Genomic DNA, 460,614 nt, shown 5'->3' on the forward strand with positions numbered 1-460,614 from the left:
GAACGGAAAATGAAGCAATATTTACAACATGAACAGCTTGAGCGTCAACTATTACAAAAAAAAATGGCAGAACTCGAACGAAAACTGGAGCAAAAAGCCGATGAGGTCGTCTCTTATCAGCTTCTTCAGCAAAGACGGGATCTTGAAGAAGAGCGACAGCAAATTAAAGATATCAAACAGAAAATAAGCGAATTGGAAAACAACCAGACCAAAGAAAAGGACACCATTCCTTTGGAAGAAAAACCGAAAAGCAGATTCAAATCGATTTTTTCTTTTTGAAAAGTTTGGATTACACTAAAAAACACTTGTTTTCGCAAGTGTTTTTTATCATATATTTTATGATGGTTTCGGTTTACCCGGAACTTCATGATGGTGACGGCACCGTGCTTCATAGGATTCGGAGGCCCCTACTAAAATAACTGGATCATCATATGAAGCTGGTTTTCCCTCAATCAACCTTTGGGTTCGGCTTGCTGGTGAACCACAGACAGAACATACTGCTTGCAGCTTAGTCACCGTTTCCGCTAAACTCATCAGATCTGGAACAACTCCAAAAGGCTCCCCGCGGAAGTCTTGGTCAAGACCTGCAGCGATGACGCGATAACCTTTATCCGCCAAAGCTGTTAGAGTACTGACAATGGATTGATCAAAAAACTGCACCTCATCAACGCCAATCACATCGGTTTTTTCACTAATATGTTGAAAAATCTCTTGTGGAGAAGTGATCGCATGACAAATAATCTTTGTTCCATTATGTGACACAACCGAGTCGCTACTATAGCGATTATCAATTGCAGGCTTAAACACTTTTACTTGCTGTTTGGCAAATGTTGCTCTTTTAATTCGGCGAATCAGTTCTTCTGATTTACCAGAAAACATGCTTCCGCATATCAGTTCAAGCCAACCACTTTGCTTCATGATGTACATCGTCTTTATCCCCTCTCCAGCGGTATTCCCATGTAAAAAACAGGCAAGAAGGATTCTCGCCTGTTTTTTTATATCTATTAAGACTTAAGACCATACTTTTTGTTGAAACGATCAACACGACCATCTGCAGTAGCAAATTTTTGACGGCCAGTATAGAACGGATGGCATTCAGAACAAATTTCAACGCGTACCTCTTCTTTTACTGAACCAGTTTCAAATTCGTTACCACAAGCGCATTTCACTGTTGCTTTTTTGAAATTAGGATGAATTCCTGCTTTCATGTCTGTCATCTCCTTCCGCCCTGAATCCCATTCGGAAACAGAGTTAATATTCCGGCAAAACCTCCGGAACGCACATGATAGAATTATAACAGCGATCATGATGTTTTGCAAACTAAAGTTTTGTTATTATCTTTTTGCTGCTGACATATTGGCTTGCTTCCATTCCTGAATCAAGATATCAAAAAACTCTTGATTTGTTTTAGTCCTTTTCATTTTTCTCATAAACCTCTCAACAAAATCCTGTGAGTCAGACATCGATTTGCGAATGGCCCATAAGCGGTCAAGATGTTCTTTCGGAACAAGCAGCTCTTCTTTACGCGTACCAGAACGACGAATATCAATTGCAGGAAAAATTCTTCTTTCCGCAAGAGAACGGTCAAGATGAAGCTCCATATTTCCTGTCCCTTTAAATTCTTCATAGATGACATCATCCATCCGTGAACCTGTATCAACTAAAGCAGTTGCCAAGATTGTCAAGCTGCCGCCTTCTTCAATGTTTCGAGCCGCCCCAAAGAACCGTTTTGGACGATGGAACGCTCCAGGGTCAATTCCGCCTGACAGTGTTCGGCCACTTGGCGGAATCACTAAGTTATAGGCACGCGCCAGCCTTGTAATGCTATCCATTAAAATCACTACATCTTTTTTATGTTCGACAAGCCGCATTGCTCGCTCAAGTACGAGTTCAGCTACTTTTATGTGGTTCTCCGGTACTTCGTCAAATGTCGAGCTGACGACATCACCTACCACAGATCGTTCAATATCTGTTACTTCCTCTGGTCTTTCATCAATTAAAAGCACAATCAACTCAACCTCTGGATGATTAGCTGTAATACTGTTGGCAATCTCTTTGAGGAGCATCGTTTTTCCTGCTTTAGGCGGGGCTACAATTAAACCGCGCTGTCCAAAACCAACCGGTGCCATCATATCCATAATTCTTGTCGACAAATAATTAGGTTTTGTTTCTAGCACCATTTGGCGATCAGGATAGAGAGGCGTCAATGCAGGAAAATGGACACGTTCTTTTGCCGATTCGGGATCATCACCATTAACGGCTTCTACGTGAAGCAAACCGTAGTAACGTTCATTTTCTTTTGGAGGACGGACTTTCCCGGAAACTTTATCACCGTTTCTCAAATCAAAGCGACGAATTTGGGATGCAGAAATATAAATATCCTCTGAGCTTGGAGAATAGTTAATCGGTCTCAGAAAGCCAAAACCTTCTGATTGAATAATTTCCAGAACACCTTCCATAAACAATAAGTCTTCCTTTTCAGCATTGGCCTTCAAAATGGCAAAAATCAATTCCTTTTTTGTCAGTTTACTGTAATACGAGACTTTATAATATCTCGCTAATTCATACAGTTCTTTTAATTTCATATTTTCCAAAGATGAAATAGACACATCTTTCACAAAGAACACCACGCTTTTCTAATCAAATATTTACTTTTGGTCTTATTTTAAACTCTTTAAACAGCAACTTCATCTACCGGTAACGCTTCTACCCATATATCGCAAAGAATGAAAAGGTTTATCATGAGTCGAGAAAGAAGCGAGGACTTAACAAGAGAAGAATTATCGCATTTCGTATTTATGCGGCAGGAATTTAGGCTTTCTCCAAAAATTAGGATGCGCAGCAAAATTGTGCAGCACTCTTTATTTTTACCTTATTTGACGACCATATTCAACTTTTATCAAAACAAAAAACAAGCTGTCTGCAATTGTACCAAATAATGAAAGTATGTTCAACAGAAGGGAAAGCGGGAGAAGCTGCCCCGCTTTTATCTCCTTAAGGACGAATGACTAAGTTAGGCTTCTTCTTGAGACTGTGCCTTCCATCAACAAAGCGAACAGTTCCAGACTTAGCTCTCATGACAATACTGTGAGTCGTTCCGACAGACCCTTTAAATTGCACCCCGCGTAAAAGTTCTCCATCAGTCACGCCAGTTGCAGCAAAGATCGCGTCATCCCCTTTTACGAGATCTTCCATTCGCAGCACCTTTTCAATATCGACTCCCATCTTTTCACACCGTTTCATCTCTTCATCATTTTGCGGGAGAAGCTTACCATGTATTTCTCCTCCTAGAGCTTTTAATGCAACTGCAGCCAAAACTCCTTCTGGCGCACCACCAGATCCAAACAAAATATCAACTCCTGTATGGTCAAAAGCAGTGTTAATCGCTCCAGCTACATCACCGTCATTAATCAGCTTAATTCTAGCTCCAGCTTCCCGAAGTTCATGGATAATTTGCTCATGGCGCGGACGGTTTAAAACGGTGGCTACAACATCTTCCACATCTTTATTTTTGGCTTTTGCCAGAGCCTTCAAGTTATCGATGACCGGGGCTTCAATGTCTATGCAACCGACCGCTTCTGGTCCGACAGCAATTTTATCCATATACATGTCAGGTGCATTTAGAAGATGACCGTGATCCGCCACAGCGATAACAGCAAGTGCGTTCCAACCACCGCTTGCAACGATATTTGTTCCTTCTAATGGATCAACCGCTACATCTACTCTAGGTCCATAACCATTTCCTAGTTTTTCCCCAATATAAAGCATAGGTGCTTCATCCATTTCACCTTCACCGATAACGACTGTCCCTTTCATTGGAACAGTGTCAAAAACATCCCTCATAGCATTTGTTGCTGCATCATCAGCTTCTTCCTTTTTACCTCTTCCCATCCAGCGGGCTGACTTAAGCGCTGCAGCTTCTGTCACACGTACAAGTTCCATTGATAAGCTTCTTTCCATCCCTTTATTATCCCCTCTCATCATTCCAGATCTTTTATTCTCCACTTCCATATCGTATTCAAAAAAAGCGATTTAGGAATTTTGCATCTGCTCTAATTCTTGGTCTGTTAGTTTCTCACGCCAAACGACAGCTCCCAGATTGGACAGTTTCTCTTCAATTTGACTGTATCCTCTATCAAGATGTTCGAGTCCGGTTATCTCAGTAATGCCTTCTGCCATTAAACCGGCTATAACAAGACACGCTCCCGCTCTAAGGTCACTCGCTTTCACTTTAGCACCTTGAAGTGCAGCGGAACCTGTGATAATCGCTGATCTCCCTTCAACCTTCATCGATGCACCCATTCGTCGTAACTCATCTATATGTTTAAAACGGGCTGAATAAATCGTGTCAGTGACAACGCTTGTCCCATTAGCCTTTGTTAAAAGGGATGTCATCGGTTGTTGCAAATCAGTCGGGAAACCGGGATAGACAAGTGTTTTGAGATCGACTGGCTTTAATTCTTTCTGCCCTCCAACCATCAACAACTGGTCATTGCTTTCCTCAATTCTGATCCCCATCTCGCGCAATTTAGCGATCACTGATTCAAGATGTGTCGGAATAACATTATCGATCAGTACCTCTTTTCCCATTGCAGCAGCTGCAATCATAAAAGTTCCTGCTTCTATCCGATCTGGAATAATCGAGTGTCTGCAACCATGAAGTGATTCTACACCTTCAATTCGGATCACATCTGTGCCAGCACCTTTTATTTTAGCACCCATACTTGTTAAAAGGGTGGCAACATCAATGATTTCCGGTTCCTTTGCGGCATTTTCAATCACTGTTTTACCTTTTGCAAGCACAGCAGCAAGCATAATATTAATCGTTGCTCCAACACTGACAACATCCAAATAGATTCGTGCACCTTTTAATTGTTCTGCACGCAGATAGATCGCACCTTGTTCATTTGTCACTTCCGCTCCGAGCGCTTCAAAACCTTTAATATGTTGATCTATCGGCCTTGGACCGAGGTGACACCCGCCAGGAAGTCCGATAACGGCTTTTTTAAAACGACCGAGCATCGCTCCCATTAAATAATAGGACGCCCGCAACTGTTTCACTTTGCCGTTTGGCAAAGGCATACTGATCATCGGTTTGGGATCAATGACCATTTCCCCTTTTTCAAAATGAACATTTCCACCGATCTCCCTTAACAAATCGCGTAGTGTTAAAATATCTGATATATGCGGAAGACCTTCAATCGTAACCGTTGAATGAGCCAAAATTGTCGCAGGTATAAGAGCGACTGCACTATTTTTGGCACCGCTTATATGTACTGTCCCATTCAGGGGGTCTCCGCCGGCTATATTTAACTTTTCCATGATCGTCTCCTTCCTAAGAAGATAGCTAATGATCATTTTAGCCCTCTCAAAAACAAATGGTCCTTTTAAAAACTCTAGCCAATTAAAAGAAAAAGAATACAATATTCTCAAAAATTATTGGGAAGAATATGGCGAAGCTGCGCGTGGGAAAAAGTCCTCTAAGTATAAAACATAAACAAAAGGGTGACAAGCAGAAGGATTTCCCTTCACTTGCCACTCACAAAACAATCCTTAACTGTTATTTTTATTCCAGTCTGCTAAAAACTTCTCGATCCCAATATCTGTTAACGGGTGCTTTGTTAATTGATGAATCACTTGCAGTGGCATTGTACCAATATGAGCCCCTCTCAAAGCAGCTTCAGTAACATGTTGCGGATGACGGATTGATGCCGCAATAATTTGTGTATCTAAACCGTGCACATCAAAGATCTGTTTTATTTCACTTATTAGATCAAGACCATTATGACCGATATCATCCAAACGTCCTAAAAATGGGGAAACATAAGTCGCTCCTGCTCTAGCTGCAAGCAATGCCTGATTAGCACTAAAGATTAGTGTAACATTTGTTTTAATACCATGATCAGTTAATGTTTTTACAGCCTTCAAGCCATCGGCTGTCATTGGGATTTTCACCGTAATATTCGGTGCTATCTTCGCAAGCTCTTTTCCTTCTTCAATCATCTCTTCCGCCTTAAGAGAAATAACCTCAGCGCTAACAGATCCTAATGATACTACATCTGTAATTTCACGCAGACGGTCATGAAACGAAACATTTTCTTTGGCTACTAAACTAGGATTTGTCGTAACCCCAGCTAAAACACCGAGAGCATGAGCTTCCTTAATTTCGTCTAAATTTGCAGTATCAATAAAAAACAGCATACTTGACAAAACCTCCTGTCATAAAAATATCTGAAACTTAAAACATGTTTGCGCTTTCTAAATGATAAGGATAAAACCGCCTGTCTTAAATCAGGCGGCTTTTTGACTGAACTGGAAGCAAAAGAGCCCCATGCTAAATCACGCATGCAGAAAAACACCCTATTTCCTCAAATTTTATGGAAAGCAGGTGTTTTTCTAAGATCATTATGCTTGGTTTGAAGAACCAAATTCACGCATTTTGCCAATAACTGTTGCTTTAATAGCTTCACGTGCAGGTCCTAAATATTTACGTGGATCATACTCTTCTGTTAATTTTGCTAATGTTTCACGAACAGCTTTTGCAGAAGCGATTTGGTTTTCAGTGTTGACATTGATTTTTGCTGTACCTAATGAAATTGATTTTTTAATATCATTAGTTGGAATTCCAGTACCGCCGTGAAGAACAAGCGGAAGACCTGTAGATTTTCCGATTTCTTCCATTTCTTTAAATCCTAAGTTAGGTTCACCTTTGTAAGGACCGTGAACAGAACCTAATGCAGGTGCAAGGCAGTCAATGCCAGTGCGTTCAACAAGCTCTTGACATTCTTTTGGATCAGCGTAGATCACGCCTTCTGCTACAACATCATCTTCCTGTCCACCTACAGTTCCAAGTTCAGCTTCAACTGAAACACCATGGAAATGTGCAAGTTCAACCACTTTTGCAGTTGTTTCAACATTTTCTTCGAAAGGATGGTGAGAAGCGTCGATCATAACTGAAGTGAAACCAGCATGAATCGCTTTTGCACAAGATTCAAAGCTTGAACCGTGATCTAAGTGAATCGCAACTGGAACAGTTACATTGTATTCTTCCATTAACGCTTTAACCATTGCGACAACTGTTTTAAAACCGCCCATATAACGTCCTGCGCCTTCTGATACACCAAGGATAACAGGGGATTTTTCTTCTTGAGCTGCTTGTAAAATAGCCTGAGTAAACTCAAGGTTATTTAGGTTAAATTGTCCTACAGCATATTTGTCTTCTTTTGCTTTATTCAACATTTCCGTCATTGATACTAAAGGCATGTCGAAAGTCCTCCTTATGTAGCCTGATTTGCTTTTTTTCGAAAAAAGCCTCCACACCCAACTAGTATGACCAGAAAAACCTGCCATATGTAAAATGTTTTTTACTACTTTAGCTTTTCTCTACTTATATAGAATAACAATTATTCAGCAAATCGGCAATAACATGACTGTGACAACATCGAAAACTTTTTCTGTTATCCGTTTGATTTGATGGGCAGATAGACTTTGACTGCTTCGCGAATTTCGTCAATATCAAAGGGCTTTGCAAAGTGTGTAAGGGCTCCCAACTCTTTTGACTCCTGAATCATGTCAAGTTCACCGTAAGCTGTCATAATGATGACACGGATTTGATCATCGATCACTTTCATCCTTTTTAAAATTTCAATTCCGTCCATTCCAGGTATCTTCATATCAAGCAATACAAGGTCTGGGCGTTCTCTTTCAACAATGTCAAGCGCCTGAAGTCCATTCGCAGCCTGAAATGTATTGTATCCTTCTTTATTGAAAACTTCATTCAGCAAGACGCGAATCCCGTACTGATCATCTACAATTAGAATCTTCTCATTCATTTTTCTACACACCTCTACACGTAATTTTCGTCAAAATAAAGCAGTAGTTTATCTATTCTGTTTTGTTTTACTTTTTTCCTTTAATTCAAGTATTTAAGTTTGCGACAGATTTAGAGGGTTTTTCCCAATTTTCTTCTTTAGTATATAATGATAGACAGGAAAAAAGGAGGAGTCGACTTGCTTAAAATGTTCACCACACAGTTATTAGGAATTTTTAATCGAATTCAAGAAAAGGAAGCCTTGGCGATTGAAGATGGAGCCAGATTTCTAGCTCAAGCAGTGATTAGTGATCACTCCATATATGTTTATGGAAAAAATGAATTAGAAGGCATTTTAAACGAAGCGTTGCACAGTTCTGAACCGTTTCCCTCAGTTAAACCGCTTCCCTCCCTTGAAGCAGATTGGCCTGTTTTTCAACCTGCTGATAAGGCGCTGATGTTTTGTGCCACACCAATGGAGCATGCCGATCGACAAACAGCTGAAAAACTGAATGAAAAAGGGGTTGGATTGATCATTGTCTCCCCTTCATCTAAAGAAGACACATCTATTGAATCATTTGCCGATGTCCATATTGACTTAAACTTAACAAGGCGGCTTCTTCCCAATGAAGATGGTACACGATTCGGGTTTCCTTCACTCATGGTGAGCCTCTACATTTACCATGCCCTTTCCTTTACATTAAAGGAAATTCTTCAGGAATACCAATGAAAGAAACCGCCCAGCTTAAAATTAGTTGTTTCTTCTCATGCCATACGATGATAGTACTAGATTAGATTTTAAAATATAACCTTCGTGGAGAAATGACAAAAAACCTGTCAACTTGTGCTGACAGGTTTTTTCATGCTTACAGTTTTTCAGAAGCTCTTAGTGACGCTTGGACAAAGTCTCTAAACAAGGCTTGAGGTCTTGTCGGTCTTGAAGTAAATTCAGGGTGAAATTGTGAAGCCACAAACCACGGATGATCTTTAAGCTCAATAATTTCTACGAGGCGGCCATCAGGGCTTGTCCCTGAAAATACAAAACCGGCTTCTTCCATTTGTTGTCTATATTCATTGTTGAATTCATAACGGTGGCGATGACGTTCATACACCACTTCATCTCGATAAGCTTCAAACGCTTTTGTTCCTTCCTTAAGCTTGCACGGGTAGAGACCAAGCCGAAGGGTTCCACCAAGATCTTCAATATCTTTTTGTTCAGGAAGAAGATCAATGATCGGATATGGTGTTGAAGGATTAATTTCAGCGGAATGGGCTCCCTCAAGTCCCAGAACATTTCTCGCATATTCAATTGATGCTACCTGCATCCCAAGACAAATTCCAAAAAACGGAACTTTGTGTTGGCGTGCATAATGAACTGCTGCAATTTTCCCTTCAACTCCGCGATCCCCAAATCCACCCGGAACAAGAATACCGTCTACATCGCGAACCAGATCACTAATATTTTCTTCAGTTACTTCTTCAGCATTGATCCATTTAATTTGGATATCTGAATCAAATGCATATCCCGCATGACGGAGAGATTCCACAACAGAAATATAAGCATCCTGAAGCTCGACATATTTGCCTACTAAACCGATAGTTGCTGTTTTCGAAAGGTTTTGCACCTTATTAACAAGCATTTTCCACTCTTCCATATCAGCTTCTTTACATTCCAGTTGCAAGTGACTGCAGACGAGGTGATCAAGTCCTTGTTTTTGCAATTCAAGCGGAATGGAATACAGTGTGTCTGCATCTCCAGCTTCAATGACGGCTTTCGGATCAATGTCACAAAACAATGCAATTTTATCTTTCATATCTTGAGAAATCGGTAGTTCCGTTCTGACAACAATCACATTTGGTTGAATCCCAAGACTGCGCAATTCTTTAACACTATGCTGTGTCGGCTTTGTTTTCATTTCTCCTGCCGCTTTAATGTAAGGAACAAGTGTACAATGGATATACATCACATTTTCGCGCCCGATATCACTCTTAATCTGTCTAATGGCTTCAAGAAATGGCAATGATTCGATATCACCAACTGTTCCGCCGATTTCCGTGATGACAACATCAGCGCTTGTTTCTTTTCCAGCACGGAAAACACGCTCTTTAATTTCATTCGTAATATGCGGAATTACTTGGACAGTGCCGCCTAAATAATCGCCTCTTCGTTCTTTTTTCAGCACTGTAGAATATATTTTCCCAGTCGTTACATTGCTATATTTATTTAAGTTAATGTCAATAAAACGTTCATAATGACCTAAATCAAGGTCGGTTTCCGCCCCATCATCTGTTACAAACACTTCACCATGCTGATATGGGCTCATTGTTCCAGGATCGACATTGATATAAGGATCAAATTTTTGAATCGTTACATTAAGACCTCTGTTTTTCAGGAGACGCCCAAGTGAAGATGCTGTAATTCCTTTACCAAGTGAGGATACAACTCCTCCAGTTACAAAGATATATTTTGTCATATTTGTACCCCTCTCTTCATGTAGACACTTATTCATTAAAATGCTCCGTTTATGAAAAATCATTTAGTTGTTTTCTAAATGATTAAGATATGTTAGGGACGGAAAAACAAGAAAGCTCCCTTTCAATTTCTTGAAAGGGAGCTGATAGTCCGTATCACTTGAATCTCTTCTTTTTGAAGAGCCCAAAATACATACTACATAGTTCACTTATGAAAGTCAAGATCCAATTTAAATCCTATCAGTTTATTCCTCTTCTTCTTCATCAAAATCTTCTTCATCATCCAAAATTTCGTCTTCAAGATCATCAATTTCATCATCATCCGTTTCATCGATATCATCGAATTCATCGGTATCAAGAGCAACTTCATCATCTAGAAGAATATCATCTTCATTATCAAAATCTTCTTCTTCTTCAACAACTTTTTTCGCTTTTTTCTTCTTCGCCTTTACAGTCGGCTGTGTTTCTTCGTCAAGCTGATCATATGGATACCAACTGCGCAATCCCCATGTCTGATCAGACAGCGCTAAAAAGCGACCGTCAATATTTAAATCTGTATAAAACTGGGCAATGCGATCCTCCAGCTCTTCTTTTCCAAGTCCGAGCAGAGAAACTGCTTTATCTGTAAGTTCTTGAAATGTAATTGATTTTTTTTCATCTAAGAAAATTTCATGTGCAATTTCAACTAAAGCCATTTCCTTCAGCTGTTCTTCTGAGTATTGTTTCAAGCTCATGGCCAGACACTCCCTTTCTATCTTCATGTATGTATCTACTATCTTTGTCATAGAAAATAAGCATGTAATTCCCGTCTTTTACGACAAACCATACCTCTCATTATAAACAAAAGCAAACAGTTTATGCTACCTTTATTCCCGTTAATTCAATAATTTTTACTTAAAATACAATAACTAAAAGAAAGGCAGAAAACATTCGGTAAAAGATACAGAAAAGCAGACCGGCTTGGACCTGAAACGAACATAGCAAATAAGCTTGTCCCTCTCTGTTTACACCCTAGGATTTGATTAGCATTCTCGAAATCACCATACGCTGAATTTCTTGAGTACCTTCATAAATTTGGGTAATTTTCGCATCACGCATATAGCGTTCAACTGGATAATCTTTCGTATAGCCATATCCGCCAAAGATCTGAACAGCTTCTGTTGTCACCTTCATGGCTGTATCACCAGCATACAGTTTTGACATCGCAGATGCTTTCCCATAAGGCAAGCCTTGAGATTCAAGCCATGCTGCCTGATAGGTTAAAAGCCTTGATGCTTCAATTTCTGTCGCCATATCAGCTAGTTTAAATGCGACTCCCTGCTGTTCAGCAATCGGTTTACCAAATTGCTTTCGTTCCTTTGCATAAGCTTTGGCAGCCACAAATGCTCCTTGTGCAATCCCCACAGCTTGGGCAGCAATTCCATTTCTCCCGCCGTCAAGTGTCATCATGGCAATTTTGAAACCTTCTCCTTCTTCACCAAGCCTGTTTTTTACAGGGACACGGCAGTCCTCAAAGATAATTTCTGTCGTTGGTGATGAACGAATTCCAAGCTTTTTCTCTTTTTTACCGACTGAAAAACCGGGAAAGTCTTTCTCAATTATAAAAGCTGTTGACCCTTGATGTTTTTTCTCCTGATCGAGAGCAGCAAATACAATATAGTAATCAGCAATTCCTCCATTTGTAATAAAAATTTTTGTTCCATTTATGATATATTCATCACCAGTTTTAACTGCAGTTGTTTTCATTCCACCTGCATCAGAGCCTGAACCTGGTTCAGTTAAGCCATAAGCACCGATCTTTTCTCCACGTGCCATTGGCTTCAAGTATTTTTGCTTTTGCTCCTCACTTCCAAAAGTATAGATTGGCCAGCCTGCAAGTGATGTATGAGCAGACAGAGTGACACCTGTTGACGCACATACACTTGAGAGTTCTTCCACTGCAATGACGTATGCTAAATAATCGCTGCCGATCCCACCGTATTCTTCTGGCCACGGAATGCCCGTCAATCCTAATTCCGCCATTTTTTTAAATATCTCAATATCAAACCTTTCTTCTTCATCACGCTCAGCCGCTGTCGGTTCCACCTCATAGTTAGCGAAGTCGCGGACCATCTTTTGAATCATTTGATGCTCTTCAGACAGCTTAAACATCATCGCATTCCCACCCCTTATATATGCTTATTAATGACAATCCGTTGAATTTCGTTTGTTCCTTCATAAATTTCACATATTTTCGCATCTCTGAAGTATCGTTCTACATGATAATCTTTTGTTAACCCCTGATAACCAAATAGTTGAATAGCCTCAGTTGTCACATACATCGCTGTCTCTGAGGCAAACAATTTAGCCATTGATGCCGCTTTTCCAGTTTTTCTACCTTGTTCTTTTAGTGAAGCAGCTTGATAGACGAGAAGCTTGGCCGCTTCTGTCCGCGTCGCCATATCAGCCAATTTAAAAGCTAGCCCCTGCTGTTGATTGAGGAGCTCTCCCTTCCGATACGCCACCTTGACATGTTCTGTCGCATCACTAAGCGCACTTTCAGCAATACCAAGCGCCTGTGCAGCGATTCCGATTCTGCCTGTATCTAGATGAGACATGGCAATTTTAAATCCCTCGCCTTCCTCACCAAGCAACTGGTGGGAGGAAATGACAGCGTTATCAAAATGCAGTGTCATTGTTTGTGAACCGTGAAGTCCCATTTTCGCGATATCTTTGCCAATGTGAAAACCCTTTGTGCCTTTCTCAATAATAAAAGCTGAAATCCCCTTTGTCCCCAGCCTTGCAAAGACGAGGTAAACATCTGCCGCTTCTCCGTTCGTAATAAAAATCTTTGTTCCGTTTAAAACGTACGTACATCCGTGTTTTTCTGCTTTTGTTTTAATGCTCCCTGAATCAGAACCGGCGCTTGGCTCTGTTAAACAAAAGGCTCCTATATATTGTCCAGCAGCAAGTTTTTTGACATAATCATTTTTTTGCTGTTCATTCCCATACAAAAGGATAGGAATTGTAACAAGTGATGTGTGCACAGATAAAATAGCCCCAACAACAGCACTGACTTTTGATAACTCATGAATGGTGATGATATACGAAACAAAGTCAGTACCAGCCCCTTTATACCTCATAGGAATGGGCAGACCCATCCAACCGTAACTTGCCATTTTTGTTAAAATAGCAGACGGAAAATGCCCCTTTTCCATTTCAGGGACAAACGGAGCCACTTCGCGTTCAGCAAATTGCCTCACTTGATCTCGCATCCCGGCTTGTGCTTCTGTCAATTGAAGGTTCACTTTTTGCCCCTCCTCTTCAATTGTTGCCGTACATATAAAAACCTCTACCCGATTTCTTCCCTAAACGTCCAGCGTTGACATATTGTTTCAGTAGTGGACATGGTCTGTATTTATCATCACCAAACCCTTGATGAAGTGTTTCCATAATAGAAAGACATGTATCAAGTCCAATGAGATCAGCTAGAGCAAGCGGTCCCATTGGGTGGTTCATTCCCAGTTTCATAATACTGTCAATACTTTCTTTGTCTGCAACACCCTCGTAAAGCGCAAACACTGCTTCATTAATCATTGGCATTAAAATTCGATTGGAAATAAAACCAGGAAAATCATGGACTTCAATTGGCACTTTGTTAAGCTTTTTAGCCACAGCAACAACTGTTTGATACGTTTCCTCACTTGTCTCAAGCCCTTTGATCACTTCAATCAGCTGCATAACAGGTACTGGGTTCATAAAATGCATACCGATGACATGTTCTGGTTTGTTTGTCACTGATGCAAGCTCTGTAATTGATAAAGATGACGTATTTGATGCCAGAATTGCAAAATCTCCAGTTGCATCATCCAAACGCTTAAAAATCTCTTTTTTCACATCCATATTTTCAATAGCAGCCTCAACAATGAGGAAGGCCTCGTGAGCATCTTCCAAATCAGGTGCTGGGGAGAGCCGCTGATAGATTTCTTTGACATCTTGTTGTGACATTTTCCCTTTTTCCGCCTGCCTCATCAACTGATCTGAAATTCGCTTCATTCCTTTTTGAATTTGTTCAGCTGACACATCGTTCAAATAGACATTGTAGCCTGCCTGAGCACAAACTTGGGCTATTCCCGCACCCATTTGTCCTGTACCAATGACCATGATCGTGTCGTTTCTCAATTTCTTCCCCCCCTTAAACATGAATCATAACAGCATCGCCTTGACCGCCGCCGCTGCAAATTGCGGCTATGCCCGTACCGCCACCACGTCGTTTCAACTCATACATCAGCGTGAGAATGATCCGTGCACCGCTCGCACCAATCGGATGGCCAAGTGCAATTGCACCACCATTTACATTGACCTTATCCATATCAATTCCAGCAATTTTCCCACTTGCCAAAGCAACTGCCGCGAATGCTTCATTGATTTCAAACAGACTGATATCAGCTTGATCAGCACCCGTTTTCTTCAGCAACTCATCAATGACCAGCCCAGGTGTTTTTGGAAAGTCTTTGGCCTCAACAGCAAGTGAAGTATGGGCCATAATCGTTGCCAGCGGTTTTAAGTTCAGGGCTTCTGCCTTTGCCTCACTTGCAATAATGAGCGAACATGCTCCATCATTTACTCCAGGCGCATTGCCAGCTGTAATCGTACCGTTTTCGTCAAAAACAGGTGAAAGCATTGCTAGCCTTTCGATTGATGTGTTTCGGCGCGGACCTTCATCACGGTCCACAGTCAATTTCTCACCTTTTTTTTGTGGGATATTGACAGGGACAATTTCTTCTTGAAACAATCCTGAATCCGTTGCCTCAACAGCTCGCCGATGGCTTGCTAATGCCCAGCGGTCTTGCTCTTCTCTCGTAATCTTTAATTCTTTCGCAACAGCATTGCCATAAGACCCCATGTGTACACCTGTAAAAGAACATGTCAAACCATCCATCAGCATCATATCCTGAACAGTTCCATCTCCCATCCTATAGCCCCATCTTGCTTTTTTCAGCAAGTAAGGTGCATGAGACATCGACTCCATTCCACCAGTAACGATCACTTCTGCATCACCAGCACGAATGATCTGGTCAGCCATTGTCAGACTTCTCATCCCAGAAGCACAAACTTTATTCATGGTTTCCGTTTTGACAGACCAAGGGAGATCTGCATATCTCGCTGCTTGTCTTGAAGGCAATTGTCCCTGCCCTCCTTGCAAAACTGAACCCATGATCACTTCATCTACGTCTTCTCCTCTTACTCCAGAACGTTTTAATGCGGCTTGAATGGCAATACCCCCAAGCTCAGCAGCTGATTTCGTCTGAAGCGCTCCCCCTAATTTTCCAAAAGGTGTACGTGCACCTCCAACAATTACTGATTTGACCATGATTTCTCCCCTCATCCTTCTTTATATGCTTATGATAAAAGAAGGCGGAGATTCTACTCACACCTTCTTTTTCATCTCTAAATCTAGGATGCCTCCTCCTCTTGATCTTCTTTGCCAAATACTGCCCGTTCTAACAGTTCAGCAACATCGTTTGTGGAAACTTGTTCCTCAAGTTCTTTTGCCTTTGTTCCATCTCCAAGCATTGTGAGACAATACGGACAACCGGAACTAATCACCGACGGATTGGTCATCAGTGCCTGCTCTGTTCGCGCTACATTAATTCTTGTTCCTGTCTCTTCCTCCATCCACATCAAGCCACCGCCTGCTCCACAGCACATTCCGGTTTCCCGGCTGCGCTCCATTTCCACTAAGCGGATACCCGGGATTGAACGAAGGATGTCACGAGGAGGATCATAGACTTCGTTATAACGTCCTAAATAGCAGGAATCATGAAAAGTCACCGTTTCCTCAACCGGATACTTCGGTTTAAGCTTGCCGTCTCGAACAAGTGAGGCGAGTAATTCGGTATGATGATAAACTTCTGCTTCAAGACCAAAATCAGGATATTCATTTTTGAAAATATTATATGCATGAGGATCGATCGTTACAATTTTTTTAATATCATGTTTTGCAAATTCTTCAATATTTTTCGCAGCTAGCTCTTGAAACAAGAATTCATTACCAAGCCGTCTTGGTGTATCACCTGAATTTTTCTCTTTGTTTCCAAGAATGGCAAATGAGACACCCGCATGCTGAAGAAGGTGTGCGAAAGCAATCGCAATTTTTTGACTGCGTCTGTCATAAGATCCCATCGATCCAACCCAAAATAAATATTCAAACTCTTTTCCTTGTTTCTTCATTTCCTTAACAGTCGGTACTTCAACGTCTTCACGCATGTCCCGCCAGTTTTCTCGTTCTTTTCTGTTTAATCCCCATGGGTTCCCCTGTCTCTCAATGCTTGTCATCGCACGCTGTGCGTCAGCATCCATTTTTCCTTCTGTTAGGACAAGATAGCGACGAAGATCAATAATCTTATCAACATGCTCATTCATAACTGGACACTGATCCTCACAATTCCGGCAAGTCGTACAAGCCCAGATCTCCTCTTCTGTGATGACATCTCCAATTAAGCTTGGATTATAAAGCTCTGTGGCTGCAGCTTCTTTTGATCCTTCTCCACCTGCTGCCATTGCTAGCTGATTAGCTTTTGTATGTTGAAAAAATGCGGCCGGTACCCAAGGTGTCTTTGATGTCACAGCTGCTCCTTTTTCTGTCAGGTGGTCTCTAAGCCGCAAGATAAGATCCATTGGTGACAGCATTTTACCTGTACCTGTTGCAGGACACATATTTGTACAGCGACCACATTCCACACAAGCGTAAAGATCGATAAGCTGTGATTGTCTGAACTCTTCAATCCGGCCAACACCAAACGTTTCTTTTGATTCATCTTCAAAATCAATTTTTTCAAGCTTTCCCGGGCTTGTTAGCCTGCTCAAAAAGACATTTGCAGGACCAGCAATCAAATGAGCGTGCTTTGATTGCGGAACATATACTAAAAACGTTAACAAAATCAAGAGATGGGCCCACCATGCCAGATAGAACACAACTGTCGCGGCAGTTTCACCCAGAAATCCCAAAACAAATGCAACTGCTGATGCCATTGGTTCATGCCAAGAAAGCGAGTGATCGTGCCAAACGATATTCATCCCATTCCCAAGCAAAACCGTAAACATCAACCCACCGATCAACAGGAGCACAAGGCCTGATTTAAAATTTCGTTTCAGTCTAACAAGCTTTTCAATATAACGCCGATGAAACGCCCAAGCAACTGCAATCAAAATCAGCAGTGTAACAATTTCCTGAAAGAATGTAAATGCAGGATAAACGCCACCAAGCGGCAGTCCTTTATCTGGCAAAAGTCCTTTTATAATAAAATCCAGTGCCCCAAACTGGACAAGAATAAAACCATAAAAAAACATGACATGAATAGTCCCGCTTTTTTTATCTTTGAGCAATTTCTTTTGACCGAAGACATTTTGCCAAATCCTTTGAAGCCGTTCCTTGATCCGTTGATCAAAAACCTCTTTTTGTCCGAGTCTAATGTAACTCAACCTCGTCCTGATCAAGTAAATAAACAGATAAACGGCGTAAAAGGTTACTCCCAAAAATGCAATGAAATTTAACCATAATAAGTTACTCAACAATAGCTCCCCCTTTCAGTTCTCCCAATCCAACTTCCCGAGAATCCCCTTTACTATCTTTATCTTAAATAATGAATGAGTGTTCAGTCAATATATTTTCTGATTCTAAGCGGCTTTTTAAAAAGATGTTCGTGCAAATCATGTCACGGTGTGGAGATCGAAATACTTAAAAGTTTACAAAACTATAAAACTAGTTTTATAATAATCAAAAAGGAGGTGACAGCTGTGAATTGGTCCCTAAAATCAGATGAAGTATTAGATCAAATGGTTGCAGAACAAAAGTTTGATGAAAAGACTTTATTAAAAAAGGCAGACGTATATAAAGCGTTAGCAGATCCAACCCGTTTAAAAGTCCTTAAACTGCTAGAAATCGAGCCGATGTGTCTTTGCGAACTTGTCAGTGCTCTCAATGTACCAAATTCTACGATGACACATCATATTCGGCTGTTAGAAAGGGGCGAATTGATCTACTCTGAAAAAGTAGGTCGAAATACGGTATTTTCACTTCAAGAGGCGGTAAAACATGTTTGAGCAGATTGGGCATTTGATTGCCTATGAATTACTTCATTTTCAAGGCCGGCTTGGAGAAACGGTTCAGTTTTTTGTAATGGATATCACTAAAATTGCGGTTTTATTAGCCATCATGGTATTTGTGATTAGCTATATCCGTTCGTTTTTCCCAGTAGAGTCCGTTCGAAACTATTTAACAGGCAAGAAAAAAGCGGTCGGTTATCTCGGAGCGGCCGGTCTCGGCGTACTGTCACCATACTGCTCCTGCTCAACAATTCCGTTTTTCATCGGTTTTGTTGAAGCTGGTATTCCGCTGGGGATCACCTTTACATTTCTTGTCACATCGCCGATTGTTAACGAAGTATCACTTGTATTACTTGTCTCGATGTTCGGTTTCAAAGTAGCGGTCTTATACGTTTTAGCCGGTATCACAGTCGCATTGTTGGCTGGTCTTTTGATTGAGAAACTGCACCTTGAGAAATATGTTCAAGAGTATGTCTATCAAATTAAACAGACCGAGGCGGCGACAGTTGTTAAGTTATCACACATTGACCGCCTCAAATTCGCTCTTGAAAATGTCTGGTCTGTGATCAAAAAAACTGGTCCGTACCTTCTGATTGGGATTGGCATTGCGGCCGGTCTTCACGGCTATATACCTACAGATTTCATTATCAGTTTCGCTGGTGACAGCTGGTACTCGCCAATCGTCGCAACACTTATCGGGGTTCCGCTATATTCCAATGCGATCGGGACACTTCCAATCATCGAGGTCCTTGTCGCTAAAGGAATGTCAATGGGGACAGCTCTCGCTTTTATGATGTCGACAGTTGCATTATCAGTACCAGAAGGCATCTTACTTAGCCGTGTCCTCAAAAAAGAACTTGTCATGATCTTTTTCGGAATCGTCTCCGCAGGCATTATTTTAATCGGGTATTTATTTCATTTCATACTTTAGAGGAGGATTTACATGAATATTAAAATTTTAGGAACAGGTTGCAGGAATTGTCAGACACTTGAACAAAATGTCCGGAAAGCACTCGATCAGTCCGGCAAAGAGGCAGAAATCGAAAAAGTAACAGATATTCAAGAGATCATCTCTTATGGTGTGATGAGTACGCCGGGCATTGTGATCGATGGAGAAGTGAAATCAACAGGGCGTGTTCTATCACCATCAGCGATTGTGAAGTTGTTTTAAACTGTCTTTCTGGGGCTTGTCATAAAATCAATCTATTGTGTCATATTTACCTAAAAAGCAAACTTATGAAGAGGTTTTGGGCTTTCTTTGAAGAAAAACAGAATCCCAAAACCAATAAATGAAAGCAAGAACAAAGCTAAAAATATAAAGCATAGGCTCCGTCAAATTATACCACCTATAACTATTTAATAAGACTAATAAGGTTGCACAGACTGCAAAAGAGACGATGAAGTAAGTCACTAAATGCCAACGAGAAAATTTTTTAGGTTTGCGATTGACGAAAATTTGAACAGGAGTAGCAAACAGGACGTAACCAACTAACATAAACGTACTTATCACAGGAGCTGGTGAAAAACCATACGTTTCAAAGTGCATGAAGATGTAAACCATTGTTGCTGAAAAAACAGAAAAAGCCACCACGCAAATATAGCCCAGTAAGATGCTTAATCCATGCATGATTAAACCTCCTGTGATTTATGGTTTGTTGCTCCTAATCTGAACCCATCTTAGTGGATTCTTTGCCAATAAGTTTTTGAAAAAAAGATTGCTTCATCTAGAAAAAACTGCTTTGACTTCTTTGCCGCTTAAAGTGACTGTTTCAACATTGTAAATTTAGTCAATCTTTTTTTCCCCTTTGAACAAGTATGACACGTTTCATTCATCTGATTCACATGAGTTAAAGGGTAATGGAGCCATCATCACCACTGTGATTAAAGCGTATAAAAGATACGCTTTAAAACCTATTTGTTTGACCAAACATCTTCGAATTTCCTATAGATGAATCGAAGAACAAAACCCGAGATGACTCCGACACAAACAAACAGAATAGCGAAAATGAGGAACCCGATTGTAAACATTTGTTTTCCCTTTAAGGTGCCAAATAGAAGCCGACTTAGAACCATAATAAGAGCTATATTGGTGCTAATTAAAGGTAAGCGATTAACCCACCTGTTATAGTTCTTTCTTAGTTGGTCCTTTGTTAACTTTTTAGCAGCCATTTCAAATCACTCCCAAAATAGTATAACATAGCACTTTATACGTTTAAATGGGTTTGTTGGGTTTATTTTGTAAATATGGTTTGCAAAACCTTATCAATTATCTATAATGAACATTATCTTTTGACACCTCTAGTTGAGAAGTTGATTTTACATCTGACCCTCTATTTTGAGGATTTTTGGGCATGAGAAACGATTTATAGGAGACCTGATCTGGAGGTCTTAAAAAATGGTGGATTAACAGTAAATCTACGCTGATAAAACAGAAAAAGCCACCACACATATATAGCCCAGTAAGATGCTTAATCCATGCATGATTAAACCTCCATTTGTTGTACTTTCTTCCAACATAACAAAATCCCTCATCCATTTGAAGTGGGTGAGGGATTTATTCTTACATCTTTTCAGGTGCGGAAACACCAATCAATGTTAATGCATTATTTAATGTAATTTGGGTTGCTTTCATTAAAGCTAAGCGAGCCCGGCTTTTTTCTTCATCAGCCGGATCAAGAACTTTCTCAGCATTGTAAAAGCTATGAAGCACAGATGATAGCTCAAAAATATAGTTTGTCACACGGTGTGGAATTCTTTTCAAAGCAGCATCAGTAACTGCTTCAGGGAATCCACCGATCACTTTTAACAAATCATACTCTTTTTCAGAAGTAATTTTTGTTAGATCAAGATTCCCTTCAAAAGAAAGCCCTTTTTCTTCACCTTGACGGAGCATACTGCAAATTCTCGCATGTGCATATTGTGCATAATAAACCGGATTTTCGTTTGATGACGAAACGGCAAGGTCAAGGTCAAAATCCATATGGGTATCAGCACTGCGCATCGCAAAGAAATAACGAACTGCGTCAAGACCGACCTCATCAATTAAATCACGCATTGTGACAGCTTTACCTGTTCGTTTGCTCATCTTCATTTTTTCACCGTTTTTGTATAGGTGGACGAGCTGGATAATCTCCACTTCAAGTGTGCCTTTTTTATGGCCGAGAGCTTCAATGGCTGCCTGCATCCGCGGAATATAACCGTGATGGTCTGCACCCCAAATATTAATTAATTTATCAAAGCCGCGGGCCAGCTTATCTTTATGATAGGCAATGTCTGGGAGGAGATACGTGTATGATCCGTCACTCTTAATTAAGACGCGGTCTTTGTCATCACCAAATGCTGTGGACCGAAACCATGTCGCGCCATCTTTTTCATAAATATGTCCTTTTTCCCGAAGGGTATCGAGCGCCTCATCAATTTTACCGTTTTGATAAAGTGATGTCTCTGAATACCAAACATCAAATGGTACCCGAAAATCTTCAAGATCTTCGCGAAGTTTTGCTAGTTCATACTTCAAGCCATATTCACGGAAAAATGCGAGACGCTCACTTTCTTCTTGATGAATAAAACGATCACCAAACTCTTCCGCAAGTTTTTGGCCAATTCCTTTAATATCTTCACCGCGATAGCCGTCTTCAGGCATCGGTTTCTCCTTGCCAAGCGCCTCAAAATAACGTACTTCAACTGATAAGGCAAGGTTGTTTATTTGATTACCAGCATCATTAATATAATATTCGCGACTGACATCATAACCGGATTTCTCGAGAATATTACATAAGGAATCACCGACAGCTGCACCGCGGGCATGTCCTAAATGAAGATCCCCTGTCGGATTTGCAGACACGAATTCGACCTGAACCTTCGCACCACCGCCAGTATTTGTTTCACCATACGCTTCTCCTGCTTGAAGCACAGCTGGAATCAGATTTGTTAAATACTGATTGTCCATATAAAAATTGATAAATCCAGGACCTGCAATCTCAAGCTTATCAATCGATGCTTTGCTTTTATCAAAGGATGTGACAATCTCTTCGGCTATGTTGCGAGGCGCTTTTTTGGCAATTTTCGCTAGCTGCATTGCCATATTGGTTGAAAAATCGCCATGTGACTTATCTTTTGGTACTTCTAACACGACCTCAGGAATGTCGCTCACTTCAGCCAGTCCTGCTTTAATGACTGCTTCCTTGATTTCCTGTTTTAGCTTATCCTTTGTCTGTTCAACTATGTTCATGACTCATGTCCTCCTTGATACGAAATTGACATTTTATGTAAATGTCTTTGGTCTTGGCTGATGATCATATCATACAAAATATGAATATTTCCGTTTGAAGACTGCTGACTGACCGATAATACCTTCGTATCAACCCCCAGTTCTAAACTGCCAAAAGGCATCTTATAACGGGTGGTCGTCCGACTTCCCGGCCTAAATCTTTGTTTCATTTTAATCGCACCAGAACGCATAATCAAGACTTCATGTTCGCTTGCCTTGACAACCGTTTTAATCTTGCCCGCTTCATGTTCTTCTTCATATGAAAGATATATTTTATCTTTTTTCATATAATAAATTCCTGTTGTTTTGAATTCAATTGTTTCAGCATCTGCTCCTTCCTGAATAAGAGATTTTACATGAATGTTCACGGGCATCTCCTGATCCATTCTGACACATCCTTTTTACAACCTTCTTAAGTACTATTTTCCCTTATATACATCTTAACAGAACAGCCTTGAAGATAAACAATTTTTCTAAAAAATGATGAAGAAAAAAGCCGTCCTAAAGAGGACAGCTCAGGGTTATTTTACCCAACCGAGCAGCATTTCTCGAATAAGCTTGCTTGCCGTATTTGCTGTTTGTTCAGAATGATCATAGATCGGCGCCACTTCAACTAAGTCTGCCCCGACGACATGAACATGAGACCGGGCAATTTCATGAATCGAAGCAAGCAATTCTTTTGAAGTAATCCCTCCAGCATCGACCGTACCAGTTCCAGGTGCATGTGCTGGATCTAGGACATCGATGTCGATCGTGACATAGACCGGACGACCGCTGAGTTTCGGTAAAACTTGTTTAAGAGGCTCAAGTACTTCAAACTTGGAAATGTGCATACCGTTTTCTTTCGCCCATTCGAACTCCTCCTTCATTCCGGAACGAATCCCAAATGAAAAAATATGTTCAGGACCGATCAGTTCTGCCGCTTTACGGATCGGTGTTGAATGTGAAAGCGGCTCTCCTTCATAATCAACACGAAGATCTGTATGGGCATCCATATGGATGATAGCAAGATCGGGATATTTCTTATACATCGCTTTAATAACAGGCCATGAGACAAGGTGTTCGCCGCCTAAGCCAAGCGGAAACTTACCTTTTTCCAGAATGCTGTCAACATATGTTTCGATCAGCTCAAGACTGCGCTCTGGATTTCCGAAAGGCAGAGGTATGTCGCCAGCGTCAAAGAAATGAATCTCACCAAGCTCTCTATCTAAATAAGGACTGTATTCTTCAAGCCCGATCGATACTTCACGAATTCTCGCTGGGCCAAACCGGGAACCTGGCCGATAGCTAACCGTCCAGTCCATCGGCATTCCGTAAAGAATGGCGTCAGCCTCTTCCCAATCAGGACGGCTTGCGATAAAAACTTTTCCAGAATATGCTTCATCAAATCTCATCGATCTGCCTCCTCGAAAAAAGCGCAGAACCACTGCCTGCGCAAGTTATTTTTATTTGATTAAATCACCAACGAACTTAGGTAACACGAATGCCGCTTGATGAATCTCTTTTGTATAGTATTTTGTATCAATATCAAAGAAACGGCTCTCTTCCACTTGTAGCGGATCGTATTTTTTCGAACCGATCGTAAACGTCCATAATCCACTTGGATATGTAGGGATATTCGCCAAATATAGTTTTGTAATTGGAAAAATTTCTTTCACATCACGCTGAACATTTGTGATCAACTCAGGCGTAAACCAAGGATTATCTGTCTGAGCAACAAAAATACCATCTTCTTTTAAAGCCTTGGCAATTCCAGCATAGAAACCTTTTGTAAATAGGTTGACAGCTGGACCGACTGGCTCTGTAGAATCCACCATAATGACATCATATTGATTTTCCGATTTGGCAATGTGCATGAAACCGTCATCCACTTTCACTTCAACACGTGGATCATCAAGTTTACCAGCAATAGACGGCAAAAACTTCTTCGAGTATTCGATCACTTTGCCATCGATATCAACAAGTGTTGCTTTTTTGACGCTCGGGTGTTTTAAGACTTCACGAATGACGCCGCCGTCACCGCCGCCGACAACAAGCACTTGCTCAGGATTTGGGTGTGTAAACAATGGAACATGGGCCACCATTTCATGATAGACAAACTCATCTTTTTCAGAGGTCATCACCATGCCATCTAAAAACAGCATATTGCCAAACTCTTCTGTCTCCGCCATTTCAAGTTTTTGAAAGTCTGTTTGTTCTGTATGTAAAGTCTTGTTGATTTTCATTGTAATTCCGAAATTCTTCGTTTGTTTCTCTGTATACCAAAGTCCGCTCACAGCGTCATCTTCCTTTCGTCATCAACTAGATGTCCACTTATTTTTCACTTTAAAAACGTTGTTTATTCCAAGGAAAAAGTATAGAGGAATTGCAGGGTATTGTAAAGATTGGAGTAAAAAAATAAGATTTTCTTTTTTTATAAATTTTCCATAACCATTTGCTTTTTAACGACGTCCACTTATTATAAGAAAGTATTCCCAAGAAGAGAAAGGAATGGTTTTTAAACAGGATAAAAGATGTGTGAAAACTATATTTCACATCCACTTGTTTACTTTTAGGTTTAAAAAGACATATACTCTATTTTGAAAGGAACACAATCATGCAAATGAATCATTTTTTTCTGCAAGTCAAACAACTGAAATCATATTCATTAATAGCTATTATTTTATTGTTCCCTTTAACCATTACAATGTTGGAATTTAATCATGGACTTGTTGGGACAGGAATCAATGCTGTATTATTCCATGCATATTTAAGTTCTTTTGATGCTTCTCCATTGGTATTTTCGCTGCTCATTATTTTACTTGTATCAGAACTGTTAGCAAGAGAATGGCTAAGCGATTTGCGAGTGTGGAGCATGATGCGAATCGGCTATACACCATACATGCTCAGAAAAATATCTTTCACGTTAGCGTGTGTATGTTTATACATACTTATAGGAGACTTATTATCACTGCTTTTTTTAGGTACGGTTCATGGCTTTCAATGGACATCAGATCCATTAGTTATTGCTGAAGGCTTAAATGGCATTTTCGGACCATTTCTTACAATGCTGGTGCTGGTCATCATTCAAATGTTGCAAGCTGTTGGATATGCCCTCTGCTCACTGTGGATTCTGCAAATGGCTAAACGACTTTGGGAAACGATTGTTTATCCGTTTATACTGATTGTCATTTTACCTATTCTATTATTTTATTTTTCGATTCTCCCTGAGAAATGGGTACCATTATCCATCCCTGAGTTTGTTCTTTACGATCATGGAAATGGATGGAAGTCGCTTGGGATTAATCTGGCTGTATTGCTTTCAACTATCGCTGTTTATGGTTTCTTACTGTTCATAACGTTATTTTACAAAAAAAGAAAGGGGCTTGTACGATGATTGTAGAAATTCGCAGCGTACAAAAGCGCTTTAGAGGAAAACGTGTATTAGAAGATGTCAATCTTACAATCAATGAGAAAGAGATCGTCGGAATTGTCGGTGGCAATGGTTCAGGTAAAACAACCATTCTCAGACTTTTGGCAGGCTTAATGTATGCCGATCGCGGCGATGTTATGGTTCATGGCGAAACACTCAAAAAAGGCCAGTTTCCTGGAAACATCGGCTTACTGATTGAGACACCCAGGTTTATCGACCGTTTATCAGGTTATGACAACCTGAAAATGTTGGCTGATCTAAAAGGTGAAATAGGGAATCCGGAGATTCGTGCTACGATGGAAAAATTGAAACTAGATCCTGATTTAAAAGATGGTGTTAAAACGTATTCACTTGGGATGAATCAACGGTTAGGTCTAACACAAGTGTTTATGGAGAAACCGAAATTACTGTTGCTTGATGAACCGACAAACGCGCTTGATGAAGATAGTAAAAAGCGCTTTGAAGAAATGCTTTTTGAAGCGCGGGAGCAAGGGGCAGGTGTTGCACTCGTTTCACATCATAAGGAAGAAGTTCAGCGATTATGTGATCGAGTTTATATGCTTGAAGAAGGTGTTTTAAAGGAAGTTCAGACTGTATGATCAAACACGTTATAAAACTGCATATGATAAAACGTTGGAAAAGACTTTTATTGGCATTTTTGCTTGCTGGAGGAGCAATTGTTGTTTTTGAGCCGGTTTATTTCCCAAATACAAATACACCTTCTTTGCTAGACTGGCTCTTGGAAATCAGCGGTTCCCTGCTGGTCATTCCATTTTTTAGCGGGCTGATTTTAACACTGCTTTGTTTTGACACAACACAATGGTTGTGGACGCCGTTCGGCACAGCTTCATTGGCGCGGCTCAAGAAACGTAGCACATTGTTTTGGAGCTATCTTGCCTTAGGAACAGCAATTGCGACCTATGTCGTGATCATTTTACTATTTTGGAGTATTGTGATTGGTTATTTTAAATTTGATGGTTTTGCTGAAACAAATACCCACCCGTTTTTTCAATTAACAGCATCATCTTTTTGGTTTGTTGTCTCCCGCTGGTTTATTGTTTGGTGGTCATTTTGCTTCATCATCTTTTTAGGTTTTGCAGGTGCTTTTCTAACGAAAAAAGTGCTTATCGCATTCTCCTTATCTTTAGGGTGGTCATTTGCTGTATTAGCCCTTTTCAAATCGAACATCTTTATGAAAGGATTTCTACCTGGGGAAGGAATGATATTAGGAGTTCATGCAAATGGAACCTCACCTTTATTGATTATGTCTGCAACTGAATGTGCAGTTCTGATCTTGGTGTTTGTGTTTTATCAAATTGTGATTCAAACAACCCTCGTCATGCCAAGAACTGAACGATGAAAAAAATTGATGTTCTCTGGTTATTGTCCGGCACGATCTCATTGCGGCTTAAACAATCACTTGATTTATCAATGTGGAAAAATGAAGGTGTTCAAGTCAACATAGCACATGTGTTGACGAACAACACTTTAGTTGATTCTGTCTTATGGATCGCTTTTTCTATGTTTGGTGCTCTGTTTGTTTTAAGCAAGATTTTAGATTTACGAGAACTGTACCCATTACTTCCCGGCCGCATAACATCACGCACAAGATTGATCAGGAAAGAAATTGTGATGGTCTGCTGGCGAACTGCTGGCTATGTCCTCCTATCTTTTTTAATACTAGTCTGGAATGGCAACTTTACTGCTGGCACAACGTTTTCACTTCTATATGCTTGGATGTCTCTCAGCTTTTTAGTGAGCCTATTACTTATTCTAGAAAACAGATTTGGTATTTGGCTGATGTTGCTGATTATTTCAACGATATCGCCACTTTCATCATATCTTCCATGGATGTATGGACAAGCCTACAACTTCTGGCAATCTGGAACAGCCCTCATCCATACAAGTGTCATTCTGGCTTTGTCATTTGCTCTCATCTTGATGTATATGATCAAAATGAAGCGTGCGGACTTAAGGTTTTAATCTTTAGATCACTTAGACTAAAAAAGAAAATCATCAACCCGGAGCTGTCTAAAAAGTCCTTTATCAACTTGAATCAGGGGGAATTGCGAGACTCCTGTGGGAACAGCAAGCCAGGCTCGCGCTCGTGGATCGCCCGCGGAAAGCGAGCAAATTCCCCCATTTTTATTCATTCGCACTACTTTCAGGACCCCCTTCATTTTATCCTTGCTTTATCCATTCTTTTTTTCTCCTAGTTTAAATCCCTCATTTTTTTCTCATAATGATAAGAACATTTGATTTTAAACTTGGGAGGAGATTTTAGCATGGATATGATGACGGATAAGCGAGTCCGTTTGACCATTAAAACAATCCGGGCTTTTCTGTTCATCAGTATATTGATGATCCTCTTCCTTTCGATTCTTGTGATCTCGGTGATTCTTGTTGCCAGATGGCAAGGTGCTCCTTCTGTTCAGATTGCAAAATCAACTGTACTTTATGATGGAAATGGAAAACAGCTAGGTGAGACACATGGGGGGCAAAAACGGTATTGGGTTTCACTTGAAGATATCAACCCCGCTGTCATTGATGCAACAATTGCTGTTGAGGATCGAAACTTTTTTCAACACCATGGGTTTGACTATCTCCGAATGGCTGGAGCTGCAGTTGCCGACTTGAAAGCGATGTCTAAAGTTCAAGGAGCAAGTACGATTACCCAACAATATGCGAGAAATCTCTTTCTTGAACATGATAAAACATGGAAAAGAAAATGGAATGAGGCTTTCTATACGATCCGTCTTGAGCAAAACTATTCAAAAAAAGACATTTTAGAAGGCTATTTAAATACGATTTATTATGGACATGGGGCATATGGAATCGAAGCTGCTTCCCGTTTGTACTTTGGCAAGCACGCTAAAGATATTAACGCAGCCGAAGCCGCAATGCTTGCCGGGATTCCGAAAGGTCCATCTCTCTACTCGCCATTAGTTAACGAAAAAAAAGCGAAAGATCGCCAGGAGATGATTTTAACGATGATGGCGAAACAACACAAGTTGACAAAACAGGAGGCAGCAAAACTCAAAAACATGCCGCTTTCCTATCAGCCACTTGACCAACAACCAGATGCGAAAACCGCTCCTTATTTTTTTGATGAAGCTTTAAAAGAAACCGCACGCATCTTAGATTTAACACCAGGGCAAGCGGAAACAGGCGGTTATCATATTTATACAACGATCAATCCTCGTCTGCAAAAAATTGCTGAACAGACGATCAATCATACAATCGATTCGACATCTGATATTCAAGCAGGGTTTGTCGCAATCGATCCGACAACCGGTCATGTCCTCGCTCTTGTGGGTGGACGCAATTATCAAAAAAGTACATTCAATCGTGTGACACAGGCCCAACGACAACCAGGTTCAACGATGAAACCGTTTCTATATTATGCAGCCATTCAAAACGGATTTACACCAGCAACACGAATGCGAAGCGCAGAAACAACTTTTGATCTTGGACGCGGGGAAATCTATTCCCCGGGCAATTATCATGGATATTATGCAAATGGACCGATTACCCTGTTACAGGCACTTGCTTTATCTGACAATATTTACGCAGTCAAAACACACCTTTTTCTTGGGATGGATAAGCTTGTAAATGTCGCAAAACAATTTGGAATTAAGAGCCATTTACAGAAGGTACCATCGCTTGCCTTAGGAACTTCTCCGGTTAAACCGATTGAGATGGTGAACGGTTATGCCATGTTTGCAAATGGCGGAAAAAAAATCAACCCATCTTTTATTACGAAAATTACCGATTCAGATGGTAACGTACTCTATGAAAAACCGAACGATGATCAACAGGTCATCGACCAACAGGCGGCATTTATTACAGCACACATGATGACAGGGATGTTTGACAAATCTCTCAATGGCTACACATCAGTAACCGGTCAAAAGATTGCTGACCAATTAACGCGCGATTATGCAGGGAAATCTGGAACGACCAGTACAGACAGCTGGATGATCGGTTTTTATCCTGGGCTTGCTTCAGGTGTCTGGACAGGCTATGACAAAGAACGAACAATTGATGCTGTAGCAGAACGAAATTATGCTAAACAAATCTGGGCCACCTTTATGGAAAAAGCACTTGAAAACCAACCGTATCGAGCATTATTGCCGCCAGAAGGGGTGAAAGGAATGTACATTGATCCTGTCACAGGCTATGGTGCTGCACCGAGCTGTCACACTAAACATTTCAGCTATTTTATAGAAGGAACAGAGCCAGAACAAGTCTGTTTCGGCAAGGAAATCGATAAAAAACAAGAAAAACTGCAAAAATTCACCAGACCAAAGAAACCGCTAAAATGGTGGGAAAGATGGTTTAGAAAAAGCGAATAGATTGACTAAAATCTGCACCCGATATTAGGCGTGCAGTTTTGTTTTATTAATTGTAAAGAGCGAATGTCACTTCTGCTTCACAAGCAATTTCTCCATCTACTGTAGCAACAGCATGGGCTTTTGCAATGAACCCCCGAACTCTTGTGATATCTACTTCAAGCCGTAACTGGTCTCCAGGATGGACTTGTTTTTTGAAGCGACAACGGTCAATTCCGGCAAACAACCCAATCTTCCCTCGATTTTCATCCTTCATTAACATCACAACTGCACTTACTTGCGCTAACGCTTCCACGATGAGAACACCTGGCATGACTGGATAACCTGGAAAGTGGCCTTGAAAGAATTCTTCATTAGCCGTAACATTTTTTATTCCGACTGCCCGCTTCCCTTCCTCGACTTCAAGAATACGATCAACTAATAAAAATGGATCACGATGTGGAATGATTTCTTTCATTTGTTGGGTATGGAACATCAATCTCTCTCCTTCACCGAATTAGTACCTGGTCATATGATTATATCATATATCCTGGTATAAATATGGTCTATCATAAGGAAGATGATAATCGAAGGCCGCCTCCAAAATGAAAAAGCATGTACCCGGTATATATCCAGACACATGCCAATAATGCTACTCCTGCAACAAACTATTTTTTAGTTCAGCTGATGAACGATCCCAAAATCCCTGATCATGTTGTTTAAGAAATTCCGCAAGCACACCCTTAGAATCTTCATCCATATGTCCAACGATCATCTTCCGTTTCATCGACTTATCCATTAGGTTGACATGTTCAGGCAGTGATTTATAGCCGCGGCGAATGCTTCTGTCGACCGTCATTTCACAAGCGGTAACCCCTGCGTAATAAGGCCCTTCCTCTTTGCGGTCAATCGTTACCCATACAAGCCAGTAAGGTTTTCCATTTGGCACTTCCTCTTTATTTGGAAGAAATTTAATCCCTTTTTCAACCGTACTTCTAGCATGCATCGCACCAATATCGATGAATGCTTCTTTTTCCAATACATCAACGAAAACAGGAGAAATGTTATCAAGGCTTAACGAACCGGCACCAAAACCTCCGTGTCCATCTGTCGGATCGCTTTTAATAATATTAAAGCCAATCGGCTTTTTCTTTTTTCCTTGTTCCATAAAAAATACCTCCTACATCAGCGGTCTTAACATTGTGTTAAATATACCTATGATAATGTTACAGCCATTATTTAAAAAAGGCCAGAATACAGAATTTCCAAGCGGTGTAATGACGATGATCAAAAAAACGAGTGATCCGTATGCTTCATACTTCGTCAGCTGTGCCCGCAGATTAGGTGAGACCAGATCTTGAATGACCCGAAACCCGTCAAGCGGCGGAAATGGCATTAAATTAAAGAGAAACAACACCAAATTCAAATTGATCCATATTTCAAAACAGGTGAAGAATTCATTTGAGAAAGATAAAGGTAGAACACCGTACAGCTTTATCCCTAGTGCAATCATCAAAAAACCAAAAAAAGCAAGAATTAAGTTACTGATAGGACCTGCTATAGAAACGAGAATTCCAGCAAGCCTTGGCTTTTTAAAATAAATGCGGTTAACAGGTACTGGCCTCGCCCAACCAAATCCCATAATAAAAATCAACAGCGTCCCAAACGGATCAAGATGCTTGAGTGGATTCAAGGTCAGCCTGCCCTGCCGTTTAGCCGTTTCATCACCAAATTTGTACGCCACATAAGCATGTGCCAGTTCATGGACAGTTAAAGCAGCGATCAACGTCATTAAAACATATGGAATTACTTCTAATGGATATCTTAAAAAATGCTCCAAAGTCGTCTTTTCCCTCTTTCTCGTATACAAAGATTTAATATATTACAGTATACTATAAGAGCATCTGATCCTAAAGAGATCGTTCACATTTTTAGCAGGAGGAGGAAATACCATGCCATATGTCACAGTACAAATGCTCGAAGGACGCACAGACGAACAAAAAAGAAATCTCGTCGAAAAAGTAACAGAGGTCGTCTCTGAAACAACTGGTGCACCTGTCGAAAAAATTGCGGTCATCATCGAAGAAATGAAAAAAGAAAACTACGGTGTCGCAGGCAAACGCATCAGCGATATTTAAGCGGTATTTAATAGGAAATGATAACCCGAATAATACATAAACGTTATTCGGGTTAATTACTCATCCTCTTCAACTTCACACACCATCCACCCATACTGTAATATAGAAAAGAGCCTAGCAGCAATTGCAAACAAACCCCTTGGAGGTTGACCAATGAAAAAAATGATCATCATCTGTTTTACTTTAATATTAGTGGTGACAAGCGGATGTAGCATAAATGACAAACAAAACAGCAAAACCGAAGCTGTCAAACCGATCGACATGGACCCGAAAGATTTACCTAAAGTTCCCGCTTTTCAAGACAAGACAACAAGAGAGTATATGGCGTCGACGAAGGAAGTGGAGCCTGGGTATTATTTGCTGGAGTCGAAGTTGAAGGGGTTTACAATTATATTTCCGAAAAGAGGAAATATAATTCCAAATCTTTCTTCGTATAATGACGAAAACTATGAAACTATTGTTTTTGATAGTTACAATTCCAAGACAAATATCTATATCAATGTTGATATAAGTTATTTCTATAATAAAGATTATTCTTTGGAGACCATGATTGATTCAGTCAAAGGAAAAAATGGATATAGAGGTGATTTTAATAAAAAGATTAAACCCGGAAAAGAAATATATTTTGCTTATCAAAAAATAGTTCATGATAACCCAGATAGAAAATATAATGACTCGTATATGTATTTTGGCTATATAAATTCTACAGAAGTGGAGCACTCTGGCATAGAATTTTCTTTTATCTTTAATTGTCCTGACGACAAAAAACCATGCGTTCTCAATGAAAAAACAGCTAAAACCGACGCCAAAAAAATGATTGATTCAATAACTTTTAATGTAAATAAGAAGGAGCAGAAAGATGGCAAGTAAAAATATTTTCGCAAATGAGAGTGTGAAAATAAGACTAATCGATCTCGATTATCGATATAAAGACCGATTTAATACAACTAATAAAAGTGATCTAGCAAAAGCAAAACAGGATTTTGAAGCTGATGTGCACAATTTATAAGAAGGAAACCTATGAGGGACTCCCGAAAACGTTTACTCATCCTAAAAACTTATCATTCAGATTATGAAGAATAATAATTTAATTGTAGATCCCTAAGTTGCCATTCCATCCAAACCACCCTAAGCCTTTAGACCTCTTTTCTCTATTAAGTACACCACAACACCCACCACCTCTCCCCTGCCATATCAATGATTACCCTTGAAAATTGGCACTTCAATAAACCACCCAAGACCAATTTACTATTTAACTCTTTACCCCCATCCTGTAACATGTAAAAGGATTGTAAACAGGCTATTCGTATCAATTGAAGCTAGACCTGAACCCTTGGAGGTTGACCAATGAAAAAAATGATCCTCATCTGTTTTACTTTAATATTAGTGGTGACAGGCGGATGTAGCATAAATGACAAACAAAACGGCAAGAAAGACAACAAAACAGAAGCGGTGAAACCGATCGACATGGATCCGAAAGATTTGCCTAAAGTTCCGGCTTTTCAGGATAAAGCAACAAGAGAATATATGGCGTCTACAAAGGAAGTGGAGCCTGGGTATTATTTGCTGGAGTCGAAGTTGAAGGGGTTTACAATGTTGTTTCCGGATAATGGTAAAATCGTTCAAATGCTAACCGAAAATGATGGTGAAAACTATGAAACTATTATTTTCGAAAGTTACAATAAAACAAGGAACGTATACCTCTATGGTAATATAAAATATTTCTATAATAGAGATTATTCTTTAGAGACCATGATTGATTCGGTCAAATCGTCAAATGGATATAAAGGTAATTTTAATAAGACAATTAAACCTGGAAAAGAAATACATTTCGCTTATAAAAAGATCGTTTATGACAACCCAGATAGAAAGTATAATGAATCGTATAGATATTTTGGTTATATAAATTCGACAGAAGTGAAGAACTCTGGTTTAGAATTTTCTTTTATCATTAATTGTTCTGACGATAAAAAACCATGTACTCTCAATGAAAAAAAAGCAAAAAAGGAAGCATATAAAATCATTGATTCTATAATTTTTAATGTAAATAAGAAGGAGCAGAAAGATGGCAAGTAAAAATATTTTCGCAAATGAGACTGTGAAAATAAGATTAATCGATCTCGAATATCGATACAAAAAACGCTTTCATACAACTAATAAAAATGATCTAGCAAAAGCAAAACAGGATTTTGAAGCTGATGTGCGGCGAATTTATAAAGAGGAAACCAATAAGGAACTCCCAAAAACGTTTACATATCCTATAAACTTATCTGCGAATTCAGATTATGAAGAATAATAATTTAATTGTAGATCCCTAAGTTTCCATTCCATCAAAATCCCCATAAGACTTTAGACCTCTTTTCTCTACCTGAGAACACCCAACACCCACCTCTCTATCCGTATCATATCAATGTTCATCCATGGTAATCAGGACTTCAACAAACTGACCGAGACTAATTTCCTATTTAACTCTACAAACCCATCTTGTAACATGAAAATGGATAAAATCATCAATTGCAAACAGGCCAATCGTATTAATTGAAACTAGGCCTTTACCCTTGGAGGTTGACCAATGAAAAAAATGATCATCATCTGTTTTACTTTAATATTAGTGGTGACAGGCGGATGTAGCATAAATGACAATCAAAACAGCAAAACAGAAGCTGTGAAACCGATCGATATGGACCCGAAAGATCTGCCTAAAGTTCCGGCTTTTCAGGATGAGAAGACTAGGGAGTATATGGCGTCTACGAAGGAAGTGGAGCCTGGATACTATCTGCTTGAATCGAAGTTGAAGGGGTTTACGATGTTGTTTCCAAAGAACGAGGAGATTCTTCCAAACCTTTCTTCAAATGATGGTGAAAACTATGAAAGTATTGTTTTTGAAGGTCACAATTCCAAAACAAATATCTATATCAGTGGTGATTTAAGTTATTATTATAAAACAAGTATTGTTGATAATATTGAAATGATGCTTGATGCTGTCAAAGGACAGAATGGATATAAAGGTGACTTTGACAAAATTAAAAAACCTGGAAAAGAAATTTATTTCGCTTACAAAAAGAACGTTCACGACAACCCAGATAGAAAGTATAATGATTCGTATAGGTATTTTGGTTATATAAATTCGACAGAAGTGAAGCACTCTGGTATAGATTTTTCTTTTATTATTAATTGTCATGACGATAAAAAACCATGTGTTCTCAATGAAGAAAAAGTTAAAACTGAAGCCAAGAAAATGATTGATTCAATAACTTTTAATGTTAACAAGAAGGAGCAGAAAAATGGCTAGTAACAATATTTTCGCAAATGAGACTGTGAAAATAAGATTAATCGATCTCGAATATCGATACAAAAAACGCTTTCATACAACTAATAAAAATGATCTAGCAAAAGCAAAACAGGATTTTGAAGCTGATGTGCACAATTTATAAGAAGGAAACCTATGAGGAACTCCCAAAAACGTTTACATATCCTAAAAACTTATCTGCGAATTCAGATTATGAAGAATAATGGTTCAATTGTAGACCTCTAAGTTTCCATTCCATCAAAATCATCCCTAAGACTTTAGACCTCTTTTCTCTACCTGAGAACACCCAACACCCACCTCTCTATCCGTATCATATCAATGTTCATCCATGGTAATCAGGACTTCAACAAACTGACCGAGACTAATTTCCTATTTAACTCTACAAACCCATCTTGTAACATAAAAAAGGATGAAATCATCAATTGTAAACAGGCTATTTGTATCAATTGGAGTTAGACCTGAACCCTTGGAGGGTGAACAATGAAAAAAATGATCATCATCTGCTTTACTTTAATATTAGCTGTGACAAGCGGATGTAATATAAATGACAATCAAAATAGCAAAACCGAAGCTGTCAAATCAATCGATATGGACCCGAAAGACTTGCCTAAAGTTCCGGCATTTCAAGATAAAGCAACAAGAGAATATATGGCGTCTACAAAGGAAGTGGAGCCTGGGTATTATTTGCTGGAGTCGGAGTTGAAGGGGTTTACCATGTCATTTCCTATAAATGGTAAAATAATTGAAAGGCTAACCGAAAATGACGGTGAAAACTATGAAACTATTATTTTTGAAAGTAACAATCCCAAAACAAATATTTCTATAACAGGTGATATGAGTTATTTCTATAATAAAGATTATACTTTGGAAACCATAATTAATTCAGTTAAAGGGGAAAATGGATATAAAGGGTATTTTAATAAAACGATAAAACCCGAAAAAGAAATATATTTCGCTTACAAAAAAACCGTTTTTAACAACCCAGATAGAAAGTATAATGATTTTTATATGTATTTTGGTTATATAAAGTCAACAGAAGTGAAGCATTCTGGTATAGAATTTTCTTTTATCATTAAGTGCCTTAAAGATGAAAAATCATGTAATCTAAATGAAGCATCGGCTAGGAAAAAAGCCAACAAAATGATCGATTCAATAACTTTTAATGTAAATAAAAAGGAGCAGAAAAAGAGACAACAATGAGGGACTCCTAAACGGGTGCTATACATCTAAACAACTTAAGCACCTGACCTTGGAGGTTGACCAATGAAAAAAATGATCATCATCTGTTTTACTTTAATATTAGTGGTGACAGGCGGATGTAGCATAAATGACAAACAAAACAGCAAAACCGAAACTGTCAAACCGATCAACATGGACCCGAAAGATTTGCCTAAAGTTCCGGCTTTTCAAGATAAGGCAACAAGAGAATATATGGCGTCTACAAAGGAAGTGGAGCCTGGCTATTATTTGTTGGAGTCGAAGTTGAAGGGGTTTACGATGTTGTTTCCGGAAAACGCTGAATACTCGAATAATTTTTCAGGAATACGAGGTGATTATGAAAAAATAGGTTTCGAGAGTAACAACCCAAAAACAAATATTCAGTTTTACGGAACTGTAAAATATTATAAAGAGGAAAGCTTTGTTCACGATCCTGAAACAATGCTTGATACAATAAGAAGTCAAAATGGACAATATAAAGGTGATTTCGAAAAAAATAGTGTGGCAGACAAAGATATATATTTTGCATACCAGAAATATGTTTTTGATGATTTAAAGAGAAAATATAATTATTCATATAGCTATTTTGGATTTGTAAAATCAACAAAAGAAGACCTAGGGATTGAATACAACTTTACGTTTAGTTGTTTTAAAGATGATCAACCATGCTCTTTAAAGGAAAAAGAAGCAAGAATGAAAGCAAAAAAAATTATTCATTCTATAACTTTCAGTAAAAATAAGAAGGAGCAGAAAGATGGCAAGTGAAAATATTTTTGCAAATGAAACTGTGAAGATAAGATTAATTGATCTTGAATATCGATATAAAGAGCGCTTTAATACAACTAATAAAAGTGATCTAGCAAAAGCAAAGCGAGATTTCGAGAGTGATGCGCGTCAAATTTATAAAGAGGAAATGAATAAGGAGCTCCCAAAGAGGTTCTACACATCTGAATTTAGATTATGAATAATAAGTTTAATTGTAGATCCCTAAGTTTCCATTCCATCAAAATCCCCATAAGACTTTAGACCTCTTTTCTCGGATAAGAACACACCAACACTCACCCCTCTTCCCAACCATACCAATGTTCAGCCATGAAAAACGGACCTCAAAAAACGATCTCAAGACCATTTTCCCATTTAATTACATACCGCTATCTTGTTATGATGGATATGGATAATATTCTTCAATTGCAAACAGGACATTTGGATCAATTGCTGGCAAGCCCAAACCTTTGGAGGTTGACCTATGAAAAAAATGATCATCATCTGTTTCACATTAATATTAGTTGTGACAGGAGGATGCAGTATGAATGACAAACAAAACAGCAAGGAAAACAACAAAACCGAAGCTGTGAAACCGATCGACATGGATCCGAAAGATTTACCTAAAGTTCCAGCTTTTCAAGATGAGAAGACTAGAGAGTATATGGCGTCTACGAAGGAAGTGGAGCCTGGATACTATCTGCTTGAATCGAAGTTGAAGGGGTTTACGATGTTGTTTCCAGAGGAAGCAGTGTATGATGATTTTTTATCGTCTCTTGGAAAAGACAAAGAAATTATCTCCTTTCGTAATTATAATAAAAAAACAAATGTTGATATGAGTGTATCAGTAGAATACTATCGATACAAATCATATATCAATGATCCGGATGAGATGATGGAGCAAGTAAGAAAAGATAATGGATATAAAGGAGATTTTGAAAAAATACAAGAAAAAAATAAAAATATTTATTTTGCATATGTGAAAACCATACATGATGATACAGACACAGAAAGAAATACTACTCATAGCTATATAGGTTATATTAAGTCGAAGGACGAGGACTATGTTGGTATAGTTTTTACATTTGATTTTGTTTGTCTTAAACATAATCAATCATGCTCTTTAAATGTTGATGAAGCAAGGAAGAAAGCAACTAAAATAGTGAAATCCATTACCTTTAAAATTAACAGGGAGGAGAAAAATGGAAACTAAAAATATATTTAAAAATGAACATGCTAAACTCCGTTTAATTAATTTAGAATACAGTTATAAAAAAAGATTTGTCTCAAAGAACGCAGATGAAGTTAAAAAAGCTAAAGAGGACTTTGTAGCAGATGTTCGCAGAATATATAAAGAAGAAACTCATCAAGAATTAACAGAAGATATAGAGATTTATACATCAAAAGAAATTCTTGAGCAAAACAAAGACAAAACGCTTAAGGATTCAGGTTATGATGGAACTGCTATTCATATAAAGGATGGGGAACAAAATATTGATCAGCTTCACATTATTTCTGAGGGCAGTGCAGATAATGAAGATTGGAAGTATAATTTTTTTGGTTTGTTTCTTGGGATGGATGATAATCAATATAGAGCAACACGGGAATTCACAAGTGCTGTAAAGGAGAAAGTCGGAAACTCTAAAGAACTAAAAACATATGGAATGGGGCACTCACTTGCTAATAGTAATCAAGTCATGGTGCAACTAATTGATGGAGAATTTGATGAAGTTTATGGTGTTAATGGTGCCCAGATTAGCATCGATCAATTATTGCAAGCAGATGATAAATTGGGAAGACATATTAAAAATCTGTTTGAGGTCTCAGATCTTTCAACTATCCCACCCGAAAAACTAAAAAAAGCCATCATCAAATACTACAAAGACAAAGGCGTCACAGCAAACATCACCCAGCGCATCTCCAAAGATGATCCTCTTTACGGTGTCAGCGGCAAAGCTGACTTCATCACATTCGGTCATGTCAACATGACAGACACAAACCCAGATATCAAAGGATTTCGCACTGTTATTGACCATATTCCTGATGAAGATATTCGAACTCTGAAAAGATATTTTCAACAGTATTCAGCTGATTATCAAAAAGGCGGACTGAATGGCTTTGTTAAAGCGGCAATTGGTGCCAATACAGATACCTTTAAAGGTCTTCAACAAGGAGGGCTCTCCTATTTTATTTCACACATGGATGAAGTTGGTCATCTCGAAACGACACTCATGAAAAGATTGCCTAAACTAAAGAAGTTTTTCAAAAAAATTAACGATTACAGTGGTCCTGTTCTCGATCAGCTTGAAGCAACCGGTTATATTGATTCAACAAAAAAACAGACATTAAAAACAGACCTCGAACAAATCAACCAGCACATTGAGAAAATGGAAGGGTTACTTGAAGATATTGCGAATTCTCAAGAATTTACAAAATACAATCCAGATGGGAATACGTTAGGTTATGTATTAGCAAAGTACCTTGAGATATATCGTACTTATCTAGACCTGCAAAAATCCCTAGATAAACTTAATGAAGACACAAAAGACCTGATTAAACTCATTGGGAAAGACCATTTCCCAACACCGATGTTAAACGCTTTAGCCCGAAAAGGTTTCAGTTACCAGGGCGAAGATATGTACTATTCCAAAAAAGGCAACGATGGCAAAGAGATTAAGGTGAATCTTTCATCTGCATTAAGAATTTATCGGGAAGGACTGAAGGCTGTTTCCGAAGTGGAAGATGAGATTGACCGTTATTGCCGTATCATTCAGCATGAATTTGACCATGATTTCGACCAGAAAAAACGCGATTTAAAAATGGAGATTCATCGCATGGAAGCCAACCCAACACTGGCAAAGCTTGATGTCCAAGTGTTGATTCATTCCGGGTTTAGTCACGCATTTGATCAAATTGAAAAAGTGGAAGTCCATGATTCATTTGAAACAGCGCCGCTGCCTCAGTTTGACGGTATTGTGAGGGAATTAAAAAATATCGCTAGTGAAAAGAAGGAGTTTGTCGAAGATGTTCGCTCAAGCATTGAAAAACTGCTTGAGCACGACAAGATGATTTCAGCCATGTTTAATTACCAACCGCAGGAGGCTGGATAAAATGGTGAAGCCACTGACTGACCAACTCGAAAAAACGGAAACCGTTTCGCTAAAATATAAGTTTTTAAGCAGTGTTTCAACAGAAGATAAGGTGAAAAAATTAAATCAACCTCTTCACCATGTCAAAAACAAGATGACTGCCTATGATCAGAAACTAAATGATGAAACTGATAAACAGGAAGGCGCCATTATCAAAAAGATAAAGGAAGAGGTAGGTAAGAAAAGTCAGAGCTGCAAAAAAAAGATCCATCGAATCAAAGAAGACCATCAAAAACTTGCGGGCACTTACCATGATATCATTGAAACGCTTAGAGAACAGAAGATAACAGTTTATTATAAAAAGAAAGTCGATGGAAAGGCCTAAATACACTAGGAGTAAGAAAGAACCGCACGCTTTCTTCTTTACACAGTTTAGTTTAGACATGAGAAACTCTCCGCACATGATTCCTAAAACACGAAAATCTTTTAACATATCATAACATAACGAATATAGGAGACCTATTAAATGAGAATAACCCCCAAAAAATATCATGAGCATCATCTGCATTATCACATCAGATCTGCCACAGAAAAGGATGCGAAAACCTTATCTGAAGTGAGACTGCAGATAGATGGAGAGACAGAACATTTAGATCGAGAACAAGGTGAAGCTTACATCAGTGAGTTGGGCTTTAAACAAATCATTAAAGATGACACTGAAAACATGAATCACCTCTTTTTAGTTGCAGAAGTGAACGAAAAAATCGTCGGTTTCGCTAGATGTGAAGGCAGCAGCTTGAAAAGAACTGCCCACAAAGTCGAATTTGGCGTCTGTGTTTTAAAAAAATATTGGGGATATGGAATAGGAAAAAATCTATTAAAAGAAACTATTCGATGGGCAGATGCAAATCGGATAAAAAAAATAACTTTGAGTGTACTAGAAACAAACCAAAAAGCGATAAAACTTTATGAAAAATATGGTTTTGAAGTGGAAGGCATCTTAAAAAAAGACAAACTGCTTTCTGACGGGAATTATTATCATACGATCTTAATGGCAAGGTTTCATGGCTGAAAGAGCTGCCCAATATGCCCACGTTCGGACGATTGGGCAGCCTGTTTACACTTAAAACGTTTTAACAGTTTCCCTCTCTTTTTTCACTATTGATACCACACTTTATTGCGCTCAATTTCTCCATTATGATCATCATCCCAGACATCAACTTTATATGCATAATCATAATTCATAATGCATTCAATCCCGCTTCCTTGTGGATCATGTCCAACACCAAGGTTATGGGTCAATTCATGTGTTGTTGCTTTTGCCGAATTTTTCGTTCCCATGTCTAAGACTGTACTGAATGCAGGACCGTTTGGCTTGTAGTTATATTTGTAAGCGACTCCACCAGCTTCATAGTTTTCGTTTGCTGTAAAACCGATGACAAATTGATAGTTTTCCTTCTTAAATGCTAGAGACATGTTCCATAATATGTCCGAACTATTAACTCCAGAAGAAGTCCATGGTGCTACACTTTCAACAACAAAATCAATGTCATGGTCACGGTTGAACATCATATCAGCCTGCTCGATAATCTCAACGATTCTTGTCTGCCAATCGCTGTGCTTCTTCCGGTACTGTTCGTCAGCCACCGGTAATACACTAACCCTTTGTTTACCGGCATCCTCTTTTATTCGAATATTCCCACTATTCACATTCTGTTTAAACGTTTTTGTGCCTATCACATCTCCTTGTTCATTTAATATTTTTGTTTTTGTTGTTTTTTCAATTTCAACTTTTCCTGTTAAATCTTTGAAACTATTTGCTTTCGGTATCGATTCAATCTGAGTCCCATTTTGTTCATGACTGTGTTGGTGAGCACTTAAACTTGAGGCGCCAACTGTCGCTCCGGAAATCAAACTGGCAGAAAGAAACATGGTCAAACCAAAAAAACGTTTTTTCATTTTACACACCACTCCTTTTTTGAATTATTTAAATTTTCTAACATATTAATGGATTCTCCTTCTTTTTCTAAAAAGATGGTAAATTCATCCTAAATGATAAAAAACCTGCCTCATGACAGGTTTTTCAGTTTTTCTATGTAGATGATCGCTTCAGCAAATTCTTCATCTGTATAGCGCTGCTTACTCTTGATCGTAAACACTTTTTCTTTGACCTCTTGTTGATCCATTCCTTCAAAGTAAAGGATCGTAGAAACGAGTTCCAAAAACCGTGAAGATTGGTGGTTGACTTCATCAATATAAGGTTTGATATCCTTCATATCCAGCTCACACTGATGAAGAAATTCCCTTCCTGCTTCAGTGGAAGAATATCGATATTGATAATATCCACCTTTTTTCTCTTTGACTTCATCGAGAAATCCGAGATTACAAAGTTCTTCAACCTGAAGTGTGAGTTCCTCTGAATATGGTCCATAAAAATGAAAATCATATTTTTCATAAAAAGGAAGCCCGAGTTTTTTTGCAATATAGATTATTTTTTGCAGTTTTTTTCTCCCAACAATTTCTCCCGAATCTGAGAACACCTTCATCAGCTTTGCATGTTCTTTTAACAAATCCCCGACATCTCCTTCATCCAATACTTTCTATCTTAATCCGAGCAGTTCTTTTATTTTTTTTGTATGCCGGTCTTCTGATAATCCTTCAATGATATCAAGTGGAAAATAAAGCTTATGGTCTGTCCGCCGTTTACCTGAAATCGCATCAACAATATCGGACTCCCGTGACAGTTCTTTAATTTGACCGTTATGGGTCAGCAAGTGAATCGGGAGCCGCTCCTCTTCTTCTCCGGGTCTGTAAAAATCATAGGGGAGATCAGATGATGAGTCTACCGCAAGATAATAATCTGGATCAATACCTGCCTCTTTAAACAACGCCGTTAATTCAAAGTAAGTTGACATTTCCTCATTCGGATTGAATTCAGCATACTGAAACAATCGACGGTTAATAAAACGGCGACATAAATCAGCCAAAATCGGATCAGCTTCATTCTCCCATGACTGAAAATAATAAAGAATAATAGGCTCATCAAGGCTTAAATAATCTGCTAATGTGACATTGCCTTCAAAAAGTGAATCAAAATGAACAGGTGCATGCGTAAACTCGTAGCCCTCTTGATAAAGCTTCATTGCCCTGTGCAAAATCTTTGTCAAAATCACTTCAGCGCTTCTTGTCACAGGATGAAAATAAACTTGCCAATACATTTGATATCGGCTCATAATATAATCTTCTACAGCATGCATACCCGTTTGTTTGATAACGATTTGATCTTCGCGCGGACGCATGACACGAAGAATTCGTTCCATATCAAAATGTCCATAGCTGACACCCGTGTAGTACGCATCACGTTGGAGGTAGTCCATACGGTCAGCGTCAATTTGACTTGAAATCAAACTGACCACTTGTTTGTTTCGATACGTTTTTGCTATGACTTCAGCGACATCTTTCGGGAACGTGGGGCTCACTTTTTTTAACACTTGATGAACTTCTGTATCACCTAAAATAATTTGACGGGTAAAATCTTCATGATCAAGACGAAAAACTTTTTCAAATGAGTGTGAGAATGGACCATGTCCTAAATCATGCAGCAGTGCCGCACACAAACACAAATCCCGCTCACTATCATCCCATTCTGGTCTGCCTTTAAACACGTCATCAACCATTCTCCTGACAATTTCGTAGACACCAAGTGAATGACTAAAACGGCTGTGTTCAGCCCCATGAAAAGTTAAGTATGTCGTTCCCAGCTGTTTAATTCTGCGCAACCTTTGAAATTCACGGGTTCCGATCAAATCCCAGATCAACTTGTCCCACACATGAACATAGCGGTGAACAGGGTCTTTAAACACTTTTTCTTCTGATAACTTTCCGTATGGATACGCCATATATGTCCCTCTTTTTCAATCAACTGGCTGTCTGTCTGCCAGTTGTCTCTATTTGGCCTATTTCTATTATATCGGCTCACATTTGTTGAAAACATCCTTGAATTTATCTGTGGATTTGTTCTAAAAGTAAAAACGCCTAACCCAAAAGGGAGGCGATTATTTGTTTAATTTTTTCTTAATTTTTTCGATCAGCTCATCTTCAGTAGGAGCAGACAGCGGACGATTATTCACAAATGCAAATGATTTTTTCCGTCCTGGTCCACAATAAGACTGACAACCGATCTCCACTTTTGCTTCCGGATCGACTTCTTTTAATCGAGGCAAAAGCGTCTTTAAATTTGTGGCTTGACAATCATCACATACCCGAAACTCATTAGCCATTTCATACGCTTCCTTTCATTTTGTTCATTATCTTTATGGAAGGCATTCAATTTTGCCGAGCTATCATAAAAATGACACCAAGTTTTATTGTACAGGGATTCTTCTATTCCTGCAAGAAACCATTCACGAAACGAACCAAATCCTATTCTTTTAGCAAACTTGTATAAATATTTTCCAACTTGGACATTCTAATATTAATACTTAAGATTGGGAGTTGAGAATTCATGAAACAAAGACAAGATGCTTGGTCTGAGGAGAATGATTTATTGCTAGCCGAAACTGTTTTACGGCATGTTAGAGAAGGCAGCACACAATTGAATGCCTTTGAAGAAGTTGGTGACAAATTAAACCGGACTTCTGCCGCTTGTGGGTTTAGATGGAATGCCGTAGTTCGACATCAATATGAAAAAGCTTTACAGCTAGCAAAAAAACAGCGGAAACAAAGAATGCGGGCGCTTGGAAATGGTCAACCAGCGAAAAAACGATTATTGTATAAACCACCAATGGAAACAGCAGAAATCAATACGAAGACACCAGTTGAAACGACTGTTCAGCAACAACCAAAAGAAGAAAATGAGCAACAACAAGCACCGATAGCAAGTGAGCATCTTCCTTATGTAGATGAAAACTTCAAAGAAGAGTTAGCTAGTTTGTCGCATCTTCTAACACCAAATCAAGCGAGTAACACGCAAACTGCTGTTTCACCAACGAACATGACAATAGAGGATGTCATTCAGTTTTTACAAAACTATACAGGCAAGCAAGAACAAACGACAGCTCTAAAAATGGAAAATAATCGTTTAAAATCTGAAAATGAAGACTTAATGAAAAAAGTAGAAAAACTTGAAGCAGAGGTCAAAAAACTGGAGAAAGATCAAACGACCATTCAAGAAGACTACGAAACGCTTGTAAAAATTATGAATCGTGCAAGAAAGCTAGTTTTATTTGAAGATGATGAACACGCTGCTCCAGCTTTTAAAATGGATCGCAATGGAAACTTGGAAAAAATGGCAGAATAACATGAAAACGCTCCGAATTCCCCCCGGAGCGTTTATTATTTATGAAATACCTTTTCGTTTCGTTCCAGCATACGTAACAGGTTTTTTTCATACTCGTTCTCTTCTTCCTCCAGGAGCGGTGCTTCATAAATTCGCTCGCTGAGTCCCTTCAACTCAGTCAATAGAGCAAGCATCAGGTTTTGAACTGAGATGTCTTCATGAAGAAGTTCAGATAGTGAAGCCATCGTTTCAGGGCGAATATCAGGATAAACGGTCTTTGTTTGCCCGCGCTGATCTTTTAGAGCGATGTCGTAAAAACGTCTGATCAGTTCAGCCCGTTTACTGCCGCTTTGATCAGCACATACATAAATTTGAACCGCCACACCGCCTCTTAGCCGTCTTTGGGAAATACCCGCAAATTTTTTACCGCCAATACTTAAATCATAACTGCCCGGACAATAAGATCCGACAATTTCATATGCTTCAACCTCTACATTGTAAGTTGACAGCATTCTGTTGATCAGCTCAACCATTGCCTCATAGCCGCGGTCAATATCGATTCCATTTTTCTTATCCTGAAAAATCAAAGAGACATTTAACACCCCGCTGTCCAATACGACTGCCAGTCCTCCTGAATTGCGGACGATGACTTTGTAGCCGGAGCTCTCAAGAAAAGAAATTCCCTCTTGTAAAAAAGGAAGCTTTGTATCTTGAATGCCAAGAACAACTGTATCATGATGCACCCATGATCTGGCTGTCGCCGGAGACAACCCCTTTCCGACAGAGGCGCACAGTGTGTCATCTATCGCAAAAGATTGCTTCGCATCAAAATATGGACCAAGACTTGATTGGTCAATGATTCTCCATGTCGGCTGGATCAGTAAATCCATCAATTGCTTTGTCATGATTGATGCATACCCTTTCATCATTCATTCTGATTCATCTATTATACCATTGATAGAAAAACGGTGAACCTTTACAAGATTCACCGTCTCTTTCATTATAGTGCTTGAGCAGCTGTAATCAACGCTAAATTGTATACATCCTCTGCATTGCATCCTCTAGACAGATCATTGACAGGCATGTTCAGTCCTTGCAAAATCGGACCGACGGCTTCAAAGCTGCCAAGGCGCTGAGCGATTTTGTACCCAATATTTCCCGCTTCAAGACTCGGAAAAACAAACACATTGGCATCGCCTTTAATCACGGAGCCTGGAGCTTTTTTCTCAGCGACAGATGGAACAAATGCCGCATCAAACTGGAACTCACCGTCTACTGTAAGTTCTGGTGCGGCTTCTTTCGCAATGGTAACTGCCTGAGCCACTTTTTCAGTCTCATCAGATGTTGCCGACCCTTTTGTTGAAAAGCTGAGCATCGCCACACGAGGCTCAATATTAAACGTTTTCGCCGTTTTAGCACTTTCGACTGCAATTTCTGCCAGATCACGACTGTCGGGTGCAATATTAATTGCGCAGTCTGCAAATACATATTGCTCATCACCGCGTGCCAAAATAAAAACACCTGACGTTTTCTGAACACCTTGCTTTGTTTTGATAATCTGCAGTGCTGGTCGAACTGTATCGGCCGTAGAATGTGCCGCACCGCTGACAAGTCCGTCAGCTAGCCCTTTATAAACAAGCATTGTACCAAAGTAGTTTTCATCTAAAAGGATCTGGCGGGCCTGGTCTTCTGTTGCTTTTCCTTTACGACGCTCCACAAAAGACTGAACAAGGTCTTCCATTCCTTCATATGTATGTGGATCATAAATGTCAACACCATCAATGGTGATATTCAACCCTGTCGCTTTTGCCTTAATCTCCTGCTCGTTTCCGATGAGAATGGGCTTTAATACGTTATCTTCACTAAGATTGCTGATCGCTTTCAAAATGCGTTCATCTAAACCTTCTGGAAATACAATTTTAACCCCTTTGCCTGCTACTTTTGTTTGTACTGTTGAAAATAGATCTGCCACTATGTACCCTCCTTGATATTGTCACAAAAAAACCTCTCTATTTTAGCATACTCTTTTAAAATATAAATTCAAATATTCATGATTATTATAGCGCTTTCAAAAATATATTTTTAAAAAATGCACTCAAAACTTCTAAACAGATGAAGTGGAGGGAACTATGTTATGATGAAATCAATACATAAGATTTGGGAGTGATCAATATGAGTGAACAGCAAAAGACAAATGAAGCTGCAGTAACACTTGATGGCTGGTATGCCCTTCACGATTTTCGGACGATGGACTGGTCTTCTTGGAAGCTGTTATCAAGTGATGAGCGCCAAGTGATTATGAGCGAATTTAGCAGTCTCCTTGAAAAGTGGGGGAAAACAGAAACATCAGGAAATGGTAGTCATACATTGTATAGCATTGTCGGTCAAAAGGCGGACCTCATGATCATGGTATTACGCCCAACAATGGAAGAATTAAATCAAATTGAACTTGAATTCAACAAGTCAAAACTTGCAGAATATACAATTCCTGCTTATTCTTACGTATCTGTTGTTGAGCTTAGCAACTATATGGGAAGCGGTGAAGGCGATCCTTATCAAAATCCGCAGGTGCGGGCACGCCTCTATCCTGAACTTCCTGACGCTCGCCATGTTTGTTTCTATCCAATGGATAAAAGAAGGTCAGGCAATGACAACTGGTACATGCTGTCAATGGAAGAACGAAAAAAACTGATGCGCAGCCACGGCATGATTGGACGCGGTTATGCTGGTAAAGTCAAACAAATTATTACCGGTTCAGTTGGTTTTGATGACTTCGAATGGGGTGTTACACTGTTTTCTGATGATGTACTTCAATTTAAAAAACTTGTCTATGAAATGCGTTTTGATGAAGTCAGCGCCCGTTACGGAGAATTTGGGTCATTCTTTGTCGGAAACCGTCTAACAACAAAACAACTACCTTCCTTTTTATATATTTAACAGTCAAAGGAGCTGTCTAAAAAGTCCTTTTTCAACATCAATCAGGGGGAATTGCGAGACTCCTGCGGAAACAGCGAGCCAGGCGAGACCCAAGAGGAGCAAGGAACGAGCTCCGAGGAGGCTCGCGGATCGCCCGCGGAAAGCGAGCAAATTCCCCAATTTACGACTTTCAGGACAACCCCTTTATAATTTTTAAAAATATTCTACTTTATTCTTTCGATCGCGACATCAAAGGATGGAGATTCTAGAAATCCCCAATGGGGAGCTTAATCTATCATAACTTTCTTCTCTTCCATCTACTCTTAATAATTACCATTAACACAATGTAAATCAATATAACGATATTATTATACAAAGGGTCAATTTTCAAAAAAACAGTATTAAAAGTCATCACTAGACCATGAGAAGTGTTGCAATCCACCATATAAAATCATATTTTTTATCACCCTGCTCTTGGCTCCTCTTACGTTTAACCAGGTCAAAAATCAAACAAGCAGCCACAAAAACCACCAAAACAACTGTTATCACAGTAGACGGAAACTTTTCTTTAATGGTACTCATTATGATTCCCATCAGAGCAGACCCTAAAAAAACCAAATAACTCTCACGAAATATCATACCTTTCTTAATTTTCATTAAATCATATGAAAAGCATTCCAAAAAGGTCTATAGTTGTTTATATTACAGGAAAGGATGTTTTTTGTTTGAAGAAAGATATAACAGTAGTACTGTCTCTAGTCATGAGTCTCGTTGTAATCATTCCAGCGACCCATTCATTTGCCGCTGAACAAAACAATGAACAGAATAATGATATAAGCAAGACTAATGTTCCCGTTGCACTTACTGCTCTTTCTTAAGAAAATCCCGCATCTTGTTCTTCAAGCACAAATTCTTAATCCTTACCCATCCCCGTTTCCAGATGATTTTCTACATAAAGCAGGGCTAAAGAATCAATCATAACCTACTTCTTTATATTGACAAATCCGATATTAAACTGTACATTATCATTATTTGAAAAAGTACAAAATGAATGGCGTACCATTTCTAATAGATAGAAAGGATAGACAACATGCCAAAATCAGTTTCAACAAAGCTTGTAAAAGGAAAAACAATTAATATTAGTCCACCGCAAACTCTGGCACTTAGCTTTTTAATTATTATTGCAGTTGGTGCTTGTCTATTGAAACTGCCAATCGCCTCAACAACATATATCTCTTGGCTTGACGCTCTGTTTACGGCTACCTCGGCAACGACTGTTACTGGCTTGGTTGTCATTGATACCGGGGTAGATTATACCGTTTTCGGACAAACTGTCATTATGTGTCTGATTCAGGTTGGTGGATTAGGTTTAATGACGTTTGCTGTTTTAATCGTCATGATGATTGGTAAGAAAATTGGTTTACAACAGCGAATTCTCGTTCAGGAAGCTTTTAATCAAACTTCTTTAGGCGGTCTTGTCCGTTTAGTCAAGCATTTGTTTATTTTCACCATTGTTATTGAGTTTGTCGCCTTTATTATTCTTTCCATTAGATGGGTCCCTGAATATGGTTTGAAGGAAGGCATGTTTCATAGTATTTTCAACACAATTTCAGCCTTTAATAATGCAGGCTTTTCCCTCTGGTCTGACAGCTTGTCTCAATATGTAGGTGACCCGGTTGTCAACCTGGTGATTACAGGGCTTTTTATTACTGGTGGAATCGGATTTACAGTGATGATAGATTTATGGACAAAACGAAACTTTCGAAAATTGTCGCTTCATTCTAAACTGATGATTGTGGGAACACTAACCATCAACACGATCGCTGCGTTGACGATTTTTATTTTGGAATATGGTAATCCAGGGACTTTAGGAAACCTTTCCTTAACAGAAAAATTATGGGGCGCATATTTTCAAGGCGTCACACCAAGAACTGCTGGATTTAATACGTTAGATATCGCTCAATTAACAACACCGTCTCTTCTCCTGATCATCGTTTTGATGTTTATTGGTGCAGGAAGCGCCTCAACAGGAAGCGGAATCAAACTGACGACCTTTATTGTGATGATATTGGCAACCATGACATTTTTACGAGGCAAAAGCGAAACGGTCGTATTTCATCGCGCGATTAAAATGCAAACCATTTTGCGTGCACTGGCTATTATTGTGATCAGTTTTTCATTTGTAATGTTGACGATATTTGTGTTGACAATCACTGAGGATGCTCCCTTCTTAAGTATCGTCTTTGAAGTGTTATCCGCTTTTGGAACAGTCGGCTTATCAACGGGATTGACCCCTGAGTTAACAACTGTGGGAAAAGCAGTTATTATGATGATGATGTTCATCGGCCGCGTTGGTCCGTTAACAATGGCATTTACATTTGCAAAAGAAAAGAAAGCACCGATCCGTCATCCACATGATGAAGTCATTACAGGGTAATGACAGCTCGCAATCAAATCGGTTGGATTTTTACGATCCAGCCGATTTTTTCATACCCCCGATTTGAAGGTTTCCGTTCAACAATCGCTTCTTTCATTTGAAAATTCCAGAATTGTACGTTCTGAGTGCCTTTTTTTCCTAAATGTCATATTCAAGAAACCTGCCTCATACTGTTTAAGGGATGAGAAATACTGATCTAACATCTTAAATACCGCTGGCCCGGTTTCATGTAGGTTCCGGGTAAAGGTATGATGTGATTGTTAAGACATAAGGAGGAACGAAATGAAACCTAAAAAAAATCAATTTCAGCCTCTGCAAGAGCTTGAAATGCCGGATTTCCGCCAGCAACAAATGGGACCCAATCCTTACCCTCAAACGGGACAAATGTATCAACAGCAAATGCAGCCGCCATTCCCACAAATAGGCGGTCAAGAAATGTATCCAATGCAGCCGACCGGAGTTCAAGTTCCGCCAATGACTACAATGTCCCCACAGCAGGCAGCTCCAAGCATACCTGGAATGCTGCCGTTAGAACAGTCCTACATTGAAAATATTTTGCGGCTGAACCGCGGCAAAGTGGCAACTGTTTACATGACATTTGAAAACAATCCGGAATGGGGTGCAAAAGTTTTCAGAGGAGAAATTGAAGCCGCTGGCCGTGACCATCTCATTTTAAGTGACAGAAAAACAGGCACCCGTTATTTGCTATTGATGGTATATCTTGATTACATTACCTTTGATGAACCGATTAATTATGAATATCCATATCAAATGGCTACTTTTACACCTAGATAAAAGGAGCTGTCTAAAAAGTCCTTTTTCAACATCAATCAGGGGGAATTGCGAGACTCCTGCGGAAACAGCGAGCCAGGCGAGACCCAAGGGGAGCAAGGAACGAGCTCCGAGGAGGCTCGCGGATCGCCCGTGGAAAGCGAGCAAAATCCCCAATTTTTATTCATCCACACGACTTTCAGGACAGCCCCCTTTTTTTATTGATTTAGCCAAAATTCCTCACATTGTTATTGTGATTGAATCTGTAGACTACAATTAAGAAAAATGCTGCCGCAAAAGCAAATAAGATCAGAAGATTCAAATATAAATGTTGAAGTTGCTGACCTTCCTGTAATTGTTCCAATGTCTTTAAAACCCATCTTTGCGGGAGAAAATTAGCCATTTTTTGAGCGAATGTTGGCATCACTTCAACAGGCCAATAACAACCAGAAATCATGATAGTCGGGGTGAAGATCAGGTTTTGCAAAGCTCCTACAGTTTTGGAATTGTTCGCAAAAACAACCGTGATCAATGACAGCCCGATAGCACTTAATCCAAATAACATTAAGATAACCGCCATTTGCCAAAATGGAACCCCTGGTTCAACATGAAAGACATGCTTCATCATTACCATTGTAAAAAAGATTTGGAATGTGACAACAAGCATACAGACCACGATATTTGACAGTACATACTGCTTTGCGGTAATCGGTGTTGTCAAAAGTCTGAAATAAGTTCTGTTTTCTTTTTCTTTAATTAGGATTTCAGACAAACTGCCTGCAGAATACAGCATCGCCATTAGAAGGAAACCGATCATGAGATAGTTCATTTCATTTTGATGCTTATCTTCAACCTTATGAATATTCACTTTAAATGTATCATTTTGATAATGTTGATACATCTTTTGAAAGGTTTTTGAATCCCCCTTCGCCGTTTTACCGATCGCTGCAATATTATGAATGTAATGATATAAATACGATTTTACAAAACCAGTAATTTCCGCCCCTTTTATTGAGGAAATTTTAATATGGTTTGGCTTCCCTTCATAGACACTTTGAGTGAATCCTTCATCTATTGTGATGACACAATCAAGCTTTCCTGCTGCAAGTTTACTTTTCATTTCCGATTGATCGATACTCATGACTTTCATATTTTCAAGCCCCAGCAAAAACCCCTTCGTGTCAGCAGCAACCTGACCACTATCATGACTGACAATGCCAACTTTTACATTTGTGCCGTTATGATCCTGGCTAGCCACAATCGATATAAATATTCCTAGTAGTGGAAGGCATAGAAATAAGATGATATTTTTCTTCTTTTTAAATGTCACATATAATGTGTTCTTAATTAACCAAAACATCTCTTTCATTTTACAGCCCTTCCCTTCTACGTAATGAAACAAGCGCGATCAGCAACAGCAAACCAGATAACCCAGTATTTACCGCAATTGCTGGAAACATTGCCCCAATATCATTTGAAAAAACAATGTTTGTGATGGCTTCATTCGTCCATGTCAGTGGTGAAAGCTTTTTAATCACTGCTATAGCCCCTTCCATATGACTAAGGGGAAAATAGGCACCTCCAAAAAAGCCAACTAGCGGAATGAATACACCGATGATCGCCTTTGCCGCTTCACCCGTTTTCGTCATCGCGCCAATACCAAGACCGAGACTGACAGCAAATAGGACAACGGACAACAACACAATGAACACAGCACCAAGGTGTTCCCCCCAATTGGCTTTAAATACAGATTTACTAACCGTTACAATCAAAAATATGCAAATTGCATTTGACAGCATACAGCCCAGTAGCTTCCCAGCAAAGATTTCACCTTTACGAAGAGGAGCAGCCATTAGCCGATCAGCGGTTTTGCCAAGTCGTTCTCCTCTAATAAGAAAACTCGCATGCATCGCTCCATAGAGGGCCATCAGCGTTGTCATAGTGACCGCATAATAGTCGATCGAACGCGGCTGTTTGTTTGAATTGATTGATGTTTCCTTAATATAATTGTCATGAGAGCGGTTTGCCAAAGCCATTTTGGCATGTTGCGGGTTCACTTTAATCATCTCACGAGCTGCTTTGTACTGATTGCTAAACGCCGTCAGCATTCCTTGAATAATGCTAGTTTTAACATTTCGCTTATCACTTTGATAAAGTTTAATACCGCTATCTTTGACTTCTATGTAGGCATCATAATGCCCTTGTTTGACTTCATGTTTTCCGTTCATGCCAGTTGATATTTGTTTGAAATCGACACCAGATTTTTTCGCTTCTTTTATAAAAACTTTAAAACCTACCGATAACCCTCCGCTTGACTGGTCTTGATAGAGAACCTGAACATCATCAACTTTTAATTGCTGGTCAAAGGCACTTGAAAGTGCGGTTCCTAGAATAATAATCAGTACAATTGGAAATAACAGCATAAAAAATAACGTTCTTTTATCACGAAACGAAGTGATGATTTCTTTTTTAGCAATGTTGAGTATATTCAAACCAAGTACCTCCTTTCTAGTCGCGTAAATTTCTTCCGGTTAAGGTTAGGAACACGGTTTCTAAATTTGGTGCTTTTTCTTCAAATGAACGAATTTCAACAGAATTGTTCATTAACTGCTCAATGATTCGATTTAAATTGTTGACCTCAGCATTAGAGTTGATCTTTAGTAGATTTTCTTCAAGAGAAACCATCTCTACGCCACTGATGTTTTTTAGTTTGTCAGTGTCAATGCTTTCTGGATTTTTAACAGCAATCACAATATCTTTTGTATGAGTAATGATCGCTTTTAGCTGTTCTTTTGTTCCTTCAGCGATAATTTTCCCATGGTCGATAATCGCAATTCGTGAACAGATTTCTTCGACCTCTTCCATATAGTGACTTGTATAAATAATGGTACAGCCCATCGCATTCAGCTTTTTAACAGACTCTAAAATATAATTTCTCGACTGGGGATCGATTCCAACTGTTGGCTCGTCCATGATGATCAGCTTTGGTCTGTGAGCAATCGCACAGGCAATATTCAGTCTCCTCTTCATCCCGCCTGAAAAATTTTTCGGGAAACTCTTGAATTTATCACTTAAACCAACAAATCGTAATGCTTCTTCAACACGTTCATGCAAATGGGACCCCCTTAGCCCGTATAGTCCAGCGAAAAACTTCACGTTTTCATATGCTGTTAAATCTTCGTATATCGCTAAGTCTTGAGGCACAATACCAATATTCATTTTGGCAAACTTTTGGTTTTTAGCAATGTTTTGACCAAGAATAAATATCTCACCTTCATTGCTCCGCAGTAAACTTGCAATCATATGAATGGTCGTACTTTTTCCAGCGCCGTTTGAACCAAGAAATCCAAATATTTCACCCTCAGCTATTGATAATGATAAATTGTCAACAGCAACAAAATCACCAAATTTTTTCGTTAGATTTTTTATTTCTAGTACATTCATGATTTCCACCTCATTTTTACTTGACAATATCATTATAAAAAAAAGATGAAGTCTGCGGCAGTGCAGCAATTCATCTTTTCAACATGAGAATCCTCATATTTTCATATGAAATCATTCATATTTCGGTAACAATGTAGTGACAGAGAATCCATTAGAACCATCAACAATCACCTTGCCATGAACAGAAGCCGCCCGTTCTTCCATGCCGATAATACCCATACCTTTCTTGATCTTTCCGTGTCCTTCACCATTGTCTTTTACTTCAACTTTAATTAGAGTATTAAGAACATGGATATTGATTGACACATGTGTCGCCTTAGCATACTTAATGGTATTGGTTAAAGCCTCTGTAATATTTTCAAAGATGATTTTCCATTGAATATGAGAAACAACATCTAAATCGCCTTGATAGAGAAAAGAGATTTGAATATTGTGCCGGGCTGAACATTCATCTATCAATAACTTTAGCCTGTTGATCCCCATCTGTTCGGGAGACGGTTTGATGTTCTTCAATGTCCATCTGATTTTTTCGATGCCCTCTTTTGATATATGAATCGCATTTTGCAATAGTTCGGCAGCCTTTTCTTTATCTTTTTCCAGCAAACGTTTTGCTGCTTCCAGCTGAATAAGTGTCCCCGTCATTGAATGACCGATTTTATCATGTATTTCCTGGGAAAGGCGGTTACGTTCTTCTAATTGAAATGTATATTGAGACTGTCTCATATACTCTTGATTTTCATTGATCGTTTTCGTTAAAGTGTCATTACTTTTCCTCGTTTGATCGACTTGGTTTTCAAGCTTTTCGATCCGAGTTTCATCCAGTTTTGTTATGGAAAACAACAGAAAAGAAAAAGCGGCAGTTAATCCATAAATAGCTGCTAACTGTCCATTAATTAAAATGATAGGAATCATCGATATGACAAAGATCACCCGCCGAAAGCGCGGCATATCTTCTCCCCATTCATAGAGATTTAAAGGTAACAATAAGATAAATAAAGGCTCAACCTCAAAATAAGAATAAGCGGAAAGGAACATCGATATGATGATGAAAACTTGTCTTGCCGCTCTTTTTTTTATGATTGCAATTAAAAGGTTTATACAGAAATAAATCAATAGACAAAACACAAGCATTGGTATTTTAACTTGTTCTGAAAACAGGCAATTGTAGATGATAAATCCGATTAAAATAAGCTTACTTATCATGATTCGTAATTCCATTGTGATCCCTCAGTTAAAAGTTTACCTTTCCCGTCAAATAATAAATCGCAATTTGTGTTCGATGATCAAGCCCTGTTTTCCCCAAGATTGCAGAAATATAGTTGGCGATTGTCCCTTCAGAAATAAAGAGTTCCTTTGCAATTTCTTTATTTGAAAGCCCCCTGGCGATAAGTGCCATAATGCTCAATTCTCTATCAGTAAATAGACGTTGATCAATTTTAAGTTCCGGTTTTTGGCTTTTAATTAACCTCGATTTTAGCTTATCAATGACAATATCCTGCATAACAGTATGTCCATAATAAACACTCTTCATCGCATCTCTAATTCGTTCTGGTTCTGTATTTTTCAATAAATATCCTTTTGCTCCATTTTGAATGGCAGCAACAATATATTCATCATCATCAAACGTCGTTAAAATAAACGGTTTTGTATTTGTTTGTGAAGAAATAAACTTTGCAGCCTCTACTCCGTTCATATTTGGCATTCGGACATCCAAGAGTGCAATATCGACCGTTTCGCTTAAGCAAAAATCAACCGCCTGCCTGCCATCCTCAACTGTTGCTAATACTTCAAATTCCTCGTACGTACTCAGGATGATTTTCATCCCTTCTCTAATAAATGAATTGTCATCTGCTATGATTAGTTTGATTTTCATTCTTTTAATCGGAAGATGAGATTCTCCGAAATGTACAACTCCCTTCTGGAAGAATGGTTCAGTTATCCTATATTAAATTTATCATGAAAATGTACTTTTACTACTCATTTTTTTGCAGAGGTGATATTAATCCCTTGACCTCAAGTCTACAGCAAAAACTGATCGGCTCCGTGCTATGATCAAGTAATATTAGCATCTAGTATGATGACTTGGTTATAAACAACAACAGATAGACAAACGCTTGGAGCCACAGTTTTAGCTTTAATGTTCGAAACCAACTCCAAATTCTCATCAAAAGTCAGTCATTGCATCCGAAAACACCTACAGGCTGCCCGACAATCATAAATACTAAACCTGTTTCTCCTTCTAAATGTTGACAAAACGAATAGAGTCAGTCCCAACATTGTAGGTTAATTTCACAAATTTAAATGATACGTAATTCCTAAACTACATAAATCTTATATGCCAAATTCATTATTTTTGACAGTTTTTCAAAAAATATATTGTCTTTCTTTCAGCTCGTCTGTAGAATTTAATTCGATCGATAGACAATTGTTCTACCTAATACTTGCAGGAAATGAAAAAGTAATTGCTAAGAAAATGAGTTGCAGAAAATATTTTAGAGGTGATGACATGAGGGTAATAAAAAATGTTCCTAGTCTAATGTTATGTTTTCTTTTCATTCTATCGACTTTTTTATTTGTTTCTACTTCAGAAGCAAAGTCAGCGAAAGGGTTTCATGTAAGCGGTAACACTCTGTATGATGCAAAAGGCAATCCGTTTGTGATGAGAGGTATTAACCATGCTCATTCATGGTATAAAGATGACTCTGCAACAGCTATCCAAGCCATTGCAGCAACAGGAGCAAATACAGTTCGAATCGTCCTTTCAGATGGTAGTCAATATACAAAGGATGACATCAATACAGTAAAAAAACTTATTCATCTAGCAGAGAAGAATAAACTTATTGCTGTATTAGAAGTACACGATACCACTGGAAAAGATGATATTACTGCTCTGAACAATGCTGTTGATTATTGGATTAGTATAAAAGAGGCACTTATCGGTAAAGAAGATAAAGTCATCATAAATATTGCAAACGAGTGGCATGGTACTTGGGATAGTGCAAAATGGGCAGAAGGCTACAAACAAGCGATTCCAAAATTAAGGAATGCAGGATTGAACCATACATTCATAGTTGATTGTGCAGGTTGGGGTCAATATCCAGCTTCGATTCATCATTATGGTAAAGAAGTGTTCAATACAGATCCATTAAAAAATACGATGTTCTCTATTCATATGTATGAATATGCAGGGAAAGATGCAGCTACAGTTAAATCAAATATTGACAATGTTCTTAACGAAGGTCTTGCTTTAATCATCGGTGAATTTGGAGAAAAACATACAAATGGAGATGTAGACGAAGCAACCATTATGAGTTATTCTCAACATAAAAATGTCGGCTGGCTTGCATGGTCTTGGAAAGGAAATAGTTCAGACTGGGATTACTTGGATTTAACACATGATTGGGCGGGTAACAATTTAACCTCATGGGGTAAAACAATCGTTCATGGTTCATATGGTTTAAAAGCGACATCTAAATTATGCTCAATATTTGATAAAGGTAATGATCCAGGAAGTCCGGGGACAGAAAACAGTCTTTATAATTTTGAATCAGGAACACAAAGCTGGAGTGGTGAAAATGTTTCAGGCGGTCCTTGGCATACAAACGAATGGTCGGCAAAGGATAACTACTCTTTAAAAGCAAACGTTCAATTAAGTCATCACTCTAATCATTATCTATCTTTAACTAAACAACAAAATTTTAGCGGAAAATCTCAATTAAAAGCAACAGTAAAACATGCAAACTGGGGTAACATTGGGAATGGAATTGATGCAAAGCTTTATATAAAAACCGGTTCTAATTGGAAATGGTTTGATGGACAAAGTGTAAAAATAAATGCAGCAAATGGAACGGTCATATCATTAAATTTATCATCAATCTCAAATTTACATGATGTGAAAGAAATTGGTGTTCAGTTTATAGGTGCTTCTAATAGCAGCGGTCAATCAGCTGTATACGTTGATCATATAGCCATTCATTGAACTACCCCCACTTATCGACCTTGCAGTCTGATTGAAGTGGGAGATTCTTGGGAACAGAGCGTACTTGTTGACGTATTTCTTTGCCAACAGAGGTTTCTCTTATTGACCAAGCTATCCCCGTAGATTCCTACGGTTCTATATTTAATCCAAAACTAAGGTTCTTAAGCCTTCGGCTAGGATATTTTTGCTGGCATTTATATCTCTATCGTGATGTTCATAACAAACAGGACAAGTCCAATTTCTTATTTCAAGAGTTTTCTTGCCATCTTGATGTCCACAATCGGAACATATTTGACTAGACGGAAACCATCTGCTTATTTTTACGATTGTTTTACCGTGCCATTTCGCTTTGTATTCTAATTTCGATACAAAAGCAGACCATGACACATCAGAGATTGATTTTGCTAACTTATGATTGCGTAACATTCCTTTAGGATTCAAGTCTTCGATACAGACAATATCGTGGTTTTTGATTATTTCTGTACTTAACTTATTAAGGAAATCGTCACGTTGGTTCATTACTCTTTCGTGTAATCTAGCAACTTTACGTTTTTGCTTCTGATAGTTTTTTGCATCAAGAAGGTGAATACCATGGTTTTTAGCATTTAATGCACGTCTTGAAAGCTTTCGCTGTTCACGTTTTAGTTTCTTTTCCATTTTTGATGTAAACTTATTATTGTCAATCTTACGACCATTAGAAAGAATGGCAAAGTCAGTGATGCCTAAGTCTATACCAATAGATGAATCCGTTTTCTCCAATGGTTGTACTTCTGTTTCGGCTAGAATGGATACAAAGTATTTGCCACTAGGATTTCGTCTAACGGTAGCATTAAGGATACGACCATGTACTTCACGACTTTTGGCAAAGCGAACAAGACCAAGTTTCGGCAATTTGATTTTTCTGTCTACAATAGTAATGTTGTGATTTGTTTCTTTAGTCGTGTAGGATTGTACGTCATTCTTTTTAGACTTGAAGCGTGGTGCTTTATTTTGTTTCTTGAAGAATCGTGTATATGAATCAGCAAGGTTTTTCAGTGAGGATTGAAGGGCAATGCTATCAACTTCTTTTAGCCATACGAATTCCTTTTTCAATTTTGTTAATTCAGCAGAACAAGAATGATAAGTTAATCCTTTGCCTGTTTCTTTATATGCGTCATTCCATTGCCCTAAAAAGCGATTGAATACGAAACGACTACATCCGATTGTTTTAGCAATTAGAATTTCTTGTTCTTTGGTTGGATAGATACGGAATTTGTATGCCTTGTTGATGATCATGACTTTCACCTCACTTCATTCCTTGTATTTCTTAACTACATTGATGGGAGAACCACCAGTAGTTAGTAAGCAAAAACTTCTTGACCAAAACATTTCTTTCCACAGCTTTTTTCTAACCTGCGGAAAACCTTTTTTGATTCATCGTGAACTAACACTTTTGTAAGCATTGATGAACTTTGATAATTCAGTGTTAGGATGTGCTTTGAACAGGATGTGAACATGGTCTTTATCATGATTCCACTCAACTAGAGAGATATTGTATTTTCACCTAGCTTTACAAACATATCCTTAGCATAGTCAGATACTTTATCATCAAAGACTTCTCTACGATATTGAGAATACTGAATGATTATTACTGTCTAATTTCATTGTAACATCAGCCTTTATCTTATATAAGACTATATCCTTAAGTATGAAGTAGACAACAAAATAGCCTTTAGGCTATCGCCGAACCGACATTCATCTCCCACCTATCGTTTGGCTTCGCCCTTCACACGACTGAGGAGGGAGTCTTCTGTCGGAAAACGATAAAGTCATTTATATGCTAATCTCCGTTATCCCGGGGGGTAACCTTTCATAGGAGCATGAAAGGGAGTGGACAGCTATAAACTCTAAAAGGAGAACGTATACTACTGAATATAGTCATGAACAACAGATGCAACTATCACATTTTTCACTTAGGTAAAGTTCAATTTGTTGGTCAGGTAACAAATCCAAAGTAGTGTGGATGAATAAAAATTGGGGAATTTGCTGGCTTTCTGCAGGAGTCTCGCAATTTCCCCTGAATCATGTTGATCAAGGACTTTTTAGACAGCCACAATAAAAAACCAACCCCCAAGGATTGGTCAAATCTTGATATTCAAATAAGAGTCTTGCCCACATGAAAGATTGTTCAGTACTTTGCTTCAAAACCCACTTTCTCTTTATATTACCAAGCCGAAAGCAATTATAAGTATTTAACTGCAGACACAACTACCATGATCCACGCGACAATGAAAGCTACACCGCCTAACGGAGTAATGGCGCCAAGGACGCTGATTTGCGTGAGACTCAAGACGTACAAGCTACCGGAAAATAAGATAATTCCGATAAACATCAGCCAACCGGCAACAGTTAAACTGCCCGCATCAGTTATTCTGCCGGCAACAAGCGCAACGGCAATTAATCCAAGTGCATGATACATATGATACTGAACACCAGTTTGCCAGATTTGCATATATTTCTCGGGAATTTTCCCTTCAAGCCCATGGGCACCAAATGCCCCCAAAGCAACGGCAAGCATCGCATTTATAGAACCTATAATTAAAAATAACTTCATGATCAATTGCCTACCTTTCTCTTTTCATGACACTCAAGATTTCTTTTTTCTTAGCTGAATTTGTTCTATGGCAATGGCCAGCATTGTACCAAGGACAAGACCATTACTTAAAATGGATACAATCACAGGATGCATCCCTTTCAAGGCACTCTCAGGAACAAACATCACACCTACTCCTGCCAAAAGGGATATCCCGATGAGAAACCGGACACGCCCTACCTCACTTGCCTCATATGAATCAAATTCAGAAAAAGCCATACCGATCATCGTTGAGAACACAACAAAGTTAACAGCAAAACCAACAGGAGACGGTAAACTTGCGAATAGATTCATGATCAGCGGGAAAAAACTGATGAAAATAATGATAAAACTCCCTAATAAAAATGGTTTCTTTGAAGAAATTCTTGTTGTTTGGATAAAACCGGCTGCTCCGGAAATTGGCACCGTTCCTACTGCCCCCAGTAAGCCGCTGAGTAAATGACCCGCCGCTGCAATAAATCCCGCCGGACGAGCTCGATTTCTTTCCTCCAGCTTTTCAACCTGTTGAACAGCCACTTCAACTACGCGAATACTTGCCAGCATGTTGACGATTAACAACATCGTAATGAACAAAGAAGTCACAATTAAACCGCTATCAAACACCGGAACCCCGAAAGGAAACAGGCTAGGCATGTGAAAAAATCGATCTGTATGCTGCGGAGCTTTTGCCACACCAAACAGAGCGAATAAAATCCAACCACCAAAAAGCGCAACTAAAATAGAATATTGTTTAAAAAATGCTACATTCGACTTACTCATCAGAAATGTGGCAATCATAATGACTCCTGCAAGCAAAAAAACGAGACCGTCAACTTCATCCTTGCGGTAGCCAATTCCCATGACACCTTTGATAATCGGTTCACTCAGCTGTATCACCAAAAGTAATAAATATATACCTGTCACAGCAGGAGTAAACATCACGGCTAATTTATCAATGATCTTAAATAGACTGAAAAAGAAAAAGAAAACTGCGCTTAACAACATTGCCCCCTGCAATGCTTGGAGTGTTTCCCCAAAGGATGCAAATACTGTTCCAGTGAGTCCAGCATAAATCGTATAGACCCCCCACCAAAGACCGGCTGGACTCTCATTAATCGGCAAACGGTGTCCTAGCAAACATTGAACAAAAGCAGTTGTTCCTAAGACGAAAAATGTGCTTTGAATCAGTTCTGCTGTTTCAAGCTGATTCAGTTCAAATGCCTGCCCGATGGCAATAGGGACCACGATAGCGGACGCAATGATAAATGCTGTCCATTGTAAAGCCCCAAAAAACAATTTCACATTGATCAACCTCTCTCTTTAAAACAAACAAGCTCTCTAAAAATCAAAAATCGAATCGCCGTTCCCATCATCCTCTCGGTTTTGTTTCTCTTGTTTTTGAAATTGTTCAGCCCCGCTCGTTCCCATCATTTTTTCTAGCATCAGGTCGCCTGAAGTTTTTTTTCCTGACTGTGAATAAGGAGAAGACTGAACGGCCGGACGCCGTTCTTCAACAATGACATCACAAAGGGAGCGGATCACTGCAATGTGTAATTTAAGCTCACTCTCCTGAGGACAATTCTTTGCCTTTTTCAGTTCATCCTCCATCTTCTGAAGCAGACTGGACATATGTATGTTCATGAACTTAATCCCCCAAACCTTTTTTGATTTCCACTTCATTTTAACAAATAAGCTAGACTGATGCAGATGACAATTTGTTATTTTCTACCGATAAAAACCTATTTTAGCTAGGACTTAGCACTGCTCCAGTTCAACCAACTTCGGTATCGACCAATCGATCGGCTCTTCATTAATTTGTTTCAGAAATTGATTTGCCCTTGAGAATGGTTTACTGCCAAAAAAACCGTTTCTCGCTGAAAAAGGACTAGGGTGTGGTGATTGAATGATAAAATGCTTTGATATATCAATTCTCTCTTTTTTCAACTGAGCATGACGTCCCCAAAGAATAAAAACGACTGGCTTTTCTCGTTTGTTTAAAACATCAATCACACTATCTGTTAACTGTTCCCACCCTTTTCCTTTATGTGAATTTGCCTGCCCCCTTCTGACAGTCAAAACGGTGTTTAACAATAGGACTCCTTGTTTTGCCCAACTGACGAGTGAACCATGATTCGGTATTTCTGCTCCTATATCATCGTGCAACTCGACAAAAATATTTCTTAAAGATGGCGGCGGATTTACTCCCGGCTTGACGGAAAAACTTAAACCATGTGCTTGTCCAGGTCCATGATACGGATCCTGCCCCAAAATCACCACTTTAACCTGATCATAAGAAGTATAATGTAAAGCATTATAAATATCGTTTGGTTCAGGATAAATCGTATGCTCCCGGTACTCCTTCTTCAACATTTCCCTTAATTCTTGATAATAAGGCTTATCAAATTCATCTTGTAGCTGTTCCCACCAGCTGTCATTCAATATTTGTTTCAATGGTTTAACCTCCTAAAAAGTTACGTTACTAAACCTAGATATCACTGGTTCACCGTCCCAGACAACCTCACTAACAGCTTGTCTTTTTCTTAATTGTGGTTCGTCAAGAAGTACAAAAAAATTTTTCACAGGCAAACTGCCAAGCTGATGCTTTTCAGAGAGAATATTTAAATAATACTGTCGCTTTTTACTGAGATTGCTAGATTGATTGTCTCCCTGATTTGAAAATGCATAGATGACACTTGCCACAGGCACTCTTTTCACTTGAAAACTTGCTGCTGTACGGAGAAAAAAATCCCAATCCCAATAATGATGGACACCGGGATCAAAATAGCCAATTTCTCGATGAAGCGAGCGTTTATACATACTTCCAGAAGGAATATATGTAGAAAACTTTCGCATCTCCTCCAAATCGAGCGCATAAGCAAAGAGACGCCGACTAATCGGAATTCGCGTCTCATCTTTCATTTTAAAAGAGACGATTTCTGCATCTGAATAAACGAGATCAGCCACCTTCATTGCATTTGCCATTCTTTCCATATGACAGGGCGTAAAAAAATCATCATCATCACTGAGCATGATAACATCTCCGGTTGCTTCTTTCACCCCTATATTTCTTGCTTTAACATGCTTGACATTTTCAGCTAGATCGATCACTTTAATCGGAAGGTCTGAATAAAGCGACTGTACAGAGTCGATTCTTTCACCAGCATCATTGACAATAATGACTTCGTAGGGCTTAATAGATTGTTTGACAATAGATTCGAGCAATTCACATAAAGCAGGGATTCTGTTATGCGTTACAATGACAATAGATATTCTCACGAATGAAGTAGCTCCTTTTTTAAAACTCTTTTTCTATTATAAAACAAAAAATATTCATTTTAACATGAACAAAAGTCCGATATTCTTGATTTGTGATCTATTAAAAACCTGACTATAATAAATACTAACCACTCTATAGGATGGAATTGATTATCATTTGGAGGCATGACTTAACATGACAATGCACAAAGCACTAACAATTGCCGGCTCTGATTCAAGTGGAGGTGCTGGTATTCAGGCAGATTTGAAAACATTCCAAGAAAAAAACGTTTACGGGATGACAGCTCTAACGGTTATTGTTGCTATGGATCCCACTAACAACTGGAATCATCAAGTTTTCCCTGTTGAAAAGGATATTTTACGTTCACAGCTTCAAACCATTGTAGAAGGTATTGGTGTTGATGCGATGAAAACAGGTATGCTTCCAACCGTTGAGATCATCGAAATCGCGGCTGAAACTATTAAAGACCACGATATGAAAAATGTTGTGATTGATCCGGTCATGGTATGTAAAGGTGCAAATGAAGTGCTTTATCCGGAACATGCGAAAGCATTGCGTGAGCTTCTGACCCCGCTTGCAACAGTGATTACACCAAACCTTTTTGAAGCTGGACAACTTAGCGGTCTTGGAGAAATTAAAACCGTTGAACAAATGAAAGAAGCTGCTAAATTGATTCATCATCTTGGTGCTAAACACGTCCTGATTACAGGTGGAGGAAGATTAGCACATGAAAAAGCTGTCGATGTTCTATACGATGGTCAAGAAACCGAGGTCATTGAAGGAGATCGGATTGAGACACCTTACACTCATGGAGCAGGCTGCACTTATTCCGCAGCTATCACAGCTGAACTTGCGAAAGGTTTCAGTGTAAAGGAAGCGATTTATTCTGCAAAAGAATTTATTACAGCCGCTATTCGCGAATCGTTTAAGTTAAATCAATTTGTTGGACCGACAAAACATTCTGCTCTCCGCCTTAGCAAATAATAATTGGGGCTGTCCTGAAAGTCGTGTGGATGAATAAAAATTGGGGAATTTGCTCGCTTTCCGCGGGCGATCCGCGAGCCTCCTCGGAGCTCGTTCCTTGCTCCTCTTGGGTCTCGCCTGGCTCGCTGTTTCCGCAGGAGTCTCGCAATTCCCCCTGATTGATGTTGAAAAAGGACTTTTTAGACAGCTTCTTTCTCTGCGGCTGAAAGCCTTGTTACTGACCAAATCCTAAAGGGCTTCTGAATGGTTCGCCTTATGTACTACCTCTACTGGCCAGACCTCAAAGGCCTTCTCCTTATTTTCGTTTCTTTTTTTGACCTCTTCACCTGTGAATTTGATCGATATATTCAATCATCGTTAATTGTTCCGTGACGATATCATCTTGTATCTGATTTCATATATATTCTTCTATTACCTTTTTGTTTCTTCCTACTGTATCTACGTAATATCCAGGGCAACAAAATATCCGATTTCCATATCTGTATTTCAAATTTGCGTGGCGATCGAATATCATTAAACTGCTATTCCCATTCAAATATTCCACAAATGCTGACACACTTATCTTTGATGGAATGCTCACTAACATATGGATATGGTCTTTACACGCTGTTGCTTCAATCATTTCGACTCCTTTTCTTTCACATAAAGTTCGGAGTATTTCTCCTATATCTTTCTTGATTTTTCCACATATGACCTGTTTTCTGTACTTTCGGCGCAAATACGATATGATACTTACAATTCCATCTTGTGTGCGCTAGACTATTAGTGTCATTTGACTTCAAAACTCCTCCGCTTGCTCATATTTTGGTTGTTGAACCAAAAATATTTTAGCACTCACTCTGGGGGATCTCTTTATACAACGCTGAAAGCTTTTTGGAACCCAAGACTAGCCTAGGGTTTTCTTTTCCACAAAAAATGACCCCTCTTTCGGAAAAAGGGGTCTTATCTTAAATCTAACTGTCTTCACGTTTTATATTTCTAGCCGAAGTTCTTAAAAATGCCTCAATCGCCTTAACAAACAGGGCATATTCTTTCATTTGTTGATAAGTGCTTGACAGTTTTTCATTGACTTTTTCATCATCCAGAATCGTTTTCTCATTACCACTGACGAGCTTTTGCACTTGAAGGAGCAAATGATTATATTCTTCCCTCGTATCCTCAATATGATCTGCAATTTTTTTTAACCGTATGGCTGTCAAATTCTGTTGTTTTTGATCCAAGAAAACAACCCCTTTACAACTGCACAGTCTCTCTATAAATAGCATATCATAAAGGGATTGTAACAGGAAATCATCGTGCTTACTTCATTGTCCAAGAGGTCATATTTAATGAGAGATTTTTTCTGCTGCTGATCAACACGTCATTATTTCCCGGGTAAGGAAAATAGCGAGCTGTAAATACTTCTTCTCCATCGTTTACAAAAATCTCAATTGAAGAAGCGTCTAAAAAGATGTCTAACTCTCTGAGCTCACCAATCTTGCAATGCCTTGATTCCACCCGTTCATCAAGATAACTGTTCCTTTCCAAAGTCAGGACACCATCTTCTTTCCTATAGATAAGGCGGGCCGCTCCTCTAAAGGATAGCTCAAATCCTTCTTCTACCTTTGGTGAACTCAGGTAAAGTTCTGTTTTCTCATGGTCAATATTTAGTTTTTCAGCAGCTTGACTGAGTGAAATCTCAAAGTTTTGTTCATTCTGCCGTAATGCTCTGAGCTCCTGAACCGGTTTTTGAATCAGCTTATCATTTTGTAAAGTTAATTCCCTCGGCAATGTCATACAATGCACCCAGTGATTCGGAATTGTCGGATGACTTTCTTCACCCTGGTCAGGAACACCCATCCAGGCAAATAAAATTCTTCTGCCTGATTCGTCCTCTGTTGTCTGTGGTGCATAAAAATCAAAGCCACGGTCAAGTTCTTCAAATTCTCCATGTTTAAATTCCGGTTTTTGGTCGTCTAACTGACCAACAAAATAACCTGACTGATAAACATTTTGATAACGGAAACCTTCCGCTTTTAACCCTTGAGGGCAGACAATCAAGACATCTTTTCCGCCAAGTGGCATCATATCTGGACATTCCCACATATAACCGAACTCACCAAGTGAACCTTTATTTGAACCGGCAATATCGCCAAGAAACGTCCAGTCTTCTAAGTTTTCAGAAGTAAACAATACTGCTCTGCCTTCCAAACGTTCGGTCTGCGCCCCGAGCACCATATACCAGCGACCGTCTTTTTTCCACACTTTTGGATCGCGGAAATGTGGTGTGTATCCTTCAGGAAGTCTGGCGACAACACCTTTCTTTTCAAAAGAGATCCCATCCTTTGAGACAGCAAGGCATTGATAGGTTTCCCTATTCCCCTCGGCATCTTTCACATTCCCTGTATAGAAAACTTGAAGCTGATCATTATCAGCGATGGCGCTTCCTGAGTAACATCCATTTTTATCAAACCAATCACTTGGCGTGAGAGCGATCTCCTCATGTCGCCAGTGGACAAGGTCTTCTGAGGAATAATGTCCCCAGAATTTTGCCCCGTGTCCAGTTTTAAAAGGCAACCATTGATAGAAGAGGTGATAGACCCCTTTCCACTGAATGAATCCATTTGGATCATTCAGCAGACCGACAGGAGGCATCATGTGATAATGCAATCTATAAGGGTCACGGTTGACAATCTCTTGATATTCCTCAACCCGATCGACTGCTTGCTTACGAAGTTCCTGATCTTTACTCATTCATTCAAACCCTCCATTAGCTCTTTTTCTCGTCTTCTTTAATGCCTAAGAAAAAGGCTGTGACAAAGGCAACTGAAACCGCGATCACCATTCCGATAAGATAATTGATGAGATTGGCGTTTCCAAGTGGTGCAGCAATCGCAATCATCGGAATTCCTGTCAAACCGTAAGCATTTGCAGCGACATCCATCAAGACAACATATGCGGCACCTAGTGCACCACCGACCATTGCACCGATAAACGGCTTACGGTAACGAAGGTTCACACCGAAGATAACGGGTTCAGTAATGCCAAGGAATGCTGAGAATGCAGCAGGTAAAGCAATTTCTTTTGTTTTTGCACGTTTCGCCATAAAGAATACAGCTAGTCCAGCTCCACCTTGCGCGACATTGGCCATGGACCAGATTGGCAGCAAGTAGTTTTTCCCAATATCAGCAAGGAGCCCAGCCTCAATCGCATGGAAGCTATGATGAACCCCAGTTAAAACGATTAAGGAGTATGTGCCTCCAAAGACAAGTCCAGCGACAGGTCCAGCAAACTCATATACATTTGTTAAAGCGGTTGAGATCCCTGTACCAAGCATTCTGCCTAAAGGACCAATGGCAATAAACGCGATAAATCCACTTGAAATAATCGTAACAAACGGTGTTACTAACAGGTCGATTGCATTTGGAACAATCTTTCTGACACCTTTTTCGATTTTACTCATGACATATACAGCAAGTAAAATTGGAATTACTGTACCTTGATAACCAAGCATTTCGAGTTTAAGACCGAATAAATCCATCACACCTGGTGTTCCTTCTGCCAATCCCCACGGATTAAACAAACTTGGGTGAATTAAAATTCCACCGAGCACAGCACCTAAATAAGGATTGCTACCAAACTCTTTCGCAGCACTGACACCAATTAAGATCGGCAAGATAATAAATGCAGAACTTGAGAACATATCGAGCATTTTATACAGTGCCGTCTCAGGGTCAACCCAGTTAAACGCCTTCATCATTCCTAAAAGACCCATTAATAAACCGCTTGCAACAATCGCCGGGATAATTGGCACAAATATGTTTGACAACGTTTTTGCAAACCGTGCCAACGGATTCATTTTTTGTTTTGCAGCTTCACTATGTTGAACTGTTTCTTTTTGATCGAGATTCAGTTCTTTGGCAAACTCTGCATACACTTTATTGACTAATCCAGTCCCAAAAATAATCTGGTATTGACCAGAGCTGGAAAAAGCTCCTTTTACTCCATCAAGATCTTCAACTTGTTCTTGATCGATTTTTGTTTCATCGTTTATAACTAAACGCAACCTTGTTGCACAATGTGCAGCGCTAACAATATTATCTTCTCCGCCAAGAAGCTCAATGAGACGTACAGCGATTTCTTTGTGATTCATGATGATTCCTCCTTTTTTATTGAAAAGCAGAAAAGACCTAAAATTCACCAATGAATATGAGGATAAAGTTCCCCCATTCATTTAAGCAAATTTTAGGTCTTGCCTGCTCTACCAGTCACAATCCCCGGTATTTAGTTTTAACACAAATTCATTATATTATGTGTTAGCGCTTTCGTCAACCTTTTTTAAAAATATGTTATTTCTCTATGAAGAATGTACTAAAAAAGCCTGAACACAGGAATATCAGCGGTATTACAAATCGTTTAACCGCTGAATATGCAGTGTAATATAGCCGATCTCCGACTCTGGAAGATCAAGTTCATATTCAGTTTTTAAATAATCAGCCAGTTCTACTCCACATCGATATGATATAGGATATTTTTGCTTGATAAAATAAAGCATGTCATCATCCATGACATGGAATGCTTCATTTGATTCAAACCGATTAATCGCATACCTTAAATGTGTCACAAGTCGCTGATATGAAATGCTGTTTTCATCTATTTTTTGATCAAAAAAACTTTCGATTTTTTCAATCAGTTCTTTAATGATCGTTGTATATTTAAGGGTCGTATGCATATTTTCCGCATCCATTTTTGCGGTATGAATATGCAGTGCGATATACCCCGCTTCATCTTCAGGCAAATCTATATTTAATTTTTCTTTGACCAGCTCTATGGCCCAAAGTCCAATTTCATACTCTTTTTTATAAAGCGCTTTTATTTCGTTTAATAATTTATTTCGAATCGTTAAATCTTTTTGAATTCGTTCAATTGCGAATGATAAATGATCGACAAGGGCAATGTGAATATGATCACTTAACGGTGCGGACAGCTGTCCTTCCGCATAGCTGATAATCTCTTCAGCTACTTCAATATGCTTTTCTGGAAGTGTTTCAAGTATTTGTTTGAATTTCTCGTTTTCCTCATGGATGGTAAAAATTTTCTCGACTTTTTTTCTAACAATGGTGTCGTTTTTACCTTTTTGAAAAGCAATTCCCGGTCCCATGACAATTTTCTCTTGTCCATCCTCCTTTATAATCGCTGCATTGTTATTTAATACCTTGTAGATTTTCAAAGCTGTCACCCACTTCCCATTATGAGTGGGATTTTACATTGTTTGTTCTCTTATGTAAAGTCCGGCCCAGCCCTTGCCCATTTTAATAATCGTTTGAACTTCATTGTGTACCTTTCTCTCTTTGGTAAAAAACCTGCTTGTCCATATTGTTCTAATTGGTTTTCCTTATCCCCTCCAAACTCCAGTAATCCACCAAAACAGAGATTCACTTCTTTGTATAAACAGCTCAGCATGTTGATCTGTCTTTGTCTAACAGGCATGACATAGTGAAGCAGTACAATCACCCACAGTTTCATAAAATCTAGAAAACATTTCATAAAAATCCCTCCATTTTTTCTAGTTTCTCTATTAACTTCAGACTCTATCTTAACTTGGAAAACTAGAATTGTTTGTCATAATCTGGGTGAAAAATAGTTCTAGTTTTTAGAAGTTTTGTTGAAAACTGAAGGATCGGCTTATTCACAGCTTATCCTAAGGATAAACACATGTTACCCACAGTAGATATCCACATATCCACATAACAGTTCAACATATAGTATTAGAACAAATATTCTTCACCATATGTATACACAGCTTTATTCACTTATACACAACAAACTGTGTATAAATATCATCTCCATAAATTTTTTGAAAAACTTTGAAGGATTTCGCGAAAAATAATAGAATATTTAAAATGTTCCAAATCTACTTTTATTTCTGCATATTTACTAAAGGAGGAAAATCTATTGAAAAAAAATCTTATCCGCTTTTCTATTTTTGCTTTTATTTTATTTTTTACTGTATCTAGTTCTCTCACTGGTGTTCATGCTCAATCAGCTAAAAAACAAGGGGCTGAACTAGAGAAAGCTGAAATTTTCGGAGATATTGATACCACTTCAGACAAACAGACCACAGTCATTGTTGAACTAAAGGAAAAATCGCTTGCTGAGGCAAAGGCGAAGGGAGAAAAACAGTCAAAGGCTACGTTAAATGCGGCACGAAACAAAGTAAAATCTCAAACAATGAAAAAGATCAAAAAAGCAAAAGTAAAACGGGAATACCACCGTGTATTTTCTGGATTTTCTCTGAAACTACCGGCAAGTGACATTCCCAAACTTCTAGCTGTAAAAGACGTCAAAGCTGTTTACCCTAATACGACTTACAAACCTGATGTTATAAAGCAAAAAAGCGTGATGCTTTCAAAAGATACTTATCATCCACAAATGGATAAAAGCGCACCATATATTGGTGCAGATCAAGCTTGGCGTTCAGGCTTTACAGGTAAAGGTGTCAAAGTAGCCGTTATTGATACTGGCGTTGATTATAAACATCCAGATTTAAAGAAAAACTTTGGACCTTACAAAGGATATGACTTGGTTGACAATGATTATGATCCACAAGAAACACCTGCAGGAGATCCTCGCGGTGGAGCAACTAGCCATGGAACACATGTAGCAGGAACAATTGCTGCCAATGGTAAAATCAAAGGTGTCGCACCAGATGCAACTCTCCTTGCCTATCGCGTCCTCGGTCCTGGTGGAACCGGAACAACTGAAAATGTAATCGCAGGCGTTGAAAAAGCAGTTACAGACGGAGCGAAAGTTATTAATCTTTCCTTAGGCTCTTCAGTAAACAACCCTGACTATGCAACAAGTATTGCACTTGACTGGGCCATGTCAGAAGGCGTGACAGCCGTAACATCGAATGGCAACAGCGGACCGAAAAATTGGACGGTCGGATCGCCCGGAACATCAAGGGAAGCTATTTCTGTCGGTGCCACACAACTTCCATATCAAAAATATTCTGTTCACTTTGATTCATATCAAACAGCGAAAGTGATGGGCTATAATAAAGCAGAAGACCTTCTATCATTGAATAATCAAAAGGTTGAGCTGATTGAAGCAGGAATTGGACAACCTGAAGATTTCAAAGGAAAAAATCTCAAAGGAAAAGTCGCCGTGATAAAGCGGGGCGACATCCCATTTGTTGATAAAGCTCAGCATGCTAAAGACGCTGGAGCGATTGGAGCTATTATTTACAATCATGTGTCTGGAGAAATTGAAACTGGTATGATAGAAGGTATGGCCGTACCAACTATTAAGCTCTCTAAGGAAGACGGAGAAGAGCTTGTTCAGCAGATCAAAAAAAGCAACCGGAACGCCGTTTTTTCTTTCAAACTAGATAAAGAACTTGGCGAAACAATGGCTGCATTTTCATCCCGAGGTCCTGTTATGGATACTTGGATGATTAAGCCTGACATTTCTGCACCTGGTGTTAATATTGTCAGTACAGTTCCGACACATGATCCAACAAACCCTCATGGTTATGCATCTATGCAGGGAACAAGCATGGCTTCACCACATGTAGCTGGTGTTGCAGCTATTGTCAAACAAGCAAAACCAGATTGGTCACCAGACCAAATCAAAGCCGTTCTGATGAATACTGCTAAAAAATTAACAGATGAAAATGGGAAACGTTATCCTCACAATACCCAAGGAGCAGGTAGTGTTCGAATTATGGATGCCTTGCATGCTTCTTCAATTGTTACTCCTGGTAGCTATTCATTCGGAACATACATGAAGGATAAAGGAAGGCAAACAAAAACAAAAACATTTACAATTGAAAACCTTTCATCACTTAGAAAATCCTATCAGCTTGAATATTCTTTCAAAGGAAAAGGTGTTTCTGTAAGAGGAACGAAAAGAGTTGTCATTCCAGCTCAGAAAACGGGAAAAGCAAAAGTCAAGGTTATGGTGAATGCCAATAAAGCAAAGGCCGGCACATATGAAGGGACAGTAACTGTCCGTGATGGAGAGAAAAAAGTTGCTGAAATTCCGCTTCTTTTCATTGTCAAAGAACCTGACTACCCACGTGTCACTTCAGTGACTGTTGCCTCTGGATTAAAGGCTGGCACACACACAATTGAAGCCTATCTACCAGGCGGAGCGGAAGACTTGGCATTTCTCGTATATGATGAGAATCTCGAATTCATCGGCCAAGCAGGTGTCTATAAAAACCAAGAAAAAGGTTATCAAACCTATCAATGGAATGGTATGATCAATGACACAACAGCACTTAAACCGGGTCGGTACTATATGCTTGCCTATGCCTCCACGAAAGGGAAATCAAGCACTGTTTTGACAGAAAAGCCGTTTATCGTCGAATAGTGATAAGCCTTGTTGAGAATCACTCAACAAGGCTTTTTTATGGTAAAATCTTGTTCACAGGAGAAACCTTCTGAAAAAAGCAACCGGAGGACTTCGTCTATATGTTTTCATTTTTCATATTATTTGGCTTATCCTTCATGATTGCATGCTTTGTTTTTTTTACAATATTGTATCTCATCAACAACCTGCAAAAAAACACCCCACACCCATTCCCAAAAGCAGCAGAGCAAACCGTTGACACCATTTTGCTTATACCGCTCAGCTGGCTGTTAACTGCTTTATATGTGAGCGGTCTTTTACTTCTTTGGCCAGTCCAATATTTAGCGGCTGTTTTTCGGCGTCGTTGACGTTCCTAGCAAAAAATGTCCGCATCCTCCTTAACTTACGTTTATGGATAACCGATATAAATAGCAAATTGAAGTCGGGAGGAGCGCAGAAGATTGATGAATGCAAAAGATTCGCTTCAAGAAAAACTCATACCACTCGATGAAGAAAACTTTGCAAAAGGCTGTTTGTCCGGCATTGTGATCAGTCTTCCAATATGGTTTATGATTTATCTTTTCTTTAAATATGTGATCATCAAATAGAACACCCCTTCAAAAAGAAGCGGTGTTCTAGCTTTTGTTAAAGCCTTTTTCTTTTACAAATTGATTGAGATATGTTCGTTGCGACTGTTTCAAATGACGCATGATTTGCTCTGTCCACTGATCAGTTCGCTTACCATTCGTTCTATTTTCATAATAACTTGAAATCGTCTTGTCATAGTCGGTTAAAGCTTTGTGAAAATCTTCTTGATCTAAGCTGTAAGTATTCTCATGATAAACATGTTCTAATGGCAATCTTGGTTTTTTCGCGGAACGGTTTGCCGGATGGCCAACAACTAGACCGAACAATGGAAGAACATATTCAGGTGTTTCCAGCAGCTCACAAACCTTTCCTAAATCATTTCGAATCCCACCGATATAGCAGATGCCAAGTCCCATTGACTCAGCTGCCACCGCCATGTTTTGGGCAGCAAGTGCTGCGTCGATTAAGCCGACCATAAATATTTCTGTCCCCTCAAGAGAAGCTTGAATATCTTCCCCTTTTTCCCGGGCAATTTTGTGATGGCGGAAGAGATCGACACAAAACACAAACAAGTGACCATTTTTCTCTACATATGGCTGATCACCCGCCAAGGCAGCTAGCTTCCGTTTTTTACTCTGCTCTGTTACACCGATAATTGAATAAGCCTGAATATAACTTGATGTTGATGCACTTTGGGCACTTTCAACGAGTAAACGAATTTCCTCTTTTGTCAGAGGCTGATCTGTAAAAGACCTGATGGAACGGTGATCTAAAATCGTTTCAATCGTTTGATTCATCGCTATACCTCCTCATGACTTTATCATATCTAATTTTTGTTTCATTCCAAAGAGAAATGACTTCACAAAAAAAGACAGCCATGTTTCTCTTTTGACTGTCTTTCATGCCTATTATTTAAACATATAACCTTGATATTTTGTAAGCTGACAACTCGCATTGTAGACGATCGCAAATCCAAGCATCGTCGCCACCACAGAGCTTCCGCCATAGCTGACAAACAGCAAAGGGACACCTGTGACAGGCATTAAACCGATATTCATCCCGATATTCTGGAATGTATGAATAACGATCAGAGCGGTATATCCGACAACAAAGTGTGAGGCAAACCGATTAAATGGGTGGATTTTTTCAATCAACACGACAAGCCTGTAAATCAAATAAAAGAACATGATGACAACAACGGTACAGCCAATAAAGCCGAAACTCTCGCCGATTACTGAAAATATGAAATCTGTATGTCCTTCTGGAACATACACTTTCATATCGTTAATACCCGAACCAAAAATTTGTCCTGACCCGATCGCCATCACAGCTTGGTCCGTTTGGTATGTGTCTTTAGACGTTTGCTTGCTTGAATCATACCATGTCATCACCCGATCAATTTGATATGTTTGTATATGAAGGACATCTTTAGAAAACTCGGGAAAAGAAATCACGACTAATAAAGCAAGTAAAACGACGGTTATACCAGTACCTGCAACAATCGCAATCAATTTCCAGTTTATTCCGGATAGAAAGATCATAACAGCGACAAAAAACATACAGATTCCTGCTGTACCAGCATCTTGTAGGAAAATCAACCCTACTGGAATTACAGCAGTTCCAGCAATTTTCAATAATAAATGAACATCTTCCTCTATGGAGCGCGAACCTTTTGGACTGGCTTTTGAAATAACTGACGCCAGCATCATAATCAAACCGATTTTCATAAATTCCGAAGGTTGTAAAGTGACTGAACCACCAAATCTAAACCAGCTTTTAGCACCTTTTACCACCGGAGCAATCGATTCCGGACTAATTTTCAAAAGAATTAACAAGAGGATTCCAGATATATATATATATAAGCTCATTTTTTCAATCTGTTCCAAATCAAAATAAAGAAAGCCAATGATAAGTGAAATACCAATTAAATAATAAATCAGCTGTTTTACAGGATAACCTTTTAAAGAGAATGACGGATCCGCAGCATAAACAGCCACAACACTAATCATCAAGAAAGCTGCTAATATAAAAATCAAATCCCCCTGATAAAAAGGACTTGTGATATTTTTTTTCTGACTCATTACTCCCCCGCCTTAATTCTTATCAAAAACCACTAAATTTTATTATACATGAACGATGTGAAAGATGACACTTTTAACACAATAAAATAACAGCCTGAGATATCAGACTGTTATTTAAACATATATCTTTGATATTTAGTTAGTTGGCAACTCGCATTATAGACGATCGCAAAACCTGTCAGTGTAGCGACAACCGAACTGCCTCCATAACTCACTAGTAGCAAGGGGATACCTGTCACAGGCATAATTCCAATATTCATGCCGATATTTTGAAAAGTATGAATGACGATTAAAGCCGTAAAACCGGCACAGAAAAATGAGGCAAACTTGTTAAATGGATGTATTCGGTCGATGAGAACAACAAATCGGTAAATTAAAAAGAAAAACATAATGACAACGAATGTGCAGCCAACAAACCCAAAACTTTCACCAATGACTGCAAAAATAAAGTCTGTTTGTGCTTCAGGAACATAAACTTGAAGGTCGCGCACACCATTACCAAACACCTGACCAGAACCGATGGCCATTTGCGCCCGCTCGACCTGTAATTTCGCATCGGGGTTTTGTTCACTCGGATTGACCCATGTCATCACACGGTTAATTTGATATTTCTCAATTCCGACCGAAGCCGCAAGATCGGGAAAGCTAATCATCACGTATAATATTGAAACTGCGACGGTGACGCCTGATAAAAAGATCAGCGAGATGAGCTTCCAGTTAACGCCTGATAGAAAGATCATCACAAGAATCACAAACATGACGATCCCGGCTGTACCAGTGTCCTGTTCTAAAATGAGCCCTACCGGCACAATGACAATACCAAAGATTTTCATTAGAAAGATGCAATCTGCTTTTAACGTCCGTTTTCCTGTCGGACTGTGTTTGGACATAAAAGATGCTAAATACATGATCAAGCCGATTTTCATAAACTCAGAAGGCTGCAATGTAAAGCCAGGAAGCATAAACCAGCTTTTTGCACCGTTTCGTATAGGAGCAAAATCTCTCCCGCCGATTTGTTCAGGACTTAACTTTAAAATAATCAGTGACAGAATACATAAAATGAAAATGAAAAAACTTAATTTTTCGATTTGCTCTAAATCAAAATATAGAAATGCAATGATAATAAAAGCACCGAGCAAATAGTAGAGGGTTTGTTTCATCGCAAAAGGCTCACCATATTGATTAAATTGCTGAGCTGCATAAACTGAAACAACACTAATGATAAAAAAGATGGTATATGCAAAAATCAAATCCCCTTGGTAAAAGGGGTTTGTGAAATTTTTTTTCTCATTCATTAAAACCCCGCCTTTATAACTAACACGCTAAAACTACAGTAACTTCCTCTCACATGATATGACGCACAACTGAATAAAATGTTTCGGTTGGTCACACACAAAAAAATTCCTTTTTTGTTGTAAAGGATTTTTACTATTTGATATCGAATGTTCTAATAACTTGATTTTTGATCTATTTGTATTAAAATTAATAAAGATGCATAAAATTGAATATTTGAGAAACCATGCAACAAATTACCTAAAAAAAAAGGGAGTTTTTCAATTTGGATAAAGCACTTCAAAAGCGTAAACGACTGGACGTCATGAAATTCTTGATTCCTTCGCTGATCGGGATCATATTGTTTATGGTCCCCATTAAAAATGAAGAAAAATTAACAATACCCATTGCAGTACTCTCCGATGCACTGAAAGAACTGCTTAATCATCAGCTCCCATTCATCATGATGTTTATTGTTACCGTAACATTTATCTTAACCTTTATTACAAAAACCTTTCATCCATCTCTTATTAAAAAAAGTGAATTTTTTAATAATCTCTTGAATGTATCTTTATTCTGGTATGTTATCCGCTTTTTTGGAATGATTTTTGCGATTATGACGTTTTTTAAAGTTGGACCGTCAGCGGTTTATTCAGGCAGTACGGGAGGAACTTTATTAAATAGTCTCTTACCTGTTCTCTTTTCTGTTTTCTTATTTGCCGGACTTTTTCTACCTTTCTTGCTCAACTTTGGCTTGCTTGAATTGTTCGGAGCATTAATGACAAAGTTTATGAGACCGGTCTTTAAGCTTCCTGGACGATCTTCAATTGACTGTATGGCTTCATGGCTTGGCGATGGCACGATCGGTGTTCTTTTGACAAGCAAACAATATGAAGAAGGATTCTATACGAAACGCGAGGCCGCGATTATCGGTACGACTTTCTCCGTTGTCTCTATCACGTTCTCTCTTGTGATTATCTCTCAAGTAGACCTCGGTCATATGTTTGTTCCATTTTATTTGACTATTTTGCTTGCCGGAGTTGTCGCAGCCGTCATCACACCACGGATTCCACCTTTATCACGTAAGGCTGATACATATATTACAGATCAAGGTAACAAAGACCTGGAAACGATTCCTGAAGGATTCACTTCGTTTCAATGGGGAATCAACCAAGCGATCAAGAAAGCGAAGAAAAACACTAGTGTGAAAGATTTTCTAAAAGATGGAATGAAAAACGTACTCGATATGTGGATGGGTGTCGCCCCCGTCGTAATGGCACTCGGGACTGCTGCTTTAATTGTCGCCAACTATACACCGGTCTTTCAATGGCTTGGTATCCCGTTTATCCCTTTGCTTGAACTGTTACAAGTTCCAGAAGCGGTAGAGGCCTCACAAACACTTGTCGTCGGGTTTGCTGATATGTTTCTCCCATCTGTGCTTGCAAGCGGAATAGAGAGTGAGATGACACGTTTTATCATCGCCTGTGTCTCTGTGACTCAATTAATCTATATGTCAGAAGTCGGCGGTCTTTTGATCGGCTCAAAAATCCCAGTGTCCTTCCTTGACTTGATCTTGATTTTCATCGTCCGGACATTGATCACATTACCGGTTATTGCACTTTGTGCCCACTTCATTTTTTAATCACAAACACAAAAGGTCTTTGCGGTCAAACACAAAGACCTTTTGCTTTTTAAAAGTAATCCATTAACCAAGGCGTTAACGGTACTACAGTTTGATCAAGCCTCTTTACTTCCTCACGATGTCCCACAAGTTTCCCAGCTTGATAGAAAAATTGAGCTGTTCGAGCACCAAGCAAAAAAGCTGTGAAGGACTGGATATCAATTGTTAGTAGATTTTTAGCCGTTTCTGCATTTACTGCTTCCACATCATGTCTATCAACCTGGAGAGTTTGGTTGTTCCATTCTGCTACTTCATCAGTGACCTGAAAGACAAACGGTTCTTCGATAAGGTGCCTAAGCGGGTAATCTTGCAAAAAAGAATGGATATCTGTGATTCTTGCCATCATATAAGGATGAATCTCCTGCTTGATTTTTGGTTCGTGAAGGAAAAAATCCAGACCATCATCAGGGTGAACTGTGATCTCAAGTTGTTCAATCATTGAATCATGCTGGCAAAGAAAATTCCAAAGACCACAGCGTGACTCATGATGTAAATCAACCCATTCTTCCACAATTATTTTCCGGTTCTCTAATTTATAAAGGAGATAACCAAGTGCTAGCCCATCCTTTGAATAGTAAACAGCCAACATGAGCGGATCTGATAAAATGTTTGTCATCCAGTCCTCTTCATCACGCTTTAATAACCCGTTATACCGCTTTCGATACTGCTCATAGAGCCTCCCCGCTTCAGCCAGCCCTTCGAGTTTATCCAACCTTCGCACATATCCATCCGGTTGTTCAAACGGTGTAAGATGTTCACATTTGATTGTAAACACCTTTTCATAAAACACCAGCTCCCAACCAAACTTACGGTAAAAGGAAATGTTAAACGGATGTAAAAAACTGATCGCCTGGCGGTTTTTCCTCATGATTTCTAAAGATTTTATTAGAAGTTGTCTAACTGTACCTTTTCTTCGTTCCTCAGGCCAAGTTGCAACACCACCAATCCCCCCCATTTTCATATCCTGATGTTCAATTTGCACTTCAAATGGAATGATATTCAGTTTAGAAATAAGCTTTTCTCCTTCTTTCATTCCAATCACTTCATGCTGTTGATACTTCAACTTAACTCTGGTCAGCTCTTCCTGAGAAAGTTTTCGTTGAAAGGCGTATTCTGAAAGATGGATACACTTCATGATGTCGGCTTCTGAGGTCATGCTAACAAGTCTTCTCATCGCAACAATCTCCCTATTATTGGTTTATGACATATTCTAGATTTAATCCATATTTCCTACTGAAAAATTAGGAATAACAAAGTGTGGAAATTGCTCTCTAATATGTATCTTTTTTCTAATGATGTGATATAATAATTGTAACAGAATGTTCACAAAACATCCTTTAAATTGACACAATTCGCTATTTGATAACGCTTACTTTTTTTGAAAGGGGTTAAACGTATGGATATGTTTTTCGCTTACTTGCTGATTGCCAGCGCCACTCCTTTGTTTTTATGGCTGGACAATAAGAAAGTCGCCCTTTCTTCTATACCGCCGATCATGTTAATGTGGGTATTTTTCTTTTTTTACATGACAAACAGACTTTCTCCTACAGGACACTCTCTCATGGTTATACTCTTCACTTTAAATGTTATCATTGCCCATATCGCAGCATTCTTCATTTATGGACTTCCACTAATCCGTAAACATTCAAGACAATAGCTTAAATGGGGCTGTCCTGAAAGTCGTGTGGATGAATAAAAATTGGGGAATTTGCTCACTTTCCGCGGGCGATCCGCGAGCCTCCTCGGAGCTCGTTCCTTGCTCCTCTTGGGTCTCGCCTGGCTCGCTGTTTCCGCAGGAGTCTCGCAATTCCCCCCTGATTTATGTTGAAAAAGGACTTTTTAGACAGCTCCATTATCATATTTAGAGATATTTTTCCGCCTGTAAACGATATAAACTAGCATAATGAGCTTGTTTTTTCATTAGCTCACTATGAGTACCTGTTTCGGCTACTTTCCCCTTCTCTAGGAAAATGATGTGGTCAGCAAAACGAGCTGTACTTAGTCGATGGGAGACGACAATGACGGTTTTCCCTTTTTTCAATTGATTTAGTTTAGCAAATATGTCTTTCTCTATAAATACATCTAAGGCAGATGACGGCTCATCAAAAATGAACAGGTCTGCCGACTCATCTCGCATAAAAGATCGGGCTATCGCAATCCGCTGCCACTGGCCGCCTGATAAGTCTCTGCCGCCAAATAGTCTGCCCAACTCTGTATCATAACCGCTTTCTAGCTTATTCAAAAACAAGTCAACACCGCCAAATAAGGCGGCCTTTTTGATTTTAGCTATGTTTTCGCAGGAAGCGAGATCACCGAGACCTATATTTGCTTTAAGAGTCATCTCATATCGTAAAAAATCTTGAAATACAGTTGTCGCTTTTGAGCGAAATTGTTCAATCTGATAAACATGAAGCGGCAGACCATTATAAAAGATTGTCCCTTGATTCGGATCAAAGAAGCGAAGCAGCAATTTGATCAATGTGCTTTTTCCAGACCCGTTCTCACCGACGATGACAGTCGTCTTGTTTAAAGGAATCTCAAGCTTTTCAATATCAAGAATCGTTTTTGACCCGTCATAGGAAAACTTGACATGATCGAATGTATACCCTTGATTTTTTTTAGCGGCTAGTTTTGTTTCTCCCGTTTCCATGGCATTTTTGCTATTCAAAAATTCATAAATATTCCCTAAGTGTCTGGTTTCTCTTGCACCAATGGCAACTGCGGCAAACCATTCATTTATCCCATCATTAAATTGAACAACAGCTCCGATAAACAAATATAAGTCACCGATTGAAAAAGTGCCTTGAAGCGCTTGCCGCACAATATAGATGAGGACACCTCCGACAGCTAATGATTGTAATACAGACCAGAAAAGATGAAACAAAGCCAACTTTCTTTGATCATTAGAAATCATTTGCAGCAGTTTCATAGACGTACTTCGATAAGAAGATTTGAAGAAAGGAACTAGATTAAACATCTTCATTTCTCCTGCTGTTTTAGGAATAAGAGGCACACCGGCGAAATATTCTGCACGTCTTCTTAAATCCTGAACTTCTTTTCTTCCTTCAAAAGTTGCGTTATTTAATTTCGCTTCCCAGTACAATTTTGGCAGGGCTAAAATAAGAAACAGCAGCGGAATCCAAAGAGCAAACATTCCAATCAGCAGACTGCCAGCGACAATCATGACAATTCCGCTAAAAGTTTGCGAAACAATTGTCACCCACATCATGACAAAATATTCATTGTAACGGATGACTTGAGCATTGGTATGAAAAGATGCATCTTCAAAAGCAGCTATATCAGGAATGGAATTTGCTTTTTTCATTAGCTCTACATCAACATAAGCTTCTAACTTGGCAGTAAGCAGTCGCTTTTGCATTTCTGCGATTGGCTGAAGCGCATCTACAATTAAAGTAAGTGCTATATATATGAGAGCCATCCAAAACAAACTATTCCAAGAAGACCATTTGAAAGGTACATGACTAATCTCATCAATGACTTTTGCACCTAACCAGACGAGCAAAGGGCCCAATAATGCGGAAAACAATGTGATAAAAAACAAGATGCTGGACTTAATGTGATCACAGCGCCAAAACAACTTTAAACCATAAAAAATGAAAGACGAAGTTTGCGAAAGTTTTTTCAAAAAAGAATTAATCTTTAGCAATGACCCTCATCCTTCCCTTGATACACCTGAGCTTGTAATTGAAACATCTTTCGGTACTCTCCATTTTGCTTCATCAGATCGCTATGACTTCCAGCTTCTATAATTCTGCCGTTTTTTAGTACCAGAATCCGATCTGCCATTTTTACAGTACTAAAACGATGAGAGATCATGATCACTGTTTTCCCTTGTGTAAACCGATGAAATTGGCGGAAGATTTCATATTCGGCACGTATATCTAAGGAAGCAGATGGTTCATCCAGGATAACAAGTCCGGCATCTTTGATAAATGACCTTGCTAAAGCAATCCGCTGCCACTGGCCGCCTGAAAAATCTGTCCCTCCCCATTCAGGTCCAATCATAGTATCTAGCCCTTCAGGCAGATCATCAATCAATTGTTTTAACTCGGCAGCTTGAGCCGCCTTCACAAGCTTTTCTTGATCTAAGGCTGCCCAATCACCAAGCGCAATGTTATTTTTCAATGATAGTTCATACTTGCCAAATTCCTGGAATACAACGGAAATTCGATTTCTTAATTGATGCAAATCAAGCTCTTTAATATTGATCCCATTAATGAGAATGTCTCCTTCTTGATATTCATAAAAACGGCAGAGCAACTTTATCAAAGTCGTTTTTCCTGAACCATTCGCTCCAACAATGGCGATTCTTTCTCCCTTCGAGATAGAAAAACTTAACTCATTCAGGACATCAGCTCGTTCGTTTTCTTGATCCTCACATTCTGAAAAATTCGGGTAGCGAAAGCTGACGTTTTTGAATTCGACAGCCAGTGCCCCATCTGTTGCAAACGATTTTGCTTTTTCAGGAAGTATCATATCTTTTTTAGCATTCATAAAATGAACAAAGTCTCTTCCCATCCGCCAGATATCTAATGTATCTGCCCCTTCTTTTGCAATATCTCTCAGAGCTATTGATAATTGAAGTACAGCCCCCAAATACAGGGAAATATCCCCTGCTGTGAAGTGAGGTGAATTGGATCGAGATAATATCCAAAAATAACCCAATCCTGTGCCAGCACCAGATAAAAAACCCGCTAACACAGACCATCGCGCACTTCTGATTTGTATAATTTTTAAAACACGGTATAAAGTTTGAAATGTTGCTTGATATAAGTTCAGAAAGAAAGCCCCAAGACCAAACAAGCGGATTTCCTTTGCCGCTCGTCTGTTAAGGAGCAGATTCCGTGTATATGCAGCCTTTCTCCTGACTGGAGCATATTCTTTATTGTATTCCCACTCCATTTCATTATAATGGTTATGAACAAAGGCAAACGGGGCGGTTGAAAAAACAAGAATGACAGCTAACATTGGAGAAAGATAGGCGATCAGTAACACAACTCCACTTAATGAAGCAATTGCTGTAAATAAACTTGAACTAATATAAATGAATTGAGAAGGAAGCCAAGTTGAACGGTCTCGCAATGTTTCAAGCTTGTCCCGATATTTAGGATCCTCAAAAAAGCGCATTCCCGGTATTCGCTCAAAAGCATCAATTAACATGCTATTCACGGTGATCACCGCTCTCTCTCCAAGCAGTGTCTTGACCCATTTTTCTAACGATTGTATTGCACCGAGAACTACCAGGCTTCCAGCATAAATAATAGTCCACATCTCCGTTTGCACGATTTCATCTTGTTTAACGACACCATCTATAATGTTTTTCAATGCATACAATTGCAATACCGGTGTGATAGCTTCAGCTAACATGAAAAAAATGATACAGATCAATAGCCAAGGACCTGAATTCCATACCATATTACCTAGTAATCTTCCTGTCTGAAACGTCTCTTGTAGCTGCCGCAACTTATCATTCATTTTTTCACCTTTTGAGTTTGTTGTTGAATTATACTCATCGCAAACAAAGTGCAGAAGGATAAACAAAGACTATTTATTGATTAAATTAAGCTTTGTCCCTTTGTGAACCGCACTATAACGCGATGTCACCTTCAGTTTTCTATAAATTTTACTTAAATGATATTCAACATTCCGTGTTGACATTTGCAAGCCGGCAGCAATCTCTTTATTCGTTTTTCCGGATGCTACCAATTGTAAAATATCAAGTTCACCACTTGTCAGATGATCATCAACTACTAATTTGCTATCTAATTTCAGTTTCTGCAACAAGTTTTCAGGAAAGAGAACAGCTCCTTTCAAACACATTAAAATGCTCGATGCAATCATACCATCTGTATAACATTTATCAATAAACCCTTTAATACCCGCTTCAACTAATTTATTAAAATAGGAATAAATTTCATCACCTGAAAACATAATCATGATTTTAGCATCGGGTATGATTTCTAATGTTCTAAGAGTTAACTCCAAACCGTTCATAATTGGCATTTTTAAATCGTAAAGAAAGACGTCTATTTGCGGCGGCGAATCTTTCAAATCTTTCAGAGCCTCACCACCTTCATGGTACACGATGACTTCCATATTGTATTTTTTTAAGATTTCCTTCATCCCTGAGGTCAACACTTTGTAGTCGTCTACTAATAAAACGCGTACCATAAGTAAACCTCCTTAAAGTAAATCTCCTCCGAATCAATGCTCACAAGTTTGAAGACCGCTGTACAATTTGCCACTTTATTCTATGATAGCATGAAAATGTAATCAATCGGAAGTAATTAGGAGATAAAATAACCAATAAAATAAGATTTAAGAGTAAACTTGGTGATTACGAATTTTGCAGCAGATGAGCTGAGGATAGTCAAAGAAGAGAAATGAGTCTGGCAAAATAAAAAAACTGCATCACAATTGTTTGGAAGGACAATTGGATGCAGTTGATCAGCAAAAATGCCTCTTGTTGATTAATGTCCGCTATGCATATGCTCAGAATGCTTTTCACCCGGAGACCCGCCTTTTGGGTTATCACCGTGATGACTATGAGCAGCAAAGATCCAAACTGATCCTACTACGATAGCAATAGCTATAAAGGCAGCAAACAGTGTGTTACCCACCTGAATACCACCACTGTCACTTTCAGTCATGTGCATAAACATTAATAGCTGTAAAGCAGCCTGAATAATAGCAAAACCAAAAATGATCCATAGAATGGCTGTCATACTTAAATCAGTATATAAAGCCACCCATAATGCCAATAAAGTTAGCACAATAGACAACACGAAACCTACGAGATGTTTCCAAGGAAAGTGGCTATGCTGAGCCGATTTTTTTGTGGCCATTATACATTCACCAACCCTATCAAATAGACACCGGTAAAAATGAAGATCCATACCACGTCTAAAAAGTGCCAATATAAACTTGAAATGAACAATTTGGCAGATGTTTGCGGTGTTAATCCGCGTTTTTTCGTCTGTAATAAAATGCCGATAATCCAGAAGATACCGATTGAAACGTGTAATCCATGTGTTCCTAACAGGACAAAAAATGCTGACCAGTAAGCACTAGTTGATAAAGTGGCACCTTCATGTACATAATGTGTGAACTCCATGATTTCGTAGCCAACAAAGCCTGCACCGAGCAAGAGTGTAATGATCATCCAGATCATCACACCTTTTAAGCTTCCCCTTCGCATTTCATGAACGGCAATTCCGCACGTGAAACTGCTGGTTAATAGCAGGAATGTCATGATTAAAACAAGCTTGGCATCAAACAGTTCTGCTGGCAATACACCTCCGGCTGTTCTGTTATGAAGAACAGCGTAGGTCGAAAATAGCGTGGAGAATAAGGCGATCTCTGCCCCAAGAAAAATCCAAAAGCCAAGGATGTTTAATCTTCCTGTCTCTGACTGATATTCCATAGGAGCGTTAGAGTTGCCATGTTCTGCATGTTCCATTAATCACGCCTCCTTTACTTGGCACTCTTTCGTTCAATCTCTTTTATTTCTTCAACACTTACATAATATCCGTCATCATATTCAAAAGAACGAAGAATCATACAGAGGAATACCCCGATCAAGCCGGCGATTCCCATCCAAAACCACTCAAAGACAAGTCCAAAACCTGCAATTCCGAAACATACCGACATGATAAATGGTCGACCTGAATTGCTCGGCATATGAATCTTCTTAAATTTACTTTCAGGATGAACATCAACTTTATCCTCTTTCATTTTCCAAAAAGCGTCATTACCCTTGACTTCAGGAAGGACCGCGAAGTTATAATGCGGCGGAATCGCAGAAGAAGTAGCCCATTCAAGGCTTCGACCTACTCCCCATGAATCTCCTGATTCCTCACGTTTTGAATGACGGAAACTGTAGAAAATGTTATAGCAAAGAACGATAAATCCGGCAGCCATCAGCAATGCGCCAAGTGTTGCAACCATATTCAATGCAGTCCAACCGTCTTCTGCCCCATACGTGTAAATACGGCGCGGCATTCCCTGTAGCCCCAAGAAGTACATTGGGAAGAAACAGATGTTAAATCCAGTCATAAACAGCCAGAAGAACCATTTGCCGAGACGTTCATTCAGTTTATACCCGAACATTTTTGGATACCAGTAGATCAATCCGGCAAAACAAGCAAACACCGTACCCGCAATTAACACGTAATGGAAGTGTGATACAAGGAAGTATGTGTTGTGATATTGGTAATCTGCTGCCGCCATAGCCAACATTACACCTGTTACCCCGCCGATCACAAAGTTTGGAATAAATGCAAGTGACCACAGCATCGGCGTTGTAATATTAATTCTGCCTCGATGCAGTGTTAACAGCCAGTTAAATATTTTAACCCCGGTTGGTACCGATATTGCCATCGTCGTAATCGAAAAGAATGAGTTAACTGCTGCACTGTTACCCATTGTGAAAAAGTGATGCAACCAAACGAGAAAGCTGAGAACGGAAATTGCGACAATTGAATAAACCATTGCCTTATAACCGAACAGTTGTTTTTTCGCAAACGCTGCAATAATTTCTGAAAAAATACCGAATGCCGGCAAGATCACAATATATACTTCAGGGTGCCCCCAAATCCAGAACAAGTTCGCCCAAAGCATCGGCATTCCACCATTTTGCAAAGTGAAAAATGCTGATCCGAATAAACGATCAAACGTCATCAGTGCCAAAGCGACTGTTAAAACAGGGAAAGCAAAAATGATGATCACACAAGTAATTAAAGTTGTCCATGTGAACATCGGCATCCGCCAAAGCGTCATACCTTTTGTTCGCATTTTCAAAATGGTTACCATAAAGTTAATCCCAGTTAGCAATGTACCAATACCTGATATTTGCAAACCGAGCAAATAATAGTTTTGCCCAGGCCCTGGACTCATTTCATTTCCGGCCAGCGGCATATACGCAGTCCAACCTGCATTTGGTGAACCACCGATGACAAATGAAATATTAAACAGCATGGCCCCGACCATAAACGTCCAGAAGCTTAAGTTGTTTAAGTATGGAAATGCAACATCACGAGCCCCTATTTGAAGAGGGATCACAACGTTCATGAGTCCGATGAGAAACGGCATCGCCATGAAGATGATCATAATGGTACCGTGTGTTGTAAATACTTCATTATAATGATTAGAATCTAAAAAACTGTTATCAGGAAGCGTGAGCTGGGCACGCATCATTAATCCATCAACACCGCCTCGGAAGAACATAATCACCGCTGCGATAATATACATAATCCCTAATCGTTTATGATCAACAGTCGTAATCCACTCTTCCCATAGCCATTTCCACTTTTTAAAATAAGTAAGCACAAAGACTATAGCAATTGATGTGAGCAAAATCGAAATTTGCGCTCCAAGAATAAGCGGATCACCAGTGATGATGAATTCGTCCCATTTGAAATTCATGAATGCTTCCTCCTTTCCTAGTGAGAATCATGGTCTTTAGAATGATGGTCATGTTTTTCCGTTTTGTCTGTTTCCACATGTTCAAATGGATCTGATTTTGAGTGCGGAGATACAGGAACATATCCTAATCTTTTACGAGCTTTTATCGCATACTCTGCGTCATTACCATGTTTGACATATTTTAAATGTGTGGATGAAAACGTCATTTCATCTGCATGTCGTGGAAGCATGAGCTTATCATATTGACTCTTTGTCAATTTTGGAGCTTCTTTTTGCGTTTTCTTTACCCATTCATTAAAGTTTTTTTCTGAAACTGCATTGACATTAAACTTTTGCTCTGCAAATCCTTCACCCGTGAAATTTGCATTGCGCCCCTTATAAGTCCCTTCATGGTCGGCTTGTAAATATTGCTCCATTTCCATGCCTGACATCGCATATTTCTGTCCACCAAGCTGCGGAATCCATAAAGATGCCATGGAATCAGCTGAAGCGATTTTAAACAATATTGGCCTGTCAGTTGGGATATTCAAATAGTTGACTGTTTCGATTTCTTGTTCCGGATAACTGAACACCCACTTCCAATCAACAGATGTAGCATAAACAACTAAAGGTTCCTTATCTTTTGAAGCTTTAGGAGCCTCTTCCAGAGAGTAAATTGCACGAACAGTTGGTACAGACAGCGCGATAACAATTAAAATCGGAACCACTGTCCAGACAATTTCCAAAAACACATTCCCTTCTGCTTCAGGGGTGTAAGTAGATTTCTTGTGTTCACGATATTTCACGATCATAATTGTGAAAAGAACAAAAACGACTGCAACAATAAACAGCATAAAGCCAATCGATAATAAAATCAGATCTTTTTGCTGTGAAGCAACCGGTCCTTTAGGATCTAATACCGCGATTTCACTGCACCCGCCTAATAATAAAATAGATGAAAGCATTGCAAGCAGAATCAGTGGTTTGAACGCTCTGAACAAGAGGATCACCATCCTTCCTTATCAGTGTATAAATTTGGCCAGAATATCAAAATAGGATTCTGAAATAACTTTTCTTCTACCTTGCTATGTTAACAAAATATTCACCAATTAGTCTTATTTTTTTCAAAAGTTCACTTTATTTTCACCTAAATGTCATAAAATTGTCAAAGATTTTTCATAAAGATGTGAGCTTCGTCGGAAGATAAATGTAATTTTGTGGTACATTTTACATATAAACCAAATAAAGAAACTGAAAGCTAAAATCGGAAATTATGTTAAATTAAGGTTTATTAAAATAAAAAAATGGTGAAAAAAAAAGAGCTTCCCACGAGGGCTAAGCTCTTTCTTTCACCTTACCATTCATCAGCTTTGATAACCATTAGGATGGCTTAGAAACCAATCCCACGCACTCTTAATCATGACTTCTAGCTCTGCATTTTTCGGCTCCCAACCAAGTTCCTTAACTGCTTTTTCTGAGGAGGCAATCAGCTGGGCTGGGTCCCCCGCACGCCGTTTGGCGATCTCAGCAGGAATAACATGACCGGTTACTTTTCGGGCAACTTCAACGACCTCTTTAACAGAAAAACCTTCCCCGTTTCCAAGATTGTAAACAGCGCTTTCTCCATCTTTTCGGAGGCGCTCAACCGCAAGAATATGCGCATTCACTAAATCCATAACATGAATATAATCTCTGATACAGGTGCCATCAGAAGTTGGATAGTCATCTCCAAATATCATAATCTTGTCTCGTTTCCCAAGTGCAACTTGGAGGATGATCGGGATCAGGTGAGTTTCAGGTTGATGATCCTCACCAATCAAGCCTTGTGTATGAGCACCAGCAACATTGAAGTAACGGAGCACAACATGACGAATGCCATAAGCTTTTTCCGCCCATTTCAACATTTTTTCAATGGCAAGTTTGGTTTCTCCATATGGATTCGTCGGATCGGTTATATCCGTTTCCATAATTGGAATTCGCTCAGGTTCTCCATATACAGCTGCAGTTGATGAGAAGACAATCTTTTCAACAGAGAACTCTTTCATCACCTCTAATAAACATACAGCCCCATAAACATTATTATCATAATATTTCAATGGCTCTATTACACTTTCACCTACTAATGAATCAGCCGCAAAATGCATAACAGCCTCAATTTCATTTTCCTGAAACACATTTTTGAGAAATTGACGATCTCGTAGATCTCCTTTATAAAAAACAGCTCCAGGCAGAATCGCTGCCTCATGCCCTGTTTGCAAGTTATCGATTACAACGACATCTTCATGACGGCTTAATAACTCCGCAACAGCATGGCTGCCAATAAAACCGGCCCCTCCGCATACTAAAATTGCCAACTCTTCTCTCTCCTTTCACGAACTCACCATAAACATTTTCAATAAAGCCAAGCCTTTTTATTTTATCACCTTACAGTGTTTACACTATCAAAATGACATGATCAAATAAAAATAGATCTAAAGACCTCATTTACAAAATTGATACCTTTAAAAATATTGTTTTTTGCCACAAAATAGTATTATTTAGTTTTAAAATACAGGCTTTTTTCACTTGATTTAAAAATAAAAGCTTATATTACAGATTGATATTTTTTTAATAGTATTTTTGGATTATTGATTTTTTCATCATCCATACAAATAAGCAAAAAGAACTCTGACTAAATTCCTATTTATTTCTTGTTTGTTTCAAATATATTTCATGAGTTTTACCCTAATAAATCATTATGTTTCAACCTCTTTATTCATAAAAATACTTCATTTCTATTCGGATAGAAACAATAATTTTTTAATAGGGAGAAATAATCATTTTTTGATTGAATACTATTCAGTTAGTCATTGTTTGTATATTATTATAAGTAAGAATTTAAGCTATTTTGGTTTTTTTAGTCAGTTATTTGGGGAATACGTAGCTGGGCTCATTCTGCACTTATGAATTTTTTTATGAATTTATCATTGGTATTAAACGACTGTTGTTTTTTCAACTTTCATACGTCTCGGGAAAGGGTTTTCTAAAATAAACAACGTCTATCATATTGGAGGAGTCTATGAATACTCAAACAAAACACAAGTTGGACGAAGATTGGTTAATTATGATGAAAGAGGCGAAAAATCTAGGATTAGATATTGATGATGTCAAAAAATTTCTTCGCACTCAGTCGGCAGATGGAAATTCTGCTACACAACTGAAACAATAATATTCAAACAGGCGGTTGTGATTTTCAAAGTATCCAATCAGCTGTTTAAACACGTCTATACATACATTGACCACTTGTTTATCAACCATACTAGCAAAAAGTCTTTTTCCATTAAAACACCAGCCGTTTTGTCAGATACTTAGATGAAACGGCTCTTTTATTTAACCTAAGCAGGAAATGACATTCTATATGAATGTTCATGAATAAAACCCTAGTCTATCACATACCTTTTTAAGACAAATTCAGAGGAGGAATGAGGATTTATGCTAGAAAAGCAAACCGATTACAATAAGGCTGTAACATCTCCGACATTTCAGGAGCTATTGAAGCGGAAACGTGCTTTTATTGTACCAATGACCATATTCTTTTTGAGTTTTTACTTCTTGCTGCCTCTTTTAACAGCTTACTTTGAATTCCTGAATCAACCTGCATTAGGTGCTATTACATGGGCATGGATTTTTGCTTTTGCACAATTTGTGATGACATGGACACTATGCATTGTTTACACGAGAAAAGCACAACAGTTTGATAAATTGACAGAAGATTTCAAAAAAGAGATTGGAGGCGTTGGATCATGAGTACGACTGCTTTTATTTTGTTTCTTGTTATTGTAAGTCTCACCCTTGTCATTACTTACTTTGCAGCAAGACAAACGAAAACAACTAGTGAGTTTTACACAGCTGGAGGAGGTCTTACAGGTCTGCAAAACGGAATGGCAATCGCTGGTGATTACATGTCAGCTGCTTCTTTTCTCGGAATCGCAGGGATGATCGCTTTGAATGGCTTTGATGGGTTTTTTTACAGTATTGGCTTTCTTGTCGCCTATTTGGTTGTTCTTTATATTGTGGCCGAGCCGCTTCGAAACCTCGGAAAATTTACAATGGCTGATATGATTGCCTCTCGCTTTAAACAGAAAAAGATTCGTGGAGTTGCTGCATTAAATACCATCTCGATTTCAACATTCTATATGATCGCCCAACTCGTCGGTGCTGGAGCGCTTATTAAACTTTTGCTCGGAATCAATTATACGCTTGCAGTTTGTATTGTTGGCGTTTTAATGACCATTTACGTTGTATTTGGCGGAATGATTGCAACAAGTTGGGTGCAAATTATTAAAGCCATTCTTTTAATGGCGGGTACACTTATCATTTCAATTATCGTTTTTTCTAAATTCGGATTCAGTCTGACAAATATGTTTGAAAAAATGAAAACGGCTACACCTCTTGGACCTGATTTCTTAAATCCAGGCAATAAATATAACGATCCTTTGGAAACGCTTTCACTAAATTTGGCACTTGTCCTTGGAACAGCTGGACTTCCCCACATTCTCATTCGATTTTACACTGTTAAAAATGCAAAAATAGCTAGAAAGTCCGTTGTCTCAGCCACATGGTTTATAGGTATCTTTTATATTATGACCGTCTTTCTTGGTTTTGGTGCAGCTGCATTTGTCGGCTTTGACAATATTTTAGCGGCTGACCAAGCAGGAAATATGGCAGCACCACTTCTCGCTCAAGCACTTGGAGGGGATTTCTTGTTTGCGTTTGTCTCGGCCATTGCCTTCGCAACCATTTTAGCGGTTGTGACAGGTCTTGTGCTTTCAGCCGCTTCCGCCTTTGCTCATGATATTTATAGTCAAATCATCAGAAAAGGTAAAGCAACTGAAAAAGAACAAATGGTCGCAGCAAGGTGGGCTTCTATTGGTGTATCTATTCTTTCGATTCTGCTTGCTATCTTCGCTCAATCACTAAATGTCGCGTTTCTTGTCTCTTTAGCGTTCGCTGTTGCTGCAAGTGCTAACTTGCCACTAATCCTGTTCACTGTTTTTTGGAAAAGATTTAATGTGACAGGAGCACTAATAGGAAGTCTGACCGGGCTTCTGAGCGCACTGATTCTTGTCTCTATCAGTCCAAGTGTCTGGGATCCCGCCGGTGGTGCTATCTTTGTCGGTGAACCGCTCATTCCAATTTCAAATCCAGGAATATTTTCCATTCCCCTCGGGTTTTTAGGCGCTTATCTTGGAACAATCTTTTCTTCAAAAGTACCGAACCAAGATCATTTTAATGAAATGAAAGTGAAAGCGCATACAGGAATTCATATGGAGCAGTAAACAAGTATGGAATGATTGATAACCACTAAAATGATCCACCCTCTCATCATCAAGGCTTGATTTATACATGATCTACGACTGTGTTGAGGGTGCTTTTTTTTATGAGCATAGAACATACTAGAAAAATTTGAGTTATAAAAATTTGTTCATTATAATGAAACAAGATTCAATTCCCGAATAGAAGCGAGTGATAATCTTTGAATACTGCAGACCAAAGCCTTGTCAAAAAGCTGAATAAAGCACTTATTTTGAAACAAATTATTTCTAAGGCTCCCATCTCAAGAGCAGCAATTTCAGAAATGACTGGATTGAATAAATCAACGGTTTCTTCTCAAGTTTCTTCTTTGCTTGAAAAAGACATCATTTTTGAAATCGGTCAAGGGCAATCTAGTGGCGGAAGACGCCCTGTGATGCTGAAGTTTAATGAAAAAGCAGGTTATACGATTGGTGTAGATATTGGAACAAATTATATCATTGTTGTGCTAACCGACTTGGATGGAGAAATCATTGTCCATGTTGAGGAGGAACTTGACGAAGAAGATATTCGGTTAACAGAACATACATTAATCAAGTTAGTTGATCTTGCCATTCAAAAAATGCCCCCTTCACCTTATGGTTTAGTGGGAATAGGTGTGTGTGTACCTGGATTAGTTGATAACATGCAAAATATCATTTTCACACCAAATAAACCTATTCACCATATAAAGTTGAAACATCTTTTAGAGCAAAAGTTTGCTGTCCCTATTTTCATTGAAAATGAAGCAAACGCAGGAGTTATCGGAGAGAAAGAGTATGGTGATGCTGAGGATTTAGAACATGCCATATTCGTGAGTGTTAATACTGGCATCGGCTTAGGGATTATTATTAATGGGAAACTCTATCGAGGAAAGCTGGGATTTGCAGGTGAAGCAGGACACATGTCAATTGATCTGAATGGCCCAAGATGCCGTTGCGGGAATAAAGGTTGTTGGGAACTCTATGCATCTGAAAAAAGCGTTTTTTCTTCATACTTAACAGAAGACATGCCTTTACCTCAAAAGGTCACAGAGCTTGCTAACAACGGTGACAAAAACATTTTTGAAGCCTTTGAGACATTTGGTTTTTATATTGGCATCGGACTGGTCAACATCGTGAAAACGCTGAATCCAGACACCATCATTTTACGGAATACGATCGTAGAATCTCACCCGGTCATTGTTGACACAATAAAAAAAACCATTTCCTCAAGAATGAAAAAAGAAGCGCTAACCGATTACCATTTAAAGATTTCTTCACTTGGACGGATCGCTTCTTCAATGGGTGTTTCGTACATTGTGATCGAACATTTTCTCAAACAACTTATGGACGAGCAGTTTTGATATCCTGAACCTTCATAAAGAACTCAGAAGCAGTTTGTTTTGGCTCTTTTGACATGCTAATAGCACTGATAAGACTAATACCATCCGCACCTGCTGCTAGAACAGGTACACAGTTTTCAAGCGTAATCCCACCGATTCCTACCATAGGGATTTCAATACCTTGATTTCGCACCTTTTGAATGAATGTAACGCCTTGTACCGCTTTTGCATCCTGCTTTGTTTTTGTTGGATAAACCGGCCCAACACCAATATAATCGGCTCCATCCTTTTCCGCCTGCCTAACTTCTTCAAGCGTGTGGGCTGAGACACCAAGAATTTTATCACCAATTTTAGCGCGAACATCGCTTGCGCTTTCATCATCTTGTCCGATGTGAACTCCGTCAGCATCAAGTTTGAGGGCAAGGTCAACATCATCATTGATGATAAAAGGAGTCTGATATTCCTTGCAAAGTGCCTGTACCTGTTTTGCAAAGGTTGCTTTGTCACCGTTTTTTAACGCTTGTTCGCCTTTTTCACGGAATTGAAACAGGGTAACACCACCTGTCAATGCTGCTTCAATCACAGTCAAAGCGTCCTTATCTGTATTGTTTGACCCCATAATAAAATAGACTGATAACAAATCCTGCATCTTTCTTTTTAAAATCCGCGTCATATTCATTTCACCTCTTCGATCAAACCGCTTTGCTTGATACTCTCAGCATTTACCGCTGCCAATTGATTTAAAAACTCGATCTGAAAGCTTCCTGGTCCCTGGTGTTCGGTTCTTTCTGCAGCTCGTTCTGCTGCACAGCCATAATAAACAACAGCTGAAAGAGCAGCTTGACAAAAGTCTTTTTCAATAGCGCAAAACGCACCGATCACAGATGTTAACAAACAGCCTGTCCCTGTTACCTTTGTCAGCAGATGATGCCCATTATGAGCCGTGTAAAGCCTTTTTCCATCTGTGATAGTATCTTCAGGTCCTGTAATCACCACAGTTGTACGCCATTCCTCCGCTGCTTTTTTCGCTAAAACCAATTTGTCTCCGTTTTCTTCACCTGCATCAACACCTTTTATCACCCAGTTTTCTTCCCCAAGCATATTAGCAATTTCTGAAGCATTTCCCCTGACAACAGAGACCTTGACTTCGTCCATTATACGCTTAGCGGAGTTGGTACGAAAAGGAGTCGCACCTGCACCAACGGGATCAAAGACCACAGGAACACCTTGATCGTTCGCTGCTTTTCCAGCAATGATCATTGACTCGACAGATTCAAGGGTAAGTGTGCCAATATTTAAGACAAGTGCGGCAGCGATTTTCACCATATCGGCTACCTCTTCCTTCGCATTCGCCATCACTGGAGATGCACCTAAAGATAATAGACCGTTTGCAGTAAAATTGGTGACGACCTGATTGGTCATATTGTGAACAAGCGGTTTTTCCTCTCTAACACGTTCAATTCCTATTGCAACATCCTTAATATTCATTGCTCTTCTCCCCTTCTCTTAATTTGTACTCCATTGATAAGATTTTGTATGATCTATCCAAGCTCTAGCTGCAAATGAAAGATAGCGATCTTTTCTCCAAATAACCGCGATATGCCAAGGGATTGATGGATTCACAACGGGAATGATTTTTACTCGATCCGCATCAAGATCACGGCAGATTCTTTCTGGTAACATACCGATTCCGAGATTAGCTGACACCATCTCACTGATAAAATCCCATTGTGATGATTCATAGATTACATTTGGCTGGAACCCCATTTTCAAACAGGCTGAAGTGATCCGTTCATGAAGAACAAAGTCTTCACTGAAGAAAATAAATGGTTCTTCACGCAGCTCCTGAAGCTCAACCTCATCTCGTTCAGCATAGCGATGTGAAGGGTGAACAACGAGCATGAGATTTTCTTTAACAATTGTAAATGAATGAAAAATCTCTTCTTTAGTAGGCAGAACGACAACTCCAATATCAAGCGAACCTTCCTCTATGTCCTCCTGAACTTTTATAGATCCGTTTTCAACAAGTTGAAAAGTAACATTCGGATATTTATCTCTAAAATCACCGACGACCTTCGGAAAGAAACCAGATCCAATCATTGGCGGCAAACCAATACGAACATGCCCTTTTTCTACATTCATTAAATCATTCAGCTCTGAAGTTATATTTTGAAACGACTTCGTAATTTTTTGCGCCTGCACATACATGCTTTGCCCTGCATCTGTCAACTCGATCTGCCGACCACGTCTGTAAAACAATTCAATTCCCAACTCTTCTTCAAGGTTTTTAATCATTTTTGATATTGTCGGCTGTGAGATATATAGTGCCTGAGCTGCTTTTGTAAAACTTTTTAAACGGGCAACCTCTAAAAAATAGGTTAAATGACGCATGTCCATCAGTTGACATCCTTTCAGAGCTTTTCGTACATCATTTTGTAGTTTTATTTTAAACCACTTTCGGGTTTTTCTGCACAAATAAAGCTTTTTAATCGTATTGTATAAAAAAACCCAAATAATATGGACTTTGTCCATTTATTCGGGTTCCATTTATTTTTTAGCAAGTGCTTCATCTTGTTCTTTCAGTTTTTTTACATTTGAACGGGTGTCGTCGATATTTTTATGAACGGTCTTTTTATATTGTTTAACCATATCACTTATTTGTTCTTCTCGATATAACCATTTTTTTGTAAAGTCGAGTTGGTTTTGTCCAAGAGAATGTGCTGATGGTCCTTTTAGAGAAACAGTTTCAAGCTTTTTTTTAACCTCGTCTAATTTTTTCATAACTACGCTATCATTGAATTTGATCGTTTGGTTCATTTTAACCATCCCTTTAGCCCATTGATTGTGCTATGCAATGCATCTACAGCCTCTTCTCCTTTTTCGAGTAAAAGATCCGCTCTATCCGCTGACCAGCTTGCAGCCTGGACCGCCCCCTTTTCAGCATCTAGTGCAAATATCTTCAAGTCGATCTTATGGATATATCTCTCATAATCTTCGTTAAGAACTCTGTACATCGCCGTATACGCTTCATCACGCACTCCATTAAAACTGGTAGCCCTGCTCCCAGTCCAGCCCTTCTCAAGACTTGGACACATAATTTGTCTGATTTCTTTAATGGCCAAACTCTGTTCCTTTTCTACGTTTCGTTTTGCCTTTTCCAATCTTGAGATTTGCTCCTCCAGCTCTATTCCTTTATGTGAAAGAACATCATGTATCTTTTGCAGCGTGCCTGAGTAGTCCATTTTTTTCACCTCTGTTATTACGGCATGATTTGCATAGACTATTACTCATTCATGCTTTCCTTTATTTTTCTTCATTTACGGCTATAACAGGATTTACGCACATATCTAATATGTAAAGTGTAAGTCGAAAAACAGAGATATTGAATAGGCTTTAAATACTGTTTTTAGGAATTTGTACATAGATCCGTCACTATTTAAAACGATTTTTTGAGGATATTTATCTAGTCTTTTAGAATCATGACACTCCAAGAAGTACGGTTGAGTCAAAATCCCACGCCTTCATTGTTTGTTGTTACATGTTTGTAATTTTAGTAAATAAACTGTTGCTTTTGCCCTGATTTACAGTTTTATACTATAGATAAAATGAATAATGACTATTCTTAATATGTATTTTACCTATACAAAAATCTCATGTACACTCTTGCATAGAACGGGGGAAATGTGATGAAAAAATTTTTAAAAGGATTGGGTCAAGTTGCTGTTTTATTTTTATTTGCTCGCCTCATGAATCTAATTGTTGAGGCTCTTCATATAAACATACCTGGAAGCATTCTCGGCATTATTGTGATCTTTGCACTTCTTCATTTCAAGGTCATCAAACTTGAGTGGGTCGAAATTGGTGCATTGTGGCTTCTTGCAGAACTGCTTTTGTTTTTTGTTCCTTCTGCAGTCGGAATTATCAATTATGCCGATTTATTCGCGGAATTTGGAACAAGCATTTTGCTTGTCGTTGCCATTAGCACTTTCGTCGCTATGGTATCGACAGGAATGCTGACACAGATGATTGCAAAAAGAAAGGAAAGAAAAAATACATGTTCATCGGATGCTTAAGCTTTATTGTTACAGTTTTAATTTATATGGGAGTAAAAGCAGTTTACACTCGTCATCCTAAAGTGTATGCCTCACCTTTACTTGTCACACCGCTTATCTTAGTTGGTCTATTGCTTTTGATCAATGTGCCTTTTGATGCATACAATGCCGGCGGACATTTGTTGACTGACATGCTCCAACCGGCTACTGTTGCGTTTGCGATTCCGCTTTATAAATACTTTCCGGTCCTAAAGAAATATGCACTTGAAATTATTGTTAACGTGATCCTCGGCAGCTGTATTGCCATTTTGTCAACAGTGTTTATCGCTAAACTATTGAAACTTAATCCAGATCTCATTGAGAGTCTGATCCCAAGATCAGTTACAGCACCAATTGCAATGAGCGTTTCTGATATTATTGGAGGAATGCCTGCAGTTACAGCCATTTTTGTCATTTTGACGGCTTTGCTCGGCACAATGATTGGACCAATTGTAATTCGGTATTTTCGTATTGATAATGAAATCGCAAGAGGTGTGCTACTCGGAACAAGCGCAAATGGTGCTGGCACATCAAAGGCGTTTGAACTGAGTGCAGTGGCGGGAACAATCTCAAGTGTATCAATGATACTGGCAGCGATTATCACGCTTTGTGCAGCACCGTTTTTCATCTCTTTTATTTCAATGTAGTGTTTATCATTTAAATGGCTGCTACATTCAACCGTAACAGCCATTTAAATAGATCTATATACCAATGAAAACTGATAAAACAATCCCTCAAAATATAGAATAACACCGATATTTGGTAAAATAACCTTGAGAATTTTTAAACTGGCTAAAAAAAGTCAGCCAAAAACCATTGAGATCCCAGACCATCACTCATTTAACTTCATCTAAGAGGAACTGAGGGGAAAAGTCAACCAAACTGGTGCATTTTAAAGCATAATCAAGTAGTATGAATTCAGCTTCTTTTGAGGACTTTAATGGTTTTCTCTATTATAAAATGGCGTAGATGATAAAAGTAAGACTGTCGAGATTTTCTCGACAGCCTGAATAGGGCGGCTAGTATGGCCCTATTTTTTATTACTCCATTTCCAAAACCAAATTAGCGAAATGACAACAACAAACGGTAAACCAATAATCAAAAACACAAGTGGAATAATATAAACTTGCCAGCTAAATATACCAAAAAAATCATTCATATCATTTTCTACTCCAAAAAGAAGAGCTTCTGAACTAAGCTTGGCCAAGAATAACATTACAAAACCTGAAATTGTTAAGATAAGTCCACAATTAAACATTTTATGCATAATAAAACCTCTCTCAATAAATCTAACGGAATTCATTTTCTCATACTATCTAATCATCATGAAGAACATACACATCATCCGCATTTTCATGTGTTGTTTTTTATCCTTTCAAGTTTTCCACAGCTCGATCAAACTCTTCTTCAATTTCAATCGAAGGTTTCTTCGTTAACAGGCTAACAACAATAATGACAATTGTACAAACGACGAAACCGGGAATCATTTCATAGATAGCTGAAAAAGCCTTGATCTGCTCCCAGGCAATCACAGTTAGTGCACCGGAGAGCATTCCAGCCAACGCCCCCCATTTCGTCATTCGTTTCCAATACAAGCTCAACAACACAACAGGTCCAAATGCAGCGCCAAATCCTGCCCAAGCATAGCCAACAAGATTCAAAATCGTTTTGCTCGGATTTAAGGCTAAAAGGAGAGCAATCAGTGAAATGGCAAGAACTGAAAGTCTTCCGACGAGGACAAGCTCTTTGTCAGAAGCCTGTTTTCGAATAAAAGCTTTATAGAAATCTTCTGTTAGCGCACTTGAAGTGACGAGAAGCTGTGAGGATATCGTACTCATGACAGCTGCCAAAATCGCTGCCAGCAAAAATCCGGTAATCATCGAAGGAAACAGCAGGTCAGATAGAACGATAAAGATTGTTTCCTTATTTTGCAATGTGAGATGGTTCATACTGAAATAAGCGATTCCGATCAGCCCCGTAAACATTGCACCACAAATGGAAAACAGCATCCAACCCATACCTATCCGCCGGGCATTTTTCATTTCTTTCACACTCGAAATGGCCATAAACCTAACGATAATATGAGGCTGTCCGAAATATCCAAAACCCCAAGCCAAGAGCGATATGATGCTAATCACCGTCGTCCCCTTAAATGGACGGAGGAGGTCTGGGTTAACCGATTGAATTTCTGAAAATACCGGCTCAATCCCTCCTAATTGAACGAACACGACAACCGGCACAATGATCAGTGCAACAAACATAATTGTTCCTTGGACAAAATCCGTCCAACTGACAGCCAAAAAGCCGCCAAATAATGTATAAAGAATAACGACTCCAGCTGTCAGCCAGATGCCGATCCGGTAATCAAGGTGAAATGCTGTTTTAAACAATTCTCCCCCTGCCACCATACCCGATGATGTATAGAAAGTAAAAAAGATTAAAATGACAAAAGCTGATGTCACTCTTAAAATCCTTGATTCGTCTTTAAAACGGTTTTCAAAAAAATCAGGAATTGTAATACTGTCACCTGATATTTCAGTATATGTCCTAAGCCTTGGCGCCACATACACCCAGTTCAAATAGGCTCCGATTGTAAGACCGACAACAATCCAGCCGCTACTTAGCCCACTGATGTACATCGCCCCTGGAAGACCCATTAACAGCCAGCCGCTCATGTCGGAAGCACCCGCGCTTAAAGCGGTAACAGCAGGACCTAAATTTCTTCCTCCAAGCATATAATCAGTTAAATTTGCAGTTCTTTTATAAGCAAAATATCCTATTAACAGCATTCCTGCCATATAAATACTAATCGACAATATGACTCCGTAATCCATAATGGCCTCCTACTTTTTTTCGTAATATTAATATACATGAATATCTTTTAGAAAGGTATTATTTTTTGAAACCATCAAAACTACCAGTGTAAACTGGTGGTTTGCTCTGCAGCTGAAAGCCTCTGTTACAGATCTCGGTCCTAATAGACCCGCTGAAAAGGTTTTACCTTTTGCACCACATTCACTCACTCATGGTAAAGAATTTCTTCTGATTTTTCTTTTAAATGGATCATATTCTAACAATTCCCACTGCTGATTTCTAATATGTGTTCGGATTTGTTTCTTATTTCTACCCGCCGTATCGATGTAGAAACCTCGACACCGTGATTTCCGATTTTCATATCGGTTGATTTCCTTTTAAGTAACCCACGAATTGAGAGACACTTCATTTTGACGGAAGCTTCATGGATGATGACACCTTTCCGTTCATATATATCTCTTATGATTTGCCCATTGCTCTTTTTAATCATCCGTCTTCAAAAAACGACGTGATCCTTTGTGTGATAACCTGTTCATGTCCCTTCACGAGGGCATACCTTCTTAGATGAAGTGGTCAGGAAACCAACTTTATTGAGGTTTTTTTATTACAACGCTATAAGTCCCTGGAATGGGTTTATCAACATGAATCAGGGTGGAATTGTGAGACTCCTGCGGGAACAGCGAGCCAGGCGAGACCCTGCAGAAGCAAGGAACAAGTTCCGAGGAGGCTCGCGGAAAGCGAGCGGCAACCCCTTTTCCAAAACATTAAAAAAATCGAAGATACTGGATCTTCGATCATCTAGAATGGTGAATTTTTAAAAACACCACTTTTAAATAATTCCCTTCAGGGTAACTTTTCAACGTTTTAAAGTCTTCAGGAAGCGAGTATTCTTCAAGTATGGTAAAGGCGGTATCCGTTTCTTTACATGCCGCCTCAATAAAGCCTTTGAACTTCTTCATTCCAAATGCACTGCTGTTGGTTGAAGCCACAATGACACCAGCGTCTTCTGTGATTTGAATCGTTTCTTTTAGCAGATTTTTATAATCTTTTGCCGCACTGAATGTGTGCTTTTTCGTTCTCGCAAATGATGGCGGATCAAGAATGATTAAATCAAAACGAAGTTGTTTTCTAGCAGCATATTGAAAGTATTTAAATACATCCATTACTTTAATGTCATGCTCCTGATGATCAAGACCATTGACGTTAAATTGCTCAATTGTCTTCTGCAAACTGCGATTTGCTACATCAACACTTGTAGTTTTTGCAGCTCCTCCCAATGCCGCTGCAACAGAAAACGCCCCTGTATATGAGAATGTGTTCAACACTGTCTTTCCTCTAGCATAACGATCCCGAATGGTTTTCCGGACATGGCGCTGATCAAGAAATATGCCAGTCATGGCTCCATCATTAAGATCAACAGCAAAATCAATACCATTTTCTTTAACGATCAGCGGAAATTCTCCTCTTGTTCCTTTCACAAAATCATCATCTTCGAGATACTGACCAGCTGTATTAAATCGTTTTTTCTGGTAGAGTGCTTTATAATCAGCCAATTCATCAAGAGCTGCGATAATCATCTCTTTAAACGAATAAATCCCTTTGCTGTACCATTGAATAAGATAATAGCCATCATAATTGTCAATCGTCAAGCCGCCGACTCCGTCTCCTTCTCCATTAAAAAGGCGAAAAGCTGTCGTTTCCGGATCTTGAGACAGATGGGATCTCTGTTGAAAAGCCTTTGCAAACCGGCTTTGAAAGAAATGCTTATCAATCGAGTCATCCCTGTTTTTCGTCAACACCCAGCCAATGCCTTTGTTTTGCATTCCATAGTAACCTTTTCCCAAAAAGCCGCCCCGCTCATCACATACTTCGATCAGTGATCCTTCATCTATATTGTTGTCACTTGCATATACCGCTTCCTTTTCAATCAAAGGATAGCCTTTTTTCATTTTTGCTGTATAACGTTGGTTGATCTTTAATGTTTTCAATCTTTTCAGTCCTTCGTGTTCATCTTTCTCTATCCTACCATAACGCAATGTTATTGTTCTTATACTCATGTACAGAAAAAATATTAAATAGATAAAATGGCATTGACATATGTCATAAACTATTAGAGATGAATGATATGTCAAAACAAGTTGTGACTGGACCAATAGGAAATGGCCCAAGACTGTAAGAGGGTTAGATGCTTGTCATCATATAAACAAAGCGAGTCATGGGGTAACTCGCGGATTTAGCCGCAATTCAGAATAAGGATTTAATCGATATTTTGCAAAGAGTAAAACAAACATAGCCGTCTGATAAATCCTCAACATGTCGAAGAGAAAAGGGATAACGGAATTTTGCTCTCGTTATTCCTATTATAAAATAAGGTTTTATCAATTTGCCTAGACCGAGAAAATGGAGAAGCGTATGTAGTTTACTAAAAAACAATAAATTTGGTCGATAGATTTTTCGTTTAATGTTAAAAGCTATGGCATTTGACAATATGAGGCCACCAAGCTGATTGACTTAAAGGGTTTGACACAGGAATAATGTTCCAAACAGGTATTTATAGTGATATGAGAAAAATTAGTGGATTGTTTAGTGAGCCAAAGAAAATCACTGTAAATTGAAGGAGGAATTATCCGAGCTTGTCATAGATAGGAAGTTTTCAGGTGATAAACAACCCCCTTCAGAATAATAGGGGGTCATACCGCAGTTTCTTGTTTGCAAGTTTATTCTTTAAATACTCTCATTAAAGAAAGATAAATATCAGAAGCAACTTTTTCAATATTAATAGGCTTTAATGAATGATTGGTCCAAGCATGCATTGTTTCTCCTGTTGCAATAAGCGTATGGTTTGAACAATTGATTACCTTATATGAGAATATAACACGAACACGAGAAATATTTTTAATACATGTTTCCACTATTAATTCATCTTCAAATTTAGCAGGAACTTTAAACTGACAATTCATTTCATATAAAGGAAGCAAAATACCTCTTGACTCAATGTCCGTGTTAGAATGACCAGCAGTTTTTAAAAAGTTCGTTCTCCCAACCTCAAACCATACTGGATAGGTTGAATGATGAATAATCCCCATTTGATCTGTTTCTGAATATCTAGCTATAAACGTGGTTTTTGTTTTCATGTATTTTTTCTCCTACCTATCGGCCCTGTTTTGTTTTCACGTATTCTCCAAAAGATGCTAACCAATAATAAATCAAACCTACTATTTGATCTTAGCGCAGTAATGACATTTTGTAAATTGTAGTTATTACGATTTACCGTCAATCCCAGAACTTTAGTTTACCAACGATTTTCTTGTGATCTAAAATGAGACAACAGACCGCAATTTGGCATTTTCTTTAGGTGAAGAACTTAAAACCAGTGGTGTTTTTGTCGGAACAGTTACAATAATGAAGAAAGTTGAAAAAGATACGGACTACGATCCTAGTCTGATAGCAGAGGCTTATTGGAACTTACATCAAAATCGAGATAAACCCGAAATTATTTATTAGAGGCGGTTAAGGCGCCTCGCCTCTATTATTTTTGAAGGTCATCAATGATTTTTTATTTTTCGACTTATCCAAAATGGCATATAAAGAAGATAAAAGAAAACAATTGTTACCGCTTCGGCCGATAAAATATACCATGGCCATGGACCGAGAACATCTAATAGTGAAGCTCCGCCTCCCGGTTTTTTCATTAAGTACATATAGTTGGACTGAAGCAAACGGTTGAGCAAAAAGATCATCCCGCCATAAACATTCACAATCAGAAATGTCATCCAAAGTGATCGTACCGTAGGTTTATATTTTTCGGCTGCAATCATGAACAGACATGAAAGAACAACAATTCCATGAGAGATAAAAAATTCGAAATAGCGAAAATGCGGAAATCCATACCTTCCTAAATCAGGTGTGACCATCGCTTGTAAAGCACTTCCCAAGCCGGCGAAATAAAGAAACTTAAACAAATTGATGTTCTTTGTTAATAAAAGGACGATGACAAGATACACAGAAAGGTCACTCAAATGAAGCGGCACAGAGTAACGCGGTGTCCAAGAATCAACAAAAATAAACCACGAATGATACCCGATTTCGGAGAGTATTAGAATAAGTATAAAAGTAAACCGAATGATGCGATTCGTTTTCGGATTTTGCAACTTCTCTCTAAAAAAGAATAGGCAAATGCCAAGTACTGTCAAAACAAGCAAAGTCAAAATATGTTCAGTTGAAAAAAGCTGAAACGATTCTTGCGGTCCATTTTTTTGAAAATATGTTTTCATCATAAGCACCTATCATTTAGTTTAGGTTTATTTTGTTTCAAATCTATTTTGTTATGCAGAAAAGACTGCCGAAATTTCGGGCAGTCCTTCACATTACATGGACAGGTGATGATCTTTTCTCACTTCATCTTTTATTGCGATCCTTTCTACTTTCCCTACTAGGAAAATATAAGAAAGCGCTCCTGTTAAAGCAAGAAAACCGATAAACACAAGGGCAGGTGCAAAGCTTCCGCCATTGACAAGCAGTCCGATGACAATTGGAACGATAACAGAAGCAAGGCTACCGATAAAGTTAAACACACCACCTGTCAAGCCAATCAAGTGTTTAGGCGCCAAAGATGACACTAGCACCCATGTAATTGAGGCCAAACCATTTCCGAAAAAAGCTATGGTCATGAACAAAATAATGAGTGATGTTTGCTCAACATAATTGGCACCAATAATCGAAATCGATAGAAACAAACCAATGATAATTGGTGTTTTTCGTGCTACACCAGAGGATATGCCCTTTTTCACAAGAAAATCAGATAGAAACCCTGACAATAACACACCGAAAAATGCGGCTAAAAATGGCAGTGAAGCAAGGAAACCTGACTGTAAAAAGTTAAGTCCCCGATACTTAACAAGGTATGTTGGAAACCATGTTAAGAAAAACCACAATGTTGAATTGACAGCAAATTGCCCAATGTAAATTCCCCATAATTTTCGATGACTGAGCACTTGTTTAAAATGCGTCCTGTTCAATGCACTTTTTTTCTTTTCAATCGTTGAACTATGGCTAATGATTCCCCCGCCTTTTTCAATATGGTCAAGTTCTGCTTGGTTCACTTTCGGATGCTGACTAGGATCACGATAAAAGCAATACCATATGATCCCCCAAACTAAACCAACTGCTCCGGTAACAATAAACAGACCGCGCCAGCCGACAAGATGTTGAACTGCACTAAGTGCAGGTGTCAAAAAGGCAAGACCGGCAAATTGCCCAGACGTATAAAAAGCAATCGCAGATGCTCTTTCTTGTTCAGGAAACCATGAAGTCACAACCCGGTTATTCGTCGGAAACGCCGGAGCCTCAAAAGCCCCTGTTGCAAGACGCAATCCAAATAATGTACCGAATCCACGAACAAATCCTTGAAACAATGTCGCTAATGACCAAGTGATCAAACTAAAAGCATAGACAAGCCGTGGACCAAATCGATCGACAAGTCCACCTCCCGGGATTTGCAGTGCACAATACGACCATCCAAAGGCGGAAAAGATTAAGCCTAATTGTACCGATGACAAGTTCAAGTCTTCACCGATCAGGGAAGCTGCTACAGATATATTGCTACGATCCATATAGTTAATGACGACACATACAAAAATAAACATCAAGATTCGGATTCGAACCTTTGTCGGCTTTTGCTTTACATTTGCTGCTTTCATTTAGGTTCTTCCCTTCTATCGCATCCTGTGCTAAGGACTTTTTATGGAAAACACTATCAAAAAACAACCTACCACTCCGCTACACTGCCATCACCATGACGCCAAACCGGATTTCGCCAATGATGTCCAACTTCAGCCATTTTCCGGACGTGTGCCTCATTGATTTCCACACCAAGACCGGGTCGATTTGGTATTTGAACAGACCCGTTTTCATATAAAAAGACGTCCTTGTCTAGCAAATAATCTAATAAATCCGTGCCTTTGTTATAATGTATTCCTAAGCTCTGCTCTTGAATAAAAGCGTTATGACAAGTTGCATCCACTTGCAAACAGGCTGCCAGTGCAATCGGGCCGAGCGGACAGTGCGGAGCCGCCGCGACATCAAACGCTTCAGCCATAGATAAAATTTTCTTACATTCTGTAATCCCTCCGGCATGTGACAAGTCAGGCTGAATAATATCTACATAGCCATCGATGAGCAAATTTTTAAACTGCCATTTCGAAAACATCCGTTCTCCTGTTGCAATTGGAATTGAGACAAGACTGGCAATATCGCGAAGCGCTTCATTGTTCTCAGGCAATACAGGTTCTTCAATAAACATAGGTCGATAGGTCTCTAGCTCTTTTGCCAAAATTTTTGCCATTGGCTTATGCACTCTGCCATGAAAATCGATGCCAATTCCAAAATAAGGACCGGCCGCTTCTCTAACTGCTGCCACCCTCTCAATGACTTGATCAATTTTTTCGTATGAATCAATATATTGCAGTTCCTCAGTACCGTTCATTTTAATAGCAGTGAATCCTTTTTCAGCCATTTCCTTTGCCGCACGTCCCACATCGGCAGGCCGGTCTCCACCAATCCATGAGTAAACTTTAATAGAATCTCTGCATGATCCGCCCAGTAGTTGATGAACAGGAGCTTGATAAAATTTTCCTTTAATATCCCAAAGCGCTTGATCAATTCCAGCTATCGCACTCATTAAAATCGGACCGCCGCGGTAAAAGCCGCCTCTATACATGACATTCCAATGATCCTCTATATTGAGCGGATCTTTACCGATCAAGTATTCCATTAATTCATGAACTGCTGATTTAACGGTTGCGGCCTTCCCCTCAATAACCGGTTCTCCCCAGCCAGTGATCCCTTCATCCGTTTCAATTTTCAAGAAAAGCCAGCGAGGTGGAATTTGAAAACATTCATAACTTGTGATTTTCATCTTTTTTCATCTCCTCTTATTGTTGAATGGCTGCTGTAAATTGTTTCGCTTTTCCAACCAGTTCTTTCAAAAATGTCTCATTTATGTCTGCATTTGTTTGCACAAGAGAACTTCCAATTCCTGCTCCAATCGCCCCTGCTTCAAGAAACTCTCCGATATTATCTAAACCAACACCGCCGGTTGGCAAAAGTGGAATTTGTGGGAGCGGTCCGTGAATATCCTTTATATAACCCGGTCCCATCGTTCCTGGGAAAACTTTCACAATATCACCACCGCTTTCAAATGCGGTCAATATTTCCGTCGGAGTGAAAGCACCCGGAATACTCAATGCACCGTAACGTTTGGTCAACTTAATTGTTTCTACTTTGACAGTTGGTGAGAGAATAAACTTTGCTCCAGCGAAAAGTGCTGCCCGTGCAGATTCTGAGTCAAGGACAGTACCCGCTCCAATTAACATGTGATGTCCGAAGCGTTCTGAAACAGCTTCAATCGCTTTTATCGCTTCTGGCGAATTCAGAGTGATTTCAACCAAGCGAATACCGCCAATTTGTAAAGCTTCTGCAATACGGACAGCCTCTTCCGCGTGATAACCGCGAATGATGGCTATCACTTTATGTTTTTCAATTTTTAATAAAGCGCTCATTTCTTGTCTCCTCTCTTTCTGATTCTTTTTACCTACTAACATCATCGTCTTCCAACTGTTCCATAAAGCGAAACAATGACTCACGGTCAGGCAGACCCTCAATATCTCCATTTACCGCTGTCACCATGGCGCCAACAGCACAGCCCCGCCTCACAGACTCACAAAGCGGAAGCTCTTCAATTAAGCCAGACAGCACACCTGCTGCAAATCCGTCTCCGGCTCCCACTGGATCTACCACTCTTTCAATTTGGTAACCATCTATGTAACCGCTGTCATTTCTGCTAGAGTAGTAAGCGCCCATCGCACCCAACTTCACAATGGCCGTTTTAACCCCAAGTTGATGTAGAGATTCTGCCATTTTCTTTTCGTCTTGAGTTCCGAATAAAAAGTAGCCTTCTCTTACACCAGGCAAAACAATGTCAGACTGCTTCACAAGCTCTAGTAATGTCTGCTTTGCCAAGTCTTTATCCCATAGTTTTGTTCGCAGGTTGGGATCAAATACAATTGGTATATGATGTTTTCTTGCCAGCTTCATAGCATAGAACACCGCATTTGAAGCGCTTTCACTCAAAGCGGGGGTAATCCCTGTCAAATAAAGAAACCCGACATTTTTGAAATAGTTCTCATTAATATCACATGGCTGTAAAAAACTTGCTGCAGATGCATTTCTGTAATAACTGACATTCACTCTTGTTTGATTCGCTCGCTCTTTAAAAAACAGACCGGTCGGTGCCTCTGCATCTAGCTTCACTTCGCTGACATCAACGCCTTCTCCCCTTACAGATGAGAGAATCATAGCGCCAAATTCATCTTTGCCAAGCCTGCTGATCCAGCCTGTCTTTTTCCCGAGCTTTGCAAGCCCGATTAGTGTATTTGTTTCGGCTCCTGCGATTCTGGTTGTGTAGTTTTTTGCATATCTGAGGGGACCATCTTCATTTGGAGTGAACGCTACCATCGTTTCCCCTATACTTATAACATCCATCGGTATCCTCCCTATGTGCAGGCTGATTGACGTAACCGCCGATACTTTCTGTAATTTTTCCCGCTGTATACAGCAATTGTTCAGTAATCATAGGTTTTCTTGTTAACATCCGCTCCTTAGGACCAGCCGTGCTGATGGCAGCTTTTATTTCCCCATCTGCTCCAAATACTGGGGCTGCCAAACAAAACAGTCCTTCTTCATTTTCTTCATCATCAATTGCATAGCCCTGATTTGAAAATTGCTTCAACTGATCGAGCAGTGTTTTTTTGTCCATAATCGTCCGGTCTGTAAACCGCACAAATGTAATTTCATCAAGCAATCGGTTTCGTTTTTCAGCAGGCAGGAAAGCCAGAAATGTTTTCCCAAGTCCTGTACAATAAAGCGGCTTCCGTGAACCTGGCTGAGCGGTTGTTCTGATTGATCTGTTATTATCTATTTTCGCAATATAGACAAGTTGATCTTCAGATAATACAGCCATAAAAATGGTTTCCTGAACACCATCCATCAACTGTTTCAAATATGGAATTCCTTGCGCTGATACATCCACACATTCAATTGCTGCACTGCCAATTTCAATCAGTTTTGAACCTAGTCGATATCGTTTTAATGCATTCTGCTGAAGATAACCTTCATGAAAAAGCGTGACCACTAAGTTAAATGTACTGCTTTGCGGAAACGATAAATCTCTGCTGATTTCCTTTACTGTTAATCCATCCGGATGTTTGGCTAGTAATTCAAATACACGCAGCACGCGCACTGCAGATTTGACGACTGACATGACACTCTCCTCTATTCACATATGTGATTCAAAATCTGATATCCGATTAATCGAACGTATTTTAAACAGAAACAATCCCTACGTCAACCATTCTTTTTTAAAGTTTTTTATCTCCATTTGCCCACATTGCCCAAGGTCTTACGTCTCAATTCTTCTAGTAAAGCAGGATTTAAGATGCTTGATGTGAAATCTTTTCTGTTACAACCATTAAGGAGGTTTTTAAATGAAGCGAAAGTTAATGAAACTGAGTTTAGCAGCAACGATCGCACTGAGCGGATTTTTCATGTCAGCGTCAGTTGAAGGGACAAATACTGTCCAAGCAGTTTCGCAGGATTTGTCTAAATATTCCGTAAATAAACTGAAGCGGTTTAATGAAAATCGTGCTTTTCGAACAATTTATCATCTAAGTGAAACAATTGGTCCTAGAGTGGCAGGTTCGCTTGAGGAAAAAAAGAGTGCGAGATTTATTGCTTCACAACTGAAAAAATCGAAGCTAAAAGTGAAGATTCAAACATTTGATATTCCTGACAGATTGAAAGGAACGCTTACCGTTCAGGGACATGAGGTTCCTTCACGACCTGCTACCGGTTCTGCACCTACACCTGAAAAAGGTCTGACAGCACCGCTTTACAAGGCTGGACTCGGCCGGTCTGGGGACTTTACTGAAGATGTGAAAGGGAAAGTCGCTGTGATTTCAAGAGGAGAACTAACATTTTATGAAAAAGCAAAGAACGCCGCTGATGCCGGTGCGGCGGCAGTCGTTATTTACAATAATCGAGACAGCCTTGCCGCTCTTATTCCGAACCTTGCCGGGAAAACAGTGGATATTCCGGTTGTTGGCATCGGCAAAGAAGACGGTGAAACATTGTTAACAAAAACAAAGGCTACCCTCAAACTTAACGCTCTCAAACATCAAACTTCACAAAATGTGATCGGCGTTCGTCGAGCAAAAGGAGTCAAAAAACCAGACATCGTCTATATTACTTCCCACTATGATAGTGTTCCATATGGACCGGGTGCGAATGACAATGCATCAGGAACATCTGTTGTCTTAGAGCTGGCACGTACTATGAAAAACATCCCGGCTGACAAAGAAATTCGTTTTATTGCATTTGGCGCTGAGGAAATCGGGCTTCTCGGCTCAGAGTATTATGTTAGCAAATTGTCTAACCGGGAAGTAAAACGAAGTGCAGCAAACTTTAACTTAGACATGGTGGCGACAAACTGGGAGAACGCTTCACAACTGAATATAAATACATTAGACGGCTCAGGAAATCTCGTCTGGACATTAAGCAAACAGGCGGCCTTAAATCTCAAAAAAGGGGATATCTTACACTTAAGTAAAGGGGGATCATCTGACCATGTTCCGTTTCATGAAGCGGGAATTGATTCGGCCAACTTTATTTGGCAAGAGCCAGGAACAGGTGCTTTAGAGCCATGGTATCACAGTCCATACGACACGATTGACCATATTAGCAAAAAACGCTTAAGAGTAACAGGACTGATCGCTGGTCATGCAGTCTATGATTTTGTCAAAAAAAACAAGTGATAAAAGGGGATATGTGTCAATTCATGAAACAGGCGGTTTATGTCCACTCTGTTTCATGAAGTTGACAACAAATCAACCCTACACAAATTATTGATCGACTTTCTTTCTAATATTCAACATCTTTTCATCCAAATAATGAGCGACATCTGCAGCTTCTTTCAATTCATCTGTGAGCTTTGTTGGCACTTCATTATTTAATTTATAATAAATTTTATGTTCAAGACTGGCCCAAAAATCCATCGCTATCGTTCGAATTTGAATTTCAACTTTTACATGTTCTACTTTGTTTGTTAAATATACCGGAACCTCGACGATTAAGTGAAGGCTGCGATAACCATTTGGTTTCGGATTTTGAATATAATCTTTCACTTTCAAGATTTTTATGTCTTCATGCTCTTTTAATACATCCACCATATTATAAATATCTGACACAAATGAACAGACAATTCTAAGCCCGGCAATATCATGAATATATTCTTTAGCTGCCCTTGTAGTCATCTCACAGCCTTTTCTTACAAGCTTATTCATGAGACTTTCAAAATTTTTCACCCGTGACTTCGTATGCTCTATTGGATTGTGACCATGAATTAAATTGTATTCCTGACTAATAATTGAGAACTTTGTGTCCATTTGATCCAAAGCAAATTTATAGACTAACAGCTCATTTTTCCAACTTTCCATCAACCGTCTTAATTCTTCTATTTGATCTTCTGGTAAACTTGCCATCTGATCGAGTGAAATTTCCATTAAGCTGTCTCCTTAACCTCTTCATTTATGATTGTTCGAATACTAGACGTCATCTTTTTTAATAAAGTTTCGACGATCACAAAAGTAGTCTCCTGTATTATTTTCATCTCTTTACATTGATGACTGTTGCAAAATTTATTTGAATTTCATATTCTATACTACCATGTAAAGGGAGGTGAGACTTTATGTCTTACTATAACAACTTTACGCTAATTGTCGTATTATTCATTTTGCTTATCATTGTTGGAGCATCATATATGCGTTATTAGTTGAAACTTCCTTTCCATGAAAATAAACCGGCAAGACCATAGAAAAGAGTGCCTTTCTATGGTCTTGTTTTTTTTGCTGTCATTAGAATTTATTTCCTTAACTCACTCAAAAAAATCAATTGATATTATTGTAAAAATGTATATAATAGGCTGATAGGGACAAAAATCATCCATTTTAGACAAAAAAAAATTCCCAAAAATGAAGACGATATGAAACTTTTGTACGTCCATTTCGTCTTATAATTTTGTTAAGGTAATTCATTTAAGAAAGGAAAAGGGTCAATGATCAATAGGTTAAAAATGTTTTACGAAAAAACGACAATGAAGTGGCTGCTAAACACTTCCTATTATTTTGTTATTTTGCTCCTGTTGTTTTTGATTTACGGTTTCCATACAGCAAATACAGGTTCATATATTTATAATGACTTTTAATGGAGAATAAAAACAATGAAATTAATAGAATTAATTCAAAACCATGCACAAACACAACCCGATACACTTGCTTTTGTGAATGAAGAGGCGAAGCTGACATATCGAGAGCTCTGGACTAAATCAGAGATTCTCGCAAACCGACTACAAAAAGAGACGATCGGTGATGCTTCACCAATTATTGTTTACGGTCATATGCAACCGGAAATGGCGGTTTCTTTTCTGGCTTGTGTAAAAGCAGGACATCCGTATATTCCTGTTGATACTTCCATTCCGGCAGACCGCGTATTGAAAATCATCAAAAGTTCAAAAGCGGAACTTTTGCTCAACAATTCAGGAAACACAGTTGACACGGGAGATGCTCTCATTTCTGTGATCGATCCAATTCATTTGGATGGTACTGTTCATCATGAAACAAACCCTGACAATTGGGTGAAAGATGATCAGACATTCTACATTATCTATACATCTGGAAGTACAGGCAATCCAAAAGGTGTACAAATTTCTGCCCGCAATCTGCAAAGTTTTACAGACTGGATTACAAATGACTTTCCGGTTGAAAATGGACATGTGTTTTTAAATCAAGCGCCATTTTCCTTTGATTTGTCAGTTATGGATCTTTATCCATGCCTACAGTCCGGAGGTACTTTATGGACGGTCACGAAAGATATGATTAACCGGCCGAAAATTTTATTTGAAGCATTGAAGAAGTCGAACATCAATGTTTGGACATCAACACCTTCATTTGCACAAATGTGCTTAATGGATCCGTCTTTTTCAGAGGAATTACTGCCTGATTTAAGAGTCTTTATGTTCTGCGGTGAAACACTGCCAGCTTCAGTCGCCAAACAGTTGAAGGAAAGATTTCCAAAAGCGCGTGTGTTTAACACATACGGTCCGACCGAAGCAACCGTTGCTGTCACTTCCATCGAAGTAACAGACGAAATATTAGAGCGTTATTCATCCCTTCCTGTCGGTTCAGAAAAGCCGGAAACAGAGATTGTGATCATCAATGAAGATGGTGAAGCAGTCAAAGAAGGTGAAAAAGGAGAAATTATCATTACCGGGGCAAGTGTCAGCAAAGGCTACTTAGGAGAAGCTGAATTGACGGAAAAAGCATTTTTCACCTATAACGGTGCACCAGCTTATCGTACAGGTGATGCAGGATACAAAGAAAATGGCCAGCTGTTCTTTTTAGGAAGACTTGATTTTCAAATTAAACTGCATGGCTACCGAATTGAACTGGAAGAGATCGAATACCATATCAATCAGTCACAATATGTACAGTCAGCTGTGATTGTCCCATTTTATCGTGAAGACAAAATTGAATACCTGATTGCTGTTATCGTGCCTGCCAAACACGATTTCGAAAAAGAATATCAGTTAACAAGTGCCATTAAGAAAGATGCAGGCAGCACACTACCTGCATATATGATCCCAAGAAAGTTTGTCTATCAAAAAGAAATTCCGATGACTGCCAATGGCAAGATCGATAGAAAACGATTAAAAGAAGAGGTAAGCATATGACGCCGTACGGTTCATTTCTCTTCTTCATCATTTTAGGAATTTTACTTGCACCGACGATTATCTTCGGATTAAAAGGTAAAAATATTCGCTATTATAATATGGCGATGTCTGTTATTGTATTGGCTCTCATTTTTGCAAACGACCTTCATGGAGTAATTGCTCTTTGCTTGTTTACAATCTGGCAAGTTTTGCTAATTAAAGGTTATATATCTTATCGTTTAAAAGCTAACAGCGGCATTGTTTTTTGTTTGACAGTAGTAGCTTCGATTCTCCCTTTGGTGATATCTAAGCTGCTGCCGTTCTTTGCGAATAGCAACTGGGCAACCTTTCTTGGAATCTCTTACTTAACCTTCAAAGGAGTTCAGCTTATTCTTGAAACCCGCGACGGTTTAATCAAAAAACAGATTCCGATTAGCAGACTCATTTACTTTGTTGTCTTTTTTCCAACGATTTCATCCGGACCGATTGATAGATACCGCCGTTTTGAAAAAGACGAGCAAAAGGTGTGGACGAAAGAAGAATATCAAGATCTACTGTATACTGGGATCAACAAAATTTTTCTCGGCTTTTTATATAAATTCATTATTGGGTACTGTATTAATACGTATATCATTTTAAAACTGCCGTTTATTACGTCCGGTCATATCTCGCAATCATTGCTATATATGTATGCGTACAGTCTTTACTTGTTCTTTGATTTTGCCGGTTATACGGCTTTTGCAGTCGGTATTAGCTATATAATGGGTATTAAGTCACCGGAAAACTTTAATAAACCGTTTATTAGCCGGAATATTAAAGATTTCTGGAACCGCTGGCATATGTCTCTTTCATTCTGGTTTAGAGATTATGTGTTCATGCGCTTTGTTTTTTGGATGACAAAGAAAAAATGGATCAAAAACCGGATGGCTGTTTCGAATATTGGTTATGTGCTACTGTTTCTTCTTATGGGTGTTTGGCATGGTCTAGCCCTTCAGTATATTGTCTATGGACTATATCACGCGCTACTCATGACAGGTTTCAATTTCTTTGAAAAATGGAATAAGAAAAACAAATGGTGGCCGAACAATAAGTGGACAACAGTTGTCTCAATTGTGGTGACTTTCCACTTCGTATGCTTTGGATTTTTAATTTTCTCAGGAAAAATATTTAACTAAAAGGAGAATGTAATCATGGATTTTAATCAAGAAGTACTTTCCGTAATAGCAGAGGTTTGTCAAGATGATATCGTAAAGGAAAATCCGGATATCGATATTTTTGAAGAGGGAATTCTTGATTCATTTGGTACAGTCGAGCTGCTGCTTGCTTTTGAAAACCATTTTAACATCACTGTTCCGATTACAGAGTTTGATCGTGATGCATGGAATACCCCAAATCAAATTATAAAGCAGCTGAATGAGTTGAGATAATGAAAAAACGTTTTTTATTCGGGCCAATCATCTTGGCATTCTTACTTTTTTTAGGCATGATTACGGTCCCAAGTTCTTGGTTGTCTTCACTTGTTCCGAAAGATCGTGTTAAGACATCCGCTACAGAATTAAATCCAATGATGTTCCAGGGAGAATACCTTCAAAGTAAAATGCTTGAAGACCCTGAATATCTACCGATTTACGGGTCATCTGAACTGTCACGTCTGGATAAATTTCATCCGTCTAACTATTTTAAAGTGAATGATCAAGGTTTTACCCCTTATCTTGTCGGAAAAGGCGGTTCACAATCTTTAATTCACACGTTAAACTTTGCAGCTCACATGGATCAATTAAAGGGAAAGAAAATGGTATTTATCATTTCCCCTCAATGGTTTCAGAAAAAAGGCTCTGATGAAGCTCATTTTGCGCCAAACTTTTCGGCATTACATGGCTATGATCTGTTATTCAACGAAAGAATTGATCCAAGGGTAAAGAAAAAAATGATCAAACGCATGCTTCGTTATCATGCCGTTACAAATGATGCGCTTCTTGCAGGACTTTACCGCGCTGAGCTCAATAACGATCAGCTTAAACTATCTTTGCTTAAGCCGTTCGGTAAAGCTTATATGAATGTGCTGAAAAAGAAAGATCTCTATTACTCGATGACCGAAGGCGAAGGGCCAAAACGCACCATTTCTAATAGTGTCAAAAACAAGTCATGGAACGAATTGAAACGTATGGCTGAAGCACAAGGTAAAAAAGAGTCTAAAAATAACGACTTTAAAATTACAAATGGCATCTATAAAAAATTGAAACCGAAGATGGCAAAATTAAAAGGTCATAACAAACACATGAACTATGCGCAATCATTGGAATTTGATGATTTTCAAATGATGCTTGATGTTCTCAAAAAATCTGGAGCAGAACCTCTGTTCATCTCCGTTCCTGTTCATGGTAAATGGTATGATTACACCGGTTTTCCTAAAAAAGGCCGAACAGGTTATTATGTAAAGATTAAAAAACAAATTGAAGCAGAAGGCTTCCAAGTTGCCGACTTAACCAAGCATGAGTATGATCCTTACTTTCTGAAAGATACACTTCACCTCGGCTGGAAAGGCTGGGTTTATGTAGACAAAGAAATTGAAGCTTTTTGGAAGAAAAAATCATAACAAAGATTCCCGCTACGGGAATCTCTTTTTATAACCTAAGTTTTCTTAAAAATTATATTTTACAAATTTATCTGAAATCTATTACAATAGAAGGTAAATATTTTGGGAAGAGTAGGGAGATTAATCATGACAAAACAAACCATCAGCGTACAGCTCAGTACAACAAAAAAACAAAAACCCCAGACAGACCAGCTCGATTTCGGCCGAATTTTTACGGATCATATGTTTATAATGGACTACTCAGTTGAAAGGGGCTGGCATGATCCAAAAATTGTTCCTTATCAACCGATTGAAATGGACCCGGCAGCCATGGTCTATCATTATGGACAATCTGTATTTGAAGGCTTAAAAGCCTATTTATCTAAAGAGGGAAAAGTTCTTTTATTTAGACCGAAAAAAAATATTGAACGCTTAAATCAATCAAATAACCGTCTTTGCATTCCACAAGTTGATCCTGATACGGTTTTGGAAGGCCTAAAAACACTGATTCAAATAGATAAAGAATGGATACCAACAACGGAAGGAACCTCATTATATATTCGTCCATTTATTATTTCAACAGAACCATTCCTTGGGGTTGCTCCTTCAAAAATGTATAAATTGCTGATCATTTTATCACCTGTCGGCTCTTATTATAAAGAAGGAATCCACCCTGTCAAAATTGCCGTTGAAAGCGAATTTGTCCGCGCTGTGGCAGGGGGAACCGGAACCGCAAAAACGGCTGGCAATTATGCTGCTAGCCTGAAGGCTCAGGAAGTCGCCGAAAATCTTGGTTTCTCACAAGTATTATGGTTAGACGGTGTTGAGAGAAAGTACATTGAAGAAGTAGGAAGCATGAACATCTTTTTCAAAATCAACGATGAGATTGTGACTCCTGCTTTAAACGGCAGTATTTTAGAAGGAATTACGAGAAATTCTGTTATTTATCTTTTGAGGCAGTGGGGATTCTCTGTGATAGAAAAGAAAATTTCCATTGAGGAATTGTTTGAGGCATACAAAGCCGGTCAACTTGAAGAAGCCTTTGGAACAGGCACAGCAGCCGTTATTTCTCCAATTGGTGAACTCATGTGGAAAGAGCATCAGCTTGTGATCAATAATGGACAAACTGGAAAAATCGCCAAACGACTCTATGAAACGATAACAGGTATTCAAAAAGGTGCTATACAAGATTCATTTGACTGGACTGTTGAAGTTGATTCAATCAGGTTTTGAGGCTGTCCAGAAAGTCAGTTTTCACTGGCTTTCTGGCAGCTTTTTTAGATGCAATTTACAACCGTCTCTAAACGTTTAAATGATATTATGGTAATTGCCCGCAGGCTTTTGAAGGTCTTCTTTCAATTGATTTTTTAGGAGCTCTTCATTTTTTCACTTTGTTATCTGTTGAACTTATCTTTTAGTGAAACCGCTTCCGTTTTATCCAGCCTCCTGCGGTTGGTAATTAAACATGGCGGAAATCATCTTGTCATGATCAAGCAGTTTTTCAATGCTTGAGCGAACATCTTCGACAAACTGCTTCTTTTCACTAGCGATATTTCTTAATTCCCTCACAATACCGTCAAACTGAGGAAGCGGCGCTGTTTCATATGAATCATGGACTTCGACTTTTTCAATTTGATCAAATGCGTGACTAAACCCGGAATGAATCAACACTTGGACATCAAGCTTTGCCAGTGTTGGGTTGGCTTCCATGCGATGAATCTCCATTTTTAAATCGCGTTTTTTCTGGTCGAAATCATGGTCAAATTCATGCTGAATGATACGGCAATAACGGTCAATCTCATCTTCCACTTCGGAAACAGCCTTCAGTCCTTCCCGATAAATTCTTAATGCAGATGAAAGATTCACCTTAATCTCTTTGCCATCGTTGCCTTTTTTGGAATAGTACATATCTTCGCCCTGGTAACTGAAACCTTTTCGGGCTAAAGCGTTTAACATCGGTGTTGGGAAATGGTCTTTCCCAATGAGTTTAATCAGGTCTTTTGTGTCTTCATTGAGTTTATCTAGGGATTTTTGCAGGTCTAGATAAGTACGATATATCTCAAGGTACTTTGCTAATACATAACCTAACGTATTCCCATCTGGATTGTATTTTGTAAATTCTTGAGAATTCGCAATATCTTCAAGTAACCCTTCCATTTTCTCAATGTGCTGGTTGATTTGTTCGAGGTCTGTTTTTAATGTCTGTTTTTTTGTTGAATCAATATAACCGGTCGCTTCAAGCTGATCGAGAACAGGACCGCTGTAATCGTTAATTTTTTTGAAAAACTTCTTTAGTTTAGGCAATCTTTTCATGAGTGTCGTTTCGAGATGACCAACTTCATCCATGTGTGAAATAAAATAGGAGAGCCCTCCTTGTTGAAGACCTTTAAAGGTATCTGTATCGGCACCTATTGCCGCTTTAACAAAACCATTCAGTCCGCCTTTTTGATAATCAGCTGAATACTGTTGAAAATATCTTTTCAGAGTTCGAATATCTTCATCAGGAATATGGTCAATAACAGTGCGAAATCCTTTGATATCTGGGTTTGTGTCTGTCATGTTGACATGACCGAATGTGATGAAGTCAGCTTTGCCGCTGACACCGTAAAGAGGATCATCTTTGGAGATGCGCTGGGTGATGTTTGCGGTGACACCTTTGTCTTTGTAGTATTTGATAATGGCTTTTTTTAGTTTTTCGGGTGGGATTTTGAGTATTTCATCTGCTTTTTTAATATTAAATTTTTTACTTATTGCATCATATAAGTTTCTATCAGCTAGTAGCAAATGATCTATACTCACTTGTGCACCATTGATTCCATATACTTCGTCAAACTCACCATCTATTAACTTCACCATAAGTTGGTTATTGTTTGCAAGAGAATGTCCCATTGCATAAGTTTTTATTACTTCAGCATTTCCGGCTTTTTTCTTTGAAGCTCTGGTGAACTCTCTCATTGCTTGGTATTGATTATCATCGATCCCAAGATACAATCCAAAGAAGTTATACAACCAGTCTCCCTCATCTGCACTGCCCTCGGAAATAATATGAAGTTGATCAACATGATGTTTTTTGTCCTTAATATGAATAGCTGTTCCATCATATGCTGATTGTTTTACTGTGTGATCTTTACTTTGCTTGAGAACTTCTTTTGATGTATAAATCTCAATATTCTTTGGGAGTTCATTGTTTGTTTCTTCTTTATAGATTCTGCGAACATCTGATTCAAAGTCTTTTTTTGCTTGCTTGACTTCATTGACATTGCTTGAGGCAAACCTTTTTTTATATTTATATTCTAGATTGATTAAGCGTAATTTTACATTTTCATTTTCGAAAACATTTTTATTTTTCATTTTCATTTCTCCTTTTTATCAATTAAAAAGGTTATAGATTTAATTAGTTTTTTTGAAATATTTCTAGAGTCACTCTCGTTTAAAGAGTTAAGATTAGGATCATCTGGACACCTAAATATAAGTGAGTATACTATTCCTAGCTGATTTTTTTCTTTTGATTTAATTGATTTAATATACCCAAAATATCCGTAAGATTTTTTATTTTCAAAGGTTCTTTTTTTAAAGGCAAAATAAATATCTTTACCTTTGCCTTTTATTTTTTCAAAATCGCCTGTATAACTATTCTGGCTTCTTACTCTATCTAGTGTTGTATCTGAATCACTAATGAAGTTATCTTTACTATAATATTCTATTTGAGCATTTAATGAGACACCATCTTTTGAATCATAACTATCAAATACAATGATCTCTTTATTTTTGCCTTCTTTAGATAAATAGCTTGAAACCTCCCCATCCTCTGGAAACAACATCGTAAACCCCTTCAACTTCGATTCAAGCAGATAGTATCCAGGCTCCACTTCCTTCGTAGACGCCATATACTCTCTAGTCTTCTCATCTTGAAAAGCTGGAACTTTAGGTAAATCTTTCGGATCCATGTCGATCGGTTTCACAGCTTCGGTTTTGTTGTCTTCCTTGCTGTTTTGTTTGTCATTCATACTGCATCCTCCTGTCACAACTAATATTAATGTGAAACAGATGATGATCATTTTTTTCATAGGTCAACCTCCAAAGGTTTGGGCTTGCCAGCAATTGATCCAAATGGCCTGTTTGCAATTGAAGAATATTATCCATTTCCATCATAACAAGATAGCGATATGTAATTAAATGGGAAAATGGTCTTGAGATCGTTTTTTGAGGTCCGTTTTTCATGGCTGAACATTGGTATGGTTGGGAAGAGGGGTGCGTGTTGGCGTGTTCTTATCCGAGAAAAGAGGTCTAAAGTCTTAGGGGGATTTTGATGGAATGGAAACCTAGAGAGATACAATTAAACTTATTATTCATAATCTAAATTCAGATGTGTAGAACCTTTTTGGGAGTTCCTTATTCATTTCCTCTTTATAAATTTGACGCGCATCACTCTCGAAATCTCGCTTTGCTTTTGCTAGATCACGTTTATTAGTTGTATTAAAACAGTCTTTGTATCGATATTCGAGATCGATTAATCTTATCTTCACAGTTTCATTTGCGAAAATATTTTTACTTACCATCTTTCTGCTTCTTCTTGTCGGCATTAAAAATTATAGAATCAATGATTTTATATGCTTCCTTTTTAGCTGTTTTATCATTGAGAACACATGGTTTTTTATCGTCAGGACAATTAACGATAAAAGAATATTCTATGCCAGAGTGCTTCACTTCTGTAGAATTTATATATCCAAAGTACATGTACGAATCATTATACTTTCGATCTGGGTTATTAAAAACGGTTTTCGTAGAAGCAAAATAAATTTCTTTTCCAGGTTTAATCGTTTTATTAAAACTACCTTTATATCCATTTGACGATTTGACTGAATCAATCATGGTCTCTAAAGAATAATCTCTATTATAGAAATAACTTATATCACCATTGAGGTATATGTTTCTTTTTTTATTGAAACTTTCAAAAATAGTGGTTTCATAATCTTCACCGTTATTTTCGGTTAGTCTTTGAACAATTTTACCATTGCCGGGAAATGCCATCGTAAACCCCTTCAACTTCGACTCAAGCAAATAATAGCCAGGCTCCACTTCTTTTGTAGATGCCATATATTCTCTTGTTGCCTTATCTTGAAAAGCTGGGACTTTAGGCAAATCTTTCGGGTCCATGTCGATCGGTTTGACAGTTTCGGTTTTGCTGTTTTGTTTATCATTTATATTACATCCGCTTGTCACAGCTAATATTAAAGTAAAACAGATGATGATCATTTTTTTCATTGTTCACCCTCCAAGGGTTCAGGTCTAACTCCAATTGATACGAATAGCCTGTTTGCAATTGATAATTTTATCCTTATTCATGTTACATGATGGGGAAATAGAGTTAAATAGTAAATAAGTCTTGGTCGGTTTGTTGAAGTGCTGATTTTTAATAATGATCATTGCTATGGTTTCTCAAAATCCTGTTTTGCTTTTGCTAGATCACTTTTATTAAAACGTTTTTTATATCTATATTCGAGATCATCTGTACTCTCCTTCTTTATGTTGAAGGTTATAGAATAAATCATTTTTTTTGCTTTTTTTCTCACATCTTCTTCTTTTAAAGAACATGGTTTATTGTCTTTTTGACAATTAAACATAAAAGAAAACTCTGCGCCTAAATTTTTCTCTTCTGTAGATTTTACGTAACCAAAATAACTATGAGTGAAATTAAACTTTCTATCCAAGTCATTAAAAACAATTTTTTTATAGGCAAAATAAACTTGCTTTTTAAGTTTATCAGTTTTAGTAAAGCTGCCTTTATATCCATTTTTCCCTCTGATTGTATCAAGCATTATTTCATGATCTTCAACAAAGTCTGTATTATACAAATAATTTACAGCCGCGCTAGAAAGAACATTTGTTTTTGGGTTATAGCTTTCAAACTCGATATTCTCTTGTTTCTCCCCTTTATTCATTGTAAGATCTGGAATAATTTCTCCTCTCTCCGGAAACAACATCTTAAATCCCTTCAACTTCGACTCAAGCAAATAATAGCCAGGCTCCACTTCCTTCGTCGACGCCATATACTCTCTTGTTGTCTTGTCTTGAAAAGCGGGAACTTTAGGCAAATCTTTCGGGTCCATGTCGATCGGTTTCACAGCTTCGGTTTTGCTATTTTGATTGTCATTTATATTACATCCGCTTGTCACAGCTAATATTAAAGTAAAACAGATGATGATCATTTTTTTCATTGTTCACCCTCCAAGGGTTCAGGTCTAACTCCAATTGATACAAATAGCCTGTTTGCAATTGATGATTTTATCCTTTTTTATGTTACAAGATGGGTTTGTAGAGTTAAATAGGAAATTAGTCTTGGTCGGTTTGTTGAAGTGCTAATTTTCTGGGGTAATTATTACTGTGACAAGGATGGGGAGGTAGGCATTGGGATGTTCTTAAACAGAAAAAAGAGGTCTAAAGCCTTAGAGATGGTTTTGATCGTCAGGACAATGAAAGATGTCTTTGAAATTGCAAATATATTTCCTCATGCTCTTAACGTTCGCAATCATCGATAGAAGTGCTTTAAGTAGTTCAAATTGATGCGGTTTTGAAATCTTGCTACTTTAAAACAAGAATATGTAAATCAAGGCTCCGGCTTGTCCAACCGGAACCTTGATCATCATTCAAAAAATTGGGGGAGGTGTGCTTGGTGTGCTTCAAGCATTTCGTCTAATATTCGTTTTGCCATTTTATCAGATGGCACGAGCGGGTTAATTGTCATTGCCACTAGAGCAGTCTTAACATCTCCAGTTACAGCAGCTTCTGCCGCGACACGTTCAAAAGACTTTATCTGTTGAACAAGACCTCTAACACTGATTGGCAAATCACCGACTGTAATGGGTTTCGGTCCATGTTTTGTGATAACGCAATTGATTTCTGCTACAGCATCAGCAGGAATACTTGCGATCGCCCCATTATTAAGTGTATTGACAGGTTGAATATCATGCTTGTCATTATAAATAGAACTCATTAAGTTACAGGCAGCATCACTATAGTAGGCACCTCCCCGTTTCTCAAGCTGTGGCGGTTTAATCGCTAGATTTGGATCTTTGTACAACTCAAATAGTTCTTTTTCGACTTGTTGCACGACTTCGGCTCTTGTTCCCTCCGTTTTTGAAGCCTGTAATTCCTTTTCAAACATTTCTCTTGTTTTATAATAATAGCGATGATACCCACATGGAATAAGATCAAGACTGCGTATAAAATCAGGTTCCCATGCCTCCCCTGAAATGTTTTTCATTGTCATTGTATTTGCTGGATCTGCCATTGCTTCTAGTACTTGATCTTTCACACTTTTACCGTCAAGAAACACATCAAGACCAAACACCATATGATTTAAACCCGCAAACTGGATATCAACGCGGTTTTCATCAACATCAAGCGCTTTGGCAACTCCCATTTTCATGCCAATCGGCACATTGCAAAGACCGACAACTTTCTGTAAATGAGAGTAACGGAACAGGGCTTCTGTCACCATGCCAGCAGGATTTGTAAAATTAATCAGCCAAGCATCAGGGCATAGCTCCTCAATGTCTCTTGCCATTTCGAGTATGACCGGGATCGTACGCAAGCCTTTAAACAAACCGCCAGGACCATTTGTTTCCTGTCCGATTACACCGTATTTTAGCGGAATCTTTTCATCCTTTATCCTTGCTTCCAATAAGCCGACTCTAAATTGAGTTGTGACAAAATCCGCATCTTTTAAAGCCGCTCTCCTATCTAGTGTCAAGTGGATATCCATTTGAATACCGGCCTTTTTTACCATTCGTCTTGCCAATTCACCTACAATATGAAGCTTTTTTTGCCCTTCAGGAATATCGACTAACCATAGCTCTGTAACTGGAAGTTCATCATGCCTTTTTATCAAGCCTTCGACAAGTTCAGGCGTATAGCTTGATCCACCACCAATCGTCACCATCTTTATAATTTTGTTCATGAATTGACCCCCCCACGATTGAACAATTGGTAAAGATCAACAATTTCGACCGCTAAGTCTTTCGTTGTCATCGCATTCATCAAGTGATCTTGAGCATGAATCATCAGCAGTGAAGGCACTGTTTTTGTCCCTTTTATTTCATTTTGAATGAGAGAAGTTTGAAAGTGATGGGCTTTTAACAATTCTTCTTCAGCAATGCGAAGCTTCTTATTTGCTTCAGAAAATTCACCTATTTTCGCTCTTGCAACCGCCTCTATGGACAAACTTTTTCCATTTCCACCGTGAAGGATCATTTGAAAGATTGTTTGTTCTAACTCTTCAGACATTACAGCACCCCTTTTCTAGATCTCAGCCTGCTGGCTTTCAGCTTCTGCCGTCACATTTTTTAACTGATTTTCTTCTTGATTTTTTTGTCTATCCCACATTCTAAAGAATGGGTAGTAAACAGCCAATGAGATGAGCAGATTGATCAGCTGCATAACAGCTCCAGATATTTTTCCTCCCGTAGCTAAATATCCTGAAATAATCGGTGGCATTGTCCACGGAACTGCAATTCCCGCCGGCTTTGCAACGAGACCAGTGCTCATCCCAATAAATGTTGAGATAATGATTAAAAGCGGTGAAATCATAAACGGAATTAAAAGCATCGGATTCATGACAATCGGCATTCCGAAGATAATCGGTTCATTGATGTTAAAAACAGCCGGACCGATTGCAAGTTTTCCCAACTGGTTCATCTGCTTACTTCGCGCTCTGACCAACATGACGATTACTAACGCCAAAGTAGCTCCACTTCCACCGGTATTAACCCAAATATCAAAAAACTGGGTTGTAAAAATATTCGGTAATACTTCACCAGCTTGAAAAGCCAAGCGGTTTTCATCCATTGCACTATACCAGATCGGTGACATGACCCCACCAACAATGCTCGCACCATGCAAACCACAAGACCATAGCAGCATCTGGACAGTTTCCGCAATAAGGCTTCCGCCAATACTGCCTCCCAAAATAGACAGTGGTGTACCTAAGATGACATTGATAACATTGTGCAAACTTTCAAAAGGTGTCAATTCAATGAGAAGACGAACAATCCAAATCAAACCGATCACTGCGAATCCGGGAATAAGAGCGATAAACGATTTACTGACAGCTGGCGGCACACCATCTGGCATTTTAAAAACAATATCTTTTTGGACAATCCAGCGGTAAATTTCAGTCGATAGCATCGCAATTAACATCCCAACAAACAGACCTTTACTGCCCATTAGTGAAATGGGGATTCCACCAGATACTAAAATAGCCTCACTTGCGCCTTCAGGTGTAAATGGGATCTGATAAGGTGTGGTCAGAAGGAAAGCTGACACTGCGATCGCACCTGATGAAAGCGCATCTATATCGTATTTTTCAGCAAGGCGGTAGGCGATCCCAAATGTTGCGATAAGTGCCATAATATCAAAGCTGACACCTACTGGGTAATTTAGTTTGTCAACCCATTTGTCACCAAAAACCTTCGTCATCCATTCAGGATATCCAGGTATCGGTAAATTTGCTAGAATCAGAAATAGTGAGCCGACAATGATCAATGGCATCGTTAAAATGATACCGTCTCGAAGTGCTTGCAAGTGACGCTGACCGGCGATCCGTGCGGCAATGGGCATCACTTTCTCCTCTAAAAATCCGTTAAACTTTTTCACCTTTTCCGCCTCCTCTTACACACCGGCAAGCTGTTCAGCGGCTTTTAGTACTTCTGCGCCATTACATGTTCCATAATCGACTGGATTAATCACATCAACGGGTACGCCTTTTGCTTCTCCTAGTTTCCTTAATCGCGGCAGCAGATAACGGACTTGCGGACCAATGAGCAATACATCTGCCTTGTCTAGATGTTGTTTAACTTCGTCTCCAGAAACAGCCCAAATTGTATGATCCTTTCCTTGTACCTCTGCACTTTTCTCCATTTTCGTAACAAGTAAACTAGTTGACATTCCCGCTGCACAGGCTAACAAAATGTTCATTTTTCCCATTTCCCCCTTTTGCTACAAAATTCACTTTGCCATTACATCTTATAATGAAATCGTTTTCATCTTAACTTAACGTTTTTCCACTTACTTGCGGAAAAATATTAAGTTTTCTAACAACATCGATAAATTCCTCATATGTTTGGCATTTTAAAAAATCATGAACAATTGACCGATGATTTAAAACATGACCTACCAACTTGTACATTTTTTGAAGATGTGATGGATTGTTTTTTTCAACGCATAGAAGGCAAATGAATTGGACTTTTTTGTTCTCCCACTCTATCGGCTTTTGCAGTGTACACACAGCCCAAAATGTTTGAAGTGATTTTGCTGTCATTGAACGGGGAATGGCAATAAGATTTCCAAAATAAGTCGGTGCGATAGCTTCTCTTTCAAAAACTGAAGCGGTTAAATCTTCTTCCACAAGGCCTAATTTAAACGCCTTCTCACATAAAAATTGGAGAATTTCACTTTTTGATTGAAAGGTTTTCTGCAAAAAAATAAGCTGTTTTCTTGTATATTTTTCCACTAGTTCCAACTTTGCATTGAGTACATGGTTTATTTTTAAGACATCTATTTCTTCCAATATGGTATTCACTTTAATAACTGGAATTGGCAACTTTTCAGGAAGAGGAATGGTACTAATAATAAAATCGAGGGCATTCAATGATATTTGTTTTAATCTATAATAGTTAACTGTCCCAAGTATCTGTAGTTTTGCGCCGAATGTTGACCTTAGTTTGCTCTCAATCCATATCGCGTTTCCCGCTCCTGATACACAAACAATGATACAGCGTTTTGACATAATATTTGTTTTTCTTCTTTCAATAGCTGCACCTATATGTAATGCGAGATAACCGGCTTCACTTTCTTCTATATCAAACCCTGTCTCCTTTTTTAGCACTTCACCCGCTTGGATTCCTGCTTCAAATGCCAAGGGATCATGCGTTTTAATAGTGTCTAGCAGTGGATTTCTAATATGCATTCCATATCGATAGCGGTTCAAGGCCGGTTTTAAATGGAGGCTAATCCCACTTTTTAATTGTTTGTCTTTTTTTATACCAAGCTTGAATTGGTGATCAATCGTTTCAATTAGTAAATCTGCTAGCCGGCCTGTTTCGTCATCTATAAAGTCATTCATGTCATCATGATTTACCTTCGTTCTTTTAGCACCGAGCAGGTGTATAGCCATATAGGCTGTTTCTTCTGTTGGAAACTTCACTTTTAAGTTTTTTTCAAGATTTTGCGCAATTGAACAAGCTACACGATATTCTTGATCATTCATCATCTCTTTTACATCTGCTTCATAAAGTGAGACATGCTTTCCGTTACGAATTCGCTTACAGGCAATGACAATGTGAACAAGCAGATTGCTTAAAGCCAGATCAGAAAGAAACATTTGTTGATCCATTATGTTTTCTAAAATTGTCTCACGGATCATATTTAGTTCTGCTTTTGGAAGAATGGGGACCCGGGTATCAATGATCTCAAAATCGATTTCCTGTTTCTGAAAAATATGTTCTGCCATACAATACCGTAATTTCATTTCTTCCCCCCTTAATTTAAATCCGTAATTCGGTTTGATCACTAGTTGAATACCATATGGTTTTAATCTTTTCCGAATCTCTCTCATATCATGTTGAACTGTTGACTTACTTACGTACAAGTCGTCCGCCAAATTTTCAAGTTTTACATACTCATCAGTTAACAGCAACCTTTTAAACAAATATAAAATACGTTCATTTGGGAAAACTGGATGTTTCAATCCCCCCTGAAACATATGCTGCAGAAACTGCTGAAAACGTGCATTATTTTCAATGGATAATTGGTAACCGACTCCTCTAATTGATTGGATAAACGCACCATCCCTATAAAGAAATTGATTCAGTTCTTTCACATCTGATCTAATTGTTCTAGAGGTTACATTCAATTGATTGGCAAAATAATGGCTCGTCAAAGGTGTGTCTACCGCCATCAACTCACCGAGAATAAACTTAAATCGATTATTCATCATCGAAAAGACCCTCCTCTATAAGACGAACTTGAACATCTGAGAATAAAAACAAGCAGGACCTTTATCCTGCTGTTTTCTCAAATTATGAAATTCATCTTATATTTAAGCACATTGTATGATAGAGACTTTTTAAAAAAGAGAGGGCCATCTATTTAGAAACATAATGATTTCCCTTAACCCAAAACCGCCACGGATAGAAGCGCGCTTCTTCAGAATTTTCAATCCCGATTCGCGGACCACATGAAATACCTTTAGGAATATATCCTTTTGCAAGATAGAGTGGTGGTTCTGTTAACTGCTTCCCATAATCATCCATCGTGATTCCAAGTGCCTTTGCCAATTTTCCCGGTCCATTTGTCAAGTCGCGGAGCTTTTTTCCATTTCTTCTTTTCTCCATTAATGAAACACCATCATTCGGCTCTAGCGCCCTGATCAGGACAGCTTCGGGCTGATCAGTACCCGCACTAACGACATTAAACAATGTATGGGTGTGCATTTGATAAGTATAGACTCGTCCGGCTTCTTTGTACATCACTTCTGTCCGCTTTGTTCGACGGTTTCTATAACTGTGTGCTGCCCTGTCTTCTGGTCCTTTATAGGCCTCTGTCTCCACAATATATCCAGACGTCAGCCCCTCGTTTGTTTCTTTCACTAAAAGACAACCTAACAGTGATTGCGCAAGGTTGAGTGTCTCTTTTTGGTAAAAACTAACTGGCAGAGGTTCGTACACTTGATTCATGATGAAAGCCTCCTTTTCGTTGACCATATCTATGTTAACATTTTTTCAAAAAACGATTATTTGATCAGAGAAGGCTTTCACCAGTTTAATTAAACATGTCTCAATCCACCCAATATAAACTGAACCACTTTATTTGATACATTTTCGTCTTCATATCCATCAGGGAGCTCCCAATCGGCTTTCGTCTCCATCATCAACTCCGCGGCCTTCACAATGTTCCTTGTTTCAAGTCCAGAGATTACATTACTGCCACACATTACTGTTTCAGAGCGTTCAGTACTGTTTCTAATCGTAACGGAAGGGATTTTCAATATACAGCTTTCTTCCTGAACGGTTCCACTGTCTGTTATCACACATTTAGCATGCTGTTCTAAATGAACAAAGTCAAAAAAGCCAAACGGTTCACAAAATCTTAATAACGGATTGTGATGTTGAATACCAAACTTCTGCAATCGGTCTCTTGTTCGTGGGTGAACACTACAAATGATTGGCATTTTATAGGTTTGAGCAAGTTGTGTTAGAGCTGTCACAATACTTTCAAGCGTTTCCTTTATATCGACATTTTCAGCCCGATGAGCTGTGACCAAAATAAATGACTGACGCTTCACATTTAAAACATCAAGTACTTTGCTTTCTGAAATTTTGTCTTTATAATGGTTCATCACTTCATAGATCGGATTTCCTGACACCCATATTCTTTGTGGATGCATACCTTCTCGTTCTAAATTTTCCTTGGCAATGTTTGTATAAGGTAAATTAAAAGATGCGATCGAATCAATCACTCTGCGATTCATTTCTTCTGGAACCGCTTGATCAAAACAACGATTACCAGCCTCCATATGGTAGACAGGTATTCCATATCTTTCAGCCAGAAAGGCACAAAGCGCACTATTGGTATCACCAAGCACAAGCACTTTGTCCGGCTGGAGCTTCAAGATCAACTTTTCGACCTCTGTAAAAATTTCACCAATTTGCGCACCTGTTGAATGACTAGATAATTTTATATGATGATCAGGTTTACGTACATTTAATTGTTCAAAAAAGATTTCACTTAGTTTTTTATCATAATTTTGCCCCGTGTGGACCAAAATATGTTGATCTGCAAACTGATCAAGCTTGGAAATGATCAAACTTAAGCGGATAATTTCCGGTCTTGTACCAATAATCGTCATGATTTTCATCAGTTTTACTCCTTTTTTGTCACTTTACAAATTTCTGTCACTCTCTATATATATTCACGCTTCATCAAGGTGTGAAATTGAATAGGTTAACCCCTCAATCTGTTGTTCCATCAGCAAATCTATCACACCGATTTTCCAATAAAATCATATACATTTATATGCTAGTTTTGAGATTCTATCATGTTTTGCTTTAGGAGGGGAATTATGTTTAAAAATACCCGAATTCTACTTACAGGAGGCACTGGTTCTTGGGGAACGGAACTTACGAAAAAATTATTATTATATAAACCAAAGGAAATAAGAATTTTTTCAAGAAATGAATTTAAACAAATTAAGATGGAAAGAACATTTAACTACCATCCATCACTTAAATTTGTTATAGGTGATGTGAGAGACTACTCGTCTTTAGAAGACGCTTGTCAGGATGTCGACTATATTTTTCATTTAGCCGCATTAAAGCATGTTCCAATTTGTGAGGATCAGCCTGAAGAAGCATTAAAAACAAATGTCACTGGAACACAAAATGTCATTCGCGCAGCACTAGAAAATCGTGTTAAAAAAGTTATCGATGTTTCTACTGATAAAGCAGCAGACCCTGTCAACTTCTATGGTTTAACCAAGGCACTAGGAGAAAGACTGATGATTCGGGCAAATGATTATAGTGAGCAAACAGACTTTGTCTGTATTAGAGGCGGAAATGTATTAGGAACAAACGGAAGTGTTGTCCCGTTTTTTAAAGATTTGATCTTAAACGGCAAGGATCTTACCTTAACATCAAAAGACATGACAAGATTTTTCCTGACAGTAAGTGAAGCAATTGACTTGCTGCTCAAAGCCTCAGAGGAGGCAAAGGGCGGAGAAATTTTTGTGATGAAAATGAAAGCCTGCAACATATTAGATCTTGCAGAAGTTCTCATTGATGAGTTAGCTTCACATCCTGTTGGTATCAAGGAGATCGGAATCCGCCCTGGTGAAAAACTTCATGAAGTACTTGTTTCAAATCACGAAGCGCCATTTACTTATCTTTATGACGCCCAACATTATGTGATACTACCTTCTCATCCATCAGAAAAACTAGTAAAACACTATAAAAAGTTTGCAAAAGCAGATTTTCAAAAGTATCAATCTAACAACCAATTAATGTCGAAATTTGAGATTGCTGATATGTTGAAAGAAGGGGGCTTTATTCAGTGAGACTTCTGATCTTGGGCGGAAACGGTATGGCTGGACATATGTTAAAAGAGTTTTTCTCTACCAAAAAACAATACGATGTTTACTGGACACAACGGCATTCTTTGCCAAATCACCCAAACTGTTTTTTTCTAGATGTCAAAAAGACAGCTGAAATAAGAAAACTGCTTGAAAAGGTAAAACCTGATGTCGTCATTAATGCAACCGGCATCTTAAATGACGCCGCCCGCAAAAACCTTCAAGATGCCATTTGTGTCAATAGTCTCTTGCCCCATTTACTTGCGGAATGGAGCAATGACTGCCAATATTATTTGATGCATATTAGCACAGATTGTGTTTTTTCAGGTTCAAAAGGAAAGTATGCAGAAACAGATGAGAAAGATGGATGTTCGGTTTATGCACAAACAAAAAGTCTTGGTGAAGTATGGGATGATAAAAACTTAACAATTAGAACATCGATTATCGGACCAGAGCTAAAAGATGGTATTGGGTTATTCCATTGGTTCATGCAACAAGAAAACGTGACAAACGGATTTAGACGTGTTTTTTGGAACGGGCTGACAACATTGGAACTTGCCAAAGCTATTGAACAACTGCTCGATTCTAAATTAAGCGGATTGATCCACTTAACCGGAAATCGCTTCATCTCAAAATATGAACTGCTTCTCTTATTAAATGAAATCTTTTCTAGAGGAATTAAAATTGTTCCTGATGACCAATTCTATTCTGATAAAAGTATACTAATGACACGGGATGATGTTCCTTATCAGCCTGTCAGCTATGAACAAATGCTCACCGAGTTAAAAGAATGGATCAAAAAACATTCCTCTTTGTATCCATACGACCTATAAAACGAAACACCCAACTAATTGGTTGGGTGTTTTTTGGTGGTTGTTATTGACACAATTGTATTATTGTATACAATTATATGTATCTAATGGAAAAGGAGGTGATTTTTTTTACGTGCAACCTTCACAACCAGTCAAAAGGCAATCAGCATGTGATTATGCATACCATGAATTAAGAAGAAAAGTGATTGAACTTGAATATCAGCCTTCGACACAGCTTTCCGAAACAGACCTCGCCAAAAACTTAAACATTAGTCGTACCCCATTACGCCAAGCTCTTTATCGGCTGGAAATTGAAGGATTGGTCATGAAACAATTAAACGGCCGACTCCGTGTTTGTCCGATTTCACTCACTGAAGCAGAAGAGGTTTTTACTGTACGAGCAGCCCTTGAGGGACTCCTGACTGCTGGAGCCGCTCAACTTGTCACGACGGAAGACCTTAATCAGTTAGAAGACCGAATCGAATGTATGAAGATGGCTGCTGTAAAAGATCGGCATACAGATACGGTCAAATACGGATCTGAATTTCACTCTTTTCTGCATACCATCAGTACAAATGCAACCGCAAAACGTTTTCTTGAGCAATTAAATAGTCGAATTGAACGGTACCGAAGAATCAGCGGCTATAAAAATCCTGATTATCAACCGTCCGTTTCCTTGAAAGAACATGAGGAAATTTTCAATGCTGTAAAAGCAAAAAACAGCAGTTTGGCAGAAGAAGCCATGCGTTATCACATAAAACGCAGTTTAAAGTCCATCGAAGAAACGCTCAAACGTTTATAGTATCACATCACGTTTAAAAACGAATATGGGGTGAAAAAATGGGCAAACAAAGTGTGTTTAATCCCGGACTAGAAGGTGTGATCGCTGGAGAAACGGAAATATCTTATTTAGATACTGATGCTGAAGAAATCGTTATCAAAGGCTATGATTTAATGGAGCTTACTGAACAAAAAACTTATATCGATCTCGTTCATCTCCTTCTCTATCACAAACTACCCAGTGAATTGGAACGAACAAAAATTGAAAGCGCTTTAAAACATAACCAAGACCTCCCCCAAGAGATTTACAACATTCTTTCATCGATTCCAACAACGACTCACCCAATGGATGCCTTAAGAACCGGTATCTCAGCACTGGCTGGTTATGATCCTGAACTGAATGACCAATCCGTTGCAGCCAATACAGCAAAAGCACTACGATTAATTGCACGAATTCCGAATATCGTTGTCAACAGTTACCGGTTTTTACATCAGCAAAAAGCGATCTCACCTAAACAGCAAATGTCTTACAGTGAGAACTTTTTATATATGCTGACAGAAAAAGAACCGAACAAACATGAAACCGCTATCTTTGATCAAACATTAATGCTTTATAGTGAACATGAAATGCCGAATTCTACTTTCTCCGCTCGAGTCATTGCCTCAACCAACTCAGATATATATGGCGCTTTTACAGGAGCTGTCGCTTCTTTAAAAGGGAACTTACACGGCGGTGCCAATGAGGCTGTGATGCATATGTTACTTGAAGGAGAGACAAAAACAGGTTTTAGTCATCTAATTTACGAGAAATTAAACAAAAAAGAGAAAATTATGGGCTTTGGTCATCGCGTTTATAAGAAAAAGATCGATCCGCGTGCTGCTTTATTAAAAAACGCTCTTTTTTCACTTTCAGAAAAACGAGGCAAACAGGCTTTATTTGAAATGTGCGAAACAGGCGAAAACATCATGCGTGAAGAAAAAGGACTATATCCAAATCTAGATTATTACGCCGCTCCGATCTACTATCTGCTTGGGATTCCAATCGATCTTTATACACCGATTTTCTTTGCAGCACGGTCTGTCGGCTTAAGTGCCCATGTGATTGAACAACACGCTAATAATCGGCTGTACCGTCCAAGGGTGCACTATACAGGACCGCGGCACCTCCATCCATAAACAAAGGAAGGGATATTGATGATAACGACTGAAACATGTGACTCATTACTAGAAAGCATTGCAGATTACACAGTGAATGGCACCATTAACAGTGAAGAAGCAATTGAAACGGCACGGTTTGTTTTAATGGATACACTGGGCTGCGGAATATTGGCACTTAGGTATCCTGAATGCACGAAACATCTCGGACCAATTGTTCCGGGAACTCAGGTCCCAAACGGTACCCGCATTCCTGGTACACAATTTGAATTAGATCCCGTTCAAGGGGCTTTTAATATTGGCTGCATGATACGTTGGCTTGACTACAATGATACATGGTTAGCTGCAGAATGGGGGCATCCGTCAGACAACTTGGGAGCAATTTTGGCCTCCGCTGATTTTTGGAGTAGACAGCAACTATCCACCGGTAAAAAACCACTCATAATGGGTGATGTGCTTGAAGCAATTGTAAAAGCCCATGAAATTCAAGGTGTCCTTGCTCTGAATCATAGTTTGAATAGAAAAGGCCTTGACCATGTACTGTTCGTTAAAGTCGCTTCTACTGCTGTAGCCTGTCATCTTTTCGGCGGTACAAAAACGGATGTCATTCATGCTGTTTCCCAAGCCTGGGTTGATAACTCCAGCTTGCGGACATATCGGCATGCACCGAACACCGGCTCTCGAAAGTCGTGGGCAGCCGGTGATGCAACAAGCCGCGGAGTTAGGCTTTCTCTCATGACCTTAAAAGGAGAAATGGGCTATCAAACTGCTCTGTCTGCACCAATGTGGGGCTTCCAAGATGTTCTGTTTGGCGGTGAACAAATATCGCTGGACCGCCCGCTTAATAGCTATGTGATCGAGAACATTCTCTTTAAAATTTCCTATCCGGCAGAATTTCACGCTCAAACAGCTGCAGAAGCGGCTATTCAGCTCCATGATCAAGTAAAGAATAGACTTGATGAAATCGATCGAGTCGTCATCACGACGCATGAATCAGCGATCAGAATCATTGATAAAACAGGGGAATTACACAATCCTGCAGATCGCGATCATTGTATTCAATATATAACAGCAATCGGTTTGATTTATGGAGAAATCACAGCTGACCATTATGAAGATGAAACAGCGAAAAACCCAGAGATTGATCGTCTTCGCGCCAAAATGACAACGGTGGAAAATAAACAATATTCCACAGACTATCTTGATCCTGAAAAACGGTCAATCGCAAATGCCGTCCAAATTTTTTATAAAGATGGCACACAATCAGAAAATGTTGTCGTCGAGTATCCAATCGGCCATCGACGTCGACGTACTGAAGGCATTCCATTGCTAAAGGCAAAATTTATTGACAATTTGAAAACTCGTTTTCCTAAAAGACAGACAGAACAAATCACCGCTCTCTTAAATGATCCGCACACATTAAAAAACACGACCGTCCCGGATTTTATGGAACTGTTTGTGATTTAGGAGGTGTTAAGATGTGGATTGTCACAAAGCAAATCAGCCAGACAGAGCTGGCGGAAACTTTCAAAACACTCATTCACGCACCAGACATATTAAAAATACCAGGCACACATGATGGTATGGCAGCTATCATGGCTAAAAGCATCGGTTTTCAAGCACTTTATCTCTCTGGTGCAGCCTATACAGCAAGCCGCGGAATACCAGACCTTGGCATGATCCAGTCACAAGAGATGGCAGAAAAAGCCCGGGAATTGGTAAGAGCCACAAACCTACCTGTTTTAGTCGATATTGACACAGGTTATGGCGGTGTCTTAAATGTTGCAAGAACAGCAGCAGAAATGGCAGAAAACAGGGTCGCTGCTGTCCAAATTGAAGATCAGCAACTCCCTAAAAAATGCGGACACTTAAACGGGAAAAAACTGATTTCTGCAGAAGAGATGATCGCAAAGATTAAAACGATAAAGAAAACGGCACCCTCCCTTGTCGTCGTGGCGCGAACAGATGCAAAAGCGGTTGAAGGAATAGATGAAGCCATTAACCGTGCCAATCTTTATATAGAGGCAGGCGCTGATGCTATTTTTCCGGAAGCATTAACAAACGCAGAAGAATTTCAGGAGCTGGCTTCCGCAGTAAATGCTCCTCTGCTAGCTAATATGACTGAATTTGGGAAAACTCCCTATTATACAGCAGAAGAATTCCAACTGCTTGGCTACAGCATGGTGATTTATCCAGTTACTTCACTAAGGGCTGCAGCGAAGGCATATGAACGAGTTTTTTCAGACATTTATCAAAAAGGAACACAAAAAGATGTACTCCATGATCTGCAAACCCGTGAACAACTATATGATGCCATTCATTACGATGATTATGAAGAGTTAGACAAAAACATTGCTAAAACCGCACTTCCTGAAATAGGAAAAGAAAAAGACTGTTGATCATAAGGCAGTCTTTTTCTTTTTCAAAAAAATGTCATAAACAAACCGCCAATTGCACCTGTGACAACGATGACCCATGGAGGCAGCTTCCAGTAGACAAGCATACTAAATAAAAGCGCTGCAAAAGCAAAATCAAGCGGCTCTAAAATAGAACTCGTCCAAATGGGCTCGTAAAATGCCGAAATCAAAATCCCCACTACAGCAGCATTGACCCCCATTAAAGCGCCATTTATTTTTGGATTACGGCGAAGGGTATCCCAAAACGGCAATGCTCCCAAGATCAGCAGAAATGCCGGCAAAAAAATCGCTACTGTCGCAAGCAATCCGCCCTGCCAGCCGTTCATAACCGCGCCAAGATATGAGGCGAATGTAAACAAAGGACCTGGCACAGCTTGTGCCGCCCCATAGCCAGCTAGAAATGCCTCTTCACTCAACCATCCTGTCAGAACAAATTCTCGCTCTAATAACGGCAGAACAACATGGCCGCCGCCAAAGACTAACGAACCTGATCTGTAAAAGTGATCAAACATCTGAATCCATCTGCTGGCAGTCAATTCACTCAATACGGGTAGAAAAATAAGAAGCCCGAAAAATAAACTCAGACATATGAATGCAAATCTTCGCGATACAGGAAATGGCATAACAGATTTAGTTGATTCTTTTTGCTGTTGATAAATATAATAACCGATAAAGGCCGAGATGATGATGACACCGACTTGGGTAAAAGCCGTTTGCCACAACAACGTTGCCAACAGCGCCAACAAAGCAATTGTCTTTCTTTTTACATCTGGCGTCAATTTTTGTGCCATACCGAGAATTGCATGGGCAACAACGACAACAGCAACGATCTTTAAACCATGAATCCAACCAGCATTTGCAATATCAAGTCCTTGGACAATTAAGGCAAATAAAATAAGTGCGATAACAGATGGAAGTGTAAAACCGATAAAGGCCAAAACCCCACCGAGGATACCGGCACGCATGACACCGATTCCGATTCCAACCTGACTGCTTGCTGGACCAGGGAGAAACTGACATAAAGCAACCAGATCAGCATAGTTTTTTTCATCAAGCCATTTTCGTTTATGGATATACTCAGCATGAAAGTATCCTAAGTGAGCGATGGGTCCACCAAAAGATGTCAGTCCAAGTCTTGTTGAGACAAATAAAATTTCGATTAATGACTTGATTCCTCTGTTTGCTTTATGCTTTGACATCAACTCACTCCTTTTTACTTGTCTTTAATCTCTTTAAACAGCTCATACGCTTTTATTCTTGCTTCCTCTAAAATGTTTACTCCTTTTTCAGTAGTGGTGTAATATTTTCTAATCTTGCCGTCCACTTTTTGTTCTTCTTTTTGAAGAAGTCCGTTTGACTCCATTGAGTGAAAAATCGGATATAATGTACCCGCACTGACGTTGTATCCGTGTTCCTTTAATTCTTCTAACATCCACAATCCAAAAATCGGATGTTGATTGGCATGATGCAAAATGTGAATTTGAATGAATCCAAGAAATAGTTTCCTCACTATTCTTTCTTCCAATTTGTAACCTCCTAAAGACTATATAATATCGGATTTCGATATCGATAAACAATATTAAGATTAACATTGTTTATTCCTAAAATACAATTAGAATATATTTACTAAATTTTACTTATAAGCATAAAAATTGATTACAGCGCAACTTTTTTTGTAAAAACATGTTTATAAATTCCATATCATTTACAAAAAAATTAGAATTCTAATTTTTTTTAGAAATTTAATAAAAATATATTTACTTGCTTAATAGAAAGTGGTAAATTCAAAGCAAGAAAAGGAATTTAGTAGATCGCGATCTTGTTTTATCCTTTTCTTCAATGTTTTGGACGTCCATTTTATAAATTATTCCAATCGGAGGGGACATACCATGCTCAAACGTAAACTATTTCTTAAAATTAGTATTGGTCTAGTAGCTTCAGCAACTTTTTTGTCCATGCTTCTTCCAACTCAGAGTGCAAGCGCCCGAGAAATGCACACAAAAATGCACACAAAAATGCACACAAAATGTTTTCACTTTAAATGTCCTATCTTTTGTCCGCCGAAACATAGACATCCGCATTGGCCTCATCCGGGGCACCCATGCAAACCAAGTAATCCATGTGATCCAGGCAAACCGGACAACCCAAACAAACCAGGTGATCCATGTAATCCAGGCAAACCGGATAACCCAAACAAACCAGGTAATCCATGTGATCCAGGAAATCCGACAAAACAGCCGACATTGGAAGCAAAAACTGTTCAAAGCGTTATAGAATGGACAACTTCTGACATTGAAATTACTTACAGACCGAATATATCAATAGGTGCAAGCTATGTGGTATTCCACTTTCCATATCGATTCCATGCAAGCACACGGGATACTTTAAATGGAAAAACACTTGACTCAACACAAATTTTAGATGATGGACAGACTGTTAGAGTTCCCGTCAATGCTTTAAGTTCGTCTGAGTTTAAACTAGTGATGGTTCGGAAAACGCTTCCGAATGCAGGTACTCACAAAATTACTGCTGAATTGCAGCAAAATGGAAAAAACTTCAATCACACTGAAACAAACTTACTGATTGCTCCTCGCAAGTAAATAAGTAAAAAATAGTTTAGCACGCTGGCTGATATGCTCCCCTAAAGGTAGACAGATGAAATAAAAAAATCTGTCTGCCTTGGGGGAGTTTTTTCATGGCTAGAAAATAGTTTTGAAAAAGTAGAGAAGTTGAGAGGACTGTAACTGTAAGCACAGGAGATCAACTAAATAAAGCATTAAAGAACAAAAATTCAAATTCTGTTTTCACCTCACTTCATTCCTTGATTTTCAATATATTTCTTAACTACATTGATGGGAGAACCACCAGTTGTTAGTAAGCCAAAACTTCTTGACCAAAACATTTCTTTCCACAGCTTTTTTCTAACCTGCGGAAAACCTTTTTTAATTAATCGTGAACTAGCACTTTTATAAGCATTGATGAACTTTGATAATTCAGTGTTAGGATGTGCTTTGAACAGGATGTGAACATGGTCTTTATCATGATTCCACTCAACTAGAGGATATTGTATTTCTTGCCTAGCTTTACAAACATATCCTTAGCATAGTCAGATACTTTATCATCAAAGACTTCTCTACGATATTGATAATACATTGAGAACACTGAATGATTATTACTGTCTAATTTCATTGTAACATCAGCCTTTATCTTATATAAGACTGGTAAACAAAATAGCCTTTAGGCTATCGCCGAACCGACATTCATCTCCCACCTATCGTTTGGCTTCGCCCTTCACACGACTGAGGAGGGAGTCTTCTGTCGGAAAACGATAAAGTACAAAATGGGTCCGATCATGCTAATCCCTACAATAATAAGAAACCACAGCCATTTGGGACCGTTTGTTTCCTTCTCTTTGACACAGTTTAACAATGCAGAAACCACAAGGATAAGATATAACAAAATAAAAGGGGTAATCATTTCCCAAGGTATTTCAGATCCAGCCATTATTTCGTCCTCCTTTTCTTGAGAAAGGGCCTAACGACAAATAAATAGTAAAATAATAGCGGTGTCGGTGTTTGAATAAGGCCCCAAATTCCCCAAAACCAAGCATTGCTCCCCTTTTTCTTGGCATCAAGAAAGAGCAAAATACTTTGTGTAAATAAAAGTGGTGAAAGCAATAACAGGACCAACAATGTATCTTGATTGAAATCAAGATTCATCTAAATCACCCTCCATCTCTATCTTCCGGCACCATTTCTTTTTAAGCAGGAGCAGTACTGGAAGAAGGACAAACGCTACCCCTTGCACTGTCAAAAATATGACGGGTACACGAATCGAGATTGTGATGTAAACGGACAAAATCACGAATGCCGACATAATAAAGCAAAGCAACTCCTTTTGTACTGCCCGTTTACGCTCCTTTTTAAATAGAGCTAAACGCTGGTCCAGCTCAAATTGAGGGGGGCTTGCAGGTTCAAAGATGTCATCTATTTTTTTAAATTCCTGTTTCAAATGAGAGATTGTCTCTTTTTCATCGCGCTCCTTCACTCATCCCACTCCTTTCGAATTTTCTTTAAACCATTGTGAACACGGGATTTGGCAGTACCTTCTTTTATTTTTAAGATTTTAGCTACTTCAGAATATGTGTACCCATAATAATGCCTTAATAAGATCGGCATTTTAAACTCCGGTTCAAGTTTGGCGAACAGCTCCAAATAGTCGCTCCATTCATGTCCATGAAGCGACACTTCCCATTTCATTTTCCGCAAAGCTTCCTCTCCAGCTTCCTGCATCTTGCGGTTTTCTCGTATTTTCTGTCGCTGGTCATCGATAAACAGTCGGGAAGCAATTGAAATTAACCATGTCGAAAATTTGGCATTTCCCCGAAACTGCTGAAGGTTGATATATGCTTTCAACATCGTTTCTTGAACTAAGTCCTCTGTCAAATCAGCATTGAAAGTTAACTTCAATAGATATTGATATAAAAAGGAATGGTTTAGCTGAAACAGTTTTGTAAAGGCGCTATCCTTTCCGTTTTTTGCTTGTATGATAAGTTCTTTTTCATCTAGCTGATCCACAAAAACGCCAAACCTCCTTCCTTTTGTCTCTAATGATTAGACGACAGCCACTTACAAACCGTTCAATCCGATTCCAATAAAATCATTCTGTTTGTGAATTTTCATTTAGATGTACTTGAAAAGAGGTTAGAAAAAGGGGAACAAAAAGATAAGAAAGTTCATCTTAACATTAAAAAACGTCCGGTTTTCTGTCCGGACGTTTTTTTGATGTTACACTTGATACATTTTCCAAACGAAAGGCAGCAAATCCGAAATTTCATGAGCAAGCAATGTATGTGGTGAACGGGTTTCACTCCACTGATCAGCACAGGCACCATGAAGGTATACAGCATTCAAAACAGCCTCTTTCCAATTTTCGTGACAACAGAGCATACCCAAAAGCATCCCAGTCAATGTATCACCAGTGCCTCCTTTTGCTAAAGCACTATTGCCTGTTTGATTGATCCAACACTCTCCATCAGGAAAAGCAATCACGGTTTGTTTTCCTTTTAAAACGATCGTCACTCCGAGTGTTTTCGCTTGTTCTTTGGCAAAAAAACCGCGTTTTTTCTGCACCTCTGGAATTGAAGTATTTGTCATTCGCGAAATTTCACCAGGATGTGGTGTCAAAATTATGGGTGCTTCCCGAGCAGGGTATGTTCTGATTGATAAAGCACCAGCATCAAAGACAACAGGAATTTGTTTGTCTAATATTTGCTCAACAGCACATTCTACTGTTTGTGAAGGAGGAATGCCAGGTCCAAATGCAATTGCTCGGTAATCTTCTTCAATTCCTTCTTCGGCTAGCTTTTCCATGCCATTTTGTAGATAAGTAGCTTCGGGTAGACTGGGTACAATCATCGGTATAACACTTTCAGATGTAGCGATCACAAGTTTGCCGATCCCACTTCGCATTGCACCAAGTCCGGCAAGCAGTGCAGCTCCAGGCATCTCAGGACTTCCGGCAAGCAAAAGCCCTGTACCATACGTCCCTTTATGGCTGGCAGAGCCTCGTTTTGGTAAGGTTGATTGTACATGTTTTTTCGTCCAAATCGGTAGATCTTCAGCAAACATCTCTGCTAACCCCCTTTTAAACAAACGTTTATTTAACTATTTTGACACATTGGACTTCCTCATAATAGCGGGTACTTTATGATATGTGCCCAACCGCCACAGCCATTCAAATGGTCCCATTTGAAACCGCTTTGTCCACCAAAAGCTAGCAACGATCTGACAGAGGAAAAACAAGACGGCAAGACCGATACCAACCCACACACCAAGCTTTCCGTACAATCCTAAACCATAACCGTAAAAGATAGTCGTCATGATAATGCTTTGAAATAAATAGTTCGTTAGTGATAATTTTCCAACTATACCGAAAGGTTTTAAAACTCGCTGTCCCTTCCTTGTTTCCATCAACAGTATGATTCCCGATATATAACAAAATGTTAAAGCCAGCGGTCCTACACCATCACTCACAATAAAAATAAATGGCGTGTCCCAGAAAATAGGTAAAGCTTTTAACGGAATACTAAGAACCAAGCTGACAAAGAAAACTTTCCGGATTCTCCGGATATGATGCTGAGGTTTATGAAGCCACCTCTTTTTTGCTACATACATACCAAATAAAAATGGTGAAAGAACAAAAACAGGGATGATCACCACAACCAGAAGGAGGATGGATAATCCTAATGACGCCCAGCTTGGCAGTGAATCATCCAAATGAAAGAAAGCAGCCCCATTTATTCGGTAAAACACATTTTCCCAATAACTGCCATTTTGCATAATCTCAGCTGTCTGACGATGAGACTCAACCAATTGATCAGGCGATGCCAATCTCAGACCAAAAATCACAAAGATATGTGTCACAAACAATATGATCGCCCACATAAGAATGGTTTTCGGTTTCCGGTTGATAAACAGAAACACCAGTCCTATCCCAATTATTCCGTAAATACGGAGAATGTCTCCATCCCAAACGAAAAAACAATGCAATAAACCCAAACCTATCAAAATCAAAAAGCGTCGAACAAAGACAATCCGGTATGCACCAAGACCTTTTTGATCAAACCTGTCTTTCATCAGAACGATGCCATAGCTAAATAAAAAAGCAAATAACGGCATAAAGCTATCAACAACAAAAATCCGAAGTAACTCATAGGCCCAATAATCATATGTTTCTAATGTTTTAACAGATAAATTTCCCCACATCCCATACTGAAACAACAGCATATTCGCAAGCAAAATTCCAAGCAGTGCAACCCCTCGTGCTTGATCAATCCAAATGATTCTTTTTCCCTGTGATGGATATTGATCCATTCTTTTCACTCCCCCCTTTAATGAATCCAGTTTATCAGCTTTCGTTTAACCCCAGTTTATAACAGGCTTAAATCTTGCTAAATTTAGACCTGAGACTTAGTCCATCTCTGTCTTTGGTTCATCGTTTAACAATGGTATCTCTCATATAATAAAGATCGGAATTAGCATTATTGTTAGGGGGCGTTCTGATTGGGCAGAAATAAAAGGCGATTACACCTGTTTTGGTTGTTTCTGTTCGTCTGTCTCAGTATTTTCATCATCACGTCTTATCACATCAATTTTGCAAACCATGATAAACTGATCAACATCATGTTCATTTTCATTAAACCGCTCATTTGGCTATTGTCTGCTGTATGACAAAAAACAGCTCCAGATCAATATCTGAAGCTGCTGTATGTCTGTGTCTAGTCCCGCAAAATTGGGGCATCCAGTTGATAAAGTCGCTGGTAACGGGGATTTTCTTTTAGAAGTTTTTGATGGCTTCCTTCCATTTTGATACTTCCATGATCAAGGAAAAGAATTCGATCAGCTGCTTCTACCCCAACTAAATGATGGGTAATCCAAAGAACAGTTTTCCCATCAAGTACTTCAAACATCGTCATTAACAGTTCTCTTTCCGTTTTCGGATCAAGTCCAACGGTCGGTTCGTCTAAAACAACGATTGGTGCCCCCTGCAACAAAATCCGTGCTAATGCAATCCGCTGCCGCTCACCACCGGAAAAACGGTTACCTGTTTCCTGTACAGATGTTTGATAACCATTGGGCAATGATTCAATATAGTCATGAAGCTTCACCTGGCGTGCTGCCCAGTATACCTCTTCATCACTTGCTTCAGGATGACCAAGCCGAATATTATTTAAGATTGTTGTATCAAATAAATGCGGCTTTTGATTCAAAACAGCGACAACATGAGAAATATTTCCACGAAACGATTCTGCCTTCATACCATTAAACGTGACCTGCCCTGAAGTCGGTGACAGCGCACCTTCTATCAATGTTAAAATCGTTGACTTTCCTGCACCACTCGGTCCAAGCAAAGCGATTTTTTCACCCTGTTTCAATGTAAAAGAAACGCCATCTAAGACAGGCTGTTGTTTTTCATAAGAAAAGGAAACATGATGAAAACAAAGGGTCACATTACTTAAACGAATGTCTTCAGCATTTACAGCTGGAACAACTTGATCTTCTGCTTCCTCTTTTGACTGCAATCTTTCAATCCGAAGCAAGGAATCCTGATACTCAGGAATGGACCCGATTGAATCAGAAAGCGGAAAAAATGCTTCTGTCAACGGGAAAACAACCAACACAAACGCAGCAATAAAGGTATGGGGTAGTGAGCCTGCGGCACTCTGTCCCCCGGCCCAGACAAGCATAATCAAGACCAATCCTGCCACAAGACATTGCACAGCAAAATCTCTCCAGCGAGTAAAGCGCTGACGTTTCTGTTCAATCTCAAACCACTTCTTCTCTGCATCTTCATAAGCGCTAATAAAATCTGCTTGCCGACCGCTAAATACCCAATCACTCACACCCATCACAGCATCTGTTAATTGGCGGTACAATTTACTGCGCCCTTGTTTCAACATTGTATTTTTCGCTCTTGTCACCAGCAATGAAACGAGTGGAACAAGAAATACGAGGACAGCCGCATAAATTGCAACAAGACCAGCAAAAAGCCAAGAGAAGAAGCCGAGAGCAATGATGAATACGATATACAAAAGCAAAGCCGCTATACTGGGAATGACGGTTTTTAAATACATGTTCTGCAAATGTTCAATATCATCCGCCAAAATTCCAAGCATATCACCTGTGCGAAAACGTGATCGTAATTTCAGTGCCTGCGGCTCAAGAATCTTATATAAACGCACTCGCATATCAGATAGGATATTTAAAATCATATGGTGGCTTGTCAGCCGTTCTACATATCGTGATACGGCACGTAAAATTCCAAAAGTCCGAACCGCCACAATCGGTACATAAATCATTAAGACATTTTCCGGCCGGGTCGCTGCTTTAGAGATCAAATAACCTGATGTATACATCAAACTAGCAGCGGAACAAACGGTCAATCCACCTAACAAAATGACGATCATAAACAATTTGATATTTTTTTTTACGTATGGCAAAATCCACTGGTCTTTCTTCATGATGCTCCCCCAAACAACTGTGCCTGAACGAGATCGTAATACACACCATGTTTTGCGATCAATTCTTGATGTGTTCCGGTTTCCGCCACTTTCCCGTCCTGCAGCACGATGATTTCATCCATATCTAGCATCCAATGCAACCGGTGTGTCGCCATAAAGACAAGCTTATCTTCAAATAATTTGAGCATCGTTTCTTTGATTGCATATTCTGTTTCAATATCCAAATGGGCTGTCGGTTCATCTAAAAGAAGAAGCGGACGATTTCCGAGAAAAGCCCGCGCAACAGCTATCCGCTGTGCCTGACCACCACTCAATGCCCTCCCGCCTTCACCAATTTGTTCCTCAAGCCCTGCTGGAAGCTGGTTGATTAGTTCTGTAAGTCCAGCGGCCTTTGCTGCCTGTGCGACTTCTTCATTTGAAGCTTCTGGGTAATAGAAACGAATGTTGGCACAAAGCGTATCTGGAAATATATATGGATGCTGTGGGATATATAGAAGCTGACGTTGCCAGCTTTCAGTCTGTAAATGTGTTCTCTCTTGACCGCCAACCTCAATGACACCGCTGTTCGTTTCTAAAAAACCGCCTAGAACATCAATGAGTGTTGATTTTCCAGCGCCGCTTTCTCCAATAATCCCAATTTTTTTCTTCCCTTTTAAACATAGGGATATATCACTTAACGAGCTGCTTTCTTCTTCTCCATGCTGCACTGAGATATTTTTTAAGACAAGTTGAGCTTCATCAGCCCATTCAGCAAGTTCAAGAGGTTCCTCCTCTTTAAAAGCAGGCATATCTAAAATTTTCTTGATAGATTTCCCTGCTTCCTGACCATTTAATGTGGCGTGATAATCATTGCCGACTTCGCGAACTGGCAGAAAAAATTCTGGCGCCAAAATTAAAATGGTCAGCGCGGGACCGAGATGAATATGCCCTTCTACAAGGCCGAGCCCGAGAAAAACAGCCACAGTTGCCACAGACAGCATTGTAAAAAAATCAAGCGCAAATGATGATAGAAAAGCAATTCTCAGTGTACTCATCGTTGCTTTCCGATAACGTTCACTCACCTTAAAGATATTTTTCGTGTGTGAGCGGCTTAAACCTAAAAACTTTAATGTCTCTAGTCCTCGGAGCGAGTCTGTAAAATGGTTTGAAAGTGTCTCATAGGTTTTCCACTGGCTGTCAGCTTTCCTTTTCGCGGCATACCCTAGCAATATCATAAACGCAATTAAAATAGGCATTGTCACAATTAAAATCAATGCAGATGATTTGTCTTTAAAAAAGCAATAGACAACGATTACAGCTGGGATAACCGCCATACTGATCATCTTTGGGAGAAACAATTCCAAGTAACGGCGAAACTGGGTGATCCCTTCAAGGGCAAGTGTCACCACCTGCCCTGTTCCTGCTTTTTTTGTGAGCCGCGGTCCTGACTGAAAAAGTTTTTCGAGAAAAGCCTTTCTCATCTGGGCCCCGGTCTCAGCGGCATAATGATAAACGATCCGCTGTTTGACAAGTGTCACGGCATGTCGAAGCAGAAATGCCGAGATAAAGAGAATCATTAGCAGATTGATCGCCCCGACTTGTTCTCCATTAAAAAGGCGAGTAACTGCCTCTGCCAACCATTCAGCCTGCATAATGATTGCGACACTTTGAATCAAAGTTAGTCCGGTCAGAACCGCGAGAATGCGTTTTATTCCTTTATATTGAAAGAGATCTTTTCCCATTAATAGATCATAGGCTCCTTATGACTAACACGTTTCCGAAATACATAATAACTCCAAATTTGATAGCCCAGTACAAATGGAAGTAATGTTAATGCCACAATCGTCATGACTTTTAACGAATAATCGCCTGAAGAAGCATTATAGATGGTTAAATCATATGCACTTTTTATTGAACTAATCATAACGCGCGGAAAGAGTGCCGTAAAAATCGTCCCCACTGTAAGCGCGATTCCTGCACCAGTCATGACAAATGACCAACCATCGCGTTTTTGTTTCATAAACATAATCGCCAAGACATAGCAGACAACAATCAAAGCTGCAAGCGGAATCGTGATATGGCCGCGACCTGTGAATAGATCGGTTTGAAAGATTGACAAAGCAACAAAAACAACAAGTGCTGCCAAGACAAGGAAAACAATTTTTTGAGCCAATTGTCGTGCACGGTCCCGTAAATCATCTTCTGTTCTGAGCGTAATAAAGATCAAACCGTGCAGAAGACATAGCAGTGTAACAGTGACTCCGCCAGTGACAGAATAAACATTCACATAATCGGTAAAACCAGCATGCAAATTCATATTAGCGTCTATTGGCATTCCCCGTAAAATACTGGTGAATAAAACACCGAACAAAAACGGAGGCAAAAGACTGCCAAAGAACACGACCCAATCCCACGTTTTCGTCCACTTCGCCGTTTCTACTTTACCTCTAAACTCAAATGCAACACCACGTCCGATCAAAGCGAGCAATACAAACACAAATGGAATATAGTAACCGCTAAACATCGTTGCATACCAGTGTGGAAAAGCTGCGAAAATCGCACCTCCACCTGTTAGCAACCAAACTTCATTCGCATCCCAGAATGGTCCGATCGTATTGATCATCACCCGACGTTCAAGTTCATTACGGCCGAGAAAACGGGTTGCCATACCGACACCAAAATCGAAACCTTCCAAAAAGAAAAATCCGATAAAAAGAATAGCAACTAGTATAAACCAGAGTTCATTAAGAGATACCATGATAAACCTCCTGATCAAACGGGTCTGTTGACACATGGCCATCTTGGTGATGGTCATGGTGTCCGGCACCCTTTTTAATCTCACGGATAAACAAGTATACGAGAACAATAGCTAAAATGAGATAAATCGCTGTAAACGCAATGACCGAAAATAAAAGCATACCGGCAGAGACGTTAGGCGAAACTGATTGTGCAGTCGTTAATATTCCTGTTACAGTCCATGGCTGACGTCCGATCTCTGTCATGATCCAACCTGCTGTGTTCGCTATAAATGGGAAGGCGATGAGAGCGACCATACCTCGTAAAAACCATTTGCTAGTCTCAAGCTTTTTGCGGAAGCTGAGGATCAGACCTGTTATAGCAGCTAATACCATTAAACCGCCTGCTCCAGCCATAATCCGAAAACTCCAAAAAGTTGTTTTAACTGGCGGAATATAATTTCCTTCTCCATATTTTTCTTCATATTGCTTTTGTAACGTTTTCATTCCTGGAACATCACCGCTAAACTGTTTATAGGCTAAGTAGCTGAGTGCATACGGTATACTGATTTCCGAGTGATTTTTTTGGTTTTCTGAATCAATATTGGCAATCATCGTCCATGCAGCCGGGTCTCCACTGTCATCCCAAAGCGCTTCACTTGCAGCCATTTTCATTGGCTGGCTTTTCATAAGATGTTGAGCTTGTTCATGTCCGCTAAAAGCGACACCTAAACCAGAAATCAGTGCAATGACCATCGCAATTTGAAAGGATTGTTTAAAAAAGACGACCTCTTGTTTTTTTAATATTTTATACGCACTTACACCAGCGATAAAAAATGCTCCCGTAGCAAGTGCACCGAAAATGACATGGGGGAATTCCACCCACAATTGCGGATTTTTAATAATTGCAAAGAAATCTGTCATTTCCGCTCGACCATTTTTAATGGCAAACCCGACTGGTTCCTGCATAAATGAATTTGCCGCCAAAATCCAAAATGCTGACAGCATTGTTCCAAGTGAAACAAGCCAGATCGAAAGCAGATGTACCTTCTTCGGCAGACGATCCCAGCCGAAGATCCATAAACCGATGAACGTTGACTCCATAAAGAAAGCTAACAGGGCTTCAACTGCAAGCGGAGCGCCAAACACATCACCAACAAAACGGGAATACTCTGACCAGTTCATCCCAAACTGAAACTCTTGTAAGATTCCTGTGACAACTCCAACTGCGAAGTTAATTAAAAATAAATGCCCCCAAAATTTTGCCATCGTTCGGTAAATGTCTTTTTTCTTGACAACATACAGGGTTTCCATCAAGGCGACCATAAACACAAGTCCGATTGACATCGGAACAAAAATAAAGTGAAAGATCGTCGTTGAAGCAAACTGAAATCGCGCTAAGATTAGTTCATTCATCCCTTGCTTCCTCCATTTCCTTTGTTCAATACAAATTCTCATTCATTTCTTTGTTCAATATTTCACAAACTTAGCATGAATAGTGAGCTTGATCATTTCTCAAAATACAATAGAAAGAAAGTTCAAGTAGCCATTCCCAAAATACTCCTATTGACTTATAAATAAATCTTACATATGTAATTTACACCTAATGATTACATAAAAAAAGACCTAATTACCTAAAAAATGGTTGATTTTGTGGCTAAATATTGAATAAAAATCAAACTTTTTTTGTCATTCAATAGTAATTTTTTACCTTGAAAATTTATGAAAGCTTATCCAGCAAGGGTTAAGTATCATTTTAAACAACCGACCGCTGTCACAAAATCGTGAATGTTTTTACTGCCTCATATGGAAATAAACTTGAAACAGCAAATTGTATATAAGGAGAAGTTAAAGTAGAACAAACTAAGAAAACAAATCTACCTCAGGGAGCAATTTTTACATATTTCTACATGCATTGAAACGTAAGTGTTTTCAAGCATAACAATTCAAGTTTATTCGCTATTTACCAACAGGATTGTCACATTAATTTCATAAAAAATGTGAAGCCATTCACAATATCCTGATATACTTGTTTAGGTAATCGAAGATACTTCACTGAATTAAACATTTGATGGTGGTGTAAAACATGGAAACAAAATCACTTACTCTGGTAGAGGAGCTCGCTTTAAAAAAATTAGGCATCTATCAACAAAGCCTGCTTCGCTACCTTTTACGTGCAATGATGGCAAGTATGTTTATTGGGTTTGGCGTAGTTGTCGCCTTTAAATCAGGAAACTTATTTTTTGCCGAACACTCTCCGGTAGCATATCCACTCGCTGCACTTACTTTTGGAGGAGCTATTATACTTATTGCTTATGGCGGAGGAGATTTATTCACCGGGAATACTTTTTACTTTACATTAGCAGGACTTCGTAAAAAATTACGCTGGCCTCAGGTTCTTAAGCTTTTAGTTTTTAGCTATATCGGCAACATTATGGGCGCGGTCTTTTTTGCAGGAATCGTCTTTGCATCTGGACTGTTTAAAGATCCGTCTTCTACAAACTTTTTAATGCATATAGCCGATCATAAAATGAATACTCCAACAATTGAATTGTTTTTCAAAGCAATTCTTTGTAACTGGCTCGTGTGTCTCGCCTTTTTTATCCCAATGGCTCAAAAGGGAGACGGAGCAAAAATGTTCTCAATGATGCTGTTTGTGTTCACATTCTTCATTTCTGGGTATGAACACAGTATCGCCAACATGTCTGTATTTGCTATCTCTTTAGTAAGCCCACACCCAGATACAGTTTCTCTAGCAGGTGCGATTCATAATTTAATCCCTGTAACATTAGGGAACTTAGTTGGTGGAGCAGTCATGATGGGAGTTCTATATCATTATGCAAACAAACCAGGTGGCGAAGAAGTCATCAAATAAGTTAAAAACAGCTACTACTTATCATAACTGATAAGACAGTAGCTGTTTTTTTATGTATTGAAGAGGCTGTCCTGTAAGTCGTGTGGATGAATAAAAATTGGGGAATTTGCTCGCTTTCCGCAGGAATCTCGCAATTCCCCCTGATTTATGTTGAAAAAGGACTTTTTAGACAGCTCCTTTTTCTTTTGATACTTACAATTCCATGTTGTGTGTGATAGACTGTGCATGTCTTTCACGAGGGCATACCTCCTTCTATGGTGAGATGAAGTGAGGTTTTTTATGACCACGCTATAAGCTCTCTGGAACCTCAGGCATAGCCAGGGGTTTTCCAAATCATTTAAATAAAGGCTGTCGAGAAAATCTCGACAGCCTTAGGCTAACACATCAAGTGTTAGCCTGTTTTTTTGAATCTGTGTACCAAATATATTTCCCTGTATATCCATACAGGATTGCAATCCCAATTGAAACAAAGCTCAGCCACATAAACGGTAAATAAGCTAATGTTGAAACACCAAGAATTCCAGCCATATATATTCCATTATCTGACCATGGGACCATTCCTGATGTCATCGTCCCACCGACCTCGGCATTTCTGGACAGCACTCTTCGATCAATTCGCAAATCATCATAGCTTTTTTCCATAATTTTCGGTGTTAATATCAGCGATACATACATTGCACAACCAAAAAAGTTTGCCAAGAAAGCGACAATGAGCGTAGATAATGTTACATTTCCTGCAGAAGTCAGTTTTCGTTGAAACTTGGAGACAATGACCTTAAGTACCCCCAAATGTTCAAGTAAGCCACCGAATCCTAAACCTAAAATAATCACAACGACAGAATCGAGCATTCCTTTAATTCCGCCGCGGTTCAGCAACTTATCCATAAAATCAATGCCGGTATTAATCACATAACCGTTGTATGCTGTTTTAATTGCATGAGCAAAGTTCATATCTTGAAAAACTGCAGCCCAGATAGCACCCAACAGTGCACCAATGGCTAGCGTTGGAAGAGATGGTTTTCCCATCGCCAGAAGGACGATGACAATGACCGCCGGAGCTAGCATCCAAATATGGATATCAAACGTGTCCTGTAATGCGTTTTTCAGGAACTCCACTTTTTCTAAATCAACATTTTTAGTTCCGTAAATAAAGCCGACAACCGTAAATAAAACCGCCGTAATGAAATAAGCCGGAACAGATAAATACAACATGGCTTTTACATGTGTGATCACTTCAACTTTTGATAAGGAAGAAGCTAACACCGTGCTATCTGAAAGCGGTGATAACTTGTCACCAAAATAGGCTCCAGATAAAACAGCACCTGCCACAAGCGGAAGAGGCATTCCAAGTCCTTCTCCAATCGCCATCATCGCAATCCCTGCTGTTCCCACGGTTCCCCACGATGTTCCCGTAGCAATGGATGTAATCGAACAAATCACAAGAGTTGCGAGCAGGAAAATACTAGGGTGAATAAATTCCAGACCATAATAAATCAAAGTCGGTACAACTCCACCAGCTAACCAAGTGCCGATTAGAGCACCGACGGCAACCAAGATTAATATGGCTTCAAGGCCATTGGAAATTCCAGTTGTAATCGACTGTTGCAAATCTTGATAGCGGTGACCGAGCCGCAGCCCAAGCATAATCACCAAAAACCATGAAATAAACAAAGCAAGCTGTATCGGCAAATCAAACTTAACTGTAAATAAACCAACGATAGCTAAAAAAGAGCCTAATACAACAATGATTTCTAACATTGATGGCAGCCGTGTGTTCTTCAACATTTGTCCCCCTCATGCATGAAACGCTTACAAAGTGCGTTGAATCATCATTTTCCGAAATTATTTAAAATTTAACTATATTACATTAAAGCATTATATCATGAAAAAGGGTTTGATGGTATGACAAATAGAAGGAAACACTCGACAAGGCTTCAATGCGTTTCCGCTCTTTTCATCAATCTCGATTTAAGAGCTCAGCCCCGGCAATACCCGGGTTTGTCATTTCAAATGGATTTAATATAAGATCAAGTTCAGCTTCTGTTAAGACATCATATTGAAGGCATAATTCACGTACTGATTGCCCCGTTAAGATCGCTTCCCTGGCAATTCTAGCTGCTGTTTCATAGCCTAGATGCGGATTAACAGCTGTAATCACTCCAGCACTTTTTTCAACATATGCTTGTAAACGTTTCTCATTGGCTTCAATACCTGCTACACAATGCTCAGTAAAAGATCGGAATCCATTGTTCATAATACTGATCGATTGTAGCAAGTTAAAAACGAGGATCGGTTCCATCACATTCAGTTCAAGCTGTCCTGCTTCAGATGCCAGACAAATCGTATGATCATTTCCGATTACTTGGAAAGCGATCTGATTGATCAGCTCAGCCATCACCGGATTAACTTTCCCAGGCATAATAGATGAACCAGGCTGCCTTGCCGGCAAAGCAATTTCCGCTAATCCTGCACGCGGACCGGAAGCCATCAGTCTGAGATCGTTGGCGATCTTTGACATATTCATCATACAGACTTTTAAAGCGGCAGACACTTCTGTGTAGGCATCTGTATTTTGTGTCGCATCAACTAGATGCTCAGCCCCCACAAGCGGAAGGTCACTGATTTCTCCCAAATGTTTGACAACCGCTTTGATATAGCGCGGATCAGCGTTTAAACCTGTCCCCACTGCTGTGGCGCCCATATTGACTTCGTATAAATGCTGGCGTGATTGTTTAATCCGTTTAATATCACGTTCGATGACACGGCTGTAAGCTTCAAATTCTTGACCGAGACGAATTGGCACAGCATCCTGTAGATGAGTGCGCCCCATTTTGATGACATGATCAAAATCGCTTGCTTTTTTCCTAAATGCAGAAAGCATATATGCCATCGTATCAAGTAGTTTCTCCAACAACATAAGCGTTGAAATATGAATAGCTGTCGGAAATACATCATTTGTAGATTGTGACATATTGACGTGTGTATTCGGACTTAAATGAATGTATTCACCTTTACGATGACCAAGCAATTCAAGTGCGCGATTCCCAATGACTTCATTCACATTCATATTCATTGAAGTTCCTGCGCCGCCCTGAATCGGATCAACGATAAATTGATCAACCAGCTGCCCTGAAATGATCTCATCAGCGGCCTTGACGATTGCTTCACCAAGCCCTTTATAAAGACGTTTCGTCTCCATATTGGCTAATGCAGCAGCTTTTTTCACCATGGCTAAAGCCTTGATCATTTCCTCATGAATCTTATATCCGGTAATTGGAAAATTCTCGGCTGCACGTAAAGTTTGAATACCGTAGTAAACATCTGCTGGAATATGTTTTTCTCCAAGAAAATCTTTTTCCGTCCGGTAAGGCACCTCATTCATTTGATAACCCTGCTTTCTCTTAAATAATATCGTCTGCAATCGGTGTTTCCATGATTTGCTTAACCTCTGCCAGATCTTCGGTTTTCCCTAATGCCCACATCAGTTTTGGAACAATCGCCTCGGTGTTCATATTTCTTGAGCGGATAATAGCATGATGATTGATTTTCCGTCCGACTTCGTAAATGCTCAAATCCTCTCCCTCTTCAAGACATTGTGTAGTAATGACAACAACCATTCCTAATTCGATTAATTCATTTACTTTATTTAAAAGGCTTCTTTCCTCAAAAGGGATTCCACCGCTGCCATAACTTTCAATGACAACACCTTTATATGAACCTTTTAGACAGTCCAAAAACTCCGGTTTCATTCCAGGATACAGTTTCAACAGGCAAACATCTGTGTTTAAGGACGCATCAAGCTGCAATTTTTGATGCTTGACCACAGAGATTTGCTTATGATACTCGATGTTCTCATCATGAATAAATGCAATATAAGGGTAGTTGATACTTTCAAAAGCATCATAGCTTTTTGTTCTTAATTTGATAGCCCGTGTACCTAAAATGACACGGCTATCAAAGACAACATACACTCCGCCGATACCGTCACAAGCAAAACGAATCGCATCTTTTATATTTTTTTTAGCATCTGTTTTCTTAAATGTAATCGGCACTTGTGAACCCGTGATAACAACAGGTTTATTTACATGTTGGAGCATATATGATAGCGCAGCTGATGTGTATGCCATTGTATCCGTCCCATGTGTAATCACAAAACCATCATAACGCTCATCATTTTGATATACCGCCTGAGCCATTTTGACCCAATGTTCCGGCTGCATATTTGTACTATCTATATCCATTAAAGATTGAGAATCTATCGTATATTTTGATCGATCAATTGATAAGTAACGGAGAAGCTCTTCCGCCTTCATTCCCGGAGTAAGTCCATTTTCTCCTTCTACTGAAGCAATAGTCCCACCGGTGGTTAACAGCAGTATCTTTTTCTTCATGTATTCCACCTCATTAAGAAGTCGTTTTATACCGTATAAAGCGGCTATGAAGGCTACAACAAGGCAGTTAAATACGCTCAATGCGTACCTCCACATGCAATTATAGTCTTCAAATGTAAAATGATCAAGAAACGTTATTCATTTCGCGTACAAACCTTATAGATCATATGCTATAATCACTTTGAAGCAAAAGGAGCGTAAATATGAATTTAGATCGATTAACTACACTGAGGAAAAGTAAAAACTGGTCATTACAATACACAGCAGACCGCCTTGGCATTGCGAAAAGTACCTATGCTGGTTATGAATCGGGTTATCGCCGGCCTTCATTAGAGGCGCTTAGCGATATTGCCGATTTATTTGCTACTTCAACTGATTATTTGCTGAGCAGAGTTGACGATCCTAAAGCTATCAAAAACAACAACTGCAATGAACCGATAGAACTGACAAACTGGGGAGAACAAAAACTATCAGTTGATGGGGCACTTCTGTCCGAAGAGGAAATGAAACAAATGGTTGCCTTTATAAGAGTGAAGAAAGTTCTTGACCAACAATAACATTTATAAAAAAGGGATATCCTGAAATTAGAATGGATGAAATAAAAATCGGGGAATTTGCTCGCTTTCCCGCAGGATTCTCGCAATTCCCCTTGATCATATTGATAAAGGACTTTTTAGAAAGCCTTTTCGTGTTATCCATGTAAAAACTTCACACATACCGCCTCTGGCGCAGGCACATCAGACTGTAAAAGGGTCAATTTCCCTGTTAGTGGATCCCGTTCAAACAGTGTTAATGCCCCTGTTTCCTGATTGGAAGCAATCAAAAATTGCTCTGTAGGATCAAATGCAAAATCACGCGGCCATTCTCCTTCAGTTGAAACATGTTCAACTAAGGAGAGTCTGCCGGACCCCTGCTGAACACTGAACACTGCAATACTATCATGTCCTCGATTTGAAACATATACAAATTTCCCATCTTTTGTTACATGGATTGCGCCGCCTTGGCTTGCCCCCGCAAAACCTTCAGGCAGTGCAGAAATGGTTTGCAATTCTTGAAACTCTCCAGTAGTTGCTTGATATTCTAAAACGATGATTTCATTGCTAAGCTCTGTCATCACATAGGCATACTTTTCATTCGGGTGAAACTCAATATGCCTCGGTCCCGAACCAGGAGCTGTATTGAAACTTTTCACTTTCTCAAGTTTGTCTTTCAACAGTTGATAAGTGATCACCTGATCGCTTCCTAAATCAACAGCTACCACATATTTTTCATCAGGTGTAAAACCCGAATAATGAGTATGTGCTTTTTCCTGTCTCTCATGCGGTCCTGATCCGCCATGTTTCACTTCTGAAACCGAAGCAAGCAACCCGCGTTTTTCATCTAAAGGATAAGCTGTGATTGTTCCACTATGATAATTTGCGGAAAGAACATGGTGATCTCGAGGATCTACACTAACATGACAAGGTGATGGCCCATCTGTCGTTTGCTTATTCATGAACGACAAATTCCCTGTAAGCCCATCAATTTGGTATGCAGCCACCCCACCTTGATTCCCATCATTGATCACAGCATAAAGCATACGATTGTCTGCAGCAATGTTAAGGTATGTAGGGCTGCCTAGCTTTGCCACTGGTTTTGGTGTTGTTAATGTTTTTTCTTTCGTATCAAGTTCAAACGTATAAATGCCTTCACTATCCGCTTTTGTATAAGATCCGATATAGCCTCTGTACTTTGTCATTTGCTTCTCTCCTTTTCGTCTGGTTATTGTTATTTTAACATCAATCAACAAGAAGTCACCCACTTCTACAAGTGTTGGGTGAATCAACAGAAGACGTATCCTTTCCATTTGCAGAAATGCGCCCCGGACCTTTTCGAAAGCCTCTGCTTGTTTTGGTGGTTGATTTTTCATTATAGAAATAACCTAGTTGTTCAGAATCCGCCGACAGCTTATTCGGAAGATTACAATCTCGCATGTTTTAACGGGAAACAGGATAACTTAAAGAATTAGCCAGCGAATTTTGCTCACAGATGAATCCAAATATTAAATTACATAAAATTAACATTTTTCTACAATAAAAGACATTTATTTCATTTTATTGATGATATTATGGGTTTATCCTATTTGGACAACAAATAGGATAAACATAAGAAGTGGGGGAGTGTTGTAAATGTTTAAAACAAAGTTCAAAAAAACAGTTGGGATGGTGATAATCACAGTAGCTTGCTTTATTTTTGCATTACCGGCAAATGCTTACACAAAGTATGTATGGATTAGAGATGTTCCAGAATTTAGAGATGCCTTTCAGTATGAATACAATCCAGCTACACAGGAAGTTAGTGTATACTGGAAAAATGCGGATGGCACAACTCGCGGACCACAAATTGTTAAATGCGATAAAGTTCAAGATGGAAAATGTTATTTAGCAGTTGAGGTAAATTAAAATAATACAAGCTCCAAGCTCAGGTTGGATTTTAATAGTCCGACCTTTTTTCATTAAATGGAAGTTAGTAAAAAACATCCCCTCATGGACTTCCCTGTAAGGTTGGTCAACGCAGGCTAAATTTTCTTTATAACCCGTCTATTGTACCACTCCATTGCGTTTTTTCCCGAAACATTTTCATCCAATATTCGTATAAGAGGAGGGTTTTTCATATGATCATAGCTGCTATTGAAATCATTTTCTTACTGTTATTTCTTTTCGATAAAACCGAGTACAAACAACCTCTTCAGAAAAAAACAGAATATCTTTTAGATTTCGGTATAGAATGTCTGAACAAAACAAAAAAATCAAGCCCTTGTTGATTGGATGAACAATTCGATTTTCATCCGAACAAGAGGAAGTTCAAACATTCTCAAGGGCGAGGGCGTATTGCGGTAACAGATGTCTATTGTTCTTGTACAGCAAATAGCGGGAGTTCGAGCCTCTCTGCGGCAACTAATAATCTCTGGATGTAGTATATATGACTAGAATACCTCATTTGGTGTGAGGAGATCGCAGGTTCGAACCCTGTCATCTAGGCTACATAGGGGTGTAGCTCAATTGGTAGAGCATCGGTCTCCAAAACCGAGTGTTGCAGGTTCAAATCCTGCCAACCCTGTCAGATGTTTTGAATTCTTTTAGAAGCAGAGCACTATGAAATCAATCTCATAGTGCTCTTCATATATTGTGTACATTAGATTAAGTTTGAAAGGCTTCTTGAATGAGATATCGTTGCTTGAAAAACTGCCATTCATCTCCACCCTAAGTAAACTTTGAGGATGGAGTCTTCTGGCTAGATTAAGATAAATCCCAATAAAGTATTCTTTTTCAATATTTTTCGAAACAACAAAACTTTAAATTCAAAATTGAATAGGTCTTATTTCACGGTACTTTAGTTCGTTGAACAAGGTATAGCCATTTTGCTATGATTTACCTATGTTTTTTTACTCATTATTTTATACATAATTTATGAAAAAAGAGGGATATATATGCTTTTTAAGAAAAATTATCTTTCGGTCGGCAGTGTCGTCGGTCTCAATAACGATTCGAGACGTTTACTCGTAATAGGAAGGCAAATGTTTTCAGAAACCAACAATGTTATCAGAGATTATGCTGCAGTCGAATATCCAATGCGTATACTGATGTAAGGCCGTGACAGAGGATATTAATCATTTAAAATCTGCCAACCCGGAAGTTTATCAAAAGCTAAAGGATATGGATATTACCGCTGCATCAGGTTATAGAGATAGTTGGATTGCTCTAGACAGTGATGATATCGTATCAACAGAAAGTCAGCATGGTGATATACTAGGGGAGCTCATTGACGAAAAACGAGTGTTTAAAATAGATGATGCCCGGCTTAGTTTAGATTCAAAGCATCTAGCTTATCTAGAAGAAGTTAGGGACGATGATTTTGTAAATTTAATTCAAAAGGTTAATGAAAAAGAAGCAAAATAGGAGAAGATGAATGTTAAAGAAACGATGGATAAGCTTAAGTCTTGTACTAGCATGCACACTATTTATCACTGCTTGCGGAAAAGATAAGTTTGACGAGGCCACATATAAAAAAGGTATGCCAGAAGACAGCCCGGCATTTAAAGAATTTATGATACATGAGCTCAGATCTTCCTTTGATAAAACTTTGAGTCATCAAGGACATAGTTACTTGATGATGCGGGGTGATCCAGACGAATTTTTTTACTATAAAATTACAGATAAACAACTTCAGAATATTTACAAGCCTATTTTTTCAGTAAAAGAAAATTATTCTGGAAAGTTATACGATCTAAGACAAGTTGACCTTTCCAAAAAAGGAACAGTTATGCATGATAAACTAGGCAAAAATCTCCCGGATATAACGTCAGACAAACATAATGTATTGAAAGTGAAAACAGCTAATGGAGCAAAAAAGTTTAAATTACCATTTGCAAAGGAGAAAGAAATATATTCTTTTGAACCCGAAGCGATTAATAAAGAAGATATGTTGATACAGACAATAGTACATGAAAAACAGGAAGATGGAGATGTGCAAATATATTATCTGTTTTTAAAACAAGATTTCTCAAAACATCAAGTTGTCGAAGGTGAAAAATTATATGGGGAAATTGAGTCAGGAAAACTAAATAATTACTTATCAGTGTTTCCAAAGGTGTCAGAGGATGGGTCATACCTGAAGTTGTTTGACAATAATTTCTTGGAAAAAAAGACAAACAAGGTTCGAAAAATCAAAGACACTGATTATTTAAGCGTAGACGGAAAATATGTTTATATTAACGGGCGAAAAGAAGAAGAAAAAGATGTAATGCCTGACGGTGTTCAAAAAATTCAAACAGTGGATAATTATTTTAAAGGAAACCATAAGTATAAAGCCGAATTCAAGTTAGATTTCGGAAATATTGCTGACAAGATGGATATTAATTCGGATACTGCGGACATGGCTGATATCCGTTATTTTAATGAGAATTTTGTTGTTTTAAGTGTTTATTATAATGGGATGTTTGTTGGGACAGCAGGCTCCTTTAATGTATTAATTGATTTACAAAAAAATAAAAACCAGCCGACTGCTTATTTGGTTGATTTAGGAATTTCGTAAGGCATCAAAAATGCTGGTACATTTAGTTTAATATCAGGATTTTATCAGAATCAATGTTTCAGTGTTCCTGGGGTTGATCGATTGATTCCACAAAGATTCGGTTAATCCCTCATTTTTGAGACTTAAAAAATTACTGTGTTTTTCTTTATACAAAATGAAAGGGACATATGAATATGAAAAAACGATTGATCAGCTTAAGTCTTGTACTAGCATGCACACTATTTATCACTGCTTGCGGAAAAGATAAGTTTGAAGAAGTCACATATAAAAAAGGTTTTCCAAAGGAAGCTAGCGATGGTTTAATTGAGTTCATGAAACATACTCTTACTAGAAGTACAGATCAAAAACTTTTTGGAAAGAACGGAATTACTGTATTTTCAACGGCAGCAATCAACCAAAAACAAGATATTCATTATTCACAGTATACAAAAGATCAGTTAATAGAGTATTATAAGCCTTTATCTATTGCAAAAAATCCAAAAAAGACTTTAAACGAAGAATTATACAAATCAGAACCTTTAGAAAAATCTTTGTATCATTCTATAAATAATCATGAAAAATATAATCTTCCTCAAGTAAAGATATTACGGAATAATCAACTCGAAGTGAAAACCAAGAAAAATAATAAAATATTAGACTTGCCAGTTCTTTTGAAAAGATATGGGGTCAAAAATTCCGACGAATTGAAAATTAATTTATATGTAGTTAATGCCAAATGTTTTTCTTTAGTTATTCAAGATTATAGTATAAAAGATAGTGTAAACAGTACGGTTGGACTTTTTATTACACAGGACCTATCAAATATAAAGACAACAGTTATAGCCAAAGAAAAACTGCAAAAAACATTATCAACAGGGAAGCTTAAAAATTTTTACAACTTGCTTGACAAGATAGACGAGTCGGGAAGATATTCACTTTTGTTTTTTGATGACATGATTTTAGATAAAAAAGCAAATCAGTTAAAAGAAATTAAAAAAAATGATTATTTAAGTGAAGATGGAAAATATGTTTATATTAACGGGCGAAAAGAAAAAGAAAGAGATGTAATGCCAGACGGAGTCCAAAAGATTCAAACAATCGATAATTATTTAAAAGGAAACGATAAGTATGAAGCTCAATTCAAGATAGATTTTGAAAATATAGCAAACGAGATGAATTTTAAATCAGATGCAGTTAGTATGGCGTATATCTGTTATTTTAATGAGAATTTTGCTGTCTTAAGTGTTGCTTATAATGGGAGGCTGGTTGGAACAGCAGGAGAGGTTAATGTGCTAATTGATTTGAAAAACAAAACCCAGCCAACAGCTTTTTTAGTTGATTTAGGAATAATGTCAAAAAGGGATTTTTAGACGTGGGGTTCGTAGTAGATGATTTAAGAATACGTTTCAAACCGTAGAATGAATATTTATAAAATAAAAATGAGCTGCCTGCACATTTGTCAATATACATCAAATTTTAAAGTTTCTCTTTCTGGGGTTAACCGAGTGATTCCGAAAAAATTCGGTTAATTCGGCTTTTTTGAAACTAAATAAAATTAAAGTGTTTTCTTTATACAAAATAAAAAGGACATATTCATATGAAAAAAAGATTAATCAGCTTAAGTCTTGTACTAGCATGCTCATTGTTTATCACAGGCTGCGAAAAAGATAAGGTTGAAGACACCATCTATAAAAAGGGTTTACCAGAAGATAGCCTGGCATTTAAAGAATTTATGAGAAATAATCTCGGTCTATCCTCAGAAGATATAACTTTAAGTCATCAAGGGCATAGTTATTTGATGACACGCAGTGATACAGATAAAATTCGATATTTTAAATATACAGATGAACAGCTTCATAACAGTTATAAACCTATTTTTTCTGTAAAAAAAGATTTTCCTGAAAAGCTGAGTGAAATAAGTCGTGTCAATTTTTATAAAGAAGGAAAAACTATTCATAATAAACTAGCTGAAAATCTTCCCGATGTAACAGTCGAAAAAAAGAATATGTTGAAAGTGAAAACAACATATGGAGAAAAAAAGCTTGCGATGCCACCAGAAAACGAAAGAGAAATCATGTATCTTAAACTTGAAGCAATTAATAAAGAAAATATGTTGATTCAAGTACGGATGAGTAATGAATCGATAGTTAGAGACTTGCGAGTATATTATTTGTTTTTAAAAAAAGATCTTTCAAAACATCAAATTGTCGAAGAAGAAAACTTATATACCACAATTGAGTCTGGAAAGTTAAACGATTATCTGTCTGTGTTTCCGAAGGTGTCAGAGGATGGATCATACCTTAAGTTATTTGACAATAATTTCTTGAAAAAAAAGACAAACAAGGTTCGAAAAATCAAAGACACTGATTACTTAAGTCTAGACGGAAAATATGTATATATAAACGGGCGAAAAGAAGAAGAAACAAGTGTAATGCCTGACGGTGTCCAAAAGATTCAAACAGTGGATAACTATTTTAAAGGAACCGATAAGTATGAAGCACAATTCGAGATAGACTATGGGGATATTGCAGACGAGGTTGATATTAGTTCAGGTGCTGCGGGCATAGCTCATATCAGTTATTTTAATAAAGATTTTGTTGTCTTAAGTATTTCATACAATGGGTTTATAGTTGGAACGGCGGGCTCTACTAATGTATTAATTGATTTACAAAAAAATAAAAACCAGCCGACTGCTTATTTGGTTGATTTAGGAATTTCGTAAGGCATCAAAAATGCTGGTACATTTAGTTTAATATCAGTATCAAATTTTAAAGTCTACCTTCCTTGGGTTAACCAAGTGATTCGAAAAATTCGGTTAACCCCTTCTTTTTTTGAGAGGAGTGGGTTTATAGTCCTTTTTCAACATAAATCAGGGGGAATTGCGAGACTCCTGCGGAAACAGTGAGCCAGGCGAGACCCAAGAGGAGCAAGGAACGAGCTCCGAGGAGGCTCGCGGATCGCCCGCGGAAAGCGAGCAAATTCCCCAATTTTTATTCATCCACACGACTTTCAGGACAGCCCCTTTTTTCTTTACCATTCTTTATATAAAACTCAAACAGAGGGGATATAATCATAATCTCATAGTGCTCTTCTTATATTGTGTACATTAGATAAAGTTTGAAAGGCTTCTTGAATGAGGTATCGTTCTATATTTTCAATCCCCCACACCATCTCATGTACTGGAATACGGTAAAAGAAATCATAACCAATTGATGCGGGTTTACAATAGACAACATCAAGTTCAAAAGAGGGGATTTTTGAGAGATTAAAGATGCCGGCATTGCTACAATCAAACAAATGCTATCACAAATCAAGATAGCGGTTTTTTCCCTGTTTCCCATAACCATACTGATACTTACTCTGATTTTTTCGATTCAGGTGCGTCTAGCGGTGGCAGCTGCTGAATGTAGTCGTAGAAAGCGAAAAAGCAGCTCTCTCAAAAGCTGCTTCCGCAATCACTTGTTTCGTTCTATCATTCTCGCAAATGCTTCAGTTGACAATCCTGGTGAGATCCGGACGCGATGAAGTGCCTGCATGCCTTGCTCCCTTGATGCTGCCCCTGGTTCTGTTGTGACAGCCATTTGATAGCCAGATTCTTTCGCCAGTCTTAACGTATCTGAATTATAACGTCCGACCGGGTAACTGAGCATGACGGTTTTTTGGTTGAACATCCCGTCAAACAGTTTTTTTGACCGTGTCATTTCGTTTTTCTGCTGGTCTGCCGTTAGTCCGTTCAACTCGACATGGTTTATCGTATGGCTCTCAATTGAAACCCCATTTTGACTCATTTCTTTCATTTGCTTTGTTGTTAAATGATTTTTAGTGCCAATCGATTTGCCAATCATAAAAATTGTCGCTTTCATTCCGTATTCTTTCAATATCGGATACGCTTTCGTATAGTTATCTGTATATCCATCATCAAAAGTAATCAACACACATTTTTTGCTCGGTTTTTTATCTTGCGTTAAGACAATGTAGGCTTCTTCCGGTGTCAGCGTATAGTATCCATTTTTCTTTAACCATTCCATCTGTTTGCGAAATTGCGCTTCCGGTACACGGAGACTGTTTCCAGAAGAGATGCTATGATACATCAAAATCGGAATTCGAGCAGGGCTATCTACCTTTATCCAATTTTTAGAATGGGCGGTCTCTTTTTTAGGTGTTACTTTCTCCGGATGAGCCGGTGCTTTTGATTTTGTCCGCTCTTCTCCACTCGCTTCATAGCTTGAGCAACCGTATAGAGTGAATACCGCCACAAACAACAGAAAAAGCATTTTCGTGTTTTTCATCTTATATCCTTCTTTCTTCTCTAAGTCACCTCTATGATTTTACCATTTTTTCATCTTTCTGAGTCTATGAAACATGAAGAAAGACCCGAATTTTTCTCGGGTCTCACTTTATATCATGCTGGTTTCTCATTGGGTTGTTCATTTAGAAATTTTAATCCCGCTGTATAACGTTTTCTCTTTCTCTTCGTCCAACAAACAAGTGCCAATCTCTGTCCGAGGTTTTGATCATCAAAGGTAATCCAGACGTTCCCATCCATTTCAAGCGGTATATTTGTTTCAATTTGACAGCCTGACGGACTAATATCTTTGATCGCAATCTCACTTAAGGAATCTTCACCTGGAATCGACAGTGTTCCCTTTCCTTCGAACGCTTCGCGAATATACTTTCTTTTAAAAGCTTCAGGGTTTTTTTCCGTTTTCATCAAAAAGCGCATAACGGTTGAAAATGTGTCAGCTCGTTTTTCCCGATCAGCTTTTTTGGCATTTTTTTCAGTAAACATATAACCAATTAAATTAACATATAATTCCGAGTCCAATTCTTTAAAACGCAAACCGATTTCGATATCATCTCCAGCTTTCGTTGTCCAAATCACCTGCACTGGCAGCTTTCCAACTTTATCAATGATCAGGTTGTCCACTTGATAATAGACAGCTGCTTCAGCTGTATAAGGCAGTCTGACACGGGCTCCTGTATCACTCAAATCTTCCAGTTCACATTGATGCTCTTGATCTGTCTGACTTGTCGAGAATGCCGCTGGTTTGTTCATCATAAATCGTTCAGAGCTACGAAATCTCGGTCTGTCAAAAGCAACAAGCATTGCAAGTAAAAGACCTATTGCATTATACAGAACCCAAAACAAGTTGTATGACGTAATATTGATATCAAACGTACCTAGAACCAAATAGTCATAAAGAGTTTTACCAAGGGCAGCAATTGTCAAAGCAAACAAAATAGCGCACGGATAAGCCGTAGTATACCTGAATTTACGTCGATCAGTATGAACTCCCTTAGGTGTTACTTTAAAGTCAAACCGCTTCTTAAAAATAAATTCAGATAAAGCAGACATCGCCAAATGCGGTGCCATGGACGTATCATAAATATGGCTCCAACTCATACTGCGTTGCTTGTCGGAAACAGATTTAAAAGAAAGATAAGAGCTCAAAAACGCCGGCAGCCAAAACATCGTGATTTCCAAAACATTCGTCTTCAAACTGTGAATACCAAATAACAAAAACAACAATGGCGCTAAGATATATACCATTTTAAAGACACCGAAAAACCAAAACAGAATACCATCAAAATAAAGAACCCGTTGCATCGGTGTCAGCCCTTTTAATAACAGAGGATTCCATTTTTTACCACACTGAATGTTTCCGCGGCACCAGCGGTCACGCTGTTTTAGCAAATCGGTCCAAGTTTCAGGGGCAAGCCCCACCGCGAGTACTTCACCGACAAATGCAGCTTCATATTTCGTTTGCAACAGCATTCCCGTTGCCATATCCTCCGTTATGACTCCAGTAGCAAATCCACCAATTTCATCTAAAGCCGTTCTTCTAAACACAGTATTACTACCGACATACATCACAGCATTAAAACGGTCTTTTCCAGCCTGTAGTCTCCGCATAAAAAAGTCCTGTTCATTCGGAATATTAGTTCCTGAGAACAAATTATACTGATATGGATCTTCATTATAGAAAGCTTGTGGTGTTTGAACAAAAGCCACCTTTTCTTCTTTAAAATAACCAACCGTTTTCTTTAAAAAAGACGGCAGTGGCACCATATCGGCATCAAATGTAACAATCAACTCACCCGTTGTACAACTCATGGCATGATTTAAGTTACCTGCTTTTGCATGTTCATTCGTTTTACGTGTTAAATAATGAACACCAAATTCCTCAGCTAATTTTTTAATATCTTTACGTTTGCCATCATCACAAAGATAAATGTTAACAAGCTCTTTCGGGTAATCAAGCTTTAAACAACCTGCAACTGATTTCTTCAACACATTTCGTTCCTCATTGTAAGTGGCAATAAAAATGTCAACACTTGGCCAATGATCGTTTTCATCCAACAGAACAGGAGTTCTTTTCCTTTCTTTCCAAATAAGCGTATAAAAAACGAGCAGTTGCAAAAATCCGACCAGTTCAGTAACAACCAGAATAATCCCCATCGTCACATCTGCAGGACTTGCAGTTGGCAAAGTAAACCCAAACCGCCAAACAATATAAACACCATTTGTTATAAGGCAAATGATGATTAACATCTTTTTGAAGCGAGCGCTTATTTTAATGCCAAAAAAACTAATAAAAATTAGCAGAATCATCGCAATCGGATAATAATTCAAAAAATATTCCATCTTTTTTCTCCTATATAAATAAAATCGACTGCTGTCATGGAGAATTATAACTTTATGTACTAATGAATGTTATAATTCCCAATTCAGCAATGAAGCTGAATCTCTCCAAAAGACCTTTTTAATATTTGACCAGAACTAATTTTACATTACTTTAGACTCTTTTTCAATGGAATTTGGTATGGAAAAATATAAATAAATGAAAAAAGTCCTGTATTTTAACAGAACAACTAAAAAAACCAGCTTTGGCAGCTGGAATGATTATGATTTGATATTTTGTCGCTCTCCTACTCTTTTAAAAATGGAGTCAATTTCATAGGCTAGTTCCTTTGGGTGGATGCAAGAAAAATCTTCATCGGGTTGGTCCCAATTATCTTTACATATCAGTTTGACAACATAATGACCGGACGGATCACTTGCAGGAATCCACTTCACATCTAATATCCAATCATTATGCTGCAATTGCATTAACTCTTGTTTGAATTCAGACTTCCAAACCTCACCATCAAGACCTGCTTCAAGTGGATTAGTATCGGTTAATCTATGGTATAACACCGTCCAACCTTCCGGAATTCTTAGCCTTAGCAAATGATTAGGGCTTTTTGTTTCACCACTACCTTCTTTCCAAATCAGTTCTTCTAGTCTTTCAGCTAACTGATCATACTGAATACCGGTGATTTGATTAACAAGCTTTTGGTCAGCATTTAATGTCTCTATCACATACACCTGCTCTTTAGCAGACTCAACCTGTACAACTTTCCCATCACTTTTATGCTCTAATATAAGTAATTTTTGATGATAACCCCGAATCGGTTTTTGATAGAGATGGTTTTCTTTCACCGTCCAACCTTCTGAAATCCTCAAAGGATGTAGTTTAAAAAAATAATCAAACACTGTCAACTTTCTCACTCCCATCACTTCTTTATCTTGTCCAATCACATTTACCTCTTATATACCAACTTATCCTGATGTTTATGCTTTTAGAACCACATGTTGTTAAACACAAGAAAAAGCGTGTGTCCATATCTGGACACACGCTTTTTCATTTACTCATTGCCTTTCTCTTTCCCATAAAAATATTTAGATGGATCAACCGGTGTGAAATCCTTCAGTTTATGGAAACGCAATAAATCTTTATAGAGAACTTGGTCAGACAGGTCTAGCTGTTCTGATACCTGTGTTTTTAATTTCTCTGTTTCTTTGTTTGGTTTTATCTCTTTTCCTGTTTTTGTGTCATATACGGTTGTATCAATCAGCGTATATTTCGGAGTCACATAGTTACCGTTCCTGAAAGGAACTGTTTCATCATGTTCTTTGGAAAAGAGGTCTGTTCCAAAGTTGACATAGTTTTTATTGTCAATCCCTTGTAAATGAAGGAGTGTCGGCATGACATCGACCTCTCCACCGTAAGTATGATTTACTCCACCTTTTTGACCAGGAATACGAATCATTAGCGGTACACGCTGATTCATCACATTTTGATATGGCGTAATCTCTTTACCTAATACTTCTTCCATCGCCCGGTTGTGGTTTTCTGAAATTCCATTATGGTCCCCGTAAATCACAATGACAGAGTCATCATATAGACCGGATTTCTTTAAATCTTTAAAGAACTGTTTCAATGATTCATCAAGATAGCGGGCTGTTTGGAAATACCCATCTACAGTGCTATCACCCGTTGTTCCTTTTTCAAGGGTTGCATCTTTCTCATCCAAAATAAACGGGTAGTGATGTGTGAGTGTCATTAAATGGGCATAAAACGGCTTTTTCAGCGACTTTAGCATTGGAATGGATTCTTTAAAGAATGGCTTATCTTTTAGACCAAGATTGACAAGGTTGTCTTCTGACATGTCATACGAACTAGCATCAAAGAATTTGTCATAGCCAATTTGTTTGTATACTTGATCACGATTCCAGAATGATTTATAGTCTCCGTGCAGCACAGCACTTGTATAGTCTTCTTTTTGATTTAAAATAGCTGGCAGGGACTGATACGTATTTTGCCCTTTTGTCACAAAAGCCGTTCCTTCTGGTAGACCAAACAAGCTATTATCCATCATCAGTTCAGCATCTGCAGTTTTACCTTGTCCTGTTTGATGGAAAAAGTTATCAAAATACATCATATCATTGCTTCCGTGTGCCAATTTATTTAAAAATGGCGTCACTTCTTTTCCATGCAGTTTATAATCAAGCAGAAACGTCTGGAAACTTTCTAAATGGATTTTAATAATGTTTTTGCCTTTAGCAATGCCAAAATATTTTTTATTCGGTTTAGCGTAGTGTGAGTTTGTATAGTTGATAACACTTGTCAAATCATCACTGCTTGCATACGCTTTTTGACTTGCTGTCTGCGCAGCTTGAATCCCATCATAAATCGTATAATTATATGGTCCTAAATATTTCACAATGTAATTTCGGTCAAATGTTCTTGTGAGAAGCTCAGGACGATCTTTTTCGGCAACTGAAAGGTTTATATAAAATAAAAGAATACCAGCAAGTACAACCGTAGCAGCCCACCTTTTTTTCAGTTGTGAAGCCTTGAGTTGAGGTCTCTTCACACATAACACGATTAAAATCGCCAAATCAAGGAAATAGATGAAATCATGGAGAGCCATGATACTGAAAACACCGTCAGACATATTTCCTAGATTACCTGCTTGCTTAAGATTCGCAAACGTCAAGAAGTCATCAAAAAAGCGATAAAACATAATGTTTGCGTACAACACAAATGTCATCACAGCATCTATGATGATGATCCATACGGCGGAACGACGTCCTTTAAAAAATAGCCCCAATCCTAATAAAACAATGGTAAAGCTAAATGGGTTAATAAATAACAGAATCTGTTGCGTGAAGCCTTTCACGCCCAAATTAAATTCCAATAAATAAGAAGCATAGGTTTTAGCCCATACAAGAACAACAGCTAACAAAAAAAAGCTTAGCTTATGAGATACTAATTTTTTCATTATAATAACCTCTACCTTTTTATACTATTTTGTCGGTGTCTGCTCATGACAGGCAGTGTCAGAAGCAAAGTTTCTCCAAAAAACTCAACGTGAATATCAACTGTATTATAGCAAACTCACTATATCGCTTCTACTATGACGGATGAATACCTCAAAAAGTTTCACAGTCTTTCCTATTTTAGCTGACAATCAACTTTTCTAACAGTAGTAATGGAACAAATGAGTATAACGACCTATTTAAAAACCAAGTCGTATTAACTAACATAAAACAGTAAAGATTTTTTGAAAAACTTGGAGGATATGATCTATGAAAAAGTTATTATTAGTATCGGCTTTAACATCTCTCGGTCTGCTTCTCGGAGCTTGCGGCCAATCCAACAGCAGTACAAAGGCTGAAAGTAAACATCAACATAAAACTGAAGAAGTTAAAAAAGAAAAGAAAGATGAAAAGAAAATTTATAAAATAGGAGAAAAGGCTGTTTGCAGCCATATTGAAAATACTTTTATCGTGACAAACGTAGAAAAAGTAATAAGTGAAGCCCAATATATTGACCCTACTTCCACTCCCTCTTTCGAAAATTTTGATGATTCACTGTTGAAACTAAAAAAAGATGAACAGTATGTTCTTGTTGACATCACACAAGAAAACAATTCCAAGAAAAAGCGTCAAGTTGCTCCAGGATATTTCAAACTAAAAGGTGGGAGTAACAAACTTTACGAGACAGTAACAGATTATAAATTATTACCAGACAACAAAAGGTTTTCACTTAACTATTTATCACCTGGCAGAAAAATTAAAGGCAAAGTCATTTTTGTGACAAAAATGACTGAGAAAAACTTTAAACTGATTTATACACCATCCGATGGCAGAAAAGAATATGAAGTTACTATAGATTTAAGCAAATAAATATTGAAAAGGGTGTCCAATAAGTCAATTCTATGATGATTGGACACCTTTTTCACATTAACAAATGCTGAGGTATCAACAATTTTAATTTTACATTTTATGCTCTTTTCAAGTATTCTGATGAAACTTCTCTAAATAAGCTTTTCTCTGCACTTCTGTAAACTGACTAATCCAATCCTCTCGGGTCGCTTCAGTCAAATACGGCAAAATATGCAATTCTACCGCTTTGTAAAACTCCGGTTCTGGAAGGATGTTGTATGTTGGAATACGTACGACTTTGTTCTCATGTGTCTCGATTAGTATATCCATTAAGAAAATCCCTTTAAAACTGTAACGGTGCCGTCCCATTCTAATACTTTTAATATTTTTTAATTCAACAACCTTTTTTCCTGAAAACAGACGACCGTCTTTTCCTTCTATAATATTGAAGATGACATCGCCTTTTTTGGTAAAGGCCGGGCAAAATATAAGAAATGTAATGAACCCATAGACAATTCCCAATAATCCGCCGCCAAGATAAAAAATCGAGTATTTTGATTCAAATTTTAACGCTTCAACAAAAAGCCATAACCCGGCTAAACCGATACCTGCTGAGCCTAAAAATCCCCATATCCTGAGAAATATCCGGCTTTTGACTTTTATCGGTTGTTTTTTCGTTTGATCCAAAAGTGTTAGCCTCCTTTATCTCGAAAAATGACTCTTTCTATCAATGATATGACGGAGATTCTCGTTTTCAGCAGACATAATCGAAAACTCATTTCTTGCACTTGCCATAGCCAGCCATGTATGATCAGATCCAGGGATAACAAACAATATATTTTTTACATCTGGGGTATTATCGCGGTCATATTCAATCAGCATTATGCTATCCATTTTTCCTTGACGTGAAACAAGATCTTGAAATAGACTCGCAGCGTGAGGATTTTTGTTCTCCCATTTCACAAGAGCATCATCCACTGTCACCTGTTCTTCACTGGCTTCTTTTAATAATTGTTCAAATTGATCATGTTGTAAAGTGAAGGTAATCTTTTCTGATCTCTCTTTTATAGTTAAAAATTGAACAATGAGATCAATCACTTCTTCTCTCGATGACAGACAGCTGATCTGATGAACCTGCTGATCATAGCACAATGAGTGAGCAAAAACCCCGCTAGCGGCGATATGATAAGAAATACTTTCTTCTCCTTTATCGGTGAACTTTGCTGCTTTCACGGTATAATCTGCATGATTCATCACTTGAATAAATGGTCTGAAAGTTTCTTTTAATTGATATTGATGATTTTTATATTCCAGTACATCTTTAGCCAACAGTGAGCGGCAAGAAATCTCAAACACGGATTCAAGCTGTTTTTCAGTCATCTCCGGAAAGTACGCTTGTTTCAACGACATTCCTTGCTCAAATAATCCTTCACTATAAAAACAAAAAATGAGTTCTTCAATACTTAATTTTAATGTTTTCATCTCTATTCTCCTTAACCGAACGACAGCTTACTTGAAAAGAAGTTTTTTGCACTAGACACAAGGGAACCAGCCGTTTCTTTCGCCTGCTTGAACCCTTTACGAATACTTTCATTAGCGGTGTCCACACCTTTATTAAAAGCTGTAACACCTTTGCCTACCAGTTCAAACCCTTTTTTTGCTTTATCCAGTCCAGCTTGTATCGGTTCTTTAAACAGCAATGCTGTTTTTTCAGCGAAACCTGCTGTAAGTTTTGCAGCTTTTTCTCCGATAAAACCGCCTACTGCTGAGCCAATTGCCCCTACTACAACAGTTCCCACAGGTCCTGCAAAACTTCCAATCGCCCCACCAATTACCGCTCCTGCAACAGAACCGCCTGTAATCCAAACTGTATTATTGACGGCATTTCCGACTGCTTTTGCATTTTCTCTTTTTAATACTTCGGGGTTATCCCCATACTTATTGTAATTCTCCGAAATTTTTAGGCCCATCCCAACAGTTTCCGTTGCTCCCGTTATTAAGGCCGCCGTAATCGCATTTCCTTTAGCAAACTTACCTCCAGCTTTCAAAACACTTTTGAATGTTGTGGCTTTTCCGGCATCATCTATCATTCCGGTTGCAAAACTTTTGAGTTTATTTGCATAATCAGCTGCATCTTGAGGAAAGTATTTTGTCATTCTTTTATGTACCAAATCAGCAAATGGGAGATCTGAATGTTTAAACAAATACTTTGGACTTAAAAAAACACGTGCCACTCTGCTGTACTTTGACTCATCAATCAGGTTGGAAAGGCCCATTAACAACTTTGTATGGCTAACGGAATATAACCCAGAACTGCCTTCCACAAACTTTGTTACCCCTAATGCATAATATTTAAGCTGTTTGATAGCAACACCAGTCATAGCCGTCAAGGTACCATAATGATCATATAAGTGATATAACTTTTTCAAAATATTGTCCTGTTCTGCGAACTTATCAGCTGTATGGCGTATATAACGTTCATGATCATCAAGTTTGCTAACAAGGTTATGTCCGCTGCCCCATGCATCCCCTACTTCTGAAAAACAAGGGATGTAACGGGGATCACAACTCATCTTCATCATACTTAATTTAAGATGAAGATCTCGATGCAATTTTTCCATGTCCGTCAGCTCTGCAACAAAATCATTAGCCAAACTTTCAAGCTTTTCCGGTTCAACTAGAATTTCCTTACCCATCAGATCGTTCCTTCCTATTTGTCATCTCTTTTTCTCTCTTTCAAGCTCTTCCATTTTCAGTATTTCAGCTTTTGTTTGTTCAATTTTTGCTGCCGCTGCCATCAATTCATTGCTAACCTCAATCAGATCAGCTTCAAACTGCTGATATGCCGACCTTGACTGATCAAAGTCACTGTCAAATTGCTCCCGTGTCTTTCCTTTCCAAGAAGCAGCATTCGCTGATAGACGGTTTAATAGATGCAATTCGGACTTTTTCACTTCATCAGCGGCAGATTTATATTCTTGTGCTAAAGCGATCACACGACTTGAATCCAACTATTTTCACCTCTTTTTACAGGCCTTTTCGTTTAATTATAATGAAGTTATATTTTTATCAAATCATACTAAAGTATTATTTATCTTTTTTTATTTTAAAATTGTTTGAAACATCTGCTCTGAAAGCTTTGATTTAATCGCTTTGTATAGAAAAAAAGGGTATAAAGACTCTGTTATGAATTAGATCAAAAGACCCCTTAAAGGTTAACTCGTTTCGTCCATATGAAAAATCAATGTATGACAAATAATATTTGATTTATTGTAAAATAGCGTCTATGTATCTATGCAGGATTTGCATATAATAAAGATATACGTGCTTATTAGAGGGGGCTCCCTAATGAAAAAACAGGAACGCCAATGGATCATTAAACAAACGATTCTTGAACATCCCGTTGAAACTCAGGAACAGCTAGTTGAGCTTTTGAGATGCCGTGGTGTGACAGCCTCACAGTCTACCATTTCAAGGGATATGAAAGAGATGTATTTAGCGAAGAAGCTAAATGAACATGGAAAACTAGTCTATCATACAAATGTTTCTTTACCACTTAATCCTTCAAAAATACTAAAAGATAGAATTTCAGATGTTGTCTTACAAGTGACAAGGACAGAAAACTTAGTCGTTATCAAAACAATGCCGGGAAATGCCCATGCGATTGGCGTTCTTCTTGATAAACTAGATCAACCTGAAATGCTTGGCTGTATTTGCGGGAATGATACATGTCTTGTCATCTCCCCAACACCTGAAATGGCACAAACATTCTATGAACACTTGTGCTGACCGTGAAAAGCTGAATCATTCATTTGCTCAGCTTTTTTTGTTTGCTCATTTTTCTACTTTATTCTCCCTAAAAAAATTTTAAAAAAACTTTCGCTAAAAGATATACATACTTTATACGTTTAAAACCTTGTTCTAATAGGGAAACATGTCGATAGAGTGATATTTATTCATTTTTATTTTTACTCTATCAAATAATATGTGAAATATATCACATTATCGTTGTTAGCGCTTTCACACCTTAGAACATTTAACTATATTAATCTATACATGTAAACAAAAAGAGCTTTTTAGGAGGCGGAATGATCATGGCAACACCGATTAACGTTTATTCAGAAATCGGCACTTTGAAAACAGTCATGTTAAAGCGGCCAGGACGTGAATTAGAAAACCTCACACCTGAATATCTAGAACGCCTGCTTTTTGATGATATTCCATTTTTACCAGCCGTTCAAAAAGAACATGATGAATTTGCAAAAGCCCTTGAAAATGAAGGAGTAGAAGTTCTCTATTTAGAGCAGCTGACAACTGAAGCTTTACACGATGCTCCTATCCGCGAACAATTTATTAACGAACTCTTAGCGGAAAGCAAAGCCGACTTAAACGGCGCTTATCAAAGATTAAAAGACTATTTACTTTCTTTCGATACCGAATCAATGGTGGAACATGTCATGAGCGGTATTCGCAAAAACGAATTGGAACGAGGAGGACGCACTCACTTACACGAGTTAATGGAAGATCATTATCCATTTTATCTTGATCCAATGCCAAACCTATACTTCACAAGAGACCCGGCAGCTGCTATTGGACATGGACTTAGTATTAACAAAATGAAAGAACCCGCTCGTCGGAGAGAATCTTTATTTATGCAATATATCATTAAACACCATCCAAGGTTTAAAGGACACGATATCCCTGTCTGGCTGGACCGTGACTTTAGATTCAATATTGAAGGCGGTGACGAACTTGTTTTAAGCCGTGACACAATTGCGATTGGCGTTTCTGAACGTACTTCTGCTCAAGCAATTGAACGGATCGCACGCAATCTATTTAAACGCCAAGATCAAATCAATCGGGTACTTGCCGTCGAAATTCCAAAAAGCAGAGCTTTTATGCATCTAGATACTGTATTTACAATGGTTGATCACGATCAATTTACAATACATCCAGCGATTCAGGGACCTGATGGCGACATGAGAATTTTCGTTCTTGAACGTGGAAAAACCGAAGACGATATTCAAATTACTGAAGAACACAACCTTCCTGCGGTACTGAAGAAAACACTCGGTATTCCAGATGTGAATTTAATCCTCTGCGGCGGTGGAGATGAAATTGCTTCAGCTCGTGAGCAATGGAATGACGGCTCAAATACACTTGCTATTGCTCCTGGAGTTGTCGTCACTTATGACCGAAACTACATTTCTAATGAATGCCTAAGAGAGCAAGGAATTAAAGTCATCGAAGTTCCTAGCGGTGAACTTTCAAGGGGTCGCGGGGGCCCACGCTGCATGAGCATGCCTATTTACCGTGAAGATTTGCGCTAACCCACTATTTCGAAATGAAGGAGAGATATATTAATGGAAAAATCAATGAATTTAAAAGGTAGAAGTTATTTAGCTGAAAAGGACTATACAGAAGAAGAAATTCTTTATTTACTCAATCTTGCCCAAGATTTAAAAGAAAAGAAAGCACAAGGCATTAAACATCATTATTTAGAAGGAAAAAACATTGCATTATTATTCGAAAAACCATCAACAAGAACACGTTGTGCATTTACAACAGCTTGTATCGACCTTGGTGCTCACCCAGAATATCTCGGAAAAGACGATATTCAGCTTGGTAAAAAAGAATCGATTGAAGATACTGCAAAAGTTCTTGGAAGAATGTTTGATGGCATTGAGTTCCGCGGTTTTGAACATGAAAAGGTCGAAGCACTTGCAGAACATTCAGGTGTACCTGTCTGGAACGGATTAACTGATATGTGGCACCCAACACAAATGCTTGCTGACTTTATGACTGTTAAAGAACACCTCGGACATGTAAAAGGTATCAAACTGACTTACATCGGTGACGGACGAAACAACGTTGCCAACAGCCTGCTCATCGGGGGAGCAAAAGTCGGAATGGACGTGAGAATCTGTTCACCTGAAAGTCTTTTCCCTGACCAAGAAATCGTAGAAATGGCAAAAACATTTGCAAAAGAGTCCGGTGGAAAAATTACAGTTACAAGCAATCCAGATGAAGCCGTTGCCGAAGCAGATGTGCTCTACACAGATGTCTGGGTCTCCATGGGAGAAGAAGACAAATTTGCTGAAAGAATTAAATTACTTACACCTTACCAAGTCAACATGGAACTTGTAAAGAAAACTGGAAATGACAATGTCATCTTCCTTCACTGTCTACCAGCTTTTCACGACATTAATACAAAATATGGACAAAATGTCTTTGAAGAATACGGTCTCAAAGAAATGGAAGTAACAGATGAAGTGTTCCGCAGCAAACATTCTAAAGTCTTTGATGAAGCGGAAAACCGCATGCATACAATCAAAGCTGTCATGGCTGCAACTCTTGGCGATCTTCGCTAATCGGAAAAGGGAGTTGCTCCCTTTTCCACCCTTAACCCAAATGAGGTGAATAAAATGGCGGAAGAAAATAAACTGGGTCTGTTCGCACTAATCGCGCTTGTTATTGGATCAATGATCGGGGGAGGAGCCTTTAACCTCGCAAGTGACATGGCCTCTCAAGCAGGAGCAGGAGCGATTCTTATCGGATGGATCATTACAGGAATCGGTATGGTTGCTTTAGCCCTCTCATTCCAAAATCTTACGACAAAAAGGGCTGACTTAGACGGTGGAATCTTTACTTATGCACGGGAAGGATTCGGTCGTTACATGGGATTTAACAGTGCCTGGGGATATTGGTTCTCAGCCCTGCTTGGCAATGTTGCATACGGAACATTACTATTCAGTTCAATTGGCTATTTCTTTCCAACGTTTGGAGATGGTCAGAATTTAGCTTCAATTATCGGTGCGAGTATTATTTTATGGGGCGTACACTTTTTGATTCTTCGCGGTGTGCAATCTGCTGCCATGATTAATTTGATTACAACCATCTCAAAACTAGTTCCAATTTTCGCATTCATCATTGCCATTATCTTTGTTTTTAATCTTGACTTATTCACTCAAGATTTCTGGGGTAAAGGATTGAATCTCGGTTCAATTGGTTCACAAGTGAAAAGCACAATGCTAGTCACTGTTTGGGTATTTATCGGTATTGAAGGAGCCGTCCTTTTTTCAAGCCGGGCCAAAAAATCTAGTGATGTCGGAAAAGCGACTGTTATTGGTTTAATTAGTGTACTAGCTGTATATATCATGATTACAATGCTATCTCTCGGTGTCATGAATCAACAGGATTTATCTGGTCTTTCCAACCCTTCAATGGCTGGAATTATGGAACATATCGTTGGTAAGTGGGGAGCAGCCTTCATCAATATCGGCTTGATTATTTCGGTATTAGGTGCTTGGTTAGCTTGGACACTTTTCGCTGGAGAGCTACCACTGATTGCTGCCAGAGAAGGAGACTTTCCGAAATGGTTTGGCAAAGTCAATAAAAACGGTGCTCCTTCCAATGCACTGACACTAACAAATGGAATCATTCAACTGTTCTTACTGACATTTCTCATTTCAGATGCTGCTTACCAGTTTGCTTTTTCCTTAGCAACTTCAGCAATATTAATCCCGTACTTATTTTCTGGACTGTATCAACTTAAATACAGCTGGATCAACAAAGAACCTGACCGAGTCAAAAATACGGTCGTCGGGGTAATTGCTAGTGTTTACGGAGTTTGGCTCATCTATGCGGCAGGGCTCGAATTCTTACTTTTAACAATGATCTTATACGCACCAGGTATCTTAGTATTCAGAGCCGTTCGTAAAGATAAAGAAGGTCCATTATTTAACAAGGCTGAATTAATTGTTGCGGTCGTCATTTTCATCTTAGCTATCGTCGCAATCGTGGAACTAGCAACGGGAGGCATTACAATTTAACATAACTTCAGAAGTAGAGGTGTTCAAACATGAAAAAGAGAAAAATTGTTGTCGCACTAGGCGGAAATGCTATACAAACGGGCGATGCTAGTGCTGAAGCACAGCAACGGGCCTTAGATGAAACAGCCAACTATTTAGCTGAGATGATTGACAGTGGTGCCGAATTAATTATTACACATGGAAACGGTCCGCAAGTCGGCAACTTGATGATTCAGCAAAAAGAAGCCGATTCACCGAAAACACCAGCCATGCCGCTGGAAACTTGCGTATCGATGACACAAGGAATGATCGGCTACTGGATGCAAAACGCTCTTGATAAAGCACTTAAAGCAAAAGGAATCAACAAGCATGCAGCAACTGTCATTACCCGTGTCGCTGTCCATAGTGATGATGAAGCATTCCGCAATCCGACAAAACCGATTGGACCATTCTACAGTGAAGATGAAGCAAAAGAACTGATGAACAGTCAAAATGGCGACATCGTCTTTAAAGAGGATGCCGGAAGAGGCTGGCGGCGTGTCGTACCATCACCTATTCCGGTTTCCATTCTCGAATATGATATTATTAATCAGTTAGTTGAAAATGGTCATATCGTAATTGCAGCAGGAGGCGGCGGTGTCCCTGTCCTCGAAGAAGATCATACAATCTGCGGTGTTGACGCTGTTATCGACAAAGACTTTGCCGCTTGTAAATTAGCAGAGCTTGTTCAAGCAGACGAACTCATTATTTTAACAGGTGTCGATTATGTGGCAGTCGACTATTTAAAACCAACTGAAAAGCAGCTTAAGCATGTAACAACTGAAGAATTAAAAGGATATATAACAGAAAAACAATTTGCTGAAGGCAGTATGCTACCTAAAGTAAAAGCAGCACTACAATTTGCCGAAATAAAAAGAGGCAACAAAACAATTATTACCTCCCTGCAACAGGCTAAAGAAGCGCTCAAAGGCAACGCTGGTACCGTTGTAAAACAAGCTTAAGTATTAAAAAGGAAGACCCTTTAAAGGGTTCTTCCTTTTGCCTGTCGTTAAAACATAGTAATATTTAATTAGTATACGATTATCATATGAAATGAATAAGGGTGATCAGTTTAATATGAAGAACAAAGACATCGTACATCATCTGAAGAAATTTTCTTTATTCGCTTCCTTGAGTGATAAAGAGTTGGAAGACATGAAACAATTTATCTATTGGCGTACCTATCATAAAGGACAGATCTTATTTATGGAAGAAGACCCGCGGGAACGGATGTATCTTCTCCTTGATGGTTTTATTAAACTAGAAAATACAAATGATACCGGATCGATGTTTTACATCGACTACATACGCCCTCATACGCTCTTTCCATTCGGAGGCTTATTTCGTGATGAACACTACCATTATGCCGCTGAAGCCTTAACAGATATTGAACTCTACTATATTCCCATGAACATTTTCGAGGATCTTATTCGGGACAATCCAACACTGCTCTTTGATGCTCTCAATCAATTATCAGATATTTTGGCTCTTCATGAAGAACGACTGAAGCGAATCACACTTTCTCATGCACATGATCGAGTCATCCAAGGCCTTTATTACCTTACTGAAAACCTTGGTCAAACAGAAAAAGACACAATCGTTGTCAGTTGCCCGATTACTGCAACAGAAATCGCTAAAATTTCGGGTACTTCCCGTGAAACGGTAAGTGTCGTCTTGAAAAAACTTCGTAGTGAAGGTGTGATCAGTCAGAACAACAAACAGATTATCATTCACAAACCGGATTACTTCAAGTGAGGCGGTACAACAAGGATCTCAGGATATTTTAGATCCTTGTTATTTTTTTGTCATGCCATATCCTGCCGGAAAAGTTTGTTACCCCAATTGCTGCAAATCAAATAAAATAACGGATATATTTGGTGACTCATCAGGAGGCACTGCCCCCAGCATCGGAAATTCTACGACCAATCAATCTAAAACCAATGCTAAACCACCATCAGTAAACCTATTAGAAGACAGACAGCTGACATAGCTGATGTGAAACACCCCCTTTTTTCGGAAACGCTCTTTCTAACATCGGATATGTTTCCTTTTCATTTCTATTCTTTCCTATAAGCCAACGTTTCGTTCTTCATCACCCTCATACACCTTAAACTCTTTCTAAAACATGACCTCTCACAAGAATTTATCTTTTACAAAATGTAATTTTGGGGTATGTAGGCAGTAGAGTTGTACCTCTGCAGCGGTCAATCAGAAAAACAGTTTTTTATTATTTAACCCCTTTCAAAAATAAGAATTTTAAGAAAACTAAACATCCTATTAATTTATCGCGGGAATTCTTTCTTTACATACTCATTCATGTAAAAATGAATGCGTAACATTAATGGAGGTCATGAAATGGATCATTCTCTTGGACAATTTAAAGTATTAATCGTTGATGATGACGAATCTATTTTAGATCTATTAAATGTCGTGTTTGAAAACGAGGGCTTCTCTGGTGTTTTAAATGCAAAAACTGGAGAGGAAGCACTTTTGCTGTTAAAAGAGCAGCAACCAGATGTCGTATTGCTTGATGTCATGCTTCCTGATTCAAACGGATTCACCATTTGCAATCAGCTTCGCCAATTTACCAATATTCCTGTTCTGTTTCTTACCGCCAAAACATCTGCTGTAGATAAATTGCAAGGGTTTAGCTATGGCGGAGACGATTACATTACCAAACCTTTTAATCCCCTTGAAGTTGTGGCTCGTGTAAAAGTCCAGTTGAAACGATTGAAAAAGGTTGCACCTCCAACACCGGAATTTTCTTATAATTTCGGAGATTTTCAAATTGATGAAACATCAGGAAAACTGATTGTGGATGGAATAAGGATTGAGTGTCCGGCACAGGAGTTTAAACTATTACTATATTTTTCTCACCATCCCAACCAATTATTAAGCAAACAAAAGATATATCGGGATGTTTGGGGAGAAATTTATAATGGTGACAGTACGGTTATGGTTCATGTGCGCCGGCTTCGGGAAAAAATCGAAAAAGACCCAAGCCATCCAAAATGGATTAAAACGATCAGAGGGCATGGTTATATGTTTGAAAATCCTCCAACAGGTGAAAAGCAATGAAGTCTATACAAAGAGTTGCTTTTCACTTTATCTCTAAAATTTTCCTGATCGTCATTTGTATCGCATTTCCTAAAAAAACAGCCACCACGCTAAAAAGAGCTAAAGTAGCATAGTTGTATCAAGGCTATCTTCCAAAATAAATGGCAACAAGCAGTCCCATGACTTCATCGCAGAGATCCACTAACTGAGTTGTCTAAAAAACCGAATGATCTAAAAAAAAGATCACTAAAATCCATGTCAATGTCTGACCGTCTCTCGTAGTAAATCATGTTGAGAGATGAAGTTGAGATTATGTCCAATGTTGTAAGAGAGTGCTAATCGACAACATCACTGCGCTTGGCTGTTTCTGACGCTTCCAGTTCGGAATGTTGAAGTCACCGAATATGATGAAGGGTTTCAGAAAGCTGTTTCAATATAAAAAAGTGACGTCCTCGACGTTAGAATTTCTGAGCTTTAGTGATTACTAAAAATTATGAAAATATATATATCATCCTCATTTACATGTGTTGGTACCTGTGAAAAAACAACCAAAAAGATTGGACAAGCCTATGGAAAAGGCGATCGGTTAAAAGAGAAACCAACATTGATAGGGAAGCAACGGAAGAACACACGGCTGTTCTTGAAATCTCGAAATATCCGGTAAAGGATACAGATGTTATTCCGGTGCATAAGGTGACAGAGGATCATCTGGATACAGTTTATTATCTGGACGATGTGCTTTTATTTCATCGGCTCTCATGTACGGGGGAGCGGAAGACCTTATGACAAATGCACTTTTAAAATTATAAAGGAGTTAATGATTATGAATACATTTATAGGGGCTCTTAAAAGCATATTGAGATTCACGTTTTATTCTTTGCTAAAATTGTTGACCTTTGCAGTTTCAATCATAGCTATTTTAATTCAATTTATCCTAGGAATTATCGCAATCGCCGCTTCAACTATTGATTTGGGAAGACGAAGAAGATAACATGGATGAAAATCGGGACATTTGCTCCCTTTCCTCGGGTGATCCGCGAGCCTCACTCACTGTTCCCGCAGGAGTCTCGCCATTCTTCCTGCTCCATGAAGAACATGGATAGCAAGGAAAAAGAGCGTTTGTCTGAACGAATCGAATACAACAATTAATTGAAGATTCCAACCTGACGTTCCACTATCCTCTTATTAAGCAAAACATTAGAAAGACTGAAAGATTTACCAGACGCAAGCAATAAACATTTGAACTTTTATACAAATGAGAAGACCATTCTTTTTCATATGTACATACAACGCGTATTGGAAAACATGATTGTCAACAGCATCAAATATAACCCGTCAGGTACAACCATCAAAATTAACCTGATCAAAGATGATAAGATTAGAAAGATACAGACTTGACCGATATTATCGAGGAACTACTCCCTACTTCAGGAATCGATTAGGAATGGCAATTGCAAGGCAGATCATCTTAGCCCATGGCGGTGAGATTGAGATTTTCAACAAACTGTGAGAGTTTTTCCAGAAAACGAAGGACTTTCCAGAAAAGTACATTTTGGAAAGCCCAACACTTGTTATTTTGTTAATTTTACTTTAATCGGCTTTAGAGGAGTCGAATAAAATGCACTTAAATAAGCAAAATCTACAGCTAACGAATAATGATCAAGACTGAAATTCTTAGCTCCAAACTCACCGTCTATCTTAAAGACGGATTGAAAACGAAGTTTCTTCGAATCGAGTACTTTTGTAAAATTACCTTTTACGCTATGTCCATTAGGTGCTTCTTCATAGGTTTGATAAGCCGAATCAATAAGTGACATCGTTTCTAAAAAGTTTTGCATGCTATCAATATCTATCATTGATCGATTAATATTTTTCAAATGGTAATTGACCACTAGTTTGTTTCCGTTTTTCTTTATTTGATCAACCGCAATCTTAAAGTCATGGTGATCTGCGCTCACAACGGCAGACATTTTTTGAAGAGGTAACGTTTTAGCAGTATCACCTTTATGGGTGTAAGCATTAATAGTTAAATATTTTGTATCTTTGTCTACCTTTCCTAAGATCAATCGCTTCTCTAGCTGAACACTGTTTCCTACTCTTTTTGGATCTGCAAGACTTTGATTCCCCATTAAATAATCGATTTCCCGTCCTTTATCATCTGTCACTTTGCCAATACCCACACCTTCGTTGGGTGATGCTGTCACCTCGTAGTCGATGACAGTCGATTCTTTACCAATAACCACTCTTTTAGGCTTGATCTGATCACTAGTATTGTTTTGCTTAAATTTCACAGATCGATATGGCAACTTTTTAGCTGGTATATTAAATACCCACTTCCCCCTTATTCCATTAATGCTTGTTATTGTGACTGGCAATGTCAATTGATCAGGGATTTTTTGATCAGGATATCCGATTTGAATGTAGCCGATATAGCCATCATCTGTTTTTTTCATATTTGACACAGAAGCTATTTCCCATTTACGTCCACCGTTAAATACTGTGGATTTAAGACTCAGTCGTTCATCGTCCAAATCTTTTCTCGTATCACTTGTAACCTTAAATGTCATGCCAATGACACCACCGTCGAAATAAACACTTGTTGCTGTCACATCAATGTTATTGCATGACGCTTTTTGATTCAGCTCCGTAACTTGCTGAGCTTGTACTAAATTTTGCCCAATAAAGTCATGAAACTTCTGATAAGATTTTCCAAAGACTGGTACATCAGCCAACACATTTTGCATAGAAGGAGAAATAAAACCGCTTCCGAGAAGAAGAACAGCCGCAGCTCCAGAAATAAAAATGTTACGCTTAACACGTTTGGTGCGCCTTATTTTTTCCTGGTTTGCTCTTTTTATACCTGCTGATATTGATTCAGAAAGCTCTTGTTCTGGAATATGAATCTCGTTTACTTCGTTTTTGAAGCAATTTTTGTCCATTCGGCTTCTCCTCCAGTCAATAATTGTTTTAATTCAAGTTTCGCTCTTTTCAAATAGGTTTTGACGGTCCCTTCTGGTACATTCATCATCTTGGCAATCTGATGAATCAGCAGATCATGATAATAAAAAAGAATAATAGCTGTTTGATATTCTTGGCGTAAATGTCGAACAGCTTCAAGCAGTCCCATCCTGTCATCAACGGGCATTTCTTGATCTTGTCCAAGGTCTCTTACTGGTGAATCAATCAAGACCACTTTCTTTTTCTTCTTCAACAAGGCATACGCTTGATGTATCAAAATTTTTGTCACCCATGTCAAAAAATATTCGGGGTGTCTTAGCTGAGAAATCGAGATAAAGGCTTGATATGCGGTCTCTTGTAAAATATCTAATGCATCTTCTTTATTATTTACATACAAATAAGCTGTCCGATAAAGTTGGTTACTGTGCATTTGGAAAAGCGTTTCAAACGCCTGTGAATGCCCTGCGACTGCTTTTTTTACGAGTTTCATTTGTTTCACTGCTGCTCCTCCTTCAATCATTAGAGAGGTGAGAGTTGAGAAAAGTTTCAAAACTACAGATTTTTCTGACAGCGCATGATAAGATAAACATGAAACCCAACAAATGGAGATGAAGGAAACATGAAGAACAAATTGATTGAACGGTTGATTTCATATGCAAAAGTTGACACTCAGTCAGATGAAAACATTGAGACATGCCCTTCGACACCCGGTCAGCTGACACTCGCCAAGATGCTTGTTGAAGAGCTAAAGAAAATTGGGATGGAGGACGTCACGATTGATGAAAATGGTTATGTCATGGCAACACTTCCCGCTAATACAGACAATTCTGTACCAACAATCGGGTTTTTGGCTCATGTCGATACTGCGACAGATTTTACCGGAAAAAATGTCAATCCACAAATCATCGAACAGTACGATGGAAAAGATATTGTTCTCAATGAAGCACTAGGTGTCATTCTCTCTCCTCAAGATTTCCCTGATCTCGCCCATTATAAAGGTCAGACACTGATCACAACAGACGGAACGACACTGCTCGGCGCCGATGACAAAGCCGGCGTTGCTGAAATCATGACAGCGATGGAATATTTACTTGAACATCCTGAAATTAAACACGGCAACATCAGAGTTGCATTCACACCTGACGAAGAGATTGGCAGAGGTCCGCATAAATTCGATGTCTCAGCATTTCATGCCAAATACGCTTATACAGTTGATGGCGGCGCCCTTGGTGAATTACACTATGAAAACTTTAACGCCGCTGTAGCGAAAATCACCTGCAAAGGAAGAAGCATTCATCCAGGAACAGCAAAAGGCAAGATGGTGAATGCCGCCAAAATCGCCATGGAGTTTCACGCACAGCTCCCAGAAAAAGAAGTGCCTGAATTTACAGAAGGTTATGAAGGTTTTTATCATCTGCTGAAAATCAATGGGGATGTCTCAGAAGCAAAGCTACACTATATTATTAGAGACTTTGACAGAGACGCTTTCAACGAAAGAAAAGCAACCGTAGAAAAAATTGCCGATAAGTTAAGAGCACAATACGGAAAAGACAACATTATCGTTGAGATGCATGATCAATATTACAACATGAGGGAAAAAATTGAACCGGTTAAAGAAATTGTTGATATTGCCGAAAAAGCAATGAAAAATTTGAAGATCAAACCAGTCATCGAACCGATCCGCGGCGCAACAGACGGCTCCCAACTTTCATACATGGGTCTACCTTGCCCGAACGTTTTTACAGGCGGGCAGAATTTCCATGGAAAATATGAATACATTTCTGTTGATCATATGGTGAAAGCTGTTCATGTTGTTGTGGAGATTGCGAAGCTGTTTGAGGAAAAAGCAAGATAAAGTAGGCAGTCCGCTCTGTAGCGGACTGCTACTTAACGATAAACAGATTTTGGAACATGGACAACCGGATTTCCAACAGCATATGGTGCTACATCATACTGTTGAAACACGATGGCAATCCCAGTTTTTGTATAATAAAATGCCGTTTCTTTATTTAAAACAATATCTTTCTTTTTCACATCCGGAAAGAAAATCTCGTGATGTTTTTGAATATAGTTGAAAATGTAATCCTTCGTTTTTTCTACTTTTGAAGCTGTATTTAGCACATCTGTCAAATAGATACGCTTTTGTAATTCTAGATCATAGTTAAACGAACGAATCGCCGTTAAACCATGTGCCCCTCCTGAAAAAACATAATTCTCCGTTAAAATACTTAAACGTTGGCCAGTCGCATATTTCACATGAAAAGAGGTTTGATAATCCGTTTTATAGCCGTGCTTTTCACCATCTTGTTTATTTTTCAAGTAATCTTGGTATGACCGTTCAATATAATTGTTAAAATCTTGATTGATCTTCGTTTGCAAAGATTTGTTACCGATGTTTTTCACTTGGGGATATTTCAACTTCTGCACGTTTTGATAGATATGACTTGTCACAATCGGTTTATTGTTATGTTCCGCTTGAGCTGAAAGAGGTGCCGCCCCAGCAAACATCATGAACCACAAAATCCCACTCACCAAAAGACTGAAACACGATTTTTTGTTCATAAAAAACCCTCCTTAAATGTGTCATTCATTATCCTTCCCGCTTCGTGAAGCGAGTACACTTGTTTAGACTGATCTTTGCGATTAAATGTTTCTATTTTTAGTTTAAATATGAAAAATATGTATATAAGGAACGTTCCTACTGGTTGAACCAATTAGCTTTGTGAGACGCAAAAAAACTAACATTCAGAAAGTTTTACATCAAAATCTATTGACATTTTTATAAAAAGTATTAATATTAAAACAATTAAAAAAGTTTTCCTTATCAAGAGTGGTGGAGGGACTGGCCCTGCGAAACCCGGCAACCGCTGTCTGAGACAGAATGGTGCTAAATCCTGATAGGAGCGCTCATTGCGTTTCTTGGAGATAAGGAGGAGATTGCCGGTCAAGCTCTTCCTTATCAGGAAGGGCTTTTTTATATCAAACAGAAAGAGGGATAACCAATGAAACAAGGACCATACCGGGCCGATCAAGTCGGAAGTCTATTAAGATCTGAACGTATCAAAAAAGCGCGTCTGCAAAAAGAAGCAGGTGAGATCAGTGCCGAACAATTACGAGAAAGCGAAAATGAAGAGATTAAACGCATTGTCAAAAAACAACAAGAAATCGGACTACAGGCAGTAACTGATGGGGAATTTCGCAGGGCTTGGTGGCACTTTGATTTTCTTGAAGGGCTTGATGGTGTGGAAGGCTATCAAACAGAAAGCGGAATTCAATTTCATAATATCAAAACAAAAGCGCATGGGATCAAAGTGAATGGTAAGCTTGATTTTACAAATCATCCAATGGTTGATGATTATCGCTTTCTTCAGCGCATTGCTGGTTCCCATACTGCAAAAATGACGATTCCGAGTCCAAATATGCTGTTTTTTAGAGGGAAACTTGAAGAAAGTGTCTATCAGGATTTAGATGCATTTCACCACGATGTCGCACAGGCTTATAAAAAAGCTATTCAAGCGTTTTATGATGCTGGATGCCGCTATTTGCAACTTGATGATACAGCATGGTCCGTCTTTTTCTCAGAACAGGGTCATGAACAAATTAAAGCCTTCGGACAAGATCCCGGCGAATTGCGGCAATCGTTCGCTGACACGATCAATCAAGCACTTGACGGTAGATCTGAAGATTTGACAGTGACCATGCATATTTGCCGGGGAAACTTTAAGTCAACCTGGGTAGCCTCAGGCGGATATGAAGCCGCCGCAGAAACAATATTCGATGGATTAAATCTTGACGGGCTTTTCCTTGAATTTGATGATGAGCGCTCTGGCAGCTTTGAACCGCTTCGCTATGTCAAACGGAAGGACTTGCAAATTGTGCTTGGTCTGATTACCTCTAAGTTTGCTGAACTCGAAAAACCGGATGAAATCAAACGGCGAATTGAAGAGGCTTCCCGTTATGTTGACTTGAACCAGTTATGTCTAAGCCCACAATGCGGATTTGCCTCAACTGAAGAAGGCAATCTGCTGACGGAAGAAGAACAGTGGGCAAAATTGCGCCATGTGGTGGAAATTGCTGAGGATATTTGGAATTAAACACTGCCTATTAGGCTTTTATGGTTGCTAAGCGTAAAAAATACTGCTTCCAATGTTAGGCACAGTCTAGCTACCGGAAGCAGTCTGCTAACCATCCTTATTTGTCTCTACAGTTTTATCTTTTCCACAACTGATCAGTGCCAGAAAACAATGCATCTTCTATTCCTAAATCAGCAAAATATACAGTCGGTTGTTTTTTACTTTTTTGTAAATCAATGAGGACGTTAGCAGATCCTGCTGTCCCAATTATCATGCCACTATATAAAACATCTAATACGATATAATCCTCTTTAAAATAAAGGATTTCAATAAAACTAGCACCGCTTGATTTGTAATGTAACTGATCGGCAATATGTTTGAAGTTTATCTTAAACTCACCCACATATTTCTCATCTCCTTTTAGATAATGGTCCACTGTTTGAATTTGGACATCCTCGGGAAATTTCTTATTCATAGTTCCATTAAGAAAGACATACTTTCCGTCCGCACTTAAAAAGTCATGATCTTTGATTTCCCTTACTTTATTTGTCTTCTTTTCCAATATATTTTTACCTAACAACTTAAGATATGATCCATCTTTCGTCACTTCCGGAAACACTGACAGGTGATCGTTTAATTTTCCAGACTCAATCGTGGCATTTAATTCTGAACCTTTGACGATTTGATGTTTTGAAAAATCTTGTTTTAAAAACAGATAATATATATCTGAAGCTTTGCCAGGTCTATAACCACTTATTTCTATCAGCATATTTTCTTTATTTATAGCGAGAAGATCGAGAGAAATTTCATATGAATCTGTAGATAACGGTACTTTTATGTTTTTTTGACCAAAGTTTGTTTTCACGTTCAACAGATTCTTTTTCTCGATTTTGATATCTGGCAAATTTTCGCTTATTTTATCATGAACGATATTTCGTTGTTTAAAAAAGTCAACGCCGTATTCTAAATCATAAAAATTCTTTTCAAAATTTTCTCGAATAGAAAAAACAGGTTTGTAACTATTCCGCAACTGTTTATCTGTAAATTTATAAAAAGTTAACCCCTCTATACCACTGCGTACCATTGTATATGTATCATCTTGATACCTCAAAGTTACATCTGTCGATGATCCAAGGTCATTTCTTAGGAACTCTTTAAATGCTGGACTGTCTTCTTTTGGCAAACCTTTTTTATAAATGACTTCCTCATATGGATCTTTTTCATTACTTGATATAAAAACCCATACACTGCCTATTAACAATACTATAATCAATAATATTTTTTTAATCATTAATCTACTTCCTCTACGTTTTGTTAACAATACCGAATGAAAAAACGCCAGAAAGCCGAATTTTTAATCAATCCGCACATTAACGACTCTTCTGCCCCTTCAGTATTATAAGAAACGTAAATCAGCAGCATTTTCATAATCATACTGAAAACGTGCCAATCTTACAGTGATTTTCTTCACCTTGTTTATTCAAGATGATGTTCCACATCTTCAGTATATCTTAAAAAATGCCCAAATCAACCAGATATGCAGTTGGATGTTTTGATTTTTATCAGAACATTATCATCTCCCTATGATTCCATAGCATGAAACACACAACAAAAATTTTCATTAAACCTGTATTACATTTCATCTCATACGCAATTGAGCTTTCATTATCGTTCTCTTTCAAATCATTATGCACTGATTGACTTGAGTTTCAAACGATCCATCTCATCGTATCTGGGTTCACTTCTCTTTTCACATTTTTGCATGTCTTGCTCTAACCATTAGTTTAACAATAAAAAAACTAAACTGCGAAGCAAGAGCTGTACCGCTCGCTTACTTACACAGTTTAGTTTACACTCTCGTTCCTATTTTATAGATCGTTCATGCCTTCTTGACCTTTTTCGAAAAAGTTTTATCTCTAAGAACTCACTAGGGGTTGTCCTGAAAGTCGTGTGGATGAATAAAAATTGGGGAATTTGCTCGCTTTCCGCGGGAGTCTCGCAATTCCCCCTGATTTACGTTGAAAAAGGACTTTTTAGACAGCTCCTTGTTGTAAATAAAGTCCTCCTGACCCAGTTAAACTACGTAGTTTTCACTATAATCATGCAATAAACAGTTGGTTTGTTTTTCTGTAAAACAATCAGACATGAAGAAAAACTCGTCAGACAGCTTAATTAAAATCACGAAAATGTGCTTACATTACCTTGACTTCACGACAATCTTAAAGCATTTCTAGTCTATTCCTAAATTAACCAAATATGCGGTCGGCTGCTTTTTACTTTTCTGCAAATCAATGAGGACATTAACATCTCCCGCTGCTATAACCCCCATGATTCCGAAGTATGAGACACTTAACACTACATAATCATCATTAAAATAATGAATTTCGGCATGCCTAACATCACTTGCTTTAATATCCATTTCTTCTGCAATATTTTCGAAATCGATCTTGAATTGAGCTTCATACTTATGATTTCCTTTTAAATAATTATCAACAGTTTGGATTTTTTGCACACCGTCAGACATGACATCTCTTTCTTTTTCTTTACGCTCGTTAATATATACATATTTTCCGTCTACACTTAAATAATCAGTATTCTTAATTTCTCGGACTTTGTTTGTCTTCTTTTCTAAAATATAATTATCAAACAACTTCAGGTATGATCCATTCTCAGTCACCTTTGGAAATAGAGATAAATAATGATTTAGTATTCCTGACTGGATTGCGGCATAGAATTCTTCTTTTTTAACAAATTGATGTTTTGAAAAGTCTTGTTTCAGAAAAAGATAATATGATTCAGAAGCTTCGCCGTTTACCTCTATCATGATATCTGTTTTATTTACAGCTAGAAGATTGAAAGAAGCTTCTTTTGAATCTGTTGATAATGGTATTTTTATCTTTTTTTCTCCTCGTTTTGTTTTGACGCTCAAAAGACTCTTTTTTTCAATTTTCATATCAGGTAGATTTTCACCTACTTTGTCCTGAATGATTGTTCCTTCTTTGTAAAAATCAACATTATTTTTTAAGTCATTAAATTTATCTTCAATGTTTTTTCGCATAGAAAAGACAGACTTATAACGATTGTACAACTGTTTATCTGTATATTTATAAAATTGTAGCCCATCATCTATATCATCGCGTGCCATAGTATAAGTATGATCTTGATATCTCAAAGTAATATCAGTGGATGATCCAAGGTGATTTCTCAAGAATTCTTTAAATGCCGGACTATCTTCTTTTGGTAAACCTTTTTTATAAATGACTTCTTCGTATGGATCTTTTTCATAACTGGATATAACTAGCCATACAAAGCCTATACATAACAATATAACTAAAAATAAATTTTTTTTGATCATTCATCTACTTCCATTCACTATAATATATTTAAATCAACCAAATATGCGGTCGGCTGCTTTTTACTTCTCTGTAAATCAATGAGGACATTAACGGAGCCTGCTGTTCCAACGATTATCCCATTATAAGTAAGACTTAAGACAACAAAATTTTCATTAAAATAACTGATATCAGCTATGCTTATACCACTTGCTTTAAAATCCATCTCTTCCGAAATATTTTCAAAATCCAACTTGAACTGTGCTTCATACTTATCGTTTCCTTTTAAATAATTATCGACTGTTTGGATTTTTTGAACACCTTCAGAAATATCAGCTTTTTTCCCATTAATATAAACATATTTTCCGTCTACACTTAAATAATCAGTGTCTTTGATTTTTCGAACTTTGTTTGTCTTCTTTTCTAAAATATAATTGTCAAACAACTTCAGGTATGCTCCATCCTTTGACACCTTTGGAAATACAGATAGATAATCATTTAACTTCCCTGACTCGATTGTGGCATTTAATTTTTCTTCTTCGACAATTTGATGTTTTGAGAAATCCTGTTTTAAAAACAGATAATATTCGTTTAGTTCCCCTAAGTCACCATCTTTTAATTTTTCATATATTCGTGCTTGTATCAACATATTTTCTTTATTAATCGCTAAAAGTGAAAGATATACTTTTTTCCCTTTCGCTGATGGTAACTCAAACTTCTTTTCTCCAGTTTTTGTTTTCACGTTCAAAACATTATTTTTGCCTATTTTCATATCCGGCAGGTTTTCAACTAGTTTATTATGGATGATTTTTCCCTCTTTATAAAAATTGACACGCCTTAAGTCACCTAGCTTTTTGGAAAAATTTTTTTCACAGAAAAAATCGGTTTGTAACTATTCCGAAGTTGTTCATCTGTATATTTGTAGTATCGTAGTCCCTTTGTGTCACTACGCATCATCAAATAACTTTGACCTTGATAACTCAAAGTTAAATCTGTAGATGATCCGAGCTCATGTCTCATAAATTCTTTAAATGCTGGGCTGTCTTCTGGTAAGCCTTTTTCATATATGACTTCTTTTTCGCAACCGGCTACAAACAGTATGCATGCTAGAACAAGACTTAAGCTTATTAATTGTTTTTTTAACACTACTCAGCATCCTCTTACGTTTAATATACCTTCCTTGACTTTATTCCTAAATCAACTAAATACGCAGTCGGTTGTTTTTTATTTTTTAAATCAATCAGGACATTAATTGCCCCTGCTTTCCCATCGACTATCTCATTGTAAGAAACACGTAGAACAACATAGTCCTTACTAAAATGGCAAATTTCAGCAATACTTACAAGAGTTGATTTAAAACCCATCTCTTCTGAAATATTTTCAAAATCCAATTTGAACTGAGCCTCATACTTTTCGTTTCCTTTTAAATAATTATCGACTGTTTGGATTTTTTGAACACCGTCTTGAATTTTTTCTTTATACCCGTGTAGATAAACATATTTTCTATCTTCACTTAAATAATCATTTTCTTTAATTTCTTTTAACTGATTTGTTTTTTTATCCAAAATATAAAGATTACAGATAAATATATATCTACCTGACTTATCTATGATTGGATACAAATCATAAAATTCTTTTAATTTCCCTGTTGACAATGTTTCTTGTAGGTTTTTTGGCTCTAACATTGTTGTCTCAATATTTTTTAAATCTTGCGTCATGAAAAGTTCTATTATAAGGTTTCCACTTCCTTGATAACTGAGGTTTCGAACGATAAGTGAAAAACTTTTAGAATTTACCGCTTCTAAATAAATTCCCAATTCATCAGACTTTTCCATACCGTATTTTTCCATCATTTCTGACAAGTCTAATACTTTTACCTGTTTCTTTGTCCTCACTTTCAGTCGATTATTTGACATTAATTTCAAATCAGGAATATGGTATTTTTCTTTGTTTTTAACAGAATGATACAAAAACTTTTCATAGCGATTACTTTCGTCTAATTTATCTAAAGTATCTTTCGGATCTTTCGCTGTCAACATAGGCTTGTAATATTGCTTTAACTGATCTTCTGTATACTTGAAATATTGAATATCTGTTCGTTGATTCCCTAAAGTTGAAAACAAAATGTTTCCGTCTTTTCTTATTATTTCTTGATCTGTACTTTCTTCATATAGATGATGTTTCATGAATTCAGCTAAGCCACGGCTATCTTCCTTAGGAAATCCTTTTTCATATGTAGCTTCTTCAATTTTATTTTTGCAACCTGTTATAAACAGGGCGAATATCATGATTAGATTTAAGATTATCGATCTTTTTTTCATTTTGATATGTCCTTTTATTTGTTATTTTTTGAAATCGTTAACCGAATCTTTGTGAAATCACTCGGCTAACCCCAGAAAGTAAGACTTTAACATTTGATTGTGATATTAACTAAATGTTCATGTAGTTATCTGTTTTGTAAATACCCGTTTCAACCATGATCCCGCAGCCTGTTATAAACAATGAACAAACCAGTATTAAAGTTAAGCTTATTAATTGTTTTTTTAACACTAATCATTTTTTTCAAAAATCTTCTAAACACTTGAATGTTATGTTTAATACACCTTCCTTGACATTATTCCTAAATCAACTAAATACGCAGTCGGTTGTTTTTTATTTTTTAAATCAATTAGGACATTGACTGCCCCTGCTGTCCCAACTATCATCCCATTGTAAGAAATACGTAAGACAACATAGTTTTCATTAAAATAGCAAGTTTGAGCAATGCTTGTTCCACTTGATTTAAAATCCATCTCTTCTGCAATATTTTCGAAATCCAGCTTGAACTGAGCTTCATACTCATCGTTTCCTTTTAAATAGTTGTCCACTGTTTGGATTTTTTGAACACCGTCTTGAATTTCTTCTTTATCCCCGTTTAGATAAACATATTTTCCATCTTCGCTTAAATAGTCACCCTTTTTAATTTCTTTTAACTGATTTGTTTTTTTATCTAAGATGAAAAAATTAGATAAAAATATATATCTACCTGATTTATCTACGATTGGGTACAAACCATAATAGTCTTTTAGTTTCCCAGTTGACAATGTTTCTTGCAGACTTTCTTTGTTTAACATTGTTGTTTCAATATTTTTTAAATCTTGCGTCAGGAAAAGTTGCATTGTAAGATTTTTACTTCCTTCATAACTGAGGTTTTGAATGACAAGAGAAAAACATTTAGAATTTACTGCTTCTAAATAGATCTCTAGGTCATCAGACTTCTTTATTCCATATTCACCTAATATATCTGTCAAATCTAATACTTTTATCTTTCTCTTTGTTTTCACCTCTAGTCGATTGTTTGACATTGTTTTTATAGCAGGAAGATTATATTTTTCTTTGCTTTTTATAGAATGATACAAAGACTTTTCATAGCGATTACTTTCGTCTAAATTATCTAAAGTGTCTTTGGGGTCTTCCGCTGTCAGTATAGGCTTATAATATTGCTTTAACTGATCTTCTGTATACTCAAAATATTGAACGTCTTTTCGCTGGTTGCCTAGAGTTGAAAATAAAATGCTTCCGTCTTTTCTTATTATTTCTTGATCTGTACTTTCTTCAGATAAATAATGCTTCATAAGTTCAGTTAAACCAGGATTATCTTCTTTTGGGAAACCTTTTTTATATGTAACTTCTTCAAACTTATCTTTTCCGCAAGCAGTGATAAGCAGTGAGCATGCTAGTATTAGACTTAAACTTATGAATCGTTTTTTTAACATTCATCTCCCCCTATTCTGCTTCTTTTTCATTAACCTTTCGAATTACATCAACAAAATATCACTCATTAATTGGCGGTGTTCGTTCATATGCTTTGGGCTCATAAACAATATGGAGGCGACCTTTTGTAGCAAAGCCATCTTTTTTAAAGCGATCGTCATATTTATTTTTCTATATGGACCTGATTTCCATTTTCATCAATATAAATGGGCTAGAGATGATAAGATCGCTATTCGACTGCAATAGAATCTCTAATGACATTGTTGGTTTCTGAAAACATTTGCCTTCCTATTACGAGTAAACGTCTCGAATCGTGATTGAGGCGGACGACACTCCGAGGGAATTTTTCATAATTTATGTATAAAATCATTAGTAAAAAACATAGGTAAATCATAGCAAAAAGGTTATACCTTATTCAACGAACTAAAGAACCACGAAATAAGACCTATCTAAATTAGGAGACTTTCGATTTAAAATGATGATTATTAGGGGCATTTTGAAGTAGAGAAGATGTGCATTTCAATAGAAGGGAAACTTATTTCCCTTCTATCCTTTCTTGTGTATTTTCGATCGTTCCTTTTAACCGTTTGCGAAAAGTGTTTGTCCAATTACCGGAGAGCTGTTCAACTTCGAGAATTCTTTTTAAGGCATGGACGTTTTTTTTATCATGATGCATGATCTGATTAGCAAATTCGATTGTTACTTGTTTGGCGTTTGTTTCAAGCCGGTTGATGTTGGACTCTGGGGTGACCCAGCCTTCCTCAAGCACGCGAAAATAAAAACCGGTATAACCGTTGTTTTGCATGCGAATTGGGAAGTCTTTCAGATCATACCTTTTGGCAAGTTTGAAGCACGGTTGTCTTGGCTGGGTTACTTGAACAGTGGCCTCACCGATTTGAAAGATATCACCAATGTGGATATTGGTCTCAAGCATGCCTGTCACCGTCAAGTTTTCACCAAATGCTCCATATTCTAGTTGTCTGTTTAGCTCATTTTCCCAATATTGATAATGTTCAAAGGGATACACGCAAACCGCTTTATCAACCCCGCCATGGTGAACTAAATCTGCCTGTCCATCACCTTGAAAATTTAATTTCCCTAAATAAATGGGCTGTTTGATTTGCATTTTATAAATACCTGTTTGAATTTCTTTTCCGTTAACATCAATGGTAATGGGCTTGCCTATGTTAATAGAGATGATTTTCATACTCATTCCTCCTTATGTTAAGTGTAGCGATTGATGTGGTGATTGTTCAATCTCATAATCTATATGATAATAATAGGAATAGCCTATCATTTATGGGATGTGAAAGAAAGTGGAGTTCAGACAATTAGAATGTTTTATGGTTTTATGTAAAGAGTTGCATTTTACGAGAGCAGCAGAAAATTTGAATATGTCACAGCCTTCTTTAAGCCAACAGATTAAGAATTTGGAGTCTGAAGTCGGTGTTCCATTATTTGATCGAATCGGCAAGAAAACGGCTTTAACTGAAGCAGGCAAAGTTTTGTTGGTCCATAGTCAACGTATTTTTCATGAAATTGAACAAGCAGAATCTGCACTTAGTGATTTAAATGGACTGCGAAGAGGACGACTGAGCATCGGATCTTTGTTAACATGTATCAGCTATTTGCTCCCTGCGGCGATTTTGAAATTTAAGCATTTATATCCTCAAATTGAGCTTTCAGTTTTGGGGTTAAGAACTGGAGACATTCGAACAGGCTTATTAGAAAATAACCTTGATTTAGGTATTGCATTTTTGCCAGTGGATGATGAAGAACTTGCAACGATTCCATTGCTTACAGAAGAACTTTCATTAGCCGTTCCATTGGGCCATCCCTTTTCAAAACTGAAAGAAGTCGACATGAAGCTTCTTAAGGATATTCCGCTCGTCTTGCTTCCTAAAAACTATTTCCTTCGAAAACTAATCGATGAGTACTGTTCAGAAATTGGGATCACACTAAAACCTACCATAGAAATCACAATGGAATCTTTGATACAGATGGTATCAGCAGGAATAGGGGCAACCATCCTCCCCATCCGTTATCTTACTTATTTAAAAAACAGTCAAATCGTCACTGTTCAATTAATTCATCCAACACCTCAAAGAGAGATTGGCATCATTTATCGAAAAGATAAATACATGTGTACAGCAACTAAAGCTTTTATTGACCAGTTAACAGAAACAACTAGTTAGAGCAGGTTCATGCCTATCTTTCTTTGTCAGAGATGGAATGGACAAAGCCGCCTCATCATAAAGGCGGCTTTGTTCATCTATTAATGTTGAAACTGCTCAGTTTCTGTTGAACCTTTCAGCGCTGTTGTTGATGAAGTTCCACCTGCAACAACTTGAGCAACTTCATCAAAATAACTTGTTCCGACTTCACGCTGGTGTCTTGTTGCTGTGTAACCATGAACTTCACTAGCAAACTCTGCTTGCTGAAGTTCAGAGTATGCCGCCATTCCTCGTGTTTTATATTGGCGGGCAAGCTCAAACATTCCGTGATTTAACGCATGGAAACCAGCTAGTGTAACAAATTGGAATTTATATCCCATTTGACTAAGTTCTTTTTGGAAATTTAAAATACTATCATCATTAAGTTTTGCTTTCCAGTTAAATGAAGGAGAGCAATTATAGGCAAGCAGTTTGCCCGGGAATTTCTCATGAATGGCTTGAGCGAAGCGACGAGCCTCATCAATGTTCGGTTCTGAAGTTTCACACCAGATGAGATCGGCGTAAGGCGCATATGCTAAACCTCTGGCAATTGCTTGATCAAGTCCGGCTTTCGTTTTGAAAAACCCTTCAGTTGTCCGTTCTCCTGTTAAGAAAGGTGCATCATATCCGTCAACATCACTTGTGATGAGGTCGGCCGCATTTGCATCTGTCCGAGCAATCAAAATGGTCGGCACTCCCATGACATCTGCAGCAAGGCGCGCAGCAATTAAATTGCGGACAGCCGTCTGTGTCGGCAAGAGGACTTTTCCGCCTAAATGCCCGCATTTTTTCTCAGATGAAAGCTGATCTTCAAAATGAACACCTGCTGCTCCCGCTTCAATCATGTTTTTCATCAGTTCAAAGACATTCAGTTGCCCACCGAAGCCTGCTTCAGCGTCAGCTACAATCGGTGCAAACCAATCGATGTCCTCTTTTCCTTCCAAATAGTGAATTTGATCTGCACGCTGGAGCGCACGATTGATTTTTTTGACGACTTCCGGCACACTGTTTGCTGGATACAGACTTTGATCAGGGTACATGCTTCCTGATAAATTCGCATCTGCCGCCACTTGCCAGCCGCTTAAATAGATGGCTTTTAATCCGGCTTTCACTTGTTGCATCGCTTGATTGCCGGTTAAAGCACCAAGGGCAGGAATGAAAGCTTCCGTATGAAGAAGCTTCCACAGTTTTTCGGAACCGCGTCTTGCCAGTGTATATTCAATTTCAAGTGATCCCCTTAAACGAACGACATCTTCAGCCTGATATGGTCTTGTGATTCCCTTCCATCTCTCATCCTGCTTCCAGTTTTCCTCTATTTGACTCACCATTTCTTTCCCCATATTACTCATTCCTCCCCTTTACAATTTGTCATATGCAGATATTGTTAAGAAGTCTGCAAATTGATCAGTAAACACAAGTTGTTCCAATAGCTCTCTAGCTTCTTCAAAGCGACCATTCTGAAATTGTGTTGCTCCAATTTCATTAGTGATATTCTGCATTTCTTCATCAATCATTGTCTTGATCATCTCTGCTGTTACTTCACGACCATCACCTAGAATGGCTTTAGAATGACGCACCCATTGCCACAGCTGGGCTCGGGAAATTTCCGCTGTTGCAGCATCTTCCATTAAATGATCGATCGGTGCCGCACCTCTGCCTGATAACCAAGAAGCCAAATAACGAATGCTCGCACTAATATTTGTGCGGACACCGCCTTCTGTGATCTCGCCTTTTGGCACTTCAAGCAAATCTTTTCCCTCGATTTTGACATCTTCTCTTTTTCTATGAATCTGGTTGTCAGTCGGCATATACTCATTAAAGACATCAAGAGCTGTCTGAATCATCCCCGGATGAGCAATCCATGTTCCATCATGCCCATCTTTTGCTTCACGTTCCTTATCTTCACGAATTTTCGTAAATGCTGCTTTATTGATCTCAGGGTTATTTTTGGCAGGAATTTGTGCTGCCATCCCTCCGATCGCATGAGCATTTCGTTTATGGCATGTTTGAATGGCCAAAAGTGAATAAGCTCGCATATTCGGAACCGTCATGGTAACAGCTGAACGATCAGGGAGGATCACTTCATCCCGATTGCGGAATTTCTTAATGAAACTAAAAATATAATCCCAGCGTCCGCAATTCAGACCTGCCGAATGTTCCTTCAGTTCATACAAAATTTCATCCATCTCAAAAGCCGCCAAAATCGTTTCGATGAGGACTGTAGCTCTAATCGTCCCTTGAGGAATACGCAAATCGTTTTGACTATAGACAAACACATCATTCCAAAGCCTTGCCTCAAGGTGATTTTCCAATTTAGGCAAATAGAAATAAGGACCGCTTCCTTTTTCAATCAGTGCTTTAGCATTATGGAAAAAATAAAGGCCAAAATCGAATAAACTTGCTGAAACAGATTTCCCATCTACTAGGACATGCTTTTCCTCAAGGTGCCATCCTCTCGGTCTGACCTTAAGGACAGCCGGATTGTCATTGAGATGATACCGCTTACCATTTTCATTTGTAAAAGAAATCGTCCCACGAATGGCATCCCGTAAATTGATTTGGCCTTCGAGACAATTTTCCCAAGTCGGTGAATTCGCATCTTCAAAATCCGCCATAAATACCTTAGCCCCAGAGTTCAAAGCATTGATGACCATTTTTCGGTCAACAGGACCCGTGATCTCAACCCGGCGATCTCGCAAATCCGCCGGAATCTTTGCCACTGTCCAATCTCCTTCACGAATATGCTTTGTCTCCGCCAAAAAATCCGGATTCTTGCCTTTATCAATCTCGGTTTGAACTGTTTTTCGCAAGTTTAATAGTTCTCTTCTTCTCTCACCAAAATGATGTTCAAGCCGTCCAATAAATTGAAGCGCTTCATCTGTTAAGATTTCTTCATATTCCGGCTTCAATGCTCCCGTGATTTCTATCTGCTTCTCCTCTGTTTTCATCTCACCTTTACCCCTTTTCACGTTTGTTATCTAACAGTTATCGCTTACTCACCTTTTTTAGCAAGACAGCGTTCACATTCCATGAAATAAGATTCAGCCTGCTCCTCAACAGGTTCACCGCATTCAGGACACGTTTTTTTAGGAAGCGTTCTGAAGAATTCCATTGGGCTTTTCATGCTCATCTTGTTCCACTCCTTTTTATACAACAGTTTGTTATTGTTTTCTTCTGTTGTAGTACAGTATATAACGCAACTTTCAAAATGTACACCCTTTTTTTCAAAATTATTGATTTTTTTCCATGGAAGTAAGCGGTGATTGAAGGTGAAGGGTTGAAGGTGAAGGGTTGGAGGGGTGGGCAAAAATGGGTTTATAGAAAAGTGAAAAGGTGCTGTCCAATAATAAGTCCAAAAAATAAATACTGTTTCATTTTTCTCTAATAGTAGCTGGCGGATGTCTGCTTCTTTCAATATATTTGTGGGCTAATGCCACAATCCAAACTCAACATGTTACTTTGTTAAGGCTTTGTAAAGAAAGTCTGCGGAACGCCCGATTGCTCTTGATGTGACCGAACGCGCTTCCCATTTCGATTTCGCTGTACATTGATGACGGCTTTTTCTTAACATTCGAAGGTCTCTTTGCCCTAAACAATCAGCACGTTGCAAAAGTAATCAGAAATATTCTCAGAAACAAGCCTCCCAGCACAAACATCGCTTCCTCAAAAGAAGATTGATAGCTTTTTTGCATCAAAGTCTGAATCACAAACTCAAAATCAACGATTTCATCGGTCTCTTTTTTCACTCATGTATCCTCATAGGGTTCTTCCTTGCTGGTCATTATGCTAGATGTTTCATTCATTTGATCCCCTTACTAATATCCCACCTATAGATTCCCGAATCTGAAATGGCATATATGGCATTCATTGTTAGTCTTAATTGCTGTATCGAAAGCTCTTGCCCCTCTGAATCACAGCATTTCACCTCTTGCTTCGGCAGACTGATATCAGCTGGAATGAGGGACAGTGAATGTTCAGCTTTGCATATCCAAAACCCGTCTTCTGAGACCGCAAGCTGATCATACACCCCTGAATATTCTTTATCAGAAATAATCCACACTCGTTTCACGTCCGCCTCATCAACCGCAGCAATGACTGTATCAGAGTAATAAAGCATGTAAATCAGTCCATTTTTTCGGCAAGTGCATAGCAGTCATCTACAGCGGGTGCATATATTTCTGAAAGCTGTTGATCAATATGAGTTTCCTTTAGTTGCCCGTCTAAAGTGAAGCACAGTACACTGTGTCCACTGGGGTTTTCATCACCATAAATACCTTCATCACTTAAACCGACCCAAAGGTTTTGTTTCTCATCCAAAAGGTTGCATGAAGCCCCTGAAGGCAGGGAAAATGCACATTCTTCTTTTCCGTCTGCTGAAAACACCTTTACTTTATACTCATACATTTTGGAGTAAATAAACACATACCGACGGTCATCCGAACTTTGCTGAAATAGTATAATATCCTCACACGGAAGAAACGCTCAACGAGTAAGGCTGCCCGTAAAGTGAGGACTGCTGTATGTGGCAACAGAAGCGAAAGCCTCTCATTATGCTTTTTCAATAATAGTTTTGCAATTCTTCTTCAATATCTTCAATAACTCGAGATATTGGCTTTGAAACTGAATCTTTATTATTAAAAAATATAGATATACCGACTCCATCTTCGAGCATCCCAGGAAGCCAGTTATCAACAAAATCCTCCAAGCTAATTGATTCTGCGCTTGTTTCCTTCCATTTTTCAATCGCACAATAATTTGCATGTTCTTTAGTTGGCCAAAAATGCAATTGAAGTGTACCATTCTCGTCTTCAGATGTAACCCAGCCTTTCTCATTACTTAACGACCAAACTTCTTCATAATCAGCAATTTTTTTTATAAAATACCTATACCTTTTATACGGATCTAACTTTAATGTCATTTCAAGTTCTTTTTCATTCATTTTTCATCCCCCCTTAACGCTTTCTATATTTCCATCTAGCACTTATTTTTTCTTTCTTTTCCATATCTATCATGAAAATGCTGCAAACTATGTTTCTTATTATCTGTAAATCTGAATGCTTGTAGCTGAAGCTGCCAGGATCGGGTTCAAAGGACAGGAAGAGACTGTTTTCTGGTTCATAGTAGCGGGCGATCAGGTAGTACAAGCCTGTTTCTTCATCATAGCGATATCCGGCATAGCGGTACGGGTTGCCTTTTACTTCAGCACTTTAAAAAAGCTTGTATCGTTCAAAGATACAAGCTTAATATTTTGCTATTTGAAATTCACCAAGTCAAGTTTCATACTTAATGATATCTTCCATAGAAGTTCCATTAAAATACTTAATTAGAATTGTCTCTATACTTAAGTGACCGTATATCCCTATCGGATTATATATGCCCTTACCTGTTTTCTGATCTATTTCTGTTAACTCATCATCTCCAGCTAAAGAGCCCTCTTTCCCTTCACTAATGAAATACCTTCCATCTTCATAAGTAATAAATTTTAATTTTGAGCCAACATATTGTTTCAGCAAATCTTGAGTTATGTTATAAATAACCTTCCAATCATCCTGCAAAAAACCAGTGAAACCGGTATTTGCTACAAATAGTTTATTTTCTTCTTTTAGTAAGTCAAGTATCTTAGCTTTACTCAGCTTTTGATCCACAAAAATGTCATAATACTGAATTAGGACATCATCATCTTTATGTTTTGCCAAGTCTCCTTCCAAAACCCATGCATAGCTGTATTTATTTATCTTCTCTAATGGAATCTCAATAATAGCGCCGGGCACAATGACAGCGGCTTTGCTTTTTTTGTTGAAGCTTTTATATCTGTAATTTGCCTTTCGTTTAACTCTGGAAAAAATGAATCTCCATTTGTGTTCAGTACATTAAGCAGCGTTACGAAAAATTCATCTAAAGCAGGTTCCCTATCCAAATGCTTCTTGGACATATTATAGAATTTTTCTACTGCATCGTGAAGGATGTCCAATCCGTCATCACCGATAATAATGTTACGCTAGTTTATCTCCTTAATATTGGTAAAAATAATGATGAATAATATAACTATAATTTAATTTTATCGTGATTAGCAACCACTACTGATGAAAAGCTTAATGTCTACAATCACTTTGATTTTTTCTATATCAGATGTATTACGTATGTGGAAGCAAGACTTTATGGTTAAAACCATGTTTATCTAAAAAATTCTGAGAGTATGTATTACAATTTACTTTAACTTTTATATTATTAGACTTTCTCTAATTGTAACAACCCTTAGGAGTTGTTAGATTTGGTCCTTAGTCTTACATTTTCAAACACTTTATTTTCAAAAAAAGATAAAAAATTGAAAAAATAATTGAAATAGGAGTTTATACATGTTACGATTTAATTGTCAGTTAATTCAAATCTTTCAGATTTTACTAGGCGAAAGTGAGGTGATAATTATGAGCTTTGAGGAATATAGCATTGAAACATCAAATGGTCAATTAAATGGCGATGTTATTATTAGTGGGTGGAAATAATGATTTTAAATAGGTTTGATAGACTGACAATCATAAATCAGAAGTCATACATTTTTTGTATGGCTTCTGCATAAGGAGAAGAGTCATGAAATACTATCTGAAAAAAGGCATGTATTGGGCAAAGAAGGACCATGAGATATTTGTTTATTATACTAATAACTATCTACGGAAAGGGATTCGATCTTCTGATAATGACAAGTTGTTTAATCTTTTGAAAATATTGTCAAACCCAAAAACATATGAAGAACTTACTCGCCTTTCACCATTTAATACACAAAAAGATTTAGATGATACTTTGTCTTACCTATCCTCTAAAGGTTATATTTCCACAAAAGAAATAGAATTTGATCAAATTGAAAACAGAATTCGCAGTTTTGTAGATTGTATTCCTCATGTTTCTTATAATGACTATCGGGCAAAGATGACAGAAAAGCATGTGTGTATAATTGGAACGGGAACGGTCGGTAGCTATTTACCTGAGACTTTAATAAAACTAGGGGTAAATAGATTTACTTTAATTGATCCAGATATCGTGGAAGAAGGGAATTTATTCGCTCAAAATTATACATGTTCAGATATAGGCAAGTATAAAGTCAATGTCCTAAAAGACAGATATGAGAAGCATTTTAATACTTGTGAAATGACTTCTATCGTTCATTCCTTAACAGACTACAAAGACCTTAGAGAATTAGTTGATCTTAAAGAAATCGATTATCTAGTTTTAGGAGCAGACAGTGCAACACTAATCATTGATATTTTAGAAAAAATATTCTTGGACTTTCCTCACATTAAAATCTTGATTAGTGGTTATGCAGTATTTCAACAGCATTGTTGTTTAATTGATAAAGAAACATATCTTTCACTTTTAAATAGTAGTAAAAAAATCCTTAGTACTCTAAATGACCTTGATGAAGTTATTGTTGAAAATACCGGTACTATTTTTGACTCATTATTTTCTGCCATGTCTATGGCAAAATTAATATTTGACAATCTATTAGGAATGAATCAATCAGATCTTGCCAGAGCTGACTTTTTTAAAAATGACTATTTTATAGGAGATAGCACAGAGTACAAGATTTATGAACAAAATAAAAAACTCCAACAATTAGGTGAATCATAAATGATAGGTTTATTTAAAAAAAGAAACTTTTTTTTGTTATTCAGTGGAAGGCTGATTACAAATTTAGGAGACAGTATTTATGGTGTAGCAGCGATGTGGTTAGTTTTTCATCTAACAGGAAGTTCCTTTTATACTGGATTAGCCGGAACTTTAATTATGTTGCCAGGAATTTTTGAGTTTTTAGCTGGACCTCTTGTAGATAGACTGCATTTAAAATCAATCCTGGTGTCCACCCAATTGATACAAGCGGTTGCTATTGCTATCATTCCGGTGTCTTACTTTCTCGGTTTTTTAAATGTTTGGCTAGTTATTGCCGTTATGCTGATCGCGACCATTACTGAACAAATCGTTTATCCAGCACAGCAAGCAGCTTTACCGAAACTATTAAAAAAAGACGAACTTGTTGCTGGCAACTCTTTCATGACGTTTGCTTATCAAGGTACAGATATTGTTTTAGTCGGATTATCTGGACTCTTAATTGTAAACATAGGAGTCATCAATATCTATCTTATCGATGTTTTAACATTTGTTCTAGCTTCACTAATCTTTGGTCTAATAAAACTTCCTCACGCTCATTCAAATCTTTCTTCATTGGCAGAAAGAGAGAAATCCTATTTAAGGGAATTAAAAGAAGGAACGGATTTCATTGTAAACTCAATTATTCTTAAAATGTTGATTCCACTATCTATTATTAATTTTATATTTGGTATGATCACAGCGATTATGCCAGAGTTTTCAAGTCGGATCGGTGGAGAAGCTTTTTACGGTTACTTTCTTTGTTTTATGTCAGTTTCTTTATTATTGGGCGCACTTTTAGCTCAATTTTTCAGTAAATTCCCTTTAGGATATACGACGATTATATGTTTTATGTTGTCTGCTTTCTTTTGGTTTAACTCATACTTATCAAGCAGTCCGCTGGTTACTTTAATAAGTTTTGGAATTGCTTTTATACCGATTGGGATTCATAATGTGACTTTAAATACAATCATTCAAACCTTAGTGAGTGAGGAAATGACCGGCAGAGTATTTGCTATAGTAGGTTCTTTGTCCGCATTGTTTTTACCAATTGGTTCTCTATTAGGCGGTTATTTATCAACTTTTATCGATATTAGATATATTTATGGATTAGGGAGCTTGGCTATTCTTTTTATTTCCATTTACTGGTTTGTAACTCCGAAGTTAAGAACATTGCCAGCTCCCGCTCATGTTACTGAAGAACCCCCTGCAAAAGAGCATCATTTTAACTAAGTTTTAGCTCAGAGAATGAACTGCCTCTTCATGTCTAGCAGAAAACAACTTAATTTCAGATGCATCTAGATCCTCATCATATAAACACACTTTCTGAATTTGCCGATTTTGATAAAGATGATAGTAATAGCTGCACGTTTCATTGCACATCGCCGCTGTATATTGTGTATAATCATCTTCACCTTGGTCAGTGATCACAATGCCTTTTGGTATATTCATATTTGCGAGAATATGAAAAGCAGCCGATACTCCGTTTCGTTCACCGGAAACCGGTTTGATATGTTCCTTTAAATAGGTAGTCCTGACAAAACGGGAGGGTGGTGTAAAATCTCCTGGCAGCCCAGCGGACCCTGAACCTTGGCCAAATGCTGACAACTTCAGTTCCCCCAAGGTTTTCGTATGATGCTGTTCTGGACGAAGACCTATATAATTTCTTAAGTTGGTCAAATGCCATGGAAACTCTGGACTATTGGTCAACACACCAACAGGATTATCATAAATTTGAATGCCGGCTGCTGTTGGCTCAATCACTATGCTCTGACCTGTACGATCTGACAATATCCAATGTAAAGGTGTTAATGTTTTAAGCAGTTCGACCTCTTTCTCAACAATGCTAATAGAATCAACTGCTTTTTTTACATCCTTGATATCACAACACATTGACAGTGCCCATGTGACAAACTCGTGTGGAGCGATATGATCATGATGCTCCTTCAATGTTTTTTCATAGACAGCATAACCCGGGAAATAAAGTGCAGCACAAGCCAACCCTTTTTCATTCACACCATCTGCAAACAAAGTATTTTGAAGCTTTCTTCCCATGCCAATAAAGGCATAGGAAGATTCATGTACTTTGCCATCTACCTCACTCTCCCATTGATAATGCCTTGGTTGCAAAAGGACTTGCCCATTAAGCTGAAAAGAAAAGTCCATCGTTCTTGCCAAAAGATGTTCCTCACTAGCAGTTGTCAATGTCATACTTGTACACATTGCGCTTCATCCCTTTTCGCATAATATTAATATTTCACTTAGTTAACTAATCGGTTTTTATTTTAGCAAAAATGGGCTGAATAAGCCAAAAAAAAGCCTCATATAACATGAGGCCATTTTAAAAGGAGTTATTTTTTACTTCCCCAAACTGCATCACCCTCGTGCGACAAACCGCTGAATGTCATGACTTCCCGTTCAGAACCCGAATCCCATTGTTGCAAAAATACACCATCATATCTTTTTCCGTGTATATCCAATTCCACAGTGTTACTTCCGGTTATTTTCCATCTCCCGGTTAGCGATCCGGATATTTTCCCATTTTGATTCAAAGTGATGTCAACTTGTTTTTTAATCTGGGCTGAAATGTCTTTCCCATGTTGAATTAGTTTATACTCACCAACCACATTTTGCTTGTTCACTTTTTTCAGCGACTCTCCCGCATAGCGGTGAGGTGCGACGACAGGCCAGCCTTTTTTGTTCATCATCATCTGATGTACACGGACTTGATGTTCCTCACCTCTTCCCGGAAAGCGAGTATGGAAAATTAAATAGGACTTCCCGCTTTTCTCATCATAATAAGCAGAGTTATGACCTGGGGAGACATAACCATAATCAGTACCATTCTTGTTTTTAAATGAGAAATTCCCCATCAGCTTGACGCCGTAAGGTTCAATGGAGCGGTCATCAAAAACGGTGCCTGGTTTACCATGGACATTCACCATTTCATGACCTTTCGCATCATAATATGGCCCATCAGGGTTTTTAGAGCGAACGACACGGATGTTGTAGCCACCGACAGCATCAAGACCGCCAAATGACATGAACATGTAATAATAATGAGTTTTTGGATGATAAAGAATGTATGCGCCTTCAATGCGACTGTGGTTACCACCAATCAGTTTTTTTCCATATCCCTGATTCGGCAGCGGAAAACCTGTTTTCGGATCCATCTTTAAAATAAATATTCCTCCTGAATAAGATCCATACACCATCCACAGTTTTCCCTTCTTATCATAGAATGTGTGCGGATCAACGGCATTCGGATGTTTTGTTGCATCATACTTCGTCCCGTCTTGGCTAAGCCCGTCCATTCCTGATTTTAAAAAGATCCCTTTATTTCGATACGGCCCTTCGACGTTGTCTGAGACAGCAATACCGAGGGCTGATTTTGGAGAATCCCCGCGGCAAGCGTTGTAATACATATAAAACTTACCGTCTTCTAGCTGTCTGACATCTGCAGCCCATAGTGTCTTCGTTTCCGCCCATGTAAAAGTTTCTTTTAATTCATGATATACATTCCGAATGAGAGGGTTGTTCTGATTAACACTAGATGAAATTTGTTTCCACTTCATCAAATCAGTTGATTTTGCTGACGCCAAATGAGAGCCAAACACATAGTAAGTATGATTTACTTTAATCACTGATGGATCATGAACACTTACTTCGTGAAAGTCAGGTTTTTGGATTTGTGCAAATACTGAGCTGGGCAATAAACAAATCGTGAAAATGACAAATAATTTTAGTAGGTGCTTTTTCATATTAAATTGTTCTCCTCTCGCAAATAAAACGCTTTCATTTTTTATTTCTAACAAAACTTTTTAACACCGCAATTCATTGAGTAAGCGTCAGCTATCCTCCTTTTTGAAAATTTTTAGAAAATACAAAGTGATTATACTGTAGTGAAGATCCTTTTTAAAAGAGGCTGAGGTCATAACGATTTTATGAATCAATGGAACTTGATCATATAAAGTAGAAATAAATGAAGAAACCTTCGCAGATCATCTCTTTGTGAAGTCGGTCACTACTGACTGCCCATTATTTTATATCATCATGACACCATTCAAATTCAAAAAAGCGGCACACACCCGAGCGAGTGTGTGCCGCTAGTCGCTTACTCCGTAATGACTGTATGCACAAGCTGTGGCGCCTCTGCTTTTTCAGTCACTCGGATATTGTCATAAACCTTTGTGATGACCTCGTCAACATGTTCGCGGTTGGTATAAAGTGTGACGAGTGGTTCACCTTTTTCAACCGCATCGCCAACTTTTTTGCGAAGCATGATGCCGACAGCGAGGTCGATCTCATCTTCTTTTGTCGCACGGCCTGCACCTAATAGCATAGCAGCGACACCGATTTGGTCGGCAACGATTTCACCTATGACACCAGCTTCTTTCGCTGGAACATCGATTTTGTATGTTGCCTGTGGTAATTTTGTTGGGTCATCAACAATTGAACTGTCGCCGCCTTGGTTTTGCAAAAAGTCTTTGAATTTTTGCAGTGCTTTACCATTTTTCATCACTTCAAGTAATTTTTCCCGTGCCTCATCAAGCGTGGCTGCTTTTTTTGCGAGGACAACCATTTGACTGCCTAATGTTAAGACGAGTTCATGTAAGTCTGCCGGTCCCTCTCCTTTTAACGTGTCGATCGCCTCTTTCACTTCTAGAGCATTTCCAATGGCATACCCCAATGGTTGAGACATATCTGAGATGACAGCCATTGTTTGACGACCAACATTATTGCCGATACGAACCATTGCTTTCGCAAGATTGACCGCATCTTCATCTGTTTTCATGAAAGCACCAGCACCCGTTTTTACATCAAGAACGATGGCGTCCGCGCCAGCGGCAATCTTTTTACTCATAATTGAACTTGCGATCAGCGGAATTGAATTGACCGTTCCTGTTACATCGCGAAGTGCGTACAATTTTTTATCAGCCGGTGTCAAATTACCGCTTTGACCGATAACGGCCACTTTGTCACGGTTTACAATGTCAACGAATTCGGATTTAGAAAGTTCCACGTGAAACCCTTCGATCGCTTCCAGTTTATCAATCGTTCCTCCTGTATGTCCGAGTCCCCGCCCTGACATTTTGGCAACTGGTACATCGAGCGCTGCGACAAGTGGTGCCAGTACAAGTGTTGTTGTGTCGCCAACACCTCCTGTTGAATGTTTGTCCACTTTGATGCCTTCAATGGCAGATAGGTCAATTGTTTCTCCAGAATTCACCATTGCCATCGTTAAGTCTGCACGTTCTCTGTCTGTCATGTCTTGAAAATAAATTGCCATTGCCAAGGCACTTGCTTGGTAATCAGGAATGCTTCCTTCTGTATAGCCTTTGATGAAAAATTGAATCTCTTCAGTCGTCAATTCTTTTCCATTTTGTTTTTTTACAATGATATCAACCATTCTCATTTTGTCATCACCTATCCTTTTTTAGTTTAATAAATCAGGCCAACAACTGTCGCAGTCAAAAAGCTGACTAATGTTGCACCGTATAATAATTTTAGTCCAAAACGAGCCACGACATTTCCTTGCTTCTCATTAAGACCTTTGACAGCACCAGCAATAATACCGATCGATGAAAAATTTGCAAAAGAAACAAGAAAGACTGAGACAATCGCTTCTGTGCGACCGCTGAAACCGAAACTGCCTTGGGCAAGCGTGTTCATCGCAACAAATTCATTTGATACCATTTTAGTCGCCATAATACTTCCTGCATTCACTGCTTCATGCCAAGGGATACCCATTAACACAGCAAACGGTGCAAATATATAACCTAATAGTTCTTGGAAAGAAATTCCCAACGCTGCACTAAAAATACCGTTAATCATGGCAATAATTGCAACAAACCCGATAAGCATTGCGGCAACAACAACCGCTACTTTAAACCCATCCATAATGTATTCGCCTAGCATTTCAAAGAACGATTGTTTTTCACCTTCCTGCACTTCCACCATATCATGTTCTTTGTCTACTTCATAAGGATTGATAATTGAAGCAATAATAAATCCACCGAATAAGTTTAAGACAATTGCTGTGACGACATACTCTGGTTTAAGCATTGTCATGTAGGCTCCAACAATTGACATCGAGACGGTTGACATAGCTGACGCGCATAGAGTGTAAAGTCTTTGTTTAGGAAGTAAACCTAATTGTTTTTTTAACGAAATGAATACTTCGGACTGCCCTAAAATAGCTGAGGCAACCGCATTGTATGATTCCAGTTTTCCCATTCCATTTACTTTACTAAGTACGATACCAATATACTTTATGATAAGAGGCAGTATCTTCCAATACTGAAGTATGCCAATTAGGGCTGAAATAAACACGATTGGCAGAAGAACACTAATAAAGAATGTGGACTCTTTCACATTCACCAACCCGCCAAAAACGAAGTTAACACCTTCTCCCGCATATTGCAGTAAATAGCCAAAACCTTGAGCAAACCCTTTAATAAGATAATTCCCGACTTCTGTATTCAATAAGATATAACCAAGGATAAATTGTAGAACAATCATTACGATAACCGGACGATATTTTACTCTCTTTTTTCCGCTACTTACGATCCATGCAAGCCCTAAAACTACAACCAAACCAATGAGCCCAATGAGATACTTCATATTTTTGTCCCCCTGGAAATGATGTATTCGCTTTCATTTTTTCATTCCAATAGGGAAGCTTAAACTTCCCTGATTAATATTGATCATCTGTTTTATTGTTTGTTCCACTTACAATAGAGACTCCTGCGCTTGCACCAATTCGGCTTGCCCCTGCTGAAATCATTTGTTCAACATCTGCTTTTGTTCGAATGCCTCCAGAAGCCTTTACACCAATCTCAGGACCGACTGTTTTTCTCATCAATGCGATGTCTTCAACGGTTGCACCACCTGTTGAGAACCCTGTTGATGTTTTGACAAAGTCCGCTCCTGCTGCTACAGCCAATCGGCATGCACGCTCTTTTTCTTCATCAGTCAACAAACATGTTTCAATAATGACTTTCACAAGTGCCTTTCCTGCGGCAGCCTCCACAACACTGCGAATATCCGCTTCAACGAAGTCATTATCACCATCTTTTAATGCGGCAATATTGATGACCATGTCTACCTCTGTTGCACCTTTTTCAATGGCATCTTTTGTCTCAAATGCTTTTGTCTCAGATGTATTGGCACCAAGCGGGAAACCAATCACTGTACAAACATCAACATTTGTCCCTGCCAATTCTTTGGCGGCAAATTCCACCCAAGTTGGATTTACACAGACTGAAGCAAATTGATAAGTTTTTGCTTCTTCTATTAACTTCTGAATGTCTAGCTTTTGTGTATGCGGTTTCAGTGCTGTATGATCAATTTTGTTCGCAATCGTCATATCCAAAAGCACTTCCTTTCTTTATTATAGTTTCAGCATAACTGATTACTGAACAAATGTAAATTGTTATATGAAAATTTGTTCAGAGGAAAGTAAAGTAAAACCCAGGTCGGTTTCCTGGACGTTTTTAATCGTTTAATAGTTCTTTTGCTGTATGTTGATCAATAATGAGTATATTGGCATATTTCCCTTTCAATGCACCATTGATAGCAGCTTTTTTGCGAACCCCACCGGCAATCAGGATCGATCGTTCTTTCTCTCTTAAATCAGCTAGCTCAACTCCGATTGTTCGGGCATCAATGGCACGGCTGCAAATGTCACCATTTTCATCATAGAAACGCGAACAAATGTCACCAACTCCTTGTTTTTTTAAAAGTGCTATTTCTGATTTACTAAAATAACCAAGTTTAAACAATAGTGCTTCGTCGCGAACCGTTCCGACCGTAAAGAGAGCGATATTCGCTTGTTTACCCAGCTCAATAATTCGCTTAATATGCCGGTCTTGTTCGACCATCTGCTTGACTTCAGCATGATCAAATATGACAGGAAGCGGAAGATATCTCGGCATTGTTTGAAAAGCTTTGCCAAAAAGTTGAATCGTTTCCGACGAATATGTGTTGACATTTGAATGACTGATCCCTCCTTTTAGCTGGACAACTTCTACCCCTTTCACTTGTTTAGGATACATACGCTGGGCAATTTGATACATGGTCGTACCCCAGCTAACACCCACAATGTCACCATCTTTCACAGCATTGTGCATAAATTCAGCGCCATAACGGCTCAGATAATGTGTGATTGTCGTATAATCGGCAGTTGGTGAAAACACAACGTGAGCCTCAAGCAGACCGTATTTCTCTTCCAACATGGCAGCTAAGGCATCCATATCCTCAAACGGATCCATGACACGAATTTGCACATACCCTTTCTCCTTTGCAAACTGCAATAGCCTTGATACAGTCGGTCTTGATATTTCCAGTTGTTCGGCAATTTGTTGCTGACTGTAATCAGACTGATAATAAAGCCTGGCAGCTTCAATACTTAATTGCTGTTTTTCCCTGTCCATCACATACCTCCTTTACATGTTGACGTCTTCGAAATCCGTTTTAACCATATTATAATGAAATATTACCAATAGTAAACCTGTGCAAACCGTTTTAGTTTCTCTTATACCAGAAGCGATTCCCTAACAATTCCGCTTCCTCAGTCTGTCCCTGTAGCGCATAAGATCGATTTGCTATACACTTGACATAAAAAAGATAAAGAGCGCGGTGAAGCCAATGTTTAAACTATTATTAATAGAAGATGATGAATCACTATTTGAAGAAATCAAAGAACGGTTGACCGGATGGTCCTACGATGTGTATGGCATCAACGATTTTAACGAAGTCATGAAGGAATTTTCAGCAATCAAGCCTGACTGTGTCATCATAGATATTCAACTTCCCAAGTATGACGGGTTTCATTGGTGCAGGCTGATCCGTTCCCGTTCAAATGTTCCGATTCTCTTTTTATCCTCGCGCGATCAACCTGCTGATATGGTGATGTCGATGAGGTTCGGAGCTGATGATTATATCCAGAAACCGTTTCATTTTGATGTGTTGATTGCCAAAGTTCAAGCGATTTTTCGACGTACCTATGAATATAACACGGAGCCGAACATCGTCAAAACATGGTGCGGAGCAACCGTGGACATCGAACAAAACCTGATTGCCAATGAGCTGGGTTCCATTGAACTGACGAAGAATGAGATGTTTATTTTAAAGCAGTTAATTGAACAAAAAAATAAAATTGTCAGCCGCGAAGAGTTGATCAGAAGCTTGTGGAATGACGAACGTTTTGTGAGCGATAATACACTGTCAGTCAACGTAAACCGCTTGAGAAAAAAATTGGATGCCCTGAACCTCGGTCACTATATCGAGACGAAGGTCGGACAGGGTTATATCGCCAAGGAAGAAGGATCATGACAATGCTGAAAGCATTTTTGACCGAAAGACGAAGCTGGATTATCATGTTTTTTTTACAGCAGGTTTTCCTTTTGTTTATCGCTTATGTCGATTCATCCATCCCTTTTACGCCCATCCTTTATATTGTTTATTTGTCTTTTTTGATATGGATTATTTTTCTGTTTGTCCGCTTCAACAAAGAAACGAAATTTTATAAAAGTCTTGAAAAATGGGAAAACAACCTTGATGTAAAAAAAATTGATGAAGCAGAGACGCCTTTTGAATCGATGATTGAAAAAAGCATCACTGGACAGACAGAACAGTTGAAACAACAGGCAACACTGCACAGCTTAGCTTTAGAGAATGAAAAAGACGAATTGATGGCTTGGATACATGAAGTGAAAACACCGCTGACCGCTATGCATTTAATCATTGAGAGAATGGAAGATCAAACGGTGAAAAACCAGCTCGATTATGAATGGCTGCGCATTCATCTGCTGCTTGATCGGCAACTTCACCAAAAACGGATGACATTTATCGAAAATGACTTGTCACTTGAAGTACTTGAGCTCAAGCCATTAATATTTAAAGAAATAAGAGATTTGCAAACATGGTGTATTCAAAAGCGGATCGGATTCGATATACAGCTGAAGGCAGCGGCAGTTCTCAGCGATGCGAAATGGCTGGCTTTTATCATCAGACAGCTGCTGACCAATGCGGTGAAGTATAGTAAAGCATCTGATATTCTGATTCGAAGCTATGTACAAGATGAACGGGTTCACCTTGAAGTCCAAGACTTTGGACGGGGTATCGATCCTAAAGATATACCTCGCGTGTTTGACAAAGGCTTTACATCGACTAGGGAACATTATAACAAGGCGGCTACAGGAATGGGGCTATACCTGGCAAAAAAAGCGGCAAAACCGCTAGCGATGCAGATTAAGGTAAACTCCTCGCTTGGTGCCAGTACGACTTTTACATTAACCTTTCCAAAACGAAATGAATTTGAACAAGTGATTAGCGTGTGACAAAAATGTCACATGCTTTTCTTTTTTGTTCGTTTAATCGAGGGAAAGTTCCGGCTTTCCTTTCTATAATAAACATAATGACTACGACAAAAGGAGTTCATCGAAATGACGATTTTAGAGGCAAATAAAGTTCGGAAAAGCTATGGGAATAAGTTTAATAAACAAGAAGTATTAAAGGGTATCGATATTTCTATCGAGAAAGGTGAATTTGTTGGCATTATGGGTCCGTCAGGCTCGGGTAAAACGACTTTGCTTAATGTACTATCATCTATTGATCATGTGAGCGGCGGAACGATTATGATCGATCAGATTGAGATGACCAATATGAAGGAAAAACAACTTGCTGAATTTCGCAAACAGCATTTAGGTTTTATTTTTCAAGAATACAACTTGCTTGATACGTTGACAGTGAAGGAAAATATTCTTCTGCCGCTGTCCATTACAAAAATACCCAAAAAAGAAGCCAATCAAAAATTTGAAGAAGTAGCGAAGGAATTAGGTATTTACGAGTTGCGGAATAAATACCCGGGTGAAATTTCCGGCGGGCAAAAACAGCGGACATCAGCAGCCCGGGCGTTTATTCATGAACCGAGCATTATTTTTGCTGATGAGCCGACAGGTGCTCTCGACTCGAAATCCGCCTCAGACTTGCTGAATAAACTGAGCCAATTAAATGAAAAACGAACGGCCACTATCGTGATGGTCACCCATGATCCGGTCGCTGCCAGCTACTGCAGCCGAGTGGTTTTTATAAAAGATGGTCAAATATATACACAGCTGAATAAGGGCGTTCAGGACAGGCAGATGTTCTTTGAGGATATCATGAAGACGCAAGGCGTATTGGGTGGGGTTCAGCATGAGCATTAATCAGTTGATTTTTCGCAACCTGAAAAAAAATATCCGAAATTATTACCTTTATGTATTTGCGTTAATCTTTAGCATGGGCCTTTATTTTGCTTTTGTTACACTTCAGTATGATTCGGCACTCAATGAAGTGAAGACATCGATAAAAGGCGCAGCTGGTTTGAAATCAGCTTCCATTCTTCTTGTCGTAATAGTGGCTGTATTTATTTTATATGCCAATACGATTTTTATTAAGAGACGAAGCAAAGAAATCGGCTTATTCCAATTAATTGGCATGAGGAAGCAAAAAATCTTCCGAATCTTAAGTTTGGAAAATGTCATGCTTTATTTCGGATCCTTGATCATCGGGGCGTTTGCCGGATTTTCAATATCAAAACTCTTGCTTATGATTTTGTTTAAAATATTAGATATTAAAGCTGAAGCGAAATTGCATTTTTCCGGAGAAGCACTTCTACAAACCATCATTGTATTTTGTGGAATCTATCTTTTGGTCATGGTGATGAATTATACGTTTATTAAAAAGCAAAGCATTTTATCTTTGTTTAAAGCGACATCATCGACTGAAGATAAAGTCAAGCGAATATCCATTTTCCAAATGATCATCGGTTTGCTGGGCATCTTGTTGATTTTGGCAGGATATTATATATCAACTGAACTGTTCAGCGGAAAATTCAACACCCCTAATGAGTTGTTTTTTGCGATGAGCTTTATTCTCGGATCTGTCATCATCGGCACATATCTCTTTTATAAAGGGTCGGTCAGCTTTGTCTCCAATATCATTCGCAAAAGCAAGGGAGGCTACTTGAATATTTACGAAGTGCTGTCCCTTTCGTCGATTATGTTCCGTATGAAATCCAGCGCCCTTTTATTAACGATTATCACGACCGTCATGGCACTAGCGATCGGCTTATTATCGTTAAGCTATATTTCCTATTACTCTGCAGAGAAAACCGCTCAACAAAACGTAGCAGCTGATTTCGCCATAACAAATCAAAAGGATGCAAAGCAGTTTGAGCATTTATTGGATGAAGACAACATTTCCTACAGCAAAAAAGAAATTCATGTCGTACAAACGGCTGTTAATCTGGACCAGATTGTAAAAAGCGGTAAGGAAAATAAATCTGGAAAGTCTGGAGATCCGAAAAAATCCCGGCTTGCCGTAGTTAGCGATCAAGAGATTGCCGGGATTGACGTGTCGAAGGGAGATGTGCTGTTATCAGGCTATTCCGACCTGCTTCAAAAATTTATGGCTTTTAAAGAGACTGGAACCATTAAAGTAAAGAGCCAACATGAGACAATATCATTAAACTATTTAGGGGTTAGAAAGGAAGCCCTCTTATCCTACAACTTCACAAGCGGCGGATTGCCCGTTGCTATTGTGGATGATGCACTGTTTAAACGTCTGAACCATGACAAAGATCCAAAGTTACAGGAAAAATTGAGTCTTTATATCGGAATTAACCTAAAATCTAAAGACGAGCTTCAACATGCAAATGAACTATTTACAAAAGTGAATCAAAATGATCAACATTTATCACGTCTTGATACCTTTAACCAGCAAAGATCGAATTTCGGCCTAGCCATGTTTATCGTCGGCTTTTTAGGACTCACATTTCTGATCACATCAGGATGTATCCTTTATTTTAAACAAATGGACGAAAGCGAAGATGAAAAACCGAATTACACCATTTTGAGAAAACTCGGTTTCACACGGGGGGATTTACTGAAGGGAATACGAATCAAACAAGTCTACAACTTTGGTATTCCATTAGTCATCGGTCTGCTTCACAGCTACTTTGCTGTTCAATCCGGCTGGTTCTTATTTGGATCAGAGCTGTGGACACCGATGGTTATTGTCATGGTGTTGTACACCGGTCTATACTCTATTTTCGGTTTGTTGTCTGTTCTTTATTATAAAAAGGTGATTAAGTCAGCATTGTAAACCAGACATATTTTAGGGCGACCAGAAAGTCAGCTTTCACTGGCTTTCTGGTCGTTTTTTTAACAAAAATTTTCATGATTCAAGATGGTCGGCTGTTTACACCATCAGTCCGGAGACATCTATTAAACATCAACGAACTCGAGCTCGGTCACCTGCGCCGTCAAATCACACAGTGTCGATACTTTTTTATGATAAGGAAAGCCCTTAGAGGATTGGGCAACATCGTCAGCCTAGTGATCATCGCAGAAAGATAAGCAATTTAAGCGAGCTGCCTGTCCCCTACCTCACTGTCCCGAGAGAACTATACTTGGATTATTCTACAACCCAGACAATGCTAAATCCTGTTAAGCTGAAAAGTTTTCAACCTTTTTCTCATTCACCTCTAAACCTTAATACATCGGCAAGTCTAAAATATTTGTTTGATAGAATTGGGGTTTCTCTTGAAGCTGTACCGCCTCTTTCTTTCCTGTTTGTTGAGCTTTTACACAGGCGTCAGCTGTCACTGCTGCAATATAGCCATCCCAAGCAGCAGGACCGCTTACTTCGCCTTTTTGGCGAATCGAATCTAGAAAACCCTGTAATTCTTTATCATAAGCATCCACGAATCGATGTTTCCAATCCATTAAAATAGCTGTACTACTGTTTCCTTGTTTTCGCACATTAATATTTGCTACTTCAGGGAGCTTAACAATACCTTCCTCCCCGACTACTTGACATTGAATATCATAGCCGTATTGACAGTTTACAAAGATCTCGGCAGTGATAATGATCCCGCCCTTTGTCTCGAGCATGACGATTTGCGGGTCCTTTAAATGCGAATGAGCATGTCTCGTTTTCTTTGGATAAAAGACTTGGACAGATTGATAGTCATCATTGATCAGCCAGTGCAATACATCAATTTCGTGAATTAGTGTATCTGTAATCGCCATGTCAGTTGTGTAATGATCCCCTGTTCCTGCATTGCGGTGCGCACAGTGGATCATGAGCGGTTCACCAATAACTCGGTTGTCAATTGCTTCTTTAAGCTGAATGTAACCGCTATCATATCGTCGCATAAAACCTACTTGCACGAATCGTTTGCCGAGGTCCATCTCCTCATTGACTATCCGCATACAACCATCTGCAGTCGTTGCCAGCGGTTTTTCACAAAAAACATATTTCTTCGCTTTGATCGCTTTCAAAACACTTGATTCATGAGCGGGACCCCAGCTTGTCACTAAGACTGCATCTACCTGTTCTGCATTGATCAAGCTAGCATCATCTGGATAGATGTCGGCATGTAATGAATAATCATTGACAACTTGTCTGGCTGCCTCTTGATTGACATCTGTGACTGCGACAATTTCTCCACCTGACAGTTGATTTGTGATTCGGTTGATATGCTCTCTTCCAATTGCTCCAGTTCCAATCACACCAATTCGTACACCCATGGATGCCACCCCTTCACATTTGTTTTTTGTTTCCTATGTAGCTGCATTGAGCAAGTGACGGTCAATATATTTTCTTGCCAACAAAGCATACTCAAGCGGATTTGCAATTGCAGGGTCCTGTTCAGCTTCAATCACAATCCAACCGGAATAACAATTTTTCACTAATGTTTCATATACTTTCACAAAATCGATACAGCCATCTCCAGGAACTGTGAACATTCCTTGCAAAAATGACTGTTGGAATGAACGCCCTTCTGCTTTGCATTTTTTCATAACCTGTAGCCGTGCATCTTTAAAGTGAACATGTTGAATCCGGTTGCTATGTTTGACAAGGATGTTCATGTAGTTTCCGTCTGAAATATAAGCATGCCCTGTATCATAGAGGAGATGGACACATTCTCGGTCTGTACCCGCCATGAGACGGTCTACTTCTTCCTCTGTTTGTACACCAGTCCCCAAATGGTGGTGGTAGACAAGCTTTAATTGGAACTGTTGTGCAATTCTTCCAAGGTGATTCAATCCAGCACAAAGCAGTTGCCATTCTTGATCTGTAAAATAAGGTTTTTCATTAAAGACATTCTTATCAAGGCATTGGACACTGTACGTTTGTTCTGAAACCACTGCAACATCGGCATCAACTTCTTGTAAATACTGGCAGTGCACTCTAAATGCCTGTTCTGCAGTTTCAATGCCATCACGGAGTATATAACTGCTAAACCACTTACCGGCAATCCGTAAATTTCTCAGTTCAAGCTCTTTGTTTAAAATGGCCGGACTGGGGAAAAATCCTCCTGCTTCAGTCCCTTGGAATCCGGCGACAACAATATCACTTAACAAATGCTGAAGCGTATTACCTGCACCAATTTCCGGAATGTCATCATTGCGCCATCCAATTGGAGCGATGCCCCATAAAATATCTGACTTTCCCATGCTGCTGCCTCCTTTTAGTATTGTTTGGCAACCTTCAGCATTTTTTGTTTGGCGTCAAATGCTTGCTGAACCCGATTGTTTTCTGATACTTCGGCAACACCTACATGCCACCAGCTATCATAACCAGCAGTCATTGTCTTCGGCAGCACCTTTATGTCAATTAATGTAGAGACAGCTTGCTTTTTTGCATCTTCCAGTGCGGCTTTTAACGCTTCGACTGTATGAACTTGGTAGGTTTTGGCTCCATAACCCTCAGCAACTTTTCGATAGTCAATATTTAAAATCTGCTGGTCGGCGGTTCTGAACTCGCAATTATAACTTCCTGATCCATTATCCATTTGGAGATTGCTAATACACCCAAATCCTGAGTTATCAAACAGCAGGATGTTGATTTTTTTGTGATATTGAATAGCTGTGATGAACTCTGAATGGAGCATAAGAAAACTCCCATCGCCGACTAAAGAATAGACTTCTTGATCAGGATGAGCTAATTTCAAACCAAGTGCCCCTGAAACTTCATAGCCCATGCATGAATAACCATACTCAAGATGATACGTATTCACTACATTTGCATGCCATAAACGTTGCAAGTCTCCGGGGAGAGAACCAGCCGAACCAATGATCACACTACCCTCATCAATTGTTTCATTAATGGTTAGCAATGCCGTTGTTTGCGGGAGTTCAGTTTGCAATGTATCGGCATATTCATTTAGTACTTCTTGAGAAAATTGACCTTTAATTTCAGGTTTAAAGCCTTTTCGTTTAAAGGTAATCTGACGAAGGCGATCACGTTCTGCCAGCCAGTCTGTTTTCAGTTCCTCAATGATTGAGCCATATTGACTCTGATATCCTATTAATAAATCGTACAATTTGTCGAGGGTCACCTTTGCATCTCCAACAACTTGGAATGCGTCCAGTTTGTAGGCATGCAATCTACTCACATTAATATTTAAAAACTTTGCCTGATCAAAAGCTGTCTTGGAAGCCGTAACAAAATCGGTGTATCTTGTGCCAATCCCAATCACAAGATCGGCTTGGCGGGCTGCTTTATTGGCTGCTAGTGTACCTGTGACTCCCATTCCACCCAGGTTATTGACAAAATCAGCTTCTACAGTTGATTTACCGGCCTGTGTTTCTACTAATGGAATATGACAATCTTTAGAAATAGCGATTAATTCGTTACGTGCTTCCGAATACTTGGCTCCGCCGCCAACGATGATGAGTGGTTTCTTACTCGACTTGATGAGTGCTGCTGCACCTTGCAGTTCACGGTCGCTTGGCATGTTCCGGTCGATATAATGAACACGTTTTGCAAAGAAACTTTCATCAAAATCAAATGCTTCACCTTCGACATCTTGAGACAAACAAATTGTGACTGGTCCTGCTTTGACTGGATCTGTCATCACTTCAAATGCGCGAATAAGACTGCTCATTAATTGTTCAGGACGGGTAATGCGATCCCAGTATCTTGACACAGGCTTTAGGCAATCGTTCGTGGTCATTGCTGCACTGTGCTCCTGCTCAATTTGCTGAAGGACCGGGTCCGGCTGTCGAGTCGCAAATGTATCGGCAGGAAGTAAAAGAACAGGAATGTTGTTGGCAAGCGCAGTCCCGGCGGCAGTTACTAAATTAGCCGCTCCAGGACCGACAGATGTTGACACAGCAAAGATCTTTCTTCTCAGCATTTGTTTACTATAAGCGATTGCCGCATGAGCCATGCCTTGCTCATTTTTACCTTGAAATACTTTTAAGTGACCAGCATCTTGTTCAAGTGCCTGACCGATCCCAACCACATTCCCATGTCCAAAAATTGTGAAAATCCCTTCAACAAATGGTGTTTCTTCGCCATCAACATGGATATACTGCTGATTTAAAAATTGAATGAGCGCTTGTGCTGTCGTTAAACGAATTTTCTCCCCCACAAACATTCCACCTTTCTTTTTGACTTAAGACTGCACTGCAATTAAGTTTTCGATTTCTTCAACAGTTGGCATCGCATCAGATGAACTATGCTTACTGACAACGATTGCTGCAGAGGCACTTCCATATGTCAGCGCTGTTTGAATATCTTTACCTGTCACAAGTCCGTAGATAAACGCCGCGGCATATGAATCACCTGCTCCAAACGTTTTCAAAACAGTTGTTTGATATGCAGTCGCTCTAAATACATCACCGGACTTGCTGTATGCGTAAGAGCCCTCGACACCATGCTTAATGACAACGAGATCTGCGGAATGTTGAAATAAATGTTGAACAGTTGCTTTATTGCTGCCTCCACTGTGCTTCTCCATAACATCAAACTCATCCCGTGTACCGATCACAATGTCTGATTGTTCAGCCGCGATTGAATAATATAGTGCTGTTTCCTCTGCTGAGACCCATGTATAGGGACGATAATCAAGTTCAAAGACAACTTTGACCTGTTGTTTTTTCGCGAGTTGAATCGCTTTTAAACAAGCTTCACGGGAAGGGCTTTTAGCGAGCGCTGTTCCTGAGACCAAAAGGATCTTGGTTTTGGCTATATAATCTTCGTTTACTTCTGAAGGACTAAGATAAAGGTCTGCGACATCATCACGATACATTAAGATACTGCATTCTTGAGGGCTTTTAATCTCTGTAAAGGCAAGACCCGCCTTATGGCCATCTTTATCAATGACCATTTGTGATGTGTCTACACCCATCTTTCTCATATACGACTCAATGAATCTACCATGCTGGTCATCGGGGATTTTCCCAATAAAACCAGCCTTCAATCCTAATTTGGCGCTACCGATCGCAATGTTTGCCGGTGAGCCGCCAACATATTTAGAAAATGTCATCGTTTCTTCGAGTGGACGATGATATTCAACTGCATTTAAATCAATACATGCACGGCCAATTGCGACAATATCAAGTTGTTTTTCCTCAGCAAATCTATCAATCATCTTAAACAGCCACTCCTTCTGCTTGTTAACGTTCTAAAATCCATTTGTGATCAGGATCTTGATGAAACTTCCACTTCCGCGTAGGACCCGCCATGACATTTAAATAATAAGATGTATAGCCATCTGGGACACCAACCGGGTGATATCCTGCCGGAACAATGACAACGTTTTCATTTTCTACAGTCATCGTCTCATCAATTGAACGGTCATCTGTATAGACCCGTTGGAACACGAAACCTTGAGCTGGATCGATCTCATGATAATAAGTTTCCTCTAAAAAAGATTCTTCAGGCAAATTGTCTTGATCATGTTTATGCGGTGGATAACTGGACCAGTTTCCACTTTCAGTATAAACTTCAACGACCAACAGACTATTCGCAGAATGGTCTGAATCAGAAAGAATGTTGTGAACCGTTCGTTTATTGTGATACTTCCCCCGCTGTTCAATGCTGTTATCTTCAGCTTTAATCCATTTTGTCGGCAGCTGTTGTTGAGAAGGCGCATAGCAAAGGGCTACCCTTGCTTGGGTGACGGCAGTGATGTTAAAAGTATGGTCATTTGATATGTAAACACTATCGGTTGGTTTCTTCTCAAAAACGTTTTCTCTGGTGCCGATGTTCGGATATGTTTGTTGCTGATCAGATACAGTAATCTTCCCTGTCAGCGCAACAATACAGCATTCTTGCTGATTTAATTCCTCTTCATAACGAGCATTGGGGATCAAGTCGAGCACTTTAAATTCTACATAACACAGCTTAGCATCTGCTTTTTTCACTTGATGGACAACCTTGACACCTTGTGAACGTTCAAATGCCTCTGGCTTTCGCAACAAATGGCTCATCAACACATCTCCTCGCTAAAATCTGGGGTCGGATATCTTGCCGTTACGACTTTCTTGCGTGTATAAAAATCGACACTATCTTTGCCGTTGGCATGCAATGTTCCAAAGAATGACGACTTCCAGCCTGAGAATGGAAAGAATGCCATCGGTGCCGGCACACCCAAATTAATGCCAAGCATTCCGGCATCAATATGTTCTCGGAAATAACGGATAGCATTGCTATTAGAAGTGAACAAACATGCACCATTGGCAAATTCTGATTTGTTGGCAATCTCAACCGCTTCTTTTAAATGTTTCACTCGAATGACAGACAACACAGGTGCAAAAATTTCATCTTTCCAGATCGTCATATTTGTTGTGACATTGTCAAAGATCGTCGGACCGATGAAATAACCTTCATCAGAAACATGTTGACGACCATCACGAACAAGTCGTGCACCTTCTTCAATGCCTTTTTCAATATAGTGAAGCGTCCGTTTTTTGTTGTCTTCCCGAATCACCGGACCGAGGAACACACCGTCATCTAGCCCGTTTCCAACTTTAATGTCATTTGCTTTTTCAAGCAATTGATCCATAAATTGATCAGCAATCCCTTCTTCAACAGTCACAACAGCACATGCCATACAACGTTCACCAGCAGACCCAAAGGCTGCACTCATAATATTGGTTACCGTGTCATCCAAATTGGCATCATTCAGGACAATTGTATGGTTTTTAGCCCCTGTCAGTGATTGGACGCGTTTTAATTGTTCGCTGCCTTTTTGATAGACATACTCCCCGACTGGTTTAGATCCAACAAATGAAACCGCTTTAATTTCAGGGTGTTCGAGAATGCCGTTAACCACATCATGAGCGCCATACACCACATTGAATACACCTTTTGGAAGCCCGGCTTTTTCAAATAGTTCAACAAGCTTTTCTGTCAAAAGCGGCGTACGTTCGGAAGGTTTTAAAATAAATGTATTACCTAAAGCAATTGCCATTGGAAACATCCAACATGGAACCATCATTGGAAAATTGAATGGTGTAATACCACCGACGACTCCGATTGGATAGCGATAATTTACCGCTTCAACATCTGTTGCAATCGTTGCCAGTGAATCGCCCATCATCAATGAGGGTGCTCCTGCGGCAAATTCAACATTTTCAATGCCCCGCCCTACTTCACCCAGAGCTTCTTTTGTGTTTTTTCCGTTCTCAAGTGTAATCAGGTGGGCAAGCTCCTCTTTATGCTCTGTGAGCAGCTGCTGGTAGTTAAATAGAATTCTAGCCCGTCTTGGAACAGCAATTTTTGACCATTTTTCAAATGCTTGTGCTGCTACCATAACCGCCATATTGATATCTGCTTGTGTCGATAAAGGTACTTGGCATAGAACGTCTTTTGTTGCCGGATTGACCACATCTTCATAATGATCGGTTTTACTTTCAAGCCATTCACCATTGATATAGTTTTTTAACTTTCTGACTTTTGTCAATTTCATCGCCCTCCTTCAATCAAACCAATTTACACAAAAAACATTCACAAATTATTAATTGTTGATTATTTCTTGGTTACATTCTAATTTGATTCCAAACATAAGTCAATCATAAATATTTGTTTTACCAAAAAGAGAATAACGGTTTTGTTGCAAAACCAAGTGACCAATGCTATCATTTTTTTAGCAATTATTGATTAACTTTTGGATTTTATTCATAAAGACTGAAAAGGAGATATTTCGTATGAAGTTAATGAGGGTAAAGGAGATGGAAGAATATATTTTAGCCAATGGCACTGTTTCTTTAGACAAATTATGCCAAGTTTTTAATGTCTCTAAAAATACGGTCAGACGTGATATTAACAGACTAGCTGAAAAAGGTGTAATTAAAAAAGTCTATGGCGGTGTAACAGCCATTGAGAAAATGCCGTTAATTCCATTTGAAAATCGGACGATTCAAAATAAAGCAGCAAAAATAAAAATTGCCCATTACGCTTCGCGCTTTATTGAAGATGATGATCTCATTTTTATCGATTCCGGCACAACGACCCAATCCATTTTAGACATGCTCGATTCAACTAAACAGGTCACTGTTATCACCAACAGTTTAGACATTATTAATACTGCTGCGACTCTAGAAAATATCAACTTAATCGTGATCGGCAGCAATTTTAAGAGACAAACAAAGTCGTTTGTTGGCATGGATGACCCCGCTTCTTTGGATAAATATAATATTAACAAGGCTTTTATGGCGGCAACCGGCGTTTCTCTTACACACGGTTTAACAAACTCTGATATGCTTGAATATGAAATTAAAAAGAAAATTTCTGAAAAAGCAAACGAAGTCTATTTACTTGCCGATCATTCCAAATTTGGAAAATCAACATTGCTGACATATGCACCTTTTAGCAGACTTGATTGTATTGTAACGTCAAAACCGCTTGATCAGGACTATGAAAATTACTGTCATGAGCACAATATTAACATCCATCTGGTATAATATGTGATTGAAAGGAACACCACTCATTTCGGGAGGGGAAACCAATGAAGAACGTAAACATGGGAAAATCAGATTTACATGTCTTTCCGATTGGTTTAGGAACAAACGCAGTCGGAGGCCATAATCTCTATCCAAATTTGAATGAAGAGACTGGGAAAAATCTTGTTCGTGAAGCCCTTAAACATGGTGTGACATTGTTGGATACCGCCTACATATATGGCATTGGCCGTTCTGAAGAATTGATCGGGGAAGTTCTCCGTGAATTTAAACGGGAAGATGTCGTGATTGCAACAAAAGCCGCCCACAAAAAAACAGGAGACGGCTTTGTCTTTGATAACTCCCCCGCTTTTTTAAAGACATCTGTAGATGAGAGTTTGAAACGGCTAAAAACAGATTATATTGATCTATTCTACATTCACTTCCCAGATGACCATACACCAAAAGATGAAGCAGTTGGAGCCCTTGATGAACTAAAACAAGCAGGAAAAATCAAGGCAATCGGCGTATCCAACTTCACCATTGAACAGTTAAAAGAAGCGAATCAGGACGGCTTGGTGGATGTCTTACAAAGCGAATATCATTTATTAAGCAGGGAAGCAGAACAGACATATTTCCCATATACACAGGAGCATAACATCTCATTCGTTCCTTATTTTCCACTCGCTTCAGGATTGTTAGCTGGAAAATATAATGAAAACACAACATTCCCTGAAGGCGATCTTCGCAGAGAAATGGAACAATTCCAAGGGAGCCGCTTTCAAGAAAACCTTAAAAAAGTCCAGCAACTCACACCGATAGCAGAAAAGCACAATGTCGAGATCGCCCACATTGTCCTCGCTTGGTACCTTGCACGACCTGAAATTGATATGGTGATTCCTGGAGCAAAACATGCGGCACAGTTAAAAGACAATCTTAAAGCAGCTGAAATTCAACTTTCTCAAGCAGACATTGCGTTTATCGACCAATTGTTTGCGAACTGAAGAATTGGGGCGTCCAATCAGTCATTTTTTGACGATTGGACGCTTTTTTTTATAATCTGATCATACCCCGACACTGTCTGCCGTTTTCAAAGGTTTTTTCTGTGTTTCAGATCAAGTTAGAATTTCCAGTGTCCGCTTGACTTGGCGACTTGAATCCCATGCTTAACTAACGACAAGATCGACTAACTCGACAGTTTTGAGTCTTGTCGAGACTCCAATTATTCCCTAATGACAAATTTTACATATTTTTCTACATTTGTAGGATCGGTCTTTCTTCTCGATGAAATTTTCAAATATTCTCCTTTTAAATGAGCTAAACATATAGAAAATCTCAATTACAAAAAATAATATTTGGAAATACTTTAAGTCCATAATGATAATCGCCGAAAATAAGAGAAAGGCTGCAAACGGCTTAGAAAACAGAAAAAACCCATGCTAGACTGGTGGTATTTTTCTGCAATTGTAGCGGAATCTAACTTATTGCTTGGCTCCCTATTTTATTCATGCTAATATCATGCCGTTGGTCAGACAATTTAATCTCTATAGAAGGGTGCTATAATAAATTTATATTTGCACACCTGAGAGATTTCCCGATAATTCTAAGCTTAAATTAGAAATGAGTGATTTTTATGGATAAAACGAAAATACTTATTATTGAAGATGATGAACCAATTGCAGATTTGCTTTCATATGGACTTACAGCGGAAGGTTTTCAAACATGCATTGCCAATAGTGGGGCTCTAGGAATGCGTCAATTAGATCAATTCAAACCTGATCTTCTACTGCTTGATTGGATGTTACCAGATTGTAGCGGACTGGATATTTGTAAAAAGGTAACCGAGACCTATAATATTCCTATCCTTATGATCACCGCAAAATCAGATATTGCAGATAAAGTACTTGGCTTGGAATTCGGGGCAGATGATTATATTACAAAGCCATTTGACTTGCGTGAAGTTGTCGCTAGAATTCGTACGATCATCCGGCGTCTGGAACAATCTCATCATTTGAACGACAGAGAAACCTCAAAAAAGAATGATATTCGATTTAAAAATATTGTAATTATTCCAGATGAAAGACTAGTAAAAAAAGCTGGTGTGCCTGTCGAATTGACTCCTAAAGAATTTGATTTGCTGATGACTTTGTTTAACCATCGGGGAAAAATTTTTACTCGCTCAGAGCTTTTAGAATTCATCTGGGGCTACGATTTTTTAGGCGATACACGTACGGTAGATACTCATATTCAAAGACTTCGGAAAAAGCTTGATGCAAGTGATTTGATTATAACAGTGTTTGGAGTCGGATATAAATTTGTAAAGCAGGAGGAGTAGAGAATGTTACGAACCATCAAAAGTAAATTTATTATTGGCTTTTTTCTCATTTTTTCTCTCTCTTTCCTTGTACTCAATCAAACCGTAAAAAAAATGATTTTATCTAGTAATCAAGAAATCGTCACCTCGGATTTAATTGAACTGAAAAAAAATAGTATTGTGTATATCAACCAAGCATTTTTAGTCAATCATTATAAAAACAATAAGCTTTATTTTGGCGACATGGCAGATGATATGGTGAACCATTTAAGTCATTCCACAGAAAGCACTGTTGGTGTTTATACTGTAGATGGCAAATTGTTGTCTTCTTCTGCTAAGAGAGTGTTCGATGAGAAGCGTGATGATGATCTTAAAAAGGCGATCAACGGCAAGACTGCCTATCATATTACCTACGATCGAAACAAGGCAGAGGTTTTTTTCTCTTATCCAGTCATTATTGAAGGGAAAAAAGTAGGCATATTACGCTTTTCAAAAGATTTTAGCCTACTTTATAACCAAAGTGTAGGGATTTTGGATATTATGTTTTATATCGCCCTTGCCATATTTGCGGCGGCATTCCTTTTCTCCTATATCCTCTCTAGACACATCACGATTCCACTCGTCAAGCTAACAGAGGCATCCTCAGAAGTCAAAAAAGGCAAGTTAGATGTGGAAATTAACTTCCGGAGAAAAGATGAAATTGGTCAGCTCGCTACTAATTTTAATGATATGATCACCAGAATTAGAGAGCAAATTTCAACTATTGAAAGAGATCGGGATCGGTTAAAAGAATTGAACGAACAGGAGAAACGCTTCTTTGACAATATTACCCATGAACTTAAAACACCTCTAACATCTATTCAAGGATATGCCGAAATCATTAAAGAAAAAGGGGAATCAGATCAAAACTTTTTTAATAAAGGAATGAATCATATTGTTGAAGAAAGTCAACGTCTTCACAACTTGGTGATAAAACTCCTTGAAGCATCCCGAGAAACTTCTAGGAATGATCAATTCGTTAAGGTTAACTCAGGAGAAATTTTAAGAGATGTGTGTGAATCTATGAAGTTTCGGGCAGAACGGTATAAGAAAATGATCACCTTTGAAATTGATGAAAACCTATATGTGTATGGTCAGGTCAATAGGCTGCGTCAACTTTTTATTAATCTGCTAGACAACGCCATCAAATACAGCTTAGCTAATTCAGAAATAACCGTTACTGCTAAGATCGTTGGAGAAAAAGTTATGTTTATGTTCAAAAATCCAAGTGCTTCATTTGAAAATAACCAGTATTCCAAAATGCTTCAGCCTTTTTATTCAGTAAACCAAAAAATTATGGAAGAGGGAAGTGTGGGTTTGGGATTAAGCATTGTTAAAACAATCGTTGATGAACACGGGGGTTTCATCAAAATGTTCAATAAGGAGCAACATACAATGGTTATTGTGGAAATCAATCATATGAAGGTAGAGAAATGATGATGAAAAAAAAACAGTTTATCATCTGGTCAGTGGTACTATTGTGTCTCGTCATTTTTGTATTCAGTCATAATGTGGGAAAGAGATCGGAAACCATTATCATACCAAGTAATGAGGAAAACCATATTGAAGATCAGAAGATCCACCCCTTTCAAGTAAAGACTATATATCGTCTACCCAAAGTAGATCAGTTGTTTGGCTGGTCTTCATCGAACTCAATTATCGGTTATTTTATGCAAAAAGAAACTTCTGGACGTAGTAATCAACTTCAGCAGCTTTCTTACCCGTATGAAAAACCTAAAATACTAGAAAAGATTGAAAGCAACAGTAACAAACTAAAGCTGTCACCAGATGGAAAAAGTATCATCGAACAAAATAGTACATCATTGAAACTGATTTCGTTGACGAACGAAAAAAAAATAGAAATCGCTAATTCCTCCAACCAGCAATACTTTGGAGAAATTTCTTGGTCAAATAATAGCAGATACATTTGTTTTCTGGCCGTAAATACAGAAAAAAATAATAAAGCTAATATCAACGTATTTGATACAGATTCCAAAAAGCTTAAAACGTATCCATTGAAGGGTTTTGGCTCAATAGACCTATTTGCAAAAGTTAACATTTCTAATAATGGACATGGCTTGCTACTCATGATACCCACCAGGCAACAATACAGCATGATGATGGGAAACCTTAGCAGTAAGGGGTTCAATATTCAGTACCAACGTCAGATTACCGATGACGAGCCTGTTTGGTTAAACAATGATCAAGTTGTATTTCTAGATAACGGAGAAACATTGTACGAATACGATCGCCGAAACAAAGAGCTTTCTGTACTACGTGAAAAAGTAGCCTTTTTCAAATTTTCAAATGACCGAAAGAAAATTGCTTACTCTCTATATGACAAGGACAGTATTTATGCAGGCAAGCTTCAAGGGAAAAATATTCTGTTTGAAGAACCGATATACCATGGCACCATACCGGAAGAAATATATTGGAGTCCAGATAGTAACAATCTACTCTTTTATGGTCAAAAGCAATATTCTGCTACGGACACTTCACCAGCAGAATTCTATAACAATCAAGCTTATATTATAAAATTTAAATAGCTTATTGATTTAATAACCGTTCTATTACTAAAAACCTTATTTTGGCATTTAACCAAAATAAGGTTTTTAAGTTTTAAAAAATTCCCCTCTAATCATACCTACTAAACACCGTATTTTATGGCAGTATTTTTTCTATCAGCCAAATTCCTTCTTTTTGTGACATTTTGTTTACAAGTTGATCAAACTACTGCGACATCTTCACCTTATATTTAAAGAGCGTTATTCATATCAAATATTTCTTTAAACATCAATATGGTTGATGTGACAAGTTTTATAAGAGTCCAAGTTTAGAAGAGGAGAAAAGAAAATGGCAAATAAACGAAGAAAAAATCATAAGTCAGGAAAAATAGTGTTAGGTATATTAACGGTACTGTTTATCACTTTAGTCTGCATTTCTTGGGATGCACTTGCTGGTTCAAAAACAGATTCAACAAGAGGAAGTACGACTGTGTTAAAGCATATCTTAAAAGATAGAAAAATAGAAAATAAAAATTCAGTAGCGAAAAAAGAGCATACAAAAACACCACTTGAAATAGGTAAGGTCGCTTATTTGACTTTTGATGATGGGCCAAACCCAATTGCTTCCGAAAAAATATTAAACTTGCTTGATAAATATAATGCAAAAGCAACATTTTTTATGCTAAAACCTCATATTGAGCAAAATTTAGATATCGTAAAGAAAATGGTTGACCGCGGTCACTCCGTTGGATCACATGGGGTAACACATCAAGTATCCCAAATCTATAAATCTCCCGAAAACTTTGCAAGCGAAATGAACGATACACTTGACCTTATCAACAAGACAACCAACAGTAAAACACATTTAATTAGAGCACCTTATGGATCAAAACCTTACATTACTGCTCCATATAAAGCAGTCATTAAACGTGATCATTTTAATCTTTGGGATTGGACTGTTGATTCAGAGGACTGGAAGTTGGCAAATGGCGCATTCGTAAATAATACGATTCAGCAAGTAAATAACCTTGTTGATACAAGACCACTTGTCGTATTAATGCATGAAAAACCGTCTACTGCCGCCCATTTAGAAGAATTACTAAAGTATTTTCAAAAAAACGGCTATGAAATGAAAGCCCTCAATGATTCATTTGAACCTGTACAGTTCCAATAGATTAGAGAATCAATTTTACAAGTGCAAATGGATACCTAATATTCACAACAAAAATAACTTTGACTAAGAAAGGGATGTTACAGTGAACATCAAAAAAATAGTATTGTTTATGCTCGCCCTAATATTAACTTTTGGTGTAGTAATTGGTTTTAATATATATCGTAACGTAGCAAAATCAGCAGATAAAATGTACGAACCTCTACAAAGGGATTCCGAGCAGCAACATGCTCCGGACGGTCCGATATCATTTCTTTTGCTAGGAGTAGATGAGCGGCCGGGTGATAAAGGGCGAACGGATTCTATGATTGTAGTAACGGTTAATCCAGACACCAAAAAAACCACAATGACAAGCATTCCACGTGATACGAGGGTATTTATGCAATCGAAGAATACCTATATTAAAATGAATGCGGCATACACTCATGGTGGAATTGAAGGAACTGTTAAAACGGTCGAACAATTTTTAAATATTCCAATCCATTATTATATTAAAGTCAATATGGAAGGTTTTAAAGATATTGTAGATGCCATTGGCGGAATCACGGTGAATAGTCAACTTGATTTTACCCTTGAAGGAGTGCATATAGCTAAAGGGAAACAACATATCAACGGAAAAGTTGCTCTTAAATATGCTCGGATGAGAAAGGATGATCCTCGTGGTGATTTTGGACGTCAACAGCGTCAACGTGAGGTCATCAACCAAATTATTCATGAAGGTACACAATTAAAATCATTAACAAACTATCAAAGTATTTTAACAGCGTTAGAAAAAAATGTAAAAACAAATTTAACACTGGACAAAATGGCTGCTATTCATGGTTCTTATAAAGACGCTGTTAAAGATATTGAACAAATAGAAATTGGAGGTGAGGATAAAAAAGTAGATGGTTTATGGTACCATATTGTTCCTGAGAAAACGAAAAAGGAACTTTCCGAAAAACTTCGCCAGCAGATGGACATCAAATCATAGTCTTTTATTAGTAATGAGCTAGCAGGGAAAAACTCAAAGCAACTGAAATTCAATTTTCTCACGCAGATATCGCTTATATCGACCAATTATCTGAATGAATAAAGGCTGTCCAATCGTCAAAAAATTGACTTATTGGACAGCCCTTTTCTATTTTTTCGCAAACAAATCTTGTGACAATCTGATCATATCCCGACACTGTATGCCGTTTTCAAAGATTTCTTCATTGTAATGTCTGATAAAAAAATTTTGATCAACACCTGTTATTCTAAAACCGCATTTTTGGTAAAGTGCTAGTTGCCCGATGCTCGAGTTTCCTGTTCCAACTTCAAGCGTTTTGTATCCCCTTGACTTCGCGACTTGAATCGCATGTAAGATTAACTGCTTGCCAATCCCTTGATTCTGCATGGTTTCACTAACTGCAAGATTGACTAACTCGACAGTTTCAGGTCTTGTCGGGAGCAGCACATATACTCCAATAATTTTCTGGTCATGTTCAGCTACAAAGCATTCTCCTCTTTGCACATATTTTTCTACAAGCGATTCAGAAGGGTCAGCTAGCAACAATAAACTGATTGGCGGTTTCTCGTCTTGATCAAGTTTTCGAATGTTCATGTTTAACTCCCCTTTATTTTCTGCTTTGGTTTTCATGTTCGGCTTTGTTCAACCATATGTACCCCATTTTTAGATTTTAATCCTTCTTACATATGTTAGAAATTTGAAGAAGGTGATCCTGAGGTGGAAGATGCCTCTGGGACCGATGATGACCATTTCGAAAGCCGAGTGTTCGAAAACAAACAGGAGTCGGGTTTCCACTGATGGACAGCTTTTCATAATGCCAACAAAAAAGCTTGCCGACTAAGCACTTTTTGCGACTTTGTCGACAAGCTGATACACCGTTAAGCCATCACCTTGCAAATATCATTCGTAAACTGAACAGGGTCTTCGATTGGTAAGCCTTCTATTAAGAGAGCCTGATTGTATAAAAGATTTGTATATAGAATGAATTTGTCTTTGTCATTTTCAAAAGCGGTTTTTAACGTTTGGAATACACTATGGTTCGTGTTAATCTCAAGGACTTTGTCCGCTTTGACATGTTGATTATCAGGCATTGCATTTAAGATTTTTTCCATTTCGATGGTGACTTCGCCATCAGCAGCAAGGCAGACAGAATGTGATTTCAATCGTTTTGATGCTCTGACACTTTTCACTTTATCAGCCAATGTTTGTTTCATTTCATCGAGAATTTCTTTATACTGATTCTCATCTGTATCTTGTTGGTTTTGATCTTCTTCAGTGTCGATTCCCAAGTCACCGCTTGATACAGATTTAAATTCTTTCTCTTGATATGTTGCTAACATTTTAATGGCAAATTCATCGATATCTTCGGTAAAGTATAGCATTTCATATCCTTTGTCGGTGACCACTTCTGTTTGTGGAAGTTTTTCAATTCGATCATATGAATCCCCTGATGCATAATAAATATATTTCTGATCCTCTGGCATTCTTGCAACATATTCATCAAGTGTGACAAGCTTCTTCTCTTTCGATGAATAAAATAAAAGCAAGTCCTTCAATGTATCTTTATGGGCGCCAAAATCGTTATATACGCCAAATTTGATCTGTCTGCCAAATGAGTTATAAAACGACTCATACTTTTCTCTATCATTCTTTAATAAGTTTTTGAGCTCGTTTTTAATTTTCTTGCTAATGTTTTTCGCAATTCGTTTTAGTTGTCGATCATGCTGCAGCATTTCTCTGGAAATATTAAGCGATAAATCTTCAGAGTCGACCATTCCCTTTACAAAACTGAAGTGGTCGGGAAGCAGATCAGGGCATTTATCCATAATCAATACACCGTTTGAATAAAGCTCCAAGCCTTTTTCAAATTCCTTTGAATAATAATTAAACGGAATACTTTCTGGAATATATAAAATGGCATGGTATCTGACAGCACCATCGACACTTGTATGGATATGGGCAAGAGGCTTGTCAAAACCGTAATGCTTTTCTGAATAAAATGCCTGATAATCTTCATCTGTTAATTCATTTTTATTTTTTCTCCAAATTGGTACCATACGGTTGACCGTCTGTTCTTCGATGACTTCTTCAAATTCATTTTCTGCATCTTCTTTCGGTTTATTGACCGTTACATCCATCTTGATTGGGTAGCGGATGAAATCAGAATATGTTTGAATGACCGTTTTTAGGCGATGTTCTTCTAAATATTCATCATAATTCTCATCTTCCGTGTTCTCTTTCAGCTTCAGAATGATATCTGTCCCGACTGAATCTTTTTGACACGGCTCAATCGTATATCCATCAGCACCTGAAGATTCCCATTTAAATGCCTCATCACTGCCAAGTGCCTTACTAATGACTGTCACCACATCAGCAACCATAAAAGCAGCATAAAATCCGACACCAAACTGACCGATAATGTCATAACCGTCTTTCACTTCATTTTCATGTTTAAACGAAAGAGAGCCACTCTTTGCGATCGTTCCGAGATGTTCTTCAAGCTCTGCTTTTGTCATTCCGATTCCAGTATCTGAAATCGTTAACGTTCTGTTTTCTTTGTCAGCCGAAATCTTGATATAATAATCAGCTTTGTTGAATGTTAGCGATTCATCAGTGAGCGCTTTATAATAGATTTTATCGATCGCATCACTTGCATTTGAGACAAGCTCCCTTAAAAAAACTTCCCTTTGTGAATATATAGAGTTGATCATGATGTCTAACAATCTTTTAGACTCTGCTTTGAATTCCTTTTTACTCATCTATCTCTCTCCTTTTTAAAAAACAATCGTCCATGTTGTTCACAATTTAAATACCATATCATGAATTTAATGTCAATCAATCAACGTGTGTGTGGATGACTAAAAATGGGGGAATTTGCCCGCTTTCCGCGGGAGTCTCGCCATTCCCCCTGATTCATGTTGAAAAAGGATTTTTCAGACAGCTTTTTTATCCTTTAATTCGATATTACAAGCTCATTGATCACATGAGCAACACCATTTTCACTATTTGATGTTGTTTCATAATCGGCACATGCTTTTACTTCTGGAATGGCATTTCCCATTGCAACTCCACAGCCCGCCCATTTGATCATTGTTAAATCGTTCCCATTGTCGCCAATAGCCATCACTTCATGACGACCAATTCCAAGCAATTCTGCTAATTTCTTTACTGCATTGCCTTTACTCACGTTAGGATGAAGAACTTCACAATAAAAAGGTGCGCTTTTGACCATTGTATAACGCTGTTTCATATCTTCAGGTACAGAAGCAATTGCTCTGTCCAACTTGGCTTCCTCATTAACAAACATCACTTTTGGCACAAGGATATCTTCTGGCAGTTCCTCAATTGTCCTGAACTTCAGCTGAACTTGAGTGATATATGATTCGTGAATGGTATATGGACTGATATCCCGATTTGGTGTATATAGATAAGCAGAGTCAAAAAAATGCATCGGTGTTTTTAATTTTTGACTAAGCTCATATAAATCTTTCACATCTTGATAGCCTAGTGTTAATTCGGAAACGACTTCCTCTGTGTACGTATTTTGAACGAGTGCCCCATTATAAGCGATTACATAATCGCCATCTTCATTTAAATCCAATTCTTTCAAGTAGCGACTGACACCGCCGAGCGGGCGTCCGGTGCAAAGGACGACCTTGACACCTTTTGCTTTTGCAGCATGGAGTGTATGTTTGACTTCGTCTGTTACTTCATGCTGTTCATTTAACAATGTTCCATCCATATCGATTGCAATTAGTTTATACATGTTCCACTCTCCTGATGAATTTTAAATCTTATGACCTAGTATTATCATAGGTCTTTTCAGTTAATTTTTCACTAAGATATTTTAAACAGCAAAAGACAGTCTCATTTAGAGACTGTCTGACTTAAAAGATTTCTTGAAGAATTGGATCTTCATCCAAAATGCGGAGCGCTTTTTCACGATACGCTTTCTCATGCAGATATGTATAACGGTTAGGCTTTATCGTATCAGAAATACGAATCGCCTCACGATATTCTTCTTTATCCATACCAAGCGTTTTAACATAATCAAAAAAGCCTGTCCTCGTAAACACTTTTTCAATCCGTTCAGCACGATGATCCTGTACATGAGCCATAATATAGGTGGCAATTCCCACTTGAATACCGTGCATTTGCGGTTTCTTCGAAATCTTATCTAGTGCATGTGAGATGAGATGTTCTGATCCGCTGATTGGTGCGCTATTGCCGCTAATTTCAGTGGCGATCCCCCCCATTGTAAGCGAGCTGACCAGTTCCTTTAAAAACACTGGTTGTTTGATGTCCTGCATCGGTGTTCGGACGAAACTGTTGACTGCTTTTTTGCTTAGCATCGCAGCAAAAGCATCAACATCACCAACTCCGTGCTGTTCCTCAAACTCCCAATCATAAAGAGCGGTAATATTAGACATTAAATCGCCCACACCAGCCAAAATGAACCAGTCAGGTGCTTTTTGAATAATACTTAAGTCAGCGATGATTCCATAAGGTACCCTTGCCGGAACCGTTGTTTTCTTTCCATTAATATTGAGCGAACAATTGCTGCTCGCGAACCCATCATTAGATGCCGAGGTCGGCACACTGATAAACGGAATCCGTTTAGAAAATGAAATATATTTCCCATAATCAACAACAGAACCGCCGCCCATACCAATGATAAGATCGAAATTACCTATCGAAAATGCTTTTTCAAGCAAATCTTTAACATCCAGGTTTGGAGCCAATCGAAGGCATTCGATATCTATATTTTGAAAAGAATTTTTGATTTGATGCTGATACTGCTGATGTGAAAACTCATCAAAAAACATGATCACTTTAGAAAACCGGTGCTTTTCCAAAATCGCTTCAAGCCGCTCAATGACACCTTCACTTATTTCTAAAACAGCGGGGATCGCAATACTTGTGACCTGATGTGACATTAGCGGATCAGCCCTTTTTCTTTTAAATATTCTTCAATTTCTACGAATGATTCAACAGCGACAAATGGAACATTTCGTTCACGCAATAAGTCTTGTAGCGCATCTTTAGCAAACGTCATATCAGCATATTTGGCCGGATGTGAATCAGGTTCACTGTCACCAGCAAAATAAATCGTCTCATAGTCTTGTTTAAGTTTCTGAATGACTTTAGATTTATCGATACCATAACGCTCAGAATAATGCCAATGATTTTCATCAATTGTCATATGTACATTGTCCTCTTGAAAGAAACCTTTGTTTGAATATACTTCAACATCTTTAATGCCATATTTCTTCAAGATATAGTGAATATAATAATCCGTACCCGCACTTAAGACATAAAAGTCTCCGCCGTTTTCTTGGACATGCTTAATGAACTCTGGTACATATTCATCAATCGGAATAGAATGGATATCTTCGACAATTTTTTCTTCGCTTTGGTTGATCGAAGCAAAAACCGCACTAAGGAATTCAATATCTTTCAACTCTCCTGTTTTCCACTTTTTAAACAATTCGCGACCTTCGGGAAAATATTTATCAATAACCATCCAGTAAAAGTCTTGTTTAGAAATCGTTCCATCAAAGTCTGACACAAATGCCCATTTCTTCATGCTGCATACCTCTTTTCTCTGGATTTAAAATATTAGATTCATTATACAGAAAGTTTGTGAACAATCGCACATTATTATATTTCTTTTTTGTGTACTTTATTTTACATAGTGAATATTCTTTCTTTATGATATCTCCTTTCATAGCTTATAATAACAAACTATCCAAAATAACCATAATCATACTCGATTCTTTGTACCAAAAGGGTGGACGCACAAAAGCCTTTTTGTTATATTTGAAATGATAATGAAACTCATTATCACTTACACTGTCGTGAGGATGATAAAATTTGAAAACAAATAAACTTGCCTTAGGATTCATCATGATCATGCTGTTATTTGTCACAGCTTGCAACAACACAACAAAAACAACGGAAAGTCATAAAGCAGCAGAGACAAGATCCTACCAGTCAACACGGGGAGATGTCGACATCCCGACACATCCGAAACGGATTGTCACCGATTTTTACGCAGGTGAATTATTGACTGTCGGAGCAAATGTTGTCGGCTCAGGATCATGGTCTTTTAAAAATCCTTTTCTTAAAGATCAGCTAAAAAGCGTCACTGATTTGGGTGACCCGATCAATGTTGAGAAAGTCATGAAACTGAAGCCTGATCTCATTGTCATCATGAAAGAGGATAACTATGAAAAACTGTCGAAAATTGCACCAACTGTTGTCATTCCTTATAACACCACAAAAAATATTCAAGAAACTGTCAAAATGTTTGGTGATATTACAGGTGAGAAAGACAAAGCAAAACAGTTTCTTGCTAATTTTGATCAAAAATCTAAAAATGCTCGTCAAAAAATTGCTAAGGTCATTGACAAAGATGCCACATTTGGTATTTATGAAAATACAGATAAAGGGAAGTTCTGGGTCTTTCATGACAATGGCGGACGCGGTGGACAAGCTGTTTATAACGCACTTGGCTTAAAAGCCCCTGATCAGATTAACAAAGACATCATCAAAACAGGAGAAATGAAGGAGCTCTCACTAGAAGTTATTCCTGAATATGCTGCCGATTATATGTTCATCACTGATTACAATCCCAATGGTGACAGTAAAACACTTGCCAAGCTTAAAGAATCTTCAATTTGGAACAACCTAGAGGCTGTTAAACAAAACCGTGTTTTTATAAATGACTTTAATACTTTCTATCCATACGATCCGATTTCTGTTAGCAAACAAGTTGATTTAATTACCGAGATGTTAGTAAAACGTGCAAAGGAAAATAAAACGAAATAAAGGAGCAATCTAAAAAGTCCTTTATCAACATGAATCAGGGGGATTGCGAGACTCCTACGGGAACAGCGAGCAAATTCCCCCATTTTTATTCATCCACAATACTTTCAGGACATCCCCTTTATTTTTTGGAGAAGTGATCAATGAGAAATTTTGTTATCAATGAAAAAAGCAAACAATATTGGTGGGAAGGAGAAGGGCAATTATCTCTTAAAACATTTGCGAATGGAAAAGCATTTTATAAAACGAATCACGGGTTTTTTTCTGTTGAAGAACATCGTTACTTACTTCTCAATGAAGGTGACTATACAATTACCATTGATGAACAAACTGAAACAGAAGCATTCTGTATTTTCTTCAAGCACGGTTTTGCCGGAGAAGTTTTCCGATCGTTTGCTGAGTCTGCTGACCAGCTTCTTACCGACCCATTCAAGACGAGCGCCTCTATTCACTTCTTTGAAAAAACGTATCGAAGTCAACGATTATCAGATCAGATTCACCTGTTTAAAAAGTCATTCACTCCCGATCATAACAGTGATGAGCCTTATCATTTTCTGATGCAGGCTCTCTTATTTGAACATTGTGACAGCAGAATCGATAACAGCTGTCCGACGTTCGAGAAGAATTATATAGAAGAATTAGCATAGCACATGAATTTATTAGAGCATTTTTTCATCAGCACATCCACTTACAAGACATTGCCCAAGCTTCTTGTGTTTCACAAAACCATCTGCTAAGAACCTATACCAGAATATATGGTATGACCCCTCATCAACACATGACAGATTTAGAATCAGAAAAGCGAAAGATCTATTAGCGAAACAAGAACTCAACATGACCGAAATCTCCTTTGAACTTGGCTTTAACAATCCTGTCTCATTTCATAAAATGTTCAAACAACATGTTGGCCTTTCTCCACTTCAATATCGAAAAAAAGTGATTTTGGATAGGAATTGCTGACGATAACTTTATTAAAATGAGGAAAAACATCAAAGGAGAGATTGAAGTGGACATTCAAAAAGTAAAACAAATTGGGATTCCTGTTCATGATCTAAAAAGAGCGATATCCTTGATGTACTAGGCATGTCTCTAATGTTTCAGACAGAACAGATGGCTTTCTTTCAGTGCAATGAACTGAGGCTTTGCCTAAGCATTTCTGAAAAAGCCGAATTTGCTCGCTCAAGCTCTATCATCTATTTTCAAGTGAATGACTTAACAGCAGCATATGAGGAGCTTGTAAACAAAGGGGTTACATGTCTTGATCAGCCACATATTGTTGCAAAAATGGAACAGACAGCAACATGGATGACCTTTTTTAAAGATACGGAGGATAATATCCTTGCTTTGATGTGTGAAGTGGCACAGTGATTGGAACGATTTATTTTGAAGGTCATAAGAAAATGGGGCTGTCTAAAAAGTCCTTTATCAACTTGAAGAGGGTATTGTGAGACTCCTGCGGGAACAGCGAGCCAGGCGAGACCCCGCAGGAGCAAGGAACGAGCTCCAAGGAGGCTCGCGGATCGCCCGCGGAAAGCGAGCAAATTCCCCTCCACACTACTTTCAGGACAGCCCCATTCCAAATTGTTAGCTGTTTTTCACTTTCACCTGATCACAAGCCGATTGACATGAGCGTCTTAGTTCACATGCAGCACATTTTCCCTTGCGGCTTCTTTTCACTAATTTAAAGAGTGTCCATGCCGCATATCCGAAGATCAATGCTCCAATTGCTATATTAAACAGCATGCTGCCACTTCCTTCTTATGATAATCCAAATAATTTTCCACCTTGATAAATAAGAAACACCAATGCATATGCAATGACAAGTCCATAAATAATCGATAAGTATGTCCATTTTTTCGAATCGGTTTCTTTTCTGATCACAGCTACTGTTGCTAAGCATGGGACATATAAAAGAACAAATACCATAAATCCGTAAGCAGCCAATGGTGAAAATTGTTGTGCCATCATGCCCTGCAATTGTTCTTCAGGCACGAAATAAATGATGCTCATTGAAGCTACTACCACTTCTTTCGCAAGAAATCCTGTCAGCAATGATGCGGCAGCTTGCCATGTTCCAAAGCCGAGGGGTATTAAGATCGGCGCAATCACACCGCCAATCATCGCCAAAAAGCTGTCATCCATCTCTACACCTGTTCCACCTGGTCCTGTATAGGATAAGAGCCAAATCAGAACAGATCCGCCAAAAATGTATGTTCCTGCTTTACGGACGAACCCTTTGCCTTTTTCCCATGTGGAACGCCATAATGTACGAGCCTGTGGCAATCGATATGGCGGTAACTCAATGACAAAAAATGATTTTTCTTCTTTTAGTTTTGAAGAAGATAAAAACTTGGCCAATATCAAAGCGGCAACAATTCCCAATACATATAGTGAAAGGACGACTAAAGCCTGATGCGCCGCAAAAAAAGCTCCTGCAAACAGAGCGTAAACCGGCAGTCTTGCCGAACATGACATAAACGGTGTCAACATAATGGTTAACAGTCTTTCTTTTGGTTGTTCAACAGTTCTGGCTGCCATGATCCCAGGGACGTTACAGCCAAAGCCGATGATTAACGGAATAAACGCTTTTCCATTTAACCCGATCGCCTCCATTAGACGATCCATGACCATTGCCACTCTTGCCATATATCCGGAATCCTCTAAGAGCGATATAAAGAAAAACAAAATAAATATTTGCGGGACAAATACAAGGACACCGCCTACACCTGCTATAATACCATCAAGTATAAGTGCTTCGATAAACGGGCTAGCACCCATTGACGATAAAGCTGATTGTGTCCAATCTGTCAGCTGTCCGCCGATAAACCCATCAAGTGCATCTGATAATGGAACTCCAAACCAGTCAAAGGTTAACATAAACATAAGATACATAAAGCCTAAGAAAATCGGGATGCCTAATACTTTGTTGGTGACAATCGCATCAACTCGTTCAGTAAACGTTAATTTACCGGCTGATTGAAATTCAATTGACTCATCTATCACATGTTCAATGTACTGTTCCCTGACATGATGAATATGCTGGGATAAAGACCTTGCCGCAAGCTGATCTTCAGCAGCTTGGCAAATGTTTTCTAATTGTTCTGCCTCTGCAAGGGTCTCCAACCGTTTCTTCATGTTTGAGTTTCCTTCAAAATATTGAAGAGCCATCCAGCGTTTTGAAATTTCAGGCTGATCCGGGATGATCAATTCGAGCTGGTGTATCGCTTGTTCGACAGCTTCACCGTAATCGATGACCAACGGTTTTAGCGGTTGATTTTTTGCCGATCCTAAATGCTGACTGAGTTCATTACACCCTTTTCCGCTTCGCGCCACAATTGGAAGAACCGGAACTCCTAAAACTTTAGATATGTTCTGGTAATTGACGACAATACCGCGCTGCTTGGCGACATCCATCATATTTAAACCGATCGTCAGCGGCTTCCCAAATTCAAGCAGCTGAACAGTTAGATGGAGATTTCGTTTCAATTGTGATGCATCTACAATATTTAAGACTTCTGTAAATGATTCGTTTAATAAAAAATCGGTGACAACCCCTTCATCACGAGAAAGGGGACTTAATGTATATACACCTGGAAGATCGATCATCTTCCCTTGTTTGTTTCGGATGACCCCAACTTTTTTCTCTACAGTGACCCCGCTCCAGTTTCCAACATATTCATATGAACCTGTTAAAGCATTAAATAAAGAGGTCTTCCCTGTATTGGGATTTCCGAACAAGGCGATCTGTTGTTCGGTCATATTTTTTCAATCCTTATTTTTTTTGCATCATTTAATCGTATACTCATGCACTGCCCGCAAGTCTCAATCAAACAAGGGCCGCCAAACGGTAGCTTTTGTTTAATACAAACCTCGGCATCCTCTTTCAAGCCAAGGTGAATCAGTCTGCAATGGACCAACTCATTGACAGCTGAAAAATCTTTCACTCGCGCGCGCTCTTTCCGATTCAAATCTGTTAAAACCATCATGATGCCTGCCTCCACATCTGAAAATGATAATCGTTATCATTATCATACCTTAATCTATTATAGTAAACAAGTACTCTATTTTAAAAAAATAACACGTTTAACCAATACGATGCCTCACTTTTTGCTCTGTGCTTCTCAGCTTTGGCCGATATATTTTCCCTACTAACATATAACCGTATTTAAATTGATTAACAGTCCATGACAGCAGAACTGAACCGCCTAAACTGATGACAAACAACAGCACTCCAACTAGAACCGGATGAACAGTAGTGCCCTTAAAAAGGATCATTCCGGGTATCAGAAAGAAAGCATGCAATAAATAAATTGAGAAAGAACAATTGCTAATCGTTAAGATCAACCGTGGTACAGACTTTATTTTGGAAAATAAATGAAATAACAAGAAAATAACACTAGTCGAGTAAAATAAAATGTCAGGTCGTTTAGAGGAGACTGCAATATTTTGGTCGAAGTAAGTGATACTCACAATTGCAGCAGCTGTAATGATTGCGACTGTGTAGACGGTGTAACGATACTGATTCAAGATAGCCAAAAAGCGTTTGTAATCTCTTCCGCAATAATAGGCTAGACAAAAATAGAAAAGCCACCCAACAAACGGAACCCAGAAAAATGGAAATGGAGAATTCTTTGCCAAAACTGGCGGTTGAATGAATGTAAAGTAGCTTAAATAGGCAGCTGTAATCAAAAAAGAGATCGGCAACACCCATTTAGGCGACGCTTTTTCAAAAAAAGCATGAAAACACATATGGAGAAGATAAAATTGGAAGATGACAAGAATAAAGTAGCCAATGAAATTCCCAAGGAAAATGTTAGCGAACAGTTTTTTTACCATCGCCAAACCATCAACCTGCTGCGTCATCATACCTGTTAACAAAACAGCATCTAGCACAGCGATAAATAGAAAGGGAACAAAAATTGTTTTCAATCTCTTCTTTAAAAATCCTTGCGGTACATCATGGGGATAAGCATGTGAAAGTAAAAATTCAGAAATGAAAATAAATGCTGGTGTGCTAAACATGAGAAGCGTTCGAAAAGCTTCAACAATGCGAACTACATCACCTTGAGACTCCCCTGTGATCAGGACAACCATGGAAATCGTATGTAATAAAACAACGCTTAAACAGGAAACAAAACGTATTAAGAAAATCTCTTTCACCTGCACAATGACCACCACTCCTCTTCAAATGTAAACATTTACAAATTAGCATAAATATCCAATTTAAAAAAGAGCCCAATTGCTCAAGTTATCTCTTAAGAATAATCATAAATCAAACGGTTATAATACTAACGCTTTATAATAAACCGGAACTTTTAGGCAGGTGTACTTCAATATGAACAGTTTTGAATTGATTACGGCATTAATGCCGGTCTTGTCAGTATTTCTCTTTCTTGTAATTTTGCGTATGCCGGCATCAAGGGCAATGCCTGTCAGTTTCTTAGCAACTGCTTTATTAGCTTACTTTGTATGGAAGATGCCTATTATCCAAATTACAGCTGCATCGATTGAAGGTATCATTATTGCTATTTCAATTCTTTGGATTGTATTCGGTGCCATTCTATTACTCAACACCCTTACAAGCAGCGGTGCTTTAGATTCAATTCGCAACGGTTTCTCACAAATCTCAACTGACCGAAGAATCCAGCTCATTATTATTGCCTGGTTATTCGGTGCTTTTATCGAAGGCGCTGCCGGGTTTGGTACGCCTGCAGCGATTGGTGCACCGCTTCTTGTCGCACTGGGATTTCCTCCACTGGCCGCAGTCTCATTAGCTCTAATAGCAGATAGTTCGCCTGTATCATTTGGAGCTGTCGGAACACCGATGATTGTCGGGGTCAAACAAGGGCTAAATGAAGGTGGCTCTTTGGCGGAAGTTGTCCAAAGAGGGCTAGGGAATCAATCGATTGGTGAATACTTACAAGAAGTTGCCAGTACTGCTGTTTTTATCGATTTATTTATTGGAACGTTAATTCCTGTCATTATGGTCTGTATGCTAACCCGTTTTTTTGGAGAAAACCGCTCCTGGAAAGAAGGGTTTGTAGCAATTCCTTTTGCGATCTTTGCCGGATTATGCTTCACCATTCCTGCTTTTTTGGTTGCTACCTTTTTAGGGCCTGAATTTCCATCGATCATTGGCGGACTAGTCGGTCTAGCCATTGTTGTCCCCTCTGTTAAGCGCGGCTTTTTGCTGCCAAAAGAGACGTGGGACTTTCCAAAGAAAGAACAGGAAGCTAGCAGTCAACAACTCGATTATCAACAAGTGATGCCTCTGTGGCTTGCCTGGCTACCATACTTGTTTGTCGCTGCGTTTTTAGTGCTAACACGCCTTGAAGTTTTACCGTTAAAAGACTGGCTTCGTCAGTTTAAAGTTGGTTGGGGATCCATCCTGGGAACAAACATCAGCACCTTTTTTGAACCTTTTTATTTACCGGGATCCATCTTTCTTGTCGTCATTTTGATCACGATTTTTCTTCATAAGATGAGCCGGACAAGTGTCATTGAAACCGTAACAGGCTCAGCGAAAATGATGGTGGGAAGTGTCATCGCACTCGGAACTGCAGTCCCAATGGTAAGAATCTTTATTAACTCCGGTCTTAACAATGCTGATTTATTAAGCATGCCAATGGAATTAGCCACTTTTATCGCTAATGGGGTTGGAAAAGGCTGGCCATTTGTTGCACCATTTATTGGCGGACTTGGATCTTTTATATCAGGCAGTGCCACCTTTAGCAATATGATGTTTTCCTTGTTTCAGTTCAGCATTGCAGAACAAATTGATGCGGCACATCAAATTATTCTCTCTTTACAAGTACTTGGTGCGAATTCAGGAAATATGATTTGTGTTTTAAATGTCGTTGCAGCTGCTTCAGTTGTCGGTTTAATCGGCAAAGAAGGAACCATCATTCGCATGACACTCGGGCCAATGATTTTTTACTGTATTGCTGCTAGTCTTATCGGTTTTCTGCTTCTATAGCATGAAATGGTATGCATTCAATTCCAATTAAAACAATAGGTGACACCCGTCAATTCTTCAGATGTTTTCCATAACCGTTTAGCTAGCTGTGTATCATGAGTAAAAGTACTGGACTTCACTTGAACAGGGTAGCCTTTTCTTTCATTTATTCCTGAAGGGCCGAAGTACTCGCCTCCTTTTACGTCTTTGTCTGTAGCAGCTCTTAAAATAGGTAGAGCCCCCATTGATGCTGGCTGAGACATGAAATGAGCTATTGTCTTCATGAAAACATTTAAATGCTGTTGAAGATTCGTTACAGACCAGCCGGGATGCGCACATAATGATAGAATGGGGGCTTTGTGTTCTTTGAACTTTTTGTCGAGTTCATATGCAAAAAGAATATTGGCCAGCTTACTTTGAGCATAGGCAAGCTGTTTATCGTATGATGTTTCACATTGCAAATCTTCAAAAAAAATGTTGGCACCGTTCCATGCATTCGCCAAACTGCTAACTGTCACCACCCTAGCGGTTTCAGTACGCATTAACATTGGCATCAGACGCCCTGTTAACGCAAAATGACCCAGATGGTTCACACCAAATTGTAGCTCAAAACCATCCTTCGTTTTCCCAAACGGCGGCATCATAACACCGGCATTATTAATCAAAAGATCCAAATGATCATATCTATCTTCAAATTCTCGGCTAAAGGCTCTAATGGAATCCAAATCCGCTAGATCCAGCTTCATTGCTTCAATTTTAATGTTCATATTTTTTTGTTGAATCTCTTGTACTGCCTCTATTCCCTTGGCCATGTCCCTTACAGCCAACACCAAAATTGCACCTTTCTGAGCAAGAACACTTGCTTGTTCCAATCCAAGACCTGAGCTACCCCCAGTAATAATGGCAACTTTACCGCTTTGATCTTCTATATATTCTTCATTCCATCTCTGATTTCTCACAATTCCTCACCTCAAATAAAATTTAAGTACCATCAGTAACTTAAAAATAACATACCATCAGTAATTTAACAACAAAAAAAGAACACGCAAATGTTTTCGCGTATTCTTACGTTTGGTTTCCAATAAAACCCTTAATGTGAGCCTCTATCCCACGGGATACAACATATTCAAAACTATAGTTAATATTCATATATCGATACTCACTTAATATGTTTTCCATCACTTGATCCGTGTTTGTCAAAGACCAATGCGATGAAGCAAGCAAAAATGCATAGTATTGAATATAAAAGCCAGCCTGTATCGTCAGTTTCGGATATAGTTCAACAATTTTACCAGCAATATTTTGCTGTAATTGAATGTTTTTCTCCTTAAAAGTTCTTAAAAAACTTTCTGAGCTGTTCTTTTCTAGCGCAATTCCCAATAAAGGCATTAAATTCAACAGCTTTTCATGGTTCAGGTAAACCTTTACCCAACAATTTCCGACATGCTCCGGCATCGGGTTCATACTAAATGTCGAAAATTCTTCTATAAGGTTTTCATAAAAAAGCTCAAAAACATGACTGTATATGTCCAAAAAAATTTCTTCACGGCTGCTAAAATATCTGTAAATGCTCGGCTTACTGATCTGAAGCTCTCTAGCTATACTATTTAAGCTGATACTCTCATATTCCTTTTTTTCAAAAAGCTGATAGGCAGCATCTAAGATCTCTTTTTTTCTGAATTCAATTTGTTCCTTTGACCTTGCCCTTCTCCAAGTCACAAAAGTCACCTCAACTTACCGTCACTATCATATTCTTCATAAACTATATCATAAAAATATTGATCTTCATACCAGCCTATTTTATATTAAATCACAGCTTTTATTTGTTTGATATAGTAGAAACGGACAATGAAAAAGTAGATCAGCTGAATGACGGCAAACACACTAAGTACAGTTGCAGATTCGTTAAAAAGGTTATACTTAAACGCATGTGACAATGCTGTCAAGGCCACAGCACCGTGAATAAGTGCAACGATAATCGGGGCAAAGAATAGCATAGCAATTTGCCTATTTAATACTTTTTTTAGTTCTTTTTCAGTCAAGCCCATCTTGGATATGGCGGTAAACTTCTGTTTATCATCATCAACATCAGCGTAGAGGCGAAAATAAAGAAAACTTCCTGCAGAAACGAAAAAGACAATGCCAATAAATAAACCAACAAAGAAAATCGGTCCATAGTCCTTCTTCATTTGAAATACCTGTTGATCAACACCAGAAAATTTCGTAGACGGAATTTTTTTCAACAACTCTTCCCCAACACGAATTAAAGTTTTTTCATCTTCCTTTTGAACCTGCCATGCATAAAAGTGTTCCTTATTTTTTTGTTCTATCAATTGTTTGTAATCAGCATCTGTGACAAGATAATATTGTTCTTCTGCGAAGGCTCTTGATTTTATCACTTGATCAGCTTGAAGCTGTTTACCTGATTGAAGATCGATCGGTTGATGAAGCAATTTCTGTTCCTTGCTATATGGAAATCCCTTATAACCGACTGCTACCGCTTTTCCCTTCGACAGTTGGATCTTCTTCTCCCCAATCAGTGCTGCAAACCGGTTAAAATCAGACTGTTGCACAATCAGTTGTTCCTGACCTTTCACATGAAAGTACTTCAGTGTCATATGAGCTGTTTTTGCCTGAATATCGTATTGTTTTAACGTTTTATTGATCAAATCGACATCTTTAGCTTCTGTCTTATCCTCTCCTTTTGTGTTATAAGTAAAGGTATTGGGATGCCAGTTCCTTATCGAGCTGTTAAAAAATGATTGAAGTCCATATAGTGTTCCAATCGCACAAAATGCAACAGTTGAAATAATCGCAACCATAAAAAATGTTCGCGCATTATCTTTCATGCGATAAGAAAGATCAGAAAACAAAATCATATTTGTTTTTCGCCAAAAAAGGGTTTCCTGTCCCTTCAATTTACGAATAACATAAACGCTCAACTGGGTAAAGAAAAGATAAGTTCCAATGGTTACGACGATTGTCACGGGCAACACAGCAAAAAAAACGCCATTCCCTTTCGTGATTAATGCAACGACATAACCTGCTCCAAGGAATATCGCAGCTAAGATCGTCAGTAAGATAGATGCCTTTGGTTCACCTTTTGACTGCTTATCCCCTTTTAACAAATTAAGAAGCTTTTCACTGCGCAGAATTAAAGCAACGAAAAAGGAAATAAATAAGAACAATACAATAAAAGACACAAAAGTCACAATGATTGCCAGCAGTGGAAAGTAAAAATTGAGTTTTTCATTAAACAACAAAACTTTTTCAGCGATTAGTAAGATTAATTTTGCAAAGACCAAACCTAGAGTGATGCCCCCAATCGTAGCAAAACATCCGATAAGCATATTTTCCAGAAAGACCATCAACCTGATTTGACGCATTGACATTCCCTGAATCATTAAGATCCCAAACTCTTTTTTCCGCGATTTCAGAAATGCACTCATCGAATATAAAACAAAGAAAAAGGAGAAAACATAGATGATGCCCCCAGCAACTTTGAGACCGAAGAGCGATTTTTTCCCAAGCCCTGAATGAAAAACATCTCCACTAATCACCGGATGGAAAGCAAATAGCGCAAATGTAAAAAACACCATCACCATAAACATACTACTGAGAAAGTAAGCAACATAGAGTCGTTTATTACGAAGAACGTTATTAAACGCGAACTGACGAAAAGTCATTTGCGTCCCCTCCCATTAAAGAAAGCGTATCAAGAATCTTCTGGAAGAAGGCTTGACGATGATCACCGCGGTTCATTTCCGAATATAGTCTACCATCCTTAATAAAAATGACCCGATCACAATAACTGGCAGCCTGCGGATCGTGTGTGACAAGCATCATCGTTGCTTTTTCATGATGATTAATCGATTCAAGCATTTCCATAACATCTTTAGATGACTTGGAATCGAGATTTCCGGTCGGCTCATCGGCAAGCAACAGTTTTGGTGTATGGATCATCGCCCTTGCCACTGTAGCTCTTTGTGCTTGCCCACCTGATATCTCATATGTCCGTTTTTTCATGATATTTGTAATACCCAGCTTTTCAGCTATTTGTTTGGCTTTTTGTTTCATTTCCCCAACCTTTTCTCCGTCTAATGTCAAAGGAAGAACAATGTTCTCTTCAACTGTCAATGTGTGCAGAAGGTTAAAGTCTTGAAAGACAAAACCAAGTTCTCTGCGGCGAAACTTAGCCAGTTTTTCTTTATTAAGCAAATGCGGATTCTCACCGTTTATCAAGATTTCACCTGTTGTTGGTTCATCAATTGTTGCAATCAAATTTAGAAGCGTTGTTTTTCCGCTTCCAGATGGACCCATGATCCCGACAAATTCTCCTTCATCAATGGTCAAGTTAATATCTGTTAACGCCCGGTATGCGATTTTCCCTTCATAAACCTTACTAACTTGTTTTACTTGAAGCATCACAAGATCTCCTTTCATTTTTGATCTGTGACTAGTTTACCTTGATGGGCAAATAAGCACTATCGATTTCTCTTTCACTTTCATTACATTGATGTAAGGTTTTGTGTCGATGTAAAAACCATTCGAATCGTTGTCCCTTTCCCTTCCTCAGACTCAAGTTCAAGCCGATGACCAAGATAATCAGCTGCGGTTTTTGTGACATAAAGCCCCATCCCCGTTGATTCTCTATGCTGACGACCATTCTCACCCGTAAAAAACGGAGCAAATACCCGTTTTTGATCTTGAGCAGGAATACCAATCCCAAAGTCAGTCACTTCCAGTACAGCTTCAGCGTTTTTTTCGTAAGTTGAAATGAGAATCGACTGACTTTTGCCTGATGAATATTTGACAGCATTGTTAATCAACTGCGATAACATGAAAAACAGCCACTTTTCATCTGATTCAACGAAGATTTCTTGCAACTCCAGTTTTGGATACACTTTGTTGCGAATGTAAAACCGTTTGTTATCTTGATTCACCTCATGAATCATATCTGATATGTTGACCGCTTTAACTTGAAAGTCTTCCTCGATCACACGAAGACGAGCCATATATAAAATTGTATAGAGACCTGTCTTTATTCGCTCTGTCTCTTCGCGAATACTAGAAGACTCGGGTTCATCAAGATTTTGAGCCGTCAATTCGATAACAGACAATGGTGTTTTCATTTGATGCACCCATTGCTCCATAAAAGTAAGCTGTTCTTTCTGCCCTAGTTCTAATGTTTTTAATTCGTGTCGATAGTGTTTATATTGACTTTTCAACAGCTGTTCTAGCGCCTCTGAAATAGGGGCTTGTTCTATTTTTCTCACAGATTCATCAAGGGTTGCTATCGGCTGACTAAGGCGCTGATAGAACTTGCGACGCGTACAATAATGGTAAATGAGATAACCGCCAAGAAAGAAAAAACCAAGGAAAACAGCATATAATGCCGGTCTTATGTTCTGATATCCATCAAGCCAGTACACCAATAACATCACGAAAAATTGCAGCGTCTGAATGGCAATCAGTAAATAGTGCTCCTTAAGAAAAAGCTTCATTCCTCTCACGCCTTTCCCCAAGAGATATTGAGACGATAACCAGCACCTCTGACCGTTTCTACAGCATCTTCTATGCCTAATTCTTGGAATTTTTTCCTAACTCGTGCCATGTTCACATTAAGTGTATTTTCATCAACATATGCCTGGTCATCCCACAGTTTCGCAAGTAAGTCTTCACGGCCTGAAATTCTTGGATAACGTTCCATAAGGCTTTCGATAATATCAGCTTCTTTTTTTGTTAAACTAGTGGTTTTGGTACCTAAGATCAGTTCAAGTCTTTCTGGAAAAAACCGCAATCCTTCTTTTTCTAAAAGGCGTTCATCTGCTTTTGCCGCATATTCTCCATATGCCCGCCGAAGCTGGCTGCGGATCTTTGCCATGACAATCTCAGCGTAAAAGGGCTTTGTGATAAAATCATCTCCACCATTTTCCAGCGCCATCACCTGATCCATTTCACCTGTTCGCGCAGATATGAATAGCACAGGACAAATCGATTCTTTCCGTATTTGCCGGCACCAATAATAGCCGTCATAACTGGGCAGATTGATATCGAGCAGAACAAGATGCGGTTGTTCGCTTTTAAAGACATCTATGACATGGTCAAAATCTTTAATAACATGTACAGCATATCCGTATTTTTCAATGTGAGAACGAAGAAGATCGGCGATTTTCGGGTCGTCTTCAACTATCATAATTTTTTGCATTTTTTTCACTCCTGTTGATCGTTATATGTAGAGCAAAATTTGTCGTATATAGCTATGATACCAAGTCTTGAGGCGAAGTATTGATATTCTTTCTCGTGAAGAATTGATGAATCACTAAAAATAAAAAGAACGTCAGAGCCAATCCATTGAACTGTCCTCTTCCGATTCCACTGCCACATGATTTTTCTAAACATAAAAACTCCCCTAATATGATCTTAGGGGAGCACAACAGTCTTTAATATTTAAAACGATTTACAATCGTTTGCAGCTCTTCAGCCAAATGTGATAATGATTCGGCTGCATACGAGATTTCTTCCATTGAAGCTAACTGTTCTTGTGTTGATGTAGCAACACCCTTTGTACTTGATGTTGTTTCTTTTGTTTCAGTAGCTAAAGTATCAACCGCGTTTTGAACCACTTCGACACCTGATGTAAGCTGCTGAGTTGCTGCAGCTACCTCTTGAATTTGTGAAGTAACCTGTTCAACTAGATCAAGGATTTCATTGAAATTCCCCGTTGTTTCTTTAGAAAGAGCAATCCCTGAACTTACATTTTCTTGAACAACCTTAATATTATTTACCGTTTCTACTGATTCGTTTTGGATGGTCGATACTAAAGCTTTAATATGATTAGCAGATTTATTTGTTTCATCCGCTAACTTCCGTACCTCTTCTGCCACTACTGCAAACCCTTTTCCTTGTTCTCCGGCTCTTGCGGCTTCAATTGCGGCATTAAGCGCTAATAAATTGGTCTGCTCTGAAATATCTGTGATCAGTGAGGAAATATCGCTAATCTCAGCGGTACTTGACACTAATGCTTGCAAACCACTTCCAGCTGAATCTACCGATTTATCAATGAAATTCATTTGATCTAACATTTTATTGACAGAGTGAGCACCTATTTCAGCCTTATCTCTCATTGAAGAGGAAAGATCAGCAATGTTCCCTGTATTTGAGGCAACATTTGATAACCGTTCTAATAACTCATTGATAGATTCTGAACTTTTATCAGTCATTGAACTTTGCTTTGCATTACTTGCAGAAATAGCCAGCATAGATTCAGAAATTTGCTCAGAAGTCGATTTAGATTCTTCCGCACTTGCTGACAATTCTTCAGATGATGCAGCCACTTGTTCAGAAGAACTGCTAATTTGCTTAACAATCTGGGTTAATGATTGCAAGAAGGCGTTGAACGACTGAGCGAGCTGACCAAACTCATCTTTATTTTTGACAACAACCTCTTTTGTTAAATCAGCCTCTCCATGTGCAATATCCTCTAGTTGCTGATTAAGACTTCTAAGCGGTAATAAAATAGATTTTAAGAGTGATAGCCCCATAATAATCCCGACAATCGTTGAAACGATTGTAATTGTAATAATAATCCCTTCACTCATTTTCCCATTATCGCGAACTTCCTCTTTTAGAGCATCAACATCTTGATCAAGGCTTTCGACTAATTTATTAACAGATGGGTCCAAAACTTCTTTTCTTAATTTACGTTCTTCTCCAAAGTGAAGTGATTCAGCTTCTTTCGGACTTGAAGAATAAGCTTTTAATACTTTTTGATTCAAATCCCAAAACGCATTAAAGTTTTCTTTAATTTCGTCAACATTTGTTTGATATTCCTCATCATGGATCAATCCCTTGACTTCCTCAAGGCTTTTCAAGACATCGTCCGCTTTCTCCTGCATCCCTTCGCCAAATTCTTTATCACCTGTAATAATAAAACCTCTTTCATCATTTGAAAGACCTGCTAAGCGATATTGAATATGTTTAATTTCTTTTTGAAATTCCATTTTATCCTTAAGCACTTCATTTTTGTTAATCGTCGAAGATGTCACAAAAATAGAGGTACCACCAATTGCAACAATCGAAACAACCAAAATCGAAATAATACCCAACAATTTCGTTTTGACTTTCATTCCATCTATCCTTCCTTCACTATGTCATCTATGGTTGTAATATCGACAAATTTCATCAAAACTTGAAATTATCTGTACTGGAATGTATTGGACTGAAGGATAAAATAGAAAAGGAACTGTCCTGAAAGTCGTGTGGATGAATAAAAATGGGGGAATGTGCTCGCTTTCCGCGGGAGTCTCGCAATTCCCCCTGATTTATGTTGAAAGGACTTTTTAGACAGCCCCCTTGTTTTTATTTATAGAAATGAGTAAAATAGTCGTTTGTTTCAGCAACAACTACTTTCCAAAGAAGCAAAAGCGCAATTAAGTTAGGAATCATCATTAAAGCATTCGCCATATCTGCAAATGCCCATACTGTAACAAGGTTGGCTACTGTCCCAATTCCACAGGCAAAAATGTAAATGAGGCGGTAACCAAGAATTCCTTTAGAACCTGCCAAATATTCAAAGCATTTTTCGCCGTATACATACCAGCCAACAATGGTAGAAAACCCAAAGAAAATCACAGAAAGCGAAACAATATATTCACCCACTGTCCCAAGAACAGAAGCGAAGGCAGCACTTGTTAATGCCCCACCTTCTAGTGTCGCATCATGTGGGACACCGGAAAGCATGCCGCCAGATGGATCCCAAAATCCCGTAATGAGAAGGGTGATACCTGTCATTGTACAAACAACAATTGTAACAATAAATGTGCCTGTCATGGCGACAAGGGCTTGTTTGACCGGATGATCAGCACGGGCATTGCCAGCAATTAATGCAGCTGTTCCCAAACCCGCTTCATTTGAAAATATCCCTCGGGAAACCCCGTTACGAATGGCTTCAGAAACAACGATTCCAAGAAACCCGCCTGCTGCTGCTACCGGATGAAAAGCATAATGAAAAATCATTTCAAAAGCGGGGATAATCATATCATAGTTTAAGATGAGAATGAGGATGGCTCCACCCATGTAAAGGAAAGCCATAATTGGCACAAAGAAACTAGCAACTGTACTAATGCGTTGAATCCCACCAAAAATAATAAAACTGACGAGTACAGCTAAAATGACACCTGTCACCCAGTCGGTCAGTCCAAAACTTTTGCTAGTGACATCAGCAATTGTATTCGATTGTACACTGTTGCCAATTCCTAAAGCGGCAAACGCACCAAATAGTGCAAAGGCGATTGCAAGACCTTTAAATTTTCGCCCAAGACCGCGTTCAATATAGTACATTGGACCGCTTGAATACTCACCTTTATCATTTTTAACGCGATATTTAACAGCAAGTAATGCTTCTGCATACTTTGTTGCCATACCAAATAAGCCGACGATCCACATCCAAAAAATAGATCCTGGACCCCCTAATGTTAAAGCTGTAGCTACACCTGCAATATTTCCATTACCAATTGTCGCAGCCAATGCAGTCATCAATGCTTTAAAATGACTGACATCCCCTTCTGCTGCTGCATCCTGATGATCTTCTTTGCCAAATCCCAATTTAAATGCATAAATAAGCCGACGAATTTGCAGTCCTTTCAACACAATCGTTAAAAATAAGCCTGTCCCAAATAATAAAATTAAGCTGGGTGGTCCCCACAGAACATTATTTATCCCCTTTAAAAATCCCAAAATATTCAAAATATTCCCCCCTGAACAATCCTTTGTTGCTCTGATATTTTAACATAGTCACTTTTGCTTATGTTTGTTAAGGAAAACAAAATGAAAACGCTTACTTTTTGTTTTTTAACAAACCTTCATCACATAAAAAAATAGATTGTTAAAATAAACAAAATACCGCTTTCATTTTTTGTTTTACACATAATGTACATCACAAATGTTAGCTTTATACTTACGGTATAACACATTTAATTAAAGGGGATGTTCATGATGAGGATCGGGATTCCAAAAGAGATTAAAAATAATGAAAATCGTGTCGCTATTACCCCAGCTGGTGTTGTGGCACTTATCAAAAATGGGCATCAAATATTAATAGAACAAGGCGCTGGTATTGGTAGCGGTTTCAATGATGCTGATTATCGAGAAGCTGGTGCAGCAATTATTCCGCAAGCCTGCGATGTATGGGCAAATGCAGAAATGGTGATGAAAGTCAAAGAACCGATTAGCTCTGAATATGGCTACTTCCGTAAAGGTTTGATCCTATTCACATATTTGCATCTAGCTGCTGAACCTCAGCTGGCGAAAGCACTGTTAGACAGCGGTGTTACTGCAATCGCATATGAAACTGTCGAAGTCAACCGAACCCTACCATTACTAACACCAATGAGTGAAGTAGCTGGACGAATGGCAACACAAATCGGGGCACAATTCCTTGAGAAATCAAAAGGTGGAAAAGGGATTCTTTTATCAGGTATACCGGGAGTAAAACGCGGAAAAGTCACGATTATCGGCGGCGGTACAGTTGGTACAAATGCAGCCAAAATGGCAATTGGTCTTGGTGCAGATGTGACCTTGATTGATTTAAACGCAGAGCGGCTGCGCCAGCTTGATGATCAGTTTGGTAAAGATATTCAAACACTCATGTCTAATCCGCTTAATATCGAAAGTGCTGTGAAAGAATCCGATCTTGTGATCGGTGCTGTCTTAATTCCTGGTGCAAAAGCACCTAAATTGGTGACAGAAGAAATGATTAAGTCAATGTCACCGGGTTCCGTTGTTGTGGACGTTGCAATTGACCAAGGTGGTATTATCGAGACCGTTGACAAGATCACAACTCATGATAACCCAACTTATACGAAACATGGTGTTGTTCACTATGCCGTCGCAAATATGCCTGGTGCCGTACCACGTACATCTACAATCGGATTAACAAACGTAACCATTCCTTACGCAATCCAAATTGCCAACAACGGGGCACAAAAAGCGGCCGCTAACCATCCGGCATTAGCTCTCGGTGTCAATGTTGCCAATGGTGAAATTACTTACCCTGCCGTCGCCCGTGACCTTGGCTACCATACTGTAACTGTCGAAGATGCGTTTCGAAAAGTGCTAACTGTTTAACAATATGATCACCCTTTCTATCTGCTCGGGTAGAAAGGGTTTTTTGCTTTAGTGACAAAATTGTCATACCGATGTAAGGCAAATCGATAGTTTAAGATCATCAAAACAGAGTAAAGTTTTTTTTAACAAGGAGGTCACAACATGAGAATTTTTGAACTATTGCTTCTTTTGTCAAACATCGGTTTATTTGGATTAACAATGATGATGAAAAAAGGTGGACACAAAGTCAAACTGCTGCTCATTGCAAGCAGTTTGAGCGCGATTTTGTTGATCATTCACCTGATTACTGAAGGATTCAGAATACAGCTTGTCTTTCTATATTGTATGAGTTTTTTCTTTTTAGCGATTTCAGGTTATCGTTATTTTAAAAAGAACGCTTTTCAAAAAATATCAAGGTTTATATTAGGTACAGTTTATACGCTAATAGTGATCATGCTGATGATATCAGCCGTAAGCTTATATGCATTCCCGGTTTTTGAGCTACCTGAACCAACAGGAAAGTACCATGTAGGGACACAAACTTTTCATTTCGTTGACAAAAAGCGAGAAGAACTGTTTGATCAAGCAAGAAATACGAACAGAGAATTAATGGTTCAAGTATGGTATCCTGCACAACAGCCAAGTGGAAAGCCTGCTCCTTTTATAGCTGAACGTTCATTGCTGAAGGAAGAACCGTTATCCAAAACATTCGGGTTTCCTTCCATTACAATGGATTACTTGAAATACATTCCCGCCCACTCTTATGTAAAGGCCAAGATTTCTACAGAAAGCCGGTCCTACCCGCTCATCATTCTAAATCACGGCTATCAATCATCGAAAGTCTTCCATACATCACAAGCCGAAAATTTGGCTAGTCATGGCTATATCGTTGCTTCTATTGATCATACATATAGCACGTTTGCTACCGTGTTTCCAGATGGACGGACAACAACAATGAAAACAGATATGAATCAGATAGCTGAAACAAACTACCGTGATAAAGTAGGCAAAGTTTGGACAGATGATATCACATTTATCATCGATCAATTCGAACAAATGAATACCGGAAAAATTAAAACTCCGTTCAAAGGAAGACTGGACATGCAGCATATCGGGGTATTCGGACATTCTTTCGGTGGTGCTGCATCATACGACGTTGCTTCTGATTCGAGAATTACAGCAGGAATTGATATGGATGGCGGTCTTTACAATTATCATCGTAATCCGCGAATGACAAAACCATTTATGTTTATGTTCTCGGACATCACATTTAAACGATTCAATGAAATCCGACAACATCATGTTTACACAGATGAAGAAATCAAGGAAATGGGAGCTTCTAGAGCCGAAATTGAGAAGGAAAAGAAAGATACCGAATTGGAGATCGAACATTTCAAACATGTAGCACGTCACGGCGGTCACATCTTATATTTAAAAGGTTTGACGCACTATAACTTTGCCGATGTTCAGTTCCTTACTCCAGTATTACAGCACACAGGAATCACAGGAGATATCGATCCGACAAGAGCCAATTTCATCGTGAACAAGTATACATTAAGTTTTTTTAATAAATATTTAAAAAACAAAGACGACCATCTGCTGGATCAACCAATTGATCCATATCCGGAAGTCAAATTTGCCACGCCTCTGTTTAAGAAATAAACAATGCCCGGGCTTTTTGTCCGGGTATAAAATGTCTAACATTCTAATATGATGATTGATAACTATGTTGAGTGGAGTGGATTCAATGCATTATTTCATTGGAAAAAATCAAGATAATCATGCGCCTATTTCTAATGGCAACTGTTTAGCTTGGATTCAGCAATATGATATCGGTTGTCGTCCAGTAGATAAAATCAGCCAACTATTTTTCAAATACTTTGATATGTCAAGTTCCCTTTTAAATGATCCGGGATCTTATGTTTTAGTAAAAGATCACAATGAAAAAGTCTGGTATGATCCATATGGAATCGTTCAAGAGAAATTGGGGCAAATTGGTGAAATTGTGTCACTTGATCATACACGATATGTAAACGGTTTTGGCATCTATGAAGTCGTTTCACATAAGGGAAATACAGTTGTCAGAACAAAAACTTGGGCTCCTCCCAACCGAAATGCTATGATTCGTTCCATTGAAGTCAAGACCCTCCGCAGCAACCCATCGGAAGCAACCATCTATCCTGTCGTACACCTTCAAAATATTGTCCAAAGAATCAACCATACGTTTATTTCGCGAATTTCTGAAAATCAATGGCTTGCAACGACCGTTTTCCCTGTTGAGAAAGGGATTTCCGGAAATATCGCCAAGGCTGTCACAGGCAGTCAGACAACCATTTTTGAACATAGTCTACTCCCTGTCCCATTGGTCTTTACAACACCGCCTCAACACATTCCAGGCCGACAATTTAGTGAACCTATCTATCAAATATTTGCCGCAGGGACTTCTAAAGAAGCGGCTCTGCAAGAATTAGCATCTGCTTTAAAAGACATTAATAAAAGTGAACAAACAACAATGCAGGCTTGGCAAGCTTGGCACAAACAAACAATCGACATTGGTCCACTCTCTTCGAAACTCAACTATTTCTGGCGGGTTAGCAATACATTAGCAAAAATGAGTTTGCAGAGTGATGGCACACCTATCATTATTGGTTTTAAACCATACCAAGGAAATGTCTGGATTCGCGATAGTTTGTGGATTACAACCACATTAGCACTGGCACATCATCTAGATGATGCCGTCAGAGCGCTATATGCCACCCTCAGTTATTTGAAAAAGCGTCCAGATGGAAACTTTTACTTCGCCTATAATGTTGTGACTCGTTTACCAAATGAACATGCATTTGAAAACGATACGACAGGGCTGATTTTATACGGAATCTGGCAAGTGTGGTCTGTTGTTAGAGACGATCAGATCATAGATGATTTGTGGCCAATTATTAGCCAGTCAACCAATTGGATATTAGCAAACCGGGATGCTAGCGGGCTGATTCTTCCAGATGCAGGCATTTGGGAGACGTTCGGACCCCACTTAGGAGAACGTTTTGAACATATGACATGGACATCAGCCATTTCAGCGTTTGGCTTAATGAAAGCTGCGGAAATGGCTGACAAGATGTCTAAACATGAAAAAGCCGCCCAATTTAGACAGGGTGCCGTTCAACTCATTCAGGCGATCGCAAAACATAACGTTCATAATGGAATTGTCACTCGCTCAATGGAGACATCATTATTAGATTCATCTGTGACCCTATTTTTCTCTGAGTTTCCCATTTTCCCAAGCCAATGGTTAAAGCCAACTCTGGAAGCCATTCAAAAAAGACTGGAAGACCCATTGCTCGGCGGGATTTGGCGACACGAAAGTTTGACAACTGAAGAAGGTGACCTAAAGCCGTGGACTGGACCGACTTTTTGGGTAGGGGAAGCCTTTTTAATCGCACATCATCAACTTGAAGCCTGGAAATATTTTGACCATAATTATCAAAATAGTGCGTTTTGCGGACTTTTACCTGAATTGTTATATAGTAGAGGCCGGCCAAGAGGAATTGCAATGCCTAGTTATTCTCAGTCAGGTGTGATTCGATCTTTATTATTGTATCGAAACCGTTTCGGGAAAAAATAAAGCGAATGTAAAGAGAAAGAGCGGTTTTGGAGCGAATTGAACAATCTATAGGTTGTCTATGCTGAAAAAAGGGGCTGTCTAAAAAGTCCTTGTTCAACATGATCAGGGGAAATTGCGAGACTCCTGCGGAAACAGCGAGCCAGGCAAGACCCTGCAGGAGGAAGAAATGAGCTCCAAGGAGGCTCACGGATCGCCCGCGGAAAGCGAGCAAATTCCCCCATTTTTATTCATCCACACTACTTTCAAGGTAACCCCTTGATCTTACTTGAAGTAGAGCTATCTGATTTTATCACCTGGGAGAAATCTGTTGCCCATTTGGTATTCTCACACCTTTTTCAAGTCGATCTCCCCCACCTTTAGGCATACTAGGTCCATTTATATCCCGAAAAAACAATGGCAAACCTTCAGCCAAAAGCAGCACTTGATTTGGGTTTTGTCTTTGATGATGGATGTGCAAATGTGGTTCACTGCTCATCCCTGAATTCCCTGCTCGAGCTATTGGTGTTCCTTCTTTTACAACATCTCCCACTCTCACTTTCACGGAATCGCGCTTCAAATGAGCGAATACTAAATAAGTTCCTGTTTTTTCTATACGAATGAACAGATAATTTCCTAGCATCGACTTGAATTGATCTGCACCTGGTGCAATATCTTTTTCTCTATCATATGCACCTACAATAGTGCCTGATATAGGAGCTACAATTTCAGCTCCATAGATCCCATAGTCATCAAGTCTTGGACTGTCGATGACAGCCGGCTTTGCAAAGATATCATATGCCCAGCGTTCAGCAGGCAGCCACACATGATAGTTATCCTTTAGTGTATCTCCACCCCAAGCAATGATCGCTGGTTGATGAAAAGGTGAGCGAATCGATACAGCTGGTTTTACGGAATGTGGATCAGCGGGATATGCAATCTGACCTATTCCCAAAAACCAGCCGCCAGGCCAAGCTGAAACGAGAGAAATCATTAATAGAATACAAATATGTTTACCAATCGAGCGTTTCTTATATATTCTGATCAGTATTACAATGAAACATATGGTAAACGAAACAACTCCAGCTATACCAAAAACCATTAACCCCCACCAAGCATATGGTCCTGCTTCTCTTCCATAACATAAAACCGTTCCCCATAAAAGCATCAACACGACTGCAAAAACAATTGAAATATGTTTACTGCGAAACACGATTACTCCTCCATTTATGTGTTTTTATCCATCATAAATGGAGGCTCTTACTTTAAATGAAAGAAATCCTTACAACTTCATTAAGATTTTTCATACCTTGGAATTGAAATTGTGAACACCGTTTCAACTTCATTGCTGATAACATCTATTGATCCTGAATGGAGTTTTGCGATACTTTGCGCAACTGCTAACCCCATCCCCTTTCCTCCTGTATGTTCATTTCTTGATTTTTCTCCGCGGTAAAATCGTTCAAAAATATACGGCAGATCTTCTTTGGCAATAGCTTCCCCATAATTGATGATGTTGATGATGACATTTGTTTGCTTTAATAGAACTTCTACTTTTATTTTCTTGCCTGATTTCCCATAATGAATACTATTGCTGATGACATTTTGTAACAGTCTAACAAACAGACTGATATCTGCATGAATGTACAGTTTTTCATCCTGTCTGTCTAATGCAAATTGGATTGAGTTTTTTTCCAGTTGGGGAATGAAATCGATCATTACTTGCTCAATTAACCCCTGCACACTTACTTTTTCCATTTGAATGTTAATATTTTTATCATTTAGATTGGCATACTCAAGCAAATCATTAACCTGATTTTTCAAACTTTCGCATTTTGCTTCTAAAACTTCGATATAGTCATGACACAAGCTAGGGTTGTCCAGATTGAGTTTAGCCAATTCTATATATCCAGACAGAGATGTCAGCGGGGTTCTTAAATCATGCGATATATTGCTGATCATTTCATTTCTAGCTTGTTCTGATTGTTTTTGTTTCTCAAGAGAATCCTTGATTGTTTCGACCATTAAACAGATATTTTGAGAAAGTTCTCCAACTTCATCATTGGTTTTGATTTCAATCAGGCTATCAAAATTCCCTTTTTTCACTGAGTTGGCATAAGCATTAAGCTGTTCGATGCGCCTGATGATTGTTCGAGAAAAAATCATAAATGTGATCGTTGTGAAGATGAGGAATACGAGAAAATAAACAAATGTATATTGTTCTTCTATTCGAGCTAAATCATGATCACTTAAATCGAGCAGTTTCGATAATGTAATTTGAAAAACAATCATCATAAGCGATGCACAAATGATACTGAGGATGAATATCATTAAAAACTTAAACTGAACGCCTTTTAGTAGGTTAATTTTCAATCTTATAACCAACTCCCCAGACATTTTTAATAATTTGATCATCTCTTATTCCATCATTCAATTTTTCACGTAGCCGAGCAATGTGTACCATCACTGTGTTATGGCTTTCAAAATATCTTTCCTTCCATACACTCTCAAATATTTCCTCTAACGTATATACACGATTTGGCGTTTTTGCCAAAAGTAATAAAATCTCAAATTCCGTTTTTGTTAGCTTAAGCTTTTCTCCGTATAATGAAACATCTCTGGATTGTTCCTTTATTTCTAATCCATGAATCCGTATGGTTTGATCGATAGAGTTTGTTATGTTTTGGTTAAAAAACATGTATCTTCGTAACTGGGCTTTTACTCTAGCCAGCAGTTCGACAGTGCTGAACGGTTTGATGATATAATCATCAGCTCCAACACTTAAACCAACGACCTTATCTGTATCTGAATCTTTTGCACTTAACAGGATAATTGGAATATTGCTCTTTTCTCTAATTTGTCGACAAACTTCTATTCCATCTATCCCAGGCATCATAATATCAAGTATAAGCAAACAAACATGATGTGTTTCCATTAGACGAATGGCCTCAAAACCATCACTTGCTTTCAGAACATGAAATCCTTCATTCGTTAAATTGATGTCAAGCAATCTGACAATATCATCATCATCATCAACTACTAAAACGGTTTGCTGAGTCGTCATTTGATTCACTCCACTCTATGCTGTAAATCTTACTCATATTTTAGCACCTTATCATAAGAACCATAAGATGAAAAAAAGCTGAAAAGTATATGGAGGCTTTACTGTCAGGCAACCCGAGGATTTCAGCAATTTGTGACACTGTTCAGCGATGGAAATACCCATCCAACGTGATGACGACAAAAAAACTATAAAAAAGGTGATTTTTGTAGTTTTTTAGTAAAGTATGTCTCTCTTTGCTTGTTTTCCTCTTGTAGCCCAGCAGATATTTGATTTTTAATTTAGTGACGTATACTTTACTATTATGTTGTGCTACAATAAATATACAATATATGATCGAGCAGAAAATCCGCAATACACATGAATACAATTGATACAAAAGAACATAATATAAAACAAAAAGACCGAAGATGCTGACAACATCTCCGATCGGCAATAGAATAGCTCCTGTAAGGGAGTCGGCTTTATTTCCAATCAACTGTAGGAACGCCTAGATGTAGGAGTCGGGGCGTTCTTACTTTTTTTTGTTTGAGAAACTATGGGCAAGCGACAGAATCCCTACGATCAGGATTCCAAAAGAAATCATCAATTGAATAGCGCTTTCCACAGCCATGTTCTCACCTCCCCTCTTTCTAAACTGGAGGTGAGCCGAACGCCCCTACAAAAAGCCGATCTATTGCTAATTTTTACTTTATAGGAACTTTATGAAAAATACAAGACCCCAACCAAATTGGCAAGAGTCAGCTTATTCCTTTCACAATTTCCTTTTTAGAAGACCGTACAGGAAGGCGATAACTAGGACAGGTCCAATGCGTCAAATTCTTTTTCATGGAAGCTTCTGTTAGCTTTGAAAAAGCCCATCCGCCTCGTTTATCTGGTTTGTCGCCTAGAACCGCACCTTGAATCTTTTATTATGATAGGATTTTATACATTCAAATTGGCTGGCATCTAGTTATTTTCATGTATAAAGACTGTTTAACTGAAGATGTTCCAATACTTTCCTAATTTTGTGACTTTCTTTAAAAACGCGGTTTTCATGATCAGTAACAGTCTGATGAATATTTTTTGATTTTACTTGAAAAACCTTCCCTTAAAAACTGCACGACTTTTTATTGCATATATTGAACAGTCGTAGTACACTTGGGTTAACTTAATTAAATTAATTTATTAAGTATGTCTGATTAATAGGAGGAGTTATGAATACAGTAGCCGCTTTATCAAAAGAATTTCGCTCTATTTTCAATACGTCAAAGACTCCTAGAGCCTTTTTTGCACCTGGAAGAATCAACTTAATTGGAGAACATACGGATTATAATGGCGGTCATGTTTTTCCCGCCGCTATTTCATATGGCACATATGCACTCGGTCTGAAACGTGACGACCAAAAAATTCGCTTTTACTCAATGAATTTTCCTGACATAGGAATGATTGAATGCGAACTGGCTGATTTATCCTTTAATCAATTACACAACTGGACCAATTATCCAAAAGGGATGCTATATTTATTGAAAGAAGCTGGGCAACAAATTCTCCACGGGGCTGATATTTTGTTCTATGGGAATATACCAAATGGCGCAGGTCTCTCATCTTCAGCATCGATTGAACTTGCAACAGGTGTTTTATTAAATGAACTGTTCGAACTGAGAATGGAACCTATATCATTAATCAAGCTTGGCCAAAGAGTTGAAAACGCATACATCGGTGTCAACAGCGGAATTATGGATCAATTCGCAATCGGTATGGGTAAGAAAGATCATGCCATCCTCTTAAATTGCCAAACATTAGACTACAAATATGCTCCATTTACCTTACATGAGCATGTGATGATCATTATGAACACAAATAAGCAACGAACATTGGCTGGATCTAAATATAATGAAAGACGAATCGAGTGTGAAAAGGCATTAAGTGATTTACAAACGACACTTTCCATCAGCAGCTTAGGTCAATTAACAACTGAAGAATTCGAGACACATCGACATCTTATTCAAAATAAAGTAAATCAAAAACGGGCAAAACACGCGGTATACGAAAATGTCCGAACATTAAAAGCACTGGAAAAGCTTCAACAAGGTGACATGACAGCTTTTGGCATACTCATGAATGAATCCCATCTATCATTAAGGGATGATTATGAAGTAACAGGTCTTGAGCTTGATACGATTGTCCAAACTGCCTGGGAACAAAAAGGGGTGTTGGGCGCGCGGATGACCGGAGCTGGATTCGGCGGCTGTGCAATTGCCATTGTTGAGAAAGAAGCTGTTGAAGATTTCAAGAAAAATGTAAATAACATTTACCAACATACAGTTGGTTATGAAGCATCGTTTTATACAGCAGCAATTGGTGACGGTGCCAAAGAAATTGAGAGATGAGGTGTGTTTTAAATGAGTGTATTGGTTTTAGGCGGGGCAGGATATATTGGATCACATGCTGTCTACCAATTAGTTGATAAAAATGAAAGTGTTGTTGTTATTGATAATTTTGATACTGGTCAAAGAAACGCCCTCCATCCTGAGGCTGTATTCTATGAGGGGGATATCCGTGATATCGACTTCCTTCATTCTGTCTTTCAAAAAGAAGACATTGAGGCGGTCATCCATTTCGCCGCTCATTCTCTTGTTGGTGAATCAATGGAAAATCCTCTTAAATATTTTGATAACAATGTATATGGAACACAGGTATTACTGCAAGCGATGATTGAACATGACGTGAAAAATATTGTGTTCTCATCAACTGCAGCCACCTATGGTGAACCTGAATCAGTACCAATTACAGAAGCAATGCCAACAAGTCCGACCAGTACTTACGGCGAAACAAAACTGACTATGGAAAAATTAATTAAGCGAACTGCTGAAGCTCATGGAATCAACTATGTTTCCCTACGTTATTTTAATGTAGCTGGTGCAAGAGAAACCGGGGAAATCGGTGAAGACCACCATCCTGAAACACATCTTGTCCCCATTATCTTACAGACAGCTTTAGGTCAGAGACCGCACATTACGATTTTCGGAGATGATTATGACACTCCTGACGGAACATGCATCCGTGACTATGTCCATGTTGAAGATCTGATTGACGCCCATTTATTAGCATTAGAATACTTGCAAAACGGTGGCAAAAGTGATGTATTCAACCTTGGCAGCAACCAGGGCTTTTCCGTCAAAGACATGATCCAGACAGCTAGAATAGTTACTGAAAAAGAAATTCCTACGCAAGTCGGAGCGCGGAGAGCTGGTGATCCAAGTATTTTGATCGCCTCGTCTGACAAAGCAAAAAAAATACTCAACTGGAATCCATCTCGGACTTCTGTAAAAAAAATCATTGAAGATGCTTGGAAATGGCATTCATCACATCCAAACGGCTATGAAAAGGGAGTGTAACCGTGATTTACAGAAACATCGAGAGCCTCATTCAAAAAGCAGCTGCATTAAACTTAATTGAATCAGCTGATGTGATTTATACCCGAAATCAGGTCATGAATCTATTAAAGCTAGAATCATTTCCTGAAGAAATCGGCACTATTCGTGATGAACCCATCCCAGATTTGCTCGAAAAATTAGTAGCCTATGCTGTTGAGCATCACTTAATCAGTGAGACGATCAGTGACAAAGAAATATTATCTGCAAATATCATGAACTGTTTTGTCCCAAGACCATCGGTTGTTCATTCAGTTTTCAACCAAAAATACAAGGAATCACCTGTTGCAGCAACATCATATTTTTATCATCTGAGTAAAAACAGCAATTACATCCAAACAAAACAGATTGCAAAAAATATGAAATTTAAAGTGGATACCGCTTACGGTCAAATGGACATTACGATTAATTTATCAAAACCAGAAAAAGATCCTGAACAAATTAAACGAGAACGTGCCCTTAAGCAAAACCACAATTATCCAAAATGTCTTTTATGCAAGGAAAACGAAGGATACACTGGACGGCTTGGCTACCCGGCACGGGCAAACCATAGAGTGATTAAGATTCCTTTACTCGGAGAAAATTGGTTTTTCCAATACTCTCCATATGCTTACTATCACGAACACAGCATTTTATTTTCTGAAGAACATCGTCATATGAAAATTGATGAGCATGTCTTTGAAAGATTGCTCACATTTACAAAAAATTTTCCGCATTACTTTATTGGATCAAATGCAGATTTACCAATTGTCGGAGGCTCTATCTTAAGCCATGATCATTATCAAGCCGGCTGTTATGAATTTGCAATGACACGGGCGGATGCTGCTTTCTCCTTTCAGTTAACAGCTCATCCGGATATTGAAGCCTCTGTCTTAAAATGGCCAATGTCTGTCATCCGCTTAAAAGGAACAGCATTAAGCAACCTTTCCAAGGCGGCAAATGACATTTTTACGACTTGGCAAACATATTCTGATGAACTAGCGGATGTCGTCGCATTTACAAATGGTACACCACATAATACAGTGACCCCAATTGCGAGACAGCGCAACGGTATCTTTGAAATCGATCTAGTCTTGAGAAATAACCGAACAACAAATGAACATCCGCTCGGACTTTTTCATCCACATGCTGATGTTCACCACATCAAAAAGGAAAACATTGGATTGATTGAAGTGATGGGCTTGGCTGTCCTGCCTCCTCGTTTAAAAACGGAACTTACGGAAATAAAAGAATATCTGCTCGGTCAGCCAATCGAAGTCAAAACCTATCATCAAACATGGGCAGAAGAGCTCAGAAGTAGGTATGGAACACTTACGAACGAAGATCAAGCAGAAGAGATGTTACGTCAAGAAGTGGGTAAGAAGTTTGTAAAAGTGCTTGAAGATGCCGGAATATTTAAGGACCACGAAGCATTCATGCGCTTCATTCACGCTGTTAATCAGAAATGACATTCTGTTTTGTATGCTCCCCATAAAGTATCTGTCTACCTTATGGGGAGTTTTTATGTTTTAAAGAGATTGATTCTAACCACCACTACATATCAGATATATGACAAAGAAACAACCACTTGGAGATTGATTGCTTGAGGAAAAGACGAAATTGGAAATGTGGCATTATCCCACAACATACTGAAAGTAGCTGACATCCAAATTTTCTTCAGAAAAAGGACAGCCCTGCTATCATGGCGTTTTTTAATAGACAGTGCTAGACTAGAAACTAAAATAATCTAGTAATTTTATACATAGATTGAGTATTATGGATTTGAAGGAGGAGATTTATGAAAAAGTATGTTGTTATCGCTTTATGTACAGTGATGGTTATCGCTGGCGTTATTTTTGCTGTGATTTATAAAAACAAAGAAGAAAGTGATGCAAGTCATTTTCCGTTAACTACCCAGCAAAAAACGATGATTAAAAATGCAAAGAAGTCCGGTCAGGATTTGTCTGACGTGGAGGTTGACACGTTTACCATTGGTCAAGGAAAACGATTACTCGATGAATACTTTAAAAAACATCATTTGCATTATAAAGTTGGGTCGAAAGAGTATATCGAGTTTCTAGCTAGCATTGGTGAAAGCAGAGAATATCAAAAAAAACCTGAATTTACTATCATCGATTCGTATGCCGGTGTTTATCTATCAGAACTTCAAAAAGCTAATCCATTATTCTTTAAGTTTCATTTGAAGCGATCAACTTTGGATAAAACGATTAAAGAAATTCGTCTTGAACATAACAAATAAACTAAACTCTGAATGAACTTAGGGATGTTATCATATTTACAAATAGTGCACCACATTATACAATTACCCCTTTTGTAAGAAATCGCAATAATATTTTTGAAATTGATCTAGCCTTGAGAAATGAATCCACTCGGGTTTTTTCATCGACATGCTGATGTTCACCACATTTAGCTGTGCTCGGATGAGCAAAAGAAGTCGATATGGAACACTGGCTAACCAAGGAAGTCGTTAAAAGAAGTTGAGGTATAAGCAGACGCTTCATACAGTAGGAGCTGTCTAAAAAGGCCTTTTTCAACATCAATCAGGGGGAATTGCGAGACTCCTGCGGAAACAGCGAGCCAGGCGAGACCCAAGAGGAGCAAGGAACGAGCTCCGAGGAGGCTCGCGGATCGCCCGCGGAAAGCGAGCAAATTCCCCAATTTTTATTCATCCACACGACTTTCAGGACAGCCCCATTTTTTTGATTGGATCAAATAGTTCTACCAATAATAATGAAACTGCCCCTAATAATGTCGCATCATCACCCAGTTGAGTAACCGTCACCTTTGTTTGTCTAGCTTCAACAGTCAAAGCGTTTTTCTGTATCGTTTCGATGATGGTCGGCAACATGAATTTTTTGCTTTTCATGACACCGCCGCCTAAGACAATTTTTCTTGGATTGACAAGATGAATGAAGTTTGTTAAGCCGATTCCAATGATATGACCTGTTTCATGAAAAAGATCGACACAAGCTTGATTACCATTTTGGGCCATGTCAAACAAATCTTTAGCGGTTAATCGACTATCTTTCAACTGATGTCTTCCTCGTCTGGCAATTGCTGCTCCACTCACAAATGTTTGTAAACAGCCGCGATTTCCACATTCACAAACCTCACCATTCATATCAATTGTCATATGCCCAAACTCTCCGGCAATTCCATGAGCCCCATAATATAACTTCCCATTGATCACAACACCTGCCCCAACACCTCGGCCAATATTAACGACAGCCATACTAGCAATATCACCATGGCCTCCAAACCATGATTCACCTAGTGCCATTGCGCGAGCATCATTTTCTACCTTTACCCTTAAATCAAAGTCTTTTTCCAGCTCCGCTTGAATAGGTATGTTTTTCAAATTTAAATTAGGGGCGATCAGCGACATTCCTGTTTCAGTATCAACGACCCCGTGCATCGCGATTCCAATGCCAATGATTTTTTCTTGATTTACTTTAGACAAATCTAAAATTGAACGAATGACATCCTTTAAAACTATAATAAACTGCTCACCTGTAATCGGTTTTTTGAGCAGACAAGATGAGCGCTGAAGAATATGACCTGATAAATCAGTTAATACACCTTCCACCGCTTCAGGTCCCGCATCAACCCCGATGACATAAAAAGCACCTGTATGAATATGCAGCATTGTTGGCTTCCGTCCCCCGCTGGAGTGACCTAATCTGCTTTCCTTCACTAATCCTTGCTCTATTAGCTCTTTCACAATGCTGCTGACTGTCGGAGGCGTAATTTTCGTTTCCTTGGCAATCTCCGCTCTCGATATCGGCTCAGCTGTTCTGATCTTATTCAAGATGATCGATTTATTCACTGATTTCATTAATTGAAATGTTCCACGTTGCATAGGAAATCCTCCATTTAAAGCTACTATACATTTGATTGTATCACAGTTAATAAATTAAATTAATAAACATTTATTTACTTGTCTTAAAAATAGATCGATGATGAAGTAGATATTTTGGATATGTTACGTAAAAGTTTTGTACAACCAGCTAAATTGAAACCGCTTGCAAAACAAAAATATTAGCAGTATTATACTTGTATACAAGTATACTTCATGATGAGGAGGTGAGTGGATGAAATATTTATATCCAGAAAAATGGCTTGCACGGGCTTCAACTGGCGAACGTGTAGCATGTGAACTTAGAATGCGTATCATTTCCGGAGTCATTGAAAGCGGTACAAGATTATCAGAAAATAAAATTGCCGCTGAATTTTCTGTCAGTCGGTCACCTGTCCGTGAAGCCTTGAAAATATTAGCAGCAGAAAAACTGATTCGCTTAGAGCGAATGGGCGCCATTGTGATTGGACTAACAGAAAAAGAAATCGGAGAAATATATGATGTGCGCTTGTTAATAGAAACCTTTGTATTCGAACGACTAGTAAAAGCTGATGTTAATCCTTTAGTAAAAGACCTCAGCAAAATACTGGAAATGATGAAAGTTTCCATTAAATATCAAGATGCTGATGAGTTTTCACTTCAAGATGTCTTATTTCATGAAACGATTGTGAGGTCCATTCATCATTCATACATTTTGATGATTTGGAACAATTTAAAACCTGTTATGGAAAGTTTCATTCTTTTATCAATGCGAGCCCGTTTAAAAGAAAAGTATGAAGACTTTACACGAATTTTGGATAATCATGAGCTTTATATTCAAGCGATTCAAACAAAAGATAGAGCCCTGATGATTCAATCGTTACATCATAATTTTGATGATGTCCAAGAAAAAGTAGAAGATCTTTGGTTATCGCAACAAATGTTGTCTAAAGGGGCTGAACTAGATGATGACTAGTTATATGTTAGGTATTGATATTGGCACAACAAGTACGAAAGCTGTCTTATTTAATGAAAAAGGGGATATCATTCAAAAAGAACAGGTCTGTTATCCGCTCTACACACCAGATATCTCAACGGCTGAACAAAACCCTGAAGAAATTTTTCAGGCTGTTCTCACTGCGGCTGCTAACATCATGAAACAACGTCCACAAGAAAAGCTCTCCTTTGTATCATTCAGTAGTGCCATGCACAGTGTCATTGCTATGGATCAACATGACCAGCCACTAACACCGTGCATCACTTGGGCTGATAATCGAAGTGAAAGCTGGGCTCAACAAATAAAAGAAGAACGAAATGGTCAAGAAGTCTACAAACGAACCGGGACCCCCATTCATCCGATGTCACCTTTAAGCAAACTGACCTGGATTGTGAATGAACGTCCTGAAGTAGCGTTAAAAGCCAAAAAATATATCGGAATCAAAGAGTATATCTTTAAAAAATTGTTTGACCAATATGTAATCGATTATTCCCTTGCTTCAGCAACGGGCATGATGAATTTAAAAAGCTTGGATTGGGATGATCAAGCCTTAACCATCGCAGGTGTTAAGCGGCATCATTTATCAAAGCTTGTGCCTACGACAGCAATCTTTCAAAATTGCCACCGTGGATTTGCTAAACTGATGAGCATTGACCCTCATACACCTTTTGTCATCGGTGCAAGTGATGGTGTGCTTTCCAACTTAGGTGTAGGAGCCATTAAAAAAGGAGAAATTGCCGTCACCATTGGGACAAGCGGCGCCATTCGCACACTGATAGACAAACCGCAAACTGATGAAAAAGGCAGAATTTTTTGCTATGCCTTAACCGAGGATCACTGGGTCATTGGTGGACCTGTAAACAATGGCGGAATCGTTCTTCGCTGGATGAAAGATGAATTTGCTTCTTCAGAAATAGAAACAGCAAAACGACTCGGAATCGACCCGTATGATGTATTAACGAAACTGGCTGAGCGCGTTAAACCAGGGGCTGACGGATTGTTATTTCATCCCTATCTCGCCGGTGAACGTGCTCCTTTATGGAACCCTGATGTACGCGGCTCATTCTTTGGTCTCACCATGTCACATAAGAAAGAACATCTGATTCGCTCAGCAATGGAAGGCGTCATTTACAATTTATATACTGTCTTTTTGGCTTTGACTGAATGTATGGACGGATCTGTCTCCCGAATTTTAGCAACAGGGGGCTTTGCAAGATCAAGTTTATGGCGGCAAATGATAGCCGATATTTTTGAATCAGAAGTCGCTGTACCAGATCGTTTTGAAAGCTCATGTCTGGGTGCCTGCATTTTAGGTTTATATGCCACTGGAAAAATTAAATCCTTTGACATTGTCTCTGACATGATTGGCAGTACTAGCAGACATTTTCCAAATGAATTGGCAGTAAACGAGTACAGACAATTGACACCAATCTTTATGAACATAGCAAAAGCTTTAGAAAAACAGTATAAACAAATCGCTGATTATCAAAGACATTGAATCTATAAAAAAGGCAAACGAATTGGAGATGCTAAATCATGCCATTAATTATTGTAGCCATCGCAATTGTTGTATTACTGCTGTTGATTATGGGTTTGAAGCTAAACACTTTTGTTTCCTTAATAATGGTCTCGTTTGGCTCTGCATTAGCACTGGGAATGCCATTGGATAAGATTGTCAAGACGATTGAAGAGGGATTAGGAGGAACTCTTGGTCACATTGCTCTGATTTTTGGTCTTGGTGCCATGCTGGGCAAGCTAATTGCTGACTCAGGTGGAGCACAGCGGATTGCCATGACTCTCGTCAACAAGTTTGGCGAAAAAAACATTCAATGGGCAGTTGTCATTGCCTCATTTATTATTGGTGTTGCTCTTTTCTTTGAAGTAGGGTTAGTTTTATTAATTCCAATTATTTTTGCGATTTCAAAAGAATTAAAGATTTCTATTTTATTTCTTGGCATTCCGATGGTCGCAGCTTTATCTGTTACACACGGATTTCTGCCGCCGCATCCGGGACCAACAGCAATTGCCGGGGAATATGGTGCCGACATTGGGGAAGTTTTGCTCTACGGTTTCATTGTTGCCATCCCAACAGTGCTGATAGCCGGACCTCTATTTACAAAATTTACGAAAAAAATCACCCCTCAAGTTTTTAAGAAGACTGGCAATATTACATCCTTGGGTGAACATAAAACATTCAAACTTGAAGATACACCCGGTTTTGGAATCAGTGTCTTTACAGCACTGCTTCCTGTCATTATCATGTCCGTCTCTACCATCATGACTTTACTTCAAGAAACCCTCGGATTGGCTGAAAATGGAGGACTTGCAGTCATCCAATTCATCGGAAATGCATCGACTTCAATGGTAATTTCTTTATTGGTTGCGATCTATACGATGGGTATTGCCAGAAAAATTCCCATTAAAACCGTCATGGATTCTTGTTCAGCTGCCATTTCCCAAATCGGCATGATGCTGTTGATCATTGGAGGGGGCGGTGCCTTCAAACAAGTCTTAATTAATGGCGGGGTGGGTGACTATGTGGCTGAATTGTTTAAAGGAACTTCCATGTCCCCGATCTTACTTGCCTGGATGATCGCAGCTATTTTGCGCATTTCTTTAGGGTCTGCAACAGTTGCTGCATTAAGCACGACAGGATTAGTGATTCCAATGCTGGGGTCTGATGTCAATCTTGCACTAGTGGTACTTGCAACAGGCGCCGGAAGTGTCATCGCTTCCCATGTAAATGACGCTGGCTTCTGGATGTTCAAAGAGTACTTTGGTTTAAGCATGAAAGAAACATTTGCAACATGGACATTGCTAGAATCTGTGATCTCTGTAGCCGGATTAGGATTCATTCTATTGATTAGCTTATTTGTATAACAAAGGAGTAGATCATATGTTAAATACAATCGGTATCATAGGGTTAGGGGTTATGGGCAGCAACATTGCCCTCAACCTAGCCAGCAAAAAGGAAAATGTGGCTGTCTATAATTACACAAGGGACTTAACTGATCGACTTGTACAACAGCTGAATGGAGAGGCTATCTATCCTTATGATGAACTCCAAGATTTTGTTCAATCTATTCAAAAACCGCGAAAAATTCTTCTCATGGTGACAGCAGGTCAGCCGGTAGATTCAGTGATTGACTCACTTATCCCCTTGCTTGATAAAGGGGACATCATCATGGATGGTGGCAACTCTCATTATAAAGATACAGAACGAAGATATGACAAGCTAAACACTAACGCGATTGGCTACTTAGGCATTGGCATTTCAGGCGGAGAAGCTGGGGCTTTAAAAGGACCTGCCATTATGCCAGGCGGCGACCAAGAAGTTTATGAAAAAGCGGCTCCTTCTCTGAAAAAAATCGCTGCGCGAGTTGGTGATGATTCATGCTGTGTTTATATGGGGTCAAAAGGTGCAGGGCATTTTGTAAAAATGGTGCACAATGGGATTGAGTACGCGGATATGCAGTTGATTGCGGAAGCCTATACATGTTTAAGAGATACATTGCATTTATCTATCGATGAGATCGCCCGTATTTTTGAAACATGGAACAAAGGTGAATTGAAAAGCTATTTAATTGAAATCACAGCACATATTTTACGGAAGAAAGACGAGCGAACAGGTCAGCCGCTTATTGACGTGATTCTTGATCAAACAGGTCAAAAAGGAACAGGTAAATGGACAACCATTCAAGCTATTCATCATGGCATACCATCATCAATGATCACAGAGGCCTTATTTGCCCGCTACCTTTCTTCTTTAAAACGTGAACGTGTTTTTGCGGAAACCATCTTAGCCGGACCAAAAAGAAAAGTGCAACAATTAGATTTATCAATTGATGATGTCAGACAAGCGCTATATATGGGAAAAGTTTGTGCCTATGCTCAAGGCTTTGCCCAATATCACATGACTTCTAAACTGTACGGATGGGATTTACCTTTAAAAGATATCGCCCTTATTTTCCGAGGCGGCTGTATCATCCGTGCCGAGTTTTTAAATACGATCAGTGAAGTGCTCCAAGATCAACCGGAACTGCCTAATCTGTTAATCGCCCCCTACTTTGCTGAAAAACTGAAAGAATATCAAACAGGATTACGAAAAGTTGTCTGCAACGGCATAAATGCAGGTATTTCACTCCCATGTTTAAGCACCTCGCTATCATATTATGACAGCTATCGTACTGGCCGATCAAATGCAAACCTGTTGCAGGCTCAGCGTGATTACTTCGGTTCGCATACGTATGGACGAACAGATATGGAAGGGCATTTTCATACGAATTGGCAACAGTGACATCGTTTTCATATGAACTGAATGCATACATTTATGCCATTAGACTTATCCATTTGGAATTTCATTTATATGTGATAAGACCTATTTTAATGATGATTCATACTTTGTTCAATATTTCACAAACTTTTATGATCAACTTCATGTTATGATAATTTCAGCCCTAGAATAAGGAGCTGATAGGATGAAAAAACATGATTCTTATCAAAAACAATATCAACTTAAAATTTTTTAGCTTTGATTGTGAAATGTTTCACAAACTTTTAAGTTGATTAGCTATTAATGTATTTCATTTTTCTTTCAAGAAAATCCCAGAAATCCTATTTTGTAAATGAGTGAAAAACTATCAATTTCAACGGAGGGTTTACCATGGCAGTCGAAGAGAAGGAAATGAAACAAAAGCAAAATGTCTCAAAAATGATTGATCAACTTGCAGAAAAAGGTCTTAAGGCACTAGAAGAATTCCGCAGCTTTGATCAGGAGAAAATTGATCATATTGTTAAACAAATGGCGCTGGCTGGGCTTGATCAGCATATGCCTCTTGCAAAGCTTGCGATTGAAGAAACAAAACGCGGTGTATACGAAGATAAAATTATCAAAAATATGTTTGCAACAGAATATGTCTACCATAATATTAAATACAATAAAACCGTTGGCATTATTAACGAAGATCCACATGCCGGTGTGATTGAAATAGCGGAGCCGGTTGGTGTAATTGCCGGGGTGACACCAGTTACGAACCCGACATCTACCACTATGTTCAAAGCTTTAATTTCAATTAAAACAAGAAACCCAATCGTTTTTGCTTTCCATCCATCTGCACAAAAATGCAGCAGTGAAGCAGCAAGAATACTTAGAGATGCAGCCATTCAAGCAGGAGCACCAGAAAATTGCATTCAGTGGATTGAAACACCATCATTAGATGCTACTCAAGGTTTAATGACTCATCCTAAGATCGCCCTTATTCTTGCAACAGGGGGCGCCGGCATGGTGAAATCCGCTTATAGCTCTGGAAAACCCGCTCTTGGCGTTGGACCAGGAAACGTTCCTTGCTATATTGAAAAAACGGCTCACCTAAAACAAGCTGTAAACGATCTCATTTTATCAAAAACATTTGATAATGGAATGATTTGCGCTTCAGAACAGGCTGTGATCATTGATAAAGATGTCTATGCAGACGTGAAAGCTGAAATGACATCACACAATTGTTATTTCTTAAATGAAAGCGAAAAAGCAAAAGTTGAAAAACTGGTCATCAATGAAGATAAGTGTGCCGTTAATCCTGATATTGTCGGTATGCCTGCATATAAAATTGCTGAAATGGCAGGTGTAAAAGTTCCAGAACACACTAAAATCCTTGTTGCTGAATTAAAAGGAGTCGGACCACAATATCCACTTTCAAGGGAAAAACTAAGTCCGGTTTTAGCCTGCTACAAAGTTAACGGACTTCAAGAAGGTTTAGAACGAGCCGAACAAATGCTGGAGTTTGGCGGTATCGGCCACTCTGCCGTGATTCATACAAACGATCAAGATGCAATTAAACAGTTTGGTCTAAGAATGAAAGCAGGTCGGATCATTGTGAATGCTCCATCTTCCCAAGGAGCAATTGGTGATATTTACAATGCCTATATGCCATCCCTAACACTTGGCTGTGGTACTTATGGAGGAAATGCTGTCTCTACAAACGTAGGTGCAATTCACTTAGTCAACACTAAAAAAGTGGCGAAAAGGAATGTTAATATGCAATGGTTTAAAATTCCACCAAAAATTTATTTCGAAAAAAATTCTACACAATATTTAGCGAAAATGCCTAATATCTCAAAAGCATTTATTGTAACAGACCCTGGAATGGTGAAATTCGGCTATGTCGACCGTGTTCTTCACTACCTGAGAAAACGTCCGGATTACGTTCATTGCGAAATTTTCTCTGAAGTAGAACCTGATCCATCAATTGAAACGGTCATGAAAGGCGTTGACATGATGGCCAAATTCCAGCCAGATGTTATCATCGCACTTGGTGGAGGTTCTGCAATGGATGCCGCTAAAGGGATGTGGATGTTCTATGAACACCCAGATGCTAAATTCTTTGAATTAAAACAAAAATTCCTAGATATTCGCAAACGTATTGTCAAATACCCGAAATTGGGTGGAAAATCACAATTCGTAGCGATTCCAACTACATCTGGAACAGGTTCTGAGGTCACTTCATTCTCTGTTATTACAGACAAAGAGGCCGGCACAAAATACCCATTAGCTGATTATGAGCTAACACCAGATGTGGCGATCATTGATCCACAGTTTGTGATGACCGTACCAAAACATATTACAGCAGATACAGGAATGGACGTACTAACACACGCTGTTGAATCCTATGTATCATGCATGGCCAATGACTATACTGATGGTTTAGCAATGAAAGCCATCCAACTCATCTTTGAATACTTGCCAAGAGCATACAAAAACGGCAGCGACGAGTTGGCACGTGAAAAGGTACACAATGCATCAACAATTGCTGGTATGGCCTTTTCCAACGCATTCCTTGGAATCAACCATAGTTTAGCCCATAAACTAGGAGCCGAATTCCACATTGCGCATGGACGAGCAAATGCAGTTTTATTACCGCATGTCATTCGCTATAATGCAACAAAACCGAAAAAATTCACAGCATTCCCTAAATACAACCATTTTGTAGCTGATCAACGTTATGCGGAAATTGCTAGAACACTCGGTTTACCAGCAAAAACAACAGAAGAAGGTGTGGAAAGTTTAGTTCAAGCCATTATTAAGCTAGCCAAAGAGCTTGATATTCCAATGAGCCTCAAACAAAACAACATTGATGCACAAGCATTTGAAAGCAAAGTAGATACCTTGGCAGACCGTGCCTTTGAAGACCAATGTACAACAGCCAATCCAAAACTTCCATTGGTAACTGAGCTGGCTGAGATTTATCGTTCTGCTTTTAAAGGAGTTTAAATACAGAGTCGCTGAAAAGTCATCCTTTTAAGGGATGGCTTTTTTGTTTTTTGGCTCCGGTCAACTATGAATAATTTAAAGACTACTTTCCTAACATAAATGTAACTTGTTTGTTTGTTGAGGAGGGATGATCTTGGATTTCAATTTCGTCTGGAAAGCTGTTGTCATTGTCATAGGAGGAGTCCTCATTTTGCGGTTAGCCGGCAGAAAATCCATTTCACAGCTTACCGTTGCTCAAACGGTCATGATGATAGCTGTTGGCTCATTAATTATTCAACCAGTGAATGACAGAAATATTTGGATTACAATGATTGTCACATTTTTAATGACCCTCACTCTTCTATTAATCGAGTATCTCACATTAAAGTTTGATGCTTTCGAAAGCTTTATTTATGGAAAATCCGTATTAGTGGTCGAAAACGGTCAAATTAATATAAGTCATTTAAAAAAACTGCGCTTAACTGTAGATATGCTTGAAGTAAGGTTGAGACAGCAAAACATTCAAACATTTAAAGATTTACAATGGGCGACAATCGAATCGAACGGTCAATTAGGATACATGTTAAAACCGAATAAACAATTTGCCACTAAAGAGGATATAGAGCAGTTAAAAGCCTTGGTAGAAATGAATATCAACCACTCTCCAATTGAAACCTCTAAAACGACAGCAAACTCAGATAACATTTTTTCGGAAATTAAAGATGAAATGCATTCTAAAAAACATGCAAAAGAATTGAAATGAGGTTGCTTAAAATTGAGAAAATATAAATTTTTCTTACAGACTCTTGGGAAATGGATATTATGTGGTGGTATCATTGGGGGGATTGTAGGCTCCACGACTGCTTTCCTGCTAGAAGCAAATGATTATCTAGGTGACGTAAGAGAGAAAAACGGCTGGCTCATATACCTTCTCCCTCTTAGTGGACTTGTCCTTGGCTACATATACATGAAATATGGAAAAGTGGTCTTGGATAACAACTTACATAACACCGCCCAATTAAATAATCTTGTCATTGACGCTGTTCATGGCGAAAAAAAGGTTCCGCAAAGAATGGGACCGATTGTCTACCTCGGAACTTTTATGACAGTTTTTTTTGGCGGTTCCACTGGAAGAGAAGGTGCAGCTGTCCAAATGGGTGGCAGTGCAGCTCAAATGATCATCAATTTGTTTAGGATTCGTTTATTAGATACTAAAATTTTATTGATGAGCGGTATTAGTGCCGGGTTTGGCGCTGCATTTGGCACACCCATTACCGGCACGGTATTTGGAATGGAGATGTCCGCTTTAGGAAAATTAAAATTTGAAGCACTCGTTCCTTGTTTGGTGGCTAGCTTCACTGGTCACTATATAACGGAAGCAACGTGGGGAGTTAAGCACGAAGAATTTATAATCCAAGCTCTACCGGAGTTATCTTTTATCACATTTATCAAGGTCCTTCTTATTTCTATTCTATTTAGCCTATTAAGCATCACATATTGTCAGTTGAGACACGGGATAGAAACAATCACCGAGAAAATGTTTAAGAAAAACCATATGCAAAGAGCATTTGTGGGAGGATTCATCATTGTATGTTTATATTTATTGGTTGGTTCTCAAGATTACAATGGCCGGGGCTTACCTATGTTAGAGCAGGCTTTCAAAGAAGATGTTCCTCCTTTTGCCTTTCTCGCTAAGCTGATTTTTACAGCAATTACTCTGGGGACAGGATTTGTTGGCGGTGAGGCAATACCGTTATTCTTCATGGGAGCAACTCTAGGTAATACACTGCACTCGATTGCGGATTTACCCATCTCGTTTTTAGCGGCATTGGGGCTGGTTGCGACTTTTTGTGGTGGTGCAAATACACCTGTCACAGCATTCCTGTTGGCTATGGAAATGTTTGATGGGAAAGGATTAGAGTATTTTTTTATTGCTAGTTTGGTTAGTTATATATTTTCTGGACATCATGGATTATGGCCGTCTCAAAAAATATATGAACCGAAGAGCAGATTATTCAGTATTATAAACGGAGAAACGATCAAAAATATTGAAAAAAAGAAAAAGCCTTAGGGGATGCTCCTGATATCCACGATTTTAATTGATTCTTCTATTTTATCCTTATGTTTTTTTCAAAGTTCTTTTATCTTGACAAAAAATATGTGTTATTTAATAATGAATACATAATTATAATTATTATAAAGAGAGAAGTTTTACAAATACACTTATTTGGGAGGAAGAATCAATATGTCTTTAATCGGAACAGAAGTAAAACCATTCGCAGCAAAAGCTTACAAAAACGGGGAGTTTATTGATGTGACAAATGAAAGCTTGAAAGGTCAATGGAGTATTTTCTGCTTCTATCCAGCAGATTTCTCATTCGTTTGTCCAACCGAACTTGAAGATCTTCAAAATCAATACGCTAATCTAAAAGAACTTGGTGTTGAAGTATACTCTGTTTCTACAGATACTCACTTCGTTCATAAAGGCTGGCATGACAGTTCTGAAAAAATCTCTAAAATTACTTACGCCATGATCGGTGACCCATCTCAAACAATTTCTCGTCACTTTGAAGTGCTAAACGAAGAAGAAGGGCTTGCTGACCGCGGTACATTTATCATCGACCCAGACGGCGTGATCCAAGCTGTTGAAATTAATGCAGGTGGTATCGGTCGTGATGCGAGTGGACTGATCAATAAAGTAAAAGCGGCACAATATGTTCGTCAAAACCCAGGTGAAGTGTGCCCCGCAAAATGGGAAGAAGGCTCTGAAACGCTTAAACCAAGCCTTGATTTAGTAGGCAAGATTTAAGGGGGGAGCATTCTATGGTACTTGAAGCAAATATCAAAACCCAACTAAACCAATACATGCAGCTCATTGAGAATGAGATAATTCTCAAAGTGAGTGCAGGTGAAGACAAAACCTCTATGGAGATGCTGGCTCTTGTTGAAGAACTAGCTTCCATGTCTACTAAAATCACCGTTGAAAAAACCCGATTAAATAGAACGCCTAGCTTCAGTGTAACTCGCACCGGAGCAGAAACAGGCGTGACGTTTGCCGGTGTTCCGCTCGGCCACGAATTCACATCTTTAGTGCTAGCACTATTGCAAGTCAGTGGCAGAGCACCTAAGGTTGATCAAAAAGTCATTGAGCAAATTAAAAACATAAGCGGTGATTACCATTTTGAGTCTTATATCAGTCTGACATGCCATAACTGTCCTGATGTTGTTCAAGCTTTAAACATGATGAGCATTCTTAACCCAAACATCACACACACAATGGTTGATGGGGCAGCATACAAATCAGAAGTTGAAAGCAAGAACGTGATGGCAGTGCCAACTGTTTACTTAAACGGCGAACCATTCGGAAGCGGTCGAATGACACTCGAAGAAATTCTTCAAAAATTGGTGGGCAGCGGGAAAGACGCAGCCGAACTATCTAATAAAGACCCATATGATATGCTGATCGTCGGAGGCGGTCCAGCAGGTGCAAGTGCAGCAATTTACGCAGCACGCAAAGGCATTCGGACAGGTATTGTGGCCGAACGCTTTGGCGGCCAAGTTCTCGACACAATGAGCATCGAAAACTTCATCAGTGTAAAAGCAACAGAAGGACCTAAGCTTGTAGCAAACCTTGAAGAACATGTGAAAGACTATCATATTGATGTCATGAATCTACACCGCGCAAAGCGGTTAGACAAAAAAGATCTTTTCGAAATTGAACTTGAAAATGGTGCTATCCTGAAAAGTAAAGCTGTCATCATCTCAACAGGTGCCCGTTGGCGCAATATCGGCGTGCCAGGTGAACAAGAGTTCAAAAACAAAGGTGTCGCATACTGTCCTCATTGTGATGGCCCATTATTTGAAGGAAAACATGTAGCTGTAATAGGAGGCGGCAACTCCGGTATTGAGGCAGCAATCGATCTTGCTGGTATTGTTCAGCATGTCACGGTTCTTGAGTTTATGCCAGAGCTAAAAGCTGACGATGTCCTGCAAAAACGGCTCAACAGCCTTCCAAATGTAACAGTCCTGAAAAACGTTCAATCGAAAGAAATTACCGGCACAGACACTGTCAACGGGATTACCTATATTGACCGCACCACAGAGGAAGAAAAACATATCGAATTACAAGGCGTATTCGTTCAAATCGGACTCGTGCCAAATACTGATTGGTTGCCTGAGATCGTTGAACGTAACCGTATCGGTGAGATTATTGTAGATAAACATGGAGCCACAAGCATCCCTGGATTGTTTGCGGCAGGCGATTGCACAGATCATCCGTATCATCAAATTATTATTTCAATGGGATCGGGAGCAAATGCGGCTTTAGGGGCGTTTGATTATTTGATAAGACATTAATTTTTAAGAAGAGCCCGCTGTAATACTGTTGCGGGCTCTATTCTTGAATAGTTTCATTGGCAGACCTTGATTACGGGATTTTTTGCCGCCAATTTGGGCTTCACGGGATCAGTACACCTAACTATTCGATTTCAGGTATATTTTTATCTGCATTTGTCTATTGCTGTTTTTATTTATTTACTGGAATCTGTATTTCATTCAAATAGTTCTCTTTATTTTTTTCATTCCAAGGTCCTTTTATAGCAACTTGGCGTGGGTTTCCGGATATCATGTACCCATTTTCTTCAATCCAATTTGCAAGGAACTGATATGCTCCTAATAAATTAGAATAATCTCCTGGGACGAGTATACTAGCCGCTTGCTCAACTGCTTCTGTTTCCTTAAAGACAAATTCGTTTTTATCTTTCATGAGTTGATCAACACCCATGACAACCTCAACATCAACTTCACCATCTTTATAACCATTATCATGATAGGTTGCATAAGCAATCTCATGACAAGAGATATTGTTTGTCATGAGGTAATCACTCAATCTTGACCAAAGCATGCCTTCTGCATCATAAGCTGGTATCGTATCTCTTAAAGAGATAACCTGATAGCTAGGTAGAGATTTTAATGTCACATGATAATTCATATTGACTCGCCCCTTTTTCATATTCTTGATTGTTGTATTGATTTTTTCAAGTTTTAATTGCTCCGTCCTGATATTGCTCCTAATTTCTTTACTTTTGACTTTTAACATATCTTCTTGCTTTTCCTCAGATTTTTCTTTCATATATATAGCGATGTCAGCTACGTTAAATCCCATATCTCGCAATGATACGATGAGATTAATCACTGAGATCTGTTTTGCCGAATAGTATCGATAACCTGTAAATTCATCAATTGTTGCAGGCTGAAAAATTCCAACTTCATCATAATATCTAAGCATACGTACAGACACTTTTGTTAATTTAGAAAAGTCGCCAATTTTGAATATAAATATCCCCCCTATAAAATGACTATCATTCGAATGACATCTTTAGCATAATATCTCACACCATGTGAGAGTCAACAGCAAAAAAGCCATGCTGCTAAAATGAAGGCAGCATGGCTTTTGTTTACAACTCTTCACCGTTTGTTAAAATAACTTTATTGTACCACTCAAAAGAATCTTTCTTATATCGCTTCATTGACCCGTTTCCTTCGTTATCACGGTCAACATAGATCATACCATAACGTTTTTTCATTTCACCTGTTGTGAATGAGACGATATCAATAATTCCCCACGGAGTGTAACCCATTAAATCAACACCATCATAAATGACCGCTTTTTTTAATGCTTCAATATGTGATTTTAAATATTGAATTCTTTCAGGGTCATGGATTGTACCGTCCTCTTCTAATGTATCAACAGACCCAAAGCCGTTTTCGACGATAAATAATGGAATTTGATAGCGATCATAAAGTCGATTCAATGTATACCTCAAACCAGTTGGATCAATGGACCAGCCCCAATCACTTGATTTGATGTACGGATTTTCAACTCCATTAGGCAATCCACCATTGACAATATCACCCCTCTGATCTTGTTGCACATCGCTTTTAACAGTTGTTGACATATAATAACTGAAACCTAAATAATCTACCGTTCCATTTCTTAAAATTTCCGCATCTCCATCTTCAAACTTGAGCTGATAACCTTCTCTTTCAAATTCTTTCAATGCATAGTTTGGATAATAACCGCGAACCTGTACATCTGGGAAGAAAAAGCGCTGTCTCATTTCCTCTTCAGCTAACATGATATCTTCGGGATTGGATGAGTAAGGATAAATCGGCACATGTGAAACCATCGCCCCTATTTGGAAGGCGGGGTTTATTTCCTTGCCCTTTGACACGGCCAATGCACTGGCAACTAACTCGTGATGAGCTGCTTGGTACATGACCTCTTTCGCGTTCTCATTTTCTCCTACCACAACTCCAGAATTTGTCCATAAAAACAGAGGATTGTTCACATCCATTTGGTTATTGATCTCGTTAAATGTCATCCAATACTTCACTTTATTCTGATAGCGGTTAAAGCAAACTTCAGCGAATTTCACAAAGAAATCAACGACTTTCCGATTTCTAAAACCCCCATATTTCCTGGCTAGATGTAGCGGCATTTCAAAATGAGATAATGTAATGACAGGTTCAATTCCATACTTAAGCAATTCATCAAAAACATGATCATAAAACTGCAATCCTTCTTCATTTGGTTCAGCCTCATCACCTTTTGGGAAGATCCTGCTCCAACCGATCGACGTTCTTAAACATTTTAACCCCATTTCAGCAAATAAAGCGATATCTTCCTTATATCGATGATAGAAATCAATCGCTTCATGATTCGGATAAAATTGATTCTCTTCAATTGTCTCAGTCATTTTCCTAGGTACACCATGTGCGCCCGCCGTCATCACATCAACTACACTTGGTCCTTTACCGCCTTGATTCCATCCGCCCTCAAATTGATGAGCAGCTAAAGCACCGCCCCATAAGAAATTGTTCGGCATTTTTTTCATTTTGGATTCCTCCTTTTAACTTACGACTGTATCCTTTATGCTTATTCTTTTCATCAGGTGTTTCATTATGAACAGATATAACTTTTTAACTACTTTATTATAATATACATATATATTATAATTGTACCGGTACAATTTTTCAATGACTGTATAATAACTTTACAATCATTATATATGTAGTTAGGTTATGCTATACTGCTAATATCAAATGAAACCAATGTAGTGGGGAATGAACATGTTAAAGTACCAGCAAATCGCAGCGGAGATTGAAAAGTATATTGAGGATAACGAACTTCAACAGGGGGACAAGCTTCCTGTGTTGGAAGCGCTCATGGCTCAATTTAAAGTGAGCAAAAGCACAGTTACGAAGTCATTAGATTTATTAGAAAAAAAAGGTATAATCTTTCAAGTTAGAGGCAGCGGAATTTTCGTGAGAAAGCATAAGAGGAAAGGCTATATCAGTCTCCTTTCCAGTCAAGGCTTTAAAAAGAATCTTGAGGATTTTCATATTACAGCAAAAGTGATTGAATTGGCTGTGAGAAAACCAACTCGGCAAGCCGCTGATAATTTAAACATTGAGCTTGATGCTGATGTCTATCATGTCAAAAGAGTACGGTACATTAATGGACAAACATTGTGCTTTGAAGAATCGTATTACAATAAATCGATCATTACTTATTTGAATAAAGAAATCATTTCTGATTCAATCTTTGATTACATTCAGGAAGGACTCGGATTGAAGGTCGGATTTTCCGATTCATTCCTTCATGTGGGAGAATTAAATGAGACGGAAGCGAAGTATTTAGGTTTGAAGACCGGGGCGCCTAAACTTTACGTTGAAAGTATCTTTCATTTAACAAATGGTCAACCATTCGACTTCTCTAAAATTACTTACAACTATGAACAATCCCAGTTTTTCGTTCAAACGAATAGTTATTTGTTATAACTTATTTGTCTCCAGAATAACTAAATCATTTACATAATGAGAACCGATAAACCAAGATTTCATACTGGCATATCAAGCAGGGATATTCAAGTCAATCATCTTTTTTGATCTCTGCTTTTGACTACCTTTGAAAAAAACGTCTTCACCTGAATTGAGTGTTATGTAATGAGAGGGTATTCCGACAACAATTCAGAATTTGTTATTAAAACACTTGACTAGAGGTAAGAAGGGGCTGTCCAGTAAGCCGTTTTTTGACTATTGGACGCCCTCGAATGCTAATATATCAGCAATGTTGAATCATAAGCTTTAACAATTTTGCTCTTTTGGGACAGCTCCCCTAAGTGGTATGAGAGTAGTTGCTTGATTGACCCTTTTCAAACGAAGCATTGCTATTTGTTAGGTGTTAGCCGTATTTTTTATCCCCTTTACGAAGATCAAACAACTGATGATGAATCGAGGCCGTATGCGGGTAGATCTCTTTATATACTTGATAAAACGTATGATACTGTTGTACATTTTCTTGTTTAGGTTGATAGACTTTATCTGCTTTTATAAAAATTTTCGCACAATCTTTAAGTGACGGGAACCAGCCTAATCCAGTAGCGGCGATCATCGCTGCCCCCATACCGGGTCCTTGTTCATTTTGCAATTTTACCACTTTTGTGTTAAATATATCGGCTTGAATTTGCAGCCATAGATCACTTTTAGCACCACCGCCGATTGAAATGACCGTATCAATGACCTTGCCATAGTTGCGGAAAATGTCAAGGCTTTCACGAATTGAGTAAACGATCCCTTCAATGACTGCACGGGTAAAATCAGCGAGCTTATGAGAACCATCAATGCCGGTGAATGTTCCTCTTATTTTGGCATCTGCATACGGAGTTCGCTCACCCACAAGATAAGGAGTAAACATAAGCCCATTCGCTCCAATCGATGAGTAAGATGCCTCCTCTAATAAATCAGTAAATGACTGCTCCTTTGCAAATGTCTCCTTAAACCATGTCAAACTGTACCCAGCACCCAGCGTAACACCCATAGAATAGTAAGAATCCTTTTGACCATGGTTAAAAAAATGGACTTTGCCAGCGTAATTTTTATTTTTATCATTCTCATATGAAAGAAAAACGCCTGATGTTCCAATACTGCAAAGAGCCGTTCCTTCTGATAAAATCCCGGCACCAACCGCCCCACATGCATTGTCTGCCCCTCCGGCAAACACTTTTATATCTTGTGATAGCCCGGTCATCTCGGCAATTTCCGGAAGAAGGGTTCCGACAACATCTTCTGTTTCCACTAAAGGCGGACAAATAGAAACAGGGATTCCAAAGGTTCGGAGAATGTCGGTACTCCATGATTGGTTGACAATATCAAGGAGCAGTGTACCCGCTGCATCAGAGTAATCCATATGGATAGCTCCCGTTAAACGATAGCGGAGGTAATCTTTTGGCAATAAGAACACACTTGTTTTCTCCAGGTTTTCCGGTTCAAACTGTTTGATCCAAAGAAGTTTCGGCAAAGTAAAGCCTTCCAATGCCGGGTTTTTTGTAATCTCCAGTAGCTTTCCGCCCAGTTGCTGATCAATTTTTTGACATTGCGCAGTTGTTCTTGTGTCATTCCACAAAATCGCATTGCGAATGACCTGATGATGTTCATCAAGCAGCACAAGACCATGCATTTGTCCGGAAAAACTAAGACCTTTAATATGATTCGGATGGACATTTGTCTCAATTACTAGCATTTTTAGTGCATTGATTGTTTGTTCTACCCAGGTTTCAGGGTTTTGTTCACTATAACCCGGCTGCTGTTGAATAAGTGGGTAGTCCTTAGTAACTGAATGATGAACCACCCCATTTTGATCAACAAGCAGCACTTTCACAGAACTGGTTCCGAGATCAATGCCAATGACATATTTCATGATGATTCCCCTCACTTCTGAGATTAAGAAACATTTTTCCAAGTACTTTCCATTTCCTCAAGTGTTTTACCTTTTGTTTCCGGGACAAACTTCCAAACAAAGATGGCAGAAAGAACACTCATTAATCCATAAAAACCATAGGTTATCGTTCCGCTGTACTCCATCATCATTGGATAGGTGGAGGAAATAAAATAGTTTGCGGCCCATTGTGCTGCCACTGCAATTGCCACAGCACGTCCTCGAATTTTATTTGGGAAGATTTCCGAAATGAGCACCCAACAAATTGGTCCCCATGACATCATAAAAGAAGCCGTATAAACGATAATGAAGATTAATGTCCCCATTCCAATCGCACCTGTGTATGCCATGCCGGCAACACCAAACATTCCAATGGCCATTCCGATAGAACCGGTCATTAATAATGGTTTGCGGCCCCATCTATCTACTGTCATGATCGCCACAACTGTAAAGATGACATTAACCAATCCCATAACAGTTGTTTGTAACAATGAGGCATCTTTTCCTGCTCCCATACTATCAAAAATTCTTGGTGCATAATACAAGGCTACATTGATTCCAACAAACTGTTGGAACACGGAAAGCAAAATTCCGATTACGATCACCGTTTTTCCATAAGTAAATAGTTTTTCAGAAGCAACATTCAACGTTTGTTTAATGTCATCCAAGATCGTTCTCGCTGCTTTAGAACCATTAATTTTTGCAAGAATCGCCAGTGCTTTCTCATCTTGATTTTTCAAGGATAAATAACGCGGTGTTTCAGGTACCAATGTTAATAAAACCCCGAATAATAATGCAGGTACACTTAAGGATGCAAACATGTATCTCCAGCCTACGTCATTGACCCACTCCTGGGTTTCCCCACTAGAAATAGAAAAGTTAACGAAATATGCAACGAGCATTCCAAGGATAATCATAAATTGGTTAAATGAGACAAGCCGACCTCTAATATGAGCAGGTGCAACTTCTCCGATATACATCGGACAGACCGCTGATGCCAACCCAACACCAATACCACCAATGATCCGATAAAAGTTAAAGGCAATTAACAACCCCATTGTCGGTTCCCCTTTTGTAAAAAACAAGAACTCAGGATAGGCCGCTCCAAACGCTGAGAGTAAAAATAATACTGCAGCCATAAAAAGGGAATTCTTTCGTCCAAACCTAGAAGCAAAAAATCCGGAAATACAACCGCCAATGATACAACCGATTAATGCGCTTGAAATGGTTGCTCCGTGAATGAATGCCCCTAAGTCCAAGGGGTCTATCATATAAAGCTTTATTGACTTCTCTGCCCCTGAAATAACAGCGGTATCATACCCAAATAGCAATCCACCAAGCGCGGCAACAAGCGTAATTCCAAACAGATAAAGAGAATTCTTCTTTTGCTCCATGTTTTGGTTTAAAGACAGATGCACTGAAAAACCTGTCTTTACCCTCCTTTTTTATTTGGATTTTTTGAAGAAAAACGGACCCACCCAGTAGATCAATAATTACAGTTAGCGGGTCCATTAAGAAGGATTTATTCTACTTCTAAAAGATATTGGTTTAACATCGCTTTTAAGTGCTCAGTTCTTCCTGATACGTTTTGAATGTTGTGATGGTTAAGTGCATAGGCTTCAAGTGTATGGAAGTTTGCTCTTCCTTCAACGATATCGAGACCGATTCCTTCTGTATAGCTGCTGTAGCGCTCAGCAATCGCATCTTCAAATACACGATCTTCAATTAACTTATGGGCTACCTTCAAACCCCTTGCAAAGGAATCCATACCTGCAACATGGGCATAAACTAAATCATCTGGTTCAAAGGATGTTCTTCTCACTTTAGCATCGAAGTTTAAACCGCCGCATCCGAGACCACCATTTTGGAGAATCTCATACATGGCTAATGTTGTAGAATATAAGTCAGTCGGAAATTCATCCGTATCCCAACCAAGCAGTGGATTTCCTTGGTTAGCATCGACAGAGCCAAGCAAGCCGCTCGTTCTGGCAACACGCAATTCGTGTTCAAAAGTATGTCCAGCCAATGTCGCATGGTTTGCTTCAAGGTTTAATTTAAATGATTGATCTAATCCGTATTGTTTTAAGAAAGAAATCGTGGTAGCGGCATCGGTATCGTATTGATGGGTGGTCGGTTCTTTTGGTTTTGGTTCAATTAAGAATTGACCAGTAAAGCCGATTTCCTTCGCATAATCAACGGCCATATGTAAAAATCTAGCCATGTTGTCAAGTTCCAGCTTTAAATCGGTATTTAATAATGTTTCATAACCCTCACGTCCGCCCCAAAATACATAGTTTTCTGCCCCTAGTTCTTTTGCTGTTTCCAATCCTTTTTTTACTTGTGCTGCTGCATAAGCAAATACATCAGCATTGCAAGCTGTTGCTGCCCCGTGAACAAACCGCCGGTTGGTAAACATATTTGCTGTGTTCCATAAAAGTTTCGTATTGCTCGTTTTCATATAATCTTTAATCATTGCTAAAATAGTATTTAAATTCTCGTTTGTCTCACTTAATGTTTTTCCTTCAGGTGCAATGTCACGGTCATGGAAAGCAAAAAATGGTACTCCTAGTTTTTCAAAAAGTTCGAAAGCTGCTTCAACTCGTGCTTTTGCTAAATCCATTCCTGAAAAACGATCCCATGGTCTTTCCATTGTTCCTGCTCCGAACGGATCGGTACCATCAGCGGTAAACGTATGCCAATAGGCAACGGAAAAACGCAAGTGATCTTTCATTGTTTTTCCACCAATCACTTCCTCAGGATTATAATATTTAAATGCCAACGGATTTTTAGAACTTTTTCCTTCATAAACAACTTTGTTAACGTTTTCAAAATAAGTGTCCATTATGTTTACCCTCCTGAATGAAAATTGTTTGTTTAGTTAGTTTATTGGATGGATAAACTAACTGATTTCATTCTACAAAAAGAAAGCGCTTTAATCAACACGTTTTTTTGCCTAATTTGTGTATTTTTCCACAGTCCAACAATTCATCACAAGAAAAAGGGGCTGTCCTGAAAGTCGTGTGGATGAATAAAAATTGGGGATTTTTCTCGCTTTCCGCAGGAGTCTCGCAATTCCCCCTGATTTATGTTGAAAAAGGACTTTTTAGACAACCCCGGTATCCTTTTTGATTACATTTGCTTTAATATCACGATAATTTCTGTTCCTTTTCCCAGTTCACTCTGAACCTTGATTTTACCTTTATGCAAATCGATGATTTTTTTTACAATTGACAAGCCAAGACCGCTCCCTCCGTAATTACGGTTTCTAGATTGATCAGCCTTATAGAATCGTTCAAAAATATGCATGAGCGTATCGTTATTCATACCGATTCCGGTGTCATTTATGTTTATAGTCAGCTCGTTTTCAGCCGTTTTGGATGCACGAACTGTAATAGTTCCAGCTGTGGAAGTAAATTTAATACTATTATGAATCAGATTCGTCCATACTTGATCCATTAGATCCTCATCTGCAGTGATATTCAATTTTTCAAGAGAAATATCCATTTGGATGCCTTTCTCTGCCCATTGCGGTTCATTCGCCAAAATGATTCGGCGAATCTGATGATCCAAACGATAAGTTTTTAGTTCTAAGGTAAGATGATCAGACTCTAAAGAAGTAAGTTTCAATAGGTTTTCACTTAATTTTGACAGTCTGATACTTTCCTTTTCAATAATTTGCAAATAATGTTTACGTTCCTCAGGGGTTAAGTCATCACTCTTTAATGCATGAGCAAATCCGCTGATTGACGTCAATGGAGATTGAATTTCATGTGAGACATTTGAAATAAATTGTTGTCGCATTTCCTCCATTTCTCCCAGTCTATTAGCCATATGGTTAATGCTATCAATAATCTTATAATATGGATGATGATCGCGGCCCTGTAATTGACTTCGATAATAAGAAAGATCAATATTAAAATTCCCTTCAGCCATCATCTTCATCGCATCAATCATCGGATGCAAGAATTTATCTTGTTGTGCTTTGACCCAGTCGATTCTTGTCATCAGATACATACAACATCCAAAAAAGAAAAATCCCAAAACAGAGTTGATTAATTGTCTAGCAATTTCATGAGGACTATATTGGATAGCACGATAAATCGCCAATGTTAACCAATAGGCACTTGACCAGCATAAAAGTAATGAGAGCGTCACAGCTAGAAAACCTAAGATTCGTTTCAGAAATTTAGGCAGCTTCATTGTTGCACCTCCAATCGGTAGCCTAAACCTCGAATGGTTGTAATTTTAAATGGACAATTGTCCTGAGGAAACCGCTGTCGTAATCGTTTAATATGGACATCAACGGTTCGTTCATCCCCTTCATAATCAAATCCCCAAATATCCTCAATGAGTTGTTCTCTTGAAAAGGTTTTTTGCTGATGTGTTGCAAGCTTAAACAACAGTTCAAACTCTTTACGAGGTAAGGTCATCTCATGGTTCCCAATCGAAACTTTATAGGTAGCATGATCAATGACAATATTGCCGATTTGAATTCGATTAGAAACGATAATTTGATAGCGTTTCAAAAGCGCTTTTACCCGAGCTGCCAATTCAGGTGGAGCAAACGGTTTAACCATATAGTCATCCGCTCCTAGACTAAATCCTTTCACTTTTTGAGCTGTTTCCCCTTTTGCCGTCAACATTAAGATTGGCAATGTATCGGAATAATAAGTTCGTACTTCTTGACAGAATGCCCAACCATCCATGTTCGGCATCATAATATCAAGAATAATCAAATCGATTTTCTCTGAGTCTATTATAGACAGAGCTGCTCTTCCATCTACTGCCTCTACAATAGATAAACCTTCTTTCGACAGAATCACATGCATTAATTGTCTAATGTGTAAGTCATCATCTACAATTAATATTTTTGCCATATTGTTCATTCCTTTTTAAAAAATAAAGAAAATCACCAGTAATCGTTTGATTTCCATGGTGATTTTTATTTTACACGATTAGGCCTTTTTCATATAGGCACGAACTGTGAGCGGTGCAAAGACAGCCACAATCACAATAGCTCCGATAAGAGTGATCATGATATCCCACCCGATCGTACCTGAGTTGGTCAGCTCTCTGACAGCCGTGACAAGATGTGAGATAGGATTTATTTTGACAAACCATTGGAGCCAATCAGGCATCGTATTTGCCGGTACAAAAGCATTCGAAAGAAATGTGAGTGGGAACAATATAATCATTGAGATCCCCTGTACACTTGAAGCAGTCCTTGACATAACACCGAAAAAGGCAAAGATCCAACTAATAGCCCAAGAACAGAAAATCACAAGAAGACCAGCAATAACCACATGGCCTAGACCTCCTTCTGGTCGATAACCCATGAGATATCCCATGGCAAATGTGAGTACTGTTGCAATCGTATACCTAATCGTGTCAGCCAACAAGGCGCCTGCTAATGGAGCGATCCGGGCAATTGGCAATGACTTAAATCTGTCGAATACTCCCTTATCCATATCCTCTCGCAGTTGAACACCAGTAACAATTGAGGTTGTGATGACAGTCTGAACAAGAATACCAGGAATAATAACAGGCAAATAGTTTTGTACATTTCCAGATATCGCCCCGCCAAAGATGTAGGTAAACATCAAGGTAAAGATGATGGGTTGAAATGTAACATCGAACAACTGCTCAGGTGTGCGCCGTATCTTTAATAATCCCCGATAGGCCATCGTTAATGAGTTTTTTACCGTTTGACGAATGCTCGGTCTGTTTGATAATTGATTCTTGGTAATGTGTATATTAGAAACACTTTTCATAACAAACTCCTTTTCTTATTTCTATTCATTTGCAGCCTTGGATACACCTTTCACACCATGTCCAGTAATCGTTAAAAAGACCTCATCCAGGGTCGGTTTCTGAACACTTAACTCTGCCAATTCGATTTCTGCTGCTCTTAAGGCAATTAACAAGTCGGTCACCCGGTTGGCGTCTGCCAGAGGGGCCGTAATCTTTCCACCTTCAGCAGAAACGCCTGACTGAATGTTTAGTACCTGTTCAACCAACTGTCTAGCGCGATGCATACTGTTCGAATCTCGAATGCTTAAGTGTAGTGAGGAAGTGCCAACAGACTGTTTAAGTTCATCCACCGTCCCCTCTGCAACGACTCGACCGTGATCAATTACTGCGATTCGGTCAGCCAATTCATCAGCTTCTTGGAGATACTGAGTGGTTAATAATACAGTTGATCCTGTCGTAACCAGCTTGCGAATCGTCTCCCACATTTGATTTCGTGTTCTCGGATCCAGCCCAGTTGTTGGTTCATCCAAGAAAATGAGCGGAGGTTGAGCGATCAGACTGGCAGCAAGGTCCAGTCGACGTCGCATGCCCCCAGAAAAATTTTTCAATGGACGCTTGGCAGCTTCCGTTAAGCCAAACTCCTCCAGCAACTCCATCGCCTTTAACCGCGACTCTTTCTTCCCTAAACCTAACAGCCGGGAAAATATGGTCAGATTTTCGAGAGCACTAAGTGATTCATCAACTGATGCGTACTGACCTGTCACCCCAATCAACTGACGAACAATATGCGCTTCCTTCATAACATCGTAACCGAAGATACGCGCGCTCCCGATATCCGGCCGCAATAATGTGGCCAGCATTCTAATCGTAGTTGTCTTTCCTGCTCCATTTGGACCCAGTACACCGTAAATTGTGCCTGCTTTCACTTGAAGATTGACCCCGTCAACCGCTCGATTATCACCAAACGTTTTGACGAGTCCTTGAGCTTCAACAGCCCACTCGTTATTTTGTCCGATACTCATTGTGATCCTCCATTTCGCTCATATGTTCCTAATTCATTAGAAATTATAGATCACTTTTATGAACTGAATATGAACAACTAAATAAAAAAGGAAAGTAGAAAGTAGCGAAAATGACCCTAATAGATAATTTGTTATAGAACTTATTGCTTAATAAATTGGAGTATGAAAGAGACGCGTGTCTGCGGATCTTTGGCTTATTTTGATTACAGATCAAGCATTGTCTGTGGTTGTGATTTTCACTGACTTGTACAGCTATCGTTATTAGACGAAAATGATGGTTGTTTATCATCTATTTCTCGGTCACGAAGCTGTTGGTTTGCAAGTTGTTGGTAAGTATCATGATGTTTAACTAGCTCATGATGTGTACCGACACCCGTAATTGTTCCGCCCTCTAAAACCACAATTTGCTCTGAATTTACAACAGTTGATAAGCGATGTGCAATGACAAGTGTCGTTCTACCTTTCATTAAATGCTGAAGTGCCTTTTGGACAAGAAACTCTGAAGCGCTGTCTAAGTTAGATGTGGCTTCATCTAGTAAAAGAATCTTTGGATCACGGATTAAAGCTCGAGCAATTGCAATTCGCTGCCTTTGTCCACCAGATAGTTTAATACCACGCTCCCCAACTTCAGTATCTAGTCCTTTCGGAAACTGGGAAATAAATTCTGTAGCATGAGCAAGATCTACTGCTGTTTGAATTTCCTTCTCTGAAACCACTTTTTCCATTCCGTAAATAATATTATCGCGAATTGTTCCTGACATTATTGGACTTTCCTGAGAGACATAACTAAACTTACTACGCCATGAACATAAACTGAAATCCTGAATATTGGTATCTCCGAGTAAAATTTCCCCGGAATTTGGGATATAAAATCTTTCTAGCAAAGCAAATAATGTCGTTTTCCCACTTCCACTTGGACCGACAAATGCCGTTGTTTTTCCATGAGGTATGATCAAGTTCACTTGTTTTATGGTCTGTTCACCATCTTTGTAACGAAAAGAAATATTTTTAAAATGAATATCCTGAGAAGGGTTTTGAACAGTTAACTTATAGTTAGGATGTTCTTTTTGAGTAGATAGAATAGTCTGAATACTAACAGCTCCTCCCATTGCCTTCTGGAATGACGTAAAGAAGGAAGCCATTTGACTAAACGGAACCACAATCTGAAACATGTAAATAATAATGGCGACAAGAGACCCAGCAGATAAGACGCCAGATGCTACGCGAACACCACCATAACCAATGAGTAGAACAAGAATGAGCATCATAATAAAAGATATGAAAGGTGTAATGACTGCAAGTATTCGCGCTTCTTGCAAACCATATTGAAATAAATGGTCAATCTGTGCATTTCCTTTCGTTTTTTCGGTTTTCTCGGCTAGAAAAGCTTTGACAAGGCGAATATCAGCCAACACCCTCCCTAAATTTGCAGAGAAGTTAGCCATCTCATCTTGGTTTAATTTTGAAATGTTATACATTTTTCGACCTAGCGGTGTGATAATGGCAATAGATAAGGGGACAGCAATAAGCATGATTAAGGTCATTTTCCAATCAATGAAAAGAAGAATAACAATGGAACCGATGATGGTAATGATCCCTGTAATAAAAGTAATTAAATGCTGAGTGATTAACGATTTGATCGTATTTGTATCCTGGGTAATCCGGCTCATCGTATCCCCCGATTCATGCTGATCAAAATATGGTAAGGGCAAATGAAGAACTTGTCCCCAGAGCCTCTTTCTAATGGAGGCCACAATGGACTCTCCTATATAAGTCATGAAATAATATGAAAAGCCTGATGAAACGGTCTGAACAATAAAAGCAAATACTAAAAGAAAAATCATTGATAGTTGTAAAGCTGATTGGGAAAGCTGATCAACTAATGATTTTGTAAATAGAGGAACAATTAATCCTGCCCCTGTCTCAAGCAAGCTAAGTATAACAGCCACAACAAATATTTTGACAGGTGGCTTTGATTCTTTAATTAAAAGCCAAAAAGTACGAATATGATCTACTTTAGGAAGGTTCTTTTGTTCCATCTGCATCGGTTAAACTCACTCCTTTCTTTTCTAAATAAAAGTTTAAAGCACGAGCTAGCCACTCCTCCTCTTCAGCTGAAAAAGGAGAATGGTAGTGGAATAACCATGTATCATCTTCTACGTCTTTTTCGGCAATCTCTTGGACAAAAGTAAGATCATCTCCTGTTAGATCGTTTACAATAGTCATCATTTCGTCAATGAGAATTTGAACCCGTTCATCCTCTGGATCAAGATTACATAATCTCTTTAACTCAATTGATATTTCAACCCATTTTTTCTCTATTTCCAACTGCTTATTTTCAGGAATATCAAACATTTCTTCAACCAAATCCCCGTCTATGAAACCTTTTAGCCACTTCTTTTGTTCATGTTCCATTTGAATACTATGAATAAGAGTAATAAACACCGACGGTTCAATCTCCTGATAATCCTCTATAATGTGAAGCGCACGATCCAATGCCTTGATCACATTTTCAATCTGTTGTTTCCTTTGATACATCACTTTTTTCTGAAAGGAAAGAGTATCCTTTAAGTCCCAAGTCTCTTCCTGAAAAAACCCTTTAATTTGTTCCAATGAATAACCTAAAAATTTTAAAGTCAGAATTCTTTGTAAAGTAACGAAATCATGATTTGTATAATAACGTCTTCCCTTTTCTGAAACATATGATGGCTTTAATAATCCAATTTCATCATAATAATGCAAAGTCCGAATTGTAGTTGCTGTTTTCTTGGAAAACTCACCGATCGAATATTTATCTGCCATGCAAAGTCCCTCCATCTAAGATTCTATGACTATCATAAAACCTCACGTAACGTAAGAAGCAAGTGAAAAGTTTTGATTGGGCTGGAATAAATAAGATAGGAGCCGTTCATCAGGTTATCATTCATGATTGCTATAGATCAAAAGCGTCCAACAGATCTGTTTTTAATGATAAAGGACCTTAACCGTCTTTCATTGGTTAAGGCCCTTGGGATTGGCATATGGAGCTGTCTAAAAAATCCTTTTTCAACATAAATCAGGGGGAATTGCGAGCCAGGCGAACAAATTCCGCAATTTTTATTCATTCACACTACTTTCAGGTCACCCCTTTAAAGGATATGTTACTTATGACTGGATCTTCTTTTTTCTTATAATTAAAAAAATGATAAACACTGCAATACCCACTAATAGCAGTATTGTATAAAAGATGTAGGTTGGATTTTTATTTATATCCTCAGGAATAAATCGATTTGCAAGAGGTCCGAGTGATATAAGCAATGCGATAATCACTGTAAACCAAGTTTTTGTATAAAGTGCCGCAACAACAAATATTACAATACAAAAAACGATAATCAAGTTGTTTTGAAAAGGTGTCGCTATGTAAATGGTCTTAAAACCTTGCTTTTTATACCAAAGTAAAATGCAAACAAATAACCCAGTAACTAAAAAATTTGTTCCTATGGTGGCCAAAATCTTGCCCCATTTTGATTGAAGTTTAGGTAATACTTTGAAATACAGAAAACCAAAAATTACTACTCCTATCACTCCTATCATAAATGCAAGCGTTATAATACCTATAGATAATGAAAATTCTCCTTCAATTGCAGGTCCGATACTCATATAGGCAGCCAATAAAAGCAGTATTATTGGTACTAATCCGAAAATTTCACGATAATCTGTTTTCATTGATTCTCCGATACTTTTCATATATTGCTTAGGATTTTCCCCAATTATATGTGTTACATCTTTTCCCTTTGACTCCGCTTCAAGTAAATGAACTTCTAGTTCCTCTGCAATTTCATTAATTTCTTTGTCATTTTTTCCTTTTGAAATTAAGTATAAGCGAAGTTCTTCCAAAAACTGTTCAGACTCTTTAGAAAGCATATTTTTTCACCTCTCCCTTGTATTTAACACATTATCAACAGTGAAGCTTAACTGCTCCCACCGCTTGATAAATAACTTTAGCTCTTGTTCTCCTTTTTCAGTTAATGAGTAATATTTTCTTTTAGGTCCAGCTGTTGATTTTCTTAAAGTAGCACTAATTAATCCTTCCTTTTGCATTCGAAGTAATAAAGGATAAATGGTGCCTTCACTGAAAGAATTAAAACCATACGACTCCAGTCTAGTAGCTAATTCATACCCATAGATTTCTCCATCTTTAATGATTGCTAAAAGACAACCATCTAGAATTCCCTTTAACATTTGAGTATTATCTGCCATAGAATTTACTCCTTCCAATACCTTGTAATACAAGATATGCTTTCATTATAATTATTTATACCTTGCAATACAAGGTATAAATGAAAATAAAAATGCCAATTTGGCTGTCATCATTGTAAGTACATTATTGGTTAGATTCAAAAATTATAATTCATAAACTAAGGTTTGGTACGCCAACACTAAACTAGACAACTTTAGGTGATCAAGCACCCTGTAAATTTGGATGTGATTGTTGCTTCCGCTACTGGATTAAGGGACATCCTTTCATAATTAGAGATCATTTACTCTTAAATGTTTCTGATTTTCAGATCAACTTTGATGGAGCTAAAGCTCTATATGTTCAGAGCAGTATCAATTAGATCGACACATGTACATCCGTAATGCCATTTTTGATTGCCCCTTGCTGATGTCAAATTGTAACATTTCATCTTCCTAATTGAAACTCATACGACTCAGCTCATTTCTCTGTTTTGATTTATTACAAGGTTTTAAATGCGGCTTAAATCCGGAGACTGTTTTAATATTGGGACAGTTTATATCTAATCATTCAGTCTCACATTCACCTATTAAAAAGGGAGTATTGTCCTCCCTCTTTAACTTAATGTTTTACAGGTCATTTGCGGCTGATTTTTCCTATATGTGCTATGATACAATTATAAATATTTTTTTCAGAGAACCGCTTATAATCACCAACTACATAAAACTCTTTTTTAGCTCGCGTTACAGCTACATTTATTAGATTTGGCTTTGAACATGACCAGTTAGCTGCTCCATCGCTATTTTCGTCTGTACCAGTTACTAAATAAACAATATTTGCTTCTTTTCCTTGAAATGTGTGAACCGTACCGATAGATTTCTTCAACCAATCGTTTATGATTTCTGCAGGTATGTTCATGTTTTTTAATCTTTCTTTTAGAATTTTTTTTATTCCATCTTTTACTGCGGTAAAAGGGGAAATGATATACACCTCGGGAGGACCTGAAGTTTCTTTCCATTTTTCAATAATACAGTCTGCCACCAAATCTGCTTGCTCTTTAACAAATTGTCGGTTTGTAGCAGGTCCTTTACAGTCAAGCCACCCACTTACACCCTGTCCCTCTATTCCTAAAACCATTTTATTATCGTAGGCTATTTCATTGGCAATGCTAAACATTGGATCAAAACATCTTCTATGAACCCATAAAGGTGTTCCAATCCATTGCCCACAGCTGTTTTCCATTCCATATGGGTTTGCTGCATCTGCTAATGTTTGAACTGAGGTACCCAATCCAATATATCTATCATTTACATTGAAGTATTTTTTAATATTTCCTAAAATTGTTTTATCAATTGTGACAACAGGCTCAATTTGAATTGGGTCACCTACTGCTACAATTTTTTCAGATCTCCATATAGCACCTGCTGCTTGCTGAGGGCTAGCTTGTCCTGCCTCATCTATAAATAAATAATGAATAAAGTCTTTTTCTATACCTTTATACATAGAACTAAAACTTGCAAATGTTGTGCTTACTAAAGGGGTTATTAGATGAACCGTTTGCCACATGTTCTTAAGATATTCTTGATGATCCTTATCATTAAGATCTAAATTTGTTCGATTAATTAATAAGCGTAAAGTAGACTTAATTGCTTCAAAATTAAAGGATAATATTAATTTATGAATTTTCATTGCTTTTAAAAACAATAATCCTCTTTTGAAATTTAGTTCATCTGTAAGCCAAATTGTATTTAATTGCCGAGTTTCGTATGCCTGTTCAGACCAATATTCATTCTCTGGTAACACAAGACCCTGCATACTATAATCGTCTAGCTGTTTTTCATAACTAGATATTTTTTGCTTAGTATCATTTAGGGTTTTGTTATATTCGTCTATTTTTTTGCTATTTAAATGAAGCTTTCTTTCCTCTTCTCTCAAACAAGAAATTATACGATTGATTTCATTTTTCAACTCGATATTTTCATTGTTTTTTTTGTTTAAGATCCTTTGTAAAATGGATGGTTTTGGTAAATTTTGAATCTGTTGTTCTATCAGTTGTTTTTGCTTTTCTAAATAAATTTTCTCATTTTCTGCATTAATTTTTTCTTGCTTAAGTATAAGCAGTTGATTCTCTAACCATTTGAATTGGTCAGTATAAACTTGTATTTGTTTAAATTCATCATGAAATCTTTGAAGATCTTTCTTTTTTTGTTGCACACAATTTAAAATGTCTTCAAAATCATTTACAGCCTCTTTCCAATCCTTTATGTCAACTTGCTTACTGTCCCGCTCCAGTTGTTTAAGAAATGCCTGTTCATCATTATTTCTGCCAAACAACTTCCAACCAAATGCAGCTATATTATCAGATTTTCCAAGAGCTCCTGAAAACAGTCCCCATGCATTTTCATTACGACCTAGAAGATCTTTTGCGGCAGAAGGGTACATAGATAAATTCTTTGCCTCTTTAGCATACAACTCCTCAAATTCCTTAAACTTAACTTTATCATCAATTGGTCGAATAACTTCATCTTGTTTAGGAAGATCCTTTGAAATATTTTCAACTGCACCATTGTTGCTTGAAGCAACAACCATTGAATAGTTGTTTATTTTTGAATCTAATAAATAGATAGGATAATAGAAGCCATCTAAGTTTATCGTTTTTACTTTTGTAAAAGCTTTAGTAGGGTGATCTAGTTGTACCATTTCTCTTGCTCTTTGAACGACAATGTCTGCAAAGATATCTTTTAATAATGTCGTCTTTCCTGTCCCTGGCGGTCCGTTGACAGAACTAATTTTTTGATTTTTATTTAGTATTTGGTTTACCGCTACTTGCTGCATTAAAGACAATCTATGGTTTACCGGTGATGGCCAACGACCATTTGGTAAATTTTTCGGCTGTAAAAGCTCTTCAATATATTCTCTATTTTCATTTATATTCAATCTTTCTTCATTAGATGTTCCTTTAATAAACTGACGGAGTGTGTCATTTTCTCCTTTTGATATTATTAGTTCTAAGTCATTTAAATAAAAACTATTAAAATTTTTAGATAGAGATTTTTGGTCTGACTTTAAGATCTGGATTTCCAGATAATTCAATGAACTGTTATTTAATTGATGAAAATATTGCTGGTAAACTTGTTGAATGGAAAGTAAGGCTTCTTTTTTCACTCCATTAGAAAAGATGGTCTGTGCCTGTTCTTCAAAAAGTTTTAACTGATTTTGAAAAGGTGTTTTTAGTTCCTCATAATGCATTTTCGAGTTTTCTGCCATCAATTTCATGACATACATTAAAAAAGGAACGAACATCGAATCTTTTATATAATTTCCATTTTCATCTACTAAAAAAGAAAAACTAAATAAGGTTTTATAATCCTTATTGATAATCTCATCGTTATTTTTGAAAATATCTCGTATAAAACTGACGAGTTTATGATGCTCAAAACAAGCACAGTAGTAACGGAACTGAATTTGATGTTCCTTATTTTTTAATTGGTCGTTCTGCCAAGGGTGTTCATTTAAATCTACCAAACGCGTTCGATGTCGATTTTTATTATCTATGAAATAACTTTTTTTCAAAAAATCTCCCTTACCAGTAACTTCACCTGGTGCTAATGCTTCAACTAAATGCCAAGCCTTCAGCACAGATTGTAATCTCGTTTTTTGCATTTTTTCACTCCCACTATTGTTACCTTAAAGATTTGCAAAGCCTTCATCAAATAGAATCCATATGAAACCTAGTCAGTAACCATTCTTTTATTTACGACTCTTTGCCCGTGTTTTGAATACCTTGGTGTACGATTATGTGTTGAATTGGGAAATTTGCTCGCTTTCCGCGGGCCTCCCTGATTTATGTTGAAAAAGGGCTTGTTAGACAGCTCCATTGAGTAGCCTTTTATACAATGAGCCTATTTCAGAGGCTTCTTTTATAAGGTTTCTTATAATAGCGATTTAAAGGTCTTTTTCATCCACCTTAATACATGAGTAGTATAATAAATCATACTCTAATTGTCCAAGTTCATCTAGTGGCTTAAAGCGCAGTAGAGGTTCATCACTATAAATAAATTTCCAGAAGAACGTTCTTTAGTTGGGCTTGTTGACTTCCAGGGCTGATAGATTAAATTCCTCATGTAATTGTCTTGGGCTAGTGGGGGATTTGCTCTATGGAAGATTCGATCTATTATTGCTGGGTCGCCCAGACATACCCCCTCTTATGGCTAGCTATTCAAGTGAATTCATTAACTCAAAGAAGTATTTTTGGTTCTGAGTCTGATAAAGATTGAACCATGCATGTAATGTTTCAGAGGCAAACACTTCTAGTATCTTCAATACATGCATCGTAAATTCTAACGGAGCTATACCTGATGCAGTAACTAAATTCCCATCCGTTACTGCTGGCTCCATTTGATAATATTTTTCTCCAAATTAGGACAAACCATTTTCAAATAGTCTAGATTGTTGCTTGTATGCCTTCTGGAGTCTAACAATCCCTTCTTTGCAAGTCCCATTGTTGCACCACAAATCGCCGCAACAACAGTCCCTTCTTTTAAAGATTTAGAAACTTTTTTCAATATTGGTTCATGAATTGCTTCCATCCAAGTATTTCCGCCCGGAAGAATGAAAACATCATCTCTTTCTAAAATACAATCTTCAATAGAAATACTAGGTAGTATTTTCAATCCTCCCATTGTAGTAACAGAATTGGTATCAACGCCTACTGTAACCACCTTTAGAGGTGCTAACTCTTTTTTGAAATACCTTCCAGAGTTTAGTTCCGCAATTAAATAACCTATCTCCCAGTCTGACATTGTATCAAATACATTGTATGCATAACACGCACTCCTTTTATCATTGATTAATCGCTATACTCTATTATAAAAAAACATTACTGCCATCAATTTTTAAACTACTTCAAACAGATTGTTTCAATTAATTTACCATTATCTTTTTCCTATAGAAGCAATACCGCTACATTTGAAGTCTGTTCCCTGAAATGATGTCCTAGCACTGATTCATAACAAATTTACTTCCGACTGAAGGTCATTTGACAAAAAATCCATATGAATCAACAATTATACATTTAGGTTATCACTATTCGTTCCATAGATGATCTTCCAACTGAAGTTATTGATTTAAGCCCTTCAAATGTTACTTAATCATTCTTTATTATTCTTGAATATTTTATACTTTCTTATTTCTTTACTTTGCCTCCCCCTATATTTAGAGCCGTGAATAGATCTTGTCGAGTTGAGAGAAATACTCCTTTTGATCAAAGTAAAAAGCGGGAATTTTCTTCAGCCATTCAACATTATTTCCAATGCGATCTACACTCTGACTTATATTCAAACCAACTTTTTCCCATATCACCTGACCATTTTGTTTTAGTACTTCTGCTATAACAACCGTACAATTTAAATCACAGTCATCAGGGCAAATTAAAACAGGTACCATTTCTTCTAAATTGTTTGAGTAAAATCTCTCTTTTAAAATAGTCTTCTCTTCTTCTATGTACATCCAATCAGCTAGAGGGGGAATTAACCCAAGAAAATTCATCTTTGGATAGAGATGATCAAGAATTCTATCCAAAGGAGTACCGTCTATTACAATTGTAAAATGGTCTTCTCTACTATATTTGCTTTTTAGATTTAATACTTCTATTTTGTTAGACATTCCATATCCATCCTTCTTATATTGAGGTGGGATTTTCTGCTTCAAATTATGATCATACCCTTCCCGTTCCTGAAAATCTACTATTCTCGTCACCAATCCAGCACCGTAACATGGACCATGATCATACTAGCAATGAACTGTTTATCAGCAGAGAATTCAACATATAGTTTTCTCGTTTATTAACTCTTTATATCTGCCTGACCATTGAAGAACATCTTTTTAAAAAAATCGACAGGAGTGCGTGGCATCCTTTGAAAAAGCTCTCCACATTCTTCTCTCTGCAAAAATGTCATGTCTTTAAAGATTCGGGCTTCTAGCTTTTTTAGAGCTTGAGCGAACTCTGTTTGATCACTTTAGCGACATTTGGTCACTGCTCTTGACGAACTAAGTTGATGACAGCTACTAATGGCTAATGAAAAGCACAAAATTGGGGTATTTAAGAAGAAGTGACTCAAATTTGCTGGATCAGTGTTGTGAGTTAGGTTACATCCCTTCTTTCAAAACGCTCATAATATCCGAACATTTTTGACTGTGCCAATATAACCCACCGATCTTTTGAAGACTGTAGATCCTCATGAATCTGTATGATACTTCCATAAACACTCTAATCTATGCCAATACTGTTAACTTTCCACACTTCAATTCCTCTTTGAACAATGCATATATCTTCGCTTATAATACGGTTCTTATGACAAATGTCACCCGATTTTGATGACATCACTTACTAAAATCCGCTTCCTGTCACATATACAATGGAATCAGGAGGTATCAAAATGAACGAAGTTGTGCGCTTAACCAATGTAACAAAGTCATATAAACATAAAACAGCGGTTCAATCTATCAGTTTCTCAATTAAAAAAGGGGACATCACAGCCATTCTGGGGCCGAACGGGGCCGGGAAAACGACGTTGATTTCAATGATGCTGGGGCTGTTAAAGCCGACAGACGGTGACATTACATTATTCCATGCCTCACCGCAAGAAAGGCGCGTTCACGAAAAAATCGGGACGATGCTGCAGGAAGTCAGCGTGATGCCAGGGTTAAATGCAGGTGAAATTGTAGAACTCGTCCGGAGCTACTATCCAAAGCCCTTACCCCTCGAAAAACTTTTGAGTTTAACAGGCCTGACAGATCGCGATTTAAAAACTCGGGCAGAAAAGTTGTCCGGTGGACAAAAACGCCGTCTCAGTTTTGCCTTGGCACTTGCCGGTGATCCTGAGCTAATGATCTTTGACGAACCGACTGTCGGTATGGACATTACATCAAGAAACCGTTTTTGGCAAACAATCCATACCCTTGCTGACCAAGGAAAAACAATTATTTTTTCCACTCACTATTTACAGGAAGCAGATGATGCCGCACAGCGAATTTTGCTCTTTAAAGACGGCAGCATTGTCGCAGATGGAACACCGCAGGAAATCAAAGCAAGCATCGCCAAGCAGTCGGTTTCTTTTATAGTAGATCCAGAAAAACCGTTGGCGAAACTGTATCAACATCCTGATATTGAGCGGACTTACCGAAAAAACAATCGCATCTTCATCGAAACTGCCAATACGGACAAGATCCTGGCACTCATTTTTGAAGAAAAGATTGGTGCTTATGATATTCAAATCGAACGAGGGAATCTGGAAAAGGCGTTCAGCCAGCTGACAGGCAAAGGAGACGATGAAACATGAGAATATTTCATATGCAGTGCAAAACAGAGATCAAAAGAATCCTCAGAAATCGATATTATGTTTTTTGGTCGCTGGCCATGCCAATTGCTTTCTATTATATTTTCACTAATGTTGTCAACACGAATGCTTCCAACCCTGTGGATTGGAAGGCGCATTATTTAATGTCGATGACATCATTCAGCGTGATGGGCTCTTCAATCATGACGCTAGGAATTCGCATGGTTCAAGAGCGGACTCAAGGATGGTCAACGTTTATTCGCGTGACTCCTCTCCCTGATCATGTATATTTTGCTGCACAAATGGCCGGGCAAAGCGTCATTCATATCCTGTCGATTATGGTGATCTTTTTATCCGGTGCTTTGATCAACGGAATTTCTTTATCCGCACTTGAATGGTACCTGAGCGGCTTGTGGATCTTGCTTGGCTCGCTCCCATTTCTAGCGATCGGGACATTGATTGGGATGATGAAAAAAGTCGATACAGCGGCAGGTGTCAGTAACGTACTCTATATGTTGCTCGCTGTTGGCGGCGGAATGTGGATGCCGCTTGAGGTGATGCCGAAAATGATGCAAAATATCGGCTATTGGCTGCCATCCTATCATTTTGGCAGCGGAGCATGGGAGATTGTACAAGGTCGAATGCCCGACTGGCAAAGCATTCTGATTCTATTAACCTATTCATCCATATTTATGCTACTATCTAAATATGTGAGAAAAAAACAAGAAGCGGTGTGAGCAACAATGAAAAAATCCTTCAGCTTGTTTCCGAGCCGATACGGCTTTTTCCCCTATATTTTTCTACTCTATTTGCTGTTGCCGATTAGCTATTTGGCGAATGAGCCGGCAGGGATGAAACAGCTGATCGGTTTTGGTTTGTTGCTGCTTTTCTGCGTGACATACCGACAGCTTTATTTTATTTCACCGCAAAAAAAATTATTTTCTTATTGGTTGGCCATCCAGCTTTCGATTATTTTGATCTACTGTGTATTGTATGATATCAACTTTGTGTTTTTAGGCTTTTTTTCAGCGAACTTTATCGGCTATTATCGGGAAAAAAAGACATTCCAGCGTGGGCTCGCCAGCTTAGTGGCTGTATTGGTCGGCCCTTTCATCTATCACCTGCTGAAAGACGAATCCCTGAGTAACCAGATCTTTTATTTTTTGCCTTTTCTCATCATTATGCTCATTTCACCATTCGGCATCCGTTCCATGAACCGCCGCATGGAGCTGGAGCAAAAGCTTAATGAGGCAAATCAGCATATTCAGGAATTGATCAAGCGTGAGGAGCGTGTACGGATTGCCCGCGATCTTCACGATACACTTGGACATACTCTGTCACTTCTCACACTAAAAAGCCAGCTTGTCCAGCGGACTGTCGTGAGCGATCCCGATCGGGCACAAAAAGAAGCCAGAGAAATCGAAATCACATCAAGAGCGGCCTTAAAACAAGTACGTGAACTCGTGTCCGATATGAAAATGGCAACCATCGCAGAAGAGCTGATCTACATCCAGCAAATTCTACGGGCTGCGGGAATAACATTCGAATACATGGGAGACTCCGATTTTTCAAATATCCCTCCTGTGACACAAAACATTGTCAGCATGTGTATCCGCGAAGCTGTCACAAATGTCGTTAAACACAGCTGCGCCACCCACTGCATCGTTTCTATTTCACAAACAGGCGAAAACATGAGCATTGTCATCAAGGACGACGGAATGGGGATTGATCAGCAAAAGCTGTTCGGAAACGGCTTGCATGGGATGGGTGAAAGACTCGCGCTTATCAACGGAGACATTGACGTTTTAACCCATAATGGTGCTGTGTTAAAAATAACCATCCCTATGATAAAAAAAGAATGAAAGGAGAACATGCTATGATTCGGATATTCATTGCCGAGGATCAGAAGATGCTGTTAAGCGCGCTAGGCTCCCTGTTGGATCTGGAAGAAGATATGAAAGTGATCGGCCAGGCGTCCAACGGCGAAGAAGCGCTCACAGCCATTCTCAAACTGGAGCCGGATGTCTGCCTCATCGATATTGAAATGCCGATCAAAAGCGGCTTAGAGGTGGCTGAGGAGCTCGCGAGTCGAGGCTCAAAAAGCAAAATTATCATTTTAACAACATTTGCCCGCCCCGGCTACTTTGAACGCGCTGTCAAAAGCAATGTCCACGGCTATTTGCTGAAGGATGGAGAAATCGAGGAGCTCGCAGCAGCCATCCGCAAATCCACAGAAGGTAAACGAACCTTCAGCCCGGAACTCACCTTCGACGTCATCCGCGAAACAAACCCACTGACGGAACGCGAACAGGACATCCTGCGCCTCGCGGCTCTTGGTAAGTCGACGAAAGAAATCTCCGAAGAACTTTTCTTGTCGTCAGGGACTGTCCGGAATTATATTTCTGAAATGATGCAAAAGCTAGATGCGAAAAACCGGATGGAGGCGGTGAGAATTGCAGAGGGAAAGGGATGGGTTTGATGAGGGTGGTCTAGATGATTGGAAGTTCATTGCATGATAGGGGTTTCTGAGGCTAAAAAGGTTTATGACCTTTTAGGTTTTAGGCTAGTCTTTTTTATAACAACCATCACCAAACATTCACACCCTCTATGGTTGTAAACCAACTATTAATACATGACGACCTTAAGGCGCATGTGAAATAACTTACACACTTTTCTTAACAAACTCTTTTTGCATGTTTCTTGAACAAATTGATCATTAGTCGATTCATTCACCTGAATATTCTTTTAGTTGTTCAATACCGATTTTTATCGCTCTTTTTTCTGTATGAATCAGTGATAAACCTTGTGTGATTGGACTCCAATACTCATATGAATACTCGTCATCCCATTTAAGCCACGCAAAGACTTCTGTTGTGTAAAGTCCATCATGTCTTTTAATAATTTCAACTTTATATTCTTTACTTGGTGATAAAATTTCTTTTATAACTTCCATTTTTTCACTTCCCTTAAAAAAATGAGCCCGCTGATTTCCAATTTTGATAATCTCTCTTATGATGTTAAAAGTGACAAAACTATGGATTAAAGAGAGAGGCGCAAAGGATGATTAATATGGCTCATTTTATAATATCAAATTCATACCTGAGGAAGAAGGACTATCACAAAGACAAACAATTAAAAAATTTGGTATTTCAAACAATACAGTAAATAACACTAACGTTGCATTAAATAAAACGAACAATTAGAAATACTCAAAAAGTTCAATTTTCTTATTTTACGCAAAGAAAAAGTCCTTTATAATGGATAAGTCAGGTGGTAATCCCGTCCAAATCCAAACATAAAGGACACTCTCATGAGTAAGATTACACGAAAAACATCATTTGGACAATGGTTTTCACCAATAAATTTTCAACTATTATTCAAACCGCATTATGCCATTAAAAATGATTGACTCCAGCACCGTGCCCTTAAATCTAACCCATCATCCGTGGGCTGAATTCCGTAAAACAAAAGCCGGTGTGAAGTTGCATTTGCGGCTTGCGTTTATGGAAAAAGGGATCTCGTATCCTGAAAAGGCTGTAATCACAACGTCAAAGGAACATGACCGCGGTCAGCTTGAGGTCATGGTGGACGACAAGGAATGCATGTATGTGTTTGACCGTGGTTATTTGGACTATGAGCGCTTTGATCGCATGACGGACGATAGCTACTTTTTCCTTTCTAGACTACGGAAAATTTGCGATTTTAAACTACCTAAAGAATCTTCTGTTTTATCCGATCAAATGGTCTTGATTGGAACACCTCAAAACCGTGCAGAGAACTACTTTCGACGGATAAAAGTGCTTGATTCCAAAGGGAATGAGCTTCAACTGATCACCAATCGATTTGATGTAAGTGCCGAAGACATTTCACAGATGTACAGATCGAATTGTTTTTTAAGTGGATAAAACAGCATCTCCGTATCAAAAAGTTCTATGGTCAAAGTGAATGGGCCATCCAAAACCAACTATTTATTGCCTTAATTGTCTTTTGCCTGCATGTTCTCGTTCAAATCGAAACGAATAGCAAGCGGAAAACCTTGCAAATTAGCCGTTATTTGAGTGCTGCATTGTGGAAGCCAGCGCATATTTGGTTACGAAAGATTGAAGGAAAAACGATTCCTTAATGGATATTGTCGTTGTCGCAACTGTCTAAATGTAAATAAAAACCAAGTGGATGAAACCACCTTTAATTGGGTAGTCACCTTTTTGGCTCTAAATTCCAATAAATTAAGTTCTGAACATTCAAATAATATTCATGCAACACTAATGAGTAAGTAATTATTTAAGAAAATGAAGCTCCCTGATATGTTAACACTTAACTAGACGGCTTTTTTAGGTTGTTCAAGTTTGAACTCAATTGGGTTAGGATAGCCTAATGTCCATGGATTCGTTTGTGATTACGGATTAACCCCCTAATTTTGGACAGTTCTAACTTAAGCTAGTTTATGCTTAAAATTTCTATAAATGTGATCAAAACCATGGCAGATATGAAAAAGCCAACCGATACTGGAACTGCCTATCATACCTACCTCCTCTATTATTTGACTTTATCATACAAAAAAACTTAGGCAGTTTTTTGGCTTACCTAATAGAACTGAGTTATTTTTTAATACTATTGTAAAAAGAAGCATTGTATTGTTCATTACCTTTTCCCCCTCAAGTTATCTAAGATCAATAACGCATCCTTTTTGTTACTTTTTAAAATTTAAAACAAAACCGTTTTGTCCCGCACTTTTCAAGTATAATGGACCATATTCAGATAATGCATATAATAATTCTTGGAGAGAATTATATACATATGACGAAAAAACAAAAAACGAGGTTTAAAAATGAGTAAAAGAAGTTTTGCGGACTATCATGTAAGCGAAGAAATAGAAAGAGCACTAGCTTTGTTAAAATACGAAACTCCAACAGAAGTTCAAAGAGAAGTCATACCATTAGCATTGAAAAATCAAGATCTTGTCGTAAAAGCCCAAACAGGAAGTGGAAAGACTGCCTCCTTTGGCATTCCTGTTTCCGATATGATTGAATGGGAAGAAAAAAAACCACAGGCCTTAATTCTTACGCCAACTAGGGAGCTTGCGGTTCAAGTCCGCGAAGATATTACGAATATCGGAAGGTTTAAACGCATTAAAGCAGTGGCTGTTTATGGAAAAGAACCTTTTTCGAAACAAAAGGATGAATTGAAACAAAAAACTCATGTAGTCGTTGGTACCCCTGGACGAATCATGGACCATATTGAACGAGAAACCTTAGTTTTGGATCAAATAAAGTATCTTATCATAGATGAGGCTGATGAGATGCTTAATAAAGGTTTCATCGATGAAGTGGAAGCAATCATCAAAGAGCTGCCTTCAAACCGAGTAACAATGGTTTTTTCTGCAACTCTACCTAAAGATGTAGAAAATCTTTGCCATGAATATATGAAAGATCCTATTCAAATTGAGATTGAATCGACCAAGGTGACAGCCGATACCATTGAACATTCTTTAATTGAAGTGAGTGAAGAAGAAAAGATCTCACTCCTTAAAGACGTCACGGTTGTAGAAAATCCAGACAGTTGCCTGATTTTCTGCCGAACCAAAGAACACGTTGATACTGTATATAGCGAACTAGATAGAGCTGGATATCCTTGTGAGAGACTCCATGGGGGTCTAGAACAAGAAGAACGGTTCTCTGTTATGGAAGGTTTCAAACTGGGGAACTTCCGCTATCTCGTGGCCACTGATGTAGCTGCCAGGGGTATTGATATTGATAATGTGACGCTTGTCATCAACTTTGACGTTCCTATGGAAAAAGAGAGTTATGTACACCGAACCGGAAGAACAGGCCGAGCTGGAAAAAAAGGAAAAGCCATTACGTTTTCGACACCTTTTGAAGGAAAATTCATTAAAGCCATTGAAAGATACATCGGCTTTGTGCTACCTGCAATAGAAGCTCCTAGCCATCTGGAAGTGTCTGGGAGAAAAGCTGCTTTCGAAGAAAAACTTAGCGGCAGGCGAATTGTAAGAAATAATAAAACAGCCCGAATCAATAAAGGTATTATGAAACTCCATTTCAACGGTGGTAAAAAGAAGAAAATTCGTACTGTAGATTTTGTTGGAACGATTGCAAAAATTCCTGGAGTCACAGCAGAGGATATCGGCATTATAACTATCCATGATCAAATGTCCTATGTCGATATTCTCAATGGCAAGGGCTCACTAGTTTTACAAGCCCTGGAGAATGCGACTATCAAAGGAAAGAAGTTAAAAGTGAGCAAAGCCATTAAATAAAAAAGCACAAGAGGCAAATGTTGCAAAGAAAAAAAGGTTTTTCCGAGGGTTCGTTCCTGTTGGTACAGACCCTCGGGCGCTGGAGCCGGATTCAGAACCGCCACCTATTTCTGAACCACAGATTTTTATACTTTTTAGAATCTTAAATCACACTCACTTTAAAAATGAGGGGGATACTTGCTTCCATTAAAATTTAAATAGAAGCCAAAGACAAAAAAATATACCATGCCATGACTAACATTCTGATCACCAATCGATTTGATGTAAGTGCCGAAGACATTTCACAGATGTACAAATCGCGCTGGGCAATCGAATTGTTTTTTTAAGTGGATAAAGCAGCATCTCCGTATCAAAACCTTCTATGGTCAAAGTGAATGGGCCATCCAAAACCAACTATTTATTGCCTTGATTGTCTTTTGCCTGCATGTTCTCGTTCTTTGATTCTGGATATTCAAACAATATTTACGCAACACTAATGCAATAATACTTATTTTAGCCGATTCTTCTTTATGAATTCATCGAAGTCACTATCAATATTCTTTACTAACCTATTTTGATTAAACTTCTCATATTCCTGTATTGCTAATTGTTCTGCAACTTTTGCTGAAATCCTTCCTGCTTTTTCAAGGATTTCTCGCCCATTGAATTGAAGGAAAGCATTCAACTTCTCAATCCAATCTTTCATGTACATTGGTTGATTACGTTCTGCCTGATCTTCTGCGTAATCAAGATACATCGTTACTATTCGATTAAGCGATTTCATTTCCTTCTCCGTCAAATAGTTTTTAGCAACTTTAACATCTTGTTTTCGTACTTTATCGCCTTTCCAGGATGTTAAGCCCATATTTTCTTTCATTGCATCTGCTCTCTCTGCAATCAATTCAGAAGCAGTATGTCCATGGATGGCAAAATGTAACTTGTTTTGCACCGTTGCAAAGAACTCTTTTGATACTTCTGCTTTTGCATCGTAATCTACAGCAGTAGCATAAATGTCAGTAATCTTTTGATAAAATCTTCTCTCCGATGCCCGTATATCACGAATACGTTCAAGTAGTTCATCAAAGTAATCTTGTCCAAAGTTACGCATTTCTTTTAGACGATCATCATCCATTGTAAAGCCTTTAACAAGGTACTCATTCAAACGTTCTGTTGCCCATTGACGGAACTGTGTACCTCGATGGGAACGGACACGATAACCGATTGCGATAATCATTTCAAGATTGTAAAAGGATACCTCACGCTCAACCTCACGTTTACCCTCAGTTTGAACTATTCGGTTTTTCCGAATAGTTGCTAATTCCTGTAGTTCTCCCTCTGCATAGATGTTCTTGACATGTTCGTTTATCGTATTGACACCTTTCTGGTACAACTCAGCAATTGCCTTCTGTGTCATCCAAACTGTTCCATTTTCTAACCGAACATCTATTTTTGTATTGCCTTCCTCCGTTTGATAAATCAAGATGTTTGTTTCATTATTCATTAATGTTCCTCCCCTGTATTTCTTTTATCTATGTTGTATTTCGTCTGCTTCCATTGCTCCCTTTATTATAGCATTTCATATAAGAGTAAGTATGGATTGACATGCATGGAATCAAGAATCTCTATGTTGCTATAATTGAATTTTTAAACAATTACTGTTACATAAATATTTACATTTCCTGAAACGTTTTTGTAATCTATAATGATACCAAATCCCATTATGTAAAATTTCCTTACAAACTTATATGATTTCACATCTGTTTTGGCAAACAAAAAAGAAAACATAACGTTTCCTTGTAAGCGTAAAACAGTTCCCACTATAGACAAACAAATAATCATGAGATAATCTCTTCAAATAAAATTGAGGAGGTTTTCTTATGACCAGAAATTCCAATCTATAATTACATAAAAAGTGGAAACAGAGGATTGCTGATTATAAGGTGAGCGGACAAACTCAGGTTAAATGGTGCGAAGCCAATGACATAAGTATTCATCAGTTTAAGTATTGGATGAAAAGGATTAATAATACTAGTGATACAATGAAGACAAACAACCCTTGGGTTCCAATTGCTATAGAAGATGAAAGCCTGAGGTATCTGAATCCCTACAGCTCAAGATCAACTCTGTTTCCATTGTAGTGAATACCGGTTTTAATCCTACCCTTCTGCAGAAGTGATAAAGGTATGAAAGAGAATGTTAAATGAAATCACTGTAGCTCGAGTCTACCTCACTTGTGGAAGTACAGATATGAGAAAATCGATTGACGGATTAGCTACTCTAGTTACAGTTTATTGATTTCATTTTTTTCTTACCCTCCGACAGTTTATTTTTATTTTCTAGATTAATGACTTTCTCAAGATAAACAAATGAATATATCTCTCTACCTTCCTCGAAGCTGTTTTTAATGGTATTTAACACATTACTAACTCCTATATTAAGTTGTAGTACTCTATTAATTGAATCCACATCACCTTTAGTAAGATTTTCTCGTTTACTATAATCTAAATAGTAGTTTTTAATTCTAATAAATTCTTCTGTTTTAATTTTTAGTGTATTATCTGAAGTAATCTCTGGTATTGTAGCGGCGTTATACTTAATGGAAACTTCATTTTGCTATTAGCAAAATGAAGTTGGTGTTTTCCCTTGTCAATTAAGAGCAAATAATCTATTTTAAAGCCTAATATATTTAAGTCACGTAATATCTTATTTGTGTTTAGTCGGTACTGAAAAGTCTTATCGTATTGGACTTTAGGGTTTCTTCGCTCATGCAAATAACCCCATTTCACAGTTTGCTTCAAGTGTCTTCTGATTGTTGTTGGAGCCGATTTAAGTATTACTTCTGCTCCTAATTCGTCGGAATTCTTATAGATCCATCCATGCACTAAAGCTCCCTCATCAGTCTTATTTTTGTTCTCAGCCTTGATTACCATTTCTTCGTTATAAAATTGCACATAATCATATCTTCTCACTATCCAATATAAAAATTGATTTAGAAGCAGTTCTTTTTTGGGACAACCTAGCAATTCCACAAGTTCTTCCCTAACCACCACGCGCTTCATTTTATAGCCTTCGATGACCATCACTCCTATTAATTCAAAAAATCCCCAGCGCAATAACCACAAAAAATGGTTTCATAGCGTTGGAGATTTCCCTTGTTATATTCAATTGATATCATTATTTAATTCATAGTATTCAATACCCTTACTTAATAAAATATGAAGTAGTGCATTTATTTTTATAGATCTTTCTCTACTTGTCCTTTTCAATATAACGTATATATCATCCTGCAAGAAGAAAGATTTCTTATTACATAACTGCGAATGATCTACATTGACATATCCTTTAATAAGTTCTAATTCCATGTCTCGTTGGATAGGATTCTTAACTATTGTTTTTTTATTACCACTAACATAATCTTTGTCTTCTTTTAAAATAACAATTTTATTCGTTATTGACCTGCTGAGCGATTTTTCTGGATGATTACCCCTATAATCCATGAGCCTTCTTCATAGTCAAACTCGATTGATGCACTCTTTAATTTATTTACAATAAGCCTTTCACTCTTCTGAACTAGCTCAGCAATATCAGCTATTGATTTCCCATCATTTAAAAGTAGTAGTACTTCTTTTAATTGCAATTTCACTCCCTCCTTTCTGACGTTTTTATACATTGTATCTTTAATTTTTTATATTGCTAGGGAATTTTTAAAAAAATTATTTCTGAATCCATTATGATAATTTTTTTATTCAGAACAGACTATATTTTTATTACGGCCACTGAAATTTAACACCTCTGCCATCTTTTTTACTAATGATTGCTACAAAAGTTACCACTCAGTGCCACAACATTTACAATTGGGAGAGCTATTGGATTTTTAATGATAAAAAAGCCAAATTCCTCTTTATGTCTAGCAAGGGAATTGGCTTTTTTCTACCCCAAACGCGCCCTATTACTTTGGATAAAAACCTTTGTGGTTAATAGTAATGAAATTAATTTATTATAAGATTCTCCCATGTAAATAATTAGAAAATAAATCAAAAAGACCACATTAGGAAGTAAGTTTAATCACATGAGACTCTATCAGTCTGCCGAATCTTTCTTCTTAGTTATCGCTGTTTATTATTTGTCCAATTGAAAATATACTGAAGACATGAGAATTCCCTATTAACTTAATCAATGCTTATGTCTGCTGATAGAATAGCATGATCAGGAAGTCTAATATCATTAGTGGTGAATTCACCATATCCATTCTTCTTGTTTTTAAAACTCCAACTATACTCCACATTGGATGCAGCAATACTTTTACTCGTGATGATATGGTCTAGCTTAAAGTAATTACCCCATGAAGGGACGTTCCCTTTTGGTGTGTGTAAAAAATATCCACGTTCTTCAATTGCATCTTTCAATATATGATAATTATAAGTGTCATACGATACATTAAGTTCTCCTTTAGAAGTATAACGATACTCCTCTCGAACCTCTGAATATTTTCTAGCCAAGTTTCCATTAATTTTCGCGTTATTAAAATCACCACCAACAATGATATTTTCCAACGTACTCAAATGATCTATTAGTGCTTCAAGTTGCTCTCTTCTGTCTAAAAAGTCTTTTTGTGAGATTTTCTTATCAACACGTATACGTACCCCAATGATTGATAGTGATTTCCCGTTATATTTAACCGTAACTTGAAGAAAATTCGGTCTTTCAACCTTTTCCGTATTCATTTCACTAGTACTCACGACTGACTCTAGATTTAGCCCTTCAATATTCTTTAGTGCGATCAAAATTCCATTTTGACCACTCTCATGTGAAATGAACAAAGAATATCCGTTTTTTTCTAAATTATATTTGAGCTTTCCCCATCCAGTAGTTATAACAAATTCAGTTAATACTATTATATCAGCGGTACTTGCATCAGGATTCTTACCCATTAATTCTGATGCTATAAACAAAGGTATGGTATAAGCCGGTTCGTTTTCTCTTTGCACTCCACTGCGCCCATTTATATTCCATACCTTCATTTTCAAGTTATTCATTCATGGGACCCCCCAGTAATTTTAGTGATAAGTCTATCAAGTCTAATTGTCTTAATACTTAAATGTTATGGCCTGATATACTATATATAATGTACCAATGGAAGCCTTTGAACAAAATATTCTTCCTATTGCTATATTACAGGAAAGGCTTCAAAAGGTCTCTCACCAAAAGGCAGAATTAGAACAGAGAAGAAGCGAGTTAAGTGTTCAATTGAATTCAGCAGATTTAAAGGTAATTCAACCTGAAATCATTAAATCTCTAATCGAAAAGTTTATAGATGTGTTTAAAGAGTCATCTAGAGATAAACAGAAACAACTCTTTCAGCTTTTACTAAACAAAGTTACAATCATGCAGTTGAAGGATCGTTCACGTTCTATCAATTCAGTTGAACTTGGATTTGATTTTTCTGAACTCAATATCTCTAGGACATTTACACTTATTCACATACTTTATCTTGAATCAGACACAAACGAAGGAGATATCCCTCTTATATCTGATTCAAAAGATAAAATACCCTTTTATTTACAAAGGTTTTTGCCTCTATTTATGATACGGCTCCCCCCGATTAATCCGAAAAGCCCGATAAACCTGCTCTACCAAAATCAACCTCATCAGTTGATGCGGAAACGTCATTCGTGAAAAGGACAGCTTGTCATTCGCTCGTTTCAGCACATCATCGCTCAGGCCGAGTGAGCCGCCGATGACAAAGCAGACTTTGCTTTTTCCATATGTAGCTAGCCTATCGATATGATCGGCTAATTCCTCCGAAGTTTTCATTTTTCCTTCGATCGCTAGAGCAATGACGTGGGCATCTTGGCTGATTTTGGCGAGGAGGCGTTCTCCTTCTTTGGCTTTGACGATTTTCATATCCTGTTCGCTTAAATTTTCTGGTGCTTTTTCATCAGGCAGTTCGATTATCTCAACTTTTGCATAGGCTGAAAGTCGTTTTATATATTCATCTATTCCTTGTTTCAAATATTTTTCTTTTAACTTTCCAATGGCTACAATCGATATATTCACAGGTCATCCCCACCTTAAGAACAAGTTATTCAGAGTGTTTATCCACAGATGTGGATATTTTGTGTGTATATAGTGTCCGATCATTTGTTCCCCACTATATATACTGCGGGATTATCACATAATTCACAGGTTGTGGATAAGTTGTGTATATGTTCGATTTTTTTGATTTCCGGGGCTTGTTCTTCTTCATCAACGTACATATCAATCACAGTTTCAATATGTTCCTCACAAGATTTCATGAGTGTACCTCCAAATTTATCATTCAGCTCTTTTTTTAAGACGTTCCTCATTCCAATATACCCTATTTATTCACATGTTAATAGATGTTTTCGTGTGTTTATCCACAGATGTTTTTATCACACATAAAAAAGCATTGACCTCTAGGAGTCAACGCTTTTTAAACTAATGGTGTGTTTGATTTCGTGTTGAGATGATTTGCTAAGAATTTCATGCTTATTCACGATATGCTGTAAATAAATAACTTGAAATAAACAGGTCAACAATCTTTTTACAGACTGACTGCTAAACCGTTGCTTAAAAGCTTGTCGAACCTGCAAACTGCTATAAATATTTACAATGATAAATAATAGCAGCGAAAAATGCTTTAATAAACTATCTTCTGGTTGTAATGGGAGCAAAAAAGCGTGATCGTTCGGTAAAAGATGATCACCTAACACGTACTGAACAGGTGTTAGTATCCATAAAAATTCTAAGACTGAAAAAACAAAGAGCACCACCGTTACTTTAATAGCAACATACGGGATCTTGATTTGAAACTTTTCAAGAGCTTGTCTTCTTGACAAAAACCAATATGGAATATACATTCCGAGTGTGACAATCGTTAATAAAATGGCATACTTGACGCGAATTTTTTGAAATTCCTTTACATCTTGATCTTCATTCATGTTATTTCCTCAAACTCACTTTCTTGCGCCCCCACCTATTTATAGGCCTTCTAAAAAGGAAACTATAAAACAATAGAGAATTTTAACATCAAAATATCAGTATTTTTGATAATATTTATTTCACATAAAAAATAACATCTATAAAAAACAGTTCCTAAATCACATTCCACTCTCAAAAACAACCCAGTCAACGAGTCTAAATAACTATTTTTTGACGTTCTGTTGTTAACTTTTTTTATTACTTTGTTAAATATAGATCTATAATATCATTCGTATTTATTTGTATTTAAAAAATAGTCTTAAAGACCCTCGTGAGATTACAGACGTTTGCTCATATGCAAATCTGTAACCTCATAGTTCATTTTCTCATACAAACGTATCGCAGTTTTGTTGTGGGCAAATACATGGAGAGACAGTTTTTTGACACCTAACTCTTCAGCCTCTTCTTCTAAAGTCTTCAACACCCATTTCCCGATACCTTGTCCTTGGTAAGCTTCATACAGTCCAATATCGTAAATAAATGCATCCTTCAGAGGATGCTCGCGATCAATATATACCCAGAGCCAGCCCATTACATCTTTCTCTTCGTTTACGATTGACCATAAATAATGATTTGTACTATCTAATCCGTTTGGCAAAAGTCGTTGAAACTGTTCTTCTGCTTTTTCCATTGCTTCTGCCACTGTCCATAGACCCGCTTTTACTTTTTCCATAGCGTAATGATTGATCGTATATGATTTATACTCCTCAAAATCTTGTTCAGACATCGGTTTCAGAAGAGGTGACGTCTTTTTTTTCGGTAAATTGAGTCCTTTTAACATAAACCTGCATTCACATCCTTCTTTATGATGATGAGACGATTGTTAAATATTCACGTTTTTGTTGAGAAAGCTTATTGATTCTATGCTGAATATATAAAATGTTCAATAGAAAAGCAAAGACAGATCCTTTTTCTAGATGGTATCCAGACAGCTTATTTAAAGAGGCTGTCACAATAAGAGCACAGTAAATCAGTACACCAACAGATAAAATCATGATCACCCTATGCAGTAGAATGTAAATACTATAGTGTATGTCTGAGAATATAAAAGTCGCTGTTAAACCCATAGGAAAAGAAAATAAATAATAACCAATGATTGCTTTAAGTATGGCGTAGGGAATATCATGATAGGGTAGCATATCAAGACTTTTTTTCCTAGAAATAAACCAGTATGGGATGTAGGCTCCTAAGGTAACAAGACACAATAAAAAAACGTTCTGGACACTTTTGATTGACAACGATTTCATTGTCATTGTTGAATCATAACTCATCTCATTCCTCCGTATACATGAATTGAATGAAAATTTTCACTATAGATGGACACCCCATCAATATATGCGTTTTGTGATTGTTAGACAATAAGTCTAAAGAACCATGAGGACATTTGACTCATTTTTGTTGTCTTATTATCCCAAATAAAGCTACTGTAGGGACGCCACTATTTTCAAAAAACCATTTTTTATTCACTAAAATGAAAAAACCTCCAAATGAATCATGATTTTTTCAATTCACAGGTCTTTATTCCTTTATCCAAAAAACATTTTTCAATTTTTGACGAACATCAATTACTGGGCCATAATTAGGCCATAAAGAAAAACAGCCCAGCTTGATCGCCAGACTGTTTATGGTTAGCTGCCCAATTTGGAACGTGATAGTTTTACTTCGGCCGTTTTCTCTTTCCCATTGCGCATATATTTAATTTTCACTGTTTCACCAACATTTTTTGTGTAAAGTTCTTTACGAAGATCGACGATATCATAAACTTGTTCTCCGTCAAATTCGATGATGACATCAAGCTTTTTCAAACCTGCTTTTCCCGCCGGTGAGATAGGCTGCACACCCATAATTGCGACACCTGAAGTAATGTCCTTTGGCAATTTGAGTGTTTCTTGCCAATGGTAACTTGCGATGTCAGCAAGTGATTTCATTTCAATTCCAAGGTATGGACGTCTGACTTCTCCATATGACTCTAGATCATGAATAACTGGAATTGCAAGATTAGCTGGGATACTAAGACCAATTCCTTCAACAGCGGACTCTGCAATCTTCATCGAATTAATCCCAATCACTTTTCCATCAATATTAAACAGCCCACCACCACTGTTCCCTGGATTAATCGCAGCATCAGTTTGTAGTACTTCGGCATTCCAGTCAGGCTGCCCATCCCCATCTGAATCAACCGGAACGGCACGCTCTGTACCAGAAATAATACCTTGTGTAACAGAACCTGAAAACTGAAGACCGAGAGGATTTCCAATCGCAATGACAGGTTCACCTGTTTTTACCTGATCGGAGTTTCCAAAATCAGCAACTGCTTTAATTTGATTGCTATTGACTTGAAGTACGGCAAGATCCATCAGTTTATCACTGCCAATTAGCTTTGCCTCAATTCTTGTTCCATCATTTAAGCTGACTTCAATTTGTGACGCGCCTGCAATAACATGATGGTTTGTTACAATGTAGGCTGTTTTGCCATTCTTTTTATAAATGACACCTGAACCGGTTCCAGCTTCACCGGTTCCATCCCAGACACCACCTGTTTTTTGAAGATTGATGACGCCAACGACTGAATCAGACACTTTTGAAACTACATTTGTGACCTCATTACTTACATTGACTGAAACATTTCGAAGTGCTGCTCCTTGCTGTTTTGTCCCATTTCCATTGCGCAATTCGATCACTTGAAGTTTGTATGGCAAAAGGCCTTGTTCAGAGAGGTACGGCAGAGCAAGTACGGTTAATAAAGCGCCGATTACGGCTCCAGCTAGACTTGATATCAAAAAACTTTTCCAACTTCTTTTCCTCTTTTCCTGATCGTACTTTTCCTCATCATGATTAAACTCCACTATATTCAAATCCTTTCAAAGATCTTCATATATAGTGTGGTCATCAGCTTTCAGATTAATCATTAATTGTAGGGAAATTACACCGCAGCAAGAGGTGTTGGTTTTTTTGGATCTGTATCATATAATTCAAACGTTTCTCCAGATATCAAACCTTTTGAGGCAAGGGTTTGCTGTACTGACATTCTCGCCAGTTCTTTCATGTTATTATCTTGACTTAAGTGTGCTAAGTAAATACGGGATGTTTCATCACTAATTACATCTGTCATCGCAAGTGCCGCATCTTCGTTTGACACATGTCCAATATCACTTAAAATCCGTCGTTTAATATTCCAAGGATATCGCCCCATTTGCAACATTCCGACATCATGGTTACTTTCAAACACAAAAACATTGGCTGATCTAATAATTCCTTTCATGCGGTCACTAACATATCCTGTATCCGTGATCAGTGCAAGTTTCCGATCATTATAATGAAAAACATAAAACATTGGTTCTACTGCATCATGGGAAACACCAAAAGATTCAACATCAAGGGAACCAAACGATTTTATCGTTTCCATTGGAAAGACAAACTTTTGAGCATTGTCTATTTTGCCAATGTTCCCTTCCATCGCCTTCCATGTCTTTTCATTCGCATAAACAGGTAAATCGTATTTTCTTGCCAAAACGCCAAGACCTTTAATGTGGTCACTATGCTCATGAGTAACAAAAATGCCATCAAGTTGATCTAAGCTACGGTCAATTTGAGTCATCAATCCTTCAATTGCTTTTCCACTAAGACCTGCATCCACTAAAAAGGCATGATCTTCGGTTTCCAAATAAAATGCATTGCCCGTACTCCCGCTTGCAAGAACGCTAAATTGCAAACTCATGAACTCTCACTCCGATTTTCCTTTTTGTCCTTTGATTGGAGCACCGCTCCATCCCTTGCATCAACAATAAACTCTTCATACATGAGGTTATCCTTTTCCTTTGTCCCACGCTGAACCTCGATTCGCCAAACAGGTACGAAAATTTGAGCACTAGCCAATGGATATTGCGTATAATACCCTAGTTCTGCATTTTTGATCTTGCTGTTAGGTTTTAAATAATCAGGATGATAATATAGAGCTTCGACAGCTCCGACTGCCGAAATGAGGTTTTCCGTTTTAACCTCTTTAATTTTTTGTAACATAGACTGTTTATAAGATACGAACTCATTGTTTTTATTTAAAAACAGTACGATTTCTCCCATATCATTGTTGGCACTTTCTTTTTGATCCTGGAAAATGAATTTTCCTTTATAAGCCTGGAAGAAAATAACCCGGTTCTTTAATTGATCCACCTTCCAAAGCTTATACTTACTGCCGTCAATTACTTGATTGTTGACGATTTCCTTCGCCGTTGTCTCTAAATCTGTTTTAATAGGAATGGGCTTTTCAAATGTCATCTCTATTTCTGTCAACGGTTCTTTTTTTGGTAAATCTAACGGCTTTTGTCCTTTTAACGAACTAATTTCACTTTGTTTAAAAATTCTCTTTTGTGCGGAAATCGAAGAACCTGTTTTTGGCTTCTTTGATAAACCTCCGTATGTTATCTGGTCGGTTTTCATATCTTCCTCAAATGTCGACTTTTCTAAAACCGTAAATTGATTGTTTTCATGTTTTAGAAAGTATTGAATTGCCAAAAATATATCGAGAACAAGGAAGACGACAATGAATATTGTTTGTGTTCTATTCCAATCCACTAGCTACGCCCTCCTTGATCATTGTATCTCCATTCGGTAGAAGTTTTAATGTACCGTTTATTTTTATGCACCAAGTCGGTATTAGCTTGACAAGCGGATCTTGTCCATCAGACACCGCAACCATTTCATAAGCAGGGAAAATTTGTTCTATTTGATCACGGTTATATTCCTTACGATGTTTGTTCAAATAATCCATTAATTTTTGACCGTTCATAATCTCTTTATTTTTTTTACTGAGAGGACTTGCATTTGCTCCTAAAACATAGGTCGGATGTTTGTAATCCAATATATCATTATTGGCCCAACGTATATCAATTGATGTCGTTCCAAATGGCTGAGTTTGACTATCCACTACAGGCATCTGATCCATAAACATGTTAAAGCTTACTTGTTGATTTTCACTTAAGCTGAGAAACTGATAGTCATCCGTCCAACTTCCAGTATCATTTAAATATTTAAAGCTCTTATTAATCAGTTCTCCATTTTGATAAGTTAAACTAGGTTCTAAATTACGGTGTTGAAACTTAATTTGTTTTTTATTTTCGTACACTTCTAAAAGGCTTGTTCCATCCGAATATACTGGTCTGTTTAAATTCGATTCCTGTCGCACTATTTGCGGATCATCAAATAAAGCTTTTTTAAAACGATTAGGACTGATCGGTTCTGTAAAGTACTCTTTTTCAGTCAACTTTAATTTGTTAACTGGAAGTAACACATCTCTCCTAGAGCTTAATGGAAAAGCCTTATACGTGGGCATTTTTGACCTTCCCTTATAGATATCTGAAAGGATGTTTCGATAATTGGCTGATTCAATTTGCGCTTCAACAACCGTTTCTTTACTAAAAGAAACAAAATATATCTTTTTATTTCGACTTGGTTCTTTGAAGGGGAGAACAATTCTGTCAAAAGCATTGTATTCATAAGAAGCGGCCGACCATTTAAAAAGTGGTTGCATGACACTGATTGGAATGTTGTCATTAAAAACAAGATCCAATTTCGGATCGTCCTTATTTTTTTTATTATCATAAAGCCAATCTTTGAAATCTTGTTTGTCAATATCATCTGAGATATCTTTAAGGTTTTTTACTTCCCAGCGGCTCATGTCATTCCAGAGCTGTTGATAAGATGTCATATCATTCAGCAAGTAGTGATTTCCGTTATCATGCACAAACATTTGCTGCGGTTTGACAACTTCATTTAAAAGTTTTGTTTGATTTGTAATCGGATCATTGTCACTTACCTCCACCCCGGAATCTTCAACTTTTTCAAATCTTCCTTGAAATCCCCAAAGGTTATAGGTAAACAAAAGACTGATCAGTACTAAAACGGATAGTATCATTGTTTTTATTTTTTCACGCTTCATCCCAATCATCCTCTTGTTCTTCTTTATATGGCAAGGTAAATGTAATCTTTGTTCCTCTTCCTTCAATGCTATCAGCCCAGATGTCCCCTCCATGAGCCTGTACCATTTCTTTCGCAATCGCTAGACCTAGTCCAGTTCCGCCCAATTTCCTTGTTCTGGCTTTATCCACACGATAAAAGCGTTCGAAAATTCGTTCTAAATCCTTTCTCGGAATTCCGACACCTTCATCTTTCACACTGATATACAGCAGTTCTTCTTTTTCATTTACATGAACAGAAAATGTAATGTGTCCTCCTTCTGGAGAGTATTTTAAAGCGTTAGAAATAATGTTATCCAAGACTTGCGTAATTTTATCTGGGTCCATTTCAACATATAAATCCCTATTCGGGAGTTGACTAATAAAATCAACATGCTGTTGCTTTGTCATTTCAAAGCGTTCAATGATAAGAGAGTAGAAACGAATAAAGTGAATCCATTCTTTGTTAAATTTATAATCTTTACTATCAAATTTTGAGAGCTGTAATAGATCATTAACAAGCCTGATCATCCGTTCCGTTTCATTTTGAGCCACATTTAAAAACCTTGGTGCGATATTTTGATCTTGCCAAGCACCTTCTGCTAATGCTTCAAGGTAGCTTCGCATTGTTGTCAACGGTGTTCTAAGCTCATGGGAAACGTTTGCCACAAATTCTCTTCTTTCTTGATCAATTTGTTCTTGTTCTGTGACATCATAAATGACGGCAATTAAGCCATCAATTTTCCCATGTTCTTTTTGTATGATCGAAAAATTCACGCGAAGCACAGACATGCGCTCCTCCTGATCAATCTCTAAAATCAGCGAATCCTGCTGCTCAACTAAATCTTCAAACTTATATTCATTCTCAAGGCCAAGTAATGACGTAATCGGCATTTCTAGCGCAGTTTCACGTGAAACATTTAGCAGTTCTAAAGCAGGTGTATTTAACAAAATAATGGCGCCATTACGGTTTGTAGCAATGACTCCGTCTGTCATATACGCGATAACAGAGGAAAGTTTTTTTCGTTCCCCTTCTGTCATCGATTGGGCCTCTTTTAGCTCTTTCGTCAAATAATTAAAAGTCGTCCCCAATTGACCGATTTCATCATTTCCATATTTCCTGACTTTTCGGGAAAAGTTCCCTTTTGCTAACTCAATCGCCTGTTTACGCATATCTGATAGTGGATGGGTAATCGTCCGTGCAACAAACACCCCTAAAAAACCAGTGATGACAAGAGCTATAATCGTGCCTGAGGCTAAGATTGCGTTAATTTTTTGAATTTGATTGTAGACACTGTCCATCGAAGCGACTACATAGATGGCACCTATTGTTTCTTGATTTGCCTTTTTAATAGGTGAAACTGAAATTCGAACTCTGCTATCCAGTTCAGGATCAAAGAACTTATTTACAAATGGTTGTCCGATAAGCGTTCTTTTGATGATACCCTCTGTTGTTTTTTTTCCTGCTACTTCCCGGTTATACGGATTAGAGGTTGCAATCACTTCATAGCTTTTATCAATGAGGCTGACTTCTAGAACTTCGCCTTCTTTACTAAAATCACTCAGTATCTTTTCTGCATCATCTTTTAATGTTGTTGATGAAGGGTCACTTCTGTCTTTCGTGATTTCTTGTTCTAAATAATACGCCAGATTGTTTACCCTCTGATCTAGCGCATCATTAAAAGATTTCAGGAGAGAATTCTCCGTCTGCTGGACAAAATATACGCCGATAATCTGCATAGCCACGATAATCAACAGTACGTATATTAACGTAAACTTAAAATGAATAGAGCGAAAAAATCCAACTTTATTCATTTTCGCATTAGTCCTGTTCCGGATTTCTTAAATAGTAGCCGACACCACGTCTTGTAACGATCCAGTTTGGATGACTCGGGTTGTCTTCAATTTTTTCTCTAAGTCGGCGAACCGTGACATCAACCGTCCGGACATCCCCAAAATAGTCATACCCCCATACTGTTTGTAGCAAATGTTCGCGAGTCATAACTTGTCCAATATGTTTTGCAAGGTAGTGCAGAAGTTCAAATTCACGATGAGTGAGTTCTATTGTTTCATCCCGTTTTGAAACGACATAAGCATCTGGGAAAATGACAAGTGATCCAATTTGGATTTCATTGGAAGTAGATTCTTCCTCAGCTGTCGCAGCTGTATTCTGTCTCCGTAAATTCGCTTTTACACGAGCTAACAGCTCACGGGTACTGAACGGTTTTGTGACATAATCGTCTGCACCTAGTTCAAGACCAATGACTTTGTCAATTTCAGAATCTTTGGCAGTCAGCATAATAATTGGCATATCATATTTTTTTCTTACTTCACGACATACTTCGATACCGTCTTTATTAGGGAGCATAATATCAAGGAGAATTAAATCAGGATTTAACTCTTCAACCTTTTCCAATGCTTCATTACCATCATAAGCGCAATGAACATCATAACCTTCTTTTTTAAGATTAAACTCTAAAATGTCAGCAATCGGGTTTTCATCGTCTACAACAAGGATCTTTTTTTCCATTGTCTATTCCTCCTGGTCTCTAGTCAAAATACACAGTAGCATTTGAAAAATTACTGTATATGCTTTTATATTCAAGTTCAGTTATTCTTTTTTAAAAAAGATTTCTTATATATTATAACGTTTATGTAATAAAAATTGAAAAAATAGTTTAATCGAAAAGACCTTGACACATCATCAGCCTAGGTCCCTTCTGCATTCATTATATCCATTAAATTTCTGTTACTTTTTTTACTAAAAAAATGAAACATCTTACGTTTTCAATCGTCTATACAATAACGTCTTCTTCTTTGACCGGTTGATACCGGTCTCCCTTTTTTTGTCCTCCATTAAAACTTCCTCAAGTTTTTGTTTTTCTAATCTATAAGAAAACGCATCTGCTAAATAACAGACGCGCCTTTTTAAAGTGGCTCGGGACGGAATCGAACCGCCGACACACGGATTTTCAGTCCGTTGCTCTACCAACTGAGCTACCGAGCCGTATATTCAAATTTATATGGCGGTCCGGACGGGACTCGAACCCGCGACCTCCTGCGTGACAGGCAGGCATTCTAACCAACTGAACTACCGGACCGTTTTTTAACAGTACATGCTTTGAAAAGGAATCGTGGTCCCTTCCAAAGCAAAGGGGATAGCAATAACGCTAAAGTAAATCAATGACCCGTACGGGATTCGAACCCGTGTTACCGCCGTGAAAGGGCGGTGTCTTAACCGCTTGACCAACGGGCCTTAGAAATGGTGAGCCATGAAGGACTCGAACCTTCGACCCTCTGATTAAAAGTCAGATGCTCTACCAACTGAGCTAATGGCTCTTCATTTAGTTTATTTTCGCAACAACGAGATTTATATTATCATAGAACGAACGGATATGGCAATATTTTTTTGTTTTTTTTATAAATTTTTCTTTTTGAAAGGTTTTTAGAATCTAATTGCTGTCTCCATTCCATAAAAGGATGTCCCAAACGCTTGTTAAAACTAAAAAGGCGTCCAATCGTCAAAAATTGACTTACTGGACAGCCTCTCTCATTTAGTTTGGACGGTACACACTTCTAATGACATTCGTCTGAGAGCGATCTGGACCGACAGAAAAAATAGAAATCGGTATTCCTGTCAGTTGAGAAACACGCTCAAGGTAATGACGAGCATTCTCAGGTAAGTCACTAAGACTTTTGGCTTCTGTAATGTCTTCTGTCCAACCCGGCATTTCTTCATACACAGGATTACATTCTGCAAGGGATGTTAAGCTTGCTGGAAATTCCTCGATGATTTCACCGCGATATTTGTAAGCGACACATATTTTTAAAGTTTTAATTCCAGTTAAGACATCAATAGAATTTAATGAAAGATCTGTTATTCCACTGACACGCCGGGCATGACGGACAACTACGCTATCAAACCAGCCGACTCGGCGAGGGCGTCCTGTTGTAGTACCGTACTCCCGGCCTATTTCACGGATTTGCTCTCCAGTCTCGTCATGAAGTTCAGTTGGAAAAGGACCGTCACCGACTCGAGTTGTATAAGCTTTAGATACGCCGACTACATGGCGGATTTTTGTTGGGCCCACTCCAGAACCGATCGTTACTCCACCGGCCACTGGGTTGGAAGATGTAACAAATGGATATGTTCCTTGGTCAATATCAAGCATGACACCTTGTGCGCCTTCAAACAAAACACGGCGCCCTTCATCAAGTGCATCGTTTAAGACAACGGATGTGTCACAAACATATTGTTTGATTTGTTGACCATACTCATAATATTCATCGAGAATGTCTTCAATTTTAAATCCTGTTGTATCATACATTTTTTCAAACAAACGGTTTTTTTCTTTTAAATTGTTAGCAAGTTTTTCTTCAAAAACGGTGCGATCTAGCAGATCAGCGATACGAATACCAATACGAGCTGCTTTATCCATATAGGCAGGACCGATTCCTTTTTTAGTCGTGCCGATTTTATTTGCTCCTTTTCGTTCTTCCTCAACTGCATCAAGTCTCAAATGATAAGGCAAAATGACATGGGCTCTATTTGAAATTCTTAAGTTGCCTGTCACTACTTTGCGTTCATGAAGATATGAAAGCTCTGCCACCAATGCTTTTGGATCAACGACCATTCCGTTTCCGATCACACATATTTTATCTTTATAAAAAATACCTGATGGAATTAAATGAAGTTTATACGTTGTCCCGTTAAATTTAATCGTATGTCCTGCGTTATTTCCACCCTGGTACCGTGCAATCACTTCTGCATTTTCTGAGAGGAAATCGGTTATTTTTCCTTTCCCTTCATCTCCCCACTGTGTACCCACAACAACTACTGAAGACATATCCGTGCACCTCCGTTAACCTTTTCAAACGATATCTATACCAAACACATCCAGTTTATCAGTGCCAACAATGAAAGTCAATTGTAAACACGAACATTTTTCTATAAACAAATGTTTTTGTTCGTTATTTTATTATAAAATTTACTATTTTTCTATTTTAGGAGTTTTATTTTAAGCCAAATCTCAAGATACTGCAAAAACCCCTAAGACACTTGTCCTAGGGATCTATGCGCCGGCTGGAACACCTGAATCATCAAAACGCCGTTCCAAGTTGACGAACTTATTATATTCTTTTACAAATGCGAGTGAAACAGTACCTACAGGACCATTCCGTTGTTTCGCAATAATGATTTCAATAATATTTTTATTCTCTGATTCTTTATCATAATAATCATCACGGTATAAGAATGCAACGATATCAGCATCCTGTTCAATACTACCTGATTCACGAATGTCTGACATCATCGGTCGCTTGTCCTGACGTTGTTCAACACCCCGGGAAAGCTGTGAAAGTGCGATTACCGGGACTTCAAGTTCTCTTGCCAGCGCTTTAAGTGATCGTGATATTTCAGATACTTCCTGCTGACGATTGTCCTTAGAACGGCCGCTCCCTTGAATCAGTTGTAAATAGTCAATTAAAATCATGCCAAGTCCGTTTTCCTGTTTAAGACGTCTGCATTTTGAACGGATTTCACTAACTCGGATTCCCGGTGTATCATCGATAAAGATGCCGCTGTTTGACAGGCTACCCATTGCCATTGTCAGCTTGCCCCAATCCTCTTCTGTTAAGTTTCCGGTTCGGAGATTTTGGGCGTTAATGTTACCCTCTGCACAAAGCATCCGCATCACAAGCTGTTCTGCTCCCATTTCAAGACTAAAGATCGCGACACTTTCATCTGTTTTTGTCGCAACATTTTGGGCAATGTTCAATGCAAAAGCTGTTTTACCAACAGATGGTCTTGCAGCTACAATAATGAGATCGTTTCGCTGAAATCCGGCTGTCATTCTATCCAGTTCTGCGAAACCAGTCGGGATTCCTGTGATATCCCCTTTTCGGTTATGAAGCTGTTCAATATTATCGTAGGTTTGAACAAGAACATCTTTAATATTTTGAAAGGCCCCCGTATTTTTACGCTGGGCAACCTCCATAATTGTTTTTTCTGCATCGCTTAGAAGGTCTTCAACTTCATCTTCCCTTGTATAGCCGTCTTGAGCAATCGTTGTGGCTGTACGAATCAAGCGACGGAGAATCGATTTTTCTTCAACGATCTTTGCATAGTATTCTATATTGGCGGCAGTAGGTACAGAATTTGCAATATCTGTTAAATAAGAGATGCCACCGATTTCTTCCAAAAGGTCGGTGTTGGCAAGTTCAGATGTAACAGTTACCAAGTCAACAGGTTCACCACGGTCCCCTAGAACAAGCATGGCATTAAAGATTTTTTGGTGCGACATTCTATAAAAATCATCTGGTATCAAGACTTCTGACGCCAATGTTAATGTGGATGGTTCTAAAAAAACAGCACCTAACACGGCCTGTTCGGCTTCAATATTTTGTGGCGGCAGTCTGTCATTCAGAAGATCTGTCATGTTAAGCACCGTCCCTCCCTAAAAAATAACCTAACGTCTATTTTACCATGTCTGAAGAAAAAAAATAAATGTTAATAGATCGTATATTTTTGGAAATCAATTTATTTAAAAAATATAAAACTACACAAAGAATAGAATTTTCAGAAAAAAGACTTCGGCCATTTTGCCAATTCGAAATGGGAGATTGGTTGTTTATTTGGTATTTTCGGGATAAAAATAGTTCATATGCCTTATTACTTTTTTTACAAAAAATCCATTAATAGATATTTAGACTGATGTTCATTTTTATTTTATAGCTTAATATTTATAAATGAGATTAAGTCTAATGACTGATAGGAGGAAGTTGATTTTGAAAAACAAATTTGTGAAATTTTTATTAGTTTTAACAGTCATAATTGGAAGTTTTGCCTCACTTGGCTTTGTAAGTTCTACCACTGTTCAGGCTAAGGATAATTGGACATCAAACAGTTCGATCTCCTATTATCAATATGGTATTTTTAAGAAGTACAGTTACACACCAGCTTTTACCTTTTCAATGGTTTTCAAACACTATGATAACAGTATTTCCGCATATACGACAACAGGGATACATACATATGGTTCAGGAAAAGGGAAAATAAAAGCCATTTTACAATATAAAACAAAAAAGGGTTGGAAAAATTATAAAACTCAATACGTGAAAAAGAATGGGTATACAAACCTATCCATTAAAAGTAAGCTTAACGTAAAAACGAAATTCAGATACAAGTTTATCCATAGTGCTAAAGATTTAAAAACGAGTAAGTCTAAGCTACGTTTCGTTTTTTATTCAACTTCACTAACTAAATATTTACGTTAAAAGTGAGGGGCTGTCCAGTAAGTCGATTTTTGACGATTGGACACCCTTTTCACGTTTAATAAATCTGATATCTCTGCAATCTTGAATGATAAGTTTTAACTATTTTGCTCTTTTCGGACAGCTCCCTCTTACCTCCAGATTTTTTAATGTTGTGATTTAGTTGGAGGAAAGGGCACACCAATTAGACCTAGTGAAGTAATTATTTTTTTCGCTAGGTAAATTGATTACGAATTGGGTGATGCTGTTTCGTGGTGTTTAATAAGGTGAAATGCCACTTTCAAAAACTTATTTATACACGCAATGGACGCAACTTTATGAGGTTTTCTCTGGGGTTGCGTTTTTAATTTGTCATCATACTCCACTAGATGATGCTTTGTTTTTTTACGTAGTGTAATCATCGTTTATTTTTTTCTTCCTCTACTATTCTGCAACCCACATCTCTTTTTCTTTAAAAAAGCATGTTGCTTCCCGTTTCCACTCGAGTACAATAGAGATTGGAGGCAAAATTAGACCTGTATCAACAAAATATCTTCTTTTTTTAATATGGTACAACATGTTTTTATAAATATTAAAGGAGAGTACAGCATGAATTTCTTGACCGCTCAACGAAATCGAATGAATAATACCATTCTAATTGTGGGAATCATATTTATTGCTTTTAATTTAAGACCTTCTATTACTTCTGTTGGGCCTTTGATCAGCTCAATTCGTACTGATCTGGGCATGACAAATGGAATGGCTGGTTTCTTAATAACTCTTCCCCTCCTGTCTTTTGCCTTGCTTTCCCCGATTGCACCTAAGCTTGGGCTAAGAATGGGCAATGAAAGAGCGCTTTGGGTTGGATTGATTGTTCTTGTGATTGGAATTTTACTTCGTTCATATGGAGAAACGTTCACATTATTTGCGGGGACCGCATTGATCGGTGTTGGGATTGCGATTAGTAATGTGTTGCTACCTAGCCTGATCAAACAAAAATTCCCCGATAAAGCGGGAATCATGACAAGTGTTTATACAACATCAATGTCGATATTCGCTGCTCTTGCATCCGGTTTGAGCATTCCTCTTTCTAACGGTTTACAATGGGGGTGGAGCGCTTCGCTTTTATTTTGGGCCGGACTTGTCTTTTTAACCATATTAATTTGGGTACCTCAACTTCACTATCAACATCAGCGTACAGTTCAGATAATGAGGACGAAACAAACCGTTTGGCGTTCTAGAACCGCTTGGCAAGTCACTCTTTTTATGGGCATTCAATCTTTTTTGTTTTATTGTACAATCGCCTGGCTTCCTGAAATTCTTCGTTCTTATGGGATGAGCATGTCCCTTGCTGGCTGGATGCTTTCACTTATGCAATTTGCCAGCCTTCCGTCAACATTTTTAACACCTGTTCTCGCCAGCCGTTTTAGCAATCAAAAAAGCATTGTTTTAGGGCTTGGCATCGTATATTTAGTAGGTATGCTAGGCCTACTGCATGGAGGAAATGCAACCATACTGACGATATCAGTCATCATGATTGGCATTGGACAAGGTTCTAGCATCAGCTTAGCTTTGACTTTAATCGGACTACGAAGTGAAAATGCAAATCAAGCCGCAGCTTTATCAGGAATGTCACAATCTGCAGGTTATTTGCTAGCAGCAATTGGTCCCAGTTTTGTCGGTTTCATATATGATCACACCCATTCATGGAATGTGCCGATATTATTGTTTATCGTTGCCCTCATTATTTTAATTACCACAGGGATTGGTGCAGGAAAAAATCAGTCTATACATGAAAAGGTTGCTTAACATGATGTTGGCTTGTTATCAAGTCGACGTCATGTTGCTATAAATCATTTTTCATCAAATGGTATAGACAACTAGTGTTATACTGTTCTATACTAATAATAACACTTTGAGAAAGGGATTTTGACGATGGATGCTAATCACTCTTCGCGTCTTGTTTTTAAACATCTCAATATTTACAGTGAAAATGGGCAGATAGAAGACGGATTCGTCGTAACAAATGGAGAAAAAATTGAGGCTTTTGGCGAAATGACAGATTTTCCACGGTCTATTTATTCAGCTGAACCAGTTGAGTTTCCAGAAAACTACAAGCTGTTGCCCGGTATGATTGATGTTCATATTCACGGGGCAAATGGTGCAGATGTCATGGATGGAACAACAGAAGCCCTGACGACAATAGCTAAAGCCCTTCCAGCAGAAGGCACAACAAGCTTTCTTGCTACTACGATGACTCAAGATGCGGCAGATATTGAACTTGCATTAGCAAACGCAAAACATTATAAAACATCTGTCCAGCAAACCGGAACCGCAGATATGTTAGGCATTCATTTAGAAGGTCCTTTTATTTCTGAGAAACGTTGTGGAGCTCAGCCACCAAATGCCATTATTCGTCCTGACCTTTCCTTATTTAAAAAATGGCAGTCGCTTTCCGGGAGAAACATCAAATTAGTGACAATTGCCCCTGAACTTAAAGGATCGATAGAACTGATCCATTATTTGAAAAAAACAGGGGTTATAGCCTCGGTCGGTCATTCAGATGCAGGGCTTAAAGATATGAAAACTGCGATGAAGGCTGGGGTTTCACACATTACACATTTGTTTAATGGTATGCGGGGACTGCATCACCGAGAACCTGGTGTAGCAGGCAGTGCCCTTTTATACAAAGAACTGATAACAGAACTAATAGCCGATGGTATCCATGTTCATCCTGCTGTTATCAAACTGACATTTCAGCAAAAACAAAAAGAAGGTATCATCTTAATTACAGATGCCATGCGGGCGAAGTGTTTGAAAAACGGAACTTATTCATTAGGAGGTCAGGAGGTGTTTGTTAAAGACGAACAGGCAGTGTTAGCAGATGGAACACTGGCCGGCAGCATCCTAAAGATGGATCAAGCAATCCTAAACATGATGAAATTTTCGGAATGTTCACTTGAAGATATTGTCTATATGACCGCAGTAAATCCGGCTAAACAACTTGGTGTTTATGATCACAAAGGCAGTATTCAAATAGGAAAGGATGCCGACTTGATTGTTTTAAACGAAAAAAACGAGCTTATCTTCACACTTTGCAAAGGAGTTATCGCATTCAACAAAAGGGGGGTTTGACTATGAAGATCATTGAAGCAAAGAATTATCATGATATGAGCCAAAAAGCCGCCCAATTCATGATCGAAAAAGTGAACCTTTTAGCTTCTCCCGTACTAGGATTAGCTACTGGAGGTACTCCTTTAGGTACTTACAAATACTTAAGAGAGGATCATTTGAATCATCATACCTCTTACAGTCATGTTTATACCGTAAACTTAGATGAGTATGTCGGTATTCCGCCTGACAATGAAAATAGCTATTTCTCTTATATGAAAAAACAACTTTTTGACCATATTGACATTCCCCGAAGCCATACACATTTACCGGACGGGATGGCAAAAGATTTATCAGTTGAATGTTACCGCTATGAAGATTTAATTAAACGTCTAGGAGGTATAGACCTTCAATTGCTTGGCATTGGTATGAATGGTCATATTGGGTTTAATGAACCCGGTACACCATTCTCTTCAAAAACTCATCTAGTTGAACTGACTAGCTCAACAAGAAAGGCCAATGCCCGTTACTTTGACTCTCTTGCAACAGTTCCTTCTCAGGCAATTACAATGGGCATCTCAACAATCATGGAAAGCAAACAGATTCTATTGCTTGTATCAGGTCCTAAAAAAGCAGAGGTCATGGCAAAGTTACTAAATGAAGAGCCAAACAAAGACACCCCGGCGTCCGTATTAAAAAGGCATCAAGATGTGATCATTATCGCGGATAGTGACGCACTTGCTTTAGTAAAAGAAAGGAGCAGAAACTATTGATCAAAAAAGATTCTCACATCCCAATATACTATCAAATCGAAACTGAAATAAAAAAGCTTGTCGAGTCAGCGAATTTAAAGCCTGGGGATCTTATTCCTTCGGAAAGGGAATTTGCCGAGAAGTATGGTGTGAGTAGAATGACAGTACGGCAAGCCATTAATAACCTCGTCAATGAAGGTATTCTTGTCAGACAGCGAGGAAAAGGTACATTTATCTCTAGACCAAAAATTGAGCAAACCCTTGAGGGATTAACAAGCTTTTCCGAAGATATGAAATCACGAGGAATGTCACCGGGGACAAAGATGCTTGGATTCCAAATCATGAATTGTGATCAAAGAATGGCTCTTAAACTGCAAATTAATGAAGGTGCTTCTGTCTATGAAGTGAAAAGGATTCGTCTTGCGGACGGTATACCAATGGCATATGAAATCTCATATTTGCCTGTTGATTTAATCAAAGGTCTTACAGAAGAAATCATGTATGCTTCATTGTATGACTATATAGAAAACACACTTTTACTGAAAATTATTCGAGCTACACAAACATTGGAACCCTCTATTGCCTACAAAGCAGAAAGCGAATCATTAGACATTGATGAAGGTACACCCGTCCTGTTGATTGAACGCTACAGCTATTTAGAGAACGGCAGACCATTTGAATATGTAAAATCCATCTATAGAGGTGACCGCTATAAGTTCATCATTGATATGAAGAGGAAAGAACAATGAAAACCCGAAAATTTGTTGAGTGAATCTTAAACCTTCTCTTCCCTCTGCTGCTGTTCATTGAAGAGGGAGAGGTTGATCTTATCGGAGATGTTTAACTCCATTGACATATCTAAAGACGTGCCTCATAAGCTCAAAAGAAAGCGATTTCATTTTAGAGTAAATAATAATTTTTAAAAAATGCGATCTTCGAAAGGAGTTTTCATGATGTTAGGATTTCTCCAAAATATCGGGCGTGCTTTAATGTTACCGATTGCTGTTCTTCCCGCTGCAGGACTGCTGCTTGCTTTAGGAAGAGAAGATTTATTCAATATTCCGTTTATTGCTGCTTCTGGACAATCGATTCTTGATCAATTGCCTATTATTTTTGCAATTGGTGTTGCCATTGGCTTATCAAAAGATAGTCATGGAGCTGCTGCTTTATCTGGAGCTATTGGATATTTTGTATTAACCAGCGGACTTGCTGCCATTAATAAAGACCTCAATATGGGCGTTCTCGGCGGGATCTTTGCAGGGGTTACCGCTGCAGTGATGTACAATCGCTTCAAAGACGCAAAGGTACCTGAATGGCTTGGATTTTTTGGTGGAAAGCGGTCTGTACCGATTATGACTGCATTTTCTTCTATGATTCTCGCAGGTATTTTTGGGTTTGTTTGGATCTATGTACAGCAAGCGATAGATGCTATCGGTAGTTGGATCATTGGAGCAGGTGTATTAGGTGTTGGCCTATTTGGTCTACTAAACAGACTCTTGCTTCCACTTGGACTCCATCATATTATCAACAACATGGTTTGGATGGTGTTTGGTGAATATGGTGGTAAGACAGGTGACATGAGCCGTTTCTTTGCGGGAGACCCTAATGCTGGAGCTTTTATGACCGGATTTTTCCCAATCATGATGTTCGGTCTGCCTGCAGCATGTTTGGCGATTATCGCTGCTTCAAAAAAACACCGCCGCAAAGCAGTAACCGGATTTTTGATCGGATTAGCATTTACATCTTTTTTAACTGGGGTTACAGAACCGATTGAATTCACATTCATGTTTCTTTCACCACTTCTATATGGTATTCATGCAGTCTTAACAGCAAGCGCGATGGCGATCACTCATTTGCTAGATATCCATCACGGTTTTACTTTCTCCGCTGGTGTTATTGACTATCTTTTAAACTTCGGGATCGCTACAAAACCATTGCTATTAATTCCAATCGGTCTGTTGTATGGTCTTATTTATTTCATTGTTTTCTATTTTTTAATTACGAAACTAAACTTAAAAACACCGGGGCGTGAAGATGAAGACGAACCTAAAACAAACCAGTTTAATCAATCAACTGGGGCTTCTAAATATGAAACATTGGCTGTACAATATCTTGAAGCACTAGGTGGAGAAGATAATATCGAAACATTAAATTATTGTGTCACCCGCTTGCGTTTGAAAATCTGCGATGCTTCTAAAGTAAACGAAACCATGTTGAAAACATTGGGAGCCAAAGGGATTGTGAAATTAAATCAACATGAGCTCCAAGTGATTGTTGGTACAGGTGTTGAATTTTTAGCAACCGAAATGGAAAAACATTCCTCTTCTTAAATTAAAAACTTTGCACTGAGGGCTGGGTCTGTCTAAAAAGTCCTTTATCAACATGAATCAGGGGGAAAGCGAGCAAATTTCCCAATTTTTAATTATTCACACTACTTTCAGGACACCCCGCCCTTTCCATGTTTAGGAGATATAGACCCTTATCAGTAGTTTCCTTATTTCACAACAAAGTCAAGTATTTCACCTAAGTGGTCAGGAATGCCGATTTCCCAAATGTCTACTGTCATTCTCTTGGGGCAGTCAGTTTTCTTTTATTGGACAAATCCATTCCCCAACACTCTCTATCAACAATAAGAGCCGATTTCCCAGAGTCTTCTGACCAAATCATATATAATGAATAGATGGATAAATTTGATTGTAAATTCAAAGCTCATCAGTTATTCCCGTCAGTTCTCCTTTGGGAGACATTCGGCAAAAGTATAGATCCGTTATCTTCAAATACACATACCCATTTCCCGTCAGGACAGATCGCATCAACTAAAAAACTGTTTTCTTTAATACTCATTTCTTGTCATGTATTAGAAGGTGAAGCGGAAAGTTGTCAGTTCAAACCACTTAAACATAAAAAGGCACGAGCCGGTTTAATACCAACTCATGCCTATGGAAACTGTTATCAATTTATGACTGTTCTTTCACATGGACTTTTAATGTCGCTTGTACTTCTGGGTGAAGTTTAACAGGTACATTTGTGTATCCTAAAGAACGAATGGCATCATTCAGTTCAATTTTACGTTTGTCCACTTTCAGCTGATGTTTTTTTTGTAATTGTTCTGCAATTTGCTTACTTGTGATAGATCCAAACAAACGACCGCCTTCTCCAGACTTGGCTGAAAGCTCAACGGTCATGTCCTCAAGCTTTTGTTTAAGCTCTTTCGCCTGTTTCAGTTCCTCAGCAGCTGCTTTTTTCTCTTTTTTCTTTTGTCCTTCAAGTGTACTTATATTAGCGGATGTTGCTTCAACAGCCAACCCTTTTTTGATCAGAAAGTTTTGGGCATATCCATCTGCTACATTTTTCACTTCGCCTTTTTTCCCTTTACCTTTAACATCCTGTAAGAAAATAACCTTCATCTTTGAATGCCTCCTTCAAAATACTCATCAATTGCTGCCTTCAAACGGCGGAGTGTGTCTTTAACCGATATGTCAGTTAACTGCGTAGCGGCGTTTGTTAAGTGTCCCCCGCCTTCTAGAGCCTCCATAATCATTTGTACATTCACCTCACCGAGTGACCTGGCACTGATGCATACCGTATGATCATCTCTTCTTGCGACTGCAAAAGATGCTTCGACTTCACTCATGGAAAGAAGAGAATCAGCAGCTTGGGCAATGATCACTTGATCAAAGTGTTCATCAACCTCATCACCCGGCATAACGGCAATCGCAATACCATGTTTATAAAATACGGTATGCTGAATAAGTTTTGCCCGTTTAATATAATGATCAGCAGTTTCTTTTAGAAACTTTTGCACCAATACGGTGTCAGCACCCTTTGCTCTTAAATAAGATGCTGCATCAAACGTGCGTGAGCCGGTACGAAGTGAAAAACTTTTCGTATCAACAGTAATTCCTGCTAACAAAGCGGTAGCTTCAATCATATTGATTTTCAAACGCTTCGGTTGATACTCAAGTAGTTCAGTGACAAGTTCTGCCGTGGATGATGCATATGGCTCCATATAGACAAGCAGCGGATCTTTAATAAACTCTTCTCCTCTTCTATGATGATCGATCACAACGATATTTTCAATTTTATTGACTAACTTTTCTTCAATTACCATCGATGGTTTATGAGTATCGACAACCACAAGCAGTGTGTCATCTTGAACAATTTCTAGCGCTTCTTCTGGTGTAATAAATCGAGACCACAATTCTTCATATTTTTTAATTTCAGCGATAAGCCGTTTCACACTAGAACCTATTTGATCTGAATCAATGACAACAAAACCATCTTTTTGATTTGCCTGTGTCACTTTTAAAATCCCAATCGCCGCCCCTATCGAATCCATATCTGGAAACTTATGACCCATGATCATCACATTGCTGCTTCCAGTAATGATTTCCTTGAGGGCATGGGAAATGACTCTCGCTCTGACACGCGTTCGCTTTTCTATCGGGTTTGTCTTCCCACCGTAAAATTTGACTTTACCGTTTGGCTGTTTGATTGCCACCTGATCCCCACCGCGGCCAAGTGCCAAATCAAGACTGGATTGGGCAAGGTCACCCAGTTCTTTTAAAGATGAAACAGCTGCACCAATACCAATACTTAAAGTCAAGGAGATCGAATGAACAGCCGTTTTTTCTCGAATGATATCCAGTATAGAAAACTTTGACGCTTCCAGATCGCTTAAAATATGCTCGTTTAAAACACCGATAAAGCGTTCAGAAGAAATTCTTTTTAAGAAAACCCCATATTGTTGCGCCCACCTGTTAAGAAGTGATGTCACTTCACTGTTCATTGTACTTTTTGTTTGATCGTCTAGACCTTGTGTGAGATCATCATAATTATCTAAAAATATGTAAGCAAGAACCGTTCTCTCGTTTTCATATTGCTTCTCAATCTGTATCTGTTCTGTAACATCAAAGAAGTATAAAAGTTTGTCTTCCCTTTTAATTACGACATTAAATTTTCGCTCATGTAATGTCACTGTTTCAGTATCGACTTCTTGTTTGACTAAAGGAACAACCGCTTCACATATATCATAAAGCGACCTTCCAACAAGAGTGCTTTCATTAAAACATGAAGCCATAAACGGATTTGCCCATTCAATATAATACTGGTCATTAAAAAGCAAAATCCCAATCGGCATTTCCAATAATGCCTCTTCACCAACTTTTTTTAGACGGTAAGATAAGGTCGAGATATACTCATCTAATTCTTTTCTAATTTTGGAATCTGCACGCTTTAAAAAATATAAAATGACGCCAAGGAGAAACACACCGACCGTGCCTGTCACCCAGTTAAAATAGATGTTGATGAGGACAGAAACGATTGTGATGATAATTAAAGAATAAATCGGGTATCGAAACAACGGTTTTTCATAAAAGCTTGGCACTTCCAATCAACTCCTCACCATTGGAAAGAACGTCATCTTGTCTATTTTTTCACTCTTTCTCGCAAGTTAAATCCTATATCAATTATACCTAAGATACGAACTAGGTACAGTAGGGGTGACAGCAGTCCAATAATGAAAAAGAGAACGGGCACTACTTTTGATATCTTTTTAACGTGACAATAGTAAAATATAAATGAAAACCCTTGCATTGCCACGATCAGTCCCATTAAGATACTTGCATTTAAAACAATTGAGTGAAAAACACTGCCCTGTTCTGCAGGGGCAAGTGAAACTAAAATTGTCAACAAGTAAAGCCAAAAAACGCTTTGGGGAAGCTTCAGTTCCCTAAAAGGTTTTAGAGCCGGTACTTGCGGTGTAAAACGCTGAAGTATCGGTCTAGCCATAAGATGATTGATGAAAGCAATGATGGCTGATGTTAGTATAACGACTATTGGGTATAAATACTGTGTCATCTTCATTTGTTCTCTCAGTTGTGCCATTTGTTTCTCTGTTTCTTGTTTATTTCCAAACTGCTGAGACATAGACTCCCATGTTTTAAGTAAATCATGAGATGATTGATTAGCCATATCTATTAAGTTTAACCCAAAAAACTGAATACTAATAATAAACATCAGCACTAATGAAATCATATACATAACAGCCCCGGATGCAATTGCACGCCCAGGCTCTTTTTGTCTGTAGTGATAGCCCATAACAACACCCACACTAACGGTAGGAATTGCAATGCCAAGACCGTTTAATGAACTAATCATAAAAGAAATCGGCAAACTAGCCAAACCCATTAACAACCCAGATCTGATGCCATGCCTTATTGTTTGCATGATGACAGGCAAAGGTAATAAAAATAAGGTAAGCATCCCAATCAAAGGGGCATATTGGGTTATGAACATTAAAATGGTAAAAAGACTAACAAGAATGGCGCCTTCTACTAAAGCTCTTGTTTGTTTCACTTGTTCACCTCGTAATTTTATTTTTCTCAATCAAAAAAAGCAGTATAGCCGACTGCTCTTTTTAACGTGATTTCATTTTCAAACAGACGGTCACATGAGCAGATGTCTGCTTTCCCTCATTATTTCTTCATTTTAACATAAGGGTAAATCTCAAGTAAAATTATGCATGGCCATCAGAAAATGATAGTTGTTTCACATGAAACATTTTACCCAGCTTTGTTGGAGCTGTCTAAAAAGTCCTTTATCAACAAGAAGCAGGGGGAATTGCAAGGATTCCTGCAGAAAGCGAGCAACATCCACCCCCTAAATTATCCATGAATTGATATTTATTTATTAGCGTACACTGACATCAAGTTTTTTAAAAAGATCGGCAGGCGCCATCATTTCACTGATCGACAATAGAATAGCTCCCTTACAGGAGGGAGGCTTCAAACTAAGCCTCATTCTAAACAAGCAGGATCGCCTTGTTTCCTAGGCAAGGACGGTCTTACTTTTTCTGTCTGATGGCATGATGGATGAACAGACCACCCTTTAGAACATCTAAATTTTATAAAAAAACTGGCGCATTGTGCAGAGGGCCCGAAAAGAGTTAAATTGTTAAACATTATAATTCTGACATATCAGTATTTTTAAACGTGAAAAGGTCGTCAAATAGTCAAAAATCAACTTATTGGACGACTTCATTTACCTCTATTTCACAATTAATACTGGACAATTTGCTCTTTTAGCAACTTTGTGACTGACACTTCCCAAGACCATTTCCTGCAAAGTATTGAGTCCCCTACTTCCAATAATCACAATATCGAAGTCATGATCATTAGCATGCGAAACGATCGTTGGACCTGGTTCTCCGTGTTTCATTGTGATTTGATAAGATACCGATGCCTGTTCAAATTTATGTTCAATAGCAGATAGTCTTTTTCGTCTTTCCATCTCCAGTTTCGTATGGCTTTCACTATGTAATACTTCGTTTTTGGCTTTATCAAAGTCTAATACATAGATGATTTCTACAACAGACTGATTAACTAAAGAAGCCAAACGAATTGCTTGGTCTGCCGCTCTTTCAGCATGTAGTGAACCATCTGCAGCTAACAGTATGTTTTGATACACTTCATCACCTGCTTCCTCGTTATAGGTTTCTCACGAATTCCCTAACCTTTTAACTAACCGATGACTTGATTCATTTAATCCTGTTAATTCAACCTCAATGTTGCGATCCTTTAACTTTAAAATGATTTTATCTATGGCAGCTACAGCAGAGTCATCCCAAATGTGCGCTTCTGAAAAATCAAGAATGACCTTTTCTGGACTGTCATCCAATTGAAAAGATTTTACAAAATCACTTACAGATGCAAAAAAAATTTGACCTTTTATAACATATTTTTTTATGTTTCCGGTTGACTCTATATCCACTTTCACATTTGAGATCTTTGCGACAAAGAAGATCGCACTTAAAATGATACCTGCAAATACCCCTTTAGACAAGTCGTGTGTGATAACAACTGTCATAACGGTAACCAGCATCACAATTGAATCAGTAAGTGGTACTTTTCTTAATAGCTTAATGGAAGACCAATCAAATGTACCGATCGATACCATAATCATTACACCAACAAGTGTTGCCATCGGGATTTGAACAACCCAATCTCCTAACACTATAATCAAAAACATTAAGAACATGCCCGCCACAAAAGTAGATAAACGTCCTCTTCCTCCTGATTTGACATTGATTACCGATTGACCGATCATTGCACATCCTGCCATCCCCCCGAAAAATCCAGCCACAATATTAGCAATCCCCTGTCCACGACTTTCTTTATTTTTATCACTTTCACTATCTGTCATATCATCGACAATCGAAGCTGTGAGCAAAGATTCTAACAGACCGACAATTGACAATGCAAGCGCTGTCGGAAAAATGATCGACAAGGTTTCAAAGCTGAATGGAATATTAGGAATAATAAATGCAGGTAATGATTGTTTAATCTCTCCCAAATCACCAACTGTACGAAGTTCAAAATTGCCAAACATCGATATTACAGTCATGATGACAATTGCAACAAGTGCTGATGGAATAGCTTTTGTTAATAACGGAAGTATATAAATAATAACTAATGTTAGGGCTACTACAATGTAGGTCATATTAGAAATTCCAATAAAATGAGGAATCTGGGCCATAAATATTAAAATTGCAAGTGCATTAACAAAACCTACCATTACTGAGCGCGGAATAAATTTCATAAAACAAGCGATTTTTAGCACCCCAAAGATAAATTGAATGACCCCTGTTAAGATCGTTGCTGCAAATAAATACTCAAGTCCATACTCATTCACCAATGTAATCATTAAAAGAGCCATTGCGCCAGTTGCAGCTGAAATCATGGCTGGGCGACCTCCCATAAATGAAATCACCACCGCAATACAAAATGAAGCATATAGACCGACCATTGGATCAACCCCTGCAATGATAGAGAATGCAATTGCTTCAGGAATGAGTGCCAGCGCTACAACGATTCCGGAAAGGAGATCCCCTCGTACATTTGAAAACCATTCGCTCTTTAATTTCACTGATGCTACACCTCTTTTAGCTGTTTCTTTTTACAAGGAACAAAAAATCAAAATAAATGCTATTACCACAAAATTAGCATCTGCTCTCTAGTTCCATTCTATTCTTTTTATCATTATGAATTGATGGAACTTGGATTGATTATCAATCAAAAAAAGAGAGTAGCCATCAAACATGTGAAAGTGCTGTCCTGAAAGTAGTCTGGATGAATGAAAATCTTGGGGTTTTGCTCGCTTTCCGCAGGAGGCCTCGCAACTCCCCCTGATTGATGTTGATAAAGGATTTTTTTAGACAGCTCCATCATGCAGACCCGACAACACAGCTATCGCCACTCTATTAATACTGCCAATGCAATATCAGCTAAAATCAGTCGGCCCCCAAACAATAGCGAAAAGAATTGTTGCTATAATTTTGTCCATAACCAAGATTCGTTTTGACTTTTTCTAGAAAACCTGTAGTTTCTCTTTCGATAAAAGCGAAAAACCGACTTTCTCTAAAAAGAGAAAATCGGCTCATCTTTATTTCACAATCATGACCGGACAATTCACCCGTTTCGCCACTTTGTGACTAACACTTCCAAGCACCATTTCTTGAAGGGAATTTAATCCTCTGCTACCAACAATCACAATATCAAAGCCATAATCATTAGCATAAGAAACAATCATTGGGCCTGGATCTCCATGTTTCAACGTAACTTTATAAGGGATATCTGCTGTTTTAAATTTTTCTTCGATATTTTTCAGTTTTTTTCGTCTATCACTTTCTAAGTGAGCTGAACTGGTACTATGCAAAACTTCACTTTTCGCTTTTGAATAATCTAATACATAGATACATTCAACAGTTGATTCAGGGACGAGTGAAGCTACCATGATCGCGTGATCTGCTGATCTTTCTGAATGAGTTGATCCATCAACAGCCAGCAAGATTTTTTTATACATACACTTCTTCCTCTCCTGTTAGTGAACTGTTGCTTTTGCATTGGACTGATCAAAAGTTGCTAACCTTTTCACCAACCGATGGCTTGATTCGTTTAAGCCATCCAGTTTCACATCGACGTGATTTTCTTTAAACTTCAATACAACTTTATCAATTGCTGCTACTGCTGAATCATCCCAAATATGTGCATCTGAAAAATTGAGTACAACTTTTTCTTTAGCTTCTTGAAAAGAGAAAGATTGAACAAAATCTTGCACTGAGGCAAAGAAAATCTGACCTTTTATATGATAAACAATCTCCTTTTCTGATGGTGATATTGAAGACTCGACATGCACTTTTGAAATTTTTGCAACAAAGAAAATAGCACTTAAAATAATACCAGCAAAAACGCCCTTTGATAAATCATGTGTGGCAACCACAGTGATCACAGTCGTAATCATAACGATCGAATCTGTCATTGGTACTTTTGTTAAGCCTTTAAGAGATGACCAATCAAATGTACCGATCGATACCATAATCATCACACCGACTAAGGCAGCCATTGGAATTTGAACAACCCAATCTCCTAGTACCATAATCAAAAACATTAAGAACACTCCTGCCACAAAAGTAGATAAGCGTCCTCTTCCTCCTGATTTGACATTAATCACCGATTGTCCGATCATTGCACATCCTGCCATTCCCCCGAAAAATCCGGCAATAATGTTGGCAATCCCCTGTCCGCGACTTTCTTTATTTTTATCACTTTCACTATCTGTCATATCGTCAACAATCGAAGCTGTGAGCAAAGATTCTAACAGACCGACAATTGACAAAGCCAGTGCTGTTGGAAAAATGATCGACAAAGTTTCAAAGTTAAACGGAATATCAGGAATCATAAAAGATGGTAAAGAACTAGAGATCTGTCCTAAGTCTCCAACTGTCCGAAGATCAAGATGTCCGTAAATAGCTAAAACAGTCATTGCCACTATTGCGACTAGTGGAGCAGGAACAGCTTTGGTAAAACGTGGCAATACATACAAAACCACTAACGTAATACCTACCACAATATAGGTCATATTAGAAATCCCAACAAAATGAGGAACCTGGGCCATAAAAATTAAAATGGCCAGCGCATTTACGAAACCTACCATCACCGAACGCGGAATAAACTTCATAAAGCGCGCAATTTTCAGTACCCCAAATATGAATTGGATCATCCCCGTTAAGATTGTTGCTGCAAATAAGTACTGTATGCCATGATCTTTCACCAAAGTAACCATCACTAGTGCCATTGCGCCAGTCGCAGCGGAAATCATTGCAGGACGGCCGCCTATAAATGAAATCACAACTGCAATACAAAATGACGCATATAGACCGACCATTGGATCTACACCTGCGATGATCGAAAAAGCAATCGCTTCAGGTATCAATGCAAGAGCAACAACAATTCCTGACAGAATATCCCCTCGCACATTTGAAAACCATTCTTTATTCAATTTTTCTATTAACAATAAAAAACACCTCTCTCTTTGTTTTGACTTCTAACTCTCATAGGAAAATTGCTCTGTAAATAGCATTCATGAGAACCTAGAAGCACTGATATAACAATGATTTTATCCTTTTTGTTTACTCGCTGCTTTGTAGATATTTGTATTATCACCCATTGATTTGGGGGAGGTTTTGGGGGGATATTTTACCCCAGTGGACAGGCGCTTACCTCAATTATTAATATAATTAAACTCAACAATACAAAAAAAGGATGAGGGAAAAATGAGTATTAACAAAATCAGATCAATAATGTATAAGTTATCTAAAATCTTAGGTGATGTCAATGCGGTTAAAAAAGGTAAAGTGGGAAAACGCATCGCCCGGCGTGCTGCTGGTAAAACGACAGGGAAATTGTTAGGTAAGTTGTTTAAATAGGTGCGAAGAAAAAGCCCTTCTCATTAGAGTTGGGCTTCGTTGTTTTTCATAACCTACTTAACAAATTGGCTTTAAATACAATTTGTAATCAAAAATCTCATAGAACTCAAAGGGCTTTCCCAAAGAATTATTTTATCCAAGTGCACCATTTTCTAAAACTTCATAATGCAATGCACCGTTTTCTAAAACCTTATTCCCTAATGCTCCATTCTCAGAGACTCTATATTGTGCCTGGACAGATCCGACTTCTTCGTTTGTTGCTTCGATTGAGGAAAAACCTGACACCAAACTCAGTCCAAGAACAGCAAAACCCATGAATAACCGAATTTTTTTCAAATTAATTGCCTCCTTAAATTTAATATTTGATCTTTGAACTTACATGCTTCTTCGAAATACTTTGACGACAGATTGCTGTTTTCCTGCCTTTTATAATAAAAAGCTGCATTTTCAGAGAGATCGGCTACATCTGACCATAAGTTTTTCTTCTTTAACAGGTCCATACATGAATCAAAGGAGTTGCAATCTGTCTGATCATACAAAAAGTATATGAGATTCAGCTTGGTTTTATATACATACTCATTTACCTTTTCAGCAAACTCAAGGGCTTTGGTACGCCATTCCCTTGCTTGCTCAAGTAAACCTAGCTTATATAAAACTCGACTTAACATATACATAGAACGAATAGAATAAACGGAGACTCGATGTTCAGGAATTGCAAGCGCATTTTGAAAACATTCTTTTGCTTTTTCCAATAGATTCTGTCTTTCATAGGATAGCCCCAAATTAAAATATCCAAGTCCTTCTGTTGGTTTATCATTTGTCTCAGAAGCGAGTTCTATAGCTTCTTTATACAGGTTGCACGCCTCTTCCCATTCTTGCAAATCCACTTGATTCATCGCATAAAGCATTTTGCACTTAATTACTCGGTTAGTATAGCCATCATAAGCTTTGAAGCTATCAAATGCTTTCTGAACATGATTTAAAGAAAAAAAGTTTTGTCGGATTTCATAATATGCAATTGCTAATTGGTAATGAAATTCGGCTTTTTCAAGTTCATCTGGTACTTTATAGAGTCGATTTTCTGCTATTCTATAAAAATGAATTGCGTCAATAAAGTTTTTCTGATAAAACTGGTACATTCCTGAAAAGAAATAAAAATAATATTGAATCATGTCATCCGTGCTATTTTCTAACTTGCTTTTAATCTCCTCCAGTAATTCTCCCGATTCACTGTAATCCTCAATCATGAGTTTGTATCGTGAATCTATCAGGTTGAAGTATATTAATACGTTTTGATTCTCTTTCATATTTGGCAACGTGTTTTTTATCTCTTCTCTTTTGTTTTTTGCCTTGGATATATCGTTTTGTTTAATCAGGTTGTACCACTCGTTAATGTCTTGCCCTACTTTTTGAAATGCTATTGTAACCAACGTTTCCATCCTCCTCTAAAATTGTATTTATTTGTATTGTCTCATTTGTTTACATTATTTACAATAGTTTGAATATAAATTATTTTAAAAAATAATTGAGTACTTACACCCTTTGATAAAATCGAAAATGTTTCCAAAAACAAAAAATTATACAAATTATTGCAAGTTACGAAGTAAGATTCTTTCTCAATCATGGTTATCAAACAGAGAAAAAAGTAAAGCCAATTTGAATTAGTTTTTTATACCTAATCCAAAAGATTCATTTTCTTAGATGAGCAAGATTTCACCGCCATCCTTTTCATGAACATGATAAACTTTTAATTAATTGCTATTTTTATGATGTTGTTTAAAAATATAACTATCTGAAAGGAAAATGTGATGGCAGACAAGAAAAAGAAAAACAATGAGTTAGACAGTTCAGCTAAAGTTTTTGAAGCCAGTACTTTAATTGAAAGAGCCGATCAACGAAAAAAAGATTATGAGAACCTGAAAGAGAAACTTCAGACATTAAAAACAGCGTGTCTTGGTGTGGCGGATTTAGGCGATGATTTCACAGGAAAAGGCGCAGATAACATTAAAGAGTTTTTTAGAGGACAGGCTGAGGTTGTCGACAGTTGGATCAAACTTGCTGATATGCAGATTTCTTTTTTTAATGGGGTCGCAGGTGATGTCAAAGAGAAGAAGCTAACCGATTCGTACATCGAAATGTCTTTTTTAAAGACTGAATTGAAAAATGCAGATAAAAAATCCGATCAAATCGTTGACTCCCTAAAGAGTGACATGGATCGGATCATAGACCGAGTGAATGATATCGTTGATCTGGATAAGTGGACTGACCACAATTATACAGTAGAGATGTCAAAAGCACAAACAACTCGGAAAAATGCAATTGATGCAGTAGACGATCTCGATGAATCTTTGACAGGCGAATATACACGGGCAGTAGCAGAAGCCGAAAGTGTCTTCAAAAAATATTCTGCATTGATGGAAGCCACAAGTAATGGAAAAAGCGCTTCTCCTATGTATTTTGATAAGAAGGCTTTTCACTCGAATAAGTCATATAAAGAAGCAATCAATACCGACAAACAGGCGACTACATATATTAATGCGAAAAAAGAGCAAGCTGAAGCCAGAGAACTGCAAGCCAAACAGGAAGAAGAAATGGAACGCCTGAGAAAATTGCAAGAAGAAGAAGAGAACAAGCCATGGTATCAAAAAGCCTTGGATGGAACAAAAACATTTGTCGGGGAAGCCAGTGGGTATTATGATTATAAGAGAGCGAAGGACGGCGTTGATCCGGTTACAGGTGAAAAGCTGACAGCCGGGCAACGCGCCGCAGCCGCAGCAATGGCCGCAGCTGGATTTATTCCAGTTGTCGGATGGGCTGGTCGTGCTGCTAAAGGAGCGAAGGGCGTATATGGTGCATATAAAGCCGGAAAAGCTATCTCAACCGCAGACAAAGCACTAACTGCCTATAAAACAACCGCAACATTCAACAACTTACAAAATGTTCAAAAAGGTCTATATGGGCTTGCTTCAACAAATGGCTTTAGCGAAGCACTCACTGGCCGGGATATGTTTGGGAATAAAATTTCGGATGAACAGCATCAGAATAGCCTGAATCACGCGATAGCAATGTTGTCTCCTCTCGGCATGCAAAAAGCCGGAAAAGTGCTTAATGTAAACTCACACAACGGTAAAGTCACTAATCTTTACAGAGGTGAAGACTTTCCTTATAACCCCAAAAGACCAAATGGTATAGGAAAGTCTCATATATCACCTAAAACCGGTAACCTTGTACCTGCCAACAAATCTGGTATGTATCAAGACCGTCAGGTTACTGTAACAGAACACATCCTTGGTGGCTATAGAAAAGGTGGGAAATCAAACAGCCCATATACAAGTTTTACAATAAATAAAAAGGTTGCAAAGGGATATGGTGAAAATATAATAGAGCTGGACATACCTGCTCTCCGTAAAGCAATCAGGTCTGGTGAAGTAAAGGACATTGTAATTTTATCTCCTAAACAAATCGAAAGATTAATCAAAAATGATACTCGACAGTCTGAACACTGGAAAAACTTAGCTTTAAAATGGACTCAAAGAGACACTGAATACTTTGTAAAAGGTGAAGTTCCAAAACAATTTATTAAACTACATCTGAAGGAGTGATAATATGCTTCTATATTATAAAAATGAATGTTTGGGTGAAGTAAAAGGCGCTACTGTTGAGGGTGTCTGGATGTATGGAACAATCATCCCTAATGAAAACATGGAAAAATTCAAGGATTTCTTTAAGGCTGTAGTAAACGAGGATGATCCTTTTGCCATTGAGCAGTATAGTGAAGAATGGTTAGATGAAGAAAATTGGTTTATTATCGATGAAAAGCAAAAAAAGGTTGGTATATCTGTACCGGGGATTTATGAAAATGACAATGAAATTAATTGGAGATGGAGATAAGCAAAGAGGCCCGTTGTACAGGGCCTTTTTTATTACTTCAATAACGCCTCAAGTTTCGCCTTCGTCTTCGGTCCATACATACCGTCCGCAGCTAGTCCATGCATCAATTGGAACCGTCTAACCGCATCTTTTGTCTTTCGTCCATAATAACCATCAATCCCGTTATTCTTCGAGCATTTATCTGGATAAAAATAAAGGGCTGCCAGTGCTTCTTGAATTTGTCGTACAGCTTCCCCTTTCATCATTGGAGTTTGAAGCTTATAAACACCGGAAGGCAAAGGATATCTTGATTTCTTGTTATGACTTGAAGATGAGTCTGTTTTAGATCCGTTTTTATTTCCTAGTAGACGATCAACTTTTTTCCGAAATGCTGTTAACTGACTTGAATCACTTACCCAAGGAGCCGGACAGTTTTTTCGTGTGACATCATAATGACGAACGATTCTGCTTGTAGATAGTCCGTATCGCTTACATAGTTTCGCAACTAGTTCAGCCGCATTTTCGACAGTCTCACTGTGAATTTTCCCGTCTTTTTCAACACACATTTCCACACTAATTGCTGTTTGGTTGGCATTTGGTTTTAAGAAGCTAACATAACAACGATTTCCATCATGTGCATGGTACGCCATTTCATTTTCAGGGATGATGTACTGTGCTTCTTTGCGGTCCACAAAGTAATGGGCTGAGGCATATCGCTTAGCTGCAACACATGTCCCATTGAAATAGTTACGTTCATTTAATGAAGATGCCCCAGGCGTCGCTGTATAGTGCATAACAATTCCTTTCACACCTGATAATTTAGCACCTGGACGAGTATAACGATTAACTTTCACAAAATTTTTCACGACTTTTACCATGTAAACCACTCCTCATTTTTCTTTTTGAATAAAAAAAGACTGCCTTTTGGCAGCCCGTTATTTTGTTAATCCGTTTTGTTTTAACACTTCTTTTTGTTTCTTACCTTTCTCTGTGACATAGTTGTTTTTATACCATGCGACGATTGAAGTAATGATCGTAAACACTGTGGAACCCACCAAATACAAAGTATCTGCCAGTGTGTTTACTTGGTCCTCACTAATCGGCAATGCACCCTTTCCGAACATCATCAAAGTCTGGTTAATAAGTGCAATAAAAAGAAGCACCGTCCGAACGACTGTACCTTTATCAAAGTTTTTCATTTTTCTTCACTCCTATTTTATATTTTTTTCAATTTGATCCAGCTTATCAATCACAACATCATATTTCTCACTGAATTTGGCTAGCACTTCATTTTGTGCATCAATCTGTGAATTAAGCTTGTTTTCCCTTTCTTTTGTTGTATTTAATACATAAAACAATATCCAACAAAAAAGAACCGCAAACGGTCCTTGAGTCATCAGATATTGAGTGAGATCCATCTCCAAAGGCTTCACCTCCTTTAAGGCAAAATAAAAAAGCCCAATCGGCTCTTTTATAGTTCTGTTATTCTGTCTTGTTGCTAGGAGGCTTATTGGAATCGTAAGGTTCTCCAATGATTTCTTCATATTGTTTCGGTGTGATCTTTCCGGCACCTACTCCATCATGAATTTGTTTCTTCGTCCACAGACCGTCTTTATAAAAGCCTTTCATATATGTGAACCAATCTGCCGTCTTTTCTGATCCTTCTATTGAGATCATATAGTATAGATGAGCAACCTGTTTCCTCAAAATCTCGGTTGCACTAGGTTCAGGCGGAGAAGGCTTCACGCTATCAATATACTCTTGTGTAGCCGATTCAACCCACACACCTTTCTCTAGCTGGTATTTAGGATCGTATAGCCCTTCAGGGATTAGCACTGTCGTACTATTAGGCGGTAATGTATCACCATTTATCTCAACATCATCTTCACCAGCATATTTAAAGTTTGCATCATAATAAAGAACGTGCATATTTTTCCCTCCCCTTACCATAACGGAATTCCGACATTAAATGAGACTCTCGTAACACTTGCATTATCATTCGCCATGATGCCGTCATATCTCAGCTCCCCATCAGTGGTTAAAGAAAAACGAGCGATTCCGTAAGATCCAATTGTAGGTACAACAAAATCAACAAGCCTAGAGAGCTTAATTGTGAACTTTGCCACAATGGTTCCGATAGCCGGTAAGGAACTGAAAGAGCCACGTAACCATAAGACATTATTATTGACGGAGAATTGTAACGGGAACGCTGAATCTTGCTTTGCCCCATTGATCAGTGTAGCCGCATTCCATTCCGGCGATAAATCTGACGTTGATAAAGACCGTTGCCACCCCTGCCAGCCTTCCGTTTGATCAATATAATTCGTATAAAGGTTGTTTTTCCAATCAAGTGCTATGACATAACCATACGTACCTAGTCCTTTTTCATCCGTTCCAGTCATATGAAAAATCCCTCTTGACGAGTGAGGACTCGGCGAGTTTTTGGCTTTCCCAGAGCAATAAAAAGTTCCGAACCGTTTGCCGGACTGAACTATTTTCAAATAGAGATCATCCGTATCTCCTATGGATACCAACACGCCCCCAGTGTCATTAGATATTTTAGTTAATTGACTACCATCCCACTTCATACGATCCGTAGATGTAATATGCCGAGTAGAATCTTGATTGTGCGTGTCAAAATCAATCTTCGATGCTTGCTTCATATTTTCGACATTAGATAATCCAACCTGCGCTTTCGTCACCGCGTGTGGATTTTCCTTATTCGCTGCATGCTGATCCGTATAATGTTTTGCGTTTGCTTCTGCCTTGTTTGCTTTTGCTTGCGCTCCGTCTTTTGTTTCAACGTTATTCAGTTCTGCAAACTTCTTTTGAAGTTCGTCTAATATGTTGTCTGCATGTGCTGCCTTTTCTTGAACAAGGGTTTTGAGCGTCTCAAAATCTTCGATATAATATTCTGCCATCGGGACAATATCCGCATCCACAAGAGCTTGATCAATCTTAAAAGAAAACTTGTGAATACTCATTTTCTGACCGTTATCATAATTGACATAAAGTTCAGCCTGCACTGTCCCAAAATGCTTCATTTGTTCCGAAGTCAAGACATAAAAAATAACGCCTGCAAGAGCGTCTCCGACTTCCGTATGAACATAAAAGTGACTACCGTCCGCGAACTTCATAAACAGTTTTCCGTGAGTCGCGTTTGATATGGGCAATGGTACACCGTCTTTCAATAGTTTAAAGGTTATTTTTGCCGTCCCAGTGTCTTGTGTACTGTATTGAATACTAGTTGATATATTGCGTTTGACTTGTGCGTTTACATCGAACTGAATGCCGGAGTCTTTATATATCATTTAACCACCTCCGTTATATTCCTGGATGAATAAAGACTTTTGCCACACCGTAACCCTGATCTTTATTAAAGTCTTTGCGGATTCGCATGACATAAAGGCCTTTACCTTTATCCGATTTTGTACCTATTCCATCGTTAGGTACAATGAAATCACCGGTTTTTACTGTCTCATCAATTCTAACGAAAACCTGACCAACTAAACCGACTACATGCCATTCATCGCGATCTTCTCTTGGTGTGTATTCAATCTTAGGATCATAATCTGGGTTTTCTTTCGGAATCTTATATTCACGGCCATCTTTAATCATTGTTTCATAGATCAAACCACCGAACTCGTTTCTAAGATATCGGTCATTCCAGTAAAACGCTGCACCACCCATGATAACGCCCGCAGTTTCAGAAATAACACCGAGAACTTTTTCACCTGTTTGCGCTTTTCGAATTTTATCGCCATCCAATGTCACCAGATAGCCAGATTCAATTTTGTTTCCGTCTTTAGATTCGAAGTATTCCGCAAGGTCCTTTAGGTCTGACACGCTCTGGACGGCTCCCGTACCTCGTACCGATCCAGCCTCTGCATTCACTTCGACTCGTTTATTAGCCGTTGATGGCTCACTTCCGAACCCCCACACTGTGGTATAACTCTTGTCGTTTATGACATTGACAGAACCGAGAACCATAGCTGAAACTAAATCTTTGCCTTTCACATGGGAATTATTTGAACCCATGACAACAGACCGAGAGCCTTCTGTTGTGGAACCTCCCCGTGTTCCGATCAATACATTAGCGTCACCTTTAGCTTTGCCACCACCAGTAGAGCCGATAATTGCGCTAGTATCTGACAAAGGAGAACCAGAACTTGATGCAGCTCTAAAACCGCCCTTGATATTGTTTGGAACAAAGGGGTAACGTTCACCTGCGATCACAGCCGCATCAGTATATCCAACAGCACGCACCGAAACAATATTTGCTTGGTTGTTTGGCGCTGTTACACCGGCTATCCCACCTTTTGTATGTGTGATACCATTCATTAAATTAACGTAATATACCCCACCGCCTAAGCTAATACCGACTTTTGCCGAATCATGGATTGCAAAGTTTGAGATATGAACATCATCCGTTCGTTGATCGCCTCCGATCACATGAATATCTGTACCAGCTTTTGCGAAACCATGCATTTGTAATCCGTTAACATTAATCTTTCGACTCTTATATTGAAAAGCGATGATTGTTGTCCCTTTATAGTTATACGTAGGATCGCCAATTGCTCGGAAGTTTGAAATCATGACATGTTGATAAGCTGAAACAACAAGCGCTCGTGGATCTAATCCCACACAGAGATCATTAAATACTGGTTCACGCGCTGTACAATTGACTAACGAAACGTCTCGAGCCGTTTCGCTCCACGGTTCGTTTGCTAAGTGATGTCCAATGTGACGAAGATCAAACGCGCGAACATCTCGAAATGATTCACAACCTGTAATGTGGACGTTAGAAGGCGCCGGCCATTCCGGATGTGCTTTCACCTCAACCCCACGGACATTCCCTGACGTATAACAATCAATAACCCAAACGTTTTTAGACCCGTCATCTACCTCGACACCGTTCGAATTTGCCTCTCCAACTGGATGGGCCTTTCCACTAGGATTGGTCATCACACATTGCGTGATAAAAATATACTCACTATAGTGCGTTGTTACTCCGTCATCTCCATACCCCGAACCAACGCATCGATCAAACCAGATATACCGGCAACCACTTTTTGTATAATCAACATCCGCAATATTATAGCTTGGTGCAGAGGCATCAAAACAATGTAACCCCGGATTAATGCCTTCTACTTCTCGCGCAATCCCGAATGTAACATTGGCAAAGGTAAGACAGCTCGAATGTATTCCACCGGTTGCACTTACACCGCCCTGGCGCTCCGGATTCCAATCAAGCGACATTCCTTCTACAACGATATTTCGGTTTCCCTTTACATGATCCGCGTTCGTGACCACCCACTCACTAGCTGGCGTATCTTCGTGCAGTTTCATCGTAGTAACACCGATGCCTTGACCAACCATGTACGTCCAAGACGGAAGTTTGACGCCTTTTACAATATAGGTACCGGCTGATAGGTTCAGACGTACTTTACCGGTACCAATCGCTTTTTGAAATGCTTCTGTACTATCTTTTATACCGGTCGGATCAGCACCGAAATCGTCAACATTTACGGTCCGTTTGATTTTTTGTAGTAGCTTACCATACTCCGTATCTAATCGCTCTTTAAGTAAGGGAAATACCTCACCATCCGCTGTAACTCTCGAATCGACTACCTCTTTAACGTTGGTCCCATCGGTATTTAATATTAAATTTCGTATTCTGTTCTTTAATCCTTCTAAAACCGAAGACACAGAAAAACCGCCGTGATCGACTTGTTTTGATGTATGGGCTGTTTTAGATAATTCATGACTTTTCAAATGATACTCGTGATCATTTAAGGTATTTTCAATACTTTGCATATCTGATTTTAATTGTGCTTGATGACGGGAGTTTCGCGTTTGATCATAATTTTTTATCAGCTGCACCATCTGCCTCACTCCTTTTTAAACAAAAATAAAAAAACGCTATCTGAGCGTTTGAAAAAGTTGGTTGATATATCGTTTTTGATCTCTTAACTGCTTAGCCTGACTAACGGCGATATCTTGAATATCTTTTCTGAAATTCGCGAATATCAATTTTGGACTACTGTAAGGATCTAAAGGATTGTACTGAATTGAGATCAGCCGTACATCATCTTCAAACGTGATACCATCTGCCGTATCAGCTAAGACATGAATCGTATCACCTTTCCAGAAGTCCTGTTCAATTTCTAATAGTTTTGGTTCATAGATATATTGAAAGTCTGCCTCGATTGTCATTTCAGGATATGGATTCACATGTTTTTTAAGCGCTGAAACCATGATACTCGCCTTTTTATATCTTTCATCCCTGATCGGTTCTGCCCAACGTGGTTTTCCTTCGAGTAAAAACTTTTTTTCATCTGGATGAATGTACAAAATCGGCTCAAATTCATATTTTGGTTTTTTGCTATCTGCGCTACTGCCTTTTTTCAAAGCACCATAGCCCCAAGCTCTAGTTGTGCTGTTTTGTGAGTTAATTTTAATGGAGATACCAGGCATATTATAGCGTGAATCTAAGGTGAAATTAATCCGTTTTCCCATCTTTTGATAAACATACATTTTATAGTTATCGACATCGATCTCAAGCTTGTAATCTTGGATAATTTCATCCATCAACTCTGTGGAATTCTTATCCCCAAAATTTTCTTGTTCTGCTGCATCAAATTCTCTTTCAGGCGTTTTAAAAATATATTTGAAATTCGTATCCTTTAACGCAATATCTAACGCCTCTCTTAACTTTAGCTTTTTTGAGACCGTTTCATGGATGCGATTGTTAATCAGAAGCACAGTGAAAATATGGCTTGCTGTAACGGTTTTCCTTAGAACATTTTTTTCTTGATGGATTTCAATATCTGTAATGTAATACTTTTGATGATTGAATTTCCTCTCATCCAAATACAGAACATTATCATTCACCAATAAATCAAATTCCATGGTGTTCTCCTGTGTTTTTGTGATCGTAAAGGTAAAACTCTTCTTCCCTGTCTTATCGTCCGTCAGATCGACTGAAACGCCCGTTATTTCGACAACACTTTTCCCGTCTTTTGTTGAAACGTGCAGTTGTGGAAAGGTAACATCAGAAGGTAGATTCTGATTGAGCGTGATGTCTTTCCCGTCATACTCTTTACTAGGAAATTCGGGATCAGGTGTCGGTGTATCAGGTACATCTGGTCCGTCAGGGACACCTTCCACAGTGTCATATTGTGTTAGTTTGTAAGTAAATATTAAACTATTTAATTTAATGGCGTAATTCGGATCAGTCGCATAACCGGCTTCAACAAGTGCGGCTGTTGCTTTCTTGTAATCTTTTTCCCCTACGACAGCTTGATAGTGATTAGGATCCCAGCTTGTCCCGTTGACATATAACTTGGCTAAGTCTTGAATCGATTCAGACCAAGATGGGTATTTGCGAAATCTGGCTTGCACGGAAGTTGGTTTTCCGTTCTTATCATATTCAGTTGTCCACATGAGGACATATTGTCCTTTATACGTACCTTTCATTCCAAACAGATTCTTTCCCTGTTGCGCCAGCTCACTTGTACCCCATCCACTTTCTAAACAGGCTTGAGCAATAATTAGGGAAGCAAGAATATCATGCTTTTTATAAACCCTCTGTGCGTCTGGTGCAATCTGTTTAATAAAATCTAAATTTGCCATATCACTTACCCCTTACGCATAGTAGAAACGTGTATCAAATGTGATGTCAAAATCATTGGCATTTTGCACTTCAAAATCATTCATTCCGATATCAAGCCCCGGAAGCCTCCCAGATGTTTTGACAGGCTTTTTATTGATCACCGTATATTGTTTAACAAAAGTCACAGACTCAGATTTTTTCAACTCGCGTTCTATTTTTAACTTTTCACCATTTGTATGATTGATGATCGTGACATTTTTTCCTTTTGCTCGTAAGGTTACATGATAATCATGCTGCATAGGGTTAATATAGGCGTCACCAGTGTTATAGACCTGAAACCTTTTTTGATTTTTGAACGTGTATTTTAGATCATCACGCATTTGAATATTCATCCCCGGGCTCCAGTGTTCACCATTAAAATTTTGTTTTGTTAGAGAAGTAGATTTTGATTCGGCTAATCCTGTAAAGTTATTAAAGTCCACAGTGAAAACCACATAATTTTTTCCCTTTTCTTTTTGAATACTGAAATTCCCATCACATGTAACGCGAAAACGAAGGTTTGGCAATAAGTCACTTGAAATATAGTACGGGAAAGGTTTAACCAGTAACGCATAAAGTTCACGTCTATATTGATAGAAATTTTCTGCAATAATAGAATCAATCAGAATTTCTACTTTTACATTACGCTCTTTATATGTGACATCCCGTGGATGTTGAGGCAATACGAGCCCATTCATTCTGGGAATTGTCACCGTTTCTCTATCAACATTCGGTGATTCAGGTAAAAAGCTGATTAATTTAAAATAGGGCAGCAAACTAGATAAGCTTTGCTCCCCCAATCCATTATCATAATCAATCAATAATTCCATTACCTCACCCCACTTATAAACGCAGCTTTGTTATAACGGTTTGCATCTTCTTGGTCTACCTTCCGGCCATCGATGTAAGTATGTTGATCTTTTATCACAAGCTGTTTCATTAGTACAATCAGAGCGTCAAATTTTTCATTAAGTGTTCTATTTTGTTCTTTCAATAACTGAATTTCTTGACTGTTATCAGTCTGAACAATCGTTTGCTTTGGTTCTGGATTATATCCAACCATTGAACTAGCTTTACTCAAAACCTGATGAGCCTGACTCCTTCTAAATTTACGCAGTGGGAGAAGCATTTCCCCTCTGTGGACCTCAGCCATATGATCTCGGGTAATCAATCCACCCTGATCATAGCCGATATAACGACCACCACGAGCCATTGATTTCAGACCAGGATGATTGTAAATACCACCATATCTTTTATTAAGATAATTGATCGCTGCTAATACTTGGTGAACCGGGTTTTTAATATTCCCGTACCCTTTTTCCTTATTTGCGTTGAATGTACTAGGAATAAACTGCATTAATCCCTGTGAAGGGTGCCCGGCCTTTGCATTAGAATCCCAAGTATTGACGACATTAGGATTTCCTCCTGACTCTTTCATTGCAATGGTTTCTAATGCCTTGGCATAAGATGAACTCATCTTTTTAATACTTAAAGCTTGGGCAACCCATTTCTTAACGTCTTCAGATCCACCTTTTCCCTCAAATGATCCAAAATTAAGCATTTTATCTTTCAGAAATCCAATCGCCTTATCTTTGATAAACTTAAATCCATTAAGGGCCATTTGTCCAAAGCCACCAGCCATTTTAGGAGCATGAACACCGAGCTTTTCTAACACTGTGTTGAGTAACTTTCCTGGATCAGACACATAGTCAAAAACATCTATGGTAAGTTCTTTTATTTTGCCAGCCAACCTTGTAAACCAGTTTCCTCCTGTTCCATCTTCATAAAAAGGAACTTTACCGCCAAACATTTTTTCGGCATCATTACCGCCCATAACTTGAGTCCCGCGAGGAAGGTTCATAAGAGTTGGAACATTTGGGCTGATTCCAAGTTGTCCGTCTGGTGTCATGAAAGGTTCATGCTTGTATCCATCACCTAAAACAGCAAGACCCCCAGGATGTCCACTGGTGCCCTTTGCATATTTAGGAACCTTCCATTCAGGGATTTGGTGCTTTTCGTCGACACCGATTTTTCCAAGAACCCAGTTCACACCACCAATCACACCGTTAACAACACCACCAAGTTTCTCAGACATTTTGTTTGCCAAATGTTTAATTCCACTTAACGCTTTTCCTGCCATACTTTTAATACCGTCACCCATTTTCTTAGGTAACGCTTTGGCGCCTTCCACAATTTCTGTGAATTTTTTGGCAATGTTTTCTTTCATATTTGACACAATACTTAGCGCTTTTTCTTTCATAAAGTTAAACATTTTGCCTGCATTGGTTGCCCCATCTTTGAATAGGCTTTTTATCCAACCCCACATTTTTGGGAAAATTCCTTTTAGGCCTGAAGCAAGAGCCTTCGCCCCGCCAAGTATTTTTCCGACAAATGATAATTGAACAGCATTCCAGATAAATTTTATTGCTCCGAAAAAGATTTGTTTAATACCGTCCCACATTTTACCGAAATTCCCGGTCAACAAGCCAGAAAATACAAGGACGACACCTTGTATAACAGATAACGCGCCAGTTACAACGCCCTTAATATTTCCCCATACAGATTGTATAATGGCCACGATTGCTGGAAGGATAAATTGAATGACCGACCAAAGATTTTGCAGAGCTTGAGAAATAACGGACCCGTTTTGTTGCCAAAACATCTTCCATTGTGCAATGATCTGACCAATAAAAGATAAAACACCTGAAAGTGCCTGTTTGATTAGAGGACCAAGAGTTAAAAAGACACTTTTCGCTATATTTCCAAGAGCTAAAAAAACAGGTACCATTGCATTAAAACCAGCTTTAACGTTAGTTATTATTGGCTGTGCTTGCTGATTGAAACTAGCAAATGTTTGTTTAATTCCAGAAATCCCCGTTTTAATAAAATCAATTGTCGATTTTGGAAATATCTTTGCAAGCTTGTCTTCGCCAGATCCCCAATTTCCCTTAAACATATCTGATACACCAGAAAAAACGGTTTTTATGCCTCCACCTGCCCGGGCAATATTGTTCATCGTTGGTTCTAGACTTTTCATGCCGTTTTCTAAACCGGACATAACAGGTTCTAATACGTCTAAAATGGTGTTACCTATAGGAAGAAGTGACGCCATCGCAGAACGACCAAGCTTTTTAAGTCGGGTTCCGAAGTTGTCTTGTAACGCTTTTGCAGCTTCTTTTGTTTTTCCGTTTACATCGCCAATTTTTCCGTTAATGCCGCCAAGCGCATACATCGCATCTGCCTCAAGGTCTTCCCATTTAGTTCCATAAAGAGCAACTCCGATGTTATTTGCTTTTACTTGGTCTTTCATCCCTTTTAATTCACCTAAAACAGCGTTAGAAACGTCCTTTACTGTCCCCTTGCCTTTTAGGAAGTTTTTCCATACCTTTTGTGTACTGCCAGACATTTGAGCCATTGCTTCACTTGTTGATTTCGAACCGTCTTTTGCCCTGATTTGAAATTCCTTCATCACATCGTTGATATAGTCAAGGTTGTAAACCCCTGCATCAGTACCTTTCTTTAAAAGCTGAAAATATTCTTCAGCTGAAAAGCCCATTTTGCTAAATAACGGGCCATACTCTGAAAGGTTATCAAACATTTCGTTTGAGAAATTAAGCCCGTTTTGTGCACCATAGGTCATCAAATCAAAAGCTTTCTTGCTTTCAACACCAAAACCTTTCATGATATTGTTCCCGGCTCTTGTGACCTCGTTTACATCTGCATCAAAGGTTTCAGAAAGCATAATCGCGCCTTTAGTCACTTCTTTAAGATCCTTATCACTTAAGCCCTTGATATTTTGTCGAACTTGTTTAATCGAGTCTGTCACAACGTCCATATTTTCGCCAAATCCATCTTTCCAAACGCTTGTGGCTGATTGTGTTAAGCCTTGAGCCTCTTTCTTAGTCAGACCCAATTGAGCACGGAATTCACCTTGTGTTCTCTGAGCATCAAGTGACATTTTCGCTCCAAGACCACCGATAGCAGCCGTTAAAGCAGCCACCCCAGCAACACCGGCAGAAAGTGCACCGACTAAGCCCACTTTTATAAAAGACGTAAATTTCGAGAGCTTCCCTCCCGCATCTTCGGAGGCTTCTCCAACTTCTTGTTGACTATTCGTTAAACCCTCGGTGCTTTCTTCGGCTTCTCTTTGCGCTTGTTCAAGTTGTTGATATTGTTGCCGTGCCCGTCTTAAAGAACCTTCAAGCGAATGATACGACTGAATCTGTGTGTTTAACCGTTGTGCATATTTCTGGGCTTGCTGTGATCCTTCACCATATTGCTCTACCTGTTTTTCATAGGCTTTTCGGTATTCTTCCACAATTCTTTCTTGAATGGAGAGCTCATTTGATAAGCCTTCGACTTGTTTCTTACTAGCCATAAGCCCATCGCCCATTGCTTTAAATTCTTGAACTGTTGCTTTTGTTGCTGTTCGGGCTGTTTTTAAATTGTTTCGAAGTCCTGTAATCCCTCTGTTAACTCCGGCATCGTTTAAAGTGGTATTAATGACTAAATTCCCTATCGGTCTACCTTCTGTTGCCAAATGGTTATCCTCCTTTCCTTAAGTATTTGAACATACAAAAAAGAGCGTCTATATCAGACACCCCTTTATAAAGTCACACCCAGAATTTTGTAAGCCGGTAGAAGTTTGTTTTCTTCTTTATGTTGATAATCCGCAAGATCAAAGAATCGGTGAATATCCATTTCATCAATTTCATGAAGCTTGTAACCATTTTTCATTAAATCGGTATAGAGCTTTTTTATTTGATCTAGGTATTCCCGATAGGTCAAATTCTTACCTCTTATTTCTGAGCCTCCAATGCCTTCTTTTTCAGACTCTCCTTTTTTTTATGACCAATCATGACTTGTTCTGTTATGTCTCTTGTCCAATCAAGTAAATCTTCTGAAAGAACACCATCTAAGATATCGTCGAACGTAAATTGATTGTCAAATAAATCGACAACAAAATAGAGTAATTCTTTCATTTGATCAAACTCATTCATTTCTGTTTCTTCAGCAATTGCATGAATTTCCAGCGCTCTGTACATTTGCCTAGATGTAACAACGGCTTTTATATAAGTCTTTTCCGGTACTTTCATAATATTTCCTTCATCATCGACCTTTGCTTGTGAATAGTCTTTTAAAATAGCTTTAATCATATTTTTCCCCGTCCTTTTTAAATGTTAAAAAAGACAGTCAATACAGACTGTCCGTTACTTATTTAAGTTGGTACTCGGTTGACTTGGTGCATCTGGGTTGACCCCATATGCTTTTTGATAAAACTTTTCAAGTGTAAAACCTTCATTTTGATCATAGCCGACTAAGAAAACAAGCCCATCCGATTTTCTTGCAAGAAATTGACCTTCAATTTTATCCGTTTGAAAGTCAACTTTGTCTTCTTTTGTCTTACCTTCTGCAGATGGAATGGCGAATTTCCCTTTTAATAAAGCGTAATACACATAACCTTTTTCATGGTGTCGCTGTCTCCAAGTTATGCCGACATAAGGAGGTTCTAAGTCTTTATGGTATAGTTCAATACCATTTTCAACAGGAACCCCCAGAAGTGTTCTTTTTGCTTCTGTCGTTAAATCAGCTAAATCTAATTCTAATTTTGTTTCACCTACACCGGAACTTTTTACCGCATAAAGACCGTCATCGGCATAAAGTGAAGCTAGTTCTGACGCAACGTCCAATTTTGCTTCAATTGCACCTGGCATAACTTTTACCAATGTCGCTTTTTCATTTTCATCAAGTACAGAAAAGCGAATGCCATCTAATCCTGTTCGAGCCATTTATATCATCCTTCCACTTTATATGTTTTGAATATCAATTAATTTAGTTGCTCTGTATCGTCGGGCATAACGATAAAGTGCAATATCAGGATCACGATCAAAGGAAGATGCGTATTGTTGATAATCATTGTCTGCCATGATTTGATCAATGATCGGCTGTATCATCTGCGCGTCTTTGACCGTCTTTGTCCATAAATCTATTTGTATATCAACCTCAAATGTTAGAGCCTTATCATCTGCATAATCTTTTCTGTGGCTTTCAAGCTCATTTATCCGAATCATTGGCGCCTTTTGAACGTCTTGATCTTCCTCTGGTACATAGACCAAGAAAATACGCTTGGTGTCCACAAGAGATGAGAGTTTTTCATTTTCACTTAGAAGCGTTTCGACTTCCTGAATAGGTAGCATCATAATCCCAACTCCCTTGTGTAAATCTCTTGTACTTTTCGTAACACAATTTCTGTTAGTTCGTTGGTTGTTCTTTCAATAAAATGCTGTGGACGTTGTTTAATCGTTCCGAAGTTAGAAAAGTGCAATCGGGACGCTGTTTCTTTTCCATAGCCCACACTGGAATAAATCTCCCCATCTTCTCTGGGCTTTGAATACACCACATTATTTTTCATGTGCATTCGGTGGCTGCTATTTCGTCCAGATGGTGTGTTACGTTCCAAACCATCTGCAAAAATTTCCGCACCTGCTTGAACAGCAACTTTTGCCGCCTTGACCCTTTTTCTAGCAAGCTTGTCCAACTCTTTTGCAATATCTCTTGTTCCATCATCCTGCCTTGCCATTAACTCACCTTCTCCGCAAAGACATTGATCAAGTCTTGATCTTGTGAGTTTGGGAGAATATCTTTTATTTCGTAGAGTTCATCATGATGAAGAACATGCATATTATTTGTTACTTTCTTAATCTGCTGATACCGGATAATAAAGGTAATACTGTTTTCATATATAGTGCCAACCGTTGAAAGTTTTTCCCTTAATTTTTGTTCTCTGATCTCAGCCCAGCAAGAAAATAGAGTTTCTAGAATCTCAATATTTTCTCGTGAAACTGGATCTTTCCCATTCTTTTTATGAACAAAAGAAACTCTTGTATTTAAACGGCTAAACCTCATCGCGATAAGCTCCTCTAAATTGCTGAATAAAACTTGTAACGCCAAATGGTATTTCTTCAAGTGCTTTATCAATAGATGAAACACGCTGTTCATACCAGGCACCAACAAGAAATATCACAGCTGTATCAAATTTGGGGTTGTCTTTAAAAAAAGCCTCTCGATTTGGTGAAAGAGTGACCGCATCCATAATGTAATGTTCTGCTGCATCTTTCAGCTGCTTAATTAAATCGTCATCAAAATTGTGGTCAATCCGCAGGGCAAGCTTTAACCTTTCCAGCGTCATCCTATCACTCCTTTACAAACAGAAAAGGGACGCTATGCGCGCCCTCATTCTTTTATTTTGCTGGTGCTGGAGTTTTTTCTGGTGCAGGTGGAGTAATTGTCACAAAGTAACCTGCCTTTTCATCTGCCTTTTTCACATCAAAACGAACGGCAAGTGAAAGAACTTGACCATAGACATCATTCTCAACCCATTTTGCTGTAGCATCCACACGATTTGCGAAAAATACGGCTTTTTTCAAGTCACCAATAAACATGACTGCATCTCCTGCTTTCTTTCCTAGAACTGTATCATCCACAACTTGAACAGGACTACCGAGCAACATTTTTCCTGTTGCTGTTGAAATGTCTTGTCGTAAAATATATTGTCCATCTTTGTCTTTTAAGGTATCAAGAAACTGAAAGGCTGATGCTGTTACTACAATATTACGGGCATAGGCTTGTTTTAAATCAACATTTAATATACGTTTGATCTCGTCGGTTCCTGTAACTGCTTTGGCAGGAAAAGAGCGCAGAACTTCAGCCACTTTTGTATTTTTGGTAATACGTTTTACTTGTTGCAGATGGTTCGCAACAATTGCAGTCAAATCTACACCTGAATCGTCAATCGCTTCTTGTGAGATTGGTAGTTGACCACGGTATGTTTCAACAGCCCAAGGAACTTTATTAAACTTAGGTTTTGCTAGTTCTGGATTTTTCTCTAATTCTGCTACAGATACAAGACCAGTATCCGCATTCGCAAGTACAGGATAAGAACCTGATGCAGTTGTTACACTGACATTGTTTACGATCGTAGCTAAATCCACAACATCTTCTGGCTCTTGTTGTGGTTTGGTGATCACGTTAATTGGAATAATCGCTTCTGCGCCATCAGATTTTAGACCTTCTCGCGTTTCACCTTTGGTTCTAAGAAACGTTTCAAACGCTCTGACTTCTTCTGTCTGTTTTTCTTGCAAAAGATTCCGTTTGTCTCCAGGGAGTGATCTTTCTTCAGGTTTGTACTGTCTATCTTCTGAGTTAACTTCTTCCTTTTTGAGTCCTGCTAATTCTTCATACTCTGCGAGTTTTGCTTTCAAATCTTCTAACTCAGCTTTCATTTTTGTGACTTCGTCTTTTAATGAAGTCGCTTCATCTAGTTTGTCTTCTTCGGCTCTTTTTTGAGCATCTGCAATTTTTGCATTAATAGCAGTTTGTTTTTCCGTAATAAGCGAACGTGTTTCTTGAATTTTCTCGTGTAACATGTCAAAACTCCTTTTCAAATAAAATAAGCACCCACGATTTGAGTGCTTTTTAAAGTTCTATTTTTAACAAATCCAATTGCAACAAAATCTTTTCTTTCTCTGGATTTCGGTTTCTTTTTTGAAATTGCTCTAGATGTCGCTTTGCAATGGACACATCTGTATCCTCATAGGCCGGATAGGTGACAACTGACACATCGGTCAGCTTTGAAATATTTCTCAGGCTTCTTAATGGCAAGCCAGTTTCTTGATCTCTTGTAAAACTGTCCCCGTCTTTCCCTAACAGAAAGCCAAAAGAACAATTTGAAATATTACCAAGCCGTAAATTTTCATATAAATCATTAGCATATTGGGTATTTGGTAATGTAACATCAAAACGCAAGCCAATATCATCAACATTTAGTTTAAGTGTATCAGCAGAAGTACGACCAAGTATTTTAGAAGGATCATGATCGATTAATGCTCTTACATCGCTCATATCCGTATGGTCTAGTGCTCTTTTATCAATCATTTCAATGAATCCGCCTAAATTTTGACTTCGCGTACCGAATTTTAACGCGTATCCACTGATTACCTTTGGACCATCTTCCTCTGAATGAGCTTTTAAAGCCCCTTCTTTCAACGTTCTAATTTCTACCTCCTTAGACATTCCCCTCACCTCCTTCACTTGCTGACGGGATCGGAAGGCTCTTTGCTTTCGCTTTCTGAATCTCGTCCATGAGATCTATGTTGACATAGTTTAAACTCATGTAACGATTGTCCCCGTTTGGAATTGGTGAAAAACCATATTCAGCCAATGCATGATTAAGTGAAAAAATGCCGTTTTGGAGAAGTGCAATGACATTTTCTCGTTTTGTTTTCGCATCCGTTTCCCTAAATCGTCTTGTATCGAACTGAAATTTCTTTGTTAGATTTATAGGATACGGCAGCATTTTAAAATTCAGCTCGGAGGCAATAGCCGTAAAGTAGTTTGATAGTGTATTTGTTAGATAGTCCAGATTCGCTTGTTCTAGTGATGTGTTGACCTGCTCGATACCTAGCTTATGGGCTGGCAAACCAAACACTTTGGCAATCTGTCTTGTTGAATGCGTATAGTTATTGACGATTTCTAGAACCTTCGTATTAATTTCAAGTTGTTTAAATTCCTCATTGTCACTGAGGACAACAACCCTCTGCTGATTTCTGGTACCTGAATTGGCTTTCTCGAATTCGTTACGAATGTTGTCCTTTGCTTCCGGAGATAGGTGTCCCTTTTGAATATTGACTATCCCGCTTAAATTCGTGCCCCTTCTGAAAAAGTCAGTGACAAGGCGCTTGCCCGCCTCCTGGCTTTCGACTTCATACTTGAGACTAGATAATGGTCCAAGCCCTGTTATACCGTTAAGACTGACAAATTTAAGATGTAAAATGTTTTCAGGCTTTAAGGTTCTTTCTTTGCCACCAGACGGATAATACCGGTATATAATTTCATTCCTATCTTCTAGTTGCTCAGCATAAACTTCACTGTTTAATAAATGGACTAGCTCTAGTGGATTGCCTTCCTTGTCCTTTATAATCTCTGCATACGATTGACCGTTTAATAAGGCGTTTGCAACAAGAATGTATTTAAAAAAGTAGCCTGAATAATATTCATTAGGTTTTTCATTAAGCAATCTGAACAAGTCTGACTCTTTATCCTCTATTCCACTTTGTGTAACCATGATGGGTGTCGCTGCGATGTCTGACGCCAGGGTGTGAACTGCTGTAAATACGTCACTATTTTTAATGGCATTTACTGATGTATAAGACAAGCCGTCCACACCCAGAATGATTTCATTAAATTGTTTTTCTGCTAGACTTTGTTGCTCTTTATCAATCGATCGAAAGAATGCCACTTAATCACCTCCCTTCTTCTTTGGGGTTGAGTAAGATAGCAATTAGGACAAGGGAAAAACCGGATGTAATTAACCCGGCAACCGAATGGACTAAATAAATAGCATAATTAATGACAAGCAGTCCAGCCAAAAATAAAAGAGTATGCAAGTTTAAATGAATAAACTGCCATACTCTCAAGAAAAACATATTGATCTTTCCAATTTTCATTTTGCTACGCCTCCCTTGCTTAAAGTGTGAAATCGCCGCTCTCATAATAGTTATTCCAATCAAAATCATCTGTATAATAGTACATAGCTTCATAGTGAGCCGTGATCATCGCCGCGATCGGGTCAATTTTTTCTCGATTCTTATCTTTATCAATCCTGATTAAATCATTAAATTCTTTGATGATTGCATTGTTTACGGCAGTTGTCAGTAAAGGGTTGTCATCGTGAATGATGCGCTGATCATAAACGCAAAGCCTAAAATCCTTTGCTGGTGGGGAAAGACGCTTTGCTCCCTGTCCAACTTCTATTAACGGGTATTCTTCCAGCTCATTCAAAACAAGAGAAATAGCATGAGGGTCATAAAGAATACCTTTGACCTTAAGCTTTTGCGATTTAATTCTATGCTTAATATAGTCAATGACCTGCTGCTGATTGATAATCCCCGTCTTTTTATTTGTGATTGTGCAGTAACCTTGATCTGCCATATCTCTGTAATCAATTTTGTCTCTACTTATTTTTTGATCCAAGCCGCCTTTTGTAGCAACAAAAGAGTGACTATCCACATAATATCTTTGTGCATCGTCGTTTAACGGATAAATCCAAGAGGTAGCTGTTAAGTCATCGGACCTCGACATGTCTAAGCCAATGTAAACCTCATTGCCAACCAGATCCGGCTTTTCTTTTACAGCGCAGGCGTTCCAATCGTCAATAGAGATAAAGCTTTCTTCACTCACTTGCCGCCACACATTAAAATTTTTCACATACAACGCATTTAAGTTTCGCTGCTCTTTTGCTGTATCCAAGTCCGATTTTAATGACTCCATAATCGTCTCGCCTATTTCAGGATGCTCCAAGATAGGGTTTGACTTTATCCAAGTATCTGGAATCTCCGCCTCTTTTTCAACATCGTCCTGTTCATAGATGGCGATGAAATAGTCATCCATAGTGCGCTCTTTTCTTAACACTTTTTTCAGCATCTGAACTTCTTTATACATTGGTACGTTTGGATTTAAACCGGCTGTACTAATGATTGCAAGCAAGCTATTTTTTAAAGCGATCTGCCCGGACTTTAAAAGGTTGTACATTTTCAAGTCTTTACTTTCGTGAAACTCGTCAATGATAGCAACCGTAGACGCAAATCCGTCCCCTGTAGACGTATCAGAGGAAATAGGATAAGCCGTGCTACCTGAAAATAAATCCTTAATTTCAGCATCATTAATTTTCACTCTTTTTTTCATGGCTTTAGAGCCGTTTGTCAAAGATCGGATTTGATCTTTCATGTACTCAAAACCAAGCTTGGCCTGCTTTAAGGCATTGGAAGCAAAAACAATTTTTCTGTTTCGCAATGGCGTTTGGCATAGGAAAAATTCATTTGTTCCCATCGTTGAGATCAAAAACGTTTTACCATTACGCCGGGCCATTGTGATCATCGCTCTTTTAAAACGACGGTTATCGTTATCTTTTCTCTTCCATCCAAAGATACTGCCAATAATCCATTTTTGATATGACAGCAACTTCACAGGCTCCCCAGTCTCCGGGTTAGGTAAAATCTCAGTAAAATCAATTCTTGCGTTTGCCTCTTCCACATCAAAATAATAATTGAAAGGTGCAAGTTTCGATCTTTCCAAATCCTCCATATGCCTATTGCAAGCAAGAATGATATACTCACCTGCAACAATCTCGCCGCTAATCACCGCTTGGGCATATGCTGTTACATGGTCAACCATTATTACCACGGCTTTTCATGAATTTTGTGATTGGGTCTTCTTCGCCCTCATCTTCACCCAGACCAACAAGCCGCAGCCTTGAATCTAAAGAGAGACCTAACTGCCCCGCAATCCCACGTATCTCCTTTGACATGCTGTTCATGATGTCCACAGAAGGATTTTTCTTTTTAATTGGACAGCCTTTGCTGTTTAATTCTTCGATGGTTTGACCGTTTTCGTTAATGTCATTCAGCGCTATCCTATATTGAGCATAACTATTACAGAACAAGGCAAACAGCGTTCTGTCTAATTCTGAAATCGGTAGTTCGCTGATATATGGGTAAATCCTTTCCCATTCGTTCTTAGCCATTGTTGAAAGCCAGTAGGGTGGTTTTTCTTGCAACGGCGTAAAACCTTTTAATTTTTCTTCCTGCTGCTGTCGTTTCTGCAATTCTTCTTTAGATATTTGTCCTTTTAATGTTTCTGTCATTTGTTTTCTTCTCGCCAATAAAAACCACCACCTTTCAGCGAATTTCCGCACTACTGTTTTCCAACAAATGAACGCATAACAAAAACGCCGGTCAACTTATGTGCGACAAGGAACCAAGCGCAAAGAACACATATTCAAAAACGGCTCAAAATAGTAAAAATCAAAATTTCATTTCAACAATTTTTACGAAGAAGAGGGGGCGCCGATGCCTGAAAAAATTTTTTTGGTACCCGGTTAAAGTTAGGGGGGACTTCCGGAAAAATCATTCCGTTTGTTTGCCTTTTTTCCCAAACGTGACTTGATTATGATGATACTGACACAACACCTCAAGATTATTCAAATCCATACGCTCCATATCGTTGTTTAAAACGTCTCTAAGCTCTTTTATCTTGTGATGGACTATTAACCTATGAGACTTGTTTAAACGTTCCTGTGAGGCGCATATAGCACATTGATAGTTACTTTCTCTTAACTTCTGTTCTCGTAATAACTTCCACTCTCTTGAATGGTAATAGGAATAAAGATCATTGTTCTCCCTGTTGTATCTCACAGCCTTGTTATATTGCTTGTCAGCATAGCCCTTATGCTTGGAACAATACTTCTCTGTCCAGTCCACATACTCGCGACAGCTGGGTGCGTTACATCTTTTTAACGGCAGTGAATAACACCTCCATATATTCTTTCTAAACCATGCCCACACTCAGAGGCTCCCTTTGCCATCAATCCTTTTATCTGAGATTCACTGGACACGGTTTACAGAGAACATCAACCAAGTCCATTAACACGCTTATATTTAATAAAATTGAACTTACACATACCCCGGGAGGAAGCCAAGCATAGTAAGATCATGGGTACAATGAAAATACTATTCCCCGATACGGCTGCCGCAAGACTAGCGCTATCCAGGCTCAGAATGTTCCTCCCGTTCGGCTTCATTCCTCAACACCTTTGTTCCGTATCCAGATACGCCATTGATAAGGGAAAGACGCATCTCCCATATATTCTTGATAAGTAAATGTTATCGCTAATGCAGACATAAATAGTCCCCCTTTTTGTCCCCCATTTTATCGGAAAAATGTCGGGATTTTCTCGGTTTTTTGTCGGGATTTTGTCGATAAAAAAAGCACTCAGATTATTCCGAGTGCTGTAGCTATACGGTTTATAGCGCGTTGCTTGATTTCATAATAAGTATCCTTTTTCATTCCGAGTTCTATATAGATATGAATATCTTTTACCCTTGCAGCAGTTAGATATTTCTTTTCAATGATTAACCGTTCTTCTTCATCCAAGCTGTTTTGTAAGGCGCGTTCCATCTGCTTGACCTTGAGTTCATTGAGATTTAATGAATCTCGGAGGGACGGGAAAGTATTTATGCCAGCAGATGAACATTCCTTTTTGTTCTCCAATTGGACTTTAAGCGCACGGTAATTTTTCAATTCTTTGATGACGATTTTGCGGACGGCTTTCTCATCCACATCAGCGAGAAAAGATAATTGTTTTGACATCCTCCCCCTCCTATTCTTCTACTTTTCTTTTTCCCATTTTTCAATACGTCTTTCGGTAAACTCTATCCAAATCAACAGTGCTGCAATAATGATGGTTCCTATAATTAGATAGATCATAATTCTCCTTCCCGTCTTATGTTATTTTTTAGTCAACTACGACTGAACACTAGGGCGTTATTTCCTGGTCGTTGTATTAAAATCTTTCAGGATTATCACCTGTTATTTTTTCGTATTCATCATAAGCAAAATCTTTGTAAGTTTGATGAAGCCTTCTAATAGACCATAAACACAGACTTTCCAATTCTTTTATTTTTTGCTCATCATCCTTCAATCCAGAGAGGAATTTTCCTTTCAATTCTTGTCGCATAATATTTTCACCTAGTTTACTCATTCTGCCGCCTCCAATAGCTCAGGATTTCGATATATATCACCTAAAATTGTATTTGTTGCTGTTTCGGAAAACAGGTTGCGCGCTTCTTTTCTTTTCTCGTTAACAATGCACCATGTACCATCAATCATTTTCACTTCGCCTATAAACGGTTCTAGTTCGTCGTACAGTCCAGGTATCTGTTCTTCCTGCAGGATAATGTCGCCCTCGTAAATCTCCCGACCGTTTTTGTCCTTTAATCCGGTGTATTGTCCAATTGATTCCCACTCTACCTGTACATGACCATTATAAGGCGCACTGATATAGGCTAATTTTTCATCATAGTATAAGTCGATACCGCCATAAAACCATTTAATATCGCCATAATCCTCAATCGGTTTACCTCGAAACTTGATCTCTCTCATTTCCTTTACCTCCAATCATTTCACCCTCTGAAGCCTTTTCTCTCTGTTCAAATCATCAAAATTCATTTGATAATCAGCTTCTCGAACAGCTGCAGCAAACGTTTCAATCCCTCTGTCCCAAAGGCCATGACGCTCAATGATCTCGGAAAACTCTTCAACGTCATGATCTCGGATTCCCCAACTGTCGGGATCTTCTGCTGGTCCATACACAGTGCGCCATTGCCGGTTATCGTTCGGATCTGGTTCCTCCCATTCTGTACGGGTAAAGTGGCAAAGTTCATGGTCTACCAATGCAGCGCGTTGCTCCTCTGACATCGTTTTCCATGCTTCATCATTAATGAATACGAAAAGCATGTACTCGGTCATATGGCGTTCAAAGGCAGTACATTTTTTCGCTTTACCAGACCATTTGCTCTTACCTTCTCGGATGTAAAAGCCTATATGTTCCTTTGCATCTTTTAAATGTGGATGATGCTTATCTATTAAACTTTCAGCCAGTTGTCTTACCTCTTGTGATTCTTCAAAACCTACAAATGTCATGATCATTTTCCCCTTTCAATCAATTTCTTTTTGAATATTCGATCTAATTCAGCTAATGACAATTCATACAGCTGCCGTCCGTCAGGTGTTTTAAAGTAACCTAGTTTTAGTAATCTCGCTTTAAGCTCGTCCTTTTTCCTTTCACAATAAAGGACCTTCATTAATTCATTCACACAAGGCCCCCCTTTAATAGCTCCCTTGCCATGTAATGAAAATGGTGATAGATATAGTTTCCGGTCGCACTCGGGTTGATAAAAACAGTTGAGAAATTGTATCGAACTTCAAATGTTTTTAAGCTACCAAGTAATGACTGCGGTTTATACTGTGATCGATATTTTCCGTTTAATATTTTCTGATAACCTTCGATATCCTCCACAAGCAGAGTGAAGGGGTGTTTGGACGCTCGGATCAATTCATTTTCAAACCGAGAACGGTCTTTAATGGATTGGACCAATTCGTCAACACCGTTTTTTCGCTCAATAGCAGCGTTTAAATACATATCACGGTGGATACCATATTCCTGGTTTTTGGGAATCATCGCGGAATAGTCGCCTGTCTTCATCCCTTTGAATTTGATAGATACATCCTTTTTGCGGAGATATTCAAGAACATGCTGGTTCTTTTGCTCTCTTGTATCCACAATGATGATCATGCTGTCGAGAATGTTCTTTAGTTCTGCCTCTGAATAGTTATAATGAATAATCGTCATAGCTTCTTCCCCTTAAAGTAAGACATGGCCCTTTCATAGATTTCTAAAGAGAGCTTGTCCGTTTCTTCATTTTCAAAATTGGCCACAGAGCCTTTTAAATCTCTCCAACCGTTCTCCCAAAATAGAACTAACAGTTTCACGAATTTCAACGCTGATTCATAATCATGATTGAACCAGTCATCTATTTTCGGATTCATCTTTTGATCTACGCCCATATAGTAATGAATGATTTTATCTATCGTCTGTTTGACTTTGTGATCCTGCACTGTATATTCACCTTTTAAATACTGGATGAGTCGTTTCTTGTGCGACTGTACAAATTCCACAAGTTCTGGATAGACGTTTTCTGGGTGCTCGATATAAAGGTCGTCTCCATCCAGGACTAAAGGTGATCCTAAAAAGGAAAGGTCATCACAAATTTGTTTTGGGTGCAAAATTTTCACCTCTTTTAAAAAGGGGTTACTAAAAGGGTTATCGAATTAAAATTTCAGTAACCCACTCAAAACCCAGTCATATCAAGGGTTTAACGCTCTTTTGGGTTACTGGGTTATCGAAGGTTACCTATTTTTCTATTAAAGTCTATATACTTATATATATATATATATTTTATTTTTATTTATTTTTTTCAGTAGATGGAACATAGAAAATTCAGTAACCCTTAGTAACCCCTAAATAATGTAAGTCTTCACAAGCCCTTATATATCAATGGTTAAAGCTTCTCTCTATTGATTGGAGTAACCTTATCTGGGTTACTTTTTGAAGGGAATTCAGTAACCCTTTCAGTAACCCGCCCATCATTATTCTGCAAAAAACTTCCTCCGGCATATTGATTTAATGTCATTCCATGAATATATGTCTTGTTTTTTGCGCCTTTTTGTTTTTTAAATCCTCTAGTTTCAAGTTGACGATAAAACGCTCGGTTCTTCAGTTCAATTTCATCATTTTCAAAACACCAGTCTTTGTAATCTTTATAGAGCTTCTTGGCCTCTACTTTAGCCTTCGAGTGCTGAATACATCTTTCATCAAGGAACGGACCCAGAATGTCCATATCCTCACGATAACCTTCCGTTGCCTTCCTAATGTCTTCTGGCTCTCCCAACCCTTCTTTCTGCCATTTGAGGCAACCTTGGACAGCCCAATGGAGAATTCCGGGCATTTCTGTAGCTAATTTCTGTGGGAGATTCTTATCCACTTTTTCTTTCGGTATCGTCACTGTGAACGGAATCAGCCTGATCCTTCGCCATATCCCCTCATCGCTATTTTTGACAATCGGTTTATGGTTTGTGGTAAAGAAAACTTTAAATTCCGGTGTAAACTCGAAATACTCCTGGCGCAAGAAACGCGCTGACATCTTTTCGCCTCCGGTGATCTGTTTAACCAATGAATCAGACAATTGCTGCCCCTCTTCACTCTCCACAGCCGACACAAACCGGGCACCGTTCAGCCGGGCAATGTCATTATTAATCGTGTTGTCATTTTTCTTTCTTATGAACGTGTCACTGTTCGTCTGCCTTCCGTAATCCCCAAATAGGTGCTGCACAGTGTTAATAAATGTTGACTTACCATTTCGACCGTTACCAAACAGAAAGAACATCACTTGTTCTGTTGTATCTCCAGTCAACGAGTAGCCGATTGCTTTTTGCATAAAATCAATAATTTCATAATTTGGCTGCCCCTGATCATCTATAAAAATACTCTCCATAAATGCCATCCAGTGCGGACATTCGGCATCGGTTTGATAAGCAACAGGAGAAATTTTAGTGAAAAGCAAATCCCGATCATGTGATAGTAGTTCGCCTGTTTTTAAATCAATCACGCCATTTTTGCAGTTAAATAAATACTGATGGGCGTCTAATTCCTGTTTTCTTACTGAAACCATCGGGCGAACATCTAAAATAGTGTTCATTCGAATATTGCGGCGCTCGCACTTCTTAGCCCAATCATTCAACTGTTTTTTTCTGAATTTATCTTCTGTGGACTGAGCCTCACTATATAAAGCACGTAGTGTTTTAGCTGTAATTGCTTCAATTTTTCGTTTGCTGTCTTCTTCCCAGCGTTTTCCGTTCCAGATGAGCCAATCAAGTTCATTGCAGTATCGAATATTTTTCCCATGATAATAGACAACCCGTTCTGCATTTCCAAGCTCAGTTAAATGAAAAGTTGGTGGTGTATCAATAATTTCTTCCGTATCTTCAACCTTTGCTGATTCAGGTTGTGATATATACACCTCATACGGCTGTTCTTGCTGCTGTTCCATCAAGTCAGAAATCGTCGTGTGGGTAGAATTAACGGCTTCGGCAATTGTCATTTCTCCATATGTAGAACCATCAGATGAATGTTGCCTATCCCATTTCTCGCGAAATAATCCTGACTCTCTGAACATAGAATCCATTTTTGAAGCGTCCTTGTCCGTCCAGAAGGCTAAGTGGTTACATAGAGTCATATCTGTTGCAGAGTGATCATTATTGATGAGATGACCGTTAAACAGGTCCTGAATGCTCTTCCCGTTTTTGCTGTTGAACATCCTTTCCCACATCTCCTTATTGGAGAGATTACTCATGTCACTAAATGAGCAAGCCGATGTGTGGACTGATTTCTGTTTTACTTGTTTATCCTTCAAGTACTGATCAAACAGCGTTTTAAGCTCGCCTGTTCGCTCTTCAACAGATTTATTTTCAATACAGTTACCCGTAAAGGTAAAGTAACGCCCGTGACGATACACCTCTAGACCAAGTTCAGGATTTTTCCTGCCTGTGCCTGGTCCTTTTAATGGAATCTTACCTTTCGTGATGATATGAACACCTTTGCCACTTGGTGAATATTCGGTATAGCTACTCATTGCCTGTACAATTTCTTGAGCGAATGGAGACAATACACCGTTTTCCACACAATGATCTATGTCAATCCCTATGAAGGGATCATCTTTTGAAAACATAAAGCCAATTCCGTCATAATCTCGGTCATTATAAAACTTGATGACAGTTGGGAACGTTGACCAAGTTCTTTTATTACTGGATTGCGCCAAGCTGCCGTCAATTTGATAGGGTACTTTTGTTTTCTTGCCGTCACGTTCTTCAGAACGCCATAAAATCCACTGAGGAGCGTTTTTAAGCTCTTGCGGTATATTTTTAAATTCGTACATCTACTAACTCCCCTTTAAAATCGAGGGAGTCAAACACTCCCTCAAATGTGTTTTTTATGATCAAAATGGAACGTCATCATCACTGATGGTAATTGGATCATTGTCTAGTGCTGGCGCTTCTGACGGCTTAAATCCTTTTACTTCTGGGTATTTATTTCCGTTGAATTGTCTTTCTCCAACAACCAGGCGAATAGGCTTGTTTAAGAAAGCTTTTGCCCATTCGATATGATCCTTGAATTCCATTCCATTTGGAAAACCTGCGGCTTTTGATGCTAGATGAAATCTCCACATTGCATTTTCTGTAACGGTGAAATTGTCATAGAGAATCTTTTGTCCCTGACATGGCTGTTCAACATCGGAACGAATTTCATAATCAACGACAATACGATGATTCCCGGATGATGCTGTTTTTTCCTCATAATTAATTACAATTGCTTCATATTCTCCTGGTTTAACTTGTTCGAAACCTTTGCCTTTACTGTGGTCTACTTTAAACATTATTTTTCCTCCTTAGTATTTAAACCTTGTAATCTATCAATTGCGGCTTTTGCCAGCTTAATAGTCCATTGATCAAGTTTTTTGTCTGCTTTGATTTGAAATTCTTCAATCATCTGCGCTGCCTGTTCGCTACCAGCAACAATTGTTTTAATTTCATCAATCAAACGAGTACGTTCAGCTTCTTCTTCTGCCTTCACATCAATGCCAAGCTCAAGCCACTGGTAAAGCTTACGGCCCACTTCCGGATTTATCTTGATAGAAGAGCCTTCAAACATCCGCGTATTATCTTTAGACGTTGCAGCCATATGATCAACGTCGATATTGAAATTAAGCATAAACTCATATTCCATTTCATCTTTCTGAACTGGCTTTGTTCCTACCTTGCGAGGAGCCATTTTGCCGTTATGATCTGGCTCAACTACATACTCCGTTTTTGTCCTCAATGTCGCCAGGATGTGGACATCATTTTGCGTCAAAGTCTTAATAAGTTTGGTTGTTTCTGGCGCAAGCTTGCCCCAATTCTGAAACGAGTTGCCGGACATGCTGCCATGTGTTTCAACTATTCCGCCTTCCCCTTGCCAGTTGTGGGAAAGTGAATCAATCACAACAACTTCAGCACCTGCGTTTTTAATAGCTTCCACAGCCATTTGATAACGTTCTGTTGTGTATGGTGGAGTAAAGTCAATATGTTTAAAACTTCCGATCCGCACGTCTTCAAATTGCAAGTTTGCATATAGTTTGGCTCTACGATGTTCAGTATCAACGACACCGACTTTTGACCACACTTCCTTATCACTTGCCTCAGGGTATGCTTCTCTCATCATGCCGTAAGCAACAAGCAAAGCACCGGCTGTCTTCCCTGACCCACTTGGCCCGATAAAGCCCACAATTGCCTTTTCTTTCTCACGCTGCGCGTCTGTAACTTCAAACATTCTTACACCTCCACTTTAAAGCTGATGACAGCCGGTTCAATTACAACTCCCGGTACAGCCTGTCCATTTTCATCAAGCACTACTTTTTTGCCGTCTACGTCTTTAATAGAAAGAGACTTCTTAAGATCTCCCCATTTGACATCTTCTTTGATAAATTCAGTGAGTCCGGCTTCTTTCACATGATGGAGAAGCTTTTCTTTATCAGCCTGTTTAGGCTGTTCTTTAGTCGCTCGGCTTTTTGATTTCCCGTAAGGTGTGGAAAGAGTTTTTGTTTTCGGGTCCTGTTCAAGCTGTTTGATATGATAAGCACTAACCAAACCTTCAAAAAATGATAGATTATCTTTGATCGGTTTTAGCTCACTGGATTCCCATTCTTCAATACGCTGCCTTTCGGTTGCCGCAAGAGCCTTGATTTCTTTTTCCTGTGTTTTTAATGCAGCTATTTTTCTGAAAGCCCAATTTAGACTATTCATATCCATGATCTCAAACTGTGGATGATCCTGCGACGCTTGGTTGTTATTTGAAATTTCACTTAATTCAAATGCCTGTAGTGGATTCATGTAATCCTCCTGTATTGATTTTGTATTAAACACCATTTAAAATGAGATTGTTAGTTATGTTTTTTTGTCGCCTCTGCCAAGGCGGCTTTTTTATTTATCCTCATCGTCTTGGTCTTTCTCTTTTTCATACTTCAAATATTCCAACGGATAACCGTAACGGTTGATTTCTATAATGATTGGATGCTCGATATTCATTGATACGCCCTCCTAACAGTTGAAACGTCTATCCCTTTACTCAAGAGTTGGGACGCTATTTCATGCAACTGAACAACTTGTTCTGGATGCTCCATCCGTTTAAGATCCTTACAATGGGCAATCATCGACCCTGCTATTTCAATACACCCTTCATAATCTCCGTCCTCAATAGCATCTGGTAACAGTTCAGTGATTAGAAAATCCATTGATTTGATCAGTCTTTCCGCCCTTTCACGATCAGACTTTAGAAATCTATTTAAATTCATGCTTATCCTCCTCTTTGGTATAATGTTCCTATCAGAACGATAGGAGGTGAAAAGTATGACAATTATCGCAAAAACTCTAGATGATTTTTCACACATTGTTAGAAACCATGTACTAAATGGAATTGAACCTGTTCACATTTACTATTCATGTGATTATGAAAATATTGCCCATAATCAAAGAGTTGAACCAGACCGTATATACAAGTACTCTCTTGCCCTTATCTCGCCGATTCAAAATGTATTTCACTGTGAAACTTTTAATCATCACTTGGCTAAAGATATTGGCGAAACAATATTCAATTTCAAAGGAGAATACGGGCTACGGCCACAATTATTTGAAACTCTTGATTTAATTGACGGAAATATTGTTATTTCAAATTACATGGATTTAGTTTAGTAATTTATTAGCGTCCTTTAGGGCGCTTTTTTTATTTTAGTAAGGTGCTATTAATTTCCTGTTTAACAAGCTTTTTAGAATACTCAGCAATTAATTGCTCTGTCTTTGGCTTGTATAAAAATTGATCTAAACAGTGTAGTACCTCCCCGTATGTCTGACAAAAAGACTTGAGTTGTCGAATAAGATCATAAGCTGCGTTCTCTAAAGCTTGTTCGTAATCAGCTGTCTTAACCTTTACTTTCTTCATTTCTGCTCTATATGAATTCATTTTCTTTTCTCCTTTTTTGATATAATTTTCCTGTAAGATAGGGAAAATGATTGTTAGGATTCGGTTTAAATTAATACTTAATATTGTTTTCCTTCAGTCCAACCATGCTCATTAAGAAATCTAATAAGATCATTTATAAACTGTGTATATTTTTCTGTAGAATAATCATTACTGTTAAAAGTCAGTTCAAGATTGAGCTGGCTTTCTTTAGCATCACCCATGGAAAAAGCATTTCTATTTTTTATTTCAAACCCTTTAATCCAGACAGCTGCCCAGGATTTACCTTTTTCTGATGTAACTGGCATTTGATATTTCATATTAGCCATTTATTTTCTCTCCTTTTGTTATTGATTATCTTCCTGAAGTGCAAGAACTATTCTCGCAACATAGTAGATTTGTTCTTCGCTCCATCCTTGTTCGAATGACCAGACCAAAAACTCCCGACAATTCTTTAAAGCAATATCCATGTCTATTCGACTAGAACGATGGCTCATTTTCTTTTCCCCTTTTCCTTTTTTATTTAAGAGACATAATCAACGCAACAATAGAGATAATGACACAAATACTACTGACGATAATCCCAATTAAATGAAACTTGCTGCTGCCCACAAAATCACCTCGTTTCTTTCTAAACTTCTCATATATGCTTCTTCACAAAAGCCTGATAAATCTTCATAAAACGTTCTGCCTCCGTTAATGCAAGCCATTCTTTTGTTTTGATCTTCACCTTATTCACCTCCTTTGAAGTGATCAATCTTAATAACAGATATCATGTTTTATGAAATTTCCTTGCTAGAGTTGTTCAAATTTACACCATATTTAATTGCCATTTCTTTCACCACAGCAAGATAGATTTCAGTTAAACGGGAATCATCTGCAATGACATCCATCTTATTGACTTTGTCTATTCTCGACTTTGCAACACCTTCAAGCGCCATCTTGCCTTTTTTGTTAGTAAGTCTTACAGATAGTTTTGCATTCGCACGCTCTTCAAGGGCTTCATAGCTTTCATTGCGAACGTCTTGATAAGCTTGGAATCCTCCACGAGCTTGAGCAATTTTATTAATAAGATTGTTTACTTTCTTTCTCCATTCTGTGGGATTAAGACTGAGAATTTCCGTTATTCTATCCTGGTTTTTCTCTGTTTCTATCAATCTAGTTTCTACAACAGTTAACCGGCGCTCTTGTTCTACCATTTGATTAACTGTACATTGCAAGGCTTCAAGTTGAGTTTTTGGTTGCTGCTGATTCTGGATGTATTCTTTCATTCGTTTGAACTCTTTAATAAATTTGATTTTGGTTTGAACAGCTTCTTTCGTGTTGTAACTGAACACAACTAATGTGAAGGCTTCTTCGGTCAGGTCGTATTTTGGGTAAGTGCGACCTCTTTCGTTGGTGTAAGTTGACTCCCCAAAATTGGGGACTGAAAATTCTTCACCAGCTAACAGCATTTGATTTTCAATATCCCTTAAAACATGATCATGTCGTTTACCAAACATATCAGCGATTATCAAACTGTCTGTGACAGCATTATTTTCTTTAATAAAAACTAATTCTTTTGTCATTCAACTTACCTCCTGAAAATTTCATCGAAATGTTTTTCTAAAAACGTCTGTCCACGCAATTGTTTTACCATTCGTCCATGATTTCTTTCATAACGACCAAACTCTGTTCATAAAACCAGTAACGTTTCCCCTTCTCTTTTCTTCTCTCAAGAAGCCTCATTCGTGGATCATGCAAAAACTCATTTTCCAAAAATGACTTGCTCATACATGTTCTTTTGGACATCTGGTCAAGATCCCAAGTAAAAAATGTATTATTAATCGTTTCATCTAGTTTTTGATTGATGTAACTTCTTATTTCAGATTGATTCACGTCAATATTGACTTCTGCAATCGGCAAATTATGAAACCTCCTTCATCTCAAGGATTTTGATAATTTTTTCTCTGACTTTCTTGCCTTGTCTTTTACCGAGTAAAATGTCGGAAAGATAAGGCCCTGAAATGTTTAGCATTTCGGCTAAGTCTTTCTGTTGCATGTCATTTAAAATGAGCCAAGTCTTAACCTTTTTGCCGAAATCCAATTCCATAGAAATAACCTCCTTTAACTTTTTTGCTAATTATTTAGCTTCTTGTTGACTACAAAATAGGATATATGCTAATATCTAAACATAGCGAATAAACCTACATTTATAGCCTTTTACGTTGGGGAACGTTGTCTTAGGCTTTGTTTTGTAGTGCTCTAAAAGCTGAATAAGTAGCTTATGAACATAGTTTAATAAACAATATGCTAATTGTCAACTTAAAAATAGCATAAAGTTTAATCTTTTCATAAGCTTAATTAAGGATGGTTGATATGACAATAGTTGAAAGGATTAAAAAGTTGGCAAAAGAGCATAAAATATCTTTGGCAGAACTTGAAAGAAAGACAAAATTATCAAATGGAACAATTAGAAGATGGGATGAGAAAACTCCAGGCATTGATAAAATCCAAAAAGTAGCAGACTACTTCCACATTTCTGTGGACTACCTTCTTGGCAGAACAGAAAAGGAAACTTTTGAGCCAGATCTTACTGCTAAAGATGAAAGAGATATTCAAAAAGAGTTAAAGAAAATTATTGAAGGATTAGAGGGTAACAATGGTTACGCTGCTTTTGATGGCAATACGATTGATGATATGGATGAAGAAGATAGAGAGTTGCTAATTGCAAGCTTAGAGAATTCTTTACGTCTTGCCAAAAGAATTGCAAAACAAAAATACACTCCGAAAAAATATCGTAAGTAGGTGCCTTTTGTGGAGTACATTGTAACTAAGATTAAGGAACTAACCAAAAAATTTAAAACAAATGATCCATTTAAAATAGCAAAAGCATTAGGAATTGAGATTGTTTATGAGGATTTAGGAAACACCCTAGGTTATTACAGCAAACATTTTAGAGTTAAGGTCATTCACATTAATGAGAATTTGGATGAATATAAAAGAGAATTTGCTTGCCACCATGAATTAGGCCATGCCATTTTTCACCCTGATGCCAATACACCTTTTTTAAAGAAAAATACACTATTTTCGACTGACCGAATTGAATTAGAGGCTAATTTTTTCGCTATAAATATGCTGTTTATAAACTTTGAAGGTTGTGTCACTGTAAAAGAAGCAATTGAAAAGTACGGAATTCCTAAACAGTTAGTTTTGTCTAACATGGTGAAAAAATTTTAACCTCGAATTCGAACGTATGTACTAACTTGAAGGAGGTGATGTCACCACTATCAGTCATTCCCCTTTTTTAAAGCGTCTGTCCACGCAAGAAAGGGAAGATGATAAATGAAATTATTTAAATCAAAAAAAGATAAAGACTTATATTATTATTTCAACGCAAAAAATGAAAAACGTTGGTGCTATAGATACCGTTATTATGATGCACTTGGTAAGAGAAGAGAAAAAAACAAACAGGGGTTTAAATCAGAAAACGAAGCCTATAGGGCTTTACTTGAAGTAAAGACTACTACTTTAAATGGTGAAGTTAAACAGGTTGAAAACTCAAATATAACAGTTTCCGAATGGCTTGATATTTGGTATGAGACTCATAAAAATGAGTGGAAAATTTCCTCTCAAAAACAACGTGAAAATGCAATAAAACAACAAATGAAACCGTTACTTGGTAAATACAAATTATCAAAGTTAGATAAGGCAACATATAAAAGAGTCTATATTAATGAACTTTTAGAAAAATATGAGCCAAGTACAGTACAACTGTTTCATAGGCTTTTTAAAATTGCTATAAACGCAGCTGTTGACAATGAAATACTTCCCAGAAATCGCTTTAACAAAATAACGATTCCTGAGAAGAAAGTTAAAGAAAATTTTTTAACTGCTGATGAATTGAAAAAGTTTCTTTTAGCTGCAAAAGAACTTGAAAACATAACTAATTATACTTTAATTTTGCTGTTAGCACACACTGGATTGCGAAGAGGTGAGGCACTTGGTTTAACTTGGGGAAACCTTAATCTTGAAGATAAAACCATAACTGTCGAGCGTACTCGTGATGAGAAAGGTGTAAGAACTCCAAAAACAAAAAATAGTTATCGAACAATTCTAATTGATGAAGCACTATTGAATCAATTAAAAGCGTACCATGCTTGGTGTAAAGAAATTTTGTTCTCTTTTGGCTTTGGTTTTTCAGACTCAAATTACATTTTTATCTCTTACAAAACAGGTAAGCCCCTTGCTCAAAACATTATTAAATATGGCATTGATCGAATCGTACAAAAAACGAAGTGTAAGAAAATTACGGCTCATGGTCTGCGACATACTCACGCTACAATTTTGCTTAGTCAGCGAATACCTATTAAAGTGATTGCTGATCGGTTGGGAAATACCCCACAAATGATATTGGATATTTACGGACATACTTTTAAAGACTTAGAGGAAGAATCCGTTCAAGCTTTTGAGTATGCTATGACTTCAACTGGGGGAGGTTTTGGGGGAGGTTTTTAAATAGTCCTCTCAACCCCTTTAAATACTGGGGTTATTTCGTTATTGACTTCTAACTCTCATAGGAAAATTGCTCTGTAAATAGCATTCATGAGAACCTAGAAGCACTGATATAACAATGATTTTATCCTTTTTGTTTACTCGCTGCTTTGTAGATATTTGTATTATCACCCATTGATTTGGGGGAGGTTTTGGGGGGATATTTTACCCCAGTGGACAGGCGCTTACCTCAATTATTAATATAATTAAACTCAACAATACAAAAAAAGGATGAGGGAAAAATGAGTATTAACAAAATCAGATCAATAATGTATAAGTTATCTAAAATCTTAGGTGATGTCAATGCGGTTAAAAAAGGTAAAGTGGGAAAACGCATCGCCCGGCGTGCTGCTGGTAAAACGACAGGGAAATTGTTAGGTAAGTTGTTTAAATAGGTGCGAAGAAAAAGCCCTTCTCATTAGAGTTGGGCTTCGTTGTTTTTCATAACCTACTTAACAAATTGGCTTTAAATACAATTTGTAATCAAAAATCTCATAGAACTCAAAGGGCTTTCCCAAAGAATTATTTTATCCAAGTGCACCATTTTCTAAAACTTCATAATGCAATGCACCGTTTTCTAAAACCTTATTCCCTAATGCTCCATTCTCAGAGACTCTATATTGTGCCTGGACAGATCCGACTTCTTCGTTTGTTGCTTCGATTGAGGAAAAACCTGACACCAAACTCAGTCCAAGAACAGCAAAACCCATGAATAACCGAATTTTTTTCAAATTAATTGCCTCCTTAAATTTAATATTTGATCTTTGAACTTACATGCTTCTTCGAAATACTTTGACGACAGATTGCTGTTTTCCTGCCTTTTATAATAAAAAGCTGCATTTTCAGAGAGATCGGCTACATCTGACCATAAGTTTTTCTTCTTTAACAGGTCCATACATGAATCAAAGGAGTTGCAATCTGTCTGATCATACAAAAAGTATATGAGATTCAGCTTGGTTTTATATACATACTCATTTACCTTTTCAGCAAACTCAAGGGCTTTGGTACGCCATTCCCTTGCTTGCTCAAGTAAACCTAGCTTATATAAAACTCGACTTAACATATACATAGAACGAATAGAATAAACGGAGACTCGATGTTCAGGAATTGCAAGCGCATTTTGAAAACATTCTTTTGCTTTTTCCAATAGATTCTGTCTTTCATAGGATAGCCCCAAATTAAAATATCCAAGTCCTTCTGTTGGTTTATCATTTGTCTCAGAAGCGAGTTCTATAGCTTCTTTATACAGGTTGCACGCCTCTTCCCATTCTTGCAAATCCACTTGATTCATCGCATAAAGCATTTTGCACTTAATTACTCGGTTAGTATAGCCATCATAAGCTTTGAAGCTATCAAATGCTTTCTGAACATGATTTAAAGAAAAAAAGTTTTGTCGGATTTCATAATATGCAATTGCTAATTGGTAATGAAATTCGGCTTTTTCAAGTTCATCTGGTACTTTATAGAGTCGATTTTCTGCTATTCTATAAAAATGAATTGCGTCAATAAAGTTTTTCTGATAAAACTGGTACATTCCTGAAAAGAAATAAAAATAATATTGAATCATGTCATCCGTGCTATTTTCTAACTTGCTTTTAATCTCCTCCAGTAATTCTCCCGATTCACTGTAATCCTCAATCATGAGTTTGTATCGTGAATCTATCAGGTTGAAGTATATTAATACGTTTTGATTCTCTTTCATATTTGGCAACGTGTTTTTTATCTCTTCTCTTTTGTTTTTTGCCTTGGATATATCGTTTTGTTTAATCAGGTTGTACCACTCGTTAATGTCTTGCCCTACTTTTTGAAATGCTATTGTAACCAACGTTTCCATCCTCCTCTAAAATTGTATTTATTTGTATTGTCTCATTTGTTTACATTATTTACAATAGTTTGAATATAAATTATTTTAAAAAATAATTGAGTACTTACACCCTTTGATAAAATCGAAAATGTTTCCAAAAACAAAAAATTATACAAATTATTGCAAGTTACGAAGTAAGATTCTTTCTCAATCATGGTTATCAAACAGAGAAAAAAGTAAAGCCAATTTGAATTAGTTTTTTATACCTAATCCAAAAGATTCATTTTCTTAGATGAGCAAGATTTCACCGCCATCCTTTTCATGAACATGATAAACTTTTAATTAATTGCTATTTTTATGATGTTGTTTAAAAATATAACTATCTGAAAGGAAAATGTGATGGCAGACAAGAAAAAGAAAAACAATGAGTTAGACAGTTCAGCTAAAGTTTTTGAAGCCAGTACTTTAATTGAAAGAGCCGATCAACGAAAAAAAGATTATGAGAACCTGAAAGAGAAACTTCAGACATTAAAAACAGCGTGTCTTGGTGTGGCGGATTTAGGCGATGATTTCACAGGAAAAGGCGCAGATAACATTAAAGAGTTTTTTAGAGGACAGGCTGAGGTTGTCGACAGTTGGATCAAACTTGCTGATATGCAGATTTCTTTTTTTAATGGGGTCGCAGGTGATGTCAAAGAGAAGAAGCTAACCGATTCGTACATCGAAATGTCTTTTTTAAAGACTGAATTGAAAAATGCAGATAAAAAATCCGATCAAATCGTTGACTCCCTAAAGAGTGACATGGATCGGATCATAGACCGAGTGAATGATATCGTTGATCTGGATAAGTGGACTGACCACAATTATACAGTAGAGATGTCAAAAGCACAAACAACTCGGAAAAATGCAATTGATGCAGTAGACGATCTCGATGAATCTTTGACAGGCGAATATACACGGGCAGTAGCAGAAGCCGAAAGTGTCTTCAAAAAATATTCTGCATTGATGGAAGCCACAAGTAATGGAAAAAGCGCTTCTCCTATGTATTTTGATAAGAAGGCTTTTCACTCGAATAAGTCATATAAAGAAGCAATCAATACCGACAAACAGGCGACTACATATATTAATGCGAAAAAAGAGCAAGCTGAAGCCAGAGAACTGCAAGCCAAACAGGAAGAAGAAATGGAACGCCTGAGAAAATTGCAAGAAGAAGAAGAGAACAAGCCATGGTATCAAAAAGCCTTGGATGGAACAAAAACATTTGTCGGGGAAGCCAGTGGGTATTATGATTATAAGAGAGCGAAGGACGGCGTTGATCCGGTTACAGGTGAAAAGCTGACAGCCGGGCAACGCGCCGCAGCCGCAGCAATGGCCGCAGCTGGATTTATTCCAGTTGTCGGATGGGCTGGTCGTGCTGCTAAAGGAGCGAAGGGCGTATATGGTGCATATAAAGCCGGAAAAGCTATCTCAACCGCAGACAAAGCACTAACTGCCTATAAAACAACCGCAACATTCAACAACTTACAAAATGTTCAAAAAGGTCTATATGGGCTTGCTTCAACAAATGGCTTTAGCGAAGCACTCACTGGCCGGGATATGTTTGGGAATAAAATTTCGGATGAACAGCATCAGAATAGCCTGAATCACGCGATAGCAATGTTGTCTCCTCTCGGCATGCAAAAAGCCGGAAAAGTGCTTAATGTAAACTCACACAACGGTAAAGTCACTAATCTTTACAGAGGTGAAGACTTTCCTTATAACCCCAAAAGACCAAATGGTATAGGAAAGTCTCATATATCACCTAAAACCGGTAACCTTGTACCTGCCAACAAATCTGGTATGTATCAAGACCGTCAGGTTACTGTAACAGAACACATCCTTGGTGGCTATAGAAAAGGTGGGAAATCAAACAGCCCATATACAAGTTTTACAATAAATAAAAAGGTTGCAAAGGGATATGGTGAAAATATAATAGAGCTGGACATACCTGCTCTCCGTAAAGCAATCAGGTCTGGTGAAGTAAAGGACATTGTAATTTTATCTCCTAAACAAATCGAAAGATTAATCAAAAATGATACTCGACAGTCTGAACACTGGAAAAACTTAGCTTTAAAATGGACTCAAAGAGACACTGAATACTTTGTAAAAGGTGAAGTTCCAAAACAATTTATTAAACTACATCTGAAGGAGTGATAATATGCTTCTATATTATAAAAATGAATGTTTGGGTGAAGTAAAAGGCGCTACTGTTGAGGGTGTCTGGATGTATGGAACAATCATCCCTAATGAAAACATGGAAAAATTCAAGGATTTCTTTAAGGCTGTAGTAAACGAGGATGATCCTTTTGCCATTGAGCAGTATAGTGAAGAATGGTTAGATGAAGAAAATTGGTTTATTATCGATGAAAAGCAAAAAAAGGTTGGTATATCTGTACCGGGGATTTATGAAAATGACAATGAAATTAATTGGAGATGGAGATAAGCAAAGAGGCCCGTTGTACAGGGCCTTTTTTATTACTTCAATAACGCCTCAAGTTTCGCCTTCGTCTTCGGTCCATACATACCGTCCGCAGCTAGTCCATGCATCAATTGGAACCGTCTAACCGCATCTTTTGTCTTTCGTCCATAATAACCATCAATCCCGTTATTCTTCGAGCATTTATCTGGATAAAAATAAAGGGCTGCCAGTGCTTCTTGAATTTGTCGTACAGCTTCCCCTTTCATCATTGGAGTTTGAAGCTTATAAACACCGGAAGGCAAAGGATATCTTGATTTCTTGTTATGACTTGAAGATGAGTCTGTTTTAGATCCGTTTTTATTTCCTAGTAGACGATCAACTTTTTTCCGAAATGCTGTTAACTGACTTGAATCACTTACCCAAGGAGCCGGACAGTTTTTTCGTGTGACATCATAATGACGAACGATTCTGCTTGTAGATAGTCCGTATCGCTTACATAGTTTCGCAACTAGTTCAGCCGCATTTTCGACAGTCTCACTGTGAATTTTCCCGTCTTTTTCAACACACATTTCCACACTAATTGCTGTTTGGTTGGCATTTGGTTTTAAGAAGCTAACATAACAACGATTTCCATCATGTGCATGGTACGCCATTTCATTTTCAGGGATGATGTACTGTGCTTCTTTGCGGTCCACAAAGTAATGGGCTGAGGCATATCGCTTAGCTGCAACACATGTCCCATTGAAATAGTTACGTTCATTTAATGAAGATGCCCCAGGCGTCGCTGTATAGTGCATAACAATTCCTTTCACACCTGATAATTTAGCACCTGGACGAGTATAACGATTAACTTTCACAAAATTTTTCACGACTTTTACCATGTAAACCACTCCTCATTTTTCTTTTTGAATAAAAAAAGACTGCCTTTTGGCAGCCCGTTATTTTGTTAATCCGTTTTGTTTTAACACTTCTTTTTGTTTCTTACCTTTCTCTGTGACATAGTTGTTTTTATACCATGCGACGATTGAAGTAATGATCGTAAACACTGTGGAACCCACCAAATACAAAGTATCTGCCAGTGTGTTTACTTGGTCCTCACTAATCGGCAATGCACCCTTTCCGAACATCATCAAAGTCTGGTTAATAAGTGCAATAAAAAGAAGCACCGTCCGAACGACTGTACCTTTATCAAAGTTTTTCATTTTTCTTCACTCCTATTTTATATTTTTTTCAATTTGATCCAGCTTATCAATCACAACATCATATTTCTCACTGAATTTGGCTAGCACTTCATTTTGTGCATCAATCTGTGAATTAAGCTTGTTTTCCCTTTCTTTTGTTGTATTTAATACATAAAACAATATCCAACAAAAAAGAACCGCAAACGGTCCTTGAGTCATCAGATATTGAGTGAGATCCATCTCCAAAGGCTTCACCTCCTTTAAGGCAAAATAAAAAAGCCCAATCGGCTCTTTTATAGTTCTGTTATTCTGTCTTGTTGCTAGGAGGCTTATTGGAATCGTAAGGTTCTCCAATGATTTCTTCATATTGTTTCGGTGTGATCTTTCCGGCACCTACTCCATCATGAATTTGTTTCTTCGTCCACAGACCGTCTTTATAAAAGCCTTTCATATATGTGAACCAATCTGCCGTCTTTTCTGATCCTTCTATTGAGATCATATAGTATAGATGAGCAACCTGTTTCCTCAAAATCTCGGTTGCACTAGGTTCAGGCGGAGAAGGCTTCACGCTATCAATATACTCTTGTGTAGCCGATTCAACCCACACACCTTTCTCTAGCTGGTATTTAGGATCGTATAGCCCTTCAGGGATTAGCACTGTCGTACTATTAGGCGGTAATGTATCACCATTTATCTCAACATCATCTTCACCAGCATATTTAAAGTTTGCATCATAATAAAGAACGTGCATATTTTTCCCTCCCCTTACCATAACGGAATTCCGACATTAAATGAGACTCTCGTAACACTTGCATTATCATTCGCCATGATGCCGTCATATCTCAGCTCCCCATCAGTGGTTAAAGAAAAACGAGCGATTCCGTAAGATCCAATTGTAGGTACAACAAAATCAACAAGCCTAGAGAGCTTAATTGTGAACTTTGCCACAATGGTTCCGATAGCCGGTAAGGAACTGAAAGAGCCACGTAACCATAAGACATTATTATTGACGGAGAATTGTAACGGGAACGCTGAATCTTGCTTTGCCCCATTGATCAGTGTAGCCGCATTCCATTCCGGCGATAAATCTGACGTTGATAAAGACCGTTGCCACCCCTGCCAGCCTTCCGTTTGATCAATATAATTCGTATAAAGGTTGTTTTTCCAATCAAGTGCTATGACATAACCATACGTACCTAGTCCTTTTTCATCCGTTCCAGTCATATGAAAAATCCCTCTTGACGAGTGAGGACTCGGCGAGTTTTTGGCTTTCCCAGAGCAATAAAAAGTTCCGAACCGTTTGCCGGACTGAACTATTTTCAAATAGAGATCATCCGTATCTCCTATGGATACCAACACGCCCCCAGTGTCATTAGATATTTTAGTTAATTGACTACCATCCCACTTCATACGATCCGTAGATGTAATATGCCGAGTAGAATCTTGATTGTGCGTGTCAAAATCAATCTTCGATGCTTGCTTCATATTTTCGACATTAGATAATCCAACCTGCGCTTTCGTCACCGCGTGTGGATTTTCCTTATTCGCTGCATGCTGATCCGTATAATGTTTTGCGTTTGCTTCTGCCTTGTTTGCTTTTGCTTGCGCTCCGTCTTTTGTTTCAACGTTATTCAGTTCTGCAAACTTCTTTTGAAGTTCGTCTAATATGTTGTCTGCATGTGCTGCCTTTTCTTGAACAAGGGTTTTGAGCGTCTCAAAATCTTCGATATAATATTCTGCCATCGGGACAATATCCGCATCCACAAGAGCTTGATCAATCTTAAAAGAAAACTTGTGAATACTCATTTTCTGACCGTTATCATAATTGACATAAAGTTCAGCCTGCACTGTCCCAAAATGCTTCATTTGTTCCGAAGTCAAGACATAAAAAATAACGCCTGCAAGAGCGTCTCCGACTTCCGTATGAACATAAAAGTGACTACCGTCCGCGAACTTCATAAACAGTTTTCCGTGAGTCGCGTTTGATATGGGCAATGGTACACCGTCTTTCAATAGTTTAAAGGTTATTTTTGCCGTCCCAGTGTCTTGTGTACTGTATTGAATACTAGTTGATATATTGCGTTTGACTTGTGCGTTTACATCGAACTGAATGCCGGAGTCTTTATATATCATTTAACCACCTCCGTTATATTCCTGGATGAATAAAGACTTTTGCCACACCGTAACCCTGATCTTTATTAAAGTCTTTGCGGATTCGCATGACATAAAGGCCTTTACCTTTATCCGATTTTGTACCTATTCCATCGTTAGGTACAATGAAATCACCGGTTTTTACTGTCTCATCAATTCTAACGAAAACCTGACCAACTAAACCGACTACATGCCATTCATCGCGATCTTCTCTTGGTGTGTATTCAATCTTAGGATCATAATCTGGGTTTTCTTTCGGAATCTTATATTCACGGCCATCTTTAATCATTGTTTCATAGATCAAACCACCGAACTCGTTTCTAAGATATCGGTCATTCCAGTAAAACGCTGCACCACCCATGATAACGCCCGCAGTTTCAGAAATAACACCGAGAACTTTTTCACCTGTTTGCGCTTTTCGAATTTTATCGCCATCCAATGTCACCAGATAGCCAGATTCAATTTTGTTTCCGTCTTTAGATTCGAAGTATTCCGCAAGGTCCTTTAGGTCTGACACGCTCTGGACGGCTCCCGTACCTCGTACCGATCCAGCCTCTGCATTCACTTCGACTCGTTTATTAGCCGTTGATGGCTCACTTCCGAACCCCCACACTGTGGTATAACTCTTGTCGTTTATGACATTGACAGAACCGAGAACCATAGCTGAAACTAAATCTTTGCCTTTCACATGGGAATTATTTGAACCCATGACAACAGACCGAGAGCCTTCTGTTGTGGAACCTCCCCGTGTTCCGATCAATACATTAGCGTCACCTTTAGCTTTGCCACCACCAGTAGAGCCGATAATTGCGCTAGTATCTGACAAAGGAGAACCAGAACTTGATGCAGCTCTAAAACCGCCCTTGATATTGTTTGGAACAAAGGGGTAACGTTCACCTGCGATCACAGCCGCATCAGTATATCCAACAGCACGCACCGAAACAATATTTGCTTGGTTGTTTGGCGCTGTTACACCGGCTATCCCACCTTTTGTATGTGTGATACCATTCATTAAATTAACGTAATATACCCCACCGCCTAAGCTAATACCGACTTTTGCCGAATCATGGATTGCAAAGTTTGAGATATGAACATCATCCGTTCGTTGATCGCCTCCGATCACATGAATATCTGTACCAGCTTTTGCGAAACCATGCATTTGTAATCCGTTAACATTAATCTTTCGACTCTTATATTGAAAAGCGATGATTGTTGTCCCTTTATAGTTATACGTAGGATCGCCAATTGCTCGGAAGTTTGAAATCATGACATGTTGATAAGCTGAAACAACAAGCGCTCGTGGATCTAATCCCACACAGAGATCATTAAATACTGGTTCACGCGCTGTACAATTGACTAACGAAACGTCTCGAGCCGTTTCGCTCCACGGTTCGTTTGCTAAGTGATGTCCAATGTGACGAAGATCAAACGCGCGAACATCTCGAAATGATTCACAACCTGTAATGTGGACGTTAGAAGGCGCCGGCCATTCCGGATGTGCTTTCACCTCAACCCCACGGACATTCCCTGACGTATAACAATCAATAACCCAAACGTTTTTAGACCCGTCATCTACCTCGACACCGTTCGAATTTGCCTCTCCAACTGGATGGGCCTTTCCACTAGGATTGGTCATCACACATTGCGTGATAAAAATATACTCACTATAGTGCGTTGTTACTCCGTCATCTCCATACCCCGAACCAACGCATCGATCAAACCAGATATACCGGCAACCACTTTTTGTATAATCAACATCCGCAATATTATAGCTTGGTGCAGAGGCATCAAAACAATGTAACCCCGGATTAATGCCTTCTACTTCTCGCGCAATCCCGAATGTAACATTGGCAAAGGTAAGACAGCTCGAATGTATTCCACCGGTTGCACTTACACCGCCCTGGCGCTCCGGATTCCAATCAAGCGACATTCCTTCTACAACGATATTTCGGTTTCCCTTTACATGATCCGCGTTCGTGACCACCCACTCACTAGCTGGCGTATCTTCGTGCAGTTTCATCGTAGTAACACCGATGCCTTGACCAACCATGTACGTCCAAGACGGAAGTTTGACGCCTTTTACAATATAGGTACCGGCTGATAGGTTCAGACGTACTTTACCGGTACCAATCGCTTTTTGAAATGCTTCTGTACTATCTTTTATACCGGTCGGATCAGCACCGAAATCGTCAACATTTACGGTCCGTTTGATTTTTTGTAGTAGCTTACCATACTCCGTATCTAATCGCTCTTTAAGTAAGGGAAATACCTCACCATCCGCTGTAACTCTCGAATCGACTACCTCTTTAACGTTGGTCCCATCGGTATTTAATATTAAATTTCGTATTCTGTTCTTTAATCCTTCTAAAACCGAAGACACAGAAAAACCGCCGTGATCGACTTGTTTTGATGTATGGGCTGTTTTAGATAATTCATGACTTTTCAAATGATACTCGTGATCATTTAAGGTATTTTCAATACTTTGCATATCTGATTTTAATTGTGCTTGATGACGGGAGTTTCGCGTTTGATCATAATTTTTTATCAGCTGCACCATCTGCCTCACTCCTTTTTAAACAAAAATAAAAAAACGCTATCTGAGCGTTTGAAAAAGTTGGTTGATATATCGTTTTTGATCTCTTAACTGCTTAGCCTGACTAACGGCGATATCTTGAATATCTTTTCTGAAATTCGCGAATATCAATTTTGGACTACTGTAAGGATCTAAAGGATTGTACTGAATTGAGATCAGCCGTACATCATCTTCAAACGTGATACCATCTGCCGTATCAGCTAAGACATGAATCGTATCACCTTTCCAGAAGTCCTGTTCAATTTCTAATAGTTTTGGTTCATAGATATATTGAAAGTCTGCCTCGATTGTCATTTCAGGATATGGATTCACATGTTTTTTAAGCGCTGAAACCATGATACTCGCCTTTTTATATCTTTCATCCCTGATCGGTTCTGCCCAACGTGGTTTTCCTTCGAGTAAAAACTTTTTTTCATCTGGATGAATGTACAAAATCGGCTCAAATTCATATTTTGGTTTTTTGCTATCTGCGCTACTGCCTTTTTTCAAAGCACCATAGCCCCAAGCTCTAGTTGTGCTGTTTTGTGAGTTAATTTTAATGGAGATACCAGGCATATTATAGCGTGAATCTAAGGTGAAATTAATCCGTTTTCCCATCTTTTGATAAACATACATTTTATAGTTATCGACATCGATCTCAAGCTTGTAATCTTGGATAATTTCATCCATCAACTCTGTGGAATTCTTATCCCCAAAATTTTCTTGTTCTGCTGCATCAAATTCTCTTTCAGGCGTTTTAAAAATATATTTGAAATTCGTATCCTTTAACGCAATATCTAACGCCTCTCTTAACTTTAGCTTTTTTGAGACCGTTTCATGGATGCGATTGTTAATCAGAAGCACAGTGAAAATATGGCTTGCTGTAACGGTTTTCCTTAGAACATTTTTTTCTTGATGGATTTCAATATCTGTAATGTAATACTTTTGATGATTGAATTTCCTCTCATCCAAATACAGAACATTATCATTCACCAATAAATCAAATTCCATGGTGTTCTCCTGTGTTTTTGTGATCGTAAAGGTAAAACTCTTCTTCCCTGTCTTATCGTCCGTCAGATCGACTGAAACGCCCGTTATTTCGACAACACTTTTCCCGTCTTTTGTTGAAACGTGCAGTTGTGGAAAGGTAACATCAGAAGGTAGATTCTGATTGAGCGTGATGTCTTTCCCGTCATACTCTTTACTAGGAAATTCGGGATCAGGTGTCGGTGTATCAGGTACATCTGGTCCGTCAGGGACACCTTCCACAGTGTCATATTGTGTTAGTTTGTAAGTAAATATTAAACTATTTAATTTAATGGCGTAATTCGGATCAGTCGCATAACCGGCTTCAACAAGTGCGGCTGTTGCTTTCTTGTAATCTTTTTCCCCTACGACAGCTTGATAGTGATTAGGATCCCAGCTTGTCCCGTTGACATATAACTTGGCTAAGTCTTGAATCGATTCAGACCAAGATGGGTATTTGCGAAATCTGGCTTGCACGGAAGTTGGTTTTCCGTTCTTATCATATTCAGTTGTCCACATGAGGACATATTGTCCTTTATACGTACCTTTCATTCCAAACAGATTCTTTCCCTGTTGCGCCAGCTCACTTGTACCCCATCCACTTTCTAAACAGGCTTGAGCAATAATTAGGGAAGCAAGAATATCATGCTTTTTATAAACCCTCTGTGCGTCTGGTGCAATCTGTTTAATAAAATCTAAATTTGCCATATCACTTACCCCTTACGCATAGTAGAAACGTGTATCAAATGTGATGTCAAAATCATTGGCATTTTGCACTTCAAAATCATTCATTCCGATATCAAGCCCCGGAAGCCTCCCAGATGTTTTGACAGGCTTTTTATTGATCACCGTATATTGTTTAACAAAAGTCACAGACTCAGATTTTTTCAACTCGCGTTCTATTTTTAACTTTTCACCATTTGTATGATTGATGATCGTGACATTTTTTCCTTTTGCTCGTAAGGTTACATGATAATCATGCTGCATAGGGTTAATATAGGCGTCACCAGTGTTATAGACCTGAAACCTTTTTTGATTTTTGAACGTGTATTTTAGATCATCACGCATTTGAATATTCATCCCCGGGCTCCAGTGTTCACCATTAAAATTTTGTTTTGTTAGAGAAGTAGATTTTGATTCGGCTAATCCTGTAAAGTTATTAAAGTCCACAGTGAAAACCACATAATTTTTTCCCTTTTCTTTTTGAATACTGAAATTCCCATCACATGTAACGCGAAAACGAAGGTTTGGCAATAAGTCACTTGAAATATAGTACGGGAAAGGTTTAACCAGTAACGCATAAAGTTCACGTCTATATTGATAGAAATTTTCTGCAATAATAGAATCAATCAGAATTTCTACTTTTACATTACGCTCTTTATATGTGACATCCCGTGGATGTTGAGGCAATACGAGCCCATTCATTCTGGGAATTGTCACCGTTTCTCTATCAACATTCGGTGATTCAGGTAAAAAGCTGATTAATTTAAAATAGGGCAGCAAACTAGATAAGCTTTGCTCCCCCAATCCATTATCATAATCAATCAATAATTCCATTACCTCACCCCACTTATAAACGCAGCTTTGTTATAACGGTTTGCATCTTCTTGGTCTACCTTCCGGCCATCGATGTAAGTATGTTGATCTTTTATCACAAGCTGTTTCATTAGTACAATCAGAGCGTCAAATTTTTCATTAAGTGTTCTATTTTGTTCTTTCAATAACTGAATTTCTTGACTGTTATCAGTCTGAACAATCGTTTGCTTTGGTTCTGGATTATATCCAACCATTGAACTAGCTTTACTCAAAACCTGATGAGCCTGACTCCTTCTAAATTTACGCAGTGGGAGAAGCATTTCCCCTCTGTGGACCTCAGCCATATGATCTCGGGTAATCAATCCACCCTGATCATAGCCGATATAACGACCACCACGAGCCATTGATTTCAGACCAGGATGATTGTAAATACCACCATATCTTTTATTAAGATAATTGATCGCTGCTAATACTTGGTGAACCGGGTTTTTAATATTCCCGTACCCTTTTTCCTTATTTGCGTTGAATGTACTAGGAATAAACTGCATTAATCCCTGTGAAGGGTGCCCGGCCTTTGCATTAGAATCCCAAGTATTGACGACATTAGGATTTCCTCCTGACTCTTTCATTGCAATGGTTTCTAATGCCTTGGCATAAGATGAACTCATCTTTTTAATACTTAAAGCTTGGGCAACCCATTTCTTAACGTCTTCAGATCCACCTTTTCCCTCAAATGATCCAAAATTAAGCATTTTATCTTTCAGAAATCCAATCGCCTTATCTTTGATAAACTTAAATCCATTAAGGGCCATTTGTCCAAAGCCACCAGCCATTTTAGGAGCATGAACACCGAGCTTTTCTAACACTGTGTTGAGTAACTTTCCTGGATCAGACACATAGTCAAAAACATCTATGGTAAGTTCTTTTATTTTGCCAGCCAACCTTGTAAACCAGTTTCCTCCTGTTCCATCTTCATAAAAAGGAACTTTACCGCCAAACATTTTTTCGGCATCATTACCGCCCATAACTTGAGTCCCGCGAGGAAGGTTCATAAGAGTTGGAACATTTGGGCTGATTCCAAGTTGTCCGTCTGGTGTCATGAAAGGTTCATGCTTGTATCCATCACCTAAAACAGCAAGACCCCCAGGATGTCCACTGGTGCCCTTTGCATATTTAGGAACCTTCCATTCAGGGATTTGGTGCTTTTCGTCGACACCGATTTTTCCAAGAACCCAGTTCACACCACCAATCACACCGTTAACAACACCACCAAGTTTCTCAGACATTTTGTTTGCCAAATGTTTAATTCCACTTAACGCTTTTCCTGCCATACTTTTAATACCGTCACCCATTTTCTTAGGTAACGCTTTGGCGCCTTCCACAATTTCTGTGAATTTTTTGGCAATGTTTTCTTTCATATTTGACACAATACTTAGCGCTTTTTCTTTCATAAAGTTAAACATTTTGCCTGCATTGGTTGCCCCATCTTTGAATAGGCTTTTTATCCAACCCCACATTTTTGGGAAAATTCCTTTTAGGCCTGAAGCAAGAGCCTTCGCCCCGCCAAGTATTTTTCCGACAAATGATAATTGAACAGCATTCCAGATAAATTTTATTGCTCCGAAAAAGATTTGTTTAATACCGTCCCACATTTTACCGAAATTCCCGGTCAACAAGCCAGAAAATACAAGGACGACACCTTGTATAACAGATAACGCGCCAGTTACAACGCCCTTAATATTTCCCCATACAGATTGTATAATGGCCACGATTGCTGGAAGGATAAATTGAATGACCGACCAAAGATTTTGCAGAGCTTGAGAAATAACGGACCCGTTTTGTTGCCAAAACATCTTCCATTGTGCAATGATCTGACCAATAAAAGATAAAACACCTGAAAGTGCCTGTTTGATTAGAGGACCAAGAGTTAAAAAGACACTTTTCGCTATATTTCCAAGAGCTAAAAAAACAGGTACCATTGCATTAAAACCAGCTTTAACGTTAGTTATTATTGGCTGTGCTTGCTGATTGAAACTAGCAAATGTTTGTTTAATTCCAGAAATCCCCGTTTTAATAAAATCAATTGTCGATTTTGGAAATATCTTTGCAAGCTTGTCTTCGCCAGATCCCCAATTTCCCTTAAACATATCTGATACACCAGAAAAAACGGTTTTTATGCCTCCACCTGCCCGGGCAATATTGTTCATCGTTGGTTCTAGACTTTTCATGCCGTTTTCTAAACCGGACATAACAGGTTCTAATACGTCTAAAATGGTGTTACCTATAGGAAGAAGTGACGCCATCGCAGAACGACCAAGCTTTTTAAGTCGGGTTCCGAAGTTGTCTTGTAACGCTTTTGCAGCTTCTTTTGTTTTTCCGTTTACATCGCCAATTTTTCCGTTAATGCCGCCAAGCGCATACATCGCATCTGCCTCAAGGTCTTCCCATTTAGTTCCATAAAGAGCAACTCCGATGTTATTTGCTTTTACTTGGTCTTTCATCCCTTTTAATTCACCTAAAACAGCGTTAGAAACGTCCTTTACTGTCCCCTTGCCTTTTAGGAAGTTTTTCCATACCTTTTGTGTACTGCCAGACATTTGAGCCATTGCTTCACTTGTTGATTTCGAACCGTCTTTTGCCCTGATTTGAAATTCCTTCATCACATCGTTGATATAGTCAAGGTTGTAAACCCCTGCATCAGTACCTTTCTTTAAAAGCTGAAAATATTCTTCAGCTGAAAAGCCCATTTTGCTAAATAACGGGCCATACTCTGAAAGGTTATCAAACATTTCGTTTGAGAAATTAAGCCCGTTTTGTGCACCATAGGTCATCAAATCAAAAGCTTTCTTGCTTTCAACACCAAAACCTTTCATGATATTGTTCCCGGCTCTTGTGACCTCGTTTACATCTGCATCAAAGGTTTCAGAAAGCATAATCGCGCCTTTAGTCACTTCTTTAAGATCCTTATCACTTAAGCCCTTGATATTTTGTCGAACTTGTTTAATCGAGTCTGTCACAACGTCCATATTTTCGCCAAATCCATCTTTCCAAACGCTTGTGGCTGATTGTGTTAAGCCTTGAGCCTCTTTCTTAGTCAGACCCAATTGAGCACGGAATTCACCTTGTGTTCTCTGAGCATCAAGTGACATTTTCGCTCCAAGACCACCGATAGCAGCCGTTAAAGCAGCCACCCCAGCAACACCGGCAGAAAGTGCACCGACTAAGCCCACTTTTATAAAAGACGTAAATTTCGAGAGCTTCCCTCCCGCATCTTCGGAGGCTTCTCCAACTTCTTGTTGACTATTCGTTAAACCCTCGGTGCTTTCTTCGGCTTCTCTTTGCGCTTGTTCAAGTTGTTGATATTGTTGCCGTGCCCGTCTTAAAGAACCTTCAAGCGAATGATACGACTGAATCTGTGTGTTTAACCGTTGTGCATATTTCTGGGCTTGCTGTGATCCTTCACCATATTGCTCTACCTGTTTTTCATAGGCTTTTCGGTATTCTTCCACAATTCTTTCTTGAATGGAGAGCTCATTTGATAAGCCTTCGACTTGTTTCTTACTAGCCATAAGCCCATCGCCCATTGCTTTAAATTCTTGAACTGTTGCTTTTGTTGCTGTTCGGGCTGTTTTTAAATTGTTTCGAAGTCCTGTAATCCCTCTGTTAACTCCGGCATCGTTTAAAGTGGTATTAATGACTAAATTCCCTATCGGTCTACCTTCTGTTGCCAAATGGTTATCCTCCTTTCCTTAAGTATTTGAACATACAAAAAAGAGCGTCTATATCAGACACCCCTTTATAAAGTCACACCCAGAATTTTGTAAGCCGGTAGAAGTTTGTTTTCTTCTTTATGTTGATAATCCGCAAGATCAAAGAATCGGTGAATATCCATTTCATCAATTTCATGAAGCTTGTAACCATTTTTCATTAAATCGGTATAGAGCTTTTTTATTTGATCTAGGTATTCCCGATAGGTCAAATTCTTACCTCTTATTTCTGAGCCTCCAATGCCTTCTTTTTCAGACTCTCCTTTTTTTTATGACCAATCATGACTTGTTCTGTTATGTCTCTTGTCCAATCAAGTAAATCTTCTGAAAGAACACCATCTAAGATATCGTCGAACGTAAATTGATTGTCAAATAAATCGACAACAAAATAGAGTAATTCTTTCATTTGATCAAACTCATTCATTTCTGTTTCTTCAGCAATTGCATGAATTTCCAGCGCTCTGTACATTTGCCTAGATGTAACAACGGCTTTTATATAAGTCTTTTCCGGTACTTTCATAATATTTCCTTCATCATCGACCTTTGCTTGTGAATAGTCTTTTAAAATAGCTTTAATCATATTTTTCCCCGTCCTTTTTAAATGTTAAAAAAGACAGTCAATACAGACTGTCCGTTACTTATTTAAGTTGGTACTCGGTTGACTTGGTGCATCTGGGTTGACCCCATATGCTTTTTGATAAAACTTTTCAAGTGTAAAACCTTCATTTTGATCATAGCCGACTAAGAAAACAAGCCCATCCGATTTTCTTGCAAGAAATTGACCTTCAATTTTATCCGTTTGAAAGTCAACTTTGTCTTCTTTTGTCTTACCTTCTGCAGATGGAATGGCGAATTTCCCTTTTAATAAAGCGTAATACACATAACCTTTTTCATGGTGTCGCTGTCTCCAAGTTATGCCGACATAAGGAGGTTCTAAGTCTTTATGGTATAGTTCAATACCATTTTCAACAGGAACCCCCAGAAGTGTTCTTTTTGCTTCTGTCGTTAAATCAGCTAAATCTAATTCTAATTTTGTTTCACCTACACCGGAACTTTTTACCGCATAAAGACCGTCATCGGCATAAAGTGAAGCTAGTTCTGACGCAACGTCCAATTTTGCTTCAATTGCACCTGGCATAACTTTTACCAATGTCGCTTTTTCATTTTCATCAAGTACAGAAAAGCGAATGCCATCTAATCCTGTTCGAGCCATTTATATCATCCTTCCACTTTATATGTTTTGAATATCAATTAATTTAGTTGCTCTGTATCGTCGGGCATAACGATAAAGTGCAATATCAGGATCACGATCAAAGGAAGATGCGTATTGTTGATAATCATTGTCTGCCATGATTTGATCAATGATCGGCTGTATCATCTGCGCGTCTTTGACCGTCTTTGTCCATAAATCTATTTGTATATCAACCTCAAATGTTAGAGCCTTATCATCTGCATAATCTTTTCTGTGGCTTTCAAGCTCATTTATCCGAATCATTGGCGCCTTTTGAACGTCTTGATCTTCCTCTGGTACATAGACCAAGAAAATACGCTTGGTGTCCACAAGAGATGAGAGTTTTTCATTTTCACTTAGAAGCGTTTCGACTTCCTGAATAGGTAGCATCATAATCCCAACTCCCTTGTGTAAATCTCTTGTACTTTTCGTAACACAATTTCTGTTAGTTCGTTGGTTGTTCTTTCAATAAAATGCTGTGGACGTTGTTTAATCGTTCCGAAGTTAGAAAAGTGCAATCGGGACGCTGTTTCTTTTCCATAGCCCACACTGGAATAAATCTCCCCATCTTCTCTGGGCTTTGAATACACCACATTATTTTTCATGTGCATTCGGTGGCTGCTATTTCGTCCAGATGGTGTGTTACGTTCCAAACCATCTGCAAAAATTTCCGCACCTGCTTGAACAGCAACTTTTGCCGCCTTGACCCTTTTTCTAGCAAGCTTGTCCAACTCTTTTGCAATATCTCTTGTTCCATCATCCTGCCTTGCCATTAACTCACCTTCTCCGCAAAGACATTGATCAAGTCTTGATCTTGTGAGTTTGGGAGAATATCTTTTATTTCGTAGAGTTCATCATGATGAAGAACATGCATATTATTTGTTACTTTCTTAATCTGCTGATACCGGATAATAAAGGTAATACTGTTTTCATATATAGTGCCAACCGTTGAAAGTTTTTCCCTTAATTTTTGTTCTCTGATCTCAGCCCAGCAAGAAAATAGAGTTTCTAGAATCTCAATATTTTCTCGTGAAACTGGATCTTTCCCATTCTTTTTATGAACAAAAGAAACTCTTGTATTTAAACGGCTAAACCTCATCGCGATAAGCTCCTCTAAATTGCTGAATAAAACTTGTAACGCCAAATGGTATTTCTTCAAGTGCTTTATCAATAGATGAAACACGCTGTTCATACCAGGCACCAACAAGAAATATCACAGCTGTATCAAATTTGGGGTTGTCTTTAAAAAAAGCCTCTCGATTTGGTGAAAGAGTGACCGCATCCATAATGTAATGTTCTGCTGCATCTTTCAGCTGCTTAATTAAATCGTCATCAAAATTGTGGTCAATCCGCAGGGCAAGCTTTAACCTTTCCAGCGTCATCCTATCACTCCTTTACAAACAGAAAAGGGACGCTATGCGCGCCCTCATTCTTTTATTTTGCTGGTGCTGGAGTTTTTTCTGGTGCAGGTGGAGTAATTGTCACAAAGTAACCTGCCTTTTCATCTGCCTTTTTCACATCAAAACGAACGGCAAGTGAAAGAACTTGACCATAGACATCATTCTCAACCCATTTTGCTGTAGCATCCACACGATTTGCGAAAAATACGGCTTTTTTCAAGTCACCAATAAACATGACTGCATCTCCTGCTTTCTTTCCTAGAACTGTATCATCCACAACTTGAACAGGACTACCGAGCAACATTTTTCCTGTTGCTGTTGAAATGTCTTGTCGTAAAATATATTGTCCATCTTTGTCTTTTAAGGTATCAAGAAACTGAAAGGCTGATGCTGTTACTACAATATTACGGGCATAGGCTTGTTTTAAATCAACATTTAATATACGTTTGATCTCGTCGGTTCCTGTAACTGCTTTGGCAGGAAAAGAGCGCAGAACTTCAGCCACTTTTGTATTTTTGGTAATACGTTTTACTTGTTGCAGATGGTTCGCAACAATTGCAGTCAAATCTACACCTGAATCGTCAATCGCTTCTTGTGAGATTGGTAGTTGACCACGGTATGTTTCAACAGCCCAAGGAACTTTATTAAACTTAGGTTTTGCTAGTTCTGGATTTTTCTCTAATTCTGCTACAGATACAAGACCAGTATCCGCATTCGCAAGTACAGGATAAGAACCTGATGCAGTTGTTACACTGACATTGTTTACGATCGTAGCTAAATCCACAACATCTTCTGGCTCTTGTTGTGGTTTGGTGATCACGTTAATTGGAATAATCGCTTCTGCGCCATCAGATTTTAGACCTTCTCGCGTTTCACCTTTGGTTCTAAGAAACGTTTCAAACGCTCTGACTTCTTCTGTCTGTTTTTCTTGCAAAAGATTCCGTTTGTCTCCAGGGAGTGATCTTTCTTCAGGTTTGTACTGTCTATCTTCTGAGTTAACTTCTTCCTTTTTGAGTCCTGCTAATTCTTCATACTCTGCGAGTTTTGCTTTCAAATCTTCTAACTCAGCTTTCATTTTTGTGACTTCGTCTTTTAATGAAGTCGCTTCATCTAGTTTGTCTTCTTCGGCTCTTTTTTGAGCATCTGCAATTTTTGCATTAATAGCAGTTTGTTTTTCCGTAATAAGCGAACGTGTTTCTTGAATTTTCTCGTGTAACATGTCAAAACTCCTTTTCAAATAAAATAAGCACCCACGATTTGAGTGCTTTTTAAAGTTCTATTTTTAACAAATCCAATTGCAACAAAATCTTTTCTTTCTCTGGATTTCGGTTTCTTTTTTGAAATTGCTCTAGATGTCGCTTTGCAATGGACACATCTGTATCCTCATAGGCCGGATAGGTGACAACTGACACATCGGTCAGCTTTGAAATATTTCTCAGGCTTCTTAATGGCAAGCCAGTTTCTTGATCTCTTGTAAAACTGTCCCCGTCTTTCCCTAACAGAAAGCCAAAAGAACAATTTGAAATATTACCAAGCCGTAAATTTTCATATAAATCATTAGCATATTGGGTATTTGGTAATGTAACATCAAAACGCAAGCCAATATCATCAACATTTAGTTTAAGTGTATCAGCAGAAGTACGACCAAGTATTTTAGAAGGATCATGATCGATTAATGCTCTTACATCGCTCATATCCGTATGGTCTAGTGCTCTTTTATCAATCATTTCAATGAATCCGCCTAAATTTTGACTTCGCGTACCGAATTTTAACGCGTATCCACTGATTACCTTTGGACCATCTTCCTCTGAATGAGCTTTTAAAGCCCCTTCTTTCAACGTTCTAATTTCTACCTCCTTAGACATTCCCCTCACCTCCTTCACTTGCTGACGGGATCGGAAGGCTCTTTGCTTTCGCTTTCTGAATCTCGTCCATGAGATCTATGTTGACATAGTTTAAACTCATGTAACGATTGTCCCCGTTTGGAATTGGTGAAAAACCATATTCAGCCAATGCATGATTAAGTGAAAAAATGCCGTTTTGGAGAAGTGCAATGACATTTTCTCGTTTTGTTTTCGCATCCGTTTCCCTAAATCGTCTTGTATCGAACTGAAATTTCTTTGTTAGATTTATAGGATACGGCAGCATTTTAAAATTCAGCTCGGAGGCAATAGCCGTAAAGTAGTTTGATAGTGTATTTGTTAGATAGTCCAGATTCGCTTGTTCTAGTGATGTGTTGACCTGCTCGATACCTAGCTTATGGGCTGGCAAACCAAACACTTTGGCAATCTGTCTTGTTGAATGCGTATAGTTATTGACGATTTCTAGAACCTTCGTATTAATTTCAAGTTGTTTAAATTCCTCATTGTCACTGAGGACAACAACCCTCTGCTGATTTCTGGTACCTGAATTGGCTTTCTCGAATTCGTTACGAATGTTGTCCTTTGCTTCCGGAGATAGGTGTCCCTTTTGAATATTGACTATCCCGCTTAAATTCGTGCCCCTTCTGAAAAAGTCAGTGACAAGGCGCTTGCCCGCCTCCTGGCTTTCGACTTCATACTTGAGACTAGATAATGGTCCAAGCCCTGTTATACCGTTAAGACTGACAAATTTAAGATGTAAAATGTTTTCAGGCTTTAAGGTTCTTTCTTTGCCACCAGACGGATAATACCGGTATATAATTTCATTCCTATCTTCTAGTTGCTCAGCATAAACTTCACTGTTTAATAAATGGACTAGCTCTAGTGGATTGCCTTCCTTGTCCTTTATAATCTCTGCATACGATTGACCGTTTAATAAGGCGTTTGCAACAAGAATGTATTTAAAAAAGTAGCCTGAATAATATTCATTAGGTTTTTCATTAAGCAATCTGAACAAGTCTGACTCTTTATCCTCTATTCCACTTTGTGTAACCATGATGGGTGTCGCTGCGATGTCTGACGCCAGGGTGTGAACTGCTGTAAATACGTCACTATTTTTAATGGCATTTACTGATGTATAAGACAAGCCGTCCACACCCAGAATGATTTCATTAAATTGTTTTTCTGCTAGACTTTGTTGCTCTTTATCAATCGATCGAAAGAATGCCACTTAATCACCTCCCTTCTTCTTTGGGGTTGAGTAAGATAGCAATTAGGACAAGGGAAAAACCGGATGTAATTAACCCGGCAACCGAATGGACTAAATAAATAGCATAATTAATGACAAGCAGTCCAGCCAAAAATAAAAGAGTATGCAAGTTTAAATGAATAAACTGCCATACTCTCAAGAAAAACATATTGATCTTTCCAATTTTCATTTTGCTACGCCTCCCTTGCTTAAAGTGTGAAATCGCCGCTCTCATAATAGTTATTCCAATCAAAATCATCTGTATAATAGTACATAGCTTCATAGTGAGCCGTGATCATCGCCGCGATCGGGTCAATTTTTTCTCGATTCTTATCTTTATCAATCCTGATTAAATCATTAAATTCTTTGATGATTGCATTGTTTACGGCAGTTGTCAGTAAAGGGTTGTCATCGTGAATGATGCGCTGATCATAAACGCAAAGCCTAAAATCCTTTGCTGGTGGGGAAAGACGCTTTGCTCCCTGTCCAACTTCTATTAACGGGTATTCTTCCAGCTCATTCAAAACAAGAGAAATAGCATGAGGGTCATAAAGAATACCTTTGACCTTAAGCTTTTGCGATTTAATTCTATGCTTAATATAGTCAATGACCTGCTGCTGATTGATAATCCCCGTCTTTTTATTTGTGATTGTGCAGTAACCTTGATCTGCCATATCTCTGTAATCAATTTTGTCTCTACTTATTTTTTGATCCAAGCCGCCTTTTGTAGCAACAAAAGAGTGACTATCCACATAATATCTTTGTGCATCGTCGTTTAACGGATAAATCCAAGAGGTAGCTGTTAAGTCATCGGACCTCGACATGTCTAAGCCAATGTAAACCTCATTGCCAACCAGATCCGGCTTTTCTTTTACAGCGCAGGCGTTCCAATCGTCAATAGAGATAAAGCTTTCTTCACTCACTTGCCGCCACACATTAAAATTTTTCACATACAACGCATTTAAGTTTCGCTGCTCTTTTGCTGTATCCAAGTCCGATTTTAATGACTCCATAATCGTCTCGCCTATTTCAGGATGCTCCAAGATAGGGTTTGACTTTATCCAAGTATCTGGAATCTCCGCCTCTTTTTCAACATCGTCCTGTTCATAGATGGCGATGAAATAGTCATCCATAGTGCGCTCTTTTCTTAACACTTTTTTCAGCATCTGAACTTCTTTATACATTGGTACGTTTGGATTTAAACCGGCTGTACTAATGATTGCAAGCAAGCTATTTTTTAAAGCGATCTGCCCGGACTTTAAAAGGTTGTACATTTTCAAGTCTTTACTTTCGTGAAACTCGTCAATGATAGCAACCGTAGACGCAAATCCGTCCCCTGTAGACGTATCAGAGGAAATAGGATAAGCCGTGCTACCTGAAAATAAATCCTTAATTTCAGCATCATTAATTTTCACTCTTTTTTTCATGGCTTTAGAGCCGTTTGTCAAAGATCGGATTTGATCTTTCATGTACTCAAAACCAAGCTTGGCCTGCTTTAAGGCATTGGAAGCAAAAACAATTTTTCTGTTTCGCAATGGCGTTTGGCATAGGAAAAATTCATTTGTTCCCATCGTTGAGATCAAAAACGTTTTACCATTACGCCGGGCCATTGTGATCATCGCTCTTTTAAAACGACGGTTATCGTTATCTTTTCTCTTCCATCCAAAGATACTGCCAATAATCCATTTTTGATATGACAGCAACTTCACAGGCTCCCCAGTCTCCGGGTTAGGTAAAATCTCAGTAAAATCAATTCTTGCGTTTGCCTCTTCCACATCAAAATAATAATTGAAAGGTGCAAGTTTCGATCTTTCCAAATCCTCCATATGCCTATTGCAAGCAAGAATGATATACTCACCTGCAACAATCTCGCCGCTAATCACCGCTTGGGCATATGCTGTTACATGGTCAACCATTATTACCACGGCTTTTCATGAATTTTGTGATTGGGTCTTCTTCGCCCTCATCTTCACCCAGACCAACAAGCCGCAGCCTTGAATCTAAAGAGAGACCTAACTGCCCCGCAATCCCACGTATCTCCTTTGACATGCTGTTCATGATGTCCACAGAAGGATTTTTCTTTTTAATTGGACAGCCTTTGCTGTTTAATTCTTCGATGGTTTGACCGTTTTCGTTAATGTCATTCAGCGCTATCCTATATTGAGCATAACTATTACAGAACAAGGCAAACAGCGTTCTGTCTAATTCTGAAATCGGTAGTTCGCTGATATATGGGTAAATCCTTTCCCATTCGTTCTTAGCCATTGTTGAAAGCCAGTAGGGTGGTTTTTCTTGCAACGGCGTAAAACCTTTTAATTTTTCTTCCTGCTGCTGTCGTTTCTGCAATTCTTCTTTAGATATTTGTCCTTTTAATGTTTCTGTCATTTGTTTTCTTCTCGCCAATAAAAACCACCACCTTTCAGCGAATTTCCGCACTACTGTTTTCCAACAAATGAACGCATAACAAAAACGCCGGTCAACTTATGTGCGACAAGGAACCAAGCGCAAAGAACACATATTCAAAAACGGCTCAAAATAGTAAAAATCAAAATTTCATTTCAACAATTTTTACGAAGAAGAGGGGGCGCCGATGCCTGAAAAAATTTTTTTGGTACCCGGTTAAAGTTAGGGGGGACTTCCGGAAAAATCATTCCGTTTGTTTGCCTTTTTTCCCAAACGTGACTTGATTATGATGATACTGACACAACACCTCAAGATTATTCAAATCCATACGCTCCATATCGTTGTTTAAAACGTCTCTAAGCTCTTTTATCTTGTGATGGACTATTAACCTATGAGACTTGTTTAAACGTTCCTGTGAGGCGCATATAGCACATTGATAGTTACTTTCTCTTAACTTCTGTTCTCGTAATAACTTCCACTCTCTTGAATGGTAATAGGAATAAAGATCATTGTTCTCCCTGTTGTATCTCACAGCCTTGTTATATTGCTTGTCAGCATAGCCCTTATGCTTGGAACAATACTTCTCTGTCCAGTCCACATACTCGCGACAGCTGGGTGCGTTACATCTTTTTAACGGCAGTGAATAACACCTCCATATATTCTTTCTAAACCATGCCCACACTCAGAGGCTCCCTTTGCCATCAATCCTTTTATCTGAGATTCACTGGACACGGTTTACAGAGAACATCAACCAAGTCCATTAACACGCTTATATTTAATAAAATTGAACTTACACATACCCCGGGAGGAAGCCAAGCATAGTAAGATCATGGGTACAATGAAAATACTATTCCCCGATACGGCTGCCGCAAGACTAGCGCTATCCAGGCTCAGAATGTTCCTCCCGTTCGGCTTCATTCCTCAACACCTTTGTTCCGTATCCAGATACGCCATTGATAAGGGAAAGACGCATCTCCCATATATTCTTGATAAGTAAATGTTATCGCTAATGCAGACATAAATAGTCCCCCTTTTTGTCCCCCATTTTATCGGAAAAATGTCGGGATTTTCTCGGTTTTTTGTCGGGATTTTGTCGATAAAAAAAGCACTCAGATTATTCCGAGTGCTGTAGCTATACGGTTTATAGCGCGTTGCTTGATTTCATAATAAGTATCCTTTTTCATTCCGAGTTCTATATAGATATGAATATCTTTTACCCTTGCAGCAGTTAGATATTTCTTTTCAATGATTAACCGTTCTTCTTCATCCAAGCTGTTTTGTAAGGCGCGTTCCATCTGCTTGACCTTGAGTTCATTGAGATTTAATGAATCTCGGAGGGACGGGAAAGTATTTATGCCAGCAGATGAACATTCCTTTTTGTTCTCCAATTGGACTTTAAGCGCACGGTAATTTTTCAATTCTTTGATGACGATTTTGCGGACGGCTTTCTCATCCACATCAGCGAGAAAAGATAATTGTTTTGACATCCTCCCCCTCCTATTCTTCTACTTTTCTTTTTCCCATTTTTCAATACGTCTTTCGGTAAACTCTATCCAAATCAACAGTGCTGCAATAATGATGGTTCCTATAATTAGATAGATCATAATTCTCCTTCCCGTCTTATGTTATTTTTTAGTCAACTACGACTGAACACTAGGGCGTTATTTCCTGGTCGTTGTATTAAAATCTTTCAGGATTATCACCTGTTATTTTTTCGTATTCATCATAAGCAAAATCTTTGTAAGTTTGATGAAGCCTTCTAATAGACCATAAACACAGACTTTCCAATTCTTTTATTTTTTGCTCATCATCCTTCAATCCAGAGAGGAATTTTCCTTTCAATTCTTGTCGCATAATATTTTCACCTAGTTTACTCATTCTGCCGCCTCCAATAGCTCAGGATTTCGATATATATCACCTAAAATTGTATTTGTTGCTGTTTCGGAAAACAGGTTGCGCGCTTCTTTTCTTTTCTCGTTAACAATGCACCATGTACCATCAATCATTTTCACTTCGCCTATAAACGGTTCTAGTTCGTCGTACAGTCCAGGTATCTGTTCTTCCTGCAGGATAATGTCGCCCTCGTAAATCTCCCGACCGTTTTTGTCCTTTAATCCGGTGTATTGTCCAATTGATTCCCACTCTACCTGTACATGACCATTATAAGGCGCACTGATATAGGCTAATTTTTCATCATAGTATAAGTCGATACCGCCATAAAACCATTTAATATCGCCATAATCCTCAATCGGTTTACCTCGAAACTTGATCTCTCTCATTTCCTTTACCTCCAATCATTTCACCCTCTGAAGCCTTTTCTCTCTGTTCAAATCATCAAAATTCATTTGATAATCAGCTTCTCGAACAGCTGCAGCAAACGTTTCAATCCCTCTGTCCCAAAGGCCATGACGCTCAATGATCTCGGAAAACTCTTCAACGTCATGATCTCGGATTCCCCAACTGTCGGGATCTTCTGCTGGTCCATACACAGTGCGCCATTGCCGGTTATCGTTCGGATCTGGTTCCTCCCATTCTGTACGGGTAAAGTGGCAAAGTTCATGGTCTACCAATGCAGCGCGTTGCTCCTCTGACATCGTTTTCCATGCTTCATCATTAATGAATACGAAAAGCATGTACTCGGTCATATGGCGTTCAAAGGCAGTACATTTTTTCGCTTTACCAGACCATTTGCTCTTACCTTCTCGGATGTAAAAGCCTATATGTTCCTTTGCATCTTTTAAATGTGGATGATGCTTATCTATTAAACTTTCAGCCAGTTGTCTTACCTCTTGTGATTCTTCAAAACCTACAAATGTCATGATCATTTTCCCCTTTCAATCAATTTCTTTTTGAATATTCGATCTAATTCAGCTAATGACAATTCATACAGCTGCCGTCCGTCAGGTGTTTTAAAGTAACCTAGTTTTAGTAATCTCGCTTTAAGCTCGTCCTTTTTCCTTTCACAATAAAGGACCTTCATTAATTCATTCACACAAGGCCCCCCTTTAATAGCTCCCTTGCCATGTAATGAAAATGGTGATAGATATAGTTTCCGGTCGCACTCGGGTTGATAAAAACAGTTGAGAAATTGTATCGAACTTCAAATGTTTTTAAGCTACCAAGTAATGACTGCGGTTTATACTGTGATCGATATTTTCCGTTTAATATTTTCTGATAACCTTCGATATCCTCCACAAGCAGAGTGAAGGGGTGTTTGGACGCTCGGATCAATTCATTTTCAAACCGAGAACGGTCTTTAATGGATTGGACCAATTCGTCAACACCGTTTTTTCGCTCAATAGCAGCGTTTAAATACATATCACGGTGGATACCATATTCCTGGTTTTTGGGAATCATCGCGGAATAGTCGCCTGTCTTCATCCCTTTGAATTTGATAGATACATCCTTTTTGCGGAGATATTCAAGAACATGCTGGTTCTTTTGCTCTCTTGTATCCACAATGATGATCATGCTGTCGAGAATGTTCTTTAGTTCTGCCTCTGAATAGTTATAATGAATAATCGTCATAGCTTCTTCCCCTTAAAGTAAGACATGGCCCTTTCATAGATTTCTAAAGAGAGCTTGTCCGTTTCTTCATTTTCAAAATTGGCCACAGAGCCTTTTAAATCTCTCCAACCGTTCTCCCAAAATAGAACTAACAGTTTCACGAATTTCAACGCTGATTCATAATCATGATTGAACCAGTCATCTATTTTCGGATTCATCTTTTGATCTACGCCCATATAGTAATGAATGATTTTATCTATCGTCTGTTTGACTTTGTGATCCTGCACTGTATATTCACCTTTTAAATACTGGATGAGTCGTTTCTTGTGCGACTGTACAAATTCCACAAGTTCTGGATAGACGTTTTCTGGGTGCTCGATATAAAGGTCGTCTCCATCCAGGACTAAAGGTGATCCTAAAAAGGAAAGGTCATCACAAATTTGTTTTGGGTGCAAAATTTTCACCTCTTTTAAAAAGGGGTTACTAAAAGGGTTATCGAATTAAAATTTCAGTAACCCACTCAAAACCCAGTCATATCAAGGGTTTAACGCTCTTTTGGGTTACTGGGTTATCGAAGGTTACCTATTTTTCTATTAAAGTCTATATACTTATATATATATATATATTTTATTTTTATTTATTTTTTTCAGTAGATGGAACATAGAAAATTCAGTAACCCTTAGTAACCCCTAAATAATGTAAGTCTTCACAAGCCCTTATATATCAATGGTTAAAGCTTCTCTCTATTGATTGGAGTAACCTTATCTGGGTTACTTTTTGAAGGGAATTCAGTAACCCTTTCAGTAACCCGCCCATCATTATTCTGCAAAAAACTTCCTCCGGCATATTGATTTAATGTCATTCCATGAATATATGTCTTGTTTTTTGCGCCTTTTTGTTTTTTAAATCCTCTAGTTTCAAGTTGACGATAAAACGCTCGGTTCTTCAGTTCAATTTCATCATTTTCAAAACACCAGTCTTTGTAATCTTTATAGAGCTTCTTGGCCTCTACTTTAGCCTTCGAGTGCTGAATACATCTTTCATCAAGGAACGGACCCAGAATGTCCATATCCTCACGATAACCTTCCGTTGCCTTCCTAATGTCTTCTGGCTCTCCCAACCCTTCTTTCTGCCATTTGAGGCAACCTTGGACAGCCCAATGGAGAATTCCGGGCATTTCTGTAGCTAATTTCTGTGGGAGATTCTTATCCACTTTTTCTTTCGGTATCGTCACTGTGAACGGAATCAGCCTGATCCTTCGCCATATCCCCTCATCGCTATTTTTGACAATCGGTTTATGGTTTGTGGTAAAGAAAACTTTAAATTCCGGTGTAAACTCGAAATACTCCTGGCGCAAGAAACGCGCTGACATCTTTTCGCCTCCGGTGATCTGTTTAACCAATGAATCAGACAATTGCTGCCCCTCTTCACTCTCCACAGCCGACACAAACCGGGCACCGTTCAGCCGGGCAATGTCATTATTAATCGTGTTGTCATTTTTCTTTCTTATGAACGTGTCACTGTTCGTCTGCCTTCCGTAATCCCCAAATAGGTGCTGCACAGTGTTAATAAATGTTGACTTACCATTTCGACCGTTACCAAACAGAAAGAACATCACTTGTTCTGTTGTATCTCCAGTCAACGAGTAGCCGATTGCTTTTTGCATAAAATCAATAATTTCATAATTTGGCTGCCCCTGATCATCTATAAAAATACTCTCCATAAATGCCATCCAGTGCGGACATTCGGCATCGGTTTGATAAGCAACAGGAGAAATTTTAGTGAAAAGCAAATCCCGATCATGTGATAGTAGTTCGCCTGTTTTTAAATCAATCACGCCATTTTTGCAGTTAAATAAATACTGATGGGCGTCTAATTCCTGTTTTCTTACTGAAACCATCGGGCGAACATCTAAAATAGTGTTCATTCGAATATTGCGGCGCTCGCACTTCTTAGCCCAATCATTCAACTGTTTTTTTCTGAATTTATCTTCTGTGGACTGAGCCTCACTATATAAAGCACGTAGTGTTTTAGCTGTAATTGCTTCAATTTTTCGTTTGCTGTCTTCTTCCCAGCGTTTTCCGTTCCAGATGAGCCAATCAAGTTCATTGCAGTATCGAATATTTTTCCCATGATAATAGACAACCCGTTCTGCATTTCCAAGCTCAGTTAAATGAAAAGTTGGTGGTGTATCAATAATTTCTTCCGTATCTTCAACCTTTGCTGATTCAGGTTGTGATATATACACCTCATACGGCTGTTCTTGCTGCTGTTCCATCAAGTCAGAAATCGTCGTGTGGGTAGAATTAACGGCTTCGGCAATTGTCATTTCTCCATATGTAGAACCATCAGATGAATGTTGCCTATCCCATTTCTCGCGAAATAATCCTGACTCTCTGAACATAGAATCCATTTTTGAAGCGTCCTTGTCCGTCCAGAAGGCTAAGTGGTTACATAGAGTCATATCTGTTGCAGAGTGATCATTATTGATGAGATGACCGTTAAACAGGTCCTGAATGCTCTTCCCGTTTTTGCTGTTGAACATCCTTTCCCACATCTCCTTATTGGAGAGATTACTCATGTCACTAAATGAGCAAGCCGATGTGTGGACTGATTTCTGTTTTACTTGTTTATCCTTCAAGTACTGATCAAACAGCGTTTTAAGCTCGCCTGTTCGCTCTTCAACAGATTTATTTTCAATACAGTTACCCGTAAAGGTAAAGTAACGCCCGTGACGATACACCTCTAGACCAAGTTCAGGATTTTTCCTGCCTGTGCCTGGTCCTTTTAATGGAATCTTACCTTTCGTGATGATATGAACACCTTTGCCACTTGGTGAATATTCGGTATAGCTACTCATTGCCTGTACAATTTCTTGAGCGAATGGAGACAATACACCGTTTTCCACACAATGATCTATGTCAATCCCTATGAAGGGATCATCTTTTGAAAACATAAAGCCAATTCCGTCATAATCTCGGTCATTATAAAACTTGATGACAGTTGGGAACGTTGACCAAGTTCTTTTATTACTGGATTGCGCCAAGCTGCCGTCAATTTGATAGGGTACTTTTGTTTTCTTGCCGTCACGTTCTTCAGAACGCCATAAAATCCACTGAGGAGCGTTTTTAAGCTCTTGCGGTATATTTTTAAATTCGTACATCTACTAACTCCCCTTTAAAATCGAGGGAGTCAAACACTCCCTCAAATGTGTTTTTTATGATCAAAATGGAACGTCATCATCACTGATGGTAATTGGATCATTGTCTAGTGCTGGCGCTTCTGACGGCTTAAATCCTTTTACTTCTGGGTATTTATTTCCGTTGAATTGTCTTTCTCCAACAACCAGGCGAATAGGCTTGTTTAAGAAAGCTTTTGCCCATTCGATATGATCCTTGAATTCCATTCCATTTGGAAAACCTGCGGCTTTTGATGCTAGATGAAATCTCCACATTGCATTTTCTGTAACGGTGAAATTGTCATAGAGAATCTTTTGTCCCTGACATGGCTGTTCAACATCGGAACGAATTTCATAATCAACGACAATACGATGATTCCCGGATGATGCTGTTTTTTCCTCATAATTAATTACAATTGCTTCATATTCTCCTGGTTTAACTTGTTCGAAACCTTTGCCTTTACTGTGGTCTACTTTAAACATTATTTTTCCTCCTTAGTATTTAAACCTTGTAATCTATCAATTGCGGCTTTTGCCAGCTTAATAGTCCATTGATCAAGTTTTTTGTCTGCTTTGATTTGAAATTCTTCAATCATCTGCGCTGCCTGTTCGCTACCAGCAACAATTGTTTTAATTTCATCAATCAAACGAGTACGTTCAGCTTCTTCTTCTGCCTTCACATCAATGCCAAGCTCAAGCCACTGGTAAAGCTTACGGCCCACTTCCGGATTTATCTTGATAGAAGAGCCTTCAAACATCCGCGTATTATCTTTAGACGTTGCAGCCATATGATCAACGTCGATATTGAAATTAAGCATAAACTCATATTCCATTTCATCTTTCTGAACTGGCTTTGTTCCTACCTTGCGAGGAGCCATTTTGCCGTTATGATCTGGCTCAACTACATACTCCGTTTTTGTCCTCAATGTCGCCAGGATGTGGACATCATTTTGCGTCAAAGTCTTAATAAGTTTGGTTGTTTCTGGCGCAAGCTTGCCCCAATTCTGAAACGAGTTGCCGGACATGCTGCCATGTGTTTCAACTATTCCGCCTTCCCCTTGCCAGTTGTGGGAAAGTGAATCAATCACAACAACTTCAGCACCTGCGTTTTTAATAGCTTCCACAGCCATTTGATAACGTTCTGTTGTGTATGGTGGAGTAAAGTCAATATGTTTAAAACTTCCGATCCGCACGTCTTCAAATTGCAAGTTTGCATATAGTTTGGCTCTACGATGTTCAGTATCAACGACACCGACTTTTGACCACACTTCCTTATCACTTGCCTCAGGGTATGCTTCTCTCATCATGCCGTAAGCAACAAGCAAAGCACCGGCTGTCTTCCCTGACCCACTTGGCCCGATAAAGCCCACAATTGCCTTTTCTTTCTCACGCTGCGCGTCTGTAACTTCAAACATTCTTACACCTCCACTTTAAAGCTGATGACAGCCGGTTCAATTACAACTCCCGGTACAGCCTGTCCATTTTCATCAAGCACTACTTTTTTGCCGTCTACGTCTTTAATAGAAAGAGACTTCTTAAGATCTCCCCATTTGACATCTTCTTTGATAAATTCAGTGAGTCCGGCTTCTTTCACATGATGGAGAAGCTTTTCTTTATCAGCCTGTTTAGGCTGTTCTTTAGTCGCTCGGCTTTTTGATTTCCCGTAAGGTGTGGAAAGAGTTTTTGTTTTCGGGTCCTGTTCAAGCTGTTTGATATGATAAGCACTAACCAAACCTTCAAAAAATGATAGATTATCTTTGATCGGTTTTAGCTCACTGGATTCCCATTCTTCAATACGCTGCCTTTCGGTTGCCGCAAGAGCCTTGATTTCTTTTTCCTGTGTTTTTAATGCAGCTATTTTTCTGAAAGCCCAATTTAGACTATTCATATCCATGATCTCAAACTGTGGATGATCCTGCGACGCTTGGTTGTTATTTGAAATTTCACTTAATTCAAATGCCTGTAGTGGATTCATGTAATCCTCCTGTATTGATTTTGTATTAAACACCATTTAAAATGAGATTGTTAGTTATGTTTTTTTGTCGCCTCTGCCAAGGCGGCTTTTTTATTTATCCTCATCGTCTTGGTCTTTCTCTTTTTCATACTTCAAATATTCCAACGGATAACCGTAACGGTTGATTTCTATAATGATTGGATGCTCGATATTCATTGATACGCCCTCCTAACAGTTGAAACGTCTATCCCTTTACTCAAGAGTTGGGACGCTATTTCATGCAACTGAACAACTTGTTCTGGATGCTCCATCCGTTTAAGATCCTTACAATGGGCAATCATCGACCCTGCTATTTCAATACACCCTTCATAATCTCCGTCCTCAATAGCATCTGGTAACAGTTCAGTGATTAGAAAATCCATTGATTTGATCAGTCTTTCCGCCCTTTCACGATCAGACTTTAGAAATCTATTTAAATTCATGCTTATCCTCCTCTTTGGTATAATGTTCCTATCAGAACGATAGGAGGTGAAAAGTATGACAATTATCGCAAAAACTCTAGATGATTTTTCACACATTGTTAGAAACCATGTACTAAATGGAATTGAACCTGTTCACATTTACTATTCATGTGATTATGAAAATATTGCCCATAATCAAAGAGTTGAACCAGACCGTATATACAAGTACTCTCTTGCCCTTATCTCGCCGATTCAAAATGTATTTCACTGTGAAACTTTTAATCATCACTTGGCTAAAGATATTGGCGAAACAATATTCAATTTCAAAGGAGAATACGGGCTACGGCCACAATTATTTGAAACTCTTGATTTAATTGACGGAAATATTGTTATTTCAAATTACATGGATTTAGTTTAGTAATTTATTAGCGTCCTTTAGGGCGCTTTTTTTATTTTAGTAAGGTGCTATTAATTTCCTGTTTAACAAGCTTTTTAGAATACTCAGCAATTAATTGCTCTGTCTTTGGCTTGTATAAAAATTGATCTAAACAGTGTAGTACCTCCCCGTATGTCTGACAAAAAGACTTGAGTTGTCGAATAAGATCATAAGCTGCGTTCTCTAAAGCTTGTTCGTAATCAGCTGTCTTAACCTTTACTTTCTTCATTTCTGCTCTATATGAATTCATTTTCTTTTCTCCTTTTTTGATATAATTTTCCTGTAAGATAGGGAAAATGATTGTTAGGATTCGGTTTAAATTAATACTTAATATTGTTTTCCTTCAGTCCAACCATGCTCATTAAGAAATCTAATAAGATCATTTATAAACTGTGTATATTTTTCTGTAGAATAATCATTACTGTTAAAAGTCAGTTCAAGATTGAGCTGGCTTTCTTTAGCATCACCCATGGAAAAAGCATTTCTATTTTTTATTTCAAACCCTTTAATCCAGACAGCTGCCCAGGATTTACCTTTTTCTGATGTAACTGGCATTTGATATTTCATATTAGCCATTTATTTTCTCTCCTTTTGTTATTGATTATCTTCCTGAAGTGCAAGAACTATTCTCGCAACATAGTAGATTTGTTCTTCGCTCCATCCTTGTTCGAATGACCAGACCAAAAACTCCCGACAATTCTTTAAAGCAATATCCATGTCTATTCGACTAGAACGATGGCTCATTTTCTTTTCCCCTTTTCCTTTTTTATTTAAGAGACATAATCAACGCAACAATAGAGATAATGACACAAATACTACTGACGATAATCCCAATTAAATGAAACTTGCTGCTGCCCACAAAATCACCTCGTTTCTTTCTAAACTTCTCATATATGCTTCTTCACAAAAGCCTGATAAATCTTCATAAAACGTTCTGCCTCCGTTAATGCAAGCCATTCTTTTGTTTTGATCTTCACCTTATTCACCTCCTTTGAAGTGATCAATCTTAATAACAGATATCATGTTTTATGAAATTTCCTTGCTAGAGTTGTTCAAATTTACACCATATTTAATTGCCATTTCTTTCACCACAGCAAGATAGATTTCAGTTAAACGGGAATCATCTGCAATGACATCCATCTTATTGACTTTGTCTATTCTCGACTTTGCAACACCTTCAAGCGCCATCTTGCCTTTTTTGTTAGTAAGTCTTACAGATAGTTTTGCATTCGCACGCTCTTCAAGGGCTTCATAGCTTTCATTGCGAACGTCTTGATAAGCTTGGAATCCTCCACGAGCTTGAGCAATTTTATTAATAAGATTGTTTACTTTCTTTCTCCATTCTGTGGGATTAAGACTGAGAATTTCCGTTATTCTATCCTGGTTTTTCTCTGTTTCTATCAATCTAGTTTCTACAACAGTTAACCGGCGCTCTTGTTCTACCATTTGATTAACTGTACATTGCAAGGCTTCAAGTTGAGTTTTTGGTTGCTGCTGATTCTGGATGTATTCTTTCATTCGTTTGAACTCTTTAATAAATTTGATTTTGGTTTGAACAGCTTCTTTCGTGTTGTAACTGAACACAACTAATGTGAAGGCTTCTTCGGTCAGGTCGTATTTTGGGTAAGTGCGACCTCTTTCGTTGGTGTAAGTTGACTCCCCAAAATTGGGGACTGAAAATTCTTCACCAGCTAACAGCATTTGATTTTCAATATCCCTTAAAACATGATCATGTCGTTTACCAAACATATCAGCGATTATCAAACTGTCTGTGACAGCATTATTTTCTTTAATAAAAACTAATTCTTTTGTCATTCAACTTACCTCCTGAAAATTTCATCGAAATGTTTTTCTAAAAACGTCTGTCCACGCAATTGTTTTACCATTCGTCCATGATTTCTTTCATAACGACCAAACTCTGTTCATAAAACCAGTAACGTTTCCCCTTCTCTTTTCTTCTCTCAAGAAGCCTCATTCGTGGATCATGCAAAAACTCATTTTCCAAAAATGACTTGCTCATACATGTTCTTTTGGACATCTGGTCAAGATCCCAAGTAAAAAATGTATTATTAATCGTTTCATCTAGTTTTTGATTGATGTAACTTCTTATTTCAGATTGATTCACGTCAATATTGACTTCTGCAATCGGCAAATTATGAAACCTCCTTCATCTCAAGGATTTTGATAATTTTTTCTCTGACTTTCTTGCCTTGTCTTTTACCGAGTAAAATGTCGGAAAGATAAGGCCCTGAAATGTTTAGCATTTCGGCTAAGTCTTTCTGTTGCATGTCATTTAAAATGAGCCAAGTCTTAACCTTTTTGCCGAAATCCAATTCCATAGAAATAACCTCCTTTAACTTTTTTGCTAATTATTTAGCTTCTTGTTGACTACAAAATAGGATATATGCTAATATCTAAACATAGCGAATAAACCTACATTTATAGCCTTTTACGTTGGGGAACGTTGTCTTAGGCTTTGTTTTGTAGTGCTCTAAAAGCTGAATAAGTAGCTTATGAACATAGTTTAATAAACAATATGCTAATTGTCAACTTAAAAATAGCATAAAGTTTAATCTTTTCATAAGCTTAATTAAGGATGGTTGATATGACAATAGTTGAAAGGATTAAAAAGTTGGCAAAAGAGCATAAAATATCTTTGGCAGAACTTGAAAGAAAGACAAAATTATCAAATGGAACAATTAGAAGATGGGATGAGAAAACTCCAGGCATTGATAAAATCCAAAAAGTAGCAGACTACTTCCACATTTCTGTGGACTACCTTCTTGGCAGAACAGAAAAGGAAACTTTTGAGCCAGATCTTACTGCTAAAGATGAAAGAGATATTCAAAAAGAGTTAAAGAAAATTATTGAAGGATTAGAGGGTAACAATGGTTACGCTGCTTTTGATGGCAATACGATTGATGATATGGATGAAGAAGATAGAGAGTTGCTAATTGCAAGCTTAGAGAATTCTTTACGTCTTGCCAAAAGAATTGCAAAACAAAAATACACTCCGAAAAAATATCGTAAGTAGGTGCCTTTTGTGGAGTACATTGTAACTAAGATTAAGGAACTAACCAAAAAATTTAAAACAAATGATCCATTTAAAATAGCAAAAGCATTAGGAATTGAGATTGTTTATGAGGATTTAGGAAACACCCTAGGTTATTACAGCAAACATTTTAGAGTTAAGGTCATTCACATTAATGAGAATTTGGATGAATATAAAAGAGAATTTGCTTGCCACCATGAATTAGGCCATGCCATTTTTCACCCTGATGCCAATACACCTTTTTTAAAGAAAAATACACTATTTTCGACTGACCGAATTGAATTAGAGGCTAATTTTTTCGCTATAAATATGCTGTTTATAAACTTTGAAGGTTGTGTCACTGTAAAAGAAGCAATTGAAAAGTACGGAATTCCTAAACAGTTAGTTTTGTCTAACATGGTGAAAAAATTTTAACCTCGAATTCGAACGTATGTACTAACTTGAAGGAGGTGATGTCACCACTATCAGTCATTCCCCTTTTTTAAAGCGTCTGTCCACGCAAGAAAGGGAAGATGATAAATGAAATTATTTAAATCAAAAAAAGATAAAGACTTATATTATTATTTCAACGCAAAAAATGAAAAACGTTGGTGCTATAGATACCGTTATTATGATGCACTTGGTAAGAGAAGAGAAAAAAACAAACAGGGGTTTAAATCAGAAAACGAAGCCTATAGGGCTTTACTTGAAGTAAAGACTACTACTTTAAATGGTGAAGTTAAACAGGTTGAAAACTCAAATATAACAGTTTCCGAATGGCTTGATATTTGGTATGAGACTCATAAAAATGAGTGGAAAATTTCCTCTCAAAAACAACGTGAAAATGCAATAAAACAACAAATGAAACCGTTACTTGGTAAATACAAATTATCAAAGTTAGATAAGGCAACATATAAAAGAGTCTATATTAATGAACTTTTAGAAAAATATGAGCCAAGTACAGTACAACTGTTTCATAGGCTTTTTAAAATTGCTATAAACGCAGCTGTTGACAATGAAATACTTCCCAGAAATCGCTTTAACAAAATAACGATTCCTGAGAAGAAAGTTAAAGAAAATTTTTTAACTGCTGATGAATTGAAAAAGTTTCTTTTAGCTGCAAAAGAACTTGAAAACATAACTAATTATACTTTAATTTTGCTGTTAGCACACACTGGATTGCGAAGAGGTGAGGCACTTGGTTTAACTTGGGGAAACCTTAATCTTGAAGATAAAACCATAACTGTCGAGCGTACTCGTGATGAGAAAGGTGTAAGAACTCCAAAAACAAAAAATAGTTATCGAACAATTCTAATTGATGAAGCACTATTGAATCAATTAAAAGCGTACCATGCTTGGTGTAAAGAAATTTTGTTCTCTTTTGGCTTTGGTTTTTCAGACTCAAATTACATTTTTATCTCTTACAAAACAGGTAAGCCCCTTGCTCAAAACATTATTAAATATGGCATTGATCGAATCGTACAAAAAACGAAGTGTAAGAAAATTACGGCTCATGGTCTGCGACATACTCACGCTACAATTTTGCTTAGTCAGCGAATACCTATTAAAGTGATTGCTGATCGGTTGGGAAATACCCCACAAATGATATTGGATATTTACGGACATACTTTTAAAGACTTAGAGGAAGAATCCGTTCAAGCTTTTGAGTATGCTATGACTTCAACTGGGGGAGGTTTTGGGGGAGGTTTTTAAATAGTCCTCTCAACCCCTTTAAATACTGGGGTTATTTCGTTATTGACTTCTAACTCTCATAGAAGCCGGGGCCGTTTGCAACATATTTAAATTTAACAGATAGGAATTGAAATGTCTATCACTTTTTGTTCCAATAACGACCTTTTTTGAAACGATAAATGCCATCAATACCGAGATGATTCATACTTTGGTATAATCATTCTAAAGTGATTCTCATGGAGATGATACAAGTGATTTTCGGATATGTACGTCCCTTTAGCCAAGATCAAGATTTGCGCCTACAGTTAAACGACCTTAAGAAGTATGGGTGCGAGAACATTTTCAGAGAACACACGAATTCTCCGAAAAATAGACCAGCATTAGATAACATGTTTCGTGCCGTTAAAAGCGGTGATTCAGTAATCGTATACAAATTGTACAGTATTGCCGATTCAACCAGACATTTAATTGACATTGTCCAATTCTTAGAAAAGGAAAACGTTTTCTTTCTATCGATATTAGATCAAATCGATACCTCCACTAGTGAAGGGAAAATCTTCTTTAAAATGATGGAAAAGGTCAACATATTTCAGCATGACATTTTAAGTGAAAGTACAAAAGCTGGAATTTATGAAGCTAAGCTGAAGGGGAAAACTGGAGGTCGTCCAAGAAAGCCGGATGAAAATGTGAGACGCGCATTGGCCATGTACCAAAGCAAAGAGTATAACATTGCACAAATCACAAAAGCCACCGGGATTAGTAAAACAACTTTATATCGTTATTTAGATCATTAAACAAAAAGAACAAGATCCATATTGGTTTCTTGTTCTTTCTTTTTTTAGCTTATTCTCCAGATACGTATGGAAGTAAAGCCATTTGACGAGAGCGTTTAATTGCAACAGTCAATTTACGTTGGTATTTCGCGCTTGTACCTGTAACACGACGTGGCAAAATTTTACCGCGCTCTGAGATAAACTTTCTAAGAAGATCTACATCTTTGTAGTCGATATGCGTAATTCCGTTAGAAGTGAAATAACACACTTTACGGCGTTTCGCACGACCGCCTCTGCGTCCTCCTGCCATTGTTATCTCCCTCCTTTCTTTTCAATTTTTAAAGTTCGTCCATTATCCTTTAAAATGGCAGATCATCATCTGAAATATCAATCGGTTTTCCATCATTTGCGAATGGATCATCATTAAAGCTATTGCCTTGATTGCGATTCTGATTATTTTGATTGCCACCGTATGGATTCGGATCATTTTGTCCGCCGCCAAAGTATTGGCCTCTCTGGTCTCCGCTGTAACCGCCGGAACCGGAGCCACCGCCTTTTGGCTCAAGGAATTGAACACTTTCAGCTTGAACTTCCGTTACAAATACACGCTGTCCTTGCTGGTTTTCATAGTTCCTCGTTTGCAAACGTCCATCAACACCCGCAAGGCTACCTTTTTTAAGGAAATTGGCTACATTTTCAGCTTGTCTTCTCCATGTGACACAGTTGATAAAATCTGCTTCCCGTTCCCCTTGCTGATTCGTAAATGTACGATTAACAGCAAGCGTAAAGGTAGCAACAGCTGCCCCATTGGGAGTATAACGAAGCTCTGGGTCCTTTGTCAGTCTGCCGACTAAAACAACTCGGTTAAGCATATTGAGAGACCATCCTTTTGCTTAGAATATATATTTCAACCTGTTTATTCTTCTTCTTTAACTACAATGTGACGAATGATGTCATCACTGATTTTAGCCAAACGGTCAAATTCTTGAACAGCCTCAGAACCTGACTGAATGTTTACGATTTGGTAAAATCCGTCGCGGAAATCGTTGATTTCATAAGCAAGACGGCGTTTTCCCCAATCTTTTGTTTCAGTGATCTCCGCACCGTTTGTTGTTAAAATGTTGTTAAACCGTTCAACAACAGCCTTTTTAGACTCTTCATCAACATCTGGACGGATGATGTACATAACTTCATACTTTCTCATTTCGATTTGCACCTCCTTTTGGACTAGCGGCCCATTCATGGGCAAGGAGCAATAATTCTATTACTCACAATTTTATATTATATCAAAGCTCTTTTTCGTTTTCAACTATGTTATACATTGAAACGGAAATGAATGACATCTCCATCTTTCACAACATATTCTTTTCCTTCAAGACGGACTTTTCCTGCTTCTTTTGCCGCTGTCATACTTCCCGCTTCAAGTAAATCGGCATATGCAACTGTTTCCGCTCTAATAAATCCGCGTTCAAAGTCCGTATGAATGATCCCAGCACACTCCGGGGCCTTCATTCCTTTTTTGAATGTCCAAGCTCTAACTTCCTGTTCACCGGCTGTAAAATAAGTGGCCAGTCCCAGCAATGAATATGAGGCTTTAATTAATTGATCAAGCCCTGATTCTTCAATTCCCAGTTCTTCAAGAAACATCGCTTTTTCTTCACCATCAAGTTCGGCTATTTCTGATTCAATCTTCGCGCAAACAACGATTACCTCAGCATTTTCATTATTAGCAAATTCTCTAACACTCTGAACGTATTCATTATCTGAAGCATCTGCAACTTCATCTTCACTGACATTTGCCACATATAATACAGGTTTAGTGGTTAACAAATGGAGCTGCTTTAGTACTTTGTGCTGCTCTTCTGTAAATTCAACAGAGCGTGCCGGCTTTTCTTGTTCGAATGCTTCCTTTAGCTTTGTCAAAATTTCAAATTCAAAGACAGCCTCTTTATCTTTTTGTTTGGCCATCTTTCCAACTCGACCAATCCGTTTTTCAACAGTTTCCAAATCTGCGAGGATCAGCTCAAGATTAATCGTCTCAATATCAGAGATGGGATCAACTTTTCCGGAGACATGTGTTATGTTATCATCCGCAAAACAACGGACAACATGACATATCGCATCCACTTGACGGATATGGGACAAAAATTTATTCCCTAGCCCTTCCCCTTTAGACGCTCCTTTTACGATACCGGCAATATCGGTAAACTCGAAAGCTGTAGGAACTGTTTTCTTGGGGTTAACAAGTTCTGTTAATTTTTGAAGCCGTTGATCAGGTACCTCCACAATTCCGACGTTTGGATCTATCGTACAAAACGGGTAGTTAGCCGATTCCGCTCCAGCCTGTGTAATCGCATTAAATAAGGTTGATTTTCCGACATTAGGTAAACCAACAATCCCAGCAGTTAAAGCCATTCTTTCATCTCCTAATCATTAAACATCCTTGTATGTTCATCTTTTATTCAGCCTGCAACAATTATAAGAATGATTACTGTAAAAGACAAGCTGACAAAACTTGTTTTTCAATCACTAATCCTTTTGGAAAATCCTCTTTTACTTACAGTGTGATGCAATTATCAAAAAAAGCACGATCATCCGTAAACATTAAGAATCGGATTCCTCATGCTTGACTAAAATCTTTTTCATCTTTCTTTCAAATTCTTTACGGGGAATCATAACACTATGTGAACAACCTTCACACTTAATCCGAATATCCATCCCCAGCCGAATTACTTTCCAGCGATTTGTACCACATGGATGCGGCTTTTTCATTTCAACTACATCATTCAGATCAAATTCTTTATTCGCCAACATTGTTCACCTCTTTTGTTTATTCATTTTTTTCTTATTGTACAAAAAACGACAGGAAAAGAACAATTTCTATTTAAATAATAGCGCACTATTATTTCCATTTAATCAGTATTGGGTAAAGCAAAATATTAACTAATAAATACAGATTGAGCAAACCATAAATCGGATATAAAAATGCAATTAAATTTGAAAAACCAAATGATGTAAACGGCAACATCATCGAAAGGAGGAGGATTACAGTGATCCACCTCGGCCATTTCACTAATGTCAGGAAACGACTTGAAAGTCCAAGTATATTTGAAATTGTTGTTGTATATATAGCTGTACAAAGCAATGCTGACATCAATATAAATATAGGAAAAGATGCTCCTTCTAAAACTGCAAATAACGGTATTTCATACTTTGAAAGTTTATCTGCTAACTCTACAAGTGTTTCATTGTATATAAATGAAATGATGCCAAAAACCACCCCGCTTAAAACACTGGCGATCCTGACCTCACCGATTCCGTTAAGTTCTTTACCGACCGCAGATAAAACGGCTACAACAGACAGAATGTTAAGGGATGCAAATGTGATGCCTGCTGGCCAATTATCTAACTGACCTCCATTTAAAGGCCATGACTGATGGGTTTGTTGAAAAGATATTAATGCATACAGCAATCCTATTACTAAGAGTGGAATTAAACAGCTGTTGACAGATAATATGCTATTAAGTCCCCGAAAAAAAAGTAATACCGTACATAAAGATAATAAAAGGACTCCGGTCCAAAATGGGATATCAAATATTTGCAATGTCACTCCACCCCCGGCAATCATCACGATTGTCGTAGTAAATAAATAGAGAATAATTAACAAATCATATACTTTCGCAAGCTTTGGACCGACCAACTTTTCTAGTACAGGCAGAAAATGTTCTGTTTTTTCTTCAAAACTAATTTTCATCACTATATAAGTTGATAAGCTAAATATAATCGTGAATAAAAGGATAGCCAGTCCACTTCCCGCGCCAAAAAACTGTCTAATCTCTTGACCGGATGCATATCCTGCACCTATTAAGCTTCCTAAAATGAGAAGCAACCACTTCATCCCGGCTCTCCACACGATCTCTCACCCCAACTCTTCATTTTTAAGCTTGTTCTACTCTACTGCTACTATATTATTCTTCCTTAACTAACATTCATAAAATCGTCCCTCCTCAAAAAAAAGATATATCAAAATAATTTATTTGATATTCAAAAAGCATTTTAAAAATCTAAGATCAAGACATCAAAACTTTGTGACAAATGAGGCTTGCTCCATCTAAGCTTGTTTCCAAGTGATGAAGCATAAAAAAAGCGGCTGGTGGATATAATGTAAACAACCATTCATATTCAAAAAATATGACGCTAGACATTGCTGTTACTATGATAATAAGGATGTGGGAACCCTATGAATCGAAAAGGCCGGCTGTTTTCTCAAGAACCAATGAGTGAGTATGTTTCTCATTCAGATCCATTAGCTGTCAAACAGATCGGAAAAGCCATTTCCGTTTATTTAAAAGAGGCCGCAGATCGTCCAATTGTTGTTGTTTGTATTGGAACTGACCGTTCCACAGGTGATTCTCTAGGTCCTCTCGTTGGAATGAAACTTGCCGCCAAACAACTGAAAGGCATTGATATATATGGAACGCTCGCCGATCCGGTTCATGCTGTCAACTTGAGTGAGAAGCTTGAAAACATTCATATGAGACATCAGCATCCTTTTATCATTGCAATCGATGCCTGTCTTGGACGGACAAAAAGTGTTGGATCTTTTCAAATCGGAAAGGGACCATTAAAGCCTGGAGCAGGCGTTCGGAAGGACTTACCGGAAGTTGGTCATGTACACATTAATGGAATTGTAAATGTAAGTGGATTTATGGAGTATTTTGTATTACAAAACACTCGGTTAAACCTTGTCATGAGCATGGCAACTGTACTTTCTGAAGGTTTAGCACATCTTGAAAAAACAGCAGGTATGGTATCAATATCCAATTCAAAACACAAAGGAAAGACTGCAACAAAAAAACCATCTTAAATTGGATGGTTTTCGAGAATGATTATGATTTTTCTTCAGACAAAAGATCAAGAATTCGGTTCAAATCTTCATTGGAATAGAATTCTATTTCAATCCGTCCCTTTTTCTTTTGCTTTTTTATGGTCACTGGTGTTCCAAAGTAGTTTCGCAAATAGGACTCTCGTTCTTTCATCAGCGCATCTTTTATTTGTTGAGGTTTCTTTGTTTCACGTGAAACATTGCTGTTCATTTCTTGAATCAACTTTTCTAATTGGCGGACATTTAATTGCTCAGTAACAACTTTTTGAACCAATAGTTCAAGTTTCTTCTTGTTTTTCAGTCCCAATAATGTTCGTCCATGTCCCATTGATAAAGTGCCATTATCTATTAAATCCTGAACTTTTGTTGGCAGTGTTAATAGTCTTAAATGATTAGCAATATGGGGTCTGCTTTTCCCAAGTCTTTTAGCCAATTGTTCTTGTGTCAGATCAAGATGTTTTAATAATGATTCATACGCTTTTGCTTCTTCAAGTGGTGACAAGTCTTCTCTTTGAAGATTTTCTAATAAAGCAATCTCCATCATCAAAGATTCTGACAGCTCTCGCACGATTGCGGGAATGGTTTTTAAACCAGCTTGTTCTGCAGCTCGATAACGTCGTTCTCCAGCTACAATTTCATAATCCTTGATTGACTTTCTGACAATAATCGGCTGCAATACACCATGCTGCAAAATGGATTCCTTTAAATCTTGCAATGATTGATCATCAAAAACCTTTCTCGGTTGATAAGGATTGGGTCGTAATTGTTGCAACTTAATTTCTTCAACCGTTTCTTCTGACAAATCAACGTTTGAGAACAAAGCATTAATCCCTTTTCCCAGACCTTTAGGCATGCGCAGCCACTTCCTTTGCTAAATCTAAATATACTTCCGCACCTCGGGAACGTGGATCATATAAAATAATTGGTTTTCCATGGCTTGGTGCTTCACTTAACCTGATATTTCTTGGAATGACTGTTTGATATACTTTATCACGGAAATATTTTTTTACTTCTTCAATGACCTGAATACCTAAGTTTGTTCTTGCATCAAGCATGGTTAATAATACACCGTCAATCGTAAGATCTGTATTTAAATGTTTTTGGACAAGACGGACTGAATTCAACAGCTGGCTTAATCCTTCCAAAGCGTAATACTCACATTGAACGGGTATGACCACAGAATCTGCAGCTGTCAGTGCATTTATGGTTAGCAACCCGAGTGAGGGAGGACAGTCAATGATCATATAATCATAATTTTGTTTTACAGATTCCAACGCCCGTTTCAATCTGACTTCACGGGAAATAGTTGGAACCAGCTCGATTTCAGCTCCCGCAAGCTGAATTGTCGCTGGAATGACATCTAAGTTTTCAACTGAAGTTGGTTTGATAATATCTTTCACATCTGCATCATCAACTAATATATCGTACACACATTGATCGACATCAGCTTTTTCTATACCAATTCCGCTTGTTGCGTTTCCTTGAGGGTCTATATCGACTAGCAAAACCCTTTTCCCAATATAAGCTAAACAAGCGCCCAGGTTTACAGAGGTTGTTGTTTTACCAACGCCTCCCTTTTGGTTTGTGATTGCAATAATTTTTCCCATCATGTCACCTACTTTCACATTGAACAAGTTTCTCTCATTTCTCTATTTTATCAAAAAAAGAATCAATCGTTTGCTTTTTTTGAATTTTTGTTTTTATAAACCGAGCATAATAAAAAGCATAATACGATTTTTGTTAATCGAGAAAAACTTTAATACTATATTGTAATAATAAAAACCCTGGAACTTAGTTTTTGTTCCAGGGGATCTGTGGTTATGAATCAATTGACGGCATTTTTAAAGTAGTCATTGCAATTCGGTTCCATGCATTAATCGTAATGGCTGCCATAATAAGTTCAGCTGTTTCAGTTTCGCTAAAAAATTGTCGTACCTTTTGATAAACATCATCTGGCAGTCCTTGATCAGCTATACATGTAATGGCTTCAGTCATGGCCAAAACTGCTCGTTCTTCCTCTGTGTAAAAAGGGGCTTCCCGCCATGCATTCAAAGCATATAATCGCTGCTCTGTCTCACCATTTTTCCGTGCATCCTTCGTATGCATATTGAGGCAGAATGCACAACCATTTAATTGTGAAGCACGTACTTTAATCAGTTCCTTTAAAATTGGATCAATACTTGAAGATCTTTGCGCTTTTTCTAGTTCCAACATCCCTGCGTAGCCTTGTGGGTTCACTTTTTCCATTAAAAATCTAGTTTTCAAACGAATTCCTCCTTTTTTCAATTCATTTATATAACAAAGGAGGACCATGATTTGTGACATTTAAATTTTTATTTGTTTTAGTTTATCTGGATTAGAAACCATGTAAATATGTTTGATGAAATCAAGTTTTTGATCCCATGCAAAGCATATGGCATAAATCGGTTGGTTGGTTCGTTTGATGAGCACGCCCCTTCCCCCATTAATATCCACAACCTGAAAATGACCGGAAAGGCTTCCTTTTGAGGTGATTCCGTTGAAGAAGGCATAAATACGTTTTCGTCCATAGATCGGTTTTATCGCACTTCGTACTTTTCCGCCCCCATCAGCATATAATATCGCTTCTTTAGCTAACCTGTCGGCAAATTCAGCAAAATCGCCGGTTTTTGTTGAATGGATAAATAATTCTGCCAATCGTTGTTCATTGATGCGATCAGTTGTTAGGGAAAATTCTCCTTTTAGTTTATTTTTAATTCGGCTGTGAATTTTTCGGCAATTGACATCGGATTTCTGCAATATGAATGAAATTTCTTTATAGCTGTAGTTAAACACTTCTCTGAACATGAATATTGCTCTTTCAATAGGATTCAACCGGCTCATTAGAACCATAAAAGCGTAAGAAATCATTTCAGCTTTAATGATTGAATCTGCCGGGTTCTGTTCGATTTGCTTACATTCAGGTTCTGGTAGCCACTCTCCAACATAAATCTCGCGTTTTTTCCTAGCTGATTGCAAAAAATTTATACAGCGGTTTGTCACAGCTTTCGTCAAATAGGATTGAATATGGTTAATTTGTCTGATATTTTTTACCTGAAGGTCTGCAAATAACTCCTGAACAATATCTTCTGCGTCCTGTAAAGAGCCGACCATTTGATAAGCGATTGAATAAAGTAGTGACCAATACTTTTGATACTCTTCCATAACATCTCCTCTCTTCAAAAAAATAAAAGCTCCGCTGAGAGCTTTTTATTTCTTGGGGATTCGGATAGTCAACTGAATGTATTCTTCAAATTCTGCTTCTTCCGTTTTCAGTTTAACTCCGCTGTCTTCCACCATTGATAAGGACTGGCGTATGGTATTCATCGCAATTCTTGTGTCCCTGCTGTATGCTTTTCGCTTTGGTTTAGGTTTTCGTTTATCTTGTTCGAGCAGTTTGACTACACGGTCTTCGGTTTGTTTGACATTTAAATGTTTTTCTATCACTTCATTTAACAGTGTAACCTGCACTTCTGGTTGTTTTAATGGGATAAGTGCTCTTGCGTGACGCTCGGATATATCTTTTTTCAAGATCGCTTCCTGTACCTCTTCCGGCAGCTTAAGCAATCTGAGTTTATTGGCAATTGTTGATTGGCCTTTACCAAGCCTTTGTGCCAGAGCTTCTTGGGTTAAATCGTGGAGCTCTAGCAGTCTTGCATATGCATATGCTTCCTCAATCGAAGATAATTCTTCCCTTTGGAGGTTTTCGATTAAAGCGACAGAAGCTGTCTCTGTATCTGAAAAATCTTTAATGATAGCGGGTATCTTCTCCCAATTCAATGTTTGGACTGCCCGCCAACGCCGCTCCCCTGCAATCAATTCAAATTGACCTTCTTGATCGGTTTTTCTGACAACAATCGGTTGAATGATGCCATGTGTATGAATGGTTGCGGCTAATTCTTGAATTTTTTCTTCAGAGAAAATGGTGCGCGGCTGAAAACGGTTCGGAATAATATCGCCTACTGCAATGTCTTGAATTTTTTCTTTATCAGTATCATGTTCAGCAACCTCTGCTTCTTCTTTTTCACCGATTCCAAAGAGACGAGAGAATGAATGCTTCATGTACCTACACCACCTTTACACACTGCCATTTTTATAATTCTATTTTCTCATGATTTTTCCTTCTTTAACATCACCAATTTACAAGAAACCGAATGATTTAATCTTCAATGGGAGATTTATTCGGTGTCCCTGGTTTTCTTGGATATTTCTTTGGTGTCTCTGTTTGTTTTTTGACAATAATGATACTTCTTTCACTTTCTTCTATTGGCAGCTGAAAAGAATGTACATTTTCGATTCGTCCACCTAGCGCTTTAATCGCTTTCTTTCCTGCATCAATCTCTTGATCGGCTGAAGCTGCTTTTAACGCAACAAACAAACCGTTTTTCTTGACTAGTGGCAGACATAGTTCACTTAACACGGAAAGCCGGGCTACCGCACGAGCTGTGACGATATCGAAACTCTCCCGCTTGTCCTTCAATCTCCCGAATGTTTCAGCACGGTCATGGTAAAAATAAGTATTTTCTAATTTTAAAGCTTGAGAAAGCTGATTTAGAAAGTGAATTCTTTTATTTAATGAATCGACAATTGTCACATGTAAATGAGGAAAACAAATTTTAATTGGCAGGCTTGGAAAACCAGCACCTGCCCCAACATCACAAAGACTGTTGAATGTTTTAAAATCAACATAAAAAGAAGTCGTAATCGAATCGTAAAAATGCTTTAAATATACCTCTTTTTTCTCAGTAATTGAGGTTAGATTGATTTTTTCATTCCATTCTGACAGCCATTCATAATAGGTTTCAAATTGTTCCAGTTGAAAGTCGGAAAGGGAGATCCCTTTCTCCTCTAAACCGGATCTAAATTGCTCTATGTTCATGCCGTCATCCTTTCTATTCTGCTATCTTGGCAATTCGTCCCTGTTCCAGATAAACAAGAAGAATTGAAATATCAGCAGGATTTACACCTGAGATCCGTGAGGCTTGTGCGACAGAAAGCGGTCTGACTTCTTTCAATTTTTGACGTGCTTCTGTTGCAATACCTTTAATCGCATCATAATCTATCCTGTCAGGAATCTTTTTATTTTCCATTTTCTTAAGTTTTTCAACCTGTTGCAATGATTTCTCAATATATCCTTCATACTTGATTTGGATTTCAACCTGTTCAGCAACATCGCTGGCAACTTTTTCGTCTGCCGGAGCAAGTGCTGTCACAGTTTCGTAATTCATTTCCGGCCGTTTCATTAGATCGGTGGCACGGATGCCATCCTTCAACTCACTACCGCCCAATGAACGAATATATGCCTGATTTTCTTTTGAAGGTTTAATGATCACTGAATATAGACGTTTTTTCTCTGCTTCAATCGCTGCTGTTTTCTGTTTGAACTTTTGATAGCGTTCTTCAGAAATCAAGCCGACTTCATAACCGATTTCCGTTAGTCGCAAGTCGGCATTATCATGACGCAAAAGCAGCCGATATTCTGCTCTTGATGTTAACAAACGGTACGGTTCATTTGTTCCCTTAGTGACTAAATCATCAATCAAAACACCGATATATGCGTCTGAACGCCCGAGAATTATTTCTTTTTTATTAAGCGCTTTTCGACCTGCATTGATTCCAGCCATAATACCCTGGCCAGCGGCCTCTTCATATCCTGATGTTCCATTGATTTGTCCAGCTGTGAACAGACCAGGTATTTTTTTTGTTTCCAATGTCGGCCAAAGCTGTGTTGGTACGATGGCATCATATTCGATCGCATACCCAGCTCTCATCATTTCTACATCTTCCAAACCAGGAATGGTTGAAAGCATTTTTTTCTGGACATCTTCCGGTAAGCTCGTTGATAGTCCTTGGACATAGACTTCTTGCGTATTCCGTCCTTCTGGTTCAAGAAAAATCTGATGCCTTGACTTATCATGAAAGCGGACGACCTTATCTTCAATTGATGGACAATATCTCGGTCCTGTTCCTTTAATCATACCGGAATACATTGGTGAACGATGCAGATTGCCATCAATGATCTGATGTGTTTCAGGACTTGTATAAGTGAGCCAGCATGGCAATTGATCTGTGATATATTCTACTGTTTCATATGAAAAGGCCCGGGGCTCTTCATCACCCGGCTGAATTTCTGTTTTACTGTAATCTATCGAATGGCTGTTGACCCGCGGCGGTGTTCCTGTTTTAAAACGGACAAGATCAAATCCTAGCTCTTCAAGATGCTCGGAAAGCTTTATAGAAGGCTGTTGATTGTTTGGTCCGCTGGAATAAGAAAGATCACCAATAATCACTCGACCTCTTAAAAAAGTTCCTGTCGTCAGGACAACCGTTTTTGAATGGTAAACTGCCCCTGATTGTGTCATAATACCGCAGCATTTGCCATCTTCAATGATAAGACGCTCAACCATTCCCTGTTGTAATGTTAAATTTGGTACATTTTCAAGCGTCTTTTTCATCTCATGTTGATATTGAAATTTATCAGCCTGAGCCCGTAAAGCACGGACGGCGGGACCTTTACCTGTATTTAAAAGTCTCATTTGAATATGGGTTTTATCAATATTTTTTGCCATTTGTCCGCCTAGTGCATCTATTTCGCGGACGACAATCCCTTTGGCGGGACCGCCGACAGATGGGTTACACGGCATAAAAGCGACCATATCAAGGTTAATGGTTAAGACAAGTGTTTTTGCCCCTTGTCTGGCTGATGCCAAAGCAGCTTCCACCCCGGCATGACCGGCGCCAACGACAATGACATCATATCGACCTGCTTCATAGACCATATGCTTTTCCTCCTTTACTTTCCTAGACAAAATTGTGAAAAGAGCTGGTCGATCAAGCTTTCATGTACAGCGTCACCAATGATCTCACCTAGAACTTCCCAACATCTTGTTAAATCAATTTGAACCATATCAATCGGTACATCATTCTCAATTCCTTCAAGCGCCTCACCTATCATGCGCTTTGCCTCATGCAATAATGAAATATGTCTTGTATTACTGACATATGTGAGATCACCGCTTTCAATCGCTCCTGTAAAAAATAGCGATTGAATAGCTTCTTCTAATTCAGCTATTCCTTCTTCTTTCAAGAGAGACGTTGTCACGACAGGACTTCCGCCAGCCAAGTTCTGAACACTTTCAAGATCCAGCTTTTGCTCAAGATCAGTCTTATTGACAATGACAATCAAATCCATACCGCTAACAGCTTCAAAAAGCTTCATGTCTTCATCTGAAAGCGGCTCACTATAATTAAGGACGAGTAAAATCAAATCCGCTTTTTTTAAAACCTCTCTGGAGCGCTCAACTCCAATCCGTTCAACGATATCTTCTGTCTCACGAATACCGGCTGTGTCGACAAGGCGCAACGGCACGCCCCTTATATTAACGTATTCTTCAATCACGTCCCGCGTTGTACCCGGAATATCAGTTACAATCGCTTTCGTTTCATGAACAAGACTATTTAAAAGAGATGATTTACCGACGTTTGGACGTCCAATAATGACTGTTGAGATTCCTTCTCTTAATATTTTACCCTGTTCTGATGTTGCAAGAAGTGCTTCAATTTCTTTTTTGACATGAGTGGCTTTTTCAACCAAAACTTTATGCGTCATTTCTTCGACATCATCATACTCTGGATAATCAATATTTACTTCTACATGAGCCAGTGTTTCAAGTAATTCACTTCTCAAGCGTTTGATCAGTTTAGAAAGTCTGCCTTCCATCTGATTCATAGCTACATTCATAGCGCGGTCTGTCTTGGCTCTAATGAGATCCATGACAGCCTCTGCTTGAGAGAGGTCAATTCTCCCATTTAAAAATGCCCTTTTCGTAAATTCGCCGGGCTCAGCCAGTCTTGCTCCTTCTCTTAACACTAATTGAAGTACTTGATTGACTGTGACAATACCGCCATGACAATTGATCTCGATTACGTCTTCTCTCGTAAACGTTTTTGGCGCTTTTAAAACGGAAACCATGACTTCTTCTATCACCTTTTTTGTTTCAGGATCCACAATGTGACCGTAGTGAATGGTGTGTGTAGCAACAGTGCTTAATTCTTTCCCTCGAGGTCCTTTGTATACTTTATCAGCAATGGAAAGAGCTTCAGGACCGCTTAGCCTGACGATTGCAATAGCCCCTTCTCCCATTGGCGTTGAAATGGCTGCGATCGTATCCATGCTATTCACCTCTCTTTTTTCGTTCTTTTTATGTATTATCCCCATCTTTTAAGACAGTCTTCCAATGGGTGAGAAATTTTATTGTAATCAAAATTTAAAGATACCATAGTTTCAAGGGAAGTGGAAGTAGTTGAGTTGTTATCCACACCCTTAACAAACTGTTATTATTTACTTTAACTTATCCACATGTGAATAACAATGGGACTCTTTTTTTATAGTGTTTTTTCCAGAGAAAAAAGCCAGTAGAGGATTTAAGCCCCCACTGGCTTTTTCTGGAATTTATTGTTTATAGGAGATGACAAGATGCCGGTTGTGGCCTTCTCCAGTAGAATATGTTTCGATCTCTTTAGCATAATTTGAAAGAGTGTCGTGAACTACTTTGCGTTCACTGGAAGGCATCGGCTCAAGATGAATATCTTTTTTCTGTCTCTTCGCTTGATCTGCCAGCTTTAAGGCCAAATGAGTTAGAGCTTCTTTCCGCTTGGCACGATAACCTTCAGCATCAACAACAACTTGCATATAGTGATCAGAATAGCGGTTAAGAACAAGTTGTGTCAAAGTTTCAAGAGCATTTAACGTTTGTCCTCTTTTTCCAATCAAAAGTGCCATTTTATCACTTTCCAAATGGAAAATAATCTTTTTTGTTTCTGCTTCTTTTGTTACTTTTGCCTCGATTCCCATCTGAGCAATCACATTTTCTAAATACTGTGCTGCTTCTTTTATAGGGTCTATTTTTTCTTGTAATTTAACAACTGCAGGTTGTGAGCCAAATATGCCGAAAAAACCTTTTTTTCCTTCAGCAATAACATGAATTTCGATGTCAGCCTTTTGAAGCCCTAGTTGTTTAAGTCCGGATTGTACTGCTTCGTCGACGGTTCGTCCAGTAGCAGTCAGTTCCTTCACTTTTTCTTACCTCCAGATTTTTTTCCTCCAGCCGAAGCTTGGTTTTCTGTTTTTATTTTTTTGTCTTTAATCAAGAATGTTTGTCCAATCATGAATAAGTTACCGACAACCCAGTACAGTGAAAGAGCTGCTGGAAAATTGATGGCAAATATAACGATCATAATTGGCATCAACCAAAGCATAATTGCCATTTGCGGATTTTGCTGTGGATTTCCTGCCATCATTAGCTTTTGTTGGATGAAAGTAAATACCCCTGCTAAAATCGGCAAAATAAAAAATGGGTCACGATCCCCTAGGTCAAACCATAAAAAGCTATGTTCTGCGATTTCACGTGTTCTCATAATGGCATGATAGAAACCCATTAAAATCGGCATTTGTATAATCAACGGAAAACAGCCCGCCAATGGGTTTACTCCATGCTTCTGCATTAAAGCCATTGTTTCCTGTTGTAATTTTTGTTGTGTTTTTTGATCTTTAGAACTGTACTTCTCGCGTAATTTCTGCATTTCAGGCTGAATCGCCTGCGTTGCTCTCATGCTTCTTGTCTGTTTGATCATCAACGGGAGTATTAATAAACGTATAAGGATCGTCACGATAATAATCGCAAGTCCAAAGCTATTGCCTGTTGCCTTCGCAACATAGGTGATCAGTTGTGACAATGGATAAACGATAAGGGTGTTCCAAGGTCTCGTTGGACCAGTGCTTTCTGCAGTGATCGGCTGGTTAATCTCGGTACACCCAGCTAAAAGCACAAGAATGCCAATCATGCTCAACAATAATAAAATTCGCCTCTTCAACAATATTTCCTCCTATATCTTCATACTTAAACCGTAGACATACGGTTATTACTTCGAAAAAGACATACTTTTTCGTTATTTTATCATCTTTCAAATCAGAATGGGCAGTACCATTTTTGACGGCTAACGGAAGCGCTTAAAAAAGTACCCGCAAATCAAGACGGCTTATCCGATTTTTTTTGATAAACAGATGTTTTTCTGAACAGATGTTGCAAGCTTTTCTTCGTTTCCTCATAGGTCAGATCAGCAGCCGGTTTTCTAGCAATGATAATATAATCATATTCCTGTTTTAATTGATCATGTTCTTCTTGGATGATCTGACGAATCAGCCGTTTAACCCTATTGCGTACGACAGCATTTCCAATTTTCTTACTGACCGACAGTCCGATCCGGAATTCTTTCGCCTCAGGTTGGTGAAGCACATATAAAACATACTGCCGGTTTGCCATCGAGTTGCCTTTTTTAAATACCTTTTGAAAATCTTCATTTTTTTTTAATCGATTCCGCTTTTTCATATGTTTCTTCACTCCGATAACAAGCTGGCAAAATAGATCTTGGTCATTGCTTTATGTAAAAAAGACCACTGACTTGTTTCAGTGGCCTAAGCTGATAGTACTTTTCTTCCTTTACGACGACGACGTGCTAATACAAGACGTCCATTTTTGGAACTCATACGGCTGCGAAAGCCATGAACTTTACTGCGCTTACGGTTATTTGGTTGAAATGTTCTTTTCATGTATGACACCTCCCTCGAGGAATAGCTGCTAAAGACAGTCTAACTCATTATATTTCGATGAGTGGATAATTGTCAACTTCACTCACACAATTCCTTTTTTCGCACCATAATAGAATAACATAAAAAAGTTAGCTTCAAAAGTCTATTTTCATTTTTCATCAAAAATTAATAATGTGGATATCTTTCGGTTTATTTTCTACAATCCACAACCATTATCGACAACATTTTCACAAAATCAACTCCTGTGGACAATAATTTTTCAACAGTTTGTATACAGTGTGGATAAGTTCTTGTCAACCATTGCAACTGGTCAGTTATTCTGATATTATATTTGTGTTTTAACTCTTAATAACAGATCAACCGTAATATCATTATCCACAGACTGTGGATAAATTGTGGAAAGTTTTTTCACAGGGTGTGAAAGAAGTTGTCCACAGCTTGTGAAAGATGTCGAAAAGACGTTTTTCTACTATATTATATGTTTTCAACATTTTATCAACGAATGGATTTACCCATTTTCTTTTTTTGTGTTCTATAACAGAACAATTCCTGGTAAAGGAGGGACAAACCGCAGGTCATGAACAATATAACGGAGCTTTGGACGCAAGCCCTTGAGGAGATTAAAAAAAAATTAAGCAAGCCCAGTTTTGAAACATGGATGAAGTCAACAAAGGCTCATTCATTACAAGAAGATACACTAGTTATCATCGCTCCAAACGAGTTTGCCAGAGACTGGCTTGAATCAAAGTATTTGCACCTGATCGCTGAGACAATTTATGGTCTCACTGGAGAGGAATGGAGCATTAAATTTGTCATTCCCCAAAATCAAAAAGAAGAAGAATTCATGCCAAAATCTCCAGTCAAAAAAGTATCGAAAGAAGACGCAGCCGATTTTCCACAAAATATGCTGAATCCCAAATACACGTTCGATACTTTTGTGATAGGGTCTGGAAATCGTTTTGCTCATGCAGCTTCATTAGCAGTCGCTGAAGCACCGGCAAAAGCATACAATCCTCTGTTTATTTATGGAGGTGTCGGTCTTGGAAAAACTCATTTAATGCATGCGATTGGACATTATGTCCTCGAGCATAATCCAGATGCAAAAGTGATTTATTTGTCATCTGAAAAATTTACAAATGAATTTATTAACTCGATCCGAGACAATAAGGCTGTCGATTTTCGCAATCGCTATCGGAATGTCGACGTTCTTCTAATAGATGATATTCAATTTTTGGCTGGAAAAGAACAAACACAAGAGGAATTCTTTCATACGTTTAATACATTGCATGATGAAACAAAACAAATTGTCATTTCAAGTGATAGACCGCCTAAAGAAATTCCGACGCTTGAAGACCGCTTACGTTCCCGGTTTGAGTGGGGGTTAATTACTGATATTACACCTCCTGATTTAGAAACGAGAATTGCCATTTTAAGAAAAAAAGCGAAGGCAGAAGGTCTTGATATTCCAAATGAGGTCATGCTTTATATTGCCAATCAAATTGATAGTAACATTAGAGAGTTAGAAGGAGCTTTAATACGAGTTGTCGCGTTTTCTTCCTTGATTAATAAAGATATTAATGCTGATTTAGCAGCAGAGGCATTAAAAGATATTATTCCTTCCTCAAAACCAAAAGTGATTACGATTAAAGATATTCAACGGATTGTTGGTCAGCAGTATAATATCAAGTTAGAAGATTTTAAAGCAAAAAAACGGACAAAATCGGTAGCATTTCCACGGCAAATTGCTATGTATCTATCAAGAGAAATGACAGATTCATCTCTCCCTAAAATCGGAGAGGAGTTTGGGGGAAGAGACCATACAACGGTCATTCATGCCCATGAGAAAATATCGAAACTGCTAAGTAGTGATGAACAGCTTCAACAACAAATTAAAGAAATAAAAGAACAATTGAGGTAGTGTCGTTTGGCGGATAACGGGAAAGTGTGAATAACTAGAACATAGCCATGCACAGTCTGTCCACATGTGGATAGACTGTGTTTCCTTTCACTTCTCCACTTATCCACATATTCACACCCCCTACTATTACTTCTACTATTTTTAAATCATAATAAATAATAGGTTCCTAAGGAGGATGGTCATGAAATTTACGATTCAAAAAGACCGTTTAGTCGAGAGTGTACAAAATGTATTAAAGGCGGTTTCTTCAAGAACAACAATTCCGATATTGACAGGGATTAAAATTGTTGCATCTGATGAAGGCGTAACCCTTACAGGAAGTGATTCTGATGTTTCAATTGAATCATTTATTCCTAAAGAAGACGGCGATTTGGAGATCGTAACAGTTGAAAAGCCAGGAAGTATTGTTTTGCAAGCGCGCTTTTTTAGTGAAATTGTAAAAAAACTTCCGATGTCTACTGTTGAAATTGAAGTTCAAAATCAGTATTTAACAATGATCCGCTCAGGAAAAGCCGAATTCAATCTAAACGGTCTTGATGCTAGTGAATATCCACTACTACCTCAAATAGAAGAACATCATTCTTTTCAAATACCGACTGACCTGTTAAAAAACATGATCCGTCAAACGGTTTTTGCAGTGTCCACCTCAGAAACACGCCCTGTCTTGACAGGTGTAAACTGGAAGGTGGGTGATAGTGAATTAATATGCACTGCGACGGATAGTCATCGTCTCGCATTAAGAAAAGCAAAGCTGGATATCAATGGGGAGCATTCATACAATGTTGTCATTCCTGGTAAGAGCTTAACAGAATTGAGTAAGATCCTTGATGATCACCAAGAGCTTGTAGATATTGTCGTTACAGAAACACAAGTGCTTTTTAAAACAAAAAACGTTCTATTTTTCTCAAGACTGCTTGATGGAAATTATCCTGACACAAACCGTTTAATTCCACAGGATAGTAAAACGAATTTGGTTGTGAATACAAAAGAGTTTCTTCAAGCTATCGACAGGGCTTCCTTGCTAGCAAGGGAAGGTCGTAACAATGTGGTCAAACTAACAACTTCCGCAGACGAGTCAATTGAAATCTCTTCAAATTCCCCGGAAATCGGAAAAGTTGTTGAAACAGTGAATGCTGAGCAAATTGAAGGGGAAGACTTAAAAATATCTTTTAGTCCGAAATATATGTTGGATGCTCTTAAAGTTCTTGAGGGAGAGGATATTCATGTCAGCTTTACAGGAGCAATGAGACCTTTTCTGATCCGTACTCCAAACGATGATTCGATTGTGCAATTGATTCTTCCAGTCCGGACGTATTAATCTAGAAGCTGCCGGCTTTTGTTCGGCAGCTTCACCTATTTTTCAATTGACTGCATCCAAGTTGTTTTTGATATACCACAAGTTACCCCTTCCCATGCCCCCCTATTTTTTAGTACAATTAGGTATTAGTGATATTGAAAGAGGCGATAAAATGACAAAGACGGTAGCTATTGACACAAATATGATTACCCTTGGTCAGTTTCTTAAATTAGCAGATGTTATTCAGTCAGGCGGGATGGCCAAATGGTTCTTGTCTGAATATGAAGTTTTCGTTAATGGTGAACCTGATAATCGCCGTGGTCGCAAACTATATGTTGGAGATGTTGTCATGATTCAAGGTGTCGGTTCATTTCAAGTTGGCGGTTAAAGCGGGTGATAGTAATTGTATATCCAAAATCTCACTTTGTCTTCTTACCGAAATTATGAGTGTCTCGATCTACAGTTTGAAGACAAAGTCAACATCATCATTGGAGAGAATGCTCAAGGTAAGACAAATTTGATGGAAGCAATTTATGTGCTTGCGATGGCGAAGTCTCATCGAACATCGAATGATAAAGAACTGATACGTTGGGATGCAGACTATGCTAAAATAGAGGGTAGGATCATGAAAAAAAACGGTTCTGTTCCCATTCAGCTTGTCATTTCTAAAAAAGGAAAAAAAGCTAAGCTTAATCATATTGAACAACAAAAACTGAGCCAATATGTCGGAGCTGTTAACACAATTATGTTTGCCCCAGAAGACTTAAATCTTGTAAAAGGAAGTCCGCAGGTCAGGAGAAGGTTTTTGGATATGGAAATCGGCCAAGTATCACCCGTATATCTTCATGACCTTTCTCTTTACCAAAAAATCCTTTCACAGCGCAATCATTTCTTGAAGCAGCTTCAAACAAGAAAGCAGACTGATCATACAATGCTTGACGTTTTGACAGAACAGCTTATTGAGTTTGCGGCAAAGGTTGTGATGAAACGTCTTCAATTTGTAGATCAGCTTGAAAAATGGGCTAAGCCTATTCATTCTGGAATTTCAAGAGGGATTGAAAATCTGACCTTGAAGTATCATACATCTCTTCACGTATCAGAAACACCGGAATTGTCGAAAATAATCAATAGTTACCAAGAATCATTTTCTAAATTAAGAGATAAGGAAATTGATCGCGGTGTTTCTCTTGCAGGTCCTCATAGAGATGATGTGGCTTTTTATGTAAATGGCAGGGATGTTCAAACCTATGGTTCTCAAGGACAACAACGAACAACGGCACTCTCTTTGAAGTTGGCTGAGATTGATTTAATTCAAGAAGAAATTGGGGAGTACCCGATTTTGCTTTTAGATGATGTATTGTCAGAGCTTGATGACTATCGACAGTCACACCTGCTTCACACGATCCAAGGTCGTGTTCAGACCTTTGTCACAACGACAAGCATCGATGGCATTGATCATAAAACCTTAAATGAAGCTGGAATCTTTCGTGTTGAAAATGGCACGCTATTGGACTGAAAAAACGGGGTGAGGGATTGTATATCCATTTAGGTGACGACTTTGTCGTCTCAACACATGAAATTGTGGCTATTTTTGATTACAAGACAAAGGCATCTCCGATTGTTGAAGAATTCTTAACAAAACAAAAAGGTTTGATTTTATCTACTAACAATACGCCGAAGTCAATTGTTGTCACAGTTCAGTCGATTTATTTTTCTCCTTTAGCCTCAGGCACGTTGAAAAAACGAACACAGGTCCAAACCGGATTTTGATTCATAAAGAATCTTTACTATAAATTTATTATGTTTGAAGAAAAGTGTAGGTGAATGTGCGTGGCAATGGAACAGCAAAATAATTACGATGAAAATCAGATACAGGTTCTTGAGGGGTTAGAAGCGGTACGCAAAAGACCAGGAATGTACATTGGATCAACAAGCGGTAAAGGGTTGCACCATTTAGTATGGGAGATCGTTGATAATAGTATCGATGAAGCACTCGCTGGTTATTGTACAGAAATCAACGTTGAAATTCTAAATGACAACAGTATTACGGTAAAAGACAATGGACGTGGAATACCAGTTGGGATACACGAAAAAATGGGACGTCCGGCTGTTGAAGTCATTATGACAGTCCTGCACGCTGGTGGTAAATTTGATGGAAGCGGCTATAAAGTTTCCGGTGGATTGCACGGTGTTGGTGCTTCTGTTGTCAACGCTCTTTCAACAGAGCTTGATGTAACGGTTTATAGAGATGGAAAGATTCATTATCAAGTGTTTGAGCGAGGTGTTCCCAAAGCTGATTTAGAGGTAATCGGTGAGACAGATGTGACAGGAACAACCACTCATTTCTCTCCTGATCCTGAAATCTTTACAGAAACAACAGAGTATGACTATGACACCCTTGCCACTCGAGTTCGTGAACTTGCCTTTTTAACAAAAGGTGTCAAAATTACAATCGAAGATAAGCGTGAAGGTAAAGAACGAAAAAATGAATACTGTTATGAAGGCGGAATCAAAAGTTATGTAGAGCACTTAAACCGTTCAAGAGAAGCGATTCATGAAGAACCGGTTTATATTGAAGGATCGAAAGACGGGATTACGGTTGAAGTGGCTCTACAATACAATGATAGTTATACAAGCAACATATATTCGTTTGCCAATAACATTCATACGTATGAGGGCGGAACTCATGAAGCTGGTTTTAAAACGGGCTTGACTCGCGTGATTAATGATTATGCTAGAAAGCAAGGTGTGTTCAAAGAAAGCGATTCAAACTTAAGCGGTGAAGATGTTCGGGAAGGATTGACAGCTATCATCTCCATTAAACATCCAGACCCGCAGTTTGAGGGGCAAACGAAAACAAAACTTGGCAATTCAGAAGCGCGTACCATAACAGACGCCCTTTTTTCAGAAGCCTTGGAAAAATTTCTTCTTGAAAATCCAGATTCAGCAAAAAAAATTGTTGAAAAAGGTGTTATGGCCGCAAGAGCACGTATGGCTGCCAAAAAAGCTCGTGAACTGACACGAAGAAAAAGCGCATTAGAAGTGAGTAGTCTACCGGGAAAATTGGCTGATTGTTCTTCGAAAGACCCGGCAATTTCTGAGCTCTATATTGTTGAGGGAGACTCTGCAGGCGGGTCTGCTAAACAAGGACGAGACCGCCATTTCCAAGCAATATTGCCATTAAGAGGGAAAATTTTAAATGTAGAAAAAGCACGTCTTGATAAGATCTTATCAAATAATGAAGTACGCTCTATGATAACTGCTCTTGGTACAGGGATCGGCGAAGACTTTAACCTAGAAAAAGCTCGTTATCATAAAGTTGTCATCATGACGGATGCCGATGTAGACGGTGCGCATATTAGAACATTGTTGCTTACATTTTTCTATCGTTATATGAGGAGAATTATTGAACAAGGTTATATCTATATTGCCCAGCCGCCTCTATATAAAATACAGCAGGGTAAACGTATCGAGTATGCCTACAATGATAAGCAGCTTGAAGATATTTTGAAGCAAATTCCGCAAAATCCAAAGCCTGGTCTTCAACGCTATAAAGGGTTAGGTGAAATGAATGCGACTCAGCTCTGGGAAACAACAATGGATCCAGAAACGAGAACATTGCTGCAAGTCACACTTAAGGATGCGATCGATGCTGACGAAACCTTCGAGATGCTGATGGGAGACAAGGTTGAGCCGCGTCGTAACTTCATTGAAGAAAATGCTCGATATGTAAAGAACTTAGATATTTAATGCATGTAAGACCTTATTTTCACTTGAATGAAATAAGGTCTTTTCTAGAACAAATCTTTGATAACATAGTTATTTAATGTGTATAAATTAAAGAATATTGATATAATGGAGAATAGCCTTATTCGTTGAAGAGTATAAATACAAATCTACTCCCACACAACTCATATAGATTCTTTAGGGAGGTTTTTTAATGAGTGAACAACAAAAACCCCGGATTCAAGAAATTAATATCAGTCAAGAAATGAGAACGTCTTTTTTAGACTACGCCATGAGTGTTATTGTTGCCCGTGCTCTGCCTGATGTTAGGGACGGTCTTAAACCGGTGCATAGAAGGATCTTGTATGCAATGAATGATCTAGGGATGACAAGTGATAAGCCGTATAAGAAATCCGCACGTATTGTCGGTGAAGTTATCGGTAAGTATCATCCCCATGGGGATTCTGCCGTATACGAAGCTATGGTCAGAATGGCGCAGGATTTTAACTATAGGTATATGCTTGTACAAGGCCATGGAAACTTTGGATCTGTCGATGGTGACTCAGCTGCAGCCATGCGATATACAGAAGCAAGAATGTCAAAAATATCGATGGAAATCTTACGTGATATTAACAAGGACACCATCGACTTCCAAGATAACTATGACGGATCGGAAAAAGAACCGATTGTTATGCCGGCGAGGTTTCCTAACCTTCTTGTAAATGGAGCAGCCGGAATTGCAGTAGGTATGGCAACAAATATTCCTCCACATCAGTTAGGTGAAATTGTGAATGGTGTGTTGGCAGTAAGCCAAAATCCAGATATCACACTTCCAGAATTGATGGAAATTATTCCAGGGCCCGACTTTCCGACAGCCGGACTGATCATGGGGAAAAGCGGAATTCGCAAAGCTTATGAAACAGGTCGAGGATCGATCACAATTCGGGCTAAAGCTCGAATTGAAGAATCATCATCTGGTAAACAGACGATTATTATTACAGAAATACCTTATCAGGTGAACAAAGCAAGATTGATTGAAAAAATTGCTGAACTTGTTCGCGATAAAAAAATTGAGGGGATCACTGATCTCCGTGATGAATCAGACCGTAACGGTATGCGGATTGTCATTGAATTGAGAAGAGATGCCAATGCAAATGTACTGTTAAATAACTTATATAAACAAACAGCTTTACAAACTTCATTTGGCATTAACATGCTAGCACTTGTTGATGGACAACCCAAAGTATTAAGTTTAAAACAATGTCTTCAACACTATCTTGATCACCAAAAAGTAGTTATTAGAAGGCGTACTGCTTTTGAACTTCGAAAAGCAGAAGCAAGAGCTCATATTCTTGAAGGATTAAGAATAGCACTTGATCATCTTGATGAAGTCATAGCCTTAATTAGAAATTCACAAACTGGAGAAATTGCCAAAAATGGTTTGATTGAAAAGTTTTCATTAACAGAAAAACAAGCACAAGCCATTCTAGATATGCGTCTTCAGCGCCTGACAGGTCTTGAACAGGAAAAGATTGAAGAAGAATATCAAAACCTTGTGAAACTAATTGCTGAATTAAAAGCCATTTTAGCAGACGAAGAAAAAGTGCTTGAAATTATACGTGAAGAACTGACAGAAATTAAAGATCGTTTTAATGATGAACGCCGGACAGAGATTATTACAACAGGTCTTGAAACAATTGAAGATGAAGACCTTATTCCAAGAGAAAATATCGTTGTTACTTTAACGCATAATGGATATATTAAACGGCTTCCTTCTTCTACCTACCGTAGCCAAAAACGAGGTGGAAAAGGAATTCAGGGAATGGGAACGAATGAAGACGACTTTGTCGAACATTTGATCTCCACATCTACTCACGATACGATCCTCTTTTTCTCAAATAAGGGAAAAGTATATCGTGCGAAAGGGTATGAAATTCCAGAATTCGGACGAACAGCCAAAGGAATACCGATTATTAATCTTTTGGAAGTAGAAAAAGGGGAATGGATTAACGCGATTATTCCGGTCTCTGAGTTTGATGATGAGTCTTATCTATTCTTCACTACAAAACACGGAATTTCAAAACGGACAACACTCTCTCAATTTGCGAACATTCGTAATAATGGCTTGATTGCTTTAAGCCTTCGTGAAGAAGATGAGCTGATGGCAGTTCGTTTAACTGACGGTCATAAACAAATCATCATTGGAACAAAAAATGGGCTTCTCATACGTTTTGCAGAAACTGATGTTCGCCAGATGGGGAGAACCGCAGCCGGTGTTAAAGGGATTACACTGACTAATGATGATATCGTAGTCGGTATGGAGATTTTGGAAGAAAGTTCCCATGTTTTAATTGTGACAGAAAAAGGCTATGGTAAACTGACGCCTGCTTCTGAATATAGAACCCAAAGCCGTGGAGGAAAAGGCTTAAAAACTTGCAGAATCACAGAAAATAATGGTTCTCTTGTTACAGTTAAGGCCACTAGCGGAGAAGAAGATTTAATGATTATCACCGCCAGCGGAGTAATCATCAGAATGGATATTAATGATATTTCAACCACAGGACGTGTCACACAGGGAGTACGTCTCATTCGATTGAATGAACAAGAACATGTCGCAACAGTTGCTTTAGTTGAAAAAGATGAAGAAATCGAAACAGATGATAAAGAAACTGAAGAATCATAATCCAAGAGGCTGTCCAGTAAGTCGATTTTTGACGAATGGACGCCTTTTTCTCATTTAACAACACTGATATATCAGCAATCTTATATGATCACTTCACCGTTTTTCTCTTTAAAGATAGCTACCCTTGCTGCCTATTCTGCAAAGTGAAGCTTTTTGGATTAAAAAATATATGTAAGGTCAGGAGTACTTCAATATAAGTTGATAGTTTGTTGCAATTATATAACTGAACATTTTGCTTACACAACAGAACCCTCAATATTCAATAACATGAAACCTAACTTTCAACCTGAAAAAATCTTAATTTTATCTTTTCTATAGTAAAATAATATGCTATAATGATTTTCGTCCGATTTAAAGAAAAGAAAAGATAAGTGAAAACTTTTTATAAAAAAGTATTGACTGCTTGTCTTGTAAATGTTATATTTAAATAGTCGCTTCGAGAGCGGCAATGAAGTTCTTTGAAAACTAAACAAGACTAAACGTACCTGTTAATTCAAGAAATAAAAAAGCACATTTAGTGCAAGTCAGGGCAGATATCGTCACAAGTGACGAACTTAATCTGCACTCCATTTTATGGAGAGTTTGATCCTGGCTCAGGACGAACGCTGGCGGCGTGCCTAATACATGCAAGTCGAGCGGACCATAGGGAGCTTGCTCCCGAAAGGTTAGCGGCGGACGGGTGAGTAACACGTGGGTAACCTGCCTGTAAGACTGGGATAACTCCGGGAAACCGGGGCTAATACCGGATGCTTGATTGAACCGCATGGTTCAATCATAAAAGGTGGCTTCGGCTACCACTTACAGATGGACCCGCGGCGCATTAGCTAGTTGGTGAGGTAACGGCTCACCAAGGCAACGATGCGTAGCCGACCTGAGAGGGTGATCGGCCACACTGGGACTGAGACACGGCCCAGACTCCTACGGGAGGCAGCAGTAGGGAATCTTCCGCAATGGACGAAAGTCTGACGGAGCAACGCCGCGTGAGTGATGAAGGTTTTCGGATCGTAAAACTCTGTTGTTAGGGAAGAACAAGTACCGTTCGAATAGGGCGGTACCTTGACGGTACCTAACCAGAAAGCCACGGCTAACTACGTGCCAGCAGCCGCGGTAATACGTAGGTGGCAAGCGTTGTCCGGAATTATTGGGCGTAAAGCGCGCGCAGGCGGTTCTTTAAGTCTGATGTGAAAGCCCCCGGCTCAACCGGGGAGGGTCATTGGAAACTGGGGAACTTGAGTGCAGAAGAGGAGAGTGGAATTCCACGTGTAGCGGTGAAATGCGTAGAGATGTGGAGGAACACCAGTGGCGAAGGCGACTCTCTGGTCTGTAACTGACGCTGAGGCGCGAAAGCGTGGGGAGCGAACAGGATTAGATACCCTGGTAGTCCACGCCGTAAACGATGAGTGCTAAGTGTTAGAGGGTTTCCGCCCTTTAGTGCTGCAGCAAACGCATTAAGCACTCCGCCTGGGGAGTACGGTCGCAAGACTGAAACTCAAAGGAATTGACGGGGGCCCGCACAAGCGGTGGAGCATGTGGTTTAATTCGAAGCAACGCGAAGAACCTTACCAGGTCTTGACATCCTCTGACAACCCTAGAGATAGGGCGTCCCCTTCGGGGGCAGAGTGACAGGTGGTGCATGGTT

The 460,614-nt window shown here is 38.4% G+C and carries 444 protein-coding genes, 5 tRNA genes, 1 rRNA gene, 13 pseudogenes and 1 riboswitch (2 of these 464 only partly in view); of the genes and pseudogenes, 150 read left to right on the forward strand and 313 right to left on the reverse strand.

Going from position 1 to position 460,614, the window contains the following annotated elements:
* On the forward strand, positions 1-279 hold the 3' portion of the coding sequence (locus HOO54_RS20055) for a MerR family transcriptional regulator (protein ID WP_172298398.1). It extends 273 nt beyond the left edge of the window; only the last 279 of its 552 coding nucleotides appear in the window; the start codon falls outside the window, past its left edge; its stop codon occupies positions 277-279.
* A 57-nt stretch (positions 280-336) separates the two neighbouring features.
* On the opposite strand, the gene HOO54_RS20060 is transcribed toward HOO54_RS20055, so the two are convergent.
* The 5 genes from HOO54_RS20060 to HOO54_RS20080 form a co-directional block, all read right to left on the reverse strand.
* A complete protein-coding gene (locus HOO54_RS20060) occupies positions 337-927 on the reverse strand; it encodes a thymidine kinase (RefSeq protein WP_172298400.1) in 591 nt (196 codons plus the stop codon).
* Positions 928-1,004: 77 nt separating this feature from the next.
* Positions 1,005-1,208, reverse strand: coding sequence for a 50S ribosomal protein L31 (rpmE, locus tag HOO54_RS20065; protein ID WP_172298402.1), 204 nt, complete (start codon positions 1,206-1,208; stop codon positions 1,005-1,007).
* 126 nt (positions 1,209-1,334) lie between these two features.
* A complete protein-coding gene (gene rho, locus HOO54_RS20070) occupies positions 1,335-2,618 on the reverse strand; it encodes a transcription termination factor Rho (RefSeq protein WP_172298404.1) in 1,284 nt (427 codons plus the stop codon).
* Positions 2,619-2,994: 376 nt separating this feature from the next.
* Positions 2,995-3,960 carry a class II fructose-bisphosphatase gene (gene glpX / locus HOO54_RS20075; protein ID WP_172298406.1) on the reverse strand — a complete coding sequence of 322 codons (966 nt, stop codon included), beginning with the start codon at positions 3,958-3,960 and terminating at the stop codon, positions 2,995-2,997.
* 72 nt (positions 3,961-4,032) lie between these two features.
* Positions 4,033-5,322: a UDP-N-acetylglucosamine 1-carboxyvinyltransferase gene (locus HOO54_RS20080; RefSeq protein WP_172298408.1), complete on the reverse strand. Its 1,290-nt coding sequence runs from the start codon at positions 5,320-5,322 to the stop codon at positions 4,033-4,035.
* Positions 5,323-5,350: 28 nt separating this feature from the next.
* Here HOO54_RS20080 and HOO54_RS20085 point away from each other — a divergent pair, with 28 nt between their 5' ends.
* Positions 5,351-5,497, forward strand: a complete 147-nt coding sequence (locus HOO54_RS20085; RefSeq protein ID WP_172298410.1) for a hypothetical protein — start codon at positions 5,351-5,353, stop codon at positions 5,495-5,497.
* A 56-nt stretch (positions 5,498-5,553) separates the two neighbouring features.
* Here the strand turns inward: HOO54_RS20085 and fsa are convergent, their stop codons facing one another.
* The 3 genes from fsa to HOO54_RS20100 all read right to left on the reverse strand — a co-directional run bounded on the left by fsa (position 5,554) and on the right by HOO54_RS20100 (position 7,832).
* A complete protein-coding gene (gene fsa, locus HOO54_RS20090) occupies positions 5,554-6,201 on the reverse strand; it encodes a fructose-6-phosphate aldolase (protein ID WP_172298412.1) in 648 nt (215 codons plus the stop codon).
* A gap of 204 nt (positions 6,202-6,405) precedes the next feature.
* Positions 6,406-7,263, reverse strand: a complete 858-nt coding sequence (locus HOO54_RS20095; RefSeq protein WP_172298414.1) for a class II fructose-bisphosphate aldolase — start codon at positions 7,261-7,263, stop codon at positions 6,406-6,408.
* A 194-nt stretch (positions 7,264-7,457) separates the two neighbouring features.
* The gene (locus HOO54_RS20100; protein ID WP_172298416.1) at positions 7,458-7,832 is read right to left on the reverse strand and encodes a response regulator; all 375 of its coding nucleotides are present in this window, start codon (positions 7,830-7,832) and stop codon (positions 7,458-7,460) included.
* Between the two features lie 177 nt (positions 7,833-8,009).
* On the opposite strand from HOO54_RS20100, the gene HOO54_RS20105 reads away from it, so the two are divergent.
* Positions 8,010-8,540, forward strand: coding sequence for a DUF2529 domain-containing protein (locus HOO54_RS20105; RefSeq protein WP_172298418.1), 531 nt, complete (start codon positions 8,010-8,012; stop codon positions 8,538-8,540).
* A 136-nt stretch (positions 8,541-8,676) separates the two neighbouring features.
* Here HOO54_RS20105 and HOO54_RS20110 read toward each other — a convergent pair whose 3' ends face one another.
* From HOO54_RS20110 to HOO54_RS20140, 7 genes are all read right to left on the reverse strand, one after another.
* On the reverse strand, positions 8,677-10,284 hold the full coding sequence (locus HOO54_RS20110; protein WP_172298420.1) for a CTP synthase: 1,608 nt from the start codon (positions 10,282-10,284) through the stop codon (positions 8,677-8,679).
* A 243-nt stretch (positions 10,285-10,527) separates the two neighbouring features.
* Positions 10,528-11,016 carry a DNA-directed RNA polymerase subunit delta gene (gene rpoE / locus HOO54_RS20115; RefSeq protein ID WP_172298422.1) on the reverse strand — a complete coding sequence of 163 codons (489 nt, stop codon included), beginning with the start codon at positions 11,014-11,016 and terminating at the stop codon, positions 10,528-10,530.
* A 277-nt stretch (positions 11,017-11,293) separates the two neighbouring features.
* Positions 11,294-12,436, reverse strand: coding sequence for an acyl-CoA dehydrogenase (locus HOO54_RS20120; RefSeq protein ID WP_172298424.1), 1,143 nt, complete (start codon positions 12,434-12,436; stop codon positions 11,294-11,296).
* Positions 12,437-12,450: 14 nt separating this feature from the next.
* Positions 12,451-13,569: an acyl-CoA dehydrogenase family protein gene (locus HOO54_RS20125; protein WP_172298426.1), complete on the reverse strand. Its 1,119-nt coding sequence runs from the start codon at positions 13,567-13,569 to the stop codon at positions 12,451-12,453.
* 16 nt (positions 13,570-13,585) lie between these two features.
* Complete coding sequence (locus HOO54_RS20130; protein ID WP_172298428.1) at positions 13,586-14,443, reverse strand: 3-hydroxybutyryl-CoA dehydrogenase; 858 nt, start codon at positions 14,441-14,443, stop codon at positions 13,586-13,588.
* Between the two features lie 13 nt (positions 14,444-14,456).
* Entirely contained in the window at positions 14,457-15,635 is a 1,179-nt protein-coding gene (locus HOO54_RS20135; protein ID WP_172298430.1) for an acetyl-CoA C-acetyltransferase, read from the reverse strand.
* 83 nt (positions 15,636-15,718) lie between these two features.
* Positions 15,719-17,836 carry a (Fe-S)-binding protein gene (locus HOO54_RS20140; RefSeq protein ID WP_172298432.1) on the reverse strand — a complete coding sequence of 706 codons (2,118 nt, stop codon included), beginning with the start codon at positions 17,834-17,836 and terminating at the stop codon, positions 15,719-15,721.
* A gap of 225 nt (positions 17,837-18,061) precedes the next feature.
* On the opposite strand from HOO54_RS20140, the gene HOO54_RS20145 reads away from it, so the two are divergent.
* Genes HOO54_RS20145 through HOO54_RS20155 form a run of 3 tightly spaced genes read left to right on the forward strand, consistent with a single transcriptional unit; the run spans position 18,062 to position 19,541 of the window.
* Positions 18,062-18,367: an ArsR/SmtB family transcription factor gene (locus HOO54_RS20145; protein ID WP_309244892.1), complete on the forward strand. Its 306-nt coding sequence runs from the start codon at positions 18,062-18,064 to the stop codon at positions 18,365-18,367.
* Entirely contained in the window at positions 18,360-19,301 is a 942-nt protein-coding gene (locus HOO54_RS20150) for a permease (protein WP_172298434.1), read from the forward strand. Before HOO54_RS20145 ends, HOO54_RS20150 begins: the two co-directional genes overlap by 8 nt.
* A gap of 12 nt (positions 19,302-19,313) precedes the next feature.
* Entirely contained in the window at positions 19,314-19,541 is a 228-nt protein-coding gene (locus HOO54_RS20155; protein ID WP_172298436.1) for a thioredoxin family protein, read from the forward strand.
* A 63-nt stretch (positions 19,542-19,604) separates the two neighbouring features.
* On the opposite strand, the gene HOO54_RS20160 is transcribed toward HOO54_RS20155, so the two are convergent.
* The 5 genes from HOO54_RS20160 to speE form a co-directional block, all read right to left on the reverse strand.
* Positions 19,605-19,997 (reverse strand): UPF0715 family protein, encoded by a 393-nt coding sequence (locus HOO54_RS20160; RefSeq protein WP_172298438.1) that lies wholly within the window; start codon positions 19,995-19,997, stop codon positions 19,605-19,607.
* Between the two features lie 933 nt (positions 19,998-20,930).
* Entirely contained in the window at positions 20,931-22,601 is a 1,671-nt protein-coding gene (gene argS / locus HOO54_RS20165; RefSeq protein ID WP_172298462.1) for an arginine--tRNA ligase, read from the reverse strand.
* Positions 22,598-23,026, reverse strand: a complete 429-nt coding sequence (locus tag HOO54_RS20170) for a YwiB family protein (protein ID WP_172298464.1) — start codon at positions 23,024-23,026, stop codon at positions 22,598-22,600. The genes argS and HOO54_RS20170 overlap by 4 nt, the downstream gene beginning before the upstream one ends.
* A 135-nt stretch (positions 23,027-23,161) precedes the next feature.
* Positions 23,162-24,034, reverse strand: coding sequence for an agmatinase (gene speB, locus HOO54_RS20175; protein WP_172298466.1), 873 nt, complete (start codon positions 24,032-24,034; stop codon positions 23,162-23,164).
* A gap of 51 nt (positions 24,035-24,085) precedes the next feature.
* The gene (gene speE, locus HOO54_RS20180) at positions 24,086-24,916 is read right to left on the reverse strand and encodes a spermidine synthase (protein WP_172298468.1); all 831 of its coding nucleotides are present in this window, start codon (positions 24,914-24,916) and stop codon (positions 24,086-24,088) included.
* Between the two features lie 320 nt (positions 24,917-25,236).
* On the opposite strand from speE, the gene HOO54_RS20185 reads away from it, so the two are divergent.
* The 5 genes from HOO54_RS20185 to HOO54_RS20205 all read left to right on the forward strand — a co-directional run bounded on the left by HOO54_RS20185 (position 25,237) and on the right by HOO54_RS20205 (position 30,407).
* Positions 25,237-26,016, forward strand: a complete 780-nt coding sequence (locus HOO54_RS20185; RefSeq protein ID WP_172298470.1) for a hypothetical protein — start codon at positions 25,237-25,239, stop codon at positions 26,014-26,016.
* Positions 26,013-26,651, forward strand: a complete 639-nt coding sequence (locus tag HOO54_RS20190; protein WP_172298472.1) for an ABC transporter ATP-binding protein — start codon at positions 26,013-26,015, stop codon at positions 26,649-26,651. The genes HOO54_RS20185 and HOO54_RS20190 overlap by 4 nt, the downstream gene beginning before the upstream one ends.
* A complete protein-coding gene (locus HOO54_RS23895) occupies positions 26,648-27,412 on the forward strand; it encodes a hypothetical protein (protein ID WP_216664811.1) in 765 nt (254 codons plus the stop codon). Before HOO54_RS20190 ends, HOO54_RS23895 begins: the two co-directional genes overlap by 4 nt.
* Entirely contained in the window at positions 27,409-28,035 is a 627-nt protein-coding gene (locus HOO54_RS20200; RefSeq protein ID WP_172298474.1) for a hypothetical protein, read from the forward strand. Before HOO54_RS23895 ends, HOO54_RS20200 begins: the two co-directional genes overlap by 4 nt.
* A gap of 302 nt (positions 28,036-28,337) precedes the next feature.
* The gene (locus HOO54_RS20205; RefSeq protein WP_172298476.1) at positions 28,338-30,407 is read left to right on the forward strand and encodes a transglycosylase domain-containing protein; all 2,070 of its coding nucleotides are present in this window, start codon (positions 28,338-28,340) and stop codon (positions 30,405-30,407) included.
* Between the two features lie 46 nt (positions 30,408-30,453).
* On the opposite strand, the gene fabZ is transcribed toward HOO54_RS20205, so the two are convergent.
* The 3 genes from fabZ to HOO54_RS20220 form a co-directional block, all read right to left on the reverse strand.
* Positions 30,454-30,879: a 3-hydroxyacyl-ACP dehydratase FabZ gene (fabZ, locus tag HOO54_RS20210; RefSeq protein ID WP_172298478.1), complete on the reverse strand. Its 426-nt coding sequence runs from the start codon at positions 30,877-30,879 to the stop codon at positions 30,454-30,456.
* Positions 30,880-31,035: 156 nt separating this feature from the next.
* Positions 31,036-31,551: a YwhD family protein gene (locus tag HOO54_RS20215; RefSeq protein ID WP_172298480.1), complete on the reverse strand. Its 516-nt coding sequence runs from the start codon at positions 31,549-31,551 to the stop codon at positions 31,036-31,038.
* Positions 31,552-31,563: 12 nt separating this feature from the next.
* Complete coding sequence (locus tag HOO54_RS20220; protein ID WP_253907721.1) at positions 31,564-32,223, reverse strand: site-2 protease family protein; 660 nt, start codon at positions 32,221-32,223, stop codon at positions 31,564-31,566.
* Between the two features lie 112 nt (positions 32,224-32,335).
* On the opposite strand from HOO54_RS20220, the gene HOO54_RS20225 reads away from it, so the two are divergent.
* The 14 genes from HOO54_RS20225 (at position 32,336) to HOO54_RS20290 (ending at position 41,972) form a co-directional block, all read left to right on the forward strand.
* Positions 32,336-32,521, forward strand: coding sequence for a 2-hydroxymuconate tautomerase (locus tag HOO54_RS20225; RefSeq protein ID WP_172298484.1), 186 nt, complete (start codon positions 32,336-32,338; stop codon positions 32,519-32,521).
* A 153-nt stretch (positions 32,522-32,674) separates the two neighbouring features.
* A complete protein-coding gene (locus tag HOO54_RS20230) occupies positions 32,675-33,391 on the forward strand; it encodes a lipoprotein YvcA (protein ID WP_172298486.1) in 717 nt (238 codons plus the stop codon).
* A complete protein-coding gene (locus HOO54_RS20235; protein WP_172298488.1) occupies positions 33,381-33,530 on the forward strand; it encodes a hypothetical protein in 150 nt (49 codons plus the stop codon). Before HOO54_RS20230 ends, HOO54_RS20235 begins: the two co-directional genes overlap by 11 nt.
* 338 nt (positions 33,531-33,868) lie before the next feature.
* A complete protein-coding gene (locus tag HOO54_RS20240) occupies positions 33,869-34,597 on the forward strand; it encodes a lipoprotein YvcA (protein WP_172298490.1) in 729 nt (242 codons plus the stop codon).
* Positions 34,587-34,817, forward strand: coding sequence for a hypothetical protein (locus HOO54_RS20245; protein WP_172298492.1), 231 nt, complete (start codon positions 34,587-34,589; stop codon positions 34,815-34,817). Before HOO54_RS20240 ends, HOO54_RS20245 begins: the two co-directional genes overlap by 11 nt.
* Before the next feature lie 276 nt (positions 34,818-35,093).
* Positions 35,094-35,813 (forward strand): lipoprotein YvcA, encoded by a 720-nt coding sequence (locus HOO54_RS20250; RefSeq protein ID WP_172298494.1) that lies wholly within the window; start codon positions 35,094-35,096, stop codon positions 35,811-35,813.
* Complete coding sequence (locus tag HOO54_RS20255; protein ID WP_172298496.1) at positions 35,806-35,955, forward strand: hypothetical protein; 150 nt, start codon at positions 35,806-35,808, stop codon at positions 35,953-35,955. The genes HOO54_RS20250 and HOO54_RS20255 overlap by 8 nt, the downstream gene beginning before the upstream one ends.
* 356 nt (positions 35,956-36,311) lie before the next feature.
* Positions 36,312-37,031, forward strand: a complete 720-nt coding sequence (locus HOO54_RS20260; RefSeq protein WP_172298498.1) for a lipoprotein YvcA — start codon at positions 36,312-36,314, stop codon at positions 37,029-37,031.
* Positions 37,032-37,094: 63 nt separating this feature from the next.
* Positions 37,095-37,814, forward strand: a complete 720-nt coding sequence (locus HOO54_RS20265) for a lipoprotein YvcA (protein WP_172298500.1) — start codon at positions 37,095-37,097, stop codon at positions 37,812-37,814.
* Complete coding sequence (locus tag HOO54_RS20270; protein WP_172298502.1) at positions 37,804-38,013, forward strand: hypothetical protein; 210 nt, start codon at positions 37,804-37,806, stop codon at positions 38,011-38,013. The genes HOO54_RS20265 and HOO54_RS20270 overlap by 11 nt, the downstream gene beginning before the upstream one ends.
* Positions 38,014-38,295: 282 nt before the next feature.
* Positions 38,296-39,024, forward strand: coding sequence for a lipoprotein YvcA (locus HOO54_RS20275; protein WP_172298504.1), 729 nt, complete (start codon positions 38,296-38,298; stop codon positions 39,022-39,024).
* Positions 39,014-40,921 carry a DUF6792 domain-containing protein gene (locus HOO54_RS20280; protein WP_172298506.1) on the forward strand — a complete coding sequence of 636 codons (1,908 nt, stop codon included), beginning with the start codon at positions 39,014-39,016 and terminating at the stop codon, positions 40,919-40,921. Before HOO54_RS20275 ends, HOO54_RS20280 begins: the two co-directional genes overlap by 11 nt.
* Before the next feature lies 1 nt (position 40,922).
* Positions 40,923-41,285: a hypothetical protein gene (locus HOO54_RS20285; RefSeq protein ID WP_172298508.1), complete on the forward strand. Its 363-nt coding sequence runs from the start codon at positions 40,923-40,925 to the stop codon at positions 41,283-41,285.
* Between the two features lie 141 nt (positions 41,286-41,426).
* Positions 41,427-41,972, forward strand: coding sequence for a GNAT family N-acetyltransferase (locus HOO54_RS20290; protein ID WP_172298510.1), 546 nt, complete (start codon positions 41,427-41,429; stop codon positions 41,970-41,972).
* Between the two features lie 86 nt (positions 41,973-42,058).
* Here HOO54_RS20290 and HOO54_RS20295 read toward each other — a convergent pair whose 3' ends face one another.
* The 4 genes from HOO54_RS20295 to HOO54_RS20310 form a co-directional block, all read right to left on the reverse strand.
* Complete coding sequence (locus HOO54_RS20295) at positions 42,059-42,859, reverse strand: M12 family metallo-peptidase (protein ID WP_172298512.1); 801 nt, start codon at positions 42,857-42,859, stop codon at positions 42,059-42,061.
* 110 nt (positions 42,860-42,969) lie between these two features.
* The gene (locus tag HOO54_RS20300; RefSeq protein WP_172298514.1) at positions 42,970-43,470 is read right to left on the reverse strand and encodes a YwgA family protein; all 501 of its coding nucleotides are present in this window, start codon (positions 43,468-43,470) and stop codon (positions 42,970-42,972) included.
* 30 nt (positions 43,471-43,500) lie between these two features.
* A complete protein-coding gene (locus HOO54_RS20305) occupies positions 43,501-44,799 on the reverse strand; it encodes an HD domain-containing protein (protein WP_172298516.1) in 1,299 nt (432 codons plus the stop codon).
* A gap of 156 nt (positions 44,800-44,955) precedes the next feature.
* Entirely contained in the window at positions 44,956-45,180 is a 225-nt protein-coding gene (locus HOO54_RS20310) for a YuzB family protein (protein WP_172298518.1), read from the reverse strand.
* A 224-nt stretch (positions 45,181-45,404) separates the two neighbouring features.
* On the opposite strand from HOO54_RS20310, the gene HOO54_RS20315 reads away from it, so the two are divergent.
* Positions 45,405-46,199 carry an RsfA family transcriptional regulator gene (locus tag HOO54_RS20315; protein ID WP_172298520.1) on the forward strand — a complete coding sequence of 265 codons (795 nt, stop codon included), beginning with the start codon at positions 45,405-45,407 and terminating at the stop codon, positions 46,197-46,199.
* Between the two features lie 35 nt (positions 46,200-46,234).
* Here the strand turns inward: HOO54_RS20315 and lipL are convergent, their stop codons facing one another.
* Entirely contained in the window at positions 46,235-47,083 is an 849-nt protein-coding gene (gene lipL / locus HOO54_RS20320; protein ID WP_172299744.1) for an octanoyl-[GcvH]:protein N-octanoyltransferase, read from the reverse strand.
* 95 nt (positions 47,084-47,178) lie between these two features.
* Positions 47,179-48,150: a phosphate acetyltransferase gene (gene pta, locus HOO54_RS20325; RefSeq protein WP_172298522.1), complete on the reverse strand. Its 972-nt coding sequence runs from the start codon at positions 48,148-48,150 to the stop codon at positions 47,179-47,181.
* 200 nt (positions 48,151-48,350) lie between these two features.
* On the opposite strand from pta, the gene hemQ reads away from it, so the two are divergent.
* The 3 genes from hemQ to gerQ all read left to right on the forward strand — a co-directional run bounded on the left by hemQ (position 48,351) and on the right by gerQ (position 52,326).
* Positions 48,351-49,115, forward strand: a complete 765-nt coding sequence (hemQ, locus tag HOO54_RS20330) for a hydrogen peroxide-dependent heme synthase (protein WP_172298524.1) — start codon at positions 48,351-48,353, stop codon at positions 49,113-49,115.
* Between the two features lie 1,069 nt (positions 49,116-50,184).
* Positions 50,185-51,531, forward strand: a complete 1,347-nt coding sequence (locus HOO54_RS20335) for a TrkH family potassium uptake protein (protein WP_172298526.1) — start codon at positions 50,185-50,187, stop codon at positions 51,529-51,531.
* Positions 51,532-51,813: 282 nt separating this feature from the next.
* Positions 51,814-52,326 carry a spore coat protein GerQ gene (gerQ, locus tag HOO54_RS20340; RefSeq protein ID WP_172298528.1) on the forward strand — a complete coding sequence of 171 codons (513 nt, stop codon included), beginning with the start codon at positions 51,814-51,816 and terminating at the stop codon, positions 52,324-52,326.
* 202 nt (positions 52,327-52,528) lie between these two features.
* Here the strand turns inward: gerQ and HOO54_RS20345 are convergent, their stop codons facing one another.
* The 5 genes from HOO54_RS20345 to HOO54_RS20365 form a co-directional block, all read right to left on the reverse strand.
* Positions 52,529-53,671 carry an ABC transporter permease gene (locus HOO54_RS20345; protein WP_172298530.1) on the reverse strand — a complete coding sequence of 381 codons (1,143 nt, stop codon included), beginning with the start codon at positions 53,669-53,671 and terminating at the stop codon, positions 52,529-52,531.
* A gap of 1 nt (position 53,672) precedes the next feature.
* On the reverse strand, positions 53,673-54,794 hold the full coding sequence (locus tag HOO54_RS20350; RefSeq protein ID WP_172298532.1) for an ABC transporter permease: 1,122 nt from the start codon (positions 54,792-54,794) through the stop codon (positions 53,673-53,675).
* Between the two features lie 16 nt (positions 54,795-54,810).
* Positions 54,811-55,746, reverse strand: a complete 936-nt coding sequence (locus HOO54_RS20355; protein ID WP_172298534.1) for an ABC transporter ATP-binding protein — start codon at positions 55,744-55,746, stop codon at positions 54,811-54,813.
* Between the two features lie 111 nt (positions 55,747-55,857).
* Positions 55,858-56,964, reverse strand: coding sequence for a sensor histidine kinase (locus HOO54_RS20360; RefSeq protein WP_172298536.1), 1,107 nt, complete (start codon positions 56,962-56,964; stop codon positions 55,858-55,860).
* Positions 56,965-56,977: 13 nt separating this feature from the next.
* Positions 56,978-57,619 carry a response regulator gene (locus tag HOO54_RS20365; RefSeq protein ID WP_172298538.1) on the reverse strand — a complete coding sequence of 214 codons (642 nt, stop codon included), beginning with the start codon at positions 57,617-57,619 and terminating at the stop codon, positions 56,978-56,980.
* 633 nt (positions 57,620-58,252) lie between these two features.
* Between HOO54_RS20365 and HOO54_RS20370 the strand changes: the two genes are divergently transcribed.
* On the forward strand, positions 58,253-59,725 hold the full coding sequence (locus HOO54_RS20370; protein WP_172298540.1) for a glycoside hydrolase family 5 protein: 1,473 nt from the start codon (positions 58,253-58,255) through the stop codon (positions 59,723-59,725).
* A gap of 141 nt (positions 59,726-59,866) precedes the next feature.
* Here the strand turns inward: HOO54_RS20370 and tnpB (HOO54_RS20375) are convergent, their stop codons facing one another.
* The 7 genes and pseudogenes from tnpB (HOO54_RS20375) to HOO54_RS20405 form a co-directional block, all read right to left on the reverse strand.
* On the reverse strand, positions 59,867-61,000 hold the full coding sequence (gene tnpB / locus HOO54_RS20375) for an IS200/IS605 family element RNA-guided endonuclease TnpB (protein WP_172298542.1): 1,134 nt from the start codon (positions 60,998-61,000) through the stop codon (positions 59,867-59,869).
* A 15-nt stretch (positions 61,001-61,015) separates the two neighbouring features.
* Positions 61,016-61,369 (reverse strand): annotated as a pseudogene (gene tnpA, locus HOO54_RS20380) (IS200/IS605 family transposase).
* A gap of 577 nt (positions 61,370-61,946) precedes the next feature.
* A complete protein-coding gene (locus HOO54_RS20385; protein WP_172298544.1) occupies positions 61,947-62,318 on the reverse strand; it encodes a DUF423 domain-containing protein in 372 nt (123 codons plus the stop codon).
* A gap of 33 nt (positions 62,319-62,351) precedes the next feature.
* On the reverse strand, positions 62,352-63,638 hold the full coding sequence (locus tag HOO54_RS20390) for a purine/pyrimidine permease (protein WP_172298546.1): 1,287 nt from the start codon (positions 63,636-63,638) through the stop codon (positions 62,352-62,354).
* Between the two features lie 36 nt (positions 63,639-63,674).
* Positions 63,675-63,977, reverse strand: coding sequence for a YwdI family protein (locus HOO54_RS20395; RefSeq protein WP_172298548.1), 303 nt, complete (start codon positions 63,975-63,977; stop codon positions 63,675-63,677).
* A 114-nt stretch (positions 63,978-64,091) separates the two neighbouring features.
* A complete protein-coding gene (locus tag HOO54_RS20400) occupies positions 64,092-64,787 on the reverse strand; it encodes a uracil-DNA glycosylase (RefSeq protein ID WP_172298550.1) in 696 nt (231 codons plus the stop codon).
* Between the two features lie 12 nt (positions 64,788-64,799).
* Positions 64,800-65,612: a glycosyltransferase family 2 protein gene (locus HOO54_RS20405; RefSeq protein ID WP_172298552.1), complete on the reverse strand. Its 813-nt coding sequence runs from the start codon at positions 65,610-65,612 to the stop codon at positions 64,800-64,802.
* A gap of 175 nt (positions 65,613-65,787) precedes the next feature.
* Here HOO54_RS20405 and HOO54_RS20410 point away from each other — a divergent pair, with 175 nt between their 5' ends.
* Positions 65,788-66,597 (forward strand): bifunctional hydroxymethylpyrimidine kinase/phosphomethylpyrimidine kinase, encoded by an 810-nt coding sequence (locus HOO54_RS20410; RefSeq protein WP_172298554.1) that lies wholly within the window; start codon positions 65,788-65,790, stop codon positions 66,595-66,597.
* Between the two features lie 228 nt (positions 66,598-66,825).
* Here HOO54_RS20410 and tnpA (HOO54_RS20415) read toward each other — a convergent pair.
* From tnpA (HOO54_RS20415) to HOO54_RS20440, 6 genes and pseudogenes are all read right to left on the reverse strand, one after another.
* Positions 66,826-67,379, reverse strand: a pseudogene (tnpA, locus tag HOO54_RS20415) (IS200/IS605 family transposase).
* 171 nt (positions 67,380-67,550) lie between these two features.
* A complete protein-coding gene (locus HOO54_RS20420) occupies positions 67,551-67,817 on the reverse strand; it encodes a hypothetical protein (RefSeq protein WP_253907722.1) in 267 nt (88 codons plus the stop codon).
* Positions 67,818-67,896: 79 nt separating this feature from the next.
* Entirely contained in the window at positions 67,897-69,330 is a 1,434-nt protein-coding gene (locus tag HOO54_RS20425; RefSeq protein WP_172298558.1) for a sucrose-6-phosphate hydrolase, read from the reverse strand.
* A 16-nt stretch (positions 69,331-69,346) separates the two neighbouring features.
* Positions 69,347-70,729 carry a sucrose-specific PTS transporter subunit IIBC gene (locus HOO54_RS20430; RefSeq protein WP_172298560.1) on the reverse strand — a complete coding sequence of 461 codons (1,383 nt, stop codon included), beginning with the start codon at positions 70,727-70,729 and terminating at the stop codon, positions 69,347-69,349.
* Positions 70,730-70,981: 252 nt separating this feature from the next.
* On the reverse strand, positions 70,982-71,806 hold the full coding sequence (locus HOO54_RS20435) for a PRD domain-containing protein (RefSeq protein WP_172298562.1): 825 nt from the start codon (positions 71,804-71,806) through the stop codon (positions 70,982-70,984).
* A gap of 50 nt (positions 71,807-71,856) precedes the next feature.
* Entirely contained in the window at positions 71,857-72,123 is a 267-nt protein-coding gene (locus HOO54_RS20440) for a hypothetical protein (protein ID WP_172298564.1), read from the reverse strand.
* A gap of 408 nt (positions 72,124-72,531) precedes the next feature.
* Between HOO54_RS20440 and HOO54_RS20445 the strand changes: the two genes are divergently transcribed.
* Both HOO54_RS20445 and HOO54_RS20450 read left to right on the forward strand, forming a co-directional pair.
* Positions 72,532-74,952, forward strand: a complete 2,421-nt coding sequence (locus HOO54_RS20445) for a S8 family peptidase (RefSeq protein ID WP_172298566.1) — start codon at positions 72,532-72,534, stop codon at positions 74,950-74,952.
* A 440-nt stretch (positions 74,953-75,392) separates the two neighbouring features.
* A complete protein-coding gene (locus HOO54_RS20450; protein ID WP_172292311.1) occupies positions 75,393-75,539 on the forward strand; it encodes a hypothetical protein in 147 nt (48 codons plus the stop codon).
* Between the two features lie 27 nt (positions 75,540-75,566).
* On the opposite strand, the gene nfsA is transcribed toward HOO54_RS20450, so the two are convergent.
* The 3 genes from nfsA to HOO54_RS20465 form a co-directional block, all read right to left on the reverse strand.
* On the reverse strand, positions 75,567-76,316 hold the full coding sequence (gene nfsA / locus HOO54_RS20455) for an oxygen-insensitive NADPH nitroreductase (protein WP_172298568.1): 750 nt from the start codon (positions 76,314-76,316) through the stop codon (positions 75,567-75,569).
* A 111-nt stretch (positions 76,317-76,427) separates the two neighbouring features.
* The gene (locus tag HOO54_RS20460; protein ID WP_172298570.1) at positions 76,428-77,600 is read right to left on the reverse strand and encodes an FtsW/RodA/SpoVE family cell cycle protein; all 1,173 of its coding nucleotides are present in this window, start codon (positions 77,598-77,600) and stop codon (positions 76,428-76,430) included.
* A 110-nt stretch (positions 77,601-77,710) separates the two neighbouring features.
* On the reverse strand, positions 77,711-78,895 hold the full coding sequence (locus HOO54_RS20465) for an FtsW/RodA/SpoVE family cell cycle protein (protein WP_172298572.1): 1,185 nt from the start codon (positions 78,893-78,895) through the stop codon (positions 77,711-77,713).
* A gap of 263 nt (positions 78,896-79,158) precedes the next feature.
* Here HOO54_RS20465 and HOO54_RS20470 point away from each other — a divergent pair, with 263 nt between their 5' ends.
* A complete protein-coding gene (locus HOO54_RS20470) occupies positions 79,159-80,514 on the forward strand; it encodes a YjiH family protein (RefSeq protein ID WP_172298574.1) in 1,356 nt (451 codons plus the stop codon).
* 49 nt (positions 80,515-80,563) lie between these two features.
* Here the strand turns inward: HOO54_RS20470 and HOO54_RS20475 are convergent, their stop codons facing one another.
* Positions 80,564-81,727 (reverse strand): GNAT family N-acetyltransferase, encoded by a 1,164-nt coding sequence (locus HOO54_RS20475; protein WP_172298576.1) that lies wholly within the window; start codon positions 81,725-81,727, stop codon positions 80,564-80,566.
* Between the two features lie 222 nt (positions 81,728-81,949).
* On the opposite strand from HOO54_RS20475, the gene HOO54_RS20480 reads away from it, so the two are divergent.
* The gene (locus HOO54_RS20480; protein ID WP_172298578.1) at positions 81,950-82,210 is read left to right on the forward strand and encodes a spore morphogenesis/germination protein YwcE; all 261 of its coding nucleotides are present in this window, start codon (positions 81,950-81,952) and stop codon (positions 82,208-82,210) included.
* 204 nt (positions 82,211-82,414) lie between these two features.
* Here the strand turns inward: HOO54_RS20480 and HOO54_RS20485 are convergent, their stop codons facing one another.
* The 8 genes from HOO54_RS20485 to galE (HOO54_RS20520) all read right to left on the reverse strand — a co-directional run bounded on the left by HOO54_RS20485 (position 82,415) and on the right by galE (HOO54_RS20520) (position 92,330).
* Complete coding sequence (locus tag HOO54_RS20485) at positions 82,415-84,220, reverse strand: ABC transporter ATP-binding protein (RefSeq protein WP_172298580.1); 1,806 nt, start codon at positions 84,218-84,220, stop codon at positions 82,415-82,417.
* A complete protein-coding gene (locus tag HOO54_RS20490; protein ID WP_172298582.1) occupies positions 84,214-86,049 on the reverse strand; it encodes an ABC transporter ATP-binding protein in 1,836 nt (611 codons plus the stop codon). Before HOO54_RS20490 ends, HOO54_RS20485 begins: the two co-directional genes overlap by 7 nt.
* A 69-nt stretch (positions 86,050-86,118) precedes the next feature.
* Entirely contained in the window at positions 86,119-86,745 is a 627-nt protein-coding gene (locus tag HOO54_RS20495) for a response regulator transcription factor (protein WP_172298584.1), read from the reverse strand.
* Positions 86,746-87,044: 299 nt separating this feature from the next.
* Positions 87,045-87,419: a cytochrome aa3 quinol oxidase subunit IV gene (gene qoxD, locus HOO54_RS20500; RefSeq protein WP_172298586.1), complete on the reverse strand. Its 375-nt coding sequence runs from the start codon at positions 87,417-87,419 to the stop codon at positions 87,045-87,047.
* On the reverse strand, positions 87,419-88,033 hold the full coding sequence (gene qoxC / locus HOO54_RS20505; protein ID WP_172298588.1) for a cytochrome aa3 quinol oxidase subunit III: 615 nt from the start codon (positions 88,031-88,033) through the stop codon (positions 87,419-87,421). Before qoxC ends, qoxD begins: the two co-directional genes overlap by 1 nt.
* A gap of 14 nt (positions 88,034-88,047) precedes the next feature.
* Positions 88,048-89,997, reverse strand: a complete 1,950-nt coding sequence (gene qoxB / locus HOO54_RS20510) for a cytochrome aa3 quinol oxidase subunit I (protein WP_172298590.1) — start codon at positions 89,995-89,997, stop codon at positions 88,048-88,050.
* A 17-nt stretch (positions 89,998-90,014) separates the two neighbouring features.
* Positions 90,015-90,986 (reverse strand): cytochrome aa3 quinol oxidase subunit II, encoded by a 972-nt coding sequence (gene qoxA / locus HOO54_RS20515; RefSeq protein WP_172298592.1) that lies wholly within the window; start codon positions 90,984-90,986, stop codon positions 90,015-90,017.
* A 354-nt stretch (positions 90,987-91,340) separates the two neighbouring features.
* On the reverse strand, positions 91,341-92,330 hold the full coding sequence (gene galE / locus HOO54_RS20520; protein WP_172298594.1) for a UDP-glucose 4-epimerase GalE: 990 nt from the start codon (positions 92,328-92,330) through the stop codon (positions 91,341-91,343).
* 704 nt (positions 92,331-93,034) lie between these two features.
* On the opposite strand from galE (HOO54_RS20520), the gene HOO54_RS20525 reads away from it, so the two are divergent.
* The 4 genes from HOO54_RS20525 to HOO54_RS20540 all read left to right on the forward strand — a co-directional run bounded on the left by HOO54_RS20525 (position 93,035) and on the right by HOO54_RS20540 (position 96,652).
* Positions 93,035-93,184, forward strand: coding sequence for an anti-repressor SinI family protein (locus HOO54_RS20525; RefSeq protein WP_172298596.1), 150 nt, complete (start codon positions 93,035-93,037; stop codon positions 93,182-93,184).
* A 263-nt stretch (positions 93,185-93,447) separates the two neighbouring features.
* Positions 93,448-93,762 carry a DUF485 domain-containing protein gene (locus tag HOO54_RS20530; RefSeq protein WP_172298598.1) on the forward strand — a complete coding sequence of 105 codons (315 nt, stop codon included), beginning with the start codon at positions 93,448-93,450 and terminating at the stop codon, positions 93,760-93,762.
* Complete coding sequence (locus HOO54_RS20535) at positions 93,759-95,294, forward strand: solute symporter family protein (RefSeq protein WP_172298600.1); 1,536 nt, start codon at positions 93,759-93,761, stop codon at positions 95,292-95,294. The genes HOO54_RS20530 and HOO54_RS20535 overlap by 4 nt, the downstream gene beginning before the upstream one ends.
* Before the next feature lie 197 nt (positions 95,295-95,491).
* The gene (locus HOO54_RS20540; RefSeq protein ID WP_172298602.1) at positions 95,492-96,652 is read left to right on the forward strand and encodes an ROK family transcriptional regulator; all 1,161 of its coding nucleotides are present in this window, start codon (positions 95,492-95,494) and stop codon (positions 96,650-96,652) included.
* Here the strand turns inward: HOO54_RS20540 and thiE are convergent.
* The 5 genes from thiE to HOO54_RS20565 all read right to left on the reverse strand — a co-directional run bounded on the left by thiE (position 96,633) and on the right by HOO54_RS20565 (position 99,873).
* On the reverse strand, positions 96,633-97,304 hold the full coding sequence (thiE, locus tag HOO54_RS20545) for a thiamine phosphate synthase (protein WP_172298604.1): 672 nt from the start codon (positions 97,302-97,304) through the stop codon (positions 96,633-96,635). The genes HOO54_RS20540 and thiE overlap by 20 nt on opposite strands.
* A gap of 2 nt (positions 97,305-97,306) precedes the next feature.
* On the reverse strand, positions 97,307-98,119 hold the full coding sequence (gene thiM, locus HOO54_RS20550) for a hydroxyethylthiazole kinase (protein WP_172298606.1): 813 nt from the start codon (positions 98,117-98,119) through the stop codon (positions 97,307-97,309).
* A gap of 18 nt (positions 98,120-98,137) precedes the next feature.
* Positions 98,138-99,028 (reverse strand): cidABC operon transcriptional activator CidR, encoded by an 891-nt coding sequence (cidR, locus tag HOO54_RS20555; protein WP_172298608.1) that lies wholly within the window; start codon positions 99,026-99,028, stop codon positions 98,138-98,140.
* A gap of 150 nt (positions 99,029-99,178) precedes the next feature.
* Positions 99,179-99,448 carry a YwqI/YxiC family protein gene (locus HOO54_RS20560; RefSeq protein ID WP_172298610.1) on the reverse strand — a complete coding sequence of 90 codons (270 nt, stop codon included), beginning with the start codon at positions 99,446-99,448 and terminating at the stop codon, positions 99,179-99,181.
* A complete protein-coding gene (locus HOO54_RS20565) occupies positions 99,445-99,873 on the reverse strand; it encodes a DUF5082 family protein (RefSeq protein WP_172298612.1) in 429 nt (142 codons plus the stop codon). The genes HOO54_RS20560 and HOO54_RS20565 overlap by 4 nt, the downstream gene beginning before the upstream one ends.
* A 444-nt stretch (positions 99,874-100,317) precedes the next feature.
* Between HOO54_RS20565 and HOO54_RS20570 the strand changes: the two genes are divergently transcribed.
* Together HOO54_RS20570 and HOO54_RS20575 are read left to right on the forward strand one after the other, a co-directional pair.
* Positions 100,318-100,704, forward strand: a complete 387-nt coding sequence (locus tag HOO54_RS20570; protein ID WP_172298614.1) for a CidA/LrgA family holin-like protein — start codon at positions 100,318-100,320, stop codon at positions 100,702-100,704.
* Positions 100,686-101,369 carry a CidB/LrgB family autolysis modulator gene (locus HOO54_RS20575; protein ID WP_172298616.1) on the forward strand — a complete coding sequence of 228 codons (684 nt, stop codon included), beginning with the start codon at positions 100,686-100,688 and terminating at the stop codon, positions 101,367-101,369. Before HOO54_RS20570 ends, HOO54_RS20575 begins: the two co-directional genes overlap by 19 nt.
* A 383-nt stretch (positions 101,370-101,752) precedes the next feature.
* Here the strand turns inward: HOO54_RS20575 and HOO54_RS20580 are convergent, their stop codons facing one another.
* From HOO54_RS20580 to HOO54_RS20625, 11 genes and pseudogenes are all read right to left on the reverse strand, one after another.
* Positions 101,753-101,989, reverse strand: coding sequence for a hypothetical protein (locus tag HOO54_RS20580; protein ID WP_172298618.1), 237 nt, complete (start codon positions 101,987-101,989; stop codon positions 101,753-101,755).
* Positions 101,990-102,089: 100 nt separating this feature from the next.
* Positions 102,090-103,556, reverse strand: coding sequence for a sodium/proline symporter PutP (gene putP / locus HOO54_RS20585; protein WP_172298620.1), 1,467 nt, complete (start codon positions 103,554-103,556; stop codon positions 102,090-102,092).
* A gap of 189 nt (positions 103,557-103,745) precedes the next feature.
* Positions 103,746-104,020 (reverse strand): annotated as a pseudogene (locus HOO54_RS24500) (transposase); the annotation flags it as partial.
* A 310-nt stretch (positions 104,021-104,330) separates the two neighbouring features.
* A complete protein-coding gene (locus HOO54_RS20590) occupies positions 104,331-105,524 on the reverse strand; it encodes a class I SAM-dependent rRNA methyltransferase (protein ID WP_172298622.1) in 1,194 nt (397 codons plus the stop codon).
* A gap of 729 nt (positions 105,525-106,253) precedes the next feature.
* Complete coding sequence (locus tag HOO54_RS20595; RefSeq protein WP_172298624.1) at positions 106,254-106,670, reverse strand: acyl-CoA thioesterase; 417 nt, start codon at positions 106,668-106,670, stop codon at positions 106,254-106,256.
* Between the two features lie 411 nt (positions 106,671-107,081).
* Positions 107,082-107,810 (reverse strand): YwaF family protein, encoded by a 729-nt coding sequence (locus HOO54_RS20600; protein WP_172298626.1) that lies wholly within the window; start codon positions 107,808-107,810, stop codon positions 107,082-107,084.
* Between the two features lie 93 nt (positions 107,811-107,903).
* A complete protein-coding gene (locus tag HOO54_RS20605; RefSeq protein ID WP_172298628.1) occupies positions 107,904-109,235 on the reverse strand; it encodes an MFS transporter in 1,332 nt (443 codons plus the stop codon).
* 68 nt (positions 109,236-109,303) lie between these two features.
* Positions 109,304-110,452 carry a galactonate dehydratase gene (gene dgoD, locus HOO54_RS20610; RefSeq protein WP_172298630.1) on the reverse strand — a complete coding sequence of 383 codons (1,149 nt, stop codon included), beginning with the start codon at positions 110,450-110,452 and terminating at the stop codon, positions 109,304-109,306.
* A 16-nt stretch (positions 110,453-110,468) separates the two neighbouring features.
* On the reverse strand, positions 110,469-111,095 hold the full coding sequence (locus tag HOO54_RS20615) for a bifunctional 4-hydroxy-2-oxoglutarate aldolase/2-dehydro-3-deoxy-phosphogluconate aldolase (protein ID WP_172298632.1): 627 nt from the start codon (positions 111,093-111,095) through the stop codon (positions 110,469-110,471).
* Positions 111,096-111,123: 28 nt separating this feature from the next.
* The gene (locus HOO54_RS20620) at positions 111,124-112,077 is read right to left on the reverse strand and encodes a sugar kinase (protein WP_172298634.1); all 954 of its coding nucleotides are present in this window, start codon (positions 112,075-112,077) and stop codon (positions 111,124-111,126) included.
* Positions 112,028-112,855, reverse strand: a complete 828-nt coding sequence (locus HOO54_RS20625) for an IclR family transcriptional regulator (RefSeq protein ID WP_172298636.1) — start codon at positions 112,853-112,855, stop codon at positions 112,028-112,030. Before HOO54_RS20625 ends, HOO54_RS20620 begins: the two co-directional genes overlap by 50 nt.
* Before the next feature lie 223 nt (positions 112,856-113,078).
* On the opposite strand from HOO54_RS20625, the gene HOO54_RS20630 reads away from it, so the two are divergent.
* Positions 113,079-114,404, forward strand: a complete 1,326-nt coding sequence (locus HOO54_RS20630; RefSeq protein WP_172298638.1) for a M28 family peptidase — start codon at positions 113,079-113,081, stop codon at positions 114,402-114,404.
* 87 nt (positions 114,405-114,491) lie between these two features.
* On the opposite strand, the gene ywaC is transcribed toward HOO54_RS20630, so the two are convergent.
* Positions 114,492-115,130 carry a GTP pyrophosphokinase YwaC gene (ywaC, locus tag HOO54_RS20635; RefSeq protein WP_253907833.1) on the reverse strand — a complete coding sequence of 213 codons (639 nt, stop codon included), beginning with the start codon at positions 115,128-115,130 and terminating at the stop codon, positions 114,492-114,494.
* A gap of 206 nt (positions 115,131-115,336) precedes the next feature.
* Here ywaC and HOO54_RS20640 point away from each other — a divergent pair, with 206 nt between their 5' ends.
* The 7 genes from HOO54_RS20640 to HOO54_RS20670 all read left to right on the forward strand — a co-directional run bounded on the left by HOO54_RS20640 (position 115,337) and on the right by HOO54_RS20670 (position 121,163).
* The gene (locus HOO54_RS20640) at positions 115,337-115,420 is read left to right on the forward strand and encodes a YjcZ family sporulation protein (RefSeq protein ID WP_172299745.1); all 84 of its coding nucleotides are present in this window, start codon (positions 115,337-115,339) and stop codon (positions 115,418-115,420) included.
* 282 nt (positions 115,421-115,702) lie between these two features.
* Positions 115,703-115,852, forward strand: coding sequence for a teichoic acid D-Ala incorporation-associated protein DltX (locus tag HOO54_RS20645; RefSeq protein ID WP_172298642.1), 150 nt, complete (start codon positions 115,703-115,705; stop codon positions 115,850-115,852).
* A gap of 15 nt (positions 115,853-115,867) precedes the next feature.
* A complete protein-coding gene (gene dltA / locus HOO54_RS20650; protein WP_172298644.1) occupies positions 115,868-117,376 on the forward strand; it encodes a D-alanine--poly(phosphoribitol) ligase subunit DltA in 1,509 nt (502 codons plus the stop codon).
* Positions 117,373-118,530 carry a D-alanyl-lipoteichoic acid biosynthesis protein DltB gene (dltB, locus tag HOO54_RS20655; protein ID WP_172298646.1) on the forward strand — a complete coding sequence of 386 codons (1,158 nt, stop codon included), beginning with the start codon at positions 117,373-117,375 and terminating at the stop codon, positions 118,528-118,530. Before dltA ends, dltB begins: the two co-directional genes overlap by 4 nt.
* A gap of 15 nt (positions 118,531-118,545) precedes the next feature.
* Positions 118,546-118,782, forward strand: coding sequence for a D-alanine--poly(phosphoribitol) ligase subunit 2 (gene dltC, locus HOO54_RS20660; protein WP_172298648.1), 237 nt, complete (start codon positions 118,546-118,548; stop codon positions 118,780-118,782).
* A complete protein-coding gene (gene dltD, locus HOO54_RS20665) occupies positions 118,782-119,951 on the forward strand; it encodes a D-alanyl-lipoteichoic acid biosynthesis protein DltD (RefSeq protein ID WP_172298650.1) in 1,170 nt (389 codons plus the stop codon). The genes dltC and dltD overlap by 1 nt, the downstream gene beginning before the upstream one ends.
* A gap of 126 nt (positions 119,952-120,077) precedes the next feature.
* Complete coding sequence (locus HOO54_RS20670; RefSeq protein WP_172298652.1) at positions 120,078-121,163, forward strand: branched-chain amino acid aminotransferase; 1,086 nt, start codon at positions 120,078-120,080, stop codon at positions 121,161-121,163.
* A gap of 201 nt (positions 121,164-121,364) precedes the next feature.
* Here HOO54_RS20670 and HOO54_RS20675 read toward each other — a convergent pair whose 3' ends face one another.
* From HOO54_RS20675 to wecB, 11 genes are all read right to left on the reverse strand, one after another.
* A complete protein-coding gene (locus HOO54_RS20675) occupies positions 121,365-123,281 on the reverse strand; it encodes a DUF6792 domain-containing protein (protein WP_172298654.1) in 1,917 nt (638 codons plus the stop codon).
* Positions 123,282-123,283: 2 nt separating this feature from the next.
* Positions 123,284-123,997, reverse strand: a complete 714-nt coding sequence (locus HOO54_RS20680; protein ID WP_172298656.1) for a lipoprotein YvcA — start codon at positions 123,995-123,997, stop codon at positions 123,284-123,286.
* 481 nt (positions 123,998-124,478) lie between these two features.
* Complete coding sequence (locus HOO54_RS20685) at positions 124,479-125,195, reverse strand: lipoprotein YvcA (protein ID WP_172298658.1); 717 nt, start codon at positions 125,193-125,195, stop codon at positions 124,479-124,481.
* Between the two features lie 164 nt (positions 125,196-125,359).
* Entirely contained in the window at positions 125,360-126,148 is a 789-nt protein-coding gene (locus HOO54_RS20690; RefSeq protein WP_253907723.1) for a lipoprotein YvcA, read from the reverse strand.
* Positions 126,149-126,573: 425 nt separating this feature from the next.
* Entirely contained in the window at positions 126,574-127,890 is a 1,317-nt protein-coding gene (locus HOO54_RS20695) for a 6-phospho-beta-glucosidase (RefSeq protein ID WP_172298660.1), read from the reverse strand.
* Positions 127,887-128,216 carry a PTS sugar transporter subunit IIA gene (locus tag HOO54_RS20700; RefSeq protein ID WP_172298662.1) on the reverse strand — a complete coding sequence of 110 codons (330 nt, stop codon included), beginning with the start codon at positions 128,214-128,216 and terminating at the stop codon, positions 127,887-127,889. Before HOO54_RS20700 ends, HOO54_RS20695 begins: the two co-directional genes overlap by 4 nt.
* Before the next feature lie 15 nt (positions 128,217-128,231).
* Complete coding sequence (gene celB, locus HOO54_RS20705) at positions 128,232-129,548, reverse strand: PTS cellobiose transporter subunit IIC (RefSeq protein ID WP_172299746.1); 1,317 nt, start codon at positions 129,546-129,548, stop codon at positions 128,232-128,234.
* Positions 129,549-129,599: 51 nt separating this feature from the next.
* Positions 129,600-129,905, reverse strand: a complete 306-nt coding sequence (locus HOO54_RS20710; protein ID WP_172298664.1) for a PTS sugar transporter subunit IIB — start codon at positions 129,903-129,905, stop codon at positions 129,600-129,602.
* Positions 129,906-129,975: 70 nt separating this feature from the next.
* Positions 129,976-131,925, reverse strand: a complete 1,950-nt coding sequence (locus HOO54_RS20715; RefSeq protein ID WP_172298666.1) for a BglG family transcription antiterminator — start codon at positions 131,923-131,925, stop codon at positions 129,976-129,978.
* Positions 131,926-132,073: 148 nt separating this feature from the next.
* Positions 132,074-132,664: a DNA-3-methyladenine glycosylase gene (locus HOO54_RS20720; RefSeq protein ID WP_172298668.1), complete on the reverse strand. Its 591-nt coding sequence runs from the start codon at positions 132,662-132,664 to the stop codon at positions 132,074-132,076.
* An 89-nt stretch (positions 132,665-132,753) separates the two neighbouring features.
* Complete coding sequence (gene wecB / locus HOO54_RS20725; protein WP_172298670.1) at positions 132,754-133,845, reverse strand: non-hydrolyzing UDP-N-acetylglucosamine 2-epimerase; 1,092 nt, start codon at positions 133,843-133,845, stop codon at positions 132,754-132,756.
* Positions 133,846-134,049: 204 nt separating this feature from the next.
* On the opposite strand from wecB, the gene HOO54_RS20730 reads away from it, so the two are divergent.
* The 6 genes from HOO54_RS20730 to prpB all read left to right on the forward strand — a co-directional run bounded on the left by HOO54_RS20730 (position 134,050) and on the right by prpB (position 140,200).
* Positions 134,050-135,039 (forward strand): polysaccharide biosynthesis protein, encoded by a 990-nt coding sequence (locus tag HOO54_RS20730; RefSeq protein ID WP_172298672.1) that lies wholly within the window; start codon positions 134,050-134,052, stop codon positions 135,037-135,039.
* The gene (locus HOO54_RS20735) at positions 135,036-135,887 is read left to right on the forward strand and encodes a dTDP-4-dehydrorhamnose reductase family protein (protein WP_172298674.1); all 852 of its coding nucleotides are present in this window, start codon (positions 135,036-135,038) and stop codon (positions 135,885-135,887) included. Before HOO54_RS20730 ends, HOO54_RS20735 begins: the two co-directional genes overlap by 4 nt.
* A 112-nt stretch (positions 135,888-135,999) precedes the next feature.
* The gene (locus HOO54_RS20740) at positions 136,000-136,668 is read left to right on the forward strand and encodes a GntR family transcriptional regulator (RefSeq protein WP_172298676.1); all 669 of its coding nucleotides are present in this window, start codon (positions 136,000-136,002) and stop codon (positions 136,666-136,668) included.
* Positions 136,669-136,706: 38 nt separating this feature from the next.
* Positions 136,707-137,822: a citrate synthase gene (gene mmgD / locus HOO54_RS20745; RefSeq protein ID WP_172298678.1), complete on the forward strand. Its 1,116-nt coding sequence runs from the start codon at positions 136,707-136,709 to the stop codon at positions 137,820-137,822.
* An 18-nt stretch (positions 137,823-137,840) separates the two neighbouring features.
* A complete protein-coding gene (locus HOO54_RS20750; RefSeq protein WP_172298680.1) occupies positions 137,841-139,268 on the forward strand; it encodes a bifunctional 2-methylcitrate dehydratase/aconitate hydratase in 1,428 nt (475 codons plus the stop codon).
* Positions 139,269-139,279: 11 nt separating this feature from the next.
* On the forward strand, positions 139,280-140,200 hold the full coding sequence (gene prpB, locus HOO54_RS20755; RefSeq protein WP_172298682.1) for a methylisocitrate lyase: 921 nt from the start codon (positions 139,280-139,282) through the stop codon (positions 140,198-140,200).
* A 23-nt stretch (positions 140,201-140,223) separates the two neighbouring features.
* Here the strand turns inward: prpB and HOO54_RS20760 are convergent, their stop codons facing one another.
* Both HOO54_RS20760 and HOO54_RS20765 read right to left on the reverse strand, forming a co-directional pair.
* Entirely contained in the window at positions 140,224-141,417 is a 1,194-nt protein-coding gene (locus HOO54_RS20760; protein WP_172298684.1) for a chromate transporter, read from the reverse strand.
* Positions 141,418-141,431: 14 nt separating this feature from the next.
* Positions 141,432-141,743, reverse strand: a complete 312-nt coding sequence (locus tag HOO54_RS20765) for a PadR family transcriptional regulator (protein WP_172298686.1) — start codon at positions 141,741-141,743, stop codon at positions 141,432-141,434.
* Positions 141,744-142,107: 364 nt separating this feature from the next.
* On the opposite strand from HOO54_RS20765, the gene bslB reads away from it, so the two are divergent.
* Positions 142,108-142,818, forward strand: coding sequence for a biofilm surface layer hydrophobin BslB (gene bslB / locus HOO54_RS24505; protein WP_253907724.1), 711 nt, complete (start codon positions 142,108-142,110; stop codon positions 142,816-142,818).
* Positions 142,819-143,027: 209 nt separating this feature from the next.
* On the opposite strand, the pseudogene tnpA (HOO54_RS20780) reads toward bslB, so the two are convergent.
* The 7 genes and pseudogenes from tnpA (HOO54_RS20780) to HOO54_RS20810 all read right to left on the reverse strand — a co-directional run bounded on the left by tnpA (HOO54_RS20780) (position 143,028) and on the right by HOO54_RS20810 (position 147,093).
* Positions 143,028-143,407 (reverse strand): annotated as a pseudogene (gene tnpA / locus HOO54_RS20780) (IS200/IS605 family transposase).
* A 102-nt stretch (positions 143,408-143,509) separates the two neighbouring features.
* Entirely contained in the window at positions 143,510-143,722 is a 213-nt protein-coding gene (locus HOO54_RS20785) for a PLDc N-terminal domain-containing protein (protein WP_172298692.1), read from the reverse strand.
* A complete protein-coding gene (locus HOO54_RS20790) occupies positions 143,722-143,937 on the reverse strand; it encodes a transcriptional regulator (protein WP_172298694.1) in 216 nt (71 codons plus the stop codon). The genes HOO54_RS20785 and HOO54_RS20790 overlap by 1 nt, the downstream gene beginning before the upstream one ends.
* Positions 143,927-144,265: a YxlC family protein gene (locus HOO54_RS20795; RefSeq protein WP_172298696.1), complete on the reverse strand. Its 339-nt coding sequence runs from the start codon at positions 144,263-144,265 to the stop codon at positions 143,927-143,929. The genes HOO54_RS20790 and HOO54_RS20795 overlap by 11 nt, the downstream gene beginning before the upstream one ends.
* Complete coding sequence (gene sigY / locus HOO54_RS20800; protein ID WP_172298698.1) at positions 144,262-144,795, reverse strand: RNA polymerase sigma factor SigY; 534 nt, start codon at positions 144,793-144,795, stop codon at positions 144,262-144,264. Before sigY ends, HOO54_RS20795 begins: the two co-directional genes overlap by 4 nt.
* Positions 144,796-145,005: 210 nt before the next feature.
* A complete protein-coding gene (locus tag HOO54_RS20805) occupies positions 145,006-145,848 on the reverse strand; it encodes an NAD(P)H-hydrate dehydratase (RefSeq protein WP_172298700.1) in 843 nt (280 codons plus the stop codon).
* A 36-nt stretch (positions 145,849-145,884) separates the two neighbouring features.
* Positions 145,885-147,093: a DUF418 domain-containing protein gene (locus HOO54_RS20810; protein WP_172298702.1), complete on the reverse strand. Its 1,209-nt coding sequence runs from the start codon at positions 147,091-147,093 to the stop codon at positions 145,885-145,887.
* A 189-nt stretch (positions 147,094-147,282) separates the two neighbouring features.
* Between HOO54_RS20810 and HOO54_RS20815 the strand changes: the two genes are divergently transcribed.
* Positions 147,283-147,450, forward strand: coding sequence for a hypothetical protein (locus tag HOO54_RS20815; protein WP_172298704.1), 168 nt, complete (start codon positions 147,283-147,285; stop codon positions 147,448-147,450).
* A gap of 47 nt (positions 147,451-147,497) precedes the next feature.
* Here the strand turns inward: HOO54_RS20815 and cydC are convergent, their stop codons facing one another.
* From cydC to HOO54_RS20835, 4 genes are read right to left on the reverse strand one after another with little or no spacing between them, the layout of a single operon-like run.
* Positions 147,498-149,240, reverse strand: a complete 1,743-nt coding sequence (gene cydC, locus HOO54_RS20820; protein ID WP_172298706.1) for a thiol reductant ABC exporter subunit CydC — start codon at positions 149,238-149,240, stop codon at positions 147,498-147,500.
* On the reverse strand, positions 149,237-150,961 hold the full coding sequence (cydD, locus tag HOO54_RS20825) for a thiol reductant ABC exporter subunit CydD (RefSeq protein WP_172298708.1): 1,725 nt from the start codon (positions 150,959-150,961) through the stop codon (positions 149,237-149,239). Before cydD ends, cydC begins: the two co-directional genes overlap by 4 nt.
* Positions 150,961-151,977, reverse strand: coding sequence for a cytochrome d ubiquinol oxidase subunit II (gene cydB, locus HOO54_RS20830; protein ID WP_172298710.1), 1,017 nt, complete (start codon positions 151,975-151,977; stop codon positions 150,961-150,963). Before cydB ends, cydD begins: the two co-directional genes overlap by 1 nt.
* Positions 151,964-153,370, reverse strand: coding sequence for a cytochrome ubiquinol oxidase subunit I (locus HOO54_RS20835; RefSeq protein ID WP_172298712.1), 1,407 nt, complete (start codon positions 153,368-153,370; stop codon positions 151,964-151,966). Before HOO54_RS20835 ends, cydB begins: the two co-directional genes overlap by 14 nt.
* 670 nt (positions 153,371-154,040) lie before the next feature.
* Between HOO54_RS20835 and HOO54_RS20840 the strand changes: the two genes are divergently transcribed.
* Positions 154,041-154,829 carry a formate/nitrite transporter family protein gene (locus HOO54_RS20840; protein ID WP_172298714.1) on the forward strand — a complete coding sequence of 263 codons (789 nt, stop codon included), beginning with the start codon at positions 154,041-154,043 and terminating at the stop codon, positions 154,827-154,829.
* Between the two features lie 384 nt (positions 154,830-155,213).
* Here the strand turns inward: HOO54_RS20840 and nhaC are convergent, their stop codons facing one another.
* From nhaC to HOO54_RS20855, 3 genes are all read right to left on the reverse strand, one after another.
* The gene (gene nhaC / locus HOO54_RS20845) at positions 155,214-156,611 is read right to left on the reverse strand and encodes a Na+/H+ antiporter NhaC (RefSeq protein WP_172298716.1); all 1,398 of its coding nucleotides are present in this window, start codon (positions 156,609-156,611) and stop codon (positions 155,214-155,216) included.
* Between the two features lie 175 nt (positions 156,612-156,786).
* On the reverse strand, positions 156,787-158,211 hold the full coding sequence (gene aspA, locus HOO54_RS20850; protein ID WP_172298718.1) for an aspartate ammonia-lyase: 1,425 nt from the start codon (positions 158,209-158,211) through the stop codon (positions 156,787-156,789).
* Between the two features lie 19 nt (positions 158,212-158,230).
* On the reverse strand, positions 158,231-159,220 hold the full coding sequence (locus tag HOO54_RS20855; protein WP_172298720.1) for an asparaginase: 990 nt from the start codon (positions 159,218-159,220) through the stop codon (positions 158,231-158,233).
* A gap of 203 nt (positions 159,221-159,423) precedes the next feature.
* On the opposite strand from HOO54_RS20855, the gene HOO54_RS20860 reads away from it, so the two are divergent.
* Positions 159,424-159,777, forward strand: coding sequence for a helix-turn-helix domain-containing protein (locus tag HOO54_RS20860; RefSeq protein ID WP_172298722.1), 354 nt, complete (start codon positions 159,424-159,426; stop codon positions 159,775-159,777).
* Between the two features lie 134 nt (positions 159,778-159,911).
* On the opposite strand, the gene HOO54_RS20865 is transcribed toward HOO54_RS20860, so the two are convergent.
* Positions 159,912-160,958, reverse strand: a complete 1,047-nt coding sequence (locus tag HOO54_RS20865) for a lactonase family protein (protein WP_172299747.1) — start codon at positions 160,956-160,958, stop codon at positions 159,912-159,914.
* Positions 160,959-161,388: 430 nt separating this feature from the next.
* On the opposite strand from HOO54_RS20865, the gene HOO54_RS20870 reads away from it, so the two are divergent.
* The 7 genes from HOO54_RS20870 (at position 161,389) to HOO54_RS20900 (ending at position 166,994) form a co-directional block, all read left to right on the forward strand.
* A complete protein-coding gene (locus tag HOO54_RS20870) occupies positions 161,389-161,661 on the forward strand; it encodes a hypothetical protein (RefSeq protein ID WP_172298724.1) in 273 nt (90 codons plus the stop codon).
* Positions 161,662-162,246: 585 nt separating this feature from the next.
* Positions 162,247-162,319 (forward strand) — tRNA-Trp (locus HOO54_RS20875).
* Positions 162,320-162,689: 370 nt separating this feature from the next.
* Positions 162,690-162,848: a DUF4176 domain-containing protein gene (locus tag HOO54_RS20880; RefSeq protein ID WP_172298726.1), complete on the forward strand. Its 159-nt coding sequence runs from the start codon at positions 162,690-162,692 to the stop codon at positions 162,846-162,848.
* Positions 162,849-162,852: 4 nt separating this feature from the next.
* Positions 162,853-163,158: a hypothetical protein gene (locus HOO54_RS20885; RefSeq protein WP_172298728.1), complete on the forward strand. Its 306-nt coding sequence runs from the start codon at positions 162,853-162,855 to the stop codon at positions 163,156-163,158.
* A 10-nt stretch (positions 163,159-163,168) separates the two neighbouring features.
* A complete protein-coding gene (locus HOO54_RS20890; protein WP_172298730.1) occupies positions 163,169-164,293 on the forward strand; it encodes a hypothetical protein in 1,125 nt (374 codons plus the stop codon).
* 173 nt (positions 164,294-164,466) lie between these two features.
* A complete protein-coding gene (locus HOO54_RS20895; RefSeq protein WP_172298732.1) occupies positions 164,467-165,642 on the forward strand; it encodes a hypothetical protein in 1,176 nt (391 codons plus the stop codon).
* Positions 165,643-165,869: 227 nt separating this feature from the next.
* Positions 165,870-166,994 carry a hypothetical protein gene (locus tag HOO54_RS20900; RefSeq protein ID WP_172298734.1) on the forward strand — a complete coding sequence of 375 codons (1,125 nt, stop codon included), beginning with the start codon at positions 165,870-165,872 and terminating at the stop codon, positions 166,992-166,994.
* Positions 166,995-167,727: 733 nt separating this feature from the next.
* Here the strand turns inward: HOO54_RS20900 and HOO54_RS20905 are convergent.
* The 4 genes from HOO54_RS20905 to ltaS all read right to left on the reverse strand — a co-directional run bounded on the left by HOO54_RS20905 (position 167,728) and on the right by ltaS (position 173,881).
* Positions 167,728-168,561, reverse strand: a complete 834-nt coding sequence (locus HOO54_RS20905) for a polysaccharide deacetylase family protein (RefSeq protein ID WP_172298736.1) — start codon at positions 168,559-168,561, stop codon at positions 167,728-167,730.
* A gap of 113 nt (positions 168,562-168,674) precedes the next feature.
* The gene (locus HOO54_RS20910) at positions 168,675-170,918 is read right to left on the reverse strand and encodes a glycosyltransferase (protein WP_172298738.1); all 2,244 of its coding nucleotides are present in this window, start codon (positions 170,916-170,918) and stop codon (positions 168,675-168,677) included.
* Between the two features lie 258 nt (positions 170,919-171,176).
* The gene (locus HOO54_RS20915; protein WP_309244893.1) at positions 171,177-171,854 is read right to left on the reverse strand and encodes a hypothetical protein; all 678 of its coding nucleotides are present in this window, start codon (positions 171,852-171,854) and stop codon (positions 171,177-171,179) included.
* A gap of 107 nt (positions 171,855-171,961) precedes the next feature.
* On the reverse strand, positions 171,962-173,881 hold the full coding sequence (ltaS, locus tag HOO54_RS20920) for a lipoteichoic acid synthase (RefSeq protein WP_172298740.1): 1,920 nt from the start codon (positions 173,879-173,881) through the stop codon (positions 171,962-171,964).
* Positions 173,882-174,188: 307 nt separating this feature from the next.
* Here ltaS and HOO54_RS20925 point away from each other — a divergent pair, with 307 nt between their 5' ends.
* A complete protein-coding gene (locus HOO54_RS20925) occupies positions 174,189-174,788 on the forward strand; it encodes a DUF4352 domain-containing protein (protein WP_172298742.1) in 600 nt (199 codons plus the stop codon).
* 108 nt (positions 174,789-174,896) lie between these two features.
* Here HOO54_RS20925 and HOO54_RS20930 read toward each other — a convergent pair whose 3' ends face one another.
* Genes HOO54_RS20930 through HOO54_RS20945 form a run of 4 tightly spaced genes read right to left on the reverse strand, consistent with a single transcriptional unit; the run spans position 174,897 to position 177,778 of the window.
* Positions 174,897-175,454 carry a YfjD family protein gene (locus tag HOO54_RS20930; RefSeq protein ID WP_172298744.1) on the reverse strand — a complete coding sequence of 186 codons (558 nt, stop codon included), beginning with the start codon at positions 175,452-175,454 and terminating at the stop codon, positions 174,897-174,899.
* 15 nt (positions 175,455-175,469) lie between these two features.
* Positions 175,470-176,249 carry a hypothetical protein gene (locus tag HOO54_RS20935; RefSeq protein ID WP_172298746.1) on the reverse strand — a complete coding sequence of 260 codons (780 nt, stop codon included), beginning with the start codon at positions 176,247-176,249 and terminating at the stop codon, positions 175,470-175,472.
* A gap of 11 nt (positions 176,250-176,260) precedes the next feature.
* Positions 176,261-177,463, reverse strand: coding sequence for a hypothetical protein (locus HOO54_RS20940; RefSeq protein WP_172298748.1), 1,203 nt, complete (start codon positions 177,461-177,463; stop codon positions 176,261-176,263).
* A 21-nt stretch (positions 177,464-177,484) separates the two neighbouring features.
* A complete protein-coding gene (locus HOO54_RS20945; RefSeq protein ID WP_172298750.1) occupies positions 177,485-177,778 on the reverse strand; it encodes a WXG100 family type VII secretion target in 294 nt (97 codons plus the stop codon).
* 337 nt (positions 177,779-178,115) lie between these two features.
* Here HOO54_RS20945 and HOO54_RS20950 point away from each other — a divergent pair, with 337 nt between their 5' ends.
* From HOO54_RS20950 to HOO54_RS20980, 7 genes are all read left to right on the forward strand, one after another.
* The gene (locus tag HOO54_RS20950; protein ID WP_172298752.1) at positions 178,116-178,556 is read left to right on the forward strand and encodes an arginine repressor; all 441 of its coding nucleotides are present in this window, start codon (positions 178,116-178,118) and stop codon (positions 178,554-178,556) included.
* Between the two features lie 305 nt (positions 178,557-178,861).
* Positions 178,862-180,097: an arginine deiminase gene (gene arcA, locus HOO54_RS20955; RefSeq protein ID WP_172298754.1), complete on the forward strand. Its 1,236-nt coding sequence runs from the start codon at positions 178,862-178,864 to the stop codon at positions 180,095-180,097.
* A 33-nt stretch (positions 180,098-180,130) separates the two neighbouring features.
* Positions 180,131-181,138 carry an ornithine carbamoyltransferase gene (gene argF / locus HOO54_RS20960; RefSeq protein ID WP_172298756.1) on the forward strand — a complete coding sequence of 336 codons (1,008 nt, stop codon included), beginning with the start codon at positions 180,131-180,133 and terminating at the stop codon, positions 181,136-181,138.
* A gap of 54 nt (positions 181,139-181,192) precedes the next feature.
* A complete protein-coding gene (arcD, locus tag HOO54_RS20965) occupies positions 181,193-182,599 on the forward strand; it encodes an arginine-ornithine antiporter (RefSeq protein WP_172298758.1) in 1,407 nt (468 codons plus the stop codon).
* A gap of 29 nt (positions 182,600-182,628) precedes the next feature.
* The gene (gene arcC, locus HOO54_RS20970; protein WP_172298760.1) at positions 182,629-183,579 is read left to right on the forward strand and encodes a carbamate kinase; all 951 of its coding nucleotides are present in this window, start codon (positions 182,629-182,631) and stop codon (positions 183,577-183,579) included.
* A gap of 115 nt (positions 183,580-183,694) precedes the next feature.
* Entirely contained in the window at positions 183,695-184,372 is a 678-nt protein-coding gene (locus HOO54_RS20975) for a Crp/Fnr family transcriptional regulator (RefSeq protein WP_172298762.1), read from the forward strand.
* A 600-nt stretch (positions 184,373-184,972) separates the two neighbouring features.
* The gene (locus HOO54_RS20980; RefSeq protein ID WP_172298764.1) at positions 184,973-185,695 is read left to right on the forward strand and encodes a response regulator transcription factor; all 723 of its coding nucleotides are present in this window, start codon (positions 184,973-184,975) and stop codon (positions 185,693-185,695) included.
* 1,550 nt (positions 185,696-187,245) lie between these two features.
* Here the strand turns inward: HOO54_RS20980 and HOO54_RS20985 are convergent.
* Both HOO54_RS20985 and HOO54_RS20990 read right to left on the reverse strand, forming a co-directional pair.
* Positions 187,246-188,613 carry a DUF4179 domain-containing protein gene (locus tag HOO54_RS20985; RefSeq protein ID WP_172298766.1) on the reverse strand — a complete coding sequence of 456 codons (1,368 nt, stop codon included), beginning with the start codon at positions 188,611-188,613 and terminating at the stop codon, positions 187,246-187,248.
* A complete protein-coding gene (locus HOO54_RS20990; RefSeq protein WP_172299751.1) occupies positions 188,583-189,152 on the reverse strand; it encodes a sigma-70 family RNA polymerase sigma factor in 570 nt (189 codons plus the stop codon). Before HOO54_RS20990 ends, HOO54_RS20985 begins: the two co-directional genes overlap by 31 nt.
* 99 nt (positions 189,153-189,251) lie before the next feature.
* Here HOO54_RS20990 and pepT point away from each other — a divergent pair, with 99 nt between their 5' ends.
* A complete protein-coding gene (gene pepT, locus HOO54_RS20995; protein WP_172298768.1) occupies positions 189,252-190,487 on the forward strand; it encodes a peptidase T in 1,236 nt (411 codons plus the stop codon).
* Between the two features lie 32 nt (positions 190,488-190,519).
* On the opposite strand, the gene HOO54_RS21000 is transcribed toward pepT, so the two are convergent.
* Positions 190,520-191,194, reverse strand: coding sequence for a DUF3298 and DUF4163 domain-containing protein (locus tag HOO54_RS21000; protein ID WP_172298770.1), 675 nt, complete (start codon positions 191,192-191,194; stop codon positions 190,520-190,522).
* Positions 191,195-191,450: 256 nt separating this feature from the next.
* Positions 191,451-191,564, forward strand: a riboswitch (SAM riboswitch).
* A 70-nt stretch (positions 191,565-191,634) separates the two neighbouring features.
* Here HOO54_RS21000 and HOO54_RS21005 point away from each other — a divergent pair.
* A complete protein-coding gene (locus tag HOO54_RS21005; RefSeq protein ID WP_172298772.1) occupies positions 191,635-192,726 on the forward strand; it encodes a 5-methyltetrahydropteroyltriglutamate--homocysteine S-methyltransferase in 1,092 nt (363 codons plus the stop codon).
* A 115-nt stretch (positions 192,727-192,841) separates the two neighbouring features.
* Here the strand turns inward: HOO54_RS21005 and HOO54_RS21010 are convergent, their stop codons facing one another.
* The 7 genes from HOO54_RS21010 to HOO54_RS21035 all read right to left on the reverse strand — a co-directional run bounded on the left by HOO54_RS21010 (position 192,842) and on the right by HOO54_RS21035 (position 201,003).
* Positions 192,842-193,996, reverse strand: coding sequence for a hypothetical protein (locus HOO54_RS21010; RefSeq protein WP_172298774.1), 1,155 nt, complete (start codon positions 193,994-193,996; stop codon positions 192,842-192,844).
* A 939-nt stretch (positions 193,997-194,935) separates the two neighbouring features.
* Complete coding sequence (locus tag HOO54_RS21015) at positions 194,936-196,060, reverse strand: hypothetical protein (RefSeq protein WP_172298776.1); 1,125 nt, start codon at positions 196,058-196,060, stop codon at positions 194,936-194,938.
* Between the two features lie 17 nt (positions 196,061-196,077).
* The gene (locus HOO54_RS21020) at positions 196,078-196,779 is read right to left on the reverse strand and encodes a hypothetical protein (RefSeq protein WP_253907725.1); all 702 of its coding nucleotides are present in this window, start codon (positions 196,777-196,779) and stop codon (positions 196,078-196,080) included.
* A gap of 104 nt (positions 196,780-196,883) precedes the next feature.
* On the reverse strand, positions 196,884-197,183 hold the full coding sequence (locus HOO54_RS24510) for a hypothetical protein (protein ID WP_253907726.1): 300 nt from the start codon (positions 197,181-197,183) through the stop codon (positions 196,884-196,886).
* 20 nt (positions 197,184-197,203) lie between these two features.
* On the reverse strand, positions 197,204-198,358 hold the full coding sequence (locus HOO54_RS21025) for a hypothetical protein (RefSeq protein WP_172298778.1): 1,155 nt from the start codon (positions 198,356-198,358) through the stop codon (positions 197,204-197,206).
* A 273-nt stretch (positions 198,359-198,631) separates the two neighbouring features.
* Complete coding sequence (locus HOO54_RS21030) at positions 198,632-199,792, reverse strand: hypothetical protein (protein WP_172298780.1); 1,161 nt, start codon at positions 199,790-199,792, stop codon at positions 198,632-198,634.
* Between the two features lie 533 nt (positions 199,793-200,325).
* A complete protein-coding gene (locus tag HOO54_RS21035) occupies positions 200,326-201,003 on the reverse strand; it encodes an MOSC domain-containing protein (RefSeq protein ID WP_172298782.1) in 678 nt (225 codons plus the stop codon).
* Between the two features lie 103 nt (positions 201,004-201,106).
* Between HOO54_RS21035 and HOO54_RS21040 the strand changes: the two genes are divergently transcribed.
* Positions 201,107-201,985 carry a LysR family transcriptional regulator gene (locus HOO54_RS21040; protein ID WP_309244894.1) on the forward strand — a complete coding sequence of 293 codons (879 nt, stop codon included), beginning with the start codon at positions 201,107-201,109 and terminating at the stop codon, positions 201,983-201,985.
* A gap of 80 nt (positions 201,986-202,065) precedes the next feature.
* Here the strand turns inward: HOO54_RS21040 and aceA are convergent, their stop codons facing one another.
* From aceA to HOO54_RS24520, 8 genes and pseudogenes are all read right to left on the reverse strand, one after another.
* Positions 202,066-203,343 carry an isocitrate lyase gene (gene aceA, locus HOO54_RS21045; RefSeq protein ID WP_172298784.1) on the reverse strand — a complete coding sequence of 426 codons (1,278 nt, stop codon included), beginning with the start codon at positions 203,341-203,343 and terminating at the stop codon, positions 202,066-202,068.
* Positions 203,344-203,361: 18 nt separating this feature from the next.
* Complete coding sequence (gene aceB / locus HOO54_RS21050) at positions 203,362-204,951, reverse strand: malate synthase A (RefSeq protein ID WP_172298786.1); 1,590 nt, start codon at positions 204,949-204,951, stop codon at positions 203,362-203,364.
* A 44-nt stretch (positions 204,952-204,995) separates the two neighbouring features.
* Complete coding sequence (gene yhfH / locus HOO54_RS21055) at positions 204,996-205,133, reverse strand: protein YhfH (RefSeq protein WP_172298788.1); 138 nt, start codon at positions 205,131-205,133, stop codon at positions 204,996-204,998.
* A 466-nt stretch (positions 205,134-205,599) separates the two neighbouring features.
* Entirely contained in the window at positions 205,600-205,749 is a 150-nt protein-coding gene (locus tag HOO54_RS21060; RefSeq protein WP_172298790.1) for a hypothetical protein, read from the reverse strand.
* 53 nt (positions 205,750-205,802) lie between these two features.
* Positions 205,803-206,479: pseudogene (locus HOO54_RS24515) on the reverse strand (DNA-binding protein); the annotation flags it as partial.
* Positions 206,480-206,561: 82 nt separating this feature from the next.
* The gene (locus tag HOO54_RS21070) at positions 206,562-206,942 is read right to left on the reverse strand and encodes a DUF2750 domain-containing protein (RefSeq protein WP_172298792.1); all 381 of its coding nucleotides are present in this window, start codon (positions 206,940-206,942) and stop codon (positions 206,562-206,564) included.
* Positions 206,943-207,072: 130 nt separating this feature from the next.
* Positions 207,073-207,210: pseudogene (locus tag HOO54_RS25270) on the reverse strand (RHS repeat-associated core domain-containing protein); the annotation flags it as partial.
* Between the two features lie 63 nt (positions 207,211-207,273).
* Complete coding sequence (locus HOO54_RS24520) at positions 207,274-207,699, reverse strand: hypothetical protein (RefSeq protein WP_253907727.1); 426 nt, start codon at positions 207,697-207,699, stop codon at positions 207,274-207,276.
* Positions 207,700-208,591: 892 nt separating this feature from the next.
* On the opposite strand from HOO54_RS24520, the gene HOO54_RS21085 reads away from it, so the two are divergent.
* Both HOO54_RS21085 and HOO54_RS21090 read left to right on the forward strand, forming a co-directional pair.
* Positions 208,592-209,626 (forward strand): ThiF family adenylyltransferase, encoded by a 1,035-nt coding sequence (locus HOO54_RS21085; RefSeq protein WP_172298794.1) that lies wholly within the window; start codon positions 208,592-208,594, stop codon positions 209,624-209,626.
* Positions 209,627-210,874: an MFS transporter gene (locus HOO54_RS21090; RefSeq protein ID WP_172298796.1), complete on the forward strand. Its 1,248-nt coding sequence runs from the start codon at positions 209,627-209,629 to the stop codon at positions 210,872-210,874. It abuts the gene before it with no gap.
* Positions 210,875-210,877: 3 nt separating this feature from the next.
* On the opposite strand, the gene HOO54_RS21095 is transcribed toward HOO54_RS21090, so the two are convergent.
* The 6 genes from HOO54_RS21095 to HOO54_RS21120 all read right to left on the reverse strand — a co-directional run bounded on the left by HOO54_RS21095 (position 210,878) and on the right by HOO54_RS21120 (position 218,076).
* Positions 210,878-211,864, reverse strand: coding sequence for a choloylglycine hydrolase family protein (locus HOO54_RS21095; protein WP_172298798.1), 987 nt, complete (start codon positions 211,862-211,864; stop codon positions 210,878-210,880).
* Between the two features lie 128 nt (positions 211,865-211,992).
* A complete protein-coding gene (gene abnB / locus HOO54_RS21100; protein ID WP_172298800.1) occupies positions 211,993-213,402 on the reverse strand; it encodes an arabinan endo-1,5-alpha-L-arabinosidase AbnB in 1,410 nt (469 codons plus the stop codon).
* A gap of 353 nt (positions 213,403-213,755) precedes the next feature.
* Positions 213,756-215,057: a pyrimidine-nucleoside phosphorylase gene (locus HOO54_RS21105; RefSeq protein WP_172298802.1), complete on the reverse strand. Its 1,302-nt coding sequence runs from the start codon at positions 215,055-215,057 to the stop codon at positions 213,756-213,758.
* A 26-nt stretch (positions 215,058-215,083) separates the two neighbouring features.
* The gene (locus tag HOO54_RS21110) at positions 215,084-216,265 is read right to left on the reverse strand and encodes a NupC/NupG family nucleoside CNT transporter (RefSeq protein WP_172298804.1); all 1,182 of its coding nucleotides are present in this window, start codon (positions 216,263-216,265) and stop codon (positions 215,084-215,086) included.
* Between the two features lie 73 nt (positions 216,266-216,338).
* On the reverse strand, positions 216,339-217,010 hold the full coding sequence (gene deoC, locus HOO54_RS21115) for a deoxyribose-phosphate aldolase (protein ID WP_172298806.1): 672 nt from the start codon (positions 217,008-217,010) through the stop codon (positions 216,339-216,341).
* 127 nt (positions 217,011-217,137) lie between these two features.
* Entirely contained in the window at positions 217,138-218,076 is a 939-nt protein-coding gene (locus HOO54_RS21120) for a DNA-binding transcriptional repressor DeoR (protein WP_172298808.1), read from the reverse strand.
* 214 nt (positions 218,077-218,290) lie between these two features.
* On the opposite strand from HOO54_RS21120, the gene HOO54_RS21125 reads away from it, so the two are divergent.
* The 4 genes from HOO54_RS21125 (at position 218,291) to HOO54_RS21140 (ending at position 222,790) form a co-directional block, all read left to right on the forward strand.
* Positions 218,291-218,977 (forward strand): response regulator transcription factor, encoded by a 687-nt coding sequence (locus HOO54_RS21125; RefSeq protein ID WP_172298810.1) that lies wholly within the window; start codon positions 218,291-218,293, stop codon positions 218,975-218,977.
* Positions 218,978-218,979: 2 nt separating this feature from the next.
* Entirely contained in the window at positions 218,980-219,984 is a 1,005-nt protein-coding gene (locus HOO54_RS21130; protein ID WP_172299754.1) for a sensor histidine kinase, read from the forward strand.
* Positions 219,985-220,089: 105 nt separating this feature from the next.
* A complete protein-coding gene (locus HOO54_RS21135) occupies positions 220,090-220,851 on the forward strand; it encodes an ABC transporter ATP-binding protein (protein ID WP_172298812.1) in 762 nt (253 codons plus the stop codon).
* The gene (locus tag HOO54_RS21140) at positions 220,841-222,790 is read left to right on the forward strand and encodes an FtsX-like permease family protein (RefSeq protein WP_172298814.1); all 1,950 of its coding nucleotides are present in this window, start codon (positions 220,841-220,843) and stop codon (positions 222,788-222,790) included. Before HOO54_RS21135 ends, HOO54_RS21140 begins: the two co-directional genes overlap by 11 nt.
* A 389-nt stretch (positions 222,791-223,179) precedes the next feature.
* Here HOO54_RS21140 and iolG read toward each other — a convergent pair whose 3' ends face one another.
* Genes iolG through iolA form a run of 6 tightly spaced genes read right to left on the reverse strand, consistent with a single transcriptional unit; the run spans position 223,180 to position 230,390 of the window.
* Positions 223,180-224,220 carry a bifunctional inositol 2-dehydrogenase/D-chiro-inositol 1-dehydrogenase gene (gene iolG, locus HOO54_RS21145; RefSeq protein ID WP_172298816.1) on the reverse strand — a complete coding sequence of 347 codons (1,041 nt, stop codon included), beginning with the start codon at positions 224,218-224,220 and terminating at the stop codon, positions 223,180-223,182.
* Between the two features lie 33 nt (positions 224,221-224,253).
* Positions 224,254-225,150: a myo-inosose-2 dehydratase gene (iolE, locus tag HOO54_RS21150; RefSeq protein WP_172298818.1), complete on the reverse strand. Its 897-nt coding sequence runs from the start codon at positions 225,148-225,150 to the stop codon at positions 224,254-224,256.
* Between the two features lie 14 nt (positions 225,151-225,164).
* A complete protein-coding gene (gene iolD, locus HOO54_RS21155) occupies positions 225,165-227,072 on the reverse strand; it encodes a 3D-(3,5/4)-trihydroxycyclohexane-1,2-dione acylhydrolase (decyclizing) (protein ID WP_172298821.1) in 1,908 nt (635 codons plus the stop codon).
* A 24-nt stretch (positions 227,073-227,096) separates the two neighbouring features.
* Positions 227,097-228,074, reverse strand: a complete 978-nt coding sequence (gene iolC / locus HOO54_RS21160; RefSeq protein ID WP_172298823.1) for a 5-dehydro-2-deoxygluconokinase — start codon at positions 228,072-228,074, stop codon at positions 227,097-227,099.
* Between the two features lie 25 nt (positions 228,075-228,099).
* Positions 228,100-228,915, reverse strand: a complete 816-nt coding sequence (iolB, locus tag HOO54_RS21165) for a 5-deoxy-glucuronate isomerase (RefSeq protein ID WP_172298825.1) — start codon at positions 228,913-228,915, stop codon at positions 228,100-228,102.
* Positions 228,915-230,390 carry a methylmalonate-semialdehyde dehydrogenase gene (iolA, locus tag HOO54_RS21170; RefSeq protein ID WP_172298827.1) on the reverse strand — a complete coding sequence of 492 codons (1,476 nt, stop codon included), beginning with the start codon at positions 230,388-230,390 and terminating at the stop codon, positions 228,915-228,917. Before iolA ends, iolB begins: the two co-directional genes overlap by 1 nt.
* Positions 230,391-230,634: 244 nt before the next feature.
* On the opposite strand from iolA, the gene HOO54_RS21175 reads away from it, so the two are divergent.
* The 7 genes from HOO54_RS21175 (at position 230,635) to HOO54_RS21205 (ending at position 238,367) form a co-directional block, all read left to right on the forward strand.
* Positions 230,635-231,390, forward strand: coding sequence for a DeoR/GlpR family DNA-binding transcription regulator (locus HOO54_RS21175; protein WP_172298829.1), 756 nt, complete (start codon positions 230,635-230,637; stop codon positions 231,388-231,390).
* Positions 231,391-231,434: 44 nt separating this feature from the next.
* A complete protein-coding gene (locus HOO54_RS21180) occupies positions 231,435-232,370 on the forward strand; it encodes an aldo/keto reductase (RefSeq protein WP_172298831.1) in 936 nt (311 codons plus the stop codon).
* A gap of 629 nt (positions 232,371-232,999) precedes the next feature.
* Entirely contained in the window at positions 233,000-233,701 is a 702-nt protein-coding gene (locus HOO54_RS21185) for a response regulator transcription factor (protein WP_172298833.1), read from the forward strand.
* Between the two features lie 3 nt (positions 233,702-233,704).
* Positions 233,705-235,156 carry a HAMP domain-containing sensor histidine kinase gene (locus HOO54_RS21190; RefSeq protein ID WP_172298835.1) on the forward strand — a complete coding sequence of 484 codons (1,452 nt, stop codon included), beginning with the start codon at positions 233,705-233,707 and terminating at the stop codon, positions 235,154-235,156.
* On the forward strand, positions 235,156-236,265 hold the full coding sequence (locus HOO54_RS21195) for a WD40 repeat domain-containing protein (protein ID WP_172299755.1): 1,110 nt from the start codon (positions 235,156-235,158) through the stop codon (positions 236,263-236,265). Before HOO54_RS21190 ends, HOO54_RS21195 begins: the two co-directional genes overlap by 1 nt.
* 307 nt (positions 236,266-236,572) lie before the next feature.
* Positions 236,573-237,397 (forward strand): polysaccharide deacetylase family protein, encoded by an 825-nt coding sequence (locus HOO54_RS21200; protein WP_172298837.1) that lies wholly within the window; start codon positions 236,573-236,575, stop codon positions 237,395-237,397.
* Between the two features lie 88 nt (positions 237,398-237,485).
* The gene (locus HOO54_RS21205) at positions 237,486-238,367 is read left to right on the forward strand and encodes an LCP family glycopolymer transferase (protein ID WP_309244917.1); all 882 of its coding nucleotides are present in this window, start codon (positions 237,486-237,488) and stop codon (positions 238,365-238,367) included.
* Between the two features lie 147 nt (positions 238,368-238,514).
* Here the strand turns inward: HOO54_RS21205 and HOO54_RS21210 are convergent, their stop codons facing one another.
* From HOO54_RS21210 to HOO54_RS21230, 5 genes are all read right to left on the reverse strand, one after another.
* Entirely contained in the window at positions 238,515-238,979 is a 465-nt protein-coding gene (locus HOO54_RS21210) for a GNAT family N-acetyltransferase (protein ID WP_172298839.1), read from the reverse strand.
* A 284-nt stretch (positions 238,980-239,263) separates the two neighbouring features.
* Positions 239,264-241,144: a molecular chaperone HtpG gene (gene htpG / locus HOO54_RS21215; RefSeq protein WP_172298841.1), complete on the reverse strand. Its 1,881-nt coding sequence runs from the start codon at positions 241,142-241,144 to the stop codon at positions 239,264-239,266.
* A gap of 194 nt (positions 241,145-241,338) precedes the next feature.
* On the reverse strand, positions 241,339-242,151 hold the full coding sequence (gene yidA / locus HOO54_RS21220) for a sugar-phosphatase (protein ID WP_172298843.1): 813 nt from the start codon (positions 242,149-242,151) through the stop codon (positions 241,339-241,341).
* A 121-nt stretch (positions 242,152-242,272) separates the two neighbouring features.
* Positions 242,273-243,322 (reverse strand): iron-containing alcohol dehydrogenase family protein, encoded by a 1,050-nt coding sequence (locus HOO54_RS21225; RefSeq protein WP_172298845.1) that lies wholly within the window; start codon positions 243,320-243,322, stop codon positions 242,273-242,275.
* Positions 243,322-243,972, reverse strand: coding sequence for an MtnX-like HAD-IB family phosphatase (locus HOO54_RS21230; protein WP_172298847.1), 651 nt, complete (start codon positions 243,970-243,972; stop codon positions 243,322-243,324). Before HOO54_RS21230 ends, HOO54_RS21225 begins: the two co-directional genes overlap by 1 nt.
* 287 nt (positions 243,973-244,259) lie before the next feature.
* Between HOO54_RS21230 and HOO54_RS21235 the strand changes: the two genes are divergently transcribed.
* From HOO54_RS21235 to HOO54_RS21245, 3 genes and pseudogenes are all read left to right on the forward strand, one after another.
* Positions 244,260-245,216: an iron-hydroxamate ABC transporter substrate-binding protein gene (locus HOO54_RS21235; RefSeq protein ID WP_172298849.1), complete on the forward strand. Its 957-nt coding sequence runs from the start codon at positions 244,260-244,262 to the stop codon at positions 245,214-245,216.
* Positions 245,217-245,356: 140 nt separating this feature from the next.
* Positions 245,357-246,173 (forward strand): annotated as a pseudogene (locus HOO54_RS21240) (helix-turn-helix transcriptional regulator).
* 16 nt (positions 246,174-246,189) lie between these two features.
* Positions 246,190-246,581 (forward strand): annotated as a pseudogene (locus HOO54_RS21245) (VOC family protein).
* 216 nt (positions 246,582-246,797) lie between these two features.
* On the opposite strand, the gene HOO54_RS21250 reads toward HOO54_RS21245, so the two are convergent.
* The 4 genes from HOO54_RS21250 to HOO54_RS21265 all read right to left on the reverse strand — a co-directional run bounded on the left by HOO54_RS21250 (position 246,798) and on the right by HOO54_RS21265 (position 250,379).
* A complete protein-coding gene (locus HOO54_RS21250; protein ID WP_172298851.1) occupies positions 246,798-246,956 on the reverse strand; it encodes a FeoB-associated Cys-rich membrane protein in 159 nt (52 codons plus the stop codon).
* 15 nt (positions 246,957-246,971) lie between these two features.
* Complete coding sequence (gene feoB / locus HOO54_RS21255) at positions 246,972-248,972, reverse strand: ferrous iron transport protein B (RefSeq protein WP_172298853.1); 2,001 nt, start codon at positions 248,970-248,972, stop codon at positions 246,972-246,974.
* A complete protein-coding gene (locus HOO54_RS21260; protein ID WP_253907728.1) occupies positions 248,969-249,199 on the reverse strand; it encodes a FeoA family protein in 231 nt (76 codons plus the stop codon). The genes feoB and HOO54_RS21260 overlap by 4 nt, the downstream gene beginning before the upstream one ends.
* Positions 249,200-249,296: 97 nt before the next feature.
* Positions 249,297-250,379 (reverse strand): acyltransferase family protein, encoded by a 1,083-nt coding sequence (locus tag HOO54_RS21265; protein ID WP_172298855.1) that lies wholly within the window; start codon positions 250,377-250,379, stop codon positions 249,297-249,299.
* Positions 250,380-250,548: 169 nt separating this feature from the next.
* Between HOO54_RS21265 and HOO54_RS21270 the strand changes: the two genes are divergently transcribed.
* Positions 250,549-252,189 (forward strand): L-lactate permease, encoded by a 1,641-nt coding sequence (locus HOO54_RS21270; RefSeq protein WP_172298857.1) that lies wholly within the window; start codon positions 250,549-250,551, stop codon positions 252,187-252,189.
* Between the two features lie 17 nt (positions 252,190-252,206).
* Here HOO54_RS21270 and HOO54_RS21275 read toward each other — a convergent pair whose 3' ends face one another.
* From HOO54_RS21275 to HOO54_RS21315, 9 genes are all read right to left on the reverse strand, one after another.
* Positions 252,207-253,127 (reverse strand): oxidoreductase, encoded by a 921-nt coding sequence (locus tag HOO54_RS21275; protein WP_172298859.1) that lies wholly within the window; start codon positions 253,125-253,127, stop codon positions 252,207-252,209.
* 106 nt (positions 253,128-253,233) lie between these two features.
* The gene (locus tag HOO54_RS24975; RefSeq protein WP_172298861.1) at positions 253,234-253,887 is read right to left on the reverse strand and encodes a TetR/AcrR family transcriptional regulator; all 654 of its coding nucleotides are present in this window, start codon (positions 253,885-253,887) and stop codon (positions 253,234-253,236) included.
* Between the two features lie 86 nt (positions 253,888-253,973).
* Positions 253,974-255,854, reverse strand: a complete 1,881-nt coding sequence (locus HOO54_RS21285; RefSeq protein ID WP_172298863.1) for an ABC transporter permease — start codon at positions 255,852-255,854, stop codon at positions 253,974-253,976.
* Complete coding sequence (locus HOO54_RS21290; RefSeq protein ID WP_172298865.1) at positions 255,829-256,593, reverse strand: ABC transporter ATP-binding protein; 765 nt, start codon at positions 256,591-256,593, stop codon at positions 255,829-255,831. Before HOO54_RS21290 ends, HOO54_RS21285 begins: the two co-directional genes overlap by 26 nt.
* 83 nt (positions 256,594-256,676) lie before the next feature.
* Positions 256,677-257,672 carry a sensor histidine kinase gene (locus HOO54_RS21295; protein WP_172298867.1) on the reverse strand — a complete coding sequence of 332 codons (996 nt, stop codon included), beginning with the start codon at positions 257,670-257,672 and terminating at the stop codon, positions 256,677-256,679.
* Between the two features lie 5 nt (positions 257,673-257,677).
* Positions 257,678-258,376 carry a response regulator transcription factor gene (locus HOO54_RS21300; RefSeq protein WP_172298869.1) on the reverse strand — a complete coding sequence of 233 codons (699 nt, stop codon included), beginning with the start codon at positions 258,374-258,376 and terminating at the stop codon, positions 257,678-257,680.
* Between the two features lie 5 nt (positions 258,377-258,381).
* Positions 258,382-258,570, reverse strand: coding sequence for a hypothetical protein (locus tag HOO54_RS21305; protein ID WP_172298871.1), 189 nt, complete (start codon positions 258,568-258,570; stop codon positions 258,382-258,384).
* A 41-nt stretch (positions 258,571-258,611) separates the two neighbouring features.
* The gene (locus tag HOO54_RS21310) at positions 258,612-260,297 is read right to left on the reverse strand and encodes a methyl-accepting chemotaxis protein (RefSeq protein ID WP_172298873.1); all 1,686 of its coding nucleotides are present in this window, start codon (positions 260,295-260,297) and stop codon (positions 258,612-258,614) included.
* A gap of 232 nt (positions 260,298-260,529) precedes the next feature.
* Complete coding sequence (locus HOO54_RS21315; RefSeq protein WP_172298875.1) at positions 260,530-261,915, reverse strand: alanine/glycine:cation symporter family protein; 1,386 nt, start codon at positions 261,913-261,915, stop codon at positions 260,530-260,532.
* A 249-nt stretch (positions 261,916-262,164) separates the two neighbouring features.
* Here HOO54_RS21315 and ald point away from each other — a divergent pair, with 249 nt between their 5' ends.
* From ald to HOO54_RS21330, 3 genes are all read left to right on the forward strand, one after another.
* The gene (gene ald, locus HOO54_RS21320; protein WP_172298877.1) at positions 262,165-263,295 is read left to right on the forward strand and encodes an alanine dehydrogenase; all 1,131 of its coding nucleotides are present in this window, start codon (positions 262,165-262,167) and stop codon (positions 263,293-263,295) included.
* A 141-nt stretch (positions 263,296-263,436) separates the two neighbouring features.
* On the forward strand, positions 263,437-264,936 hold the full coding sequence (locus tag HOO54_RS21325; RefSeq protein WP_172298879.1) for an alpha/beta hydrolase family protein: 1,500 nt from the start codon (positions 263,437-263,439) through the stop codon (positions 264,934-264,936).
* Between the two features lie 85 nt (positions 264,937-265,021).
* Positions 265,022-266,893 carry a glycoside hydrolase family 15 protein gene (locus tag HOO54_RS21330; protein ID WP_172298881.1) on the forward strand — a complete coding sequence of 624 codons (1,872 nt, stop codon included), beginning with the start codon at positions 265,022-265,024 and terminating at the stop codon, positions 266,891-266,893.
* A 289-nt stretch (positions 266,894-267,182) separates the two neighbouring features.
* Here HOO54_RS21330 and HOO54_RS21335 read toward each other — a convergent pair whose 3' ends face one another.
* The 4 genes from HOO54_RS21335 to comI form a co-directional block, all read right to left on the reverse strand.
* Positions 267,183-268,082, reverse strand: a complete 900-nt coding sequence (locus tag HOO54_RS21335; RefSeq protein ID WP_172298883.1) for a M23 family metallopeptidase — start codon at positions 268,080-268,082, stop codon at positions 267,183-267,185.
* An 80-nt stretch (positions 268,083-268,162) separates the two neighbouring features.
* Complete coding sequence (locus tag HOO54_RS21340) at positions 268,163-269,242, reverse strand: sensor histidine kinase (protein ID WP_253907729.1); 1,080 nt, start codon at positions 269,240-269,242, stop codon at positions 268,163-268,165.
* Complete coding sequence (locus HOO54_RS21345) at positions 269,232-269,933, reverse strand: response regulator transcription factor (protein WP_172298885.1); 702 nt, start codon at positions 269,931-269,933, stop codon at positions 269,232-269,234. The genes HOO54_RS21340 and HOO54_RS21345 overlap by 11 nt, the downstream gene beginning before the upstream one ends.
* A gap of 511 nt (positions 269,934-270,444) precedes the next feature.
* Complete coding sequence (gene comI, locus HOO54_RS24530; RefSeq protein ID WP_253907596.1) at positions 270,445-270,543, reverse strand: competence inhibitor ComI; 99 nt, start codon at positions 270,541-270,543, stop codon at positions 270,445-270,447.
* Between the two features lie 583 nt (positions 270,544-271,126).
* On the opposite strand from comI, the gene HOO54_RS21350 reads away from it, so the two are divergent.
* The 4 genes from HOO54_RS21350 to HOO54_RS21365 all read left to right on the forward strand — a co-directional run bounded on the left by HOO54_RS21350 (position 271,127) and on the right by HOO54_RS21365 (position 275,585).
* Complete coding sequence (locus tag HOO54_RS21350) at positions 271,127-272,302, forward strand: galactokinase (RefSeq protein WP_172298887.1); 1,176 nt, start codon at positions 271,127-271,129, stop codon at positions 272,300-272,302.
* Between the two features lie 12 nt (positions 272,303-272,314).
* Positions 272,315-273,310 carry a UDP-glucose 4-epimerase GalE gene (gene galE, locus HOO54_RS21355; protein WP_172298889.1) on the forward strand — a complete coding sequence of 332 codons (996 nt, stop codon included), beginning with the start codon at positions 272,315-272,317 and terminating at the stop codon, positions 273,308-273,310.
* Between the two features lie 2 nt (positions 273,311-273,312).
* Positions 273,313-274,794: a UDP-glucose--hexose-1-phosphate uridylyltransferase gene (locus HOO54_RS21360; RefSeq protein ID WP_172298891.1), complete on the forward strand. Its 1,482-nt coding sequence runs from the start codon at positions 273,313-273,315 to the stop codon at positions 274,792-274,794.
* A 329-nt stretch (positions 274,795-275,123) separates the two neighbouring features.
* Complete coding sequence (locus tag HOO54_RS21365) at positions 275,124-275,585, forward strand: hypothetical protein (protein ID WP_172298893.1); 462 nt, start codon at positions 275,124-275,126, stop codon at positions 275,583-275,585.
* 441 nt (positions 275,586-276,026) lie between these two features.
* Here HOO54_RS21365 and HOO54_RS21370 read toward each other — a convergent pair whose 3' ends face one another.
* Positions 276,027-277,205 carry an ROK family transcriptional regulator gene (locus HOO54_RS21370; RefSeq protein WP_172298895.1) on the reverse strand — a complete coding sequence of 393 codons (1,179 nt, stop codon included), beginning with the start codon at positions 277,203-277,205 and terminating at the stop codon, positions 276,027-276,029.
* 232 nt (positions 277,206-277,437) lie between these two features.
* Between HOO54_RS21370 and HOO54_RS21375 the strand changes: the two genes are divergently transcribed.
* From HOO54_RS21375 to ahpF, 9 genes are all read left to right on the forward strand, one after another.
* Entirely contained in the window at positions 277,438-278,157 is a 720-nt protein-coding gene (locus HOO54_RS21375; protein WP_172298897.1) for a GntR family transcriptional regulator, read from the forward strand.
* Entirely contained in the window at positions 278,150-279,676 is a 1,527-nt protein-coding gene (gene gntK, locus HOO54_RS21380) for a gluconokinase (protein WP_172299759.1), read from the forward strand. The genes HOO54_RS21375 and gntK overlap by 8 nt, the downstream gene beginning before the upstream one ends.
* A 38-nt stretch (positions 279,677-279,714) precedes the next feature.
* On the forward strand, positions 279,715-281,058 hold the full coding sequence (locus tag HOO54_RS21385; RefSeq protein WP_172298899.1) for a GntP family permease: 1,344 nt from the start codon (positions 279,715-279,717) through the stop codon (positions 281,056-281,058).
* 16 nt (positions 281,059-281,074) lie between these two features.
* Complete coding sequence (gnd, locus tag HOO54_RS21390; protein WP_172298901.1) at positions 281,075-282,475, forward strand: decarboxylating NADP(+)-dependent phosphogluconate dehydrogenase; 1,401 nt, start codon at positions 281,075-281,077, stop codon at positions 282,473-282,475.
* 366 nt (positions 282,476-282,841) lie between these two features.
* Positions 282,842-285,445: a bifunctional acetaldehyde-CoA/alcohol dehydrogenase gene (gene adhE, locus HOO54_RS21395; protein WP_172298903.1), complete on the forward strand. Its 2,604-nt coding sequence runs from the start codon at positions 282,842-282,844 to the stop codon at positions 285,443-285,445.
* A gap of 127 nt (positions 285,446-285,572) precedes the next feature.
* Positions 285,573-286,187, forward strand: a complete 615-nt coding sequence (locus HOO54_RS21400) for a DUF421 domain-containing protein (RefSeq protein WP_253907730.1) — start codon at positions 285,573-285,575, stop codon at positions 286,185-286,187.
* 12 nt (positions 286,188-286,199) lie between these two features.
* Positions 286,200-287,495, forward strand: coding sequence for a chloride channel protein (locus HOO54_RS21405; RefSeq protein WP_172298907.1), 1,296 nt, complete (start codon positions 286,200-286,202; stop codon positions 287,493-287,495).
* Between the two features lie 174 nt (positions 287,496-287,669).
* On the forward strand, positions 287,670-288,233 hold the full coding sequence (gene ahpC / locus HOO54_RS21410; RefSeq protein WP_172298909.1) for an alkyl hydroperoxide reductase subunit C: 564 nt from the start codon (positions 287,670-287,672) through the stop codon (positions 288,231-288,233).
* A 14-nt stretch (positions 288,234-288,247) separates the two neighbouring features.
* Positions 288,248-289,780 carry an alkyl hydroperoxide reductase subunit F gene (gene ahpF / locus HOO54_RS21415; protein ID WP_172298911.1) on the forward strand — a complete coding sequence of 511 codons (1,533 nt, stop codon included), beginning with the start codon at positions 288,248-288,250 and terminating at the stop codon, positions 289,778-289,780.
* A 169-nt stretch (positions 289,781-289,949) separates the two neighbouring features.
* Here ahpF and HOO54_RS24980 read toward each other — a convergent pair whose 3' ends face one another.
* Both HOO54_RS24980 and bglA read right to left on the reverse strand, forming a co-directional pair.
* On the reverse strand, positions 289,950-290,774 hold the full coding sequence (locus tag HOO54_RS24980; protein ID WP_309244918.1) for a MerR family transcriptional regulator: 825 nt from the start codon (positions 290,772-290,774) through the stop codon (positions 289,950-289,952).
* 106 nt (positions 290,775-290,880) lie between these two features.
* Entirely contained in the window at positions 290,881-292,320 is a 1,440-nt protein-coding gene (bglA, locus tag HOO54_RS21425; protein WP_172298913.1) for a 6-phospho-beta-glucosidase BglA, read from the reverse strand.
* A gap of 235 nt (positions 292,321-292,555) precedes the next feature.
* On the opposite strand from bglA, the gene HOO54_RS21430 reads away from it, so the two are divergent.
* Positions 292,556-293,266: a GntR family transcriptional regulator gene (locus tag HOO54_RS21430; RefSeq protein WP_172298915.1), complete on the forward strand. Its 711-nt coding sequence runs from the start codon at positions 292,556-292,558 to the stop codon at positions 293,264-293,266.
* A gap of 403 nt (positions 293,267-293,669) precedes the next feature.
* Here the strand turns inward: HOO54_RS21430 and xylB are convergent, their stop codons facing one another.
* From xylB to HOO54_RS21500, 14 genes and pseudogenes are all read right to left on the reverse strand, one after another.
* Positions 293,670-295,184, reverse strand: a complete 1,515-nt coding sequence (gene xylB, locus HOO54_RS21435) for a xylulokinase (protein WP_172298917.1) — start codon at positions 295,182-295,184, stop codon at positions 293,670-293,672.
* Positions 295,185-295,207: 23 nt separating this feature from the next.
* A complete protein-coding gene (gene xylE / locus HOO54_RS21440; protein ID WP_172299762.1) occupies positions 295,208-296,596 on the reverse strand; it encodes a D-xylose transporter XylE in 1,389 nt (462 codons plus the stop codon).
* A gap of 128 nt (positions 296,597-296,724) precedes the next feature.
* The gene (xylA, locus tag HOO54_RS21445; protein ID WP_172298919.1) at positions 296,725-298,044 is read right to left on the reverse strand and encodes a xylose isomerase; all 1,320 of its coding nucleotides are present in this window, start codon (positions 298,042-298,044) and stop codon (positions 296,725-296,727) included.
* 287 nt (positions 298,045-298,331) lie between these two features.
* Positions 298,332-299,402 (reverse strand): sensor histidine kinase, encoded by a 1,071-nt coding sequence (locus HOO54_RS21450; RefSeq protein ID WP_172298921.1) that lies wholly within the window; start codon positions 299,400-299,402, stop codon positions 298,332-298,334.
* Positions 299,399-300,079 (reverse strand): response regulator transcription factor, encoded by a 681-nt coding sequence (locus HOO54_RS21455; protein WP_172298923.1) that lies wholly within the window; start codon positions 300,077-300,079, stop codon positions 299,399-299,401. Before HOO54_RS21455 ends, HOO54_RS21450 begins: the two co-directional genes overlap by 4 nt.
* A 78-nt stretch (positions 300,080-300,157) precedes the next feature.
* Positions 300,158-300,973: an ABC transporter permease gene (locus HOO54_RS21460; protein ID WP_172298925.1), complete on the reverse strand. Its 816-nt coding sequence runs from the start codon at positions 300,971-300,973 to the stop codon at positions 300,158-300,160.
* A 21-nt stretch (positions 300,974-300,994) separates the two neighbouring features.
* A complete protein-coding gene (locus tag HOO54_RS21465) occupies positions 300,995-301,975 on the reverse strand; it encodes an ATP-binding cassette domain-containing protein (RefSeq protein ID WP_172298927.1) in 981 nt (326 codons plus the stop codon).
* A gap of 236 nt (positions 301,976-302,211) precedes the next feature.
* Positions 302,212-304,014 (reverse strand): ABC transporter ATP-binding protein, encoded by a 1,803-nt coding sequence (locus tag HOO54_RS21470; RefSeq protein ID WP_172299764.1) that lies wholly within the window; start codon positions 304,012-304,014, stop codon positions 302,212-302,214.
* Complete coding sequence (locus tag HOO54_RS21475) at positions 303,992-304,777, reverse strand: MerR family transcriptional regulator (protein WP_172298929.1); 786 nt, start codon at positions 304,775-304,777, stop codon at positions 303,992-303,994. Before HOO54_RS21475 ends, HOO54_RS21470 begins: the two co-directional genes overlap by 23 nt.
* Positions 304,778-305,119: 342 nt before the next feature.
* The gene (locus HOO54_RS21480; protein ID WP_172298931.1) at positions 305,120-305,878 is read right to left on the reverse strand and encodes a hypothetical protein; all 759 of its coding nucleotides are present in this window, start codon (positions 305,876-305,878) and stop codon (positions 305,120-305,122) included.
* A gap of 6 nt (positions 305,879-305,884) precedes the next feature.
* Positions 305,885-306,214, reverse strand: a complete 330-nt coding sequence (locus HOO54_RS21485) for a PadR family transcriptional regulator (RefSeq protein ID WP_172298933.1) — start codon at positions 306,212-306,214, stop codon at positions 305,885-305,887.
* Positions 306,215-306,827: 613 nt separating this feature from the next.
* On the reverse strand, positions 306,828-309,854 hold the full coding sequence (locus HOO54_RS21490) for a DEAD/DEAH box helicase (RefSeq protein ID WP_172298935.1): 3,027 nt from the start codon (positions 309,852-309,854) through the stop codon (positions 306,828-306,830).
* A 552-nt stretch (positions 309,855-310,406) separates the two neighbouring features.
* A pseudogene (locus tag HOO54_RS21495) lies at positions 310,407-310,993 on the reverse strand (type 1 glutamine amidotransferase family protein).
* 412 nt (positions 310,994-311,405) lie between these two features.
* Entirely contained in the window at positions 311,406-311,855 is a 450-nt protein-coding gene (locus HOO54_RS21500) for a hypothetical protein (RefSeq protein WP_172298937.1), read from the reverse strand.
* Between the two features lie 773 nt (positions 311,856-312,628).
* On the opposite strand from HOO54_RS21500, the gene HOO54_RS21505 reads away from it, so the two are divergent.
* From HOO54_RS21505 to HOO54_RS21520, 4 genes are read left to right on the forward strand one after another with little or no spacing between them, the layout of a single operon-like run.
* Positions 312,629-313,531: an ABC transporter ATP-binding protein gene (locus HOO54_RS21505; RefSeq protein ID WP_172298939.1), complete on the forward strand. Its 903-nt coding sequence runs from the start codon at positions 312,629-312,631 to the stop codon at positions 313,529-313,531.
* On the forward strand, positions 313,528-314,265 hold the full coding sequence (locus HOO54_RS21510; RefSeq protein WP_172298941.1) for an ABC transporter permease: 738 nt from the start codon (positions 313,528-313,530) through the stop codon (positions 314,263-314,265). The genes HOO54_RS21505 and HOO54_RS21510 overlap by 4 nt, the downstream gene beginning before the upstream one ends.
* A gap of 6 nt (positions 314,266-314,271) precedes the next feature.
* A complete protein-coding gene (locus HOO54_RS21515) occupies positions 314,272-315,390 on the forward strand; it encodes a sensor histidine kinase (RefSeq protein WP_172298943.1) in 1,119 nt (372 codons plus the stop codon).
* A gap of 14 nt (positions 315,391-315,404) precedes the next feature.
* Entirely contained in the window at positions 315,405-316,007 is a 603-nt protein-coding gene (locus HOO54_RS21520) for a response regulator transcription factor (RefSeq protein WP_172298945.1), read from the forward strand.
* 246 nt (positions 316,008-316,253) lie between these two features.
* On the opposite strand, the gene HOO54_RS21525 is transcribed toward HOO54_RS21520, so the two are convergent.
* Positions 316,254-316,481, reverse strand: a complete 228-nt coding sequence (locus HOO54_RS21525) for a hypothetical protein (protein ID WP_172298947.1) — start codon at positions 316,479-316,481, stop codon at positions 316,254-316,256.
* 424 nt (positions 316,482-316,905) lie between these two features.
* Between HOO54_RS21525 and HOO54_RS21530 the strand changes: the two are divergent.
* The 3 genes and pseudogenes from HOO54_RS21530 to HOO54_RS21540 form a co-directional block, all read left to right on the forward strand.
* Positions 316,906-317,651: pseudogene (locus HOO54_RS21530) on the forward strand (IS4 family transposase); the annotation flags it as partial.
* A 705-nt stretch (positions 317,652-318,356) separates the two neighbouring features.
* On the forward strand, positions 318,357-319,802 hold the full coding sequence (locus HOO54_RS21535; protein ID WP_172298949.1) for a DEAD/DEAH box helicase: 1,446 nt from the start codon (positions 318,357-318,359) through the stop codon (positions 319,800-319,802).
* Between the two features lie 239 nt (positions 319,803-320,041).
* Positions 320,042-320,237: pseudogene (locus HOO54_RS21540) on the forward strand (transposase); the annotation flags it as partial.
* Positions 320,238-320,289: 52 nt separating this feature from the next.
* Here the strand turns inward: HOO54_RS21540 and HOO54_RS21545 are convergent.
* The gene (locus tag HOO54_RS21545; RefSeq protein WP_172298951.1) at positions 320,290-321,282 is read right to left on the reverse strand and encodes a virulence RhuM family protein; all 993 of its coding nucleotides are present in this window, start codon (positions 321,280-321,282) and stop codon (positions 320,290-320,292) included.
* Positions 321,283-321,697: 415 nt separating this feature from the next.
* Between HOO54_RS21545 and tnpA (HOO54_RS25415) the strand changes: the two are divergent.
* Together tnpA (HOO54_RS25415) and tnpB (HOO54_RS25275) are read left to right on the forward strand one after the other, a co-directional pair.
* A pseudogene (gene tnpA, locus HOO54_RS25415) lies at positions 321,698-321,919 on the forward strand (IS66 family insertion sequence element accessory protein TnpA); the annotation flags it as partial.
* 55 nt (positions 321,920-321,974) lie between these two features.
* Positions 321,975-322,076: an IS66 family insertion sequence element accessory protein TnpB gene (gene tnpB / locus HOO54_RS25275; protein WP_172298953.1), complete on the forward strand. Its 102-nt coding sequence runs from the start codon at positions 321,975-321,977 to the stop codon at positions 322,074-322,076.
* A gap of 251 nt (positions 322,077-322,327) precedes the next feature.
* On the opposite strand, the gene HOO54_RS21555 is transcribed toward tnpB (HOO54_RS25275), so the two are convergent.
* The 20 genes from HOO54_RS21555 to dnaB form a co-directional block, all read right to left on the reverse strand.
* Positions 322,328-322,861 (reverse strand): hypothetical protein, encoded by a 534-nt coding sequence (locus tag HOO54_RS21555; protein WP_172298955.1) that lies wholly within the window; start codon positions 322,859-322,861, stop codon positions 322,328-322,330.
* 368 nt (positions 322,862-323,229) lie between these two features.
* The gene (locus HOO54_RS21560) at positions 323,230-323,418 is read right to left on the reverse strand and encodes a hypothetical protein (RefSeq protein ID WP_172298957.1); all 189 of its coding nucleotides are present in this window, start codon (positions 323,416-323,418) and stop codon (positions 323,230-323,232) included.
* A gap of 532 nt (positions 323,419-323,950) precedes the next feature.
* Positions 323,951-324,817, reverse strand: a complete 867-nt coding sequence (locus HOO54_RS21565; protein ID WP_172298959.1) for an exonuclease/endonuclease/phosphatase family protein — start codon at positions 324,815-324,817, stop codon at positions 323,951-323,953.
* Positions 324,818-325,358: 541 nt separating this feature from the next.
* Entirely contained in the window at positions 325,359-325,838 is a 480-nt protein-coding gene (gene rlmH / locus HOO54_RS21570) for a 23S rRNA (pseudouridine(1915)-N(3))-methyltransferase RlmH (protein WP_172298961.1), read from the reverse strand.
* 80 nt (positions 325,839-325,918) lie between these two features.
* On the reverse strand, positions 325,919-326,077 hold the full coding sequence (locus HOO54_RS21575) for a CxxH/CxxC protein (RefSeq protein ID WP_172298963.1): 159 nt from the start codon (positions 326,075-326,077) through the stop codon (positions 325,919-325,921).
* A gap of 141 nt (positions 326,078-326,218) precedes the next feature.
* Positions 326,219-326,743: a DUF4234 domain-containing protein gene (locus tag HOO54_RS21580; RefSeq protein WP_172298965.1), complete on the reverse strand. Its 525-nt coding sequence runs from the start codon at positions 326,741-326,743 to the stop codon at positions 326,219-326,221.
* 317 nt (positions 326,744-327,060) lie between these two features.
* A complete protein-coding gene (locus tag HOO54_RS21585) occupies positions 327,061-327,564 on the reverse strand; it encodes a GNAT family N-acetyltransferase (protein WP_172298967.1) in 504 nt (167 codons plus the stop codon).
* A 22-nt stretch (positions 327,565-327,586) separates the two neighbouring features.
* Positions 327,587-328,054, reverse strand: coding sequence for a hypothetical protein (locus HOO54_RS21590; RefSeq protein WP_172298969.1), 468 nt, complete (start codon positions 328,052-328,054; stop codon positions 327,587-327,589).
* 357 nt (positions 328,055-328,411) lie between these two features.
* The gene (locus tag HOO54_RS21595) at positions 328,412-329,632 is read right to left on the reverse strand and encodes a S1C family serine protease (RefSeq protein WP_172299766.1); all 1,221 of its coding nucleotides are present in this window, start codon (positions 329,630-329,632) and stop codon (positions 328,412-328,414) included.
* Between the two features lie 74 nt (positions 329,633-329,706).
* A complete protein-coding gene (locus HOO54_RS21600) occupies positions 329,707-330,501 on the reverse strand; it encodes an MBL fold metallo-hydrolase (protein ID WP_172298971.1) in 795 nt (264 codons plus the stop codon).
* On the reverse strand, positions 330,498-331,355 hold the full coding sequence (locus HOO54_RS21605; protein WP_172298973.1) for a two-component system regulatory protein YycI: 858 nt from the start codon (positions 331,353-331,355) through the stop codon (positions 330,498-330,500). The genes HOO54_RS21600 and HOO54_RS21605 overlap by 4 nt, the downstream gene beginning before the upstream one ends.
* Positions 331,342-332,718, reverse strand: a complete 1,377-nt coding sequence (locus tag HOO54_RS21610; RefSeq protein WP_172298975.1) for a YycH family regulatory protein — start codon at positions 332,716-332,718, stop codon at positions 331,342-331,344. Before HOO54_RS21610 ends, HOO54_RS21605 begins: the two co-directional genes overlap by 14 nt.
* The gene (gene walK, locus HOO54_RS21615; RefSeq protein ID WP_172298977.1) at positions 332,708-334,549 is read right to left on the reverse strand and encodes a cell wall metabolism sensor histidine kinase WalK; all 1,842 of its coding nucleotides are present in this window, start codon (positions 334,547-334,549) and stop codon (positions 332,708-332,710) included. Before walK ends, HOO54_RS21610 begins: the two co-directional genes overlap by 11 nt.
* A gap of 7 nt (positions 334,550-334,556) precedes the next feature.
* The gene (gene yycF, locus HOO54_RS21620; protein WP_172298979.1) at positions 334,557-335,264 is read right to left on the reverse strand and encodes a response regulator YycF; all 708 of its coding nucleotides are present in this window, start codon (positions 335,262-335,264) and stop codon (positions 334,557-334,559) included.
* 404 nt (positions 335,265-335,668) lie between these two features.
* Positions 335,669-335,741: transfer RNA gene (locus HOO54_RS21625), tRNA-Phe, on the reverse strand.
* A gap of 17 nt (positions 335,742-335,758) precedes the next feature.
* Positions 335,759-335,835: transfer RNA gene (locus HOO54_RS21630), tRNA-Asp, on the reverse strand.
* A gap of 83 nt (positions 335,836-335,918) precedes the next feature.
* Positions 335,919-335,990 (reverse strand) — tRNA-Glu (locus HOO54_RS21635).
* A 7-nt stretch (positions 335,991-335,997) separates the two neighbouring features.
* Positions 335,998-336,073, reverse strand: a tRNA-Lys gene (locus tag HOO54_RS21640).
* A 215-nt stretch (positions 336,074-336,288) separates the two neighbouring features.
* Positions 336,289-337,581 (reverse strand): adenylosuccinate synthase, encoded by a 1,293-nt coding sequence (locus HOO54_RS21645; protein WP_172298981.1) that lies wholly within the window; start codon positions 337,579-337,581, stop codon positions 336,289-336,291.
* Between the two features lie 225 nt (positions 337,582-337,806).
* Positions 337,807-339,171, reverse strand: coding sequence for a replicative DNA helicase (gene dnaB / locus HOO54_RS21650; RefSeq protein WP_172298983.1), 1,365 nt, complete (start codon positions 339,169-339,171; stop codon positions 337,807-337,809).
* Between the two features lie 349 nt (positions 339,172-339,520).
* Between dnaB and HOO54_RS21655 the strand changes: the two genes are divergently transcribed.
* The gene (locus HOO54_RS21655; protein ID WP_172298985.1) at positions 339,521-340,009 is read left to right on the forward strand and encodes a hypothetical protein; all 489 of its coding nucleotides are present in this window, start codon (positions 339,521-339,523) and stop codon (positions 340,007-340,009) included.
* 224 nt (positions 340,010-340,233) lie between these two features.
* Here the strand turns inward: HOO54_RS21655 and HOO54_RS25420 are convergent.
* Positions 340,234-340,407 (reverse strand): annotated as a pseudogene (locus HOO54_RS25420) (IS110 family RNA-guided transposase); the annotation flags it as partial.
* A 187-nt stretch (positions 340,408-340,594) separates the two neighbouring features.
* Here HOO54_RS25420 and HOO54_RS21660 point away from each other — a divergent pair.
* From HOO54_RS21660 to nagE, 5 genes are all read left to right on the forward strand, one after another.
* Positions 340,595-341,794 (forward strand): CynX/NimT family MFS transporter, encoded by a 1,200-nt coding sequence (locus tag HOO54_RS21660; RefSeq protein WP_172298987.1) that lies wholly within the window; start codon positions 340,595-340,597, stop codon positions 341,792-341,794.
* A gap of 126 nt (positions 341,795-341,920) precedes the next feature.
* Entirely contained in the window at positions 341,921-343,120 is a 1,200-nt protein-coding gene (gene nagA, locus HOO54_RS21665; RefSeq protein ID WP_172298989.1) for an N-acetylglucosamine-6-phosphate deacetylase, read from the forward strand.
* 2 nt (positions 343,121-343,122) lie between these two features.
* A complete protein-coding gene (gene nagB / locus HOO54_RS21670) occupies positions 343,123-343,869 on the forward strand; it encodes a glucosamine-6-phosphate deaminase (RefSeq protein ID WP_172298991.1) in 747 nt (248 codons plus the stop codon).
* Positions 343,866-344,597, forward strand: coding sequence for a GntR family transcriptional regulator (locus tag HOO54_RS21675; protein WP_172298993.1), 732 nt, complete (start codon positions 343,866-343,868; stop codon positions 344,595-344,597). Before nagB ends, HOO54_RS21675 begins: the two co-directional genes overlap by 4 nt.
* Positions 344,598-344,801: 204 nt before the next feature.
* Complete coding sequence (nagE, locus tag HOO54_RS21680; protein WP_172298994.1) at positions 344,802-346,178, forward strand: N-acetylglucosamine-specific PTS transporter subunit IIBC; 1,377 nt, start codon at positions 344,802-344,804, stop codon at positions 346,176-346,178.
* Positions 346,179-346,805: 627 nt separating this feature from the next.
* Here the strand turns inward: nagE and rplI are convergent.
* From rplI to HOO54_RS21715, 7 genes are all read right to left on the reverse strand, one after another.
* Positions 346,806-347,255 carry a 50S ribosomal protein L9 gene (gene rplI, locus HOO54_RS21685; RefSeq protein ID WP_172298996.1) on the reverse strand — a complete coding sequence of 150 codons (450 nt, stop codon included), beginning with the start codon at positions 347,253-347,255 and terminating at the stop codon, positions 346,806-346,808.
* Positions 347,252-349,234, reverse strand: a complete 1,983-nt coding sequence (locus tag HOO54_RS21690) for a DHH family phosphoesterase (RefSeq protein WP_172298998.1) — start codon at positions 349,232-349,234, stop codon at positions 347,252-347,254. The genes rplI and HOO54_RS21690 overlap by 4 nt, the downstream gene beginning before the upstream one ends.
* A gap of 41 nt (positions 349,235-349,275) precedes the next feature.
* Complete coding sequence (locus HOO54_RS21695; protein ID WP_172299000.1) at positions 349,276-350,205, reverse strand: YybS family protein; 930 nt, start codon at positions 350,203-350,205, stop codon at positions 349,276-349,278.
* Positions 350,206-350,895: 690 nt separating this feature from the next.
* Positions 350,896-351,315 carry a universal stress protein gene (locus HOO54_RS21700; RefSeq protein WP_172299002.1) on the reverse strand — a complete coding sequence of 140 codons (420 nt, stop codon included), beginning with the start codon at positions 351,313-351,315 and terminating at the stop codon, positions 350,896-350,898.
* Positions 351,316-351,345: 30 nt separating this feature from the next.
* Positions 351,346-352,773 carry a SulP family inorganic anion transporter gene (locus HOO54_RS21705; protein ID WP_172299004.1) on the reverse strand — a complete coding sequence of 476 codons (1,428 nt, stop codon included), beginning with the start codon at positions 352,771-352,773 and terminating at the stop codon, positions 351,346-351,348.
* 516 nt (positions 352,774-353,289) lie between these two features.
* The gene (locus tag HOO54_RS21710) at positions 353,290-353,709 is read right to left on the reverse strand and encodes a universal stress protein (protein ID WP_172299006.1); all 420 of its coding nucleotides are present in this window, start codon (positions 353,707-353,709) and stop codon (positions 353,290-353,292) included.
* A gap of 18 nt (positions 353,710-353,727) precedes the next feature.
* Positions 353,728-355,200: a SulP family inorganic anion transporter gene (locus HOO54_RS21715; protein ID WP_172299008.1), complete on the reverse strand. Its 1,473-nt coding sequence runs from the start codon at positions 355,198-355,200 to the stop codon at positions 353,728-353,730.
* A gap of 259 nt (positions 355,201-355,459) precedes the next feature.
* Here HOO54_RS21715 and HOO54_RS21720 point away from each other — a divergent pair, with 259 nt between their 5' ends.
* Positions 355,460-355,612: a hypothetical protein gene (locus HOO54_RS21720; protein WP_172299010.1), complete on the forward strand. Its 153-nt coding sequence runs from the start codon at positions 355,460-355,462 to the stop codon at positions 355,610-355,612.
* A 132-nt stretch (positions 355,613-355,744) separates the two neighbouring features.
* Here the strand turns inward: HOO54_RS21720 and HOO54_RS21725 are convergent, their stop codons facing one another.
* Positions 355,745-355,948 (reverse strand): hypothetical protein, encoded by a 204-nt coding sequence (locus HOO54_RS21725; RefSeq protein ID WP_172299012.1) that lies wholly within the window; start codon positions 355,946-355,948, stop codon positions 355,745-355,747.
* Positions 355,945-357,042: a Rap family tetratricopeptide repeat protein gene (locus tag HOO54_RS21730; protein WP_172299014.1), complete on the reverse strand. Its 1,098-nt coding sequence runs from the start codon at positions 357,040-357,042 to the stop codon at positions 355,945-355,947. The genes HOO54_RS21725 and HOO54_RS21730 overlap by 4 nt, the downstream gene beginning before the upstream one ends.
* Positions 357,043-357,420: 378 nt before the next feature.
* Between HOO54_RS21730 and HOO54_RS21735 the strand changes: the two genes are divergently transcribed.
* Both HOO54_RS21735 and HOO54_RS21740 read left to right on the forward strand, forming a co-directional pair.
* Entirely contained in the window at positions 357,421-359,214 is a 1,794-nt protein-coding gene (locus tag HOO54_RS21735; RefSeq protein ID WP_172299016.1) for a ribonuclease YeeF family protein, read from the forward strand.
* Positions 359,215-359,218: 4 nt separating this feature from the next.
* Complete coding sequence (locus HOO54_RS21740; protein WP_172299018.1) at positions 359,219-359,503, forward strand: hypothetical protein; 285 nt, start codon at positions 359,219-359,221, stop codon at positions 359,501-359,503.
* Between the two features lie 32 nt (positions 359,504-359,535).
* On the opposite strand, the gene HOO54_RS21745 is transcribed toward HOO54_RS21740, so the two are convergent.
* From HOO54_RS21745 to HOO54_RS21915, 34 genes are all read right to left on the reverse strand, one after another.
* A complete protein-coding gene (locus tag HOO54_RS21745) occupies positions 359,536-360,360 on the reverse strand; it encodes a peptidoglycan recognition protein family protein (protein ID WP_172299020.1) in 825 nt (274 codons plus the stop codon).
* A 57-nt stretch (positions 360,361-360,417) separates the two neighbouring features.
* Positions 360,418-360,681, reverse strand: a complete 264-nt coding sequence (locus tag HOO54_RS21750; RefSeq protein ID WP_172292220.1) for a phage holin — start codon at positions 360,679-360,681, stop codon at positions 360,418-360,420.
* 12 nt (positions 360,682-360,693) lie between these two features.
* Complete coding sequence (locus tag HOO54_RS21755; RefSeq protein ID WP_172299022.1) at positions 360,694-360,906, reverse strand: BhlA/UviB family holin-like peptide; 213 nt, start codon at positions 360,904-360,906, stop codon at positions 360,694-360,696.
* 58 nt (positions 360,907-360,964) lie between these two features.
* On the reverse strand, positions 360,965-361,411 hold the full coding sequence (locus HOO54_RS25280; protein WP_375335817.1) for an XkdX family protein: 447 nt from the start codon (positions 361,409-361,411) through the stop codon (positions 360,965-360,967).
* A 14-nt stretch (positions 361,412-361,425) separates the two neighbouring features.
* Positions 361,426-362,793: a phage baseplate upper protein gene (locus tag HOO54_RS24540; protein WP_253907732.1), complete on the reverse strand. Its 1,368-nt coding sequence runs from the start codon at positions 362,791-362,793 to the stop codon at positions 361,426-361,428.
* Positions 362,794-362,806: 13 nt separating this feature from the next.
* On the reverse strand, positions 362,807-365,368 hold the full coding sequence (locus HOO54_RS21775) for a peptidase G2 autoproteolytic cleavage domain-containing protein (RefSeq protein WP_172299024.1): 2,562 nt from the start codon (positions 365,366-365,368) through the stop codon (positions 362,807-362,809).
* A gap of 36 nt (positions 365,369-365,404) precedes the next feature.
* A complete protein-coding gene (locus HOO54_RS21780; RefSeq protein WP_172299026.1) occupies positions 365,405-367,117 on the reverse strand; it encodes a phage tail protein in 1,713 nt (570 codons plus the stop codon).
* A gap of 12 nt (positions 367,118-367,129) precedes the next feature.
* A complete protein-coding gene (locus tag HOO54_RS21785) occupies positions 367,130-367,966 on the reverse strand; it encodes a phage tail family protein (protein WP_172299028.1) in 837 nt (278 codons plus the stop codon).
* Positions 367,966-371,676, reverse strand: coding sequence for a phage tail tape measure protein (locus HOO54_RS21790; RefSeq protein ID WP_172299030.1), 3,711 nt, complete (start codon positions 371,674-371,676; stop codon positions 367,966-367,968). The genes HOO54_RS21785 and HOO54_RS21790 overlap by 1 nt, the downstream gene beginning before the upstream one ends.
* 65 nt (positions 371,677-371,741) lie before the next feature.
* Positions 371,742-371,924 carry a hypothetical protein gene (locus HOO54_RS21795; protein WP_172299032.1) on the reverse strand — a complete coding sequence of 61 codons (183 nt, stop codon included), beginning with the start codon at positions 371,922-371,924 and terminating at the stop codon, positions 371,742-371,744.
* A gap of 11 nt (positions 371,925-371,935) precedes the next feature.
* A complete protein-coding gene (gene gpG, locus HOO54_RS21800) occupies positions 371,936-372,292 on the reverse strand; it encodes a phage tail assembly chaperone G (protein ID WP_172299034.1) in 357 nt (118 codons plus the stop codon).
* Between the two features lie 54 nt (positions 372,293-372,346).
* Positions 372,347-372,925 (reverse strand): major tail protein, encoded by a 579-nt coding sequence (locus HOO54_RS21805; protein ID WP_172299036.1) that lies wholly within the window; start codon positions 372,923-372,925, stop codon positions 372,347-372,349.
* Positions 372,926-372,943: 18 nt separating this feature from the next.
* Positions 372,944-373,336: a tail completion protein gp17 gene (gp17, locus tag HOO54_RS21810; RefSeq protein ID WP_172299038.1), complete on the reverse strand. Its 393-nt coding sequence runs from the start codon at positions 373,334-373,336 to the stop codon at positions 372,944-372,946.
* A complete protein-coding gene (locus HOO54_RS21815; protein WP_172299040.1) occupies positions 373,333-373,716 on the reverse strand; it encodes an HK97-gp10 family putative phage morphogenesis protein in 384 nt (127 codons plus the stop codon). Before HOO54_RS21815 ends, gp17 (HOO54_RS21810) begins: the two co-directional genes overlap by 4 nt.
* Positions 373,716-374,042 carry a phage head closure protein gene (locus tag HOO54_RS21820; protein ID WP_172299042.1) on the reverse strand — a complete coding sequence of 109 codons (327 nt, stop codon included), beginning with the start codon at positions 374,040-374,042 and terminating at the stop codon, positions 373,716-373,718. The genes HOO54_RS21815 and HOO54_RS21820 overlap by 1 nt, the downstream gene beginning before the upstream one ends.
* A complete protein-coding gene (locus HOO54_RS21825; RefSeq protein ID WP_172299044.1) occupies positions 374,032-374,325 on the reverse strand; it encodes a head-tail connector protein in 294 nt (97 codons plus the stop codon). Before HOO54_RS21825 ends, HOO54_RS21820 begins: the two co-directional genes overlap by 11 nt.
* Positions 374,326-374,377: 52 nt before the next feature.
* Positions 374,378-375,562 carry a phage major capsid protein gene (locus HOO54_RS21830; protein ID WP_172299046.1) on the reverse strand — a complete coding sequence of 395 codons (1,185 nt, stop codon included), beginning with the start codon at positions 375,560-375,562 and terminating at the stop codon, positions 374,378-374,380.
* Positions 375,563-375,611: 49 nt separating this feature from the next.
* Positions 375,612-376,208, reverse strand: coding sequence for an HK97 family phage prohead protease (locus tag HOO54_RS21835; RefSeq protein WP_172299048.1), 597 nt, complete (start codon positions 376,206-376,208; stop codon positions 375,612-375,614).
* Positions 376,201-377,433: a phage portal protein gene (locus HOO54_RS21840; protein WP_172299050.1), complete on the reverse strand. Its 1,233-nt coding sequence runs from the start codon at positions 377,431-377,433 to the stop codon at positions 376,201-376,203. The genes HOO54_RS21835 and HOO54_RS21840 overlap by 8 nt, the downstream gene beginning before the upstream one ends.
* 4 nt (positions 377,434-377,437) lie before the next feature.
* The gene (locus HOO54_RS21845; RefSeq protein WP_172299052.1) at positions 377,438-377,641 is read right to left on the reverse strand and encodes a hypothetical protein; all 204 of its coding nucleotides are present in this window, start codon (positions 377,639-377,641) and stop codon (positions 377,438-377,440) included.
* 19 nt (positions 377,642-377,660) lie between these two features.
* Positions 377,661-379,367, reverse strand: coding sequence for a terminase large subunit (locus tag HOO54_RS21850; protein WP_172299054.1), 1,707 nt, complete (start codon positions 379,365-379,367; stop codon positions 377,661-377,663).
* Complete coding sequence (locus tag HOO54_RS21855) at positions 379,360-379,854, reverse strand: phage terminase small subunit P27 family (RefSeq protein ID WP_172299056.1); 495 nt, start codon at positions 379,852-379,854, stop codon at positions 379,360-379,362. The genes HOO54_RS21850 and HOO54_RS21855 overlap by 8 nt, the downstream gene beginning before the upstream one ends.
* 1,109 nt (positions 379,855-380,963) lie before the next feature.
* Positions 380,964-381,341, reverse strand: a complete 378-nt coding sequence (locus tag HOO54_RS21860) for an ArpU family phage packaging/lysis transcriptional regulator (protein WP_172299058.1) — start codon at positions 381,339-381,341, stop codon at positions 380,964-380,966.
* A gap of 193 nt (positions 381,342-381,534) precedes the next feature.
* A complete protein-coding gene (locus HOO54_RS21865; RefSeq protein WP_172299060.1) occupies positions 381,535-381,732 on the reverse strand; it encodes a hypothetical protein in 198 nt (65 codons plus the stop codon).
* Positions 381,729-382,133 (reverse strand): YopX family protein, encoded by a 405-nt coding sequence (locus tag HOO54_RS21870; RefSeq protein WP_172299062.1) that lies wholly within the window; start codon positions 382,131-382,133, stop codon positions 381,729-381,731. The genes HOO54_RS21865 and HOO54_RS21870 overlap by 4 nt, the downstream gene beginning before the upstream one ends.
* A gap of 15 nt (positions 382,134-382,148) precedes the next feature.
* Positions 382,149-382,673 carry a putative metallopeptidase gene (locus HOO54_RS21875; RefSeq protein WP_172299064.1) on the reverse strand — a complete coding sequence of 175 codons (525 nt, stop codon included), beginning with the start codon at positions 382,671-382,673 and terminating at the stop codon, positions 382,149-382,151.
* Between the two features lie 2 nt (positions 382,674-382,675).
* Positions 382,676-382,846: a Fur-regulated basic protein FbpA gene (gene fbpA, locus HOO54_RS21880; protein ID WP_172299066.1), complete on the reverse strand. Its 171-nt coding sequence runs from the start codon at positions 382,844-382,846 to the stop codon at positions 382,676-382,678.
* Positions 382,843-383,382 carry an ERCC4 domain-containing protein gene (locus HOO54_RS21885; protein ID WP_172299068.1) on the reverse strand — a complete coding sequence of 180 codons (540 nt, stop codon included), beginning with the start codon at positions 383,380-383,382 and terminating at the stop codon, positions 382,843-382,845. The genes fbpA (HOO54_RS21880) and HOO54_RS21885 overlap by 4 nt, the downstream gene beginning before the upstream one ends.
* Positions 383,379-383,816: a hypothetical protein gene (locus HOO54_RS21890; protein ID WP_172299070.1), complete on the reverse strand. Its 438-nt coding sequence runs from the start codon at positions 383,814-383,816 to the stop codon at positions 383,379-383,381. Before HOO54_RS21890 ends, HOO54_RS21885 begins: the two co-directional genes overlap by 4 nt.
* A gap of 275 nt (positions 383,817-384,091) precedes the next feature.
* Entirely contained in the window at positions 384,092-386,524 is a 2,433-nt protein-coding gene (locus HOO54_RS21895) for a phage/plasmid primase, P4 family (RefSeq protein WP_172299072.1), read from the reverse strand.
* A gap of 60 nt (positions 386,525-386,584) precedes the next feature.
* Entirely contained in the window at positions 386,585-387,022 is a 438-nt protein-coding gene (locus tag HOO54_RS21900) for a DUF669 domain-containing protein (protein ID WP_172299074.1), read from the reverse strand.
* Positions 387,022-387,954 carry an AAA family ATPase gene (locus HOO54_RS21905; RefSeq protein ID WP_172299076.1) on the reverse strand — a complete coding sequence of 311 codons (933 nt, stop codon included), beginning with the start codon at positions 387,952-387,954 and terminating at the stop codon, positions 387,022-387,024. Before HOO54_RS21905 ends, HOO54_RS21900 begins: the two co-directional genes overlap by 1 nt.
* Positions 387,955-387,956: 2 nt before the next feature.
* A complete protein-coding gene (locus HOO54_RS21910; RefSeq protein ID WP_172299078.1) occupies positions 387,957-388,514 on the reverse strand; it encodes a host-nuclease inhibitor Gam family protein in 558 nt (185 codons plus the stop codon).
* 191 nt (positions 388,515-388,705) lie between these two features.
* Positions 388,706-388,975, reverse strand: a complete 270-nt coding sequence (locus tag HOO54_RS21915; protein ID WP_172299080.1) for a YqaH family protein — start codon at positions 388,973-388,975, stop codon at positions 388,706-388,708.
* A gap of 55 nt (positions 388,976-389,030) precedes the next feature.
* Between HOO54_RS21915 and HOO54_RS21920 the strand changes: the two genes are divergently transcribed.
* Positions 389,031-389,372, forward strand: coding sequence for a hypothetical protein (locus tag HOO54_RS21920; RefSeq protein ID WP_172299082.1), 342 nt, complete (start codon positions 389,031-389,033; stop codon positions 389,370-389,372).
* A 31-nt stretch (positions 389,373-389,403) separates the two neighbouring features.
* On the opposite strand, the gene HOO54_RS21925 is transcribed toward HOO54_RS21920, so the two are convergent.
* From HOO54_RS21925 to HOO54_RS21950, 6 genes are all read right to left on the reverse strand, one after another.
* Entirely contained in the window at positions 389,404-389,640 is a 237-nt protein-coding gene (locus tag HOO54_RS21925) for a hypothetical protein (RefSeq protein ID WP_172299084.1), read from the reverse strand.
* Positions 389,641-389,717: 77 nt separating this feature from the next.
* On the reverse strand, positions 389,718-389,966 hold the full coding sequence (locus tag HOO54_RS21930; protein WP_172299086.1) for a hypothetical protein: 249 nt from the start codon (positions 389,964-389,966) through the stop codon (positions 389,718-389,720).
* A gap of 18 nt (positions 389,967-389,984) precedes the next feature.
* Positions 389,985-390,134: a hypothetical protein gene (locus HOO54_RS21935; RefSeq protein WP_172299088.1), complete on the reverse strand. Its 150-nt coding sequence runs from the start codon at positions 390,132-390,134 to the stop codon at positions 389,985-389,987.
* A 282-nt stretch (positions 390,135-390,416) separates the two neighbouring features.
* Positions 390,417-391,205 (reverse strand): Rha family transcriptional regulator, encoded by a 789-nt coding sequence (locus HOO54_RS21940; RefSeq protein ID WP_172299090.1) that lies wholly within the window; start codon positions 391,203-391,205, stop codon positions 390,417-390,419.
* Positions 391,206-391,269: 64 nt separating this feature from the next.
* On the reverse strand, positions 391,270-391,542 hold the full coding sequence (locus HOO54_RS21945) for a hypothetical protein (protein WP_172299092.1): 273 nt from the start codon (positions 391,540-391,542) through the stop codon (positions 391,270-391,272).
* Between the two features lies 1 nt (position 391,543).
* Positions 391,544-391,729 carry a helix-turn-helix domain-containing protein gene (locus HOO54_RS21950; RefSeq protein ID WP_172299094.1) on the reverse strand — a complete coding sequence of 62 codons (186 nt, stop codon included), beginning with the start codon at positions 391,727-391,729 and terminating at the stop codon, positions 391,544-391,546.
* Positions 391,730-391,995: 266 nt separating this feature from the next.
* On the opposite strand from HOO54_RS21950, the gene HOO54_RS21955 reads away from it, so the two are divergent.
* From HOO54_RS21955 to HOO54_RS21970, 4 genes are all read left to right on the forward strand, one after another.
* Positions 391,996-392,424 carry a helix-turn-helix domain-containing protein gene (locus HOO54_RS21955; RefSeq protein ID WP_172299096.1) on the forward strand — a complete coding sequence of 143 codons (429 nt, stop codon included), beginning with the start codon at positions 391,996-391,998 and terminating at the stop codon, positions 392,422-392,424.
* 9 nt (positions 392,425-392,433) lie between these two features.
* Positions 392,434-392,856, forward strand: a complete 423-nt coding sequence (locus HOO54_RS21960; protein WP_172299098.1) for an ImmA/IrrE family metallo-endopeptidase — start codon at positions 392,434-392,436, stop codon at positions 392,854-392,856.
* A gap of 105 nt (positions 392,857-392,961) precedes the next feature.
* The gene (locus HOO54_RS21965) at positions 392,962-394,134 is read left to right on the forward strand and encodes a tyrosine-type recombinase/integrase (protein ID WP_172299100.1); all 1,173 of its coding nucleotides are present in this window, start codon (positions 392,962-392,964) and stop codon (positions 394,132-394,134) included.
* A gap of 278 nt (positions 394,135-394,412) precedes the next feature.
* Positions 394,413-394,565, forward strand: coding sequence for a hypothetical protein (locus HOO54_RS21970; protein ID WP_172299010.1), 153 nt, complete (start codon positions 394,413-394,415; stop codon positions 394,563-394,565).
* A gap of 132 nt (positions 394,566-394,697) precedes the next feature.
* Here HOO54_RS21970 and HOO54_RS21975 read toward each other — a convergent pair whose 3' ends face one another.
* Positions 394,698-394,901: a hypothetical protein gene (locus tag HOO54_RS21975; RefSeq protein ID WP_172299012.1), complete on the reverse strand. Its 204-nt coding sequence runs from the start codon at positions 394,899-394,901 to the stop codon at positions 394,698-394,700.
* Positions 394,898-395,995 carry a Rap family tetratricopeptide repeat protein gene (locus HOO54_RS21980; protein ID WP_172299014.1) on the reverse strand — a complete coding sequence of 366 codons (1,098 nt, stop codon included), beginning with the start codon at positions 395,993-395,995 and terminating at the stop codon, positions 394,898-394,900. The genes HOO54_RS21975 and HOO54_RS21980 overlap by 4 nt, the downstream gene beginning before the upstream one ends.
* Positions 395,996-396,373: 378 nt before the next feature.
* Between HOO54_RS21980 and HOO54_RS21985 the strand changes: the two genes are divergently transcribed.
* Together HOO54_RS21985 and HOO54_RS21990 are read left to right on the forward strand one after the other, a co-directional pair.
* On the forward strand, positions 396,374-398,167 hold the full coding sequence (locus HOO54_RS21985; protein ID WP_172299016.1) for a ribonuclease YeeF family protein: 1,794 nt from the start codon (positions 396,374-396,376) through the stop codon (positions 398,165-398,167).
* Between the two features lie 4 nt (positions 398,168-398,171).
* Positions 398,172-398,456 carry a hypothetical protein gene (locus HOO54_RS21990; RefSeq protein WP_172299018.1) on the forward strand — a complete coding sequence of 95 codons (285 nt, stop codon included), beginning with the start codon at positions 398,172-398,174 and terminating at the stop codon, positions 398,454-398,456.
* Positions 398,457-398,488: 32 nt separating this feature from the next.
* Here HOO54_RS21990 and HOO54_RS21995 read toward each other — a convergent pair whose 3' ends face one another.
* The 34 genes from HOO54_RS21995 to HOO54_RS22165 form a co-directional block, all read right to left on the reverse strand.
* Complete coding sequence (locus tag HOO54_RS21995; protein WP_172299020.1) at positions 398,489-399,313, reverse strand: peptidoglycan recognition protein family protein; 825 nt, start codon at positions 399,311-399,313, stop codon at positions 398,489-398,491.
* A 57-nt stretch (positions 399,314-399,370) separates the two neighbouring features.
* A complete protein-coding gene (locus tag HOO54_RS22000) occupies positions 399,371-399,634 on the reverse strand; it encodes a phage holin (RefSeq protein WP_172292220.1) in 264 nt (87 codons plus the stop codon).
* 12 nt (positions 399,635-399,646) lie between these two features.
* Positions 399,647-399,859: a BhlA/UviB family holin-like peptide gene (locus HOO54_RS22005; RefSeq protein WP_172299022.1), complete on the reverse strand. Its 213-nt coding sequence runs from the start codon at positions 399,857-399,859 to the stop codon at positions 399,647-399,649.
* A 58-nt stretch (positions 399,860-399,917) separates the two neighbouring features.
* The gene (locus HOO54_RS25285; protein WP_375335817.1) at positions 399,918-400,364 is read right to left on the reverse strand and encodes an XkdX family protein; all 447 of its coding nucleotides are present in this window, start codon (positions 400,362-400,364) and stop codon (positions 399,918-399,920) included.
* 14 nt (positions 400,365-400,378) lie between these two features.
* A complete protein-coding gene (locus tag HOO54_RS24545; RefSeq protein ID WP_253907732.1) occupies positions 400,379-401,746 on the reverse strand; it encodes a phage baseplate upper protein in 1,368 nt (455 codons plus the stop codon).
* Between the two features lie 13 nt (positions 401,747-401,759).
* The gene (locus HOO54_RS22025) at positions 401,760-404,321 is read right to left on the reverse strand and encodes a peptidase G2 autoproteolytic cleavage domain-containing protein (RefSeq protein ID WP_172299024.1); all 2,562 of its coding nucleotides are present in this window, start codon (positions 404,319-404,321) and stop codon (positions 401,760-401,762) included.
* 36 nt (positions 404,322-404,357) lie between these two features.
* Positions 404,358-406,070 (reverse strand): phage tail protein, encoded by a 1,713-nt coding sequence (locus tag HOO54_RS22030; RefSeq protein WP_172299026.1) that lies wholly within the window; start codon positions 406,068-406,070, stop codon positions 404,358-404,360.
* Positions 406,071-406,082: 12 nt separating this feature from the next.
* Positions 406,083-406,919, reverse strand: a complete 837-nt coding sequence (locus HOO54_RS22035) for a phage tail family protein (RefSeq protein WP_172299028.1) — start codon at positions 406,917-406,919, stop codon at positions 406,083-406,085.
* The gene (locus HOO54_RS22040) at positions 406,919-410,629 is read right to left on the reverse strand and encodes a phage tail tape measure protein (RefSeq protein ID WP_172299030.1); all 3,711 of its coding nucleotides are present in this window, start codon (positions 410,627-410,629) and stop codon (positions 406,919-406,921) included. The genes HOO54_RS22035 and HOO54_RS22040 overlap by 1 nt, the downstream gene beginning before the upstream one ends.
* A gap of 65 nt (positions 410,630-410,694) precedes the next feature.
* Positions 410,695-410,877, reverse strand: a complete 183-nt coding sequence (locus HOO54_RS22045) for a hypothetical protein (RefSeq protein WP_172299032.1) — start codon at positions 410,875-410,877, stop codon at positions 410,695-410,697.
* Positions 410,878-410,888: 11 nt separating this feature from the next.
* Positions 410,889-411,245 carry a phage tail assembly chaperone G gene (gene gpG, locus HOO54_RS22050; protein WP_172299034.1) on the reverse strand — a complete coding sequence of 119 codons (357 nt, stop codon included), beginning with the start codon at positions 411,243-411,245 and terminating at the stop codon, positions 410,889-410,891.
* Between the two features lie 54 nt (positions 411,246-411,299).
* Entirely contained in the window at positions 411,300-411,878 is a 579-nt protein-coding gene (locus HOO54_RS22055; protein WP_172299036.1) for a major tail protein, read from the reverse strand.
* 18 nt (positions 411,879-411,896) lie between these two features.
* Positions 411,897-412,289, reverse strand: a complete 393-nt coding sequence (gene gp17 / locus HOO54_RS22060; protein WP_172299038.1) for a tail completion protein gp17 — start codon at positions 412,287-412,289, stop codon at positions 411,897-411,899.
* Positions 412,286-412,669 (reverse strand): HK97-gp10 family putative phage morphogenesis protein, encoded by a 384-nt coding sequence (locus HOO54_RS22065; RefSeq protein WP_172299040.1) that lies wholly within the window; start codon positions 412,667-412,669, stop codon positions 412,286-412,288. Before HOO54_RS22065 ends, gp17 (HOO54_RS22060) begins: the two co-directional genes overlap by 4 nt.
* Complete coding sequence (locus HOO54_RS22070) at positions 412,669-412,995, reverse strand: phage head closure protein (RefSeq protein ID WP_172299042.1); 327 nt, start codon at positions 412,993-412,995, stop codon at positions 412,669-412,671. Before HOO54_RS22070 ends, HOO54_RS22065 begins: the two co-directional genes overlap by 1 nt.
* Positions 412,985-413,278, reverse strand: coding sequence for a head-tail connector protein (locus HOO54_RS22075; protein WP_172299044.1), 294 nt, complete (start codon positions 413,276-413,278; stop codon positions 412,985-412,987). Before HOO54_RS22075 ends, HOO54_RS22070 begins: the two co-directional genes overlap by 11 nt.
* Positions 413,279-413,330: 52 nt before the next feature.
* Positions 413,331-414,515 (reverse strand): phage major capsid protein, encoded by a 1,185-nt coding sequence (locus HOO54_RS22080; RefSeq protein WP_172299046.1) that lies wholly within the window; start codon positions 414,513-414,515, stop codon positions 413,331-413,333.
* 49 nt (positions 414,516-414,564) lie between these two features.
* Positions 414,565-415,161 (reverse strand): HK97 family phage prohead protease, encoded by a 597-nt coding sequence (locus tag HOO54_RS22085; RefSeq protein ID WP_172299048.1) that lies wholly within the window; start codon positions 415,159-415,161, stop codon positions 414,565-414,567.
* Positions 415,154-416,386, reverse strand: coding sequence for a phage portal protein (locus tag HOO54_RS22090; protein WP_172299050.1), 1,233 nt, complete (start codon positions 416,384-416,386; stop codon positions 415,154-415,156). Before HOO54_RS22090 ends, HOO54_RS22085 begins: the two co-directional genes overlap by 8 nt.
* Before the next feature lie 4 nt (positions 416,387-416,390).
* Positions 416,391-416,594, reverse strand: coding sequence for a hypothetical protein (locus HOO54_RS22095; protein WP_172299052.1), 204 nt, complete (start codon positions 416,592-416,594; stop codon positions 416,391-416,393).
* A gap of 19 nt (positions 416,595-416,613) precedes the next feature.
* Entirely contained in the window at positions 416,614-418,320 is a 1,707-nt protein-coding gene (locus tag HOO54_RS22100; protein ID WP_172299054.1) for a terminase large subunit, read from the reverse strand.
* A complete protein-coding gene (locus HOO54_RS22105; protein WP_172299056.1) occupies positions 418,313-418,807 on the reverse strand; it encodes a phage terminase small subunit P27 family in 495 nt (164 codons plus the stop codon). The genes HOO54_RS22100 and HOO54_RS22105 overlap by 8 nt, the downstream gene beginning before the upstream one ends.
* A 1,109-nt stretch (positions 418,808-419,916) precedes the next feature.
* Positions 419,917-420,294, reverse strand: coding sequence for an ArpU family phage packaging/lysis transcriptional regulator (locus HOO54_RS22110; RefSeq protein WP_172299058.1), 378 nt, complete (start codon positions 420,292-420,294; stop codon positions 419,917-419,919).
* 193 nt (positions 420,295-420,487) lie between these two features.
* Positions 420,488-420,685 carry a hypothetical protein gene (locus HOO54_RS22115; RefSeq protein WP_172299060.1) on the reverse strand — a complete coding sequence of 66 codons (198 nt, stop codon included), beginning with the start codon at positions 420,683-420,685 and terminating at the stop codon, positions 420,488-420,490.
* A complete protein-coding gene (locus HOO54_RS22120) occupies positions 420,682-421,086 on the reverse strand; it encodes a YopX family protein (RefSeq protein ID WP_172299062.1) in 405 nt (134 codons plus the stop codon). Before HOO54_RS22120 ends, HOO54_RS22115 begins: the two co-directional genes overlap by 4 nt.
* Before the next feature lie 15 nt (positions 421,087-421,101).
* Entirely contained in the window at positions 421,102-421,626 is a 525-nt protein-coding gene (locus tag HOO54_RS22125; RefSeq protein ID WP_172299064.1) for a putative metallopeptidase, read from the reverse strand.
* Positions 421,627-421,628: 2 nt separating this feature from the next.
* Complete coding sequence (gene fbpA / locus HOO54_RS22130; protein WP_172299066.1) at positions 421,629-421,799, reverse strand: Fur-regulated basic protein FbpA; 171 nt, start codon at positions 421,797-421,799, stop codon at positions 421,629-421,631.
* On the reverse strand, positions 421,796-422,335 hold the full coding sequence (locus HOO54_RS22135; protein WP_172299068.1) for an ERCC4 domain-containing protein: 540 nt from the start codon (positions 422,333-422,335) through the stop codon (positions 421,796-421,798). Before HOO54_RS22135 ends, fbpA (HOO54_RS22130) begins: the two co-directional genes overlap by 4 nt.
* Positions 422,332-422,769 carry a hypothetical protein gene (locus HOO54_RS22140; protein ID WP_172299070.1) on the reverse strand — a complete coding sequence of 146 codons (438 nt, stop codon included), beginning with the start codon at positions 422,767-422,769 and terminating at the stop codon, positions 422,332-422,334. The genes HOO54_RS22135 and HOO54_RS22140 overlap by 4 nt, the downstream gene beginning before the upstream one ends.
* Before the next feature lie 275 nt (positions 422,770-423,044).
* Positions 423,045-425,477 carry a phage/plasmid primase, P4 family gene (locus tag HOO54_RS22145; RefSeq protein ID WP_172299072.1) on the reverse strand — a complete coding sequence of 811 codons (2,433 nt, stop codon included), beginning with the start codon at positions 425,475-425,477 and terminating at the stop codon, positions 423,045-423,047.
* 60 nt (positions 425,478-425,537) lie between these two features.
* A complete protein-coding gene (locus HOO54_RS22150) occupies positions 425,538-425,975 on the reverse strand; it encodes a DUF669 domain-containing protein (RefSeq protein WP_172299074.1) in 438 nt (145 codons plus the stop codon).
* Entirely contained in the window at positions 425,975-426,907 is a 933-nt protein-coding gene (locus HOO54_RS22155; RefSeq protein ID WP_172299076.1) for an AAA family ATPase, read from the reverse strand. Before HOO54_RS22155 ends, HOO54_RS22150 begins: the two co-directional genes overlap by 1 nt.
* Before the next feature lie 2 nt (positions 426,908-426,909).
* Positions 426,910-427,467 (reverse strand): host-nuclease inhibitor Gam family protein, encoded by a 558-nt coding sequence (locus HOO54_RS22160; RefSeq protein WP_172299078.1) that lies wholly within the window; start codon positions 427,465-427,467, stop codon positions 426,910-426,912.
* A gap of 191 nt (positions 427,468-427,658) precedes the next feature.
* Entirely contained in the window at positions 427,659-427,928 is a 270-nt protein-coding gene (locus HOO54_RS22165; RefSeq protein WP_172299080.1) for a YqaH family protein, read from the reverse strand.
* Positions 427,929-427,983: 55 nt separating this feature from the next.
* Between HOO54_RS22165 and HOO54_RS22170 the strand changes: the two genes are divergently transcribed.
* Positions 427,984-428,325 carry a hypothetical protein gene (locus tag HOO54_RS22170; RefSeq protein WP_172299082.1) on the forward strand — a complete coding sequence of 114 codons (342 nt, stop codon included), beginning with the start codon at positions 427,984-427,986 and terminating at the stop codon, positions 428,323-428,325.
* Positions 428,326-428,356: 31 nt separating this feature from the next.
* Here the strand turns inward: HOO54_RS22170 and HOO54_RS22175 are convergent, their stop codons facing one another.
* The 6 genes from HOO54_RS22175 to HOO54_RS22200 all read right to left on the reverse strand — a co-directional run bounded on the left by HOO54_RS22175 (position 428,357) and on the right by HOO54_RS22200 (position 430,682).
* Positions 428,357-428,593, reverse strand: a complete 237-nt coding sequence (locus HOO54_RS22175; protein ID WP_172299084.1) for a hypothetical protein — start codon at positions 428,591-428,593, stop codon at positions 428,357-428,359.
* A 77-nt stretch (positions 428,594-428,670) separates the two neighbouring features.
* Complete coding sequence (locus HOO54_RS22180; protein WP_172299086.1) at positions 428,671-428,919, reverse strand: hypothetical protein; 249 nt, start codon at positions 428,917-428,919, stop codon at positions 428,671-428,673.
* A gap of 18 nt (positions 428,920-428,937) precedes the next feature.
* Entirely contained in the window at positions 428,938-429,087 is a 150-nt protein-coding gene (locus HOO54_RS22185) for a hypothetical protein (RefSeq protein ID WP_172299088.1), read from the reverse strand.
* Positions 429,088-429,369: 282 nt separating this feature from the next.
* Positions 429,370-430,158: a Rha family transcriptional regulator gene (locus tag HOO54_RS22190; RefSeq protein WP_172299090.1), complete on the reverse strand. Its 789-nt coding sequence runs from the start codon at positions 430,156-430,158 to the stop codon at positions 429,370-429,372.
* Between the two features lie 64 nt (positions 430,159-430,222).
* Positions 430,223-430,495, reverse strand: coding sequence for a hypothetical protein (locus tag HOO54_RS22195; RefSeq protein WP_172299092.1), 273 nt, complete (start codon positions 430,493-430,495; stop codon positions 430,223-430,225).
* A 1-nt stretch (position 430,496) separates the two neighbouring features.
* Positions 430,497-430,682 (reverse strand): helix-turn-helix domain-containing protein, encoded by a 186-nt coding sequence (locus tag HOO54_RS22200; protein WP_172299094.1) that lies wholly within the window; start codon positions 430,680-430,682, stop codon positions 430,497-430,499.
* A gap of 266 nt (positions 430,683-430,948) precedes the next feature.
* Between HOO54_RS22200 and HOO54_RS22205 the strand changes: the two genes are divergently transcribed.
* The 4 genes from HOO54_RS22205 to HOO54_RS22220 all read left to right on the forward strand — a co-directional run bounded on the left by HOO54_RS22205 (position 430,949) and on the right by HOO54_RS22220 (position 433,860).
* Positions 430,949-431,377, forward strand: a complete 429-nt coding sequence (locus tag HOO54_RS22205; protein ID WP_172299096.1) for a helix-turn-helix domain-containing protein — start codon at positions 430,949-430,951, stop codon at positions 431,375-431,377.
* 9 nt (positions 431,378-431,386) lie between these two features.
* The gene (locus HOO54_RS22210) at positions 431,387-431,809 is read left to right on the forward strand and encodes an ImmA/IrrE family metallo-endopeptidase (RefSeq protein WP_172299098.1); all 423 of its coding nucleotides are present in this window, start codon (positions 431,387-431,389) and stop codon (positions 431,807-431,809) included.
* 105 nt (positions 431,810-431,914) lie between these two features.
* Complete coding sequence (locus HOO54_RS22215) at positions 431,915-433,087, forward strand: tyrosine-type recombinase/integrase (protein ID WP_172299100.1); 1,173 nt, start codon at positions 431,915-431,917, stop codon at positions 433,085-433,087.
* A gap of 215 nt (positions 433,088-433,302) precedes the next feature.
* Positions 433,303-433,860: a recombinase family protein gene (locus HOO54_RS22220; protein ID WP_253907734.1), complete on the forward strand. Its 558-nt coding sequence runs from the start codon at positions 433,303-433,305 to the stop codon at positions 433,858-433,860.
* A 49-nt stretch (positions 433,861-433,909) separates the two neighbouring features.
* On the opposite strand, the gene rpsR is transcribed toward HOO54_RS22220, so the two are convergent.
* The 6 genes from rpsR to HOO54_RS22250 all read right to left on the reverse strand — a co-directional run bounded on the left by rpsR (position 433,910) and on the right by HOO54_RS22250 (position 437,752).
* Positions 433,910-434,149, reverse strand: coding sequence for a 30S ribosomal protein S18 (rpsR, locus tag HOO54_RS22225; RefSeq protein WP_172299102.1), 240 nt, complete (start codon positions 434,147-434,149; stop codon positions 433,910-433,912).
* Between the two features lie 49 nt (positions 434,150-434,198).
* Positions 434,199-434,711 carry a single-stranded DNA-binding protein SsbA gene (ssbA, locus tag HOO54_RS22230; protein ID WP_172299104.1) on the reverse strand — a complete coding sequence of 171 codons (513 nt, stop codon included), beginning with the start codon at positions 434,709-434,711 and terminating at the stop codon, positions 434,199-434,201.
* A 44-nt stretch (positions 434,712-434,755) separates the two neighbouring features.
* Complete coding sequence (gene rpsF, locus HOO54_RS22235) at positions 434,756-435,043, reverse strand: 30S ribosomal protein S6 (RefSeq protein WP_172299106.1); 288 nt, start codon at positions 435,041-435,043, stop codon at positions 434,756-434,758.
* Positions 435,044-435,153: 110 nt separating this feature from the next.
* The gene (gene ychF, locus HOO54_RS22240) at positions 435,154-436,254 is read right to left on the reverse strand and encodes a redox-regulated ATPase YchF (RefSeq protein ID WP_172299108.1); all 1,101 of its coding nucleotides are present in this window, start codon (positions 436,252-436,254) and stop codon (positions 435,154-435,156) included.
* 189 nt (positions 436,255-436,443) lie between these two features.
* Entirely contained in the window at positions 436,444-436,650 is a 207-nt protein-coding gene (locus tag HOO54_RS22245; RefSeq protein ID WP_172299770.1) for a DUF951 domain-containing protein, read from the reverse strand.
* Between the two features lie 91 nt (positions 436,651-436,741).
* Positions 436,742-437,752, reverse strand: coding sequence for a YkvI family membrane protein (locus HOO54_RS22250; protein ID WP_172299110.1), 1,011 nt, complete (start codon positions 437,750-437,752; stop codon positions 436,742-436,744).
* A gap of 327 nt (positions 437,753-438,079) precedes the next feature.
* Between HOO54_RS22250 and yyaC the strand changes: the two genes are divergently transcribed.
* A complete protein-coding gene (yyaC, locus tag HOO54_RS22255; RefSeq protein ID WP_172299112.1) occupies positions 438,080-438,706 on the forward strand; it encodes a spore protease YyaC in 627 nt (208 codons plus the stop codon).
* Positions 438,707-438,728: 22 nt separating this feature from the next.
* Here the strand turns inward: yyaC and HOO54_RS22260 are convergent, their stop codons facing one another.
* The 12 genes from HOO54_RS22260 to rpmH form a co-directional block, all read right to left on the reverse strand.
* Positions 438,729-439,577, reverse strand: a complete 849-nt coding sequence (locus HOO54_RS22260; protein WP_172299114.1) for a ParB/RepB/Spo0J family partition protein — start codon at positions 439,575-439,577, stop codon at positions 438,729-438,731.
* The gene (gene soj, locus HOO54_RS22265; protein ID WP_172299116.1) at positions 439,570-440,331 is read right to left on the reverse strand and encodes a sporulation initiation inhibitor protein Soj; all 762 of its coding nucleotides are present in this window, start codon (positions 440,329-440,331) and stop codon (positions 439,570-439,572) included. The genes HOO54_RS22260 and soj overlap by 8 nt, the downstream gene beginning before the upstream one ends.
* Before the next feature lie 211 nt (positions 440,332-440,542).
* Positions 440,543-440,989 (reverse strand): carboxymuconolactone decarboxylase family protein, encoded by a 447-nt coding sequence (locus tag HOO54_RS22270; RefSeq protein WP_172299118.1) that lies wholly within the window; start codon positions 440,987-440,989, stop codon positions 440,543-440,545.
* A gap of 60 nt (positions 440,990-441,049) precedes the next feature.
* Complete coding sequence (locus HOO54_RS22275) at positions 441,050-441,907, reverse strand: RNA polymerase sigma-70 factor (protein WP_172299120.1); 858 nt, start codon at positions 441,905-441,907, stop codon at positions 441,050-441,052.
* 45 nt (positions 441,908-441,952) lie between these two features.
* Positions 441,953-442,804, reverse strand: a complete 852-nt coding sequence (gene noc, locus HOO54_RS22280; protein WP_172299122.1) for a nucleoid occlusion protein — start codon at positions 442,802-442,804, stop codon at positions 441,953-441,955.
* A gap of 97 nt (positions 442,805-442,901) precedes the next feature.
* Positions 442,902-443,621, reverse strand: a complete 720-nt coding sequence (gene rsmG / locus HOO54_RS22285) for a 16S rRNA (guanine(527)-N(7))-methyltransferase RsmG (protein WP_172299124.1) — start codon at positions 443,619-443,621, stop codon at positions 442,902-442,904.
* A 13-nt stretch (positions 443,622-443,634) separates the two neighbouring features.
* Positions 443,635-445,521 (reverse strand): tRNA uridine-5-carboxymethylaminomethyl(34) synthesis enzyme MnmG, encoded by a 1,887-nt coding sequence (gene mnmG / locus HOO54_RS22290; protein WP_172299126.1) that lies wholly within the window; start codon positions 445,519-445,521, stop codon positions 443,635-443,637.
* A 14-nt stretch (positions 445,522-445,535) separates the two neighbouring features.
* Positions 445,536-446,915: a tRNA uridine-5-carboxymethylaminomethyl(34) synthesis GTPase MnmE gene (mnmE, locus tag HOO54_RS22295; RefSeq protein WP_172299128.1), complete on the reverse strand. Its 1,380-nt coding sequence runs from the start codon at positions 446,913-446,915 to the stop codon at positions 445,536-445,538.
* A gap of 279 nt (positions 446,916-447,194) precedes the next feature.
* Complete coding sequence (gene jag / locus HOO54_RS22300) at positions 447,195-447,818, reverse strand: RNA-binding cell elongation regulator Jag/EloR (RefSeq protein WP_172299130.1); 624 nt, start codon at positions 447,816-447,818, stop codon at positions 447,195-447,197.
* Entirely contained in the window at positions 447,815-448,621 is an 807-nt protein-coding gene (gene spoIIIJ, locus HOO54_RS22305; protein ID WP_172299772.1) for a YidC family membrane integrase SpoIIIJ, read from the reverse strand. Before spoIIIJ ends, jag begins: the two co-directional genes overlap by 4 nt.
* A 149-nt stretch (positions 448,622-448,770) precedes the next feature.
* Positions 448,771-449,130, reverse strand: coding sequence for a ribonuclease P protein component (gene rnpA / locus HOO54_RS22310; RefSeq protein ID WP_172299132.1), 360 nt, complete (start codon positions 449,128-449,130; stop codon positions 448,771-448,773).
* 86 nt (positions 449,131-449,216) lie between these two features.
* A complete protein-coding gene (rpmH, locus tag HOO54_RS22315) occupies positions 449,217-449,351 on the reverse strand; it encodes a 50S ribosomal protein L34 (protein ID WP_003178075.1) in 135 nt (44 codons plus the stop codon).
* Between the two features lie 577 nt (positions 449,352-449,928).
* Here rpmH and dnaA point away from each other — a divergent pair.
* From dnaA to HOO54_RS22355, 8 genes are all read left to right on the forward strand, one after another.
* Positions 449,929-451,269 carry a chromosomal replication initiator protein DnaA gene (gene dnaA, locus HOO54_RS22320; protein WP_172299134.1) on the forward strand — a complete coding sequence of 447 codons (1,341 nt, stop codon included), beginning with the start codon at positions 449,929-449,931 and terminating at the stop codon, positions 451,267-451,269.
* Positions 451,270-451,450: 181 nt separating this feature from the next.
* Positions 451,451-452,587: a DNA polymerase III subunit beta gene (dnaN, locus tag HOO54_RS22325; protein ID WP_172299136.1), complete on the forward strand. Its 1,137-nt coding sequence runs from the start codon at positions 451,451-451,453 to the stop codon at positions 452,585-452,587.
* Positions 452,588-452,738: 151 nt separating this feature from the next.
* On the forward strand, positions 452,739-452,954 hold the full coding sequence (gene yaaA, locus HOO54_RS22330) for a S4 domain-containing protein YaaA (RefSeq protein WP_172299139.1): 216 nt from the start codon (positions 452,739-452,741) through the stop codon (positions 452,952-452,954).
* Between the two features lie 15 nt (positions 452,955-452,969).
* Positions 452,970-454,082, forward strand: coding sequence for a DNA replication/repair protein RecF (gene recF, locus HOO54_RS22335; protein ID WP_172299141.1), 1,113 nt, complete (start codon positions 452,970-452,972; stop codon positions 454,080-454,082).
* A gap of 17 nt (positions 454,083-454,099) precedes the next feature.
* Complete coding sequence (remB, locus tag HOO54_RS22340; RefSeq protein ID WP_172299143.1) at positions 454,100-454,336, forward strand: extracellular matrix regulator RemB; 237 nt, start codon at positions 454,100-454,102, stop codon at positions 454,334-454,336.
* 66 nt (positions 454,337-454,402) lie between these two features.
* Positions 454,403-456,316, forward strand: coding sequence for a DNA topoisomerase (ATP-hydrolyzing) subunit B (gene gyrB, locus HOO54_RS22345; protein ID WP_172299774.1), 1,914 nt, complete (start codon positions 454,403-454,405; stop codon positions 456,314-456,316).
* Between the two features lie 190 nt (positions 456,317-456,506).
* Positions 456,507-458,975, forward strand: coding sequence for a DNA gyrase subunit A (gyrA, locus tag HOO54_RS22350; protein WP_172299145.1), 2,469 nt, complete (start codon positions 456,507-456,509; stop codon positions 458,973-458,975).
* A 570-nt stretch (positions 458,976-459,545) separates the two neighbouring features.
* A 16S ribosomal RNA gene (locus HOO54_RS22355) occupies positions 459,546-460,614 on the forward strand; it runs 481 nt beyond the window's last position.

Origin of the sequence: Bacillus sp. WMMC1349 (assembly GCF_013155385.1) — a bacterium.
Classification (GTDB): Bacteria; Bacillota; Bacilli; order Bacillales; family Bacillaceae; genus Bacillus.

Coding starts and splice junctions, on each gene's coding strand:
- HOO54_RS21935 (WP_172299088.1), bottom strand. CDS start 390,134: ATGAGCCATCGTTCTAGTCGAATAGACATGGATATTGCTTTAAAGAAT.
- yaaA (WP_172299139.1), top strand. CDS start 452,739: ATGACAAAGACGGTAGCTATTGACACAAATATGATTACCCTTGGTCAG.
- noc (WP_172299122.1), bottom strand. CDS start 442,804: ATGAAGCATTCATTCTCTCGTCTCTTTGGAATCGGTGAAAAAGAAGAA.
- HOO54_RS21835 (WP_172299048.1), bottom strand. CDS start 376,208: ATGTCTAAGGAGGTAGAAATTAGAACGTTGAAAGAAGGGGCTTTAAAA.
- HOO54_RS20865 (WP_172299747.1), bottom strand. CDS start 160,958: ATGACAAAGTACAGAGGCTATATCGGATCTTATACAAAAGCGGATAGT.
- HOO54_RS22120 (WP_172299062.1), bottom strand. CDS start 421,086: ATGAGAGAGATCAAGTTTCGAGGTAAACCGATTGAGGATTATGGCGAT.
- HOO54_RS21520 (WP_172298945.1), top strand. CDS start 315,405: ATGATTCGGATATTCATTGCCGAGGATCAGAAGATGCTGTTAAGCGCG.
- HOO54_RS21140 (WP_172298814.1), top strand. CDS start 220,841: ATGAGCATTAATCAGTTGATTTTTCGCAACCTGAAAAAAAATATCCGA.
- HOO54_RS22070 (WP_172299042.1), bottom strand. CDS start 412,995: ATGAGGTTTAGCCGTTTAAATACAAGAGTTTCTTTTGTTCATAAAAAG.
- arcA (WP_172298754.1), top strand. CDS start 178,862: ATGGCAACACCGATTAACGTTTATTCAGAAATCGGCACTTTGAAAACA.
- HOO54_RS21985 (WP_172299016.1), top strand. CDS start 396,374: ATGGCAGACAAGAAAAAGAAAAACAATGAGTTAGACAGTTCAGCTAAA.
- HOO54_RS21780 (WP_172299026.1), bottom strand. CDS start 367,117: ATGGCAAATTTAGATTTTATTAAACAGATTGCACCAGACGCACAGAGG.
- HOO54_RS20805 (WP_172298700.1), bottom strand. CDS start 145,848: ATGTTTGCTGAAGATCTACCGATTTGGACGAAAAAACATGTACAATCA.
- HOO54_RS20440 (WP_172298564.1), bottom strand. CDS start 72,123: ATGAAATGTTTTCTAGATTTTATGAAACTGTGGGTGATTGTACTGCTT.
- nagA (WP_172298989.1), top strand. CDS start 341,921: ATGGATGCTAATCACTCTTCGCGTCTTGTTTTTAAACATCTCAATATT.
- gnd (WP_172298901.1), top strand. CDS start 281,075: ATGTTAAATACAATCGGTATCATAGGGTTAGGGGTTATGGGCAGCAAC.
- HOO54_RS20395 (WP_172298548.1), bottom strand. CDS start 63,977: ATGAACATACATATGTCCAGTCTGCTTCAGAAGATGGAGGATGAACTG.
- HOO54_RS20530 (WP_172298598.1), top strand. CDS start 93,448: ATGCTAGAAAAGCAAACCGATTACAATAAGGCTGTAACATCTCCGACA.
- HOO54_RS21805 (WP_172299036.1), bottom strand. CDS start 372,925: ATGGCTCGAACAGGATTAGATGGCATTCGCTTTTCTGTACTTGATGAA.
- rpmH (WP_003178075.1), bottom strand. CDS start 449,351: ATGAAAAGAACATTTCAACCAAATAACCGTAAGCGCAGTAAAGTTCAT.
- HOO54_RS20990 (WP_172299751.1), bottom strand. CDS start 189,152: ATGATTGAAGGAGGAGCAGCAGTGAAACAAATGAAACTCGTAAAAAAA.
- HOO54_RS21305 (WP_172298871.1), bottom strand. CDS start 258,570: ATGTTTAGAAAAATCATGTGGCAGTGGAATCGGAAGAGGACAGTTCAA.
- cydB (WP_172298710.1), bottom strand. CDS start 151,977: ATGGTATCTCTTAATGAACTCTGGTTTATACTAGTTGCTATTCTTTTT.
- HOO54_RS21775 (WP_172299024.1), bottom strand. CDS start 365,368: ATGGTGCAGCTGATAAAAAATTATGATCAAACGCGAAACTCCCGTCAT.
- HOO54_RS21460 (WP_172298925.1), bottom strand. CDS start 300,973: ATGAAAAGTGTTTCTAATATACACATTACCAAGAATCAATTATCAAAC.
- nagB (WP_172298991.1), top strand. CDS start 343,123: ATGAAGATCATTGAAGCAAAGAATTATCATGATATGAGCCAAAAAGCC.
- HOO54_RS22275 (WP_172299120.1), bottom strand. CDS start 441,907: ATGGAAGAGTATCAAAAGTATTGGTCACTACTTTATTCAATCGCTTAT.
- HOO54_RS21270 (WP_172298857.1), top strand. CDS start 250,549: ATGAACAGTTTTGAATTGATTACGGCATTAATGCCGGTCTTGTCAGTA.
- HOO54_RS21490 (WP_172298935.1), bottom strand. CDS start 309,854: ATGCAAAAAACGAGATTACAATCTGTGCTGAAGGCTTGGCATTTAGTT.
- HOO54_RS20890 (WP_172298730.1), top strand. CDS start 163,169: ATGTTAAAGAAACGATGGATAAGCTTAAGTCTTGTACTAGCATGCACA.
- HOO54_RS21250 (WP_172298851.1), bottom strand. CDS start 246,956: ATGCTGTTTAATATAGCAATTGGAGCATTGATCTTCGGATATGCGGCA.
- HOO54_RS20720 (WP_172298668.1), bottom strand. CDS start 132,664: ATGAATCAAGTGTACGAACCTCTGCCAGTTAGTTTTTACCAAAAAGAG.
- HOO54_RS22115 (WP_172299060.1), bottom strand. CDS start 420,685: ATGAGTAAACTAGGTGAAAATATTATGCGACAAGAATTGAAAGGAAAA.
- arcC (WP_172298760.1), top strand. CDS start 182,629: ATGAAAAAGAGAAAAATTGTTGTCGCACTAGGCGGAAATGCTATACAA.
- walK (WP_172298977.1), bottom strand. CDS start 334,549: ATGAATAAAGTTGGATTTTTTCGCTCTATTCATTTTAAGTTTACGTTA.
- iolB (WP_172298825.1), bottom strand. CDS start 228,915: ATGAGCCATTTGTTGCGAAAGCCAGAGGCATTTGAACGTTCACAAGGT.
- HOO54_RS21510 (WP_172298941.1), top strand. CDS start 313,528: ATGAGAATATTTCATATGCAGTGCAAAACAGAGATCAAAAGAATCCTC.
- galE (WP_172298889.1), top strand. CDS start 272,315: ATGAGTGTATTGGTTTTAGGCGGGGCAGGATATATTGGATCACATGCT.
- mnmG (WP_172299126.1), bottom strand. CDS start 445,521: ATGGTCTATGAAGCAGGTCGATATGATGTCATTGTCGTTGGCGCCGGT.
- prpB (WP_172298682.1), top strand. CDS start 139,280: ATGTGGATTGTCACAAAGCAAATCAGCCAGACAGAGCTGGCGGAAACT.
- HOO54_RS20835 (WP_172298712.1), bottom strand. CDS start 153,370: ATGAATGAACTAATCTTAGCGCGATTTCAGTTTGCTTCAACGACGATC.
- HOO54_RS20670 (WP_172298652.1), top strand. CDS start 120,078: ATGACAAAACAAACCATCAGCGTACAGCTCAGTACAACAAAAAAACAA.
- HOO54_RS20985 (WP_172298766.1), bottom strand. CDS start 188,613: ATGGACAAAAATTGCTTCAAAAACGAAGTAAACGAGATTCATATTCCA.
- HOO54_RS20495 (WP_172298584.1), bottom strand. CDS start 86,745: ATGGTACGCGTTTTATTAGTAGACGACTACAAAGTGTTGACCTCAGGG.
- HOO54_RS21535 (WP_172298949.1), top strand. CDS start 318,357: ATGAGTAAAAGAAGTTTTGCGGACTATCATGTAAGCGAAGAAATAGAA.
- HOO54_RS22085 (WP_172299048.1), bottom strand. CDS start 415,161: ATGTCTAAGGAGGTAGAAATTAGAACGTTGAAAGAAGGGGCTTTAAAA.
- HOO54_RS21105 (WP_172298802.1), bottom strand. CDS start 215,057: ATGAGAATGGTTGATATCATTGTAAAAAAACAAAATGGAAAAGAATTG.
- HOO54_RS20715 (WP_172298666.1), bottom strand. CDS start 131,925: ATGATGAATAATCGATTTAAGTTTATTCTCGGTGAGTTGATGGCGGTA.
- HOO54_RS21660 (WP_172298987.1), top strand. CDS start 340,595: ATGAATTTCTTGACCGCTCAACGAAATCGAATGAATAATACCATTCTA.
- HOO54_RS20295 (WP_172298512.1), bottom strand. CDS start 42,859: ATGAAAAAACGTTTTTTTGGTTTGACCATGTTTCTTTCTGCCAGTTTG.
- HOO54_RS20095 (WP_172298414.1), bottom strand. CDS start 7,263: ATGCCTTTAGTATCAATGACGGAAATGTTGAATAAAGCAAAAGAAGAC.
- speB (WP_172298466.1), bottom strand. CDS start 24,034: ATGAGATTTGATGAAGCATATTCTGGAAAAGTTTTTATCGCAAGCCGT.
- HOO54_RS21480 (WP_172298931.1), bottom strand. CDS start 305,878: ATGCTTTCTAAAGAGTCTGAACAGTTTTTGGAAGAACTTCGCTTATAC.
- HOO54_RS20980 (WP_172298764.1), top strand. CDS start 184,973: ATGGATCATTCTCTTGGACAATTTAAAGTATTAATCGTTGATGATGAC.
- HOO54_RS20080 (WP_172298408.1), bottom strand. CDS start 5,322: ATGGAAAAGTTAAATATAGCCGGCGGAGACCCCCTGAATGGGACAGTA.
- comI (WP_253907596.1), bottom strand. CDS start 270,543: ATGGCTGTGGAAAGCGCTATTCAATTGATGATTTCTTTTGGAATCCTG.
- aspA (WP_172298718.1), bottom strand. CDS start 158,211: ATGAATGAGGTGCCTTACCGGACGGAAAAAGATTTTCTTGGAGAAAAA.
- HOO54_RS21455 (WP_172298923.1), bottom strand. CDS start 300,079: ATGGCAAAAATATTAATTGTAGATGATGACTTACACATTAGACAATTA.
- HOO54_RS20975 (WP_172298762.1), top strand. CDS start 183,695: ATGAAGAACAAAGACATCGTACATCATCTGAAGAAATTTTCTTTATTC.
- HOO54_RS21345 (WP_172298885.1), bottom strand. CDS start 269,933: ATGACGACTCAGCAAACCGTTTTAGTAGTTGATGATGATGATGATATT.
- xylA (WP_172298919.1), bottom strand. CDS start 298,044: ATGGACACTTATTTTGAAAACGTTAACAAAGTTGTTTATGAAGGAAAA.
- HOO54_RS21180 (WP_172298831.1), top strand. CDS start 231,435: ATGAAGAACGTAAACATGGGAAAATCAGATTTACATGTCTTTCCGATT.
- HOO54_RS20625 (WP_172298636.1), bottom strand. CDS start 112,855: ATGTCAGTCGTCAAATCTGCAGTGCGCGTGCTGCGTGTATTTGAATTA.
- HOO54_RS20240 (WP_172298490.1), top strand. CDS start 33,869: ATGAAAAAAATGATCCTCATCTGTTTTACTTTAATATTAGTGGTGACA.
- HOO54_RS21070 (WP_172298792.1), bottom strand. CDS start 206,942: ATGAATGAAAAAGAACTTGAAATGACATTAAAGTTAGATCCGTATAAA.
- HOO54_RS21500 (WP_172298937.1), bottom strand. CDS start 311,855: ATGTCTAACAAAATAGAAGTATTAAATCTAAAAAGCAAATATAGTAGA.
- bglA (WP_172298913.1), bottom strand. CDS start 292,320: ATGAAAAAAATGCCGAACAATTTCTTATGGGGCGGTGCTTTAGCTGCT.
- HOO54_RS20675 (WP_172298654.1), bottom strand. CDS start 123,281: ATGAAAAATAAAAATGTTTTCGAAAATGAAAATGTAAAATTACGCTTA.
- HOO54_RS20275 (WP_172298504.1), top strand. CDS start 38,296: ATGAAAAAAATGATCATCATCTGTTTCACATTAATATTAGTTGTGACA.
- HOO54_RS21515 (WP_172298943.1), top strand. CDS start 314,272: ATGAAAAAATCCTTCAGCTTGTTTCCGAGCCGATACGGCTTTTTCCCC.
- HOO54_RS21830 (WP_172299046.1), bottom strand. CDS start 375,562: ATGTTACACGAGAAAATTCAAGAAACACGTTCGCTTATTACGGAAAAA.
- HOO54_RS21820 (WP_172299042.1), bottom strand. CDS start 374,042: ATGAGGTTTAGCCGTTTAAATACAAGAGTTTCTTTTGTTCATAAAAAG.
- thiE (WP_172298604.1), bottom strand. CDS start 97,304: ATGACGCGGATTTTAAAAAGAAAGATGCAGGATTTGTTATCAGTCTAT.
- HOO54_RS21485 (WP_172298933.1), bottom strand. CDS start 306,214: ATGGCAGATAATACTCAAATGTTAAAGGGAATTCTAGATGGTTGTCTT.
- HOO54_RS25285 (WP_375335817.1), bottom strand. CDS start 400,364: ATGCACGTTCTTTATTATGATGCAAACTTTAAATATGCTGGTGAAGAT.
- HOO54_RS20685 (WP_172298658.1), bottom strand. CDS start 125,195: ATGAAAAAAATGATCATCATCTGTTTTACTTTAATATTAGCTGTGACA.
- HOO54_RS21030 (WP_172298780.1), bottom strand. CDS start 199,792: ATGTTAAAAAAACGATTCATAAGTTTAAGTCTAATACTAGCATGCTCA.
- HOO54_RS21995 (WP_172299020.1), bottom strand. CDS start 399,313: ATGGTAAAAGTCGTGAAAAATTTTGTGAAAGTTAATCGTTATACTCGT.
- HOO54_RS22260 (WP_172299114.1), bottom strand. CDS start 439,577: ATGCCTAAAGGTCTGGGAAAAGGGATTAATGCTTTGTTCTCAAACGTT.
- HOO54_RS20200 (WP_172298474.1), top strand. CDS start 27,409: ATGAAAAAAATTGATGTTCTCTGGTTATTGTCCGGCACGATCTCATTG.
- tnpB (WP_172298542.1), bottom strand. CDS start 61,000: ATGATCATCAACAAGGCATACAAATTCCGTATCTATCCAACCAAAGAA.
- HOO54_RS20170 (WP_172298464.1), bottom strand. CDS start 23,026: ATGGATCAGGAGATGCCCGTGAACATTCATGTAAAATCTCTTATTCAG.
- gyrA (WP_172299145.1), top strand. CDS start 456,507: ATGAGTGAACAACAAAAACCCCGGATTCAAGAAATTAATATCAGTCAA.
- feoB (WP_172298853.1), bottom strand. CDS start 248,972: ATGACCGAACAACAGATCGCCTTGTTCGGAAATCCCAATACAGGGAAG.
- HOO54_RS20525 (WP_172298596.1), top strand. CDS start 93,035: ATGAATACTCAAACAAAACACAAGTTGGACGAAGATTGGTTAATTATG.
- HOO54_RS21260 (WP_253907728.1), bottom strand. CDS start 249,199: ATGATGGTTTTAACAGATTTGAATCGGAAAGAGCGCGCGCGAGTGAAA.
- HOO54_RS20290 (WP_172298510.1), top strand. CDS start 41,427: ATGAGAATAACCCCCAAAAAATATCATGAGCATCATCTGCATTATCAC.
- HOO54_RS20870 (WP_172298724.1), top strand. CDS start 161,389: ATGTTTAAAACAAAGTTCAAAAAAACAGTTGGGATGGTGATAATCACA.
- HOO54_RS20255 (WP_172298496.1), top strand. CDS start 35,806: ATGGCTAGTAACAATATTTTCGCAAATGAGACTGTGAAAATAAGATTA.
- yhfH (WP_172298788.1), bottom strand. CDS start 205,133: ATGAGCATGAAAAGCCCAATGGAATTCTTCAGAACGCTTCCTAAAAAA.
- yyaC (WP_172299112.1), top strand. CDS start 438,080: ATGAATCGAAAAGGCCGGCTGTTTTCTCAAGAACCAATGAGTGAGTAT.
- HOO54_RS21400 (WP_253907730.1), top strand. CDS start 285,573: ATGATCTTGGATTTCAATTTCGTCTGGAAAGCTGTTGTCATTGTCATA.
- HOO54_RS22160 (WP_172299078.1), bottom strand. CDS start 427,467: ATGAATCCACTACAGGCATTTGAATTAAGTGAAATTTCAAATAACAAC.
- HOO54_RS21465 (WP_172298927.1), bottom strand. CDS start 301,975: ATGAGTATCGGACAAAATAACGAGTGGGCTGTTGAAGCTCAAGGACTC.
- iolC (WP_172298823.1), bottom strand. CDS start 228,074: ATGATTGATAGATTTGCTGAGGAAAAACAACTTGATATTGTCGCAATT.
- HOO54_RS20690 (WP_253907723.1), bottom strand. CDS start 126,148: ATGAAAAAAATGATCATCATCTGTTTTACTTTAATATTAGCTGTGACA.
- HOO54_RS20840 (WP_172298714.1), top strand. CDS start 154,041: ATGGAAACAAAATCACTTACTCTGGTAGAGGAGCTCGCTTTAAAAAAA.
- HOO54_RS21005 (WP_172298772.1), top strand. CDS start 191,635: ATGAAACAAGGACCATACCGGGCCGATCAAGTCGGAAGTCTATTAAGA.
- HOO54_RS20925 (WP_172298742.1), top strand. CDS start 174,189: ATGAAAAAGTTATTATTAGTATCGGCTTTAACATCTCTCGGTCTGCTT.
- qoxD (WP_172298586.1), bottom strand. CDS start 87,419: ATGGCCACAAAAAAATCGGCTCAGCATAGCCACTTTCCTTGGAAACAT.
- HOO54_RS21875 (WP_172299064.1), bottom strand. CDS start 382,673: ATGACATTTGTAGGTTTTGAAGAATCACAAGAGGTAAGACAACTGGCT.
- HOO54_RS20235 (WP_172298488.1), top strand. CDS start 33,381: ATGGCAAGTAAAAATATTTTCGCAAATGAGAGTGTGAAAATAAGACTA.
- ychF (WP_172299108.1), bottom strand. CDS start 436,254: ATGGCTTTAACTGCTGGGATTGTTGGTTTACCTAATGTCGGAAAATCA.
- HOO54_RS20205 (WP_172298476.1), top strand. CDS start 28,338: ATGGATATGATGACGGATAAGCGAGTCCGTTTGACCATTAAAACAATC.
- celB (WP_172299746.1), bottom strand. CDS start 129,548: ATGCCCATTGCCGCACGGATCGCCGGTCAGCGTCACTTGCAAGCACTT.
- iolG (WP_172298816.1), bottom strand. CDS start 224,220: ATGGGTGTACGAATTGGTGTGATTGGAACTGGAGCAATTGGAAGAGAG.
- HOO54_RS20695 (WP_172298660.1), bottom strand. CDS start 127,890: ATGAACAAAATTATAAAGATGGTGACGATTGGTGGTGGATCAAGCTAT.
- HOO54_RS22030 (WP_172299026.1), bottom strand. CDS start 406,070: ATGGCAAATTTAGATTTTATTAAACAGATTGCACCAGACGCACAGAGG.
- gntK (WP_172299759.1), top strand. CDS start 278,150: ATGACTAGTTATATGTTAGGTATTGATATTGGCACAACAAGTACGAAA.
- HOO54_RS21285 (WP_172298863.1), bottom strand. CDS start 255,854: ATGACTTTTCGTCAGTTCGCGTTTAATAACGTTCTTCGTAATAAACGA.
- mmgD (WP_172298678.1), top strand. CDS start 136,707: ATGGGCAAACAAAGTGTGTTTAATCCCGGACTAGAAGGTGTGATCGCT.
- HOO54_RS22155 (WP_172299076.1), bottom strand. CDS start 426,907: ATGTTTGAAGTTACAGACGCGCAGCGTGAGAAAGAAAAGGCAATTGTG.
- HOO54_RS22000 (WP_172292220.1), bottom strand. CDS start 399,634: ATGAAAAACTTTGATAAAGGTACAGTCGTTCGGACGGTGCTTCTTTTT.
- HOO54_RS21330 (WP_172298881.1), top strand. CDS start 265,022: ATGCATTATTTCATTGGAAAAAATCAAGATAATCATGCGCCTATTTCT.
- HOO54_RS21175 (WP_172298829.1), top strand. CDS start 230,635: ATGAAGTTAATGAGGGTAAAGGAGATGGAAGAATATATTTTAGCCAAT.
- HOO54_RS20150 (WP_172298434.1), top strand. CDS start 18,360: ATGTTTGAGCAGATTGGGCATTTGATTGCCTATGAATTACTTCATTTT.
- HOO54_RS20575 (WP_172298616.1), top strand. CDS start 100,686: ATGTTCATCGGATGCTTAAGCTTTATTGTTACAGTTTTAATTTATATG.
- thiM (WP_172298606.1), bottom strand. CDS start 98,119: ATGAATATTAAGGATGTTGCAATAGGAATTGAACGTGTTAGAGAGGAA.
- HOO54_RS21860 (WP_172299058.1), bottom strand. CDS start 381,341: ATGTCAAAACAATTATCTTTTCTCGCTGATGTGGATGAGAAAGCCGTC.
- HOO54_RS21965 (WP_172299100.1), top strand. CDS start 392,962: ATGAAATTATTTAAATCAAAAAAAGATAAAGACTTATATTATTATTTC.
- HOO54_RS22165 (WP_172299080.1), bottom strand. CDS start 427,928: ATGAATTTAAATAGATTTCTAAAGTCTGATCGTGAAAGGGCGGAAAGA.
- HOO54_RS25280 (WP_375335817.1), bottom strand. CDS start 361,411: ATGCACGTTCTTTATTATGATGCAAACTTTAAATATGCTGGTGAAGAT.
- HOO54_RS20900 (WP_172298734.1), top strand. CDS start 165,870: ATGAAAAAAAGATTAATCAGCTTAAGTCTTGTACTAGCATGCTCATTG.
- aceA (WP_172298784.1), bottom strand. CDS start 203,343: ATGGGGAAAGAAATGGTGAGTCAAATAGAGGAAAACTGGAAGCAGGAT.
- HOO54_RS21555 (WP_172298955.1), bottom strand. CDS start 322,861: ATGGTCATCGAAGGCTATAAAATGAAGCGCGTGGTGGTTAGGGAAGAA.
- pepT (WP_172298768.1), top strand. CDS start 189,252: ATGAAGAACAAATTGATTGAACGGTTGATTTCATATGCAAAAGTTGAC.
- HOO54_RS20285 (WP_172298508.1), top strand. CDS start 40,923: ATGGTGAAGCCACTGACTGACCAACTCGAAAAAACGGAAACCGTTTCG.
- HOO54_RS20760 (WP_172298684.1), bottom strand. CDS start 141,417: ATGTCAAAGCATAAAGCAAACAGAGGAATCAAGTCATTAATCGAAATT.
- HOO54_RS20630 (WP_172298638.1), top strand. CDS start 113,079: ATGAAGCGAAAGTTAATGAAACTGAGTTTAGCAGCAACGATCGCACTG.
- HOO54_RS21125 (WP_172298810.1), top strand. CDS start 218,291: ATGTTTAAACTATTATTAATAGAAGATGATGAATCACTATTTGAAGAA.
- HOO54_RS20535 (WP_172298600.1), top strand. CDS start 93,759: ATGAGTACGACTGCTTTTATTTTGTTTCTTGTTATTGTAAGTCTCACC.
- HOO54_RS20620 (WP_172298634.1), bottom strand. CDS start 112,077: ATGGATGTTATAAGTATAGGGGAAACGATGGTAGCGTTCACTCCAAAT.
- ahpC (WP_172298909.1), top strand. CDS start 287,670: ATGTCTTTAATCGGAACAGAAGTAAAACCATTCGCAGCAAAAGCTTAC.
- HOO54_RS21815 (WP_172299040.1), bottom strand. CDS start 373,716: ATGGCAAGGCAGGATGATGGAACAAGAGATATTGCAAAAGAGTTGGAC.
- HOO54_RS21365 (WP_172298893.1), top strand. CDS start 275,124: ATGAAAAAGTATGTTGTTATCGCTTTATGTACAGTGATGGTTATCGCT.
- qoxB (WP_172298590.1), bottom strand. CDS start 89,997: ATGAATTTCAAATGGGACGAATTCATCATCACTGGTGATCCGCTTATT.
- HOO54_RS21590 (WP_172298969.1), bottom strand. CDS start 328,054: ATGAGTTATGATTCAACAATGACAATGAAATCGTTGTCAATCAAAAGT.
- HOO54_RS20640 (WP_172299745.1), top strand. CDS start 115,337: ATGTCTTACTATAACAACTTTACGCTAATTGTCGTATTATTCATTTTG.
- HOO54_RS20260 (WP_172298498.1), top strand. CDS start 36,312: ATGAAAAAAATGATCATCATCTGCTTTACTTTAATATTAGCTGTGACA.
- HOO54_RS22100 (WP_172299054.1), bottom strand. CDS start 418,320: ATGGTTGACCATGTAACAGCATATGCCCAAGCGGTGATTAGCGGCGAG.
- aceB (WP_172298786.1), bottom strand. CDS start 204,951: ATGAAAACAGAGGAGAAGCAGATAGAAATCACGGGAGCATTGAAGCCG.
- HOO54_RS21035 (WP_172298782.1), bottom strand. CDS start 201,003: ATGAGTATGAAAATCATCTCTATTAACATAGGCAAGCCCATTACCATT.
- dltA (WP_172298644.1), top strand. CDS start 115,868: ATGAAATTAATAGAATTAATTCAAAACCATGCACAAACACAACCCGAT.
- gpG (WP_172299034.1), bottom strand. CDS start 411,245: ATGATTAAAGCTATTTTAAAAGACTATTCACAAGCAAAGGTCGATGAT.
- HOO54_RS21910 (WP_172299078.1), bottom strand. CDS start 388,514: ATGAATCCACTACAGGCATTTGAATTAAGTGAAATTTCAAATAACAAC.
- HOO54_RS20950 (WP_172298752.1), top strand. CDS start 178,116: ATGAAAAAACAGGAACGCCAATGGATCATTAAACAAACGATTCTTGAA.
- HOO54_RS20110 (WP_172298420.1), bottom strand. CDS start 10,284: ATGACAAAATATATCTTTGTAACTGGAGGAGTTGTATCCTCACTTGGT.
- cydC (WP_172298706.1), bottom strand. CDS start 149,240: ATGAAGAAAGACCAGTGGATTTTGCCATACGTAAAAAAAAATATCAAA.
- HOO54_RS20750 (WP_172298680.1), top strand. CDS start 137,841: ATGATAACGACTGAAACATGTGACTCATTACTAGAAAGCATTGCAGAT.
- argF (WP_172298756.1), top strand. CDS start 180,131: ATGGAAAAATCAATGAATTTAAAAGGTAGAAGTTATTTAGCTGAAAAG.
- HOO54_RS20645 (WP_172298642.1), top strand. CDS start 115,703: ATGATCAATAGGTTAAAAATGTTTTACGAAAAAACGACAATGAAGTGG.
- HOO54_RS22125 (WP_172299064.1), bottom strand. CDS start 421,626: ATGACATTTGTAGGTTTTGAAGAATCACAAGAGGTAAGACAACTGGCT.
- HOO54_RS21450 (WP_172298921.1), bottom strand. CDS start 299,402: ATGAAGCTGCCTAAATTTCTGAAACGAATCTTAGGTTTTCTAGCTGTG.
- HOO54_RS21505 (WP_172298939.1), top strand. CDS start 312,629: ATGAACGAAGTTGTGCGCTTAACCAATGTAACAAAGTCATATAAACAT.
- HOO54_RS21525 (WP_172298947.1), bottom strand. CDS start 316,481: ATGGAAGTTATAAAAGAAATTTTATCACCAAGTAAAGAATATAAAGTT.
- HOO54_RS21955 (WP_172299096.1), top strand. CDS start 391,996: ATGACAATAGTTGAAAGGATTAAAAAGTTGGCAAAAGAGCATAAAATA.
- HOO54_RS21470 (WP_172299764.1), bottom strand. CDS start 304,014: ATGGAACAAAAGAACCTTCCTAAAGTAGATCATATTCGTACTTTTTGG.
- rnpA (WP_172299132.1), bottom strand. CDS start 449,130: ATGAAAAAGCGGAATCGATTAAAAAAAAATGAAGATTTTCAAAAGGTA.
- HOO54_RS22190 (WP_172299090.1), bottom strand. CDS start 430,158: ATGACAAAAGAATTAGTTTTTATTAAAGAAAATAATGCTGTCACAGAC.
- HOO54_RS22170 (WP_172299082.1), top strand. CDS start 427,984: ATGACAATTATCGCAAAAACTCTAGATGATTTTTCACACATTGTTAGA.
- HOO54_RS21870 (WP_172299062.1), bottom strand. CDS start 382,133: ATGAGAGAGATCAAGTTTCGAGGTAAACCGATTGAGGATTATGGCGAT.
- HOO54_RS20120 (WP_172298424.1), bottom strand. CDS start 12,436: ATGATGTTTAAGCTGTCTGAAGAGCATCAAATGATTCAAAAGATGGTC.
- HOO54_RS20615 (WP_172298632.1), bottom strand. CDS start 111,095: ATGAGCGCTTTATTAAAAATTGAAAAACATAAAGTGATAGCCATCATT.
- HOO54_RS21845 (WP_172299052.1), bottom strand. CDS start 377,641: ATGAAAATTGGAAAGATCAATATGTTTTTCTTGAGAGTATGGCAGTTT.
- HOO54_RS21970 (WP_172299010.1), top strand. CDS start 394,413: ATGAGTATTAACAAAATCAGATCAATAATGTATAAGTTATCTAAAATC.
- gyrB (WP_172299774.1), top strand. CDS start 454,403: ATGGAACAGCAAAATAATTACGATGAAAATCAGATACAGGTTCTTGAG.
- HOO54_RS21740 (WP_172299018.1), top strand. CDS start 359,219: ATGCTTCTATATTATAAAAATGAATGTTTGGGTGAAGTAAAAGGCGCT.
- HOO54_RS21720 (WP_172299010.1), top strand. CDS start 355,460: ATGAGTATTAACAAAATCAGATCAATAATGTATAAGTTATCTAAAATC.
- HOO54_RS20215 (WP_172298480.1), bottom strand. CDS start 31,551: ATGGAACAAGGAAAAAAGAAAAAGCCGATTGGCTTTAATATTATTAAA.
- HOO54_RS21090 (WP_172298796.1), top strand. CDS start 209,627: ATGATAGGTTTATTTAAAAAAAGAAACTTTTTTTTGTTATTCAGTGGA.
- ltaS (WP_172298740.1), bottom strand. CDS start 173,881: ATGAAAAAATTAGTATCTCATAAGCTAAGCTTTTTTTTGTTAGCTGTT.
- HOO54_RS22150 (WP_172299074.1), bottom strand. CDS start 425,975: ATGTTTAAAGTAGACCACAGTAAAGGCAAAGGTTTCGAACAAGTTAAA.
- HOO54_RS21925 (WP_172299084.1), bottom strand. CDS start 389,640: ATGAATTCATATAGAGCAGAAATGAAGAAAGTAAAGGTTAAGACAGCT.
- HOO54_RS20430 (WP_172298560.1), bottom strand. CDS start 70,729: ATGAATCACAAAGAAATCGCTGTACGTCTCATTGAGCTTCTTGGCGGA.
- HOO54_RS22185 (WP_172299088.1), bottom strand. CDS start 429,087: ATGAGCCATCGTTCTAGTCGAATAGACATGGATATTGCTTTAAAGAAT.
- HOO54_RS21930 (WP_172299086.1), bottom strand. CDS start 389,966: ATGGCTAATATGAAATATCAAATGCCAGTTACATCAGAAAAAGGTAAA.
- HOO54_RS21385 (WP_172298899.1), top strand. CDS start 279,715: ATGCCATTAATTATTGTAGCCATCGCAATTGTTGTATTACTGCTGTTG.
- HOO54_RS22145 (WP_172299072.1), bottom strand. CDS start 425,477: ATGTACGAATTTAAAAATATACCGCAAGAGCTTAAAAACGCTCCTCAG.
- mnmE (WP_172299128.1), bottom strand. CDS start 446,915: ATGGATACGATCGCAGCCATTTCAACGCCAATGGGAGAAGGGGCTATT.
- HOO54_RS20480 (WP_172298578.1), top strand. CDS start 81,950: ATGGATATGTTTTTCGCTTACTTGCTGATTGCCAGCGCCACTCCTTTG.
- HOO54_RS20410 (WP_172298554.1), top strand. CDS start 65,788: ATGACAATGCACAAAGCACTAACAATTGCCGGCTCTGATTCAAGTGGA.
- qoxC (WP_172298588.1), bottom strand. CDS start 88,033: ATGGAACATGCAGAACATGGCAACTCTAACGCTCCTATGGAATATCAG.
- HOO54_RS22080 (WP_172299046.1), bottom strand. CDS start 414,515: ATGTTACACGAGAAAATTCAAGAAACACGTTCGCTTATTACGGAAAAA.
- HOO54_RS21310 (WP_172298873.1), bottom strand. CDS start 260,297: ATGAAAGTCAAAACGAAATTGTTGGGTATTATTTCGATTTTGGTTGTT.
- HOO54_RS21370 (WP_172298895.1), bottom strand. CDS start 277,205: ATGCAACGTGGAACATTTCAATTAATGAAATCAGTGAATAAATCGATC.
- gpG (WP_172299034.1), bottom strand. CDS start 372,292: ATGATTAAAGCTATTTTAAAAGACTATTCACAAGCAAAGGTCGATGAT.
- HOO54_RS21110 (WP_172298804.1), bottom strand. CDS start 216,265: ATGAAGTATCTCATTGGGCTCATTGGTTTGGTTGTAGTTTTAGGGCTT.
- nagE (WP_172298994.1), top strand. CDS start 344,802: ATGTTAGGATTTCTCCAAAATATCGGGCGTGCTTTAATGTTACCGATT.
- HOO54_RS20365 (WP_172298538.1), bottom strand. CDS start 57,619: ATGAAAATCAAACTAATCATAGCAGATGACAATTCATTTATTAGAGAA.
- adhE (WP_172298903.1), top strand. CDS start 282,842: ATGGCAGTCGAAGAGAAGGAAATGAAACAAAAGCAAAATGTCTCAAAA.
- HOO54_RS21300 (WP_172298869.1), bottom strand. CDS start 258,376: ATGCAAAAAATTATGATAGTTGAAGACGACCCGAAAATCGCCGATCTT.
- HOO54_RS21225 (WP_172298845.1), bottom strand. CDS start 243,322: ATGTCACATCAGGTCACAAGTATTGCGATCCCCGCTGTTTTAGAAATA.
- HOO54_RS21325 (WP_172298879.1), top strand. CDS start 263,437: ATGAGAATTTTTGAACTATTGCTTCTTTTGTCAAACATCGGTTTATTT.
- HOO54_RS22075 (WP_172299044.1), bottom strand. CDS start 413,278: ATGACGCTGGAAAGGTTAAAGCTTGCCCTGCGGATTGACCACAATTTT.
- HOO54_RS20270 (WP_172298502.1), top strand. CDS start 37,804: ATGGCAAGTGAAAATATTTTTGCAAATGAAACTGTGAAGATAAGATTA.
- HOO54_RS20465 (WP_172298572.1), bottom strand. CDS start 78,895: ATGAATGAGAAAAAAAATTTCACAAACCCCTTTTACCAAGGGGATTTG.
- HOO54_RS21735 (WP_172299016.1), top strand. CDS start 357,421: ATGGCAGACAAGAAAAAGAAAAACAATGAGTTAGACAGTTCAGCTAAA.
- HOO54_RS21475 (WP_172298929.1), bottom strand. CDS start 304,777: ATGGCAGATAAATATTCGATCGGTGAGTTTTCCAAGAAAACAGCAACT.
- nfsA (WP_172298568.1), bottom strand. CDS start 76,316: ATGAATCAAACGATTGAAACGATTTTAGATCACCGTTCCATCAGGTCT.
- gp17 (WP_172299038.1), bottom strand. CDS start 412,289: ATGATGCTACCTATTCAGGAAGTCGAAACGCTTCTAAGTGAAAATGAA.
- HOO54_RS21130 (WP_172299754.1), top strand. CDS start 218,980: ATGCTGAAAGCATTTTTGACCGAAAGACGAAGCTGGATTATCATGTTT.
- HOO54_RS22095 (WP_172299052.1), bottom strand. CDS start 416,594: ATGAAAATTGGAAAGATCAATATGTTTTTCTTGAGAGTATGGCAGTTT.
- HOO54_RS21990 (WP_172299018.1), top strand. CDS start 398,172: ATGCTTCTATATTATAAAAATGAATGTTTGGGTGAAGTAAAAGGCGCT.
- fsa (WP_172298412.1), bottom strand. CDS start 6,201: ATGCTGTTTTTTATTGATACTGCAAATTTAGACGAAATTAAGGAAGCT.
- HOO54_RS21585 (WP_172298967.1), bottom strand. CDS start 327,564: ATGTTAAAAGGACTCAATTTACCGAAAAAAAAGACGTCACCTCTTCTG.
- HOO54_RS20565 (WP_172298612.1), bottom strand. CDS start 99,873: ATGGACTACTCAGGCACGCTGCAAAAGATACATGATGTTCTTTCACAT.
- HOO54_RS21950 (WP_172299094.1), bottom strand. CDS start 391,729: ATGGAATTGGATTTCGGCAAAAAGGTTAAGACTTGGCTCATTTTAAAT.
- HOO54_RS21200 (WP_172298837.1), top strand. CDS start 236,573: ATGGCAAATAAACGAAGAAAAAATCATAAGTCAGGAAAAATAGTGTTA.
- HOO54_RS20570 (WP_172298614.1), top strand. CDS start 100,318: ATGAAAAAATTTTTAAAAGGATTGGGTCAAGTTGCTGTTTTATTTTTA.
- HOO54_RS21015 (WP_172298776.1), bottom strand. CDS start 196,060: ATGATCAAAAAAAATTTATTTTTAGTTATATTGTTATGTATAGGCTTT.
- HOO54_RS20905 (WP_172298736.1), bottom strand. CDS start 168,561: ATGAAAAACACGAAAATGCTTTTTCTGTTGTTTGTGGCGGTATTCACT.
- HOO54_RS20810 (WP_172298702.1), bottom strand. CDS start 147,093: ATGGATCAATATCCATCACAGGGAAAAAGAATCATTTGGATTGATCAA.
- wecB (WP_172298670.1), bottom strand. CDS start 133,845: ATGAAAATCATGACGATTATTGGTACAAGACCGGAAATTATCCGCTTA.
- HOO54_RS24540 (WP_253907732.1), bottom strand. CDS start 362,793: ATGATATATAAAGACTCCGGCATTCAGTTCGATGTAAACGCACAAGTC.
- HOO54_RS20425 (WP_172298558.1), bottom strand. CDS start 69,330: ATGAGTAAAGATCAGGAACTTCGTAAGCAAGCAGTCGATCGGGTTGAG.
- HOO54_RS20230 (WP_172298486.1), top strand. CDS start 32,675: ATGAAAAAAATGATCATCATCTGTTTTACTTTAATATTAGTGGTGACA.
- HOO54_RS21085 (WP_172298794.1), top strand. CDS start 208,592: ATGAAATACTATCTGAAAAAAGGCATGTATTGGGCAAAGAAGGACCAT.
- HOO54_RS20700 (WP_172298662.1), bottom strand. CDS start 128,216: ATGTCTGAAGAGTTAGAACAAACAATCTTTCAAATGATCCTTCACGGT.
- deoC (WP_172298806.1), bottom strand. CDS start 217,010: ATGACGATTGCGAACAAAATTGATCATACAGCACTGAAACCGCATACA.
- HOO54_RS21135 (WP_172298812.1), top strand. CDS start 220,090: ATGACGATTTTAGAGGCAAATAAAGTTCGGAAAAGCTATGGGAATAAG.
- dltB (WP_172298646.1), top strand. CDS start 117,373: ATGACGCCGTACGGTTCATTTCTCTTCTTCATCATTTTAGGAATTTTA.
- HOO54_RS20935 (WP_172298746.1), bottom strand. CDS start 176,249: ATGAAAACATTAAAATTAAGTATTGAAGAACTCATTTTTTGTTTTTAT.
- argS (WP_172298462.1), bottom strand. CDS start 22,601: ATGAACATAGTTGAACAGACAAAGGATAAGCTAAAACAGGAAATCAAG.
- HOO54_RS21580 (WP_172298965.1), bottom strand. CDS start 326,743: ATGAATGAAGATCAAGATGTAAAGGAATTTCAAAAAATTCGCGTCAAG.
- dltC (WP_172298648.1), top strand. CDS start 118,546: ATGGATTTTAATCAAGAAGTACTTTCCGTAATAGCAGAGGTTTGTCAA.
- lipL (WP_172299744.1), bottom strand. CDS start 47,083: ATGACAAAGCAATTGATGGATTTACTGATCCAGCCGACATGGAGAATC.
- gerQ (WP_172298528.1), top strand. CDS start 51,814: ATGAAACCTAAAAAAAATCAATTTCAGCCTCTGCAAGAGCTTGAAATG.
- dnaN (WP_172299136.1), top strand. CDS start 451,451: ATGAAATTTACGATTCAAAAAGACCGTTTAGTCGAGAGTGTACAAAAT.
- HOO54_RS22110 (WP_172299058.1), bottom strand. CDS start 420,294: ATGTCAAAACAATTATCTTTTCTCGCTGATGTGGATGAGAAAGCCGTC.
- HOO54_RS22180 (WP_172299086.1), bottom strand. CDS start 428,919: ATGGCTAATATGAAATATCAAATGCCAGTTACATCAGAAAAAGGTAAA.
- HOO54_RS21895 (WP_172299072.1), bottom strand. CDS start 386,524: ATGTACGAATTTAAAAATATACCGCAAGAGCTTAAAAACGCTCCTCAG.
- HOO54_RS22135 (WP_172299068.1), bottom strand. CDS start 422,335: ATGACGATTATTCATTATAACTATTCAGAGGCAGAACTAAAGAACATT.
- cidR (WP_172298608.1), bottom strand. CDS start 99,028: ATGGACATGCGTCATTTAACCTATTTTTTAGAGGTTGCCCGTTTAAAA.
- HOO54_RS22220 (WP_253907734.1), top strand. CDS start 433,303: ATGGAGATGATACAAGTGATTTTCGGATATGTACGTCCCTTTAGCCAA.
- HOO54_RS21350 (WP_172298887.1), top strand. CDS start 271,127: ATGAATACAGTAGCCGCTTTATCAAAAGAATTTCGCTCTATTTTCAAT.
- HOO54_RS20605 (WP_172298628.1), bottom strand. CDS start 109,235: ATGAAAGCAGCAAATGTAAAGCAAAAGCCGACAAAGGTTCGAATCCGA.
- HOO54_RS20560 (WP_172298610.1), bottom strand. CDS start 99,448: ATGAACCAAACGATCAAATTCAATGATAGCGTAGTTATGAAAAAATTA.
- rpoE (WP_172298422.1), bottom strand. CDS start 11,016: ATGAGCTTGAAACAATACTCAGAAGAACAGCTGAAGGAAATGGCTTTA.
- HOO54_RS20680 (WP_172298656.1), bottom strand. CDS start 123,997: ATGAAAAAAATGATCATCATCTGTTTCACATTAATATTAGTTGTGACA.
- HOO54_RS20305 (WP_172298516.1), bottom strand. CDS start 44,799: ATGGCGTATCCATACGGAAAGTTATCAGAAGAAAAAGTGTTTAAAGAC.
- HOO54_RS20860 (WP_172298722.1), top strand. CDS start 159,424: ATGAATTTAGATCGATTAACTACACTGAGGAAAAGTAAAAACTGGTCA.
- ywaC (WP_253907833.1), bottom strand. CDS start 115,130: ATGGCAAGTTTACCAGAAGATCAAATAGAAGAATTAAGACGGTTGATG.
- HOO54_RS21185 (WP_172298833.1), top strand. CDS start 233,000: ATGGATAAAACGAAAATACTTATTATTGAAGATGATGAACCAATTGCA.
- putP (WP_172298620.1), bottom strand. CDS start 103,556: ATGGATTACGGAGTCATATTGTCGATTAGTATTTATATGGCAGGAATG.
- dnaA (WP_172299134.1), top strand. CDS start 449,929: ATGAACAATATAACGGAGCTTTGGACGCAAGCCCTTGAGGAGATTAAA.
- HOO54_RS21230 (WP_172298847.1), bottom strand. CDS start 243,972: ATGAAGAAATGGGCATTTGTGTCAGACTTTGATGGAACGATTTCTAAA.
- HOO54_RS20940 (WP_172298748.1), bottom strand. CDS start 177,463: ATGGGTAAGGAAATTCTAGTTGAACCGGAAAAGCTTGAAAGTTTGGCT.
- dnaB (WP_172298983.1), bottom strand. CDS start 339,171: ATGACAGATCTTCTGAATGACAGACTGCCGCCACAAAATATTGAAGCC.
- HOO54_RS20600 (WP_172298626.1), bottom strand. CDS start 107,810: ATGAAAACATATTTTCAAAAAAATGGACCGCAAGAATCGTTTCAGCTT.
- HOO54_RS21920 (WP_172299082.1), top strand. CDS start 389,031: ATGACAATTATCGCAAAAACTCTAGATGATTTTTCACACATTGTTAGA.
- HOO54_RS21885 (WP_172299068.1), bottom strand. CDS start 383,382: ATGACGATTATTCATTATAACTATTCAGAGGCAGAACTAAAGAACATT.
- HOO54_RS22035 (WP_172299028.1), bottom strand. CDS start 406,919: ATGGAATTATTGATTGATTATGATAATGGATTGGGGGAGCAAAGCTTA.
- xylE (WP_172299762.1), bottom strand. CDS start 296,596: ATGGAGCAAAAGAAGAATTCTCTTTATCTGTTTGGAATTACGCTTGTT.
- yycF (WP_172298979.1), bottom strand. CDS start 335,264: ATGGAAAAAAAGATCCTTGTTGTAGACGATGAAAACCCGATTGCTGAC.
- glpX (WP_172298406.1), bottom strand. CDS start 3,960: ATGGAAAGAAGCTTATCAATGGAACTTGTACGTGTGACAGAAGCTGCA.
- HOO54_RS21750 (WP_172292220.1), bottom strand. CDS start 360,681: ATGAAAAACTTTGATAAAGGTACAGTCGTTCGGACGGTGCTTCTTTTT.
- HOO54_RS20790 (WP_172298694.1), bottom strand. CDS start 143,937: ATGAATCTTGATTTCAATCAAGATACATTGTTGGTCCTGTTATTGCTT.
- HOO54_RS21025 (WP_172298778.1), bottom strand. CDS start 198,358: ATGAAAAAAAGATCGATAATCTTAAATCTAATCATGATATTCGCCCTG.
- HOO54_RS21940 (WP_172299090.1), bottom strand. CDS start 391,205: ATGACAAAAGAATTAGTTTTTATTAAAGAAAATAATGCTGTCACAGAC.
- HOO54_RS21900 (WP_172299074.1), bottom strand. CDS start 387,022: ATGTTTAAAGTAGACCACAGTAAAGGCAAAGGTTTCGAACAAGTTAAA.
- HOO54_RS21850 (WP_172299054.1), bottom strand. CDS start 379,367: ATGGTTGACCATGTAACAGCATATGCCCAAGCGGTGATTAGCGGCGAG.
- yidA (WP_172298843.1), bottom strand. CDS start 242,151: ATGTATAAACTAATTGCAATCGATATGGATGGAACATTGTTAAATGAA.
- HOO54_RS20100 (WP_172298416.1), bottom strand. CDS start 7,832: ATGAATGAGAAGATTCTAATTGTAGATGATCAGTACGGGATTCGCGTC.
- xylB (WP_172298917.1), bottom strand. CDS start 295,184: ATGAAATATGTCATTGGCATTGATCTCGGAACCAGTTCTGTGAAAGTG.
- HOO54_RS20345 (WP_172298530.1), bottom strand. CDS start 53,671: ATGAAAGAGATGTTTTGGTTAATTAAGAACACATTATATGTGACATTT.
- HOO54_RS20245 (WP_172298492.1), top strand. CDS start 34,587: ATGGCAAGTAAAAATATTTTCGCAAATGAGACTGTGAAAATAAGATTA.
- HOO54_RS20160 (WP_172298438.1), bottom strand. CDS start 19,997: ATGCATGGATTAAGCATCTTACTGGGCTATATTTGCGTGGTGGCTTTT.
- fabZ (WP_172298478.1), bottom strand. CDS start 30,879: ATGTTCCATACCCAACAAATGAAAGAAATCATTCCACATCGTGATCCA.
- HOO54_RS22215 (WP_172299100.1), top strand. CDS start 431,915: ATGAAATTATTTAAATCAAAAAAAGATAAAGACTTATATTATTATTTC.
- HOO54_RS20355 (WP_172298534.1), bottom strand. CDS start 55,746: ATGAATGTACTAGAAATAAAAAATCTAACGAAAAAATTTGGTGATTTT.
- HOO54_RS20225 (WP_172298484.1), top strand. CDS start 32,336: ATGCCATATGTCACAGTACAAATGCTCGAAGGACGCACAGACGAACAA.
- HOO54_RS20910 (WP_172298738.1), bottom strand. CDS start 170,918: ATGGAATATTTTTTGAATTATTATCCGATTGCGATGATTCTGCTAATT.
- HOO54_RS21610 (WP_172298975.1), bottom strand. CDS start 332,718: ATGAAGCGTGAAAAAATAAAAACAATGATACTATCCGTTTTAGTACTG.
- HOO54_RS21120 (WP_172298808.1), bottom strand. CDS start 218,076: ATGGACAGGGAAAAACAGCAATTAAGTATTGAAGCTGCCAGGCTTTAT.
- HOO54_RS20310 (WP_172298518.1), bottom strand. CDS start 45,180: ATGGCTAATGAGTTTCGGGTATGTGATGATTGTCAAGCCACAAATTTA.
- HOO54_RS20280 (WP_172298506.1), top strand. CDS start 39,014: ATGGAAACTAAAAATATATTTAAAAATGAACATGCTAAACTCCGTTTA.
- HOO54_RS20895 (WP_172298732.1), top strand. CDS start 164,467: ATGAAAAAACGATTGATCAGCTTAAGTCTTGTACTAGCATGCACACTA.
- HOO54_RS20155 (WP_172298436.1), top strand. CDS start 19,314: ATGAATATTAAAATTTTAGGAACAGGTTGCAGGAATTGTCAGACACTT.
- HOO54_RS21915 (WP_172299080.1), bottom strand. CDS start 388,975: ATGAATTTAAATAGATTTCTAAAGTCTGATCGTGAAAGGGCGGAAAGA.
- rpsF (WP_172299106.1), bottom strand. CDS start 435,043: ATGAGAAAGTATGAAGTTATGTACATCATCCGTCCAGATGTTGATGAA.
- HOO54_RS21210 (WP_172298839.1), bottom strand. CDS start 238,979: ATGAACATTCGAAAACTTGATCAAGACGAGAAACCGCCAATCAGTTTA.
- HOO54_RS20595 (WP_172298624.1), bottom strand. CDS start 106,670: ATGAAAACAAAAACCACGTTTATAGCTAGATATTCAGAAACAGATCAA.
- bslB (WP_253907724.1), top strand. CDS start 142,108: ATGCTCAAACGTAAACTATTTCTTAAAATTAGTATTGGTCTAGTAGCT.
- arcD (WP_172298758.1), top strand. CDS start 181,193: ATGGCGGAAGAAAATAAACTGGGTCTGTTCGCACTAATCGCGCTTGTT.
- HOO54_RS21000 (WP_172298770.1), bottom strand. CDS start 191,194: ATGAACAAAAAATCGTGTTTCAGTCTTTTGGTGAGTGGGATTTTGTGG.
- HOO54_RS21575 (WP_172298963.1), bottom strand. CDS start 326,077: ATGAAATCTTGTGAGGAACATATTGAAACTGTGATTGATATGTACGTT.
- ssbA (WP_172299104.1), bottom strand. CDS start 434,711: ATGCTTAACCGAGTTGTTTTAGTCGGCAGACTGACAAAGGACCCAGAG.
- HOO54_RS24545 (WP_253907732.1), bottom strand. CDS start 401,746: ATGATATATAAAGACTCCGGCATTCAGTTCGATGTAAACGCACAAGTC.
- HOO54_RS22205 (WP_172299096.1), top strand. CDS start 430,949: ATGACAATAGTTGAAAGGATTAAAAAGTTGGCAAAAGAGCATAAAATA.
- HOO54_RS21865 (WP_172299060.1), bottom strand. CDS start 381,732: ATGAGTAAACTAGGTGAAAATATTATGCGACAAGAATTGAAAGGAAAA.
- HOO54_RS21430 (WP_172298915.1), top strand. CDS start 292,556: ATGTTAAAGTACCAGCAAATCGCAGCGGAGATTGAAAAGTATATTGAG.
- HOO54_RS21375 (WP_172298897.1), top strand. CDS start 277,438: ATGAAATATTTATATCCAGAAAAATGGCTTGCACGGGCTTCAACTGGC.
- rplI (WP_172298996.1), bottom strand. CDS start 347,255: ATGAAGGTTATTTTCTTACAGGATGTTAAAGGTAAAGGGAAAAAAGGC.
- HOO54_RS21190 (WP_172298835.1), top strand. CDS start 233,705: ATGTTACGAACCATCAAAAGTAAATTTATTATTGGCTTTTTTCTCATT.
- HOO54_RS22065 (WP_172299040.1), bottom strand. CDS start 412,669: ATGGCAAGGCAGGATGATGGAACAAGAGATATTGCAAAAGAGTTGGAC.
- HOO54_RS22200 (WP_172299094.1), bottom strand. CDS start 430,682: ATGGAATTGGATTTCGGCAAAAAGGTTAAGACTTGGCTCATTTTAAAT.
- HOO54_RS21785 (WP_172299028.1), bottom strand. CDS start 367,966: ATGGAATTATTGATTGATTATGATAATGGATTGGGGGAGCAAAGCTTA.
- HOO54_RS22025 (WP_172299024.1), bottom strand. CDS start 404,321: ATGGTGCAGCTGATAAAAAATTATGATCAAACGCGAAACTCCCGTCAT.
- HOO54_RS20185 (WP_172298470.1), top strand. CDS start 25,237: ATGCAAATGAATCATTTTTTTCTGCAAGTCAAACAACTGAAATCATAT.
- HOO54_RS21825 (WP_172299044.1), bottom strand. CDS start 374,325: ATGACGCTGGAAAGGTTAAAGCTTGCCCTGCGGATTGACCACAATTTT.
- HOO54_RS20135 (WP_172298430.1), bottom strand. CDS start 15,635: ATGGTCAAATCAGTAATTGTTGGAGGTGCACGTACACCTTTTGGAAAA.
- soj (WP_172299116.1), bottom strand. CDS start 440,331: ATGGGAAAAATTATTGCAATCACAAACCAAAAGGGAGGCGTTGGTAAA.
- dgoD (WP_172298630.1), bottom strand. CDS start 110,452: ATGAAAATCACAAGTTATGAATGTTTTCAAATTCCACCTCGCTGGCTT.
- HOO54_RS20335 (WP_172298526.1), top strand. CDS start 50,185: ATGCCAAAATCAGTTTCAACAAAGCTTGTAAAAGGAAAAACAATTAAT.
- HOO54_RS20250 (WP_172298494.1), top strand. CDS start 35,094: ATGAAAAAAATGATCATCATCTGTTTTACTTTAATATTAGTGGTGACA.
- HOO54_RS21745 (WP_172299020.1), bottom strand. CDS start 360,360: ATGGTAAAAGTCGTGAAAAATTTTGTGAAAGTTAATCGTTATACTCGT.
- htpG (WP_172298841.1), bottom strand. CDS start 241,144: ATGAGTAAAAAGGAATTCAAAGCAGAGTCTAAAAGATTGTTAGACATC.
- HOO54_RS20710 (WP_172298664.1), bottom strand. CDS start 129,905: ATGAACATTTTGTTAGCCTGTGCAGCGGGAATGTCAACTAGTTTACTT.
- HOO54_RS20855 (WP_172298720.1), bottom strand. CDS start 159,220: ATGAAGAAAAAGATACTGCTGTTAACCACCGGTGGGACTATTGCTTCA.
- cydD (WP_172298708.1), bottom strand. CDS start 150,961: ATGGGAAAAGATCTCTTTCAATATAAAGGAATAAAACGCATTCTCGCG.
- HOO54_RS20460 (WP_172298570.1), bottom strand. CDS start 77,600: ATGAGTCAGAAAAAAAATATCACAAGTCCTTTTTATCAGGGGGATTTG.
- HOO54_RS21645 (WP_172298981.1), bottom strand. CDS start 337,581: ATGTCTTCAGTAGTTGTTGTGGGTACACAGTGGGGAGATGAAGGGAAA.
- iolE (WP_172298818.1), bottom strand. CDS start 225,150: ATGGGAAAGTCAGATATTTTATGGGGCATCGCTCCAATTGGATGGCGC.
- dltD (WP_172298650.1), top strand. CDS start 118,782: ATGAAAAAACGTTTTTTATTCGGGCCAATCATCTTGGCATTCTTACTT.
- HOO54_RS21710 (WP_172299006.1), bottom strand. CDS start 353,709: ATGTATAAAAAAATCTTGCTGGCTGTTGATGGATCAACTCATTCAGAA.
- HOO54_RS22055 (WP_172299036.1), bottom strand. CDS start 411,878: ATGGCTCGAACAGGATTAGATGGCATTCGCTTTTCTGTACTTGATGAA.
- abnB (WP_172298800.1), bottom strand. CDS start 213,402: ATGAAAAAGCACCTACTAAAATTATTTGTCATTTTCACGATTTGTTTA.
- tnpB (WP_172298953.1), top strand. CDS start 321,975: ATGTTAAATGAAATCACTGTAGCTCGAGTCTACCTCACTTGTGGAAGT.
- HOO54_RS20880 (WP_172298726.1), top strand. CDS start 162,690: ATGCTTTTTAAGAAAAATTATCTTTCGGTCGGCAGTGTCGTCGGTCTC.
- HOO54_RS21600 (WP_172298971.1), bottom strand. CDS start 330,501: ATGAGTTTGCAATTTAGCGTTCTTGCAAGCGGGAGTACGGGCAATGCA.
- HOO54_RS22175 (WP_172299084.1), bottom strand. CDS start 428,593: ATGAATTCATATAGAGCAGAAATGAAGAAAGTAAAGGTTAAGACAGCT.
- ald (WP_172298877.1), top strand. CDS start 262,165: ATGAGGATCGGGATTCCAAAAGAGATTAAAAATAATGAAAATCGTGTC.
- HOO54_RS20360 (WP_172298536.1), bottom strand. CDS start 56,964: ATGGAATTACGAATCATGATAAGTAAGCTTATTTTAATCGGATTTATC.
- HOO54_RS21905 (WP_172299076.1), bottom strand. CDS start 387,954: ATGTTTGAAGTTACAGACGCGCAGCGTGAGAAAGAAAAGGCAATTGTG.
- HOO54_RS20730 (WP_172298672.1), top strand. CDS start 134,050: ATGTTTAAAAATACCCGAATTCTACTTACAGGAGGCACTGGTTCTTGG.
- HOO54_RS20315 (WP_172298520.1), top strand. CDS start 45,405: ATGAAACAAAGACAAGATGCTTGGTCTGAGGAGAATGATTTATTGCTA.
- HOO54_RS20265 (WP_172298500.1), top strand. CDS start 37,095: ATGAAAAAAATGATCATCATCTGTTTTACTTTAATATTAGTGGTGACA.
- HOO54_RS20060 (WP_172298400.1), bottom strand. CDS start 927: ATGTACATCATGAAGCAAAGTGGTTGGCTTGAACTGATATGCGGAAGC.
- gp17 (WP_172299038.1), bottom strand. CDS start 373,336: ATGATGCTACCTATTCAGGAAGTCGAAACGCTTCTAAGTGAAAATGAA.
- rpsR (WP_172299102.1), bottom strand. CDS start 434,149: ATGGCAGGAGGACGCAGAGGCGGTCGTGCGAAACGCCGTAAAGTGTGT.
- HOO54_RS20475 (WP_172298576.1), bottom strand. CDS start 81,727: ATGAGAAGACTTGTTAGCATGACCTCAGAAGCCGACATCATGAAGTGT.
- HOO54_RS21545 (WP_172298951.1), bottom strand. CDS start 321,282: ATGAATAATGAAACAAACATCTTGATTTATCAAACGGAGGAAGGCAAT.
- HOO54_RS21095 (WP_172298798.1), bottom strand. CDS start 211,864: ATGTGTACAAGTATGACATTGACAACTGCTAGTGAGGAACATCTTTTG.
- rsmG (WP_172299124.1), bottom strand. CDS start 443,621: ATGAACATAGAGCAATTTAGATCCGGTTTAGAGGAGAAAGGGATCTCC.
- HOO54_RS21295 (WP_172298867.1), bottom strand. CDS start 257,672: ATGAAGCTTTTTCTTAAGGAGCACTATTTACTGATTGCCATTCAGACG.
- rpmE (WP_172298402.1), bottom strand. CDS start 1,208: ATGAAAGCAGGAATTCATCCTAATTTCAAAAAAGCAACAGTGAAATGC.
- HOO54_RS21195 (WP_172299755.1), top strand. CDS start 235,156: ATGATGAAAAAAAAACAGTTTATCATCTGGTCAGTGGTACTATTGTGT.
- ahpF (WP_172298911.1), top strand. CDS start 288,248: ATGGTACTTGAAGCAAATATCAAAACCCAACTAAACCAATACATGCAG.
- HOO54_RS20370 (WP_172298540.1), top strand. CDS start 58,253: ATGAGGGTAATAAAAAATGTTCCTAGTCTAATGTTATGTTTTCTTTTC.
- HOO54_RS20385 (WP_172298544.1), bottom strand. CDS start 62,318: ATGAAGTTATTTTTAATTATAGGTTCTATAAATGCGATGCTTGCCGTT.
- HOO54_RS20190 (WP_172298472.1), top strand. CDS start 26,013: ATGATTGTAGAAATTCGCAGCGTACAAAAGCGCTTTAGAGGAAAACGT.
- HOO54_RS20580 (WP_172298618.1), bottom strand. CDS start 101,989: ATGCATAAAATGTTTAATTGTGGACTTATCTTAACAATTTCAGGTTTT.
- HOO54_RS20085 (WP_172298410.1), top strand. CDS start 5,351: ATGATCATTTTAGCCCTCTCAAAAACAAATGGTCCTTTTAAAAACTCT.
- HOO54_RS20490 (WP_172298582.1), bottom strand. CDS start 86,049: ATGAATGATAAGTTGCGGCAGCTACAAGAGACGTTTCAGACAGGAAGA.
- hemQ (WP_172298524.1), top strand. CDS start 48,351: ATGAGTGAACAGCAAAAGACAAATGAAGCTGCAGTAACACTTGATGGC.
- HOO54_RS21290 (WP_172298865.1), bottom strand. CDS start 256,593: ATGCTTCAAGTAAAACAAGTTAGTAAGGTTTATGAAGGGAAAATCGCA.
- HOO54_RS20785 (WP_172298692.1), bottom strand. CDS start 143,722: ATGGCTGGATCTGAAATACCTTGGGAAATGATTACCCCTTTTATTTTG.
- HOO54_RS21565 (WP_172298959.1), bottom strand. CDS start 324,817: ATGAATAACTTGAAAATGAAGGTATGGAATATAAATGGGCGCAGTGGA.
- HOO54_RS21010 (WP_172298774.1), bottom strand. CDS start 193,996: ATGATTAAAAAAATATTATTGATTATAGTATTGTTAATAGGCAGTGTA.
- HOO54_RS23895 (WP_216664811.1), top strand. CDS start 26,648: ATGATCAAACACGTTATAAAACTGCATATGATAAAACGTTGGAAAAGA.